406 protein-coding genes and 1 tRNA gene (2 of these 407 only partly in view) are annotated in these 461,373 nt (G+C 35.0%); 173 read left to right on the top strand and 234 right to left on the bottom strand.

Translation table 11 applies throughout. The features are described 5' to 3' along the window. On the bottom strand, positions 1-656 hold the 5' portion of the coding sequence (locus RM520_RS08955) for a 2-isopropylmalate synthase (protein ID WP_311387775.1). The gene continues 517 nt to the left of window position 1, outside the view; 656 of the gene's 1,173 nt are visible here — the first part of the coding sequence; its start codon is at positions 654-656; its stop codon lies beyond the left edge, outside the window. Between the two features lie 146 nt (positions 657-802). On the opposite strand from RM520_RS08955, the gene RM520_RS08950 reads away from it, so the two are divergent. Both RM520_RS08950 and RM520_RS08945 read left to right on the top strand, forming a co-directional pair. Beyond that, positions 803-2,347, top strand: a complete 1,545-nt coding sequence (locus RM520_RS08950; protein ID WP_311385366.1) for a hypothetical protein — start codon at positions 803-805, stop codon at positions 2,345-2,347. Positions 2,348-2,357: 10 nt separating this feature from the next. Continuing rightward, on the top strand, positions 2,358-3,224 hold the full coding sequence (locus RM520_RS08945; protein WP_311387774.1) for a DMT family transporter: 867 nt from the start codon (positions 2,358-2,360) through the stop codon (positions 3,222-3,224). A gap of 2 nt (positions 3,225-3,226) precedes the next feature. Here RM520_RS08945 and RM520_RS08940 read toward each other — a convergent pair whose 3' ends face one another. Genes RM520_RS08940 through panB form a run of 4 tightly spaced genes read right to left on the bottom strand, consistent with a single transcriptional unit; the run spans position 3,227 to position 7,225 of the window. Beyond that, on the bottom strand, positions 3,227-3,748 hold the full coding sequence (locus tag RM520_RS08940) for a DUF4252 domain-containing protein (protein ID WP_311387773.1): 522 nt from the start codon (positions 3,746-3,748) through the stop codon (positions 3,227-3,229). A 46-nt stretch (positions 3,749-3,794) separates the two neighbouring features. Further along, positions 3,795-5,693, bottom strand: a complete 1,899-nt coding sequence (locus RM520_RS08935) for an adenylate/guanylate cyclase domain-containing protein (RefSeq protein WP_311387772.1) — start codon at positions 5,691-5,693, stop codon at positions 3,795-3,797. Next, positions 5,684-6,382 carry an RluA family pseudouridine synthase gene (locus tag RM520_RS08930; protein WP_311387771.1) on the bottom strand — a complete coding sequence of 233 codons (699 nt, stop codon included), beginning with the start codon at positions 6,380-6,382 and terminating at the stop codon, positions 5,684-5,686. Before RM520_RS08930 ends, RM520_RS08935 begins: the two co-directional genes overlap by 10 nt. Before the next feature lie 24 nt (positions 6,383-6,406). Then, on the bottom strand, positions 6,407-7,225 hold the full coding sequence (gene panB, locus RM520_RS08925; RefSeq protein WP_311385361.1) for a 3-methyl-2-oxobutanoate hydroxymethyltransferase: 819 nt from the start codon (positions 7,223-7,225) through the stop codon (positions 6,407-6,409). 119 nt (positions 7,226-7,344) lie between these two features. Between panB and RM520_RS08920 the strand changes: the two genes are divergently transcribed. Continuing rightward, the gene (locus RM520_RS08920) at positions 7,345-7,809 is read left to right on the top strand and encodes a nuclear transport factor 2 family protein (RefSeq protein WP_311385360.1); all 465 of its coding nucleotides are present in this window, start codon (positions 7,345-7,347) and stop codon (positions 7,807-7,809) included. Positions 7,810-7,817: 8 nt separating this feature from the next. Here the strand turns inward: RM520_RS08920 and RM520_RS08915 are convergent, their stop codons facing one another. Then, positions 7,818-9,242 (bottom strand): L-serine ammonia-lyase, encoded by a 1,425-nt coding sequence (locus RM520_RS08915; protein WP_311387770.1) that lies wholly within the window; start codon positions 9,240-9,242, stop codon positions 7,818-7,820. Between the two features lie 157 nt (positions 9,243-9,399). Here RM520_RS08915 and dnaK point away from each other — a divergent pair, with 157 nt between their 5' ends. Then, the gene (dnaK, locus tag RM520_RS08910; RefSeq protein WP_311385358.1) at positions 9,400-11,316 is read left to right on the top strand and encodes a molecular chaperone DnaK; all 1,917 of its coding nucleotides are present in this window, start codon (positions 9,400-9,402) and stop codon (positions 11,314-11,316) included. A 56-nt stretch (positions 11,317-11,372) separates the two neighbouring features. Here the strand turns inward: dnaK and RM520_RS08905 are convergent, their stop codons facing one another. The 5 genes from RM520_RS08905 to RM520_RS08885 all read right to left on the bottom strand — a co-directional run bounded on the left by RM520_RS08905 (position 11,373) and on the right by RM520_RS08885 (position 17,150). Beyond that, positions 11,373-12,002 carry a response regulator transcription factor gene (locus tag RM520_RS08905; RefSeq protein ID WP_311385357.1) on the bottom strand — a complete coding sequence of 210 codons (630 nt, stop codon included), beginning with the start codon at positions 12,000-12,002 and terminating at the stop codon, positions 11,373-11,375. 583 nt (positions 12,003-12,585) lie between these two features. Then, positions 12,586-14,226: a PorP/SprF family type IX secretion system membrane protein gene (locus RM520_RS08900; protein WP_311387769.1), complete on the bottom strand. Its 1,641-nt coding sequence runs from the start codon at positions 14,224-14,226 to the stop codon at positions 12,586-12,588. 86 nt (positions 14,227-14,312) lie between these two features. Continuing rightward, positions 14,313-15,449, bottom strand: a complete 1,137-nt coding sequence (locus tag RM520_RS08895) for a TolB family protein (protein WP_311387768.1) — start codon at positions 15,447-15,449, stop codon at positions 14,313-14,315. Between the two features lie 163 nt (positions 15,450-15,612). Then, a complete protein-coding gene (rluF, locus tag RM520_RS08890) occupies positions 15,613-16,335 on the bottom strand; it encodes a 23S rRNA pseudouridine(2604) synthase RluF (RefSeq protein ID WP_311387767.1) in 723 nt (240 codons plus the stop codon). Between the two features lie 104 nt (positions 16,336-16,439). Beyond that, positions 16,440-17,150, bottom strand: coding sequence for a Bax inhibitor-1/YccA family protein (locus tag RM520_RS08885; protein WP_311385353.1), 711 nt, complete (start codon positions 17,148-17,150; stop codon positions 16,440-16,442). 213 nt (positions 17,151-17,363) lie between these two features. On the opposite strand from RM520_RS08885, the gene RM520_RS08880 reads away from it, so the two are divergent. The 5 genes from RM520_RS08880 to RM520_RS08860 all read left to right on the top strand — a co-directional run bounded on the left by RM520_RS08880 (position 17,364) and on the right by RM520_RS08860 (position 23,024). Further along, complete coding sequence (locus tag RM520_RS08880) at positions 17,364-18,008, top strand: hypothetical protein (RefSeq protein ID WP_311387766.1); 645 nt, start codon at positions 17,364-17,366, stop codon at positions 18,006-18,008. 91 nt (positions 18,009-18,099) lie between these two features. Next, a complete protein-coding gene (locus RM520_RS08875) occupies positions 18,100-19,728 on the top strand; it encodes a hypothetical protein (RefSeq protein WP_311387765.1) in 1,629 nt (542 codons plus the stop codon). A gap of 83 nt (positions 19,729-19,811) precedes the next feature. Then, positions 19,812-20,489, top strand: a complete 678-nt coding sequence (locus RM520_RS08870) for a hypothetical protein (protein WP_311387764.1) — start codon at positions 19,812-19,814, stop codon at positions 20,487-20,489. Continuing rightward, positions 20,425-21,900: a hypothetical protein gene (locus RM520_RS08865; RefSeq protein WP_311387763.1), complete on the top strand. Its 1,476-nt coding sequence runs from the start codon at positions 20,425-20,427 to the stop codon at positions 21,898-21,900. The genes RM520_RS08870 and RM520_RS08865 overlap by 65 nt, the downstream gene beginning before the upstream one ends. Positions 21,901-21,911: 11 nt before the next feature. Beyond that, positions 21,912-23,024 carry a DUF748 domain-containing protein gene (locus RM520_RS08860; protein ID WP_311387762.1) on the top strand — a complete coding sequence of 371 codons (1,113 nt, stop codon included), beginning with the start codon at positions 21,912-21,914 and terminating at the stop codon, positions 23,022-23,024. A 22-nt stretch (positions 23,025-23,046) separates the two neighbouring features. On the opposite strand, the gene RM520_RS08855 is transcribed toward RM520_RS08860, so the two are convergent. From RM520_RS08855 to RM520_RS08825, 7 genes are all read right to left on the bottom strand, one after another. Then, positions 23,047-23,715: an ion channel gene (locus tag RM520_RS08855; RefSeq protein ID WP_311387761.1), complete on the bottom strand. Its 669-nt coding sequence runs from the start codon at positions 23,713-23,715 to the stop codon at positions 23,047-23,049. Continuing rightward, a complete protein-coding gene (locus RM520_RS08850; protein ID WP_311387760.1) occupies positions 23,715-24,791 on the bottom strand; it encodes an adenylate/guanylate cyclase domain-containing protein in 1,077 nt (358 codons plus the stop codon). Before RM520_RS08850 ends, RM520_RS08855 begins: the two co-directional genes overlap by 1 nt. A 7-nt stretch (positions 24,792-24,798) precedes the next feature. Next, positions 24,799-27,915 carry an efflux RND transporter permease subunit gene (locus RM520_RS08845; protein ID WP_311387759.1) on the bottom strand — a complete coding sequence of 1,039 codons (3,117 nt, stop codon included), beginning with the start codon at positions 27,913-27,915 and terminating at the stop codon, positions 24,799-24,801. Between the two features lie 24 nt (positions 27,916-27,939). Continuing rightward, positions 27,940-29,031: an efflux RND transporter periplasmic adaptor subunit gene (locus tag RM520_RS08840; RefSeq protein WP_311385344.1), complete on the bottom strand. Its 1,092-nt coding sequence runs from the start codon at positions 29,029-29,031 to the stop codon at positions 27,940-27,942. 14 nt (positions 29,032-29,045) lie between these two features. Then, on the bottom strand, positions 29,046-31,412 hold the full coding sequence (locus RM520_RS08835; RefSeq protein ID WP_311387758.1) for a TolC family protein: 2,367 nt from the start codon (positions 31,410-31,412) through the stop codon (positions 29,046-29,048). Between the two features lies 1 nt (position 31,413). Next, positions 31,414-32,661 carry a cation:proton antiporter gene (locus RM520_RS08830; RefSeq protein ID WP_311387757.1) on the bottom strand — a complete coding sequence of 416 codons (1,248 nt, stop codon included), beginning with the start codon at positions 32,659-32,661 and terminating at the stop codon, positions 31,414-31,416. 137 nt (positions 32,662-32,798) lie between these two features. Then, positions 32,799-32,883 (bottom strand) — tRNA-Ser (locus tag RM520_RS08825). Between the two features lie 100 nt (positions 32,884-32,983). Between RM520_RS08825 and RM520_RS08820 the strand changes: the two genes are divergently transcribed. Together RM520_RS08820 and RM520_RS08815 are read left to right on the top strand one after the other, a co-directional pair. Further along, a complete protein-coding gene (locus RM520_RS08820; RefSeq protein WP_311387756.1) occupies positions 32,984-33,739 on the top strand; it encodes a sulfite exporter TauE/SafE family protein in 756 nt (251 codons plus the stop codon). A 95-nt stretch (positions 33,740-33,834) separates the two neighbouring features. Next, the gene (locus RM520_RS08815) at positions 33,835-35,028 is read left to right on the top strand and encodes a DegT/DnrJ/EryC1/StrS family aminotransferase (RefSeq protein ID WP_311387755.1); all 1,194 of its coding nucleotides are present in this window, start codon (positions 33,835-33,837) and stop codon (positions 35,026-35,028) included. Here the strand turns inward: RM520_RS08815 and ribB are convergent. The 8 genes from ribB to RM520_RS08775 all read right to left on the bottom strand — a co-directional run bounded on the left by ribB (position 35,025) and on the right by RM520_RS08775 (position 44,490). Next, positions 35,025-36,167 carry a 3,4-dihydroxy-2-butanone-4-phosphate synthase gene (gene ribB / locus RM520_RS08810; protein ID WP_311387754.1) on the bottom strand — a complete coding sequence of 381 codons (1,143 nt, stop codon included), beginning with the start codon at positions 36,165-36,167 and terminating at the stop codon, positions 35,025-35,027. The two genes, RM520_RS08815 and ribB, sit on opposite strands and share 4 nt — an antisense overlap. Next, entirely contained in the window at positions 36,168-37,580 is a 1,413-nt protein-coding gene (locus RM520_RS08805; protein WP_432264897.1) for an LptF/LptG family permease, read from the bottom strand. A gap of 73 nt (positions 37,581-37,653) precedes the next feature. After that, on the bottom strand, positions 37,654-38,301 hold the full coding sequence (lolA1, locus tag RM520_RS08800) for an outer membrane lipoprotein periplasmic chaperone LolA1 (protein WP_311387753.1): 648 nt from the start codon (positions 38,299-38,301) through the stop codon (positions 37,654-37,656). 52 nt (positions 38,302-38,353) lie between these two features. Next, on the bottom strand, positions 38,354-40,711 hold the full coding sequence (locus RM520_RS08795; RefSeq protein ID WP_311387752.1) for an FtsK/SpoIIIE family DNA translocase: 2,358 nt from the start codon (positions 40,709-40,711) through the stop codon (positions 38,354-38,356). Between the two features lie 64 nt (positions 40,712-40,775). Next, positions 40,776-41,141: a diacylglycerol kinase family protein gene (locus RM520_RS08790; RefSeq protein ID WP_311385336.1), complete on the bottom strand. Its 366-nt coding sequence runs from the start codon at positions 41,139-41,141 to the stop codon at positions 40,776-40,778. Next, a complete protein-coding gene (gene tpx / locus RM520_RS08785) occupies positions 41,134-41,640 on the bottom strand; it encodes a thiol peroxidase (protein ID WP_311385335.1) in 507 nt (168 codons plus the stop codon). The genes RM520_RS08790 and tpx overlap by 8 nt, the downstream gene beginning before the upstream one ends. Before the next feature lie 71 nt (positions 41,641-41,711). Further along, a complete protein-coding gene (gene nhaC / locus RM520_RS08780; RefSeq protein ID WP_311387751.1) occupies positions 41,712-43,202 on the bottom strand; it encodes a Na+/H+ antiporter NhaC in 1,491 nt (496 codons plus the stop codon). 64 nt (positions 43,203-43,266) lie between these two features. After that, positions 43,267-44,490, bottom strand: a complete 1,224-nt coding sequence (locus RM520_RS08775; RefSeq protein WP_311387750.1) for an aminotransferase class I/II-fold pyridoxal phosphate-dependent enzyme — start codon at positions 44,488-44,490, stop codon at positions 43,267-43,269. Between the two features lie 154 nt (positions 44,491-44,644). Between RM520_RS08775 and RM520_RS08770 the strand changes: the two genes are divergently transcribed. The 4 genes from RM520_RS08770 to RM520_RS08755 all read left to right on the top strand — a co-directional run bounded on the left by RM520_RS08770 (position 44,645) and on the right by RM520_RS08755 (position 47,684). After that, positions 44,645-45,103, top strand: coding sequence for an Lrp/AsnC family transcriptional regulator (locus RM520_RS08770; RefSeq protein ID WP_311387749.1), 459 nt, complete (start codon positions 44,645-44,647; stop codon positions 45,101-45,103). Positions 45,104-45,189: 86 nt separating this feature from the next. After that, complete coding sequence (locus tag RM520_RS08765) at positions 45,190-45,576, top strand: hypothetical protein (RefSeq protein WP_311387748.1); 387 nt, start codon at positions 45,190-45,192, stop codon at positions 45,574-45,576. 62 nt (positions 45,577-45,638) lie between these two features. Then, positions 45,639-47,045, top strand: a complete 1,407-nt coding sequence (gene lpdA / locus RM520_RS08760) for a dihydrolipoyl dehydrogenase (protein ID WP_311387747.1) — start codon at positions 45,639-45,641, stop codon at positions 47,043-47,045. 309 nt (positions 47,046-47,354) lie between these two features. Then, the gene (locus tag RM520_RS08755; protein WP_311385329.1) at positions 47,355-47,684 is read left to right on the top strand and encodes a YegP family protein; all 330 of its coding nucleotides are present in this window, start codon (positions 47,355-47,357) and stop codon (positions 47,682-47,684) included. A gap of 72 nt (positions 47,685-47,756) precedes the next feature. Here RM520_RS08755 and RM520_RS08750 read toward each other — a convergent pair whose 3' ends face one another. Further along, positions 47,757-48,953 carry an acyltransferase family protein gene (locus RM520_RS08750; RefSeq protein ID WP_311387746.1) on the bottom strand — a complete coding sequence of 399 codons (1,197 nt, stop codon included), beginning with the start codon at positions 48,951-48,953 and terminating at the stop codon, positions 47,757-47,759. Between the two features lie 129 nt (positions 48,954-49,082). Between RM520_RS08750 and RM520_RS08745 the strand changes: the two genes are divergently transcribed. The 12 genes from RM520_RS08745 (at position 49,083) to RM520_RS08690 (ending at position 68,094) form a co-directional block, all read left to right on the top strand. Further along, entirely contained in the window at positions 49,083-49,616 is a 534-nt protein-coding gene (locus tag RM520_RS08745; RefSeq protein WP_311385327.1) for an NADPH-dependent FMN reductase, read from the top strand. Positions 49,617-49,619: 3 nt separating this feature from the next. Beyond that, positions 49,620-50,915 (top strand): anthranilate synthase component I family protein, encoded by a 1,296-nt coding sequence (locus tag RM520_RS08740; protein ID WP_311387745.1) that lies wholly within the window; start codon positions 49,620-49,622, stop codon positions 50,913-50,915. Positions 50,916-50,933: 18 nt separating this feature from the next. Further along, entirely contained in the window at positions 50,934-52,238 is a 1,305-nt protein-coding gene (gene tilS, locus RM520_RS08735; RefSeq protein WP_311387744.1) for a tRNA lysidine(34) synthetase TilS, read from the top strand. Next, on the top strand, positions 52,235-54,214 hold the full coding sequence (locus RM520_RS08730; RefSeq protein WP_311387743.1) for a protein-disulfide reductase DsbD family protein: 1,980 nt from the start codon (positions 52,235-52,237) through the stop codon (positions 54,212-54,214). Before tilS ends, RM520_RS08730 begins: the two co-directional genes overlap by 4 nt. A 48-nt stretch (positions 54,215-54,262) precedes the next feature. Next, positions 54,263-56,659, top strand: coding sequence for a penicillin acylase family protein (locus RM520_RS08725; RefSeq protein ID WP_311387742.1), 2,397 nt, complete (start codon positions 54,263-54,265; stop codon positions 56,657-56,659). Between the two features lie 71 nt (positions 56,660-56,730). Then, positions 56,731-59,568 (top strand): TonB-dependent receptor, encoded by a 2,838-nt coding sequence (locus RM520_RS08720; protein ID WP_311387741.1) that lies wholly within the window; start codon positions 56,731-56,733, stop codon positions 59,566-59,568. 20 nt (positions 59,569-59,588) lie between these two features. Next, positions 59,589-60,881 carry a DUF4249 domain-containing protein gene (locus tag RM520_RS08715; protein ID WP_311387740.1) on the top strand — a complete coding sequence of 431 codons (1,293 nt, stop codon included), beginning with the start codon at positions 59,589-59,591 and terminating at the stop codon, positions 60,879-60,881. Next, the gene (locus tag RM520_RS08710; RefSeq protein WP_311387739.1) at positions 60,878-62,212 is read left to right on the top strand and encodes a DUF4249 domain-containing protein; all 1,335 of its coding nucleotides are present in this window, start codon (positions 60,878-60,880) and stop codon (positions 62,210-62,212) included. Before RM520_RS08715 ends, RM520_RS08710 begins: the two co-directional genes overlap by 4 nt. Next, a complete protein-coding gene (locus tag RM520_RS08705; RefSeq protein ID WP_311387738.1) occupies positions 62,212-63,426 on the top strand; it encodes a DUF4249 domain-containing protein in 1,215 nt (404 codons plus the stop codon). Before RM520_RS08710 ends, RM520_RS08705 begins: the two co-directional genes overlap by 1 nt. Continuing rightward, the gene (locus RM520_RS08700) at positions 63,423-64,718 is read left to right on the top strand and encodes a DUF4249 domain-containing protein (RefSeq protein WP_311387737.1); all 1,296 of its coding nucleotides are present in this window, start codon (positions 63,423-63,425) and stop codon (positions 64,716-64,718) included. Before RM520_RS08705 ends, RM520_RS08700 begins: the two co-directional genes overlap by 4 nt. A 10-nt stretch (positions 64,719-64,728) precedes the next feature. Then, positions 64,729-66,510 (top strand): hypothetical protein, encoded by a 1,782-nt coding sequence (locus RM520_RS08695; RefSeq protein ID WP_311387736.1) that lies wholly within the window; start codon positions 64,729-64,731, stop codon positions 66,508-66,510. 48 nt (positions 66,511-66,558) lie between these two features. Continuing rightward, entirely contained in the window at positions 66,559-68,094 is a 1,536-nt protein-coding gene (locus RM520_RS08690; protein ID WP_311387735.1) for a YifB family Mg chelatase-like AAA ATPase, read from the top strand. Here RM520_RS08690 and RM520_RS08685 read toward each other — a convergent pair whose 3' ends face one another. The 5 genes from RM520_RS08685 to RM520_RS08665 form a co-directional block, all read right to left on the bottom strand. Beyond that, positions 68,095-69,096: a metal-dependent hydrolase gene (locus RM520_RS08685; protein WP_311387734.1), complete on the bottom strand. Its 1,002-nt coding sequence runs from the start codon at positions 69,094-69,096 to the stop codon at positions 68,095-68,097. Between the two features lie 10 nt (positions 69,097-69,106). Continuing rightward, on the bottom strand, positions 69,107-70,831 hold the full coding sequence (locus tag RM520_RS08680; protein ID WP_311387733.1) for an amidohydrolase: 1,725 nt from the start codon (positions 70,829-70,831) through the stop codon (positions 69,107-69,109). A gap of 62 nt (positions 70,832-70,893) precedes the next feature. Next, entirely contained in the window at positions 70,894-72,321 is a 1,428-nt protein-coding gene (locus RM520_RS08675; RefSeq protein WP_311387732.1) for a M20 family peptidase, read from the bottom strand. 30 nt (positions 72,322-72,351) lie between these two features. Next, positions 72,352-73,470 (bottom strand): pyridoxal phosphate-dependent aminotransferase, encoded by a 1,119-nt coding sequence (locus tag RM520_RS08670; RefSeq protein WP_311387731.1) that lies wholly within the window; start codon positions 73,468-73,470, stop codon positions 72,352-72,354. A 51-nt stretch (positions 73,471-73,521) separates the two neighbouring features. After that, positions 73,522-73,965, bottom strand: a complete 444-nt coding sequence (locus RM520_RS08665; RefSeq protein WP_311387730.1) for a hypothetical protein — start codon at positions 73,963-73,965, stop codon at positions 73,522-73,524. 177 nt (positions 73,966-74,142) lie between these two features. Between RM520_RS08665 and RM520_RS08660 the strand changes: the two genes are divergently transcribed. The 4 genes from RM520_RS08660 to RM520_RS08645 are packed head-to-tail and all read left to right on the top strand — an operon-like array spanning position 74,143 to position 77,636. Then, complete coding sequence (locus tag RM520_RS08660; RefSeq protein WP_311387729.1) at positions 74,143-75,336, top strand: Nramp family divalent metal transporter; 1,194 nt, start codon at positions 74,143-74,145, stop codon at positions 75,334-75,336. Beyond that, a complete protein-coding gene (gene pxpA, locus RM520_RS08655; RefSeq protein WP_311387728.1) occupies positions 75,336-76,076 on the top strand; it encodes a 5-oxoprolinase subunit PxpA in 741 nt (246 codons plus the stop codon). The genes RM520_RS08660 and pxpA overlap by 1 nt, the downstream gene beginning before the upstream one ends. Next, positions 76,073-76,804, top strand: coding sequence for a 5-oxoprolinase subunit PxpB (gene pxpB, locus RM520_RS08650; protein WP_311387727.1), 732 nt, complete (start codon positions 76,073-76,075; stop codon positions 76,802-76,804). The genes pxpA and pxpB overlap by 4 nt, the downstream gene beginning before the upstream one ends. After that, a complete protein-coding gene (locus RM520_RS08645; protein ID WP_311387726.1) occupies positions 76,797-77,636 on the top strand; it encodes a 5-oxoprolinase subunit C family protein in 840 nt (279 codons plus the stop codon). Before pxpB ends, RM520_RS08645 begins: the two co-directional genes overlap by 8 nt. Here RM520_RS08645 and RM520_RS08640 read toward each other — a convergent pair. After that, entirely contained in the window at positions 77,633-78,361 is a 729-nt protein-coding gene (locus tag RM520_RS08640) for a nitroreductase family protein (protein WP_311385306.1), read from the bottom strand. The two genes, RM520_RS08645 and RM520_RS08640, sit on opposite strands and share 4 nt — an antisense overlap. Before the next feature lie 247 nt (positions 78,362-78,608). Between RM520_RS08640 and ilvD the strand changes: the two genes are divergently transcribed. From ilvD to RM520_RS08610, 6 genes are all read left to right on the top strand, one after another. Next, the gene (ilvD, locus tag RM520_RS08635; RefSeq protein WP_311387725.1) at positions 78,609-80,285 is read left to right on the top strand and encodes a dihydroxy-acid dehydratase; all 1,677 of its coding nucleotides are present in this window, start codon (positions 78,609-78,611) and stop codon (positions 80,283-80,285) included. A gap of 11 nt (positions 80,286-80,296) precedes the next feature. Continuing rightward, on the top strand, positions 80,297-82,030 hold the full coding sequence (gene ilvB, locus RM520_RS08630; RefSeq protein WP_311387724.1) for a biosynthetic-type acetolactate synthase large subunit: 1,734 nt from the start codon (positions 80,297-80,299) through the stop codon (positions 82,028-82,030). 5 nt (positions 82,031-82,035) lie between these two features. After that, positions 82,036-82,617, top strand: a complete 582-nt coding sequence (locus RM520_RS08625) for an O-methyltransferase (protein ID WP_311385303.1) — start codon at positions 82,036-82,038, stop codon at positions 82,615-82,617. A 5-nt stretch (positions 82,618-82,622) separates the two neighbouring features. Beyond that, positions 82,623-83,153, top strand: a complete 531-nt coding sequence (gene ilvN / locus RM520_RS08620; RefSeq protein WP_311385302.1) for an acetolactate synthase small subunit — start codon at positions 82,623-82,625, stop codon at positions 83,151-83,153. A gap of 110 nt (positions 83,154-83,263) precedes the next feature. Next, entirely contained in the window at positions 83,264-84,739 is a 1,476-nt protein-coding gene (gene ilvC, locus RM520_RS08615; RefSeq protein WP_311387723.1) for a ketol-acid reductoisomerase, read from the top strand. Between the two features lie 53 nt (positions 84,740-84,792). Continuing rightward, a complete protein-coding gene (locus RM520_RS08610; RefSeq protein ID WP_311387722.1) occupies positions 84,793-86,382 on the top strand; it encodes an NADP-dependent glyceraldehyde-3-phosphate dehydrogenase in 1,590 nt (529 codons plus the stop codon). On the opposite strand, the gene RM520_RS08605 is transcribed toward RM520_RS08610, so the two are convergent. The 9 genes from RM520_RS08605 to recG all read right to left on the bottom strand — a co-directional run bounded on the left by RM520_RS08605 (position 86,377) and on the right by recG (position 95,908). Beyond that, entirely contained in the window at positions 86,377-87,393 is a 1,017-nt protein-coding gene (locus RM520_RS08605; protein WP_311387721.1) for an LLM class flavin-dependent oxidoreductase, read from the bottom strand. The two genes, RM520_RS08610 and RM520_RS08605, sit on opposite strands and share 6 nt — an antisense overlap. 1 nt (position 87,394) lies before the next feature. Further along, on the bottom strand, positions 87,395-87,841 hold the full coding sequence (locus RM520_RS08600) for a hypothetical protein (protein WP_311387720.1): 447 nt from the start codon (positions 87,839-87,841) through the stop codon (positions 87,395-87,397). Positions 87,842-87,878: 37 nt separating this feature from the next. After that, positions 87,879-88,409: an NADPH-dependent FMN reductase gene (locus RM520_RS08595; RefSeq protein ID WP_311387719.1), complete on the bottom strand. Its 531-nt coding sequence runs from the start codon at positions 88,407-88,409 to the stop codon at positions 87,879-87,881. An 86-nt stretch (positions 88,410-88,495) separates the two neighbouring features. Continuing rightward, entirely contained in the window at positions 88,496-88,954 is a 459-nt protein-coding gene (locus RM520_RS08590; protein ID WP_311387718.1) for a Crp/Fnr family transcriptional regulator, read from the bottom strand. 98 nt (positions 88,955-89,052) lie between these two features. Beyond that, positions 89,053-90,111: a 3-isopropylmalate dehydrogenase gene (leuB, locus tag RM520_RS08585; protein WP_311387717.1), complete on the bottom strand. Its 1,059-nt coding sequence runs from the start codon at positions 90,109-90,111 to the stop codon at positions 89,053-89,055. Positions 90,112-90,131: 20 nt separating this feature from the next. Further along, entirely contained in the window at positions 90,132-91,646 is a 1,515-nt protein-coding gene (locus RM520_RS08580) for an alpha-isopropylmalate synthase regulatory domain-containing protein (protein ID WP_311387716.1), read from the bottom strand. A 9-nt stretch (positions 91,647-91,655) separates the two neighbouring features. Beyond that, positions 91,656-92,252 (bottom strand): 3-isopropylmalate dehydratase small subunit, encoded by a 597-nt coding sequence (leuD, locus tag RM520_RS08575; RefSeq protein WP_311387715.1) that lies wholly within the window; start codon positions 92,250-92,252, stop codon positions 91,656-91,658. A gap of 32 nt (positions 92,253-92,284) precedes the next feature. Further along, on the bottom strand, positions 92,285-93,694 hold the full coding sequence (gene leuC / locus RM520_RS08570) for a 3-isopropylmalate dehydratase large subunit (protein WP_311387714.1): 1,410 nt from the start codon (positions 93,692-93,694) through the stop codon (positions 92,285-92,287). A 108-nt stretch (positions 93,695-93,802) separates the two neighbouring features. After that, positions 93,803-95,908 (bottom strand): ATP-dependent DNA helicase RecG, encoded by a 2,106-nt coding sequence (gene recG / locus RM520_RS08565; protein ID WP_311387713.1) that lies wholly within the window; start codon positions 95,906-95,908, stop codon positions 93,803-93,805. Between the two features lie 46 nt (positions 95,909-95,954). Here recG and RM520_RS08560 point away from each other — a divergent pair, with 46 nt between their 5' ends. Beyond that, positions 95,955-98,012 (top strand): M1 family metallopeptidase, encoded by a 2,058-nt coding sequence (locus tag RM520_RS08560; protein WP_311387712.1) that lies wholly within the window; start codon positions 95,955-95,957, stop codon positions 98,010-98,012. Beyond that, a complete protein-coding gene (locus RM520_RS08555; RefSeq protein ID WP_311385292.1) occupies positions 98,009-98,923 on the top strand; it encodes a patatin-like phospholipase family protein in 915 nt (304 codons plus the stop codon). Before RM520_RS08560 ends, RM520_RS08555 begins: the two co-directional genes overlap by 4 nt. Before the next feature lie 15 nt (positions 98,924-98,938). Here the strand turns inward: RM520_RS08555 and RM520_RS08550 are convergent, their stop codons facing one another. Genes RM520_RS08550 through RM520_RS08530 form a run of 5 tightly spaced genes read right to left on the bottom strand, consistent with a single transcriptional unit; the run spans position 98,939 to position 103,728 of the window. After that, a complete protein-coding gene (locus tag RM520_RS08550; protein WP_311385291.1) occupies positions 98,939-99,457 on the bottom strand; it encodes a DUF7935 family protein in 519 nt (172 codons plus the stop codon). 60 nt (positions 99,458-99,517) lie between these two features. Further along, the gene (locus RM520_RS08545; protein WP_311387711.1) at positions 99,518-100,279 is read right to left on the bottom strand and encodes a hypothetical protein; all 762 of its coding nucleotides are present in this window, start codon (positions 100,277-100,279) and stop codon (positions 99,518-99,520) included. A gap of 16 nt (positions 100,280-100,295) precedes the next feature. Beyond that, positions 100,296-101,849, bottom strand: coding sequence for an FMN-binding glutamate synthase family protein (locus RM520_RS08540; RefSeq protein WP_311387710.1), 1,554 nt, complete (start codon positions 101,847-101,849; stop codon positions 100,296-100,298). A 50-nt stretch (positions 101,850-101,899) separates the two neighbouring features. Further along, on the bottom strand, positions 101,900-103,180 hold the full coding sequence (locus tag RM520_RS08535) for an amidohydrolase (protein ID WP_311387709.1): 1,281 nt from the start codon (positions 103,178-103,180) through the stop codon (positions 101,900-101,902). An 11-nt stretch (positions 103,181-103,191) separates the two neighbouring features. Further along, positions 103,192-103,728, bottom strand: coding sequence for a DsrE family protein (locus RM520_RS08530; protein WP_311387708.1), 537 nt, complete (start codon positions 103,726-103,728; stop codon positions 103,192-103,194). A 209-nt stretch (positions 103,729-103,937) separates the two neighbouring features. Here RM520_RS08530 and RM520_RS08525 point away from each other — a divergent pair, with 209 nt between their 5' ends. From RM520_RS08525 to RM520_RS08500, 6 genes are all read left to right on the top strand, one after another. Further along, positions 103,938-106,274, top strand: a complete 2,337-nt coding sequence (locus tag RM520_RS08525) for an ATP-dependent helicase (protein ID WP_311385286.1) — start codon at positions 103,938-103,940, stop codon at positions 106,272-106,274. Between the two features lie 67 nt (positions 106,275-106,341). Further along, complete coding sequence (locus tag RM520_RS08520) at positions 106,342-106,911, top strand: hypothetical protein (protein WP_311385285.1); 570 nt, start codon at positions 106,342-106,344, stop codon at positions 106,909-106,911. A gap of 11 nt (positions 106,912-106,922) precedes the next feature. Beyond that, the gene (locus RM520_RS08515) at positions 106,923-107,270 is read left to right on the top strand and encodes a nuclear transport factor 2 family protein (protein ID WP_311385284.1); all 348 of its coding nucleotides are present in this window, start codon (positions 106,923-106,925) and stop codon (positions 107,268-107,270) included. A gap of 155 nt (positions 107,271-107,425) precedes the next feature. Then, positions 107,426-107,848 (top strand): hypothetical protein, encoded by a 423-nt coding sequence (locus RM520_RS08510; RefSeq protein WP_311387707.1) that lies wholly within the window; start codon positions 107,426-107,428, stop codon positions 107,846-107,848. After that, entirely contained in the window at positions 107,802-108,032 is a 231-nt protein-coding gene (locus tag RM520_RS08505) for a hypothetical protein (RefSeq protein ID WP_311387706.1), read from the top strand. Before RM520_RS08510 ends, RM520_RS08505 begins: the two co-directional genes overlap by 47 nt. A gap of 80 nt (positions 108,033-108,112) precedes the next feature. After that, complete coding sequence (locus RM520_RS08500; protein WP_311387705.1) at positions 108,113-108,733, top strand: L-threonylcarbamoyladenylate synthase; 621 nt, start codon at positions 108,113-108,115, stop codon at positions 108,731-108,733. 71 nt (positions 108,734-108,804) lie between these two features. Here the strand turns inward: RM520_RS08500 and RM520_RS08495 are convergent, their stop codons facing one another. From RM520_RS08495 to RM520_RS08485, 3 genes are all read right to left on the bottom strand, one after another. Beyond that, positions 108,805-109,656 carry an OmpA family protein gene (locus RM520_RS08495; RefSeq protein WP_311385281.1) on the bottom strand — a complete coding sequence of 284 codons (852 nt, stop codon included), beginning with the start codon at positions 109,654-109,656 and terminating at the stop codon, positions 108,805-108,807. A gap of 94 nt (positions 109,657-109,750) precedes the next feature. Continuing rightward, positions 109,751-110,752, bottom strand: a complete 1,002-nt coding sequence (locus tag RM520_RS08490; RefSeq protein ID WP_311385280.1) for a glycosyltransferase family 2 protein — start codon at positions 110,750-110,752, stop codon at positions 109,751-109,753. 12 nt (positions 110,753-110,764) lie between these two features. Then, positions 110,765-111,211 (bottom strand): type I restriction enzyme HsdR N-terminal domain-containing protein, encoded by a 447-nt coding sequence (locus RM520_RS08485; RefSeq protein ID WP_311385279.1) that lies wholly within the window; start codon positions 111,209-111,211, stop codon positions 110,765-110,767. 26 nt (positions 111,212-111,237) lie between these two features. Between RM520_RS08485 and holA the strand changes: the two genes are divergently transcribed. Further along, entirely contained in the window at positions 111,238-112,239 is a 1,002-nt protein-coding gene (gene holA, locus RM520_RS08480; RefSeq protein ID WP_311387704.1) for a DNA polymerase III subunit delta, read from the top strand. Here holA and RM520_RS08475 read toward each other — a convergent pair whose 3' ends face one another. The 6 genes from RM520_RS08475 to RM520_RS08450 form a co-directional block, all read right to left on the bottom strand. Beyond that, positions 112,240-112,620: a DoxX family protein gene (locus RM520_RS08475; protein ID WP_311387703.1), complete on the bottom strand. Its 381-nt coding sequence runs from the start codon at positions 112,618-112,620 to the stop codon at positions 112,240-112,242. Positions 112,621-112,712: 92 nt separating this feature from the next. Continuing rightward, a complete protein-coding gene (locus RM520_RS08470; RefSeq protein WP_311385276.1) occupies positions 112,713-113,585 on the bottom strand; it encodes a GIN domain-containing protein in 873 nt (290 codons plus the stop codon). A gap of 6 nt (positions 113,586-113,591) precedes the next feature. Beyond that, the gene (locus RM520_RS08465) at positions 113,592-113,981 is read right to left on the bottom strand and encodes a CBM20 domain-containing protein (protein ID WP_311385275.1); all 390 of its coding nucleotides are present in this window, start codon (positions 113,979-113,981) and stop codon (positions 113,592-113,594) included. Then, positions 113,978-114,472 carry a hypothetical protein gene (locus RM520_RS08460; protein ID WP_311387702.1) on the bottom strand — a complete coding sequence of 165 codons (495 nt, stop codon included), beginning with the start codon at positions 114,470-114,472 and terminating at the stop codon, positions 113,978-113,980. Before RM520_RS08460 ends, RM520_RS08465 begins: the two co-directional genes overlap by 4 nt. 3 nt (positions 114,473-114,475) lie before the next feature. Continuing rightward, positions 114,476-114,967, bottom strand: a complete 492-nt coding sequence (locus RM520_RS08455; protein WP_311387701.1) for a DoxX family protein — start codon at positions 114,965-114,967, stop codon at positions 114,476-114,478. A gap of 108 nt (positions 114,968-115,075) precedes the next feature. Then, positions 115,076-115,963 carry a helix-turn-helix domain-containing protein gene (locus tag RM520_RS08450; RefSeq protein WP_311387700.1) on the bottom strand — a complete coding sequence of 296 codons (888 nt, stop codon included), beginning with the start codon at positions 115,961-115,963 and terminating at the stop codon, positions 115,076-115,078. 429 nt (positions 115,964-116,392) lie between these two features. On the opposite strand from RM520_RS08450, the gene RM520_RS08445 reads away from it, so the two are divergent. Next, a complete protein-coding gene (locus tag RM520_RS08445) occupies positions 116,393-119,170 on the top strand; it encodes a M16 family metallopeptidase (RefSeq protein ID WP_311387699.1) in 2,778 nt (925 codons plus the stop codon). Between the two features lie 30 nt (positions 119,171-119,200). Here RM520_RS08445 and RM520_RS08440 read toward each other — a convergent pair whose 3' ends face one another. The 4 genes from RM520_RS08440 to uvrA (RM520_RS08425) all read right to left on the bottom strand — a co-directional run bounded on the left by RM520_RS08440 (position 119,201) and on the right by uvrA (RM520_RS08425) (position 128,199). Then, complete coding sequence (locus RM520_RS08440) at positions 119,201-121,612, bottom strand: alpha-ketoacid dehydrogenase subunit alpha/beta (RefSeq protein ID WP_311387698.1); 2,412 nt, start codon at positions 121,610-121,612, stop codon at positions 119,201-119,203. A 158-nt stretch (positions 121,613-121,770) separates the two neighbouring features. After that, positions 121,771-124,626, bottom strand: a complete 2,856-nt coding sequence (locus RM520_RS08435) for a gluzincin family metallopeptidase (RefSeq protein ID WP_311387697.1) — start codon at positions 124,624-124,626, stop codon at positions 121,771-121,773. 15 nt (positions 124,627-124,641) lie between these two features. Then, complete coding sequence (locus RM520_RS08430; RefSeq protein WP_311385268.1) at positions 124,642-125,328, bottom strand: LOG family protein; 687 nt, start codon at positions 125,326-125,328, stop codon at positions 124,642-124,644. Between the two features lie 9 nt (positions 125,329-125,337). After that, the gene (gene uvrA / locus RM520_RS08425; RefSeq protein ID WP_311387696.1) at positions 125,338-128,199 is read right to left on the bottom strand and encodes an excinuclease ABC subunit UvrA; all 2,862 of its coding nucleotides are present in this window, start codon (positions 128,197-128,199) and stop codon (positions 125,338-125,340) included. Positions 128,200-128,311: 112 nt separating this feature from the next. On the opposite strand from uvrA (RM520_RS08425), the gene RM520_RS08420 reads away from it, so the two are divergent. From RM520_RS08420 to RM520_RS08405, 4 genes are all read left to right on the top strand, one after another. After that, the gene (locus RM520_RS08420; protein ID WP_311387695.1) at positions 128,312-128,836 is read left to right on the top strand and encodes a DUF8685 domain-containing protein; all 525 of its coding nucleotides are present in this window, start codon (positions 128,312-128,314) and stop codon (positions 128,834-128,836) included. Positions 128,837-128,993: 157 nt separating this feature from the next. Further along, entirely contained in the window at positions 128,994-129,815 is an 822-nt protein-coding gene (locus RM520_RS08415) for a GLPGLI family protein (RefSeq protein ID WP_311387694.1), read from the top strand. A gap of 40 nt (positions 129,816-129,855) precedes the next feature. Beyond that, complete coding sequence (locus RM520_RS08410) at positions 129,856-132,570, top strand: carboxypeptidase-like regulatory domain-containing protein (protein WP_311387693.1); 2,715 nt, start codon at positions 129,856-129,858, stop codon at positions 132,568-132,570. A 142-nt stretch (positions 132,571-132,712) separates the two neighbouring features. Next, positions 132,713-134,086 carry an integrin alpha gene (locus RM520_RS08405; protein ID WP_311387692.1) on the top strand — a complete coding sequence of 458 codons (1,374 nt, stop codon included), beginning with the start codon at positions 132,713-132,715 and terminating at the stop codon, positions 134,084-134,086. A gap of 116 nt (positions 134,087-134,202) precedes the next feature. Here the strand turns inward: RM520_RS08405 and RM520_RS08400 are convergent, their stop codons facing one another. Further along, positions 134,203-134,883 (bottom strand): hypothetical protein, encoded by a 681-nt coding sequence (locus RM520_RS08400; protein WP_311387691.1) that lies wholly within the window; start codon positions 134,881-134,883, stop codon positions 134,203-134,205. A gap of 163 nt (positions 134,884-135,046) precedes the next feature. Between RM520_RS08400 and RM520_RS08395 the strand changes: the two genes are divergently transcribed. Then, entirely contained in the window at positions 135,047-135,667 is a 621-nt protein-coding gene (locus tag RM520_RS08395) for a hypothetical protein (RefSeq protein ID WP_311387690.1), read from the top strand. A gap of 174 nt (positions 135,668-135,841) precedes the next feature. On the opposite strand, the gene RM520_RS08390 is transcribed toward RM520_RS08395, so the two are convergent. The 3 genes from RM520_RS08390 to RM520_RS08380 are packed head-to-tail and all read right to left on the bottom strand — an operon-like array spanning position 135,842 to position 138,100. Then, on the bottom strand, positions 135,842-136,618 hold the full coding sequence (locus RM520_RS08390) for a TIGR03915 family putative DNA repair protein (RefSeq protein ID WP_311387689.1): 777 nt from the start codon (positions 136,616-136,618) through the stop codon (positions 135,842-135,844). Positions 136,619-136,657: 39 nt separating this feature from the next. Beyond that, positions 136,658-136,825 (bottom strand): hypothetical protein, encoded by a 168-nt coding sequence (locus tag RM520_RS08385; RefSeq protein ID WP_311385259.1) that lies wholly within the window; start codon positions 136,823-136,825, stop codon positions 136,658-136,660. A gap of 6 nt (positions 136,826-136,831) precedes the next feature. Next, a complete protein-coding gene (locus RM520_RS08380) occupies positions 136,832-138,100 on the bottom strand; it encodes a putative DNA modification/repair radical SAM protein (protein ID WP_311387688.1) in 1,269 nt (422 codons plus the stop codon). Between the two features lie 97 nt (positions 138,101-138,197). On the opposite strand from RM520_RS08380, the gene RM520_RS08375 reads away from it, so the two are divergent. Then, entirely contained in the window at positions 138,198-138,959 is a 762-nt protein-coding gene (locus RM520_RS08375) for an XRE family transcriptional regulator (protein WP_311387687.1), read from the top strand. 45 nt (positions 138,960-139,004) lie between these two features. Next, positions 139,005-140,078 carry a transporter substrate-binding domain-containing protein gene (locus RM520_RS08370; protein ID WP_311387686.1) on the top strand — a complete coding sequence of 358 codons (1,074 nt, stop codon included), beginning with the start codon at positions 139,005-139,007 and terminating at the stop codon, positions 140,076-140,078. Here the strand turns inward: RM520_RS08370 and RM520_RS08365 are convergent. Genes RM520_RS08365 through RM520_RS08330 form a run of 8 tightly spaced genes read right to left on the bottom strand, consistent with a single transcriptional unit; the run spans position 140,073 to position 148,600 of the window. Further along, positions 140,073-140,576 (bottom strand): GNAT family N-acetyltransferase, encoded by a 504-nt coding sequence (locus RM520_RS08365; protein WP_311387685.1) that lies wholly within the window; start codon positions 140,574-140,576, stop codon positions 140,073-140,075. The two genes, RM520_RS08370 and RM520_RS08365, sit on opposite strands and share 6 nt — an antisense overlap. Continuing rightward, the gene (locus RM520_RS08360; RefSeq protein ID WP_311387684.1) at positions 140,573-141,961 is read right to left on the bottom strand and encodes a glycoside hydrolase family 140 protein; all 1,389 of its coding nucleotides are present in this window, start codon (positions 141,959-141,961) and stop codon (positions 140,573-140,575) included. Before RM520_RS08360 ends, RM520_RS08365 begins: the two co-directional genes overlap by 4 nt. Positions 141,962-141,993: 32 nt before the next feature. Next, a complete protein-coding gene (locus RM520_RS08355) occupies positions 141,994-143,544 on the bottom strand; it encodes an SLC5 family protein (RefSeq protein WP_311387683.1) in 1,551 nt (516 codons plus the stop codon). A 2-nt stretch (positions 143,545-143,546) separates the two neighbouring features. Beyond that, positions 143,547-144,704, bottom strand: coding sequence for an LLM class flavin-dependent oxidoreductase (locus RM520_RS08350; RefSeq protein ID WP_311387682.1), 1,158 nt, complete (start codon positions 144,702-144,704; stop codon positions 143,547-143,549). After that, positions 144,697-145,401: a hypothetical protein gene (locus RM520_RS08345; RefSeq protein ID WP_311387681.1), complete on the bottom strand. Its 705-nt coding sequence runs from the start codon at positions 145,399-145,401 to the stop codon at positions 144,697-144,699. Before RM520_RS08345 ends, RM520_RS08350 begins: the two co-directional genes overlap by 8 nt. Next, positions 145,398-146,312, bottom strand: a complete 915-nt coding sequence (locus tag RM520_RS08340) for an ATP-grasp domain-containing protein (RefSeq protein WP_311387680.1) — start codon at positions 146,310-146,312, stop codon at positions 145,398-145,400. Before RM520_RS08340 ends, RM520_RS08345 begins: the two co-directional genes overlap by 4 nt. A gap of 24 nt (positions 146,313-146,336) precedes the next feature. Further along, positions 146,337-148,019 (bottom strand): gamma-glutamyltransferase, encoded by a 1,683-nt coding sequence (ggt, locus tag RM520_RS08335; RefSeq protein ID WP_311385249.1) that lies wholly within the window; start codon positions 148,017-148,019, stop codon positions 146,337-146,339. After that, entirely contained in the window at positions 148,007-148,600 is a 594-nt protein-coding gene (locus tag RM520_RS08330) for an acyl carrier protein phosphodiesterase (RefSeq protein ID WP_311387679.1), read from the bottom strand. Before RM520_RS08330 ends, ggt (RM520_RS08335) begins: the two co-directional genes overlap by 13 nt. Positions 148,601-148,672: 72 nt before the next feature. Here RM520_RS08330 and glmM point away from each other — a divergent pair, with 72 nt between their 5' ends. Then, entirely contained in the window at positions 148,673-150,061 is a 1,389-nt protein-coding gene (gene glmM, locus RM520_RS08325; RefSeq protein ID WP_311385247.1) for a phosphoglucosamine mutase, read from the top strand. Between the two features lie 185 nt (positions 150,062-150,246). On the opposite strand, the gene RM520_RS08320 is transcribed toward glmM, so the two are convergent. Further along, a complete protein-coding gene (locus RM520_RS08320; RefSeq protein WP_311387678.1) occupies positions 150,247-151,914 on the bottom strand; it encodes a formate--tetrahydrofolate ligase in 1,668 nt (555 codons plus the stop codon). A 57-nt stretch (positions 151,915-151,971) separates the two neighbouring features. Further along, complete coding sequence (locus RM520_RS08315; protein ID WP_311387677.1) at positions 151,972-152,862, bottom strand: lysophospholipid acyltransferase family protein; 891 nt, start codon at positions 152,860-152,862, stop codon at positions 151,972-151,974. 53 nt (positions 152,863-152,915) lie between these two features. Between RM520_RS08315 and RM520_RS08310 the strand changes: the two genes are divergently transcribed. After that, the gene (locus RM520_RS08310) at positions 152,916-153,566 is read left to right on the top strand and encodes a rhomboid family intramembrane serine protease (RefSeq protein ID WP_311387676.1); all 651 of its coding nucleotides are present in this window, start codon (positions 152,916-152,918) and stop codon (positions 153,564-153,566) included. A gap of 150 nt (positions 153,567-153,716) precedes the next feature. Then, positions 153,717-155,351 carry an LVIVD repeat-containing protein gene (locus tag RM520_RS08305; protein ID WP_311387675.1) on the top strand — a complete coding sequence of 545 codons (1,635 nt, stop codon included), beginning with the start codon at positions 153,717-153,719 and terminating at the stop codon, positions 155,349-155,351. A gap of 66 nt (positions 155,352-155,417) precedes the next feature. On the opposite strand, the gene RM520_RS08300 is transcribed toward RM520_RS08305, so the two are convergent. After that, complete coding sequence (locus RM520_RS08300) at positions 155,418-156,524, bottom strand: redoxin domain-containing protein (protein ID WP_311387674.1); 1,107 nt, start codon at positions 156,522-156,524, stop codon at positions 155,418-155,420. Between the two features lie 92 nt (positions 156,525-156,616). After that, a complete protein-coding gene (locus RM520_RS08295) occupies positions 156,617-157,111 on the bottom strand; it encodes a hypothetical protein (RefSeq protein WP_311385241.1) in 495 nt (164 codons plus the stop codon). Between the two features lie 87 nt (positions 157,112-157,198). Between RM520_RS08295 and RM520_RS08290 the strand changes: the two genes are divergently transcribed. Next, positions 157,199-160,108, top strand: coding sequence for an FAD-binding and (Fe-S)-binding domain-containing protein (locus RM520_RS08290; protein ID WP_311387673.1), 2,910 nt, complete (start codon positions 157,199-157,201; stop codon positions 160,106-160,108). On the opposite strand, the gene RM520_RS08285 is transcribed toward RM520_RS08290, so the two are convergent. After that, entirely contained in the window at positions 160,064-160,975 is a 912-nt protein-coding gene (locus tag RM520_RS08285; protein WP_311387672.1) for a UDP-2,3-diacylglucosamine diphosphatase, read from the bottom strand. The genes RM520_RS08290 and RM520_RS08285 overlap by 45 nt on opposite strands. Positions 160,976-161,165: 190 nt before the next feature. Here RM520_RS08285 and aroC point away from each other — a divergent pair, with 190 nt between their 5' ends. Genes aroC through RM520_RS08260 form a run of 5 tightly spaced genes read left to right on the top strand, consistent with a single transcriptional unit; the run spans position 161,166 to position 166,650 of the window. Then, on the top strand, positions 161,166-162,230 hold the full coding sequence (aroC, locus tag RM520_RS08280; protein WP_311387671.1) for a chorismate synthase: 1,065 nt from the start codon (positions 161,166-161,168) through the stop codon (positions 162,228-162,230). A gap of 57 nt (positions 162,231-162,287) precedes the next feature. After that, positions 162,288-163,613 carry a dicarboxylate/amino acid:cation symporter gene (locus RM520_RS08275; RefSeq protein WP_311387670.1) on the top strand — a complete coding sequence of 442 codons (1,326 nt, stop codon included), beginning with the start codon at positions 162,288-162,290 and terminating at the stop codon, positions 163,611-163,613. A gap of 19 nt (positions 163,614-163,632) precedes the next feature. After that, positions 163,633-164,664, top strand: coding sequence for a glutathione synthase (gshB, locus tag RM520_RS08270; RefSeq protein WP_311387669.1), 1,032 nt, complete (start codon positions 163,633-163,635; stop codon positions 164,662-164,664). Beyond that, the gene (locus tag RM520_RS08265; RefSeq protein WP_311387668.1) at positions 164,657-165,481 is read left to right on the top strand and encodes an N-formylglutamate amidohydrolase; all 825 of its coding nucleotides are present in this window, start codon (positions 164,657-164,659) and stop codon (positions 165,479-165,481) included. Before gshB ends, RM520_RS08265 begins: the two co-directional genes overlap by 8 nt. After that, complete coding sequence (locus tag RM520_RS08260) at positions 165,478-166,650, top strand: peptidase MATCAP family protein (RefSeq protein WP_311387667.1); 1,173 nt, start codon at positions 165,478-165,480, stop codon at positions 166,648-166,650. The genes RM520_RS08265 and RM520_RS08260 overlap by 4 nt, the downstream gene beginning before the upstream one ends. A gap of 258 nt (positions 166,651-166,908) precedes the next feature. On the opposite strand, the gene RM520_RS08255 is transcribed toward RM520_RS08260, so the two are convergent. The 4 genes from RM520_RS08255 to RM520_RS08240 all read right to left on the bottom strand — a co-directional run bounded on the left by RM520_RS08255 (position 166,909) and on the right by RM520_RS08240 (position 173,280). Further along, positions 166,909-168,978, bottom strand: a complete 2,070-nt coding sequence (locus RM520_RS08255; protein ID WP_311387666.1) for a DUF4139 domain-containing protein — start codon at positions 168,976-168,978, stop codon at positions 166,909-166,911. Positions 168,979-169,087: 109 nt separating this feature from the next. Next, positions 169,088-169,492 (bottom strand): thiol-disulfide oxidoreductase DCC family protein, encoded by a 405-nt coding sequence (locus RM520_RS08250; RefSeq protein WP_311387665.1) that lies wholly within the window; start codon positions 169,490-169,492, stop codon positions 169,088-169,090. Between the two features lie 39 nt (positions 169,493-169,531). Beyond that, positions 169,532-171,394, bottom strand: a complete 1,863-nt coding sequence (locus tag RM520_RS08245) for a tetratricopeptide repeat protein (protein WP_311387664.1) — start codon at positions 171,392-171,394, stop codon at positions 169,532-169,534. Beyond that, positions 171,391-173,280, bottom strand: a complete 1,890-nt coding sequence (locus RM520_RS08240) for a tetratricopeptide repeat protein (RefSeq protein ID WP_311387663.1) — start codon at positions 173,278-173,280, stop codon at positions 171,391-171,393. Before RM520_RS08240 ends, RM520_RS08245 begins: the two co-directional genes overlap by 4 nt. Positions 173,281-173,592: 312 nt before the next feature. On the opposite strand from RM520_RS08240, the gene RM520_RS08235 reads away from it, so the two are divergent. Next, positions 173,593-175,185, top strand: coding sequence for a thiol-activated cytolysin family protein (locus RM520_RS08235; protein ID WP_311387662.1), 1,593 nt, complete (start codon positions 173,593-173,595; stop codon positions 175,183-175,185). 64 nt (positions 175,186-175,249) lie between these two features. On the opposite strand, the gene RM520_RS08230 is transcribed toward RM520_RS08235, so the two are convergent. After that, positions 175,250-177,118 (bottom strand): tetratricopeptide repeat protein, encoded by a 1,869-nt coding sequence (locus tag RM520_RS08230; RefSeq protein WP_311387661.1) that lies wholly within the window; start codon positions 177,116-177,118, stop codon positions 175,250-175,252. 286 nt (positions 177,119-177,404) lie between these two features. Between RM520_RS08230 and RM520_RS08225 the strand changes: the two genes are divergently transcribed. Then, positions 177,405-178,997 (top strand): thiol-activated cytolysin family protein, encoded by a 1,593-nt coding sequence (locus RM520_RS08225; protein ID WP_311385228.1) that lies wholly within the window; start codon positions 177,405-177,407, stop codon positions 178,995-178,997. 68 nt (positions 178,998-179,065) lie between these two features. Here the strand turns inward: RM520_RS08225 and RM520_RS08220 are convergent, their stop codons facing one another. From RM520_RS08220 to RM520_RS08200, 5 genes are read right to left on the bottom strand one after another with little or no spacing between them, the layout of a single operon-like run. Continuing rightward, positions 179,066-181,240 carry an endonuclease MutS2 gene (locus RM520_RS08220; RefSeq protein ID WP_311387660.1) on the bottom strand — a complete coding sequence of 725 codons (2,175 nt, stop codon included), beginning with the start codon at positions 181,238-181,240 and terminating at the stop codon, positions 179,066-179,068. A gap of 39 nt (positions 181,241-181,279) precedes the next feature. Further along, positions 181,280-181,762: a hypothetical protein gene (locus RM520_RS08215; RefSeq protein ID WP_311387659.1), complete on the bottom strand. Its 483-nt coding sequence runs from the start codon at positions 181,760-181,762 to the stop codon at positions 181,280-181,282. Positions 181,763-181,802: 40 nt separating this feature from the next. Continuing rightward, on the bottom strand, positions 181,803-184,070 hold the full coding sequence (locus tag RM520_RS08210) for an aminotransferase class III-fold pyridoxal phosphate-dependent enzyme (protein ID WP_311387658.1): 2,268 nt from the start codon (positions 184,068-184,070) through the stop codon (positions 181,803-181,805). Between the two features lie 3 nt (positions 184,071-184,073). Then, entirely contained in the window at positions 184,074-185,111 is a 1,038-nt protein-coding gene (locus tag RM520_RS08205; protein WP_311387657.1) for an N-acetyltransferase DgcN family protein, read from the bottom strand. Positions 185,112-185,121: 10 nt separating this feature from the next. Next, entirely contained in the window at positions 185,122-186,159 is a 1,038-nt protein-coding gene (locus tag RM520_RS08200; protein WP_311387656.1) for a dipeptide epimerase, read from the bottom strand. A gap of 97 nt (positions 186,160-186,256) precedes the next feature. On the opposite strand from RM520_RS08200, the gene RM520_RS08195 reads away from it, so the two are divergent. Beyond that, positions 186,257-186,922, top strand: a complete 666-nt coding sequence (locus RM520_RS08195; protein ID WP_311387655.1) for a uracil-DNA glycosylase — start codon at positions 186,257-186,259, stop codon at positions 186,920-186,922. Positions 186,923-187,001: 79 nt separating this feature from the next. Beyond that, complete coding sequence (locus RM520_RS08190; protein ID WP_311387654.1) at positions 187,002-187,403, top strand: response regulator; 402 nt, start codon at positions 187,002-187,004, stop codon at positions 187,401-187,403. Here the strand turns inward: RM520_RS08190 and RM520_RS08185 are convergent, their stop codons facing one another. The 6 genes from RM520_RS08185 to RM520_RS08160 all read right to left on the bottom strand — a co-directional run bounded on the left by RM520_RS08185 (position 187,404) and on the right by RM520_RS08160 (position 193,566). Then, positions 187,404-188,252, bottom strand: a complete 849-nt coding sequence (locus RM520_RS08185; RefSeq protein WP_311387653.1) for a substrate-binding domain-containing protein — start codon at positions 188,250-188,252, stop codon at positions 187,404-187,406. It lies immediately after the preceding gene. Then, positions 188,239-190,281 carry a polyphosphate kinase 1 gene (gene ppk1, locus RM520_RS08180; protein WP_311387652.1) on the bottom strand — a complete coding sequence of 681 codons (2,043 nt, stop codon included), beginning with the start codon at positions 190,279-190,281 and terminating at the stop codon, positions 188,239-188,241. The genes RM520_RS08185 and ppk1 overlap by 14 nt, the downstream gene beginning before the upstream one ends. A 54-nt stretch (positions 190,282-190,335) precedes the next feature. Further along, complete coding sequence (locus tag RM520_RS08175; protein WP_311387651.1) at positions 190,336-191,202, bottom strand: nucleoside phosphorylase; 867 nt, start codon at positions 191,200-191,202, stop codon at positions 190,336-190,338. Between the two features lies 1 nt (position 191,203). Continuing rightward, positions 191,204-192,136, bottom strand: coding sequence for a DUF1835 domain-containing protein (locus tag RM520_RS08170; RefSeq protein ID WP_311387650.1), 933 nt, complete (start codon positions 192,134-192,136; stop codon positions 191,204-191,206). A gap of 146 nt (positions 192,137-192,282) precedes the next feature. Further along, positions 192,283-192,612: a translation initiation factor gene (locus tag RM520_RS08165; protein WP_311387649.1), complete on the bottom strand. Its 330-nt coding sequence runs from the start codon at positions 192,610-192,612 to the stop codon at positions 192,283-192,285. A gap of 3 nt (positions 192,613-192,615) precedes the next feature. After that, positions 192,616-193,566, bottom strand: a complete 951-nt coding sequence (locus RM520_RS08160; protein ID WP_311387990.1) for an isopenicillin N synthase family dioxygenase — start codon at positions 193,564-193,566, stop codon at positions 192,616-192,618. Between the two features lie 111 nt (positions 193,567-193,677). On the opposite strand from RM520_RS08160, the gene RM520_RS08155 reads away from it, so the two are divergent. The 10 genes from RM520_RS08155 (at position 193,678) to RM520_RS08110 (ending at position 202,300) form a co-directional block, all read left to right on the top strand. Further along, on the top strand, positions 193,678-195,654 hold the full coding sequence (locus tag RM520_RS08155; RefSeq protein ID WP_311387648.1) for an alpha-ketoacid dehydrogenase subunit alpha/beta: 1,977 nt from the start codon (positions 193,678-193,680) through the stop codon (positions 195,652-195,654). A 20-nt stretch (positions 195,655-195,674) separates the two neighbouring features. Further along, positions 195,675-196,793: an NAD(P)/FAD-dependent oxidoreductase gene (locus RM520_RS08150; RefSeq protein ID WP_311387647.1), complete on the top strand. Its 1,119-nt coding sequence runs from the start codon at positions 195,675-195,677 to the stop codon at positions 196,791-196,793. After that, entirely contained in the window at positions 196,793-197,503 is a 711-nt protein-coding gene (locus RM520_RS08145; protein WP_311387646.1) for a methyltransferase domain-containing protein, read from the top strand. Before RM520_RS08150 ends, RM520_RS08145 begins: the two co-directional genes overlap by 1 nt. Before the next feature lie 3 nt (positions 197,504-197,506). Beyond that, positions 197,507-198,562, top strand: coding sequence for a type III polyketide synthase (locus tag RM520_RS08140; RefSeq protein ID WP_311387645.1), 1,056 nt, complete (start codon positions 197,507-197,509; stop codon positions 198,560-198,562). A gap of 3 nt (positions 198,563-198,565) precedes the next feature. Next, on the top strand, positions 198,566-199,354 hold the full coding sequence (locus RM520_RS08135) for an SDR family oxidoreductase (protein WP_311387644.1): 789 nt from the start codon (positions 198,566-198,568) through the stop codon (positions 199,352-199,354). An 8-nt stretch (positions 199,355-199,362) separates the two neighbouring features. Then, positions 199,363-199,821, top strand: a complete 459-nt coding sequence (locus RM520_RS08130; protein ID WP_311387643.1) for a 3-hydroxyacyl-ACP dehydratase FabZ family protein — start codon at positions 199,363-199,365, stop codon at positions 199,819-199,821. Continuing rightward, complete coding sequence (locus tag RM520_RS08125; protein ID WP_311387642.1) at positions 199,811-201,085, top strand: beta-ketoacyl-[acyl-carrier-protein] synthase family protein; 1,275 nt, start codon at positions 199,811-199,813, stop codon at positions 201,083-201,085. The genes RM520_RS08130 and RM520_RS08125 overlap by 11 nt, the downstream gene beginning before the upstream one ends. Before the next feature lie 3 nt (positions 201,086-201,088). Beyond that, positions 201,089-201,343, top strand: a complete 255-nt coding sequence (locus tag RM520_RS08120; protein WP_311387641.1) for an acyl carrier protein — start codon at positions 201,089-201,091, stop codon at positions 201,341-201,343. Beyond that, the gene (locus RM520_RS08115) at positions 201,340-201,765 is read left to right on the top strand and encodes a hypothetical protein (protein ID WP_311387640.1); all 426 of its coding nucleotides are present in this window, start codon (positions 201,340-201,342) and stop codon (positions 201,763-201,765) included. Before RM520_RS08120 ends, RM520_RS08115 begins: the two co-directional genes overlap by 4 nt. Positions 201,766-201,934: 169 nt before the next feature. Then, positions 201,935-202,300 carry a hypothetical protein gene (locus RM520_RS08110; protein ID WP_311385206.1) on the top strand — a complete coding sequence of 122 codons (366 nt, stop codon included), beginning with the start codon at positions 201,935-201,937 and terminating at the stop codon, positions 202,298-202,300. On the opposite strand, the gene RM520_RS08105 is transcribed toward RM520_RS08110, so the two are convergent. Continuing rightward, positions 202,275-202,781: a YceI family protein gene (locus tag RM520_RS08105; protein ID WP_311387639.1), complete on the bottom strand. Its 507-nt coding sequence runs from the start codon at positions 202,779-202,781 to the stop codon at positions 202,275-202,277. The two genes, RM520_RS08110 and RM520_RS08105, sit on opposite strands and share 26 nt — an antisense overlap. A gap of 287 nt (positions 202,782-203,068) precedes the next feature. Between RM520_RS08105 and RM520_RS08100 the strand changes: the two genes are divergently transcribed. Beyond that, complete coding sequence (locus RM520_RS08100; protein WP_311387638.1) at positions 203,069-203,386, top strand: hypothetical protein; 318 nt, start codon at positions 203,069-203,071, stop codon at positions 203,384-203,386. Between the two features lie 62 nt (positions 203,387-203,448). After that, positions 203,449-204,750 (top strand): hypothetical protein, encoded by a 1,302-nt coding sequence (locus RM520_RS08095; protein WP_311387637.1) that lies wholly within the window; start codon positions 203,449-203,451, stop codon positions 204,748-204,750. Positions 204,751-205,342: 592 nt separating this feature from the next. Here the strand turns inward: RM520_RS08095 and RM520_RS08090 are convergent. The 16 genes from RM520_RS08090 to RM520_RS08015 form a co-directional block, all read right to left on the bottom strand. Beyond that, entirely contained in the window at positions 205,343-206,137 is a 795-nt protein-coding gene (locus RM520_RS08090) for a cation efflux transmembrane domain-containing protein (protein WP_311387636.1), read from the bottom strand. Between the two features lie 286 nt (positions 206,138-206,423). Continuing rightward, positions 206,424-206,792 carry a VOC family protein gene (locus RM520_RS08085; RefSeq protein WP_311387635.1) on the bottom strand — a complete coding sequence of 123 codons (369 nt, stop codon included), beginning with the start codon at positions 206,790-206,792 and terminating at the stop codon, positions 206,424-206,426. Beyond that, a complete protein-coding gene (locus RM520_RS08080; protein ID WP_311387634.1) occupies positions 206,792-207,001 on the bottom strand; it encodes a GDCCVxC domain-containing (seleno)protein in 210 nt (69 codons plus the stop codon). Before RM520_RS08080 ends, RM520_RS08085 begins: the two co-directional genes overlap by 1 nt. Beyond that, the gene (gene merTP / locus RM520_RS08075) at positions 207,001-207,588 is read right to left on the bottom strand and encodes a mercuric transport protein MerTP (protein ID WP_311387633.1); all 588 of its coding nucleotides are present in this window, start codon (positions 207,586-207,588) and stop codon (positions 207,001-207,003) included. Before merTP ends, RM520_RS08080 begins: the two co-directional genes overlap by 1 nt. Further along, complete coding sequence (locus RM520_RS08070; protein ID WP_311387632.1) at positions 207,585-207,965, bottom strand: ArsR/SmtB family transcription factor; 381 nt, start codon at positions 207,963-207,965, stop codon at positions 207,585-207,587. The genes merTP and RM520_RS08070 overlap by 4 nt, the downstream gene beginning before the upstream one ends. 162 nt (positions 207,966-208,127) lie before the next feature. Further along, positions 208,128-210,083, bottom strand: coding sequence for a heavy metal translocating P-type ATPase (locus tag RM520_RS08065; RefSeq protein ID WP_311387631.1), 1,956 nt, complete (start codon positions 210,081-210,083; stop codon positions 208,128-208,130). Beyond that, positions 210,080-210,442, bottom strand: a complete 363-nt coding sequence (locus tag RM520_RS08060; protein ID WP_311387630.1) for a DUF3703 domain-containing protein — start codon at positions 210,440-210,442, stop codon at positions 210,080-210,082. Before RM520_RS08060 ends, RM520_RS08065 begins: the two co-directional genes overlap by 4 nt. A gap of 54 nt (positions 210,443-210,496) precedes the next feature. After that, complete coding sequence (locus RM520_RS08055; RefSeq protein ID WP_311387629.1) at positions 210,497-210,913, bottom strand: Fur family transcriptional regulator; 417 nt, start codon at positions 210,911-210,913, stop codon at positions 210,497-210,499. Positions 210,914-210,915: 2 nt separating this feature from the next. Then, positions 210,916-213,102, bottom strand: a complete 2,187-nt coding sequence (locus RM520_RS08050) for a TonB-dependent receptor (RefSeq protein WP_311387628.1) — start codon at positions 213,100-213,102, stop codon at positions 210,916-210,918. Between the two features lie 49 nt (positions 213,103-213,151). Further along, positions 213,152-213,469: a DUF6660 family protein gene (locus RM520_RS08045; protein ID WP_311387627.1), complete on the bottom strand. Its 318-nt coding sequence runs from the start codon at positions 213,467-213,469 to the stop codon at positions 213,152-213,154. Between the two features lie 490 nt (positions 213,470-213,959). After that, positions 213,960-214,340 carry a hypothetical protein gene (locus RM520_RS08040; RefSeq protein WP_311387626.1) on the bottom strand — a complete coding sequence of 127 codons (381 nt, stop codon included), beginning with the start codon at positions 214,338-214,340 and terminating at the stop codon, positions 213,960-213,962. 289 nt (positions 214,341-214,629) lie between these two features. Next, positions 214,630-215,097: a cupin domain-containing protein gene (locus tag RM520_RS08035; RefSeq protein ID WP_311387625.1), complete on the bottom strand. Its 468-nt coding sequence runs from the start codon at positions 215,095-215,097 to the stop codon at positions 214,630-214,632. A 9-nt stretch (positions 215,098-215,106) separates the two neighbouring features. Next, on the bottom strand, positions 215,107-215,877 hold the full coding sequence (locus tag RM520_RS08030) for a carboxymuconolactone decarboxylase family protein (protein ID WP_311387624.1): 771 nt from the start codon (positions 215,875-215,877) through the stop codon (positions 215,107-215,109). A 10-nt stretch (positions 215,878-215,887) separates the two neighbouring features. Further along, complete coding sequence (locus RM520_RS08025; RefSeq protein WP_311387623.1) at positions 215,888-216,361, bottom strand: cupin domain-containing protein; 474 nt, start codon at positions 216,359-216,361, stop codon at positions 215,888-215,890. A 10-nt stretch (positions 216,362-216,371) separates the two neighbouring features. After that, complete coding sequence (locus tag RM520_RS08020) at positions 216,372-217,487, bottom strand: alpha/beta hydrolase (RefSeq protein WP_027067147.1); 1,116 nt, start codon at positions 217,485-217,487, stop codon at positions 216,372-216,374. 46 nt (positions 217,488-217,533) lie between these two features. Next, on the bottom strand, positions 217,534-218,295 hold the full coding sequence (locus tag RM520_RS08015) for a hypothetical protein (RefSeq protein ID WP_311387622.1): 762 nt from the start codon (positions 218,293-218,295) through the stop codon (positions 217,534-217,536). Between the two features lie 150 nt (positions 218,296-218,445). Here RM520_RS08015 and RM520_RS08010 point away from each other — a divergent pair, with 150 nt between their 5' ends. Together RM520_RS08010 and RM520_RS08005 are read left to right on the top strand one after the other, a co-directional pair. Then, positions 218,446-219,360 (top strand): helix-turn-helix domain-containing protein, encoded by a 915-nt coding sequence (locus RM520_RS08010; protein ID WP_311387621.1) that lies wholly within the window; start codon positions 218,446-218,448, stop codon positions 219,358-219,360. A gap of 380 nt (positions 219,361-219,740) precedes the next feature. Then, the gene (locus tag RM520_RS08005; RefSeq protein ID WP_311387620.1) at positions 219,741-222,941 is read left to right on the top strand and encodes an AsmA-like C-terminal region-containing protein; all 3,201 of its coding nucleotides are present in this window, start codon (positions 219,741-219,743) and stop codon (positions 222,939-222,941) included. Positions 222,942-223,028: 87 nt separating this feature from the next. On the opposite strand, the gene RM520_RS08000 is transcribed toward RM520_RS08005, so the two are convergent. Beyond that, positions 223,029-225,944: a T9SS type B sorting domain-containing protein gene (locus RM520_RS08000; RefSeq protein WP_311387619.1), complete on the bottom strand. Its 2,916-nt coding sequence runs from the start codon at positions 225,942-225,944 to the stop codon at positions 223,029-223,031. 281 nt (positions 225,945-226,225) lie between these two features. Continuing rightward, positions 226,226-226,789 carry a DinB family protein gene (locus RM520_RS07995; RefSeq protein WP_311387618.1) on the bottom strand — a complete coding sequence of 188 codons (564 nt, stop codon included), beginning with the start codon at positions 226,787-226,789 and terminating at the stop codon, positions 226,226-226,228. Between the two features lie 185 nt (positions 226,790-226,974). On the opposite strand from RM520_RS07995, the gene RM520_RS07990 reads away from it, so the two are divergent. After that, positions 226,975-229,023, top strand: coding sequence for a c-type cytochrome (locus RM520_RS07990; protein WP_311387617.1), 2,049 nt, complete (start codon positions 226,975-226,977; stop codon positions 229,021-229,023). Between the two features lie 40 nt (positions 229,024-229,063). On the opposite strand, the gene RM520_RS07985 is transcribed toward RM520_RS07990, so the two are convergent. Together RM520_RS07985 and RM520_RS07980 are read right to left on the bottom strand one after the other, a co-directional pair. Next, positions 229,064-229,855, bottom strand: coding sequence for a 5'-methylthioadenosine/adenosylhomocysteine nucleosidase (locus RM520_RS07985; protein ID WP_311387616.1), 792 nt, complete (start codon positions 229,853-229,855; stop codon positions 229,064-229,066). Continuing rightward, positions 229,846-231,150, bottom strand: a complete 1,305-nt coding sequence (locus RM520_RS07980; RefSeq protein WP_311387615.1) for an NCS2 family permease — start codon at positions 231,148-231,150, stop codon at positions 229,846-229,848. The genes RM520_RS07985 and RM520_RS07980 overlap by 10 nt, the downstream gene beginning before the upstream one ends. Positions 231,151-231,417: 267 nt before the next feature. On the opposite strand from RM520_RS07980, the gene RM520_RS07975 reads away from it, so the two are divergent. Then, positions 231,418-232,872 (top strand): sensor histidine kinase, encoded by a 1,455-nt coding sequence (locus RM520_RS07975; protein ID WP_311387614.1) that lies wholly within the window; start codon positions 231,418-231,420, stop codon positions 232,870-232,872. Between the two features lie 158 nt (positions 232,873-233,030). Here the strand turns inward: RM520_RS07975 and RM520_RS07970 are convergent, their stop codons facing one another. Continuing rightward, complete coding sequence (locus tag RM520_RS07970; RefSeq protein ID WP_311387613.1) at positions 233,031-234,599, bottom strand: hypothetical protein; 1,569 nt, start codon at positions 234,597-234,599, stop codon at positions 233,031-233,033. Positions 234,600-234,864: 265 nt separating this feature from the next. On the opposite strand from RM520_RS07970, the gene RM520_RS07965 reads away from it, so the two are divergent. From RM520_RS07965 to RM520_RS07940, 6 genes are all read left to right on the top strand, one after another. Further along, entirely contained in the window at positions 234,865-235,386 is a 522-nt protein-coding gene (locus RM520_RS07965; protein ID WP_311387612.1) for an RNA polymerase sigma factor, read from the top strand. 79 nt (positions 235,387-235,465) lie between these two features. Beyond that, complete coding sequence (locus RM520_RS07960) at positions 235,466-236,332, top strand: FecR family protein (RefSeq protein WP_311387611.1); 867 nt, start codon at positions 235,466-235,468, stop codon at positions 236,330-236,332. A 97-nt stretch (positions 236,333-236,429) separates the two neighbouring features. Beyond that, positions 236,430-238,856, top strand: coding sequence for a TonB-dependent receptor plug domain-containing protein (locus RM520_RS07955; RefSeq protein WP_311387610.1), 2,427 nt, complete (start codon positions 236,430-236,432; stop codon positions 238,854-238,856). Positions 238,857-239,040: 184 nt separating this feature from the next. Beyond that, positions 239,041-240,504 (top strand): vanadium-dependent haloperoxidase, encoded by a 1,464-nt coding sequence (locus RM520_RS07950; RefSeq protein WP_311387609.1) that lies wholly within the window; start codon positions 239,041-239,043, stop codon positions 240,502-240,504. Between the two features lie 169 nt (positions 240,505-240,673). Beyond that, positions 240,674-241,837, top strand: coding sequence for a cytochrome-c peroxidase (locus RM520_RS07945; protein ID WP_311387608.1), 1,164 nt, complete (start codon positions 240,674-240,676; stop codon positions 241,835-241,837). Between the two features lie 110 nt (positions 241,838-241,947). Further along, complete coding sequence (locus RM520_RS07940) at positions 241,948-242,718, top strand: 3-keto-disaccharide hydrolase (RefSeq protein WP_311387607.1); 771 nt, start codon at positions 241,948-241,950, stop codon at positions 242,716-242,718. An 88-nt stretch (positions 242,719-242,806) separates the two neighbouring features. Here the strand turns inward: RM520_RS07940 and RM520_RS07935 are convergent, their stop codons facing one another. Next, entirely contained in the window at positions 242,807-243,661 is an 855-nt protein-coding gene (locus tag RM520_RS07935; RefSeq protein WP_311387606.1) for a winged helix-turn-helix domain-containing protein, read from the bottom strand. A 125-nt stretch (positions 243,662-243,786) separates the two neighbouring features. Here RM520_RS07935 and RM520_RS07930 point away from each other — a divergent pair, with 125 nt between their 5' ends. Both RM520_RS07930 and RM520_RS07925 read left to right on the top strand, forming a co-directional pair. After that, positions 243,787-244,377 (top strand): YceI family protein, encoded by a 591-nt coding sequence (locus RM520_RS07930; protein WP_311385175.1) that lies wholly within the window; start codon positions 243,787-243,789, stop codon positions 244,375-244,377. A gap of 5 nt (positions 244,378-244,382) precedes the next feature. Further along, positions 244,383-244,967 (top strand): hypothetical protein, encoded by a 585-nt coding sequence (locus RM520_RS07925; protein ID WP_311385174.1) that lies wholly within the window; start codon positions 244,383-244,385, stop codon positions 244,965-244,967. Between the two features lie 129 nt (positions 244,968-245,096). Here the strand turns inward: RM520_RS07925 and RM520_RS07920 are convergent, their stop codons facing one another. The 16 genes from RM520_RS07920 to RM520_RS07845 form a co-directional block, all read right to left on the bottom strand. After that, positions 245,097-245,879, bottom strand: a complete 783-nt coding sequence (locus RM520_RS07920; RefSeq protein ID WP_311385173.1) for a nuclear transport factor 2 family protein — start codon at positions 245,877-245,879, stop codon at positions 245,097-245,099. Between the two features lie 16 nt (positions 245,880-245,895). Continuing rightward, complete coding sequence (locus RM520_RS07915) at positions 245,896-246,525, bottom strand: ferric reductase (RefSeq protein WP_311387605.1); 630 nt, start codon at positions 246,523-246,525, stop codon at positions 245,896-245,898. 8 nt (positions 246,526-246,533) lie between these two features. Further along, the gene (locus tag RM520_RS07910; protein WP_311385171.1) at positions 246,534-247,163 is read right to left on the bottom strand and encodes an O-methyltransferase; all 630 of its coding nucleotides are present in this window, start codon (positions 247,161-247,163) and stop codon (positions 246,534-246,536) included. Positions 247,164-247,235: 72 nt separating this feature from the next. Continuing rightward, positions 247,236-247,622: a hypothetical protein gene (locus tag RM520_RS07905; RefSeq protein WP_311387604.1), complete on the bottom strand. Its 387-nt coding sequence runs from the start codon at positions 247,620-247,622 to the stop codon at positions 247,236-247,238. 24 nt (positions 247,623-247,646) lie between these two features. After that, the gene (locus RM520_RS07900; protein WP_311387603.1) at positions 247,647-249,101 is read right to left on the bottom strand and encodes a nuclear transport factor 2 family protein; all 1,455 of its coding nucleotides are present in this window, start codon (positions 249,099-249,101) and stop codon (positions 247,647-247,649) included. Between the two features lie 93 nt (positions 249,102-249,194). Then, positions 249,195-250,073 carry an AraC family transcriptional regulator gene (locus RM520_RS07895; protein ID WP_311385168.1) on the bottom strand — a complete coding sequence of 293 codons (879 nt, stop codon included), beginning with the start codon at positions 250,071-250,073 and terminating at the stop codon, positions 249,195-249,197. Positions 250,074-250,199: 126 nt separating this feature from the next. Then, positions 250,200-253,214 (bottom strand): VPS10 domain-containing protein, encoded by a 3,015-nt coding sequence (locus RM520_RS07890; RefSeq protein ID WP_311387602.1) that lies wholly within the window; start codon positions 253,212-253,214, stop codon positions 250,200-250,202. Positions 253,215-253,277: 63 nt separating this feature from the next. Next, positions 253,278-254,972: a gamma-glutamyltransferase gene (gene ggt / locus RM520_RS07885; RefSeq protein WP_311387601.1), complete on the bottom strand. Its 1,695-nt coding sequence runs from the start codon at positions 254,970-254,972 to the stop codon at positions 253,278-253,280. Between the two features lie 421 nt (positions 254,973-255,393). Next, positions 255,394-256,467 (bottom strand): M8 family metallopeptidase, encoded by a 1,074-nt coding sequence (locus tag RM520_RS07880; RefSeq protein ID WP_311385163.1) that lies wholly within the window; start codon positions 256,465-256,467, stop codon positions 255,394-255,396. Between the two features lie 133 nt (positions 256,468-256,600). Further along, positions 256,601-258,244 (bottom strand): hypothetical protein, encoded by a 1,644-nt coding sequence (locus RM520_RS07875; protein WP_311387600.1) that lies wholly within the window; start codon positions 258,242-258,244, stop codon positions 256,601-256,603. A gap of 131 nt (positions 258,245-258,375) precedes the next feature. Beyond that, the gene (locus RM520_RS07870) at positions 258,376-259,236 is read right to left on the bottom strand and encodes an MORN repeat-containing protein (protein WP_311387599.1); all 861 of its coding nucleotides are present in this window, start codon (positions 259,234-259,236) and stop codon (positions 258,376-258,378) included. Positions 259,237-259,267: 31 nt separating this feature from the next. Continuing rightward, positions 259,268-260,098 (bottom strand): DUF2490 domain-containing protein, encoded by an 831-nt coding sequence (locus RM520_RS07865; protein ID WP_311387598.1) that lies wholly within the window; start codon positions 260,096-260,098, stop codon positions 259,268-259,270. Positions 260,099-260,103: 5 nt separating this feature from the next. Next, on the bottom strand, positions 260,104-262,014 hold the full coding sequence (locus RM520_RS07860) for a hypothetical protein (RefSeq protein WP_311387597.1): 1,911 nt from the start codon (positions 262,012-262,014) through the stop codon (positions 260,104-260,106). Positions 262,015-262,163: 149 nt separating this feature from the next. Further along, on the bottom strand, positions 262,164-262,622 hold the full coding sequence (locus tag RM520_RS07855) for a cold-shock protein (RefSeq protein ID WP_311385158.1): 459 nt from the start codon (positions 262,620-262,622) through the stop codon (positions 262,164-262,166). Positions 262,623-262,795: 173 nt separating this feature from the next. Further along, positions 262,796-263,992, bottom strand: a complete 1,197-nt coding sequence (locus tag RM520_RS07850) for a PQQ-dependent sugar dehydrogenase (protein WP_311387596.1) — start codon at positions 263,990-263,992, stop codon at positions 262,796-262,798. 173 nt (positions 263,993-264,165) lie between these two features. After that, positions 264,166-264,717: a DUF4251 domain-containing protein gene (locus tag RM520_RS07845; RefSeq protein ID WP_311387595.1), complete on the bottom strand. Its 552-nt coding sequence runs from the start codon at positions 264,715-264,717 to the stop codon at positions 264,166-264,168. A gap of 167 nt (positions 264,718-264,884) precedes the next feature. Here RM520_RS07845 and RM520_RS07840 point away from each other — a divergent pair, with 167 nt between their 5' ends. Further along, a complete protein-coding gene (locus RM520_RS07840) occupies positions 264,885-267,107 on the top strand; it encodes a carbohydrate binding family 9 domain-containing protein (RefSeq protein ID WP_311387594.1) in 2,223 nt (740 codons plus the stop codon). A gap of 90 nt (positions 267,108-267,197) precedes the next feature. Further along, positions 267,198-267,854, top strand: coding sequence for a hypothetical protein (locus RM520_RS07835; protein ID WP_311387593.1), 657 nt, complete (start codon positions 267,198-267,200; stop codon positions 267,852-267,854). A 17-nt stretch (positions 267,855-267,871) separates the two neighbouring features. Here RM520_RS07835 and RM520_RS07830 read toward each other — a convergent pair whose 3' ends face one another. The 8 genes from RM520_RS07830 to treF all read right to left on the bottom strand — a co-directional run bounded on the left by RM520_RS07830 (position 267,872) and on the right by treF (position 277,373). Continuing rightward, entirely contained in the window at positions 267,872-269,509 is a 1,638-nt protein-coding gene (locus RM520_RS07830) for an N-acyl-D-amino-acid deacylase family protein (protein ID WP_311387592.1), read from the bottom strand. Between the two features lie 58 nt (positions 269,510-269,567). Then, the gene (locus tag RM520_RS07825; RefSeq protein ID WP_311385152.1) at positions 269,568-270,326 is read right to left on the bottom strand and encodes a LytR/AlgR family response regulator transcription factor; all 759 of its coding nucleotides are present in this window, start codon (positions 270,324-270,326) and stop codon (positions 269,568-269,570) included. Further along, positions 270,307-271,341, bottom strand: a complete 1,035-nt coding sequence (locus tag RM520_RS07820) for a histidine kinase (RefSeq protein WP_311387591.1) — start codon at positions 271,339-271,341, stop codon at positions 270,307-270,309. The genes RM520_RS07825 and RM520_RS07820 overlap by 20 nt, the downstream gene beginning before the upstream one ends. Next, positions 271,338-272,372, bottom strand: a complete 1,035-nt coding sequence (locus RM520_RS07815) for a sensor histidine kinase (protein ID WP_311387590.1) — start codon at positions 272,370-272,372, stop codon at positions 271,338-271,340. The genes RM520_RS07820 and RM520_RS07815 overlap by 4 nt, the downstream gene beginning before the upstream one ends. Positions 272,373-272,438: 66 nt before the next feature. After that, positions 272,439-273,890 carry a hypothetical protein gene (locus RM520_RS07810; protein ID WP_311387589.1) on the bottom strand — a complete coding sequence of 484 codons (1,452 nt, stop codon included), beginning with the start codon at positions 273,888-273,890 and terminating at the stop codon, positions 272,439-272,441. A gap of 174 nt (positions 273,891-274,064) precedes the next feature. Further along, on the bottom strand, positions 274,065-274,754 hold the full coding sequence (locus RM520_RS07805; RefSeq protein WP_311387588.1) for a 3-keto-disaccharide hydrolase: 690 nt from the start codon (positions 274,752-274,754) through the stop codon (positions 274,065-274,067). Between the two features lie 27 nt (positions 274,755-274,781). After that, the gene (locus tag RM520_RS07800; protein WP_311387587.1) at positions 274,782-275,699 is read right to left on the bottom strand and encodes an EamA family transporter; all 918 of its coding nucleotides are present in this window, start codon (positions 275,697-275,699) and stop codon (positions 274,782-274,784) included. Positions 275,700-275,777: 78 nt separating this feature from the next. Beyond that, positions 275,778-277,373, bottom strand: a complete 1,596-nt coding sequence (gene treF / locus RM520_RS07795; RefSeq protein ID WP_311387586.1) for an alpha,alpha-trehalase TreF — start codon at positions 277,371-277,373, stop codon at positions 275,778-275,780. Between the two features lie 84 nt (positions 277,374-277,457). Here treF and RM520_RS07790 point away from each other — a divergent pair, with 84 nt between their 5' ends. After that, positions 277,458-278,117 (top strand): GntR family transcriptional regulator, encoded by a 660-nt coding sequence (locus tag RM520_RS07790; protein WP_311385145.1) that lies wholly within the window; start codon positions 277,458-277,460, stop codon positions 278,115-278,117. On the opposite strand, the gene RM520_RS07785 is transcribed toward RM520_RS07790, so the two are convergent. After that, positions 278,118-278,708: a hypothetical protein gene (locus RM520_RS07785; protein ID WP_311387585.1), complete on the bottom strand. Its 591-nt coding sequence runs from the start codon at positions 278,706-278,708 to the stop codon at positions 278,118-278,120. Between the two features lie 6 nt (positions 278,709-278,714). Beyond that, positions 278,715-279,203 (bottom strand): RNA polymerase sigma factor, encoded by a 489-nt coding sequence (locus RM520_RS07780; RefSeq protein WP_311387584.1) that lies wholly within the window; start codon positions 279,201-279,203, stop codon positions 278,715-278,717. Positions 279,204-279,275: 72 nt separating this feature from the next. Between RM520_RS07780 and RM520_RS07775 the strand changes: the two genes are divergently transcribed. Further along, positions 279,276-279,461, top strand: coding sequence for a hypothetical protein (locus tag RM520_RS07775; protein WP_311387583.1), 186 nt, complete (start codon positions 279,276-279,278; stop codon positions 279,459-279,461). 31 nt (positions 279,462-279,492) lie between these two features. Here the strand turns inward: RM520_RS07775 and RM520_RS07770 are convergent, their stop codons facing one another. The 12 genes from RM520_RS07770 to RM520_RS07715 all read right to left on the bottom strand — a co-directional run bounded on the left by RM520_RS07770 (position 279,493) and on the right by RM520_RS07715 (position 292,408). Continuing rightward, positions 279,493-280,089: a nucleotidyltransferase family protein gene (locus RM520_RS07770; protein ID WP_311385141.1), complete on the bottom strand. Its 597-nt coding sequence runs from the start codon at positions 280,087-280,089 to the stop codon at positions 279,493-279,495. Then, positions 280,089-281,096, bottom strand: coding sequence for an XdhC family protein (locus RM520_RS07765; protein WP_311387582.1), 1,008 nt, complete (start codon positions 281,094-281,096; stop codon positions 280,089-280,091). Before RM520_RS07765 ends, RM520_RS07770 begins: the two co-directional genes overlap by 1 nt. Before the next feature lies 1 nt (position 281,097). Then, positions 281,098-282,297 (bottom strand): molybdopterin molybdotransferase MoeA, encoded by a 1,200-nt coding sequence (locus tag RM520_RS07760; RefSeq protein WP_311387581.1) that lies wholly within the window; start codon positions 282,295-282,297, stop codon positions 281,098-281,100. Continuing rightward, entirely contained in the window at positions 282,294-283,076 is a 783-nt protein-coding gene (locus tag RM520_RS07755; protein ID WP_311385138.1) for a sulfite exporter TauE/SafE family protein, read from the bottom strand. The genes RM520_RS07760 and RM520_RS07755 overlap by 4 nt, the downstream gene beginning before the upstream one ends. Beyond that, positions 283,067-284,137, bottom strand: coding sequence for a ThiF family adenylyltransferase (locus tag RM520_RS07750; RefSeq protein ID WP_311385137.1), 1,071 nt, complete (start codon positions 284,135-284,137; stop codon positions 283,067-283,069). The genes RM520_RS07755 and RM520_RS07750 overlap by 10 nt, the downstream gene beginning before the upstream one ends. Beyond that, complete coding sequence (locus RM520_RS07745; RefSeq protein ID WP_311385136.1) at positions 284,134-284,730, bottom strand: NTP transferase domain-containing protein; 597 nt, start codon at positions 284,728-284,730, stop codon at positions 284,134-284,136. The genes RM520_RS07750 and RM520_RS07745 overlap by 4 nt, the downstream gene beginning before the upstream one ends. A gap of 132 nt (positions 284,731-284,862) precedes the next feature. Next, positions 284,863-285,846 carry a GTP 3',8-cyclase MoaA gene (gene moaA / locus RM520_RS07740; protein ID WP_311387580.1) on the bottom strand — a complete coding sequence of 328 codons (984 nt, stop codon included), beginning with the start codon at positions 285,844-285,846 and terminating at the stop codon, positions 284,863-284,865. A gap of 89 nt (positions 285,847-285,935) precedes the next feature. Continuing rightward, entirely contained in the window at positions 285,936-288,131 is a 2,196-nt protein-coding gene (locus RM520_RS07735) for a T9SS type A sorting domain-containing protein (RefSeq protein WP_311387579.1), read from the bottom strand. 267 nt (positions 288,132-288,398) lie between these two features. Then, positions 288,399-288,653 (bottom strand): MoaD/ThiS family protein, encoded by a 255-nt coding sequence (locus tag RM520_RS07730; RefSeq protein WP_311387578.1) that lies wholly within the window; start codon positions 288,651-288,653, stop codon positions 288,399-288,401. 6 nt (positions 288,654-288,659) lie between these two features. Next, positions 288,660-290,894: a xanthine dehydrogenase family protein molybdopterin-binding subunit gene (locus tag RM520_RS07725; RefSeq protein ID WP_311387577.1), complete on the bottom strand. Its 2,235-nt coding sequence runs from the start codon at positions 290,892-290,894 to the stop codon at positions 288,660-288,662. An 11-nt stretch (positions 290,895-290,905) separates the two neighbouring features. Then, positions 290,906-291,367 (bottom strand): (2Fe-2S)-binding protein, encoded by a 462-nt coding sequence (locus RM520_RS07720; RefSeq protein WP_311387576.1) that lies wholly within the window; start codon positions 291,365-291,367, stop codon positions 290,906-290,908. A gap of 102 nt (positions 291,368-291,469) precedes the next feature. Further along, positions 291,470-292,408: a polysaccharide deacetylase family protein gene (locus RM520_RS07715; RefSeq protein ID WP_311387575.1), complete on the bottom strand. Its 939-nt coding sequence runs from the start codon at positions 292,406-292,408 to the stop codon at positions 291,470-291,472. A 94-nt stretch (positions 292,409-292,502) separates the two neighbouring features. Here RM520_RS07715 and RM520_RS07710 point away from each other — a divergent pair, with 94 nt between their 5' ends. After that, positions 292,503-293,591, top strand: coding sequence for a vWA domain-containing protein (locus RM520_RS07710; RefSeq protein WP_311387574.1), 1,089 nt, complete (start codon positions 292,503-292,505; stop codon positions 293,589-293,591). A gap of 66 nt (positions 293,592-293,657) precedes the next feature. Beyond that, positions 293,658-294,584 carry a 3-keto-disaccharide hydrolase gene (locus tag RM520_RS07705; RefSeq protein WP_311387573.1) on the top strand — a complete coding sequence of 309 codons (927 nt, stop codon included), beginning with the start codon at positions 293,658-293,660 and terminating at the stop codon, positions 294,582-294,584. A gap of 3 nt (positions 294,585-294,587) precedes the next feature. Here RM520_RS07705 and RM520_RS07700 read toward each other — a convergent pair whose 3' ends face one another. The 5 genes from RM520_RS07700 to RM520_RS07680 all read right to left on the bottom strand — a co-directional run bounded on the left by RM520_RS07700 (position 294,588) and on the right by RM520_RS07680 (position 300,090). Further along, positions 294,588-295,211: a 3-keto-disaccharide hydrolase gene (locus RM520_RS07700; RefSeq protein WP_311387572.1), complete on the bottom strand. Its 624-nt coding sequence runs from the start codon at positions 295,209-295,211 to the stop codon at positions 294,588-294,590. Positions 295,212-295,540: 329 nt separating this feature from the next. Further along, positions 295,541-297,019, bottom strand: a complete 1,479-nt coding sequence (locus RM520_RS07695; protein ID WP_311385126.1) for a M14 family metallopeptidase — start codon at positions 297,017-297,019, stop codon at positions 295,541-295,543. A 5-nt stretch (positions 297,020-297,024) separates the two neighbouring features. Further along, on the bottom strand, positions 297,025-297,693 hold the full coding sequence (locus RM520_RS07690) for a peptidoglycan recognition protein family protein (protein WP_311385125.1): 669 nt from the start codon (positions 297,691-297,693) through the stop codon (positions 297,025-297,027). A gap of 1 nt (position 297,694) precedes the next feature. After that, a complete protein-coding gene (locus RM520_RS07685; protein ID WP_311387571.1) occupies positions 297,695-299,125 on the bottom strand; it encodes an FG-GAP repeat domain-containing protein in 1,431 nt (476 codons plus the stop codon). Between the two features lie 92 nt (positions 299,126-299,217). Next, the gene (locus tag RM520_RS07680) at positions 299,218-300,090 is read right to left on the bottom strand and encodes a pirin family protein (protein ID WP_311387570.1); all 873 of its coding nucleotides are present in this window, start codon (positions 300,088-300,090) and stop codon (positions 299,218-299,220) included. 54 nt (positions 300,091-300,144) lie between these two features. On the opposite strand from RM520_RS07680, the gene RM520_RS07675 reads away from it, so the two are divergent. Continuing rightward, positions 300,145-301,479 (top strand): serine hydrolase domain-containing protein, encoded by a 1,335-nt coding sequence (locus RM520_RS07675; protein WP_311387569.1) that lies wholly within the window; start codon positions 300,145-300,147, stop codon positions 301,477-301,479. Between the two features lie 589 nt (positions 301,480-302,068). Further along, entirely contained in the window at positions 302,069-302,458 is a 390-nt protein-coding gene (locus RM520_RS07670) for a hypothetical protein (RefSeq protein ID WP_311387568.1), read from the top strand. Positions 302,459-302,463: 5 nt separating this feature from the next. Here RM520_RS07670 and RM520_RS07665 read toward each other — a convergent pair whose 3' ends face one another. From RM520_RS07665 to RM520_RS07655, 3 genes are all read right to left on the bottom strand, one after another. Further along, complete coding sequence (locus RM520_RS07665) at positions 302,464-303,306, bottom strand: 1,4-dihydroxy-2-naphthoyl-CoA synthase (RefSeq protein WP_311387567.1); 843 nt, start codon at positions 303,304-303,306, stop codon at positions 302,464-302,466. A 395-nt stretch (positions 303,307-303,701) separates the two neighbouring features. After that, the gene (locus tag RM520_RS07660; RefSeq protein WP_311387566.1) at positions 303,702-304,481 is read right to left on the bottom strand and encodes an FKBP-type peptidyl-prolyl cis-trans isomerase; all 780 of its coding nucleotides are present in this window, start codon (positions 304,479-304,481) and stop codon (positions 303,702-303,704) included. A 98-nt stretch (positions 304,482-304,579) separates the two neighbouring features. Then, the gene (locus RM520_RS07655) at positions 304,580-305,398 is read right to left on the bottom strand and encodes a mechanosensitive ion channel family protein (RefSeq protein ID WP_311387565.1); all 819 of its coding nucleotides are present in this window, start codon (positions 305,396-305,398) and stop codon (positions 304,580-304,582) included. A 307-nt stretch (positions 305,399-305,705) separates the two neighbouring features. Here RM520_RS07655 and RM520_RS07650 point away from each other — a divergent pair, with 307 nt between their 5' ends. After that, positions 305,706-306,476, top strand: coding sequence for an SDR family NAD(P)-dependent oxidoreductase (locus RM520_RS07650; RefSeq protein WP_311387564.1), 771 nt, complete (start codon positions 305,706-305,708; stop codon positions 306,474-306,476). On the opposite strand, the gene RM520_RS07645 is transcribed toward RM520_RS07650, so the two are convergent. Together RM520_RS07645 and RM520_RS07640 are read right to left on the bottom strand one after the other, a co-directional pair. Then, positions 306,477-307,712, bottom strand: a complete 1,236-nt coding sequence (locus RM520_RS07645; RefSeq protein ID WP_311387563.1) for a glycosyltransferase — start codon at positions 307,710-307,712, stop codon at positions 306,477-306,479. A gap of 56 nt (positions 307,713-307,768) precedes the next feature. Continuing rightward, on the bottom strand, positions 307,769-309,280 hold the full coding sequence (locus RM520_RS07640) for a DEAD/DEAH box helicase (protein ID WP_311387562.1): 1,512 nt from the start codon (positions 309,278-309,280) through the stop codon (positions 307,769-307,771). A 243-nt stretch (positions 309,281-309,523) separates the two neighbouring features. Here RM520_RS07640 and RM520_RS07635 point away from each other — a divergent pair, with 243 nt between their 5' ends. Further along, a complete protein-coding gene (locus RM520_RS07635; RefSeq protein ID WP_311385114.1) occupies positions 309,524-310,387 on the top strand; it encodes a sigma-70 family RNA polymerase sigma factor in 864 nt (287 codons plus the stop codon). A gap of 531 nt (positions 310,388-310,918) precedes the next feature. Then, positions 310,919-312,151, top strand: coding sequence for a PI-PLC domain-containing protein (locus RM520_RS07630; RefSeq protein ID WP_311387561.1), 1,233 nt, complete (start codon positions 310,919-310,921; stop codon positions 312,149-312,151). Between the two features lie 7 nt (positions 312,152-312,158). Here the strand turns inward: RM520_RS07630 and RM520_RS07625 are convergent, their stop codons facing one another. The 6 genes from RM520_RS07625 to RM520_RS07600 are packed head-to-tail and all read right to left on the bottom strand — an operon-like array spanning position 312,159 to position 321,522. Then, positions 312,159-313,490 carry a YaiO family outer membrane beta-barrel protein gene (locus RM520_RS07625; protein ID WP_311387560.1) on the bottom strand — a complete coding sequence of 444 codons (1,332 nt, stop codon included), beginning with the start codon at positions 313,488-313,490 and terminating at the stop codon, positions 312,159-312,161. A 4-nt stretch (positions 313,491-313,494) separates the two neighbouring features. Beyond that, on the bottom strand, positions 313,495-315,828 hold the full coding sequence (locus RM520_RS07620; protein WP_311387559.1) for a sulfatase-like hydrolase/transferase: 2,334 nt from the start codon (positions 315,826-315,828) through the stop codon (positions 313,495-313,497). A gap of 9 nt (positions 315,829-315,837) precedes the next feature. After that, positions 315,838-317,268, bottom strand: coding sequence for a glycosyltransferase family 2 protein (locus RM520_RS07615; RefSeq protein ID WP_311387558.1), 1,431 nt, complete (start codon positions 317,266-317,268; stop codon positions 315,838-315,840). Beyond that, positions 317,261-319,351 (bottom strand): hypothetical protein, encoded by a 2,091-nt coding sequence (locus RM520_RS07610; protein WP_311387557.1) that lies wholly within the window; start codon positions 319,349-319,351, stop codon positions 317,261-317,263. The genes RM520_RS07615 and RM520_RS07610 overlap by 8 nt, the downstream gene beginning before the upstream one ends. Before the next feature lie 59 nt (positions 319,352-319,410). Then, positions 319,411-319,791, bottom strand: coding sequence for a response regulator transcription factor (locus RM520_RS07605; RefSeq protein WP_311387556.1), 381 nt, complete (start codon positions 319,789-319,791; stop codon positions 319,411-319,413). A 30-nt stretch (positions 319,792-319,821) separates the two neighbouring features. Next, positions 319,822-321,522, bottom strand: a complete 1,701-nt coding sequence (locus RM520_RS07600) for an ATP-binding protein (RefSeq protein WP_311387555.1) — start codon at positions 321,520-321,522, stop codon at positions 319,822-319,824. 204 nt (positions 321,523-321,726) lie between these two features. On the opposite strand from RM520_RS07600, the gene RM520_RS07595 reads away from it, so the two are divergent. Then, on the top strand, positions 321,727-323,016 hold the full coding sequence (locus tag RM520_RS07595) for a dipeptidase (RefSeq protein ID WP_311387554.1): 1,290 nt from the start codon (positions 321,727-321,729) through the stop codon (positions 323,014-323,016). Here RM520_RS07595 and RM520_RS07590 read toward each other — a convergent pair. Further along, on the bottom strand, positions 323,013-323,417 hold the full coding sequence (locus tag RM520_RS07590) for an acyl-CoA thioesterase (RefSeq protein WP_311385105.1): 405 nt from the start codon (positions 323,415-323,417) through the stop codon (positions 323,013-323,015). The genes RM520_RS07595 and RM520_RS07590 overlap by 4 nt on opposite strands. A gap of 181 nt (positions 323,418-323,598) precedes the next feature. On the opposite strand from RM520_RS07590, the gene RM520_RS07585 reads away from it, so the two are divergent. The 4 genes from RM520_RS07585 to RM520_RS07570 all read left to right on the top strand — a co-directional run bounded on the left by RM520_RS07585 (position 323,599) and on the right by RM520_RS07570 (position 328,961). Next, the gene (locus RM520_RS07585; protein WP_311387553.1) at positions 323,599-324,447 is read left to right on the top strand and encodes a phosphatidylserine decarboxylase; all 849 of its coding nucleotides are present in this window, start codon (positions 323,599-323,601) and stop codon (positions 324,445-324,447) included. A gap of 104 nt (positions 324,448-324,551) precedes the next feature. Then, positions 324,552-325,319 (top strand): outer membrane lipoprotein-sorting protein, encoded by a 768-nt coding sequence (locus tag RM520_RS07580; RefSeq protein ID WP_311387552.1) that lies wholly within the window; start codon positions 324,552-324,554, stop codon positions 325,317-325,319. Positions 325,320-325,376: 57 nt separating this feature from the next. After that, positions 325,377-328,409, top strand: a complete 3,033-nt coding sequence (locus tag RM520_RS07575; protein ID WP_311387551.1) for a WD40/YVTN/BNR-like repeat-containing protein — start codon at positions 325,377-325,379, stop codon at positions 328,407-328,409. A gap of 141 nt (positions 328,410-328,550) precedes the next feature. Further along, on the top strand, positions 328,551-328,961 hold the full coding sequence (locus RM520_RS07570; RefSeq protein ID WP_311385101.1) for a glyoxalase: 411 nt from the start codon (positions 328,551-328,553) through the stop codon (positions 328,959-328,961). Here the strand turns inward: RM520_RS07570 and RM520_RS07565 are convergent. After that, positions 328,950-329,630 (bottom strand): DUF2461 domain-containing protein, encoded by a 681-nt coding sequence (locus tag RM520_RS07565; RefSeq protein ID WP_311387550.1) that lies wholly within the window; start codon positions 329,628-329,630, stop codon positions 328,950-328,952. The genes RM520_RS07570 and RM520_RS07565 overlap by 12 nt on opposite strands. Positions 329,631-329,732: 102 nt before the next feature. Here RM520_RS07565 and epsC point away from each other — a divergent pair, with 102 nt between their 5' ends. From epsC to RM520_RS07550, 3 genes are read left to right on the top strand one after another with little or no spacing between them, the layout of a single operon-like run. Continuing rightward, positions 329,733-330,524: a serine O-acetyltransferase EpsC gene (gene epsC, locus RM520_RS07560; protein WP_311385099.1), complete on the top strand. Its 792-nt coding sequence runs from the start codon at positions 329,733-329,735 to the stop codon at positions 330,522-330,524. Then, positions 330,517-331,401 carry a cysteine synthase CysM gene (cysM, locus tag RM520_RS07555; RefSeq protein WP_311387549.1) on the top strand — a complete coding sequence of 295 codons (885 nt, stop codon included), beginning with the start codon at positions 330,517-330,519 and terminating at the stop codon, positions 331,399-331,401. Before epsC ends, cysM begins: the two co-directional genes overlap by 8 nt. Positions 331,402-331,460: 59 nt before the next feature. Beyond that, positions 331,461-332,276: an alpha/beta fold hydrolase gene (locus RM520_RS07550; protein ID WP_311387548.1), complete on the top strand. Its 816-nt coding sequence runs from the start codon at positions 331,461-331,463 to the stop codon at positions 332,274-332,276. A 50-nt stretch (positions 332,277-332,326) separates the two neighbouring features. Here the strand turns inward: RM520_RS07550 and RM520_RS07545 are convergent, their stop codons facing one another. Together RM520_RS07545 and RM520_RS07540 are read right to left on the bottom strand one after the other, a co-directional pair. Further along, positions 332,327-333,121 carry an alpha/beta hydrolase gene (locus RM520_RS07545; protein ID WP_311387547.1) on the bottom strand — a complete coding sequence of 265 codons (795 nt, stop codon included), beginning with the start codon at positions 333,119-333,121 and terminating at the stop codon, positions 332,327-332,329. Beyond that, positions 333,108-333,983 carry an alpha/beta hydrolase gene (locus RM520_RS07540; RefSeq protein WP_311387546.1) on the bottom strand — a complete coding sequence of 292 codons (876 nt, stop codon included), beginning with the start codon at positions 333,981-333,983 and terminating at the stop codon, positions 333,108-333,110. Before RM520_RS07540 ends, RM520_RS07545 begins: the two co-directional genes overlap by 14 nt. A 125-nt stretch (positions 333,984-334,108) precedes the next feature. Here RM520_RS07540 and RM520_RS07535 point away from each other — a divergent pair, with 125 nt between their 5' ends. Next, complete coding sequence (locus tag RM520_RS07535; protein WP_311387545.1) at positions 334,109-335,341, top strand: DUF418 domain-containing protein; 1,233 nt, start codon at positions 334,109-334,111, stop codon at positions 335,339-335,341. 49 nt (positions 335,342-335,390) lie between these two features. Here the strand turns inward: RM520_RS07535 and RM520_RS07530 are convergent, their stop codons facing one another. Next, the gene (locus RM520_RS07530) at positions 335,391-336,854 is read right to left on the bottom strand and encodes an AAA family ATPase (protein ID WP_311387544.1); all 1,464 of its coding nucleotides are present in this window, start codon (positions 336,852-336,854) and stop codon (positions 335,391-335,393) included. 19 nt (positions 336,855-336,873) lie between these two features. Beyond that, positions 336,874-338,040, bottom strand: a complete 1,167-nt coding sequence (locus RM520_RS07525) for a vWA domain-containing protein (RefSeq protein ID WP_311385093.1) — start codon at positions 338,038-338,040, stop codon at positions 336,874-336,876. Between the two features lie 77 nt (positions 338,041-338,117). On the opposite strand from RM520_RS07525, the gene RM520_RS07520 reads away from it, so the two are divergent. Continuing rightward, complete coding sequence (locus RM520_RS07520; RefSeq protein ID WP_311387543.1) at positions 338,118-338,924, top strand: DUF1853 family protein; 807 nt, start codon at positions 338,118-338,120, stop codon at positions 338,922-338,924. Positions 338,925-338,982: 58 nt separating this feature from the next. Here RM520_RS07520 and RM520_RS07515 read toward each other — a convergent pair whose 3' ends face one another. Together RM520_RS07515 and RM520_RS07510 are read right to left on the bottom strand one after the other, a co-directional pair. After that, positions 338,983-339,831 (bottom strand): DUF4249 family protein, encoded by an 849-nt coding sequence (locus RM520_RS07515; protein WP_311387542.1) that lies wholly within the window; start codon positions 339,829-339,831, stop codon positions 338,983-338,985. 3 nt (positions 339,832-339,834) lie between these two features. Continuing rightward, complete coding sequence (locus RM520_RS07510) at positions 339,835-342,240, bottom strand: TonB-dependent receptor (RefSeq protein ID WP_311387541.1); 2,406 nt, start codon at positions 342,238-342,240, stop codon at positions 339,835-339,837. 180 nt (positions 342,241-342,420) lie between these two features. On the opposite strand from RM520_RS07510, the gene RM520_RS07505 reads away from it, so the two are divergent. Further along, positions 342,421-342,876: a GNAT family N-acetyltransferase gene (locus RM520_RS07505; protein WP_311387540.1), complete on the top strand. Its 456-nt coding sequence runs from the start codon at positions 342,421-342,423 to the stop codon at positions 342,874-342,876. Positions 342,877-342,997: 121 nt separating this feature from the next. On the opposite strand, the gene RM520_RS07500 is transcribed toward RM520_RS07505, so the two are convergent. Then, positions 342,998-345,433: a TonB-dependent receptor domain-containing protein gene (locus RM520_RS07500; protein WP_311387539.1), complete on the bottom strand. Its 2,436-nt coding sequence runs from the start codon at positions 345,431-345,433 to the stop codon at positions 342,998-343,000. Positions 345,434-345,674: 241 nt separating this feature from the next. On the opposite strand from RM520_RS07500, the gene RM520_RS07495 reads away from it, so the two are divergent. From RM520_RS07495 to RM520_RS07445, 11 genes are all read left to right on the top strand, one after another. Then, positions 345,675-346,808: a sensor histidine kinase gene (locus tag RM520_RS07495; RefSeq protein WP_311387538.1), complete on the top strand. Its 1,134-nt coding sequence runs from the start codon at positions 345,675-345,677 to the stop codon at positions 346,806-346,808. After that, positions 346,805-347,533 (top strand): LytR/AlgR family response regulator transcription factor, encoded by a 729-nt coding sequence (locus tag RM520_RS07490; protein WP_311387537.1) that lies wholly within the window; start codon positions 346,805-346,807, stop codon positions 347,531-347,533. The genes RM520_RS07495 and RM520_RS07490 overlap by 4 nt, the downstream gene beginning before the upstream one ends. Positions 347,534-347,631: 98 nt before the next feature. Then, positions 347,632-348,210 carry a Crp/Fnr family transcriptional regulator gene (locus RM520_RS07485; RefSeq protein ID WP_311387536.1) on the top strand — a complete coding sequence of 193 codons (579 nt, stop codon included), beginning with the start codon at positions 347,632-347,634 and terminating at the stop codon, positions 348,208-348,210. A 57-nt stretch (positions 348,211-348,267) separates the two neighbouring features. After that, complete coding sequence (locus tag RM520_RS07480) at positions 348,268-349,038, top strand: MBL fold metallo-hydrolase (RefSeq protein WP_311387535.1); 771 nt, start codon at positions 348,268-348,270, stop codon at positions 349,036-349,038. A 233-nt stretch (positions 349,039-349,271) separates the two neighbouring features. Further along, a complete protein-coding gene (locus tag RM520_RS07475) occupies positions 349,272-349,811 on the top strand; it encodes an RNA polymerase sigma factor (protein WP_311387534.1) in 540 nt (179 codons plus the stop codon). Next, positions 349,811-350,347, top strand: coding sequence for a hypothetical protein (locus RM520_RS07470; protein WP_311387533.1), 537 nt, complete (start codon positions 349,811-349,813; stop codon positions 350,345-350,347). The genes RM520_RS07475 and RM520_RS07470 overlap by 1 nt, the downstream gene beginning before the upstream one ends. After that, positions 350,331-351,416, top strand: coding sequence for a hypothetical protein (locus RM520_RS07465; protein ID WP_311387532.1), 1,086 nt, complete (start codon positions 350,331-350,333; stop codon positions 351,414-351,416). Before RM520_RS07470 ends, RM520_RS07465 begins: the two co-directional genes overlap by 17 nt. A gap of 80 nt (positions 351,417-351,496) precedes the next feature. After that, the gene (locus RM520_RS07460; protein WP_311387531.1) at positions 351,497-352,162 is read left to right on the top strand and encodes a hypothetical protein; all 666 of its coding nucleotides are present in this window, start codon (positions 351,497-351,499) and stop codon (positions 352,160-352,162) included. Between the two features lie 36 nt (positions 352,163-352,198). Next, complete coding sequence (locus tag RM520_RS07455; RefSeq protein ID WP_311387530.1) at positions 352,199-352,339, top strand: hypothetical protein; 141 nt, start codon at positions 352,199-352,201, stop codon at positions 352,337-352,339. A 38-nt stretch (positions 352,340-352,377) separates the two neighbouring features. Further along, positions 352,378-353,100, top strand: a complete 723-nt coding sequence (locus tag RM520_RS07450) for a head GIN domain-containing protein (RefSeq protein WP_311387529.1) — start codon at positions 352,378-352,380, stop codon at positions 353,098-353,100. 221 nt (positions 353,101-353,321) lie between these two features. Continuing rightward, entirely contained in the window at positions 353,322-353,795 is a 474-nt protein-coding gene (locus RM520_RS07445) for a hypothetical protein (RefSeq protein WP_311387528.1), read from the top strand. Positions 353,796-353,829: 34 nt separating this feature from the next. Here RM520_RS07445 and hisIE read toward each other — a convergent pair whose 3' ends face one another. The 19 genes from hisIE to RM520_RS07350 form a co-directional block, all read right to left on the bottom strand. After that, a complete protein-coding gene (hisIE, locus tag RM520_RS07440) occupies positions 353,830-354,429 on the bottom strand; it encodes a bifunctional phosphoribosyl-AMP cyclohydrolase/phosphoribosyl-ATP diphosphatase HisIE (protein ID WP_311387527.1) in 600 nt (199 codons plus the stop codon). Further along, on the bottom strand, positions 354,426-355,181 hold the full coding sequence (gene hisF, locus RM520_RS07435; protein ID WP_311387526.1) for an imidazole glycerol phosphate synthase subunit HisF: 756 nt from the start codon (positions 355,179-355,181) through the stop codon (positions 354,426-354,428). The genes hisIE and hisF overlap by 4 nt, the downstream gene beginning before the upstream one ends. Before the next feature lie 3 nt (positions 355,182-355,184). After that, on the bottom strand, positions 355,185-355,694 hold the full coding sequence (locus RM520_RS07430; protein ID WP_311387525.1) for a DinB family protein: 510 nt from the start codon (positions 355,692-355,694) through the stop codon (positions 355,185-355,187). A gap of 2 nt (positions 355,695-355,696) precedes the next feature. After that, entirely contained in the window at positions 355,697-356,473 is a 777-nt protein-coding gene (locus RM520_RS07425) for a 1-(5-phosphoribosyl)-5-[(5-phosphoribosylamino)methylideneamino]imidazole-4-carboxamide isomerase (RefSeq protein ID WP_311387524.1), read from the bottom strand. Between the two features lie 3 nt (positions 356,474-356,476). Continuing rightward, positions 356,477-357,055 carry an imidazole glycerol phosphate synthase subunit HisH gene (gene hisH, locus RM520_RS07420; RefSeq protein ID WP_311387523.1) on the bottom strand — a complete coding sequence of 193 codons (579 nt, stop codon included), beginning with the start codon at positions 357,053-357,055 and terminating at the stop codon, positions 356,477-356,479. Further along, positions 357,056-358,195 (bottom strand): bifunctional histidinol-phosphatase/imidazoleglycerol-phosphate dehydratase HisB, encoded by a 1,140-nt coding sequence (gene hisB / locus RM520_RS07415; RefSeq protein WP_311387522.1) that lies wholly within the window; start codon positions 358,193-358,195, stop codon positions 357,056-357,058. Then, on the bottom strand, positions 358,195-359,238 hold the full coding sequence (gene hisC / locus RM520_RS07410; protein ID WP_311387521.1) for a histidinol-phosphate transaminase: 1,044 nt from the start codon (positions 359,236-359,238) through the stop codon (positions 358,195-358,197). The genes hisB and hisC overlap by 1 nt, the downstream gene beginning before the upstream one ends. Before the next feature lies 1 nt (position 359,239). After that, positions 359,240-360,526, bottom strand: coding sequence for a histidinol dehydrogenase (hisD, locus tag RM520_RS07405; RefSeq protein WP_311387520.1), 1,287 nt, complete (start codon positions 360,524-360,526; stop codon positions 359,240-359,242). Further along, entirely contained in the window at positions 360,526-361,383 is an 858-nt protein-coding gene (hisG, locus tag RM520_RS07400) for an ATP phosphoribosyltransferase (protein WP_311387519.1), read from the bottom strand. Before hisG ends, hisD begins: the two co-directional genes overlap by 1 nt. A 198-nt stretch (positions 361,384-361,581) precedes the next feature. Continuing rightward, on the bottom strand, positions 361,582-362,397 hold the full coding sequence (locus tag RM520_RS07395; protein ID WP_311385081.1) for a prohibitin family protein: 816 nt from the start codon (positions 362,395-362,397) through the stop codon (positions 361,582-361,584). 11 nt (positions 362,398-362,408) lie between these two features. Next, positions 362,409-364,439, bottom strand: a complete 2,031-nt coding sequence (locus RM520_RS07390) for a vWA domain-containing protein (RefSeq protein WP_311387518.1) — start codon at positions 364,437-364,439, stop codon at positions 362,409-362,411. Positions 364,440-364,466: 27 nt separating this feature from the next. After that, positions 364,467-365,213, bottom strand: coding sequence for a 3-oxoacyl-[acyl-carrier-protein] reductase (fabG, locus tag RM520_RS07385; protein ID WP_311387517.1), 747 nt, complete (start codon positions 365,211-365,213; stop codon positions 364,467-364,469). A gap of 102 nt (positions 365,214-365,315) precedes the next feature. After that, a complete protein-coding gene (gene sucD / locus RM520_RS07380; protein WP_311385078.1) occupies positions 365,316-366,188 on the bottom strand; it encodes a succinate--CoA ligase subunit alpha in 873 nt (290 codons plus the stop codon). 66 nt (positions 366,189-366,254) lie between these two features. Then, a complete protein-coding gene (locus RM520_RS07375) occupies positions 366,255-367,190 on the bottom strand; it encodes a UDP-3-O-(3-hydroxymyristoyl)glucosamine N-acyltransferase (RefSeq protein ID WP_311387516.1) in 936 nt (311 codons plus the stop codon). A 7-nt stretch (positions 367,191-367,197) separates the two neighbouring features. Beyond that, positions 367,198-367,764, bottom strand: a complete 567-nt coding sequence (efp, locus tag RM520_RS07370; protein WP_311385076.1) for an elongation factor P — start codon at positions 367,762-367,764, stop codon at positions 367,198-367,200. Between the two features lie 2 nt (positions 367,765-367,766). Next, positions 367,767-368,552, bottom strand: a complete 786-nt coding sequence (lpxA, locus tag RM520_RS07365; protein WP_311385075.1) for an acyl-ACP--UDP-N-acetylglucosamine O-acyltransferase — start codon at positions 368,550-368,552, stop codon at positions 367,767-367,769. A 1-nt stretch (position 368,553) separates the two neighbouring features. Then, the gene (locus RM520_RS07360) at positions 368,554-369,957 is read right to left on the bottom strand and encodes a bifunctional UDP-3-O-[3-hydroxymyristoyl] N-acetylglucosamine deacetylase/3-hydroxyacyl-ACP dehydratase (RefSeq protein WP_311385074.1); all 1,404 of its coding nucleotides are present in this window, start codon (positions 369,955-369,957) and stop codon (positions 368,554-368,556) included. Then, on the bottom strand, positions 369,941-370,975 hold the full coding sequence (gene lpxD / locus RM520_RS07355; RefSeq protein ID WP_311385073.1) for a UDP-3-O-(3-hydroxymyristoyl)glucosamine N-acyltransferase: 1,035 nt from the start codon (positions 370,973-370,975) through the stop codon (positions 369,941-369,943). Before lpxD ends, RM520_RS07360 begins: the two co-directional genes overlap by 17 nt. Positions 370,976-370,998: 23 nt before the next feature. Next, entirely contained in the window at positions 370,999-372,225 is a 1,227-nt protein-coding gene (locus RM520_RS07350) for an HD domain-containing protein (protein WP_311387515.1), read from the bottom strand. A gap of 36 nt (positions 372,226-372,261) precedes the next feature. Between RM520_RS07350 and porX the strand changes: the two genes are divergently transcribed. Beyond that, the gene (gene porX, locus RM520_RS07345; RefSeq protein WP_311385071.1) at positions 372,262-373,806 is read left to right on the top strand and encodes a T9SS response regulator signal transducer PorX; all 1,545 of its coding nucleotides are present in this window, start codon (positions 372,262-372,264) and stop codon (positions 373,804-373,806) included. 235 nt (positions 373,807-374,041) lie between these two features. Here porX and RM520_RS07340 read toward each other — a convergent pair whose 3' ends face one another. From RM520_RS07340 to RM520_RS07320, 5 genes are all read right to left on the bottom strand, one after another. Then, entirely contained in the window at positions 374,042-374,206 is a 165-nt protein-coding gene (locus tag RM520_RS07340) for a hypothetical protein (protein WP_311387514.1), read from the bottom strand. 22 nt (positions 374,207-374,228) lie between these two features. Beyond that, complete coding sequence (locus tag RM520_RS07335) at positions 374,229-374,372, bottom strand: hypothetical protein (protein WP_311387513.1); 144 nt, start codon at positions 374,370-374,372, stop codon at positions 374,229-374,231. 128 nt (positions 374,373-374,500) lie between these two features. Further along, a complete protein-coding gene (locus RM520_RS07330) occupies positions 374,501-374,812 on the bottom strand; it encodes an HTH domain-containing protein (RefSeq protein ID WP_311387512.1) in 312 nt (103 codons plus the stop codon). A gap of 15 nt (positions 374,813-374,827) precedes the next feature. Next, positions 374,828-377,005: a peptidase domain-containing ABC transporter gene (locus tag RM520_RS07325; RefSeq protein WP_311387511.1), complete on the bottom strand. Its 2,178-nt coding sequence runs from the start codon at positions 377,003-377,005 to the stop codon at positions 374,828-374,830. Position 377,006: 1 nt separating this feature from the next. Next, positions 377,007-378,176 (bottom strand): HlyD family secretion protein, encoded by a 1,170-nt coding sequence (locus RM520_RS07320; protein WP_311387510.1) that lies wholly within the window; start codon positions 378,174-378,176, stop codon positions 377,007-377,009. Between the two features lie 144 nt (positions 378,177-378,320). Between RM520_RS07320 and RM520_RS07315 the strand changes: the two genes are divergently transcribed. Beyond that, entirely contained in the window at positions 378,321-378,695 is a 375-nt protein-coding gene (locus RM520_RS07315) for a hypothetical protein (RefSeq protein ID WP_311387509.1), read from the top strand. A gap of 9 nt (positions 378,696-378,704) precedes the next feature. On the opposite strand, the gene RM520_RS07310 is transcribed toward RM520_RS07315, so the two are convergent. After that, positions 378,705-379,748, bottom strand: a complete 1,044-nt coding sequence (locus RM520_RS07310) for a hypothetical protein (RefSeq protein ID WP_311387508.1) — start codon at positions 379,746-379,748, stop codon at positions 378,705-378,707. Between the two features lie 21 nt (positions 379,749-379,769). Between RM520_RS07310 and tsaE the strand changes: the two genes are divergently transcribed. From tsaE to RM520_RS07285, 5 genes are all read left to right on the top strand, one after another. Beyond that, on the top strand, positions 379,770-380,177 hold the full coding sequence (gene tsaE / locus RM520_RS07305) for a tRNA (adenosine(37)-N6)-threonylcarbamoyltransferase complex ATPase subunit type 1 TsaE (RefSeq protein ID WP_311387507.1): 408 nt from the start codon (positions 379,770-379,772) through the stop codon (positions 380,175-380,177). Positions 380,178-380,358: 181 nt separating this feature from the next. Further along, positions 380,359-380,493 (top strand): hypothetical protein, encoded by a 135-nt coding sequence (locus RM520_RS07300; RefSeq protein ID WP_311387506.1) that lies wholly within the window; start codon positions 380,359-380,361, stop codon positions 380,491-380,493. A gap of 151 nt (positions 380,494-380,644) precedes the next feature. After that, the gene (locus RM520_RS07295) at positions 380,645-381,136 is read left to right on the top strand and encodes a hypothetical protein (RefSeq protein ID WP_311387505.1); all 492 of its coding nucleotides are present in this window, start codon (positions 380,645-380,647) and stop codon (positions 381,134-381,136) included. A 42-nt stretch (positions 381,137-381,178) separates the two neighbouring features. Beyond that, positions 381,179-382,378 (top strand): alanine dehydrogenase, encoded by a 1,200-nt coding sequence (locus RM520_RS07290; RefSeq protein ID WP_311387504.1) that lies wholly within the window; start codon positions 381,179-381,181, stop codon positions 382,376-382,378. Further along, positions 382,379-382,735 carry a DUF4258 domain-containing protein gene (locus RM520_RS07285; RefSeq protein ID WP_311387503.1) on the top strand — a complete coding sequence of 119 codons (357 nt, stop codon included), beginning with the start codon at positions 382,379-382,381 and terminating at the stop codon, positions 382,733-382,735. Here RM520_RS07285 and RM520_RS07280 read toward each other — a convergent pair. Beyond that, on the bottom strand, positions 382,732-383,898 hold the full coding sequence (locus RM520_RS07280) for a proline dehydrogenase family protein (protein WP_311387502.1): 1,167 nt from the start codon (positions 383,896-383,898) through the stop codon (positions 382,732-382,734). The two genes, RM520_RS07285 and RM520_RS07280, sit on opposite strands and share 4 nt — an antisense overlap. Positions 383,899-383,989: 91 nt before the next feature. Between RM520_RS07280 and aroB the strand changes: the two genes are divergently transcribed. Together aroB and RM520_RS07270 are read left to right on the top strand one after the other, a co-directional pair. After that, a complete protein-coding gene (gene aroB / locus RM520_RS07275) occupies positions 383,990-385,045 on the top strand; it encodes a 3-dehydroquinate synthase (RefSeq protein WP_311387501.1) in 1,056 nt (351 codons plus the stop codon). A gap of 95 nt (positions 385,046-385,140) precedes the next feature. Further along, positions 385,141-385,446, top strand: coding sequence for a hypothetical protein (locus RM520_RS07270; RefSeq protein ID WP_311387500.1), 306 nt, complete (start codon positions 385,141-385,143; stop codon positions 385,444-385,446). A gap of 16 nt (positions 385,447-385,462) precedes the next feature. Here the strand turns inward: RM520_RS07270 and RM520_RS07265 are convergent, their stop codons facing one another. Both RM520_RS07265 and RM520_RS07260 read right to left on the bottom strand, forming a co-directional pair. After that, positions 385,463-385,981 (bottom strand): DinB family protein, encoded by a 519-nt coding sequence (locus RM520_RS07265; RefSeq protein ID WP_311387499.1) that lies wholly within the window; start codon positions 385,979-385,981, stop codon positions 385,463-385,465. Positions 385,982-385,995: 14 nt separating this feature from the next. After that, on the bottom strand, positions 385,996-386,475 hold the full coding sequence (locus tag RM520_RS07260; RefSeq protein ID WP_311385061.1) for an Lrp/AsnC family transcriptional regulator: 480 nt from the start codon (positions 386,473-386,475) through the stop codon (positions 385,996-385,998). 430 nt (positions 386,476-386,905) lie between these two features. On the opposite strand from RM520_RS07260, the gene RM520_RS07255 reads away from it, so the two are divergent. From RM520_RS07255 to RM520_RS07245, 3 genes are all read left to right on the top strand, one after another. After that, entirely contained in the window at positions 386,906-387,265 is a 360-nt protein-coding gene (locus RM520_RS07255; protein WP_311387498.1) for a helix-turn-helix domain-containing protein, read from the top strand. A gap of 111 nt (positions 387,266-387,376) precedes the next feature. Next, on the top strand, positions 387,377-387,679 hold the full coding sequence (locus tag RM520_RS07250) for a DNA topoisomerase IV (protein WP_311385059.1): 303 nt from the start codon (positions 387,377-387,379) through the stop codon (positions 387,677-387,679). A 2-nt stretch (positions 387,680-387,681) separates the two neighbouring features. Beyond that, on the top strand, positions 387,682-388,497 hold the full coding sequence (locus RM520_RS07245; RefSeq protein ID WP_311387497.1) for a TerC family protein: 816 nt from the start codon (positions 387,682-387,684) through the stop codon (positions 388,495-388,497). 74 nt (positions 388,498-388,571) lie between these two features. Here RM520_RS07245 and RM520_RS07240 read toward each other — a convergent pair whose 3' ends face one another. The 4 genes from RM520_RS07240 to ychF all read right to left on the bottom strand — a co-directional run bounded on the left by RM520_RS07240 (position 388,572) and on the right by ychF (position 395,363). After that, a complete protein-coding gene (locus RM520_RS07240; protein WP_311387496.1) occupies positions 388,572-389,531 on the bottom strand; it encodes a sterol desaturase family protein in 960 nt (319 codons plus the stop codon). A gap of 128 nt (positions 389,532-389,659) precedes the next feature. Continuing rightward, on the bottom strand, positions 389,660-392,278 hold the full coding sequence (locus RM520_RS07235) for a DNA gyrase/topoisomerase IV subunit A (RefSeq protein ID WP_311387495.1): 2,619 nt from the start codon (positions 392,276-392,278) through the stop codon (positions 389,660-389,662). A gap of 39 nt (positions 392,279-392,317) precedes the next feature. Beyond that, entirely contained in the window at positions 392,318-394,162 is a 1,845-nt protein-coding gene (locus RM520_RS07230; RefSeq protein WP_311387494.1) for a DNA topoisomerase IV subunit B, read from the bottom strand. A 106-nt stretch (positions 394,163-394,268) separates the two neighbouring features. Then, positions 394,269-395,363 carry a redox-regulated ATPase YchF gene (gene ychF, locus RM520_RS07225; RefSeq protein WP_311387493.1) on the bottom strand — a complete coding sequence of 365 codons (1,095 nt, stop codon included), beginning with the start codon at positions 395,361-395,363 and terminating at the stop codon, positions 394,269-394,271. A gap of 285 nt (positions 395,364-395,648) precedes the next feature. Here ychF and RM520_RS07220 point away from each other — a divergent pair, with 285 nt between their 5' ends. Continuing rightward, positions 395,649-396,080: a response regulator gene (locus RM520_RS07220; RefSeq protein WP_311387492.1), complete on the top strand. Its 432-nt coding sequence runs from the start codon at positions 395,649-395,651 to the stop codon at positions 396,078-396,080. A gap of 30 nt (positions 396,081-396,110) precedes the next feature. Here the strand turns inward: RM520_RS07220 and RM520_RS07215 are convergent, their stop codons facing one another. Beyond that, positions 396,111-396,278: a hypothetical protein gene (locus RM520_RS07215; RefSeq protein ID WP_311387491.1), complete on the bottom strand. Its 168-nt coding sequence runs from the start codon at positions 396,276-396,278 to the stop codon at positions 396,111-396,113. An 81-nt stretch (positions 396,279-396,359) separates the two neighbouring features. Continuing rightward, positions 396,360-396,713, bottom strand: coding sequence for a 4Fe-4S dicluster domain-containing protein (locus RM520_RS07210; RefSeq protein ID WP_311387490.1), 354 nt, complete (start codon positions 396,711-396,713; stop codon positions 396,360-396,362). 83 nt (positions 396,714-396,796) lie between these two features. On the opposite strand from RM520_RS07210, the gene RM520_RS07205 reads away from it, so the two are divergent. The 11 genes from RM520_RS07205 (at position 396,797) to argE (ending at position 407,712) form a co-directional block, all read left to right on the top strand. Continuing rightward, complete coding sequence (locus RM520_RS07205) at positions 396,797-397,843, top strand: acyl-CoA reductase (RefSeq protein WP_311387489.1); 1,047 nt, start codon at positions 396,797-396,799, stop codon at positions 397,841-397,843. Between the two features lie 89 nt (positions 397,844-397,932). After that, a complete protein-coding gene (gene serC / locus RM520_RS07200) occupies positions 397,933-398,997 on the top strand; it encodes a 3-phosphoserine/phosphohydroxythreonine transaminase (protein ID WP_311387488.1) in 1,065 nt (354 codons plus the stop codon). A gap of 2 nt (positions 398,998-398,999) precedes the next feature. Beyond that, positions 399,000-399,950: a D-2-hydroxyacid dehydrogenase gene (locus tag RM520_RS07195; RefSeq protein WP_311387487.1), complete on the top strand. Its 951-nt coding sequence runs from the start codon at positions 399,000-399,002 to the stop codon at positions 399,948-399,950. A gap of 78 nt (positions 399,951-400,028) precedes the next feature. Further along, positions 400,029-400,670: a DUF937 domain-containing protein gene (locus RM520_RS07190; protein ID WP_311385047.1), complete on the top strand. Its 642-nt coding sequence runs from the start codon at positions 400,029-400,031 to the stop codon at positions 400,668-400,670. Positions 400,671-400,738: 68 nt separating this feature from the next. Beyond that, positions 400,739-401,197, top strand: a complete 459-nt coding sequence (locus tag RM520_RS07185) for a DUF6146 family protein (protein WP_311387486.1) — start codon at positions 400,739-400,741, stop codon at positions 401,195-401,197. Positions 401,198-401,227: 30 nt separating this feature from the next. Continuing rightward, positions 401,228-401,530 (top strand): DUF6787 family protein, encoded by a 303-nt coding sequence (locus RM520_RS07180; protein ID WP_311387485.1) that lies wholly within the window; start codon positions 401,228-401,230, stop codon positions 401,528-401,530. A 56-nt stretch (positions 401,531-401,586) separates the two neighbouring features. After that, the gene (locus tag RM520_RS07175; protein ID WP_311387484.1) at positions 401,587-401,889 is read left to right on the top strand and encodes a hypothetical protein; all 303 of its coding nucleotides are present in this window, start codon (positions 401,587-401,589) and stop codon (positions 401,887-401,889) included. 55 nt (positions 401,890-401,944) lie between these two features. Then, positions 401,945-404,341: a TonB-dependent receptor gene (locus RM520_RS07170; RefSeq protein WP_311387483.1), complete on the top strand. Its 2,397-nt coding sequence runs from the start codon at positions 401,945-401,947 to the stop codon at positions 404,339-404,341. Positions 404,342-404,364: 23 nt separating this feature from the next. Then, positions 404,365-404,919, top strand: coding sequence for a type 1 periplasmic binding fold superfamily protein (locus RM520_RS07165; protein ID WP_311385042.1), 555 nt, complete (start codon positions 404,365-404,367; stop codon positions 404,917-404,919). Positions 404,920-405,136: 217 nt separating this feature from the next. Beyond that, the gene (locus RM520_RS07160) at positions 405,137-406,540 is read left to right on the top strand and encodes a YfcC family protein (protein ID WP_311387482.1); all 1,404 of its coding nucleotides are present in this window, start codon (positions 405,137-405,139) and stop codon (positions 406,538-406,540) included. A 5-nt stretch (positions 406,541-406,545) separates the two neighbouring features. Then, entirely contained in the window at positions 406,546-407,712 is a 1,167-nt protein-coding gene (gene argE, locus RM520_RS07155; protein ID WP_311387481.1) for an acetylornithine deacetylase, read from the top strand. Between the two features lie 47 nt (positions 407,713-407,759). Here the strand turns inward: argE and RM520_RS07150 are convergent, their stop codons facing one another. From RM520_RS07150 to msrA, 3 genes are read right to left on the bottom strand one after another with little or no spacing between them, the layout of a single operon-like run. Beyond that, the gene (locus tag RM520_RS07150; RefSeq protein ID WP_311387480.1) at positions 407,760-408,059 is read right to left on the bottom strand and encodes a hypothetical protein; all 300 of its coding nucleotides are present in this window, start codon (positions 408,057-408,059) and stop codon (positions 407,760-407,762) included. A gap of 54 nt (positions 408,060-408,113) precedes the next feature. After that, positions 408,114-408,713: a GTP cyclohydrolase I FolE gene (folE, locus tag RM520_RS07145; protein WP_311387479.1), complete on the bottom strand. Its 600-nt coding sequence runs from the start codon at positions 408,711-408,713 to the stop codon at positions 408,114-408,116. A 2-nt stretch (positions 408,714-408,715) separates the two neighbouring features. Then, entirely contained in the window at positions 408,716-409,279 is a 564-nt protein-coding gene (msrA, locus tag RM520_RS07140; RefSeq protein WP_311387478.1) for a peptide-methionine (S)-S-oxide reductase MsrA, read from the bottom strand. 152 nt (positions 409,280-409,431) lie between these two features. Between msrA and RM520_RS07135 the strand changes: the two genes are divergently transcribed. From RM520_RS07135 to RM520_RS07125, 3 genes are read left to right on the top strand one after another with little or no spacing between them, the layout of a single operon-like run. Then, a complete protein-coding gene (locus RM520_RS07135) occupies positions 409,432-410,094 on the top strand; it encodes an ABC transporter ATP-binding protein (RefSeq protein WP_311385036.1) in 663 nt (220 codons plus the stop codon). Between the two features lies 1 nt (position 410,095). After that, positions 410,096-410,650 carry a CPBP family intramembrane glutamic endopeptidase gene (locus tag RM520_RS07130; protein ID WP_311387477.1) on the top strand — a complete coding sequence of 185 codons (555 nt, stop codon included), beginning with the start codon at positions 410,096-410,098 and terminating at the stop codon, positions 410,648-410,650. Further along, positions 410,647-411,411, top strand: a complete 765-nt coding sequence (locus tag RM520_RS07125; RefSeq protein ID WP_311387476.1) for a TIGR02757 family protein — start codon at positions 410,647-410,649, stop codon at positions 411,409-411,411. The genes RM520_RS07130 and RM520_RS07125 overlap by 4 nt, the downstream gene beginning before the upstream one ends. On the opposite strand, the gene RM520_RS07120 is transcribed toward RM520_RS07125, so the two are convergent. The 3 genes from RM520_RS07120 to RM520_RS07110 all read right to left on the bottom strand — a co-directional run bounded on the left by RM520_RS07120 (position 411,412) and on the right by RM520_RS07110 (position 417,064). Then, positions 411,412-413,481 carry a fasciclin domain-containing protein gene (locus RM520_RS07120; protein ID WP_311387475.1) on the bottom strand — a complete coding sequence of 690 codons (2,070 nt, stop codon included), beginning with the start codon at positions 413,479-413,481 and terminating at the stop codon, positions 411,412-411,414. A 110-nt stretch (positions 413,482-413,591) separates the two neighbouring features. Further along, on the bottom strand, positions 413,592-415,397 hold the full coding sequence (locus RM520_RS07115; protein ID WP_311387474.1) for a cytochrome-c peroxidase: 1,806 nt from the start codon (positions 415,395-415,397) through the stop codon (positions 413,592-413,594). Positions 415,398-415,513: 116 nt separating this feature from the next. Beyond that, positions 415,514-417,064, bottom strand: a complete 1,551-nt coding sequence (locus RM520_RS07110; protein WP_311385031.1) for a PhoX family protein — start codon at positions 417,062-417,064, stop codon at positions 415,514-415,516. A 482-nt stretch (positions 417,065-417,546) separates the two neighbouring features. Here RM520_RS07110 and RM520_RS07105 point away from each other — a divergent pair, with 482 nt between their 5' ends. Then, a complete protein-coding gene (locus RM520_RS07105; RefSeq protein WP_311387473.1) occupies positions 417,547-420,780 on the top strand; it encodes an FG-GAP-like repeat-containing protein in 3,234 nt (1,077 codons plus the stop codon). Between the two features lie 23 nt (positions 420,781-420,803). On the opposite strand, the gene RM520_RS07100 is transcribed toward RM520_RS07105, so the two are convergent. Next, positions 420,804-421,934: a Gfo/Idh/MocA family protein gene (locus tag RM520_RS07100; RefSeq protein ID WP_311387472.1), complete on the bottom strand. Its 1,131-nt coding sequence runs from the start codon at positions 421,932-421,934 to the stop codon at positions 420,804-420,806. A gap of 117 nt (positions 421,935-422,051) precedes the next feature. On the opposite strand from RM520_RS07100, the gene RM520_RS07095 reads away from it, so the two are divergent. The 10 genes from RM520_RS07095 (at position 422,052) to RM520_RS07050 (ending at position 432,562) form a co-directional block, all read left to right on the top strand. Then, positions 422,052-423,536 carry a S10 family peptidase gene (locus RM520_RS07095; RefSeq protein ID WP_311387471.1) on the top strand — a complete coding sequence of 495 codons (1,485 nt, stop codon included), beginning with the start codon at positions 422,052-422,054 and terminating at the stop codon, positions 423,534-423,536. 11 nt (positions 423,537-423,547) lie between these two features. Beyond that, positions 423,548-424,123 (top strand): hypothetical protein, encoded by a 576-nt coding sequence (locus tag RM520_RS07090; protein ID WP_311387470.1) that lies wholly within the window; start codon positions 423,548-423,550, stop codon positions 424,121-424,123. Between the two features lie 129 nt (positions 424,124-424,252). Then, positions 424,253-424,930, top strand: a complete 678-nt coding sequence (locus tag RM520_RS07085) for an SGNH/GDSL hydrolase family protein (RefSeq protein ID WP_311387469.1) — start codon at positions 424,253-424,255, stop codon at positions 424,928-424,930. Between the two features lie 13 nt (positions 424,931-424,943). After that, the gene (locus RM520_RS07080; RefSeq protein ID WP_311387468.1) at positions 424,944-425,939 is read left to right on the top strand and encodes a glycosyltransferase family 2 protein; all 996 of its coding nucleotides are present in this window, start codon (positions 424,944-424,946) and stop codon (positions 425,937-425,939) included. 96 nt (positions 425,940-426,035) lie between these two features. Further along, positions 426,036-427,958: a BatA domain-containing protein gene (locus RM520_RS07075; RefSeq protein ID WP_311387467.1), complete on the top strand. Its 1,923-nt coding sequence runs from the start codon at positions 426,036-426,038 to the stop codon at positions 427,956-427,958. Beyond that, a complete protein-coding gene (locus tag RM520_RS07070; protein WP_311387466.1) occupies positions 427,955-429,214 on the top strand; it encodes a dihydroorotase in 1,260 nt (419 codons plus the stop codon). Before RM520_RS07075 ends, RM520_RS07070 begins: the two co-directional genes overlap by 4 nt. After that, positions 429,207-429,536: a hypothetical protein gene (locus RM520_RS07065; protein ID WP_311387465.1), complete on the top strand. Its 330-nt coding sequence runs from the start codon at positions 429,207-429,209 to the stop codon at positions 429,534-429,536. The genes RM520_RS07070 and RM520_RS07065 overlap by 8 nt, the downstream gene beginning before the upstream one ends. 17 nt (positions 429,537-429,553) lie before the next feature. Continuing rightward, entirely contained in the window at positions 429,554-430,222 is a 669-nt protein-coding gene (locus RM520_RS07060; RefSeq protein ID WP_311387464.1) for an alpha/beta hydrolase, read from the top strand. A gap of 75 nt (positions 430,223-430,297) precedes the next feature. After that, a complete protein-coding gene (locus RM520_RS07055) occupies positions 430,298-431,086 on the top strand; it encodes a 3-keto-disaccharide hydrolase (protein ID WP_311387463.1) in 789 nt (262 codons plus the stop codon). A gap of 18 nt (positions 431,087-431,104) precedes the next feature. After that, the gene (locus RM520_RS07050; RefSeq protein ID WP_311385019.1) at positions 431,105-432,562 is read left to right on the top strand and encodes a Gfo/Idh/MocA family protein; all 1,458 of its coding nucleotides are present in this window, start codon (positions 431,105-431,107) and stop codon (positions 432,560-432,562) included. Positions 432,563-432,571: 9 nt separating this feature from the next. Here the strand turns inward: RM520_RS07050 and RM520_RS07045 are convergent, their stop codons facing one another. Together RM520_RS07045 and RM520_RS07040 are read right to left on the bottom strand one after the other, a co-directional pair. Beyond that, positions 432,572-433,066, bottom strand: coding sequence for a hydrolase (locus RM520_RS07045; RefSeq protein WP_311385018.1), 495 nt, complete (start codon positions 433,064-433,066; stop codon positions 432,572-432,574). Then, on the bottom strand, positions 433,067-433,843 hold the full coding sequence (locus RM520_RS07040) for an MBL fold metallo-hydrolase (RefSeq protein ID WP_311387462.1): 777 nt from the start codon (positions 433,841-433,843) through the stop codon (positions 433,067-433,069). A 76-nt stretch (positions 433,844-433,919) separates the two neighbouring features. On the opposite strand from RM520_RS07040, the gene RM520_RS07035 reads away from it, so the two are divergent. Then, positions 433,920-435,383: a TonB-dependent receptor gene (locus RM520_RS07035; RefSeq protein ID WP_311385016.1), complete on the top strand. Its 1,464-nt coding sequence runs from the start codon at positions 433,920-433,922 to the stop codon at positions 435,381-435,383. A 53-nt stretch (positions 435,384-435,436) separates the two neighbouring features. On the opposite strand, the gene bcp is transcribed toward RM520_RS07035, so the two are convergent. Next, a complete protein-coding gene (gene bcp, locus RM520_RS07030) occupies positions 435,437-435,889 on the bottom strand; it encodes a thioredoxin-dependent thiol peroxidase (RefSeq protein ID WP_311385015.1) in 453 nt (150 codons plus the stop codon). A gap of 46 nt (positions 435,890-435,935) precedes the next feature. Here bcp and RM520_RS07025 point away from each other — a divergent pair, with 46 nt between their 5' ends. Beyond that, entirely contained in the window at positions 435,936-436,601 is a 666-nt protein-coding gene (locus RM520_RS07025) for an endonuclease III domain-containing protein (protein WP_311385014.1), read from the top strand. A gap of 245 nt (positions 436,602-436,846) precedes the next feature. On the opposite strand, the gene RM520_RS07020 is transcribed toward RM520_RS07025, so the two are convergent. After that, a complete protein-coding gene (locus tag RM520_RS07020; RefSeq protein WP_311385013.1) occupies positions 436,847-437,428 on the bottom strand; it encodes an RNA polymerase sigma factor in 582 nt (193 codons plus the stop codon). A gap of 248 nt (positions 437,429-437,676) precedes the next feature. Here RM520_RS07020 and uvrA (RM520_RS07015) point away from each other — a divergent pair, with 248 nt between their 5' ends. Continuing rightward, positions 437,677-440,457 (top strand): excinuclease ABC subunit UvrA, encoded by a 2,781-nt coding sequence (uvrA, locus tag RM520_RS07015; protein WP_311387461.1) that lies wholly within the window; start codon positions 437,677-437,679, stop codon positions 440,455-440,457. Between the two features lie 222 nt (positions 440,458-440,679). Continuing rightward, positions 440,680-441,831 (top strand): hypothetical protein, encoded by a 1,152-nt coding sequence (locus RM520_RS07010; RefSeq protein WP_311387460.1) that lies wholly within the window; start codon positions 440,680-440,682, stop codon positions 441,829-441,831. Between the two features lie 135 nt (positions 441,832-441,966). Here the strand turns inward: RM520_RS07010 and RM520_RS07005 are convergent, their stop codons facing one another. The 4 genes from RM520_RS07005 to RM520_RS06990 are packed head-to-tail and all read right to left on the bottom strand — an operon-like array spanning position 441,967 to position 447,406. Then, positions 441,967-443,424: a lipopolysaccharide biosynthesis protein gene (locus tag RM520_RS07005; protein WP_311387459.1), complete on the bottom strand. Its 1,458-nt coding sequence runs from the start codon at positions 443,422-443,424 to the stop codon at positions 441,967-441,969. After that, a complete protein-coding gene (locus RM520_RS07000) occupies positions 443,409-444,695 on the bottom strand; it encodes a glycosyltransferase (protein ID WP_311387458.1) in 1,287 nt (428 codons plus the stop codon). Before RM520_RS07000 ends, RM520_RS07005 begins: the two co-directional genes overlap by 16 nt. Continuing rightward, entirely contained in the window at positions 444,695-447,121 is a 2,427-nt protein-coding gene (locus RM520_RS06995; protein WP_311387457.1) for a YfhO family protein, read from the bottom strand. The genes RM520_RS07000 and RM520_RS06995 overlap by 1 nt, the downstream gene beginning before the upstream one ends. Positions 447,122-447,145: 24 nt before the next feature. After that, entirely contained in the window at positions 447,146-447,406 is a 261-nt protein-coding gene (locus RM520_RS06990) for a DUF4834 family protein (protein WP_311385007.1), read from the bottom strand. 85 nt (positions 447,407-447,491) lie between these two features. Here RM520_RS06990 and RM520_RS06985 point away from each other — a divergent pair, with 85 nt between their 5' ends. From RM520_RS06985 to RM520_RS06970, 4 genes are all read left to right on the top strand, one after another. Continuing rightward, on the top strand, positions 447,492-448,478 hold the full coding sequence (locus RM520_RS06985; RefSeq protein ID WP_311387456.1) for a transporter: 987 nt from the start codon (positions 447,492-447,494) through the stop codon (positions 448,476-448,478). A gap of 52 nt (positions 448,479-448,530) precedes the next feature. Beyond that, entirely contained in the window at positions 448,531-449,649 is a 1,119-nt protein-coding gene (locus RM520_RS06980; RefSeq protein ID WP_311387455.1) for a GTP cyclohydrolase, read from the top strand. A 190-nt stretch (positions 449,650-449,839) separates the two neighbouring features. Then, positions 449,840-450,274, top strand: coding sequence for an EthD family reductase (locus tag RM520_RS06975; protein WP_311385004.1), 435 nt, complete (start codon positions 449,840-449,842; stop codon positions 450,272-450,274). A gap of 35 nt (positions 450,275-450,309) precedes the next feature. Continuing rightward, the gene (locus tag RM520_RS06970) at positions 450,310-451,587 is read left to right on the top strand and encodes an erythromycin esterase family protein (protein ID WP_311387454.1); all 1,278 of its coding nucleotides are present in this window, start codon (positions 450,310-450,312) and stop codon (positions 451,585-451,587) included. A gap of 66 nt (positions 451,588-451,653) precedes the next feature. On the opposite strand, the gene capB is transcribed toward RM520_RS06970, so the two are convergent. From capB to RM520_RS06955, 3 genes are all read right to left on the bottom strand, one after another. Then, positions 451,654-452,913 carry a cysteate-C-fatty acyltransferase gene (gene capB / locus RM520_RS06965; RefSeq protein ID WP_311385002.1) on the bottom strand — a complete coding sequence of 420 codons (1,260 nt, stop codon included), beginning with the start codon at positions 452,911-452,913 and terminating at the stop codon, positions 451,654-451,656. 120 nt (positions 452,914-453,033) lie between these two features. Continuing rightward, the gene (gene capA, locus RM520_RS06960; protein ID WP_311385001.1) at positions 453,034-454,074 is read right to left on the bottom strand and encodes a cysteate synthase; all 1,041 of its coding nucleotides are present in this window, start codon (positions 454,072-454,074) and stop codon (positions 453,034-453,036) included. A 70-nt stretch (positions 454,075-454,144) separates the two neighbouring features. Then, entirely contained in the window at positions 454,145-456,199 is a 2,055-nt protein-coding gene (locus RM520_RS06955) for a S9 family peptidase (RefSeq protein WP_311385000.1), read from the bottom strand. Between the two features lie 140 nt (positions 456,200-456,339). Here RM520_RS06955 and RM520_RS06950 point away from each other — a divergent pair, with 140 nt between their 5' ends. Continuing rightward, complete coding sequence (locus tag RM520_RS06950) at positions 456,340-456,666, top strand: YbaB/EbfC family nucleoid-associated protein (protein ID WP_311384999.1); 327 nt, start codon at positions 456,340-456,342, stop codon at positions 456,664-456,666. Positions 456,667-456,697: 31 nt separating this feature from the next. Beyond that, on the top strand, positions 456,698-457,150 hold the full coding sequence (locus RM520_RS06945) for a thioredoxin family protein (RefSeq protein WP_311384998.1): 453 nt from the start codon (positions 456,698-456,700) through the stop codon (positions 457,148-457,150). 53 nt (positions 457,151-457,203) lie between these two features. On the opposite strand, the gene RM520_RS06940 is transcribed toward RM520_RS06945, so the two are convergent. After that, positions 457,204-458,304, bottom strand: a complete 1,101-nt coding sequence (locus tag RM520_RS06940) for an OmpA family protein (RefSeq protein WP_311384997.1) — start codon at positions 458,302-458,304, stop codon at positions 457,204-457,206. 86 nt (positions 458,305-458,390) lie between these two features. Here RM520_RS06940 and RM520_RS06935 point away from each other — a divergent pair, with 86 nt between their 5' ends. Then, complete coding sequence (locus tag RM520_RS06935) at positions 458,391-458,699, top strand: YegP family protein (protein ID WP_311384996.1); 309 nt, start codon at positions 458,391-458,393, stop codon at positions 458,697-458,699. Here RM520_RS06935 and RM520_RS06930 read toward each other — a convergent pair. Together RM520_RS06930 and RM520_RS06925 are read right to left on the bottom strand one after the other, a co-directional pair. Next, the gene (locus tag RM520_RS06930; RefSeq protein ID WP_311384995.1) at positions 458,692-459,714 is read right to left on the bottom strand and encodes a threonine aldolase family protein; all 1,023 of its coding nucleotides are present in this window, start codon (positions 459,712-459,714) and stop codon (positions 458,692-458,694) included. The two genes, RM520_RS06935 and RM520_RS06930, sit on opposite strands and share 8 nt — an antisense overlap. Positions 459,715-459,736: 22 nt before the next feature. Continuing rightward, a protein-coding gene (locus RM520_RS06925) for a zinc-dependent metalloprotease (RefSeq protein ID WP_311384994.1) crosses the window boundary here: on the bottom strand, positions 459,737-461,373 show its 3' portion. 769 nt of this gene lie beyond the right edge of the window; 1,637 of the gene's 2,406 nt are visible here — the last part of the coding sequence; its start codon lies beyond the right edge, outside the window; the stop codon is at positions 459,737-459,739.

The following is a 461,373-nucleotide window of genomic DNA, read 5'->3' as shown; positions in this document are numbered from 1 at the left end:
ACACCAGCAATAGAATTTGCAGTGGCAAGACCTAAATCGTTATGACAGTGACAAGAAAGGATAGCCTTCTCTATTCCGGTTACATTTTCTTTTAAATACTTCATTTTAGCCCCGTATTCATCAGGTAAACAGTAGCCGGTTGTATCAGGAATATTTAAAACAGTAGCACCAGCCTTAATTACAGCTTCGCAAACTCTAGCCAAATACTCGTTATCAGTTCTTCCGGCATCTTCAGCATAAAATTCTACATCTTCGACAAAGGTTTTGGCATATTTAACCGCTTCAACTGCTCGTTCTATAATAGCTTCTTTTGTTGAATTGAATTTATATCTTATGTGAGAATCGGAGGTGCCAATACCTGTATGTATTCTTGGCCTTTTTGCAATTTTAATTGCTTCTGCAGCGACTTCAATATCTTTTTTAACCGAACGAGTAAGACCACAAACTGTCGCATTTTTGACGAGTTTAGCTATTTCATTGACCGAATTAAAATCTCCTGGACTTGAAATAGGAAAGCCTGCTTCGATAATATCTACACCGAGATGATCAAGGCGTTCCGCAATAACCAATTTCTGTGTTGTGTCTAACTTACAACCAGGAACTTGTTCTCCATCCCTTAGCGTAGTGTCAAAAATTTGTACCTTATCTTTACTCATTATTTCGGGAAGTTTTAACTGAACTATACGAAGATAAAATACCGAAATTCAAGTAAATTGTGTGGGGTATAACCATTACAATGTTAAATAGTTTTTTCAGTTATTTAAATTACTGAATAACAGATATTTAAATAGTTTATTTTACGATGACAAATACCCAAAAGGATACCTTATTTGTACTGGTCAAATCTCTTTCAAAGTCAGAAAAAAGACAGTTTAAGCTTTATGTAGGTCGATTAGGAGTAAATACAGATGCTAAGTTCTTGGCACTCTTTAATTTATTGGATAAGATGAAGGCCTATAATGAAGCGCAAATATTGGATAATGGAATTGTCAAAAAATCACAGTTATCAAACTTAAAAGCTCATTTATATAAACAGATTTTAGTTAGTCTTAGGCTAAATCCTGTAAATCAAAATATACGAGTTCAAATTAGAGAGCAATTAGATTTTGCTACCATACTTTATCAAAAAGGGTTATATAAACAAGCTTTAAAGATTTTAGATAAAGCAAAGAACATCGCTCGAGATAATGAAGAAAAAAATGTAGCATATGAAATTGTTGAACTTGAGAAAATAATTGAAACACAATACATTACCAGAAGTATCCCTGATAGAGCTGACGAATTAGCTGTGCAAGCGAAAGCACTTTCTGAACATAATGTTATGACAAGCAAATTATCAAACTTGTCATTACAATTATATGGAATGATGCTCAAAGTAGGCTATGTACGAAACGATGAAGATTTGCAACGGGTAGAACGCTATTTTGAAAAGCATTTACCAGAATTTAGACTTGAGGAATTAGGTTTTAGAGAGCGTTTGTGGCTCTACAAGGCGCATTTGTGGTATAGTTTTTTAACTCAAGATTTTTTATCATCTTATCGTTATGCAAGTAAATGGGTTGATCTTTTTTATGAAAATGAAGACATGATTCAATTGAATCCTGTATTCTTTTTGAAAGGCAACCATTATTTGCTAGAATCTTTATTTTATGTAAAATATCGCTCACAGTTTAAAGATACGCTTACTAAAATGGAGCAAATGATAGAAAGTAAAACCTTTCCTAAAAACGATAATATTGCCTCTTTGGCGTTTTTGTATCTGAATTCCAATAAATTAAATCTTCATTTTTTAGAAGGTACTTTTGAAAGGGGACTTTATTTGGTTAATATCGTTGAATATGGTATTAAAAAACATAGGGATCGTATTGACGAACATCATATCATGCTATTGTATTACAAAATAGCTTGTTTGTATTTTGGTAATGGAGACAACAAGAATTGTATTGTTTACCTTAAAAAAATCATTACGAATAAAAACCTTAAAATGCGAGAAGACCTTATGTGTTTTGCTCGAGTTTTGAGTTTAGTTGCCCATTACGAGGCCGGTATGGATTACCATTTAGAGGTGCAACTAAAAAGCACCTACAAATTTTTATTGAAAATGAATGATCTACAGGCGGTTCAAAAAGAGATGATTAAATTTTTAAGGAGTCTCGGTGATATTTATCCTAGTGATTTACGTAACGAATTTCAAAAGTTATATGATGAACTTAAAAAGTATGAAGATCATCCTTATGAAAAAAGAGCTTTTTTGTATTTAGATATTCTGTCATGGCTTGAAAGTCATCTACAAAACAAACCTGTTGGATTTATTATAAAAGAAAAGGCCCGGGCCATAACACGTTAATAAATTTTCTTTGAAAGTTAAGAACACCAGTCTCGCTCATTTGCTAGAAATTAATCTAGCAATGATTTTTATAAGCACTTCTGGCGCTTTGGGCAGGCATATTGATTTACCTGTGCCCTTGATTATTGTGTCTCGGTCTATTTTAGCGGTTATAGTATTAGCTCTTTATTGCAAATGGAAGGGGTTTTCATTTAAAGTCTTAAAAAAAGATAGATTTCCAATACTAGCTAGTGGACTGTTTTTGGCGCTGCATTGGCTCACTTATTTCTATTCTCTAAAGCTTTCTAATGTCGCTATTGGTATGCTTTCCTTATTTACATATCCAATATTAACTTCTCTTTTGGAACCATTGTTGTTGAAAACGAAGTTTCAAAGAGTGCATTTATTTTTGGGTCTTTTGGTCTTAACAGGAATTTACTTTTTGGTACCAGCTTTCGATTTAGATAATTCATACACAATTGCTGTCGGTATTGGTTTATTATCTGCACTTTTCTATGCATTAAGAAATATCATTTTAAAAAATAGAACAAGTAGTTACAATGGTTCAAGTTTAATGTGCTTTCAACTGTTTGTAATTGCAATTTTTTTGTCACCAGTATTATTTTTTTACGAATTGGATCAGATAACAACCCAATGGCAATGGTTAGTAGTTTTGGCAATATTAACTACATCAATTGGTCACACACTGTTTCTAAATAGTTTTAAGCATTTTTCAATTACCACCGCAAGTATTTTGAGTAGTGTTCAACCAGTATTCGGTATTATTATCGCAGCTGTTTTTTTAGGTGAAATTCCAACTTTAATGACAGTCCTAGGTGGTTTTTTAATTTTAAGCTCTGTAATAATTGAAAGTATTCGTTCTTATAAGAAAGAATGAGACTAGTTAGTAATTCCTGGAGTATTCAAGTTCATTTGTGGTAAAAGGCCATTTGAAAAATTTTCAAATTGATTATTTTTTGCTAGTTCTCTAACTTTTATTGGATCAAAATTTCCATTGAAATAAAGAAATGACCCAGTGCTGTTATTGTTATTATAAATCAAAATCTCTTTGACAACATCTCGCTTTTCACGAATTGAAACAACATTTCTTTTAAGTTCGTCATTTTTTCTAAAAACCTCTATGAAGGAAGAAGAAGCAAAACTGTTCATTTGATTATTTAAGAACTGAGATTGTGATTTAGTTTTACTTGGAAACTGCATATATCTCAAATCTTTAGTATTTCCTACAAGAGATTTCATTTCCGGTGAAATTTCACTCACCAGGGAGAACATGAATTGTGGCACCCTAATAGCCGTTACTTGATTATCATTTTTATGAGCTTCGTAAAAAGTATCGATAGAGTTGTAACTACTACAAGACGTAATAAGGAGGAAAGCGACAATAATTAACGATTTTTTCATGGTTAAGTGTTTCCATAAAATTAGGAAAATAGATTTGGCTTACGGGCTATTTCATAATATGAATTTCAATAGCATCATTCCTTCCTCTAACATTTACTTTATCGGTTTCAAAATTTTTAGGGCGAATAGATTTTGAGATTGAATTGAAAATAGTATTTGAAATAATCAAACTTGCCCCGTATGACTTATTCAACTGTTCTAATCTACTAGCGATAATTACCGGATTGCCCGTAATGGAGAACTGTTTGCGATTAGTATTGCCAACATTACCGATAACCACTTCACCAGTGTGGATACCAATGCCGATATCAAATGGTTCAACCTCTTTTTCTTTTATTCGAGTTCTTAGTTTATTCAATATTGCTATGGCAGCTAAATATGCTTGTTCACAATGATTTGCCTTTGAATTCGAAATACCAAAAGTCGCCATAAAACCATCTCCCAACAGTTGATTAACGATTCCTTCATATTTTTGAATACAATCCAACATAGGACCAAATGCTTTATTCTGAAAAGAAATTAATTCACTGGCTGACAGTTTTTGAGCTAGTTTGGTAAATCCCCTAATATCCAAGAATAAGATACTTACGATACAACGCTGTCCGCTAATGGCTTTTTCAGAGCTGAGAAGTTCATCAGCCACCACCGTAGATACTTGTTCTTTCAATAATTTGGTGATCCGATTTTCTGCTTGAGAGAGTTTTGTATTGGCGATATCTAATTCGGAATAGGCAATTTCAAGTTTTTTGTGCTTTCTTCTTTTTGATAAAAAGAGGGAATACCCCAAGATTGCACTTATTAACAAAATGAGTCCTATGAAGTACAATGTTTTCTTTTGTTGTTCTTGTTTTTCAATCTCCGTTTCAGATTTTTCTAAGTTTAATGCGGCAATATTCTTTTGTTGGGTCAATAATAGAATTTCCTTTTTTCGCAATTCACTTTCGGCCGCTGTTTGAACACTATCTTCAAATAGATTTTGTGTTATTTGTTGATATAATTGATAATAACGTAGTGATTTTTGATATTCGGCTTTGTTTTCAAATGATTTGGCCAAATCTTGATATTGGTCTTTAATAACAAGCAGAGAGTCTCTGCTTAAAGAGTCCACCTGTATTTTCAAGAAGGTTGTCGTGCTTCCAATTTTTTTTAAAGCCTCTTTTTCTTTAATGGCATTTTCTAAATACGATTTACTTTTTTGATGCATATTCAAGCTATCATAAAGACTCGCTACTTTTAACTGTAGCTCAGTAATCGCCTTTTCATCTCCTTTATTTTTATTGAGGTTTATCGCCGATTCATAATTTTCAATGGCCGATAGATATTTTTTGTTCTTTTCTTTAGTTTTTGCCTGTTTTAAAAGTGTATTAATTTTCAGTTGTTGACTCTGACTTCTTATGGAATTACCTAGCTTAATATTGCTAAGGGTACGATTGATAAAGTTTGGTTTCAGTTTCCCAATTTGTTCTAAGGAATCTAGTTTAAATTCAAACTTCAGAATGACTTTAGTAATACTAGAATCATGCAGGCTTTCATTAATAGTTTTAAGACTTTCTAAGTTATCGGCAAAATCAAAATATTTTTCTTTTTTGAGGTTTATTGCAGCAATCTGATAAAAGGCGAGAGCGATGTTATGGTTAACATCTTCTTTGTTATCAATATCATATAAATTTGTTCCCAACATTTCGGCTTGCCTAGCATATCGTAATGATTTTCTACCATTGGAATCTTGATAGAGCCTCGAAAGTCCGTTAAGAACTTTCAATTTATGAATTCCATAAAGGGAATTTAACTGTTTTTCTTTGGCCAAAAGAACTTCTTCGGGGTCTTGCGCAATCACAAACCTAAAACAGCACGTAATTAAAATTATAAGAAAAAGAATTGTTTTATTTACCAAAACTAAATGAACTAAAACTGTTTTCTTAAAAGTAGCTAAAATCATAAACATGCATTCCAAATTGGGTCGCTTGGAGGAGCAGCTTCAAAATGAACTTCTTCTTTCTTTACAGGATGTTCAAAGCTTAAACTTCTAGAATGTAAGTGAATGCTTCCATTTTTATTACTGCGGTCAGAACCATATTTCAGATCTCCTTTAATAGTACAATTAATAGCCGCTAATTGAGCTCTTATTTGATGATGTCTACCTGTTTTTAAGTCTATTTCTAAGAGACAATAGTTGTCCAAATTCTTAAGAATATGGTAAGTCAAGAGGGCTTTTTTGCTATTTGGAACCTCTTTAATATGAGCATAGGATTTATTTTGTTTTGGATTACGAACTAACCAATGTGTCAATAAATCTTCCTTTTTTTTGGGTTTATTTTTTACAACAGCCCAATAAGTTTTTTTTGTCTTTCCTTCAGAGAATAGTTTATTTAAACGAGGCAAGGCCTTTGAGGTTTTTGCAAAAACTACAATACCTGAAGTGGGTCTGTCTAAACGATGAACGACACCTAAATAAACATTACCTGGTTTCTCATATTTTATTCGTAAATATTCTTTAACAACTTCACTTAAAGGAATGTCCCCAGTTTTATCACCTTGAACTATATCGCCAGGTCTTTTATTTATGACAATTAGGTGGTTGTCCTCGTAAATAACATCTAAATTGGATGGTGTAGAATAAATCTTCACTGACATTTTAGCATTTTATAATATACTAGACTAATACTGCTCTTCTTCGTTTGGAAAGTCCCGACTTTTTACGTCATCAACGTATTGTGAAATGGCTGAACTCATTTCTTCATATAAGTTCATGTACCTTCTTAAAAAGCGTGGATTAAACTCATGTGTCATTCCTAATAAATCGTGCACAACTAAAACTTGTCCATCAACACCATTTCCTGCTCCAATACCAATCACAGGAATTGAAACACTTTCTGCAACTTGCTTAGCTAATTCAGCCGGTATTTTTTCCAGTACCAGTCCAAAACAGCCCAATTTTTCAAGCATTTTAGCGTCAGACTTTAATTGCTTGGCTTCTGCTTCTTCTTTAGCACGAACTGTATAAGTACCAAATTTATAAATAGATTGTGGTGTTAATCCTAAATGCCCCATTACTGGTATTCCGGCATCAATAATACGTTTTACAGAATCTTTTATTTCTTCGCCACCCTCAACTTTTACAGCATGACCACCGCTTTCTTTCATAATGCGAATTGCAGAACGTAGTGCCTCTTTTGAATCACTTTGATAACTACCGAACGGAATATCTACAACAACCAAAGCTCTCTTTGCAGCCCTAACTACCGAACTAGCATGATAAATCATCTGATCTAGTGTAATAGGAAGCGTTGTCTCATGACCCGCAATAACGTTACTTGCAGAATCACCAACTAAAATGACATCCACTTTGGCAGCATCTACAATTTTAGCCATAGAATAATCATAAGAAGTCAACATGGAAATTTTTTCTCCGTTTTGTTTCATTTCAATTAGTGATTTTACCGTCACTCTTTTATATTCTTTCTTGGCTACTGACATTCGATATAATTTGAAAGTTAAATGTAAGCAGATTTTGTCATTCCTGTGAAAACAAGATTCTTTTTCTTAAATTGTTTCTTAAGTTCATATAAGTTGATTTTCGCAATATATATATCCTAATGAAGAAAATTATTTTAATAGTTTTAGTACTACTTGGTGTTACAAGCGTAACTGCACAAGAAAAAGAAGAAACTGCAGTTAAGAGAGTCGTTGAAACATTTTTTGAAGGCTTTCATAAACAAGATTCTGTGTTAATGAAAAGCGTTTTAGCACGCGAAGTAGTGCTTCAAACAACAGGGCGTAATAAAGAGGGTAAGACTCAATTTAAAAATGAAAAAATAAACAGGCTGATTACTTCTATTGTAAGTATTCCAGACTCGGTATCCTTTGAGGAAAAACTCACATCATGGTCCATACAAGTTGATAGAACCATGGCCAATGCTTGGGTTGGTTACGAATTCTGGTTAAATGGTCAATTTTCACATTGCGGTATTAATTCGTTTCAAATGGTCAATTTTGATGGTGAATGGAAAATTATTTATTTGATTGACACTAGGGGTAAATCCGGATGTTTGAAAGAGTAGAGCACCTATCAACAATCACTTAAAAACACACCTACCGCTAAACCACCTTCTGAGGTTTCTTTATATTTAGTATTCATATCCTTAGCAGTCTCCCACATCGTATTTACCACTTTATCAAGAGGCACTTTAGCCTGTTTAGGGTCCGTATCCATTGCCAACTCAGCCGCATTAATTGCTTTTATAGCACCCATTGAATTGCGTTCAATACATGGTATTTGAACCAAGCCGCCAATTGGATCACAAGTAAGTCCTAAATGATGCTCCATGGCAATTTCAGCGGCACATAATACTTGTTCTGGAGTACCACCCATCAGCTCAGTTAAAGCACCCGCAGCCATAGCTGAAGAGACTCCAATTTCGGCTTGACAACCACCCATTGCTGCAGATATCGTGGCTCCTTTTTTAAATATGCTACCTATTTCGCCTGCTACTAATAAAAACCTTTTAATGTCATCAAAATCTCCATCGTGATTCTCAATGACCAGATAATACATTAAAACTGCAGGAATAACACCTGCGCTGCCATTTGTTGGCGCGGTTACTACACGACCTAATGAAGCATTTACTTCATTTACAGATAAAGCAAAACAACTTACCCACTTCAAAATCTGGCGAAACTTTACCTCAGTTTCACGTATGGTTTTTAACCATTCCAAGGGTGTGGTATAACTTAATTCTCCTTTTAATTTTTGATGAATTTCATAAGCTCTTCGTTTTACATTCAGGCCACCAGGTAAAATTCCTTCCGTATGGCAACCAGTATACATACATTCTAACATCGTATTCCATATCTGACGAAGATTGGTATCTATTTCTATATCATTACGCAATGATCGTTCGTTTTCTAAGACCAATTCAGAAATAGTTTTATTTTCAGCTTCACAAAAATCTAGTAGTTCGGCCCCAGTTTTTATTGGGAAAGGAAAAGTGTTGAAAACCTCTTTATTTTCTTTAGCATGAATGCGGTCTTCCTTGACCACAAAACCACCACCGATGGAATAGTAGGTTTCTTCTATAATTGTTTCATCATTCAAGAAAGCAATAAAACGAATTCCGTTAGAATGAAATGGTAAAAACTCCCTTAAAAAAGTAATGTCGGTTTCAAAATTGAAAGGAATCAATTTTTCATTACCTAGATGTAATTCCTTTTTTTCTTTGACTCTTGAAACGGAACTCGTAATAGATGTGATAGGAATATTCACTGGGTCTGCACCTAATAGACCTAAAATCACGGCGACATCTGTTGCGTGACCTTTACCAGTCAAGGATAATGAGCCATAGAGGTGAATTTTAATATTTTGAACACTATCAAAAACATTATTTTCACGTAATTCTTGGAGCCATCTTTCGGCAGCACGCCACGGACCCAGGGTATGCGAGCTTGATGGACCTACACCAATTTTCAACATGTCAAAAACACTGATACATTCCATTGATTAGGTTTATAGTTCAAAGATAAGTAGCTCAAATCTAGTTTTTACAAAAATTATTATGCAGAATATGACACCTTGGCAGATTTTATGTCATGGCATAATCATTGTCCTTTGAGAGATGATAAAAATATGAAGTTTAAAAATCTAATATAAAAACATGAGTAAGATAATCGGAATAGATTTAGGGACAACGAACTCTTGCGTTTCCGTAATGGAAGGTAATGAACCAGTTGTAATTCCCAATGCAGAAGGTAAAAGAACAACACCTTCTGTAATTGCATTTGTAGAAGGTGGTGAAATTAAGGTTGGAGACCCTGCAAAACGTCAGGCTGTTACTAACCCACATAAAACCATTTATTCTATTAAAAGATTTATGGGTAATAAGTTCTCGGAATCTTCTAAAGAGGCGAAAAGAGTACCTTATAACGTAGTAAAAGGAGATAACGATACACCAAGAGTTGATATTGATGGTCGTATGTATTCTCCACAAGAATTATCAGCTATGATTCTTCAGAAAATGAAGAAAACTGCTGAAGACTATTTAGGTCAAGATGTTACAAGAGCCGTAGTTACTGTACCGGCTTATTTTAATGATTCGCAACGTCAGGCAACTAAAGAAGCAGGAGAAATTGCTGGTTTAACTGTAGAACGTATTATAAATGAACCAACAGCTGCTTCTTTGGCATATGGTTTAGATAAGAAAGATACTGATCAAAAAATTGTTGTTTTTGACTTTGGTGGTGGTACCCATGATGTTTCTATTCTTGAATTAGGAGATGGAGTTTTTGAAGTATTATCCACCGATGGAGATACACACTTAGGTGGTGATGATGTAGATCAAAAAATTATTGATTGGTTGGCTGAGGAGTTCAAGAATGATGAATCAATGGATTTACGTGAAGATGCCATGGCATTGCAACGTTTACGTGAAGCTGCTGAAAAGGCAAAAATTGAATTATCTTCTTCTGCCCAAACTGAAATTAATTTACCATATGTAACTGCAACTGCTTCAGGCCCTAAGCACCTAGTTAGAACATTAACTAAAGCTAAGTTTGAGCAATTAATTGCAGATTTAGTAAAACGTACAATTGAGCCTTGTCAAACGGCTTTAAAGTCAGCTGGACTTTCAAAAAGTGATATTGACGAGATAATTTTAGTTGGAGGTTCTACAAGAATACCAGCAGTACAAGAAGCAGTTGAGAATTTTTTTGGTAAAAAACCTTCGAAAGGTGTAAATCCAGATGAGGTTGTTGCTGTTGGTGCAGCTATTCAAGGCGGTGTTTTAACCGGTGATGTTAAAGATGTATTGTTATTAGATGTTACACCACTTTCTTTAGGAATTGAAACTATGGGTGGGGTAGCAACTAAATTAATAGAGTCGAATACAACCATTCCGACCAAAAAGTCTCAAGTGTTCTCTACGGCCGCAGATAATCAACCATCAGTTGAAATTCATGTACTGCAAGGAGAACGCCCAATGGCTGCTGATAATAAAACTATAGGAAGATTTCATTTAGATGGAATTCCACCGGCACAAAGAGGTACTCCTCAGATTGAAGTGACTTTTGATATTGATGCTAATGGTATAATTAAAGTTTCAGCAACTGATAAAGCTACTGGTAAATCACAGGATATTAGAATTGAGGCTTCTTCTGGATTGACGGATGAAGAAATTCAAAAAATGAAAGCAGAAGCTGAAGCTAATGCTGAAGCTGATAAGACTGCTAAAGAAACGGCTGACAAATTGAATGAAGCTGATGGTATGATTTTCCAGACTGAAAAACAGTTAACTGAATTTGGAGATAAATTGTCTGATGACAAGAAAAAACCAATTGAAGAAGCTTTAGAAGAATTAAAGAAGGCTTATGAAACTAAGGATTTGGCTGTCATTTCACCTGCCTTAGAGAAAATAAATGAAGCATGGAAAGTAGCATCAGAAGAAATGTACAAAGCACAAGCTGAGGCACAGCAGGCTGGGGGAGACCCTACTGCTAATGCAGGTGGAGATGCTGGCGCAGGCAGTTCTTCTGAAGGTGATAATGTTGAAGACGTTGATTTCGAAGAAGTAAAGTAACGGTCTTTTCATATTAAATTAAAAAGCCCTGACTTAACTGGTCAGGGCTTTTTAGTTTATGAAGCTTCAAGAATTCTTAGCTTCTCAAGAGCTTCAGACTTGGAGTTAACATTGAGTTTGAGATAAATATTTTGAATGTGAAAATTTACAGTACTCGGGGTTACAAAAAGTTTATGGGCTATAGTTTTATAAGTTGCACCTTGGCTTAAGAATTCAGCGATTTGATTTTCTCTCTTAGAAAACGATTCATATTTCTTTTTTTGAAATGTAGCAATCACTTTTTTAGCAACATCATAGCTTAAAGCTGCACCGTTGTGTTTAACAGAAATTAAAGCATGAAAAAGACGTTCTTTTGAAATTGGTTTAGTGAGATACCCATTTGCACCAATTTTAAATGCCCTTTTTATTAATTCAAAATCACTTTTTGAACTTGCAATAATGATCTTAATTGTAGTGCTCTTTTTTCTAAACCTTTCAATACCATCTATACCTGAAATACCTAATAAGGAAACTTCAGATATTATAATGTCAGGTAGGTTGTTCTGGTAATTAATTAATGCAGCGTTAACAGTTGTGTATGTTTCTACAAGCAAATAATCAGGATCATGTATAAAATAATTTTGATACCAATCATTCATTTTTTCGTCATTGTCAATGACAATAACTTTAAGTGGAAGTTTTTTCATAATAGTACGATTTGGGGTTAATATTTTTGAGTGTTGTTTTTTAAAACAGCTTAGAGTAATAGAACTTGAATAACATAAATACCCAATAAGTTAGTTTCATATTATATATATGATACCAGCCTATTGATGAATTAAATTCAATATAGTTTATACTCTGAAAGATGTAAGAATTTGATAGAATAAGGCGCAAGACACCAATATTTCCATTAGAATATGTTAATTAAGCAGAGGGGGGCTAAAATATGATTTGAGGGTTGCAATCAAAATAGCATTTTTGTAGGAGTTGTAAGATTTCATATTACGGGATTTTCGGGGTTTGAAAATTTATTTGAGTTATTTTCTATAGACAATATATATTTTTTGATAATTTATCAAAAAGAAATGTAAGTATTTTCGTCCAACGGAATGTTGAATTAAGGAATTCTCAGTTTATCCCACAAAAAAGGTCGTCTCTTCAGACGACCTTTTATCAAAAGCATTCGGTCCATTATGAAACTAATGTCCTAAAAATCAACCCCGATTTCCGTAAGCTTCTGGTAATTTGTTGATGCTCTTTTGCTGGTTTTAGTTTTTCTAGTTGTAACTAATCAAAACTAATGTCAGCTGTAGCCATAGGATTATAAACTTCCATTATCCATTTTTCTTTTTCATAAGCACCTTCTAAATGATTAACATGTGCTATTGATGCATCATCTTTTGTTTTAAAATCTGCTAAATAAACGTAGTGCAGCCCATTCTCTTTGTTATAAAACTGTTTAGCATTTAACCCCTCTTTATGAAGTTTTTCCATAAATGATTTTAAGTAGGTTTTATTTTTGAATACATTGGCTATTAAATAATAACCAGATTCTACGCCAATTAAATCAGATTTATTCTGCGCTTTAATCATTGAATCATCAAATAATTGACTTCTATTATTTTTTAATTTATTGTTTTTTGATGAGTTTTCAGCTACTCCAGTGTGTGCATATTTACTTCTAACTTTTTCTTTAGGTAATTTTTGTTCTTGCCTCATTTCATGTCTTAATAGGCGTACCATAGTTTCAAAGCGTCTTTCAAACATTCTATCCCTAGCACGCTCAATGGAGTCTTGTCTTAAAATCAATTCATCTAATACTAACCTATTCTCAAAAGCAAGTGAATTGTCATCTTTAGATACCATACTTTCATTTTTCATTTGTTGTCTTAACTCAACCAGTTGCTCTTCATAATTACGCACTATTTCATCAACTCGTTCATCTTCTGAACTGGCTATATTTACATCTATCCCCAGACCTCTATATTCATCATTAAATGAATAGGCAAGTGATAATTCATGGTTCCACCCAAGATTATCTCCTACAGCATCTAGATTCTTTTCCATCAAATATCCAAGTGAAAGTTTTTTGTTAAGATTAAAGCCAATCCCTGAAGAAAACCCGTAAGTATTGTCATAAGTAGATTGTACCCAACCAAGTTTAGGTAAGTCTAGTAAAAAAGAACCTGTATATGATATTTCTTTGTTAACATTAGTGCCAAATTGTACAATCGGCATTAAACGACCATTCTCTAGAATACCTCCAGAACTTTTAAACTTATGAGTATACTGGAGCATAGTTGTCATACTTTCATAATTAAAATTGGTAAAAAGTTCATCAAGTGTCTGGTTATAACTTACCATATCTCTGAAGAAGATACCAAAGTCAAAACTGCCCATTGTAAGATTGATACCGGGTTCTATGTTTATTTTATTCTCTTTGCGAGCGTCTTCCAAGATTGGGTCGTTTTCATTCGTAACAATTCTATTTTTATCTAGCCCTTGACTTAGATAATTAACATTCGCTCCAAATGCTAAAGCACTTTTCTCTCCTAGTTTAACTGCCGTTGCATAGTTTGCATTGAATCCAAATTCTTGAACAATGCCAGACCACCTTCCATAAATACCTAATCCAAGAGCTGTATTTTCGTCAAGTTTGTTACTAAAACCTAAATAATAGTTTTGGTTATTGTCTTCATAACCTGAATATTGATTTCTCATTAAAACATTCAAGTATGATTTGTTTTCTCGAACCAATGAATAAGTTGGATTTATTAAGAATCGATTAAAAAATAATTGGTTATGAAATGGGGTCTTAATACTATATTGATTAGAGGTCTCTTGTGCCTTAAGAGCAAGTGGTAATAGTACCAAAAACGTCATAATCAATATGTAAATTTTGAGATGATAAGTTTTTGAATAGATCATATTATCGGGGTTTTTGGGGAATTATATTCTTACGCTATAAGCTGATGTTTTAAATATTCATAAACATAGTCTAAAATGATATTCCACTAATTGTCGAACATTGTTGATGAATAATCTGTTTCAGTTTTATCGTTAAGTACTTTCATTAACTTATTATCATCTTTCTCAATATTAAAATCTGAACCAGATGTAGAATAAGTAATAGCAATTTGACTAACCTTGTTTTTTGAACCGCGGTTAGACATTACATAACCCATACCTTTTTCGGGTGACAATGCTATTGAAAAATCATCATAGGGACTATTAATTTGATTTCCAAGATTAATAGACTTACTAACCTTATTTTTATCAATTTGAACAGCAAATAAATCTAAACCTCCATAGCCTTTTCGTCCATCTGAAGCAAAAAAGAGTAAAGAGTCATCAGATAGTTCAGGGTAGAGGTCATTCTTTTTGGTGTTAACATTAGGACCTAAGTTTTTAGCAATACCCAAACTCCCATCTTTTTTTATTTCTGAAACATAAATATCATATTTACCATAAGTACCTGGCATGTTTGAGGCAAAAAATAAACGGGATCCATCAGCTGAAACTGTTGGGTGTTTAGCTGAGTAATACTTTGGACAAACCGCTAACTTTTTAAAGTTAGTCCATTTCCCATTAATGTTTTCAGCTCTATAAACTTCATGTATTATTTCCTTTTTTGAAAAAATACCATACTCTGGCTTTGTTTGAACCGGCTGACTAAAAAAGGCAATGTTGCCGTTTTGAGTAACACTAAGACCTGGTGCAAAATCACTAGTGTCAACAAGCCTATTTTGGCTCAAAGCTACATTTGAAACCTCAGAAGGTTTTTTAATAACATAATCATTTTTAATACTTTTCATCCAATCTTTTTTAGAAGATGGTTCATTAGTTGAAGTCAAGCTATTCAAGGCAAAATCATATCTTTCTTTATAGCTTTTGGGAATAGTTTCCGCGTGTGCGATTTTAAATAGCTTTTCATACCAAAAGGTAGCGGCCTCATAATTTTCTCGCAGAAAATTGACATTTCCAAGGTCTTGAAAAATTTCAATTTCAGAATAACCGAGTTGTAAAAGTTCCAAATAATCATCAATACGTTGGGTATTTTCATTCTGATTATTGATTTGCGCATTAGAAGTTGAAAAAACTAATAACGCCACGAAAGCAAAAGCAATTTTGTTAATTGGGGAACGTTTCATAATTGTAGATTTAGGACGTTAATACACCACAAATATCTACAAAGATTTGAAGGAAATACTTATGAATTTTTCATAGGTTTTACTTTTTAACGCCATAATATGCGTTATATCGATGTTTTGACTAAATATAACGAACTGACTGGTCTACCTTTTTTGATAAAAATTAGAAGTGTGTTTTTGACGAATCTGATACTAATCTATTGATTTCTTTTAGCTCAAGCTCTGATAAATCACGATACTTGCCAGGAGGAATATCCAAGCTAACATTCATAATTCTGACCCGTTTTAATTTTCGAACTCTATAATCTAAATGTTCACACATTCTTCGAATTTGTCTATTTAAACCTTGAGTGAGAACTATTTTAAATTGTTTTTCATTAATTTTTTCAACCTCACATTTTCTAGTAACAGTATCAAGAATTGGAACTCCATTTCGCATTTTGGTAAGAAAATCCTCTGTAATTAGTTTGTTAACATTTACTATATATTCTTTTTCATGTCCATTACGAGCCCTTAATATTTTATTTACTATATCTCCATCATTGGTCATAAAAATTAAACCTTCACTTGGTTTATCAAGTCTACCTATTGGAAAAATTCGAATTGGATAATTAATGAAGTCAATTATATTGTCTTTTTCGACTCTTGTATCGGTAGTACAAACAATGCCTACGGGTTTGTTAAATGCTAAATAAACAGGTTTTTCTTGGGACTTAGAAATAAGTTCTCCATCAACTTTTACCACATCTCCTCCTATTATTTTAGTACCCATCTCCGGTACTTTGCCATTGATGGTTACGCGACCTTGTTCAATTAGTTTATCAGCTGCTCTTCTCGAACAATAACCAGCTTCACTCAAGTATTTATTTATTCTGGTTTCTTTCATGAAATCTTATAAAAATTGGAAATTAAGCGAAGATAATTTTAAAAATAACTATAAAAAAAGCCCACTTGTATAAAGTGGACTTTTGAATAAGAACGTTAGGTATTTTAATCGTTCGATAAAATACTTAGTATATACCAGAATAGTAACATGAGTGAAGCAAATAAACCAAGTGAAGCTGCTACATGTTGATTTTCATGATATTTATGTATCATGTTTGATGTTTGGTAAAGAATTGAACCAGAAGCCAATACAACCATGCCAACACTAAACCATAAGCCTAAATCAAAACCGAATAGTGTGCCTGCTATGATAAGACCTAATGCGATAAAAAAACCTATAGTTAGGGCAGATTGTAAAAATGAAAAATCTTTTTTAGTGATGAATACAATTGCTGAAAGGCCTGTAAATAATGATATAGTTAAAATGGCTGCTTGGTATAATATATTGAAAGCCCCACCGTCTGCGATAACTACAGCCATAAAAATTAATGGAATAAAAATAAAAGCTTCAGCAATCACATAAAGCACTAAGCCTGCATAATGTGCTTGTACATTATCACTCTTAAGAGCTAGTTTTTCCGCATAATTTGTGACTAACATAAAGCCTCCTAATAAAAGTAACCAGCTAATTCCTCCGGTCAATGAGATAGCAAGTTCAACAATGGCAGGAATTTGAAAAAAAAGCGTTTCCACTAAAATGAATAGGAGAACTGCTCCAGCCAAATGAGCATAGGTTTTTTTGTAGAAGGTCACTCTTGTTTGGTCATCAAGTTGACTAATTACAGGTGGTAAGTTCGGAATTTCTTGGTTTTCCATAGATTTGGGTTTTTACGGGTTAGAACTAAAAAACGAGATTTAACCATTACAAGTATTTAGTACGTCTATTAATCGATAAAAAGCAGAAAAATTAAATTTCTACTTAAAATCAATTCGCTTTTATCCAAAAACTATCATATTTAAAAACTATTTATTTTAAAAAGTAGATTTAGTATAAAATCGTATTTTTAAATCAAATCAAAAATTGGTGCGATGAGAGTATTAAATGTTTTAGTAATTTGTTTTGTTTTTCTCTTAACAAGTTGTGGTAGTTCTTATCTGACAAGTTCAGAGAATGTTAGTAAGACAAAACGGGAGTATGATAAAGTATTAGTCGTGGGTCGTTCAAAGGATAATACATCACGGATTAAATTTGAGAGTGAGGTGGTAAAAACACTCAAAGAAAATGGGGTTGATGCAAAAGCATCTTATGAAGTTGAAGGAACAAAAGATTTAATGAATAAATTATCAGAAAGTCAAATTCAATCACTAAAACAAAAATTGGTGACTCAAGGTTTTGATGGGGCTATTCTTACTAATCTGATTAATACCGAAGAATATACGGATGTTTTGCCTGGCAGCACTTCTACAGCTTATGTGCCGGCTAGATATGGTCGTTTTGGACGTTACGTGGGCTATTATCCAATTACAACATGGGAGCCTGATGAACTCAAAACAGGTATAAAATATGTTTTTGAAAGTAGCTTTTATAACCTTTCAAAAAAAACAGGTGATAATTTAGAATGGGTAGGTCGATTTGAACTTAAGGATCCATCTTCCATCGAAAGAACTACGAGTATTTATTCGAAAGAACTAGTACAAGCACTTTTAAAAAATAATATTCAAACAAAGAAATAGAAATTTTTGAATTGTAAAAACTAGGGTTTGAGAGTGGACCTTAGAATAAAGAGCCACAAGAGCATGTGTTCAGACCGAATAAACAAAAACGATGTTTAAAAATAAACACTTAAGAGTTTGGTTTGTTTTTTTGACTCTAGTTGTTATGCTAATCGGGTTTGGCTTTATTCAAACTAAAAAAACAATTCAAAAAGCACTTGACAATCAAATCATACTACTTAATAAAACCCAGCCGTTATATTTAGCTTATGATAAGCTAGAGATTTCGTATTTAAATCGTTCATTTCATTTGAGTGACGTTGTTCTTCTTCAAGATAGCTCGAGTTTAGACTTGAATACATTAAATCCGCATACATTTATTAAGGATATTAAGGTTAAAAATTTTGAAGTTTTACCCTTGTTATTAAACAAAAAGCTAGAGGTAGAAGAGTTTGAAGTTACAGGTTTAGAGGTAGTATTTAAAAAGGGTGGAATTTTAGAACAAAGATTAAGTCAAAAAACTAAAAAGAAGACATCGCTTCAAAAAAAAAGTGGTTTAAAAGAGCTTTCAATTTCAAAATTTAAAATAGTTGATTTCCAAATAGTTCATTTTGATGAGATAGCAAATGATACTATTAATTCGCTTAAAGGAGATTTAATAGCAATTAAGGATATATTATTCACTAGTGGTTTAGATAAAAAAGCCATTTCTATTAAGACTGACGATATTGTTTTAGAACTAAATAATATGTTAGTGACCTACGGGTCAATTAAAGAAAAAATTTCACTGTCCAACGGTTTAATGAATTTGGGTAATGGTTATTCAAAATTTAGCAATTTGAAGTTGGGTAATCTCAATATTTTAAAGAAAAAAGTGGCCATTAGCATCTATACTAAATCACCAAGTTCTTTTGATATTCCAACGTTGGAGGTTTTTGGTTTGGACACGGCTAAGCTTTTTAAAAAATTTGATTTAATGGCGGATAGTGTTCTAATTGATAAAGCTAAAATCACCATTCTAAAAGATTCAAACAAGCCTTGGAATAAGAAGGTAACTAAACCAATGCCGCAACACGTTTTAAGAAATTCAAACAAGGAATTTTGGATTAAAAAAGTTCAAATAAAAAATTCAAGTCTAGATTATTTCGAAATCATCAATGAAAAAGAAATAGTAATTAACCTTGAAAATGTGCATTCAACAATTTTAAATTTGGGCTCGGCAAAGTCAAGATATAATGATTTGGAGCCTCAGAATATTGATATGTCATTGACCGCGAAAGTTTTTAATGAAATAGATTTCTACCTTAATTTAAAACTAATTAATCCGCTTCACAGTAATTTTTTCACTTTCAAAGGACATACTGGTCCATTTAATTTTGAATCGTTTAATCCAGTAATGGTTCCTTCATCAAATATAAAATTTGAATCTGGTCGAGTCCATAAGCTTAATTTTAATGGCCAAGGAAATGCCACCTCTACAACTGGAGATTTTGTAATGCACTACGAAAATTTGAATACTATTGTACTGCGCAAAGATGCAATGCTTACTAATAAGACATTTTCATGGATAGCGAATTCTGCAGTAAGAAAAGAGAACCCTAAAAATGGGAAGCTTAAAACTTCTGAGATACAGTTTCAACGAGTTCCTTACAAGGGTTTTGGTAACTACATCGTAAAGTCAATTGAATCAGGTCTTATTAATTCTGTATACCCCTTCGGAAAAAGAAGGCATAAAAAATAAATTTTTATTATTAAAATCACCATCAAATATTTTTCATTATCTAGATTCCTTATCTTACGTAGTATATTAAATCAATTAGAACCATGAAAAAATTAGTATTTGTTTTAATTACATTTTTAGTGTTGTCATGCTCATCTATAAAGGTTTTAGACACTTGGAAAGGTGACAATTCGAATATAACCAAGTTTAAAAACAAAAATGTACTGGTGCTGGGTAGAACAGCGGATGACCATTCAAGAATCGCTTTTGAAGAAGCGATTGCCAACAACTTGAGAGAACAAGGAATAAAGGCTACCGAAAGTTTTATTAAAGCTCCAAAAATTAATCCTAAGCAAGAATTCACCAAAGAACGAATTGAGTTTATTAAAAGTCTAATGGCTAGCGAGGGATTTAATGCAATTGTAATTACATCTATTAAAGACAAACAACAAATAACTAGATCAACCAATAGTGGTATCTATATGGGCGCGACCTATGGAAATTATTATCCGGTCGGTTATGGTACTTTCTACGATTACTTTGCGCTGCCTTATATTGGAGGATCCTATTACAGTGCTTATGGGGATTACATTACAAATTCAGGTAGCACCACGACCGAAACAAAATATATTCTTGAAACCGCAGCATATAATCTTGATGAACCAAAAGAAGGCCAGTTAGTTGCGATATTAACCACAAGTATTAATAACCCAAAAGATGCGTACAAAACTGCTGATGCCTATGTTCAAAAACTGGTTTCCGCTTTCGAAAAAGCGCAATAAGTTAAAAAAGGCTTACTTATTCTTGACTGTAGTTGTTTTTAGCAGTCATGGTGTTCTCCTTGCGCAAGGAAATTATAGGCTAGAAAATTTTGGAAATAAATCAATACTCCTAAATGGTAACGTCACCGGTACTGTAAGTGATTTAGGTTTGAGCTACTATAACCCTGCAAGATTGGGTTTAGTAGATAATCCTTCATTTGCAATTAGCGCCAAAGCTTTTGAATTAAGTAATATTAAGCTTGAAAACACATTCGGAAATAGTGAACGTGTTAAGAATTCTAATTTTAATGGTATTCCGACCATGGTTGCCGGTACGTTTGAAATCAAGAACTTCCCAAAAGATAAGTTTGCCTATTCTTTTATTTCAAGATACCGTAATAGATACGATATAAACTATAGTTCAGGATTAGTTAATGGAGATTTTATAAATGGTTCAGATGGTAATGAAGATGTACTTTCAAGAGCTAATATAAATACAGATTTAAGAGAAGAATGGATAGGGCTTACTTGGGCAAAACCAATAAAAAGAAATTTTAGTGTTGGGGCTTCTCTATTTCTGTCTATTTATAATTACTCTGGTAGTTCTAATGTGAATTTTGCTGCAAAAAATGAGCAAGATAATGTGTTGTTGTATGATAATACGATAGGCTATGAGCAAAAGACTTATGGATTGTTTTTAAAATTAGCCGCAGCTTGGAAATCTGATGATATCGAGCTAGGCTTTAACTTTAACTTACCACATTTAAAACTTTTAGGGAATGGAGGTTTTAGTGGGGAAGAGATTTTATCGGGTACGAATAATGATATTTTTAATTTAGCAGAATTTGGAAATTTAGATTCTAAGCGTAGAACAGCATTGGGCGCCTCATTAGGGGCCGGCTTCAATTTAAATAAGAACAAAATCCATGCGAATATAGAATGGTACAATGGGGTTGAAGAATATGAAAGACTTGATATAAGTACTTTAGATTTAAATGCTTTTACTAATCAAGACTTTAATTTTAACGAGTCGCTTAAACCAGTTGTCAATTTTGGTGTTGGGGCCGAAATATATTTAAATGATATTTGGAAGGCCTATTCAAGTTTTTCGACTGATTATTCGGCATATAAAAATCAAACTACCGTTTTCAATTTGATTAGTTCTATTAACGAAGAGGCTGATACTAGAACTAACTATTGGCATTATGGTCTAGGGCTTAGCGCAAATTTAAGTTGGGCAAGTTTTGTTTCAGGTGCTATTTTATCAACAACGAGTGCAGAATTTGCCAACCCAATAGATTTTCCGTCTGGTGAATTGGAAGCTGTAGAGAATGAAATTTCTAAATTAAGCCTAAATCGGTGGCGATTTATAATTGGAGTGGAGATTCCACTATTTGTTGAAAAAATTGAAAAGACTTTAGGAGGCCTATAAACCGTATAACATTGAAAAAGAATACATCTAATAAAAGGTTTTGGTTTCGCAGAAAAATAGTAGTTATACCAATCTCTATTATTCTATTACTATTGATTTTTAGAATAGCATTGCCTTCCATTTTAAAACACTATACCAATCAAGCCCTTCACAATATTCCCGGATATTATGGTGAAGTAGCTGCCATAGAGGTTGGTCTTTTTTCAGGAAAATATATTATAGAGAATTTATATATTAATAAGATAAATGCTCAAACTCAAATCCCATTTTTAAATTTCCCCAAATCTATTGTGGCCTTAGATGTAAATGAAATTCTGAAAGGAAACATTGTAAGTGATATTTATTTAGCAAACCCAGAGATAATTTATATTCTTTCGGATCACAATCAAACCGGAAATAATCCAGAGCCAGAATTGGATGATTGGTCTAAGGCATTGACGGAAATTGTGCCTATAGCGATTAACGAACTAAAAGTTGAAGGTGGTAAATTTGGCTACGTAGAAATTAACACAAAGCCAAATATTGACTTACATATTCAAAATATTAGTCTTACTGCTTCTAATTTAAGAAATACCAAGTCTATAAATCAGGGTTTACCATCGAGCGTTGTAGCGATTGGAAATACAGTAGGTGGCGGTGAATTGCAAGTCGAGGGAAAAATGGATTTAATTCAACAAATTCCTGATGTTGATATTGCCTTGACCATACGCAATGCAAACGCCATGGCGTTAAATGATTTTACTAAGCACTATACAGGAATTGATTTTGCTAGAGGAACTTTTGAGATGTATGGAGTATTAAAAATAGATGAAGGCTATGTTAACGGTTTAGTTAATCCTTCATTTATTAATTCTAAATTTATTGGTAAAGGGGATAAGTTTTTAAGTGTTCTATGGGAAGGCTTTGTTGGAATGTTTAAATTTTTAATCAAAAACCATAAAAACAATAGTATTTCAATGAAGGTCCCTTTTAAAGGCGACTTAAATAAGATAAAGACAAATAAGATGAGTGCCTTTCTTAGTCTTTTTGAAAATGCTTGGATTAAGGCTTTTCATCCTGTTGGTACGAAAGACGATAAGTCTAAAAGTCATAAAAAAACTAAACAAACCGCTAAGTCAAATTAGTATGGACTTTATTACCAAATTTTTATTTTGAATGAGTAATGTATTTTTCTACTACAACAGCGGTAATAATTACCAAATAAAAATTACCAATTAATCCTACTAAAATAACCGCTTTTTGGGCTAGTCCAGTTACCGGAATTATATCACCATAACCGATTGTCATTAATGTTATGAAACTGAAATACATCAGTTTTTCAGTAATCAGTTCGGGTTGTTCAGCCAAGGCCAGCATTGGAGGCCCTTGAAAAGAATTATGATACACCATTTCAATGGTCATGAAAATAAAAAATCCAATAAGCCCCAAAGAAATGAAACCACTCATTAAACCGTAAATAACATTTTTATTTACTTTTTTAACCAGCCACACTTGCTTAATGATTTCAAATGTGACCACTAAATAAAACAAGAAATACCCTGCCAAACGTAAAAAATCTAAAGTTTCATTCTTTTCACCAATAAGGGTTGAAATGATAAATAGAATTGCACTTAAACCCAAAACAAAGACGCAAAACCATACCAAACGTGGTCTTTTTGAAATTAAAATGATTCCTGCTAATAAATTAATTAAAAAGAGTATCGGGTCTAAGATGTTTTCAAAAATTGTTTGAGGTACAATCAAAGAACCAAATAAAATAGCTAATTGGCTGAATAAAAATAATTCAAAACGATATTTATATAATAATTTTTTCATTAGGTCATTTCAACAGTATGAATTTTGACTTCTTGTTTCTTCCCTTTCAATAATACATCGCCAAGATGTCTGGTAGAAAAAAAATCATCTCGATCAAGGTCTTTCAATAACTTTTCAGAAATGAGTATTGGTACTTTATGTGCGTTACATTCCGCTTGAATCCGAGCCGAAGTGTTTATAACGTCTCCGTGATACGCCACTTCCTTTTTTACAACCCCGACTTCGGCAACCATAAGTATTCCTCCGTGCAAACCTGCTTTAAACTCAGGTGAAATTCCATATTTGTTGGTATAATAATCTGTTTTATCAAAAAGCTTTTTCCTAAAAGTGAAAAATAGCCTGACGCAATTATTGTTCGATAACCCCTTCTGGTAAGGCCAACTTAAAACGGCCTCATCACCTACATATTGATAAATTTCAGCATCGTACTCGGGTACCACTTCATTTAAATCATAAAAGCAGTCCTGTATTAGTTGGCTATACTTGAAATGCCCTAATTTCTCGGCAATAGTAGTAGATGATTTTAGGTCCAAAAACATAAAAATGCGTTTCTCTTCTTTTGGTTCTTTATATTTTCCAAAGAGCATTTTTACAAAAACACCCTTCCCAAATTTATCGTTGGCAATCTGAATAAATGAAAAACCCAAGGCGGCAATGTTCATATAGATGATAACGGTCCAAAAGGTTTTATCTTTTCGCCACCAGCCAACTGCATTATCAATTTTTAAACCATAAATAGTATTGCTAATTTCAATGGTTATTGTTGATAGAATAATTATAAAGATTAGATAAATAAGCATACTTATAAAAAGGTTGAGGCCAATAGAAATTCTTTTTGAAAGGTATTTATCTAAAAAGAATTCTATTAATGCACTTATTATACCGATGAAAAATCCAAATAACGCAAAAATTGGTAAAATACGAGACCCTTGATGTTCAGGCCCCGTTGAAATACCCTCTTCTTCTCCTAGGCCGTAATATCGAAAAATGGCGAAAAGTGTCATGGCAAATGTCCAGAATACTATAGATTGCCAAAGATGTTTATATAGATATTTTAAAGATAAAGTTAGTTCCATTCATCGTTTATGCTTCCATCATGGCTTCATTAAACACATAATCTTTATAGTTTACTTTATATACGGCACTATAGAAAGTTGGAATAAAAATTAATGTAATAACAGTTCCAAATAATAGACCAACCATAATACTCACGGCCATTCCTTCCCACATTTCACCACCACTTAAATAAAGAGGAATTAAACCTAAAACTGTAGTAAACGTAGCTAGTAATATTGGTCTAAAACGTTGTAAACAAGCCATAATTACGGCATCTTTTTCCTTTCTTTTAAGAGCGGTCTGTTCCACCTCGACTCTATCAATTAAGACAATTGCATTATTAATTACTATTCCTGCCAATGAGATTACACCTAAAAATGGCATAAAACCGAAAGGCTCTTGAAACACTAATAGACCAATAACAACACCAATTACGGCAAGGGGAATTGTTAAACAAACCATAGTCATTTTACGGAATGAGTTAAACTGAACAATTAAAAGGAGTACTATGATAAAACCGGATAAGGGGAGGTATTTTATTACCGCACCCATGTTTTCTGAGGTGTTCTCAGCGTCACCACCAAATTTATAGTTGTAGTCTGAATCCCAATTCGCTTTTTGTTCATCTAACCAAGGTGTAATCTCTTGTGTGATTGCTGATGCATTGGCGCCCTCACGAAGTTCACTAGAAACAATTACTGTTCTATAAATATCTAATCGTTTAATTTTACTATACTGCCATTCTGGTACTATTGAAGCTACCTGTAATAAGGGAACGCTTTTACCTGTGGATTGTGAGTATACATTTAATGTTTCTAACGACTCCAAGCTTTGTTGTTGACTCGCATCACTTCTCATTACTATAGGTATAGATTTATCTTCTTCGCGATACTCACCGGTTTGAAAACCTTCTAAAACAGTTTGTAGCGAAGTTGCTATATCTTGATTTGAAACACCCGCGGTCTGAGCTCTATTCTGGTCAATATTAATTACAAATTTTTTGCTTTTAGGTCCCCAATCATCCTTAATATTTTTAGTTCCGTTAATACCGGTTAGCCTACCTTTTATAGTACGAGCAATATTTGCAAGTACATCAGGATCGGGCCCTGATACTTTTATCTCTATAGGTGTTCCACCACCACCAGAAGCTAAAAGCCCAACTTTAATATCAGCGTCAGGAAAATTTTTAAAACAATAGGCATCAAGACTGCTAACCATTTCATTATTGTAGATGAATTCAGAGGTGTTTACTAATATATGGGCATAACTTGAATTGGCCTCATCGGGAGAATATCCTAAGTCATAAGATTCTGGTCCTTCACCAATATATGCCGACCAATCTACAATACCATTGGGCCGAGCTTCATTGACTTGGAGTGAATCTGTAATAAACTTTTCTATGTCCAAGACAACATCTGAAGTAGTTTCAATTTTAGTTCCAAGCGGCAAATTGATATCTATAGTAATCATATTTCTATCACTATCTGGAAAAAATACAAAAGCAACTTTTGTAAAACCATAGAGCGATAAAAAGAAGGCAATAAAAATACCAATCAATACTATCCACTTATGTGATAAGGCCTTTAAAATCAAATTTTTATAATACCCTTTAAGTATATTGATGATACGGTCTACAAAACTTTCTTTTTGCTCTGATTTCGGAATCACCTTAAGAAAAAGATAGCAAAACAATGTAATTACTGTTAAAGCCATAATCCATGACGAAAGCAGCGCCAAAGAAATAACAACAAAAATTGGACCTACGATATCCCCCATTGTAGATTCTGCTAAATAAAAGGATAAAAAAGCGGCTGAAGTTGTTAATGTAGAAATCAAAAGCGGTGTAAACAACTCAGAACATGCTTCAATAGCTGCTTTCTTTTTAGGGATACCTTGTTCTAGCTTAACCATAATAGTTTCAGCAACTACAATTGCGTTATCTACCATCATACCTAAAGCCATAATTAAAGCGGCTAGTGTAACTTGGTTAAGCCCCATATTTATAAGCCCCATTAACATCAAAGTCATAATGACAACAATAGGAATAAGGCTGGCAATAATTGTTCCCGAACGTAGCCCTAAGAAAATCAACATTACAATCAAAACGATACTTATTGATTGTAAAAGGTTAATAACGAAATCACTGATTTTTACATCAATATAAGTGTCAAGTGAAGACAGGCGACCTAGCTCTAATCCCACTGGAAGTTTTTGACGCCACTTTTCTAAAACGACATCCATATCTTCTCCTAATTTAATGACGTTTGAGCCTTCCTTAAGACTTACATGCAATGAGATAGCATCCATTCCATTAACCCTTATTTTTTGTGTTGGCGGGTCAATATAAGATTGTGTTATTGTTGTAATATCTCCGAGGGGTAATAGTTGAGTGCCATTGGCTCCAACAGGAATTAATGTTCCTTTTATATCATCTAAAGAATTGAAGTTACCTGTTGGTTCAAGAATTATTCTTTCGTTTCCTAAATTTATTTGCCCACCACTACTCAAAATATTAGTAGATGCAATGATATTTTGTAGTTTACTGGCCGAGAGACCATATTCTTTAAGTTTAGCATTATCAAACTCCACAAATACTCGTTCATCTTGAACTCCACCTAATTCTACTTTAGCAGCATCGGGTAGTTTTATCAAATCATCCTTAATATCATCAACATATTCTTTCATTTGTGCATAAGAATATCCATCTGAAGTCATCCCCACTACAATACCATAAACTTCACCAATACCGTCATCTTTCAAATCTGGTTTCACCCCGCTAGGCAAACCTTGTATTGCACTTAGTTTCCGTCGCAGTCTATCCCACACAGCTTGCATGTCTTCAGGGGCAACTTCATCTTTAAGGGTAACAGTTACCACGGAAAGTTCTGCCCTTGATGTACTTGCAACTTCCTTAAGCTCAGGGAGTTCTTGAACCACTTTTTCAATTTTATCAGTTACTAAAAGTTCAACACGTTCTGGACTAGCCCCTGAGAAAAAAGATACCACAGATGCAACCCTTACTGTATATGGGGGCATACTATCTCTTGGGAGAGATTGATATAAAGTAATACCTAAAAGCATTATTGTACCTAAGATGGTAAGTGTAATTCGATTCTTATTTATTGAAAATTCGGTGAGATTCATACCTTATTCTTTTTAGAAATTGAATTACTGTAATGAAACTTCTTGTCCATCTAAGAGCGTCTGTAGACCTGCAGTAGCAATCAGTTGTCCTTCTTTTAAACCTTGTACCACTTCAAATCCTTCAGAATTTAAATCACCAACTTCAACAGGGTTCTTTTTAACCAGTGCTTTTTCGCCTTCTTTTATTACTAGAAATACATATCTTCCGTCACTATCTTCTCCGACAGCATTAGCAGGAATTCTCAAGGCCTGACTTTGCTTTTTGTTTTCTTCTAATTCAAAGGTGACATTTGCTGCCATACCAGTTTTGATATCTTCTGATGCCTCATTTAATTTAACCCGAGCAGGATAGGTAGCAGTATTAGTGTCAATGGCTGGCGATAACTCCGTGACTTTTCCTTGAAAACTTTGGTCATTAACAGAAGACAGGGTAATGTTTACTGGCATGCCTAATTGAACTTCGTTAATAATGCTTTCAGGTAGACCAAGAGCAATTTCCATTTCAGTTCCAGCATTTAAAATAGCAATGGTTTGCCCTGGACTTATATTCTCATCTACTTCAGCGGTTACTGATGTAATCACACCATTTTCTGGGGAGTATAGGTAGCCATAATTGATTTGTTCTTGTTGTATTACAACTTGTCTTTTAGCTGATTCATAACTTTGCTCGGCATTTCGATACGAGTTTTTTGCCGATTCAAAATCGGTTAAAGAAGCACTACCTTTTTCATAAAGAACTCTAAACCTATCAAGAGATAATTTTGCCGTATTCATTTGAGATTCGGCACTATTTAAGGATGTTACTGAGCGTTCATAATTTAATCGAGGCTCCACATTATCTAATTTTCCTAAAAGCTGGCCTTTTTTAACAAGTTGGCCTAACTTAACATCCAATTGCATTAGAATACCCGAATTTCTAAAACTTAAATTAATTATTTTTTCAGTACGCGCTGTTCCACTGAAAGTTCTTTCTTTTGCACCATTTGCATAGGACACTTTTTGATATTCAACAGGCCTAACTAGTTCTTCTTGTTCTTTTTTTTCTCCGGAACAACTAACTATGAAAATAGCTAATAGCAATAACGCTAGACTTTTCAAAATTTGATAGGATTTCATATTCTTAAAGTATTTTATTTCTCTTGATTAAAATTAACCTGCACAAAGGTGTTGAACCTTTGCTTGAAAGCATCATTTTCTTCTCTTGTATGTAAAAGGAAATTATATCCCATAAAACGTTCTAATTGAATAGAATTCAATAAAAAATTATAGGTGGCATTTGCCTGAGCCAATTGCGCTTGTAAAAAATTATTTTGAGCATCTATTAACTGAATTATACTTACGGCACCTTCTGAATAAGAAGTTTGTACTAGTTCCAAGGCCTCCTTGGCAGCTGTTACCGATACTTCGGATAACCGGATATTTGATATTTGATTAATAATATTTAAAACTGCTGTACTGACATTACTTTCTATTGCTAGTTCAGTATTCTGCTTATTGATTTCAATTTGATCCAATTGAATTTTCGCTGTTTGTCTATTGATATTTGTTCTAAATTGATTTAGAATAGGAATAGAAACACTTAGGCCAGCATTATAGTTACCAACAGGACTTGGGTCAATACTACCAGCACCCCATTGGTTAAAGTTTTTGTTGTAATTAGCTTGCAGTGCCACAGTGGGTATTAATCGCCCAAAGGAATTCAAATTGAAGTTGCGTTTTATAGCTTTGAGATTATATCCTAATGATTCTAATTCCGGAGAGTTGTTTTTAGCTTCTTCAATTAAAAAAGCAACAAAAGGTTCTTTTAACAAAGGATTGTCTAATAAATCAGCAAGTTGTTCATAATTATATGCCTCAAATACACCTTCACCAATATTTGCATCAACAATATCTAGTTCATAGTTAATTGGGTTATTCAATAATTGGTTTATGGCGATAAAAGCTTGATCTAGCTGATTAATAGCCTCAATCATTGTCTGTGTGTTCTGGGCCATCTGACTTTGAAAACGTAGCATGTCTGATTTGCCAGATTGTCCTGCTTCATAATTTTGTTTGGCAATGCGCAAGTTTTCTTTAGTCAATTGCAAGTTTTGGCTTTGAATCTGGACATTCACTTTACTAACTAGAGCATTGAAATAAAGATTTGAGGCTTCTAAAACAGCATCTAATTGCGAAGCATTAAAATTCGCCTCCTGAGCCTTTTTAAGATTTTTTTGTACTGAAATATTGGCATTGGCACCCTCTGAGAAAATAGTTTGACTTAATGAAATATTGCCATCGGTAGAAAACTCAGGAGATAAATTAGGAATTACAATAGACTCGTCAATCGCAGTGAAGGTTGCATTAGCTGAAACATTAGGATAGTAATTACTTACCGCAGTTTTTACATCTTGTTGGCTTAATTCAATCTCCTTTTGTTGTGATTGTAATGTTAGATTGCGTTCTAGGTTGTCATTAATAATATCAAGTATAGAATAATTTTTTTCAGAAAGCTGGTTTTGAAAATCTCCAACAAAATCAGTTCTTTCAATGAGACTATATCTAATAGGTACACCGAGCGTTTGCATGGTATTAAAATTAGTAGTCAATCGTTGTTCAAAATCAATGAACACATTCTGTTCTGATAACAAACCACCCGTAACATGGGCCTCAATGGTCAATGCAATTCTGCGAATTATTTGCTCGGTATTATCATCACTATTATTAGTAGCCATTAGTCCTAACTGAACATCACGAGCACCGGTACTAGTAAAAGAAGGTATTCTTTTTTCAATTAAAACATCACTCAATATTTTAATCTCATCATCCTGCAACTCAAATCCTCCAGCCATGTATAAGGCGTCTAAACCCTGCAAATTGGCATCTATTTCATCAATTGTTTTGTACGGAATTAATCGATATGTAGCTTCTAATTCTTTAATAATAATATCGAAGGTTGCGTTTAAGGGCAAAGATTCCGATATGCCTTCTTCTATAGCTATTCCAACATATTTAAAATCAGTTAGCTGTTTGAAAGTTTTCAAATCATCTTTAAATGATTGTACACCCATCAGGTAAGTGAAGTTTTCTATACCCGAAGTCTTTTTAACCAAATCAAGTTCAGTAAAATCCGTATTAACAGATCCAAATAATATTGTCGGTTTTAAATAAGCTGTTTGGTCCTGAATGACAATATTACTTGCTGAACCCAGAGCTAAAATGATATCAACATTTCCATTGATGAGTTTATCATAGTTTTTTTCAGCCATCGCTACACTAAAACCATTTACTAAAACAAATTCTCCTGGAAATTCAATAATTCCATCTTCACCAACTACCGACTGAACTTCAGTCGTAAGTCTATCAAAAAGCACTCGAGTTTCCGGTGTCTGAGAATCCACCATCATTCCAACTCGGTAAATCTTTTTTTCTTGGGTATGTCCATACCAACCCAAAAGCATGAAGAATAAACCAAAAATTAAATTTGTTATTATTTTTATTGATGCTTGTTTTGGCATTTTACTCTTTTTTTAATTGAAGCTTTGAAATTAGTTTTCCAACAGAAAGTCCTTGTACCAGTATTGAAAAAATCACTATGATATAAGTAATTACCAGGAAAAGATCTCGCTCCATAGAATCTGTTAATCCTAAGGCTAAGGCTATTGAAATTGCCCCTCTGAGACCTCCCCATGTCATAATGAGGGTAGTATTCGGCACAAAATCTAGTCGTTTCTTAAATATATTTACTGGTATCAATAATGATAAATAACGACAAACTAAGGCTACCGGAATGATTAAAAGGCCGGCCAGTATATATTCAGTTTCAAGGTCTAAAACTAGTATTTCCATGCCAATAAGTACAAATAAAATGGTATTTAAAAGTATGTCAAGCAACTCCCAGAACTTATCTACATAATCTTGAGTTAGCTTTGACATAGCCTCTTCTCTTGTTTTATTACCACCAACTATTAAACCAGCTACGACCATTGCCAAAGGTGCAGAAACATGTAAATGAGTTGCTATTATAGTACCGGTCATTACAGTAGCTAGTGTAATAATAACTTCAATATTATAATCATCAATACGTTTTAAAAGTTGGTAGGTCAACCATCCTAAAAATGCACCTAATAATAAACCGCCAAAAACTTCAACTGCAAACAATTCTAATACAGCATTAACCGAAAATGCAGATTCTGAACTATTGGCGAGTCCGAAAATGGTCAAAAATATGACGACACCGACTCCATCGTTGAATAGTGATTCACCAACAATTTTAATTTCTAATTTTTTCGGGGCACCAGCTTTCTTTAAAATTCCTAAAACTGCAATTGGATCAGTAGGTGAAATTAACGCACCGAAAAGCAGACAGTATATAAATTTGACATCTAAACCAATCAGCATTAGAACATAATATGTACCAATACCAATTAGGAAAGTAGAAACCAGAACTCCAAAAGTTGCAAATACTAAAACTGGCCATCGCTGTTGTTTTAATTTTTGAAGATCCGTATGTAATGCACCGGCAAAGAGTAGGAAGCTCAACATAATATCAAGCAACACTACTTTAAAATCAATTTTTGAAATGATAAAACGTTCAGCTGAAAGCAAAGTATCATCAATATAGCTAAGAGCAAAAACCCCCACAGTAAACAGAATTGTTATTAATGTTAAGCCTATGGTATTCGGTAATTTTATAAAACGAACATTTATAAAACCAAAAAGAGCAGAAAGAAAAACTAAAATACTGGTTATTATAAAATAATCCATTAGTAATTAAAGTGTTGATTGGTAATTAAACGGTTAGGTTGAAAATATGAATTTTATAAATATGATTTAAGTAAAACCTTTAATTTTTGACAAAAAAAAACCGCAAGAGTAAATTCTGCGGTTTTAATGATTGCTTGCGGAGAAAGAGGGATTCGAACCCCCGGAGGTGTGACCCTCAATAGTTTTCAAGACTACCGCATTCGACCACTCTGCCATTTCTCCTAATGCGGCTGCAAATATACTAAGCTTTTTAGTTATGTAAAACCAAAATCATTTATTTTTTATTGAACTTTAATAATCAACTAGGTATTATTTTTGTAAGATGTATGAATGGTATCATTATGTTTTATTAATAGTAGTTGGTTTTATCGTAGGCTTCATTAATACCATTGCAGGTGGAGCTTCTTTAATCTCGTTACCTACTTTAATTTTTTTAGGCTTGCCCCCCGCAGTAGCTAATGGAACTAATAGAGTCGCCATTATTGTACAGACCGCAATGGCAACAGCAGGTTTTAAAAGTAAAGGTATTTCAACCTACCCTTTTAATATTTATTTAGGTATTTCTGCATTCTTTGGTTCCTTAATAGGAGCAAGAATCGCAGTAGATGTTGATGGGGAATCTTTTAATAGAATACTTGCAATTGTTATGATTGCAGTAGTTTTAATTATAATTTTTAAACCAAAAATTAAACTTACGGATTTAGAAGAAAGGCTTACTGGTAAGTACCTTTGGCTCGGAATTATAATTTTCTTTTTCTTTGGAATTTATGGAGGTTTTATAAACGCTGGACTTGGTTTTCTAATGCTTTTATTTCTTCACTTTGTTAATAAAATGAGCTTGATTAGGGCAAATGCCACAAAAGTAGTTGTGGTCTTTATTTACATGCTATCTGCTTTAGCTGTTTTTACCTTTAATGATAAAGTAGATTGGATAATTGGTTTAGTGCTCGCTATTGGAAATGGAACAGGTGCATGGGTTGCAAGTAGATTTTCAGTAAAAAAGGGAGATGGTTTTATAAAATCTTTTTTGGTGGTAATGGTCATAATTATGGCCATTAAACTTTGGTTCTTTACTTAAGTTGTAAAATTTAAATCCTTAAAAAAGAATCGTAAAACAAGTACGAATTATACAAGAATTTTATATTTTCCCATAAGACCAAAACTTAAAAAGAAATGCCAGGATTTGAATTATTTGGAGAACAAGAGAAAGCAGAAGTACAAGATGTTTTGGATAATGGTGTTTTAATGCGCTATGGATTTGATGGCATGCGGAATGGTCATTGGAAAGCTCAAAAGCTTGAAAATGCTTTGGCTAAACGTATGCAAACCAATTATGCTCAATTGGTTAGTAGTGGTACATCAGCGCTAACGGTGGCTCTTTTAAGTGCAGGAATAGGGGCAGGAGACGAGGTAATTATGCCAACTTTTACGTTTGTTGCAAGCTTTGAATCTATTCTAGCCATTGGAGCGATACCTATCTTAGTAGACATTGATGACACCTTAACTTTAGCCCCTAAGGCCGTGGAAAAAGCAATAACTCCGAAAACCAAAGTAATTATGCCGGTGCATATGTGTGGTTCTATGGCTGATTTAAGTGCTTTGAAAGCCATTTGTGAAGCACACAATTTATTATTGTTAGAAGATGCTTGTCAGGCAATTGGTGGTAGTTACGAAGGTAAGCCTTTGGGTAGTTTTGGTGACTTAGGTTGTTTTTCCTTTGATTATGTAAAGACCATTACTTGTGGTGAAGGTGGAGGTATCATAACCAATAATAAAGTCTATTATAAAAATGCAGATCACTATTCTGATCATGGGCATGATCATATTGGAAATGATAGAGGTGCAGAAACACACCCATTTTTAGGGTATAATTTTAGAATCTCTGAATTAAATGCTGCGGTTGGCTGTGCTCAGATTGAACGGTTAGATGAGTTTTTAGCTATACAAGAAAAAAATTACACTTTATTACGGCAGGCATTAAATGAAATACCGGAAGTTACTTTTAGAAAAGTTCCTGATGGGGGAGTAGAGAATTATTCATTTTTAAACTTTTTTCTTCCAACTGAAAAAATAACACGTAATGTTCATAAGGCTTTAGGTAAAGCTGGAGTGGACGCCTGTTTTTACTGGTTTGATAATAATTGGCATTATTATCGTAAATGGGAACACTTGAAAGAAAATAAATCTTTAGGTAAGTTAGCTAAAGATGTTCTGGAAGGGCTACCTGATTATACCAAAGCTGATTTTACTGCTTCGGACCATTGGATGGGAAGAACCATTTCTTGTTTGGTAAAACTCAGTTGGACAGAACAAGAAGTTAAGAATAGAGCCGCAATAATCAAAAAAGTAATATTAGAAGTGGTTTAATACTTCACATATTCTACAATCTCTAAACCATATCCTACAATACCCACTCTTTTTGTTTGTTCTGAGTTTGAGAGCAATCTAATTTTAGAGATGTTCAAATCATGAAGAATTTGTGCGCCAACACCGAAGTCTTTAGCATCCATATCAATTTTTGGAGCTTTAATAACCCCATCTTTTTGTAAGTCCTTTAATTCTTTGAGTCTACCTAAAAGATTCAACGCTTCTGATTCTTGATTGATAAAAACAAATGCGCCCTTTTCTTCAGCTTGAATAGCCTTAAACATATCATTCAATTTATCATCAGGGTTATTCGTAAGCGTACCTAAGATGTCGTTATTTATTAAAGTCGAATTAATACGTGTTAAAACTAACTCATCTTTTTTCCAACTACCTTTTGTTAAAGCAATATGAATCTGCTCATTCGTAGTTTGTTGATAAGCTCTCAATCTAAATTCTCCAAATCTAGTTTGAATATTAAAATCTTCTTTCTTTTCTATAAGACTATCATGCTCCATACGATAAGCAACCAAATCTTCAATAGAAACTATTTTTAAATTAAATTTTTTAGCTACCTCAAGTAATTGAGGTAAACGAGCCATACTACCATCTTCATTCATGATTTCAACAATCACACCTGCTGGTTTTAAGCCTGCTAATCTCGCAAAATCAATAGCAGCCTCTGTATGTCCTGTTCGTCTTAAAACGCCACCTTCTTTCGCAATTAATGGGAAAATATGGCCTGGTCGTGCAAGTTCATGCGGCTTAGTATCATCTTCAGTTAGTGACAACACAGTTTTAGCTCTATCTGCGGCAGAAATTCCAGTGGTAACTCCATTGCCTCTTAAATCAACAGATACCGTAAATGCAGTTTCTAGAGGGTCTGTATTGTGAGAAACCATTTTATGTAACCCGAGTGTTTCACATCTACCCTCAGTTAAAGGAGCACAAATCAAACCTTTACCATGAGTAGCCATAAAATTGATGGTCTCCGGCGTTATTAATTCAGCAGCTGCTAAAAAATCACCCTCATTCTCTCTATTCTCATCGTCGACAACGATAATTACTTTGCCAGCTTTTATATCTATGATGGCTTCTTCAATAGTGTTTAATGTAACACCTGATGTAATATTTTCAACCATTTAGTTTGATTCTTTTTTCTTTTTGAATACGGCAGTAATACTATCAATGACGTTGCCAATACTCATTAACCCTTTGTCATTTGTTGCACGCTTTGTTAATGATACTCCAAGTGGTAACATAATAAGTGTAGATAACCATGCTCCAATGATTGGATGCCAAGCCCCTTTTTTGGCATAATTATCTGCAAATACACCTATGAAATAATAGGCCAAGAATAAAATAATTGCAATTACCATAGGTAATCCTAAACCACCCTTTCTTATGATTGCGCCTAAGGGTGCGCCTACAAAAAATAAAATAATGCATGAAAATGCTAAAGCAAATTTCTTGTGTAATGAAAGAATATGACGATTATAAATCTCATACCGTTTGTTTAATTCTGTCTTTTTTCCGCGAACTGTATTCAATATATTAGTTACTGTATTTTCTGCTTTAGTCATTAATTGACTTCTTTGCCAAATAGGAAGTGCAGTTGTAATATCATTTGTATTGAAGGAAGTATCTATCTTTTTTGGAAGAATCTTTTTTGCTGCTTTTTTTAAGTCCACATTTTTTAAAGAATCAACCATTTTTAAAGGGAACGCACCCATTCTGGCGGTAATATTTTTTGAAAAAGCCGTTACTTGCTTAATATTATTCGTTTTTAAGGAATCTATATCCTTACTCAAGCGAAATACATTTTTCATTTTATCAGTGGTAATATCTGATTCTTGCTCAATGTCTTGATCATTTAATGAAGAAACATCAATGTTTTTAATATATGTTTCAAATTTGGAACGGGCAAAAGGTTTCTTCTTTTGATCTTTTGATGATTTTCGTTGCATTTCATCATAATAGTAGCCATCATTTAAAACCAATTGGATGATATCAGAATCTTCACTACTAATTAATTCTCCTGTTTTGGCCTTAATTACTGTTGTGTTTAAATTCGTTGTTGACTTCTGATGAATGATTACATCGTCTAAAAACCGATCTTCTTCCCCAAATTTTCTTGCAACTTTAATATTCATTGCAGTACCTTCAATATCACTAAAAACGCCCTCAACTATAACAGCTGCAGGCTTTAATTTAGCAATATTACGTCGCATATTAAAAATTTTCTGTTCTGCTGCCGGTATCACATTATTAGCTAAAAAGAAAGTACCCACACCTAAAATAGAAACAAAAACAATGATGCTTCGCATACCTCTTTGAAGTGAAATACCTGAGGCTTTCATAGCAGCGAACTCATAGTTTTCGGCAAAGGTCCCAAAAGTAAGAATGGATGATAAAAGTACTGTAAGCGGTAAAACCTTATCAATTAAGGTTGGCATGTAATAAAATAAAAACTTGCCAATAATTGCAAGATCCAAGTCTTTACCGGCTAAATCATCAATAAAAAGCCATACCGTTTGAAAGATGAAAATAACCATCAATATCACAAACGAGCTAAGAAAATTATAAAGAAAGCTAGATAAAATGTACCGGTCTAAGAGCTTCAATGCATTAGTTTCTTATGATGTAATAGCCATCATTTTTATACTTGGCTTCGTCAAAAGTAAACAAGCTTTTTGACAAGGGCTGATTGGTTTTGAAAGAATTAACGGTAATAGTTGTTTTTGTGCTATTGTCACCCGTTTCAATCAATTTATAAATATGTTTTGTTTCGGCATCAATACCTAATAAAATCGATTTAATTTGAGTGTTAGTATCTATAGGAGTCAGCTTTACAAATTGAATTTTTCTTCCTTGAACATTCTGAAGTATATCCCAAGTATACGTATGCCCTTCTCTATAAAATGTTAGCATTTTAGATGGTGTAACTGTATTCTCACCTTCGCTTGGACTTTCAATTGTTACTTCTTCATTATCTGGTACAATAGTATAAACCAATTTACCATCAAAAAGTTGTTTAGAACCAAAGAGTTCAACTAAGTATTTATCGCCGTCTAATGATGCTTTTCCTTGAGTCTCACTTTTTGTATTTGCTTCAGTATTTTCCAAAGCATACTTGAATTCTATTTGAATATTATCATAGCTAGTTACTTTGGCATAAACTTCATCCAAAAGTGCTTTTGCTTTTTGCGAATTTTGCGCCACCGAAGCAACACTTATGAATAATAATATAAATGATGTGAGTGTTCTTTTAATCATGTTTTTAATTTTACTCGAAAATCGAGATTTAAGTATTCTTTCTTTTTGATGATTACTTTGTTTCGTTTTGCAATAGTTGATCTAAGGCATACATATCAGAAACAAGTACTTGTCGAGCTTTACTTCCTTCAAAAGGCCCAACAATTCCTGCTGCTTCGAGTTGATCAATTATTCGTCCAGCCCTATTATACCCTAACTTTAATTTTCTTTGAATTAAAGAAGCAGAACCTTGCTGAGCAATTACAATAACTTCTGCCGCATCACGAAACATTTTATCTCTGTCCGCTATATCATTAGCAAGACTTGTGCCAGATTCTTCGCCAACATATTCTGGGAGCTCATGAGCGCTTGGATATGCTCTTTGTGACCCGATATATTCAGTAATTTTTGCAACCTCTGGAGTATCTACAAAAGCACATTGAATTCGTGTAACATCATTACCTTGGGTATATAGCATATCACCACGGCCAATGAGTTGATCCGCGCCTTGTGCGTCAAGAATTGTTCTTGAATCTATTTTTGAAGTTACTCTAAACGCAATACGTGCTGGAAAGTTAGCTTTAATAATACCTGTAATAACATTAACTGAAGGTCTCTGAGTGGCAATAATTAAATGTATTCCGATAGCTCTAGCTAATTGCGCTAACCTTGCTATTGGAGTTTCAACCTCTTTGCCGGCAGTCATAATCAAATCTGCAAACTCATCAACGACTAGAATGATATAGGGCAAAAATTTATGACCATCATTCGGATTAAGTTTCCGAGATTTAAACTTGGTATTATACTCCTTTATATTACGAACCATCGCTAATTTCAATAGTTCATACCTATTGTCCATTTCAATACAGAGTGAATTGAGGGTATTTATTACTTTGGTATTATCCGTAATAATCGCCTCTTCAGAATCAGGCAATTTTGCTAAAAAGTGACGCTCTATCTTATTGAATAAGGTTAATTCTACCTTTTTAGGATCAACTAGAACAAATTTGATTTCTGCTGGGTGCTTTTTATAAAGCAAAGAGGTGATTACAGCATTCAGTCCAACTGATTTACCTTGGCCCGTGGCACCTGCCATTAAAAGGTGTGGCATTTTAGCTAAATCAACAACGAAAGTCTCATTACTAATTGTTTTTCCAAAAGCAATAGGTAGTTGCATTTCAGCTTCTTGAAACTTTTTTGAAGCAATTACCGAACGCATTGAAACAATCGTTGAATTTTTATTTGGTACTTCAATACCAATTGTACCTTTACCAGGAATGGGAGCTATAATACGAATACCTAAAGCGGCCAATGAAAGGGCAATATCATCTTCTAGATTTTTGATTTTTGAAATGCGAACTCCTGCTTCTGGCACAATTTCATATAAGGTCACAGTTGGGCCTATGGTAGCTTTAATTTGTGCTATTCCTATTTTATAATTTTTAAGGGTATTTACAATTTTATTTTTGTTCTCTTCAAGCTCTTCTTGATTTATCGTAATTCCTCCTGTGACACCATGTTGATCCAACAAATCAAGAACAGGAAACTTATAATTACCCAACTCTAGTTTTGGGTCAAATTCGCCAAAATCTTTGACTAATTTATCAGCCTTAATATCTTTTTCTTCTTTCTCAACAGCAACGGTACTAACCTCTAAATCTATTTTAGGTTCTTCTTCTGGAAGATTGACGTCAAGACCGGCCCCAGTATCTAAGGGGGGGATATCTTTTTTATGCGTATAAGTATCAATTTTTAATTCTGGTTCCAGGTCAGCTTCTAAATTTAACTCCATTTCACCTGTTGCAGTCTGTTCAGTAGTAGGCTTGAATTCTTCTTTAATTGAGGACTTTTTCTCCTTAAAGTATTTTCCAATAGCTTCAGGGGAAAAATTGAACCACCTAACTAAAATTACAATTAGAGTAAATATTAAAACTAAAAAAACACCAATCTTCCCAATATAATCTTGAAGAAAGTCATTCATTTCATAGCCAATCAACCCGCCTAAAATTGGTTGACTTATAGCAAAAAACCCTAAGGCAATAGAAATCCAAATAACCCCTACAATTCCCCATATCCATTTTGACCATAGGTTTTTAGTTTCAAATCCTAGAAAAAGGTATAAACCACTAATCGCTAATAATACTGGAAAGGCAAAGGAGGCTAAACCAAAACCTTGATACATGAAAAAGTGGCTTATTGTTGCACCAAACTTGTTTAATAAGTTAGAAGCCTCGGCATTACGGTTGGAGAATTCGGAAAGAAGGCTTTGATCTTCTTGCCAAGAAAAATAGAATGAAATAAAAGAAAAGAATAGCGCGATACTAAGCACAATCAACAAACTTCCTAAAATGACCTTATTCTGTTTGGAAGGCTTGAGTGAGACACTCTTTTTTTTAGTTGTAGGTTTAGATTTTCTGCGCTTTTTAGCCATTAAATAGGTGTAATTGGAAACTAATTTACAAATTTACGAAGCTTATGGGCGATTAGGTTGTTAGTTATAGAATTTTGGGTAAATAAATAAGCAAACCAACTATTACTGAAATAATGGAAACAAGCATTACTGCTCCTGCGGAAATATCTTTAATAAATCCAATTTTTTTATCGAAATCAGGTTGCACAAAATCAGATAATTTCTCAATAGCAGTATTCATACCTTCAATACCCATAACCAAACCAATACAGATACATTGGAATATCCATTCAGTGGTAGAAATACCAAAATAAAAACCTAGTAATGTCATTACTATTGCAATGATCAATTGGACTTTGATACTTGCTTCTGTTCGAACAAGTAAAAACAGACCCTTAAATGCAAAACCTACACTTTTAATTCTATTTACTAGAAAGGACTCTTTAGGCATCCATCAGGGCTTCAAGGGCAGCTTTATAGTTAGGTTCGTCTGCAGTTTCTTGAACTTGTTCTGTAAATAAAACTTTACCATTGGCGTCTAAAACAACAATACACCTAGAATGAAGACCGCTAAAACCACCAGCAGAAAATTCTAAGCCGTAAGATTTTCCAAAACTTCCATCTTTAAAATCTGATAACATTTCAACATTTTCGATTCCTTCAGCTCCACAAAATCTTTGTTGAGCAAACGGTAAATCTCTTGATATACATAAAACTTTCGTTCCCTCTAATTCGGCTGCTTCTTCATTAAATTGCCGAACAGATTTGGCACATGTACCCGTATCAACACTTGGAAAAATATTCATTACTACTTTTTGACCTTTGTAGTCAGCTAGAGTAGCTGTTGATAAATCAGTTTTTGTTAAGTTGAAATTTGGAGCGCTAGATGCTATTGCAGGCAATTCACCAATTGTTGTTACTGGAGTTCCGCCTAAAGATATTGATGCCATTTGTTATTGTTTTAATTTGCTGTGAAGTTATGAAACCAGAAAGCCAAAACCAATAAGATCAAGTTGAAAATTTAAACTACTGACGGACCTACTAATTTCTTTATTTTTATTTTGAAGGCTGCAAAAATCATCGTCATAATCGGACTTAGCCAATTGAAAATTGCATAAAAGGCATATTCTCCGACTCCGACTCCGAGCACCCCACTATGATAAGCACCACAGGTATTCCAAGGCACTAAAACTGATGTAACGGTACCGGTGTCCTCCAAGGTTCTACTTAAGTTTTCTGGAGCTAAACCACGTTCTTCATAAGCTTTTGCAAACATTTTTCCTGGTACTACTAAGGCCAAATATTGGTCGGAAGCGGTACCGTTTAAAACGATACAACTTAAACCAGTACTAGCAAAAAGTCCAGTATCTGAGGTAACCATGTTTAATAAAGACTTTGTGATTCTTTCTAAGGCCCCGATACCGTCCATGATACCACCAAAAACCATAGCACAAACAATTAGCCATATAGTACCTAACATTCCCGACATACCACCTGAAGAAAATAAATCATTAAGTGCCGGATCTGAGGTGGCTATTGCAGTATCAACTGTAATTGCATTTAAAATTCCTTTGTACGTTGATTCAAAATTCAAACTTGAACCACCACCAATGGTCGTTATAATTTCTGGCTGAAAAATTACAGCGAAAATCGCCCCAAGTAACGTCCCGATTAATAGAGCCAGTAGAGGTGGAGCCTTTTTTACTATCATAAAAATAACAGCCAAAGGCACCAAAAATAACCAACCGTTAATATTAAAAGTGTTATCAATTGTTGCAAGAATAGCATCTGTATCCGCAACACCAGATGTATCAATAGTAAAACCAAGAATAATGAATACAAGAAGGGTAACTGAAATAGTTGGTATAGTAGTCCAAGTCATGTATTTAATATGTGAAAAAAGTTCACCTCCAGCCATCGCTGGTGCAAGATTTGTAGTATCACTTAATGGTGATAATTTATCTCCAAAATAAGCTCCAGACAATACAGCACCTGCCGTCATCCCTAAGGAAATACCTAAGGCCTCTCCTATACCAACCAAGGCAATACCTACAGTTGCCGATGTTGTCCAACTACTTCCAGTTGCTATTGAAATAATAGCACATATGATTACACATGCCGCTAAAAAGATAGTTGGATTAAGAATTTGCAAACCGTAATAAATCATAGCGGGTATGATACCGCTAACCAACCAAGTACCAGATAATGCGCCTACCATTAAAAGAATTAGAAGCGCACCGGTGGTAGACCGAACGTTTTCAGCTACCTCAGCCAACATTTGTTTGTAAGAAACTTTGTTAAAAAAACCAACGATTGCAGCAACGGCACCACCAAGTAGTAAAATGAATTGATTTGACCCGCTAAGAGCGTCATCTCCAAAAACATAAACATTGTAAGCCAACATTGCTACTAAAACAAAAACTGGCAGTAAGGCTTCCCAAATGTTTAGTTCTTTGTTCTCAATGATTTGTTCGTCTTCGCGGTATTTTGGCTTTTTGGTATTTTCAGACATTTGGTCTTGTTTGGTGAAAGGTAATATTACGATTTTGACCTCTGTTCTGCAAACAATACAAAATTTACACTTCTGCTAGAATAGACTCTTTGTTAATAATACCTAAGGCAATCATACATTTGGTCATAACTATGTAAGTTTTTTCTATATCATTATCTAAACCAATAGAAAAACGAATTAATCCGTCTGATAGTCCCATTTCTTCTTGTTCTTCCATAGGAATTTCAGAAGAAGTTGAAGTGCCTGGAGCACTGAATAACGTCTTATAGAATCCAAGACTTACTGCAAGATAACCCAGACTCTCGCTTTGCATCATTTCCATAAAAGCATTTGCTTTGTCTAATGAGCCAACATCCAAAGTCATCAAACCTCCAAAACCATATTCCGTATTCATTTGATTTTTAAAAGTAGTATGACTTTTATGAGATTGAAGCCCTGGATATACTATTTTTAAACCGTCTTTTTCAAATTTTGATGCCAGATAGAGTGTATTTTCACTGTGTTTTTTTATTCTAATATGCAGGGTACGCATGTTTTTCAAAATGGCTGCAGATCTTAAACTATCGAGTGTGCTGCCAAAAAGCATGCCTGCGCCATCATTCACATCTTTTAAAGCCAAGCAGAAGTCCGTTGAAGCACACACAGCTCCAGCTACACAATCACTGGTTCCATTAATGAATTTTGTGAGGCTATGAATAACAATATCCGCTCCTAATTTCGCAGCGCTTATACTTAATGGCGAGAATGTATTATCCACGACTAGTGGAATATTATGTTGCTTAGCTATTTTGGCTAGTTCTTTGATATCAGCAACTTCTAATAGTGGATTACTAACCGCTTCACAATAAATCATTTTAGTTTTTGATGTAATGCTATTAGCTACAATATCTAGATTTGTGATATCTATAAAAGAGGTGTTAATTTTAAATTTCTTTAGAAAGTTTTTCATGAAGGCATAAGTTCCGCCATAAATGGTTCTGCTGCTAACAATATGATCATCAGAATCACATAATTGCATAATTACTGAACTTATAGCACCCATGCCACTGGCGTAAACATTAGCGCTTTCTGTTCCCTCAAGAGCTGCCAGCGCCTCTCCTAAATATAGATTTGAAGGTGAAGAATGTCTGCTGTATAAATAACACCCTTCAGTATTTCCTTCAAATGTATCAAACATTGTCTTCGCTGATAAAAAAGTATATGTTGAAGAATCTGATATTGAAGGATTTACTCCCCCAAACTCTCCAAAATACTGTAGTTTTTGAATTTTATCTGTTGGTTGACTCATAATGCTATAAATTTTACTGTAAAAATATATTTAGTATTGTATAAAATCAATTAATAATTATAATTATAGTTTTTAATGCTATAAAAATTAGAAATATTAGAATAAAAAACTTATTTTACTAACTTGCAGTTGTGATTCATGATATATATTCAGTATGATACTTGATACAACTGATCAAAAGTTACTTACACTTTTACAAGAAGATTGCAAGAAGACAACTAAACAATATGCTTTAAGTTTGGGCCTTTCCACAACCGCAGTTTATGAACGAATTAAAAGATTAGATCGTGAAAAGGTCATTACGAACTATGTTGCGTTGGTAGATAAAGAAAAAGTTAATCGAAATTTTACTGTTCTTTGCCATATTAAGCTAATTCAACATACTAAGGAGAATGTACTGCGATTTGAAAAGCAAGTGCAACAATTGAATGAAGTAGCTGAATGTATTCATGTTAGTGGAGATTATGATTATATTTTGACCATTCATGTAAAAGATATGGAAGCTTATCGTGAATTTATGGTACATAAATTAACTGCAATTGATCAAATCGGCAGTACCCAAAGCTCTTTTGTAATTAATACAGTGAAAAAGTCAACAGCTGTTTTTATATAAACTTTAACCTAATTTGTTGTTAAATAGATAGTTGTCATGCAATGATGTTTCTAATTTGATGTTTAATCAAGAGACAAACTTCAATCATGACTTCAAGAAATCGTTCTATACTAACTATATCTTCAATTCTTCTTGGTGGTTTTTCACTTATTGTGTTTAGTAAAATTTCTAGAGATATTATTTTTGATGGTTTAAGTATGTGCTCTTCAACTTCTATAGATATTGGATTAGGGGCTCTAACCTTATTTACTTCATCACTTTTAGCGGGTTTTATGGCATCTATTGTGGTCATGAGAGATAATTTTATTCCTCATTTAGTTATGTCAGCATTTCTTATAGGTCAACTGTTTTTTATATCTAATTGCGAACAGTGGGCACAAATTGGTTTAGAAATTGGTCTCAATATTAGTTTAATTTTTGGGCTTTGGATAGGAAATTATACTGCTTTAAAATTTCCATTAGCGCCGATATAACTTATCTTTTTTACCGAAAAACATTCGTATTTTTGTATCCAATTTTCTTTTAAAATAAAAATATGAGTCAATACGATGTGGTAGTAATAGGGTCTGGTCCTGGCGGATATGTTGCTGCAATTAGGTGTGCACAATTAGGTATGAAAACTGCAATTGTAGAAAAGTATGCAACTTTAGGCGGTACATGCCTAAATGTTGGTTGTATACCATCAAAAGCACTTCTTGATTCTTCTCACCATTATGAAGATGCGGTAAAGCATTTTGAAGAACATGGTATTGAAATACCTGGTGATATCAAGGTCAATTTAGAGAAAATGATTGGTAGAAAGCAGGCAGTTGTCGACCAAACTACAAAGGGAATCGAGTTTTTGATGAATAAAAACAAAATTGATGTTCATCAGGGTATTGGTAGCTTCAAAGACGCAACACACGTAAATGTTTTGAAAACTGATGGCACAACAGAAACTCTTGAAGCGAAAAACACTATAATCGCAACAGGTTCTAAACCTGCTAGCTTACCTTTCATTAAAGTTGATAAGGAAAGAATTATCACTTCAACTGAAGCTTTAAAATTAAAGGAGATACCAAAACATATGATTGTGATTGGTGGCGGTGTTATTGGATTAGAACTTGGTCAAGTATACAAAAGGTTAGGTGCCGATGTCACAGTTGTTGAATATATGGATAGAATTGTGCCTGGCATGGATGGTGCACTTTCTAAGGAGTTAATGAAAGTGTTAAAGAAGCAAAAAGTAAAATTTAATCTCTCTCATAAGGTAAAATCTGTTGAACGTAAAGGAGATCAGGTCATTGTAAAGGCTGACGATAAGAAAGGTCAAGAAGTTGAGTTTGTAGGTGATTATTGTTTAGTGTCGGTTGGCAGACGGCCATATACTGACGGTTTAAACGCAGGAGCTGCAGGTGTAAATGTAGATGAGCGTGGTAGAGTAGAAGTTAATTCACATCTACAGACGAGCGCATCAAATATTTATGCAATAGGTGATGTTGTTAAAGGTGCGATGTTAGCACATAAAGCTGAAGAAGAAGGTACTATGGTGGCTGAAATATTAGCTGGTCAAAAACCACATATTGACTACAATTTAATCCCTGGAGTAGTTTATACTTGGCCAGAAGTGGCCGCTGTTGGTAAAACAGAAGAAGAGCTTAAGGAATCAGGAGTGGCTTATAAAGTAGGGCAATTTCCGATGCGAGCCCTAGGACGTGCACGCGCTAGTATGGATATTGACGGCTTTGTAAAAATTCTTGCAGATGCATCAACAGATGAAATTTTGGGAGTACATATGATAGGAGCTCGTTGCGCAGATTTGATTACAGAAGCAGTAACAGCTATGGAGTTTAGAGCTTCTGCGGAGGATTTATCAAGAATGAGTCACGCACATCCAACATATGCCGAGGCGGTTAAAGAAGCAGCTTTAGCAGCAACAGATAATAGACCATTGCATATATAGGATTAAGAAATTTATTTTAAACTAAAAAAGGATGCTGTTTAGGCATCCTTTTTTTAGTTAAGTAGGTGTTTAGTATGGATTTGTTAGGTCCGGGGGAATCAAGATTTGGGTTTATTTTGATTCTACGCTGTAAAACTACGACCCTTCCCTAATTTTTTTTTGTGGATTAAGGTCAATAACTGAAAAGTATAGATGAACGTTTTCTATAGTACTTCTAAATGTACAGACAGTTCTTTTGATTTTCAATTTATAATCTTCATGAGCTATTCTAATTTTTAATAACTTTAAGCATCAATAAATTAAATTAACATGGGAAAATTTGAAATTAATAAGGACAATTCTGGTGAATTACGATTCAATTTAAAAGCAGCTAATGGACAAGTTATTCTTAGCAGCGAAGGTTACACCACAAAAGCAGCATGCGATAACGGAATTGAATCTGTTCGAAAGAATTCGCAAGATGATGCAAAATTTGAACGTAAAGTAGCTAAAAATGGAAAACATCATTTCAATTTAAAAGCAGGAAATGGTCAAGTTATAGGCAGTAGTCAAATGTATGCAGATACGTCTGGTATGGAAAATGGTATTAGTTCTGTTGCTACAAATGCACCAGATGCTAGTGTCGAAGATAACTCTTAGTAATACTAGAATAACATAATAAAAAGGACAAGTGTAATCTTGTCCTTTTTATTGCTTAAGTTTCTTGTTAGTTTAGTTTCTTACTCTTCCTAGCAATCTATTCAAAAATAGTCTTACTCTAAGTAGGGCATCTAAAAGTATAGGAGTTAATTTTTTAAATAGTAGTTCAAAACCGGTTTTTGAACTAACTAGCAGCGTGTTGATTTTTAATTTAATGGGCTCTTCGTGTTTACCATATTGTAATGCTAAAAAAGTGCATGTAATCATAAATAAAAGTGCTCCAAATATGGCAACATTTGGTGATAATTTATGATTGAAAAAGCGATACAGACCCAACCCAGTAAAACTACCATAAAGAATAACAAAGTGAATCACATAAATTGTAAGCGTGGTAGCACCAATCTGTAAAACAGTTTTATTTTTCATTATACTTCTTAATAACATAAAGACTGTAAAAACAAGGAAAACATCACCTAACCTTATGAATAAATAATTGTTTAATTGAATAAGATTGAATAAATCAATATTCGTGCTTTCAAATAAATATAAAAACAAATCTGAAGAGAAAAATATAAGGCTCAGTCCAATAATTAAACCTATGCTAATTGCAATGTTATATAAATATTTATAATCTTTAAATCTATGAAATAGAATAGATAAAAATCCACCGATGCTGGCATAGCCTACCCAAGGTATTATTGTAAACACAGAACCGTTTGCTTTGGTGAAATAATTTGCAACTGACATTGGTAAAAAGCCGAAAGACCAGTCTTTATAAACAGGTTCAAATAGAAATAGCAAAAGAGATAAACTAAGCAATACTGTTGGGAATAGCCAATTTCTTTTTGATTTGGTTAATAGATAAATTCCAATTATTGTTAAAATGGAAATTCCAATACAATGCAGAACATCTACAACATAAAAACTATCATATATTTTACCGGTAATGAGCCCTAAAAGATTGATTCTAAGTAAGTAACCAATAAGTAATAATTGTAGACCTCTTCGTATCCCTTTCTTTACTCTAGGATTTTCCAATCCTTGTTTTGAAACCTTTACCAACAGGTAGGTGAAAATGAAACCAGAAACTGTAAAAAAAACAGGAGCGGTAATACCTCTAAAATAAAGCCAAGTGGTATAGATTATATTTTCCGGATTACGAAAAATAGGGTCAAGTAAACCATCTATAAAATGACCTTGCAACATCATGAGAATCGCCCATGCGCGCATAGCGTCTATAAAAAAGAGTCGATTTGAACTTGGTTTCATTTTTTAATATTCAACCTATATACTTGTGCACTAGGCCCTTTGAATGTTTGTTGAGGCAAAATTAGATAAAATTAAGAGAGAAGATCACTTTTTGAGGTATTTTCGTTGAATAATCAATTTTTTTTCAAAATGGCTCAGATTTTAGCATTTGCAGGAAGTAATTCATCTTCTTCAATTAACTATCAGTTAGTGAAATATACAGCGGGTTTAGTTGATAATCATAGTATTACAATGCTTGATTTAGCGAAATACCCCTTTGCCATGTATAGTTCAGATGTCGAACAAAAAGAGGGGTATTCAAACTCCTTGATAGAGCTTAAGAATGATATTCAGAAGGCAGATGGAATCATTTTATCTGTAAATGAACATAATGGAAATTTATCGGCTTACTTTAAAAATGTTCTCGATTGGCTTTCACGTTTAGAAAGAAATTTTTTGGCTGAAACTAATATCTTACTTATGTCAACTTCACCAGGTGGTAGAGGTGGAGTGGGTGCATTAGAATTTGCTAATTCAATGTTACCAAGATTTGGCGCTAAAATTCAAAGCACTTTTTCACTTCCTAGCTTTTCTAATAATTTTTCAGGTTCTAATGGAATTTTAGATGCTGATTTATCAAAAGCGCACGACATTGCATTAAAGACTTTTTTAAATTCGTTATAAGTATTGTCAAGAATAGTTAAGTCCTTTAGGGTTGAGCAGCCTGATAACTTTAAAAAGAGACTGCTTAATTGGGCTCAATCTCATCAAGAAATCGTTTTTCTAGATAGCAATAATCATGACAATAAATACAGTTCTTTTAATGCTGTTTTGGCTGCTAATTCTGTTTCTTGTTTAAAAACAAATGCCACCAATTCATTTGAACGATTATCAAAGTATAAGAATGAGACTAAAGATTGGATTTTTGGATATTTATCTTATGATTTAAAAAACGAGTTAGAAGACCTCACTTCAAGTAATTTTGATGGACTTGGATTTTACTCCTTACATTTTTTTCAACCTCAAAAGCTTATTTTTCTTAAGGGAAATTTAGCTGAATTTCAGTACCTCAACTGCAATCAAGAAACCATTTCAACTGACTTTAAAGAAATTTGTGAAACAGAGTTAAAAAATAATCCAATTACAATTTTTGAAAAACCAAAAATTAGTTTACGTATTCATAAAGATGATTACCTAAATAAAATTTGCCAAGTCTTAAAACGAATTCAAAAAGGTGCTATTTATGAAGTTAATATTTGTCAAGAGTTTTACGCTGAAGAAACTAGAATAGATCCTTTGAGTACTTATGAAAAGCTAAATTCAATTTCAAAAGCGCCCTTCTCTACGTATTTAAAACTTGATAACAATTATGCTTTATGTGCTTCACCCGAACGCTTTTTGAAAAAGAAGAATACTAAACTCATCGCACAACCGATAAAAGGTACGGCGGCAAGATCAAGTAATGCTATAGAAGACTCCATGTTCAAAGCTGGTTTGGCAAATGATCCCAAAGAATTATCAGAGAACATTATGATAACAGATTTGGTCCGTAATGACCTTTCAAAAAATGCTTTAAAAGGTTCGGTTAAGGTCGAAGAGTTATGCAAGGTATATTCGTTCAAACAAGTTCATCAAATGATTTCTACTGTAAGTGCTCAAACTGAGGCTGACCCTATTGATTTAATAAAAGACAGTTTTCCCATGGGTAGTATGACTGGAGCTCCTAAAGTTTCAGCAATGAAAATTATTGAAGAATTTGAGGAGACCAAACGTGGTTTATATAGCGGTGCTGTTGGCTACTTCGATGCAAGCCATAATTTCGATTTTAATGTTATTATCCGAAGTATACTTTATAATTCAAAGAAGAAATTCGTTTCTTATTCCGTGGGAAGTGCAATAACTGCGCAATCAAATCCACAAAACGAGTATCAAGAGTGTTTATTAAAAGCTAAGGCGATGAGAAGTGTTTTAGAACAAAAATGATATCAGTAATTTTGTATTATGTTGGAGGCCTTCAAAAAACATATCAAAACAAATTTTCACTTTTTAGAAGATGCCAAACTTCTGATTGCCTGTAGTGGAGGGTTAGATAGCGTTGTACTTGCAAATTTATCTAAGGATGCTGGGTATAACTTTAGTTTAGCACATTGCAATTATAATTTACGTGGTAAACAAAGTGATGACGATGAGAATTTTGTGGTTGATTTGGCTTTAAAATTTGGTTGTGAAGTACATACAACCTCATTTAATATGGACGATTTTAAAAAAAATGAAAATAGTTCAATTCAAGCAAGCGCCCGTCAACTTCGTTATGAATGGTTTAATGCTTTAGAAGAGCAGTGGGGATACGATTTTGTTTTAACGGCCCATCATGCAGATGATGATTTAGAAACGCATATCATAAACCTTTCTAGAGGAACAGGTATCAAAGGTTTAACAGGAATACCAAAAAAGAATGGTACTATTATTCGGCCATTATTACCGTTCAAACGTTCAGAGATTTTAGCGTTCGCAACTACAAAGAAAATGACTTGGAGAGAAGATAGTAGTAACAATGAAACAAAATATCTTCGCAATAAAATAAGGCATAATATTATTCCACAATTGAAGGAATTGAATGCTAATTTTTTGGATAACTTCAAGAAGACTCAAGAATATTTAAACGAAGCAACGACCTTACTTGGTGTATATAAAAACGAATTGAAGAATAGTCTTTTTCGTAAAGATGACCGAGTTGTTAGAATTGAGATTGAAGCATTAAAATCTAAATTACCTTTAAAAGAGCATTTGTATTTAATATTTGAAGAGTACGGATTTACTCAATGGCTAGATATAGAAAATCTTTTAGAAGCTCCAAGTGGAAAACAAGTATTTTCAAAAACCCATAAGTTAGTCAAGGATAGAGATTTTTTGTTATTGACAGAGTTAGATAAAATCGATGACCATAGTTATACTTTATTTGAAAAAGACACTGAAATTAATAGTCCTATTTCTTTGAAAATAAAAATGGTAAGTGAAATTTCGAAGTCGTGTGGTGACGATTTATTTGTAGATGCCGAAAAGTTAAAGTTTCCCTTATTGTTAAGAAAATGGAACAATGGCGACTATTTTTATCCGTTAGGTATGAAGGGGAAGAAAAAGCTCTCCAAATTTTTCAAAGACGAAAAAGTGGATATTCTTTCAAAGAAGAATATATGGCTGCTATGTTCTGGTAATGATATTGTTTGGATAATTGGTAAAAGAGCAGATGAGCGATTTAAGGTTACGCCAAAAACAGATAAAATTTTAAAATTCGAATTACATTGAAAAAGTATTTAGCTACAACTCTTCTTTTATTCTTATGTTTTTTCACAGGTCATTCACAATCTGATAATGATCCCGCAACTTGGACACATAAAGTTCAGAAAGTTTCTGATTCCGTTTATAATATTGAATTCACTGCTAAGATTTTTAAAGACTGGTATATTTATTCATTATACACTGCTGAAGGAGGTTCAATGCCTAGTGAATTTGAATTTGTTGGGGCTGGTGTTGATTATGAATTGATTGGTAAAACGGAAGAAGGAAAAACATATACTAAGTACACTGAAGTATTTGATTTAGATGAAACTTTTCATAAAGAAGAAGCTCTTTTCAAACAGAAAATAAAGCTTTTAAAGCCTGATTTAAAACAAATTACGGTTAATTTATATTATCAAATTTGTAAAGAGGTATGTATTCTTAAAGAACAAGTTTTTGAAGTTTCATTAGACGGAACGACTTTTGTTACAGAAGAAAAAACCATTGATGATCGGAGTGCAGCCTTAACCAACAATTTAAAGCTTGATCTAAAAAATTCTGAGCTTTTAGAACAAACAGAACTCAATTCAGTCGAGGGAAGTTCAGCACTTTGGATGGTTTTCGGATTGGGTTTTCTTGGAGGTTTAATAGCCTTATTTACACCCTGTGTATTTCCATTAATTCCGCTAACAGTTTCATTTTTTACAAAACAATCGGATAATAAATCCAAGGGTATTGTAAACGCGATTTTATATGGTCTGTTTATAGTGCTAATTTATTTTCTATTAAGTCTGCCTTTTCATTTATTTGACTCAGTAGATTCTCAAATATTAAATACCATTGCAACCAATATTTGGTTGAATGTATTCTTCTTTATCATTTTTGTGTTTTTCGCTTTTTCTTTCTTTGGATATTATGAACTCACCTTGCCAAATTCATGGGCAAATAGAATGGATGCTGCATCAACCAAGGTTGGTGGTGTTTTAGGTATCTTTTTTATGGCATTGACTTTAGCAATAGTTTCTTTCTCTTGCACAGGGCCAATTTTAGGGGGTTTATTAGGTAGTACCACCTTAGCTGAAGGTAGTGTAGCGACTAATCTTACTTTCGGAATGACTGGTTTTGGACTAGCTTTAGCCTTGCCTTTTGCGCTTTTTGCGCTTTTTCCTGCATGGTTAAATTCCTTACCAAAGTCTGGTGGATGGATGACCACTGTTAAAGTTATACTTGGCTTTTTAGAGCTTGCTTTGGCATTTAAGTTTTTATCTAATGCTGACTTAGTAGGTAATTGGGGTATTCTTAAACGCGAGATTTTCTTAAGCATTTGGATTATTATTTTTGCTTTAATGACCTTGTATTTATTAGGGGTTTTTCGCTTTAAACATGATGGTCCAAAGCAAAAGCTATCATTAACAAGAAAAGGCTTGGGTGTCGTTAGTTTAATAACAACCATTTATTTATTGTTTGGGACTTTAAACCTTACTGGTCTAAAGGTTTTAAGTGGTTTTCCTCCACCTGAATTTTATAGTATTAATGAAAATGTCTCTGACTGCCCTCTGGGCTTAAACTGTTTTAAAGATTTTGATGAAGGCGTGGCCTTTGCAAAATCTGAAAACAAACCAATTTTAATAGATTTTACGGGATGGGCTTGTGTTAATTGTCGTAGAATGGAAGAAAATGTATGGAGCCAACCGAGTATTTTTCAAATGCTAAAAGATGATTATGTGCTCATCTCGTTGTATGTAGATGATAGAAAAGAACTTAAGAAAGAAGAACAGTTTGATTTTCAGTATGATTCTGGGCGGATTAAAAAAATTAAAACCATTGGTCAAAAATGGGGAACTTTTCAAACCATTAATTTTAATTCGGCTTCTCAGCCTTATTATGCTTTGTTGACACCTGATTTTGAAGTGTTAAATTCTGGTGTTCAGTATGTTGATGCGATTACCTATGAAGCTTGGTTGAAAGATGGGTTAAGCAGATATAAGAATTCTATAAAATAAGTCTTAGTTTTTCGCTATTTTAGGCAGACTAATTTTAGTTTCCTCCTTATGCGAAAAATTAAAAAACTTCTCCTTTCTCTAGGCCTTTTACTTTTTGTAATTCTATTAGCGGGGTTTATATTTATAAACACACTAACGCCTACTTATTCAGGTGAAAAAGACTTAGCCGGTCTCGCACAAGAAGCTACGGTTTATTTTGATCAATATGGAGTTCCTCATATTTATGCTGATAATGAAGAAGATGCGCTACGTACTTTAGGTTATGTTCATGCCCAAGATAGACTTTGGCAAATGGAATTACTTAGAAGGGCGGGTTCAGGCAGATTGTCAGAGATTTTCGGAGAGCTTACTTTAGAAACGGATAAGTTTTTCTTATCCTTAGGTATTGATGAGCATAATGAAGAGGCTCTAGCCAATTTAGATACATCGCATCCAAGTATTGCTTTGTCTAATGCATATTTAGACGGAATAAATCAATTTATTGATGAAGGGCCCACACCGGTTGAATTTTATCTAACCGGCTTAAAAAAGCAAAAATTTGTTTTAAAAGATGTTTACAATGCAGTTGCCTACATGGGTTTTACATTTAATAAAGGGGCAAGAGATATTGTAAACACTAATCTTCTTCAAGTACTTGATACTGCTCACACTAATGAGCTTTTCAAAAATAATCCAGCAGATGAAATCAATATACCAGTACATAGAGATTCTTCTATTTCAGATTTAGTAGCCATTCAACATAAAATTAAACAGGCTTTAGAAAATTTACCTATCCCTGAAATTTATGGCAGTAATAGTTGGGTTTTGGCACCAGAAAAAACTGCTAATGGAAAAGTGCTTTTTGAAAATGATCCGCACATTGCTCAAGCACAACCAGCTGTTTGGTATGAAGCACATCTAGTAACTCCAACTTATGAAAAATACGGATATTACCTTGCTGGAGTTCCATTTCCACTATTGTCACATGATAGAACAATGGTTCATGGTTTTACCATGCTGGCTAATGATGACACCAACTTTTATTACGAAGAGCAACATCCTACGGATACCACACTTTATCGTTATAAAGAGGAATGGAGAAAATTTGAATATGTAACGAAATCTATTCTTGTTAAAGATATGGAAGCTGTTAGCTTTCAAATTAAAAGAACACATCGTGGACCTTTAGTGAATGCAAATTACGCAAATAGAACAAGAGTTGAAGGGGAGCGTTTAGTAAGTATCCATTGGTTATTCACGCAGTTTGAGAATAAATTAATTCAGGGACTTTACGGAATAAATCATGCTTCTAACATTGATGAGTTTAGTCAATCTTTACCCTACATTCATGCACCTGGTCTAAATGTGATGTATGGCGATAATGAAGGTAATGTGGCCTGGTGGGGTACAGCAAAATTGTATAGAATGCCAGACAGTACTAGTACAAAGTTTATATTAAATGGCGCAAGCGGTGAAGACGACCCCATTGAATATTTGAGTTTTGACAAAAATCCGAGATCAATAAATCCATCAAGTAATTACGTGTATTCTGCAAATAATCAACCTGATTCTACTTCAGGCATGTATGTACCTGGCTATTTTGCTAATTCTTCCCGTAGAGCTGGTAGAATCATAGATTTATTAGAGGCCAAAAAGGAAGGTTGGACAAAAGATGATATGGCTAAAATGGCCAATGATATTACATTAAGAACAGGCTCTGATTTTATGAATTCTTGTTTAATTGAATTGGAATTAAAAGGATTATCCGATGAGCAAGTTGCTTATTTAGATATTATGAAATCTTGGGATGGTAAGTTTGGCTTAACGAGTCTAGGTGCTGTTTTCTTTGAAAAGATGGAAGCTAATGTGCACCTAAACCTTTTTTCAGATGAATTTTCAACCAACGAGGAATATAACTCTTATGGTGCCCAATTAAAACTTGATAAAGTTTTCGACAACCCTTTGTCTCTTTGGTGGGACGATGTAAGAACAAATGAAGAAAAAGAGACTAGAAAACAAATAATTAATAAAGCATTTAAAGATACTTGGCAGCAACTAAAATTAGAGTTAGGCCAAGATTATAAGACTTGGACGTGGGATAGGGTGCATTATTTAGAACATGATCACCCCATAGGTCGAGTACCTTCGTTAAAAAAGTATTTTACGGTTGGTCCTTTCCCTTCATCTGGCACTTCCGGAACACTCAATAATCAGGGTTTTAGGACCCAAGACGATGGACGTTATAAGGTAAGTAGTATTCCATCGACTAGACGCATTGTTGATTTTTCTGATGTAGAAAATAGTATTAGCATTTTACCTACTGGGCAATCAGGAAATCCATTAAGCAAACATTACAAAGATCAAGCAGAAATGTACGTCAATGGTGAATTCCGAAAAATGATGATGAATAAAAATGATATCATTAATAATTCACTCGACATTTTAAAGTTTACTCCAAAAGAGTAGATATAACTTTCTAAGATTAGCTTTTCTTACATTGGTTTTGTATTTTACATACAGCTAATTCAAACAATTGTATGTCTAATTCTACAAAACCTATTATTTTTATAGGGTATTCACCGTTTCTAGCAGTGAAATCGAGTCGTTTTTTCTTCATTCTCCTAGTCGCTTTATTCACTAAAATTACAACAAGAGCACAAACTGAAGTAAAATTATCAGGTGATTATTTAAATACTTCTCTTAAAGAGGTTATTTTGAAAATTGAATCTGAAACAGCTTATCAAATCTATTTTATTGACGAATGGGTTTCAAATGATTCCATTTCAGTTTCTTTTCAAAATTTAGAGTTGGTAGATGCTTTGAATAAGATTCTTGAAGAAACGACTTTAAATTACTACGTTAAAGAAGACGAGAAACGCATATTTCTTCTTGAGAATACAATAGTATATGATGAATTGCCAAGAGGGTTTTTTGGTAGAGAAGAAAATTCTTCGAATCCAAATAACGTCGCTGTCAGAACAAATGCTCCACCTCCAACATTTTATAATGAAAACACTCGAAAAACCAAACGTAAATATGCAGTTGCGCGAGTTGGAAAAAGCGACCCAAACAATTTAAGAGAGACCTATAATTTAAAGGGTAGGGCAATAAACGCAAGAACTGGTGAAGCTGTTCAAGATTTGGCCATAAGAATTAAAGGTAGCTCAATAATTACAGTTACTAATGAGTCTGGTAATTACGAACTTGAGTTACCAGCTGGGTACAATGTTATTAGTGTTAGAGCAATGGGTATTGCGGCCTCTGAACGTGAAGTTATTATGTATAATGATGGCAGCCTTGATTTAGTATTGGAAGAGGGTTTACAACAGTTAGATGAAGTTGTGGTTGAAGCTGACGCTGCAAAAAATGTGGAAGAGGCTATTACTGGCAGTGAGCAAATCGATTCTGAAGAGTCTAAAAATATCCCATTAGTTTTAGGAGAACGGGATATTTTACAAGTTGCCAAAGCATTACCCGGTATTTCTTCTGCTGGCGAGGGTGCTACAGGTTTGAATGTAAGGGGTGGTAAAACAGACCAAAATTTGGTTTTACTTGATGATGCGGTAATCTACAATCCACAACACTTTTTTGGAATTTTTCAAGCTTTAAATCCTTTTACAACAAAAGGCGTAGATATTTATAAAGGAGCAATCCCGGTTGAATTTGGAGGAAGGCTTTCTTCAGTATTTGATATAAGAACTAAGAATGGAAATGTAGAAGAAATTGCAGGTGAAGGTTCAATTGGACCAGTTACCGGAAATTTAGCTTTAGAGCTTCCTTTAAAGAAAGACCACTCTTCACTCGTAATAGGTGCAAGAGGTGCCTATGCGGACTGGATTTTAAGATCTTTAGATGACGAATCTTTGAACAATAGTAATGCATCCTTTTTTGACGGTATTATGAAATATCATAATAAGATAAATGATAATAATGAGGTGAAGGCTACTGCGTATTATAGTCGCGATGCTTTTAGTATCACCTCTGACTCATTATATAATTACAGTAATAGATTGTTTTCAACACGATGGGATCATCGTTTTAATGAAAAAACTACTGGTGCTCTTGTATTAGGTAATAGCAATTACGGTTTCGGAATTGATTTTGATGGTGAGGCCAATACCGATTTCAATTTAGATTATAGTATAAATGAAACTGAGCTTAAATACAAACTAAGAACGATTTTAAATGATAAGAATGCTTTAGATTACGGTATATCAGCCAAATATTATTCTGTTAACCCAGGTAGTATTCAACCAAACGGGAATGAATCTAATATTAGTTCCATTTTTATTGATGATGAACAAGCTATTGAAGGAGCTTTATATCTTGGAGATGAAATTAAGCTTAGTGATAAACTCTTAGTAGATTTAGGTGTTCGATATGCATTTTTTGCTGCGCTAGGCTCTGGTACTCAAAGAACATATCAAGATGGCCTTCCTCGAAATGAATCTACAGTTCAAGATACCATAAGTTATGGTAGGGGTGAAGTAATAGAAACTTACGGTGGCCCAGAGGCTCGTGTTTCAGCTAGGTATTTGTTCACTCCTGACTTTTCGATTAAGGCAAGTTTTAATAATTCGTATCAATTTTTACATACGTTATCCAATAATACTACTGTTTCACCCATTGATACTTGGAAATTATCTGATTTAAATATTAAACCTCAAACGGGTTACCAAGCTTCTTTAGGACTGTATAAAAACTTTAAAGAGAATGAATATGAGGTTAGTCTTGAAGGGTATTATAAACTCATGGATAATGTTTTAGACTTTAAAACTGGTGCTGATTTATTCTTAAACGAAAATGTAGAGACCGAGGTATTGCAAGGAGATGGTAAGGCTTATGGCGTAGAGTTTTTATTAAAGAAAAATAAAGGACGTTTAAATGGGTGGTTAGGCTATACTTATTCAAGGTCTTTATACCGTTTTGCCAGTGAGTTCAGTGAAGAACGTGTAAATAACGGTGAGTTCTTCCCTTCAAATTTTGATAAACCCCATGATGTAAGTTTAATAGCTAATTATCGCTTTACAAGAAGATATAGTGTTTCTGCCAATTTTGTTTACCAAACAGGACGACCAGTTACTTACCCCATAGGTACATTTCGATTCAATAATGCCGATTTTGTAGCTTTTAGTAATCGTAATGAATTCAGAATACCAGATTTTTTCAGATTAGACCTTGGGGTAAACATTGAGGGTAATCATAAAAAGCAAAAATTAGCACACAGTTTTGTTACCATTTCAGTGTACAATGTACTAGGTAGAAATAATCCATATTCCGTGTTTTTTGTAACTGAAGATGGTGAGGTAAAGGCATTGCAGAGTTCAATTTTTGCAATTCCAATTCCTTCTATCACCTATAATTTTAAGTTTTAAGATTGCTAAAAAAGAAAAAGATGAAAAAGAAAATTAAATGGCTCTCTCTTTTATGCTTATCACCCGTTTTTTTTGGTTGTGTTGAAGAATTTGAACCAGAAAACATAACGGAAGTTTTGGAGGGAGCGCTAGTGGTTGATGCCAGAATTTCTGATCAAAATATGCAACACACTATTTTTTTAACTAGAACCTTTCCTTTTGAGGCCGCTATGCCTATACAAGAGAGCGGAGCGCAGGTTAATATTCTAGATGATTTAGGAAATAGTATTAATTTTTCAGAAACAGCACCTGGTACTTATAATACTAGTTCTGCTATAACATTACAACACAATAGAGCTTATACTCTTGAAATTACTACCGTTGACGGTGTAAGATATAGTTCCAATGCTGAGGCCATGCCTAGTAGGGTTGAAGTGGCAGAAGTTCATGCTGAAAGAAGAGTCAATAGTTCAGAAACAGAAGGCATAGCTATTTTAGTTGATAATCAAGATAATGCCTCACAACCTAACTACTTCAGATATGAATATGATGAGACCTATAAGGTAGTGGCACCTGATTTTAATCCTTTTACTTGGGACGTTATTGATTATGATTTTTTCTGTGAAGATGACGATGGGTGGGAGGTAACTGTTGCCCCTCGAGGAGAAGACGCCAATATTTGTTTCGCAAATGAAAAATCAAATGATATTATTCTTGCCACCACTGCGAACTTAACATCAAATAATTTAGACGATTATGAGGTTCGTTTCTTGGGTACTGATAATTATGCCATATCACATCGCTATAGCATTCTAGTGAAGCAATATCATCATGATATTAATGCCGCTTCTTTTTTTAATAGTCTCAATGATTTTTCTAGTTCGGAGAGTATTTTCAGTAACGTTCAAACAGGGCAATTAGAAGGAAATATAAATGTGGAAAATTCAGATGTAGCCATAGTATTCGGATATTTTGAATTGAGCTCGTACAGCGAAAAACGACTGTTCTTCAATTATGAAGATTTTTTTCCAAATGAACCTTTACCTCCTTACATTATTAATTGTGATTTCACAAGTGGACCTGAATTATATCCCGAAGGATTTCATGCTACGGTTATAGATGGGAAGGTCGTTATTGATGGAACATCAAACTCTCCTTTGATTGATGGTATTTTAGCGGGTTTATTGGGCTATGTCGGGGATAATGAAAATTACTTAGAAGTTGATGAAGCCGGTGAGGCTGATGGGTCTCCCTTTTTAACAAAAGCACTTGGCTGTGTTGATTGTCGAGTTTATGGTAATAATACGCCTCCTGATTTTTGGATTGAAGAATGAAGCTGTCAAAGATTATAAAACTAATTGCATTCAAATCACTCGTTTTAGTGGCGGCTTGTTTTATGTCTTGTGTTGATGTTTTAGATATTGAGGATATTACCAATAGTGATGGTAATGGTTTATTAGTTGTTGAAGCAATCCTCACAGATGAATTAAAGAATCAAGTGGTGTACCTAAGTCGAAGTGATAATAGATCCGACTTAGAGCGTGATACTACTTTTATCCCTTTTCTCACTCCTGGTTTACGTCCAAGAGATACTGTAAGCGTTGAAGAGGGAGCGATAATTAAATTATTAGATAACGAAGGACGTGAATTTGCTTTCACTGAGTCTAGAGGAGGAGTATATAATTCTAATGAAGTTTTTGCATTACAAATGGGGACTACATATCAATTAGATATTACAACAAGGGACGGTAACGAATATATTTCAAAAACGATGGAGATTCAAGGAAAAGCCGCTATTGAAAATGTTTATACTGAAAGGGCAGTCAGTGAATCAGGGGCAGACGGTGTAGCAATATTTGTAGATAGTCAACCAATCGAAGGTGTAACCGAGAATTATAGATATGATTATGTAGAAACCTACAAGGTAATTGCCCCTTTATGGTCTAACCAAGAATTTAAATTAACAAACTACACTTTATGCCCAGAATCGGAGTATACTTTAGAGGTAGTTGACCGTGAAGTGCAGAATAGAGTCTGTTATAATACTATTGATTCTAATACTGTTATTCAAACGAGTACCTTCAATAATACTACTGACAATATAGAGCGATTTATGGTACGGTTTATAGGAAAAGACAACTTTATTATCACCCATAGATATAGCATTTTGGTAAAGCAATATGTGCAATCATTAGAATCGTATACATTTTACGAAACTTTACGCAAGTTCTCTAGCTCAGAGAGTTTATTTTCTCAAATACAACCAGGTGAACTATTAGCCAATATCTCAAGAAAAGATGGAAACACGGAACCTGTTTTAGGTTGGTTTGAGGCAGTTAGTGTAGCACAGCAGCGGATATTTTTTGATTTTGAGGACTTATTCCCAGAAGAGGAATTACCTGATTACCCTTTTAATTGCCAACTCTTATCTGTTCCAGAACGTATTTTATGGTGTCCACGTGGTGCACCAGAGCAATTAAGAGATGGATGTCCACCTGGGGCGATTGAGGGAATAGTCGGAAATTTTTATACGTATTATGCTGGTGATGAACCCGAATTGGCACCAAACAGTACCTGCCCAGGCCCATATGTGGTAACCACCAATATTTGCGGAGATTGCCGGTTGTTGGGTGATAATGTTGAACCTGAATTTTGGATAGAGTAATGAGTAAGACAATTAAAATATATGCCTTTTTTATGGTGCTTTGCTTTTTCTCATGCGTAGAACCTTTTGATATTCCTTTTGTCGAGGTAGAGGGCGAACCTGCAATCGAAAAATTATTAGTCGTTGAAGCAACGATTACTAATGAATTGAAACAACATGATGTCTTTTTGAGTAGCGGTAATAGTTTTGAAAGTGAGGGTATTCAATTTGTTCAAAATGCCGAAGTATCCATTAGTGATAACCTTGGCAATATTATAAACTTTTCTGAAATTGCTCCTGGTCATTATCAATCACAAATAGCATTTCAAGCTGTTTCTGATGTTGAGTACCAATTGTTCATTACATCTGGCGGAAAAAATTATGAAGCAGCACCGACAAGTTTGCCGAATAGCGCTAGCATAGAGAATATAAAAGCTGAAAGAATAACAACAGATCTTAATGCGGAAGGTGTTGCAATCTATATTGATGCAAATTTTGATGATATTGGAACTCCTTTTTTACGCTATCAATATGAAGAAACCTATAAAATTATAGCGCCTCTTTGGTCGCCATTTGATATGATTGTAACGGACCCTAATCCGCCTTTTGCTTTTGATTTGATACCAAGGGAACAAGAAGAGCGCGTTTGTTATGGTACTCGAGTTTCAAACGATATCATTCAAAGTGAAGGTTTTGATGTTAGCGGTAATACCCTTAACAATGTTTTGGTTCGGTTTATTTCAAGAGATGACTTTATAATTTCACATCGATATAGTATACTAGTAAAGCAATTTGTGCAATCGCCAGATGCATTTGCATTTTATCAGACCTTGAATGATTTCTCAAGTGATGAAAGTGTATTTACTGATATTCAGCCCGGGTTTATTCAAGGGAATATATCAAATATGGCCGATTCAAGTGAAAAGGTAATCGGATTTTTTGAAGTTGCCAATGTAAGTGAAACTCGGTTGTTTTTTAATTATGAAGATTTATTTCCTGATGAAGATTTGCCTCCATATGCCATTAACTGCAGTTTTTTAAGTGCTCCGCCTACTATTACCCCTGCTAACACTTCTCCTTTAAAAGATATTATTGAAAGTGGAGAATTCGTTTATGTTAGAGATACAAATGGTACCGTAGAAGATGGTGGACCATACTTTGTTGCAAGAAGAGCCTGTGGAGATTGTACTGCATTGGGAAGTAATGTGGTACCTGAATTTTGGATAGAAGAATGAAAAAAGTAATCTACATTTTTGTTATGCTTATATGCAATTTCTCTTGTATAGAAGAGGTTGCTATAGATACTCAGTTGCAAGCAGAGGTTGCAATTGAAAGTATTTTGATTGTAGAGGCAACAATAACCGATGAATTAATAAATCAAGAGGTCATTTTATCTAGAGGCTCTAATTTTACAAATGATAGTCTTGTTAATTATGAAAATAATGCAGTTGTTACTGTAGTTGATGACATCGGAACCACATTTTCGTTTACAGCTAGTGAAAATGGAAAATACTTTTCTTCAGAGCCTTTTGCTGCTCAAAATGGGCGTTCGTATGCTCTTTTTGTCACAACTAGTGACGGTGAAAAATACGAATCAGAATCTGTTGTAAGTGCAGGTGTTTCAACTATTGATAATGTTTTTGCCGAGCGTATTATTAGTAATAATGAGGTTGAGGGAATGGCCATTTTTGTAGATAGTTCAAACCCATCGGGTGATTTTAATAATTACCGATACACTTATGAAGAAACTTATAAAATTATTGCCCCTAACTGGACTTCAAGTGAATTTGAAATAATTCAAGCGGAATTTGAGCAAGTATTTGATGAAAATACTGGTGAACTGATAGAAGTTTTATACCCTGATGTTAGCTTAGTTCCAAGAACTCAAGAAGAAGAAATATGTTACAATACGGTAGTCTCAAATAGTATTATACTTTCAGATGGATTAATTCTTAATGAAAATAGTATTGATAAAAATCAAGTTCGGTTTATTAATAGGAATAATCCAATTCTATCGCATCGCTACAGCATTTTGGTAAAGCAATTTTTACAATCTCCTGATGCTGCTAATTTTTACAATACTCTTTTTCAATTTTCTCAAAGTGAAAGCTTATTTAGCGAAATCCAACCAGGGCTGATTGAGGGTAATATAAAATCAACTAGTAATGCTGAGAATATCGTAATTGGTTATTTTGAAGTCGCTAGCGTAACAACGGAACGTTTATTTTTTAATTACGAAGACTTTTTCCCAGAGGAAGCTTTGCCTCCTTATTTTAATGATTTAAACTGTAATAATGTTTTTGCTCCGCCGCTTTATAACCCTTTAAGAGATGGAGAAATTCCATTGGATGAGTGCGGAACCCCGCGTTCTTTGATTAGTTATTTACAAGCTGAAGAAATAGAATTTTTATTAGGAAATGCTAATCCACCAGGTTTATGTCAAGGCCCATATTTTGTGACGCAACGAGCATGTGGTGATTGTACCGCTTTAGGAAGTAATATAGTACCTGATTTTTGGACAGAATAAAATTTAAATTATGAAGAAATTAATTGTATTTGTTGGCCTATTAATTGGCTTGGGTTTTAGCCTTAAAGCACAATATGTTATAAAAGATGGTAGTGAATTATTGAATCTTCAAAAATTACCTCAAGAAAAGGCGTACATAGATCATACGGGTCCTTTACATTTTTCTGGTGAATATTTGTACTATGCCTTTTATTGCTTTAATGCTCAAAGTAATAAACTCACTAATATTAGCAAAGTGGCTTATGTTGCATTAGTAGATGAAAATCAGAATTATATATTTGAACATAAAATTAAATTAACAAAGGGCCTTGGACAAGGTGATTTTTTTATTAGCACTGATATTCCTTCAGGAAAGTATAAATTATTAGGCTATACCCAATGGATGAAAAATTCAGGATTAAGCCAAGTATTTAAAGATGACATCATTATCGTTAACCCATATATGGTTGATCAGTCTAGTATTATAGCTTCAACTACTGATAGTGTGCAAAGAAGCTACAATTTAAACCGGGATAAAGTAGTTTTAGACTCTTCAATGATTACTCTTTCTTTAGATAAACTTCAATTTGAACCACGTGAAAAAATCAATCTTGCTGTCACCAATTATAAAGGATATTTGGGTAATGGTTCTTATACTATTAAAGTTCAAAAGAAAGACGAAATACCGGTTAAAAGTGCAGTTAATGCAATTGCATATGCCACTGATTATTTCAATGTTGATAAACAAATTTCACAAAGGGTTGGAGATAGTTTGTTTTTGCCTGAGCAACGCGGAGAGCTTTTTTATGGACAAGTTAGTGATGCCAATACCGGAGAGGTCGTAACAGATATGCCTATCGTGCTTTCCATACCAGGGAAAGAGTTTTTATTAAAATTTTCTCAAACCGATGAGAATGGAAATTTTTATTCCTATCTCAGAAAAGACTACAAGAACCCGGTAGCGGTTATTCAAATTGAAGATGAATCAAAATCGTACAGCATAAAAAAAGGAGCTATAGCCAAATTGAATACTGAAGACTTAAGTTTTTCAGATTTTACCTTATCAAAAGAGCATGCAGAAAGTATTAAAGAACGAAGTATATTAAATCAAATTGAGAATCAATTTTTTACTGCAAAACCAGATTCTATTTTACAAGGCGACCCCATTGATCCATTTGATGGAGGTATTCCTGAGGTCGTGCTCTTAGATGAGTATACTCGTTTTCCAACATTGGAAGAAACACTTGTGGAAGTCATCACAAATGCTGGTTATCGCAACGGAGGTAAAGAAAATGACTATGTCAAGGTGGCACAAGATTTTGAAACCTTCAATGAAGATTTTAATAGTTTTCCAGCTATAGTTTTAATTGATGGGGTTTTTATTCCTAATCATGAGAAAATCAGAGAATTTGATGCTAGAAGAATAGAGAAAATAAGCTTAATTCGCGATCAATTTAGATTAGGCGGTAAAGACTATCAGGGCATTGTTTCTATAGAAACTTTTGAAAGTGATTTTTTAGTTGATTATTCGAATGATAATAGCCTATTGGTTGATTTGGATAAACCAATTACTAAAAAGAATTACTATCAACAAACCTACGCTCCAGATGAAATGGCTTTTTCAAGAGTACCTGATTACAGAACATTATTGTATTGGAAACCACAATTGGTGGTTGAAGGAAGCAGTTATACTTTAGATTTTTTCACTTCTGATGTTGAAGGAACTTATGAAATAACTTTTAATGGCTTTACTACCTATGGTAAGCCTTTAACAATTAAAAAAGAGTTTGTGGTAAGCCGCAGTACCCCTTGATTTTTAAGGGTTGACTAAAAATGTTACTTTTAGAGACAAACACTAACTATGCTTATTAAAGTTTTTGGCAGCGCTGTTTTTGGCGTTGAAGCCACTACCATTGTCGTTGAAGTAAATATAGATAAAGGTATTGGCTACCATCTTGTTGGTCTTCCAGATAACGCTATTAAAGAGAGTAACTACAGAATTGCAGCAGCGCTTCAAAACAATGGTTATAAAATACCTGGCAAAAAGATAACTATCAATATGGCACCTGCCGATCTTCGAAAAGAAGGTTCGTCCTACGATTTAACTTTAGCACTTGGTATTTTAGCCGCTTCCAATCAAATACAATCAGAAAGTATAGGTAAGTATTTGATAATGGGAGAACTGTCATTAGATGGTAGCTTACAACCCATTAAAGGAGCTTTGCCAATTGCTATTAAAGCAAAAGAAGAAGGTTATAAGGGTTTTATTTTACCTCTTCAAAACGCTAAAGAAGCGGCCATTGTTAGTGATTTAGAAGTTTACGGTGTAGAAAATATTAAACAGGTCATTGATTTTTTTGATAAGCGAACACCATTAGAGCAAACAATTATTGATACGCGCGCTGAGTTTTATAAGAGTTTAGATTTTCCAGAGTTTGACTTTTCGGATGTAAAAGGACAAGAGAGTATTAAAAGATGTATGGAGATTGCAGCGGCGGGAGGGCATAATATTATTTTAATTGGCCCACCTGGTGCGGGAAAGACTATGCTAGCAAAAAGACTTCCCTCTATTTTACCTCCAATGACCTTGCATGAAGCCTTAGAAACTACTAAGATTCATAGTGTAGTTGGTAAAGTTAAGAATATGGGCTTGATGAGTCAACGCCCGTTTAGAAGTCCTCATCATACCATTTCAGACGTTGCACTCGTAGGTGGAGGGGCCTATCCACAGCCTGGAGAAATCTCATTATCACATAACGGGGTTTTGTTTTTAGACGAATTACCTGAATTTAAAAGAGGAGTTTTAGAGGTGATGCGCCAACCATTGGAAGACCGAGAGGTGACTATTTCAAGAGCGAGATTTACAGTAACCTATCCAAGTAGTTTTATGCTGGTAGCAAGCATGAATCCAAGTCCAGGAGGTTATTTTAACGACCCAGATGCCCCAGTAACATCTTCTCCGGCTGAGATGCAAAGATATCTGAGCAAGATTTCAGGACCTTTATTAGACCGTATTGATATTCATATTGAGGTGACCCCAGTGCCATTTGATAAACTTTCTGAAGAGCGCAAAGGAGAGAGTAGTGTTGAAATCAGAAAAAGAGTTACGGCAGCCAGAGAAATACAAACTCAACGTTTTAATAAATTGGAAAACGTACATTATAATGCACAGATGAACACAAAACAAATTCGTGCATATTGCAAATTAGACGATGCTTCAAAAGCCCTACTTAAAAATGCAATGGAAAGACTTAATCTTTCGGCGCGGGCCTATGATCGTATCCTAAAAGTTGCGCGAACTATTGCAGATTTAGAAAATTCTCAAGAAGTAATCGGTAATCATATTTCAGAGGCAATCCAATATAGAAGTTTGGATAGAGAGGGTTGGTTGGGGTAATTAATTCCCTAAAATCCTCTCCCACAAGGCAGTAACCAATTTTTTGGCATCACTACGATTCTTTGGAACTTCGGAGACTTCAAGTCCATCAGCCGTATCATTTAATTTGTAGGAAAAAGCAAATTGAGTTTCTGTGGGATCTAAACTGAGTAATCCAAAACGTAAATCATTAAAAAACAAGTGGCCATCCTTTTTAGTGATAGCATACCAACCATCACTAATTTTGATAAGTCTTTGAATTTTGTCTTTTTGTTGAATTCCTTCTAAAAGGTTGTGATTTTTAGGGATACTGCGAAAAGTAATGGGCTGCGAATCAAAAAAAGAATATTCACCAATTAAATAGGCATCTTTAGTATCTATATTGGCCATCCAAAGGATTGTGTTAAAAGGTGATGGCCTTATATCCATTTGTGAATAACTGATATTTTGTTCTTTCAAATTCGATTCAAAACTTTGATATGCCATGCCTTTAAATATTAAGGTTAATAACAAATACAAAGAACTAATTGTGAGCCCAAGTCGATTGAATCTTCTCCTTTTCTGACTTCCTCTTGCTTGAGTCATAGCCAATATCAAGAATGTTAAAAAGGGTAGGGTGTAGAAGGGGTCAATCACAAAGATATTTTGAAATGCTAGTCGTAATTTGAGAGGCCAAAATAATTGGGTTCCCCAAGTTGTAAAAGCATCAAGAATTGGATGTGTAAACAGTCCCCAGAAAAATAGCCAGGACCAAGCACGCCAATTAGCTTGTTTTTTCTTGTAAATCATCCAAACAACCCAACCAAAAATAGGAGCAAATAGCACAGAGAAGAAAATAGAATGGCTAAAGCCTCTATGAAATTCAACTGCGGTTACGGTATCCACAAAAAAATTGGCCAAAACATCTAAATCAGGAATGGTTCCGGCAACGGTACCCCATAACATAGCTTTATTGCCAACCTTTTTTCCCAGAACTGCTTCTCCAACCGCAGCGCCTAGAACTATTTGTGTTAAGGAGTCCAATTAAATTAAATTAGTTTTTATCATAGACGATTTCGCCATTATAAATGGTCATTAGGACTTTAGTTTCTAAAAACTCATCCTCAGCTATTGCCATTAAATCTTGATTAAAAATGGTGAAATCTGCTAGTTTTCCTGCAGTAATAGACCCTTTAATTTCTTCTTCAAAAGCACCATAAGCTGCATCGAGTGTATAAGACTTTAGCGCTTGCTCCCGTGTCATTCGCTCTTCAGGTTCATAGCCTTCGTCAGGCATACCGTTCAGTGATTTTCTTGTAAAACTAGCATATAAGCTTGCGATTGGGTTTAAAGGTTCAACAGGCACATCTGTACCATTTACAATGGGTATTCCACTCTCAAGAAGGGTTTGCCACATGTAAGCCCCTTCTTTTATTCTTTTTTCGCCTAAACGGTCTATTGCCCAAGAACGGTCAGATGATAGATGAACCGCTTGCATAGCTGGAATAACACCGAGTTCAGCAAAACGTGGAATATCGTCTGGGTGAAGGTGTTGGGCATGCTCTATTCTAAAACGATGGTTTTCTGTCAAATCCGGTAATTGTTCAAAGGCATATTCATAACGGTCTAATATTTCTTTATTAGCTCTATCCCCAATGGCGTGGGAACAAACCTGAAATCCATTTCTTAGTCCATTTAAAGCGGTTTCTTTTACAAATGGCATCGGTAGCGTTTCATGACCAAAATGACCGGGTCTATCTGTATATTCCTCCAAAAGCCAAGCTCCTCGTGAGCCTAAAGCGCCATCACAATTGAGTTTAACAGACCGTATTGTCAGGGTATGGTCAGGATCAACTAACGGCCCCTTTTCATACCACTCGGTTAACAAATCCTCATCCCAACCTGTTAGCATGCAGTAGAGTCTAACATTCATTTTATTAGCGGTCTTCATATCTTCATATAATGCAATCGTTTCACGACCAATACCAGCATCATGAAAACCTGTAATTCCATTTCTTTGGCATGCAGCTACAGCTAATTCAAAAGCTTTCCGTTCTCTTTCCGCAGTAGTTTCTGGAATATGTTTCGTTATTAAAGTTTGAGCTCGTTCATTAAAAATACCAGTCGGACGACCAAAATCATCTCGCATTACCTCGCCACCTTCTACTTTAAATTTATCGATACCTTCTTTAGAAAGAATTGAAAGTCCAGCAATTTCCATGGCTTTCGCATTAGCAAAACCAGCATGACCACTGGCATGACTCAGGTAGACAGGGTTATCAGGTGAAACTTCACTTAACAAATCATGCGTTTGAAATCCATCTACCATTTGGTTTGGCATTACTGTCCATTTACTTTGATGCCATCCTCTGCCTAATATCCATTCGCCGGGTTCAACAGTTTTTACTTTCTCAGCAACGGCATCTATAATTTCTTGATAGCTGGTTGTATTTATTAGATCAAGATTTAGTTCATTATAACCGAGCCCCATGAAATGACCGTGACCTTCAATTAAACCTGGTGTCATTGTTTTACCCTCAAGGTCAACGAGTTTTGTTTCCTTTGTTTTGAATTTTTCTGCTTCATCTAAACTTCCGGCAAAAAGTATGATATTATCTTTTACTGCTACTGCTTCAACAGTACTTTGAATAGAATCTACTGTATAAATTGGACCACCATAAATAAGCAATGTCGCTTCCTCTTTTGGTGTTGTTGAACAAGAAAACATGAATAAGAAAACTACTAATAGTTGATAGAAAACTGCACTAGGTAATCGCATAAGGCTTTTGTTGAAATTTTAATTTAAAATAAAAGTTTGATGAAATAAAACATCAAAAGAGCCTATTCATATCCTTTGATCAACTGGTAGGTAAATTGAATAATTTCTTTATAATTCTCTTTGGTAATTTTTTCGTCTATACCATGAAATCCGGTCATATTATCAGGATTGATTCGTAATGGATAAAATCGAAAAACATCATCGGAGATTTCATAAAAATACCGTGCATCAGTGCCTCCGCCAACAAGTCCGGGAACAACGACTGCATCGGGAAAAGTGGACCTGATGGTACGTTCTAAATTTTTAAAAGCTTCAGAATCTATGCTTGACACCGGCGATGGATTAGTTAAAAACCCAACGGGCTCAACTTTAATTTTGTCACTTACAGTTTCAATGATGTGTTGTTTTGTAGATTCAATAGTTTCTCCAGGTAAAATCCTAAAATTGATAGTAGCCTCAGCTACGGTCGGAATTACATTATTTTTTATACCGCCGTCAATTATAGTAGGAGCCGTGGTTGTATGGGCATTTAATGCTTCAAGAATTGGTTTTTTAAAGAGCCATGGGTTAGCGAAAGCCAGTTTTTTCATAAAAGGGAGCTCCGCACCCATGTATTCTAATTGATAATCAATTGGCTTAACCAATTTATATGGTAATTGATTATTCTCTAAATCAACAATAGCTTGAGCAAGCATACCAATGGTATTTTCACGTGGTGGTGCTGAACTATGCCCGCCGGTCGTTTCAACTATAAGTCTAAACGAAGCAAACCCCTTCTCAGAAAGGTTTACAATCGCAACTTGTTTGTCAATACCGGGTATCATTCCATCAGCGAGAAACCCACCTTCATCAATAGTCATTGCTGCATTGACACCTTTTGCTTTTAAATAATCTGCAATTTTAGAAGCTCCTTTTCCTCCGCCAACTTCTTCATCATGACCAAAAGCAAGATAAATAGTTTGTTGCGGGTTAAATGATTCACTAAGCAGTCTTTCTACTGATTCCATAATTGCTATTAAGGTGTTCTTATCATCCATGGTACCTCTACCAATTATGTGTGTATCAGTTATCTTACCTTCAAATGGTCCGGCTTCCCAATCATTTAAAGTCGGTTCATCAACTGGAACAACATCTTGATGTGACATTAGAATGATTGGCTTTTTTGAAGCATCGGTTCCCTTCCATGTATACAAAAGACTATACTCACTTATCATTTCAAGGTTCAAGTTTTGATGAATAAGGGGGTAGGTTTTTTTTAAAAACTGATGAAATCCATTGAATGCAGTTGAGTCAGGTATGGCATCTTCACTAAAAGATATTGTTTCAAACTTAATAGCTTCAGAAAGGTTTTGAAAAACCGAATCAGGAATTGTAATTTTTTCTATTGGTATTGATGAAACCTGTTTGGATTTTAACGAAAAAGTATTGAATAACAGTATTGCAGCAATTACAATTAAAATTGCTAATAAGGCGTAGATTATTTTTTTCATTCTGTAACTATTGGTTGGTTTTAATTTGTATTAGCTGATGACTTTTTTCAAGGCTCTGTCAAAAAGCTTCATATTATCTATGGTGCCGGTGCTAATTCTTGCCCATTCGTTAAAAGGAGGAAAAGGACGACCAATAAGCACATTTTCTTTTTTCATATCAGCAATCATTTTAGAAATTGGGTGCCCAGTTTTAAAGAAAACAAAATTAGTATGTGATTTAATGTATTCTAAGTTTAAATCATCTAACGTTTTATAGATAAAATTTTTAGCCTCTACATTTTTTGCTAAACTAAACTTGTAAAAGTCATCGTCTAAAAGTGCTGTTTTTGCCGCTTCAATGGCTAAGACATTGGTCATAGCCATAATATTACTTCTCAATCTTTGAGCAATATCAGGCCGAGCGACTAGATATCCAATACGCATACCAGCCAAGCCATAAACTTTAGAAAAAGTTTTAGATACTATAACATTCATACCTTCTTTAACGAGTTCAACCATAGAAGGATAGTCCGGTTCTGTAATAAAATCGTAATAGGCTTCATCACTAAATACCATAGTTTTTTTGCTCACAGAGCTACAGAAGTCTCGTAATTTGATTTTATCAAGTAACGTTCCTGTAGGGTTATTCGGATTACAAAGAAAGATGAGTGTTGTTTTGGTATTGATTCTATTGGCCATGGCCTCCAAATCATGATTCATATATTCATCTACAGGAACACGATGAACATAGGCTCCAAAATTTTCTGCATATCGTAACATTGCCTGAAAAGTTGGATCAGCAGCAATAATTTCACCGCCGTCAATTCCGTAAGTTATCCCTGTTGCTTTTAAGCCTTCCGTTGAACCACCTGTTATAACAATATGATCAGTTGAAACGCCCTCTGTTTCTGCTATTTGCTCCAATAAAGGTCGGAAAACCATAGAAGGATACCTACAGGCAACATCAAAAGAATTTGTAATTGCTTCGCGAACTCTTTTAGAAGGACCAAAAGGATTTTCATTCGAATTTAGTTTTGCAAAAGGCTCGTTTTCTTTTGCAATTGAAGAAAATTGGTAATTACCAGCATAAGAGTTTACACCACCTAAAAGTGCGAAACCGCTTGATAATCCTGCCGTTTTGAGCCATTGTCTCCTGTCTAAAGTCTTCATAAATAAAATTTATGAAGAAAAGATACAAATTCTCAATGTATAGTATTTATGCTAAATAACTTTAATATTAGCTTTAAGCCCTTGAATAATTCCGAGAATATTATTGACAGTGTCTTTTAAATAGTACTTGACAACAATATGAGGAATTCGGATTGTTGTAAATCCATTCTTAAAAGAATGCATAGCTTCTTCCAGGTCTTGAATTGCTTGCTCGTGGGTTATTAATTGATAGTCGGTATCAACTTCAATATTTAGTTTAACCCTTGAAATAGCGATATCGACAGATTTATTTCCATCCCACCATTCAAGCATAGGGTTAGCACCTGCCTCTTTAAGCGCGTAAAACAGTTGTACGGCCTCAATGGGGGTGTCATTCTCTACTATTACTTTTTCAATAAGTCGGATATGTCGTTCACATAATTCAACACCTAAGGCTTCGGTTGATTTTTTGAACGTTTCATAGCCGATATTTTTGTTACAATCTATACATGCCATTTAAGTAGGTAAGTTTGGTCAATTTTTCGATTTGGGACTATTATAACTTTGACAAAATTTAATTCGTATATCGATTCGACGTATGACACCTTCTTTTTAGATGAAATGCATTTTTTTAGATGAAATGCAAGGTGGCTTGTTGCGAAACCATTAATTTGTGTGGTGTAAATTTTCAACATGTTTAAAAAAATAGGCCCCGGAGTTTTAGTTGCAGCTGCTTTTATTGGCCCTGGCACAATTACAGCTTGTACTATTGCCGGTGTAAGTTTTGGATATGCTTTGTTGTGGGCAATGCTATTATCTATAATAGCCACAATGGTATTACAAGAGATGGCCGCACGATTGGGTATCATAACTCAAAAAGGTTTAGCCGATGTTATAAAACAGGAGCTTAGAAATAAGTGGGTGAAAGGCACAATCATTGCGATAGTGTTAGGGGCCATATTAATAGGTAATGCTGCATACGAAGCTGGTAATATAGGAGGTGCTTCTTTAGGTTTAGCTGCAATTTTTGGTAAAGCTTATGTTGAGTTTTACCCTATTATTATAGGAATAGTATCTTTTGTTTTGCTATGGCTAGGGACATATAAATCATTAGAGAAGATCTTTTTTGCTCTAATTGCATTAATGAGTCTTTCCTTTATAATTACAGCAATTTTAACCAAACCAGATTTGGGTGGAATTGTATCAGGTTTATTTATACCATCAATGCCATCTGATAGTTTACTAACCGTTATTGCTTTGGTTGGTACAACAGTCGTTCCCTATAACTTGTTTTTACATGCCTCATTGGTTAATGAAAAATGGAAATCAAAAACTGATTTAAAGGTTGCCCGTTGGGATACTATAATTTCAATTGCTTTGGGAGGTTTAGTATCCATGTGTGTGATTATTGCAGCAGCTTCCATCCCATCGAATGAAGTAACTGGCGCAGGCGACTTAGCCTTAGGTTTAGAACCTTTATTTGGTGATATGGCTCGTTATTTTATGGGAATAGGACTTTTTGCTGCAGGAATAACATCATCTATTACTGCGCCATTGGCAGCTGCATATGTAGCTAACAGTTGTTTTGGGTGGAACGCGAGTTTGAAAGATTGGAAATTTAGAATGGTTTGGATTTCTATTTTAAGTATAGGTGTGGTATTTCTATCCTTTGGCATCAAACCCATTGAGGTAATTAAGTTTGCTCAAATCGCCAATGGTATTTTATTACCCGCAATTGCTATACTTTTGGTTTGGATAGTTAATAAAGCTTCAGTAATGGGAACAAATAAGAACACAATAGCACAAAATGTGATTGGATACGCAATCGTTTTATTTTCTTTGTTTTTAGGATTGAAAAGTATTTTTAAGGTTATGGGTTTGTATTAATGAAAAAAATAATTGTTGATATTAATTGCGATGTAGGGGAGGGTGTAGGTAATGAGATTGATTTACTTCCTTTAATCAGTTCATGTAACATTGCATGTGGCGGCCACGCTGGTGATAAAAAGAGTATGGCTGATGTAATTCGTTTAGCGATGAATAACCAGGTTAAAATCGGAGCTCATCCTAGTTACCCCGATAAAGAAAACTTTGGAAGAGTGGTCATGAATATTTCTTCAAGGGAACTTATTTTAAGTTTAAACGAACAGCTTTCTATTTTTGTAAAAATTCTTGAACAGCAAAAAGGTGTTTTGAATCATATTAAGCCTCATGGAGCATTGTATAATAAAATTGCTGAAGATGAAAATTTAGCCAATTTATTTCTAGATGCTATTGAGAATTATAAAAATATCCCTATTTATTTACCTTACCAATCACAAATTCATGAACTAGCTATTAAAAGAGGGTTTAAGTTTCACTTAGAAGCTTTTGCAGACCGCAACTATACTTCATCTTTAAAATTAGTTTCTCGTTCGTTAGAAAACGCTGTAATACATGAGCCAAAATTGGTTCTACAACATTTGGTGAAAATGATTAGGGAAGAAGCGGTAGATACTATTGAAGGCTTATCAAGAAAAATAAAAGCCCATACATTTTGTGTTCATGGAGACACGCCTACAGCTTTGCAAATATTGATGTATCTTTCTCAAGAATTACCAAAAAACCAAATCGAAATTAGCAAGTGAGTAGTTATCCCATTACTATAAAAGCCTTTGGTGAACAAGCTATTTTAGTTCAGTGGCCAAGCGAGGTTAATGATTCCATTTTAGAAGATATCATACAGTTTACCAACTTCTTAAAAAGAAAGTTAGAGGAAAAATGGGAGTTTGTTCCATCTTATAATTCTTTAACAATTATTGGTGAAGCAAACAATCTAAATTTGATTGAAATAAGAAAAAGTATAATAGCTTTTTATAAAGCTCTAGATTATACTGAAAAACCAGTACGATATTTATGGACTCTACCGGTTTGTTATGATTCAGAATTTGGACTTGATTTAGATGAAGTATCTCAGAATTTGAATATGACAGTTTCCGAATTGATTCAAAGTCATTCAGAAAACGAATATACTGTATATGGTATCGGTTTTCTTCCTGGGTTTATGTACCTGGGTGGATTACCTAAAAACTTAGAAACAACTCGAAAAGAAACTCCACGATTAAAAGTAACTAAGGGAGCAGTTGGTTTAGCTGGAAAACAAACAGGGATTTATCCTCAAGAATCTCCTGGTGGATGGAACATAATTGGTAGTTGTCCTGTAGCCATATTTAATGTAAATACTGAAGAACCGTGTTTTGTAAGCGTTGGTGATAAAATTAAGTTTGAAGCGATTTCTAGGGCAACTTATGACTTACATAAAATTGAGGCTGAAGTTGGTATTTATAAACCTAAAAAGGTGCTTTTAAATGATTAAAGTTTTAAAATCAGGTTTTTTTACTTCTATTCAAGATATAGGGCGTTTTGGCTTTAGAAATAAAGGCGTTCCTGTCTCTGGTGCTATGGATACTAACGCCTTACGTAAGGCAAATTCTTTATTAGAAAACTCTCCCAAGGCAGCATTATTAGAAATAACAATGACTGGTCCAACATTATTATTTGAAGAGGAGACTTATGTCAGTTTATCAGGAGCTGAAATGTCAGCAACGTTAAATAATTTACCAATAGATAATTATAAGGTTTATAAAGTAAAGAAAGGCGACATCATATCTTATGGTAGACTTACCAATGGTTTTAGGGCCTATTTAGCTGTAAAAAATGGGTTAGAATCTAATAGTGTTTTAGGTAGTTCTTCGCAGTATTTTCCGTTAACTTCTAGAAAATGTATTTCAGATGGCGATTTGATTTTGTTTGACCCTATCTTACATTTTGAGCCTAAAATTACGGAGTTAAAAATTGATTTTTATTATAAAGAGAAGGATCTAAAGGTAAGTAAAGGACCAGAATTTGACATGCTTAGTGATGATCAACTAGAATCTTTATTCACCAAGGAGTTTTCAATAGCCAAAGAGAATAATAGAATGGCATATCAAATAAATGAATTAATAGATGGTCATAACGTAACTATGCTAACTTCTGGCACCCTACCAGGTACAGTTCAATTAACACCAAATGGTAAGTTGATAATACTAATGAAAGACGGACAGACCACTGGAGGTTACCCAAGAATATTACAGCTAAATCAAGAAGCCATTTCTGTATTAGCTCAAAAAAAGTTTGGAGATAGTTTCAGTTTTAATCTTTATTAAATTTTACGGTAAACATCTTGAAACGGAACTCTAAATCGTTCTCCGTAAATACCCTTTTCATCCCTAATACCGCAACCAATAACCATATTTATTTCAGCACCACTACTTAAATTTAGAATTCTTTTGACTAATAAGGTGTCACTGCCTTCCATAGGACATGTATCATATCCGATAGCCGCCATACTAATCATAAAATTTTGTGCAGCCAAACCAGCACTTTTATGCGCGACAATACGCATATCTGAATTTCTTACCTGTCTATAGATTGGTTTGAATAAGCCAATTATTTGAAATATGATATATTTTAACCAGCCCAAAATGCCAAAAACATCAAAATAAACGGTGGGTATGAGTTTAGAGTAATAAGACAATGCAAACTTTTCTCTTTTAGAGTATTCAGATTCAGGCTTATTTCCAATCCCTGCTTTTAAAAATAAAAAATTTGATTTGGCACGTTTTCTCCATAAATCTTTACGAGCCACTACTACCAACATCTCCTTGGAGTATTTAGCAGCATTTTGCCCTAAGCAAGCCTTAGTCATTTGCTTAAGAATAGCCTTATCGGTAATATGATAAAATTCCCAAAGTTGGAGGTTACTGCTGGTCGCTGCTAAAGTCGCTTGCTGTATACATTGTTTTACCTTATCAGAATTAAGTTCTTCATCTTCTTTAAAAATACGAACTGATCTTCGGTAATTGATTGCTTCACTAACCGTTTTTTCCATAGATTTCAAAAGTATAAAATTGAGATGGTTCTAAAACTCTAAAGACATGTTTTTATGAATTTTCCAAAAGGAATGAATATGGTATTTTAAAATGAGTTAAATAATTGAAAATCAATTATATAAAAGGTTTAGAATTTAAATGAATTTAGCGGTTCACCGACTGTTAAAATTATAGGATGTTTGAAAAAATTATTTTTGAATGTTGTAGTATGTATTAGAACAAACTATAATTTGAAAGAAGACTTTAATGGAACTGAATAAATACAGCAAAAACGTTACCCAAGACCCAACACAACCAGCAGCACAAGCTATGTTATATGCCATTGGTTTAACTGAGGAAGATTTAAAAAAGCCTTTGATTGGTATTGGTAGCACCGGTTATGAGGGTAACCCTTGTAATATGCATTTAAATGACCTTTCTGAATATGTCAAAGAAGGTATAAATTCTTCTGATTTAGTTGGTCTAATTTTCAATACAATTGGTGTTAGTGATGGTATTTCAATGGGTACGTACGGTATGAGATATTCGCTCCCTTCAAGAGATATTATAGCAGATTCAATGGAAACAGTGGTGCAGGCAATGAATTATGATGGTTTGGCTACAGTTGTAGGATGTGATAAAAATATGCCAGGCGCTTTAATGGCAATGATTAGGTTAAATAGACCTTCAGTATTAGTTTATGGCGGTACTATTGCATCAGGATGTTTAAAGGATAAAAAATTAGATGTTGTTTCCGCTTTTGAAGCTTGGGGAGAAAAAGTCGCAGGCACTTTAAATGAAGAAGACTACAAGGCTGTTATACAAAATGCTTGTCCAGGTGCAGGCGCATGTGGTGGAATGTATACAGCTAATACCATGGCTTCCGCCATTGAGGCTTTAGGTATGGCTATGCCTTATAATTCTTCTAATCCTGCTACAGGCGGTGAGAAGAAAGAAGATTGTATAGCTTCAGGTCGTGCATTAAAACAACTAATTGAAAAGGACATCAAGCCTTTAGATATTATCACTAGAAAATCTTTAGAGAATGCAGTACGCTTAATCACTGTTTTAGGTGGTAGTACGAACGCAGTTCTCCACTTTTTAGCGATTGCAAAAGCCGCCGAGATTGAATTTGGTCTAGACGATTTTCAACATATTAGTGATACGACGCCATTCTTAGCAGATTTAAAACCTAGTGGTAAATTTTTAATGGAAGATGTTCATCGAGTAGGAGGTATACCTGCAGTAATGAAGTTTATGCTGGAAAAGGATATGTTACATGGTGATTGTTTAACGGTAACAGGGAAAACAGTTGCAGAGAATTTAGCGGACGTACCTAATTTAGTTGAGGGTCAAAAAGTAATTAAAGATTTAGATAATCCAATAAAAGAAACAGGGCATATTAGAATCCTTTTTGGAAATTTAGCTAGTGAAGGTTCTGTTGCAAAAATTACAGGAAAAGAAGGATTACATTTTTCTGGACCTGCTAAGGTTTTCGAAGGTGAATTTCTAGCCAATGATGGTATTAGAGATGGTAAGGTAAAAAAAGGAGATGTTGTCGTCATCCGCTATGAAGGTCCTAAAGGTGGGCCAGGAATGCCAGAAATGTTAAAACCGACCGCCGCCATTATGGGTGCAGGTTTAGGTAAAGATGTCGCCTTAATTACGGATGGCCGTTTTTCCGGAGGCACACATGGTTTTGTGGTCGGTCATATTGCACCGGAAGCGCAAGATGGAGGAAATATTGCATTATTAGAAGATGGTGATATCATCACGCTTAATGCTGAAGATAATACAATTTCGGTTGATTTGACTGAAGAAGAATTGGCCAATAGAAGAAGAAATTGGGAGCAACCTGAACTTAAAGTAAGAAAAGGGAGCTTATATAAATATGCAAAAATGGTTTCGTCGGCCTCTCAAGGTTGCGTTACTGATGAAATATAATCCGTGAAGCTATGGAAACACTAAAAGTGAAAAAAGACAAGTCGGAAACAGTTACCAAAATAAAAATAACTGGCGCTGAAGCAATAATCCATTGCTTATTAGCTGAGGGTGTTGATTTACTTTATGGTTATCCAGGAGGTGCAATCATGCCAGTTTATGATGAACTATATAAGTTTCAAGATAAATTGACTCATATATTAACCAGACATGAACAAGGTGCGACACATTCTGCTCAGGGCTATGCAAGAGTTTCAGGTAGGGTAGGTGTTGCTATGGCAACTTCAGGACCAGGTGCTACGAACTTGGTGACCGGTTTGGCAGATGCCCAAATAGATTCAACACCAATAGTTTGCATTACGGGGCAGGTTCCAAGACATCTTTTAGGTTCGGATGCTTTTCAAGAAACTGATATTATAGGTATCTCTACTCCTGTTACAAAATGGAATCATCAAATCACCAAAGCTTCAGAAATCCCTGAAGTAATGGCCAAGGCATTTTATATTGCTAAATCGGGTAGACCAGGACCGGTATTGGTTGATATTACTAAAAATGCGCAATTTGAAGAATTTGAGTTTAGCTATGAAAAATGTACTGGTGTTCGTAGTTATAATCCTGAACCTAAACCTGATGTAACTGCAATAGAAGCTGCTGCAGAGCTCATAAATAATGCCAAAAAACCTTTTATTGTATGGGGTCAAGGAGTTATTCTCGGTAAAGCTGAGGAAGAACTCAAAGCATTGATTGAAAAAGCAGGTATTCCAGCTGCGTGGACCATCATGGGAGAATCTGCAATTCCAACAAGCCATCCGTTGAATGTTGGTATGGTTGGTATGCATGGTAATTATGGCCCAAATGTATTGACCAATGAATGTGATTTACTTTTGGCTATTGGTATGCGATTTGATGACCGCGTTACGGGTAGTTTAGATACCTATGCCAAACAAGCCAAAGTGGTTCATTTTGAAATAGACCCTGCCGAAATCAATAAAAATGTAAAGGCGGATGTTGCTGTTTTGGGAAATTCTAAGGTTACTTTGGCAAAATTACTTCCTTTTGTTAAGAACAATAAACATGATGCTTGGCATGACGAATTCAAACAAAAAGCACAGATTGAATTTGATACCGTAATCAAGAACGATATTCATCCGACCAAAGAGGGATTAACAATGGGTGAAGTTATTGAAGAAATAAATATCGCTTCAAAGAATAAGGCAGTAATTGTTACTGATGTTGGACAACATCAAATGATTGCTTGTCGTTATGCAAAATTTGAACAGTCAAAAAGCAATATCACATCTGGAGGCTTAGGTACCATGGGCTTTGCACTTCCAGCAGCAATTGGTGCTAAGCAAGGTGCTATGGATAGAGAAGTTGTGGCAATAATTGGTGATGGTGGTTATCAGATGACCATACAGGAATTAGGAGTTATTTTTCAGCATCAAATTCCTGTAAAAATTGTGGTCTTAAATAATGACCATTTGGGAATGGTGCGCCAATGGCAAGAATTATTTTTTGATAAGAGATATGCATCTACTGTAATGGTTAATCCTGATTTTGTGAAAATAGCAGAAGGATATCATATTGAGTCAAAAAGAGTTAGCGAACGTAAAAATTTAAAAGCTACCATTCAAGAAATGATTGCTTCTGATAAGCCGTATTTCTTGGAAGTTAAAGTTGAAAAAGAAGATAATGTATTTCCGATGATACCATCGGGAGCATCGGTTTCAGATATACGATTGAAATAAACCAAATGAACGATTCGAATATTCAAGACATTCCGATTATACATCATAAGATAGCTCAGAAATCCAAAGAAATTGGATTTACGATGCCTTCAGATTTATTTATTGGAACACTATTGAAAACACTAATATCTAGTAAGCCAAAAGGGCACTTTTTGGAGTTGGGTACTGGTATTGGTCTTTCTTTATCGTGGATGATTGATGGAATGGATTCGGAATCAAGTTTAATTACTGTTGATAATGACCCAGAATTGATAACCATTGCCAATCAATATTTTGGAAATGATAATCGAGTTAAAATTAGTTGTGAGGACGGTAGTGATTGGATTCAGAATTATAAGGATTCAAAATTTGATTTGATTTTTGCTGATGCCTGGCCTGGAAAGTACAGTGAGCTAGATGAAGTATTAGATTTAATAAAACTCGGAGGTTTTTATGTTATTGATGATATGACTGCCCAACCTAATTGGCCTGAAGGTCATGATAAAAATGTAGAAAAACTTGTTTCATATTTAGAAGAACGACAAGACTTTAATATTACTAAAATGAATTGGTCAACTGGTGTGATAATAGCAGTTAGAATAAAATAAAGCGTATGGAAAAAGAATGGTTTACCATATCGGTTTATTCTGAAAATAATGTTGGATTACTTAACAGAATATCTGGTATTTTCTTAAAAAGACATATTAATATTGAGAGTTTAAATGTTTCAAAATCTGAGATAGATGAAGTCTCTAAATTTACTATTGTAGTAAATACAACAGAGAAGTGGGTGCATAATATTGTTGGGCAGCTAGAAAAGCAAATAGAGGTGATAAAAGCATTTTATCATACTGATGATGAAACCATTTATCAAGAATCTGCTTTATTTAAAATCAACTCAGATTTACTGTTTGATGAAAGACAAATTCAAAATATTATTAAAGAAAGTAATTCACAAATAGTCACGGTAGCCAGAGAATTTTTTGTTCTTGCAAAGTCAGGTCGAAGACACGAAATTGACGAGATGCACGACCAATTAAAACCATTTGGCATTATGCAGTTTGTTCGTTCAGGACGTATTTCTGTAACTAAAGATGAAATGAAAATAACAGCAATGTTGAAAGAATTTCATTTGACGAATTAATTGATAAATAACCTTTCAGCAGATTTCTGTTTAGAAAGTTCAAATAAATAGATAGAACATAAATACATTTCCATCTTGCGGTGGAGAAAAAAAATTTAAATTTTTAATAAATGGCAAATTACTTTAACACATTAGCATTAAGAGACAAATTGACCCAATTGGGCAAATGTAGATTCATGGAATCTTCTGAGTTTTCAGATGGTGTTAGTGCATTAAAAGGAAAGAAAATTGTAATAATTGGTTGTGGAGCTCAAGGTCTTAATCAAGGTCTAAATATGCGTGATTCTGGTTTAGATATTTCATATACACTTAGAGAAGCAGCGATTAAAGAGCAACGACAATCATTTAAAAATGCTTCTGAAAACAATTTCAATGTTGGAACCTATGAAGAGCTTATCCCTAATGCCGATGTGGTAATTAATTTGACTCCTGATAAACAACATACTAATGTAGTTAGCACTGTGATGCCAATGATGAAAAAAGGTGCAACACTTTCTTACTCTCATGGCTTTAATATTGTTGAGGAAGGTATGCAAATCCGGGAAGACCTTACGGTTATTATGGTAGCACCTAAATGTCCAGGTTCTGAGGTTAGAGAAGAGTATAAAAGAGGATTTGGGGTGCCTACATTAATTGCTGTACACCCAGATAATGACCCTCAAGGTCATGGTTTAGCCCAAGCAAAAGCCTATGCTGCTGGAACAGGTGGCCATAGGGCAGGTGTTTTAGAGTCTTCTTTTGTAGCTGAAGTTAAGTCTGATTTAATGGGAGAACAAACAATCCTTTGTGGATTGTTACAAACAGGATCTATTCTTTGCTTTGATAAAATGGTTGAGAAGGGAATTGATGCTGGATATGCTTCTAAATTAATTCAATATGGATGGGAGACCATTACAGAGGGAATGAAATACGGAGGTATTACCAATATGTTTGACAGATTAAGTAATCTAGCGAAAATAAAAGCATTTGAATTAGCAGAAGAGTTAAAGGATATTATGCGTCCATTATTTCAAAAACATATGGATGATATCATGACCGGTCATTTCTCAAAAACAATGATGGAAGATTGGGCTAACGATGATAAGAACTTACATACTTGGAGAGCCGCTACAGGAGAGACAGCTTTTGAGAAAACACCGGCGGGTGATATGGAAATCTCTGAACAAGAATTTTACGATAATGGCGTATTGATGATCGCTATGGTTAGAGCAGGGGTCGAGTTGGCATTTGAGTCAATGACGGAATCTGGAATTATAGCTGAATCTGCCTACTATGAATCATTACATGAGACACCTCTTATTGCTAATACCATAGCAAGAAAAAAATTATTTGAAATGAATCGGGTTATTTCTGACACTGCCGAATATGGTTGTTATTTATTTGATCATGCTTGTAAACCCTTATTAACTGACTTTATGAAAACAGTTGATACGGATATTATAGGTACGCCGTATACCTCAAGTGAGGGTAATGGAGTAGACAATGCTAAATTGATAGCTATAAACAAAGAACTAAGAGAACATCCGGTTGAAATTGTCGGAACGAGATTGCGAGAATCGATGACTGCAATGAAACCGATTGTTTAACGACTAAATCCCTAAGTAATTAGGGATTTTTTGTTCCATTAAAATTAAAAACAATGAGCACTAGAGACAACATACCAGAAGAATTCCAAATAAAAGAAACTATTGATCAAAGACATTATTTAGTCAATGGTCAATTGAAATCATGGTCAGGTAATTCAACAGCGGTGTATTCTACAATTTCTTCTACAGATGATTACAAGCCAACACTTTTAGGTAATATACCAGATATGGGCGAACCAGAAGCTATAGATGCTTTAGAAGCTGCTCTAGGTGCTTATGACAAAGGAAAAGGAATTTGGCCTACTATGAAAGTTAAAGACCGTGTGGCATGCATGGAGAGCTTTGTTAAAAAAATGGAGACCAAACGAGAAAAGATTGTAAAACTATTAATGTGGGAAATAGGCAAATCACTTCCTGATTCACAAAAAGAATTTGACAGAACGGTTGAGTACATTTATGACACGATAGAAGACTATAAGCAATTAGATCGTGATTCTGCAAAGTTTCATAAATCTGGCGATGTTTATGCTCACATTAGAAGAGGACCACTCGGCGTTGTTTTATGCCTAGGCCCTTATAACTACCCTTTGAATGAAACCTTTGCCTTATTGATTCCTGCAATTATAATGGGGAATACAACCATTTTTAAACCTGCCAAGCATGGAGTTCTATTAATTACTCCTTTGTTAGAAGCTTTTCAGTCTTGCTTTCCAAAAGGAGTAGTGAATATTCTATTTGGAAGAGGTAGAGCTGTAGCAGCACCAATTATGCAAACTGGGAAGGTTGATGTGTTAGCTTTAATTGGAAATAGTAAATCTGCAAACGCCTTGCAAGAGCAACATCCAAAAAGTAACCGACTACGATTGGTGTTAGGCTTAGAGGCTAAAAACCCAGCAATTATTTTACCAGATGCCGATTTAGATCTTACGATTAATGAAGTGATAGCGGGTACCACTTCTTTTAATGGACAGCGATGTACTGCATTAAAAGTAGTTTATGTTCATGATGATATTAAGGAAGAGTTTTTAAAACGTTTCTCGGCTAAAGTAGATGCAATGAAGTTTGGAAATCCTTGGGATGATGGCGCAAAATTAACACCACTGCCAGAGCCAGGAAAACCGGCTTACATTCAGGAACTCTTAGATGATGCTTTAGCTAAAGGAGCTAGTGTTCAAAATGAAAAAGGAGGGGAGCATTCTGATAATTATATTTGGCCTGCCGTCTTATATCCGGTTTCAAAGGATATGCGAGTATATGAGGAAGAGCAATTTGGACCCATAATTCCAGTACTTTCGTTTTCTGACATTTCAGAGCCGCTCGACGATATGGCGGAATCTAATTACGGGCAGCAAGTAAGTCTTTTTGGAAAAGATGTGTACAGTCTTTCTCCGCTTATTGATACACTAGCAAATTTGGTTTGTAGAGTAAATTTGAACAGCTCATGCCAACGTGGACCGGATGTTTATCCTTTCACTGGACGGAAAGATTCTGCCCAAGCGACCCTAAGCGTTCATGATGCTTTACGTTCATTTTCAATAAGAACCTTTGTGGCTTTTAAGGACAATGAATTGAATAATGAGACAATTGAACAGTTATTAGAAGCTAAAGTGAGCAACTTTTTGAGTACAGATTATATTTTATAAACTTGCTTTTACTAGGGGAGCTACGTTTTGGCCAATAAGTTGAATGGCCTTAAGTAGTTTTTCATGAGAAATACCAACATCCATTTGAAATGTTAATCTTGAAATACCACCAAGTGCTTCATGATGATGTAAAATTTTCTCAGCTACTTCCCCTGGACTACCTACTAACAAGGCACCTTGAGGACTGGCATTTTGAGCATCAAAACCTGCTTTGGTAACTGGTGGAAAGCCACGTTCTTGACCAACTTTAGTGAATACTTTTTGATAACCTGGAAAATAGTCGTTAACTGCTTGCTCTGTCGTTTCTGCAACATAGCCTAGAGAATGTAAGCCCACTTTTAATTGCTCTGGAGAATATCCAGCTTTTGCTCCGGCCTGTCTATAGATATCTACCAAAGGTGCAAAGCGATGGGTTTGCCCTCCAATTGATGCTAGCATCAAAGGTAAACCCAATTCGCCAGCTCTAACAAATGAAGAAGGCGTCCCACCAACTCCTAACCATACAGGTAATTTCTTTTGAACAGGTCGAGGGTAAATAGATTGGCGATTTAGGCTAGGTCTAAACTTACCCGTCCATGTAATGGTTTCTTCATCCCGTATCTCTAAAAGTAGTTTTAGTTTTTCGATGAAAATCGCGTCATAGTCCTCTAAATTGAATCCAAATAAGGGAAAGGCATCGGTAAAAGAACCGCGCCCAGCTACAATTTCTGCTCTACCGCTGGATATCAAATCAAGCGTCGCAAAATTCTGGAACACTCTTACGGGGTCTGCAGCACTTAAAACTGTTACCGCACTGGTAAGTTTGATTTGTTCTGTTTTTCTAGCTGCTGCTGCCAAAATCATAGAAGGAGCAGAATCCAAAAAATTTTCACGATGGTGTTCGCCAATGCCAAAAACATCCAATCCAACTTTGTCCGCAAATTCAATGCGCTCTATAAGTTCGTTGATGGCTCTTGAACCATTGACCTCCTTTTCTGGAGAAGCGGCAAAACTGTCAATTCCTATTTCCATATTAAACGCTTTCCCTTTTAAAAAGGGCATAAAAGCTTATGACAATTGCCATACTCGAAACAATTGTCATTATAGTGCCAGGCACAAAATTTGTAAAACCCCCTAAATCCATAAAAAGAAAATATCCTAGATCTGCCAATCCGCCAGTTATAGCCGCTAAGAAAATCGCACTTTTGTTACCTTTCCAGACGTAAAACGCGCAGATAAAGGTGACTAAACCTATCCATAGCAGGTTAAATCCATGCTGGCCAATTATTGCTCCTGCCGCAGAAGGATAATCGCGAATCAAAGATTCTGAGTCAACTTTATCAGCAATACCACTAATAGCAGCGGTAATATTTTTGTTTAGAATAAAATAATCGGTCATTATCCCAGCAAAAATGTGAACAATTCCCCAAATAATCCATAAAATTGCTGCGATTCTGAATAGTGCTTGTAAATTTTTCATGATATGTTTTTTGGTAGTTTTTAAAAATCTTTAAAAATTAAAGAGCTTTTTGAAAATTTAGTATTTGCACCATTAAATCTTCTTTCAAATGAGTATTAATAAGTTCTCCTTTTTGGAAATTTGAATGGAATGTTGGTAATGAAAATTTTGAAATTATATTACCTCCAAAGTGCGGGATTAAATTATTTATAATTTCCAGTACATTGACTCCACCTCGATTGCCAGGTGAAACGGATGATAAGAACATAGGTTTATTTGCCCAAAATTTCATATCCACCCGTGAGGTCCAGTCCCATAAGTTTTTAAATGCCGCTGTGGTCATTCCATTGTATTCTGCTAGCGATAAGACTATTCCATCAACAGACTCAATAAGATTCTTAAAATAATAAATGTTCTCTGGTATCCCGGATTCGAATTCCAAATCTGGACTATATATAGGTAAAATTAAATCGTTCCAATTCAAAGTGATAACCGATACATTTTCTAATTCATTTGCAACATAGGTAGCAAAAAGAGAATTGATAGATTTTTTGCTATTGCTTGCTCCAATTGCTAATATTCTTTTCATAGTACAAATTTGGAAAAACAACTATGAAAAAACATTAACCTGGATTAAGAAAAGACATTAAACAAGAATTTCTGGAATATAAAAAACTAGAGATTTCTTTTTATTTTACTCAATGCTTCTGGCGTAATTCCAAGATAAGAAGCAATCATTTTTTGTGGTACACGTAATAAAATATTAGGGTAAGTTTTTATAAAGTGTTGATAACGTTCAATAGCAGAGGCACTCATAAGCATAAGCACTCTTTTTTGTAAAACGCTTAATCTTTTCAATAAAGGCTTAATGTTTTGAATTTCTTTTGAAGGTTCTTTTTCAGCCACATGAACTATAGAATCTTCAAGTGCATCAATAAATAATTCTGCTGGTATATCTGCTGGGTTGGTATCCGCAACCACCCAACCTTCAGGTCCGAACATAAAAATATGTTCTTTCCCTTTTTTATCAATAGTATAACTACGTAGAAGCCCTTTTTCAACAAGATAAATTTTAGAATTTAAATCGCCCTGGCGTTGAATTATCCCCCCTTTTTTAACTTCTAGTAATTTCAATTTTCAATTTTCTTTACTTCTAAAGTTAAGAAGATAATAACCAAAAAAGCCTAGTGAATAGTCACTAGGCTTTAAATAATATAAAATATGTTCTTTGTCTATATGTTAGAGGCCAACCAATCTCCAACTTCACTTGTTTTATAAGCTTTGCCTCCTTCAGCTAAATCTTCAGTAACATAACCTTCAGCTAAAGACTTATTTACAACATCACGAATAGCTTTTGCTTCGTCATGTAAATTAAAAGCTGTCTCAAACATCATTGCAGCCGATAATACGGTTGCTAAGGGATTTGCAATGTCTTTTCCTGCAGCTTGAGGGTAAGAACCGTGGATAGGTTCAAATAACGACGCCTTTTCTCCTAAAGAAGCGGAAGGCATTAATCCCATAGAACCTGAAATCACGGAGGCTTCATCGGTTAAAATATCTCCAAAAAGATTCTCTGTAATTAAAACATCATATTCATTGGGCCATTGTACCAAACGCATAGCAACAGCATCAACAAATTCATAAGAAACTTCAACTTCTGGATATTCTTTTTCCATTGCCTGTACAGTTTCCCTCCACAAACGAGAAGATTCCAATACATTGGCTTTATCTACACAGCAAAGCTTCTTACCCCTCGTCATTGCTGCCTCGAAACCTTTTTTAGCTAAACGCTGAATTTCAAAACGCTGATAGGTCATGGTATCAAAAGCAGTATCTCCATTGTCCTTTCTACCTCTTTCACCAAAATAAACACCACTAGTTAATTCTCGAAAAAACACCAAATCAGTGCCTTCAATACGTTCTCTTTTTAATGGAGATTTATCAATAAGTGATGGAAATGTAAAGGTTGGGCGTACATTTGCAAATAACCCTAATTTCTGACGCATTTTCAATAAACCTTGCTCAGGCCTAACCTTTGCCGAAGGATCATTGTCAAAACGAGGATGACCAATAGCACCAAATAAAACTGCATCTGCTTCTTCACAAATGCTATGCGTTTCATCAGGATATGGTTCTCCAACAGCATCAATTGCTGCTGCACCTGTAAGAGCAGGTTTCCATGAGATTTCATGGTTAAATTTACTCGCTATAGTATCACATACTTTTACAGCTTGATCTATTACTTCTGGTCCTATACCATCTCCTGCCAATAAGGCGATATTCATTTTCATAAAAATGTCTTGAGTGTTATTTAAATTATATTGAGCATCTTTTCAGTTGCTTTAATTGCTGATACTGTTTGGTCAGAGTCTAGACCGGTAGTAACAAAATCATTCTTTGTTGTTTTCCAAGTAATCATAGTTTCACATAAAGCGTCTGAATTACTGCCTGGGGGAATTCTAACGGCGTAATCAACCAATTCTGGTAATTTAACCTTTAGTTTACCATATACTTTATGTAAAGCATTCATAAAGGCATCAAACTGCCCATCACCTTGTGCATTTTCTTCATATAGCTTTCCATCAACCTCCATAGATAGAGTAGTGGAAGGTTGTAATCCTTTTGCATGTGTCAACACATAAGACTTAACAAATACCTTTTGTTGAAAAGAACTACTATCTAATACATCAGAAATAATATATGGAAGGTCCTCTTTAGTTACCCGCTCTTTTTTATCGCCCAATTCAATAATACGCGTTGTTACTTTTTTAAGCTCTTCGTCATTCAAACTCAATCCTAACTCTTGTAAGTTCTTTTGAATATTTGCTTTACCTGACATTTTACCTAAGGCATATTTACGTTTTCTACCAAAACGTTCTGGCATTAAGTCGCTAAAGTAAAGATTGTGCTTACTATCTCCATCTGCATGAATTCCAGCAGTTTGAGTAAATACATTATCGCCAACTATAGGTTTATTTGCAGGTATTCCGAATCCAGTAAATGCAGAAACAAGTTTGCTAACTTTATAAAGGGAAGATTCGTTTACAGCTGTGGTAACTTCAGGTAAAAAATCATTGATTACAGCAATTGCGCTTGCTAAAGGAGCATTACCCGCACGCTCACCCATGCCGTTAACCGTTAGATGGAGTCCGTGACATCCGGCTTTAACTGCTTCCATTACATTAGCAACACCTAAATCATAGTCATTATGTCCGTGAAAGTCAAAATGAGTATTCGGATATTTCTTTACAATTTTTGTTAGAAATTCAGAAGTTTCTGTATGCGTCAATACCCCTAAAGTATCTGGTAATAAGACTCTTTTAATGGGTTGTTCTGTAAGAAAATCAAGAAACTGTAATACATAATCTTGTGAGTTACGCATTCCATTGCTCCAATCTTCAAGGTAAACATTCGTATCAATACCAGATTTATTTCCTAGTTCAATGACCTTAGCAATCTCTGCAAAGTGTTGTTTAGGAGTTTTTTTGAGTTGATGTGTTAAATGATTAAGCGACCCTTTAGTCAGTAAGTTCTGGACTTTTGCACCCGCTTTTTCCATCCATTTGATTGAAGTTCCACCATCAACAAAAGTCAACACTTCAATTTTAGAAATACAATTATTTTCTATTGCCCAGTCCGTAATTTGCTTTACAGCATTGAATTCCCCTTCCGAAACTCTTGCTGAGGCTATTTCAATTCGATCCACTTTAAGTTCGCCTAACAAAAGCTTTGCAAGCGTTAGTTTTTCAGAAGCCGTAAAAGATACACCTGAGGTTTGTTCTCCATCCCTAAGGGTGGTATCCATAATTTCAATGGTTCTCGCCATTACTAGAATTTAAAAAGGTCTACTCTCAGCAAAAGTTTTGATGTCTTCTTTTACATTCAACAAATAATCAATGTCATCAAAACCATTTGTCATGTTGTCTTTTTTGTACTCGTTGATTGCGAAAGTTTCTTTTTCATCTGTAGCTAAAATAGTAATAGTTTCTTCTGGCAAATTGACTTCAAGTTCCGTATTAGGTTCCGCTTCGATAGCTTTAAAGATTTTATCAAGAAATTCTGGACTCACCTGAACAGGTAAAACCCCTATATTTAGACAATTCCCTCTAAAAATATCCGCAAAAAAACTTGAAATAACGCATCTGAATCCATAATCATAAACCGCCCAAGCAGCGTGTTCACGAGATGAACCTGACCCAAAGTTTTTACCACCAACTAAGATTTTTCCACTATAAATAGGGTTATTTAAAACAAACTGTTCTTTTGGTGTATTGTCTGAGTTGTATCTCCAATCACGAAACAAATTGTCCCCAAAACCTTTTCTTTCTGTTGCCTTAAGAAAACGTGCAGGAATTATTTGATCCGTGTCAACATTTTCAATTGGTAAAGGAACAGCTGAACTTTTAAGTATATTGAATTTATCGTATGCCATGTTTAAATTTTGTAGTTGTTAATTTGAAAGCCTTATGCAGTTTCCATTTCCATTAATTCTCGAGGATCAGTTACTTTACCCGTAACCGCAGCCGCAGCCGCAACTAAAGGACTAGCCAATAAAGTTCTGGCTCCAGGACCTTGACGGCCTTCAAAATTTCTGTTGGAGGTGCTAACAGCGTACTTGCCAGCAGGAATCTTATCATCATTCATTGCCAAACATGCAGAACAACCAGGCTCGCGTAGCTCAAAACCGGACTCATGTAACACATCAAGAATACCTTCTTGTTTAATTGCATCTTCTACTTTATGAGAACCAGGGACTAACCATGCTGTAACATTATCTGCTTTTTTTCTGCCTTTTACGATAGAGGCGAACGCTCTAAAATCTTCTATTCTACCATTGGTGCAGCTACCTAAGAAAACAAAGTCAATTTGTTTTCCTTTGATGTCTTCACCTTCATTAAAATCCATATATGCTAAGGATTTCTTATAAGTAGCAACGCCACCTTCAAGACTTTCTGCCATTGGTATGCCATTACTAATACCTGTACCCATACCAGGATTGGTACCATAAGTAATCATTGGTTCAATATCAGCGGCATCAAAAGTCAATTCTTTGTCAAATGTGGCATCCTCCTCGGTATACAATGTTTCCCAATAGGTCATTGCTTTGTCCCAATCTTCTCCTTTAGGTGCAAATTCTTTTCCTTTTACGTACTCAAAAGTCTTTTCATCAGGAGCAATCATTCCACCACGAGCACCCATCTCAATACTCAAGTTACAGACGGTCATACGACCTTCCATACTCATATTTTTAAATACATCGCCAGCATATTCCACAAAATAACCAGTGGCGCCAGAAGTAGTTAATTTTGAAATAATATATAAGGCAACATCTTTTGGAGTTACTGCAAAGTTTAAGTTGCCATTGATATTAATACGCATACTTTTTGGCTTAGGCTGCATGATGCATTGCGTAGACAAAACCATTTCAACTTCTGAAGTACCAATACCAAAAGCTATTGCTCCAAAAGCACCATGAGTAGATGTATGCGAGTCTCCACATACGATGGTTGCACCAGGTAATGTAATACCATTTTCTGGGCCAATTACGTGCACTATACCATTCTTTTCATGACCTAAGCCCCAATAAGGAATACCATGTTCAGCTGCATTTTTTTCTAATGCTTCTAATTGATTTGCAGATAATGGGTCAGCAACTGGTAAGTGTTGATTAATTGTTGGTGTATTATGATCTGCAGTTGCAAAAGTTCTTTCAGGATATAAAACAGGAATATTTCTATTTTTTAAACCTAAAAAAGCAACTGGACTTGTTACTTCATGAACCAAGTGACGGTCTATAAAGAAGACATCTGGGCCATTTTCTATTTTCTTTACTACGTGGGAATCCCAAACCTTATCAAAGAGGGTATTACTCATTATAAAATCTTTTCAATTTTGACTTGCTAAGATAAAAATTGTAGGCCTTTTGAACAGTATGAGGTCTTATAGAAATTACGATGTTCAAGCAATAAGCATTCGTGCTTATTAACTAATATATCCCCAAATGACTTTATCCTTTACTAAAGTGGCGTAAGCCTTTCTTATGACCAAATGTTCATTTTTTTCTAATTTTGGATCTACCTTTAATAGTTGCATCGCATAATACCGAGCTGATTTTAGAATCTGATTGTCTTTAACAATATCTGCTATTTTCAAATTTAAAAGTCCGCTTTGCTGGGTACCCAGCAAATCACCAGGGCCACGTAGCTTTAAATCTACTTCGGCAATATCAAAACCATCATTAGTTCGGACCATGGTTTCTAATCGAGTTTTTGCATCGCTTGATAACTTATGACTGGTCATTAATATACAGAAACTTTGTTCAGCTCCACGACCGACTCGTCCGCGAAGCTGATGTAATTGTGATAAACCAAAACGTTCAGCGCTTTCAATAATCATTACCGAAGCATTTGGTACGTTGACACCAACTTCGATAACTGTGGTGGCAACCATTATCTGAGTTTCGCCTTTTACAAAACGTTCCATTTCATAGTCTTTGTCTTGCGGTTTCATTTGACCATGAACAATAGATATTTGAAAATCTGGAAGCGGAAATTCCCTTGCAATACTCTCATAGCCATCCATTAAATCTTTATAATCCATAGCCTCAGATTCTTGAATTAAAGGATATACCACATAAACTTGGCGCCCTTTTTTTATTTCATCTTTGATGAAACGAAATACCTTTAGCCTGTTGGCATCGTAACGATGTACCGTTTTGATTGCTTTACGACCTGGAGGTAATTCATCAATTACAGAGATATCTAAATCTCCATAAAGACTCATAGCAAGTGTGCGAGGAATAGGGGTAGCAGTCATTACAAGAATATGGGGAGGAAGAGAATTTTTCCTCCAGAGTTTGGAACGTTGTGCTACTCCAAATCGATGCTGTTCATCTATAACCGCTAAACCTAAGTTTTTGAATTGTACTTTATCTTCTAAAACAGCATGTGTTCCCACCAAAATATTAAGTTCTCCGCTTTCCAATTGTTCATGAATTGTTCTTCGAGCTGATTTTTTAACAGAACCAGTTAAGATTGCAACTGTAATGTCCATATCCGCCAAAAGTTCTTTCAAACCATTATAATGTTGATTGGCCAATATTTCCGTAGGCGCCATCAAACAAGCTTGATAATCATTGTCGATTGCTAAAAGCATACACATTAGTGCAACAATTGTTTTTCCTGAGCCCACGTCACCTTGTAACAAACGATTCATCTGGGCACTACTACCCATATCGTTTCTTATTTCTTTGATGACCCTTTTTTGAGCATTGGTTAACTCAAAAGGCAAATGATTTGTAAAGAAAAAATTAAATTTTTCTCCAACTTGGTCAAATGGCAGCCCCTTTATCTTGTGCTTACGAATCGCTTTTTTATTGAGTAATTGCATTTGCACAAAGAATAATTCTTCAAATTTTAAACGGAATTGTGCTCTAGCCAAAAGCTCTTGACTTTTTGGAAAATGGATATTTAATAAGGCATCAGCCCTTGAAATGAGTTTTAATTCTTCAAGCAAGGATTGTGAAAGTGTTTCATCAAAGTCCGCTTTAGTTTCTATAAAAAGTTGTTGAATTAGTTTAGAGATAACTTTATTGGTAATACCTGAATTACTCAATTTTTCTGTTGATGGATAAATAGGTTGCATGCTAATTTTTAGCCCGGCTTGATGTACTTTAAGTAATTCCATTTCAGGATGCGGCATTGAAAAAATACTACCATATTTATTTACTCTTCCAAAAACGACATAAGGTTCGTTAAGCTTAATATTTTCTCGAATCCATTTATGGCTTCTAAACCAAACTAAATCCATTTGACCCGTATCATCAACAAAAGAGGCCACCAAACGCTTTCCTCTTTTTTGTTCTACCGTTTTTAAGTGAACTATTTTTCCTAAGATCTGAACATCCGCACCACTATCTTTTAACTGTCCAATTTTATAGTATTGGGTTTTATCTAAATATCTATTAGGATATAATTGAAGTAGGTCTCCAAAGGTCTCCAAACCTAATTCGACTTTTAAGGTTTCAGCCCGATTAGGACCAACACCTTTTAAGTAAACCAAAGGGGTTTGAAGGAAATTAGGATTCATAGAACTAAAATATGTAATTTGGATTGACTTTTGCTACTTTGCTTTTATGAGGTTTTTCCAGTTTGTATTTATTTTCGTTTTTACATCAACTCTTTTGGCTCAAAAGCAACCTGGTGTGGATTTTACTCATGTTGATGCAGAGATTAAACTCTACTCAGATGGTATTTCTGGTATTGTGAAATATGATTTTATTGTTAACTCGACTATTGATAGTATTTCTTTTGACGCTATCGATATGGAATTCTCCCAATTTTACCTTGATAATAAAGAAGTCAGCGAGTTCTTAGCTTATGATAAAAAGAAACTGGTTCTGAATTTAAAGTTAACTCATGGTCAATACAATGTGAAGTTTGGTTTTACTTCAAAACCCAAACAAACTCTTTATTTTTTAGGCTTTGATGATGAGATAAAGGATAATCAGCAAATTTGGACCCAAGGCCAAGGGAAATATACAAGCCATTGGCTACCTAGTTTTGATGATATGAATGAAAAGGTTGAATTTGATTTGACGATTTATTCTAATCCAAATTATAATGTTATCGCCAATGGAAGATTAACAAATTCTAAAATAGCTGGAGGGTTGAAAAAATGGCAGTTTAATATGGAAAAACCCATGAGCAGTTACCTAGCAGCTTTTGTTATTGGTAATTTTGATAAGAAAGTCATAAAGTCTAATTCGGGGACTCCAATTGAACTGTATTATGAACCTAAAGACAGCTTAAAAGTTGAACCGACGTATCGTTATACAAAAGAGATTTTTGATTTTTTAGAAAAAGAGATTGGGTTTCCTTATCCTTGGCAAAATTACAAGCAGGTCCCAGTTCAAGATTTTATGTATGCTGGAATGGAAAATACTGGAACCACCATTTTCTCAAATCAATATATGATTGACTCCACTGCTTTCGTAAATAAGAACTATGTTAATGTTAATGCGCATGAACTAGCACACCAATGGTTTGGAAATTTAGTGACCGAAGAAAGTGGCAAGCATCATTGGTTGCATGAAGGTTTTGCAACCTATTATGCGTATTTAGCTGAAAAGCATTTGTTTGGAGATGATCATTTTTACTGGAAGCTTTATGAAACGGCCAAAACCCTTCATAATTTATCTGAAAATGGTGATGGTGAAGCATTAACCAACCCCAATGCCAATAGTCTAACTTTCTATGAAAAAGGTGCTTGGGCTTTGGTAATGCTAAAAGATGAAGTAGGGGAGGAAGCTTTTAAAAATGGCACAAAGGCCTATTTGGAGAAACACCAATTTGAAAATGTGACGATTGCTAATTTTCTAACTGAATTAGAATCTTCAAGTGGTCAAAATTTATCAGGTTATAGGAAGAAATGGTTAGAATCGGAGGAATTTCCATGGGAAGAAGTAAAAACATATTTGATGACAAAAAGCTCCTCAATTCGCATGTTTTTTATGGAAAAACATCGGGAGTTAGTATCCTTTGAATTTCTCAAAACCGAAGAACCAATTCAGTATAAATTGAATTTGATAAATGAACATTTTGATAAGTATCTTGAGGCGAATTATATGTTATTATTAAGAAATAAAGAGCCTAAAATAAGGTTAAAAGCTCTTGAACTTCTAGATAATTTGTCGGACCTTTTAAAAGAAGATGCTGAATCTTTATTAAATGATTCCAGTTATTTAACTAGAGAATTATCCTTATACAAACTTTGGACATCTTTCCCAGATAATAGAATTGATTACCTCGAAAAAACGAAAAAGAATATAGGATTACCTAATAAAAATGTTCGATTGCTTTGGTTGACCTTGGCCTTAATAACATCGGAATATCAATCTGCTCAGAAACTGGAGTATTACAATGAATTAAATGGTTATACTGCTTCTCATTATCATTTTGAGGTACGTCAAATAGCCTTTCGTTATTTAAGTCAAATCCAAGCATTTAGTGATGAATCGTTAAGGAACCTTATTATTGCAACGAATCATCATGTTTGGCAGTTTAAAAAGTCTTCAAGAAATTTATTGAAACAATTAGCCCAAAATAATGAGATGAAAACACGACTTTTGAATGTTTCTTATTCAATGGCAGAAGAGGAACAGTTTAAACTTAAAAAATTAATAAATCCATGAGGGCATTGGTGATTTCAGGTGGTGGTAGCAAAGGTGCTTTTGCAGGAGGCGTCGCACAATACCTTATTGAAGGATTGGGTAAGGAGTACGATATTTTTGTGGGCACTTCTACCGGTAGTCTTTTGATTTCACATTTAGCATTAGGCAAGCTTGACAAAATCAAGGAAATATATAGTAATGTCAATCAGAAAAGTATTTTTAATAGCTGCCCATTTGTAGTGAAAAAGAAATATGGTATTGATGAAATTTCTATCAATCATTGGAACGTAGTGCGAAATTTTTTTCAGGGTAAAAAAACATTTGGAGAAAGTGAGAATCTTAGAAACCTGATTGAAGAGAGTTTAACTTTTGAAGAGTTTCAGCAATTACAAGCTAATAGTCCCGATGTTGTGATTACAGTTTCTAATTTATCTCTAAATCAAGTAGAGTATAAATCAATAAAGGAATGTGATTATGATGATTTCTGTGATTGGATCTGGGTTTCTGCCAATTATATTCCCTTTATGAGTTTGGTTCGAAAAAATGGTTGTGAATATGCAGATGGCGGATTAGGCAGTATAGTGCCTATCGAAGAAGCAATTAGAAGAGGAGCAACCGAAGTTGATGTTGTCGTATTGCATACTGAGGTAAATTATATGAATCGAGTACCGTCTAGAAATCCTTTTGAGCTTTTGACCAGTATGTTGAGTTTTATTTTAGATAGAATTGAACACCAAAACATTAGGATTGGCAAATTAGTGGCAAATCAAAAAAACGCTATAATTAACCTTTACTATACACCAACAATATTAACTGTTAATTCCCTGATTTTCAATAAGAAAAAAATGACGCTTTGGTGGAAAAAAGGGTATCTCTATGCTAAGAATAAAAATATAGAGAGTATGCCAATCATTCCTGATTTAAAAGAATAATCTATAAACTTAAGCTTACCATAGTTCACCAATCTCTTTCTTTACAAAAGAGAGTGCCGTAGCGGAAGGTGATTGTTTTTCCATAGTTTTGTTCAAAATATCTTCACGAAGTTTATCTGCTGAATCAGATTCGCTCATTCCTGCTGAACGAATAATTTGAATAGTTGCATTTTTAGCAGCTTTTATAACATTCCAACATTCGTCAGTCATATAAATTTGTTGAGGCAAATTATGGTCAAACTCATTTTCCACCTGTTTTATAAGCAGGTTTTCATATTTGGCTTTATCTTGACTTTGTGGAGCAACACGAACGACCAAACTATTAATTGAAATACGCTCTAAAAATAGAGCCATACGTTCATAAGCTTGTAACCTAACAGGTAAGGTATCTTTTTGTGAATCTTTATGAAGTAAGAATCTTCTTCGTCCTTCTTCATTATTTGTATGCATTCTAAAAAAATAAAAAGCTATTGCACCAGTAACAATTGAAGGTAATAAATAGGCAAATAGTTGGAAAACTTGATCTCCGCTCATGGTTCATTTTGGTTTTAATGAAAATAGAACGCCAATTTTGGGCTAAAAGTATATTGAATTCTATTGAAATTCTTTTTTTACCATTTCATAAAATGCGGCATGGTTTGGCGCAATTCTTATAGAAATACCTTCTTTAAAATTACCGTCTTTAACTAAAACTTGTATTCTTTCAGAACCAACTCCATCCGTTTTAGTCAGCGCATTTGCCACAGCGCTAGCTTGAGCATAAGTGACGTCTAATTCTCCTGTAATATTTAAACCTTCCACAATTATAGAACGGTCAGGGTTTGCTTTTATAATCTCACTAATTTTAGAGGCCCAAGTCAGTCCAATTTCAGTTAGCGTTGCACCTGAATCTGATCCGAATAAATTATCTAAAGAATTTGAAATAAGCGCACTACCATTAGAAACACCGGCTTTCGCGTCAGGACCCATAGTTTGTTTTACTTGCGTAAATATGGCAATAGCGATAGAATCGTTTTGCGAAAATGTATCAGTAATTACCCTAAGTTGTTCTTCTTTTTTCTTTAAGCTATTAAGTGCATTACCAACTGATTCTGTGTTTTGCTTAGAAATTTTAGAAAAATTGGTCAAATTTTGTAATAAAGTAGCATTAGCAGCCCGCAAATCTTCATTTTCTTTTTCGAATAGCTCGGCTTTTGAGTTTGATTTGTTTATTTGTCTTTGCGCTAATGACACGGAATCATTTAATGACATGATTGTCTTTTCGAGTTCTCCGATTTCAGCGATAAGTTCACTCTTTTTTTGTGCCGATATACTGGTAAATACTAATAAGATAACAAGGGGTAATAGTCTTTTCATGCTCTAAAGGTTTTTATTATTGGCCTCCTAAATACGCACACTCCATTAAGGCTTGCATATCTGTAAAAGGTACTGGTGTTTTTTCATAACCGTAAACAGTTCTTAAATCACTACTAAGATAGTCATCATCTACGTTTACTTGAATATCTTGCATGGTAAATTGAGAAGGATGTTCATAACCAGCGGCTCTGGTAATCTCTAAAAACTCTTTTCTAAATGTTTTAAAGTATTGCGCAAGCCTGTCTGATTTTAAAGGAACGTTAATACCATTTTGCAACCATTTACTTTGTGTAGCCACACCAGCAGGGCATCTATTTGTATGACAAATTTGTGCCTGAATGCATCCAATACTCATCATTGCTTCTCGAGCAACATTTATACAATCAATGCCCATTGCAAATGCCATGGCAGCTTTAGCCGGAAACCCTAATTTTCCACTACCAACAAATACAATTCGTTCCGTAAGATTTTTATTCTTAAAAATTTTATACAAACTAGCAAAACCGTAAACCCAGGGAAGTGATACATGATCAGCAAAACTTGGGGGAGCTGCACCAGTTCCGCCTTCACCACCATCTACTGTAATAAAATCAGGTCCTTTTCCTGTTTTGACCATTAAATCAGCAAGTTCTTCCCATTGTTGTAGTTTACCTATGGCTGCCTTGATACCAACAGGAAGTCCTGTTTCTTTTGCGATAGCCTCAATTAATTGCAATAACTCTGATATAGAATTAAAAGCCTTATGGGTAGCTGGAGATAACACATCTTTTCCAACTTCAACACCTCTAATGTTTGCAATTTCCTTGGTTATTTTTGCGCCAGGAAGTACGCCACCTTTGCCTGGTTTGGCCCCTTGAGATAGTTTTATTTCAATAGCCTTAATACAAGGGTTCTCATGAACTAACTTTTTCATTTTCTCCATAGAGAAGTTACCTTCTTTTGAACGCACCCCGAAATAACCTGTTCCAAAATGAAAAACTACATCACCACCTTGCTTGTGATACGGTGAAAGACCACCTTCACCAGTGTTGTGATAGGCATTTGCCTTGTGTACTCCTTTATTCATGGCCTCAACAGCTGCTGCCGATAGCGAACCAAAACTCATGGCAGAGACGTTTATTACGGATGCAGGTCGAAAAGGTTTTTCTCTTTTGTTATAGCCACCAATTACCTTTGCGCATGGTAAAAAGTATGGATTATTAATATTCGGATGGTCTTTCGGAATTTGATAACCAATCATAGCGTTCTTTACGAAAATATGTTGGTGTGCATAGATATCTCGATCGGTTCCAAAGCCTTCGTAATTGTTTTCCTTTTTAGCTGAGGCATAAATCCACCCCCGCTCGATACGATTAAAAGGAAGCTCTTCGCGATTATTAGCAACAAAATATTGTCGCATTTCTGGCCCAATACTTTCTAACCAATACCGTAAATGACCTACTACTGGAAAATTATGCTTAATGGTATGAGAACGTTGAAAAAAAATATCCCAAATAGCTACTAAAACAATGAAGGCAATAACCCAAAGCCACCAAGGGATACTAGTAATTAAGGTTCCAATACTATCCATATACAATTCCAATAAACAGATTCAATTTTTTAATAAAAATAAATTATAAGCTACTTTCCAGCAGATAAATAATCTAACGTTAATTCCGTCATTGCTTTTACTCCTAATTGCATTCCGGCATCATCAATCAAAAAATCCGGAGTATGATGAGGAAAAGATTCTGTTGTTCCTGGAGTCATTCCACCTAAAAAGAAAAAGAAACCAGGAGCTTCTCTTTGAAAATAAGAAAAATCTTCTGCTCCAGTAATTGCCTTTTGAGTAACAACCATTTCTTTACCAGCAACACGTTCTAAAGTTGGTAACATTTGAGTCACTAATGCTGGGTCATTGTAGGTAATATCCGTAGCATCATTAATTTCACAAGTTGCTGTTCCACCATAAGCTTTGGCAATAGTTTCTACCATTTCAATCATTCGTTTGTTCAGCTTATCTTTCATATCATAATCCAATGTTCTAATAGTTCCAATCATTTCTGCACTTTCAGGGATTATATTGAAACGAACTCCACTTTTTATTTTTCCAACGGTAATCACCGCAGCTTCATTAGTCAGTTCTGTTTCACGGCTGATTATGGTTTGTAAACCGTCAATAATCTTAGCACTAATTAAAATAGGATCAACACCCCCCCATGGTTGCGAACCATGACTCTGTTTGCCGTTCACCTTAATTGTAAAGCTTTGAGCAGCGGCCATTGTTCCGCCTGACTTATAGCGAATCATATTCACAGGAGTTTGTGAATTAATATGCAAGCCAAAAATGGCGTCTACCTTAGGGTTTTCCATAACACCTTCCTTTACCATTAATAAAGCACCACCTTCTTCTCCTGGCGGTGGTCCTTCTTCTGCTGGCTGAAAAATAAACTTTACGGTACCATTAATCTTATCTTTATTCTTAGACAAAACTTCGGCAACACCCATTAAAATAGCAGTATGTGTATCATGACCACAGGCATGCATAACACCAACTTTTTCTCCTAAAAATTCAGACGTAACATTAGACTTGTATGGCAAATTATTTCTTTCTGTAACTGGCAAAGCATCAATATCAGCCCTTAAGGCAACTACTTGTCCTGGGTTGTCACCTTTTAGTAAACCAACAACGCCAGTATAAGCAACTCCGGTTTGAACTTCAATCCCTAAAGACTTAAGGTGATTAGCAATTTTTTCAGCTGTTTTAAACTCTCTATTTCCGAGCTCTGGGTTTTGATGAATGTCATGACGCCATTCTATAACTTTGTTTTCAATTTGTTCATAGTCTTTTTCAAGGTTAGGTCCTTGTGCAAACATACCTGAGGTTAAAAGACAAATGCCGATTAGTACTAATTTATTCATAACTGTTGGATTTAAAATTTTATAAGACGATAACCGTCATTTTGTAATTGTATTAATGCAGTCATTGCTGACAGGGATAATTGCACTCCCGGGACTGTTTCTTCTATTGGAAAATTTCTTGAAAGTGATGACTGCCCACAAAATACAAACTCTACTCCAGCCTCTATTAGCTGCTGTACCATTTCAGCATTCGGATTGTCGGTTCCGTAACGAGCTTTATAAGCCTCATTGGTAATAATATCTTTCGACGCTTTGTTATGCACCACAACAGCAACCTTCATATTTTCTTTTGAAACTCCACTTTGCCCATGCATATTTAAAAAACGAGCAGCAGTTTCAATACTTGCATTTCGTTGATTGACATCTTCTGGACTATTCATAATATCAAAAACAACCTTAAACTCCGAATCTAATTTTACTTGATAATCAAGGTTTTTAATACTCCAAACTTTACCATAATCTTTAATGATAGGTCCCGTTTTCTTTTCTTGGCTAAAAAGAAAAAACGTAAGAAAAAATGTTAGAAATACTGGCAGTGATTTTATCATAAGGTCTAAATATATTTAAATATTAAGGAAAAACCATTCCTGTTTAAAAGTATTTAAAGCTTAGTTTTTGGAAACGGAACAGATTGGCTAATTTCACTCGATGATGGTGATTAGAATGCTACCAGACTTTCTTTGTGAGTCTAAAATTGTATGCTATCAAATACTACTTGAATTATATTTGAAGTAGTTAATTTATTGAGTTTTTATTTGTGGAAGAAGAAATAGCATATTTAAAAGGATTGAACGACGCTCAACGTGAGCCGGTTTTACATAAAGACGGTGCCTTAATGGTCATTGCGGGAGCAGGATCTGGTAAAACGCGTGTTTTAACTTATCGAATTGCACATTTAATGGCGCAAGGAGTAGATTCATTCAATATTTTAGCTTTAACATTTACGAATAAAGCAGCACGCGAAATGAAGAAACGTATTGCTGATATTGTAGGTAGTTCTGAGGCCAAGAACCTATGGATGGGAACTTTTCATTCGGTTTTTGCTAAACTCTTGCGTTTTGATGGTAGCAAATTAGGTTACCCAAGTAATTTCACCATTTATGATACTCAAGATTCTCAAAGATTAATCGCGTCCATTATTAAAGAAATGGGCTTGGATAAAGATATTTACAAGTACAAACAAGTTCAAAACAGAATTTCCTCATATAAAAACAGTTTAATTACTGTAAAAGCCTATTACCAAAACCCTGAATTAGTAGAGGCTGATGCCATGGCTAAGCGTCCCAGGCTTGGAGAAATCTATCAAAACTATGTGGACCGATGTTTTAAAGCTGGAGCCATGGATTTTGACGATTTATTGCTTAGAACCAATGAGCTATTAACTCGTTTTCCAGAGGTTTTAATGAAATATCAAGACCGGTTCAGGTATATTTTGGTTGATGAGTATCAAGATACCAATCACTCTCAGTATTTGATAGTAAAAGCTTTGGCTGACAGGTATCAGAATATTTGCGTTGTAGGCGACGATGCTCAAAGTATATACTCTTTCCGAGGGGCCAATATTAGTAATATTCTCAATTTTCAAAGAGATTATGAAGATGTGGGGATGTATCGTTTAGAACAAAATTACAGATCCACTAAGAACATCGTTAATGCGGCAAATTCTATAATCTCCAATAATAAAAATCAACTTGAAAAAGTTGTTTGGACTGCGAATGATGAAGGAAACAAAATCATTATCCATCGTAGTATTACTGATGCTGAAGAGGGTAGGTATGTAGCTTCTTCCATTTGGGATAATCGAATGAATCATCAAATGGGAAATGGTGAGTTTGCAGTTTTATACCGAACCAATTCTCAATCAAGGGCTATTGAAGATGCTCTTCGTAAACGAGATATTCCCTACCGAATTTATGGGGGACTTTCGTTTTATCAAAGAAAGGAGATTAAAGATGTCTTAGCTTATTTGCGTTTAGTCATCAACCCCAAAGATGAGGAGGCACTAAAACGGGTGGTAAATTTTCCAGCAAGGGGAATAGGACAGACGACCATTGACAAATTGGTTGTAGCCGCTAATCATTACGGTCGTTCCATATTTGAAGTAATGGATAATTTACCTAAGTTGAATCTTAAAATCAACTCAGGTACGCAAAGAAAACTCGAAGATTTCGTAACCATGATTAAGAGCTTTCAAATTATGAATGAAGGTTCAGATGCTTTTACCTTGGCTGAGCATGTTTCTAAAAAAACCGGCCTATTATTAGAATTTAAAAAAGATGGAACTCCTGAAGGCATTGGTCGCATGGAGAATATTGAAGAGTTATTGAATGGAATTAAAGATTTTGTTGAGGGACAAAAAGAACTTGCTGATGCTACTGGTAACATTTCAGAATTTTTAGAAGATGTTGCTCTTGCTACCGATTTAGATAAAGATACTGGTGATGATGATCGAGTGGCATTAATGACAATTCACTTAGCAAAAGGCCTAGAGTTTCCTTACGTATATATCGTTGGGATGGAAGAAGATTTATTCCCTTCTGCTATGAGCATGAACACTCGAAGTGAGTTAGAAGAAGAACGAAGATTATTTTATGTTGCTTTAACTAGAGCAGAAAAACAAGCCTACCTCACCTATACTCAGAACCGATATAGATGGGGTAAATTAATAGATGCGGAACCTAGTCGATTTTTAGAAGAAATTGACGAACAATATGTGGATAATTTAACCCCTGTAAATGATGGTTACAGGTATAAATCAATGATTGATGCAAATATTTTTGGTGAAGTTGATAAAAGTAAACTGCGTCAAGTCAAACCACAGAACGGAACACCACCACCAGTAGGATCCCCTAATGCAAATCAACTACGAAAACTTCGTAAGCTAAAGCCTGAATTAAGTAAACCTTCAAAAAGCACCAATGTCATTGACCCGAATTTAGAAGAAGGATCATTAGTAAATCATACAAGGTTTGGAAAGGGTCAAGTATTAAAAATTGAAGGTGTAGGCAATGACAAAAAAGCTGAAATTAAGTTTGAACGTGGTGATATAAAAAAATTATTACTTCGTTTTGCTAAATTAGAAGTGCTTTCTTAAACCTGCATTTTTTAGTTCAAAAGGAAAGCTAAATTTTAAATCGGAATATTGAATTAAATATACTCCAATGCATAAAAAATTAGTTTTTCTATTCATAGCAATCATATTTATTTCATGTAAAAGTGAAAATCAAAAGCTAAGTAAACTTCAAATTGCCAAACAGTACTATAAGGTTTTGAGTAATTCTGACGATTCGAAGATTGCTTCATTATTAACAGATAGTCTTTTGACTAAAGAAACAGAATACGATTACGAGCAAACATTTTCTTTAGCGCAGTATAAGGATTGGCTTAAATGGGACGCAATGTTTGAACCCAAATATGAAATTATTGATATTGTTTCTGAAGGTGATATCGTAAAAGCTCAGATTTCAAAGACTGACAAAAGAATTTTGTTTCTTCACGAAGAACCAATTGTTACCAATCAAGTCATCCGATTTGATAAAGATAAGATTACAAGCATTGAAACCACTAAGTATATAGTATTCAATGATTCATTATTTGTGAAAAACAGAACTAATCTTTTAAACTGGATGGATGAAAACCAACCAGAACTTAAAGGTTTTATTTATGATCAAACAGAGGAAGGAGCTTCAAAGTATTTACAGGCTCTCGAATTATATACTAATCGTCAATAGTCTTGTTTTAAATGAAAAGTCTTTCTAACAAAGAATTGTGCATTTTCTATTTAAAAAAGTATGCGAAAAAAGATATTAATGGAGTAGCAGCCCTTTTTGATGATACCATCGTTTTGCGTGATTGGAAAATTAGCGTTGTTGGTAAAGACGAAGCTTTAAAAGAAACACAGAAAAACTTTAACAATGTTGATTCCATTACCATTGAGGTATTATCAATGTATGAAAGCTCCAATACAATTGTAGCCGAGCTTAAAATAACAATAGATAAAAAAGAGGAACTTTATGTTGTAGATGTAATTTCTTTTAATTCTAGTTCCAAAATTGTTTCTATCAGAGCCTATTTAGGACGGGGTGATTAAAAGTTAAAGCCAATTACTTAAGTATCGTAGAGTTTCAGTCAACTTTATTTTATCAGATTTCAGGGAATTTAGATGTATCTAAATAATTGAACTTTGCTGATTGGTTATTCAAAACAAATATTTAATTATCACGTTTAAACTAAAAACCTAACCAAATGATAGTATACGGATATCGTTCTACACACCTTAAGAGTGCTCCATTACCAAATACAAAATGCCCAAATTGTGAAACCCCAAATCAAATGACAGCCAGTGTTTATGGTCGTCATGTCCATATTTTCTGGATACCTTTATTTCCGGCTGGTAAAACGGGGGTTTTTGAATGTCAACATTGTCATAAAGGGTTCAAAAAGAAAGAATTGAACGATGATGGCAAAATGGCTTACAAGAATTTCAAAGGCTCGGTAAAAACACCAATTTGGAAATATTCGGGATTAGCTTTGATAGCTATTGTTATTGCTTTTGCTTTTTATTCCAACTCACAGGATAAAGCACGAACTGCTGAATATTTGGAACAGCCCGCTATGTTTGATGTATATACCTTCAGAACTGAACAAAATTACTATTCAACTTTTTAAAGTACTTGAAGTGTTTGATGACAGTATTTACGTAAACTATAATAGTTTAGAAACAAACAAGCTAACAGGAGTAAGAGATATTGACAAAACTGAAAATTATATTGATAGTCTTTATTATGTTTTAACTCCGGATAATATAAAAATGCTGCAAGAGTCCGGAGATTTAATGAATATAAAACGTTAGGTCATTACATCAGAATTACACTGACCATTTTATAATCAAGAATGATTACTTTCACGACTGTTTTATTCAATTGAAAAAGCTTGGCAGACTTCATTAAAATATATGAAAACAACCCTAGTCCTAATCAGATAGATAAAGTGGTCAAGGTGCTTAGGGGTGGTGGTCTAGTGATATACCCAACGGATACAGTTTATGGCCTTGGCTGTGATATCACCAAGTCAAGGGCTTTAGAAAAAATAGCCAGAATAAAAGGAATCAAACTTCACAAGGCCAACTGGTCTTTTATTTGTGCAGATTTAAGTAATCTTTCTGATTATGTAAAGCAAATTGACACAGCAACATTTAAAATTCTTAAAAGAGCCTTACCTGGACCTTATACTTTTATTCTCCCAGGTAATAATAATTTACCTAAAGATTTTAAAAAGAAAAATACTGTTGGTATTCGTGTTCCAGACAACACTATAGCTCAAACCATGGTGCGGGAACTAGGTAATCCGATAGTATCTACATCAATTCATGATGAAGATGATGTTTTGGAATATACTACTGATCCTGAATTGATTTTTGAAAAATGGCAACATTTGGTTGATATTGTAATTGACGGAGGTTACGGTGATAATACAGCTTCAACAATTATCGATTTATCAACAGATGAACCTGAAGTTGTAAGAGAAGGCAAGGGTTCTTTAGATATTCTATGATTCTATTTAAAAAATTATCAAAAAAAAGAGCGACTGTTAGGTCGCTCTTTACATGTATTATAATTAAAGGTCTATTCGTTGATAGCGGGGTCTTTCATACCTTCTTCAATCATACTATAGAATTGGTCAATTTTTGGAAGTACAACAATACGTGTTCTTCTATTTTTAGACTTGTCTGTAGTTGAAACAGGAACAAATTCTGCACGACCAGCAGCGGTCATACGCTTAGGGTCAACACCATAATCATTTTGTAAAATACGAACGATGGCAGTTGCTCTTTTTGCACTTAAATCCCAGTTGTCTAGTAACACACCTTTTCTGTAAGGTACATCATCAGTATGGCCTTCAACCATGAACTCAAAATCAGGCTTATTGTTAACTACCTTAGCCACTTTTCCTAAGACATTTTTTGCAGCAGCTGTGATGTTATAACTACCACTACTAAACAATAATTTATCTGAGATAGAAACAAAAACAACACCCTTTTCAACGCTTACTTCAATGTCTTCGTCATCAAGATTTCCTAAAACACCTTTTAAACTTTGAACTAAAGAAAGGTTTACTGAATCTCTTCTCGTTACCGCATCTTGTAATCTACGTATGGTCAAATCTTTCTCTTGAAGACTTTCTAAAGATTTTTCTAAGTTTTCAGCACCTTTTGCTGTTAAGGTAGTTAAATCTCCCATGTTATTAATCAACTCTTGATTGTTAGCACGTAAGAATGCATTTTGATCTTCTAATGCTTCCATTTTCGAAGTTGCTGATGCCTTTTCTTCTAAACAATCATTCAGTTTTACTGTTGCTGAATTTAACAAATCTTGAGCTTCTTTATGCTGAGCTTCTAGTTCTGCATATTTTTTCTGTGACACACAAGATGTCAGTAAGACTGCTGCACCTAGAGTACCTAAAACTAATTTTTTCATAAATGAATAATATTATACTGGTTAATTAAATACACTTTAATTTCAATAAGGTTCAAAATTATAACAATTGCAAATTGTCAAGTTTTCAACACCGTTAATCTTTTACTAAAATGTTAAAATTCTTCACTTGATGTACGAAATGAGACCACACAATGGACTTCGTAACATGATAATTTAATACAAAATTAGCTTTTTCACGTTGCTTAAAGACTCTAGAGAAATTTCTATAAAAGCTGAAGTGGGCTCTTAAAATCGCAAAACTATGCCTTGGTTTTAGTTGAAAAGCAAAATGTAATGCTGCTACTCCGTCAAGCAATAAACGAATGAAAATGAGCTTAAAAGCATTCTTTGTGGGTAAATTTTTAGTAATAGAGTATAAAGAATTTCTAAAATTTAAAAAGGTTTTATTAGGGTTTGAGTTTTTTAGAGTTGATCCTCCTAAATGATAAACATGACTTTTACCCGTGTAATAGATCTTATGACCTATATTTTTAGCCCTCCAACATAAATCTATCTCTTCTTGATGAGCAAAGTAGGATGCATCAAAACCATTTAATGCCTCAAAAACATTTTTTCTAATGAACATGCAAGCACCTGTTGCCCAAAACACTTCAGTAATATCATCGTATTGTCCAGTGTCTTTTTCTAAGGATTGAAAAATACGCCCCCTACAAAAAGGGTAGCCGAGTTTATCTATGAATCCTCCGGCAGCTCCCGCATACTCAAAATATTCTCTATTTTTTAAATCTAAAATCTTAGGTTGGGCAATTGCGACTTTCTTATTGGTTGTAAAGAGTTCCATAACAGCTTGAGTCCAATCTTCGGAAACCTCTACATCTGAATTCAATAAACAAAAGATATCGCTATCTACATGTTTAAGGCCTTCATTGTAACCTCCTGCAAAACCTAGATTTTCTTTGTTCTGAATAATTGATACCTCAGGAAAATTGTTTGAGAGAAGTTTCACAGAAGTATCAGTGGAAGCATTATCAATCACATAAATTGAAGCATTAGAAGAATATTCCAATACTTTAGGAAGATATTCTTTTAACAGCTCTACACCGTTCCAATTCAATATAACAATTGCTAGTCTCAAAACGTGAGCAAATTAACGGCTAAAATCAGGAAATTCCTTTAGAAATGTATATTTTTCTTCTTCATGATTCATTTGGCAATAATAATGATTCAGACCATTAGTAACCATTAAATAGTCTGCCTTTAATTTTACATTATAAATTGCAATTTGATCAAAAACCTTTTGAGAAATTTCAACTTCAGGAGCTTTGCATTCAATAAGTATATTTATATCACCTTGGGCATGGAATACTATTACATCGTATCTTTTTTTTAATCCATTGATAGTAAGCTGCTTTTCAATATTTATTAAGCTCCTTGGATACCTTTTGGTTTCTATTAAGAAATGAATAACATGTTGTCTGACCCATTCTTCGGGTTGCAGTACCACAAATTTTTTACGGATAACATCAAAAATATAGGTGCTATTTTCGGTATTTTTAAGGCGGAAATGATATGATGGAAAATTGAGCCCCTGCATATCACAAAATTGATGATTTTTTTTAAATGGAAGAAGCTAAGCGCATTCTAAACGATATTAAAAATAGAAATCTAAAACCGATATATTTTTTGATGGGTGATGAGCCCTTTTATATTGATGCAATTTCAAATTTTATCGCTAAAAAAGTATTGACTGAAGCTGAACAAGGTTTTAATCAAATGGTTTTATATGGGAAAGATACAAGTGTAAATGAAATCGTTTCAAATGCAAAGCGCTACCCAATGATGGCAGATTATCAGGTTTTAATTATTAAAGAAGCACAGCACTTGTCAAGAACCATTGAGCAACTGGCTAGTTACGCTGAAAACCCTCAAGCAAATACTATCTTGGTGATGTGTTACAAATATAAAAAGTTAGATAAGAGAAAAGCCGCGTATAAGATTTTATCAAAGAACGGAGTTGTTTTTGAAAGCAAAAAATTATATGAGAATCAAGTGGCTGATTGGATAAAGCGATTATTAACTGCTAAAGGCTATCAAATAACACCCAAAGCAGCAGCATTATTAGTTGAGTTTTTGGGAACAGACTTAAGTAAAATCAGCAATGAACTTGAAAAACTATTCTTGGTTATTGAAAAACAAACAGAAATTACGCCAAGCCATATTGAACAACATATTGGAATAAGTAAAGACTTTAATAATTTTGAATTAAAAAAAGCAGTTGGGGAAAAAGATATAAAAAAAGCAACTCGAATCATTAATTATTTTGCCCAAAACCCGAAAGACAATCCTTTTGTTGTAACTATTACTCTTTTAAATAGTTTTTTCACCCAATTATTGCAATATCATGGAATGAATGACCATTCACCCAAAGCTGTTGCTCAAGTGCTTAGAGTGAGTCCTTATTTTGTTGGAGAATATCAAACGGCTGCAAAGAATTATCCCATGCGAAGTGTAAGCGGTATCGTATCTGGTTTAAGAAAGCTTGATTTAAAAGGCAAAGGGGTAGGTTCACAAAATATGTCGCAGCAAGATTTATTGAAAGAACTCTTGACTGTTTTATTTTAATTATTTTCTGTCTAGGCTATATTTTCCTGGACCTATCAATCCAATTACAAGAAAAATCACCGCATATAAAATAGCTAATTCTTTTTTTGTAAAAGGATCTGCACCATGTTGTACAAAAGCTGCCACAAACATGGTTATAAAGGCTGGTATCGCAGCAAATCTTGTTTTAAATCCAACAATAATTAAAATTGGTGCAACCACCTCTCCAATCACTGCTAAGAACAGAGAAGGAGCCTGTCCAATGCCTATTGGATCTGCAAAAGCAAAATCTCCTGCCATTAATTTTTGAAACTTACCAATACCGTGAACGAACAGCATCATAGCTGAAGGAACAATTCTTAAAAGTGCAAAACCTATGTGCTGTAAATCTTTTGATTTCATCTAATCGGGGGGATTTGATGTTACAAATATATTTTTTTTTATTAAACCCTAGAAATTCATTGCATTATAGATATTCTAAGGAATTAAAAGCGTTAAAAAAGGTTTACTATTTTATTTTCATCAGAAAATTTAATCTTTCTGATGAGTGTTTTCATGCCTAGCGTTCCAACTTTATAAATTTTAGTTCCGGTGGTCCAGCTCTCTTTTCGTGTACTACCAGGCATCATCGGAAATCCGTAGCTAAATTTTCTCCCATTGGGTTTAGGGCCAACCACATAAAAATTATAACGATTATTACTATTGTTTTTAATTTTAAAATTAATGTATCGGATCTCCGAAACAGCTGAATTATTGCTAAGAGCTTCTTTAATGTTTCCTTTAATTTTATTTGGTTTACTTTTTAATTCAAGAACGGCGGAGTTACTTAATTTGGCATTTAGTAATTCTATAGGGGCTACTATACCTTTTCCATCTCCCCAGATATTTAAATTAACAGTATTACACTTTACTTTTGAAGCATCAACAGTTCCATTTTCAGCATTTACATTTAATGTTTCAACTTTACCATTTAGGCGTATCGTTCCGTTTAATGCCGAAACAGCAAAATTATTTTTTGATACGTTATTTATTTCGATGTCGTTATTGGTGCCATTTTGAATCCAATTTAGATTTGGGGCACCTATTTTAATAATCATTTCTACCGAAGGCTGAATCCATTTTAGTTGGCTTAAGTTTAGTTTTCCATCTACAACTTCAGCATCAATATGTTTAAAAAGGTTATTGTCTGCCGTAATGGTCATTCCTTCTTTGCCTGCAACATCCACTATAATGTTGGCGTATAAACCTATCTCAAGTTCTTCAAGATTCTCTACATGAAAAAATCTTGTATCAATTTTTTTGTTTCCTTTTACTTGACCAAGGCCACTTATTGAAATAAAAAAAAGTAAATATGTGATTGCTTTCATGATAGTTTAATTTATAATTTGCTTTCCATTTTCCTTGTTAAAAATACCCGAGTAAGTAATACGTTCTGGTTTATATTCAAAGCGTATTCTTCGGTTGGGTTGACCATTTAATTCAATCTCTTCGCCATTATTCACAAACTTGAATTCTACACTATTTTGAGCAGTTTTTTGTGATAGTGTAACTTCAAAAATACCATCTCCATTGTTGTCTTCCATAGGTACAACTTCTGACCAAGGTGGACTCGTAAATTCACCTTTTAACCCAACTTGATTATTATGAGTAGTTTCATTCATGTCAACCTCAAATGTGACTTCTTTTAAGTGCTCTTTCTGAACACAACTGGTGAGCATTAAGACTATTAAGAATATCTTCAAAATTGCAATTTTTGTTTTCATAGTTTAATCTTTTTTAATGTTATTTTGTTTCTTATAAAAGTTTGATGGGTTCCAATTAATTGAACTTCTTTAGTTATTATTACTGACGATACCCCCAGTTCGTAAAATTTGTAAAAAATAGCTTTCTGTCCATTATCCCTTCCATTATAACTCGTTTTCACTAGAAGGCTTCCGTCTTGTCTTCTTTCTATATTATCAACCTTTTCGTTACCAAAATAGGTTCCTTTTTTGCGTAATTTGATTACACTCTTACTATTGGCTTTAGGTTCGTTTGGGTAAGTTGTGAGTAGATTTACAGTGTTGTTTTTGATTGAAATAGTAAGCGAAGTTGGTATAAAAACTTCTTTATTGTCACTATAGTTTACATACATTAAACTACCCTGCCAATTACTGTTATTTAAAAAGTTGAAATCTTGAATGGTAAGTACATTTGATTGTGATAAAAGAACATTGCTTAAAGCCCAAATACTTAGAATTATTAGTTTTTTCATGAGTTAAGACTTATTAATTTTTTTAGCAATTAAATGATCAAAACCAAAGCGGCCAGAACCAAAGTACAGATTGTAAATAGCGAGCCATAAAAAGCTCATGGCTGGTAACATGCTCCATGTTCCTTGTCCCCATTTTTGCATAAAAATAGCTACCAGCATTGTGCACATAATTAGAAACGAAGCTAATCTAGTTTTTAATCCGAATGCCAAGAACAATCCTCCAACGGCTTCACTAAAGGCTCCCATCCATGCAAAGAAAACTGGCATTAAAGCGAATATACCCCCATAGGCTGCTACGTCTTTAGGAAACCAAGCTGCAACTTCAAATAAGTTCAGATTTTGACCATCTGGAGTCCACGGCATCCCAAATTTACTTGCTCCAAAATCTATGGCAAGTAAAATGCCAGATATGAATCTGATGATGCCAAATGTTAAATCTGCAAACCAATGCTTTTGTAAAATAGGGGTGATTAAAGTTTTAAGAATATTTTTCATGACTATTATTATTTTGATGAGTCAAATGTCATGATTGAAAGGGAGTCTTGCGACTCAAATAAAAATAGTAGGTCTCAAATACGATTTGAGACGTCTTAAATTATTTTTTTAGACTACATTTTTGCTTTTCAAATAATCGGTTGGAGAGAAGTCAGTTATTTTTTTAAACACCCTATTAAATGTAGCCTTACTATTAAAACCACATTCAAAAGCCAAACCTAATAATGAAAGCTTTTGATGTTTATCTTCTTTTAATAATTGCTTAAACTCATCTACGCGGTATTTATTAATGAAGTCATTAAAATTAATGCCAAAGCCAGAATTGATAGTTTCTGATAACTGAGCTCTGGTCATATTTGTCTGCTTTGCTAAATCGGCAAGATTTAAATCGGGGTTTAAGTATGGCTTTTGATCAATCATCAACGTATGAAGATTGGTTATGGCCTCCTTTGAAAAGGGTTTTTCCTTATCAGATATTTCAGGAATACTAACTCTATTAGGCGCAAAAGAAAAGTTAAGCTTTTGAAGCTTAGTGGTATCTGTAAAAAAACCTTTTACGCCGACATAAATTATTATAAGTGCCATGTAAAAATTCATCCACCATTGCTGCAAATAACTTAATTCAACAATATACTCATTAATGATTGTTTGTATAAAATCATACAAAAAGAGGATCGCATATAAAATCAAGAAGCTCAAAATCCAGTTTAATTCAAGCTTATAGGTATTAGAAAAGAACTCTTTAATTTTTTTCCGGTAGATATAAAATAATTGAAATGTAAACGCCAAATACAAGAGATTTTGAAAATAACTAAATATGCCATAAATGGATTGAACATAAAGCTCATCTAAATTAATTTTTAAATAGCCATTTTGAGTATCATTAAATCCTGATAAACTTGAATCATAAACATAAATAACAAGCCGGTAAATTATGATAGCTATTGCTGGTGTAAAGTGGAGCCAATCTTTTTTCCGAAACTTGAAAGCAGTCATCGTTATTGATTTCAAGTATAGATATATTAATGGCAATATAGCTACCGACATAGGTATTAAAAAATAATTGATTTTAGTATTTCTAAAAGTATTATACCATCCCATAAATCCAACAGTATAGCAAGTTTGTTGATAGCAAGTGATAAACAGAATTAAAAATAAAAACAAGTCAGACAGATTCCTCTTTTTGAAATATCTATTCAATAGAAGAAAGGCAAATATTAAGCCCTGAAGCGATAGAATTAGTAGAGGAGTACTACGAATATTAAAATCTGGAAAAGCTAAAAACACAATAATTTGTTGACTTGTTTCTAATGTAATAATTCCATTTCTTTTTACAATAGAAAATACTGTGAAATGTAAGCTTTGCTAAGAACTGAACAATTAGTTATCTTGTAGAAATCATAATTATCAATCAAATATTTAAAAATGAAAAAAATTATTTCCTTTTCGATAGTCCTTCTATCGATTGTTCAATTAGGTTTAAGTCAAGACTTTGAGTTTAAAGCCAGTGACATTGAAATTGCTTACGAAAAATTTATTTTACCAAATGGGTTAACCTTATTGGTTCATGAAGATCATAAAGCACCTATTGCGGCTGTGAATGTATGGTATCATGTTGGTTCTAAGAATGAAAAGCCTGGTAAAAGTGGGTTTGCTCATTTATTTGAGCATTTGATGTTTAATGGAAGTGAAAATTATAATAAAGATTATTTTCAAGCCTTAGAAAGTATTGGTGGTACGGATTTAAACGGAACAACCAATAATGACCGTACGAACTATTTTCAAAACGTACCTGTATCTGCTTTGGATCAAGTTTTGTTTCTAGAATCTGATAGAATGGGGCATTTACTAGGTGCTATAGACCAAGAACGTTTAGATGAACAGCGCGGAGTCGTGCAAAATGAGAAAAGGCAAGGTGAAAATCAGCCTTATGGAATGCAATGGGATTATCTTACGAAAGCCATGTACCCTAAAGGACATCCATACTCTTGGACAGTAATTGGTGAAATGGAAGATTTGAATGCTGCTTCATTAGAAGATGTTCAAGAGTGGTTTAAAGCCTATTATGGTGCGGCAAATGCTGTGGTAGCTGTCGCTGGAGACATCAATCCAGATGAAGTATATCAAAAGGTTTTAAATTATTTTGGTGATATACCTGCCGGGCCAACCATTGAAAGACAAGAAGTGAATATTCCCATCCATAATGGCGATACATATCAAGTATACCAAGATAGAGTGCCAGAAACTAGGGTATTGTTTGCTTGGAATACACCAGAATTTGGAGCTAAAGAAGATTTACATTTTGATTTAATTTCTTCGGTACTTTCAAGTGGCAAGAATTCTAGACTTTATAAGAAGTTTGTATACGAAGATCAAACTGCAAGTAGTGCAGTAGCTTTTCAGGCTTCATCTGAAATAGCTAGTAATTTTGTCACTTATTTAAATGTCAAACCTGGCCAAGATGCCGATAAATTAAAAACTGAGTTAGAGGCCGAAATCAATAAGTTCATTGCTAATGGACCAACAGAGCAAGAATTAAAAAGGGTCAAAGCAGCTTATTTTTCAGGATTTATTAAAGGGCTTGAGCGAATTGGTGGCTTTGGTGGTGTTTCTGATATTCTGGCCTCTAACGCTACATATCATGGTGATGCCGCTTATTATAAAACACAACTAAAGTTTATTGAAGAAGCAACAGCTGAAGATCTAAAGAATACTGCTAAAAAATGGTTAACTAGAGGTAAACATATATTAGTTTGTAATCCTTTTCCAGAATTCACTGTGGAGAAAACGACTGTTGACCGCTCAAAACTACCTGAACTAGGACCACAGAAAAATTCAAGATTTCCAGAGCTACAAAGAGCTGAATTGTCGAACGGTTTAGATATTGTTCTTGCAAAAAGAACAGGGGTGCCAACAGTAGTAATGAGTCTTATTGTTGATGCAGGATATAAAACAGACTATTTGTCTAGTCCAGGTAGTGCTGCTTTAGCAATGAATTTATTAGATGAAGGCACTAAATCCATGTCTTCTTTGCAGATTAATGAGAAATTACAATTGCTAGGTGCATCATTAAGTACGTTTTCGAATCAAGATTTATCAAATGTCGACATGACGACTTTGAAACAAAGTTTTAATTCAAGTTTAGACTTATTTGCAGATGTAATTTTAAATCCTATTTTTCCAGAAAGTGAATTTAGTCGATTACGTGCTGAACAGATTAATAATATAAAAAGAGAAAAATCACAACCCTTTTCAATGGCCTTACGAGTAATGAACAAATATATGTATGGTGAAAATCATCCATATAGCAACCCATATACAGGTACAGGTTATGAAGAAACGGTAGAAAAACTGACTAGGGAAGATGCCGTTAAGTTTTATGATACTTGGATTAAACCAAACAATGCTACCATTTTAGTTACTGGTGATATCGATATGAATGATTTAAAACCAATGTTACAGAAGGCTTTTGGTAAATGGAAGAAAGGAGCCGTTCCTTCTGTTTCTTTTGAAGCCCCTGAGACTAATTCAAAGAATACTTTGTATTTAATGAATAGACCTGAATCGGAGCAATCCATTATTATTGCAGGTCATTTAACCGAAAAATACGGTGGACTTTCTGAAGTTGCAATGGATCAAATGGTTAGTATTATTGGGGGAGACTTTACTTCGAGAATAAATATGAATTTAAGAGAAGATAAGCACTGGTCTTACGGAGCTGGAGGACTTGTCCTGGGCTCTAAGGAAGAAAGACCGTTTATTGTATATACCTCAGTTCAAACTGATAAAACGGCAGAATCGGTAACTGAAATCAGAAAGGAAGTTTCTGAATTTGTTAGTACACGGCCGGCTACCATGGAAGAAGTTGAGAAGGTAAAAACAAATCAAGTTTTGAAATTACCTGGACAATGGGAAACGAATAGCTCTGTCAATGCTTCGGTTAGGAATATGATTCGTTATAATCTACCTGATGATTATTATCAAAACTATGATAAAAATGTACGGGAACTTTCTGTAGAAGATGTTAGAAAAGTCAGTAAACAAGTTATAAAACCTGAAGCTGTAAATTGGTTTATGGTAGGTGATAGAGCTAAAATCGCAAGTAAACTTGACCAATTAGGCTTTGATAATATCATAGAAATTGATGCAGATGGCAAACCAATTGTGCCAGCAGTAAAAACAGATACTGAGATAAAAAATTAAAATATATGCGGGGCATTTGCCCCGCTTTTTTTATCGAAGTTTGGGATAATTATTCGGATCTGACTCATTCATAATTTCATAAACCTTTTCGAAAATATCTTCTTCATTAGGTTTAGAAAAATAATCACCATCCGTTGCATAGGCCGGTCTATGTGCTTTAGCTGTTAAGGTTTGTGGAGCACTATCCAAATATTGATAACCTTTTTGATTTTCCATAATGTGCTGCACTAAATAAGCAGAACACCCGCCTGGTACATCTTCATCAACAACCAACAAACGATTTGTTTTTTGTAAGCTTTTGACGACATCATGATTCAAATCGAAAGGGAGTAAAGATTGCGCATCAATTACCTCAGCATCAATACCAACCTCCTGTAAATCCTTAGTGACCTTTAGAACAATACGCAAGGTAGAACCATATGATAATATAGTGATATCGGTACCTTTCTTCATTGTTTCTACAACGCCAATTGGAGTACAAAACTCACCTAGGTTATTTGGTTTAGGCTCTTTTAAACGATAACCGTTAAGACTTTCAACAACTATTGCAGGCTCATTACCTTTCATTAAAGTGTTATAAAAACCTGCTGCTTGTGTCATGTTACGAGGGGTAAGAATATAAATACCTCTTAATAAGTGTATTAAACCACCCATCTGCGATCCAGAATGCCAAATACCCTCTAATCTGTGCCCTCTAGTTCTAATAATAAGTGGTGCTATTTGTTTTCCAACCGTTCTATATCGTAAGGTAGCCAAATCATCACTTAAAGTTTGGATAGCATATAAGATATAATCTAGGTATTGTATTTCAGCAATTGGTCTTAGACCCCGCATCGCTAAACCAATACCTTGACCAATTATCGTTGTTTCTCTAATACCAGTATCGGCAATTCTGTATTTGCCATATTTTTTTTGCAATCCTTCAAGACCTTGATTAACATCACCAATATTTCCGGTGTCTTCACCAAAAACTAAGGCTTCTGGGTATTTTGAAAACAACGCATCAAAATTATCCCTTAATACCATTCGGCCATCTATCTTTTCAGGTTCTGAATCATATATGGCCTTAACTTCCTTGATATTGGTTGCCTTATTAGGTAATTCACTAAAAAGTTCTGAACTGAATTTTATCTGACTTTGATTAACAAACTGATTAATCCAATTTTGTAATTCTAATTTGGCATTCGTACTTTCCCCTATTAAATAGCGTAACGCTTTTCGCGCATGTGACGCTAAATCCTTTTTTAAAGGTTCTTTTATTGCAATTAAATCATTAAGTATTTTAGTAATAAATACTCTATTAGGGCTTTTACTTGCAGCATTATTTAGGAGCTGAACTAGAACTTTTTTGTTTTCCCTATGAGGAATAAGAAACTCTGACCAAGCTTCTTGTTTTGCATTTCGGACTTCTTGTTTACAAGATTTTTCAATCTCATTTAATTGTTCTTCAGTAGATATGTTTTTATCTAATATCCACTCCCTAAAGCGTTTATTACAATCATTTTCGCGTTCCCATTCTAATCTTTCAGCATCTTTATATCTTTCATGAGATCCAGAAGTAGAATGCCCTTGTGGCTGGGTAAGTTCAGTAACATGTATCATTACTGGAACATGCTCTTCACGAGCAATATCTGATGCGTTTTCATAAGCATGAATAAGTGCAGTATAATCCCATCCTGGTACCTTTAATATTTCAAACCCTTTGTTTTCTTCATCACGTTGAAAACCTTTTAGAATTTCAGAAATATCGCTTTTGGTTGTATGAAACTTAGCAGGTACTGATATCCCATATGCATCGTCCCAAATACTTATAACCATTGGAACCTGCATAACACCAGCAGCATTAAAGGTTTCAAAGAAATGACCTTCACTTGTGCTAGCATTACCTATGGTACCCCAAGCTACTTCATTTCCTTTATTTGAAAATTTATATTGATCAATACCCTCAACATTACGATAGAATTGAGAAGCTTGAGCTAAGCCCAATAATCTAGGCATTTGACCAGCGGTACAGGAAATATCTGCACTGCTATTTTTTTGTTTGGTTAAGTTTTTCCAAGTACCGTCTTCATTGATACTATGGGTCATAAAATGCCCGCCCATTTGCCTACCGGCACTCATTGGTTCTTTACTGATGTCTGTAGTGGCATAAAGTCCATGAAAAAATGCCTTTGGGTTCAAATGCCCTAATGCCATCATAAAAGTCTGGTCCCGATAGTAACCACTTCTAAAGTCGCCCTTTTGAAATGCCTTAGCCATAGCTAGTTGCGGCAACTCTTTTCCATCACCAAAAATTCCAAACTTAGCTTTCCCAGTGAGTACTTCTCTTCTTCCCAATATACTACATTCTCTGCTTAAAACAGCAAGCCTATAATCACCTAAGATTTGAGCTTGAAAGTCATCAAACGAAATGTCGGTACTTGTATTTGGGTCAGTTTTCATTAAACTTTGAAGAATTTGTGCAAAATTACAAAAAAGAGTGCTTTTATGCTAATCAAGTTCAATCCATTTTATTCATAAAATCACAAAATATTGTTATAAATAACGAGAATATTAAAAAATAATACCTAAAAATGAGAGGTATTTTATCAATTCAACAATTAAAACCAACGTCTGGTAAAAAGCCCTGTAAGTGTTCTTGGGCTAATAGTTACAACGAATCTTATCGTATTTGCATAATTTGGTTGTGCAATTTCCCAACCATTATTTGAATAAATAGGAAAGTATAATTCAAAATAATCAGTAACAAGATTTAACCTTACCCCTGAGTCATAAACAAATCGAGCACGTTCGTCTTTATCTCCGATGAAACCAACGTCTCCATATAATTCAATCCAGCGCCATAAATTAAAACTTGCATTTGTAGTAGCTATCCAATCACTCCCAAATTGATCTTCAAACTGTGATTTAAACCCACCTTCAGCAATAATTATTTGCTGACTCGTTAGTCCACTATCTTCTGAACGACCTAAATAGCCTAAATCAAACATATAGTCTGTAGGTCTATCTAGAGCAAAACTAAAAAAATCAGAGTCTGATTTATTTCTTAAAAACTTACCGGCATAGAATCTTAAATTTAACTGCCTGTTACTTTCATATAGCTTTCTATATTCTAATTCAACTGCCAACTTGGTAAATTCGCTAGAATGCTGAAAATCGATTAAAGAAGATTTATAATTGACGATGTTATTGTCCAGGTTTCTGTACCGAATATTAAAAACACTGTAATCAGGATTATTTTCTAAGTCCAAATCGATACCATCATCTAAAAGCACACCTTCATCAATACTTCTGAATACATTGCGATGCCTAAAAAGTAATGATTGTCTTCTATTAGACCTCAAATCACTCGGTCGCCAACCAAAACTAATAGCAGGTGTAATAGTTGTAAATCTTGAATTTGTTTGAAAATGATTTGTACCACCGCTTATAGAGTAATTTGAAACAAAAAGTTTACTATCGCCATGATATTTTCGATACCTTAAACTGGCATTACCAACCATAGTACGCTCTAAAAAAGAGTATTGTGGAGCAATGTCATAAGTGAATTGTCGCTCTAAAAAAGTTTTATTATAAATTCTTAAACCTGGTGTTATTCCATCGTAGATATTAAAATTGGCTATTGGAACATAAAAAACCTGGGTATAGTAGGGGTCTTCGGTATCTTTAAAAAATCGGAACTGCAGTTTTTTATTACTTGAGAAAAAACCATTAAGGGTTTTCCAATTGTCTCTTTGATTGAACTCAGGTATTTTTTGATCATAGTTCAAAACCAATCTATCTTCTCCTAATCTTGGAATTGTAAAGGTTTTAGAGCTATCTATATCAGAGAACCAATATTTCGATACAACCGAATCTTTTTTAAGCCCGAATAGCGAAATTGGCACATTAGTTTTTCGCTTATTCTTTATGGTAAAAGTGATTGATTCTTCAGTTTTTTCTAGTTTTTTGATTTTAAAATCAATTTTTTTACGTGTACTAACATATTCATTAAAAAACCAATCTATCTCATCATTAGAACATTGTTTTAAAACTTGTTTAAAATCAGAAACCTTAGTTTTTGCTTGTAATTTATGAACATCGTAAAAATCTATAATCGTACTGTCTACTCTTTCCTCGCCAATATAATCTGCTAGATAGGCTAACCCAAGACCGGCTTTGTATCTATTGGCTATTTTTTGATTCAACCGTGTTAAAGAATCATTAGATGTTATTAGTGATTGATCAATATTTCTTCTGGCAGGTAACATTTGTAAAAGGTTATACTGCTCATTAAAATCCATTTTTGCCAAATGAAATCCACGAACACCCCAAACATTGGCAAGTTTGCCTATTAGCTTTTGATTTGGATAGTTAATTTCAACATATTTAATCATTAAATAGTTTGCAATGGCATCATTTACCCAACGTTCTTTTCTTGGGTTTAAAAATAGGGTCTCTTGTAAAAAACTATTTAAGGTAGTCTTCAAAAACATCATTTCAAACTGAAATTTTTCTTGATAAGGCCTTACGAAAGAGGGTAGCTGATTTAAACCGTAAAGCGGATTCTTACTATATTCTAATTCACTAACTAATAAGTTTTGATGAGGATACCTACCCAGATTCTCATCTAAGAAGTGAGCAACTTTGTTAATAGAAATACCTTGGGAAATTTCATTATATTTAGAGGATTCGATATCAGTTGTAACGGTAAGAACACCAGTCACGTGCTTCGTAAATTGTTTTTCAATAGTTAAAAGTATGTCGCAATTTTTTCTATTTGAACCACTCAAACTTATTTGTTGTCCATCAGGAAAACTTGTCACCAAATTGTAGTCAAAGTTTGAAGCAAGGAAGAACCCTTCTGGAAAAATAAAATTGATTTTCGTATTGGCGATACCTGTATATATATCATCCAAGCCTTTATTGGAATATAATTTCCATTCATTATCAAAAACAGCTGGACTTAAATACCAATCTTTTAGATTGTAACTACCATCTGAACGATGGCCGTATTTTGTGAATTTTGCATCTGGCAATTGTACTGTATATGATAAAAATAACTCAATACTTTCACCAGCTAAGAGTGGTTCTTCTAAGGTAATCTTAATCAGGTCTTGCATATTGGTTCTTTCCCAATCAAGCCCTTGATATTCTTTATTTACAATACTTTTTATAATTGTAAAACCTCTTTCTTTATTTTTAGCAAGATGTAAACTCCGATCAAAATCTTCACTAAAATGCTTAGATAGCGGTGTGGTATTGTTTGCATAAGCATTGTTCCAGTCATTGAAATACAAAGTACTCAAGTTTGTCTTTGAATTGTTTACATAAACAAACCGTTGTTTAATTTCAATTTGGTGTGATGTACTATCGAGAGTTGCTGTAAGCTCATTAATATGCTGCCCATAACTAGAAAATGCAAATAAAACCAATGCGAGATTGGTACATAAAAAAAGAAGTTGGGCTTTTCTCAATACTTTTAACTTAATTTAAAAATTCGGACTCATAATGCGTCCTTTGTAGAACGCATCAATAATTTCAACTACTTCATCTTCTGAATCAACCAGTTTAATTAGGTCAAGATCTTCAGGACTAATATTACCAGCATCTAGCATGGTATTCTTAATCCAATCAAATAATCCACCCCAAAACTCCGAACCTACTAGTATTATCGGAAAAGTTCCAATTTTATTGGTCTGAATTAATGTTATTGCTTCAAATAGTTCGTCAAGCGTACCAAAACCCCCAGGCATAACCACAAAACCTTGTGAGTATTTAACAAACATTACTTTTCTCACAAAGAAATAATCAAAATCAAGACTTTTATCTGGATCTATATATGGATTGTCATGCTGCTCAAAAGGTAATTCTATATTTAAACCTACAGAGGTTCCACCAGCGAGGTTCGCTCCCTTATTACCTGCTTCCATAATACCGGGTCCACCACCTGTAATGACACCATAACCAGCTTTTGCAATTGCTTCAGCTACTGCTACTGCCAAATCATAATACTTCTCACCGGGTTTTGTTCTAGCCGAACCAAAAATGGACACGCAAGGTCCAATTTGACTCATTCTTTCAAAACCATTAACAAACTCACCCATGATTTTAAATATGGCCCATGAATCATTTGTTTTAATCTCGTTCCAGCCTTTATGATGTTGCTTTTTGCCCATAATTTAAATTTAAACTGCTTTGGCTATGTTTTTAGCTCTTGGGGTTAATTCTTTCTTTAAAAATTTAGCCGTATAACTTTTAACGTCTTTCGCTACTTGCTCTGGTGTGCCCTTAGCTACAATCATACCTCCACCACGACCACCCTCATAGCCAATATCGATAATATAGTCTACCATTTTAATAACGTCCATATTGTGCTCTATCACTAATACGGTATTGCCTTTGTCAACTAATTTGTTCAATACTTCCATCAAAACTCGAATATCTTCAAAATGAAGCCCAGTTGTAGGTTCATCTAAAATATAAAAGGTGTTACCAGTATCTCTTTTTGAAAGTTCAGTTGCCAACTTAACGCGCTGGGCTTCGCCACCAGATAGGGTAGTAGATTGTTGTCCGAGCGATATATAGCCTAAACCAACATCTACAATTGTTTTAAGCTTACGATGAATTTTAGGAATATTTTCAAAAAAATCAACGGCTTCATTCATCGTCATTTCTAAAACGTCAGCAATGGATTTACCTTTATATCTTATTTCTAGGGTTTCTCTATTAAAACGTTTTCCGTTGCAAGTTTCACACTCTACATAAACATCTGGTAAAAAGTTCATTTCAATAACCTTTAAACCACCACCTTGGCAAGTTTCACATCTTCCACCTTGTACATTGAAACTAAAACGACCAGGTTTATAACCACGGATGGTCGCTTCAGTAGTTTTTGAAAATAAAGAGCGAATTTCGCTGAACGTACCAGTATAGGTAGCCGGATTGGATCTAGGAGTACGACCAATAGGGGATTGGTTGATATCAATCACCTTATCAATATGTTCTAAGCCTTTTATCTTTCTATAAGGCATTGGCTTTTTAACACCATTAAAATAATGAGCATTCATTATAGGATATAATGTTTCATTTATTAAAGTGGACTTTCCACTACCAGAAACGCCTGTAACCCCAATCATTTTACCAAGAGGAAATTCAGCTGTAATTTGTTTAAGATTGTTTCCCTCGCACCCTGACAAAACTATTTTTTTACCAGTTCCTTTTCGTCTTGTTTTTGGAACTTCGATTTCTCTATCTCCAGTAATATAGTCCGCTGTGAGCGTATCAAAGTCTTTTAATAAAGATGGATGACCTTCTGAAATAATAGTGCCACCATGTTTACCAGCTTTAGGACCAATATCAATTACATGGTCTGCGGCTTCAATCATATCCCGGTCATGTTCTACAACTATCACTGAATTACCAATATCGCGAAGAGACGATAAGGAATTAATTAACCGCTCATTGTCGCGTTGATGGAGACCTATACTTGGCTCATCTAATATGTAAAGCACCCCAACCAATTGTGATCCAATTTGCGTCGCTAGACGAATGCGTTGTGCTTCACCACCCGATAATGATTTTGAACTCCTATTAAGCGATAGGTAATCAAGACCAACATCTAATAGAAATTGAATTCTTGTACTTATTTCTTTTACTATTTCTTCAGCAATTTTCTTTTGATTCCCTTCCAACTTCGTATTAAGCTCATTAAAAAACTCAGCAAGTTCACCAATATCTAAATGGGCAAGTTCAGCAATATTCTTTTCGTCAATTTTAAAGTAAAGTGACTCTTTTCTTAAGCGTGCTCCATCACATTCCGGACATTCAATCTTGTCCATATATTCTTTAGCCCATCGTTTGATGGAGGTTGAATTGGCTTCTTCAAATTGTGATTTGATAAAGTTAGCTATCCCTTCGTAATCAATGCGATATTCGCGTTTAACCCCTAAGGTCTTAGAATCAACGGTAAAGCTATCTTTCCCACCTTTAAGTATGACCTCTATTGCTTCTTTAGAGATTTTATCAATTGGGGTTTCAATGGTAAAATTATAGCGTTGCCCTATGGTTTCCAATTGTTTAAAAGCCCAAGATTTTTTATGTTCACCTAGAGGAGCAATACCGCCTGTTTTAATAGATAACTTTTTATTTGGGAATATTTTATCTTCGTTTACTTCATAAACATGCCCAAGGCCATTACAATTAGGACACATTCCTTTCGGAGAATTAAAAGAAAAGGTATTGGGCTCTGGAGTAGGATAGGAGATACCAGAGGAAGGACACATTAAATCTCTGCTGAAATAACGTGGGGTTTTTTCACCTTCTTCTAATACCATTAACACATTATTACCGCTATACATCGCCGTATTAATGGTTTCGCTTAGTCTTTTATCAAAATCTTCACCTGAGCCTACTTTAAGACGATCGATCACAATTTCTATATCATGTACCTTGTACCGATCTACCTTCATACCTTTAGTAATATCAACTACCACTCCGTCAACGCGAACTTTTACAAAACCTTGTTTACCTATTTGTTCAAATAGTTCTCTGTAATGGCCTTTTCTTGATTTAATAACTGGAGCTAAAACATTGATTTTTTTACCGTCATATGAATCAACAATTAGAGCTTTGATTTGTTCATCGCTATAACTGACCATTTTTTCACCAGTATTATAACTGTATGCATCTCCTGCTCTTGCAAACAGTAAGCGCAGAAAATCATAGACCTCTGTAATGGTACCAACCGTAGAACGAGGAGATTTTGAAGTGGTTTTTTGTTCAATGGCAATTACTGGCGATAATCCATCAATTTTATCAACATCTGGTCGTTCTAATCCGCCTAAAAACTGTCTTGCATATGCTGAAAAGGTTTCAATGTAACGTCGTTGTCCTTCAGCATAAATTGTGTCAAAAGCTAAAGACGATTTACCACTACCTGATAAGCCAGTTATTACAACAAGTTTCTCTCTTGGTATAGTAACATCAATGTCTTTAAGGTTGTGAACACGCGCTCCACGCACCTCAATATTTTCTTCGTAGTTAATCATAGCACAAGCTGCTAAAGTACGCAATTGGACTTTAAAAATGAAGCTAGGTTTTGTTGCATTTTTGTTAAGTGAAGCTTTATTTTTGATTTCATAATTATTAATAAGATGGGATATGAAAATACTAGGTATAGGTTCAAGAATTGATCATCCTGAATTTGGAAAAGGAGTAATAACCAATGTAACTTCTATTCATTACTGGGTTACTTTCATCGATAAGGGATTAGAAACTATAGAAATTGACGATGATTTTGAAGTAATTGAGGCCTTAGAAGATGATGTTGATGCCGTAAGCTTTTTTGATGTTGAAAGCTCATTGGTCAAAATATTGAAAAAGTGGAGCGACACCCATGAAAAGGTTGCTATAGCCGATAAATGGCGTAAGGGCAAACTGATTTTAGAACCTGGAGATACTACGGCAAATAAAGAAATACCCATTGATACTTTTTTCCATAAAATAGTAATGGTCCGTGACCGTATCCGTGTAATGGAACAAAAAATAAACAGCAGCAAAAACTTGGATGACCAAGAAAAAATAGACTTACAGCAATATATTACACGAATTTATGGCTCTCTAACTAGTTTTAACGTATTATTTAAAGCTAAAAGTGACCATTTTGTAGGCGAGCGTAGCAAATAATTTCATCTCATATTAAACCATTCATAAAATGGGTAGTCTAAAATGTAGCTGAAGTGGTTATACCACTTCAGTCTCGTGTTAATGTTTTGATAAACACGATATGAATGTTCAATGTTTATTTAAATTCGTTAAACATTAATAACTTAAACAGCCAATCATGAAATCTATTCTCTTTAAAATTAGCTTTTTAGCTGTCTTTCTGTTGCTTTCAAACAAACCTGATGTTCAGGAATTTCAAGGACAAGCATTTTATTCAAGTAAGTCATCAATGGAGTTAGGAAGCTGGGGCGCGCGAATGAGTGAAGCTCAAAAAAAGCAAGTTGCAGCGAGACTAAAGAATAGACTTGAAAAAACCTACGTATTGAACTTTAATAAAGAAGAATCTTTATTTAATGAAGAAGACAAATTAGACGCCATGTCCGGAGCTACTGATTCTTGGGGAAAGAATTTCGCTCGTGGCGAACAATATAAGAATGTAAAGGATAATGCCTTAGTGCAAAACCAAGAATTTTATGGCAAACAATTTTTAGTGAAGGACGAGCTGCAAAAATTCAATTGGGTAATGGGAAAAGAGTCTAAGCAGATAGGAAAGTACATGTGTTTTAAAGCCTCAACGATTGTCCCAACGACAGAGTTAAATTGGTATGATTTTTCATGGGGAAGCCTTAGAAATGCTGCCCCTAAAGAAGATGGAACTACACCTGAAATTCAGATGACCACTATAGAAGCTTGGTATACACCTCAAATACCTGTTTCACATGGTCCTGCAGAATATTGGGGACTTCCAGGTTTGATTCTAGAAGTAAACGCAGGCAACACCACAATGCTTTGTACCAAAATAGTAATGAATCCGAAAGGTAATCTAGACCTTGAAGCACCAAGTAAGGGTAAGGAGATTACTAAAATGGCCTATCAAGAAACTATCACTGGTAAAATGAAAGAAATGCGCGATAATAGAGGTAGAAGAAGAAGTAGGTAAGTTTTTTTGCAATTACTAAGCGCCAAGTATTCCAAATAATATGAAGAACGTATTTTTTATAGTGCTGCTATTAGTGGCTACAATAGCTAGTGGCCAAATTAAATTTGAAGGTGTTGTAAAAGATAGTCTTGGTAGCTTTCTTGAATTGGCTAATGTCATCGCTATAAACCAAGAAACTAGCGGCTTAGAATCTTACGGAATAACAAATGATGAAGGTAAGTTTAAATTAGAGCTAGGCAAGAACGGTATCTACGAAATACAAATTAGTTATGTCGGCATGAAAATGCTGAAAGAAGTTTTAACAACACAGGAGGCCGATATATTTAAAAACTATATCATGCAGTCAGAAAATCAGCTTGATGAAGTTGAGTTGATTTATGAGATGCCTGTTACTATTAAGGGTGATACCATTAGTTATAATGCTGATTCATTTCAGAACGGAAGCGAACGAAAATTAGAAGATGTTTTAGAGAAGTTACCTGGCGTTGAGATTAATGAAGATGGACAGGTAGAAGTAGAAGGCAAGGTTGTTAATAAGTTGATGGTCAATGGAAAAGACTTTTTTGATGGTGATACAAAACTCGCTACTAAGAACATTCCATCTAAAGCAGTTGATAAAATTCAAGTGCTTAGAAATTACTCAGAAGTTGGTCAATTAAGCGGGGTAACTAACAATCAAGATAACTTCGCTTTGAATATTAAATTGAAAGAAGGAAAAGAAAATTTTTGGTTCGGAAATATCACTGCTGGAGGAGGAGTTGCGCCGGATAAAGAACTTTATATTCTACAACCAAAATTATTCTATTACACTCCCAAATACAGTTTAAATTTTATAGGTGACTTAAATAATACTGGAGAAGCTGCCTTAACAAGGAGAGATATTAGAAGTTTTGGAGGCGGTTTTCGGTCGCCAAGCAGAAATAGTGGTACTAATATTAATTTAGGTGATAATAGTCTTAACTTTTTAACGACGCAGGCAAATGCCCTAGAAATTGAAAACAAATTAGCAACAGGAAACTTTAGCTATTCACCAAAAGAAACTATTGATTTTAGTGGTTTTTTAATTTACAATAGTAGTCGAATATTGTCTAGAGAAACGAGTTTTATACAGTATACTGACCCTAGCTTGGGCATACCAGATGAGCTTACAGAACAATCAAGTAGAGAACGTTCTAATCAAGCACTGCTTAAGCTAAGTGCTTCCTTCCAACCTAATTTTAGCAATCAATTAGATTATGATGTACTGGCCCGTGTTTCTAATGATAGACAAAATCAAAATTTGTTTTCTTCAGTGATAGGAAATACCACACAGTTAGATGAAGTTACACCATATAGTATTAACCAAAATATCAATTATTATTATACCTTGAACGAGGATAATATTTTTGCCTTTGAGGCGCAACACTTATTGAAGAATGAAGATCCTTTTTACAATGCTATTCTAGCTAATGATCCGGCTGGTGATGATGCTTTTGATGATACTGCAGATGCCTTAGGTTTGGACAACACCCTAAATACCTACAACCTAGCTCAAAACAGAAGAATAAAGAGTAATCAAGTAGACGCTAAATTAGATTACTACAATATTCTGAATACTAAGAGTAATATCAACTTTACGCTTGGTACAATTTTAAGTAGACAAGTTTTCAATTCCAATATTTTTCAGTTTTTAGAAGATGGTTCGAGCTTTGAACCAACACCTACGATAAATGACGGCCTTGCAGTCAATGACACAGAGTATAACTTTAGTGATGTTTATTTAGGCGTACATTATCGCGTAAAGACTGGTAAGTTTACTATAACTCCAGGTTTTTCAGTACACGCTTATGGTAATAAGAATATACAGTTTGGTGAGACCTTTGAAGATAACTTCTTTAGAATTTTACCAGATTTTGAAACCCGAATTCAATTGAAGAAAAGTGAGTCACTTACATTCAGGTATGACATGCAAAATCAGTTTACCGACGTTACAAGACTGGCAGAAGGTTTGGTTTTAAATAATTTTAATGATATTCAATTTGGTACGCCAGACTTACAAAATGCCCTATCAAATAACCTTAGCTTGTTGTATAGTAGTTTCAACTTGTTTAATTACACCAACGTTTTTGCTAGGGCAGCTTATTCAAGTAATATCGACCAAGTACGTAGCCTAACCAGTTTTGATAATGTTATTAGAACAAGTACCTTTTTCAACTCTAGTTTTGCTGATGAAAATGCCAGCCTTTTTGGTCGCGTACAACGCACTTTTGGTAAAATACGAGCTACACTTAATGCCAGCTTTAACTACAGTAAAATAAACCAGTTTATTCAAGGAAATCAGTCGTTAAATGAAGGTTTTACACAAACCTATACTCCAGGACTACGAACTAATTTTAAAGTAGCGCCAAACATTAACCTGAGGTATCGTTATAGCGTTACTAATAATGACCAAGGAGGGCGAGAAACTACTTTTACGACCAATGCACCTTCTGTAGAGTTTGATGCTTATATCTGGAAAGCAGTTACGTTTAGAACTAATTATACGTATACCAACCAAGACTTAGGCGACGGTAATTCGCAATCGTTTCAAAATTGGGATGCTACCTTAAGTTATCGCAAAAACCGAGAAGCTAAATGGGAGTATGAATTAAAAGCAACGAATATTTTGGATATTGATTCTCAAGTACGTAATTCAGCTAATAATTTATCCGTTTTCTCTTCTGAAACCTTTATACAGCCGCGGTTTTTGACTTTTCGATTTGTCTACACCCTGTAGCTCTGAGAATCTTAATTCATTATTGGATTATGCTTTGTTTTCCTTTTTAAAAGTAGGTTTAAAATCAATCTTTCTGTTTTCTTAAATTCCAAATTAAACCTTTTGTCTTTATCGAGGTCTTACTCTAAACTAACCATATAACATGATAAATAAGCCTCAAAACCTCAGAAAATTTAATTCGTTTTTAAGTATAGTTTTATCTGCATTTACATTCCTAAATTGTAGCAGTGATGATGTTGTTGTAAATAGCGATGATGACCCAGAAATAGACTCATTAGAAGAAGTTGATGATGAAGTAATTGATCCCGCTTTGGAATACAATTATGAAGTTGAAGGGTTTATTAAAATAGAGAATGGTTTGGGAGGGCTTGATGCTGATTTGGATGCTGGAGACAGGTTTGCGAGAGATCATGATGCAATAGGAGATGTGAATGGAGATGGGGTAATAGATTACGTTATAGGCGCGCGATCAGATGATGATGGAGAGATTGATGCCGGAGCGGTATATATCTTGTTTATGAATAGTGATGGTTCTGTTTCATCTAATCAAAAAATATCCACCCTAGAAGGCGGATTTAATGAAACACTGCTTGAAGGCAATTTCTTTGGTTATGGAGTTGCAGGCATTGGAGATTATGATAATGACGGAATACCAGATATTGCAGCTTCAGCTACAAATTCAACCAACAGAGCATTGTACATTATTCATCTAAATAGCGATGGTACAGTTAAGAATTTCGTAAAAAACTCAAACATTATTGCACAAGGACTTTCCGCTATTGGTGACATCAACAATGATGGTAGAATTGATTTGGTTGCATGTGAACCTAGTTCAGATTTGGGTGGAATTAGTCGTGGTGCTATCAACATATTATTTTTAGACGATGATTCACAGGTTGTACATGGAAGCACTGTAAATATCGGATCTGGTACTGGTGGTTTTGGAGAAGGGCTTGAGGACAATGATCAATTTGGAGGTAGAGAAGTTGCTATGCTAGGAGACATAGATAATGACGGAACATTAGAAATGGCAGTAGGAGCTTTCACTTCTGATGGTGGCAAAGGAGCGATTTGGATGCTTTCTCTAAATAGTACCACGTTCAATGTGGAATCTAAACTTAAAATTACTGAAGGATTAAATGGTTTTACGGAAACACTTGATTTAGAAGAGAACCCCAATGGTACTTTTGGTGCGCAGTTTGGGCATGCTATGTGCGCAGCTGGAGATATTGATGGTGATGGAATAACAGATTTAGTTACGGGAGCCAATCAGCAAAATGAAGGTAACGGGTATATCCTATATCTAAATGAAGATAAAACCGTAAAAACATTTGATAAAATTAGTGCAACGGAAGGTGGTTTTGACTTGTTTCTTGGTCCAGATGACCGTTTTGCACGTTCTATATCTTATGTAGGCGATTTAAAAGGAGACGGCTCTATTGCAATAAATTTTGGTGGTGGAGTTGGGCTTGGCGGAACAGGGTCACTGTATACACTTTTTTTTAGACCTAATTAAAGAGTATCTATTTGCTTTAATAAGTAAATAATATTTTATGTAGTTGTTACCTTAAACTGGTATAAAAAATCCATATTAACTATGCTAAAATAGAGTCCATCTCAAATAAATAAACATTAATCAACTTCTTCTAAACGATAGGCTTTGTTGAAGAACGTTGCTTCATCCTGCGGGTCCATGAACTGAGGGTTTGTTATTGGAATATAGCGATCTTCGCGAGCATTAAAAAAGAACTGATCATTGAAGTTAAATTTTAGGAATGCCTCACTACTTCCAACTGATTCGTTAGCGGTAATAAAGTGGTATAAACTGCCATATATGGTTAAAGTTTGTTTATCACCAATAGCCAAATCAACTATTTGGTTATTTAGGTTGAGTTTTAAAGTGTCATTTTGAAAAAAGTAATTGTAATCAAAAGACAGGTTATTATATTCAAAAGTAAGTTCATCATCAGTATTAAAAGTAACGGTCGCGCCTTCACAATACACTTCTGTTTCTTCGTTAAAAATTTCTAAACCGTCAGTTCCATCAAAAATTGAATTAAAATCTTCAAGACTATTCGAAACCAATTCACCACCTACATAATGTACAATTGTTTCTCCTGGAGATTCTTTATAAGCTAGACTTATGGGATAGATGGAATACACATCATCCACGACTTCATCTACTATAGTGTTATCTTCAAGAGATTCTGAATCACATGAAAATAAAACCAGGGTGCTTAAAAAACTAAATATAAATTTGAAATTTATACAAATTCTAAACCTCTTAAAGAAACTGTTTTTCTTATTATTCATGAATTTTAGTTTAATGTAGTTGGCTGTATGACTTTATTTATCGTAAAAGTTTTAATCAGAGATCTTCTTAATTGTAGTTTAGTTTAGTAAACCTTCTTTTTTTTCGATTAAACCATTTTACTAAAGCGTAGTCTTAGCAATATAATTAGTCAAAAAGAGGTTTATGAAAGAAGTTAGTCAAAAAGTAAAAGCAATCAATAATTACCCGATAACAAAGTTCCGTTTATTCGCAATAATTATTCTCACTTTTATCTCGAGCTGTGGTTCCAGTCAAGAAGAGGAACCTATTATAATTATAGAATCTGAGGATATGGAATTGGTCACGCCAATTATTCAAACTCCAACACCATTAATTCATCTTGAAGACAATTTAGATGAACAAGACCAACTTGGATGGTGTATTGACACTCGAGGTAATGGATTTAATGAAGTACTGCACACCCATTCTTGTAAGCCAAGTGGTGGTGATGTTCAGTTTTCATACAATGAAGAAACCCTTCAAATTTGCTCTGTAGAATTTACTGGGTTTTGCGTAGAAATGTCTGAAGGCGTTCTTGAGGGTGCGTCTTTAAGCCTTGTTGAAAGTGATACGGAATCACCTAATCAGAAGTTTGTTTACAATGCTGAAAACGGAGAGTTTAATCCAGAAGAAAATACAAATCTTTGCCTTGCAGCTGGAAGTGTAAGTTCTGCCGCTGGTATTTATATGTCTCGTTCACTAACCCTAGAACTTTCATCTGAAATTGATGAAAGTTTAAAAAAATGGATTATTGTGACCAACTAAAAATTTATACAGCCCCAGTTTTTGACTTTTCGATTCGTGTATACACTATAATGACATTCTTAACGCAATTCGATGAAATCAGCAAAAATATAGTAAAATCCAATTCAGGAGTTCGTTTATTATTAAATTAGTTTCAAGTCATATAAAAAGCTATTACCTAATTACTATCATTAACTAAACCGCTTCTTTCTTTTCACTCAAATACTTCCAATAGCGCCTGGGAACATGTTGGGTATGTAGTTTTCTATTAATTCGAGATTTGATATTGGTACTTTGAAAATAGTTATTCCATAGTGCTTGATAATCATACTCTCCTTCAGTAAAGGTTTTACTTTTATTAGTTCTATTAAAATGTATTTCAGATAGGTCTAGCGAAATCAATTCAACCCGTTCTAAATTATAATAGATACCGTATTTACGCTTAACATCATAAATTAACCATTGCTGGTCAGCATACCTATTACGAAAGTGCTTAGAAACTAGTGGTAGTACATCAAAATCTGGTTCAATGTTCGCAAAGTATATGTCATCTTTGGTTAACTGAAAGCGTACAAAGGCCTCCATACGATGCTTTTCTCGACCAACCTTTCTTGCTAATTGTGAAATATAAAGAACAGTTTCATCTGAAAAGTCTAACTGTTTTCTGGTAGCGGTAGCCATTATCATTTTAATGTAGTTAAAGAGCATAGGTTCTATACCTTCCGCCTCACTTAAAAAAGCAAAATAAATGTTAGAGATGGCATTATGGCTTTTACATCGTACACCATTCCAGACCCTTTTAGCCTTGCTAACATTGGTAAAAATAGTTTCAGATTCTGAAAATAATCCATTTTGAGCCTGTCCATTCTTTTGAATATCGGCTACTTCAATCTTTTCTTCAAAGGCAATGAATACTGCAGTTAAAAAGCCATTAAAGCTACCGTCGTAAATAAGTGTTTTTGAATTTTTCATAATTCTTCTTTTTTAATATTATTTTGATAGGAACTATACTTAATCGTATGCCTCTTCAAAATGGTAGGTGTTGTTTTGTATTATTTTCTTTAAAGTTCTAAGTGATTTTTTTGATCTACTTCTGAATTTGATGTAATCATAGCCTAAGTCTAAAATTGCTTGGCGTTTGCGCTCCAAATAGCTTTGTTTTTCAAGTGTTCTTTTCATCGTATTCTAATTGCTTGTGAATAGTGAAAACTGATTACTATACTGATTTCTAAACTTTCCACTCGAGGTTTGCAGAATCATTCCTTTAATCTTATCCGCTTCTAAATCTTTGGCTTGCCAATTTGTAGAATCACAAATCATAAAGTATTTAGCTCGGTTGAGAGCCACTCCAATTTTTTTAAGGTGGTCCCAGTTCAGTTTTCTAAATTTTCGTGCTTGTAAAATTTTACTAACAGAACGCAGGCCCAAACCTGGTATTCTGACTAGCATTCGCTTATCGGCTTTATTTACATCCACAGGAAAGTATTGCATGTTTCTTAAAGCCCATGATAATTTTGGGTCTATATCCACATCAAGATTTGGATGTGAATCATTCACAATTTCATTAACTGCAAAGCCATAAAACCGTAAAAGCCAATCTGTCTGATACAATCTATTTTCTCTAAGCATAGGTACTTGAGAACCAATTGCGGGTAATCTATTGTCTTCAGCCACTGGCACATAGCCTGAATAATATACCCGCTTCATGTTATAGTTCTTATAATAGTGGGTAGCGGAAAACATAATATCCTTATCACTTTCACCAGTGGCACCAATAATCATTTGAGTGCTTTGTCCGGCAGGAGCATACTTAGGGGTGCTTTTAATAATCTTACGCTCATTTTTATAGCGTATCAACTCATTTTTAACTTTTAGCATAGGTTTGGTAAAATCTTCATGCTTTTTGTCAGGAGCTAGTAATTTAAGGCCAGATATGGTGGGTACTTCTATATTAACCGAAAGACGGTCAGCATACAATCCGGCCTCATACATTAAATCATCACTGCAACCAGGGATGGATTTTAAATGAATATATCCATTGAAGTTTTCTTCTTCACGTAATTTTTTCGCAACAGCTATTAACCGTTCCATGGTATGGTCAGGACTTTTAAATATGCCTGAACTTAAAAACAACCCTTCAATATAGTTTCTACGATAAAAGTTGATGGTTAAATCAACCACCTCTTGAATTTTGAAGGCAGCTCGTTTTACGTCATTACTCTTTCGTGTTACACAATAAGCACAATCAAAAATGCAATGATTAGTCAATAATATTTTTAAAAGAGACACACAGCGTCCATCCTCGGTATAACTATGACATATTCCCATTTTAGATGCATCACCTAGGCCTTTATTTTTATTCTTACGATCACTACCACTACTTGAACATGATACGTCATATTTAGCGGCGTCTGCAAGGATATTTAGTTTTTCTTTTACTCTTTCAAAATTCATACTTGGACATATTCCTATCAAAAGTATGGAAATAATCCAAATTATGGAAATAATCCAAATATATTTTGGAAATAATCCAAATTAGTTATATTTGAATATGGAAAATGAACTCACTTTAAAACGATTTATAGAAGTAAGGCGAGATTTGGGGTATACTCAAACTGAATTTGCTGAGCTTTTAGGAGTTTCAAATACTACGGCAGATATTGAGCGAGGTAGAACCAAACTTTCTGGTAAAGTGGTGACGGAGTTATTGAAGCAATTTAAAATTAATCCACTTTGGCTCTTTGGTGAAAATGAAGCAAAACATTTAGAAACTTCGAATACAACTGTCATCCCAAAAGTGGTTACTGTAGATAGCTCAGATCAAGACAATATGGTTTTAGTTAATGCAAAGGCTGCGGCAGGTTATCCACAAAATATTGCAGACACAAGTTGGTACCAACAATTACCAGCTTTTGATATGCCGATTCCTGAATTTCGAAATGCTACGTACCGAGGTTTTCAAGTAGAAGGAGATAGTATGCTACCAAATCTACATTCAGGAGAATGGGTTCTTGCCCGAGCCATCGAACATATTGACCACATAAGTGCCAATAAAATGTATGTTGTTGTTTTACAAGATTCTGTAATGGTCAAAAAAATTGAAAGACCACCCAATTCTAATAATATCACCTTAGTATCTTTAAACGAAACTTATCCACCATATGATATCAAGCCTTTTCAAATTCAAGAAATTTGGGAGGTTAGTAGTAAATTAACCTTTAATGTTGATGCTACTACTGAAACAGGGCTATTAAGACAACTTCAAGCGTCCATGGAAGAATTAAAAAGACAGGTAGGGCAGGTTAAGAATTGACAGTGATAGGCTATCTTTAAGACATAAATCAATCATTTTTATCTAATGTCTAGATTTTTCACGATTCTATTTCTTTTATGCACCTTTCAACCGCAATTTGCTCAGGTAACCAAAGACACTTTAAAGGTTGGTTTTACTACGGCACCTCCTTTTATTATTCAAGAAGATGGATTGTTAGAAGGTATAAACGTATGGCTATGGAAGCAGGTTGCGGAGGATTTAGAACTGAATTATGAGTTGGTACAACTAGATTTTGCTGATATGCTTGATTCATTAAAGCAAGGCAATTTAGATGTTAGTATTAACCCTTTGACCATAACAGGTGATCGTAGTAAAGAAATGGAGTTTACCCACTCATTTTTTGCATCGCATTCCACCATTGCGGTAGCACAACAATCTTCTTTACAGCGTGTAAAGCATTTTTTTAGTGCGTTCTTTCACATTAACTTTTTACGTGGATTCCTTTTTTTATTAGTGATGTTGTTATTTTTTGGTTGCATAACTTGGTTGGCAGAGCATAAAGGAAATCCGGAACATTTTCGACCGGGCTGGCGGGGTTTATGGGATGGACTTTGGTGGTCAATGGTGACCCTATCAACAGTTGGTTATGGAGATAAGGCGCCTAAAACAAGAATGGGAAAGGTCGCCGCCTTGGGATTGATGTTTAGTGGTTTACTTTTCGTTTCAGGATTAACAGCAAGTATTGCCTCGAGCTTAACAGTGAATCAGTTAGCCAATAGCAGCGAAGATTTTAATTCATTTAAGAAAAGGGCAGTGGGCACAGTTAAAAGCTCTGAAGCTGATGATTTTTTGAAAACACATTTTTTTAGAGATATAAATTTATATAAGGGGGTTGTACCGGGTTTACAAGATTTAAATGCGCAAAAAATAGATGCTTTTATTTATGACGAACCCATTTTACAATACCGTATTCGAAAAGATTCTTCTTTACGCAAGCTCGAGTTATTACCAATTAAATTTGATGTTCAGTTTTATGCCTTTGGTATAAAGAAGGATTCTGTATTACTAGAACAGGCCATTTCACAACGAATACTCGAAATAATTGAAACACAAGAGTGGGAGGTTGTGTTATCAGAATTTAGTTTAACCGAGCTATAAATACTTTCTAAACAGTAGTAATTGCTCATTATCTCTTGTAATAAGCTCTTGTCTTTGAAAACCTAATTTTTTAAGAAGTCCAATAGAGGCATGATTATCTTCAACAGTTATAGCCTCAGTAATTTCAATCTGTAAGTCCTTTTTAGCGTAATCCAATATAGCCTTTGAAGCCTCGTGTGTATATCCATGTCCCGAATGATTCGGTAGGATTGCGAATCCTAAATCAGGGCTTTTCAAGTAATCTCGTTGTAATAGACCACATATGCCAATAACTTTTGAATTATTGCGTAAACTAATTTTATAAAGTCCAAATCCGTGTTTATTATAAGAAGGAATGATATTAGCTACTAAATACTTTTCAGCATCTGTTTCATTCTTAATTGTTCTATCGCCAATATATTTCAACCAGCCTGGGCTATTCATCAGTTCAAACATAAATTCACCGTCTTTAGCAGTGAGCGGTTCAATAATTAGTCTTTTTAAAGAAGGTAATTTCACTTTGTTGGGCTAGGTTTTGTATAGTTGCGAGAAGGATTATCTACTATTAAAACCCAGTCATTACCTAAGCCAGAAGATGGAGGTGTGATTTTTAATTCTTTTACTTGAATGTTTTCTCCTTTAAAACTAGTCCCTGTCCTTGTATCGTACCACCATGTTGTAAAACTGTCGCCTTTTAAATTTTTTAAAGTAATACTTATTGCCTCCCCCATTGGAAAGTAGATCATGGCATAGTTTCCATCACTATCTCGTGTTGCTATAGTGTAATTGTTATCATCTATTTGATTATCGATAATCATTGATTGGTCTGGTATTCTATTTAAAAAAGGTCTCGAGAGCATAAGATTTTTAAGATGTTTAACTTGATTGGCCATAGGTAAATCTAGGGCCTGTTTCCAGGGGCGTAATGGCTGATTAATACCCTCTTTATCTAAATCAAACATCTGCCAAACAGCATGACAACCATAAGTTTGACCGAATGCACCAGCAAAAACATTCCAATACATTATTCTTCTAATATCTCTTGCAGAAGAGTGCCCTAGTTCTTTTGAATTAAAACAATTAGGATGATCTTCATATAAAGGTTCTGCGTCTAAAACAGGTTTTGTGGGATGAAGTTCGTAATCATGTGTTATATGCTTGTAAGTTCCTTGGTTTGCACAATGCCCTGTTTGGTGCATATTAAAATCGAGCCACTCTTCATTATGAAACCATGTTGATGAACCACCGTCTTCCTTAGGTTGCGGATGATAGGTGATTAAGACTTTATTTGAGGCATCATAAGACGATAAAATGCCCTTGGCCATGGCATTCCAGACATCAATATCCTTTGAATTTGCCCTTGGATTACGGTCACCTCCAAGCACCCATACAATATTGTCAAAATCTTTATACCGATTTGACATCCATTCTCCAAAAACAATGGAATTTTCTTCTGTGAATATTTCAGGACCAACTCCCCAACTTTTTGTATCTAACTTATCTCCCCATGTTGGTAGTAGGGCTATATATATATCACGCTTTTTTGCTTCTTTTATAACCCAGTCTACATGTTCAAAGTATTTTGGGTTCGGGGTTTTTGGGTCATTATTTAGCAAGGGTTTCTCACCATAAGAATTAGGAGTATTTAAACCGTCAATTTCAGCTAATGCAACGGCCTGTATAACATTAAAGCCTTGCGATTTCCTTTTGTCAAGATACATTTGTACCTCGTTTCTATCACAGCGATGGAAAAGTTCCCAAGCCGTATCCGCTAACCAAAAGAAGGGTTTGTTATCTTCCGTGACCAAAAACCTTTTGTTGTCACTCACTTTAAGTTTTTGAGACATTGAATTATTAGATATGAAGCCTAAAACAATGAAAGAAATTATATAGAACTTACGCATTTTTAGAAATTTTAATAATATTATAAATAGTATTAATGCCAAATGATATGACACAGTAACAAAGAAATCAACAAACCAAAACCAAACCATTTCACACCTTTATTGCCAAACTGAACATATTCTTTGACAGGTTTATTACCATTTTGAATAATTGTGGGTATGGCTACAATCAACAGTGCGACACTTATAATAACTAATGCTCGGATTAGATAATTCATATCAGGATAAAGCCATCTTGTGAGCAAATTAATTGGAAGAGTTGCTATAAAACCCAGTAATGCCAGCTTCTTTTTTGGAAAGACTAAGAAAACGGCCACGCATATAATAACTACAAAACCTGTATTAAAAATATAGCGCAAATCGTTCAAAGCATGAGTAAATGCTGATTCTGCGTTGGCTATTTTATATGAAATAAGAAAAATAGCGGTTATAATTCCTGTTACCAAACCTACCAAAATCGTTTTACGACCCGTAGCTACTACTTGTTGATCGGTTGCCTCTTTTCTTAAAATACCTTTATAAATATCTATAGAAAATAATGTGGCTAAAGAATTGAAAACGGAATCGATAGTACTCATCAAAGAAGCAAAAATTGCACAGAGCATGATACCTCGTAATCCCGTGGGGAGAAAATTGGTAACAACATACGAGAACGCTTTATCCGGTTCGTCTACCAGAGCCTCGGGTCCCAAAATACCAGCAAGAGCAATACCTGGAATAATTACTATTAATGCCATTAAGTATTTCATAACACCACCAACCATAAGTCCTGTTTGAGCATCTTTAAGGGTCCTAGCGGCCAAACTTCTTTGAATGACAGATTGATTAGCACACCAATAATTTATATTTAAAAAGAATAGACCTAACATACCTAACCACGGTAATTGTGGATGATCAATAGGTAAATGCAAATGCATTAATTCTGGTGTTTTTTCGTAGAGTTGCCCGAAACCTCCTAATTTTTTAATAGAAACCCAAAGTATCAATATTCCGCCAAGAGTTAAAATACCAAACTGAAGAATATCAGTTCGTACTACGGCCGCTAACCCACCAAAATAGGTATATATAGCCGAGAACACTCCTAAAAAAATAATTAGAACGATTAATCTTGTTAAACGATTTTCACTAATAAAAAGTAATTCATCTTGAAAGACCAATTCTGCAACATAAGCTCCCCACATTAAAGCGATACCTATACCTAAAAATGCGAACATTATAATATTAGCAATAGAGTAGGTAAGCGAGACCGTTTTACCAAGTCTGTTTTTTATGAATTGAGAGATGGTAACTACACGGTCTTTTAGATATAAGGGAACAAAAATGAAGGCAGCCATCCAAAGGCCTTGTATGGCATTGATTTCAAAATTTGCTTGCGCCAAACCGAATAGATATGCAGACCCCATCATGCCTAAAAACTGATATCCATGAACATTTGTTGCAATTGTTGAAAAAGCTATGGAATACCATTTTAAATTGCGGGAACCCAAAAAATAATCATCAATAGTGGCATCTTTATCTTGTCGACCACGTAAAGCAATAACCATTACTAAAACAAAATAGATTCCTACTACAACTAAGTCCATGCTTATTTTCGTTTCCCTTTTGCCAAAGGTGTTAAGGGCTGGTTTTTTGGTCTTCGTCCATATGCTTCAGGCAAAGAGACTGTTTTTAATCTAGGTAATACATATTTAGCAAATAGCTTACACTCTTCATGATGCGGATAACCAGAGAAAATAAAGCTACGTATGCCCATATCAATATACTCTTGAATTTTATGATATATCTGATCTGGATTACCGACCAATGCAGCTCCACAACCTGATCGCGCTCTTCCAATTCCTGTCCATAAGCTGGGCTCCACAAAACCATCCATATCTGCTAATTCTCGCATTTCACTTTGCCTTGAAACTCCTAAAGATTTAGCGTCTTGCGCTCTTTCTCGAATTTCATCACCTTGCTGAATATCAATCTTAGACATTATTTTTTTTGCATGTGCTCGAGCCTCCTCTTCTGTCTCGCGAACTATCATGTGAATTCGCAGACCAAAATCAACAGTTCTTCCTTTTTCAGCGGCTTTTGCACTCATATTATGCATTAATTCTAGCAGTCTAGACTTCGTCTCTGGCCACATAAGATAAACATCACAATATTCTGCACAAAGTGCCACCCCCGCTGGGGAATATCCCCCAAAGTAGAGCAGGGGACCACCATTTTGCTGATAGGGCTGTACAGGTTCTGTTTTTAAGCCTTTTATTTTATAGAATTCACCTTCAAAGTCAATTTCGTCTCGGGTCCATGCTTGTTTTAATATTTGAATCACTTCTCTGGAGCGCTGATATCTGCCCTCAGAATCCAAATCTTCACCAGGTAAGTTTGAGGAGATAATGTTAATGGTTAAACGTCCATTAAGAATATGATCTAAAGTGGCTAATGCTCTTGCTAACATAGGGGGGTGAACTTCACCACAACGTATTGCAGCCAGCAGATTAATTGATTTTGTTAGTGGTGCGAGTGCGGCAGCAAAAGTCAAAGTATCTTGTCCAACCTGATATGAACTTGGACATAATACATTTCTATAGCCCAATTGATCAGCGGTTTGAACAATAGTAGAGGTGTTTTTCCAATCACTTTTTAAATGGTCATCAAATTGACCTAAATATTCAAAATCCCCGTTGCAAATAGGAGCGAACCATGATATTTCAGTTCCTTCTAATGCTTCTGAAGTAATTCTAATTTTATTCATTATAGCCTTTTACTGATCCCATATCCATTGTCAATGGACCAAATTCATGCGTTTTTGGAAGAAAGGCACCACTTTCAGTGATTATCCAATCATCCCAACTTGCTTTCAACCCACCAATCGGAATTACAGAGACCCACATTTTATAGCTGTTTGGAAAACCATTTTCATTCAAAAGCCATAAATAACTATCACCAGGTGTATCTCCTCCGGTGGTATAGGTAATTAATAAGCCTTTACTACCATCTTCTAAATCAACTATGCTTCGCTCTGTTCCTTTATCGAAAATCTTATAGGGGGCCACCAACCAAAAGGAATCATTATTAAAATAATTTAAGGCCTTTTTAATTAGTTTTTGTTTATCATTTGTATTTATGGCTTCTCCATTTTTAATCACTTTACTTTGACTTGTATTATTGAGATTAAGACGAACTTCATAAGTATCCCATTTTACAACGCAAATCCCTAGTTCTTTATCCCAAACAAACTGATTGGCTCCATTTCTAAAAGTCCATTCTAAAAAACGAGTGTTTTTATAGGCTTCTATATTAAGTGCTGTTAGCATCTTGTTTGCTAACAAATCAGCTTCTTGACTTTTACTTCCTTCAGGCAAAGACTCACTTTTTATCCATCCAAACAGTATGAGAAGTAACAAGCCAAGACCTATAATGATACCGGTAACTTTTAAGAATTTTTTCATAAGCTCATTTTTTCTTTTATGGCTGATGCCATTATCGGCAATGCTTTTGGGTATAATCTAAACCAAAGTTCAGGTTCAAAAATTTCAAGCTCAGCTAAGGCAAGTTCACCTTCATTATCTTCAAAAATATCAACCCGTGCATAGATGGGTTGTTCATGACAAGCATCAATAACAGCTTCTGCAAATTTAATTTGTTCAATGGAAGCCTCATATAAGGCAACAGTACCGCCATAGTCGTCTTGAACTCTAAAGTCACCTTCTTTGGCTTTCTTAACAACAGCATGTGTGAATCGGCCATTGAAAAGCACCATAGAAATTTCACCATCTTGAACAATACTCTTTTGAAATTCTTGAAGCATCAAAGCTTCATTAGTTATTAATTCTTTAAAAACTGCATCATGTTTTTCCCATTCTGAAAAATGAAATTTGTAGGTATGATGAGCGCCGGCAGCAACACATGGTTTTAAAACAAACTCATCTGAATTAAAATTGAAGTTGTTTTTTGCCTTTTGAATTGCTTGAAGAAGGTTTACATTCTCACCAGGTTCAATAAATAGTGTTTTTGGAATTTTAATTCCTTTTAAACTTAACGCTTTTAGGTAATGTTTATCAATATTCCACGAAATAAGTGATGCAGAGTTGATAAACCTAGTCTTAACCGCAGTTTCTGTAATCCATTGCTTAAAGGTTTCAAAATGTTCAAAATAATCCCATGTAGTTCTGAATAATGCGTTTTTTGTTGTGCTCCAATCAAAACTAGTATCATTCCAAGCAACACGATTAACCTTAAGATTTAACGCCTCAAGAGCTTTTAATACGATTTCATCTTCTAAAAGAATATTCTTATTAAAAGCATTAATTTTCGTTGGATTAATGTATCGAGATTCAGTAAGAAGGGTGATGTCAAACATATTAATGATGACTACAGTTAAATGTTAATATCCAACCGCTTTATCATCACCACGTTTATCAGCACCACCTTCTAAGCGACCATCTGGCAATATTTTAATGGCATCTACTTTGCCTCCAATTCTAGCAGGTCCTTCAAAAAGATTATAACCCTTGTCTTTAAGATTGGTCTTTAACTCATCAGAAAATCCTTCCTCTTCAAACAATATCATATCTGGTAGCCATTGATGATGAAATCGAGGAGCGTTGACAGCATCTTGCATGCTAAAGTCAAATTCATAAACATTTAAAATTGTTTGTGCTACAAAGTTGATTATTGTTGATCCACCAGGGGTTCCAACGACCATATAGAGCGTTCCATCCTTTTCTACAATGGTAGGAGTCATGGAGCTTAACATTCTTTTTTCTGGCTCAATACTATTGGCTTCAGCACCAATTAATCCAAACATATTCGGAACACCCATTTTAGAGCTAAAATCATCCATTTCATTGTTCAAAAAGATACCTAATTCTTCAGAATATAATTTAGACCCATAACCACCATTAAGTGTTGTCGTTGCTGAAATTGCATTACCTTGACTATCAACAATAGAGTAGTGGGTAGTTTGCATACTTTCAACGATTTCTACTTCACCATGGCTCACTTCTGAAGATGGTGTGGCTTTGTCAAAAGAAAAGCCTTCCATTCGTTGAAGTAAGTAATCGTCAGTTAAAATCACATCTAAAGGGATATCTGTAAAGTCCGGATCACCAAGAAAATAGTTTCTATCCGCATAGGCACGGCGAGCAGCTTCAGTAAATAATTGGATTGTTTTTTCAGAATTATGTCCAAAGGACGCCAAATCATAAGGCTCCATCATTTTAAATATCTGATTCATTGTTACCCCACCGCTACTTGGCGGGCTCATAGATATAATTTTTAAATCTTTATAATTAAAAGTTACAGGGTAACGCCATTTTGCTTCATACTTTTCTAAATCTTCTTCAGTAATAAAGCCTCCATTTTCCTGAATAAAAGAAGCTAATTTTCGTGCTGTTTCTCCCTTATAAAACCCGTCTCGACCTTCATTCATTATTTTGGTTAGGGTCTTGGCTAATTGAGGGTATTTAATCGTATCTCCAGCTTTGAAACCTTGCGCAAACTTAGTGCTATCTCCGTTCACTTCGATAAATCGTTCTTTGTAGCCTTCCAATCTTTTTGCTTGCTTCTCCGTCACAACAACACCTCTATAGGCTAAATCTATCACGGGTTGTAAAGTCTCTTCTAGTGAAAGAGAACCATATTTTTTATGTACTTCTATAATTCCAGCCACGGTGCCAGGAACTCCAACAGCAGTAGCACCAACTGTACTCATATTAGGAATTACATTACCCAATGAATCCAGATACATATCTCGATGTGCGGCTAACGGCGCTTTTTCACGATAATCCAATCCGCCAATATCTCCCTCAGCTTTACGATATACCATAAAACCACCACCACCAAGGTTACCGGCAAAAGGAAAAGAAACTGCTAACGCCATTTCTGTCGCAACCATAGCGTCAAAAGCGTTACCTCCTTTTTTCATAATCTCAACACCAATTTTAGATGCTTCTTCTCTTGCCGAAACCACCATGGCCTTTTCCGCAATTTCACCGGTTGGCAGTACTGGTGCCTTTTTACAGTTGATTAAGGGGAGTAGGAATAAAAACAGTATTAATTTTCGCATAGTGAGTTGTATTTATGTTTGGAAAAGGTAATCAATTCTTCAAAAAAAGAAGTAAACTCGGTTTCAAAATCTGAATAATGCTCTTCAAGGTCTAAAATGGCAAAGTTCATTTTAGATTTATTCTTGGTGCGCCTATTCATCCCATCTAACACCCTTGAAATACCAGTTAAATTCGAGTAATTGTATAACCAATTATCGGCAATCATATAAGGCATCATGCGCTGGGTGCCCAAGGGAAGTATATCAAAGTTATCTTCAAGTAAATCATAAAAAGACTCTACATAACTATCTAAAGGCGTTTTGGAGTAGTTTTTCCAGTTCTTAGCTAAAAAATGATCATAGAAAATATCAACAATCACGCGGCTATAATGACTATAGTTTTTATGAAGCCTTTTACTACTTATTTTAGGAATGGCATGTGAATCTGTAAAAGTATCAATCTCACGATGCAATAAAATGCCTTTTTGAACGGTATTAGGTAAATGCTTGTATTTATTCGCTCTTATATGATCTGCAAAAAAATTACCAAGCGTAATTTCTGGATCATCGAACGAAAGATAAATATGAGCTAAAAAATTCATTGGTTGAATTTACAAATTCGAAACACGATTTAAGAACCATCAATTTATATTTGCAAAAACTTTTTAAACAATATGACACTAATCAAATCAATATCAGGGATTCGAGGTACAATAGGAGGTAACACTGGTGATAACTTAACACCAATTGATGCAGTAAAGTTTGCAGCCTCATACGGTACTTGGCTTAGAAGCTATGCTGGTAAAGACGACCTAAAAGTTGTGATCGGACGTGACGCTAGATTATCTGGTGAAATGATACAGAATTTAGTAGTTTCTACTCTAGTTGGATTAGGTATTGATGTTGTTGATTTAGACTTGTCGACCACTCCTACTGTTGAAATTGCTGTTCCATTAGAGCAAGCTGATGGAGGTATTATCTTAACTGCAAGTCACAATCCCAAGCAATGGAATGCGCTAAAATTATTGAACGAGAAAGGTGAGTTTTTAGATGCTGCTCAGGGAGCTATCATTTTAGAATTAGCCGAAAAAGAAGATTTTGATTTTGCAGAAGTTGATGATTTAGGTAATATAACAAAGAATGACGCTTATATCGATGTTCATATTGATGAAGTACTTAATTTATCACTAGTTGACGCCGACATTATAAGAGCAAAGAAATTTAAGGTGGTAGTAGATGGCGTAAATTCTACGGGAGGTATTGCTATCCCTAAATTATTAAAAGAGCTTGGTGTTGAAGTGGTAGAATTGTATTGTGACCCAACAGGGCATTTTCCGCATAATCCAGAACCTTTAAAAGAACATTTAGGTGATATATGTGATTTGGTGGTAAAAGAGAAAGCGGATTTTGGTATTGTAGTTGACCCAGACGTGGACCGTTTGGCTTTTATAAGCAATGATGGCGAAATGTTTGGAGAGGAATATACGCTTGTCGCTTGTGCAGATTATGTTTTGAGTAAAACAAAAGGTAACACAGTTTCAAATTTATCATCATCTAGAGCCTTAAGAGATATTACCCAAAAACACGGTGGTACTTATGAGGCAGCAGCCGTTGGTGAAGTCAATGTGGTGACAAAGATGAAGGCTAACAACGCAGTTATTGGTGGAGAAGGAAATGGAGGAATTATATATCCTGAAAGTCATTATGGAAGAGATTCTTTAGTCGGTACTGCTTTGTTTTTAATGCTGATGGCTGAAAAAGGAGGTACTGTTGCTGAATTACGAGCAAGCTATCCAAGTTATTTTATGAGCAAAAAGAAAATTCAACTCACTCCTGAATTAGATGTGGATGGTATTTTAAGTACAATGGCTAAAAAATATGAAAATGAAGATTTATCTACCATTGATGGTGTAAAAGTAGACTTTGCTGAAAACTGGGTTCATCTTCGTAAATCAAATACGGAGCCTATCATTAGAATCTATACCGAAGCTAAAAGCCAAGACGATGCTAATGCTTTGGCCGATAAAATTATTGCAGAGATTAAAGCTGTTGCTGGATTATAACCCAAATATTCAAGTAGAATTTTATTCCCTTTTACATGAGACTTTGTGCCTTAGCATGGTATTAATTCGGTTTAATTCTCTTTTTTCATTTTGACCTTAGTGAAGAATCCCACATAAATCTGCTCTGTGCACAAATATGATAAGTTTAATAACAACTTAGATGAACTATACACTTTAAACATTAATCAAAAAAGGCCGCTAATAACCCCGTTTTCATCGATATCAATATTTTCTGAAGAAGGATGAGTCGGTAGTCCAGGCATACGCATAATGTTACCGGTAATTGGGACTAAAAATCCGGCACCGGCAGCTATTTCAATCTCCCGAACTGTAATAATAAAGTCTTTCGGCCTACCTAAAAGTTTAGGGTTGTCTGATAATGATTTTTGCGTTTTTGCAATGCAAATAGCTAAGTGATCTAGACCTAAATCACTAATCTTTTTCAGATCTCTTTTTGCTTGTGCAGAATAATCCACATGTTTTGCACCATAAATTTTTGTCGCAATAGTTTCAATTTTATCCGTAACGGAAGATTTCCATTGATACATTGGAGTAAAATCAGAAGTAGTCTTTTCAGCAATAGCAATTACTTTCTCTGCTAAATCTAAAGCGCCTTCACCGCCTTTTTCCCAGACATTGGCGATAGCTACTTGTACACCGAGCTTTTTCGCAATGTTTTTAATGATTTCAATTTCTTCATCAGCATCACTTAGAAACCTATTAATTGAAATTACCGGACTTACATTAAATTGTTTAATATTTTCTACGTGCTTTTCTAAATTCGGAATGCCTTTTAAAAGCGCCTCGGTATTCGTGGTTTTCAAGTCGCTTAAAGGAGCGCCACCATGATATTTTAAAGCACGAACGGTTATAGTTAATACTACAGCTTTCGGAGACAAACCTGCGCTTTGACACTTGATATCAAAGAACTTTTCCGCTCCTAAATCAAAACCGAAACCGGCCTCAGTAACTACATAGTCTGAAAACGTCATCCCCATTCTTGTAGCGATTACTGAATTCGTTCCTTGCGCAATATTTGCAAATGGTCCACCGTGGATTATAGCAGCATTTCCCTCAATAGTTTGAACTAGATTTGGTTGTATTGCATCTTTTAATAAGGCTGTCATTGCGCCTTCAGCTTTCAAATCTCTGGCATATATTGGTGATTTATCGAAAGTGTAGCCGATAAATATGTTTCCCAGTCTTTTTTTAAGGTCAGAAAGATTTTCCGCAAGGCATAATATGGCCATTATTTCAGAAGCTGCAGTAATATCAAAACCAGTTTCTCTTGGAATACCCGAACCAGTGCCGCCCAATCCAACAATAATATGCCGTAAAGACCTATCATTCATATCAACGACACGTTTCCATGAAATGGTTCTTGGGTCTAAGTTTAAAGAATTGGTTTTACTCTGAATATTATTATCAATCAAAGCAGACAATAGGTTATGAGCTTTTTCAATTGCCGCAAAATCTCCAGTGAAATGGAGATTGATATCTTCCATTGGTAAAACCTGTGAGTATCCGCCTCCAGTAGCCCCACCTTTAATACCAAACACAGGACCTAAAGAAGGTTCACGCAAAACAACCGTCGTCTTTTTACCTAATCTATTTAATCCTTCAGTTAAACCTATGGACATTGTGGTTTTTCCTTCACCTGCTGGGGTAGGCGATATGGCCGACACTAAAATCAGATTAGCTTTTGAAGCCTTTTCTTTGTTAATTAGTGAAATTGGAAGCTTTGCTTTATACTTCCCGTATGGCTCAATGGAATCAATAGGTATACCTGTTCTTTGAGCGATTTCTGAGATGGGTTTTAGGGTAACTTTACGAGCAATATCTAAGTCATTCATTTCAGCTGGTTATATGACTTGAAGATACTAAATAAACGAATTATCAACTAGAAAATACTAATCGAACTTTTTATGCTCTTTGCCCATATGTTTAAACCTGTTGTGCGTCCATAAATAGTATTCAGGAGCCTCACGAATAGACGCTTCAAGACCGCTCATAAAACGTTCTGATATTTCATAATCCGGCAATTCTCTTGGACTTTCAGTTATGACATTGAAAGTAGCAGAATAGTATCCTCGCTTTACTTTTCGTACTTGTAAAAAAATAGGCACTAGATTGTGTTCTTTACACAAACGTTCTCCACCAACATGAATAGGAACGTTAACCCCTAAAAATTCTTTCCAATGTCTAGGTCTGTTGAGCATAGGAGACTGGTCACTTGCTATGCCTAAAACAAAGTTCTGCTTGTTTTTTACAAGGTCGGCTATTATTTGTCTTGATTCTACGGTTCGTATTAAAGTAGTACCAAATCTTCCACGAATTTTTTTGAGGAGTTTCTCAAAATATTGATTGCTAATTTTCTGATAGATACCAAAGGCTTTGGGTTTAAGCCTTGTATTCAGTGCTAGAAGCCATTCCCAACTCGCATAATGTCCTGCCAATAAAACCGTACTCTTATTTTGAGCAGCATATTCATTGATGATATGCTCATTGGTCAAAATAAAACGTTTATCCATCTGGGCTACTGTCATCCCCATTGTTTTGATAATTTCTAACATGTTATCACACATATGGGCATAAAACTTCTTTTGAATATGAAGAATTTCTTCATCCGACTTATTGGGAAAAGCTAAATGCAGATTTTTATTTACTAATTTTTTCCGGTAGCCAATAACATGATACATCAACAAATAAAGACCATCAGAAATAAAATAAAGAAGTGTAAATGGTAAACGTGAAATAATCCAAAGTAGTGGATAAATTAATAGAAAAGCCAGTAGTTGCATGTAAAAAACGTATGCGCAAATATAGCTATATTTGACACTTAACTTTATTTGTAATGTACAATTTACACATAGCAACAATTGCTATAATCGCTGCAAATATTTTGGTCTCTATTAGAGGGTTCAACGACATTGGTTTTTTTGAACGTTACAAGTTTAGTATTGGAGGCATTAAGGCTGGTCAGAAAGAAAGAACCATTACTTCTGGCTTTTTACATGTTGATATTTCACACCTACTTTTTAACATGTTTACCTTATATTTTTTTGCAGATGTAGTTATTTCTTCATTTGGTCCGACGAAGTTTTTAATCATTTACTTAATTAGCCTATTAGCGGGTAGTCTTTTGGCATTGTTCTTTCATAAAGACGAACCTTACTATAGCGCAGTTGGGGCTAGTGGAGCAGTCACAGGGGTTTTATATTCTGCGATACTATTATATCCAGATATGACCTTAGGTTTTTTCTTTATTCCTATACCGTTACCGGCTTATGTATTGGGTATTGGATATCTTCTATATTCCATTTACGGAATGAAGAAGAGATTGGGTAATATTGGACATACGGCTCATTTTGGTGGTGCAATTGGGGGGTATTTGGTTACATTGCTATTCAATCCCAGTTTATTAGCAACAGATACGCTGGTTGTAATATTGTTGGCTTTGCCTATTATTATCCTTTTTGTTTTAGAAAAATTAGGTAAAATTTAAAATATACTATCAATTTATGTAAGAATATTCTTATTTATTAAGAATATTTCAAAGAATTGGTGTTTTTCATCGAATTTATCGTACACTTTACATAAGATGTAGGTTTTTACATCGTTTAAGATTTACCAAACGAATTAAAGCCCAACTCTTATGAAAAAAGTTCTACTTTATGCCTTTTTGGTTTCTATAGTTATTACCTCATGTACAGATAGCACAACTATTTTTGAGCAAGAAGAAGCTAGCTTTGGAAATGAAACTAATGCCACAGTTTTAACCAATAGTATTATTTATGATAAAAGTGGAGCCATGGAAATTTATGAAGAGAATTTTCAAACCGGAGCACAATCCATTTTTGCTAATGAACAGGCAGGTAATTATCCATTAGCTTTAGTGGCTCAGGTTGCCCCACCATCGTTTAGTGGTGCCGAAAATTTAACGGCAACTGATATCCATATTGATGGAGATTACGCTTATATATCATATAACACTGCTGGTGCCGATTATAAGGGGGCTGTAGATATTGTCAATGTAAGTGATCCTGCTGCACCAAGGTTAACAGGTAGAGCCTATTCCTATGATAAAGATTTAAATGCAATATATTATAGTAATGGCTATATCTATGTTGTAGGTGGTGTAGACGCAGAGCAATCTGCTTTAGCCTCTGCAAATTCAGTAGTAATTAAAGTTGCAGCTAGCAATGGTAGGTTTGATACTTCTGATTTGACATATAATTATCAAGAAGGATTTAATGCTAATGATGCGCTTGTGGCCAATGGTAGTCTTTATGTGACTAGTGGTCGAGACGGTTATGTTACTGAATTTGATACTAGTAGTTTAGAAATAGTAAATGAAGTTCCTTTTCAAGATTTACGCTCAGTCGTTATTAAAGATGGTACATATTTAGTCTTGGATGCGAGTGCTGGAGTTAGAATTTTAAATTCCGATTTACAAGAAACTTCTCAAATTCAAATAGATTCTGATTTTAGAGAAGCCGATAAAAGAACGCTAGATATTATGGGTGATAAGGTTATTGTAGCTGAAGGAAGAAATGGTGCGGGTGTATACAATATCAATACTGGTGCATTTCAAGAATATATTCCAATCACTATTAACCCTGCTGATGTTATCGAAAGTGATATAGTCACTAATGCTACTGCCTATAATGAAGGTGTTATTTTAATGGCTAATGGAGGTGCTGGCCTTGGTTTGGCAGAAGAAGAAGATGATATATTGAGTACTGTTGGGGTTATTGAATTAGATGGTTCTACGAACTACGTAGCATCAAAAGGAGATTATATTTTTGCAGCTTCTGGTCGTGAAGGACTTCAAATTATTAAAATGAATAAACCTTCTGAAGACCTTGCAGAAAAATGTTCTGGGACGCCGACATATTCAGGGAATGCTAATTTAAACGTAGCAGCTAGCCAAAGTTTGGCTTATAGCGGTTCTAGAAGATTTAGATCTATTTCCGTATCGGGTTCTTTATTATTATGCGGAACATGGACGGTAAACAATGCGGTATCTATTGCAGATAATGGTCTTTTTGAAATGAGAGGAACCTTTATAGTTGCTCGAAACAATAGAAGACGTGATTTAACTGTTGGAGAAAATGCCACATTACGGATTGAAGGTAATCTTACTATATACGGTGACCTTATTCTTGAAGATAATGCTACAATTGAATTTATAGGAGACACCTCAAGAGTTAATATTTTTGGCAAAGTCACCGGTGCTAACAATGCAAATGTTCTCGGAACATTTGATGACATACAAGATAAGTTCTAGTAATAACAAAAAGAAAAGCCCTGAAAATTTTCAAGGGCTTTTCTTTTTGTAGTAAATATTCTTTATTTAATTCAACAGCTCAGCAACCTTTTGTTCTAGAGCAGGACCTCTTAAGTTTTTAGCAATGATAACACCATTTTCATCTAACAAAAAAGCGGCAGGTATGGCGTTCACGTTATACAATTGTGCAATAGGACCTTGAAAATATTGTAAATTACTAATGTGATTCCAAGCTAGACCGTCAGTTTCAATGGCGTTTAACCAATCGTTTTCTTTTCTATCCAAAGAAACACCAAGCACATTCAATCCTTTATCTTTATACTTTTCGTAAACCGAAACAATATTTGGGTTTTCAGCGCGACATGGTTTACACCAGGCTGCCCAAAAATCTATCAGCGTTATTTTTCCTTTTACATCATTTAAAGCCAAAGTTTCACCATTTGGGGTAGGACCCGAGAAATTTGGAGCTACAGAACCAATCTCCGTACCTTTTGCTTTATTAATTTTTTCTCCTACTCTAATACCTGCAGGTGTTCCTTTTATTTCTTCACTTAAACCATCATATAAAGGCGCCAATTCATTAGCCGGTAGTGCTTTGGTAGATACTGCTTTTTCTAAAATTAATACCGATATCAATGCATTTGGATTTTCCTTGATGAAATCAAGATCAAAGGTTTTTGCTCGGTCTTGCAATTCCATAAACTCTTCTCGTAAAGAATTCATTAAAACGGTATCACCGCGAGCTCCTTTAAACTCAGCATTCATCGATTTAGACATAGAACTTATGGTTCTAATCTCTTCTAAGTAATTCATAAAAAGGTCATTCTGAGTTGTACCCTTGATTTTATGAAATGTTAAACTATCTTTTTGTGCTTTAAAAGAAATTTTACCATTTTCCAGAATAAGCGGCGCATTCCCTGAGACTCCTTCAATCATTATATAGTGTACTTTTAAATCGTCAGCAAGTCCAGTGAATGTAAATGAACCGTTTTCGATTAAAGTAGTATCAACGTCAATCAATGTTCTGGCCAAAGAATCTGTTGTTTTTAAAAATACTCGAGTTGAATCTTTTAATTCACCCCTAAGTTCTCCATTAACAGTATATCCATCCGAATTTGAACTACAACTGGCTATTACGACAATAATGACAAGTAGAAATACTCTTTTGATCATGCTCTAAATATTTTATTCAAAGGTAGGAATATTGAGAAGCAAAAAAAAAGTGCTTGTATGAACAATCACTTTTAAGGCATATGTGTTTAAGATTAGAACTGATATCGGAGACCGATAGCAAAATCAAATAAGAAGTCATTGTCAAATTCGCTAAAGCCAAGTAAGCCAATTTCGGGCCTCATATCTAAAGAAATTAAAAGAGGAATATCAAAATCATATTCTATGCCCAAATTTCCTGCAGCAAATACAAAAAGACCGTCATCTCTATCTCTGTCGGGCACCGCCTCAAAATCAGAATTACCAACGCCGCCACCAAAACCATAATACCAATTAAATCCGCCATCAATATTTCGAACCCATTGATATACGCCTGCGAGTTTAAAAGCATCAAATTCACGGCTATCGCGCCAACCTAAATTAAATTCAGCTCTGTTGTATCTTCCAATAGACTTTTGATAAGAAATTTCAGCTCCGAAACCATCACTATCACCCAAACGCAGGCCTAGAGTATGCTCAGATATGTTTTGTGCGCTAACCCAAGTTGTTGCAAAAACGAAAATGCAAGTAAAAATTGTGGTAATCTTCATAAGTTGTTCTTTAAATTGAAAATTAAGAATAGCTTTGTTCTAACTATTATGTTTTAACTCTACTTGGTAGTCAAAAATTGTTCCAAATTGGATATATCTTTATTGGTTTACTTAAAAAAAGAATTAAAAGGCGAGTTGTTTTATGATGATTTGTCAAAAACAATTTATGCAACAGATGCTTCGGTTTATAGAAAGATACCATTAGCAGTTGCCTTTCCAAAAGATAGTGAAGATTTAAAGATTTTAGTTCATTTTGCTACTAAAAATAGGATTGGTCTTATTCCGAGAACAGCAGGAACATCTTTAGCCGGACAATGTGTTGGCGAAGGTATAATTGTAGATACCTCTAAGTATTTTACAAAAATCTTACATTTAAACGAAGAAAAACGACAAGTCGTCGTACAACCAGGGGTTGTGCGTGATGAGCTCAATCGGTATTTAAAACCATTTGGTCTTTTTTTTGGCCCAAATACATCAACTTCCAACCGGTGTATGATTGGGGGTATGGTAGGTAATAACTCTTCTGGAACCACTTCAATACAATATGGCGTAACAAGAGATAAAGTGGTGTCCATGCAAACTGTGCTTTATGATGGTAGTGAAGCAAAGTTCGAAGCTATTTCAAAATCGGCTTTTAAATTAAAAACAGAAGAAGAAACCTTAGAAGGTAAATTGTATAAAGTAATAGAAAATGAACTTGCTAATGTTGGCATACAAGATAATATCATCAAAGAATTTCCAAAAGCGAATATCCATCGTCGTAATACTGGTTACGCTGTTGATGAATTACTAAAAAATGATGTGTTTAGTTCTAGCAAAGAGCAGTTTAACATGTGTAAGCTACTCAGTGGGAGTGAGGGCACATTGGCTTTTACCACTGAAATAACACTGCAATTGGATGTTTTACCCCCTGAACATGCCGCTATGGTTGCTACGCATTATAAAACCCTTGAAGACTGTTTAAGTGATGTTGCTCCAGTAATGAAACACCCTTTACATCTGTGTGAAATGATGGACAAGGTTATTTTGGATTGTACCAAAAACAATAGACAGCAGCTAGCTAACCGTTTCTTCGTTAAGGATGACCCGGCCGCTATTTTAATGCTAGAACTAAAAGCAGAGAGTAAAGCTGCACTAGAAAAAAAGATTGGTGAATTACAAAAAACCATAACTCTTTCAGGATTAAGCTATGCTAGTCCGGTTTTATATGGAGACGATATTAAGAAAGCGATTGAACTGCGTAAAGCTGGGCTTGGACTTTTAGGTAATATGGTTGGGGATAAAAAGGCGGTTGCTTGTATTGAAGATACTGCTGTTGCCTTAGAAGACTTGAAAGAATTTATAGCAGAGTTTACAGCAATTATGAAAGGGTATAAGCAGAGTGCCGTGTATTATGCTCATGCAGGTGCTGGAGAATTGCATTTAAGGCCCATACTGAATTTGAAGAAATCAAAAGATGTAAAGCTGTTTAGACAGATTACTACAGATGTCGCTAAATTGACCAAGAAGTATAAGGGTAGTTTTAGCGGTGAACACGGTGACGGTATTGTAAGAGCAGAATTTATTCCTTTAATGATTGGTGAAACGAATTATCAACTTTTAAAAAGAGTAAAGAGCTATTTTGATCCATTTAACATTTTTAATCCTGGAAAAATTGTAGATGCTTTACCAATGGATGCATCGCTACGTTATGAAATTGATAGAGAAGAGCCTGAAGTTAAAACATTACTTAATTTTTCAGATAGCGAAGGTATTTTAAAGGCTGCCGAAAAGTGCAATGGAAGTGGAGATTGTAGAAAATCACATCAAATGCCTGGTGGTATGTGTCCAAGTTATCATGCTACTAAGAATGAGAAAGATACGACACGTGGTCGAGCCAATGCTTTGCGCGAATTTTTGACAAATTCAGACAAGCCCAATCAGTTTGACCACAAAGAATTAAAAGAGGTTTTTGATTTGTGCTTAAGCTGTAAGGCCTGTGCAAGTGAATGCCCAAGTAATGTCGATGTAGCAACCTTAAAAGCTGAATTTCAATACCAGTATCAAGAAACGAATGGGTATTCAGCCAGAAGTAAACTTTTTGCTTATAACACTCGAATAAATGCACTTTCAAGCAAGATTGCAGGCTTAACTAATATCGTATACGATTCTCCAGTTGGAACACTACTAAAAAAATCAAGCGGTGTTGCTATTGAAAGAAGTTTGCCTAAAGTACATCGCTTTAATTTTGAAAATTTTTTAAAAAATCAAGCTTCGAAAAAAGCATCAAAAGGTAAAGTTGTGCTCTACATTGATGAGTTTACAAGATATTTAGATATTGAAGTAGGTAAAGATGCCATTTTACTATTAGCAAACTTAGGTTATGAGGTGCAATTGTTTTATGCTGAAAGTGGACGGACTTATCTTTCAAAAGGCTTTTTAAATCAAGCAAAGGCCTTAGTAAAAAAGAATGTCACAGCATTAAAATCGTATAAAAATCAGGGTTTACCAGTTATTGGTTTAGAACCTTCTGCCATTTTATCTTTTAGAGATGAATACAAACGCTTTTTTGAAGACCCAGAAATCGCAGAGAAAATAGCAGACAACTGTTATTTAATTGAAGAGTTCCTTTCAAATGAAATATCAAAAGGAAGCATAACCTCAGACGTATTTACAAAAGAAAGCAAACAAGTAAAAATTCATAACCATTGTCATCAAAAGGCATTATCTAATCAAAAAGTGACCTTTGATATGTTGAATCTTCCAACAAATTATGAAGTGACCATCATAGCATCTGGCTGTTGTGGAATGGCAGGTTCTTTTGGATATGAAAAAGAACATTATGAAGTTAGTATGCAAATAGGGGAGTTAAAATTGTTTCCTGCGGTTCGCAAAGCAAAGGAGGATACCATTATTTCAGCGAATGGCACAAGCTGTAGACATCAAATTAAAGATGGTGCCCAACGAACGGCATTACACCCCGTCAGTATCTTGAGACAAGCCTTGCTTATCAAATGATTTTGGTTCATCCTCTGTTGTTTTCACCTCAATATCACTAATATCATTCTTGTCAGTGATTGAGGCTATAAGTTCATTCATATCCATATCTTTCAAGTCTTCATCCATAAAAAATGGAGAAAGCTTATCATGATTATAGTGATATATTTTCCAGCGTTTAAAGGAATATTCTAAGGCCGTTAAGTTTTCAACCCAATCCCCTGAATTAAGATACATGGTTTTACCTTGCTTGTTCTCGTAAACCTCTTTTTTTGGTTGGTGAATATGGCCGCAAATGACATAGTCATAGTGATTTTCAATTGCTAAGTCAGCAGCTGTTTTTTCAAAATCATTAATGTACTTGACGGCACCTTTTACGCTATTCTTTATCTTTTTTGAAAGCGAATACTTTTCTTTCCCCAACTTATTCAAGAACCAATTAATTAAACGGTTTATCAATATCAACATATCATAACCATACCCACCTAATTTAGCCAACCATTTGGCATTTTGAATAGATACATCAAAAACATCACCGTGAAAAATCCAAGCTTTTTTGCCATCTAAATTTAAAACCAATTTATTGGCAATCTTTATGTTACCCATTGAGGTATATGCAAATTTGCGAAGCATCTCGTCATGATTACCTGTAACATAGAAGACTTGGGTGCCTTTTGAGGCCATTCCAATAATCTTTTTTAAAACCTTTAAATGGGAGGGTGGAAAATATCGTTTTTTGAATTGCCATATATCAATAATATCTCCATTAAGTATTAACTTTTTGGGTTGAATACTATTCAAATACGTAATTAACTCATCTGCATGACAGCCATAAGTTCCAAGATGTACATCTGATATAATGGCTAGCTCTATCTTCCTTTTTTTCAATACAATAGAATTTAACTACAAAGTAAAGGTGTAGGAATAAACTGTAGCTTGATTTGAGGTCAAGAGTTTGTCAGCATATTGTTAAAAAAACATTACGGTATATTTTTTTTGTTTCAAAATCATTAAGTTATTCTTTTGTTTTTGTGTAAAATTTATAAAAATTACCTTTGAAAACTTCTAAATGTAACTCATGGCAGGCAATTCTTTTGGTTCAATTTTTAGGTTAACAACGTTTGGAGAATCTCATGGTAGAGCATTGGGCGGGGTTTTAGATGGTTGTCCTGCGGGCATTACTTTAGATATAGATGCAATTCAAAATGAACTAAACCGAAGAAAACCAGGTCAATCAGCGATTGTAACACAACGAAAGGAACCGGATACAGTCGAAATTTATTCTGGAATTTTTGAAGGAAAAACTACGGGAACGCCCATAGGTTTTGCCATTCATAATACCAATCAAAAGTCAAAAGACTACTCTCATATTAAAGACTCTTATCGTCCCTCACATGCTGATTATGTGTATGATAAAAAATACGGCTTTCGTGATTATCGAGGTGGTGGTCGCAGTTCAGCGAGAGAAACTGCAAGTAGAGTAGTGGCTGGAGCTATTGCAAAGCAGTTTTTAAATGCTATTGAAATAAATGCATTTGTGTCTCAAGTAGGTGACCTAAAATTAGAAGTTCCTTATCAACAGCTTGATTTTAGTCAAATAGAAAGTAAAGCAGTCAGATGTCCAGATATGGAAACGGCTTCTCGAATGGAAGACTATATAAAAGACATCAAGAAGCAAGGGGATACCATTGGCGGAATTATTACTTGTGTGGCCAAAAATGTACCTATTGGTCTTGGAGAACCAGTTTTTGATAAACTGCATGCGGAATTAGGCAAAGCCATGTTGTCCATTAATGCAGTAAAAGGTTTTGAATATGGTAGTGGTTTTTCAGGTGTAGCTATGAAAGGCAGTCAGCACAATGATCAGTTCAATACGGACGGAAGCACTATTACCAATTTAAGTGGAGGGGTACAAGGCGGTATTAGTAATGGAATGGATATTTACTTTAGTGTCGCTTTTAAACCTGTTGCAACAGTCTTACAGTCTTATGATACTATAGATAAAGAAGGTAATAAAGTTACCACACAAGGAAAAGGACGACATGACCCTTGTGTCGTACCAAGAGCCGTTCCTATTGTTGAGGCAATGACTGCTTTGGTTTTAGCCGATTTTATGTTATTGGCCAAAACCAATAAAATCTAATTCTTCACATTAGTGGTTTTCCGTTCAAAATAGTATCTTACTACGCAAATATTCAATATGCGTAAACTAGAATTACATTGGCAAATAATGATAGGTATGGTATTGGGACTGGTGTTCGGTTTCGGTATGACTTACATGACGGGCGGAAAAGAGTTTGTTACCAACTGGATTGCCCCTTTTGGTACTATTTTCATTAAGCTTCTTAAACTCATAGCAGTACCATTAATTTTAGCCTCCTTAATTAAAGGAATATCTGATTTAAAAGATATTTCAAAGTTTAGAAATATTGGTCTTAGAACCATAGGTATTTATGTAGGTACAACAACTGTTGCCATAATTTTAGGTCTTGTTTTAGTAAATGTTATGGAACCCGGTACTGGAGTTTCTGAAGAAACTATAGAGAAACTAACGTCTACTTATGCCAATGATAAAGGTGTTACGGCTAAGCTTGCAGAAGCTTCTCGCCAAAAAGAAAGTGGCCCTTTGAAATTTATTGAAGATATGGTTCCAGATAACGCAGTAAGTGCCTTAGGTAATAATCAGTTGATGCTACAGGTTATTTTCTTCACCATATTTATGGGAATATCGATGCTGCTTATTGGAGAGGAAAAAGCAAAACCATTAAAAAAATTCTTTGATTCGCTTAATGATGTAGTTTTAAAAATGGTCGATTTAATAATGCTAACAGCACCCTATGCGGTATTTGCATTATTAGCTAACGTAGTGGTTTCGTCAAGTGATCCAGAAATTCTATTAGCGCTATTGAAATATGCGGGAGTTGTGGTTTTAGGGCTATTCTTAATGATAGTGTTCTATTGTATTTTAGTGTCAATTTTTGCGAAGAAAAACCCTTTCTGGTTTTTAAAACAGTTAAGTCCTGCACAATTACTAGCTTTTTCAACGAGTTCAAGTGCTGCCACCTTACCAGTAACTATGGAACGTGTAGAAGAGCATATTGGGGTTGATAAAGAAGTCTCTAGTTTCGTTTTACCTGTTGGTGCGACTGTGAATATGGATGGAACAAGCCTGTATCAAGGTATTGCTGCGGTTTTTATTGCGCAAGCTTTGAGTTTTGATCTTCCAATAAGCGCTCAGCTAACCATTGTTTTAACAGCCTTATTAGCCTCGATTGGAACGGCAGCCGTTCCTGGAGCAGGTATGGTAATGTTAGTAATAGTGCTAGAATCTGTCGGGTTTCCACCAGAAAAATATGCCATTGGTCTTGCTTTGATTTTTGCAGTTGATAGGCCTTTAGATATGTTGCGTACCGTAGTGAATATAACAGGAGATGCTACTGTAGCAACAATTGTGGCCAAATCAGTTGATAAATTGCATAAGCCAAAACCAAAAAATTGGGATGACCATTACGATGAAGTGAAATAATCAATCAATACGAGAAGTTATGAATATTTGTTTTTTAATGTATCCTTGGGAGGAAATCGACCCGGAGAACGACACTAGTCTTGCATTAATCCATGAATGTGTAAAACGTGGGCACGGCGTAGCGCTTTGTAGCCCTGTCAACCTTACTATTCGAAATAGTGTTACCAACGCTTTCTGTACTGTTGTGAATAGAATGGATAAGGTTTCAAGTAATCTAAAAACATTCTATAAACAAGCTAGTTTAAGGGAAGAGATGTTGCCTCTAGCAGGATTTGATGTTCTGTTTATGAGAGCAAATCCGCCTTTAGACCCCATCATGCTTAACTTCTTAGATTCTGTAAAGGATGATGTATTTATTGTCAATTCATTACAGGGGCTTCGAGAAGCAAATAACAAATTATACACCGCAGCTTTTGGAGATAGCCATAGCAATATTATACCGGTAACACATGTTTCTAAGAATAAGAATTATTTGGTGCAGCAAATCAAAGAGTCTGCTGCTGATAAAATGATTTTAAAACCCCTAAATGGCTTTGGAGGATCAGGTGTGATTCTTATTGAAAAATCGGCAATGAGTAATATAAAATCATTGTTAGATTTTTATGTAACTAATTCTGATGGAAGCTCTAACTATGTAATACTTCAAGAATACATTGAAGGTGCAGACCAAGGCGATGTCCGTATTCTTTTATTAAATGGAGAACCGATTGGAGCAATGAAACGCGTACCAGGTTCTGATGACCACCGCTCGAATGTTTCAGCAGGGGGGACCGTTGCAAAACATTCTATGACCAAACAAGAAAAAGCCTTATGCAAACAAATAGGACCAAAATTGGTTAAGGACGGGTTATTCTTTGTTGGTATTGATGTAATTGGCGGTAAACTAGTTGAGGTAAACGTTATGTCTCCAGGTGGTGTTACGTATATGAACAAAGTATACAAGACTAAAATTCAATGCAAGGTTATTGACTTTGTTGAAAGTAAGGTTTTAGATAAGCTAGAGGCTTTTAATAGACGTTCTCGCTTACGTAACGAGGTTCAAAATGCTTAGGCTCTCTGTTTCTGAAATTATTCAAAGGATAAATTCAGAAGAAGTATTTGATGCTGTTGCCGAAGATTATTCTTTCACTCTTAAAATTGATAAATACCAGCCCTTTATTTGTGCAGCCGTACATGACGGACATCAATTCCGAAAATCATTGTGGTCTAATTGTATTCATACCGAATATGAACGTTGGTATGAAGAAGACCCTTGCACTAAGCAAATGGTACAATCTCAACCAATTGTTTTAGCTGGTTGCGATAGTCGTTTTGAATACGATTTAAACAGACCACCAGAATCAGCAGTCTTTGACAGTGCATGGGGCAAAAAACTTTGGCAGAAGCCTTTGAGCGAAAAAGAAATAAATCAAAGCCTTTCTAAACACGCTAATTTCTACAAAGTAGTATACGCTTTAGTCAGTAAGCTAGAAAAAATGCACAGTAAAGCTATTGTTTATGATATGCATAGTTATAACTGGAAACGGTGGGATAGGGAGGTTCCTACCTGGAACCTAGGTACTACAAATATTGATAACGACCGTTTTGGTGATATAGTAAGTAGTTGGAGCACAAAGCTTGGTGCTATTAAATTACCACATGATTTACCACAGACCTCTTTGATTAATGACACTTTTCAAGGAAATGGGTACTTTTTAAAGTTCATCACTCAAAATTTTAAGAACACGCTTGTACTGGCTACAGAAATCTCAAAAATATACTGTGATGAATTAACTGGCGTTATTTATCCAGAAGTGGTTAAAACTGTGGAGGAACAGTTGAAAGAATTGATACCTTTGCAGACTGAAGAATTTCTACAGCAAATATGATTCCTGTAAAAGAACAGAACGATTTACAAAGCCAGTATCCTGCATTATTTGATATAGACTCCAACTTAAACAGGTTGGTCAAGCGTATTGAACTATTGAGCTATGTAAATCCTTTAAATATTGAAAAAGAGAAACAAGGCTTTTTCTCTTCAAAATTCACCTCGGAGCCAACTTTTAAGTACCCTAAATTAAAGTTTGACCCTTATAAACTCCAACGTTTGTTCTTTTCACAGCGATTAGAACGAATTCAAGATGACACCATTCATAAGTTTTATCAAGATGTTGTTTATTACTATGCCAATATGATTCAATGTATTGAAACTATTGGGCGTGGAAAAAAATTCTATTACAATTCATTACGGGTATATGGTACCCCTACCGAAAAAGATGTTGATAATGCGAAGTTCATTTTGCACTATAGCGACGAACCTTCTGGTATTGAAATGGACAAGGTATATTCTGCAGAACAGGCTAAAGATTACTTTGAAGAATTCGCAGCTCAATATGATTTTCCCTTAAATGTGAAGTTTTCAGTGCATATTTCGGCCGATGCTATGGTCAGTAATGCCACTAGAACACTTTTCATTAAAAAGAACACTAAGTTCAGTAAAAACCAGTTGCTAACCTTGGCTCACCACGAAATAGGCGTGCATTTGGTAACTACCTATAATGGATTAGCACAGCCTTTAAGTATTTTTTCTAATGGATTACCTAAAAATGTTGAAACACAAGAAGGACTTGCTGTATTGAGTGAATACATGGGCGGTGCTTTAACTTTAAAACGCCTTAAGGAATTAGCATACCGTGTAATGGCTGCTGATAGTTTGATTAAGGGCTATTCTTTTGCAGATACCTTTGATCTTATTCACGGCCAATATAAATTAAACCGTGATGAAGCTTTTGCGATTACTTTAAGAGCGCATAGAGGGGGTGGATTTACGAAAGACCGTCTATATCTCAGTGGGTTGAGAAAAATCTATAAACGCTATAAGAATGAAGAGTCTTTAGATATATTGCTTTCCGGAAAGGTTGCTCTAGATAATGAACCCTCCATGATATACATGAAACAATTAGGTTTGGTGGAACCGATTAAACACAAAAGCCATACATTTCAACAAAAGCTAAACACCAATTCCACTTTAGATTTTATATTGAATAATTTGAAGTAATTTGTACTGTTTTTTTTGTCATGCTCAGGCAAAAAACATCTCATTTTCCATTAAACAGCAGATTCTGAGCTAGTTTATGTGGGATTCTTCACTACATTCAGAACGACAAAACAAAAATTATGATTGTCATTCTGAAGAGTTTGCAACGAAGCATCCTGCATTTAAGTAAGTTAAATTGTTATGATATCTAATAAAAAGATAGTCTCAAACTCTTCAATTCAACTACTTTCAATTCTATTATTTCTAATAATATCTTAGCTACAAAGAAATATACCTTCCTCTTGGGTACTTCACAATAAAAGAAAAGCTCTCTTTTTGGGTCTCTTGAGGTTTTAAATTTACATCCCAAGTTAACAATCCTTTTTTCTTATCATACTGAGCATTATAGGTCAAAATATCATCCACTTTTATTTCTTTATTTTGTGATTTAGGTATTCTATCCATTAATTTTAAGCTGATAGCCACATTTTTATTATTCTTGACCTCTAAATCATACACTCTATTTAAAATTCTGTTACTTCCTGTAAAAGATTTACTCTTAAAGTTCCGTTGTTGTTTTCTAGTTACGGTGATGTTTGGGTCAATCCCTAATGACAATACCATTTCTTTTTGAACAGTAAAAGGATCTAGTGTTGTTTTACCGGCGTACGTACCTTCATAATAAACATTCGCCTCACCAGGTAGTAATTGGTATTTTTCCCAATTTTTAAAACTAGCAGTTAAAAAAACATTTTCATTAAGTACTGGTGCAGCCAGATACTCGTATTCGGCTGCCAATTTAAAAGTATTAATTTCAATAGCAGTAATGTCATTATCAGATGCAATAGAGTAGGGCTTTTTAATGATGAATTTAGTGTTTGTTAATTCATCTTGCAGGGTACTTTTCTTAGTAGTGATAACGACAACCCCGTTTCGACCCTTACTACCATAAATTGAACTGGCAGTCTCACCTTTTAAAACTTCCATATGTTGAATTTCACTTTCATCTAAGTCTCCCATTTCATAATTATCGCTTGGCACGCCGTCTATTATAATTAAGGGATTGTTAGAATTAGAAAAACTTGTATAGCCCCTTATTACAACTCCTTTTGAACTACCGGCAAGGGCTTGAGAGGGACTCACTGAATAACCTAAAGCCTTTTTTTCTCTTTTCACTCCATAGGCACTAACAACTACTTCTTCCAAGGCTGTAGCATCTTCTTCCATCCGAACATTCATAACGGAAGAGTATATCGTTTGGTTTAAAGCTTTTTGTCCGATATAACTAAAATCCAGTTCTCGTCCATTAACGACATCTAAAGCATAGTTTCCATCAAAGTCAGTTTGAGTACCAATACTTGTGCCTTTAACTACAACATTGACACCTGGTAGCGGTTGACCAGATTCATCGGTTACTGTTCCAATAACCCTTCTTACTGTTGGATTATAGGAATACCCTCTTTTTTTAGTGGTAACCTGTGACCGTTTTTTAAAAGGACTTACAAAATTGAGGTATTTCGATTCTAATTGCGGTTTTGCAACATTATAATTGGGGTTACCGATCGATAATGTTACTTGCACATTATCCCAGTCTTTTCCGGTATTTTGATACACATTTGCCTTATATGCTAAATCTAATGGTTCGCCTAAGGCTTTAGATTTTATATCGTAGTTTGGAATCCAGCCGGCATCAGGAATAAAATAAGAAATTTTTAAGTTTAGGGTCATATTTATCGGTGCGTCCAGTTTTAATTTTAGTTCGCCCTGTGGTTGTGAAGGTGCATTATTGACCTCGGCCATTTGATTTTGAATAGCTCTAATCGATTTATTCAACAAGTTGATTTCTAAATTGAGTTTATAAATTTCATTTTTAATGGCGGTAATTCGTTCTCTATAATAAGTGCTTATTTCTTTAACTCTTTGGATATCTAACGCCAAGTTATCACCAGCAATAATCCGGTTCTTAGTGATAACGTTTTCTTCTTCTTCTAATCCTGATATTTGATTTCTAAGCAGGCTAATTTTTAATTGGGTATTCTCAATTTCTGACTCCCATGCCAAAAGCTCAGGACTAGCCTCTGATTTTTCTAAATAATTAATATCATAGGTCATTGATAAAATAGAAACCAATTGTAGTCCCGAAATCTGAATACTATTTTCATCAATTTTTGAAGAAAGCCCAGTTAAGATGACTTCAGAAACCCCGGAAGCTAAGTTTACATTGGCATTACGTTGAATTTGCGCTCCGCTCAAATAAACAGTTACCTCCTTAATCTTTGAAGGTGTTTTTTTATCATTTGCAAAGAGAATAAACGGAGTCAGAACTAAAAATAATAGAAACTTTTTCATCGGATTGGTTTTTAAGATTGCTCAAACCTAGGATGATAAAAGAAGTTATAAAATCATGAATGATTTAAACCAACTATTTTAAAAGTAAAGTAACCTTTTGAGTGAGGGACTACAAAAACTTGGCTTGTAACTCAGGTGTAGGAATCATACAAGCATCTTGCTTACCATACCATTTATAGCGGTTTCGTGCTACAAAATCATAAATCATATTCCTGAATCCGACTGGAAAAAGCTTAAAGAACTTAGAAAGTGTCCGATAACCTTTCAAGTTACTTCCTATTTCCAAAGCAGCATCTGATTTGGTGTAATAGGCTACGCCAGGGTCTATCAAGACAATTGAATCAACAGTTGAAGTATCTATTCCTCTTTCTGAAGTTAATTGCTGACCCACTTCACTTTGCAAGGCAGCGTAACGAAATTCATCGGTTTTATCATGTTTGATGACAAACTGAATTGAAGTATTGCACAGGTTGCAAACTCCATCAAAAAGGATAATTTTCTTATGGTCATTCACTTTGCAAAGATACACTAGGGCTTAAGGAAGACCTAAATTTTATAATGTATTTAAGAAACTGGTCAAATCCGTTTCTTTATCAAGACCCAATTTCTTTTTAAGACGGTATTTTGATTTTAAAATACTATCAGGCAGTACATTTAGCGTTGCAGCAATTTCTTTGGTGGTCAAATTCATACGTAAAAAAGCAGCTAGGCGTATTTCTTTTTCTGAAATATCAGAAGAAAGGGTTTTTAGTTTTTGGTCAAAGTCGTTGTGCACCTCGGCGAAATAGGTTTTGAATACCTCCCAGTCCTTGTCGGAGGCATTTTCTTTTTTCAAGAGCATAACTATTCGTCTAAACTCTGTTTTAAACTTGTCTGGTGAGTTTTTTACATTCTCTAAGTTTTCCATCAGCTCCTGAATAAAGGTGTTCTTTTGCACTAAGTGCAGGGTCTGACTAGTAAGTTCTTTTTGTTTGTGCTCAATTTCTTTTTTTAAAATCTCCTCTTGTTTTTCTCTAGCAATACGGTTCTTTTTAATTCGCTGGCGATAACCAAAAATGGAAAGTCCGAACAGAGCGAGGGCAGAGGCCATACCTCCAGCATATAATCCTTTTTGGAGTTTGTCGGCTCGCGATTTTTCATTTAAGGTGTTGATTTCCTCTTCCTGTATCGCAATTTCAGCTTCTTTTTGTTCTGTCTGGTGGATAATTCTTAGCTCATTGATTTTTTGGGCATTGGTCTTCTTAGAAGTCGAATCTTCCAATATTTTAAAGGCTTCAAAATGTTCGTAAGCCGCTTGAAATCGACCTTGTTCCTTGTAAATTTCCATTTTAATTTTATAGGCGGACAATAAGTACTCTTTCTCATTGGGAAATTCACTGATAATTTCGTCCAACAATGTTAAACTTTTTTCCTTGGCATTAACGTTTTTAAGATATTTAGCCTTTCGCATCTTAAAATAAGATGCCATACGTTGACTATTTAATCCTTCTGATGTGGCAATTCCTTCATCGATTAATTTTTTCGCCAATTGGTTCTCATTAAGCTCTAGATAAGTATCACTTAGGTGTGCGATGCTCACTAAGTAAATAGTTGTGTAACCAAATTTTTGTGAGATTTCCATGCTTTTTTTAAAATAGGTCTCTGCTTCCCTAAATTGTTTTTTGAATTTGTGAGAGATTCCTAGGATATTTAACATCATTGCTTGGTATTCAATATCCTCAAATCGCTCATAGATTTTCAAAGCTTTGTTACTATTCTCTATAGCGCTATCAAAATTTTCTAGCGAGTTTTCAATAACTGCTATTTTTTGGAAAACGTCTGCTATACGAATACTATCCCCCAGTTTTTCATAAACCTCCAGACTCTTCATCACACTTTTTAGGGACAATTCATAAAATCCCTTTTCCGTGAAAATAGAACTCTCCGTTTCATAAGACATGGCTAAACCCAAGGTGTCTTGAATTTCCTGATTGAACTTGATGTTTTTTTCATTAAGAGACATCGCCATTTCATAATTACCTCTATCTATTTCCATAATTACCCAACTATGTCTGGAAATGGATTCTTGACTCAAATTTTTTGTTTCAATCGCAAGGTCCAAGGTTTTTTCAATGTAATATTGGGCGGAGTCATATTGACTTAACCGGCTATAAATCGTTGAAAAATGATTTAAGGCTTTCAGACTTCCCTGAACATCATTAGCATCTTTCGAAAGCTGCAATTGGATTTGAGCAAAAGATTTTGCTTTATTGATATCACGATACATATAATAGGATGTAATCCTATTACTCGCCCTAAGTTTTATACTATCATTGTCGGTTGACTGATAGACGTTTAAAAGGCTATCTATCTTTTTACTGTTTTGCCCAACTAGTTGGATTGCTGAGAGCAGAATGAGTATGGTTAGTTTTTTCATAATGCATTTAAAAATTGGTTCAAATCGGTTTCTTTGTCCAACCCTAGTTTCTTTTTTAATCGGTATTTCGATTTTAAGATACTATCTGGTAAAACGTTTAAAGTGGCTGCAATTTCTTTGGTTGTCAAATTCATTCTTAAAAAGGCGGCCAAGCGAATTTCTTTTTCGGAAATATCGGCAGAAAGCGTTTTTAACTTTTGGTCAAAGTCATTATGGACTTCTGCAAAATAGGTTTTAAATACCTCCCAATCCTTGTCGGAGGCATTTTCTTTTTTCAAGAGCATAACAATACGTCGAAACTCGGTTTTAAACTTGTTTGGAGAATTCTTCACATTCTCCAAATTCTCCATAAGCTCCTGAATAAAGGTGTTTTTTTGCACTAAATGTAAGGTCTGACTTGTAAGTTCCTTTTGTTTATGTTCAATTTCCTTTTTTAAAATCTCCTCTTGCTTTTCTCTTGCAATACGGTTCTTTTTGATACGCTGGCGGTACCCAAAAACAGAGAGCCCAAATAAGGCTAGGGCAGAGGTCATACCACCAGCATATAGTCCTTTGGTAAGTTTATCCACCTTAGCTTTTTCATTTAAGGTATTGATTTCCTCTTCTTGCAGAGCTATTTCGGCTTCCTTTTTTTCTGTTTCATAAATCGTTTTTAATTCTTCAATTTGTTGAGCCTTTTTTAAATTAAACAAGCTATCATTTATTTGTTGAGAACTTATTAGGTCATTAATGGCCTTTTGATCTTGGTTATTTTTATCATAAATTCTTGACCTTAAAGCATACGCACTTTGTAAACTGGACATAGCTCCTATAGCTTTTGCATTATTTATAGCCGAAGTAACATATTTTATGGATTCCTTTGGATTATTTATAAAGGCCTTAGAAAGACCTATCTGTGAATTTATATTTGGTATTTTAAAGCCTTCATTATCTGATATTTCTTTAGATTCTTTGAATATAGATTTCGCCAATATATAGTTTTTCTCTAGCACCATTAACTCTCCCAAACTATTTAAAGATTGGGAGAGAGATAATTTTGCGTCATTTTTTTTGCCCAATTCAATAGCTTGTTTTTGATAGTTCTTGGCTTTTTCTAATTCTCCTAGCTCTCTTAGGGCTAATCCTGCAGCACTTTTAGCGTAGGCTAGGTAAAAGTCATCATTATACTTAGTGTATGTTTCTATTGCGGCATCATAATACTGAATTGATTTTTCGTAATTCTCTAGACCATACTCTAAATCACCAAGTAACTTTAATACATCAGCTTTCCTTATCTCGTCATCAATTTCTGAAAATAAATCTAGTGCCTTTAAGGCTTCAATAACAGCAATTCTATAATCTCCTTTGTCCATATATATTGTTGCAAGAGTGTTATATTGAGCACCTGAAAACTTAGAAATAGCTATTGGATTCTTTTCATTTTCTTTAATCAACACCAAATTTTGGTTTAACATTTCAATTGCTTTGACAAAATTTCCCGAACCTCGTTCTATATCTGCAACTGAAGAATTCACAAAAACAACACCTCTTGCGTAATCTAGAGCCTTGAAAATATTCCTTGCATTATCATAATAAAAAAGTGCAGAATCGGTGCTATTTCTATTTACGTAAAAATCTGCCAAATGCATGTAACCTTTCGCAATACCTGTTCTGTAGTTTATTCTTTTGGATATACTAAGTTCTTCCTCTGCATATTTCTTAGCAATCAGTGGTTGGGCAAACATTAACTTCTCATGTAAATCGCTTAGGATATCTGCTCTTACAGAGTCTTTGGTTGGATGATTTGCTAACAATTGCTTTAAACTATCTACAATTTCTTGGTTCTGAGAACTTAATACCTGCGAAAAGAGGAATACAAGTAGAGTAAAGACTAAATATTTTTTCATTGGTTAAAGAGATTTATGATTGTCAAGGTACATAATAATTGGAACTGATTCAAAATATATTTAAATCATAAAAAGCCTATTGTCCATAAAAAGTCCATAAAATATTAGTTATGTATATGGTTGATTATAACCATCAATACATTGAATTTGTTGACTTTTCGTAAAAATATAAATTTATCTATTTTATGAATTGTCCATAGGTAGTTAAGTTGAAATCCATGTAGGCTGTCCATACTTTGTCCATGGACAAAATTAGGGAAGGGGTGTTTTCTATACTAGGTTTGAGGTGTTGAATCTAAAAAACTAAAAATTATGAAAACAAATCAATCACAATTGAAAATTGCAATGAGGGTATTGTCCCTTATGCTCTTATTAATCATTGTTGCTTGTAGTAGCGATGAAGTTATAGAACCTGTTGGCGGTTCTGATGATGAAGTACCTATGGGCAATGAAGAAACCATAGATGATGTTGTTGCCAATCTTTCTTATGACCCAGATCAACTTTTAGGGGTTGTGGGCACTGGTAGCACTATCACTGAGAAAGTACCCGTAGATACTGAGGATGCCCCTCCTGAATTTGAGAACAATGTCACGACAAATTGTACGACGACGACTTATAGTTTAGAAACGAATTTTGAGGATATTGCCATTTTGAAACCGAATGCAGGTATCATTTGGCCAGGAGCATTGGTGAAAATTGATAATGACCTTCGTGATGGACTTCCTACTCCAGTAACATTGGGCAGGGCACCTGTTGATTTGAGAGTAGATTTACCAGGTATTGGAGAAGATGGTAATGTAGCTGTAGATAACCCTACTTTTAATTCTGTAGATGCTGGTATTGATACGGCACTGGAATGGTGGAATGCCAATGCCTATGATGAAGGTTATGTAAATGAAGGAAGTTCATTTTCAAGTGAAAAAACGGCTTATAGTTCAAAGCAAGTAAGTTTGGAATTGGGAATTAATATTCAATGGGCCTCAACTGACTTTAGCTCGCAACTCAATTTCCAAAGCACCAAGGAAAGAAGGGTCGCCAATATGGTATTTAAACAAGTTTTCTATACAGTATCCATGGTTCCACCGGCCTCGCCCACCGCAGTGTTTAATGAAGATTTGAGCTCGCAAGATGTAGCTTCGACCTTTAGTTCGAGTTCACCTCCGGGATACATACAATCAGTGAGCTATGGAAGAATCATTATGTTCCGATTGGAAACCAATTATGAATCAACTGATGTTCAGCTAGAAGCCGCCTTAGGATATGCTGCAGGAAAAAACAATAGCCTTGAATTGGAGACCGAAGCAACATTGAAGAGTATTTTGGCCAACTCCAGTATTACAACGGTGGTCATAGGAGGTAATGCCGAAGTGGCAACCGAGGCGGTTACAGCCCGTGATTTTGGAGATTTGGCGCCGATCATACAAGGGTCCAATGCGGTGTACAGCAGAGATAATCCTGGATCTCCCATTTCGTATACGGTACGTTTCTTAAAAGACAATACCCTTGCGAAAATGGGCTATACGGAAAGCTATACAGCCGAAAACTGCAGTAGCGAAGGGGTGGAGCACCGAACCGTCGATTTCATCAATGATACGGGGCGCTCTTTCCGTGTCGGGTTGACCTACAAAAATAATCTACAAGGAAGTGGTGGTAGTATCTCAAAAGCGCAATTAGCTACCGATCCAGATAGGGGCTGGGTACAGGTTGATGTAAGTGGGAGCATCAATGAATTGCAACCACCAAACGGGGCTTATGATATTCGCTTATATGTGCAGGATGAAGATGAAAAGGACGTGTACCAATACGATATAGGAGATACTACATCAAGTTTGAACAGTTGCCATAGGGCCACTACGGGCTTCCTAGGTTGTTGTTTGGAAATCCAAAAGGTAACCTGTAATTAGGGTTTTGGCTTAGCTACAGTCGGCCGCTCAAGTTGGGTTCAACAACTTGATGCCGGCTGTTATTTTACAAGCTTTTAATAAAACCATCAAAGTCAAGATCTTTATCAATAATCAATTTTTGTTTTAACCTGTATTTTGAGGTATGTATACTTGAAGGTAACACATTAAGGATATTTGCAATCTCATTATTATTGAGACCCATTTTTACATAAGACGCCAAACGCAATTCTTTATCTGTAATTTTATCCGTTATTGCTTTTAATTTTTCTTCAAAATCTTGGTGTACCTCAGAGAAATACGATTTAAATACTTCCCAATCTTTATCTGCTGCATTCTGCTTTTTTAGGAGCATTACAATACGTTTAAACTCAACTTTAAACTTTTCTGGGGAGTTTTTTAAATTTTCAAGGTTTTCTTTTATTTCTGCAATGAATTGACTTTTTTGAACCAAATGTAAGGTCTGACTGGTCAATTCTTTTTGTTTATGCTCCAATTGTTCAGAAATTTTTTCTTTTTCAATACGGTTCTTTTTGATGCGCTGTCGAAACCCAAAGACCAATAGCCCAGATAGGGCTATAGCAGAGGCCATTCCTCCCGCATAAAGTCCTTTTCTTAATTTATCTACCTTAGCTTTTTCATTTAAAGTTTTTATTTCTTCTTGCTGTAAAGCGATTTCGGCTTCTTTTTGCTCCGTTTCATATAGGGTTCTGAGTTGTTCAATTTGCTTTGTTTTATCGGCATTGAAAATACTGTCATTCAATTTCTGGTATCTTTTTCTATCAATGTTGGCCTCTCGGTATTTATTTGCTTTTTCGAAAGCAGCAGCCCTATAGTTTAACCCCGACAATAGATAATTGGCGGTCTTGATAGAATCAGCCAAATGAATGGATTGATTCAAAAACTTGAAAGCATTTGGCAAATCGTTCAATTCTGTGTAGGTTTTTCCTATTTCACCCAATACGCTTACTACATTATCGATTGTATTGCTCGATTTATTAATTTGCAGTGCTTGAAGTTGACTTTTCAACCCTATTTCATAATTTCCAAGCTTTCTTTGTATAATTCCGATATTCGCTAGGGCATCTGCTGTATGGTTTAAATAGTTAAATTTTTTGCTTATTGTTAGACTTTGCTGGTACGTTTTTAACGCAATTTCCAACGCTCCCAATTCTACATAAGTATTTGCCATATGATTCAGTAAATAGGCCTGATACAGGTAATCTGTAGTATTCTCATAAATTTCGAGTGCTTGATTGTAGTATTCAATAGATTGATTGTAGTTGCCTTGCGAATAATTTATTTTTCCGATATCCATTAAAATATCAGCTTTTCTAAATGGCTCTTTGTCAATAGTATCCAAAACTTTTAATGCATCTATATACCCTGCCATGGCTCTATCATACTGTCCCATGGTTTGGTATGATCTGGCGGAATTGCCCAAGGTAATGCCCAAGCCCAAATAGTTATTCATCTTTTTATATAGAGGAAGAATTGAATCATTTAATTGAATGGCGCCAAAGTAGTCTCCGGTGTCTGCTTTGATAATGGCTTTACCTGATAATGCAATAGTTAATTGCTTATTCAAATTGTGCTTTTGGCTAATTTTGATGGTTTTATTATAATAAAAACTAGCAGAATCTAAATTATTGCTGATGTAAAAATAATTACCTAGGCAGTAATTGCCAATGGCAATTCCGTTTAGATAATTTTCTTTAATTGAAATAGTCAATACTTTTTGAGCGATTTCTTTTGCACTGCCAGTTTCACTGTAAAGTTGAATATTAAATTTGTCTCGTAGTAATTCCACCTTTTCTGCAATATCATTCGAATTCTTTATCGCAAGATTTAGACTGTCCAGTTTAGATTCTTGTTGTCCTAGACAAAGAAAAGAAATGCTTATAGTAGTTAATAACAAAGTAGCTTTTTGGGTCATCTTGAGGTTATATGAATTTTTCACAAGGTAACTAATATTTAAGAAGATAATACGGCCAAAATTTAAAGCTGTCTATGTGAAATCAAGACAATTCACTATATATGTATAATTCGAATGTTTGTAAATCATTGATATTGTTTGTTTTGAACAGATTTTGAATTTTAAGGAAAACCACCCGTCTAGATGCACAAGTACAAATCTGTCTAGGATTTGTCTAGCTCTATTTTTAGGTTTAAGAGGCGTGTGCTTCTAGTTTTGGAGTGTTGAATCTTAAAAACAAGAAATTATGAAAACAAATCAATTACCATTAAAAAGTATTTTAAAATTAGTACCATTAGTTCTGTTATTTCTGATATCTGCTTGTAGCAAAGATGAAGTTAGCCCTGATGATCCTGATGAACCACAATTTTCTAATAATGATGCCGATGAATTTAATACTGTAGTCGCTAATTTAAGTGCTTTTGATCAGCCTACTGAATCTTCCATAGCAGAATCTGGGGCAACTAATCCTGAACGTGAAGGGGAAACTGAGTTTGAATGTTTTACCAGAACCTATAACGGAGCACCTGGTTTTAATGAACTCTTTATGTTAGACCCTACCACAGATGTCATATATCCAGGCGCCTTATTAAAAGGTGAATCTATCCCAACTGGTGAATACATCGCAATAAACGCTGAAAGAGCACCTATTACCGTATCAACCTCATTTAGTAATATCTCAGGTAGTCCGTCGGTAACCATTGAAAATCCGAATAAACTCAGTACGGTACGAGCAGGTATCAATGAACTATTGGCCAGAGAGGTGACTGGTGCCACACCTGCAAATCTGGTTGTTGAAGAATCAGAGGTGTATTCGGAACAGCATATGGCTGTTGCCATCGGCGCCAATTACAGAGGATTGACCAAAAGTATTGGCGGCAGTGTCGACTTTAACCGATCAGAAAGAAAAAACACCTATGTTTTAAAATTCATTCAAAAATATTTCACACTTGATTTAGACACACCAGGTCAATCACCAAGTGATTTATTTACCCAATTACCCAATTCGGAAAGTCTAGGTTCCACAAGCCCAGTATACGTCTCATCAGTAACGTACGGACGGATGGTTTTATATACAGTTGAATCAGACTCGTCAATTACACAAGTAAGAACTGCTTTTAATGGGGCAATTAATGCAGGATTTGAGGGTAATATTAGTGCAGAGGGTTCATATTCAGCCCTTTTCAATTCATCTACTGTTAAAGCAACGGTAATTGGAGGTTCGGGCGCCAGTGCTACCCAGGTGGTAAATGGACCTCAGGGCGTTTATGACTATATTTCGGAAGGGGGCAACTACTCAAAAGATTCACCCGGAGCTCCCTTAGCCTATAAATTAAGATACGTTAAACAAGGCTTTCCAGTTGCAAAAGTAATTTTAGCTACAGAATATAATATTAGGAGTTGTGATTTGGCCTACCCAAAATATAGAATTACAATTAATGATTTATATGTGGCTCAAACACCGGCAGTAGGTAGCGAAGGAACTCATTTAGAAATATGGGGTTCCGTTCAAGGGAAAATTAATAGCAAATCAGATCGAGTACGGTGGGTACGGCCAAGCACTAATGACCTTCAGATTTCACTTTTTCGGTCTCATCTAATTAATGAGAGTATCGACATTGAATTGTACAGACCTGATTACGACAATGATTACGTAGAATTATCAGGTGACGTCAATGATAAAGACTTATTTTCAAGCGAAAACTTAGGCGTCAGGTCATTGAAAATACCTTTAACTGATATAGGAGATGCCGGAAATTCGGGAACCTATAGATTAATTTTTGATGAGGTATCCTTACATACGCTCTATGGAAACTTTACTGTGGAAAGAATTAAATAGTGAATTAATTATTTATTAGTCATGCAGTCGGCACCTTAAGTTGTGATTCAACAGCTTGGTGTCGGCTGTTATTTTGTTTTAGCTTCCACCAAATCCAACTGTTCCACACTCACATTTGTGGTAAAAAGGCCGTAGTTTACTACGGCTTTATTTTTTTCTAATTTATCAATAGTTCCAACAGCTTTACCATCAAAAAGTCGCACACGGTCACCTATTTTAAAGACTGGTCTTGGTTTTGTCTTTTCTGCTTGTACGGCCTTTTTCTTTTTGACTATTTTTTCTTTACGAACCTTGACTATTTTCTGTTCCAATTCATTTGCTACCTGTTTCTTTTGAGCCTTCTTAGCCTTTGCCTGCTTTGCAGTGGTTTTTTTACGTTTACTATTCTCCGTTTCTACAATCCGCAGCAATTCCGATATCAGAGGTCGTTTTTTATTATCTAAAAAATACTTTTCAGAGGCATCATTGAGTTTGTTACCCAAGTAAATCATCCGTTGATTGTGATCATACTGCTCTTGATAATTCTCCAGCTTTGACTTCACCTTTGCGTTAAGGGCTTCCAATTTTTTAGCTTCTTCACGTGCTTTGGTTTCTTCATCTTGTAATCGCGAACCTGTTTTGGCCATTTTACTGCGCTCTTGCTGTAATTTGGATATGGTGGCATCAAAACGAACTTTGCCTCGGTCGATTTTCTTTTTCGCCTTATTTATTAAGGAGTAGGGGATGCCATTCTTTTGCGCTACCTCAAACGTAAAGGAACTTCCAGCTTCACCCAATATCAATTGAAATGTTGGCTGTAAAGTCTTATTGTCAAAACGCATATTGGCATTGGTGGCATGCGGCAATTCATTCGCCAACAATTTTAAGTTGGCATAGTGCGTGGTAATTACCCCATAGGCGCTACGCTCATAAAAAATCTCTAGAAAACTCTCCGCCAAAGCGCCGCCTAATTCTGGATCAGAACCTGTACCAAACTCATCAATTAAAAAAAGTGTGCTGCTATTACACTTCTTCAAAAACTGATTCATGTTTTTTAGTCGATAGCTATAGGTACTTAAATGGTTTTCAATGGATTGGTTATCTCCGATATCCGTCAGTATTTTATTAAAAAAACAAACAGTACTGCGTTCATGAACAGGAATCAACAAACCACTCTGCAACATCACCTGCAACAACCCAATGGTCTTTAGTGTAATACTTTTACCTCCTGCATTAGGACCAGAAATGACAATAATTCTATTCTCCGCGTGTAATTCAATGGTCTGTGGCCAAGTCTTCTCTTTCTTCTGTTTATTGTTAAGATACAGCAACGGGTGATACGCATCTCTTAAAAACAAGCGTCGTTCTTCACTTATTTCTGGCAGAATAGCCTTGGTTTCATTCGCGTATTTCGCTTTTGCTGAAGTAATATCAATCTGCGTTAAATACTCTTGATACGCTGCTAGAAATTCTTGAAAAGGTCGGATACTATCCGTTAGTTCGTTAAGGATGCGTTGAATTTCTTCTTTTTCTTCAAACTCAAGATTGCTTAGTTCTTGGGAGAATTGCAAAGTCGCTTCTGGAACAATATAAACGATACTTCCGGTTTTTGATGCGCCCATAACGGTACCACGAACCTTTTTTCTATACATTGCTTTTACAGCCAATACGCGACGGTTATCTACCACCGATTCTCTAATCTCATCTAAAAATTCAGAGGCTTGATACCGTGTAAGCGCAACTCCAAAGCTTTGATTTATTTTTCCTCGTACTTGATTGATTTGATGCCTGATTTGTTTCAAATCAAAGGAGGCATCATCCCTGATTTCGCCAAACTTGTCAATTACATTATCTATACTATTTGGAATCCTGCTATTCTCTTCAACAGTTTCAGAAAATTTAAATAGTTCAGGATAGTACTCTTTAAACTTTTTGAAAAACTTTTTATGTGTAATTATGGTATTACAAATCTGTTTTATGCGGCGAAAGCCCGAAAGCTCCAAAGTTGTGTTTTCAATTTTGAGCAATTTTAACTCAATATCTATAGCATCAAAACCATGGTTAGGAATTCGATTATCATTTTCGAAGGAGGCTAAATATTCTGAGGTTTGTGTTAACAGGGTAAGAATGGCTTCTTGGTCGTTTACGGGAGTTAAATTCACTACGGCCATTTTACCCATTTCCGTATTGCATCGAGCTTTTAATTGCTGCAAAACAGTGGGAAATTCTAAATCTTGAAGCGTTTTAGTATTTATTTGGTGCATTTTCTTTTTCTAGCGATGCAAATATAGCAAGTAATAGTGCTAACGCGTAGCTAATTGAAATTGCTCAGATATAGTTCTAGTTTGAGTTACGAAATCTTCAAAAGCTATATCTATAGTAATCTCCCAAGTTGTATCATCAATCTTTATTCCTGTAATGGAGCCATCTTCAACAGGAATACTTCCTTCAATTACGCAAAAACAGTATTTATCAAAAAAAGTGTTTGCATTGGATAGTTCAGGGGCTGAAATCGAAAATTCGTTTAGGTTAGGTGGTATTTCAAAAATAATTCGTTCAGAATATTCATCATCTGCTATGTTTGGTTCATCATCCGCAATGAAATAATATTCAAAAACAAGATTTGTTCCGTTTGCAATAAGTGCAAAATCAAATTCTCCAATCGATATGCTAGAATCTTGAAAAAATCTATATTCACTGCGGTCACCAGTATCTGCATCCTCGTCTTCATTGCAGCTTATCAAACACACTAGAATTATTACAACTATTTTCAAATATTTGTCCATTATCTTTTTTGATTTATGTGTAAAATTAGAAGTATTCTAGTTAAAATTGATTTTTTAGAAGAATAGTATTTATAGCACTAACAACCGTATCTACATTAGCTTTAGTAAAACATAAAGGAGGTTTTGTTTTTAGCACACTATCATCCGGTCCATCGGTGCTGATCAATATATGCTTTTGACGTAATTCATTTTTTATATGTTGTGCCAGTTCATAGTTGGTGTTCTTGGTTCCTGCATGAACGATATCGATACCTATAAAAAGTCCTGACCCTCTTACATCTCCGATTACTGCATGCTTTTGCTGTAACTTTTTAAGCTCTTGTTGATAGTAATCACCTACCTCTTTAGCGTTCTCTTGTAGTGACTCCTCATCGATAACTTCTAAAACCGCTAAACCAATAGCACATGAGACAGGATTGCCCCCGAAACTACTGAAGAATTCCACTCCTTTCTCAAAAGAAGCCGCAATTTCATCGGTTACCACAACTGCACCAATCGGATGGCTGTTACCCATAGGTTTCCCTAAAACTACAATATCAGGTGCCACATCATGCAACTCGAATCCCCAAAATGTATCGCCCAATCGTCCAAATCCTGTTTGTACTTCGTCGCTTATGCAAACCCCGCCGTGTTTTCGAATTTCAGGATATACATGTTTTAAATAGTCTTTAGCTAAAGGAATTTGACCACCACAACCCACAACCGGTTCTGCAATAAAGGCCGCTATATTATTTAATTGACCAGACATTTCCTGTTGCAAATCTTTCACATACAATGGACCATTGTTCCCATGCTTTCCGCGATAAGCATCGGGTAATGCGGTCTTCAATATATAGTCTTTTTGGCCTTGCCCTTTCTTATTATTGAATTTATAATCACTAATGTCTATTGAGGTTTGGGTATTTCCATGATACCCATGTTCCATAACCAAAACTTGAGACTTACCCGTATGAGTTTTAGCCATACGAATTGCCAAATCACTTGCTGCACTGCCAGAATTCACGAAAAACACTTTGTTCAAGCTATTTGGAAATTTTGAAACCAGTTTTTCAGCATATATGGCTAGTAAGTCATACACATACCGCGTATTGGTATTCAATTTTGCCATCTGTTTTTGCCCAGCTTCAACCACTTTGGGGTGTGAATGACCCACATGGGGAATATTATTATAAGCATCTAAAAATACATTACCATGAACATCATACATGTATTGAAATGCTGCACTTTCCATTTGAATAGGCTTTTTATAGCTTACAGAAAGAATGGAACTAATATGTTTTGACCTTTTTTCTAGTGCCAAATCGATGGAAATAGCCTTTTTTGGAGAAAACCCTGCTGCAATCCTAAATGTGTTTTCTACATGTATTGGATTTAAGGCGATCCATTTTTCAAGGGTTATCCAAGCGTTTTCTTCACTGATGGAAGCATAGCTGTTTTCTGGATTCGTTTGTTTTGCGTAAGCCGAATTACAGACCGAAGTACATAATCTTGCAGCTATCAAATAATAGAGCAGCGCTATCTCTTCTTCAAAAAGAGGAACAACCTCATGATACGCAGCTAAAACAATGGAAGCGTATTCTAAGGGATTCTCTTTATCATAAGCGGCATAAGTCATGGCAATAGCCACTTCATTAATAAGTGGAGCGTATGCCAAATCACCAAAATCAATAAAACCAGTTACAGCTTCAGCCGCAGTTAAAACATTCCATTCATTGGCGTCATTATGAATTACTTGTTTTCGAAGATCGGGTAAAACTGGTGTAACCAGCACTTCGTATTGTTTAAAAAAATAGGCGACTAAGCTTCTGTCTTTCGTGTTTTGTATGGCATTTAAATACTTTTTATTGAGCTCAAAATATTGTAAATCCCACTCCCATTTTCTAGCTTTTAAGGCGGTATTAGAATGCTCGGATAGCGCTAGGTTCATTTTTGCAAGAGAACTACCTAATGATTGATAAACTTTCTTGTTAGCCTCTAGGTCACCGAGAAAAACACCATCTAAAAATGTCAGCATCCGAATAATAATTCTCTCACCATTAAGCTTTACAAGTTTTACATACTGATTATCGTTAAAAGACATCGGTTTGGGATAGCGCTCCGAGTTTGCTGAATTCAGCAATAGCAAGACTTCATTTTCAGCTTTTAAAACCTCAAACAATTCGTCATCAAAAGTGTAGGTTTTTAAAACGAAGCTTTTTTCTTGTGATTGAACGCGATAATTGGCATTATCATAACCATTTATTTTTTTTATTGAGGGATTTTTCAATCCGAATTCTAATTCAAGAAGCTGTCGAAGTTCTGAAATCATGTGTTAATGTAAAACGGCTTCCACCAATTTATCGGTTCCAAACCGAACAACATCTGAAGTCGGTAATCCTGTAAGTTTTTCTGCATAAGCTACTTTCTGCATTGCTTCAGAATCGTTCAATCCTGTTGTATTTAAAGCCACCCCAACCGTTTTTGCAGTATGTAGCGAGCCACATACTTTTGCTACGGCCTCGTTTAATCCTATAAACTCATCCAAGGGCGGGATAGGTACGTGGGAAACAGGATATCTTAAATGTGAATGTGCCGCTTTATGACATAGAATCATATGAGTAGGTTGTGAACCTCTAAGTAAAGGCAGGGTAGCCGTACTGCCAGGATGAGCTAAAGATCCTTGGCCTTCAATAATTATGATATCCTTATCTGACTGTTCTAAAACAGCCTGCTCAACTGCCCCAGCGGCTTGATCCACTTTGATTGCATCAAGGGGAATGCCATTACCCATTAATGTAATTCCGATTTGACCGGTGGGAACGAAACCTACTTTTAGACCTTCTTCTTTTAACGCCGCATACAATTCCAATCCAGCGGTCATTTTACCAGCGGCCATATCTGTACCAATCATGAGAACCCGTTTACTTTTTAGTTCTGCCGCTTTAGCTTTAGCAATAGGGTAAGCCCCTGCTGGTTTACGAACATCCCATATAATTTGCTCTTTATTGGTGAGTAAATGCCCAAACCGTGCATTTAAATCGTCATGTAATCCATTGATTAATGAAAGCCCTGATTTTAAAGCAGTGGAAATAGGTTCATCCCATTCTGAAGGAAAACGCCCGCCAGAAGGAGCAATACCCAAAACAATAATTTCGGAACCTTGTTTTACCCCCTCTTCAACTGCCCCAAACACAGGAATATCATAAGGTAGGCCAACAGCTTGACGAACTGTCATACCTGCAAATTTAGAATCTATCACCGCTACAATGGGGTGTTTTGAAAATCGCATTAGGCCAAAGCCCATTTTACCAGAATCATTATCAAGTGCACCTTCCATATAAATGCACATTTTTTTTGAAGAAACGAACATATTTTAGGATTTAAGATTTGAATTGTCCACCATGCCCAGGAACATCTTTAGGCATTGTAATTTCGTTTATTAATGGAGCTCCTTCACAAGGATCAGGGTTCAAGTTTAGATGCGAGTCCAAATCAATATGATCTAATACACCAGAAACGGCTGCCCCAGCTGCTATTGAAATTGAAGATTCTCCCATACAACCAATCATGGTTTTTAACTTAAAGGCTTTAGCTGTGGAAATAATGCGTAAAGCTCCAGAAATTCCACCACACTTCATTAGTTTCATATTGACGCCATCTACGGCATTGGCCCATTTGGGAATATCCGTAGCAAACCGGCAAGATTCATCGACAAAAATGGGTAAAGGTCTGTCTTTGTATAATTCAACTAAATCATCTTCTTGACCCTCTTTTAAGGGCTGTTCTACATAACCACACTCTCTTTCCGAAAGCCATTGCATCATATGTTTAGCATCATCTAAAGACCATCCTCCATTGGCATCAACACGAATCGCAATAGGATTTTTTTTATGATAAGCCAGCACTTCATTATACATCGCTTTATCCGCCTGAATACCATCGTTATTCCCCAGTTTTACTTTCAATGTGCTGATACCCATATCTTCTAAAATTAATGGGAGTCTAACCTTTGCTTCTTCGGGTGTCATGATACCTAGGGTTATTGATGTTGCTTTTGTTGGTTTTGGAAAACCTAGTAATTGGTACAAAGGCATGTTTGCTTTTTTAGCCAACAAATCCCATAAAGCAATATCGAGAGCAGCTAAAGCGCAAGGCGCCAGACCATAAGCGATGCCTGCATCATAGGTTTCAAAAGGAGCACTTAAGTTTGGGTTGGTAGCCAGGAAAGATTCGATTTGTTGCTGGACTTCCTCGGGAGTACCAGCGCCCTCTGAAATACCTGGAGAAGTTTCGCCCCAACCGGTATGTCCACCATCAGTTACCGAAATATATAAATTAGATTGCCCATCGCGTACCCCACGACTAATTCGTAAGGGGTATAATTTTTTTAAATAAACGGTTTGAAATGCTATTTGCATAGTTGGTTTTTTAATAGGATACTCTAATGTATTAGAATTTATTTGGGAATTCAAGAATAAATGAAACCAAAGATTAAATTTGTTGAAATAAGATTTCATGAAGGTCTACATTCATCCATCTTGGCAAAACCAATTAAAAGAAGAGTTTGAAAAACCCTATTTTAAAGGGCTTACTGAATTTGTAAAAGAGGAGTACGAACAACATACCTGTTACCCTGAAGGAAAAGCTATTTTCGCTGCTTTTGACCACTGTCCTTTTTTAGAAACTAAAGTAGTTATTATAGGGCAAGACCCGTATCATGGGCCAAATCAGGCCAATGGTTTATGTTTTTCGGTTCAAGAGCATATAAAGCATCCTCCCTCATTAGTTAATATTTTTAAAGAAATCGAGACAGACCTTGGTATTCCTTATCCTCAAAGTGGGAATTTAGAACGATGGGCTTCACAAGGAGTACTGCTTTTAAATGCAACACTATCCGTTCGAGCTCACGAAGCCGGAAGTCATCAAAAAAAAGGATGGGAGCAATTTACAGATGCAGCTATTCAAAAACTTTCTTCTCAGGCCGAGGGTATCATATTTTTATTGTGGGGCGGATTTGCAAAAAAGAAGTCTAATCTTATTGATGTGAGCAAACACCATGTTCTTACTTCAGGTCATCCATCACCTTTAAGCGCTAATAGAGGGTTCTGGTTTGGTAACAAGCATTTTAGTAAAACCAACGAACTTTTGACCAAAATGGACAAAACGTTAATAAGTTGGTGAATTATATTTTTTTTAATCTTGTTAAAACAATAAGAAAAATACTACGTTTGAAAAGTATTAGGTTATAAAATTTTAATTGGTGGGGAGATTAAAAACAGTTTTATTGGTTGATGATGACGATACGACCAATTTCTTAAATAAGTTTTTTTTAAATCAACTTGACGCTAATTGCGAGGTGAATATTGCATTGAATGGCAAAGAAGCTATAGAGTTCTTATTGCTAAATGCTGAAGATATAACGCCATGTTTACTGGTGCTAGACACTAATATGCCAGTTATGAATGGTTGGGAGTTTCTAGATACCTTTGAGGAAAAGATTGATGAAAAAATAAGGAAGAAGATTGTCATTGTCATGTTAACGGCAGTAGATACCGACGAAGTTGTTGCGAAAGCTATTCAAAACCCTAATGTCTCTGATACTGCTCAAAAACCATTATCCGATTTAATTTTTCGTAACCTCATTAACAAACACTTTTCGTAATCAACTCATTAAAAAGTGCTCGCTTGATTTAATTTCAGCAATCAAGTCCAAAGATTTTAATCTATTCTGAACTTTCATTACGTCTTCTTTTGTTACTTGTTTCTGGCCCCAAACGGTTTTTGAAAGCCAATCCCTTACATCGTTAATTTGTTGCTCATACCTTACCGAAATAGTTCTATCAATACTAGGAATCATTTTAAATTCTGAAGTATAGGTATGTATTACTTCAATAATATGACCAAGAACTGATTTCTTTTCTTTTATAAAATTGGCAGTAGCAGCAATTACAAAGCAGGGCCATGGAGTAGGGCAGTCATCAAGCCTTCTAAAGGTTTTATTGTCTACTAATGGTTTGGTGGTAAAACGTTCCCACATAAAATAATCTGCTGAGCCATTCGTCAATCCTTCTACGGCACCGTCTAAATTGTTAATGATCTCAAATTGTAAATTAGTTGTTTCCCAATTTTGATTCTGAGCATTAACGAATGCCATAAGATGACTACCGCTTCCTATTCGGCTTATTGCAGCTTTAGTATTTTTTAAATCATCAAGGCTTTGATAAGAACTGTTATAAGCTACATGAATTCCCCAAAGAAGCGGTGAAGAAATATATTCTTGAACAATTTGGCTCTGATTACCTTCTGAAATACTTTTTATGAGACCTTCAGTTAATATTATGGCCAAATCTGTTTCTTGATTTGCCAACATTTTGGCCATACGCCCCGTACCTTCCGGAATATCTGTCCATGTTAATTCAATACCGCGATCTTCAAAAGCACCATCATTGATTGCCATATGCCATGGTAAGTTGAAATGTTCAGGTACACCAATAATATTAACTTTTTTCATGAAGTTTATCTTTCAAATAATCATATATCGCATATTGCGAGCGTATCGAATTTTCATTGGGTTCTTTCTTTACCCGAGTGTTAGAGTCTTCAATATCTAAAATACGGGCTTTTACATTATCGGCAAGTTGAATTTCTAGAATATCTTTTAACTCCTTGAAAATGTCCTTATCTAAAATAGGGGTCAATACTTCAATGCGTTTATCTAAATTTCGTGTCATCCAATCCGCAGAACCAATATACATGATTTCTTTGCCTCCGTTTTCAAAAACATAGATTCTGCCATGCTCCAAAAATCGATCTACGATACTGGTGATATAAATTGGTTTTTCTCCTAGAAGTAATTCAGACTCATTTTTGGGTGTCAGGCAACAAAAACCGCGCACTAATAAACGTATTTCTACCCCTGCCTCACTGGCCTCATATAGTGCTGAAATCATTTTAGAATCTTCTAAACTGTTCATCTTAAGGGTGATTTTTGCTAATCTACCCTGTCTTGCATTGTCGATTTCATTTTTAATCAGTTCTAATAACGTACTACGTGTAGTAAATGGAGATACGAGAAGGTATTTCAGTTTTGGAATTATAAGCTTGCGTTCAAGAATGCCGAAGACTTGTGATAGCTCTTCTGTTATCTTATGATGAGCAGTGAACAATCCGTGATCACAATATAACTTTGCTGTTTTTGCGTTAAAGTTTCCTGTACCGATATACGCATAACGTTCGATTTTGTTATCTATGAGTCGCTCTACCAAGGCAATCTTTGAGTGCACTTTGATGTTTGGCACACTGAATAAAACAGTCGCACCTTTATCTTCAAAAATTCTACCCCATTTTATATTGTTTTCTTCATCAAAACGTGCTTGCGCTTCAACGAACAATAGCACTTTTTTTCCGTTCTCCAAGGCTTTTAAAATGGAGTCTGTAAGCTTTGACGTTTTTGCAATTCTATATAAAGACATCTTTATGCTGGAAACAGTATCATCGGAAGCGGCCTCATTTATAAAACGCTCCACCGTTTCAAACTCTTGATATGGAAAATGGACCAATTGGTCTTTTTTCGCAATAACTTTAAATATATTCTTAGTTAGAGATAAGGAAGGGTGCCTTAAAGGTGGTTTTGGTAAATATTGCAATTCAGTACTATTTTCAGGGGTTGGAAACCCAAAAAAGTCAGACATATTGTGATATTTCCCTCCTAAGAACATATCAACATCACTGATGTCTAATTGCTTTTTTAAGGCATCTTGCAATTCCGTTGGCATGTTCATATCATACAATAAACGGGTAGGTTGTCCCGATTTTCTTTTGCCTAGAGATTGATATATTTTTTCGACTAAGGCAGCATCCGTAAAATCATCTTCTAAATAGAGTTCAGCATCTCTAGATAATTTGATAGCATAAGAATTAATCACAGTCTTCCCCGGAAAGATTTTGTGTAAATTAAGTCTGATGGCATCATCTAAAAAGATAAAATTACTTCCCGCTCCTGGGATTTGAATAAACCTTGAACATTCCTTAGTCGGAATTTCAATGACATCAAAATCATCTGATTTAATTTGAACAACAAGGTACAAATGCCCATCTTTTAAATCAGCTGGGCTATCGATATCAATCGTTTTGCAATGCGCTAGTATTGAAGTATCAAAAAAAGTATCTAGAAAATCTAACTGGTCTTGATTAAGTTCACTGTTATTTCTAATGTATATATCATGTTGTCTAAGCTCCGTTAAAGTATCTTTAATAATCTTTCCGAATTGATTTTGTTGTTCAGAAACTTTAGCCAAAATAAACTTCAACTTCTTATTAGCTTTGAGAACCAGTTTTTTTCTTAATTCTTTATCGACAGCTTTTAATTGTCTCAACTGCGAGATCCTAACTTTGAAAAACTCATCAAGGTTAGACGAGAATATGGCTAAAAACTTGAGGCGTTCGAGCAGGGGGGTGGTTTTATTAGCAGCTTCGAGCAAAACACGCTCATTAAAATACAACCAATTGACATCACGGTTTTTAAGTTTTCTATTTTGCATAACTACATTTTCCCAAAAATAGTTATTAGAATTACCAGCAAGTTAAAGCTAATGTTAAGTCAATTGTTGTAAGCAATACTTAATTAAGGAATCAACGGTTTTACTTGGCTCTTTTGAAAATGCTCCAGTCGCTCTATTGGCCAAAATCGCATTCATAGAAACGGCCTTATGCCCTAGTAATTTTGACAAACCATAAATGCCAGCTGTTTCCATTTCAAGATTAGTCAATTTTTCATCTTCTAAGACAAAGCTCTGTAGCTTTTTATGAAAATCCGTGAGGTTAGGCTCTAATCTAATTTGTCTCCCTTGCGGGGAGTAGAAACCAGCGTTGGTGATGGTTATACCTAATCGTATATGATTTCCCATTAAGGTTTGAGCTAAATTTTCATCACAATTAAACCCATACGGGTGAATCTTATAACGACCCCAGTTTAAGTGTTTCGATAAGGCTTCAACAAGTGCAGTATTTTGGGTATTTTGACTTTGGTAAAAATGTAAAAGACCATCTAAACCAATTGCGGTTTTGGATAGTATTATGGAATCCACGGGAATATCTTTTTGTAGCGCTCCTGAGGTTCCGATTCTGACAATATTTAAATTCTTTTTAGTGGGTTTTACTTTTCTAGAAATCAAATCAACATTGACTAAGGCATCTAATTCATTGATGACAATATCAATATTATCGGTTCCAATACCCGTAGAAATTACAGTGATTCGTTTACCATTTAAAACCCCGGTGTGGGTAATGAATTCACGTTTGCCTTTTTTTAATTCAACGGAATCAAAATATTTAGAGACGTCAGGCACACGGTCCGGATCACCAACCGTAATTATAGTGTCGGCTACATCTTCAGGTAAAAGATTTAAGTGATAAATACTCCCATCAGCATTGAGAATCAGCTCTGACTCTGCTATGGGCATATTATAATTTTAAAATTCTGTCGGTCGCCGTATTGTATAAGAAATTGTATTTCTGTGCTCCTCCTAAGAAAGCATCATTTTCACGCAAATAAGCGTAATAATTCGTTTTCTCAGCAAGAACCTCTTTTCCGGTTTTAGATAACCTAACTGGGCTAAAAGATGAAAACAAAGGCCTTATAGATGTAAGCAAACGTTGGTATTGCGTATCACCATACCCATAAAGGTTTGGCGTAGTCAATATATCACGCAAAAATTCTTTTTTATTCTTTGGTTTTTGATTCATTGCAATATTCAGCATACTAGTTTCAACTGCGTTTAAACCAGTTTTTATGCTTGGGAATCTTTTCAAATGGGCTGCAACTGCGTCTGAGAGGTAATCGAACTGATAATTTTCAAAATCAGTTAAATTCTCTAATCTAATAGGATTATCACTACAATACAATTGCCAAACATAATCGGCATATTCAATATCATCTTGTGTTAGAATGATACGATTCTCATAAAGTGACAACAATTTCTCGTCATTAAGCTCACCTAAGGCATAGAGCTTATCGGTATGATCTTCTTTACCACTACATACTAAGGAAATCTCCGCATGACGTCTATGAGTCTTTAACCAACTTAAAACTGCTAACATGTTTATTTGGCAGAACAAATCATATTCAAACCACAAAACAATTTGGTCTTGCTGCTTATGATTACAAAGCGAACGGTATTCTTTCAAGGTCTTTTCAACGAACCAAGACTTAGAAACTTTGTAATTTTTGTTGAGAAATTCGAAACGAGTTTTCCAGAAGGTTTCACTCCCAACATTACAGAGCGTTTTACCTTCACAGAGCATTTCTCTCCAGGTGATGATATCGCCTTTAAGGGGGAGCGATTTAAGCTTACTTGTGAAACTGTCCCCGTTGGTAATATGCAACAGTGATTTCATTTTCAGTTGAGTTTTCGTTGGTTAGAAGCTCTAAATGTAAGCTTTAAACAAAAAAAACAAAAATTATTAGCTAAAAACGTGTGTAGTTAATCGGTGATTTTAACAGTTCGTCGAATAAACCTAAAACCTAAGCAACCCTTAATCCCTTATCCACCAACACGTTTCACCTTAAATCCTTTGCTTTTTAAGAAGTTCATAATTTTATCTCGATAATCCCCCTGAATAATGATAGTATCATTTTTATAGCTGCCTCCAACGCTTAAAAGGGATTTAATTTCTTTAGCAAGTTTCTTAAAATCAGCATCGGCTCCGGTATAACCTTCTAAAATTGTAATAGGTTTTCCTTTGCGCTTTTCATACTTACAAATGATCGGGGCTTCTTGCATCCAATAATTAGGTTTCTCCGTTTTATCAATAGGATTTTCTTCAGGTATATGGTCGGGAAAAAGATTTTTTAATTGATCGCTAATGTCCATTCCCTATTTCTTTACCAATCCTAATTCAATTAAACGCTCATTTAAGTATTCACCGGCAGAAATATCTTCAAATTGTTTCGGATTCTCATTAGTAACACAGTGTTCCAAACAGTTTAATGGCATTTCACTTACTGGGTGCATGAAAAAAGGAATAGAATACCTTGAAGTTCCCCATAATTCTTTTGGAGGATTCACCACTTGATGTATGGTTGACTTTAATTGGTTATTTGTTAATCGTGAAAGCATATCACCAACATTTATCATTAATTGATCCGGTTGTGCAATGGCATCAATCCATTCTCCTTCATGATTTTTTACCTGCAACCCTTTACCATGAGCACCCATCAAAAGGGTAATCAAATTGATATCACCATGTGCAGCCGCACGGACCGCGTTTTGCGGTTCTTTTGTTATTGGTGGATAATGAATAGGTCGTAGAATAGAGTTGCCATTTTTAATCCACTCATCAAAATAAGTTTCTTCTAAATCTAAATGCAAGGCTAAGGCTCTAAGCACATATTTAGCAGTTTTTTCAAGCATTTTATAGGTTTCTTCACCCACACTATTGAAATCAGACAACTCATTAACCATGACATTTGCTGGGTATTCTTGAGCTAACTTTGGATTCTCTTCCACATATTGACCAAAATGCCAAAACTCTTTTAAATCTCCTTCTTTTTTACCTTTAGCATGCTCTTTTCCGAATGAAGTATAACCGCGTTGGCCACCTATGCCTTGGATTTCATAAGAATCCTTACTAGATTGAGGTAAAGCAAAGAACTTTTTAATTTCATCATATAATTGTTGCACTAATTCATCAGAAAGAAAATGTCCGCTTAAGGCAACAAAGCCAATATTCTCAAAAGCTCCTCCAATGTCTTGAATAAACTTGGATTTACGTTCCGGATTATTTGATATAAAGTCTTCTAGATTTACACTTGGAATGGCATTCATAATGAAAAAGATTTTAAGCATTCAAATTTAAACAATCTTCATTAACCTTTTATTCTGAATAGCATCTTGCTTAGCTTTTTTACTACTTTTAGCAAGTAGAAAATAGTATTTATGCGATATCATGTAGGTGATTTTGATAAGGACACTCTTTTAAGGCTCTATGAACTAATGCTTAAGCCTAGAATGATAGAAGAGAAGATGTTAATTTTACTTCGTCAAGGAAAAATTTCAAAATGGTTTAGCGGCATTGGCCAAGAAGCCATCTCCGTTGGTGTCACCGCAGCCTTAAAAAGCGAAGAGTATATTCTTCCCATGCATAGAAACCTAGGCGTCTTCACAACACGAGAAATCCCTTTAAATCGATTGTTTTCTCAATGGCAAGGCAAAGCAAGTGGTTTTACTAAAGGTCGCGACAGAAGCTTTCATTTTGGCTCACAAGAGCACAAGATTGTGGGAATGATTTCACACTTAGGTCCTCAACTGGGTGTTGCAGACGGAATTGCCTTAGCCGATTTAATCAAAAAAAAGAAAAGAGTAACTGCTGTTTTTACGGGCGAAGGGGCAACAAGTGAAGGTGATTTTCATGAAGCTTTAAATGTTGCCTCAGTTTGGAATCTACCTGTTCTTTTTTGTATTGAAAACAACGGATACGGGCTATCAACCCCCACTAAAGAACAGTATAACTGTGAGCATTTGGTGGATCGTGCAAAGGGGTATGGAATGGAGAGTCGCATTATAGACGGTAATAATATTCTTGAAGTCTATTCAAAAGTAAATGAGCTTTGTAAAGCGCTTCGAAAAAGACCAAGACCGGTATTATTAGAATTTAAAACCTTTAGAATGCGCGGGCATGAAGAGGCGAGTGGCACCAAATATGTTCCTGAGAAATTAATGAAGCAATGGGCCAAAAAAGATCCTATTTCAAATTATGAAGATTTTCTTTTAGACGAAGAACTACTTTCAAAAAAGGAAATTGAAGCTCTTAGGTCAAAAATCACAGATGAAATCAATACAAATTTGGAACAAGCTTTTAATGAAAGCCCAATGGAATCTAGTTCATCTAAAGAAATAGAAGATGTATACCAATCATTTGATTATAAAAATGTTAAACCTAATAAAGAAACAAAAAATATACGCTTTGTTGATGCTATCTCTGAAGGTTTAAAACAGGCGATGTCTACACATGACAATCTTGTAATTATGGGGCAAGATGTAGCGGAATATGGGGGAGTTTTTAAAATCACAGAAGGCTTTGTCAAAGAATTCGGGAAGCAAAGAGTGCGCAACACTCCAATTTGTGAGTCGGCCATTGTTTCTGCCGGGATGGGACTATCCATTAATGGCATGAAGGCTGTGGTTGAAATGCAGTTCGCAGATTTCGTTAGCTCTGGATTTAACCCAGTGGTAAATTATTTGGCGAAAGTACATTACCGCTGGGGTCAAAATGCTGATGTGGTCATTCGAATGCCTTGTGGGGGTGGTGTTGGTGCCGGACCTTTTCATTCGCAAACAAATGAAGCCTGGTTTACTAAAACCCCTGGTTTAAAAGTGGTGTATCCAGCTTTTCCAATAGATGCTAAAGGTCTTTTAACTACTGCTATTAATGATCCGAATCCTGTATTGTTTTTTGAGCATAAAGGTTTGTATAGAAGTATTTATGGTGATGTTCCAGAGAATTATTACACCCTACCACTCGGGGTAGCCAGCCTAATAAAAGAAGGTCAAGCCCTAACCATTGTCACTTATGGAGCAGGAGTTCATTGGGCTTTGGAAACCTTGACGAAGATGCCAGAACTAGAAGCCGACCTAATTGACTTAAGAACCTTGCAACCTCTGGATTGGGACGCTATATACGCATCGGTACAAAAAACAGGTAAACTCATTATTCTGCAAGAAGACAGTCTTTTTGGCGGTGTCGCGAGCGATATAGCTGCTCAGGTAACAGAGCACTGTTTTGAATATTTAGATGCTCCCATTAAGCGTGTGGCAAGTTTAGAAACTCCCGTGCCGTTCGCTAAAAATTTAGAGAATGAGTATTTACCAAAACAACGCTTTGAGGAATCATTGAAAGCGCTACAAGCTTATTAGAAAACAGCTAAATTCAATTCGTGAATTATTATGACCTGATTATTATTGGTGGCGGATTAGCAGGATTAACAGCTGCTATCCATCTAAAGCAGGCCGGTTTTAATATTTTGCTTGTAGAAAAAAATGAATATCCCAATCACAAGGTCTGTGGAGAGTATGTATCCAATGAAGTCAAGCCGTATTTAAAAAGTCTTGGTATTCCGTTAGATAAGATTCCTTATGCGGATATCAATACCCTTGAGCTAAGCACACATCACGGCGATAGCATTACCACAAAACTTCCTTTAGGGGGATTCGGTATCAGCAGATACGCTTTAGACCAGCAATTGTATGAAACCGCTCAAAAAGAGGGGGTAGTCTTTGTTTTTGATTTGGCAACAAGCATCAATTTTATAGAAAATCAATTCACAGTTAAGACTTCAAAGAACCATGAGTTTCAGTCAAAATGGGTTATTGGAGCTCATGGTAAGCGCTCTATTATTGATAAAAGTTTAGACCGTGATTTCGTAAATCGTAAATCGGCATGGCTTGGTGTTAAATGCCATTATGAACTGGATAACTTTCCGAATGACGTAGTGGCCCTGCATAATTTTAATGGGGGATACGGCGGTCTTTCAAAAACTGAGAACGGTCTGGTTAACTTTTGCTATTTAGCCACTTATGACAGTTTTAAAAAATATAAAGACGTTCATGAGTTTAATAGCCAGGTAGTATCGCGCAATCCTCACCTAGAACGTTTTTTGCAGCATGCTAAACCGGTGTTTAAAAAACCAATCAGTATCGCCCAAATTTCATTTGATAAAAAAGCCCCTGTTGAAAACCATATCATCATGTGCGGTGACAGTGCAGGCCTTATACATCCGCTTTGTGGTAATGGCATGGCCATGGCTATTCATAGTGCAAAAATTGCAGCGGATTGCTTTATAGCGTATCACACTAAATCAAGACATCTTCTTGAACAAAGGTATAGCAAAGCCTGGAAAAAGGAATTTACCTCAAGACTTTGGATGGGTAGGCAGCTACAACATGTTTTAATGAATGAAGCACGTTCAAAAATCGCATTAAAAACGCTAACAAAATCTAAAAAATTGTTGCAATTCATGATTAAGCGTACCCACGGAAAGCCTATATTAGTGTAATGGATTTTGCTACACGTAGTACTCAGCTCGAATTGATGGATGACCCCAATATGGATGCTGAAAAGTACGAACGAGCTTATCTTGACATCAATAGATGCAACAAATTACTTGGCGGTTACGGCATCACCATAACTGAAGTTCAAAAACTCCTTAGAAGCCATCCAAAAAAATCGTATACGATTTTAGACATGGGCTGCGGAGACGGTGAAATGCTTAGAAGAATTTCAAAAGTTATTGATAACGAGGATTTTAGCCTAAAATTAATTGGGGTAGACCTAAGAGATGATGTTCTTGATATTGCGCGGTCCAAATCAACGGAGTACAACAATATCAGCTTCATAAAACAAGACATTCTTGACATTGAGGACGATTTTGATTGCGATATTATCCTTTGCACGCTAACCATGCATCATTTTACCAACGACCAAATCAAGGTTTTTCTAAATAAGTTTGTTTCCTTAGCTAAAGTTGGTGTTGTAATCAATGATTTGGAACGGAGTAAAATTTCTTACCAACTTTTTAAACTCTTCAGTTTCTTTTTTATCAAAACCGAAATCGCAAAAATTGATGGTTTAATTTCAATTAGCAAGGGCTTTAAAAAAGGTGATTTAACCTCCTTTTCTAAACAATTAACTCAGGCAGAACATCTCATAAAATGGAAATGGGCATTTCGGTATTTATGGGTAATGCAAATGAATCGACTAAATTAGTATATGGCTGTAGCAAAAATCAAAGCAGTTTCCAAGGCTTTACCAAAATTTACAAGAACAACAGATGATATTATTCCATTTGTAAATCTTTGGCTTGCTAACCAAGAGGAACGGTTTCGAAGAAAGGTGGTAAAGATATTTGAAGGTGCTGGGGTGGATAAACGCTACGGGATCATGAGTATTGAAGAGGTTTTTAACGCCAGCTCCTTTGAAGAAAAGAACGCTATTTACACTCGTGAAGTTAAAAAACTAGGCTCTGAAGCACTTACAAATGCATTAGGTAAGGCAGATTGGCAAGCTGATAGTCTTGATTACATTATTACTGTAAGCTGCACTGGAATCATGATACCCTCTCTTGATGCTTTTCTAATTAATGAATTAGGCTTAAGGCAAGATGTTGTGCGCTTACCAGTTACAGAAATGGGCTGCGCTGCTGGAGTATCAGGACTCATCTACGCTGCTAATTTCTTAAAGAATAATCCTGGTAAAAGAGCAGCCATTGTAGCTGTTGAGAGTCCCACAGCAACATTTCAGCTTAATGATTATTCCATGGCAAATATGGTAAGTGCAGCTATCTTTGGTGATGGGGCAGCTGCTGTTTTGTTATCATCCGAGGAAACTTACGACGGTCCAAGCATTATTGGTGATGAAATGTATCATTTTAAAGATGCTACGCATATGATGGGCTTTGACCTAACAAATACGGGCTTAAAAATGATTCTAGACCCTTCGGTCCCTGAAGTAATTGCTGACCATTTTCCTAATATCGTTCATCCCTTCTTAAAAAAGCATGATTCCTCCATTGAGAAGGTCAATCACCTGATATTTCATCCTGGAGGCAGAAAGATTGTGCAAACTGTTGAGGATTTGTTTGGTAAATTAGGGAAAGAAATAGATGAAACCAGAGCCGTACTTAAAGAATATGGTAATATGAGCAGCTGTACCGTGCTATACGTGCTCGAACGGTTTTTAGAAAAAGAGATAGCGCAAGGAGAGCAAGGATTAATTCTAAGCTTTGGTCCTGGGTTTTCAGCACAACGAGTTTTAATTGAATGGTAAAGTATGAAAAATAGTACTACAAAACAATGGGCTTTAATACTCGGGGGTAGTAGTGGCTTAGGACTTGCTACAGCCAATAAGTTGGCTGCCAATAATTTCAATATTATCATCATTCATAGAGATAGAAGAACTGATATAGAGCAGATTAATACCTCTTTTCAAGAAATTACTTTAAGTGGTTCGAAGCTGATTTCATTTAATTCTGATGCTACTAATGGGAATAAACAACAACAGCTTGTAGATGAAATAGCAGTAAAATTAGGGTCCGATAAAATCAAACTAGTAGTGCATAGTATTGCCAAAGGCAACCTAAAGCCTATGTTCTCAAAAGACCAAGAGGTTCTAGCAAATCAAGATTTTAATCTCACTATTGATGCTATGGCTACTTCTTTTCACGACTGGCTGCAATTACTAGTAACAAATGAACTGTTGTCAGAAGACGCCAGAGCAATAGCGTTTACCAGCGAAGGCAATACCAAGGCTTGGCCCAATTACGCTGCAGTCTCTGCCGCTAAAGCAGCTCTTGAAGCTATCATGCGTAATGCTGCCTTAGAATTCGCGCCCATAGGACTCAAAGTGAATTGTATTCAAGCTGGAGTGACAGATACTAAGTCTTTTCAGATGATACCGGGTAGCGAAAATTTAAAACAAGCTGCTTTACAACGCAATCCGAACAAAAGGCTTACTACTCCAGAAGATATTGCCGATGTAGTTTATTTAATGACACAACCCGAGGCACAATGGATTACTGGCACAGTGATTAAAGCGGATGGCGGAGAGAGTTTACAATAAGGATTAGAATGACGCATAAAAATGAATTCAGCTATATAAAAGAACATTTGCCATATCAAGAACCTTTCTTGTTTGTTGGTGAATTACAGAAAGTCACTGAAAATGGGGTGCAAGGCGATTATACTTTTGCTAAAGAAGCTGATTTCTATAAAGGTCATTTTAAAGACCATCCGGTAACTCCAGGGGTTATCCTCACAGAATGCTGCGCGCAGATTGGATTAGTATGCTTAGGAATATTTCTTCTGTATGACCAACAACATGAACCTTTGCAAATAGGATTTACAAGTGCTGAAATGGAGTTCTTAAAGCCCGTTTATCCTGGTGAGAAAGTACGGGTAGTGTCTGAAAAGGTCTATTTTAGGTTTCAAAAGCTCAAGTGCAAGGTGAAAATGTATAATCAAGAAGAGGAGTTGGTTTGCAAAGGACTGTTATCAGGAATGTTTAAAGCGACTCCAAATGAAAAATAGGGTAGTGGTAACCGGTTTAGGGGTTTGCGCGCCCAATGGCGTAGGTTTAGAGAACTTCTCTAAAGCCTTAAATTCAGGACAATCTGGTATCAGATTTTACAACGAATTAAAAGAGCTTAATTTCTCATGTCAAATTGCTGGAAAACCGAATATTGAAAATATTGACTTAAACCAATACTTCAGTAAAGTTCAGTTGAAAGATTTAAACGCAAATGGTCTTTTATACGGTGTTATCGCTGGGGTTGATGCCTGGAACGATGCCACATTAGAGAAATCAACTGCTGAGACTCCCGATTGGGATGCCGGAATCATATTCGGAACCGGAATCTTAGGGGTAGATAAGTTTAGGGAATCCATTTACAAGCTAGATAAAGGCGATGTTAGGCGATTAGGCAGCACCTCGGTCATTCAAACCATGGCCAGCGGTATTAGTGCTTATTTAGGAGGCATTTTAGGTTGTGGTAATCAAGTAACCACCAATTCTTCGGCCTGCACTACGGGTACGGAAGCAATTTTAATGGGTTTTGAGCGCATTCAAGAGGGAAAAGCCAAAAGAATGTTGGTTGGTAGTTGTAGTGATAGTGGACCCTATGTCTGGGGCGGATTTGATGCCATGCGCATACTTCCAAGAAATTATAATGACAATCCAGAAGCAGCCAGTAGACCAATGAGTGCCAACGCGGCAGGATTTGTACCTGGAAGTGGGGCGGGGACCTTGGTTCTTGAATCCCTAGAAAGTGCCTTAGAACGAGGAGCTAAAATTTATGGAGAAATACTCGGTGGTGCTGTTAATAGCGGCGGTCAAAGAGCTGGGGGTAGCATGACAGCCCCCAACAACACAGCCGTGCAGCGCTGTATTCAAGAAGCACTTAGCAATGCTGCTATTAGCGCAGATGCTATCGATGCTATAAACGGTCATTTGACAGCAACTTCTAAAGATCCTGTTGAAATTGATAACTGGCAGCAAGCGCTGCAACGAAAAGGAGGGGAGTTCCCTTACATCAACTCTTTTAAAAGTCAAATTGGTCATTGCTTAGCTGCAGCAGGCAGTATTGAATGTGTGGGAACGATGCTACAATTGGACCAGCAAGTGCTTTTTAGAAATGCCAATTGTGAAGATGTACATCCTGATATTTTAAAACTTGTTCCTACCGATAAAATTCCAAAGAAAACCCTTAATTTTCCAGTAAAAATAATTGCAAAAGCAAGCTTTGGTTTCGGTGATGTCAATGCCTGCCTCATTTTTAGCACGTACACGGAGTAAATTATGACAGAAAAAGAAAAGTACCACACCCTTAAAGAAATTGTAAAAATATACCTGCCTGATGACGTTTCGGTGGAGCAAATTCAACCCGAAAGCAATTTCACGACAGAATTAAACATCAACTCCGCGAATCTGGTAGACATTGTGCTAGATGTTGAAGATGCTTTTGATATTCGATTAGAGAATGAAGATATGGACGGCATGCTCACGGTTAAAGACGCCTTAAGCATTATTGAAACTAAGCTAAGCGAGAAATGAAAGAATTTTACAATTGGGCTTTAACCAAGCTTAAGGTTGATAAAAAACTAGTATTCACCTACTGTATCGTTTATTTTTCATGGGGCCTACTCATGAACTGGTTCGGAGCAGAAGTAGGTATTGCTAAATTCACCTATTGGTGGCAGGTCATTACCTGTTATATTCTATATATGGTGCCTATTTCACTGATTTTAAGAGGATTACCATTTCACGCACAATATGCTTACGGATTAGTAGCAATGGGCTTGCTTGAATTTGGGGGTTATGCCCTAGAAACTTCCTATGCGTATCCAAACAACCTATTAGACCAGTTTTTTAATGAACGAAACTTCAGTTTGGGTATGGCCTTATTCTTTGCCCTTTACTTTCCTTTAGGAAATTGGGGAGTGCATAAAATCTATCAACTTTTCAATAAAAAGTGAGTGCATTTCATCGTTGATTCACAACACTTTATAGAATCCAACTTCGACCAATAATAGAATATTGTCGACGAGCCTTTATTTTGGATCGGTGAATGGTTTTTTTTAGGTAAAATTCAGGCCACTTTATGACCCAGTAGTACATTTATCCCAGAACACTAGATGAATTACTATGAAAGTCAAATACCTGTTATTTGCATTTGCCGTATTGATGATGAGTGGTGTAGCAGCCCAAAGCAGTGCAAAAGAATCCATGCTGAAAAAGAAGAAAGAATACAGCGATCGCACAATGGTGCAGCGATTTGAGAAATCAATGATTATGACTGCCGCTGAGCGTACAGAACTTAGAAAGCAAAACCAACAAAAAAGAAAAGAGCTTTTAGTACTTATAGATACTTCGAGTATTATCAAAGACAAAATGCGCGATAAATTGAAGCATGACGCTATTCATGATCCATTTTCAGCCCGTTTGAAAAAATTTGTTGACGCCTATAAGGTCGAAGAAACACCAGTTACTTTAGCTCAAAACGAAAAGTAACCTTTACCAAGTTTTCTTCTCTTTTCTTTTTAATCTTAATATCATAATCGTAGGAGTAGAGCGAGGTAGTGCCTATTAGCTGATTACCATCTTGCTTAAAAGTTATGGTGATAGGTTTTTTAATGTCTTTAATGGTTAAAGTACCTTCAACCAGGTATTGCTGGTCTTTCTGGGTGATTTTCGAGCTTTTAAAATAGATACGCGAGTAATCGCTTTTATCAAAATACTTCCCACTTTTTAAGGACCAATTACGAAGACCGCTATTGGTATCAAGCGTTTCTACGGCTACAGAACCTTCAAAAAAGGAATTGTCAAGATTGTTCCAATCAATCTTTGAGGTGGACTTAAAACCTGAGATACTGCCCTTAACGTCTTTATCTACAAACACAAAGTCAATGCTTGCTTTTTGAATAGTGCTGTTCTGTGCGCTTAAAGCAATGCTATAAGCGAATATTAAGAATAGAATTAGTGTCTTGTTCATTGCTGTTTTTTCTTTTTAAAATTAGAACAAAAATCACTCCAGAATTCCTTTTACGACACTTAATTAAGCAACTGTAGGATTAATTTTTTACTGCAACTGGTCAAAAGGAGGGAGCATAGTGACTGCAAGACTTCGAATTAATGATTTTTAAACCATTAATTAGCAATATGTTCAAGTTTAAGCCTAGATGTTAATCTTTTAGTAATTCTCATATTTCTGCTTGAAGCATACGAAGAAAATTCGTACTTTTAAAGTAGTCTCATTGTTCAAAAAACCTAGTATATATCATGTCTTCAAACATTCAAGTCACAAATGATGTCTTTGAAATTCGCTTAAAGAGAAATTATAACCGTGCGCTAAATCTTCAAAGAAAAATGACATCATACCGATACGAACCGAAAGACTATGAAGGTTTTATACGTTTAAGGAATTTAAGAACCGAATTAAAAGACTTAACCCAAGATCAATTGGAGTTGCTCCAAAAAGTAAAAGAGCAACAATTTGACTTTAAAGTATCTGAAACCTTATTTGAGACTATTTTTCTGCGCTATAAGCAACTAGATCGGGATATTGCACGGTATGTACTCGACATTCAAAAAGGCTGATTAAGCCTCTACAGTTTTAGTATTTAAAAAAGTAGAGTATATTTAGGGGATACACTTGTTTTGTGAAAGACAATGATGCATTAGGGTACCGTTCTATTAGCTGGCAGCTAGAGATTATCATCGCCGGTGGTTTATTCTACACCTTATTTACAAGTACCGATTTCTTTAAAAATTTCTTTATTCAGACACAACCTATTCTGAATTTTGATCACTACCAAATAATTCTCTTTTTTGGACTGTATATTCTCACCCGAACTTTACTTATAGGGTTTGGAGCTAATTTATTATTACGAACCATCTGGGTAGCCTATATGGCTATTTACAACTGGTACCCAAATGGAGTCAACTATGATAAACTCAAGCTAAGCGATGACCGAAAAAAGAACCTCAAAGCTCGGTATAGCCGCAAGAACCGTTTAGAAACTTTAGAAAAATGGGCCAGCTTAAGTTTTAGCTTTGCAATACTATTTGCCATGCTCGTCATAAGTACCCTTTTGGTATGCTTACTTATTGATGCTTTTTTATTAGAAGTGCTCGGATTAGAAAGCTTAGTCTACAACGTTACTTATAATTATACTTTAGCAGGGGTGGTGCTTTTGGCGCATTTGGGCGTTTTGGGGCGATTGGCAACTAAAACTGGTAAGCCAGTTATCGACAGGGGTTTATCACTTTTAAATAAAATTTATTACTACTGCAGTGGTTCGTTTTTATACCAAAGAGAGCTTTTAATCCTCAGATCTAATAGCAAACAATGGATTTTAGTAAGTTTTGGGGTTTTTTACATTGTCATGGCTACTTTAATATCCGTTAATCAACTAGGAGCTTTTTTTTATGGGGGTACTTTTAATGTTAAGGTATTCGATGACCGTAAAACCTATGAGCAGAAAACCATATATAGCATGAAAAATCGCTATTATGAAGATCATTTAAAGGAAAATGAAGTGTTTTATAGGGGAGGCATACAGAGTGAGCTTATTAAAGACAAGCATTTAAAGTTATTTGTGGTGCATTGGTTTTGGTTTGATAGTTTTAAAGATAGCGTACTTAACAGTTTAGATTTTAAAAAGGAAATACCCAGTTTTGAAAATGACGCTATACGAAGTGCTTTTTTTGATGAACAACGTATCAAATACCAAAAGACCTTAAATACCATGTTTGAGGTAGTATTGAATGAAAAAGTACTGGATTCTGTACGATGGAATCGGTATACGCATCCAAAGACGGACGAAGAAGGCTATTTAGCATATATCGCAGTTGATACCGTTAAAATGGGAAGAAACATTGTAAATGTAAACCGGCGTTATGGAAAAGACAGTCTAGAGGTTTCTGACGGCTGGCTGAGTTTTCCATTTTGGAAGGAATAGTCTGTTCTAATTAGATTATCCAGTAGGATGATTTAAAAAGGCGGTGAGATGGAGCAATGGAATTGACAACCTTAATATTTCTATTTTACATAATATAAATTATGATACAAAATACAACATAAGTATTTAAGGTTCAACATCTTAGTTGTAATTCATAATTCTATATTATGTAAAATATCCCTTAACTCTCTGAAAATCAATTAAAATTTAGAACAGGGTCATTAAACTTTTTTAAGCGGTGTCTGCGACGCATATTTTCATTTGTACCATAATTAGCCGTTATGTAAAATAGCCGCTGCCCATGCGCTCATTGCTTTTTAAAATCAAATTGCTCAGGCAATTTATTTTAAACACAATCTCCAGCCGCATAGCCAACGCCATTTAAAAGCTAGCCTTTTAGATTCATTTAAAATTCGTTTATTCGAGGAAATGTGTGCAAGATTTTTTTCTATGACATTCTCGTAGCTTACCGCAACAGCTAAAATTTTCTCTGCGAGCAAAATTCTTAGCCCTTGCTACTCCTAATGTTCCTAGAAACCTTTTTTTAACTCTATTTTACATAATGTATGTAATCCACATTTTAGTAGATTGATTATTTCCCCAACTTTAGTATTCTAATCGCACCTTGGACGACCAGTATAAAAACTATTGTTCCCACTATTAAATCCGGTAAGCCAGACTTAGACCAAAGCACCAAAATACCAGCGAATATTACTCCTAGATTGATTATGACATCATTTGATGTAAAAATCATACTTGCCTTCATGTGGGCATCTTCTTTGTTTTTAGATTTTTGTAATAAGTAAAGACAGATTCCATTGGCAATCAAAGCAAAAATCGAAACGACTATCATAGTTGAAAAATCAGGAAGTTTCTCCGCTCCTAAAAAACGTCTTAGAATCTCTACAAACCCTATAATTGCAAGGACGATTTGAAAATATCCTGCAATTTTGGCAATTCTTTTTTTTCTGATTAGTGTTCCACCAACTGCAAAAAGGCTAATTCCATAAACGAAGCTATCTGCCAACATATCCAGACTATCGGCTACAAGTCCCATGGATTTTGAAATCAATCCAGTTGTCATTTCAATGATAAAGAATGCAAAGTTGATTGCCAGAACAGCCCATAGCAGCTTCTTTTGGTTTGTCTCTTCCTTAAAATCAGTTTGGTCAGTCTCTTCAGTCCCGAGTTTAATTCCGCCCAATTTTAATTCCAATATTAAGGCTTCGATTTTTTCGGTTTGTCCTTCATGAAAAACTCTCAATAATCGATTTGGGATATCAAAATCAAGATATTTAACACTTGAAATATCATCTAATTTCATCCGAACTAAGTTTTCTTCAGATGGACAATCCATTTTTGATATTTCGAATGTTGTCTTTTGCATAAATCAAAATTAGTGCAAAAATAAGAGTAAAATTAAGTAGAGCTATTTAGCCAAATGTTTCCTTTCTTTTTTTCTTGATAAAAAAAGAAACAAAAAAATCAAGGCTTACAGATAATTTTGGAAACAATATACGGCTCAGTCGCTATACTTTAGGATCCATTGTAACTCTTAAGACTGCTTGTAGATTACAGCAGAATTTCAACTGCCAAGAAAACTAGTAACCAGCCCCCTAAAATATGGCCGCTCCCCTCGCCTATTGTTTTGCCAAAATTCTCTTAGGCCAGGGTTATTCATTAAATTGACAAAAATGCCATAAAACACCAGAAGGGTCATGCATAAACAGTTCCCTTCCCCAATCAAAAGTTTTTATTTCAGTAAAACGAACATATTTATATTTGTTGTGAAGACCTTTTGCAAGTAATTCTTTCTCACAAGATTCTATATCGTCAACTTCCAAAAATATCATTGAATTGTGCACCCATTTTTTGACGTAATACTTTTGCAAATAAAACGCCAAACTTTCATTGACTTTAAATAGGGACATTTTATCATTTAAAATGACTTCTTCAAAACCAAGCTCTCGATAGAACGTTCTAGATTCATCATATCTCTTTGCACCAATAAACGTTCTTATATTTTTAGCCTTATAGCCCATTAATTACAACAACTTTTGTTTTCTTGAATTGGAGGACATGCTACGGTTCCATAGGAGCAAAATACACAACAATCACCTTCTTTAGGTCTTAATACTTCTTTGCAATTTTCACAATCATAAAAGAATTGACAAGCTGTTGTAGGCATCTCTTCTTCTTTTTTATGACCGCATTTCGGGCAGGTAATTGCGGATTTCAGGAGCACTTCCATTATTCTATAATTTTATATCCAGTTTTGCCAACGGCAACTTCAATTTCTTTATTGGTAACTTTTCCTCTATCAAATTTTACTACTGTATTACCATTTTCGTAGTTAGCTTTAACTTCAATTATTCCATCGAGCTTATTTACTTCACTTTCTATATGTACTTCACACCCAGCACAAGTCATTCCGCTTATCTTGTATTCGACCACGTTGACATCCGATTCGCTTACGTAAACAACTTCCTTTTTATCGCTTGGAAAGAATATTTCTGAATAATTAGGAAATGCTAACATTAACCCTGTAAAAAGAGTAATCAAAAACAGAAACTTTTTAGAGTTAATAAATTTTGGATTATCATCTTCACATTCACAATCAATCTCTTCTTTTTTAGGCTTCAATTTTTGATACCAAACTATTGCTAAAAGCACAATTGTAATCGTTATTAAATACGGTCTAAATGGTTCAATCCACGAAAATGTTGATGCAATTCCGCTGGTTCCCGCAATTAATGCCAATACAGGTGTAATGCAACATAATGAAGCTGCAATTGCAGTAATAATAGTTGTTCCAATTAACTTCTTTTCTGAACTCATGATTCACTATCTTCTAAAACTTTACTCTTATCCAATATTTCAAAAAATGGAGTTAACAATGTTAGTTTGTCTTCCGAAACTGAATAAAAGATTGTTTGCGCTTCCTTTTTAGAATAAATAAGGTTTCTATCCTTAAGCTTTCTCAAATGCTGTGAAATAGCCGAAACATTCATTTCTAAAACGTCACTTAAATCACAAACACATAAACGACCTTCTTTATTCAGTAAATACAATAGTTTCAATCTAACCGAATTTCCAGTCAAACTTAAAATACTTGAAAGGTCTTGAAAAGCAGTATCTAATTTTTGAACCACTTCTCTACAGTTTATTATTTGTTTAGCATCCGCTTCTAGCCTTATGCAAATGTCATTCTTCATAATCCAAAAATATAATTATTTTCTTATTTAAGCAAATGCTTAAATACTGTTGATATTTTGCACTAGTATTCCATTTTATACAGATTGCCACTTCGCTCCCCTCGCCTATTGTTTTGCCAAAATTCTCTTAGGCCAAGGACAAAATAGTAACCGATATAAGTGCTAACTCCAATTCATCCGTTGTAATCTGACTGCGTTTAAAATTGCTAATAATGCTACACCTACATCTGCAAAAACTGCTTCCCACATTGTGGCTAAACCACCTGCTCCTAAAACCAAAACAATAACTTTAACACCAAAAGCTAAAATGATATTCTGCCAAACAATTTTTCTGGTGGAACGTCCTATTTTTATTGCTCTGACCACTTTTGATGGTTGGTCAGTTTGAATAATAACATCTGCGGTCTCAATCGCTACATCACTCCCTAATCCACCCATTGCGATTCCGACGTCACTTGCCGCTAAAACTGGTGCATCATTTATTCCATCGCCAATAAATGCGATTTTCTTTTCTGGGTTTTGTTTTAGTTTTTCAACTTCATTCAGTTTGTCTTCGGGCAGTAGACCACCTTTGGCTTTTTCAATGCTTAATTCGGAAGCTACTTTTTGTGTGATAGAATCCTTATCGCCAGATAGCATCATTATATTTTTGATTCCAACTTTATGCAGCGATGTTATCGTTTCCTTTGCATCGTTCTTTAATTCATCCGCTATGACTACATAACCCGCAAACCTATTATCTATGGCTATTAACACTATAGACTCTACAATGGTTTCAGTTTCTGTGGGAACTTCAATTTTATTAGCAATCATTAAAGCTTTGTTGCCTACTAAAACGTTTTTGCCATTTACAATCCCTCTTAAACCTTTACCTGCAATTTCAGACACTTCGGTAGCTACAAAATCTTCTCCTTCAGCTTTGTACTCTAAAATGGCTTTAGCAATTGGATGTGTAGATTGTTCTTCCATCGCCATCAAGTATTGCATAAATTCCGCTTTTGCAAAAGCTGAATCATTAACAACTTCTTTGATTTTAAAAACACCTTTGGTAACTGTTCCAGTTTTGTCCATAACCAACGTATTTATTGTGGTCATAGCATCGAGAAATGAAGCACCCTTGAAAAGTATTCCGTTTTTTGAAGCAGCTCCTAAACCACCGAAATATCCTAACGGTATGGAAATCACTAAAGCACAAGGACAAGAAATAACAAGAAATATTAGCGCTCTGTAAAGCCAATCTCTGAATACGTAATCGTCAACAAAGAAATAAGGCAATACGGTAACTCCAATAGCCAAAAACACAACGATTGGCGTATAAATCCTTGCAAATTTTCTGATAAATAATTCGGTTTTCGACTTGCGAGCTGTGGCATTTTGAACCATATCGAGAATTCGGGCAATGGAACTATCCTTAAACTCTTTTGAAGTTTCAATTTCAATCACGCCATCGAGATTGATACTTCCCGCAAATACTTTCTCAGATTTAGTAATGGTATCAGGTTTGCTTTCGCCTGTCAAAGCCGCGGTATTGAATGAGCCTTTTTCAGAAAGCAAAATGCCGTCCAATGGCACTTTTTCGCCCACGCGGACTTGTACTTTTTCGCCAATTTCAACAGTTTCGGGATTAACGGAAATGTAATCGTTGTTCCGATAGACCAAAGCTTCATTTGGCCTTACATCGAGCAAGGCTTTGATATTTGACTTTGCTCTATTTACTGCTGCATTCTGAAATAGTTCACCTACTGCATAAAACAACATAACAGCAACGCCTTCGGGATATTCGCCAATGATAAATGCGCCTATTGTGGCAATAGACATTAAAAAGAATTCCGTGAAAACATCGCCACGTATCACATTTTTCCAGCCTTCCTTAATTACCGGAAACCCTACGGGAACGTATGCTATGGTATACCAAACTACTCGAACATAACCTTCAAATTGGGGAATTAAATCAAAGTAGTCTACTATAATTCCTAGAATAAGCATTACAAAGCTTATAATTGCTGGAATATACGTTTTGAATGCACTTCCATCTCCGTGGTCGTGACCATCATCATGATTATGTTCTTCTTCCGATTCTGGTTTTAAATCTCTTAAATTGAGTTTCTTTTTTTTCATTTAGTGTTTAATAATATTTCAATGTCATTTGGAATAGACATACGCTTCAAAGGCGGCACATTTGCTCCACCAGTATTACCAAGAGGAACGTGATTTATAAATGATTTCCAACCACCCACAAGCAACCTAATAATTTGACCTATTACTTCTTTAGTATCTTTTTGTCTAAACCCAAATCTTAGCATTAGCCAATGTGAATAGGTATGCTCAATCGGGTAAGATTGTCCTATGATATGACTACGCTCTAAATGATACCAAGCACTACCGTATTCCTTATTTTCTAAACAGGAACTATATTGTATTAATTCTTCATTATAAGCCTGCTTAAGATGTTTAGGTATTTTAGTATTAAACTTCATATCTATTAATTTTTGGATAAAATTAGTTTAATAGCTAGTGCAATGGAAGTGCATTTATTGCCCACTACACTTATCGCAAATACCTTTTACAACCAAGTTTACATTTTCCGAAACAAAGCCATCAGGAACTTTTATTTGAGGTATCTTATGTTTTGTTAAACAAACGGTTTCATTGCAATTATTACAATGAAAATGTAAGTGTAAATCTGTTTTTATATCACAACTACATCCTTGTTCGCAAAGTGCGTATTTTGTGATTCCTGTGCCATCATCAATCTGATGCACGATATCATTTTCCTCAAAGGTTTTTATAGTTCTGTATAGCGTAGTTCTGTCTGCCTTTTCAAAAGCATTTTCAATATTACTAAGCGTTACAGCTGCCTTGTTTTCCGCAAGAAACTTATAAATCAATAACCGCATTGCAGTAACACGAATATTTTTTGATTCTAATAATTGTTCAATTGTTTCCATAATTAATCGTGGTCTAAGTTTCCAAATGGTTTAATAATAAGTCCTACACTAAAGATAAAACCATCCGTGGGTCCATAAATCTCTGGAAAGACAGGATTTTCATGTGGTGGTAAAACCAATGGGGAAAATCTACTTTGCCTTCTATCTGTGAAGTTCTCAAAATTGATAAATACGCTTCCCCGTTTAAAATTACGCATTAACAGTAAGCCCATAGTTACAAAATCGGTTGTCTCAGTACCGTTTGATAAAAATTGTTTTCCCGTGTAATAGGTCTCATAGCCAATTCGCCACTTTTCAGACTCGTACATTAAAACGCTACCCGCATTATGTTTTGCGGTTAAAGGTTTTTGTGGGTTACCTGGCAAATAATTTAGTTTGGTGTCGATAAGTGCATAGTTTAAAAACCATCTAAAATCTTTGTAAGTGAATTTAATATTGGTTTCTGCTCCTTTGCTAAAAATTTCATCTGGCGCATTTTCAAATTGAAAAAAACCATTATCTGTTGAATTTAACAACAAGCCTTTATTTATAGCTGTTGTATAGAACAATTGATTTACTGAAAAACCAATCTCATCGGATAAGCGTGCTTGATAGTTTACATCGAAATTAATACCATAAGAACGTTCTGCGTCTAAAGTTGATTTATCTATTGCTAGAACATTTTCGAAATTGATATATTCTGCTTCTTCTGTAAATATATCAGGTATTTTGTATCCTAAACCACCACCTATTCGGCTTGAAAATCCATTATCATTTTTATACAGTAATGATATTCTTGGCAGTGGGAAAAAACCAAAATCGGCATTATAATCTGCTCTTAATCCTGTTTCTAAAATCCATTTTTCGGATATATCAAAGATGTTATTAGCAAATGCACCAAAGGTTACATCTTTTTGGTCTCGCTGTAATGGTGCATTATCATTTTCATCAAAGTTTGAGGTATATAAATTTGCGCCAATTATCCAATCTGTATTTTCTGACGCCGTATTATATGTGATTTCAGTAAAAGTGTTTGTTTGCTGCCCATCAAAATTGAGACTAGGGACGCTTAAGTTCCTATCGAAAAAAGAGATACTATTTTTAAATTTTAATGAGCTAACAGAATCTAATTGTGTTTGATATACCAATTGACTACTTAATCTTTTGGAATTGTTTTCTTCTGTATATTGATGAATACCATTTTCGCCACTTTCAATTTTGGTAATATCTCCACCTATTCTATCATCATATGTTCCATTTAAACCAAACCACAGGGTTGTTTTCTCCGATGGATAATAAAACAATTTGGGATTGAAAGAAATTGAGGTTGTTTTTGGTAGGTTACTAAAACCATCATCTTCTGGGTCGTAAGCTTTTTGATAGTGCCCAGAACCATAAAGCGAAAAACCAAACTTTTCATTTCGTTTACTATAAAACACATTCGCTGTGCTTCCTAATGCTTGTGTTTGAGTTAGCATAATATCCAATGCAGGTTCTTCGTCAGGTGTTTTAGATACCATATTTACCAATCCTGCAATAGCACCGCCACCATAAAGGGTTGAGGAACTTCCTTTTATAATCTCAAATTGTTTTAAGTCTAAAGGTGGAATTTGTAAAATACTTAAACCACTTGAAAAACCACCATATAAGGGAAACCCATCTCTCAAAAGTTGTGTGTACCGACCATCCAATCCTTGAATACGAATATTGGTGCTACCACTACTTAATGATGTCTGTTGCATTTGTATACCTGTGCTTTCGCGAAGTACCATAGAAATATTAGTAGGATTCATTATTGCTTTCTCCCCTAGTTCCTCGACGCCAATAAACTCAATACGTGTTGGTATCTTTTTTACAGTCCTTGTACTACGTGTAGATTGAAGTACCACTTCATCTAATACGTTAGCATCTACTTTAAGTTTAAAAATATAATCCGCATCACTAGGTACTTGAATTGTTGTTTCTAATGTTTGAAAGCCTAAAAATGAAATTACTGTTGAATGTTGACCGTTAGGTATTTCGGTAAATTCTGCTATACCATCAAAATTGGTAATAGCTCCTTTTTCTAATGTTTCAAAGTAAACTGTAGCACCTATTAAGGGTTCGTTTTCATCCTCTGAATAGACGGTTATTTGAATATCTGATTTTTGTGCCTGTAGCGATAGGCATAGCAAAAACATGAGCTTTACGCTCAAAATGTGTTTGTTCATTGAATATGATTGTAATTAACTAAAAAAGTGATTTAAAAATCTAGAAGTCTTAGCTAATTACTTGGGGCGGTTGCCAAATGTTGGAATGAAAATCAAATCTATAAATTGACTGATAGATAGCTATTGATTGTGTAGAAATGCTGTTGTAAAAATTGAGTTCAAATGTGGGTAAAGGTTCATAGGCTATCGACATACCACAACAATTACAAATACAAGTTATAGGACAAGAATCATCATTATCTTCTTGATGATTATGGTCTATGCTCAGCTCTTGCTGTTGTTGGTCATCAAAATTTTGACCATCAGAACATGGCTTTGCGGTCAAAGTGAACATGGTAACTGCTAGTATGAAGCTTATAAATTTCATTGCTATAAAGATATTAAATTCTAGATGCAATGGCTGTGCAAAGGCATATTGACCATTCCATACACATTACCACTTCGCTCCTGTCGTCGCTTCGGGCAAAGAGTACTCCATTACCTTTTAAGAAGAAAATTTTAAGGAAGAAAAAAATCAATAAAAATGGTAACAACTTTCGCTTTTAACCAAAGCTCAAGTTACATAACGCGGAACATTATAGAACATTTATAGTAGTTTCGTGTATAGCGCATTGCTGCGCTATTTGACATAGTTGCGTTATAAGCCCTGTTAAGTGGTATAACAAAGCAATTATGTAAAAACGAAACTACGACATGCTTATCTATAATCTTTTTAAGCCAGCCGCTTCATCTCGCCACTAAAACCAATCAGCCACTGGCTAATTCTTTTTGTCATGAATTTAAAAGCTAGCCTTTTAGATTCATTCAAAACTTTTGTATTCGGGGAAATGTGTGCAAGATTTTTTTCTACGAGATTCTCAGCCAATTGTCGCAACAGCTAACGGCAGTATTTTGGAAGGTCTAGTAGACCTTTTAAAATATGAACGAGATGGCGCGCGGGCATAGCGAGATAATTTCTTAGCCCTTGCTACTTCTCGTCTTGTTTGAAGTTTTTTTGAATGTGTTCCTAACATTATGTAAAATAGGACATAAATTTTAGAGATTAAGTATCTCTGAAATTTTGGGCCAGTTGTAGCGTTGGCATTCACTAGCACGGTGTTTATTGAAGTCTCTTTTCTTCTTTTCTTGATACTGCAAAGTATACTTTGAGCGAGATGATGCGGTTGGGAAACAAAAAAATGCAGCCGCTTCAACCCGCCACCAAAAGCAATCAGCCACTGGCTAATTTCTTTTGTCACGTAGATAATTTTAGAACAGGGCTGAGCGTAAAGAAAATGTACACAAAGTACATTTTTAGCGTAAGAGCCAGCTGGCGTGGTGGTGCTCAGTCGCTATATTCTAGAAATCATTTTAACTCTTAAGACCACTTTGAACTCTTTGAAACATTAAGATGGTCAACAAACATTGTAACCAGCCATCTAGAATATGGCCGCTCCCCTCGCCTATTGTTTAGCTAAAATTCTCTTAGGCCATAACGTTTACTTCAATAACCAACATTTTAGAAACTACTTTTGAATAGAAAATTATTCAGATACCATTATATTCTTCGTCTAAAACCGGTTTAAACCACTGCGCGGGTCCTTTATCGCGACTTGAAATTGCTATATGTGCCAACTCGGAATTTGGAGCGGCACCATGCCAATGTTTAATATTTGGTAAACACTTTATCGTCTCTCCAATGCGTAATATACGTTTGGGTTTTCCTTCTTCTTGATAGTAACCTTCACCTTGGGTTACGATTAATATTTGCCCTGCTGGATGTGAATGCCAATTGGTATGTGCAGCGGGTTCAAAAGTAACCAAACCGGCATACATGGTATTTAAACTGTCCGGTGCTGCCAACATATTTAACCATGCGGTACCTGTAAAATTCGAATTTTCTATTTTAGTCCCTTTCTCGAAAAGTTGAACTTCCTTTTTACTTTCCTTTGGCGTGTTACATGCTGTCAAAAGTATCAGTAAAATGGCAATAGTATAGTATCCAGTATTTTTCATGGTTGTATTTTATTCAGTTCGTCTTTTCAATACTTCTGTAAGGACTGTTTTTGTTGCAAAAACATTGTCTTCAGTTGTAGTAATCACTAAGGTTTCCGTAAACTCTTTCAATTGTTCGGCTTGCCAGCCAACGTTCAATGAAAGGTTTAAGTGGCTTCTTAGCATAGGCTCTAAACTTCCCAAACTTGCAATGACGGAAATGGTCACCAGTTCACGTTGTTTATAGGTAAGCACATCTCGCTCAAAAATATCCGCAAATAAATGCTCTTTAAGAAACCTGTCCATTTCGGGTGAAAACTTTTGGTATTCTGGTTTTCCATCTAACGGTCGTCCAACAAGTTCTTCCAAAATAGTCTTTCCTCGTTCATATTTGCTTCTAGAATCGTCAATAGTTGTGCCTTCTGGGCCCCATCCATCTTCTATACCTTTAGCCGTCCTTTCTTCCAGTACTACTAAAAGTGTTTGCAAACCGCGTATACTTCTTGGGAACCCGGCATAGGCGTACAAATGAACCAATACCTCTTTGGCTTCATTCACGGTTAGCTTATGATCTAATCCTTCATGGAGAACATCCTTGAGCTGAGATAAATTGCCTTGGGCAGTGTGACTTGCAATTTTGATCATACTTTTCTCTTGGTTGGATAAACCATTGTCTGATGTTGCTTGTTGCGCTATTGATTGACAGCTGATAAATAATACTAACCCGAAGAATATATTCGCCGTGCGAAAGATATTTTTTAAACGCATGATAGGTACTGGTCTTGATGACGTTACTTTCATTAGTGGTGAATTAGTCGTTCAGTTGATCGGCAACACTATCATAAAATTCTTGTGTTACCACTTCGGTCCATGTGGTGGGTTGTCCTCCTCCATAAATTGCTAAATAGGTAACATCACTATCTTTAGTGGAAGCATGCCAGTGCTCTGTTTCTTTATCACATTTGATCACATCACCTGCTTTAAGTATCACAGGGTCTTTTCCTCTTTCTTGATAATAACCTTCACCGTCTACGTAAATAAGAACTTGAGAGGTTGAATGTTTATGCCAGTCTAACGTAGAATTAGCCTTAAAAGTGGCTTTGGTAATATTAAAGTCGGTTTCATCATCAGCCTGTAATACACCGTTCAACCAAGCTTCGCCAATATAATGCGTATTGGGTGCTTTGAAGCCCTCGTCTTTGTATGAAGACACTTTGTAGTCCGTATTTTGGGCAAAAATGCAAATAGGAAGCATAAACAGTACTGTTGTAATTAGATTTTTCATTTCTTTTTTTTTAGTTTAATTTCTTTTCTTCTAGCCAATTGTACATCACATCGGCTATTTCTTGATTATTTAAATCGGACATGGGAAAGTGTGTATTTCCTTTGATTCCTATTTCTGGTAACACTACTAAAGTAACGTCACCACCAGCGTCATTTACGGTTTTTTTCCATTTACGAGCCATAGAAAGAGCGGCACGCCATTGGTCTTGACCAGGGTTTTCAACCTCAGTTTCAGGGATGTAATCCCCATAATAAATTACAATAGGAATCTTGGTCAGTTTTTGAAACTCTTCCATAGAAACACCTTTAGCACGTAATGTTCCGCCCACATAAGAAATGGGCTCAGGAATGTTATCTTCCGGAAAAACAAAATTACTACCAGGTTCGTACGCTACTATAGCTTTTATTCGATTGGTCTTTAGAGCGGCACTCCAACCTTGTCCGCCACTATGGGAATGAGTAACAAGGATTCCGTCACCAATTTTTCCGAATAATTGAGAAACCGCTTCAATATTAAGATTGATGTTTAAAGGTCCCGTATCTGGAGTACTACTACGGAAGAATTGATTTAAAGCTTCAGGGTCCTTAGAAAATTGAACGTTCGGATAAAAACGTTTACCCTCGCCCATTCTGAATATGCCGAACCACAGTTGGTCTTCAGTTTTAGCTTCCAATGTTTTTGGTTCTAAGCTTTGTCCTGCCAATCCCCTTCTGGGTTGATCTAATAAATAGACAGGATACCGTTTTTTAAGGAATATACTTTGAAATCCTTCCCTGCCATCTGGAGTGCTTTGCCAAGTTCGCATGGACTGACCGTAGCCGTGCCAAAACACTAGAGGAAGCTTACGCGGTTCCGTAGGAATTTGATAAAATACCGATGCGTGGTCACCATGCAAGGTCTGCCCTTCGGTACTTTGATTTGTGGGATTAAAAGCACCATGGGCAATGGGGTCAAAAGAGCCTGGACTTTGCTTAACCGAACCACCAACGGCAAAAGTCCCCTGTTTTTGAATAGAAATAATATCATTTGATTCAACAGGAGTATCTGCTATTTGCTTGTTTTGTTCATTACAGCCAATACATAAAAGTATGCTTGTAAGTACTAATGTATATTTTAGCTTTATCATGTATTACTTTGTTTTTGTAGTCATTTTAATAAGGGTATACCTTTTCTTAAATCTTTCTCTTTGTTGGAAAGCTATAGTTCAATAGCACGCTCCAAGTGAAATCATCATCGGGCAATATTTGGGTGCTTATGCCTTTATTTACAACACCTGTCAACGAAAATGGACATTGTTCTTTACCAATGGTCAAGAACGCTGAGGTATAATATCCGGTGAGATCGTCAGAGGTAATATAGTAAACTTGTGGTGTAAAATTCATATAAAACGATTCTGAAATGGGAATTTGACTAAAGGTAGCATTAAGCACCAAAAAATTAGTTTCTTTTACCCCTTCATCAAAACCGCGGGCATACAGGTAATACATACCAATACTAGTATGCTTTGATAATTTATAGCTGGGTACCACTTCGGCACCTAAATATCTTCTAGATTCTAAAAGTTCTTCGGTATTGCCGTTTCTGATAACATTTACAGTTCTAAAATTCAGTCCGGGATGCGCCCCTACCCTCAGTGAAAACTTTTCTTTTTCAATCGCCTTATAGCGAAACCAAAAAAGCATAGTCCACGGTTTGGCATCGAGAGAAAAACGCATGTCAGGCTCAAAACTTAACTTTTTTTTGGTGAATTTTAAATCGAACAGCAAAGCGGGATCACCTAAAGAAAAAGAAGGAACCAATGAAACGCCATTGTGGGTGATGCTAGCACTTCCTCTAAAGTCATCTAAAAACCTATAGTTTTCATCTTTTGCATTTTCCTGTGCATTAGCGGTATTGAATAACAGCAATAACATTAAAGTTCCTATCTTCTTCATTGTACATGATTACAATGTCAAAATTAGGCTAAGAACTTAGGTGCGGTACTACCCAAATAACGGATGTTTATACCATAATTACAGATAATACATATGTAGCTTGATGATGTGATCGGCAATAGGTTATCTTTATTTTAAATACAATGAGTTGTGAAGAATATTTTAGAAATTAAAACCATTGCAGACTACTTTAAATTAAGAAATTACGAAGTTCTGCATCCTTTGGTAGGTATTGTCGATTTTAAAAAGGTAAACCAATCCGGATATACCAATAAATCGTACGACGGATTTCATTACAGCTGTTATGCTATTTTTTTGAAAGATGCAGTGGGTTGTAAACTTAAGTATGGCGGTAACTCATATGACTATGACGAAGGTACCTTGGTTTTTATGGCGCCCAACCAGACTATTGAACTTGGCGGTTATGAACCGGGTTTTGTACCCAAAGGCTATGCTTTGTTTTTTCACCCAGACCTATTGCTGGGTACAAGTTTGGCAAAAAAGATTCACGAATTTAATTTCTTTGCGTACTCAAGTAATGAGGCTTTGCATTTATCCGCTAAAGAGCGAAAGCTAATCTTGAGTTTATTGGAAAAAATTCAGTTTGAATTGGAACAGCCCATTGATAAACATAGCAAGAAACTGATTGTGACCAATATTGAGCTATTTTTAGACTATTGCCTTCGTTTTTATGACAGGCAATTCATTACACGTGAAGTAGTGAATAAGGGTACTTTAGAGAAGTTTGATCATCTACTTTCTCAATATTTTTCATCGGAAAAGCCAAAAATTAATGGTTTACCTGCAGTAGCATATTTTGCGGATCAGCTTCATTTATCTTCCAATTATTTTGGTGATCTGGTTAAAATGGAAACCGGCAAATCTGCCCAAGAATTTATTCAAGCGAAATTGATAGATGTAGCTAAGGAAAAAGTATTCGACCCTAACAAATCAGTGAGTGAAATCGCCTATGAACTAGGTTTTAAATATCCGCAACACTTTAGTCGGTTGTTCAAACAAAAAGTAGGGCGTTCCCCTAAGGAGTTTAGGGCCTCTATTAATTAATTGAGGTTAAAACCATTTCACACACATTACACTCCCCTCCTACCGTCGGCTCGTATAATAAGTGTTTATTCATTGCTTGTTTATTGTTTTTTAATGGTATTCATGAAACTCGTTTGTACAAAGTTTGGCTATCACCTAACCTAGCTTGAACAAGGTTTGGCTCTCAGCTAACCTCGATTCTCGGTTTCATTACCTTTTTAGAAGGAAGTTTAGCAACAATTACTTTGCTTTACCAACACAAATTTTCATAATGCTTTAGTTGTCTTAAAAATATTTTAAAAGCTTACAGAAGTGGTTATATTTCACTCCAAACAATACGAAGGTCTACGAATTCGTTACTTTTAATAGACAATAGCACTACGAATTCAAATGAAACTGCTTTGAGGCTTAAAAAACGTTGGAAACGGATATTATTAGCAATCATCTTGGTCCCTGCCACAGCTATAGCACTAGTCTTGTTGTATGTGCAAAGCAACCAAGCAGAAATCATTAAAGGTGAGATTGCCCTACTCAACCAAGAGCATAAAGGCCTTATTACCATAGGCAATAGCAACTTGTCCTTATTTGGTAATTTTCCTGACCTGTCCATCAAAGTGTATGATGTTCAAATATTTGAGACTAAAGCGGACAATGCCCCGCTGATAATGAGTGTGAAAGATATTTATGTGGGCTTTAACCTTTGGGATATTGCCAGTGGTAACTACGACATACACTCCTTACTAATCGAAGATGGTGTTTTTAATATTGTGATCCATGAAGACAACACCTCAAACATCCAAAATTCTTTAGCCACCACCACTGAAGATGGCGCAGCCAGTACCAATATTCATTTAAATAAAATTCGTTTAAAGGACCTTGATATTCACACCCTTGATGAGGCTACCCAGACCGATGTTGAAAAGTTTATTTATGACGGCAAAGGCGGTTTTCGTATGAGTGACAACATCATAGCTGGCCATATTGATACCGAATTAGAACTGAATGTCATCAAAGATGGCGACACTACTTTTATCCGTAAAAAACATTTTGAAATACACACCGATATCGTATTTAATGAAACAACAGGGATACTTGATATAGCACCTTCAGGCATTGCAATGGAAAATGGTGATTTTGAACTTGTAGGGTCTATAGATACCAAAAACGATGTGGACCTAGACTTGAACATAAAAGGGACCAAGCCCAATTTTGATATGCTGATTGCTTTTGCCCCACCTGATGTGATTCCGTTTTTAGAGAAATACAAAAATGCTGGGGAGATTTATTTTAACGCTAGCATCAAAGGTGCCGCAAACAAGGGGAACAGACCTGCTATTAATGCAGAATTTGGTGCCGGTAAAGCTTTTCTAGAGAATACGACGAGTGCTAAAAAAATAGATAATATGGGCTTTAGCGGCCATTTTAGCAATGGCGCCAATAGAGCTGCTAACACCATGGAATTTTCACTGACCGATATGACCGCTTCTTTAGAAAAAGGAGAGTTTAAAGGTTCGCTTTTGGTAAAGAATTTTGATTCGCCCGAAGTTGATATGCAAGTTGATGCGGACTTTAACCTTGATTTTATTGCGGACTTCTTTGAGCTGCAACAGGTACAAAATGCCTCAGGGAATATTAAACTACAGATGAATTTTCATGATATCATTGATATTGATAATCCGAAAATGGCCTTGCAGCAACTCAATCAGGCTTACTACGCATCGTTGAAAGTTGAGAACCTCCATTTAGAAGCCGAAAATCTAATGGTTCCAATAGATAGCCTGAATGTAAACCTGCTCATGAAGGGTAAAGCGGCTACCCTTAAACAATTTGATTTGCTAATGGGTAATTCAGACATTGCTATTAATGGGTTTCTGTCTGACCTACCGTCCATAGTGCATCATACCAACATACCAGTTGAGGCGCATTTAGATATCACATCGGACTACTTAGATATTGCCGAATTGACAGGATTTACTGCTCAAGACTCCACACAAACCGGATTTGATGAACAGGTGAAAAACTTAAGCCTTGGACTTTCTTTTGTAGGCTCTGCCAAAGACTTTACCGAATCTGAATATTTACCTAAAGGTGAGTTTTTTGTGGACAGTCTCAATGCCAAATTAAAGCATTATCCCCATCGTTTGCATGATTTTCATGCTGATGTGTTACTAGATGACCAAGATTTGAACATTGTAGACTTTACAGGCTATATTGATGATAGCGATTTTCATTTTGATGGCTTGATTCATGAGTATGCGTTTTGGATGCAACCAGAGCGGAATGGCACTGTTGACCTAGATTTTAATCTTACCTCAAAAAAATTACGTTTAGAAGATGTTTTCTCATACAAGGGTGAAAACTATGTACCTGAAGAATACCGACACGAAATTTTTGACAACTTGGCGCTACACTTTAGCTCTAAAATGCAGTATACGGATTCTTCATTGAGTTCCATTGCTATTGCCCTTGACAAGTTAGATACGAAGATGGAATTGCATCCGCAGCGTTTTCATGATTTTAAGGGAAACATTACGTACGCCGAGGACCATTTAGTAATTACTGATTTTCATGGTGAAATCGGGACGACCAATTTTAATGTGGACCTGAATTACTATTTAGGAGAAGACCAATCGGTAAAAAAGCGTGATAATTCCCTTACGATTAGTGCGAATTATATAGATTTTGATGCGCTTTTTGATTTTAATGTAAGTCCCCCACCAACAACAGCATCTGAAGAAGTCACTACCGAAGATGTTCCTGAACATGCAGAGGCTTTCAATATTTATGAATTGCCATTTACCGACATGCGCTTTAAAGCGGATATTGCACATTTCATATATCATAAGATTGACTTGCAGAACATTAAGGCAGCTTTAAGAACGACCCCTGATCATTATATTTATGTTGATACGCTGAGCATGGATGCTGCTGGTGGAAATATTCGTTTAAACGGTTACTTTAATGGTAGTGACCCCAAACACATTTATATGCAGCCCGATTTGGTTATGACCGATGTGGATTTGGAAAAATTACTTTTCAAGTTTGAAAATTTTGGGCAAGACCACTTAGTTTCTGAAAATCTACAAGGAAAGCTCACCTCTAAAATAAGTGGCAAAATACGGGTATACCCCGATTTAGTGCCTGATTTAGACCAGTCCTCCATTGAAATGGACGTAAAAGTACTGAACGGGAAACTAAAGAATTACGACCCGATGCTAGCGCTTTCAGATTATATGGGTGATAAAAACTTGCGTAATATTCGGTTTGATACCTTACAAAATACCTTGGCTATTGATAAAGGAAAAATCAAAATTCCTGAAATGGCGATTGAATCTACCATTGGCCATATGGAACTCTCCGGGACGCATGATAGCAATCAAAATATTGATTACTACTTGCGTATACCTTGGAAAACCGTACGACAGGCCACTTGGCAAAAACTGTTTGGCGGCAAAAAGAATACTGTTATTGAACAAGACCAGGTAGATGAAATCGTTGAAGTAGACCCCAACAGAAAAACCAAATTTCTCAATCTGAAGATTCAAGGCACTATAGACGATTACAAGGTTTCGTTACGCAAGAAAAAGAAAGGTGACGATTGATTGTGAGGATTTTAGAATTGAAGAATTAGAGAAGATAGAAAGTACCAAACTTTTTCCTCAATGAGTTTTAATTTGGAAATAATTGATTTAATAAAGAAGACTGAAGTGCCCTGTTTTTATTGAACCATCTTCAAAAACAACTTTGAACCAATAATCAGTTGACATCACTCTTAAGCCCCTACTATTAGTGCCATCCCATGAATCATCAATTCCATTTATAGTTTTAATTAATTGACCATATCGGTCGAAAATATAGAGCGTAAATTCTCTATTAGTAGACCCATTTAATTGCCAGAAATCATTAATATTATCGCTATTAGGAGTGAAAAATCTAGGATAATCTAATACAGAAAAAGTGGTCTCTAAAAATCCACAACCATTTATTTCTCTAACAAATAAATTATAATCCCCTCCTAATAATGAATCGAATGTCTCGTTTGATTGAAATTCAATACCATCTAAGGAATATTCAAACATTGCTGGAGAATCAATAATAATGGTTGCACTGTTGTTGCTGCTAAATTCGTTAACCTCAATTTGATAGTCAGTTATAGGAATAGCATCAATATTTGTGATAGTAATAGTTGCACTTGTCTCTACATCGCATATAGTGCTGCTTACTGTATAGGTATATTGTTGAAAGGTATCTTCTGTAGGATTATAAATTGATGTTCCACTATTTAAATTAGGATTCCATTGCCCACCAATATCAGGATTTCCATCTATTAGGCTCAATAAGTCTATAGGAGGGCTTGTATTACAAATTTCCAAAGTTGTATTCATACCTGCATTGGGGACGGCAATAAATTCCACTTCAATAATTGAACTGCTTGTACACTGACCATTAGAAACGATATATTCATAACTACCTGCGATATCTTGGTCTGGGTCGAATATGTTGGTCCCACTAGATAAAGATGGACTCCAAATACCATTTATATCTGGATTACCAGTCATGGCATCAAAAAGATTAAAAGAATCATTATTCTGACATAACTCAATATAGCCATTATCTCCACTATTAACTCCAGGTAGTATACTCACCAATACATCACCGTTTATTAAACCACATGGGCCATTTGTGCTTGTAAAGGAATAAGTCCCTTCGATATCAATTTGAGGGTCAAAAATATTGGTGCCACTAATTAAGTTTGGACTCCATTCTCCTTCATAATCAGTTATGTTTTCTGAAAAAACTGTTCTTAGGTCAAAACTTGACCCTGATCCACAAATTTGAATATCAACATCATTTAACGTCAGGCCTTGCTCCCCATTAAATTCAACTGTTACTGCGGATGAATCGCTAAGGCAGCCGTCTGTGTCATAAACGCTATAAGTATATACTCCTGGCATATCGGAACCAGGATTAAATGTATCTCCATTATTGGTCAAATTAGGAGACCAACTACCACCGGTATCCGGATTATAAAGTAGGCTGTCAAATAAGTTAAAAGGGGCTCCAGACTCGCATACGGAAATGCAATTATCTTCTCCAGCATAGCGTCTACCTGAAGTACTACCCATATCAAAACTATATTTAGCCATAAATATCTCATTTGGACCATTTTCTAATAGTATGGTCGCATTTGGTTCACCATCACCCAATATCAGAGTATTCCTAAAATACCCTGTTACGTAAACCTCACCAACATTTCTAACATCAATGGCTGCGGCTTGTTCCCAATCATTAGAACCCGCTCGTGCAGCACCTAAGAATTGTCCTTTGTTATCATAGTTCGCGATAAACAAGTCACCTGCACCGTCATGTGGTAAGAAAGTTTCATTGCACTTGCCCTGATCTATGATAACCTCACCACCATAATATCCAGCTACGTATATATTCTCAATATTATCAACAGCTACTGCTACGCCTCTATCACCGCCAATACTTTTGATAGTCGAGTGCCACACATAATTTCCGCTTAAATCAAAAAGTATTGTGATAATTTCATCATCAGAAAAAGCCTCAACGCTTACACACTCTGTGAGATCGCTATCCCAGGCATAGGCCCCCGTATAAACTAAGCGGTCTGAACCTACAACCTTAATATCACCACTTATATCAGGACCTGTCTGTAAAAAAGGGCTTTTTGCCCACTGTAAAACACCATTCAAATTGTACTTTGCGATGAAAGCAGACTCGTTGACACCACTCAAGAAAGTTTCTTCTGGTAAAGATTCAGCAAATGTACAGGTGTAAAAAAAGTTTCCTGTGATATAAATATTTCCAGCGTCATCAATATCTAGATTTTTGGCTCCATCAGGATTTTCCCCACCCGCTTTCACAACCCATTGAAGACTACCATTGGAATCGTATTTGGCGAGGAAAATATCTAAACTCTGAGTTAATAATGTGGTTTCGTTTACTTCGCCTTCTCCGAAAGTAACATTGCCATTGACGGCACCTGTTAAATAAATATTGTTAGACGAATCTGTTTTTAATCCAGCGCCCCCTGGAGCATCATCATTTTCTCCTCCAAAAACTTTTGCCCATTGAAAATTACCATCTTCATCATATTTGGCAAAAAAAGCGTCTCGATTGCCGGCTGGAGCGGCATATGTTGTTTGAGCGGCAGTTCCGACTCCAAAAGTAATTTCACTACCGAAAAAACCAGCTATTAAAATGTTATTATTTGTATCTAGGGTAATTACATTACTAGCTACGCCACTATTATTTGCTTCAATTTGTTGTGCCCAAAGTAAATTACCAAATGCATCATACTTTGCAATAAAAGCTCCATTAACAGTTAAAATAGTCTCATTAATCTCACCTTCACCAAAAATAGAACCAGTAGATCCACTCGACATAATTCCGGTGATATAACTATTACCCAAATCATCTGAAACAATAGAATAACCTTGATCCAAGGTAGAATCGACCGAATCACTACCCGCTTTCTTTGCGAAAGACAATTCTTGGGCAAATAATGGAACAAAGTTTAAAATAAACAATGCGGAAAGGATAAAAGATGTTTTTAGCAGACTAGACAGGTTATTTACCATTTGGTTAGTTTGGTGGCAAAAAAAATAATTCCTAAGAGTTATTTTGAATAACGAATATTTTTAGCTAAAAATATAAGGGACAAAGAATTTTTCATAAACATGTGCTCAAAAAGCAATTGTCAAGATGAAGAACCTTAACAATTAAGTATTAAAGAATCTAATGAATACTCCAACATCGTAAGGTTTAAGACATATTCTGATTCTTTTAATAGTGGTGATTTCAAGAACGAATTTAGCAAAAGCGGTTACTTTAACTTAAATACGTTAGATTCAGATTGTACTTATTTAGGCAAACGATTCTTTATCGTTGCTATTTGCCCCATATGATTTGCTGAATGTTCCATGACATGGTACCAGATATATTGGTAGTTCAATCCGTCTTCTAAATTTGAGGCGAACCATTCATCATCTTTGGTTTTGAGTCCTGTCAAAGTTTTTGCACGGACTTCATCCCATAATTCTAAATAATAACTAATCGGTTTATCTTTGAGCATACTTTTGACGTCTTCATTAATTTCCCCTGCAACTCCATACCTAGCAAGCTCCTCCTCTGTCCAGTCTCGACCTTCCAATGTGGCTATTTGGTAATACGACTCCGTTGAGACCAGATGCATGACCAACGAGCCTATGCTATTCGCATCAGCATCATATAAGAAATCAGTTTGTGATTGATCTAAGTCTTTAACTTCTTCGGTAATACGTTCTTTTAAATCTTCTAACATATAGACCATTTGTCCAATCTGCGGTGTATAACCCTCAACCGAGTTAAATTCGCCCTGCGCGTTCAACAATAGTATCGGCACTAAAAGCATTAAAAAGCTGGCTTTTGTTTTCAAAGATTTCATAGCAACATATTTAAATGAATCTGTTCTCAGCGATAGCTATTCAAAGTTACCATTTCTTTCTTTTAATAATTTCTTAAATTTTTGACTTAAGAGCTAATAGCTTTGTTATGATAGGTTTAAGCTTTGACATATACCATATATCAAAAAGGATAAAATATTATATTTACTAGTATAACCACATACCAATGAACCACCAACCGACCTTTGACCAAAGCTTAAAAAAGCTACTAAAACTAGTTTTTGCCCTTGTTAATCTTGTTTTTATTGTCTCATGTGAATCTAAAGAGGAACCTAAACCCTTTTTAACGGGCTTGGGTATGGGCATTGAAAAAACAACACTGCAGGTAGACAATATTGAAGAAGCGATTACTTTTTATCGTGATTCTCTTGGCTTTTCTATTCGTGGGGAAGCATCGGAAGGGAACTTTGAAGGTTCTTTAACCATGGCCATTGGCATGGGCGATATGACCACCTTTGAGTTACTGGCTAAAAACGATACGCTAATAGCTGACAGTATAGCACCCATACTGAGAAATCAGACTCCAAATGGTATTCGCTTTTTTGCGCTTTCTAGTTCTTCGGTTGACTCCACCTTTGCAGGACTCTCATCCGTTGGCATGCAACTAGATTCCACTAAAGAATATCGACGTTCTTCAGCCCCAGCAGAGGGCTGGTCAAGGGATACGGGCGAGTCACAACGCATGAGTCTCGATTTTGATGCTGAAGCCCCTCCGGCTTACTTACCTCGATTTATAGAAAGAATAGGCAGTAGTTATGTTAAAGCTAGAGAAGATTGGAAAAGTTACTACATATTTACTCGGATGTATGGTACACATCCTAATGGTGTTGTGGGTACTTCAGCCATAAAGGTTGCCGTACATCATCTTGATTCGATTGCCCAACAATATAATACTATGGGTTTTGAAACTCTCGAAGCGACCGATTCTATTGTCAGGTATTCGATTTTTAAGAATCAGGAGTTGCATTTGGTTTCTGCGGAACAAGACAAAGGCGCTAAAAACTATTTGGCCAACCGCACCGATGGAGTTTATGCCTTAGAGTTTGATGTGGTAGATATTGACTCTACATACCAATATTTTAAGACTGAACTACCTGAAACTGCTTATAGCAAAACCGCAAATCGATTAACTATTAACTCAGAACATGCTTTTGGCGTGCAATTAGAATTCGTTCAAGAACCGGAAAGTCAGGCTGTTTTTGCTAAAACCTATTCCTTTATGGGTGAAATGGATACGCTGGCCGTAAATCATGCAGCCGGCCTGTATAGTAAATATTGTGCCTTGTGCCATGGTGAAGACCGTCAGGGTTATACTGCAGATCATGCCCCTTCATTACGCTCAAAATCCTTGCTGGGCACCAGTATGAATACTAATTTTTTACGCTATACCGTGCAATTTGGAAGGGCTAACACAGCAATGGGTGGCTACTTGGATAAACAAGGCGGTCCAATGGAATATATTGAAATTGAATTGTTACTAGCCTATTTGAACAAGATGGCAGAAGTGGAGAGTCCGATAGAACTTTCTAGAGAACCCATTGCCGGTGATATCACAAAAGGAGCAGGATTATACGAAGCAAAATGCGCTGTCTGCCATGGTAATAAAGGAGAAGGTATTACAGCTCCAGCCCTAGCAAACCCCATGCTACTGGCAACAGCAACCGATGATTTTCTTAGATATGCCATAGCAGAAGGAAGAGACGGTACTCCAATGTTAGCGTTTAAAGATTCGCTTTCGGATAAAGACATTAATAATGTGACTGCTTTTCTTAGAAGCCGGGCCTCAGGTTGGGACAAGCCTCAGGAACTGGATTCTATCAAAGTACCAGAGCCTGAAGAGTATGTACTAAATCCGGATAGCATAGCTCCAGTTTTTAAGCTACGTGAAAATAAGTTTGTGGCCGCCGAACAAGTTAATAAGGCATTCACAGAAGGGAAGCGCATGATCATACTTGATGCTCGTTCTGAAGTGGCTTGGCGACAAATGCACATTCCGGGAGCAGCCCCTGTGCCCTACTATTCAGAACCTGATGAGTTTATTGATGACATCCCTAACGACGGCACCCAGATAGTAATCTATTGCGCTTGTCCACATGCTGCCTCAGAACGTGTTTTGGCTACCCTAAGGCGTTATGGCTATGAAAATACTGCTATTATAGATGAAGGTATCTTGGTTTGGGCACAAATGGGATTCCCCGTTAGAAGTGGAAGTTGAAGTTGAAATAACCTTAGTAAAAACCTAAATCTATAAAATTCTACTCTTCAAGCAAACCAAGTACCATATGAGCAGAATTTATGGCAGCTACTTCAACAAACTTTAAATAATCTGTTTGTGCTTTGGTATTTGCATTATCACTACAACTACGAATAATGATATAGGGTAAATTTAGCATTGTACATATTTGAGCAACTGCTGCCCCTTCCATTTCCGTAGCTATTGCATTAAATTTTGTATTCAATTCTTTAGCTTTTAGCGTGTCACTTATAAAATTATCTCCTGTAGCAATGGTGCCAAAATAGAACTTGGGTAGCCTATTATTGAATGGCTTCAGCTTTAATCGTGAAGAAACCTTTTCGCTCTTTTTAAATAAAACTGGGTCAACATCAAGATAAAGTGGGTTTCTATTATTTTTTTCCTTTAAATTTCTTGTGGGCCAAATTTCGAATTCTCCATTTTTCAGTTTTCCAAAATCATATTGAATCAAATTATTTGAAATCACAATATCACCTGGTTTAATTTCAGGGTGCAAACCACCGGCCACTCCTGTAAAAATGAGACTCGTCACGTTAAAATTCTCTACTAAAATTGCAGTGCAATAAGAAGCATTCACTTTACCCACTCCAGATTTGAATAGCACTACTCTTTTATTTTTAAGTTTTCCTGTAAAAAAAGTAACTCCGCTTTTTTGAATTTTCTTTTTGTTTTCTAACTCTGATTTTAGAAACTCAATCTCTTTATCCATAGCACCCATAATAGCTACTCGCTGCCCTTGTGCCATGTAAATAACAAAAAAGAAGGCTAGAACTATGGTTTGTTTTAAAGCCATAAGAAAAGAAGTGAAAAGGCATTAATAATGAGCAATACAGGATTAATCTCCGACTTTTTACCCACAAAGAATTTCAAGAGTGTGTAACTCAAAAATCCAAAAATGATACCCGTAGTAATACTATAGGTCAATGGCATGAGAATCATAGTAAAAAATACAGGAATTGCCTCATCGGGTAAACTCCAGTCGATTTTAGTTAAGGGTTTCATCATAAAATAACCTACTAACACCAAAGCTATAGAGCTTGCGATACTTGGAACAATCGACAATAAAGGAGAGAAAAACAAAAAAGGCAAAAACAAAAGGCCTGCAGTTATAGCAGTAAGTCCCGTTTTACCTCCTTCTCTTATTCCCACAGCTGATTCAATATAAGTAGTACCTGAACTGGTACCTACCAAACCTGAAAAAATTGTGGTCAGTGCATCAACTAAAAGTGATTTCTTTAAATTTTTAGGATTACCCTCAGCATCTTTATAATCTGAGGCCTCTGAAAGCCCGACCATAGTAGAAAGACTATCAAACAAATCGGTAAAGGCAAAAACAAAAATTATAGGAAGAAACGAAAACTGCAAGGAGTCAACTAAATTCACCTTCAAAAAGGTGCTAAAATCTGGCATAGAAAATATACCTGAATAGTTTACAAGCGTTGGTAATTCTGAACTCATTACTGCTGTTTCTCCCCACCACCTTCCAATAGGCCAGGCTATAATAGTAGTAAAAAGAATGCCTAAAATCATTGCTCCAGTTACTTTTCTAGCTATTAAAACAGCGGTAAGACCTAATCCAATTAAAAACGTCAAACAGATGGGGTTTTTAAGGGAAGCCATACCCACTAAAGTTGCGGAATCATCAATGATGAAGCCCGCATTTTGAAATCCAATAAAACAAATGAAAAGACCTATACCAGCGGCAATAGCATAACGCAATGAATGTGGAATTGACTGTACAATTTTATCTCGTATTTTTAAAATGCTCAAAATCAGAAAAAGTATTCCAGACCAAAAAACTGCGCCTAGCGCTGTTTCATAACTCAGGCCTAAGCCTAAAACAGCAGTGTAGGTAAAGAATGCGTTAAGCCCCATTCCTGGTGCAATTACGAATGGATTTTTAGCATAAACACCCATTAAAACGCTACCGAAGGCACATACAAGTACGGTTGATGTTACTGCCGCCGAAAATGGCATTCCAGTGTCAGAAAGAATAGCAGGGTTTACAATTACAATATAAAAAGTGGCGAGAAAAGAGCTCAGCCCTGCTAAAATTTCAGTTCGTATTAATTTATTTTTTGTTTTCAAGACCCTCTAAAATAGCACTAAGTGATTAATTTTAAGTACTATTCGCCTAATTTTTAAGTGTTATTATAAAATCAAAACTAGGATCCTTTGATTTTAATAATTAAATATAAAATCACGCATTTTTTTACCAAATCAAACTTTACCCTTAAATCAGAATCGATAACTTGTTTATCGATTTATGAACAGGCATCTAATGACTAAGCTTGACATATAAATTTGATTAATGAATGATTCTTATTATATTCATAACCAACGCTCGGTTACTATATGAATGGTTTTGATTTACAATATCTAATAACTGTAGTATTCATTGCTATTTTTGGTGTCTTTGGAATTTACCACTTTGTCTCCTATTTAATTTTAAGACATAAATTACTAGGTTATTATTGTATTCTGATAATTGGTATTACGCTTCATTGGAGTTGGTACTTATTTCCTTTAGATTTTATTGAGGAGGTTGCAAGTAAAGCATCGCTCATTACCGCAATGATTACAACATATGGCTTTGTTTTGTTCACTATTAATTATTTAAACATTAATAAAAGCAATCATCCTAGATTAACTAGGTGCTATACCCTTATAAAATATAGTGCAGTTTTGATTCCGACGCTATATATTTTGAATGTTTTGACTTTCAAGATTGACTGGCTCACTAATTCACTTGTTATGCTTGCGGCAATTACGGCCGCGCTGTCTACTTTTTTAAATATATTTTCAGGGGTACATTTATTTAAAGAAGAAAAATTCAATAAGTACTATTTGTATTCTTACACCCCGCTCCTACTTGCGGCAATAATATATATAAGCGCATGGTTTTTGAAAAATAGTAATTTGGTGGTTCCTCAATTAGTATTATTAACTACATCAATATTAATTACACTACAATTAATCTTATACTCCATTTTAATGGGATTTAAGTTTAAAGCTATTGAAGATGAAAACATGAGAACCCAGATTGAAACCAATAAAATTCTTACCCTCGAAGTGGATAAGCAGACCAAAAATCTGCAAACAGCAAAAGGAGAGTTAGAAATTAAAAATCAAGAACTCGAAACGATTAATGGCATTAAAAACAAATTGTTCTCATTGCTTACCCATGATGTTAGAGGGCCTTTAAATAACATTACTGAACTAGTACAAATTATTGAAGACCAATTAAATACTAGTGAGTTACAAGGAATAACAAAGAAGTTGAAAAATAAAATCAACGATAGAGTTTCTATGGTAAATGCCCTATTAGAATGGTCCTATAATCAGCTTGAAGGAATACAACTAAATAAAACGAGTTGTGACATTAAAGAAATGTTTGATTCCATAGCACAGGAATTTGAGCAAATAGCAGAGGATAAAGAGGTGACTTTAGTGTTTGAAATTTCTCATCCAAATCTCGTTATTGATGAAAACATGTTCAAAGTCATTTTACGTAATTTGACTTCTAATGCTATTAAATTCAGTAAAAAAGGTGATAAAGTCATCCTTTCTTCTCGAAAGGATTCAGACCATATTGAAATTGGTGTGCAAGATTTTGGAGTAGGTATGAATACAGCATGGTATGAAAACCTTAAAAGCGGTAGTATGCCCAAGACAAAAGTAGGCACCAACGGAGAACAAGGAACCGGTTTTGGATTACTAATTACAAAGGATTTTGTAGAATTGAATGGCGGTGAAATGATATGTAAAAGCGAACTAAACCAAGGAACTCAGTTTATGTTACGTTTTTAAATTTTCAATATTGGAATTAAGCAGTTTATTTTAAAACCTACTTTTCAAGGCCTCCAATCATTTATGATTTTTAAAAATATTAGGCATTCTATAAAGATTGACAATACTGATTTCGTTAATCACGGTTAAGAAAAACCTCTTTTTTAAAGGAATTAACTTTAAAACTTAGGAAGACTATTATTTATAAATTGTTGCTGTTGCCACATCATTTGTTGTTGCCATTGCCAATGCCAATTCCAATTATTATAGTTAGGTCTTGAAAAAGTTTTATAAAACTGTCGATGTTCAAAACTTATGGGCAATAAAAAGGTGCATTGCGCATTCTTATCTTCAAACCTTATATTTTTAAAACGCATAGGAAAACGGCCATCAGATTTTAAAGCAGATTCGCAGAACGGTTTTATTAATTTTTGCAAGGCTTCATTATTAGAATCTAAGATTTCATAGCTTATAACTCTTCCCTTAAAATCGGTATTAATTTGGAGCAACATGGTTCCCTCAAGGTCAGTAGAAACTACTGAGTTATTGTATCCTGAACTACTTTCAAAAAATGCTCTTAATCTAGTACTGAGGTTATCCAGGTTAATAGGTTCCGTGTAATTTGAATAAAGATACGTAGTCTCAGTATCAGTCAGTTTTTGAGCTATCTCCATGTTTTTTTTGTCGAATTCATATCGAATTGACTGCCCATTATGCTCCACAGTCGAAGAAATGCTAGCATAGGTATTAATGCGTTCATCTCCTATTAATGATCCTTTCCTTCGCATAACATCAGATTTACCTTCTTCCCTCTCAAATTTGAAATAATCAAATGCCAAGAATAATTCTTCATCTCGATAACGCTTTGACCTTATCAAATCACCATGATTATAAGTACGTTTCATCTTAATTGCCCCGGTCTCATAAACTGTAAGTGTATCATGTCTTTTTAATGGATGTAAAGAAGAATAATTGAGTTCATACATTTTTTGTCCTTGGTCATCATGTATAGTTACCGAAAAAATACTATCAACTATTTTAGTCACTTTACCGCTAAATAGGGCTAATTCTGGTTTTTTAACCTCTCTCCATAGTTTATCATAAAAAATACGTGTGTCTTCTTTATAGTGCCGGTAGTATTCCTCAATTTTTAATGTATTTAGAAATTCTTCAATGGTCAACTCTTGTTCAGAATTAAGCCTATTTATCTTATCGTAAAATCCAAAAAGAACCTCAATTTTCTTTGGATCTTCTACGTTTAAGTCTAATTCTTCCCAATATTCACCTTCTGATTTTTTCAAATGAAGAATTTTCTTTTTGACAGCATATCCATTTTTAAGTTTGTAGTACATGGCATAATCTGCTTTTTCAGAGTCTCCAAGATATTGTAAAATAGTAGGTTCATAAATTGGCTTGTCTTTTAATGAAATCTTACTGGTAACAAAAAATGAATCCGTTTTAGTAGTATAATAGTCTAATTCATCAGCGTCTATTTTAACCGATTCAACAAAAAGATTATTCTTAACCCTAATTTTATTTTCTTTTTGAAGTCTTATTAGGGCAGGGATACCATTTTCACTACCCTTCATAAAATAAACACCCTTTTCGTAAGCGTTTTCACTACCCTCAAAGAAAAAGTTCAGCCCACCATATTCATCGTTTAAAAAGGTATCATAATTACCATAAACAATTTCACCATTGGGAGTATGTGTATATTGAAGCTGTGCAGCGGCAAAGCTAGAAATCATGAAAAAAAATATTAATTGGATGTGATTCATATCAGCGGATGTAGTTGGTCGTAAAAATAAGTCGCCTAATTTTCTTCAGCAGCATTTTAAGTGAACAATTTTGCTGGAAGAAACTTAGCAAGTAAATTTATAAATTTCTCAAATTGTAAAAAATCTCTAAAGAAATAGTTATTAGAGAGAATAAGGTATCTTGCATTTAAATGGCAATAACAAGATTTAGGAAGTTACTATTGTTTTTGCTAGTCTTTTAGAATTAAGAATTACAATGGAGAAAAGTCCATCTGTCTGCGAAGAGCAGGTTTACAATCAAATTTATAAAACTCATGCAGAAAGTCTTCGTAACTATCTGTATTATAAATTTGGTGATATGCAACGTGCCGAAGATATTGTTCAAGATTCTTTCATAAAACTTTGGTCTAAATGTAGTTCCGTCATTTTTGAAAAAGTAACAGGTTTCTTATATAAAATTTCTAGAAACCTTATGATAGACAATATCCGTTCTAACAAGGTGGCATTAAAATTTGAAAAGAGTCTAATGCCTATTCAAGATAATGAAGACCCCTATTTTCACTTAAGAACCAAAGAATTTCGTGAAAAAATAGAAGAAACCATCTCAAGTTTACCAGAAAAACAACGAGAGGCTTTTTTAATGAATAGAATTGATAAATTAACCTACAAAGAAATCGCTTTACGCTTAGAGGTTAGTGAAACGGCTATTGAAAAACGTATTGCAAAAGCTTTAATCAAATTAAAAACAATTACAGAAATAAAAAAATATTCAATTTAGAGGGTTGGGTAAATGATTTGTTAAACGTAGTACTATTGTGAGCAAGTATTTGAAAAATAAAAATTTTATTGCCCGTTGGATGGACGGACGCCTAAATACAGAGGAACAAGAAACCATAGAAAAATCTGGTGAACTTGACGCACTCAAAACTGTTATTGATGATATTGATACTTGGAAAGTAAAACCTTTTGATGTTGAAGCAGGTCTAGCAGAATTGCAAAAGAAAAAAAGCGGGGTAATACCTTTACGGAAAGCCAAAAGAACTCATTGGATGAAATATGCCGCAACCGCACTAATACTTATCTCTTGCGGACTGTTCTGGTATTTATCAGGTTCTAATGAAATACTGGAAAATACCAGAATTGCAGAAAAGAATACGATTGAATTACCTAACGGTTCAATAGTGGAAATTGATGCTGCATCAAGCATTAGTTATTATAAAAAAGATTGGGAAAATAGTAGGGAATTGGTACTTAATGGACAAGCGTTTTTTGATGTTACAAAAGGGAAACCTTTTGTGGTCAGCACTACAACAGCAAAAGTAGCCGTTTTGGGCACCCAGTTTAACATAAAAACAAATGGAGATTTATTCTCAGTTTATTGTTATGAGGGCAAAATAGAGGTTTCATATAAAAACCAAGTTCAAATAATTACAGAAGGTCAAAGTATTGAATTGAAGAATGATGAACTTATAAAATCAAATCATCAAGATGACGCACCTGATTGGATTCAAGGATTTAGCACTTATGATAAAACTCCCCTACGCTATGTTATCGCTGATATGCAGCGTTATTTTGAAGTGGAAATAGCTTTGCCTGAAAAATACGAACAACTACAATTTACAGGTACTATGACTCACGATACTCTAAATAGTGCGCTGAGTACAGTATTCACAACCATGGAAATAAATTATACCCTTGAAAATAATAAGGTTATTTTTTATTAATATGCATTCACCAATCGTGGCAACAATAACAAACCTAAAGGTGCGATTACAAATTTTTAGATCTTATGTGCTTTTTTTGACTTTAAGTCTCTCCTTTATGGGTGTGGCGCGGGCACAAGATGTTGAAAAAAACGAAAAATTTGCCGATCGCTTAGAACGACTTAAAGAAAGATTCGGAGTAGATTTTTCTTATAATTATTCCGTTTTAGGGCAAATTGAAATTCCAAAATCATCTGACTGCACTACTTTGGAAACTTGTCTTAAACAGCTAAATGAATTCATACCAATAACCTTTGAGGCCAGTAGTACTTCTAATTATATGGTGCTACCTATTAGAAACGATTTGAAATTCACCATAATTGATGCCATTACCGATGAAACAATTAATGGTATCAATGTTCAAATTAATAATGGTATTGAAAGATATTATTACCCTAAAAAAGAAGGATATGTACTCGAGAATATTTTCGCTTTAGATTCAATTCATATTCATTCTCCCTATTACAAAAGCGTTCACATTAAAGCTTCGGACCTCCAGCAAATGAAGGCTCCTTTGAAATTTGAACAAGAAATGATTCATCTAGATGAAGTTGAAATTATTGATTATCTAACTCGAGGAATTGATTCAAAAATTAGTGATAATAGCATTCAAGTTGATATGAATTCGCTAGGGCTACTCGCTGGAGAAACAGATGGTGATATTTTTAATGTTATCAAAAACATTCCTGGGGTACATTCGCCTAGCGGAAAACCTGGTAGTCTTAATTTTCGTGGAAGCACTTTTGATCAATCGTTAATTCAAATTGATGATATTCCTATTTATCACAACGGGCATTTTTTTGGTGCACTTTCTCCATACAATCCTTTGTTTATTGATAAGATTGAAATACAAAGGAATACCTTATCTGCAAAATGGGGAGGTCGTGTAGGCGGTTTAATTAATATGACTACAAGTAGTATCATAGCAGATTCAACCTCATATGCATTTCAAGCGAACTCCGTTTATGCGGGGGCAACGATAAAAATCCCTGTGGTTAAAGATAAATTAGCTTTTTATTTTGCAGGAAGATCCAACTACCCGGGTATTAATTCGCCAAAACTAACGGCGTTTTCAAATCTTAATTTTCAAGGTAGCCGTTTAGAAGTTATCGCTGATGATGTAAATAGTGAAAAATTTGAGGTTGGCTTTTATGATATCAACTCAAAACTGATTTATGATATTAACAACAATCATAAAGCCACCGTTAGCTATATCAATATTCAGAATAGCTTATTTGCAACATTAAAGGACTCAGATAGTAAGCAAGAAGATTTTAGAGATTTAGATTTAGACAACTGGGGAGTTACAGCCAAATGGGAAGGTAAATTTTCAGAACGATTCACAGCCCAAGCTAGATTTAGTAAATCTTCATTAACTATTGATAATACAAGTGAGGGCTTTTTGGAGACTGAAAGAAATAGTTTTGAAAAGTACACTAATACCATTGATGATACTCGTTTTATTGTTGAGGCAGACTTTGAAGTAAATACGACCACAAAACTTGAAACTGGTTACACCTTAACCGACTATGAACTTGGATTTGATGAGCGTAATGATCAAAATAGTGTCAACAATCGAAGAGATCAAAATGCCACTGTACACAGTGCTTTCTTTTCTTTAAATAAAAACTGGGGTGATAAGGTAACCGCTAATATTGGACTTCATAGTGATTACTATAATCCCAATCAGAGACTTTATGCCGATCCTAGAATTATGGTCAATTTTAGATCTAACGAATCACTTTTCTTTAAAACATCTGCAGGTCGTTCTCATCAATTCATCCAAAAAAAATTAAGAGATGATTTTGATGATTTTAATAATAACAGTCAGTTTTGGTTTTTACCGGATAGAACCACTGCCGTATTAGAGGGTTATCAGGCCATGGTTGGTGTACTATATGAGAAATCAGGTTGGTTACTGGATACAGAATTTTATCTAAGAAATACAGATAAAATCACGCTACAAGATAACACTGAAATGCTTCAAACAGGAGAATTAAAAACATTAGGTGTAGACCTTTTTATCAAAAAAAGATGGCACAATATAGAAACCATGTTCAGCTATTCTCTTAGCAGTATAAATACCAATTATGGGGAAACCTCTCCGGTATATTTTGATCAGCGACATATTTTGAATTTTACTGGACTTTGGCATTTAGACCCTTTCAATTTTGCTTTTACCTGGGGTTATTTTTCAGGAATGCCCGTGGTGATTCCTGATTTTGATGAAGGAAACGATTCCTTGGCAGATCTGGAGTTGTTAAATTCCGAACGTTTTCCTAATCAACATCAATTAGACATATCGGCCACCTATTCATTTTCTAATGAAGCCAACACTTGGAAAGGTATTGTAGGACTCTCTTTTATCAATCTTTACAATCAAGATAATATCGTCAACTTATTTCAAAATGCACCTTCACCAAATAGCCCTTATCGCAAGGCTATAACCTTCTCTCCGAATGTGCAACTAAGTGTCTTTTTTTAAAAAGCCTTGTTTTAGTGTAGCTTATTATTCGTTACAACCTTAGCTTTTAAAGGCATTCATAAACAATTTTCATTTTTTTCAAGCTAAAGGGTTGGGTAAACCGTATGCCATATCGTATTAAGATAAAGGAACGATAAGTAAATAACTTTTTACTTAAACATTAACCCTCGAAAAATTAAAAATTATGAAAAACACCTATTTAAAACAAGTTTATATGATTGCCCTTTCGGCTCTACTTTTTCAAGCTTGTGCTACCGATGAATTAGAAGCTTTAGAATTGGAGGAAACAGAAACAGCAGCTACTGAGGCCGACGAAACAAATGACGAAGCAGCCAGAAATAATCAAAATGGAACTGTTGAACCTTTTGAAGATACTGCTGGACTCATTTTAGGTTGGAATGAGTTGTGGTTAGAATTAGATCAACATACTGTTGGTATGAGACCGAATATTGTTACAAGATCTTTGGCTTACATACATTTAGCAGGTTATGAGACCGCCGTTCCGTTTATGAGTGGTTATTCGTCTAATACGGAAAGAATAAACAATTTTAACCTAAATGAGAACGCCTTTGAAGACAATGTAAACTTAGACCTAGCACTACATACTGCATACGCCATAGCAATAGATCATTTTATGTTTAGCCTTGAACCTGGAGAAAGACAAGCCATATCCAATTTTCAAAATAATCATGAAAATGAGTTAGAAGATGGCCTTTCAGAACAGGAAATTGAAAACTCTGAACGTTGGGGAAGACATGTTGCACAACGAGTCATAAATTATAGTCAAACAGATCAAGCTGCTGAAGAGCAAATTGTAAATCAAACTCCGGATGACTATATAGCTCCTGAGGGAATAGGCTTATGGACAGCAGCAGCTAATGAAGATGCTTGGTTCCCTTACTGGAGAGAAGTTAGAACATTTGCTATAAGTCCTAATCAAACAAGCAGTGTAGATTTTGACACTGCCTTAAGTTATAGCACTAATCCTTCAAGTGAATACTATGAACAGATGTTTGAGGTTTACGAGATAACTATAGGAGCGGCAACAGGCGCCAGTGAAGATTTATGGGTTGCAGAGTTTTGGGCAGATGATGTAGAAGGTTTAATGATTAGCCCCCCCGGCAGACAAGTCTCTATAGCTAATCAATTAATAGAACGAAATGAGCTTGATTTTGACCAGGCTCTGGAATTACTTCTACGTTTGGGCTTTGCTTTAAATGACGCCGCTGTTTCTGCTTGGGACGATAAATACACTTATAACATCGAGAGACCAAGTAACTATATAAGAGAATATATTGATGAAGATTTTACCACCAATTTATCGAGATTTATTGATGGAGTGAATCCTGCATTCCCAAGCTATCCATCTGGTCATGCAACATTTGCTGGAGTCGCAGCAGGAGTTTTCATTTCCTTTTTTGGTACAGATAATATTGATTTTACAGATACTACCTATTCGAATTTTGGAAACATTCCTTTCAACGGTGCTCCAAGAAGTTTTTCTTCATTTACTGAAATGGCCCGTGAAAATGCCTATTCAAGAGTTCCACTAGGAGTGCATATTGAACAAGATGCCATAGAGGGATTACGTCTTGGCTATGAAATCTCAGATGCTGTAAATAATATTACGCTTGGTCCCGACCTATAAAGTTTTGGTTTAAAACCTTAATCGTGTTGTTTAAAATTGTTGTAAAAAGCTTCTCAAAATATGCGAAGCTTTTTACTTCATAAAACACATTATCAAATCTTAACCCTTCAAAGTATATGACACACAATTACTTTTTAATCTTTTGTAAATCAATTTAAAGCGTTCGTAAATGAAAAAGTATTTTGTACCCCTTTGTGTTTTATTTTCTCTATTAAAATCTTGTAGTAATGATGATTATGTTGAAATTTTGACTGATGAAGACTTAGCTCAAGAAGATAATACGATTGTTGAATCAGCCTTTTTAAACCTACCTGCTACCCCTTTTAATTATGCCGATATCGTAATTCCAGATTTTTTCCTTGACAATGATGTTCAAGATGAAGACAATACACCAAATAATAATACAGTAACAGATAATGGTGCAACGCTGGGGAGGGTATTATTTTATGATACCAAGCTATCATTAAATAATACCATTTCGTGTGCCTCATGTCATATTCAAGAAAATGGATTTTCAGACCCAGATCAGTTCAGTACTGGTTTCGACGGTGCCTTGACCGAAAGAAATTCCATGGGATTGGCCAATGCAAGATTCTATGAAAACGGGAGATTCTTTTGGGACGAAAGAGCCGTAACACTCGAAGACCAAACATTAATGCCTATTCAAGATCTTGTTGAAATGGGAATGACCTTACCTGAGCTGGAATCTAAATTAGCACAAGAAGACTACTACTCCACTTTATTTTCCAATGCTTTCGGAGATAATGAAGTGACCAGTCAAAGGATTGCTTTAGCCCTTTCACAGTTTATTCGTTCTATGGTTTCCTTTGAATCTAAATTTGATGAAGGCTTAGCAGAAGCTCAAGATATAGAGGATAATTTTACCAATTTTACTGCTTCGGAGAATAGAGGTAAACAGCTTTTTTTGAGTAATCAGACCCGTTGCTTTGATTGTCACGACACCAACGTATTTGTTGGCGATAATGCAAGAAACAATGGTCTAGATGCTGTAATTACAGATTTAGGTGTTGGAGGTATAACCGGAAACAATAATGAATTAGGTGAATTTAAAGTCCCGTCTTTACGCAATATTGCCTTAACGGCCCCATATATGCATGATGGACGATTTGAGACTTTAGAAGAAGTTATTGAGCATTATAATAGTGGAGTGCAAAACAATCCGAATTTAGATAACAGGTTGACACAAGGAAATAACGTCCGTCGTTTAAACTTATCTGAAGCCGATAAACAAGCTTTAATTGACTTTTTAAATACCCTAACAGATGAGTCCTTTATTTCAGATGAAAAGTATGCCAATCCATTTATTCCATAAATCTAAAGCCCATAATACTTGAGTTACCAAATGCTGGTTTAAGAAGAAAAGTGATTTTTTATAGGTAATCCAAATAATGTTGTAATTTTTACCTTTTAAATAAATTCATAGTGCGAAACCTCTTCATAAGCTTACCCATAATTCTATTTTTTATTGTCTCTTGTCAAACGGATATAAAATCTGACAAACCAGTTTGGCATACAAAGAAATGGGTTGTAGAAAATAAAATTCACAACCAACTAACAAGCACGGAAAAAGAACTAGGCTGGACTCTTCTTTTTGACGGTAAAAGTCTAAATGGATGGCACTTATACCAGAAATCAGATTCCACTCAATTTTCGGGATGGACGGTTAAAAATGGAACACTTTTTTGCGACGCGACCAATGAAACTAAGGTTTTTGGTGATTTAACAACTGACAAAGTATATGAAAATTATGAACTTGTTTTTGATTGGAAAATGGATATCCGCGGCAACGGAGGAGTTTTCATTAATGTACAGGAAACTCCCGAATACAACGCTACCTACAATACTGGGCCAGAATACCAATTATTAGATTCTAATCATTCAGATACAAACACACCTTTGAAAAAAGCAGGTTGTTTATGGGGGGTCTCTCCTCAATTAAATGAAGTCGATGTGAATAATTCTGGTCAATGGAATACCTCTAAAATCATACAGCAAAATGGAAAAATTGAATTTTACCTTAATGGAAAAATAACTGCTAAAGAAGACTTTACCTCAGAAGAGTGGAAAAACAAAGTTGCCATATCACGATTTAAGGATAATACCGGTTTTGCTCAAGCAATTAAGGGAAAAATTGCACTTCAAAATTGGTACTTCAATTCTTGGTTTCGAAATATGAAAATTCGAGAGCTTTAAGGAAAAAAAATGAAAATTAATATCATCCTTACCGAGTAAAGGAAATATTCAAGACCCTTAGGTCCATAATTTTTTTGGTTATTCATCCTTAGTTTTCGATAGCTAAAACCTCTAATTTATATCCAATGCTATGAATATTTGTGATTTTAATAGTGGTGTCACTAGCTAGTTTTTTACGCAGCTTAGAAATATAAGTATCTAAACTTCTTCCCACAATAACCCCATTATCTTCCCATATTTTCTTGGTTAAAAGCTCTCGACTAATCACTTGGTTCGGCTGTGCAATAAGCAATGAAAGTATTTCACACTCTTTTTTAGTAAGAGCAAATTCTTCTGTTTCTTTTACTAATTTGTTTTCATTAGGGTAAAACTTAAAGCTTCCAATACGATTAAAAGATTCCGTTTGGAATTTTAAATTTTTGCTCTTCCTTTTCTTTGAAAGCATTAAAGCTGTTATAACTAATGGTATAATAAGCAGAAACCATAAACCTCCCCCCGGTTTGGGTTTTGTAGTACCTAAAAGCCTTATTTCAAACATATAACAGTCAGAAGGTAGTGCTCTGCCCGCACAAGGAATTAAAGTTTTTTCCTCTTCTTTATGCATCTCATAGCTGTAGGCAACTTTTTGATCTTCGCACTGTAAAACTTGAACAATGTATTGAGAGGGCAACTGTCCTTTCTGAAAACTTTCTTTTACTGTATTTACAATGGCATTTGGCTCAAAAGAATGATTGTCCTTAAAACGTAGGAGGTATTTTGATTCTGAAATTTTTTCAACGGGTAAAATTAATGAAGTGCTATCACCTTGCGAAAGCAATAGTCGATTCCCTGCTTCTCTTACGCCAATTTTAATACGTTCATCAGCTATGCTTTCTTCTTCATTTAAAGGATTACAGCTTATAAAGCAAAAAAGAACTACAAAAAAATATGTGTACTTAGTCACATGATTCATAGTCGCAAAGAACAGCTTATTTAGGAACTTTTCACAACCGTTGACACTTCTTTTACATTCTTTTGACATATTCAACATCAAGCTCGAATTAGTTTTATCCTCAAATTATAACACATATGAAAAATATATTATTTACCCTTGGGATGATTATAAGCACTGTTATTACTGTAAATCCACAAAAACAAATACCTAAAGTTTTTAGTGAAACTTATGACCTGGATATTGTAAAGAGTAATATCGCCTGGAAAGGAAGCTACTTATTTCAATTTTCAGAACATACCGGTATTGTAAATTTTAAAAGCGGGGAGCTTTATACCAATAAAGATGAAATTACCGGTGGTTCTTTTGTTGTTGACATGACCAGTATTACAAATGAACAATACCAAAAGAACCCAGATAATGGTCCTGTAGAACATCTAAAAAATGGTGATTTTTTTGATGTTTCTGTTTACCCTGAAGCCCATTTAGAACTATCAAAAGTGACGTATTATAAGGAAGATAATGAGCATAGATTTGAAGGAAGATTGACTATCAAGGGCATCACTAATACGATTATGATTAGAGCATTCGCTGATGCTGAAACAAGATCGATAAAAACTAAATTTAAAATTGATAGGAAAGACTGGGGTATTACCTATGACAGTAAATATAAAGATAGCGCAATTTCTGATGCAATTGAGTTTGATGTTTTCTTACAATTTAAATAATAAGCATGAGAACAAACTGTTTAAGTCTAATTGTGTTTTGTATTCTTTGTTTTTCTTATGCCCAAGAGGCAAAACACAAATCATTACTAAAAACCACAAATTGGGGATCTGAATTTTTTGATTTTCCAATAAAATTTGCACCTACCATACCGTATAAGGGCTATGAAGAAGCTGTCTTTCCAAAAGGCTGGTCTAATAAAGAAAGTATTGAATTCTGGTCTTATGCATTTGCTTGGAAAATAGAAAAAACAATAGACCTGTCGCCTCAAGACTTGGAATTACAATTAGAGGCCTACTTCGATGGATTAATGAATATTAAAAACATTAAAAATGGTGTTAGTATTCTACCTACAAAAGTGTCTTTCAAATCACCAATTAATAATTTAAATAATGAATTTCTTGGAGCTGTCTATTTATATGAAGGCAGGTATAATAAGCAAATGATGCTACTTTATACAAAGGTAAGTCTGCTTTATTGTGAAAATAAAACTAGACTAATACTTCTGTTTAAGTTTTCCCCTATGGATTTTAATTCGCTAATTTGGGAAGTGTTAGATGACATTACCGTACTAAATGACCATTGTGAATGAACTTGCTGAAAAACCCCATTTTTACTTTAAAGAGCAGCTGTTCAATAATAGTTTTGCCCTACCTGTTGTCTCCATAACTATGAGATTGCATGCAGGGCAATTTTAGGTTTTCATTTTTAACTTATATAATTAAAATTTACCACTATTTACGTTTTCTTCAGGTACGGGTTCTACATTATCCCAATGTTCAACTACTTTACCATTCTCAACTCTAAAAACATCTACTTGAGCGTAGTCTTGGTTTAATTTACCATCGTTCCAATTTGCTTTAGATAAGGTTGCGACAAAGTTACCCTGCCCAACACAAAGTACTATCTCTTGATAGGTCAATGGTGGGTTAGGCAGGCTAGCCAATTTCTGAAAATGAGCTAGACCGTCTCCCACTTCTTTATTATGCTGAAGATATTTTTCCTCAGATATGTAGTTGGATAAATTTGCAGGATTACCGCCTTTCATTAAACCATCTTTAATAAGATTGCGAACAAGCTCTTTATTTTCCTCTGTTTTATCTAAATCAGTTAACTCAGTTGCTCCATCAACGGAACTTCTTCCAGAAGGATTTGATTCTGAATACTCACCGATAACATCCCAGTGTTCAATGATTTTATCATTTTGGTCTGTATCAAAAAAGTCGGTAGTCACCCATTTTGCTTCACCATCATTAAGACTTTGAAAAGCATGAATAAATACATATTGTTTATCAACTAATCCTCTTACGATTTGGATATCTCTTTTTGGATTACGAGCAATAAACGGTTCGAAGAATTCTACAAAACCTTCAACGCCATCGCGAACCCCTGTACTATGTTGAGTATAACGATTCCCGGTATATTTTGTAACTGCTTCTCTGGCTTTACCATCTCTAATTCCTTCCAAGTAAAGCCTTTTTGCATTTTCTAATTTTTGACTCATAACTTAAAATATTTTTCTAATTACTGTTGTTTTTATTTGTTCTTAATCTGATGAATTTTTCTTTAATAAATGGTATTCGTATTATAAAACCAACTCCAACTATTGTAGCATAAATAGTCCAGGTCTTTTCTAAGATAGCTACATGAACTAAGGTTAGAAAAATAGCGACATATGAAAAGCTTTGTAATTTTTTCCAGTTCTTTTTTAGCATTTTCATAGACTTACTATTAGAAGTAAATAACAAAGGAATTAAAATTAAAACGGCTATAAACCCAGCTATATAATTGAATTGAGTAAAGGTTTCTAACATACCTGCGGCCCATATGAATATAATAAAGTGAAGTAAACTCCAGACGGCAGTTGCAATCCCCATCGCTTGTCGGACATACAGGTTGGTGACTCCAAAAAGAATAAAAAATGGGGTACATGTTAAAACTGCAGTCATCCATCGAATGGCGAATTCACCAGTAATGTGATAAAGCATTTCTAAAGTGTCACTATTACTGGCAGCTTGATTCTCAATTAACGTTAATTTTAATGTCCCTTCAATAACACTAATACTGACCATACTAGATAATATAAGTAAAGGTAAACTAGCCAAAATTACAACTAACACCCAGCCATAATTCTTCTTGATTAAATTCATTTTTATATTTACTTTTTCCGAATTAAAACTACTTTCCCATTATGACTAGTTCTCAAGTCATATTTAGCGGTTTGTGCAACTGTTTTTAAAAAAACTTGAGTGTCATTCATGTCGGCATTATCAACATAAACAATTGTTTTGTTGTGGAAAGTATGCTCTAACATATTAAACAATGGCAAATAGAGGTCTTTCCAACCATCAAGCACTAGTAAATCTGTTGGTTCGCTATAATTTTTTAAAGTTTCTAAAGCATCGCCAATTCTAAGGTCTATAAGTTCAGAAACACCAGCTTTAGCGAAATTCTCGGTCGCTCTCTTTGCTTTAGAAGGAACCAATTCTGTGGTGATAATATTTCCTTCAGTCTCAATGACTCCTTGAGCAAGATAAAGTGTAGAAATACCAAAAGAAGTTCCGAATTCTACAATATTTTTAAATCCGTTTTCTGTAATTAATTGTCGTAATTCTACTCCTTGTTCTTGAGAAATAGAAAGATAGACATCTTTAAAATCTGTAGGTTGTAAAGGTCGAAAAACGCTCTTTGCGATACCTTTAATCATTTTAATGTGATCGCCTTTTGCGTCGTCAAATAATTCGTTTAAAATGTTCTCAATTTGTGTATGTTTTGTTATCGTATTCATTCGTTTTTTAAGATTAAAAAAGGAATACCAATATCATTGCTATTCCTTTTAAGATTTAATAGTTCTGAAATCTTATGCTTTGACTTTAGTAAAAGCAATTATTTCTATTAGACACATAACCCCACCAAAAATGGCTATTGGCATATTGTCTGCAACGAAATTGTTCATAAAATCTACGCCGTCGCTAACAATCCTCAGCAATAAAACTAATTTTATCATTGCAGCATTATTTTTAATTAGCGAGAAAATAGTTACTACCGCTGTTGCAACATTTCTAGAGAGAAAAAGACCTAGAGGTCCTGCCAATGATAATGCTCCAGCTGCCGGAAGTGCTTCCCAAGTCCCTAATAAGGCCTCAGGCATGAAATAACCAGATATACAAGCCCCTACAGTGATTACTACTGTTATCCATAGGTAAATGATTATCCATTTTGGTATCGAATTCGTTGGTGTCGTCATTGTTATCTATTTAAAGGTTAGTAATTAAAATTTTCCGTTATCATTTTTCCATTCTGTTTTAGGGGGAATAGCTGCAATTACATCCCAATGCTCTACTATTTTGCCATCTTCTAATCGGAAAAGATCATAAAAAGCTGTTGCTTCTCCTTTACCGAATTTTCCTTCGCTCATACTAAGTACAAAATTCCCTTGACCTAGAACTTTATGAAGTTTAGTATACTCCATAACCAAACCATTTTCAGCAAAATATTGCATTGCAGCACCAAAACCATCTAAACCATCAGCAACTGCAGGGTTATGTTGTATGTATTTTTCTGTACTAATGTATGTAGTAAGCTTGTCCATTTCGTGGCCTAAAAGTACCTTCTCAATAAATTCAGTAATGGTATTTTTATTTGCCTCAGTTTTATCTAAATCGGTTAAGGCAGTGGCACCATCAAACTGTGTTCTTCCGCTAGGATTATTAGGTTGAACAGATAGCAAATTATCCCAATGTTCAACAATTTGGCCTTCCTCAAAACGAAAAACATCAAAGCCTGCTTTAGGTCCAAAAAAGTCGTACTCGGTATGAGTAAATACATAATCACCATCTTCAAAAGCACGAATAACATTGGCTTTAAATCCTTCAGGTGGAGCATGTTGCATTACTTCACCAAAGCCAGCAAGACCATCTCCTACTCCTAAGTTATGCTGAATATATTTTGTGGGATTTATATAAGAAATTGGTGTTTGATCACCAGTATTAAAACTATTTAATAAAGAGACTACTTTTTCTTTCTTAGTTAAGTTCATAGATGTTGAGTTTAAAGAGTTAAGCATTGTTGTTCGTAGCATGTAAATTGAAGATGGATTCATCATCCCCATAAATTCTTTGGAGATTTCATTATCCATAAAAGGTTGTAAAGCTTTATCAGAATTGGTTTTATTATCCCAATAAACTGCAACAATTTGCTCCCCAGCTTCATTTACGCCAGTAATACGCTGTAAAAAGCCCTCTTTAGGTGCTGATACCTTTACCCCTACTTTTTGATTTACTTTATTGAATTTTGTCATATCAACTCCGTCATTAGTTTCAAATGACATGGTCTCAACAAAGGAGCTACTTCTGGCATCAAAGGAGTCGTTGATGGTATATCTATTCATTTTCATAGAAGACCCTTCAATCATACCTGCATAATCGGCAACTGATGCATCATTCATAAACTTATCCATAGATGCTTTTGCATCTTCAATGGACTTCCAATAAACTAAAACTACATAGTCTCCCTGCCCATTAACCGAACTTTGTCTTTTTATAAAACCTGGTTGCTTATTAGTGAAAGTGGATTCAACTTCGGCATCTAGGGCGTTAAAGGTTAAGGAATTTGCTGTCGTTTTTAATCTAAAAGTTGTTACCTCTAATACAGATGGAGGAATTGGTTCTGTGCAACTTGATACTACAAGAGCAATAATTGCTAATACTGTTAATGGATGTTTCATATCGTTGTTTTTTGTTTACGTCACAAAATTCAACAAATACTACTGTGAGCTAATTATCAAATAATAACGAAAAATGGTAAAAGTCTAACCTTCTTATAAAGTTTTTCTAAATTGAAGTGGTGTTAGCTCCGTATTCTTCTTGAAGAACTTTATCATATTCGCAGGCTCTTCGAAACCAGTTTTATAACTAATCTCTTTTATTGATAAAGAGGTGGAGACTAAATATCGCTTGATTTCTACAATAACAAAATCATCAATAAAAGCTTTGACCGTTTTACCGGTTAATTTTTTAACGATATCATTTAGGAATTTATAGGATATAAATAACTTAGAAGCATACTCTCTTGAATTTCTTGTAGTTACATAGTCATTTTGAAGCATATTTTTAAAAGTGCTAAACTTATTTAACCAGTCCGCTTTGATAGTGCTAATTGACTTTGTTTCCTTTGCTCTTTCTGCTTTTAATAACAAAACATGAAGAAGGGCATGCAACATGTCATGTTTAAGAAAACTATTAGGAAAATTGTATTCATAATACAGCTTATGCGCTACACCAATAAAATTATCCTCTCCAATATCCTCTTGATGAATTATAGGTGATTCTAAATGGTAATTATATAACCTATTAAGATTTATATTCTTGGAAGAAAAGTAATTTTGTTCAAAAAAATGACCATTTAAGATGATACAAACACCTTCAGCATTTTTCATACTTTCAGTAAAATGATGAACTTGATTTTTAGCTATAAACAACACACTCCCCTCACTTAAATTGTAAAACTGAAAATCAACATAGTGTGAATACGAGCCTTTAGTTACTACAACTATAAAATAAAATTCAATCTTATGAGCAGCGAATGGATTGTGATCTTCAATTGAGCTAAGCTTTGCATAAGTATCAGACAAAGTCATTACTTCAACATCTAATTTAGAAGATGATTTGAATGCTATTTTTGGTAAAGAATTCGTCATACTCTAAATTGATTCAAAAGACTGAAATACTTTATGTTTTGTACTCAAAAAAATTAATTTTCATACTGTTCTAAAAATCTTAAAAAAACAATTCTTAAAAAATATTTCTGAATGTCAAGTTTATAATTAAAGGGATTCCGCTTTTAATTCTTTAAGCTGATTTTCAAGTTCACTAAAACGTTGCTGCGCATCTTTTCCGGGTAACTGATCAGCACTACCGCCAACTGCATATTGCAAATAACCTATTTGAGCTAAAAGCATTTGTTGTGGATAAGCACCTTTATCATTTTTTAAACTAGCTAATAGTGCTTCTTTTTTTGCTTTTTCTGCGGAATTTATAGCACTTTTAATTGCCTTTTCTAAATCAGCTTCCAATTGTCGAGCTTGAGATAATAATTCTTGTACTCGGACTAGCAGACTTTGCTGTACCTTAAGGTCATCCTGGCTTAAGCCTTGTGCCTTCACTTTTGGGTCCATTAAAATAGTAAAGGATTGCTCTAACTCTGTATCATCAACTATGAGTCGTGCCTTATAATTACCTGGTAAAACCATAGCTCCGTTTTTAAAACGTTTCTTAACGTCTTTGTCCCATGACCCCTTTTGCCTTAAATCCCAAGCAAAACGATTTAACCCTTTTTTGTTTTCTAATTTTGTATTGACATAACGAAAAGTCTGACTTAAATCCATGTTTTCCACTTCTTCAACTGTCGATTTAAGTTGTGTACTATCACTTAATATAGTAACAACAGATGTTCCGTTTGCGTCTAGAATTTCAAGTTTCAATCCTCCTTTAGTCTTTTCAGGTAAATAATAATCAATATAAACGCTAGTTCTAGGGAATTCAGGAAAAGTACCACTACCTCTTACTTTTGGATAGCGATAACGTATAGTTTCATCTGGTTGAAATAGTTTTGGTTCACTATTCCATTCCGCAAAAGAATCTTGTCTTAAAGCAGTAATGTCATCTAAAATCCAAAAACCACGTCCCATGGTACTTAGCACTAAATCACCTCTGAATATTTTTAAATCCGTTATCGGTGTAACAGGAAGGTTTTGTTGAAAAGACTGCCAAGTTATACCGCCATTTAAAGAAATATAAACACCAAACTCAGTTCCCGCATATAGCAGTCCTTTCTTAACCGGATCTTCACGTAAAACTCTTGCAAAATGACCTGAAGCAATTCCGTTATTTTCTGTACTTATTAAGGTCCAATTAGAACCATAATCAGTGGTTTTATATATATATGGAGTTACATCACCTAATAAATGTCTATCTACAGCTATGTATGCCGTCCCTAATTCATGTTGAGATGGTTCAACCGATTCTACACGACCTCCTTTAGGAAGCTTTTTTGGAGTAACGTTTTTCCAAGTTTTACCACCATCTTGGGTAACAGAAATCACACCATCATTTGAACCCGTCCAAATAAGACCCTCTTTTAATTTTGATTCTCTAATAGAATATAATGTACTATAATATTCTTCTCCCGTGATATCACGCGTAATTGGGCTACCAGAAATAACTTGCTTATCAGCTTCAAAGGCAGTTAAATCGGGCGAAATAGTTTCCCATTCATAACCGTCGGTGTCTGTTTTGTGTAAATATTGAGATCCGTGATATACCACATCAGGATTGTGCGGAGAAACATGAATTGGTGCAACACGTTGAAAGCGGTACTTTAAATCTTTAGGATTATGTCCGTAAATATTAGAAGCACCAACGTAATACGCTTTTTCAGTTCCAGTTAGTTTGTCGAAAACCCCAAATCTTCCTTTACAATTAGCATAAACCGTATTATGATCACCAGGTTTAGGTACCGCAGGACCCGTTTCACACCCTCCAGTATTGATAATCCAACCAGTACCTGCATTTTGAATAGCGCTAGGTGGAAAACTTGGAACGGCTATGGTAGAATAATTATCCTGCTGCCCGGCATACAACCAATATGGGTATTGGTCATCAACTTCTACTTGATATAACTCAGCCGTGGGTTGATTGAACTGGGTAGACCAAGTCTTTCCGCCATTTAAACTTACATTGGCACCACCATCATTGGCTTGAATCAATATTTCAGGATTATTGGGATTTAACCAAATATCATGATTATCCCCATGTGGAACACTCATACGTTTCCAAGATTTTCCACCATCTATTGATTTTAAAAGCGGATTGGCATTGGAGTACACAATATCAGGATTGGTCGGGTCCAGTTCCACATTGGTATAGTAAAAAGGTCTATTGACCAATCGCATATCATCAGAAACGTGCTCAAACGATTTGCCTTGGTTGACAGACTTGTATAAGCCTTGTTCGCCTTCTGGAGCTTCTACAATCGCGTATAAAATGCTAGAATCAACTTGTGAAACTGCTAAATCAATTTTTCCAATGGTACCTTCTGGAAGTCCATTTTCAAGTTTTACCCAATCACTACCACCATTAACCGATTTATAAATACCCCCTTCGTCTTTTGTTCCTCCCGAGATTATTGTCCAAGGCTTACGTTCAGCCTTCCATGCTGCGGCATAAATCACATTAGGATTACTAGAAAGTAGTTCCAAATCAGAAAATCCTACTTTATCAGATATAGAAAGTACTTTTTTCCAGTTTTGACCTCCGTCAATTGTCTTGTATATTCCACGTTCAGGATTGCTTTTAAAGGCATTCCCAATCGCAGCGACCCATACTATATTACTATTGGTAGGGTCAATTTCAACAGCTCCAATTTGACCTACATTTTTTAAACCAATATGTTCCCAAGTTTTTCCCGCATCAATTGACTTATACATTCCTTTTCCGCCAATAACGTTACTACGTAAACCATCAGAACCCGTGCCTACATACACAATATTAGGATCATTAATCGCTACTTGAATTGCACCAATGGAAGGTGTGGTAAAAAACCCATCAGAAACATTCTTCCATGAAGTGCCGTAGTCGTCAGACTTCCAAACCCCAGCACCTGAAGCTCCAAGGTAAAAAGTACCAGGTAACATTGGAGTTCCTGCTACTGTAGTAACTCTGCCACCTCTTTCAGGTCCAATGGTTCTATATTGCAAAGCATCATAGTCTTGTGCTATTACTATTGTCGTTATGAGTAATAATGACCAAAGGATTAGTTTAGAATTTAAATGATGTATCATAGGATTATGGTTGGTTAATTGAGTTTTATTATTTGTAAAATTAGCTATGTTGTATAGTTGTTTTTAATACCCTGCAGCTTGACCATCTTTTCTCGATTCAGAAGCTCCTGAATAAACCTTCGTTTCTAAATCAACACCAATGGCTTGATAACCACCGTAGATGCCCACACCGACTCCAATTCGATGTCCTTTTTTACGTAATTCTCGTAGGGTTTCGGCGCTGAATCCGCTTTCCAAATTTAGGGTACCTCCATTCGTCATTTTAGAACCTGTCGGTTGAGAGCTACCTCTGTGTCGCATTCTTGGCGCATCACCAGCTTCTTGTAAGTTCATTCCAAAGTCTACAACATTTACAACAATTTGAGCATGACCCTGTGGTTGAACGGCACCACCCATAAGACCAAAACTGACCCATGGCTTACCATCTTTTGTTATAAATGCAGGTATGATGGTATGGAATGGTCGTTTTCCTGGTTCTAATGCATTTGCATGACTCTTATCTTGCACATTAAACATCTGTCCTCGGTTTTGTAGTACGAATCCTAAACCATCAGGCACCATACCCGATGCAAATTCCGAATAAATACTTTGAATTAAAGAAACCATATTACCGTCTTTATCGGCAATGGTTAAATAGGTAGTATTTCCAGTTTCAATTTCCATATCACCGGCTGGATAGGTATCTGCAGCAACATTTAAATTGATTAACTGCCTTCTTTTAGCCGCATATTCTTTTGATAAGAGCTCATCAATAGGAATTTTATTAAAATCAGGGTCCGCATAAAATTTAGCACGATCTTCATAGGCTAACTTTTTAGCTTCAGTTAACACGTGAAGATATTCAGGACTACCAAAACGCATGGCAGCAATATCATAACCTTCTAGAATATTGAGCATTTGTAAAGCGGCAGTTCCTTGTCCATTCGGTGGTAATTCCCAAACGTCATAACCGCGATAGTTAGTAGAGACGGGTTCTACCCAATTTGAAGTATGATTGGCCATATCGTCATAGGATAGAAAACCACCATGTTTTTTCATATACGAAGCTATCGTTCTAGCTATTTCACCTTTATAAAAGGCATCTCTGCCTTTATTGGCAAGTGTTTTATAGGTATTCGCCAAATCAGGATTTTTAAATACCTCACCTTTTTTAGGTGGCACCCCCTTGATAAGATAGGTTTCTGCAAAACCTGGTTGGTCTTTTAAAGCTCTATAATTAGATACCATTTCATAGGCAATCACTTCAGAAACAGGAAAACCTTCAGTCCCATAAGTAATTGCAGGTTCTAAAATACGCTCCATGGGTAAAGTGCCAAATTTCTCGTGTAGTTTAAACCATCCGTCAACACAACCTGGAACGGAAACTGGCAAAGGTCCATAGAAAGGAACATACTTCATTCCTTTATCCATAAAATAATCTATTGACAAAGCTCTTGGTGCACGCCCACTACCATTAAAACCAAATAATTTTTGTTCATCAGCATCCCAAACAATAGCAAAAATATCACCTCCAATACCACAACTTGCCGGTTCTACTAAACCAAGTACAGCATTAGCAGCTATGGCAGCATCCATCGCTGAACCCCCTTCTTTTAAAATAGCCAAGGCAGCTTGAGTGGCTAAAGGTTGACTGGTGGCAGCCATACCGTTTTGTGCTAAAACTTCAGAACGTGTTGTAAACGTTTCACCTGTTAATCGGTCTTGCGCACTAACCGTAAAAACTAATACTATAAGACTAATTGTTGCTGAAAATTTCATGGATAATTCAATTATTTAAAAGTTTTATTCAACCCAATATTATTTCCAAAGAAGATATTTGATTTTATTGGAATCCCTAACGACCCGACAGTTCGTTCTCCTCGGAAAGGAATAATATTAAGACGCTTTAAAGATTGATATAGTTGAGGTAATAAACTTTTTTGTAATGTCATTTGCTTTTGACCAAAACCAAAAGCAAATAGCATCAGCACTATCAAACAGACGTAGCTGGTGATTTTCATAGAGTTGGTTAATTCGTGCTTTTAAATATAAGGAATAATGTAGTTAAAATGACCTAAGTTTCTAGAGAACAAACACCAAATATTATAATTAATACTTAATTTTCGATTTGATTTTAAAGAAGAAAAAGCCTGCAACATAAAGGTTACAGGCTTTAAAAATTTTAAAAAAATGCTTATTATTATTTCTTAGAAGAAGTTACAAAACCAATTGGCATTAATAATTCTTCCATTTCTGCAATTTTTATTCCCGCACCGTTCGCCGCAGCTTCGTTTATATCAACACCAGCTGCACCTTCAGGTAAATCATAAGACTCACCTACACTTGCAGAACGATATCCTAAATCTCTCATAGAACCAGCTGTAATTCTGCTCAAAGGATTTTCACCAAGGTTTAAGAAACCAGTCATCAATTCATTATTCAAGGTTGCTTCATCCCAATGACCAAAACTAGTACCGGGTCGAATTTCACCATTAACTAAACCTTGTATAGGTAACTCACCAGAACCTCCTTCAGCATTCCAAAACACATTTGCTTTGCTTCCTGAAAAATATGGTTCTTCAATAGTTCCTTCTAGCAATGTTCTATCGAAACCAAACTGAGTCGTATTCCATAATGTACCTACACCCAAGACATGCCCCATTTCATGAACAATCACTTCTTCAAAAAGATCTAATTCATCTAAAAATGCTAAATCATCCACATCAAATCGCATTAATCCTGCTAAAGTCAAAAAATCATCAGTTCTAACAAAACGTGGACCTGCTGAACCTAGTATTGAACCAGGACCGTCAATTGGTGTCAAAGCTACTTCTATTACGATATCATCTAAAACGCCCTCTGAAGCAGGAGGCAATCCAATAAATGCAGATGGTATTGTTCCAGTAAATGATGGAACATCACCGATAATAATCCGTTCCCATCGAGCAGCAGCATCTTCAAATACTTGGCGCTGTCTGTCAGTTACGGGCACAACAAAATTCAAGGTAATGTTAAAACGACCTCTGTCTACACCAGCCGCATCAGTAGCCCTACCTTTTAAAACTTCAGGATCATTATCACTAAGGTCTTTCAATTCAATTGGTTGAACGGGGTCTGGAACTAATGTTAGCGTTTTAAGTTGAGTTTCACTTAAAGTTGAAGGATTTTCTTCAATAACTTCATCCGAACATGAGGTTAAAAAAATAACGCCCAGTAGCGTACCAAAAGCCATTGAACGTTTTAGAACAACATTTCTTAAATTTCTTTTTTTCATAATTAAAATAAAATGATTAGTTAAACTGTGAGGTAAAATATTTTAATTCTTTTAATTGTACTAAATATAACAAGAAAAATCCTATTAATGTTAAAATCTAACAACTCACAAAAACTAGATCAAAGAGTACGACCTACTTATTGACTATCTTTTTCAACATTCTTTTAGCGGCAAAGGCAGCACCACCTTTATCGGATATTGATAGCACTTTTTTACAAGATACTTTGGCGTTTTCAAAATCACCCATTTCCCATTGGGTTTGTGCTAGATTTCCCCAAGTATTTTGAGACTCAGGAAATACTTTAACGGCCAATTTAAACACTAAAAGTGCACCTTCATTATTATTGCCCATCATTATAGATCCAACACTATTAAATTCCCTTTCAAAGTCAATAAAACTATAGGCCGGATCATTGGCCATACGTACCCCTTCCTTGGTAACTTCATCGAACCTGCCTTGCTCAAATAATTCTGTCAAATATTCCATAGGCTTCATAACGAAGTTTATGGATTCAAAGTTCAAAGCTGCATCAAGCACTACATCTTCATTAGAAATATAATTATCATAAGTCATTTCAATAGGATAGTGTGGTTTAATATAATCGGCATTTTCCCATTGTGATTTGTCTTGCCACCATGCAAAAGACAAATAAACTGGCAAACCTGATTTTGGTAAAACCACTCGCTTATTGTCCCCATAGAAATTAATATTTTCACTTGAAGGCTCTCCAACAAACAGCACATCAGTGTAATTATCTAATTCATTAATTAAATTTTGACATGCTGAAAATGTTCTACGACCTGTTATTACGAAGAATTTACCAGGCTGATTTATTTTACTATTAGAAATTATGCCTTTGATAATAGGTTTATTGAGAAAATTATTTCCTCCCCCATTCAACCTTACATCAATTACCAACTTTTCAACATCATTGGAATCAATAAATTTAAATACCCGATTATAAAAATCATTTACATTTTCTGTTTTATCGTTTTGAATTCTACTATGCCTCACATAAACAGTTTTTGAGTCTGGTAAATATTCGTAATAATAAATCTTATCAAAATTCTTTAGATATAAAGGTGTTTCGCTTTTATTACGACCATTTACCCAATCCGAATCTGGTTTTACTTCACCATAATGCATCGGAGGCCATAATTCAGTGGTTGCTTTGATAGTATATTCACTTTGTTTCCCATCTTTTTCTAATAATAGTCTTAAAGATTTTTTTAATTCGGCGGTTATACCTTGAGCATGTAAAACTTCTGGTATCGTCATGTGATTTAGACCATAAGCATCAAAAAACAATGCATTCTCTACCGGAACCGTTGGATATACTGCTTTTATCACTTTATCAATTGTAACATCTTCAATAGCAATTACTTTTGCACCAATCAAGAGTTGATGTTCTTTTTGAGCAGCTTTGATATAAATTCCCTTTTTAAAACGATAAAACTCTACTGGAATGCTATGAAATTGAATAGAACTATCGCTATAAGACATTCTTGTGTGACCATACTGAAATAGGCCAATAATTCTTGAAAAACCAACAACAATTTCATGTTCTTCCATTGCTGGAATAGCCTTATGAAAAGAATCAACCGTTTCATTAAATGTTGTTGCACTTATTTTCTTGAAGAGAAAAGGATATTGTGTATTTACCGTTTTCTGCAGATAACGGAGGTCTTCTTGCCAATCGGTCTTAGATATTACTTCTTGAGAAAAACTAAAAAACCCTACACTGAATAGTATTAATAAAAATATTTTTTTAACCATGGCTGAAAATAGTTATTAGTTTGAAGACCACAAGATGTTCATTAATGGTTTTGAATCGAAATAGTAATTACTGAAATGTCCTTTGTGCTTGATGAACTGTAAATAAAGGAGTTTTTACAGTTATAAGGTAATTAACGTCGAGTTTTTCTTTCTTTTTTTTCTGCTTGAACGAGTTTATCATTTTCCCAGAAACCGCTGGTCAAAATTTCTCCGTTAGCACTATAAAACTCTCCTTCACCATTGCGCTTATCATCTTTCCAGTTACCGGAATATTTTTCACCATTAGGCCAATAATAAGTGCCATATCCACTGCGTTGGGCGTTCACATAACTTCCTACGTAATATTCTCCATCTGGCCAGTAAAAAGTACCTTCACCATGGCGCTGGTTATTAATCCACTCTCCTTCATAACGACTTCCAGTATCCAACAAGGCAATTCCATAACCATTTGCTTTTCCGTTCCGAACTTGACCAACATAGTGCATTTGATTCCCCTTTTTACTTTTAAAAGTAAGGTATTCTCCAAATGATTTTTCTTGAAGTAGCTTCTGAATTCTATTCAGTTGAATCTTGGCCTTTTCATGCGCAAAACTCAAAGAGTCATAACGTTCCAACTCTTTTGGTGTTGCTAAGGGTTCAGGTGAGAGTGAATCGTTGTCCACTTCAATATTATTGGCGCCTAGGCTATTTTCACTATACTCTTGTAATTGTTCTGCTAAAGCAATTCGCAACTCTATACCCAAGTTATCAAACCCTAGTTCTTTTGCAATCTTTTGATATTCACTAATCGCTTTTTGATGATTCCCTGAAAGTAGAATAGAATCTTTGGCTACCAACTTTTCAAAGGTATTGACTTTTTTTACGTAATTCTTTTGCGCTAAGTTGTATTGATTAACCTCATTTTGCAACTTATGTGTTCTAAAAAAAAGACCAAGTGCTATAAATACAGCTGTAGCTAGCAATAAATATGGTATTAAAAGTCTCTTTTTCATAGTATGCGTAATATTCTAATTACGAGAAACATTAATCATTTAGATGTATTGAAGGTAATTTGTTTTTAACTTTTCTGAAATCAGGTGAAAAATAGACGTGAAAACGCATTGTCCAGTTTTGCTTAAAGACACCTGGGTTTTCTAAGGTCTGCCCTTGTGAATACATTAATCCCCCAGCAACGGTCAAGCGAGGCGTAAGAATATAACCTAATGTGGTGGTAAGCCTTAAGTCTTCCATTACACTGCCAACTACAGCTTTTCCACTTTGCATAATAAGTTCAGTTTCAGGCGAAATATAAAGGGTTTTAGGTTCTAATTTTTGACTATTCAATGGAATTTTGGCTCTAAACATATAACGCCAACGATTCCTGAAAATATAGTCGCTATTTTCTTCAAAACCTTGAGTCCATCTATGTTCAATTCTAATCCTATGATAAATCATGGCGTTATATAAAGGCTGCGCAAATTGATATTGATGCCAGATTCTAAATTCTGGAACTACATTGCGATCCGTAGAACTTTCATCAGTATTAAAATTGATACGCATCACACCACCAAGTGCTGCATTCACCTTTTTATTATAAATGTAACCTATGGCATGACGATTATAAATCTGTCCAATTTGACCAACAAAAGGGGTTTCCTCTGTTTCTTCAAATCTAAAATGAGTCTGAGCAATCCAAAATAACCTTTTTGAAATACGAATATTACCATAGGTATTTATCCAGACCCTTGTTTTAGCGTCCTTGAATTCCGATTCAGAAGGAAGTATTCCACCTCCAATATCTTGAGACACTGCTCGGTTAGTAAAAAGTATCAACAGAACACCAACAGCAAATAAAAGTTTTAATAGATTATTCATTGCTACTATTCTATTGTGAGAGGTTCTAATTCAAAAAGTTCTAAAACCGTATTAGGGTCATTTTCTTTTCGAAGTTTACGTTCCAATTTTGAAGTATTTTCATCTCTTAATTCAAGCATACGTTGATATGTAGCTTTCATTAATACATTTAACTCCTTAGCCTGATTACATTTAAATTCAGATTTAGCTTGTCTTAAAAAATAAGGGACCACAGTCTTTTTATATGCAGTAGTAATTCTCTTTTTAACTTCTTCATCCATTAAAGTGGCCATGAATGGATTCCAAATCCTGTCTTGGTATTTCAATTGAATAGCTTCTTCTTGTTCAGGAAGTAAGGTTATTTGATTTGTAAGCATATGCAATTGCAAATAACAATCAAGTAGCACCTTACCAGCATTCAATTTTGTTTCTAAATCTTTTAAAGATGAGTAATCACTAAGGGCTGTATCGGAATGTTCTTTAAATGTATTTAGAACACTTTTAATATTATTTGGGCTTATATTTAAAGCAGAGTCAATTTGATTTTGCAAAGAGTTTCGTTGAAAAATCAATTGTTCTTCAATGGTAACCAATTCTTGTTCTCGTTGCTCTTTTAATAGGGTTTGTTCTAGCTGAACTTTAATAGAAGACAAACTTTTTAAAGCATATGTTGAAATGGATTCTACTGACTTCAGGCTATGTTCTGAAAAATTAAACTTATCTGTAGTTGGGAATTCGTAGGTTTTGATTATTTCTTTCTCATCAATTTCAAAAACTACGTCAATCACAGTTATGGGCTCGCCTTGAGGCCAAAGATTGTCAATAAGCTCTTTCCGTGGCGCGAACTCTAGAATCTCACGATTTTTGTAATCTAAAAGCCGTTTAATTGGTTTTAAAAAGTTTTTAGTAATCTGATTAATAACTTCGTATTGAAAAGCGGCATCTTCATTCGAAAGTTTTAATATATTTAATCGGGTATCTTCTAAAAAGTTAGTACTTATTGTCGCGGCGTTGGTATAGTTAGAGCTAATTGAATTAAGCAATTCTCGTTCTTCATTTGAAAACTCATAATACGGGACTTTAACCTTAAATTCCGGTAAAAACGATGATTTACCTAGCTCGGACAAAATATTATCAATTTTTTGATAATAGGCTCCATTTTGTTTTAACAAACCTTGCATTTTGCCTCCGACAACATCATCTGAATTTGATTTCGCAAATTGGAATAGTGCGATTGCATCAATAAATTGTGAATCGAGATTTATAATAGTAGTGTTTCCAGAATAATTTCCATAAATACTGGTTTTTGTATTAGTTCCGTCTATACTAAGTACAATCTGTTTTAAAACTCCATTGGAAAAAATCCAATTCTCTGCAGCACCAAAACCAAACGAATCATATAAAGACCATTCATCATGAGCCAAACCATTTCTTAAAAACCGGCCAGCTAGGATTAAGCTGTCATTCTCTATTCTAAAATTTTGCTTAGGAATACCATTATCAAAAATGATGTTGCTCTTAAAAAGTCTTTCAGAAATTTCCGAATCTTTAATTTTATTGACACTAAAAACCCAAGGTCCATTAGGCTTTCCATCAACCATTTCACCAAAGGCCTCTTCTTGAACACCACTAATAGCAACACGGTACTGATAATCTACAACTTGAGATTGATTATTGGATTGAAAGGTTCCGAATTTAAACTTCCAATCACCATTCGGGTAATTATTTTTGAAATTTCCAGAAAAATCAAATGAATAGTCTTGTTTTTGAAGAAGGTCATCTAAGTTGGCCTTTTTAATTTGAAAAGGGCCATTTAATAGTGTGTCACCACTAATAACGGTAAAACCATAGCTCGCGTCACCAGAATAATTACCAATTGAAAGCGGACCGTAATACGTATAACTGTTTTGAGCTTTTACCCTTTGGTTGAAGGACAAAATCAAAATTATTGAACAAAGAAGCTTGAAAACGCTTTGATTGATTTGATACACGTGTCAATAATGAGTGTTAGTTCATTACTAATACGATTTAATCATCCTTTTAGATGTTTAATTTGAAAAAAATATAATCGTGAATTGAAGAACAATTATTTTACCAAAGTAACCTTTACAGCATTCATGCCTTTCATGCCCTTTTCTAATTCGAAAGTGACCTTGTCATTCTCGGCAATCTCATCAATTAAACCGCTGACATGGCAAAAATATTTTTCTTGATTTTCAGTGTCAATGATAAATCCAAAACCTTTTGAAGTATCGAAGAAAGAAACTTTTCCGTTTCTTACTGGGTCGAATTCTTCTTCATCACCCTCCTCTTTTTTAGGAATACCTAAAACAATGTCTTCGGCTTCAATTTCAACCTTCATTGATGGATCTGGGGGAGTATCTACAAGATTACCATTAAAGTCAACATAAGCCATAGGAATACCTCCGCCATTTTCCTTAGCTTCAGCTCTTCTAGCCTCTTTCTTTTTCTGCTTATCCTCACGTCTTTTTAAACGCTTTTTTTCTTTTTCGCTTTTACTATAGGTTTGTTGAGATTTCCCCATAAATTATATTAAGTGTGTTTTAAAAGAGATGTTTCTTTTTTAAAAAAGTTGCTTTTTTCTAAAAACAATAATCCCTTAAGGTTTGTGGTATGTTGTAAAGGTACAATCTTGTTTTGAGATCTGCACTTAAAACCCTTATGTTTTGTGAAAAAATCTTTAAAACATTTTATATTTTAGTTACTTGCTACCTGAGTACCAACATAACTAACCCGATAGATAGCATCACCATAATCATCTGAAATTAACATAGAACCATCTTCAAGAATTAACATATCAACAGGCCGGCCAAAACGCTCTTGACTAGGTTCGTCTAACCAACCATCTATAAAAGTTTCATAACCTACAGCCGTATTTCCATCTAATTTGACTAAAGAAATTCGATAACCAACTTTCTTAGTTCTGTTCCATGACCCATGTTCCGCAATGAAAGCATAGTCTTTATATTTATCTGGAAACATATTGCCTCTATAAAATTTTACCGCCAAAGGTGCTACATGAGCCCCTAATTGTTGTACAGGAGCAATAAACTCTTCACATGGCTTTTGCTCGCCGAATACAGGATCAGCAACCGTGCCTCCATGACAAAAAGGATATCCAAAATGTTGTCCTGCCTCTGATATACGATTTAATTCACAAGGTGGAATATCATCCCCCATCATATCTCGGCCATTATCAGTAAACCACATATCGCCATTTTCAGGATGCCATGTAAAACCTACTGTATTTCGTACACCATGCGCATATATCTCGCGATTACTACCATCAATATCCATCCTTGTTATACTTGCAAATCTTTGGTCAGCAACTGTTGAGTCACAAATGTTACAAGGAGCACCTACGGGTACATATAACTTATCATCGGGGCCAAAGGCTATATATTTCCAACCATGATGAAACTCCGTAGGATAATCATCATAAACAACTTTTGGTTCAGGAATACTATCTAATTGATTTTCAATATCATCATATCGTAATAATCGCCCAACTTCAGCAACAAAAAGAGCCCCATTTTTGTAGGCAATACCATTAGGAACTTCCAACGAATCTAAAATTAAAACCTTATCTGCTCGAAAATCTTTATCTCTATCTTGAATGGCATAAACTTTATTCTCGTTACGTGTACCAACAAACAAAGTGCCATCGTTTCCTATTGCCATGGAACGTGCGCCATCTATACTATCCGCAAAAACTTCAATTTTGAAACCTTCTGGCAAGTTTAACCGGTCAATAGGCAATATCGACTTAGATTCATCATATTGGACTACAACTTCTGCTTCATTGTCTGCCGATTTATTTTGTTTGCAATTCACAAAACAAATCGCAAAGGAGATTAAAGTGAACCCTGCAAGCGCTTTAGATGATATTTTCATGTAAGCTGGTTATTGATTTAGTTAAATTTTAAAGTCTATATTCAACTTAAAATTATCTGAATAGTCTATTACAAAATTAATATAATAATCACTGATTAATAGAATTGCTTTTTAAAAGTAAGCTATTCTTGCAAGTAAAACTCCAAGTGTTATTTTATGATCTTTAAAGTTTCTTAATTTTCTTTAAGAACCCCTTGGTATTTTATAGTCAGTCTTTGCGAACTATTAATGTTGACTGCCACATTATTGTTGGGGAATAAGACAGCATTTATATTAAATACTTCTGTTTCATTAGCAATGCTAAACTCTATATCATAGGCGTTTCTCTTTGGAATATAAGTCATATTCATATTTTCAGCCTTTCCATCAAAATTTATTCCGACATTATTTGAGTTGTAAGCCCCACCTATTTGACGTTCTCCATAATACGGTAACTCAGCTGAAACAGAATCTCCATTTATTTCTAAAAAGCTCGAAGTTCCATATAAATCAATTCGGTTAATACTGCTACCGGGTGGTAACATACCTGCATTTGCAATAGAATTTAAACTTTGAGTTGCCAATGGCGATGCCCATTTCGCGTCAATATATATAGATTTACTTTCTACTCTTTTATGCATTAAAGCAATTTCTTCGTCAGTATAGTTGGTTTTTTTAGCAGTACTACAAGCAGCTAAAGAAATCACAATTCCCAATAAAATTAGGTTACTCCAGGTCTTTTTCATAATTATAATTTTAGTTTGAAAGCAAATTAATTTTTCTCAAGAACCATAAAAATTTAAAATGAGTAAACAGTTTGTTTTGATGAGTGAAAATTAATTTTTGACTATTACCATCTAAATAGCATATCTAATTTAAATATTATATTTAATCATTAACCCGACCAACACTTATGAAATTTAAAGTTAACTACGTTATAATAGTTTTACTCGCTTTTACCTCATTCTCAGGGCTTACTCAGGTCCAAATTCAAGATTCTATTACTAATAGACCAGAATTCAAAGCGATTCCATTATCGCAAGAACCTGTTATTGATGGTGAAGTTATCAATGATCCAATTTGGAAAACACTACCGGCCATTGAAAATTTAGTACAACTCAGACCTAATTATGGTCAACCTGTATCAGAAAAAACGGTAATCAGAGTTGCCTACTCCGCTAGTACTTTTTATGTTTCTGTTATTTGTTATGATAGTGATGCAAAAAACATCGTTGTTTCAGACTCAAGAAGAGATGCTGATTTAAATGATGAGGACAGTTTTCTTTTTATTATTGACACTTATAATGACAGACAAAACGGATTCTTATTCGGTACTAATGCACAAGGTATGGAATATGACGCCCAAATTGATAATGAAGGTCGAGGTAGCTTCAATGGGAATAGACAACAAGGTGGAGTAATTGGTGGTACCAATCTCAACTGGGATGCCACATGGAAAGTACGTTCTCAATTAGGAGATTATGGATGGAGTGCAGAGTTTGCAATACCTTTTCGTTCGCTACGATTTGCATCTGGAGAGAATAAAACATGGGGGCTCAATTTTAGAAGAAATATTAGTAAAAACACAGAAACGGCCTTTTGGACTTCGCTTCCGTTGGGTTTTGACATGAAGCGTTTATCACTAGCTGGAAAATTGACAGGGCTTAAACTTCAAAATCCAGGAAATTTAAAATTAATACCATATGCCCTAACACAGTTAGTAAATAATAAAGCCGTTGACCCTAATGAAAATGACACAAATTTTGAGGTTGGTGCAGATATTAAATACAGTGTCACACCAAGTTTAACCTTAGATTTAACTTATAATACAGATTTTGCTCAGGTTGAAGTAGATGACCAACAGGTTAATTTAGATAGATTTAATCTTTTCTTTCCTGAAAAAAGAGCTTTTTTTCTTGAGAATGCAGGTCAATTTAATGTTGGTAGCCCTGGGGAAGTTGACTTGTTTTTTAGTCGAAGAATTGGCTTGGGCAATGATGGCAGTATAGTTCCAATTATTGGTGGTGGTCGATTATCTGGTAAAGTTGGTTCTACCAATGTAGGCTTATTAAGTATGTTTACAGAAGGTATAGATGAAGTTGGTATTGAACAAAATAATTTTTCAGTAGCTAGGGTTAATCATGATTTTCAAGGCACAAGATCTTCTTTAGGGGGAATTTTCATCAATAGAGCTGGTTTAGGGGAAACTGATGATAATTTTAACCGGGTTTATGCGGTTGATGGTACTTGGGGAATAGGAAATAAAGCTGAGGTTAACGGGTTTGTTGCTAAAAGTTCAACACCTGGCATTGAAGAGAATGACCATGCGTTCAAGATTTTGGGAAACTACAATTGGAATGGTTGGGATTTAAGGGCAGGTTATACCGAGGTTGGTGAAGGGTTTAATCCTGAAGTCGGATTTTTACAACGCTCAGCTTTTCGTAAACCAGAGTTTTTAATTTTTAAAGCACATCGCTTTAAAGATGCTGGAAAACTACTTGAAATAAGACCCCACCTATCCTACCGCAGTTATTGGAATTTTGATGATGAACAAATCACAGGCTTTTTACATGTTGACAATCATTGGGAATTCAAGAGTGGGTTTGAAATACACACTGGAATTAATTTTACACAGGAAAGGGTCTTAGAAGAATTCAATATATCAAATGTAACTGTGCCCGTTGGCAATTATCGGAATCAAGAACTACAGTTTGTTTTAATTACCAACCCTAACAATGCGTTTTCTTTAAGTACGAGAACATTTATTGGAGGCTATTTCAATGGTAATCGAATTTCAAACAGCGGAACAGCAAATTATCGAATTGGTAATCGATTTAATACATCATTGGTATTTAGCCATAATGACATAAAACTTGAAACTGGAAACACCACGGCTTTTGTTAGTGGATTGCGATTAGCCTATTCTTTTACACCACGTATTTTCTTGCAGAGTCTGATACAAAGAAATAATGTATCCGAAATCACATCTGTTAATGCTCGTTTTGGATGGTTACAAAATGCTAACACAGGTTTATTTGTTGTTTTTAATATTGTAAAAGATGATAATATATTTGATGCATTAAATAATCAGATTTTTACTGTGAAATACACACATCGTTTTGATGTTTTTAATTAATATAAGGAATCAACTATTGTTCGTTTCAGGACAATAAAAAATAAATTTTAACTTTAGGGTATATAGAAATTCTTTATAATATTAGTTATTATGATACGCCCCCTATTCATATTTTGGCTTTGTACTTTCACAACATTAAAGGCTTTTGCACAAATTGATAGCAATTCAGTTTTTTCATTACCTGCTGCAACGCAATCAGAAATTTTAGCTGTAACAGGAGCAAATAGCGGTGCATTGGCTTATGCAACGGATACTAACACTGTTTATGTTTTTGACGGAAGTACATGGATAAAAATGGAAGCAGCTACAAGTACTGTACAATTAGGTTCAATAGTTATTAGTGGCACGGGAGCAATAACGATTAGTGGATTGCCTTTTGAACCAACTAATGTAAGCTTTGTTGCTCATGCCAACGTCGAGACTACTACTCTGAATTCTGATAACGGCACAAGAAATAATGAATCAGGATTGCCTAATTCTTTTGGTACATCTAATGGCTTTGCTCGAAATGATGGCGGAAGTATTGTTCAACAAAGTATTTATATCGGAGGAAGCGGAAATTCAATAAATGATATTTCTAGATATGCATCAAGCTCGCATTGTATAGGTATTCGTTATGGAAATCAAAATGGTGATAACCTAGGCACAACAACGGCAAGTTTAACCGCATTTACTACAGATGGTTTTACGATAAATGTAGATTCTTTCTCTGATGGATTGGTGGTTTTGTACCATGCTTATAAGTAGTACTTTCAATAGCTATTTCATTCAATAAAACCAGGACCTTTAACAAAGCGACCAGGTGTTTCTCCTGTATGCTCTCCGTCTTTCAATACCTGCTTCCCATTTACAAAAACATGATGGACACCTTCAGCATATTGATGGGGCTCAGTAAAAGTTGCCCTATCATTAACCCTTTTTGGGTCAAAAACTACAATGTCGGCATAGTACCCAGCATGTAATCTGCCCCTTCTTTTTAATTTTAGATTTTTAGCTGGTAATGAAGTAAGTTTTCGAATACCTTCTTCTAACGAAATCACACCTTCATCTCTTGAGAATTTACCTAATACCCTTATAAAGGAACCATAAGACCTAGGGTGTGTGCTTTGTTTGATAAAAACACCTTCGTTGGTATAAGAACCTGCATCAGAACAATAACTTACCCAGGGCAGTGCCATTTTCTTTTTTATATTCTCTTCAGACATAGAAAAATAAACCACCTGAATACGACTGCCATCTTGGATTATGAGATCAACCAACGTTTCTGAAGGGTTTTTTCCCCACTCTAGAGCAACCTCAGTAAGGTATTTTCCTCCATATTTTCTTAAAGTTTCCGATCTAAAACCAACGAGCAAAATGGTTTCTGGTGAATTACGAAATACTAGTTCATTTATTGCTTTCTCACGATTTACAGGGTCATCCAACCTTTCTAACATGGCAGCTATACCTCCATCTCTAACCCAATCAGGTAATTGAACGTGAAGTCCAGTAGAACTGGCATTATAGGTGTATATATCCGCTGTTATTGCCATTCCTAGATTACGGGCTGAGTCAATCTTTTTAATGGCAGCATCAAGTTTTCCCCAATTAGACTTTGAAGAGGCTTTTAAGTGATAAACTTCAGCGGGCAAATCAGCTTCTTTCGATATCTGTATTAATTCATCAATACTTTCTAATAACTCATCACCTTCATCACGAATATGAGAAATATACATCCCATTACTCTCACCAGCAACTTTCGCTAGTTCGATAAGTTCGCTGGTATTTGCATACATACTTGGCGCATAGAGCAAAGAGCTTGATATACCTACTGCTCCTTCTTCCATCGCTTGCTTGGTCAATAATTTCATGGCGTCAATTTCAGCAGCTGTAGCAGCACGATTTTCAAAACCAATAACATGTTGACGTAAAGTACCATTGCCAACAAAAGAGGCTACATTGGTAGAAACCCCTTTATCTTCTAAATACTGCAAATATTCGCCAAGGCTAGTCCATGTCACATCATATTTGATATCCCCTTGGTTTTCTTGCATTGCTTTTTTCATTTCAGGATTGAGAGGCCCCATAGACCTGCCTTCTCCCAGCACCTCTAGAGTAACTCCTTGTCTTATATCACTTTGAGATCGCCCGTCTTCTAACAATGATACATTCGCCCAACTTAACATATTTATAAAACCAGGAGCAACAGCCAGGCCATTCAAGTCTTGTACATTTAAACCTTTAAGGGTATTAGCTTCAGCTATGATTGCAATGGAATCGCTAATTATTCCAATATCTCCGGTATATGAAGTTTCTCCAGTACCATCATAGATTTTACCATTTTTTAAAACCAAATCATATACTACAGGAGTTCGACAAGATGTAATGAGTACCAATAAAAGAAATATGAAACTATTTTTCATGAAAAAGTATTTGAGCCTTAAGATAATGAAAAGAACTCTTTCAGTAAACTTAAACCATTTAGCTCCCTTCAAACCACTTTTTAAAGTCACTAACTTTTTCTCTACTAACCACAATTTCTTTATGAATATTAGGAGCTAATGTGAGCTTCAATCTTCTATTTGAAAAAACCATAACATCGTTTATAGCTTTTAATGCAACTACAAATCCTCTGTTTACTCTATAAAATAACTTTGGGTCTACTAATTCGGCCAAAACTTCCAATTTGTATTCAATAATGTACTCTTTAGCTTGTTTTGTAAATAAAGATACGTCTCGACCTTCAGCCTGAAAAGCGATAATATCTTCAACAGGTATTGATTTTATGTGATTACCTATTTTAACCAAAAAACGATCTTTATAGCTTCGTTTGCCCAACGTGGTAAGTATTGGAGTGATTTGATTGCTATGAGAAAATTGTTCTTTTAAAGCAGCCAACTTTTTTAAAGCACGTGATAAGTCAGTAAAAGTAATTGGCTTAAGCAAATAGTCAATACTATTTACTTTAAAAGCATCCACCGCAAATTCATCAAAAGCAGTTGTGAAAATAACAGGTTTGTTAATGGTGACTTGTGAAAAAATCTCAAAACTCAATCCATCACTGAGCTGAACATCCATAAAGAACAAATCAACCTGAGCTTTGTTCTCGACAATCCATGGTATTGCTGTTTCTAAGGAGTTTAGCTTTGACAAGACTTCAATATTGGTATCGTATTTTAAAAGATAACGCTCCAATTTTTCGGCAGCCAAAGGCTCATCTTCAATTATGGCTATTCTCATGGTATTTTAATTTTGGAAGGTCAACTACTTTGAGGTTATCCCAAATGGTCATAGTAATTTGTTGGTTGGTGTAGTAGCTATAAGCATTCACAATATCATGTATAGTTTCCATTGAAAAGGAGGAGTTTAATTTTTGCTCTGGAATAAACGAAATCCTTAAAGACTCCTCTTTTTCTTCTAAAGTAATATCTAGAGCGTGTTTTTCAGAGACAATAGTTGTTCTTATAATTATTTCTAATAATGTCAATAAAGTGCTTGGAATAATCCAGTTTTCTGAAGTTACCTTATTGGTGAAAACTATCTTTCTGAAGGGCAAGTTATTAAAAAGAAGCAGCAAAGAATTTAAAATATCCAATTCTTCCGAAAGCGGAACTAATTCTCTATTTTGTTTTGTAAGTATATAACGATACACGGTTGAAAAATAATCTGAAAATTGTTCTGCATCATCTGGGTTCTCTTTCATCAAAACTAACATAGCCTCTAGGCTTTCATATAAAAGTTCAGGGTTTATACCTTTTTTAAATTGAAGAAAATCTTCTTCAATTTCATTCTTTGCTGCAATCTCTTTCGTAATCTTTTCAGTGTTAATTTTATATAGAAAATGATGACTTAGATATAAAATAACATAAACAATTGTAATAAATACAAAAATGATATTAAAAATATATAACTCCCTGATATTAGGTACATATAGCAGTATGTACTTAAAGTATAAATACATAGCTATAGAAACTAAAATCATCGTCATGATTAATGAAGTAATCATTTGAATCATAATTTTTAAAAAGAAGGATTTTGGCTTTTTAATACGTTCAAAAAAGAGTAAGGAAAATCTAGAAAATTCATGAATCAAATATGCTAAACCGATACACACATAGAGTTCTTGTCCAAGAAAAGTTTCTTGTAATTGAAGTACATTGTTATTTATCAAGAGAATTAAAAGATAAACTAGTGTTCCGCTGAAAAGTGGACTCAACAGACGAAAAAGCGGATGATGTATAAACAGCTTCTTCATTTAATAATTGGAATTTTTACAGTAAAGTCTTTATCGTTGATGATTTTAACCGTTTTGTCAGTTATCAATTCATATCTAGAAATAATGTTTTTTAGGCCTACCTTAGTAGAACCTAGCTGAGTTTTTTTCTCCGTTTTAGTATTGTTAATAATCAAACTGTTTTCTTCTGAGTTCAGATTAATAACTAAGGGTCTATTTACATCAAATACATTGTGTTTTACTGCATTTTCTATCAATAATTGAATTGTTAATGGAGGAATCCTGCTGCTCAGGACAGCATCCTCAAAATTCATTTTGACTTCTACCCCATCTCCAAAACGGGTCTTAATTAAGAATAGATAAGCATTTACAAAATCTAATTCCTCTCTCAAGGATATTAAAGTAGTCTTATAATTACGTAGTGTATATTGATATGATTTTGCAAGTGCGCGTATAAATGTATCCGCCTTTTTAACATCCTTTTGAAAAAGTGCAGCTAATGCATTCATGCTATTGAACAAAAAATGAGGACTTAGTTGTGATTTTAAGGTTATTAACTGCAGTTCTGCTTGCTTTCTTTCCAATTTCAATTCCATTAACTGACCTCGTGCATAATTATCATAAGCATACAAGGCGAAATAGATAACATTATACAGTAATGAAGCACAAAACAACAAAATACCCAGTTTGATTAGTAAATCTGTATTTTGTGATTGAGTAATAACATATTCATAATACTTGGAGTAGAACAGAAAACTTGCCAAGACCAAAGAAAAGCTTAATACTGAACCCCAAATGATACCTAACAGAATACGAATACCTGGGACCTTTTTATAGGGAACAAATCGATTTAAAAAAGGATTGGAAAAGACAACAGCATACAAAATCAAAACACCTAAAAACCCGCTTAAATAGAACTCCTTACCGCTTTGCAAAGTGTTAAAATTAACAAAGCTGTAAATCAGAATACCGAGTGCAAATCCCATAAAGAGCAGGCTTAGATGCTTTCTCACGGTTGGTTGGTATAAGATGTTCTTAGAAAGCCACTGCATCCTACCAAATTAACAATAAAAGAATTTAATTGCTTAGAAGGAGGTAGTGAATGTTGTAAACTTAAATTATTGAATTGCTTTTAAAGCTCTGCCAAAATGAGATTCAGAGTCAATGTCCTTACAAGCTCTTGTATAAGCATCTTTGACAATTGTACCTTCATTTCTTACTTCACTTGCAAAACGCAATAAGGTTTCTGTCTTGTGATAATCTGAATCAATGGAGGTTGTTGCTTCCAGAATCTGAACTAGTTCAGAGTTAGAGAAATTTTTTCTTGCCAACGTTTTAAATACTTCAGCTTTATGATGATCAGAATCAATGTCTTTTGTTGTAGAAAGATAAGCGTTTAAGCTACCTCCACTCAAACTTTGATTGTAGGCTATTTTTTTAAGAACATCGCTTTGATGATTGTCTGAAGACATATTATGTTCTACTACCCGGAGTAGATTTGATAAAGATTCACTATCCATCTCGTCATCAACCATAGATTTAAATACACTAGCGATATGATGATCCGAACTCATATTTTCAACAGATGCCAACAAAGTATTTGATACACTTTGAGAAATGCCATCGGTTTCTAGAGCTTTTCTTAGAACAGTAGCTTTATGATGGTCAGAGTCTATACCCTTGGCGGTAGTTATCAATAGTTTTAAATTGTTATTCGTTAAAGCTCTTTTGTTTAAAACTTCTTGCAAAACACTTGCTTTATGGTGGTCAGAGTCAATGTCGTCCGTTATAACAAATAATGCCTTCATTTGTGTGTCAGAAATATCACCGTCTCGGATGGAACGTTTTAAAACATCAGCTTTATGATGGTCGGAATCAATACTACTAGTAGCTTGAATGTATGATGAAGTAGTTGATTCATAAGCTAGAAAAGCCTTTGTGTTATTTTTTAAAATATCAGCACGATGATGGTTGGAATCAATGTCGGCCACTTCATTTAAAACTGAGTTTAAGTCCTTTTCCTTTAAATCTTTCTCCAAAAGTAGTTTGATATATCTAGCTTTAACGTGATTACTGGTCATTTTACCCACCTCGTTTAAAACCTTATAAGACCCACCCATTTTATAAAGTCTGTCTACTCGTTTTTCTGCGCCCAAAGTTGTTGATCGCACAACTTCAAGTAGAATTTCTGAAAGCCACTTTTTCCCTTCTGAATCAAAGTCTTTCTGAGATGAACCTACATAGTACTTTTTTATCAGTTGCCCTGAATTATCAGGCTCTATATAAACTCGGCGGCGGTTACCAAAAGCCGACTTTTTGATTTCCATATAGCCATCTCTAGAAATTGCAACAACATCTGTATCATCATCAGACAAAGTAATATCACCTTGATATTCAATTGAAAAATTGTTACCAAAACCATTTTTAATTGAAATGGTCGTTTTGCCGTTGCGGTTGATGTTAACTGAGGTACTTGTGCGCTGAGCACTAATCACATTGGGACTTATGACAAGAAGTAAAATGATGAGTTTTACTAAAAAAAGGGCGAGAATTTTTGATAATTGATTCATGATTGTTCGTTTTTTGATTGATGAATAAATAATAATTGTAATGATTGATGAAGCAAATATGTAACGAAGTATCGTTTTGCAAAAACTGAATGTAGTCAAATGGACTATCTATGTCATGAATTGTACAAAATCACCTATGTTTTACGCTTTGTATACATATCACAAAATTAAAGTCTATTCAGAACCTAATTTTTGAAGTCTTATTTTAGTAAATTCTACTTCAGACCCCTCTGCCTGAATAGCTATTTGCCCTGATGATACCGTCGCGTCATAACCGTAATTAACCAAATCATTATTAATCCATACTTTAATAGTGTTATCAATACATTCCACAGTTAATAAATTCCATTCACCTAATGGTTTTTCTGAAGTATCAGTTAAGTTTTTGATGCGTCTTAATTTTCCTTCGGTAATTCCCCATTCCGTTTTTGGACCGCGACGTTCTTCCATATTATCGACATTTATGTCTTCGACAATACACCAAAAATCACCCGCATTTTGGTGCATTAACTGTACTTCAATGGATTTTGGAAACATTTTATATAATGCTCGAGGCTCAGAGGCATGTATTAAAATGCCACAATTTCCGGGTTTGCTTACAAAACGGTATTGCAAGGTCAATTTATAATTTTCATAAGAGGCATCTGAAATTAAATGCCCTTGTGGTTCACCCAAACTAACTAAATTACCGTTACGAATTATAAAAGGATTTATGGCTTCAGGAATTGAATCATGCATGGGTACATCAATATGCCATCCACTTAAGTTTTTACCATTAAATAATTCTTGTTCTTTTGAACTACCACAACTTGATAAAGCAATAGCAATTAAGAGGAGCAATATATATTTTTGATTTGGAATCATAGTTTTTTTAAAAGGAATGCTTTTTCTTCACTTCTTGAACCGACTAAACAAGGCTAATTTTTTCTTGGTATTTATAAAATAAACTCCTGTTAAAAGAATGGCTGCCGCCATAGCAGATTGCAGAGTGATTTCTTCATTTAAAAAATACCACCCTAACAATAGCGCAACAATTGGGTTTACATAGGTTGAGGTGGCCACCTTCTCTGGCGAAACTGATTTCAATAAAAAGTTAAATGAAGTAAATGCTATAATACTACCAAATATGATAAGGAGTATCATAACCGTCTGTACTTTTAAACTCCAATTTATTGGATTAGACCATTGTTCACCTAATATCAAACTCATAACTATTAAAAGAATCCCTCCAAAAAACATTTGGTAACCAGTATTCACAAAATAGTTTTTTGGCAAATCGGCTTTAGCAACGAACAAACTGCCATAACCCCAACTCAACATACAACCAAAAATCATGACCATGCCTAGAACGGCGTTTTCTTGATTTAATATTTCTTTTTGCCCAACTAATAAGTAGATACCAAGCATTCCTAAAGCAACACCAATCATAGACATTGGCTGTATCTTTTTTCCTTGTATGAGCCACATCATAAGTAAAATAACCAAAGGCTGTGCAGAAATTTGTAAGGCAGCAAACCCACTATCTATATATTTTAAAGCCCAAACTGCTAAACCATTACCTAAAGACAAAAAAAGGAATCCTACAAAAATGGAATTCAAAAATTGCTTTCTTGATATCGCAAGTGATTTTCCTAAGAGCTTAGCAATAACAAAAATTATTATACTTGCCATGAAAAATCGGACTCCTGCTAGCAAAAACGGAGGCAGTTCTGAAACCGCTATTTTATTTAATAGATACGTTGAGCCCCAAATCACGTAGATGGAGAAGAAAGCAAGAACTACAAGCGTAGGGTTTTGTTTTTCTTCCATAAGAATACTTCTCTATACATTTGACCTAAATCGTGTCTTAAAAATCATTAAACCATTTAAAGGCTTCCCACCCTATTATCACTCTTGCTCTTGCTCCTCTAACTTTTCAAGAAATGTTTTAAATCCGATAGCTACTCCATTTGTCCAGCCAAAACCATCTTGAGTTTCATATTCGCCACCGCCAGATAATAAGGTTAAATCTTCAACATTATATTTTTCCATCATTTTACCGGTGTCTTTATAAACTTTTTCATTTAAAGCCAACCAGCGGGTTATAATTTCTTTGGCTTCGTCTACATAGCCATATCCTAATAAGCCATTTACTGCAATCCATTGCAAAGGAGCCCAGCCATTAGGAGCATCCCATTGCTGTCCTGAATTATTTAAAGTTGTAACGAGTCCACCTTCTTTCAAGAATTGATTCATAATAACATCTTTAACCTTTTCAGCTTGATCTTTTGAAGCTATTCTAAAAAACAAAGGATATACTCCAGCTAAGGTAAGTTGATTGGTTCTCTCTGCTCTTTTGAAGTTAAAATCCATAAAAAAGCTCTTTTCTTCATCCCACATATATTCTTGAATCAGCCTTTGTCTTTGACCCGCCTTGGTATTAAAATATTGTGATGCTTTCATATCACCTTTCAATCTCGATCCAATTGCCAAAAGCCTTTCATGATGATACAAAAGACAATTTAAGTCAATAGGTAGTATTGATGTTGTACTCGTGCTTGAAAAATTATCAGATTCTAAAAACCAACGTGAACTAAAATCCCAACCTGATTCAGCTCCTGACCTTAAATCCTTATAGAGTCTTAGTTTCTCTTCTTGAGTTTCTAAATCACTTGCTAAGTGTGTATCTTCCTTATAAGCTTCTGGTCGCGGAGTATCGCCAGCATCCCAATATCTGTTTAAAAAATGACCTCCTATCATTTGCACCACATGCTGGCTTGCACCATAGGGTCTATCAATTGTATCATGTTTCATAAAAAAATCATACTCCTTACTTAATTCTGGTAAATAGTATAGAATCATATTCTGATCATCTTTTGCAAGAGCATTCACCATAACTGAATAAAACGGCGGTTGCGAACGAGTTCTATAGTAATCTCTTGTACCATTTGGTATATGCCCAATAGAATCAATAAGGAAGGTGAAGTTATCGACCATGCTTTTAGCTAAGTCTCTTCTGCCAGTTGCCAAAAGTCCTTCCATGGTAAAATAACTATCCCAATAATATATCTCTTGAAAACGACCACCAGGCACTACATATTTTTTGGGAAGAGGTATTCTTGAAGAGTTTGCAATTACAGAATCTGGTCCTCTTGTAAGTTTATCCCACATGCTATTAATATGTTCATACATCGTTTTTGTGGTGTCTGTTTTAAACTCAAGAGAAGCCATGGACTTGTCCATAAAATTTTCTGAAACAAATGCTTTTAAATCAAAACCATCTTTATCCTTTTCAAGTAAATAGCGTTCTTCTAAAATCGTATACGTTTCTTTAGGTACTAAATCAACAAAGGTTTTTGAGTCTTTATAAATTGCAGCGAGTTGTACATCATTAAAAAGTTGGGTTTCATAAACATTGATTACTTCTGTTTTTGAAGCATCAGTATTGCATGAAGCTATCAGTAAAAGTAAACTTAGAATTAGGGTATATCTGAAGTACATCATAAAAATTTTGGTATTTATAAATTAAATATAAGGCAATAATATAGATTTGTAGGAGTTTAAAATCGTATACGATTATTACTTATCATGAATTCAACAAATATCCTAAGAAATAAGGTGCGTAAGCACCTATTGAAAAAGATTTTGAAAGGAGAACTAATTATTGGTAAAACCTTGAATCTTGCGCAGCTCTCAAGAGAACTTAACATAAGTGTTACTCCTATTCGAGAAGCGTTGAGTCAACTAGAACAAGCAAGAATCATAAGAGCCATTCCCAATCGAGGTTTTATTATACCGGAACTTTCTTATGAAGAAGCACGTGATATTTATAATACAATAGCTCAGTTAGAGGTTATAGCAGTTGAAAATTCAGACTTTAAAAAAAGTACTATTCATGGCCTGAGAGAAGAACAATTGCATTTACAACAAACTCATACACCAGAAGCGCGTTTAAATTCTCGTATAAGTTTTCATCATTTACTTGTGCAAGACTGTGAGAATAAAATTCTACTGGCGATTCTTGAAGATTTAGAAGCTCGTGTTTTATTCTACGAACAATTATTTATAACCGATTCCTCTTTTTATGAGCAAATTGATAATCAAAACGAGTCAATAATAGCAGCCATAGAAGAAGATAATGTACCTACTGCTGCATTAATTTTAAAGATGAATTGGATGAATATTTTTGAACATATTCGTCATAAACTAATTCTTAAAAAAACAGTTCATCATACTGTAATTGAATAGTTATTCCAATTCAGAAAGTAGTTGTTCCGCCGAATTTGTCATACCCTTATAACATCTATAACCCCATCTCGTAAAAAAGAAAAGAAAAATCATTGCAAAAGGAACATACCATAGCCAAGTGCTGCTTTGTAGAAGTAAATCTTTACCCTTTGATATTTTAACAGCCACTGGCAATGCTGCAATTACCAAGATAAAGCAAAGTACAATACTCAATTGCTGAACCAATAAAAACCATTTTTTACGTTTCCGAAAATCAATCATAAGTCTGCTATAATCTTGAGAAAGATTTAAGTTATGCAGTCTAAATAGGGCACTCAAAGATAAAATTGGAAAAACAGTATAAAATAAAATAGTGAATACCCCTAGTACCTGAAGATACCAAGCATCTAATTTTCCAAAGTTTATAATTACATAAAATGCCATTCCAAAACAAACTATGGAAGCAAGACTCTCTAATGTCTTAGCGGTGCTATATTTACTTTTGTATTTCTGTTTTGTCATATCTATTATAATTTTATCGGTAATTTTTTTTTGATTTTTCAACTCGGTACTCATCGCACTCCATGCAGCTTGTAATTCTTCAAATTCCATGTTAAATTATTTTACAAGTTTTGATTTTAACTTACTTTTTACTCTATTAATACGAGTTCCCACGTTTGTTATGGAAAGCCCTGAAACTTCTGAAATTTCTTGGTAACTCTTTCCCTCCAACAACAAAAGCATCAGTCCTTTTTCAAGAGTATTTAATTGATTAATCTGTTCATATACTTTCTTTAGATTTTCTTCAAAAGCAGCATCATAAGTCTCCATTTGCTCAAAAACAACCTTTTCAAAGGATTCAGATGTAGGTGATTTTTTACTTCTTTTTAACTGTGTTATAGCAGTATTCATAGCTACACGATACATCCAAGTACTTATTTTTGCTTGGTTCTTAAAAGAATCAAAAGACTTCCATAATTGATAAACAATCTCTTGAAATAAATCTTTTTGATCTTGTTTATTATTGGTATATATCGTACTTGCTTTAAAAATTAGGCCCTCGTACTCTTTAATGAGCTCAATAAATACCTTCTCTTTCTGTTTCAAATTCTATTCTTATATCTTATTAGTGTCAATTACCTTTTAAAAATCACATAAGCAATACTATTTTTCAATATTATGAATACAATAGGAATTATAATCTATCGTTTTTATGATATGGAATTTTTAAATAAACAGATTGAAGCGCGCTCCAAAAAGAAAAAATCTTCCTTAGTTAGAAGACAAATTTCTTGTGGTATTTTTCAAGAACTTGACGGATTAGAAGAATCTAAGTCAATTAAGGAAGATAAAAGTAGTTCCTAATCAAGTTAAAGGACATCTAAGTTTAAATGCCCTATTTTGAGTTAGACAGTAGTTTTTGATACGTTTCAAAAGTGTCAATATCAATTTCATTCCCCTCGGGTTCAAGCCCTTTTAATTCAGATTCAAATTCTTTCATCAGCCTTCTGGCTCCATAATCTTTATTCAATCTTGTTAATTGATTTAAGATCGAGTGGTCAAAAACTGCAGGCACTCCTTTGTTTGCTTGGTAAACAGTGGCGGCAATTTTACAGTCAGAATTAAAAAAAAGATTCTTAAGCTCAGTAAGATAATTACTATCTAATAATGGTTGGTCTGACAACATTACTAAAACCGAACTGAATTCATCTAATTTTAATATTTCAGAAATTCCACAAGCTATTGAAGTCCCCATACCCATTTTCCAAAATGGATTGTTTATCGCAATCACACCTCTAGTTAAAGAGCTTTTAATTAAGTCTTGGTTTGCCCCCAAGACAACAAAGACATTTTTAGAAATCTTTTTAGCTTGGGCTATTGCATGATTTAATAATGTTGTTTCGCCCCACGGGAGCAATTGTTTTGGTTGCCCCATACGGGAAGAGGCACCAGCAGCCAATATTAAAACAGCAATATTATCATTTTTAACCATCAACTATGTATAGGCCCTTGCTTATTTTTTAGCATAGCAGGTTCTTTTTTGTTACTTACTGAAAGTATTTCGGCAAGGATTGAAATAGCTATTTCTTGTGGAGTTTCAGATCCAATAGCCAGCCCAGCAGGTCCATTTAATTGAGAGAGAAATTCATCAGAAATATCAGGCACTCTCTCTATAAAATCATCGAATATTTTTTCTCTCCTTCTTGCAGGACCTAAAAGTCCAAAATATATAGGTTTACTATTTTGAAGAGCAATTAAGTATTGTAAATCTTTAGCGTAACTATGAGTCATCAAAACCACGGCTGTTTCCTGATCAATTCTTAATTGTAAAAATTCTGCGTCAACATTTATAAATTCATTAGCCCCCGGAAAATCATTTATTACTTTCTGTTCTTTGGGGTTAACAACAATAGTGACCTCCCATCCCGTCATAGCAGCATATGCACATAACTGCACGGCATCATGTTCAGCCCCTACGATAATTAACTTAAAACAAGGTGTTAAAACCTGATTGAAAACTTCGTGATCATTATTAAGGGTAAAAGATTTATTTATAGGGATTATAGTTTTACCAAACTTAAGAATAGTACCAAAACAACGGTCTTCTTTAAAATCTTTTTCAAAATAACTCGTCAGGGTAAATTGACTTCTATTTTTTACAAGAGTCCAGAACTCATTTATAAACTTCGAGGTTGGCTCAAAAAACTCCAAAAGAATATATAACACGCCTTCACATCCTAAACGGTAACGACCATCATAAGTAATGATTTTAGATACCTTATTCTTGAAAACCGTTGCAGATTGTAGCAGCACTTCTTTTTCCACGCAGCCGCCGCTCACTGCCCCTATCATTTTACCGTTTTCTTGAAGTAGCATGCGTACACCTGGTCTTCGATAAGATGAGCCCTCTAATGCAACAACAGTGGCTAAAACACACTTTATTCCTTGTGAATTAGCAACTTCGTAAGCTTGTATTATTTTTTTTAGTTCATGAGTCATGTTACAAAATCCGTCTTGTTGGTAAAAAGGAAACTTTTGCTCCTTTTATACATTTTTTGTTAGGCGGAACTTTTAGAAATCCGTCCGACTTGGTTAAACTCGTAAGGTCTCCAGAGCCATTTCCTTCGATTAATTGCGCCCTTGTCTTTCCATTTTTCAAAACCAATTTTGCTCTTATAAATCGAGTTAAATCTGTGGTGTTTTCAAATTCTTCTTCCAAAATTACGGTGATTTCTTTTTTAACAACTCCCATCAAGCTTTTGTCTAACCATGGGAGAAAATAAATATTAAAATTGGCAAATGTTGAAACTGGATTTCCAGGAAAACCAAAGACCGTTGTTTTAGATTCTTCATGACTTCCAAACCAAAATGGTTTGCCAGGACGTTGTCTTACTTTATGAAATACTTTTGTAATATTTAATTCTTCAAATACTTCTGGTAAATAATCATATTTTCCCTTAGACACTCCTCCACTCAATAATATCACATCAGAAGTTAATAGTAATTTGCTTATTACTTCTTTTGTTTTGACTTTTTCATCCGGAATATGAACCATTTCTGAAGCGATACCTTTATCAATAAGAGCTGCTTTTAATGTATGTGAATTTGATTTTCTAATTTGATGAGCTTTTGGAAATTCATGGACATTCACTAGCTCATCTCCAGTAGATACAATACTAATTCTTGGATTTTTTTTAACTTTCAACACTGCTTTTCCAACTGAGGCTAAAACACCAATTTCGGAAGCTGAAATTTGTATTCCCCTCTCTAAAACTTTTACCCCTTTAGGTTCGTCACTTCCTTTTACATGAATATTTTGTCCCTTTTTTACAGGTTTCAATAAAGTAGCGAACCCGCTTTCTATCACTAGATGTTCATACATAATAACGGTATCACAGTTAATAGGTACCATAGCACCTGTCATCACTTCAATACAATCCGATGTGTTAAATAATTGAAGCTGAGGGCTTCCAGCAGCAGCAGTATCTTGAATTTTAAACTTAGAAAATGCATTGCTAACACTTTCATAATGAATAGCTATTCCATCTTTAGTAGCTCTATTGAATGGAGGGAAATCCCTGTCGGCAAAAACATCTTCAGCTAATATTCTACCCACGGCCTTATCAAGTGGTAGCGTTACTTCCCCAAAAGAAGCACTATTATTTAAGACCAATTCCAAAGCTTTTTCAAACGCAATCATGAAAATAAATTGATTTGTAAACCGTTATTCAATAATACGCGAACACCTACAAATAATACTAAAAATGCTGTTAATAAGCGTATACCTTTTGCTGAAATCTTATTTAAACTCAAACGAACCCCGATTTGTCCACCAGCCAAAACCGCAATTAAAAGACCGATTATTTCAGGCCAAAATACTTCAAAAGTACCACTGATAATTAAACCTGTTATACCTGCAATGGAATTCGAAAGAATAAATACACTGGCTAAAGCTGCAATAACAATGGGCTTATCCCATTTGAGTTGATTCAAAATAGGGGCAAGAAAAATACCCCCACCAATACCTACAAGGCCTGATAGTAAGCCAATAAAAGCCCCAATAAAATAGGGTAAATATTTAGGGTATTTTAATGATTTATAATTGGTCTTCAGTTTTCTTGTTTGCAAAATTAAAGCCAATGATGAGAAAATAAGCGTTGTTCCTAAGAGGATAAAAAAAATGGATTCCCCCAATCTAAATATTGCACCTAAAAAAGCCATGGGAATACTTGTAAGTAAAAAAGGCAGGAACCTTTTTAAGTTCAAATGTCCTTTTTTGAGAAAAAGATAACAGCTACTGGTAACAACAACTAAATTACAAACTAGGGCAGTGCTTCTAATCACAAAAAAACCAGTAAAAATTAAGGCAAGTATTGCCAAATAACTAGAACCACCTCCAAAACCGACAGATGAATACAAGGTTGCGACAATAAAGAAAACCAACATTAACAAGGAAAAATCCGAAATTGTTAATGACATAATTTTTGAAATTTATTCATCCCACCAGCAACACTAAATACAATTGCTTTCGAATGATAATTTTGAAGTTTGTTTAATGCTTGTATACTACGTTTTCCAGATTGACAAATTATATAAACTGGTCTCGACAAATCAATTTTTTGGGTATTATCGTTAAAATCAGATAAGGGAATATTAATAGCTTTCTCTAAATGATTCGAGGCAAACTCCTCAGGTTTTCGAACATCAATTAACTGAACATCTTGTGTCATTAAAAGTTTTTCAAACTTTTCTGGAATAATTTCAAATTCTATAGAACATCCCTTTAAAGAATAGTCTTCCTGCAATTGTTTAATTTCAAAAGATTCCAGTCGTGATTTAAAGTTAATTTTTCGAGTGTTTAGCGACAAACCATCAAATAATAAAAGTTTTCCAGAAAGTACCTCTCCTATTTCTGTAATTACTTTTACTACTTCCAAAGCTTGCAGCGTTCCTATTATCCCTGGAAGCACACCTAAGACCCCATTTTCGTCGCAATTTGGAATTTCCGCCTCACTTGGAACAACTGGGTACAAGCAACGATATGTTGGACCTTTTTTATAATTAAACACACTCACTTGTCCTTCAAAAGAATGCAAAGCCCCATAAACAAAAGTTTTGTTTAAAATTACGCAGCTATCATTAATAAGATAACGAGTTTCAAAATTATCAGTAGCGTCAACGATAATATCATAATCCTTAATAATATCAAGCGCATTTTTCGATGTCAAGAAAGTAGCGTAGGTATTTATTATAGTTTCAGAATTCTGTTTCTGTAATCGAGAAAGACAAATGGCTAGTTTAGCTTTACCAATGTCAGATTCAGCGTACAAAACCTGACGTTGTAAATTGTGCAGGCTAATACTATCATTTTCCACTAAGCCCAAAGTACCGACACCAATTGCGTTTAAATATTGTGCGACAGGTATACCTAAACCACCTAACCCAACAATCAACACTTTCGAAGAACGTAATTTATTTTGATTCTCTGGGCCGAAAACTTTAAGACTTTCTTGACGTATGTATCTATCTGATGCCCTCATTCCATAACTTTTGACTTAGCAACTTGATATTCTTCGGGAGAGTTAGCATTGTAAAGAACTTCATCAGAATTAGGGAAAATCAATTTCACATCTGAATTGATTAAAAATTTTCTGGGGCAAGAACTTCCTGCTGTTTTCATATAAGCTATTGCCTTTATTAAACCTTGAGGTTCCCAAATGGCAGCTAAGGGTTCAGGAAGTTTACTTTCCTTGGTTGCATATGCGGTAGCAATCTTATTTATATCCCGTTGACTTATCAATTCTTGTATCGATTCTTGATTAATTAATGGCAAATCACAAGCCAATACCAACCAGGCATTATCAGGAAAGTGTTTATGTGCACTTAAAATACCATTTAAAGGTCCTTTATACTCGTTATTATCAATAATATAACTATTACTACTTGCTAATTCGACTTGTTGTTCAGAACGAATGCTAAAAAAGACTTTATTGACAAGTGGTTCTGCTAAATCATACAAAAATTGTCGTTGAGGAATTCCATGATATGAAATTAAACCTTTATCATTACCCATTCTAGTGCTTTTTCCACCAGAAAGAATAAGTCCGTTCAAAATCGGTTTTGAATAATTCATGATTAATACTTAAAATATAGGCCTATTAAAATTAAGAAAGGTTACCGAATAAAACTAGGTGTAATCAACGAAAAAGTAAACAATAAAAAAATGATTTTTGACCCTATTCGAATAATTTAATTTTTTTACAAATCATCCACCTATTGAGGTCATTGAATTTTCGAAAACACCGCCGTGTTCCTTTTGAGCATCAAAGCCAGTCTTTGCTCTGCTACCAACCACCTTTAATATTGCATTTTCAATTCCATTTTTGGAATTTTTGTTTCTAACAATATCTCTCAAATTAGCCTTCGGCTTTCCATACAAACAAGTAATAATATCTCCAGTGGCGGTAATTCGCAATCGATTACAACTACCACAAAAAGTCCGACTAAATGATGGGATTAAACCAAAAGTACCTTTATGACCTTCAATTTTATAATTAATAGAAGTTGACGTTTCAGGGGAATCTAATTTTTTGAAATTTGAAAAATGCTTAGTAATATGAGTTAAAATTACCTTATAATCCCATGTGATTTTTTCAAATGACTTACTTCCCCCATTAAAAGGCATTTCTTCTAAGAATCGAACAGAAACAGGATAATGTTTCATTAGCTCTAGAATTGGGATGATATCTTGTTCATTCTGTCCCTCGAGAACTATAAAATTTATTCTGACATTAAAACCTTCCGTAATTAAACGAATTAAATTCTCATGAACCGTATCATATTGATTTCTTCGGGTAATCTTCTCAAAAGTGCTTCTATCTATGGCATCTAGGCTTACATTAATGTTTTTAATACCGAGCTTTTTCAACTCATCAATGTACGGTCCTATTAATGTTGCATTCGTGGTAATAGAAATATCATCTAAACCTTCCAATTTTTGAAGGTATCGCAGCAAATCAATCAAATCTTTTCGAACGAATGGTTCTCCTCCAGTTATTCTAATTTTACTAACGCCTTGACCAACTAAAACCTGACTAATTTTTTTAAGTTCGTCAATAGTCAATAACTTTTTATTCTGAACAAAACTTATACCTTCAGCCGGCATGCAATAATTACAACGCAAATTGCACCTATCTGTGACTGCTAATCTCAGGTAATTTATTGTTCTTTTATGATTGTCAATTAACATTCAAATACATTATCTAAAGAAAGATAGTCATTGAATCTAAAAATAAATACAATTTAACAAAACAATTCCGCAAAATTTGAAAATAGAATTCAATTTCTGTTAAACAAAAATCGCTTAACGTCCGTTCTAGATTGTCGTTCAACGCGAACTACATAAACCCCTCGAGAGAGTATAAAATCAATAGGGATACTTAATTGTTTACCGCATTCATTTCTTTGATGCAGTAATCTGGCATTCAAATCATAAATACTGATAATTCCACACTCGTCATCTGATTTAACAATCTTTAATGTTGCGTCACGAACTGGGTTTTCGGCAATAAAAAATTCATTATTTGCTTCTAATAAATTATCTAATTCTTCTGCTGTAATTGTGTCATCAACATCCTCCTCTAAAAAATCATCTACATCACTTGCTTCATCATTCTCTTCCTCTTCTGCATTATCACTTTCTTCATTATCATTTTCTTCCTCTGTGTTACCTTCTTCATCGTTGTTCTCTTCATCATTATTTTCCTCTTCTTCCTCTTCTTCCTGCTCTTCCTCTTCATTATCTGAATCTCTATCAGCATCATTCTCCCAAGCCGAAATATCATCTGCTAAAACGCCTCCCATTTCATAGGCAGCTACTTCACCTCCAAGAGACCCTGCAAGCCACCAGGCTTGCCCCCATTCACCATTCAAACCTCCAGAACCATGATTAGAATAAGAATTCAAACCCATAGATCCATCTCTAACATTACCTGCCCTAAAAAAATTATTGTCATAATATAGATTAGCTAATCCAGATGCAATAGTATTCGTTTGACTGGGGTCTTCTGGAATTGCTACACCGCTTTCATCATATCTGTTTAAAAACCAACCACCATTTGAAGAATTTTGAAAATGGCGCAAAATATTATTCATCGTTAGTTCTAATCCTTTATTTCCTCCACTTGAAGAATCTGACCAATCACCATCTGATAATTCATCTGATCCCATTGATGATTCGTAATCATAAAACTTTCTAGGATTAGTACCGACATTTGGAAAGTTATTAATCACCGCATTCGCATGTGTTTGAGCCATACTAACTAATTGTACGATTATAATATGAGGATATTGCATCGCCGGAATGCCAGTTCCACCGCGATAAAATTCATACATTGTGCCGTCTGACCAAGTATAAACAGCATAAAACGCTTTCCACCAATCATACATCCAGTCTTGTAATTCTTCGTCGCCAAAATAGGTGGCATAGGTATGTAGGTATTCAAAATGATCATTTTCCCTATTGTTAAAAACATCCCAAAGATTCCCTTGGATTCTATTCTGCCCATTGCCATTACTGTCGTAATGCGTATAGCTCTGTGCATTACCTTTACCATCAAATAGACCTCCTCCAATATTCCAATTTTTATCAAAATCCCTCCAATTGGAGTCTAATTTTGTCTTCATTAAAATATCCATATTGGCAAAACAAAAATCCCTCCAATCTTTGAACCAATAGTTGACTTTCAATTTGTTGTCTTCATAGATTTGTTTTCCAACTAATAAATCTTTGACTTTTCCATAAGCATGAACTAATTTTGACATTTTGGCAAAAGTAACCCACCACGGAGCTCCGGTTCTTAAACCATCAATACCGAATATTGAAGTTGGATTATACATGAATCTACTAAAAGTTCCATGCGTTGAGTTTTGTCTTGCAGGCTCTCCCGATTCTCTTTGAGTACCGCCATTACTAGCATCCAAAGCGTCGCTTTCGGCGTACCAAATCAATTCCAAAAAAACAGCATTTGCTAATTCTTCTGCTAAATCATTTAATTTCCAATTTTGTCCATTAAATGAAATTTCACCTTCTGGGTTGACATTCTCAAAGCTTGTTCCAGCATTGTGCATTTCTGCTGCTTTACCAAGAATTAGGGCGAAGTTGGCAGTTTTAGATATGTTCTCTGAAACATTAACCTCATTAGGATAATCTCCACTCCCATATCTTCGGGCTCTTTGGTAATGTGGTTCATATCTACCATCTGGTCCTGAATTAGGTATTACACTTGTACTATTATGAAAATTATCCCATCTCCCTCTATCTCCATTACCATTTACGATAACATCATTATAAAAATCTTCACTGGAATTAATTGTCTCATCAATTTCATCATTTCTTCCAATAGACCAGTTATTAAAATAACGGGCGGTTACAATTTCAAGTTGCGTAGGGGAATAAACGGCATCGCCGCCAATTTCTAATTGACCTTGAGCATAAAAAACGGTCAAAAAGAAAAAAATAAGTACTTTTTTCATAGGTGTAAGAATTGTGGGGTTGAAAAATAATTTTTCTTTCTTGCACTATGATACGAGTAATCCGATGTAATTGGATTTTTTATCGATGAACTACATTCTTTTTAACACTTTTTATACTTAAAATCAAGTCAAAAGTGTATTTCGTCGAAAAAATAAAACTTTTAATCTATGAATTTTGTTTTTTAAAAATATTTGTTATCAATATAATTAAATTGTATGTGTAACTACTTTTTTCTGTTGTTTTAAAATAACTAATAAAGCAAGGTCTTACCCTCCACTAACAGGCGGAATTAATGCAATTTCGTCATAAGAATTGATTTCTTGACTATCATCTGCATAGTTATTGTTTACTGCAATTGCTAAAGATGTCAGCTTTTCTATTTCAGGATATGCATTTCCTAAAAAGCTTCGAAGCTCTTCAACTGTCTTAGGAATATTTTTACCAGTAGCACTGGTCGTAGGTATAGAAAGTGAAGGGCTACCAACAATATCTTTGGTAACCCCGAATAATAAAATTGTCATAGTTAATTATCCTATTATAGATTCTTCTGGGACTTCTAACATCTCCGGATTTTTCATAAAAGGTTGCTGATATATTCGTTTTCCTGTAGCCGCTTTAAGAGCATTTGCAACTGCTCCACCTGCTGGTGGTAAAGTTGGCTCCCCTAAACCAGTAGGACTTAACTCATTATTAATCATATGTACTTCAACCTTAGGAGCTTCTTTCATCCTAATTAAGCGATAGCGGTCGTAGTTATTAGCAGTTGGTATTCCTGCATCAAAACCAAAATCACCGTACATGGAATGCCCTATTCCATCAATTACGCCACCTTCTATTTGGTTTAATGCACCCAGTGGGTTTACCACTATTCCACAATCTACTACACAAGTGACTTTCTTAACCACAGGTTTACCATTTTCAATTTCCACATCAGCTACTTGAGCTACATGTGTATTGTGGCAATAATAATTTACAAAACCTTGATAAACTCCTTTTGGCTTTGTTCCCCAACCCGATTTTTCAACAGCAGTTTCAATAACTTCTATCATTCGTTCGGGTGAGTATTCAATGCGCTCATCAGCCGCAGCATCTACTTTCTTTAATAAATCTAAACGCAGCTGCACTTTGTCCACATCCATCGCCTCGGCAAGCTCATCAAAGAAACTTTGCTCGGCATAAGCTAAAAAGTTCGTGTAGGGTGCTCGCCAAGCACCAGTTGTAATATTACTCTTATAGCTCTTTGTATCTACCTGATAATTCTCAACTGCGCCAGCAGGGAAGAAATTTGGTATCAACCCATACATATTATCATTGATAGCGGCTTCCTTTAAATGGTAACCTGTTAATTGCCCATCTTTTACTGAAGCTTTTATGCGGTATTTAATGGCAGGACGATATACACCAACCGCCATATCATCTTCTCTGCTATAAACTACTTTTACAGGTTTTCTAATCGCATCTGAAATCTCAGCAGCTTCTAATACAAAATCACCATACAAACGGCGTCCAAAACCACCACCCATCCTAGTCATTTCCATTAAGATTTCATCTTCTGCTCTACCTAGCAATTTTGCAACAAGACCAGCTTTCCAAGCTGGTGTTTGAATTGGCCCGACTAAATGCACTTTTTCATCTGTAACATCAGCGAAGAAGTTCATAGGCTCCATACAATTATGCGGAAGGAACGGTGACTCGTATGTGCGTTCTAAAACCATATCAGCATCGGCAAATGCTTTTTTGACATCACCATCTTTACGTCTAGTATCAAACTGAGTAGCATCTAAAAAACCATTCAACATTTGATCATGGTTTTCTGTACTCTCCATAAAGATATCATTCTCCCATTCGGCTGTAATAGCGTTCTTAGCTTTCATTGCTTGCCAAGTGGTTTCAGCAATAACCACAACTTTATCGCTACTTGAAATTTTACTAGCAAAACTTGGGTCTTCTTCAAAAAGATTCTGAACTTTTTCACCAATCTTAATAATATCGATTACACCAGGCATTGTTTGCGCTTCAGTGGCATCATAGGACATTAGTTTTTGCCCAAAAGCTGGTGGCCTTAAAACGGAAGCATAAACCATTCCGGCTACTTTGTAATCTAGACCATAAAGTGGTTTACCCGTTGTTATTTTGTCGATATCTACATTTTGGATGTTTGTTCCAATAATTTTGTAGTCTTTTGGTTCTTTTAGGGTAACACCTTCAGGCACCTCCAATAAGGCAGCTTCATTCACTATTTCGCCATATCCTAAAGAAACACCCGCTGCGTTAGTAATCATTCCTTCACTTACAGTACACTCTGAGGCATCAACACCCCAACGCGCGGCGGCTGCATTTACAAGCATCTGCTTTGCCGAAGCTCCTGTTTGTCGTAAAGCATCCCAACCAAAACGGATTGATTGACTCCCACCGGCAACCTGACGTTGATAATTTTTAGTGTCAAGAATTCCTTGTTGAACATAAACATCTTTCCAAGCAACATCTAACTCTTCTGCAATAATCATTGGCATTGATGTTTTCACCCCTTGCCCAATTTCTGGATTTGGCGAAAAAATAGTTACTTCACCAGACTCTGCTATTTTTATAAAAGCATTAAAATCTTTAAAATCTAGTTGTGCTAAATCAACCGTAGGTTCCAATTTTACCTCTGGTTTGCAGGAGTTAAATAGGTTAAACCCTATTAACATACCACCGCCTGCGAGAGAAGAAGTTCTCATAAAAGCCCTTCTACTGAATGTATTATTTGATTTTATTGACATTGTATTAGGTTTTATGACATTTGTTCTGCAGCCTTTTCAACCGCTCTATATATTCTATTATAAGATGCACACCTGCAAATATTTCCATGCATCGCATTTTTTATCTCTTCTTCAGAAGGATTTGGGTTCTTTTCAAGAAATGCCGAAGCAGTCATTATCTGGCCTGATTGACAATATCCACATTGTGGCACATCTACTTCTTTCCAGGCTTCTTGAACAGGATGCTTTCCATCTTCTGATAAACCTTCAATTGTAGTGATAGCTTTTCCATCTAGTTGTTCTAATGTCATGGAGCAACTTCTCATCGCTGTGCCATCAACATGTACCGTGCATGCACCACATTGCCCTATTCCGCAGCCATATTTGGTGCCCACTAAGTCTAAATGGTCTCTTAAGACCCATAATACAGGAGTGTCAGCAGAAACATCTACGGATTTAGACTCCCCATTCACATTAATTTGATATACCGGCATAGTTTTATGAATTGATTCTTTGTTGGCTTGAAGTTAGCAAAAATTGATACGTGATAATTTTTTTTAACAATAGAATATGCTATAGGCTTCTTTTCATGTGTTTTAGTCTTGACTTCTGGTGATTTTATCACGAATCTCTCTCCAAGTAATTAAAACGATTTCATTTTCCTTTAGAAGGTCAGCACATTTTTTGCTGGTAAAAAAATCAAAATCTGCTTGGCGCCATGCAGCTCCCCAATTTGGATGATCGATGGTTACTCCTTGCATTTCCTGATTATCATAAGCAGTATGAATTAGCAAACAGGTTATACCAGGTTCTAGTTCATTGATGGTTGTGCTATAATAACCCTCCATTCCTTCTTCAAAATCATTTGGTGAAGCTGATATTATAGCATCTAGAATAACATTTTTATCAGTTAGCATTGCTCTTATCTTGGAAGATTTTAAGGCTGGCATTCCTTTACTTAATAAAACCGGAACCTTAAATTCATGCCCGACTTCGATATAAGTTTCAAAAAAACCTTCCGTTGCCATTACTGCTCCCATATGGGCATCTAAATGAGTTACATCAATTCCGGCATTTAAAGCAGTTCTAATTTGTGTTGACAATTCAGCTTTTAAAAAATCAGGATTAGCTTTTGAAACAACCTCACTCACATTATCATAAAAATAGCCTTGCTCGTTTATATAGGATGCCATGGAATCACTCTTATAAGATGGTCCCCATTTATAATACTTCCACTCACTGGTTAAGGTTAAATGCAATCCAAAATCCATATCAGTGTGATGCTTGGCATAATTGGCAATTTCAGGAAACCAAGGGCAAGGCACCATTATACTCGCAGAATTCACGGAGCCTTCTTCCATAGCTTTAATACTAGCCATATTTTCGGAATGACTTACTCCTAAATCATCTGCATGAATAATCAATAATTTAGCATCTTTAGGATAGCCCAGTCTTTCTGCAATACGCTGTGAAAAAGCTATCTCAAAAAAGGAAATAAAAGCAATAAGCAAGAACAGTTTAAAATTGTTTTTCATAAGATTAGATGTTGCTTCAAATTACAAATTTTTCTTAATGTACACTATTGGTTCAGTTTTTGCGTTCATTGGAAAGAACCATAAAATTTTGAAAATGAATACCTACACCAAGTGTTTCTTAACCTTCTTTGCTTTAATTCTTTTTATTTCTTGCGGAAATTCAGATGATGATGTCAATTTTAATCTCAACCAAGGCGAGCTTGGTAAAGGTGAAAATCCGGATTCTTGTTTAGGATTTGAAGACAATGAACTGCTACTTTCTATTCAAGAAGAGTTTACCACCCTACCAGGTAAGGTTTCTATACTTTTTAAAGTTACAGATAATCAAGGCAACCCAATTTCTGGCTTAACAGCAAATCAGTTTACCATATACGAACAAGGGCGTAACGACGATTGTTTTAATACCATTTCGTCATCAGAATCCTTTGCTAGAATTTCACCTAATTCTCAAATTTTCAATAACAATACTCTTTTAGTCTTAGACTTAAGTAATTCGGTTTTGCAGAGCAGTTTAGACGAGCTCAAAGTAGCATCTACCAGTTTTGTGAATAATGTAATGCCCGCACCTGAAACAACTTCTTTTCAAATGGCAATTTATTGGTTTGATGGTGAAGATGTGCTCCATTTATTAAACCCACTCACATCTTCAATAGCCGAATTAACTGCTGCAATTGATGGAATAGACGAAAACATTAGCAACGACCCTTCAACAGATCTATATGGAGCGGTCATTAAATCGGCAAACATCGCTGAAGACCTCATTCAAGAAACCAATCAAAACCAAGCTATCGGTGCTGCTTCTGTGGTGCTTTTTACAGATGGAACAGATCAGGCTTCAAGATATATGGAAGAGAGCGCTTTAAATGCCGTGAACAATGCAAACCCAAATATTTCATTCTTCTCTATTGGCTTAGGCGCTGAAATTGATACTGCAGTGTTAAGTGATATTGGTAAAACTGCCAGTGTTGTGGCGAGTAATGCGGCGGAGTTAGAAACTACCTTTAATCAGATATCTGCACGGGTTTCTGAACAAGCAAATAGCTTTTATCTCTTTGAGTATTGTACACCAAAACGTGATGGTAGTGGCGATAACAACTTGGTCATTCAATTAACCAATGGGGCCTTGCAAGGAGCGGTACAAACGGAATTTGATGCTACCGGTTTTACTGGCGGATGCGAGTAGTACGGTTTGAACATTGGTGTTTATCAATTTTAGTATCTTGTGTGCTCTAACTAACATTTTACTTATATGAAATCTATAGTTCTATTTTTAGCCATTTGTTTCGCTGGATTAACGGCGTTCAGTCAAGAAATGAATCCTCTTGAAGGTCGTTGGGATATTGAAATGGATTTTGAAGGGAAAACAGTTCCTTCTTGGCTTGAAATTAGACACTCTGGTCATGCTACTTTGGTAGGGCGTTTTGTTTTTGCATTCGGAAGCGCAAGACCGGTTGCTGAAATTATCGAAGATGAAGGTTCTATTAGTTTTTCTATTCCGAGACAATGGGAACCTGAAGGAGGCAATATGGAATTCAATGCAGAATTCATGGGGACAGAACTTATTGGTACAATGAAGTATGTTGATGGTAAGCAGTACAACTGGAAAGCTACTAAGGCTCCAACCTTAGATTATAATGACAATCCAAAATTTGGGGCTCCTATAGCCTTATTCAACACAAATAATGTGCAAGGATGGCACGCTGATAAAGAAGAAAATCAATGGGCAGTTGACAAAGGAATATTGACCAGTCCACAATCAGGAGCCAATCTGATTTCTGATGAAAAGTTCCAAGATTTTAAATTAACCACCACTTTTAGATACCCAAAAGGAAGTAATAGTGGTATTTATCTTCGTGGTCGTTATGAAGTTCAAATTGCTGATAATAAAGACCTACCTCCCTCAGATATTTATTTTGGAGGAATCTATGGTTTCTTAGAGCCTAATGAAAATGCCGCTAAGGCTGCTGGTAAATGGCAAACTTACGAAATCACTTTAATTGGTAATAGAGTAAGTATCGTCGCAAACGGTAAAAACATCATCAACAATCAAACAATCCCTGGTATCACTGGTGGAGCTCTTGATAGTAAAGAAGGTGAGCCTGGTCCTTTTATGCTTCAAGGAGATCACGGCCCAATTGAATTTAAATCATTTGTTGTAGAACCGGTAGTAAACTAAGACTTATCCTTGGTTTGGGTTTGCCAATAAAGGCTTAATATTAATATTACGCCATTTTACTTTTATACCGCCGCCATCGTGTATTTGGAGTGCAATGGCACCTTTTCCTTGTCCAATTTTTTCATCATTAATTTGTACCATTTCAACACCATTCAAATAGGTAGTGATTTTAGAACCCTTGGCAACAATGCGCATGGAATTCCATTCACCCATTTTCAACATCCTATCTTTAGCCATATCCGGTTTAATTAACCAACCACGTCCGTAAGACTCGTAAATACCACCGGTATGTTTGGCAGGCGGAGCAACTTCAACTTGCCAGCCCGTTACTTTTGTGCCTTCAAACGTAGATCTAAAAAACACCCCACTATTTCCATCAGCATCTTGCTTAAATTCTAAGTTAAGCTCAAAATCGTCATAAAACGTTTCCGTTGATAAATAGCCATACGCGGCATCAGGGCCACTTTCACAAATCAGCTCTCCATTTTCAACATACCATTTCTCAGTACCATGGTTTACCCATCCCGTTAAATCTTTTCCATTAAATAGCGATTGAGCTTCTTGACCAAAACCAATGGTGCTTACTAAACATGCAATTAAATAGAAATAGATAGTTCTTTTCATCATAGTTGTGATTTTGTATGAGAAAGATACTCAATTTCTTTAAAAGCACAGACACCTAACGCATGGCGCTCTAAGTAGGGTTTTCAACAATTAAATTGTTTTACTAATAACAACTTATTAGAGCATCCTAAAAACTAGCTATTGTACAACTCAAAAAAAATTACGATTATGGATGTTATTCAAGATATTCTAAAAAACGGTCCAATTGCGGCATTTCCATTTTGGACTAGAGGAGTATTAATCTCCCTCTTTTTATGTATCGTGTGCACACTTTTGTGCATGCTTATTGTGTTACTAATTTATGGAAGCCACATCAATATTCAATTCGGATACTAACGGTAAATCAGCGCGTTTGAAAAGCCTTGACCGTCCAATGGTTTTCTTACGTCAATTAAAAATCCGTTAATCACAGCATGCGTAATTTCACCGTCTTTTTTAAGAAAGAAGGTAGGGTTCACACCTGGTTCTAATCTAAACTCTTTTAGTTTAAAATTGGTTGGTACCACGTGTATCGGTGAATTCGAATATTTCAGCTCTTTAGGTATGCTAGCCATACGAATATAGGCTTGTCCAAATTTTAATAAGGACTCACTGTTTAAAACATAAAAGCCTTCTTCATTTCCGCTTGATGGCACCGTCTTTGCTACCATTCTTGGTGGTACTACTTCATATCCGGTAGCATCAAAAGTTTCGTAGCCATAGTAGGTAGATAAGTCTCCTTGGTCTGCAATTACACTACTGTAGTGAAACTTAATATGTCTTTTATTATCAACTTCATTTCTATGAATACCCAAGTCTAAAATATATACATCTCCCAAAAGATTGTAGCTTACATTTTCAATTTTCAAATCGAATAGTTTTCTATCGTTTTTAGGAATTTCTTCATATTTATCTATGCCAATTTTCTTGTAACTCTCATTGGCTATTGTATAAATTGCGGAAAGAATTGAAACGTAGTTCAATTTTCTAATCTCCTGCTTTTCCGCATCATCTTTATAACCACCTGACTCAATTAAAATGGTACTTGTTCCCCACTTTTGAATATTATCTCCGAAAGCTCTGGGCTCGAAATCATCATTATAACGCCCAACTTGACCTGGAGCATAACGCTGAATAATATCATTCATAAAAACAATAACCTTCATCGCATCACCTCGTTTTTCGTTCACATCTTTTTCATAATTATAGGCTGGCGCTAGATATGAAATTGTTGCTGGTTTAGGTGTTCTCTCTGCATTATAGTACGTGCTTTGATCATGTAGATTAAAACCAAAATCAGCGTCTAGACTATCTCTTACGCGCTTTAAAGTTCTACCCTCCGGCGATTGCAAACGCAAGGCGTCACGGTTAATATCTATGCCCAAAAGGTTTCTGCGCTGAAATCGTTCTGCTCCATCAGGATTTAGCATTGGTAAAAAATGTAATTTCAATTTAGAAAGAATGAGCGCTTTTTCCTTTTTAAAATCCTTGGAATCTAAAAAGTTCACAATATCAAAAATAGCCTGTGTTGCTGTTGGTTCATTCCCGTGCATTTGCGACCATAAAAAAACGTCTACTCGCCCTGTACCAACACTTATCAAGTTCAAATCACGTCCTTCAATAGACTTTCCTACTTTATTCACCTCAAATAACGGATTAGCCTCAAGTTCTTCAATTAATGGTTCTATTTGAATATGCTTGATTCTTCTCTTATCTAAAGTGATTTCTTTATACTTTCCGTAAGTTTCATATAATTTTTCAGTGATTTCTTGAGATACGCCAAATTGAAAAACTAAAAGAAATGCAATTAATACTAAAAATCTTGACTTCATAATTTTCACTTTACAGGAATGGGTTTAAAATTAAACTTTTTAGACGCTTTTCGAACTTTTTTCATAAAATCTTCCCCAGGATCAGTCTTTTCAGTTCGGTAACCCTCATCAACCTCTAGCCAAAGTGGGTGGCCTTCAAAATTTTGATACTCATAATGTCCAATAAGGTATGATATATCATACTTGGTTGCCAAATAGTTTACCAACCATTTGTTTGATTTTAATTGTGCTTTCGTTAGAGGTAAATCAGAAGTACCCCCAACATTTTCAATGCCAATTGCACAATGATTTAAGCCAATAACATGCCTAGCCATAGTAGTTTCAGGCATTAATTGATAAATAGCCCCATCTTGATCTACCAAAAAATGAGCAGATACATTGAGACCACTAACATTCTTAATATCAGGTCGCCAATTAGGTAATGTAGCATTCATAAAGGCATCCATGGATTCTTCTAAAGTTGGGATAACCGTCCAATGCAGCACAATCATTTTAGGCACAATATCGGGACTGTCTTGTTCTAAATTATAGCGTTGTGAAAGATATTCTTTGGTTAAAGTGATACGCTGTTCATCAAATATAATTGGCCGATCAATAATGCTGCGTTGGACGGAACATGATATTGCAGAACTCAGCAGTATAACGAACAGAAAGCTCTTTAGGAATAACTTCATCTTATTTCAATTTATTTTCAAGAATCACAAGGTCGACATTACTATTAGCCCATCGTTTGGCTAGCCCATCTGGTACTGGGGTAAAAACATAAGTAAAAGAGCTCAGAATAATATCTTCATCGCCATCGGCATCAATATCGCCAGCATCCATTAAAAACCAACGTCCTGCATTCGCATCATTTAAAACCTTAGAAGCAAAATCAAAAGACTTCGCATTCAAATTTTCTAAATACACAAAAGATAATTCTGGTGTTTTCTCGTAGTCTGGAAAAGTACTAATCAAACCAAAATCTACATCACCATCTTGGTCAAAATCTCTTGCCAACACTCTAGTAGCGCCGTTTAAAGGGTAAAAATAGGCCTCAGAAAAATTGCTCTCACCATCATTCAAATGAATACGCATACCATGATAAGGTTTGTGCACATAAGACTTATCTGCATTATCGCCATTTACTGTAATAATATCATCATACCCATCCTGATTATAATCTACGAGTTCAAACCAACTACTACCATAAATGGGACTAAAATCTAGTACCCTTTCCGCCTTAAATTTTAAATCATCTGTTTGATATAAAATCGTCATGCTTTCATTCCCCTGGGTCGTCATGGTGATGATGTCTAATTTACCATCATTATTCATGTCTTTAGCAAGCGTTTTTATACAGCCGGGCTGATTTAACAAAATCGTTTTGTCATAATTACCGGCAGCATTCCCTACCAAGAGTGATAGACTTCCGGTAGCATCACCAAATTCGCTCACTACCATTTCCATGGTTCCGTCGCCATTCAAATCTTCACACAGCGTACCAACCGGTCTGTGTAGTTCGTTTTGAATTATGGTAGCATCTTCTTTAACTAGCCGCACTAATTGCCCCTCTTCTAGGTCAGAAGGGTCTAAAATGCCTACTTCCGTAATGATTTGAACACTATCCGTGCTGTTCAGCCAGGTCACTGGTGTATTTCCTTGATATACTTTTTCTTGTGTTTGCTGTTGAAAATCGTAACGCTGTAAATCACCTGCAATAGTCCCGTAATTTAATTGATTATCGCCCTCATTAAAATCAAAATAGGTTAGTAAAGATCCATTTAGTGTATCGAGTGCAACCTCTTGCGCTTTAAATTGTTCTAAAGGCCTGGTAACTAGTTTTGGCGCAGCTGCTAGTTTTTCAGGTGCCAATTCAATAATATAATTCTGTAAGGCTATCCAATCTTGTAATTTAATCTTTGGTCTAAAAGTGGTACTTACTTGATTAGGCTCTTGATACATCTCTTCAATATCCATTCGCGCCAGCATATCAGGCAAGATTGCGTTTTTCCAAATGTCCTTTGGCAGTTCATCAATCCGCGGTGCAATGTGGCAGCTAGCGCAATAGGTGTTGTACAAGGCTACTTCTCGCTTAGGAGGCTCTGGAGCACACGAAGTGACCATAACTAAGAGCAAAAAACTAATCAAAAAAAGGAATCGGTTTCGTTTAAAATGCATTAAGAGTGTTTAGTAATTCGTTGGTATAAACGCTTTAGTTATTTTGGTAGAGGCACATAACTTTGGTCTTGCTTCATCATTGGGAATGTTTTCTCTTTCCAAGTTTTTTTAGCTGCTTCTATTTTTTCTTTTGAAGAAGAAACAAAGTTCCAATAGATAAATCTTTCTTCTTCAAAGGCTTCACCGCCAAAGATTAACAGATGTGTGTTTGGTGCTAAGATGATGTCACAGGTATCTTCAACCTTAGAGACTAAAATATTCCCTTTTGTCACTTCTTCTCCACAGGCTGAAATCCCTCCTTCGACAATACAAATACCAATCTCTCCTTTTAAATTACCATTCACATTAAGGGCATAGCTATCGGTCGTTTTTATTTGTACCATAAAAAGGGGGGAATAGGTTGGCACTGGTGATTTTTTACCATAGCCCTCGCCTGCCACCAAACAGAACTCGGCCGAGGCATCTTTCCATTTAGGTAACTCTTCATCTTTTATATGATGAAAACTAGGCTCCATATCTTCTAAGTCTTTCGGCAAGGCTACCCAAATTTGATACCCGTGGGCTGTAAATTCTTTTCCGCCTCTAAGGTTACTTGGGGTTCTTTCAGAATGGGAAACTCCTTTACCCGCGGTCATCCAATTAACAGAACCTGGTTGAATGCGCTGTTTCGTGCCCAAACTATCTTCGTGCATAATTTCGCCTTCTAACATAAAAGTCAGGGTAGAAAGACCAATGTGTGGGTGTTGGTCTACATCCATATACTTTTCGGGTCCAAGCTTTGTTGGCCCCATATGATCTATAAAAATAAACGGACCTATCATGCGCTTTTTTCGAAAAGGTATTAAACGACCCACCAAAAAATCACCAATATCACGACTTCTTTCTTCAATAATCAAACCGATATTTGACATAAGGTAAATGCTTATATTTAAACACAGAAAGTTACAATAAACTAGCTCCATTTTATGAAATTATTCAAACGAATTCTCTTAGTTATTATACTTATTATTGCGGTTGTTGTTTATTTAAATTATCCAAAACTGAACATTATTTCCGGCTATGCCGCTAAGTACATGGGCTCAAGTATCACCATAGGACAGCATTCTTCTGATTATATTATCAAAAATGATTTGGCTATGCCATTGATTGAAATGGCAGATACGGAATATGATTCTACCACTAAGACCGCTACTGCTTCAGTTTATGGTTTAATGACCAGAAAAGCAATTAACCGTCAAGGTTTAGGCAGTGTTCTAGTGAATAGTGATTATGTAGAAGGCACCCCATACCTACAACCTGAAAGAAATTTAAACCAAGTAAACCTGCCTTACCCCTATGGGCATTTACCAGCCAAAGACTCGGTTTTTGAAAATATAGATTACGACCAGCTTCAAAAGGCGGTCGCCCTACCCTTCGGCAATGCTGCCGTACAACGCACCAGAACTTTGGTGGTGTTGTACAAGGGGCATTTAATTCATGAAAGCTATAGTGACGGTTTTACCAAAGAGACACCCGTTTTAGGATGGTCCATGACCAAAAGTGTTTTGGCCACTTGTTTCGGAATCTTAGAGCATCAAGGCAAAATAAAGACGGAATGGGCTGCACCGATTACGGAATGGGAAAAAGACGAACGCAAAGCCATTACTATTAACCATTTGCTACGAATGCAAAGTGGTTTGGAATGGAATGAAGACTATAGCGGAATATCTGACGTCACCAAAATGCTGTTTTTAGAAAGCGATATGACCAAAGCACAGCGCATTCAAAAAGCTATTGCCAAACCAACAGAAATTTGGAACTATTCTTCAGGCACCACCAATTTGCTCTCCGGGATACTCAGACAGCAGTTTCGTGCACATCAAGACTATTTAAATTTTCCATACGAGGCTTTGATTGATAAGGTTGGCGCGCATAGCATGCTTATTGAAGCAGATTTAGAAGGTAATTTTGTAGGTTCTTCATACGGCTGGGCCAATACCAGAGACTGGGCACGACTAGGGCAATTGTATCTGAATAAGGGAGAATGGAATGGCGAACAGCTCTTTGATGAAAGCTGGGTAAACTATATTACTACCCCAACTGTGCATTCACAAGGTATTTACGGAGCTCATTTTTGGTTAAACGCTGAAGGGAAGTTTCCTGATGTGCCCAGTGATTTGTATTCTATGAACGGATTTCAAGGGCAATATGTATTTATGATTCCTTCAAAAGACTTGGTGGTGGTACGTACCGGACTCGCTGAAGAACCGGATTTTGATATTAATGGGTTCTTAGCTAACCTTATTAAAGCCATCGAATAAGGTCAAATTAGCCCTTAATATCATATTTTTCTTACATCACCACAAAAGGTCGATGGTTCACAACAATAATTTCTGAGAACACTGCTTTGATACTACATTTACAGTGTAATAATCAGATAGTAAATTTTTTCATTTTCATATAGTGTTCTCGTAAAAGAGCCTCAGTCCTACAAGACGAGGCTCTTTTTAGTTGATACCACTTGGTCAACAAAAAGAGAACGATTCCTTTTATTTACGCAAGGCATTTAAAGATAGAATTGCCCTAAAAATAGGCCCCAGAATGTGCTAAAAACATTGATTCTCTCGCTTCACCACAAAACTCTGCTAGTTCACAACAATAATTTCAAAAGGAGACCACCTCGCAATACATTTACAGTGTAATAATCAAGTAAATAAATTTTTTCATTTTCATATAGTGTTCTCGTAAAAGAGCCTCAATCCCACAAGATGAGGCTCTTTTTAGTTGGTGCCTACTACTACCGCTAGACTAAAGTACTTTTCGTTTTAAAATAGTATTTTTCTTTTCAGAAATATTTTCTAGGTGTGACTTAGCCTTAAAGTTTGTTTCTAATTATCAAATACTAGAAAAATGAAAAAGTTAACTATCTTATTTTTTTTGCTATTCATAAGCGGAGCTGCTGTTCAAGCACAAGAGACCACTACTACCCCTGTTACAGAACAAGATCAACTAGAAAAGGTGGATAAAGCCATCAAAGCGGCTAAAAAACAAGAGAAAACAGCCAAAAAAGCTAAAAAAGAGCTTAAAAAGCAAGAAAGTTTAGCCAATAACATTAGTAAAACCGAAAACAAGCTCAAGGCTACCAATAGTAAACTTGAAAAGTTAAAGGCCAAATTTGAAAAGAAAGGGTCTACAATGAGTGCTGTAGACAAGCACAAAGCAGAGCTGAAAATTGCTAAGACTGAAGAGTCTATCGTAAAGTTAAAATCACGTTTAGAAAAGCTTCAAAACAAATTATAAACGACTTAAGGGAGCCATTTATCTGCCCCAAAATCTGGTTTTCTTTTTTCTAAAAAGGCATTACGGCCTTCTTTAGCCTCATCTGTCATGTAGGCTAATCGCGTGGCTTCTCCAGCAAACACCTGCTGCCCTACCATACCATCATCGGTAAGGTTCATGGCAAATTTTAGCATTTTAATAGAAGTTGGTGATTTCGTCAATACCTCTTGTGCCCATTGGTATGCAGTAGCTTCTAGCTCGTCATGCGGAATCACAGCATTCACCATACCCATTTCAAAAGCCTCTTGGGCAGAGTAGTTACGGCCTAAAAAGAAAATTTCACGGGCTTTTTTCTGCCCTACCATTTTGGCTAAATACGCGGACCCATAGCCGCCATCAAAACTCGTGACATCGGCATCGGTTTGTTTGAAGATGGCATGTTCTTTACTGGCCAAGGTCATGTCGCAGACTACATGTAAGCTATGACCGCCACCTACTGCCCAACCTGGTACCACGGCAATCACCACCTTGGGCATAAAGCGAATCATACGCTGAACCTCAAGAATATTTAGGCGATGTTGGCCATCTTGCCCTACATAACCTTGGTGCCCCCTAGCCTTTTGGTCGCCACCACTACAAAAAGACCAAATACCATCTTTGGTAGAAGGGCCTTCGGCAGACAATAACACCACACCAATAGAAGTATCTTCTTGGGCGTCATAAAAAGCTTTAATGAGCTCACTAGTGGTATTGGGCCTAAAAGCATTGCGCACATTAGGGCGGTTAAAAGCAATACGGGCAACGCCATTGCTTTTTTTATAGGTGATATCTTCAAATTCTAAGGCGGTTTGCCACTGGGCTGCAGACATAAATTAAATTTTAGCAAAGATACTTAGAACTACTTATGCTAAAAACCTCGTGAACAAGATAAATTTCGTTCTATGTTAAAAGTTCATTTTTTCCACGAACTTAGGTAACATAAGTGTGAAATAGATTTTAGTTCGACTTTAAACCAAATTTAAACTATCTTGAAAAGATAGCTTGTTTAAATAATTACAAAAAGGGTCATCTTTGTTCTTACCATGTATCAAAAGCCAGAAGATCACATTTTTGTTTAATTAATGGCAAGCAAAGTTCTAAATATCAAGGTTTGTAGCTCGCTCAAACTTTGAAACTTTTTGACAGGGAAGTATGTATCAAGCAATCTGCACTATCCATACAATTTACTGTTTTAAACAAGTTTGAAGGATTCTGGATAATCTTTTTAATTATGATTTAATTCTTCTAACATTTTAACTGCATTTTTATTTTCAGGATTTAATTCAAGAGATTTACGATAATTAAGAATAGCTAATTCTGTATTTCCTAATTTCATATAAACTTCACCTAAACTATCATATGCATTTGAAGAATTTGGGTATTCTAAAGTATTAAGAATAAAAATTTCTTTTGCTTCCTCAATAAATCCTTTACCTAACAATCCATAACCAATACCATTCAATGCATATTGATTAACCCAAATATCATTAAATCCATCTTTCTTTAATTCATTAAATCTATTAATCGTTTTCTGAAATTTAAGAATGCTATCTTGTTTATAATTTTGATAGAGTGTCTTATTTAATTCTTTTTCTAAAGAGTTATCTTTTGTATCCAAAACTTCAATATCAAACGTTAAAATCTCTTTAGGTGGAATATATGAGTCTCCTTTTTCTCCATATGCCAAATAATAAGGCATAATAAAAATACCTCTGTCTCCAATTTTTAAAATTGAAAGCGCTTCATTGGTGCCTTTTATTAAATTGTCTGACGGGTATTCATAAGCAAAAGGTTCATTCACATCTCTTGAAGAGTCAAGCTTTTCTCCATTAGATAGCCAAACGGTATAATGCTGAATTGCAATAGAACCCGAATCAATTGCTTTTCCATTTCCTTCTTGAGTCAAGAAATATTTTAATCCAGATTTAGTAGTTATAGTATCTTTCGTTTGAGAAAATAATACTTGACTTGAAACTAGAATTAATAGTGTTAGATATTTTTTCATAATTTGTGTAAATTTTTCATATAAAATTATAAGTAATTATTTATGATACTAGGTGAAAGAATAGTAATTGAAGACCCAGAATAACAACACTTATAGACCTAAGCCCCAACACTACCCAGTTCAATGCCTTCAGAGTAGGCCACACGAATATTATGCTCATGAAAAACGCGTTTTACCGCTTTATGGGCTTCAAAAGTAGCCTCCCAATAATCATCCGGTAATACATAGGGCCTAATGGCTAAAATCACATTATGGCTGTCAAAACTTTCAATACCAATTTCTGGGGCTGGTTCATTAAGCACAAAAGGCGTATTCATCAAAGCATCCGCAATTAATTGCTGTACTCTGGGAAAATCTTCTTCATAGGGCATATGAGCATTCAGCTCTAAACGTACCCAGCCTTTTTCAGAATAGTTAGTTACTACCCCATCGGTTATTTTTGAATTGGGTACAATCAAGGTTTTATTACCCGGTGTCACCAATACCGAGTTAAAAATACCAATCTCTTCTACCTTGCCAAAGCTCTCATCAACCTGAATCCAATCATGCACCTTATAAGGTTTTAAGAATAAGATGAGTATACCAGAGGCAAAATTACCTAAACTACCTTGTAACGAAAGGCCTATCGCAAAACCCATAGCCGCAACTACCGTTACTAAGCCAGAAAGCTCTACCCCTAAAATGGAGACCGCTATTAATATCAACACAAGTTTTAAGGCGGTATTCACCATGGAGATAATAAAAGGTCGCATAGTGTCTGAAACCTTTAAACGGGTTAAACTATTGGTCAATAGTTTGTCTACTTTTTTGAGCAGTTTAAAGCCCAGCCATAGCAACAAAATAGCACCCAGTACTCGCGGTGCATAGGCAATGGCATTATCACGTAATAGTTCGGCGTAGTATGTTACTTGATCCATAGTTCAAAATGATTAGCGTTTAAAAATAATAAATTTGAGAGCTACCAATTCCTTTTAACCATTTTTCTATAGTTTAAAGTATCTATTTCAGTCGCTATGAAAACAATCCTTGTAGACGCCATCAATACTTTTGTTATTATTGATACTTGCATAAATTCTGACCCAAATCTTTAGCATAAAAAAAAACACCAGTAGCTTCTTTTGTTAGCATTATGGCAAATGAAAAACAGGACTATATTTTTTGCTACTTTTGAGCTATACCAAAGATTAAACAAAATAATTTACCAATAACCATTAGCAAATATTCATGCAAAGCACTACAAAACTAACCGGAAAGAATGTTCTTATAACCGCTGGAGCACAAGGCATTGGCGAGGCTATTACCAAACACTTTATTGACCATGGCGCTCATGTGGCCATTCACTATTTTTCTAGTGCCGATACAGCCAACGAATTAACAGACTATGCCACTAGTAAAGGTTTAAAAGCCGTTGCTATTAGCGGTGACCTCACCAAAGAAGTTGATGCCATAAACCTAGTCAACAAAACGGTTGAGGCTTTGGGCGGTTTAGATATTCTGATTAATAACGCAGGGTCTTTAGTAGCACGTAAATTGTTAGGCGATTTAGAGCCAGATTTTTGGCAAAAGGTGATGGATATTAATATGACATCTATGGTATTAGTAACTAGAGCTGCTAGACCGTACTTAGCTAAAAATGAAAATAGTAGCATTGTGAATTTAGCCTCACTGGCAGGGCGTAAAGGAGGTCACCCAGGCTCCTTGGTCTACGCTACCAGTAAAGGAGCTATTTTGACCTTTACCAGAGCCCTTTCTACCGAATTAGGTGGCGAAGGTGTTCGTGTAAACGCCGTAGCACCTGGCTTGATATTGGGTACTTCTTTTCATAACACCCATACCACCAAAGAATCTGCTGCAGCCACCACAGCAGGTATTCCGATACAACGTGCTGGTAACGCTGATGATGTAGCCAGAGCGGTGCTATATTTGGCTTCAGAATACGATGGTTTTATTACTGGTGCTACCCTAGACATAAATGGCGGGGTGTACAATATGTAATTAAGGCTTGTTCTTGGCCTCAATCCATTTACTCATATACTTGGTGCTTGCCATCGTTTGATGTTGTAGTAACGCTCCAATAAAGTTTTGCTTTCTATGCATGGCCAACCCTTTATAGAGAGAATTCAAGCTTTCAAAAAAAGCAGGAATTAACTGCTGTTTGGAGTACCCTTGGTTGATTGTTTCAATGCCTTCTTCTTGTTTGCCTGTCCAATCAATTTTATTAGTGTAGAGTGCAATTGCTTTTTGAGCAAACGCTTCAGGTGTATCAGCGATTTCTACAGGTATCGGCAAGCCTGCAAACATACCTTCAGCCCCAATAGAAGTGGTAACCGTTGGGGTACCATTTTGCATGGCCTGACTTAGCTTTCCTTTGATGCCAGCACCAAAGCGCAAGGGTGCTAAGTTTATTCGGGTTTGTTCTAAAGCAGTGTCTAAATCGGCAATCCAACCCTTTATTCGGAATCCGTCTTTGGGTTGATGCAGTTCTTGCACTTGTTGTGGTAGATAGGCTCCGTAAATATCAACTTGAGCCTCTGGCAGATCTTTCTTAATTAAGGGCCAAATATCTTGTTTTAAATACCGAATGGCATCTACATTAGGTTCATGCTTACCATTACCAAAGCAGATAAAGTCTCTCCGGTCTTCAAAAGCTGGAAAGACCTCTTGAGAGCCTGTGGAAATCTCCTCTAATAAAAATGGTAAGTGATACAGCAATTGTTCTGGTATATCTATCGCCTCTTTTAAAAGCTGTTTCTCAAAATGAGAAACTAGCAAGGTCAAATCTGAGCGGTAAATACTAGCCACTTCACGTTTGGTAAGGTCGTTTTCAAGCCAGTGTGTTGTGGTGAACTCCTCCCCTTTTTTGAGTGCTAGCTGCCTACTGTTACGAAGGGAATGTAAATCTTCTGTATTTAAAATTCGCAAAGCATTTGGTGCAGCTTCTGCCACTCGCCAACCAAACTGTTCTTCGACCATAAAACGGTCAAAAATGACCATATCAGGTGCAATTTTATTTACAAAAACATCAAAGCTTTCATCGTTTAAAACAATGGCTTCGGTTTGAATACCTAATGCTGTTAAGTTCTCTGAATACTTAGTTTTTGAAGCAGTAGTTGCAAAAACTATTTCAAAATTTTGCACTTGAAAAGCTCCAAGTAGTTGCACCATCCGATGCCCTGCCGCTGTGGTCTTAGGTTCGGGCCAGAGATAACCAATAAAAAGCACTTTTTTCATTTGCCAAGTTCAAAAATCTACCTTTTGAATTTTGTACTTCAAACTTGTCGTTTGAACTACATCATTTGAGCAAACTTTTTTGAAATACTAGACCGTAGTTTGCGTTCATAATCTTCCTCAAGCCACTCCTTATAGTTCTTGGTGTTGTTCATGATGCAGTACGAATATTGGCGCACGCGATAAGCGATTTCATCTTTCAATTCTTTGGCTAAAATTCGCGCATCAAAAACATCTTCACTATTCTCAACACATATTTCAGCGTGCTGCTCAATGCTTCGTTCCAGTACCAATTTTGATTTTCCGCCTTCGGCAAATACTTTTTTGTACTCTGCCTTTATATCAAAATGAATTTTAGAAGATTTATTGAATTTGACTTTGAGTTCATCGGGCATTTGATAAATGAACTCTTTCTCAATTTCCTCATCATTTTTAATATTCTCTAAGTAAAAATCAGGAAAATGGAAAATCTCTTGCCAGTCAACTGGAGAATCCCAAGGTCCAAAACGCGCAATATTGTTACCAAGATCAATAACATTGAACTTATTTTTATTAGGTAATATACGTGACCCCCTACCAATCATTTGAAAATATAAGGTCAATGATTTTGTTGCCCTATTTAGAATAATAGATTCTACAGTAGGTTCATCAAAACCTGTGGTGAGAATACTTACGGAGCTTAAAATAGCATCAGGGGTTACTGAAAACCACTCTAAAATTTCTTTACGCTCTGCTGCTGTATTTCTATTATCTAAATGCCTGACATTATACCCTGCCTTTTTAAAGGTCTCGTATACATAATGTGAAGTATTGATACCATTATTGAAAATCAGCGTTTTTGTACCCTTGGCCACCTCTTCGTATGCGGTTACTAGTTTACCAAGCATACTTTGGTTCCCATAAAACTCGTCAGAAGATTTAACCGTGTAATCGCCATGTATACCTAGTTTTAGGCTTCTGAGGCTCACATCAAAATTGTAAAGCTCTGCCTTAGACAAAAAGTTATTTTCAATTAATGATTTAATTGATTTACCCACTATTAATTTCTTGTAGTGGTCTTTCATTGGCAGCTTAATATTAGAGCTCAACGGTGTTGCAGTAACCCCAAGAATGGTTGCTTCTTCAAAATATTTAAAAAGCTTTCTAAACGAATTGTAGTGTGCCTCATCAATAATCACCAAACCAACATCTTTTAGTGTAACCTTTTCTTCTTGAAGCCTATTATTCAAGGTTTCCACCATGGCTACAAAGCACATGAACTCGTCTTGGTCTTCTAGTTCTTTTACCTCACTATTGATAATTTTATTAGTAACCCCAAAATCATGAAGCATTTTAGAGGTTTGTCGGCTTAACTCAATTCTATGAGTAAGTACAACCACCTTCTTTTTAGATTGTTCAATATAACGACGCGTGATTTCAGAGAAAACCACGGTTTTACCACCACCAGTAGGTAATTGGTATAAGAGGTTACTACCCTGGGGTAGCCCATCTAATTCCTTAAAGATTGTTGTTAAATCTTCTAACTGGTAATCGTAAAGCGTTTTTTTAGCAACTTTTTTTTCTACCTCCAAAGAGTTTATCCTTTTTAAACTGATGAATAACCAATTTTACAAAATTAGGAGATTTTTTAGCTTAATTTTTATCTCATAAATGGAAATATTTACAATACTATCAACAATTGAATTAAGCCAGTCATAGCCAGCATTTTAGGGGGTTGCTCATAAAATTTTTATAAGATTACCTCAAGTCATTTGGAATTATGGTTCTAAAAATGTATTATGAGTTTTTATATACTTATTAAAACCAGAATTTAAATGAGGCAACTTAAAATCATTAAGCAGGTAACTAACCGCGAATCCAAATCTTTAGATAAATACCTACAAGACATTAGTAAAATTGATTTAATAACTGCCCAAGAAGAAGTTGAATTAGCCCAAAAAATACGAACAGGTGACCAAGCTGCCTTAGAAAAGTTAACGAATGCCAACCTTAGGTTTGTCGTTTCAGTAGCAAAACAATATCAAAACCAAGGATTAAAATTACCAGATTTAATTAATGAAGGTAATGTTGGTTTGGTAAAAGCAGCCAAGCGTTTTGATGAAACTAGAGGATTTAAGTTTATCTCATACGCGGTATGGTGGATTCGTCAATCCATCTTACAAGCATTAGCTGAGCAATCAAGAGTAGTTCGATTACCGTTGAACAAAATTGGTTCTATCAATAAAATTAAGAAGACGTTTTCATACCTAGAACAAGCTCATGAAAGACCACCTTCAGCTGAAGAAATAGCTAAGGAGTTAGACATGACAGTAACTGAGGTAAAGCAATCGCTTAAAAATTCAGGACGTCACGTATCCATGGATGCGCCACTGAAAGAAGGAGAAACTTCTAATTTATATGATGTGATGCGTGCTGGTGAATCACCTAAGCCTGATAAAGATTTAATGCATCAGTCTTTAAACACTGAAATTAATAGAGCTTTAGATACACTTTCACCAAGAGAAGCAGATGTGGTACGTTTATACTATGGTATAGGCGAACAACCATCTATGACACTAGAAGAAATTGGAAGTACTTTTGATTTAACTAGAGAACGTGTGAGACAGATTAGAGAGAAAGCTATCCGTAAGTTACGTCATAACTCAAAGAGTAAAATTCTTAAAACCTATTTGGGCTAAACCTACGTTTTGTTCCATAAAAAAAGGGGTTCTTTTAAAAAAGAACCCCTTTTTTCTGATATACACTTAACTTAAGAACAATTCAGTTGATTAATATTAAAGTCTACTAGTATGTCATTCAAATTTTGAATGAAATTTACATAAGCACTGTTTTCTTGATTTTGTTTCTCCATAGTCTCAGTTTATTAAGGGCAGGTTATAGATAATCCAGTTCTGCCAATTCGTTCAAACTCAAAATTTCATTAAGCTCTTGTAAAAAAGCTAAGTATTCTTCACCGTAGGTATCGTATAACATTTAGATATGGTTTTAAAATTTGGGTCTTACACTTGAACGTAAACTTATCTGAAACATTTTGTCACAACAATAATTTGTGGTGAAGTGCTTAAAAGTTGTTGTGAAAATAATTGTAGGAGTATACCTTCAATTAAATAGTTTCTGCTTTCCGACCTTATTACAACTGCAATAAGCCATTATATCAGACGTTTAACTATTAAGTTTTTGAACCTACCAAACAAATCAAATTATTGATGATGCTTTTACTTAAAAAGTTTACCGGCTTTTTACTTTGTATTGCGCTTTGTTCAGGTTTTGCTCAAGATGGCGAAAAGGATAAAGGAGACTTAGTAATAAACAGTCATGGTTTCAATGTAAAAAAACGAAGTGGTTTCGTTTTAAATGGTATTAATGAAAGCGTAGAACGTGGGCTTACCTTGATTCACTTTAATAATGCCAACACCATTGAATTTAAAAGTTTTGATACCTACGGCAGCCCAGATGCCCTAAATGAACTAACGGATATTTTAAAAAACATGCTAGCTGATAAGGCTTCCTTTGCCATTCTAGCTCATGATTCCGCTGTTAAAGGTGCCTTAGCCAATGCTAAGGAGTTGGCCCAAATGGGGTTTGTGCAATTGAGTACACTAAAAAGTAGACAAGCTTATATCATGTATTCATTGAATGCAGCAATAGAAGAAACGGTAGATGATAACACGGTAAGCCAAACAATTCAGATTCCTAAAAGCCTTTCCGACAAAAGAGTTTACTTTCCTAAAATCACTTATGAGTTTGAACCCCGCAATGACCGTTACATTGCGCATGCAGGTGGCGAAGTAAATGGTATAAAATCGACCAATTCCAAAGAAGCCCTAGATGAAAACTATAAAAAAGGATTTCGGCTTTTTGAACTAGATATTATTAAAACATCTGATGGTAAACTTGTAGCTGCGCACGATTGGAGAATGTGGTCACGATTTACTGATTTTAGTGGTAGCCTACCTCCTTCCCATGAAGAGTTTATGAAACGTAAAATATATGGTGACTATACGACCCTTGATATGAAGGGTATCAATACCTGGTTTGCAGAACATCCTGATGCCATATTAATTACCGATAAGTTGAATGACCCGGTGTCGTTTGCAGCAGCTTTTGTTGATAAAAGCAGACTAATTATGGAGTTATTCAGTATGATGTCTATGGACGAAGCTTCAAGAAAGGGTATTAACATCATGATTTCACAAGAACCTCTACTCAGCTTAAAAGGTGATAAAATCAATTATTTGAAAGTTAATAATATTAAGCATGCTGCCGTTTCAAGACGAATTATAAAAGGACAAACCAAATTAATGCTACAATTAAAGGAGTATGGTATTAAAGTCTATGTTTACAATGTGAATTTTGACCCTGGCAAGGACGAACTATATGTTCAAGAAAATGAAATCGGATTAGTATACGGTATGTATGCCGATAAGTGGGTCTTTGATTAATTCTTTTTTAGAATTTTACTTGATAGCTCATTCCTGCAGAGATGGCAAAAAAGAAGTTACCAGAATCAAAAGCCAATTCTTGTCTACTTACTCCCAAATTAGCTCTATAAATATTCGGAGATTTCTTTGTTGTAAATTGGTATTGCATATTAATACGTTGCGACTCTACATAAAGTACAGTCTCTGACAATAAATCATCACCAACAATCAATTGCTGTAGTTCTGGTGAGAAACCCATACCAATGCTTACACCCATAAAATTCTCTGCATCTTTCAGATACTTACGAACTAATAAATTACCTGAAATACTCCATAGATTCCCTTCTCGTGGTGAAACAAAAGAACGTAAAGAATAATAGTAGTTACCCTTGTAATACCCCAACGAATTTGTAATTGCTTTCACCGTTTGAGTTCTTGTACTTAAATAACGCCCCCCTGCAGAAAACTCCATAGCATTAGGTAGGTTCATGTAAATATCACCGCCAAATTTTTGACTGGGATATATAGATGCGTTAGAATACCCATAATTTAAATAGGCGTAAAATCGTTTTAGAAATTTTGGGTAAAAATCAATATCATACTGCAAACCATGCACTCCATTACGGTTGCTATAGTTTATTTTAGGAATGAGCGCTCCTATTTTTGTTTGTCTTCTAAAAGAGACACTTGAAAAAATCACAGGATCGTATCTCTCATTAAATATGGTAAAGCCGTTGTTGACCCCTATCCTATTCTTGGATTCTATATCGATTTCATCACTTTTAGCCTCCTCATTTTCAGCAACCTCTTTTTTATTAGAAACCTTTTTAGTCTCGTTCTTTAATTGCTTTTTTGAGGCCTTTGCACTTTTAAGATTGGTTTCTACATTATACCAACCTTTCTCGGCATACTTGGTATTAGAAATACCTTCCATAGCTAAGTCCATTAATCTTTGCAGCTCTTTATCATGTTCTATATAAACCAGAGCTTTATTAGCCAGACCTAAGGCAATAGCATTGGTTTTTGCATAGAGCTCGTTCTTGATAGCCGATATCCAAACACCACGCTTGCTTTTGTCTTGTGATAGAATTTTGTTGAATTCGTTACGGGCCTTTTCATATTGCCCATTCCAACTATACGTGCTTGCTAGTAGAAACAGCGCATCAAGATTTTCTGAAGTACTTGAAGGGTTGTCTACCAATATTTTTTTTGCAGAATTGTACTTGCCTTCATGCGCTAGTTCATAGGCCTCTTCAAAATTATCGTCTTCAAAATTCATTGAAGCCAAGTCTTGTGAAAAAACTTTAGAACCTAGTACTATTAAGAATAGTAGAAAATATGTTTGTTGGTAATTTCTCATTGAACTAATTGGATGCTACAATTCTATTTTTTCTAGCTTCTTGTTGTGCCCTGGCTATTTTATCAGCTATTTCATTAGCGCTTGAGCTGTTTTGTTTTACAGTGTTTATCAATTCTAAAGCTTCTTTATGCCTGTCGTCCCAGTAATAAACATCGAACAGGGCCGCATAAGAATCAATATAGTTTGGGTTCATTTTTGTACAAGCATTCAATATTTCAATTGATTTTTTACGATTACCAATCCAAGCATTTACCCTACCCGTCAATATTTTAGTATCAATATGACTAGGTGACTCTGAAAGGATATAACGGGCTAGTAATAAAGCCTTATCATATTCTTTATTGAAAGCAAAATCCCTTGCTTTAAAGTATAACCTGTCAGAATCGTATTCATTCAATAGGCTATTAAACCATACAAGTTCGCTATTGCTAAACTTTTCTGTTTTTATAGTAAAAATGGCCAAACTATCAGGTATAATTTTATCATTGGTAGTCACATAAGCATTGACTGATTTGAAGGCTTTTAGCCTATCTTCAATACCTGACCCGCCGAAAGAAGTGCCTAAATCCATATTTTCATCCAATTCAAATACAGACCCGTCAGAGAAAACCTTTTCGCCGCTTACATATTCTTTTAATTCATTTTTATTCCGCATTAAAGGGATGTTCTTAGTTGATCTGAACTCCGTAGCTACATCTAGTGCACCGCCCATCCATGCTACCTTCTTAGGCATTTTTAATTCATATTGATTCTCTAGCATTGCCAATAGACTTGGGGTGACATCAAAATGTGATGAAATCGAACTCATCTTTCTTGAAGTATTCAGCAAAGGACTATAAACAATTAAAGGAACATGAAAACGACTCATCGTATTCCGTTGTGGAATAGGAATTAGCCGGTGATCACCAGTAATAATAAAAATGGTGTTTTCGTAATTAGGTTGGTTTTGATATTCTTCTATTGCATATTTTACGGCATCGTCGGTATAAAGAAGCGTTGCAAAAACATTACTATTTTTCTTGATGATTTTTTCGCTCTTGCTATCATATGAGCTTTTAGACATGATTTGTTTTACCTCTTTTTCATAAAATGCTTGTTGTGGCGGAATAAAAGGTTCATGATTACTAATGGTCATATAAGCCTCAACACGTGGTTGACTCTCTTTTCTTGGCAAACTCATGCTCTTTTTAAACAACTCTTTGTCCGGATAACCCCATGAAGAACCTGCAGCATCTTCAGCTTGCAGTTTATACTGATTACCAAAACCTGATTTATCTAAAACAAAATCAAGGTTTTCACTTAACAAGAACCTATCTACCCCATCAAAAGAGCTATTTGTACCTTGATAAAATGAAGTATGATAACCGTTATTTTTTAAGATGCTAAATAGGGTGAGTTTATTAGGGTACTTCTCTAGCTCCATAAATCCGCTCTTACCAAAGGGCAACGAGCCGATTAGCGATGGGAGCACGCCGAACGTACGGCCCGTAGTACTTAAACAGTTTTCCCAATAAAGCGATTTGGTACTCAAAGAATCTAGATATGGTGTAAAGCCACCAAACTCCGCTCCTTCTCCAACAAAGTCACGACCAAGTCCTTCAACAATAATAAAAACTATATTAGGCTTTTCTTCTTTAAGATCAAAATAACCCCCAAGCACATCTTCTATTTGCTGTGATTTAATTAAAGGGTATTCTACATTGGCTTCATAACTGGTATCCTCCGTAGTCGAACTGTAAAGATTTAAGGCTAAGTATTGACTTTTGTTTTGATTAATAGGTTTCCCATCTAAAAACAAGGTGGAGATAAATAAGCTAAATAAGATTATAGTGAACGGGTACATACGCCCGAGGTAATGATAATACCTTGATGTTACTTTGTACATAACAAAAAACAAGACGATAATGACTACAAGTCCTAGTACCGGTAAAATAGAAATACCACCCGAATTTGAAATTGTCATTTTAATGTCAGAAAAACTATACCCCAATAAATCTGAGCCTAAAGGTACTAGGGCCGTACAGTAATAACTGATTAGAGCAGCCTCAATAATCAGCAATACTATCAAAATCGAGAACACTAAATTCAAACCATAGGCTGGCCTAAAATTCTCCCAAAAATTAAATGGAAATACTAGAATTAAAGCTATTACCGATGCGTAACCCAGTTGGTGTGCAACAGCTATAAAAAAGCTACCACTTAAAACAGTATCTACAACACCTTTAAAATAAAGTGTTGTGTACTGATAAATGGTCAATACCAAGAGTATCGCGAAAAAAGCGATAATCATTCTTGTATATTGTTTTAATGTATACCTATCTCTTTGACTTGTATTCATCTTTAAATTTTAAGTGGCCTTCGCAAATCCTTTTCGAACTTGAGACCCCCAACCAGATTTTATTCTAAATAACTTTTTATAATTACCCCTTACCGCAGCCCACACAACTATGGGATGAAACGCGATTGGTTCTATAATTGCACAAAACATTAAGGTCAAAATATCTTTGGTTCTTTTGTATTCATTATAGGTATATACATCCCACAGAATAGCATAGAAAGAGAACATGATTGAGAACATATAAATAGTAGCAGTAATGCCCACAAAGAACTCCCAATTAAGAATACCTAAGTACCAGAATAAGATGATGGTAAAAAAACCGAAGAACTCTAACAAGGGGGCCAACCATTCATAAAAAAACCAATACGGATAACTTACTAAACCTAGCCTACCATACTTTGAATTAAAAAACATGTCTTTATGTTTAAACAAAGTTTCAAGGTTACCCCTCGCCCAACGATCACGTTGATTTACTAATATTTTTAAATCTTCTGGAACTTCAGTCCAGCACAATGGATCAGGTATATATTCGATAGTATACGCTTCTTTACGATCATGCATATAGCGTCGCATTCTAAAAATAATCTCCATGTCTTCTCCCACAGTACCAGTGTCATAACCACCAACAGCTAAAGCAATTTCTCTATCAAAGAATCCAAAAGCACCAGAGATAATTAAGAGACTGTCTATTCTGCTCCAGGCCATTCTTCCTAAAAGGAATGAACGCGTATATTCTAATAATTGAAACTTTGCCAACCAACTTTTAGGGAGGTTAATTTGTTCTAAGGTACCACCAGAAATACCGCATGAATTTGCGGTTCTTATCACGCCACCTACAGCAATAACTCGTTTTTTACTTCTTTGAAAAAAGGACTTCACCACATGAAGTAAAGCATCAGGTTTCAGTAAGCAATCAACATCAATACAACCAACATACTGACTTTCTGAAAGATAAATCCCGGTGTTAATAGCATCCGACTTGCCGCCATTTTCTTTATCAATAACTGTTAACTTAGAAAAAGACGGTTGTTTTGATTTATAAACGCCTCGAATGGGTTTAGACTTCCAGTTGGGGTCTATTCTTTTGTCAATCTTTTCAAGATGGTAAGCATCAATCATTTTTTGCATGGTATCATCTTTACTACCATCATTAACAACCATGACTTCATAATTGACATACTTAAGCGATAATAAGGAACGGATATTCTCAACAATGGTCAATCCTTCATTATAAGCCGGAGCAATTATAGTGATTGAAGGCGCTAACGGAGAAGCCATCACTTTTGACATTTCTCCAATACTATTTTTGTTTTTGTAGTGTATTGAATTTCTAGTGGATAAATACGCCATAATACTGAACATGGTAAATAGCACCACAGAAAACACCAAGAAAACGGTGTTTATGTATTCCAATATTATTTCAAAAAGTCCACTACTCATTTTGAAGGCTATAATTATTTGATTTTACCATTACCTCAAATTCTTTTGATAACTCAAAATTGAGACCTAGGTCTTCTTTCTTATTGTTCTCATCGTATAGAATGCCTAACTCATCATATAAAAAACAAAGCTCTAAAGGAATAAGCCCTCCATTGCTATCGGTATTTGTGTTAGGTTTGGTTTCTGGTTCTTCAACTAAGGTTTGTAATGCACTAAAATCAATCTCGTCAATAGCATTATCCACTGCTATCTCTGCTATACTATTGTCAAGAACATCATCTAAAGGTTTTTCTGAGATGGCCTTAGTAATTGTCTCTAAAGCTTTATCTACCAAAGTTTTAATAATATCAGTCTCTGTTTGTTGCAATTGAACCAAAAAAGGAATGTCTCTTTCATCACCTATTGAAATGATTTCTTGAATAAGAATTTCTTTAGAATTCATATCCGAGGCATAAGCATATAAATCGTAGAAAATACTTTCTTCAGGTAAAATACCGTCCAGTTTAAAAGGTTCTGGTTCTAGTTTTTCTGTTGGTTCTACCGAAGGAGTAATGGTTTTGGAAACAATCTCAACTGCCTGTTCTGGTTTTTTACCAACAGACTTTAAGATATTGAAGGCTCTAAAACGAAGTTCCGCATCTTCTTCGTGCTCCATAATAAACTCAAGCAATTGCGTCTCTCGTTTGTCGCCTACGCTTTCTAAAGTGTCTACAAATTTTACACGTTGCTCTATAGACATTTGAGCATAATCTTCTTGAGTCTCTTTTGATTCATCTTCGCGTTTGCCTAATGCTGTAGCATCAATTAATCCTAAAGAAAAATTCAAAGTGTTATTGAGCTCACGTTCCATCTCTTGAATCTTAAAGTCAGGCGCTTCAATAGGCTCTTCTGTTTCTTCTTTTGCTTTAGGCTCCTTCTTTTCAACCAAGTTGAAAACTTCTATTTCTTCAACTTCTATTTCCTTGGTTTCAATTGTTTTTTCTGGCTTCACCACCACTTCAGAATACTCCACTTCAGTTTCTAAAAATTCAACGTCATATAGTCCGCTTTCTGATTTGGTAATTGGAGTAACCAAATCTTCAACAATATTCTCGGTAGGTAGTATGGAATCTGGGCTAATTGTATTAATTGCGGCGTGAGCCTTATTGACGACTGAAAAGTTGCTTTCAAGCTTACCGATTTCATTTAAGAACATTAAATCACCTTCATCGCCTATGGCTCCAATGGTGTCTAAAATTTGAACCTTAACCAAAGCACTACAATTCCAAAACACTTTTTTAAGTACAGAGTTTGCCTCATTGAAATTAAAGTCTTTTATACAGGAAATAGCTGCTATTTTAACTTGATCATTTTTATGCTTTACCAATTCAGTAATTGATGCAGCGGCTTCATTTTGGTTGAAATGCTTGATCAATCGCAAACTAAAAAGAACGACATCTTTATTGTGAGATATTAACCATGTTTTAAACTTTGGCGGTCTATAATCTTTTAAACTACTTAAGGCCTCAATCAATCTTAATTGCTGCCATTCACTAATAGCGTATGTAGTATTATCTAACAAATGGTTAATACCTTCATCCTTTAAGGATATAATTGCAATTTCAGCCTGCTTTCTAACCACTCCTCTTTTATCATTGATAAACTTTGATATGAAATGGAAAGCATCAGTGACTTTCATTTGAGAAAGTTCAAGAATACCTTTAGAAACTGTATTCCAACGCCAATTAGATAGTTTTTGATAAGCATCATGATGCAGCCCTAACTCTACATATAATTTGTACAAACGCTCCTGTGTAGCCCCGGCAACATCCTTTTGTAAGTCAAAAAGAATATCTGCTAATACTTTTCTGAAGTACTTATCACTTAGATATTCTCTAATGGTGATTTTAAGCTCTACATATTCTCTTTGTTCTGTTTTTGGGTCTTCTGGACTATGGAATAAAAAGTTGCTGATAATAGGTGCTAACTCAGCTCGCTTACTCTTTCTCTTTTTAAATAATGTCGCTGATCTATTCTTGAAAAAGAAAATGAAAAAGAAATATAAGCCCGCTAATACAACGAATAGCAGAGTTAGGTCCCACAAAAGGTCGGTATGTATTTTGGGGGAGCTAATTAAAAATCGAAGTTGATATGTTTTACTACTTAAGTACAATAATACCTTTCGATTTCTCGGGTGACTCTTATCAATAACTCTGACGGACTCACTGGTTTAGCTATAAAATCATTAGCACCCATCTTAAAGGCACTGATTACATTTTCTTCATTAGAAGCAGCAGATATAAGAATGATTGGGATGTTAGATTTTAAATCGTTTCTTAAAAAATCAACAAGCTCTATACCCGAAAAATAAGGCATCATCACATCGCTAATGATAGCGTCTGGTAAATGTTCTACTATATCTTGTTTTACCTCTTTACCGTTAGTTTTTATAGCCACGGCATAACCATCTTTCTCTAAACGGTATTTTAATAAAGAGGCGAGCATGGCGTCATCCTCGGCTAGTAGTAGTTTTTTTGGTTCCAATTTGGGTTTGTTTGGTGTGATTGGTTCGTTCTAGTTCGTTTTTATTCTTTTCATCTCAATGGCAATTTGACTTTCAACCTTCGGGTATTCGTCTAAAAATTGATGGTAGAGATAGTTGAGGTGTTTTACATCATTATTACCCTTACAGACGTCTGAAATTTGCTCACATATTTCTGATAAGGTAGTCGTGTCCAACATTTTTAAAGAAGACTTTATTTTATGTGCAGCAAAACCCACGCCTTGCAAGTTATTGCTTTGCATGTGCATTTTTACTTTTCCAATGAATTCGAAAATGTTTTGTTTGAAAAGCCTAATGAGCTCATCTAAAAGTTCGGTTTGACCTAAGCACTCCTCTAAAATAGTATCGAGATTAACCAACTTAGTTGTTGCTAAAGGTGCCTGTTCTCTACTGTCATCTTGAGTTTCTGGTATTGGATTAAGGTTTTGACTAATTAAGCCATGTAGTTCTTCAGCATTATAAGGTTTAAGAATAAAGTCTGTAATCCCTGTTCGTTCACAATTTTCTTTGTCAATAGCGCTGTAATCAGCCGACAGCGCAATAATTGGAATATTCTGAATTTTAGTATTTGTACTTTTTCGTATGCGTTCCGTTATTTGAAACCCATTCATATTTGGCATTTTCAAATCCATCAACACCAAATCAAAATGATGATTTTCAAGCAGCTTTAGTCCATAAATTCCATTATCAGTTATGAAAGTATCACAGCCCCAATTCTTCAAGCGATTTTCCATCAACTTTTGATTTAAGGTATTGTCTTCAAAAACTAAAATTTTGGTACCTTCTAGACAATTGTTCTGAGTGACCTTTTCTAAGGTCGTTGTTTTGGTTTGTTCCAAGTCTTGAGTTGCTTGTGTAAATGGTAGAATTACTTTAAACGTTGTGCCTTTACCAAGTGCGCTACTAACAGCTATACATCCACCCTGTTTTTCTATTAATTCTTTGACAATACTTAAACCAAGTCCAGAACCACCGTATTTTAGATGTGTTTCAGGCTCCGCCTGTTGATAGGTTTCAAAGATTTTCTTCAATTTATCATTGGCGATGCCAATACCAGTATCACTAATACTAAATTCTAAGTAAGTTTTATGGTCTTCGATACTCTTAAAACTAACTTTGAGGTCTATTTTTCCCTTTTCGACAAACTTGATGGCATTACCTAGAAGATTCAATAAAATCTGTGAAAGTTTAGAAGGATCACCGATCAAATTTTTAGGAACATTAGCATCTAAAGCCACATTTAAGACGATATCTTTATTGGTAATTAACGTTCTACATAAAAAACCAACTTCGTTAACAAGGCTATTGAGGTTAAAAGGTACGCGAACAAACTTTTCACGACCTGATGCCAGTTTAGAAAATTCTAAAAGCTCATTGGTAATATCCATTAAACTTTGAGACGCCGCGCTGAGCGCATTCGTTAACTCCTGTTGTTTTGAGTCTAATTTTGTTTCTTTTAGTAAATCAATGAAACCAACTATGCCGTTTAGAGGCGTCCTAATCTCATGGCTTGCGTTAGCGATTATACTGTGTTCATTTTGTTTTGAAAGATTGGAAGGCTTAACTTCTTCATAATCAACAGCAATTGATTCATAATCTCCAAATACTTTCGCTTCAAGTCCATTCTTGAAAGATGTGAAGGACTTTTTCAATTTTGAAGCTTCTGAACTATTTAGTTCTGAAAATGAAAAACTGTCCAGGCCATTTTCCAATTTCGATAAGTGTGTTAGTAATTCTCGAGTATCCAAATGATAAAAACTTTAGTGGGTATCGCTAGTTTGATGTAACAAAAGCTAACAATCTGGTTCATATTATTTTAAAACTCTCTATTTCATGTGCTGTTTGCAATTAATTGTTACCTATAGCTAGTTATTTGTTGTCAAAATGCTTTATTTGTAGGTATAAAACTTTAATCAATGAAAAAGCTCATATTATTAGTGGTATTAGTTTCTATTGGCTCTTGCAAGCAAGCAGAGGAAAAAAAAGAAGAAACTTTAGAAGAAAAGGCCGAAAGAATACATAAAAAAGTAATCACAATTGATACGCATGATGACATCAATGTAAAAAACTTTACAGACAGTATTAACTACACACAACGTCTTGAAACACAGATCAATTTGCCAAAAATGATTGAAGGTGGACTTGATGTAGCTTGGCTAATTGTTTATACGGGACAAGACTCTCTTAACGCCAATGGATACGCAAAAGCAGAAGCAAATGCTATGGCCAAGTTTGATGCTATAAACAGACTTTGCAAAGATATTGCACCTGATGAAATTGAGTTAGCTCTGAACTCCGATGATGTGCGCAGAATTCAAGCGGCGGGAAAAAAGGTAGCTATGATTGGTGTTGAAAATGCATACCCTATTGGAGAAGACCTTTCGAAATTTGAAGAATACCATAGTTTAGGTGCTAGATATGTTTCATTATCGCATAATGGACATAGTCAATTTTGTGATTCCAATACCGGTGAAAAGGATAGTGTTTGGCTGTATAATGGTTTAAGTAAGCTAGGTGAAAGTGCTGTAAAAGAGATGAATAGACTTGGAATGATGATTGATGTTTCTCATCCGTCAAAAGAATCAATGAAGCAAATGATTGCGCTTTCAAAAGCACCAATTATAGCATCTCATTCTTCTGCCCGTGCACTATGTAATCATAGTCGTAATCTCGATGACGAGCAGTTAATGCTTATGAAAGAAAATGGAGGAGTTGTTCAAACTGTGGCTTTTAGTTCTTATTTGAATACTGAAAAACATGAAGCAAGAGCTGCCTTTATGAAACAAGTATATCAAAAGGTTGCAGATTCACTTGGAGTTAATTGGTATGAAAGATCACAATTTTCGACATTAAGTGATGCTGAAAAAGCTTCTTTTATGGCCAACTACCCTAAAGTTATGAAAATGGGCGAAGACATGGTGGCGAATAACACAGAAGCTCCGGCAGCTGTGAATGTTGCTGACTTTGTAAACCATATTGATTACTTAGTAGAAAAAATGGGCATTGACCATGTAGGAATTAGCTCTGATTTCGACGGTGGTGGCGGAATAGATGGCTGGTCTGACGCATCAGAAACGCTTAATGTGACCTTAGAGCTTGTTAAAAGAGGTTATACTGAAGAAGAAATAGCTCAACTTTGGGGAGGCAATCTAATGCGTGTACTTGATGAAGTGCAGGCAGTAGCAGCAGAAATACAAGGGAGTTAATTTTTAGACTCCTTTTTAGCAAGCCTATCCTTCACGAATTCTATTTTAGTTTTTCCGTGAGGTTTAGGCTTACCATTTTCATCAAGGTTCACCATGATGATATTATCAACAGTGACAATAGTTTCTTGAGTCATCTTATTACGAACTTCACAGTTAAGGTTTAAAGAGCTTTTACCGAATTTAAACACATCAATACCAATTTCTATCACATCGCCTTCAACAGCGGTGCTCATAAAATTGATTTCAGACATATATTTTGTTACTACTCTTCTATTTTCAAGTTGTATGATACTATAAAGTGCCGCTTCTTCATCAATCCAGGCGAGAACTTTTCCGCCAAAAAGTGTTCCATTAGCGTTTAAATCTTCAGGTTTTACCCATTTTCTAGTATGAAACCTCATATCATTTATTTTGAAGCAAAATTAACCATAATCTACGCTTCAATTGAGCATTTAACCTTTTAACAAAGCGATTTACATTATTATAAAATTTGTTAAGGCAAGAATAAAGTTTTCTTAATTGGTTGGTTTCTAAATTATAGATGAAATAAATTATAAACTCAATTAACGAACAATCATCATCATGCAAACTTCTACTCAGCACCATTCTGATACGAGTTTTACCATTTTTAAGCCAAAATGGAGAGCTCATTTTTACAAATTTTTATCCGTAAATGTGTGGGGAGCCATTCCAAGCGATATACAAAGGGCGATTTCTTCTTGGTACGCTGCCATTTATAATTCAAAATGGTCAAAATTTATTATTCAGCCCTATATCAGGATAAACTATCGTGATAATAACTACCTAAGTAATTTCAAACCACCTAATGGTAAAAAAGAGTTTGAAACCTTTCAAGATTTTTTTACAAGAGAATTCAAATTAATCCCTACAAACGAAAATGATGTTGTTTGGCCCTGTGAAGGTCTTTTGTGTGAAGAAAATAAAGTTTCAAGACTACGGCATGTAAAGGTTAAAAATGACCTTAGAACTATCGACACGGTATTTGGACTAAAAGAAAAAACGATACCTAAACAATACTCTTTTACCAATGTCTTTTTACACAATAAAAACTATCATAGAATACACGCGCCTATAACAGGCACAATTACAAGAATTCAACATATTCCAGGAGATTTAATTGTTCTACGCCCATGGATTTATAAACAAAATCCATCGTTACCTGCTTTCAGAAATGAACGTTATAATATTGATATTACCGATAACAACGATACTATATGGTATTTGTCTATTGTAGGTGGTCCTGCGGTTGGGACTATTGAACTTGATGATAAAATAACAGTAGGGGCTCAAGTTAAAAAATTAAATGAGTTGGCTTTATTTCACTTGGGTTCTACGTGTTGTATGGCAGCCCCTGTTTCTCCCCGTTTTAATTCAAAAAACACTTTTGTGGCTTTAGGAGAATCCTACTAACTAAAAGAAGTATTGAATTCTACTTGAATACGAATAATCTGATTTTTTTGTAACAAATTGTTTTACTTTTATACTTATAGCTAATTCTAATAAAAACTATTGAAATGAAAACACTAAAAATCAGTATTGCTACCCTATTACTTGCTTTGGCTATGCCAATTCAGGCTCAAACTGCCGACGAAATTATTGCCAATTATTTTGAAATTACAGGCGGTATGGACAACTGGAATAAAATGGAAGGAATGAAAATGAGCGCTAAAGTAAATCAAGGCGGTATGGAAATTCCATTAGAGATTTACCAAATGAAAGATGGACGTCAAATGACTGTTATTAACTTTCAAGGTAAAGAATTAAAACAAGGCGTTTATGATGGAGAAACACTTTGGAGTCATAATATGATGACTATGAAAGCGGAGAAAAGTGATGCTGAACAAACTTCTAATTTTAAATTGAATACTAATGATTTTCCTGATTCTTTTATGAACTACAAAGAAAAAGGATATACCGTTGAACTTTTAGGCAAAGAAACTATAGACGGTGCTGAAACATTTAAAATTAAATTGGTAAAAGAGCCTATTACAGTTGATGGGGAGCAAAAAGATGATATTTCTTTTTACTTTTTTGATGCAGAAAACTTTGTTCCAATCGCTGTTCAAACTGAAATAACATCAGGACCTGCAAAGGGCCAAACTTCTGAAACTACCATGAGTGATTACCAAGAAGTAGATGGTATTTATTTTCCTTTCGCAATAACTCAAGGTTTAAAGGGAGGACAATCACAACCTATTATTATTGATGCAATTGAACTGAATCCTTCAGTTGATGCCGCAGCATTTTCTTTCCCTGAGGAAATGACTGAAGAGAAAAAATAATTTCAAACAACTTATAAGAGACCCTAATTTGGGTCTCTTTTTTTAAATTACTAAATCATGCGAAAACTACTTCTTGCAAGTCTTGCAATCGGGTTTTGTGCTTTTAACTGCACCTATGCTCAAAATTTAGAATCTATTGATGGAAAAACACTCTTTGGTGATATGAGTGCTCGACATATTGGTCCGGCATTGATGAGTGGAAGAATTAACGACATGGAAAATCATCCAACAAACAGCCGTATCATCTATGCAGGTACTGCCGGTGGTGGAGTTTGGAAATCAAATGACTCAGGTACAACGTTCAACCCTATTTTCGACGACTATTGTCAGTCTATTGGAGCGGTTGCCTTAGACCCCAATGATCCAGATAATACTATTTATGTAGGCACTGGAGAGACTTGGACTAGAAATAGTGTATCTGTAGGTGATGGTCTTTATAAATCAGTTGATGGAGGTGCTAACTGGACAAAACTGGGTTTTGATAACTCGGAACGCATCGCAAACATCATCGTAAACCCAAACAACTCAAAAGAAGTTTATGTTGCCGTTTTAGGGGCATTATGGGGTGATAGTGATGAGAGAGGGGTTTATAAATCTAATGATGCTGGAACAACATGGGAAAAACTTCTTTATGTAAATGAAAAAACTGGTTGTGCCGATTTAGCTATTGATCCAAGCAATCCTAATATTCTTTATGCCTCAATGTGGGAGTTTAGAAGAACGGGCTGGTCTTTCGAATCTGGAGGAGCTAACAGTGCACTGTACAAATCAATAGATGCAGGTAAAACATGGAATAAAATTCATAACGGTTTTCCAGAAGGGAAATTAGGAAGATTGGCGATAGCAGTGGCTCCTTCAAATCCAAATGTATTATATACCGTTATTGAAGCCGAAAAACAGGAACGAAAGGGGCTCTACCGCAGTAATGATGCCGGGGCCTCATGGGAACAATTGAATAATGATTTTGGAATTACAGTACGTCCTTTTTACTTCTCACGTATTGTAGTAGATCCCAGAAATGAGGATGTTGTTGTAAAAGGTGGACTGAGCGGTTCTATTTCTAGAGACGGTGGTAAAACCTTTAAAAATTTAGGCAATATGCATTCTGATATACATGACATGGTCTTCAGCATAAAAGATTCTGATATTATGTATGTAGGAACAGATGGTGGTGTTTATCGAAGCTGGGATGGTGGAACCAATATGGAAATTGTAGAAAATTTACCATTATCACAATTTTATCAAATTAGTCTTGATGATGCAGAACCCTATAATATTTATGGTGGTCTACAAGACAACGGTTCTTGGTGGGGTCCTTCATCTTCTCCAGGAGGAGTGCAGGCTAGAGACTGGAATTCTGTAGGAGCTGGTGATGGCTTTCGTGTTTTAAAACACCCAACCAAAAACATAATTTACTCTGAAATGCAAGGTGCTGAAAACGTTTGGCGTATTGATGTTGATAGAAATTTAACGAAAACTATTCAGCCTTTACCAAGCTCTGAAGTTAGCGATTTACGTTGGAATTGGAATGCGCCTATGGCCATTAGTGAACATCAGCCTGACCGTTTTTATATGGGCAGTCAATACTTGCACAAATCAGAAGATATGGGCAACAGCTGGTCAATCATTTCACCAGACTTAACTACTAATGATGAAAGCAAACAAAACCAAGAAGATTCAGGTGGTTTATCAATGGATAATTCTGGAGCAGAAAACCACACGACCATTTTTACTATTGCGGAATCAACTTTAGACGAGAAGGTAATTTGGGTAGGTACCGATGATGGTAATGTGCAAGTAACTCAAGATGGCGGAAAAACTTGGGAGAATACTGTAGCTAATATTCCAGGACTTCCTGCTAATACGTGGTGTTATCATATCGAGGCTAGCACGTTTAATGCGGGAACTGCTTATGCAGTTTTTGATGGTCATACTATGAATGATAAAAACCCATACGCCTACAAAACAACGGATTATGGCAAAACATGGGCCTCAGTAATTTCAGATGATGTCGTAGGTTTTGCTCGTAATATTCAAGAAGATTATGTAAATCCAGATTTGTTATACCTAGGTACAGAGTTTGGTCTGTACATAACTATGGATGGCGGAAAGAACTGGGAAAAATTTACAAATAACATGCCTTCGGTTGCGGTTCATTTTATCGATTTACAAAAAAGAACCAATGATTTGGTAATGGGTACTCATGGCCGAGGAATTATCATTATCGACGATATTTCCCCTTTACGTGACATCAATAATGATGTCTTAAATAAGAATGTTCATTTTTTCAATACAGCGGAAACAGTCATCAATGAAACCGGCGGATTTTCCGGTAGTTTTGGTGGTGAGACCCAATTTGTGGGTAACAATAAAACCAAGGATGTTCAAATAAAATATTATCTTAAAAAGCGACATACATTTGGTAAAATGACCATGGAGATTCAAGATATGGAGGGTAACCTTATTGCTGAATTAGGGCCAGGTAAGTCTAAGGGTATCAATATTGTGAATTGGAATTATACTCGCAAGCAACCAAAGGTGGCAACGGGCAAAACTTTTAGTTTTGGTGGTTTTACTTCACCACAAGTACCTGAAGGCACTTATAAGGCTGTTCTTAAAAAGGGCAAAGAAACTTTTGAACATACATTTAATCTTGTTTATGATAAAAAATCGCCATTAACTAGTCAAGATAGAACCTTGAAAAACATTACTACAATGCAGCTTTATGATATGACTCAAGAACTAGCGTATTTAGTTTACGAAGTTGATGAGATATTAAATAATGCCGAGTCTAATGGTGATACTAAAACAGTTTCTAAACTAAATGGTTTAAAAGAGACTTTAGTTATCACAACTGGCGATAACTATGTGGGCTCTGCAGAGCCTCAGTTACGTGAAAAGATGGCTGACTTATACAGTAAGTTAGCAACTAGTTACGATAAACCTTCCAATGCAGAATTAGAAAACTTAAAGGTTATTGCCACTAGGTTTACGAAAGCAAAAGATGAGTTTGCAAAAATGAAAGCAAAGTATTTTAAAAAGCAACCTCTTGAATTGAAGTCATTTGAAACCTTTTTAGAAAGCAAATAATAGCTTTTAAAATAGATGAAACCGTTAAACTTGAGAGATCTAGTTTAACGGTTTTTTTGTTTATAAACAGTTGACAACTCAAACGAATTGGTATTACTTTAAAGACCATCAAGCCTTAATTTTATACAAAGGATCTTAATTATGAATGACAGGTCAATTAGTCTACTAAAGGTTCGTCCCGAAATCAAGACTACCCAAATCAATATTGAAATGAGTGATGATGAGCGCTTTCAAAACGAAACGCTTCGTCCAATTTTAAAAATGCAAAACCCTTTATTTATCGCAGTTTTTAAAAACTACATCAAAAAGCATAAAAATTCTTTTTATGAGTTGGGACTTGAAAAACGCCTCCAATATATTGAACATGCGGTACAAAGAGACGTGAAGTTTAGAAACTCTTTGAAAGGAGTTGTTATTGGTCAATTCACGGTGGAAGAATATGAACTTTATATTACAAATTCCTCTGCTTTAAATAAGCGTATGATGAATATGGTGGTAAAGCGATTAAAAGACCAATTACAGCTTTTTGAAAGAGAAACCTTAGCCTATTAAGGATTCACCATTCAGATTTGTGGTCAATATAGAGCTCATTAAATCAAAATAAGGGCGTATAGTCTTAAATGATTCATCAACTACCTTTAAAAAGTCTTTTGACATTACTTCTTTGTCTGTAAAATTTCGCACAAAAATGAATTGCTTGTGACGAATTAATTTTATCGCTTCATGTTCCTTGTCAAAACCTTTTGGAGCAGTTTTAACTGCTTCACCTTGAAGGCTGCCCCAAGTTTCTTTAAAAGAAGATTCATTGATGATTTCCCTAAAATCAGAAGCATCAATTTCTAATTCTTTTCTGATACGCAGTAAATCTTCTTTATTTGGGTTCCAAAAACCTGTTGCAATGAAGGTCTCGCCTGGTTTAATACGCAAGTAATAGCCTCCTCTTCTTTCCACTCCGGCCCGAGCGAATGAACCGGCAAAATGAGCTTTATAAGGTGTTTTATCTTTGGAAAAACGAACATCTCTATAAATTCTAAAAACTTTCATTTTTTCAATCTGGTCATGTTTATTTAAATTTTCCATGACACTAGAGTAAAAAAGCTTTATTTCAGATTCGTGCGCTTTAAAAGTAGCTTTATGCTCAGTAAACCATTCTCGGTTATTATTAGCTTCAAGCTCCTTGAGAAAAGCTAAAGTGTCTTTTTTTACTATTGAACTTGACATATCACAAATGACTCATAATTTATGCTAAAGTTAACCAATTTGAATATCCGTAGTTTTCAAGAATACCTAATTTTGAACAGAAACGTCTAGACACTTTCAAATATGACCAATAAGACCATTATTGAGCAGCTTAAAAAGCATAAAAAACAACCTTATTTAGACTATAGGTTAAAAAGTTATACTGAAAAATTTACAGATACACTGTTTTATACACTATTCGATATCAATACCGATGTTGAAAAAAATCTGAATGAATTAGAAAAGCAATTTGATGAACTGGTCAATTTGGCTTGTTGGGAAACAGAAAAACCATGTAAAAAAGTATGGCAAAATTATGTTGCAAAACTTCCGTCGATTCTTGAAAAACTAAATTTAGATGCCGAAGCAATTTTAAATTGTGACCCAGCTTCGCTATCTATTCAAGAGGTATATATGGCATATCCGGGCTTTTACGCCATTGCCATATATCGCTTAGCAAATGTATTATATAAAGAAGGTTTTCCTTTAGTTCCCAGACTTATGACAGAATATGCTCACCGACAAACTGGTGTAGATATTAATCCAGGGGCAACTATTGGGGCTTCGTTTTTTATTGACCATGCTACCGGAGTGGTAATTGGTGAAACGGCTTTAATAAAAGATAACGTCAAATTATATCAAGGTGTAACCTTAGGGGCATTATTCGTCAACAAATCATTGCAAAAGACCAAACGACACCCAACGATAGAGTCCAATGTAACTATTTACGCCAATGCAACTATTCTTGGAGGAGATACGGTCATTGGTGAAAATTCTATCATTGGTGGTAATGCCTGGTTGACCAAATCTGTACCTCCAAATTCCACAGTTTACCATACTCCAGAAATAAAAATTAAAACAACCTCTAATGCATAATACTGTTTTAAATTTAATTGGAAACACTCCTTTAGTAGAGTCTAAAAAGCTGAATACCAATCCTAATGTAAAACTCTATTTTAAATTAGAAGGTCACAACCCTGGAGGTAGCGTAAAAGACCGACCTGCGTTGCGCATGATTAAAGAAGGACTAGAAAGAGGTGATTTCTCTAAAGATTCTCAATTAATTGAAGCCACTAGCGGTAATACAGGCATTGGATTGGCAATGGTAGCGAGTATGTACGACTTAGCAATTGAACTAGTTATGCCTGAAAATTCGACTGTTGAAAGAGTTCAGACCATGCGAGCTTATGGAGCTAAAGTTACTTTAACATCGGCAGATATCGGTATTGAAGGTGCTAGAGATTATGCCAAACAAAAAGTCGATAAAGAAGGATTTATTATGCTCAACCAATTCGGTAATGATGATAACTGGAAAGCACATTATGAAACGACTGGGCCGGAAATTTGGAAAGACACAAAAGGTCAGGTAACTCATTTTATTTCAAGCATGGGAACTACAGGAACCATTACCGGAACCTCTACATATTTAAAAGAGCAAAACCCAGATATAAAAATTGTCGGAGTCCAACCTGAAGAAGGTGCTAAAATACCAGGGATTAGAAAATGGGCTCCAGAGTATGTTCCTGAGATTTATAACCCCAATAAAGTCGATGATATACTTTATGTAAATGAAAAGGAGGCCATGGCCATGGCCAAGCGTCTTGCCAAAGAAGAGGGGATATTTTCAGGAATGAGCAGCGGTGGTGCGGCAACAATAGCATTACGGTTGGCCTCACAGTTAAAAAGCGGCACAATCGTTTCCATAGTTTGTGATCGTGGCGATAGGTATTTATCATCTCATTTATTTGAATGAAGGCAGTTAAAACCAAGAGCCAAATCGTACCAGGAAAACTTGAAAAAACTTTTAAAAAAATGAAAAAAGTTCTAGTAAAATTTGCTTCAATTTTATTTCCAAATCAAATCACAACATTTGCCTACAATCAATTGACCAATCCTCAAATTCGTAAGCTTAGAGAGAATGAATTAGAGACATTAAATAAAGCTGAAAAAGAAAACTTTTCATTTAAGGATTTTAATATTAAACTATATACCTGGAAAAGTGGAGAGAAAAAAATTCTATTAATTCACGGTTGGGAAGGACAAGCTGGTAATTTTTCAGATATTGTTAAGGCGCTTTTATTAAACGGATATACTGTTTATTCTTTTGATGGTCCATCACATGGATTTAGCTCAAAAGGCGCTACAAGTCTTTTTGAATTCACAGAACTGGTTGGAATTTTAATTAGAATATTTAATGTGCGTGAATTGATTAGTCACTCATTTGGAGGGGTTGCCACTACTTATTCGCTTTTTAATAATCAAGATTTAGAAATTGACAAATACGTTCTACTTACAACACCAGACAAGTTTGTTGAACGAATTGATGATGTATCTAAAATGGTGGGTATTACCAATAAGGTAAAAAATAAACTTATAGATAGATTAGAAATAGAGACTGGTATTGATGTTCTGAAATTAAACGTAAGTGATTTTGTAAAGTCGATTAAAGTAAAAAAGGCAATTATAATTCATGATAAAGATGATAAAGTAATACCCATTTCAAGGTCTTTGAACGTTCATAAAAATTGGGGTGTTTCTCAATTTAAAGAAATTAACGGAACTGGTCATTTCAGAATTTTAAGAACAAAAAAAGTTATTGATGAAGTGATTAATTATTTAAAATCTTGAAAAATCAACTACAAGAATTATAGCGTCAGATTTAATTCTTCAAAATTATTTTACTTTAAAACACTATCGATAATTGATGTATAATCTTCAAATTCTATCAAATCATTATGCCCTCCTCCTTCAATAGCGATAAATTCTTTTGGGTCATTAGCCGACTGATAAAGATTTTTCCCTGAATTAAAAGGGACTACTCCATCCTCTGTGCCGTGAAAAATGAAAACTGGGCAATGCACAGATTTAATATACTGATTGGATTCAAACTTATATTTCAACAATAGTTTCAAAGGTAAAAAGGGGAATCGATATTTAGCCACGTCATACAAATTGTAAAAGGGTGTTTCCAATACTAATTTAGAAGGGGTAGTTTTTGAAGCAAGTTGTGTGGCTATAGCTGCTCCTAAGGATCGGCCATAAATTATGATGTCTTCTTCAGAATAGTTTTTAAGCGCATAGTTATAGAATAATTGTGCATCATTAAATAAGTTCTGTTCGCTAAGCGTTCCATTACTTTTGCCATAGGTACGATAATCCATAATGATAACATCATATTCTTTTTTTACAAAAAACGTGGCAATTTGACCCCATCGTGATAAATCACCGGCGTTACCATGAAAGTATACAATCACTCCTTTCGAAGTCTCTCTTTTAAAATGAATTCCATTCAATCGGGCCCCATTACCCGCAGTTATAAAAAACTCTTTAAAAGGTTCTGAGAATTGATAGACATGTTCTTGATTTAATTTGGAAGGAAGAAAAATAAATTTTTCTTGTAAAAAATAGAGCATAGTTGAAATTAACAGATAGCCAAAAATGAGTATGGAAATAACTCGTTTAAACTTTCGCATTTGTGGGTTTAGAAGAGTGTTTTACATGAATACTAGAACCTTCAAGATTCACTTTTTTAGGTTTGCTATGAATAATTTCGGTTAGCATTTGGTGATAGGGTTCAAACGTATTTAAATTTTTATGTCCTCCACCAATTACGGTATGTAGAGTTGTTGTTTTAGGGTTAATACGAGAGAGTTTTACACTTGTTTTGTAAGGAATAAGGCGGTCATCGGTTCCATGAATAATGTGAATCGGGCACTTCACATATTTTAACCATTTATAGGTTGGCATGGGGAATTTAATGAGCAATGACAAAGGCATAAAAGGTATATATTTTTTCGCCACTTTACTTAAACTGTAATAAGGAGCATCTAAAATCAACATTCTCGGGTTATTCATTGAAGCTAACTTAGTTGCAAAACCGGAACCCAAAGACCTACCATAAAGAATGATATATTTTTCATCAACCTTGTCCTTAAGCTTATTGTATACAACTTGCATGTCTCGTTTTACAGCTTTTTGTGTTCTTCGACCGGTACTCTTACCAAAGCCCCTATAATCAACCATAACTACGTCATACCCATGCCGTGTGAAATCAACTGCAAACTTACCCCAACCTTTAATGCTTTTTGAATTTCCTTTTAGATAGAACACCACCCCTTTAGGATCTTTGGCCATAAAACGAAGACCGTTAATGATAGCTCCGTCTCTAGTTTCAATATTGTATTCTTCCGTTTCCTGATTTTCGTAGTAGAATTGAAAATCTTTAGAAAGTTTTTCAGGTTTGAATAAAAAATAATCTTGAAAAAAATAAAGTAATAAACTTATTACTAAATAAATTCCTGCGATTAGTATTAGAATGTAAAGCCAATATGGCATGCCAACTATTTTTTTGAAAATACAAAAAATATTAAGAATTAGATTTTAATAACAATAAACTACCTTTAAAGTGTAACGTCTAGATTAATATTCAGTCTTATTTACATCATCAATCAACTCGTCAAATGGAAACTACTGCACAAAAATCAACAACTTTTAAAAGAATTGAAATTATTGATGCCCTTAGAGGTTTTGCATTAGCAGGAATAGTTTTCTGCCATATGTTAGAGAACTTTGTCGCCGCTCCTTTACCAATGAGCGTTATAGAAACAATGACACCTTCAGTTTTAGATCAAATTATAGATGGGTTGGTAAGTTTCTTTTTTAGAGGTAAATTTTTCGCGCTTTTCTCTTTCCTCTTCGGGTTAAGCTTTTTCATTCAAATGGACAACAGCAGTAAACGTGGATTAAATTTTGGAGGACGCTTTTTTTGGCGTTTAATTATTCTTTTTGCTATTGGATTTATTCATAGCATGTTCTACAGAGGTGATATCTTGACGCTCTATGCGTTTTTAGGTGTTTTTTTAATTCCATTTTTTAATATTAATAACAAATGGATTATTGGTTTTGCAGCGCTGTTATTTCTTGGTCTCGGCAGATTTATTGTTTTTTATTTTACAAATGGTGAAGGCTTATTGATGAAAGAAGAATTAAGCCCTGAGAGTCCATTTATTGCTGCATACTATGAAGTGTTACAGAATGGTACATTGAGTGAAGTTTTTACCTCTAATGCGATTGAAGGTAACTTGAGTAAAGCTGAATTTCAATTTGGCGTTTTCTCGAGAGGGTATTTAACCTTTGGATTTTTTCTTCTTGGGCTTTTTATTGGAAGAATAGAATTTTTCAAAAACTATCTCTCAGAAACAAAGCTCACCAAACAGCTTTGGGTAGGTGCTTTAATTCTTCTAGGGGTGTCTATTGCTGCCATGGTTGCGACTTTTACAGCTATGGGGCCAGATGTTCAATTCAACTCTTGGACATCAATGCTAGGCCTTACATTTTTTGATTTAATGAATGTTTCTTTGACGGTTTTAATTGTAGCACTTTTTGTTATTCTTTATAAAAAGAGCAAATCACAAAAGTTCTTAGAAAAATTTATTCCTTACGGAAAAATGGCCTTGACCAATTATTTCTTACAAAGCGTAATAGGAACTTATATTTTCTTCGGTTGGGGTCTTGGATATTTAACCAAAATACCCAATACTTATGTTTTTTTGATGGCTTTAGTAGTGATCGCAGGACAAATGTGGCTTAGTAAATTATGGCTAAAGCACTTCTATTATGGGCCTTTAGAATGGATTTGGAGAAGTTTAACTTATTTTAAGGTAATGCCCTTGGTAAGAAACTCAAAAAATTAAACGATGGCTATCAAAAAAGTAATAGTCCATCGTCAATCCTTTAAGTTATTTATAGTCCGCTAATATAACTTCCGTACATATCTTTAAAACGAACACCGTCTGACATGCGGTATTTGCTTAATTTTTTATGTGCCACAAGTCCCCAAAGCACTAGTTCTTTAATAAAATAACTGTCCTTTTTATCTAAATCAGGATGATGTTCTTTTAATAATTGATTTAATGGGCTAACAGCGTCTAGTTTTCCTTTATACTCTGAATCACTGTCATCATCAAGTAATTCTAGAGTCTCTTTATCAAAGAACCAAGAAACCAACTCATCGTATGGGGTTTCAGCGTCTTTGCGTTCCAACTTATTTATCTTGGGAAAAATGGTAGGAAATATGGTTTTAATAGCATCTTCCATGAGGTTTTCGGCAACAAATGCAGCTCCTTCCTGCTCCCCTTCATAAACCAGTTCTATTTTACCAGTTATAGCTGGTATCACTCCCATAAAATCACCTAATCTTATACTAGTATCTTGCTCCCCTGATTTTAAAATTCGACGTTCCGCAGTACTCAATAAGTTTTCAAAAGCTGTAATACTCATTCGTGCGCTCACTCCACTTTTTGCATCAACATATTCACTATCCCTAGCTTCAAAACTTATTTGCTCTAATAAATCCATCGCTAATTCTGGTACATGCACTAAATCAGATTGTCGTAAATCTAAATTGGCCTCTTGTTTTGTGATGCGTTTCGCTATCTCAATATCCTCAGGGTAATGTGTCAATATTTGAGAACCTATTCTGTCTTTTAAAGGCGTTACAATACTTCCTCTATTTGTGTAATCTTCAGGGTTGGCAGTGAATATAAATTGCAAATCTAATGGCAATCTTAATTTGAAACCTCTAATTTGTATATCACCTTCCTGTAATATATTAAATAACGAAACCTGAATTCGAGCTTGTAAATCAGGTAATTCATTAATGACAAAAATACAACGGTTTGCTCTTGGTATCATACCAAAATGGATTACACGATCATCAGCATAACTTAATTTTAAATTGGCAGCTTTTATTGGATCTACATCCCCTATTAGATCTGCCACCGTTACATCTGGTGTAGCTAATTTTTCATAAAAACGTTCGTTACGATGTAACCAAGAAACGGGCGTGTCCTCACCCCTTTCTTTAATTAATTCAATAGCAAAACGAGACATGGGCGATAAAGGGTCATCGTGAATTTCAGAGCCCTCAACCACTGGTATATATTCATCTAATAAGTTCACCATTAGTCTGGCTAAACGGGTTTTTGCCTGACCTCGTAATCCTAACAAATTAATATTATGACGAGAAAGTATAGCTCTTTCCAATTCTGGAATTACAGAATTCTCATAACCCCACACGCCTTCAAAAACATTCTCGTTAATTTTAATTTTTTCAATTAAGTTGTTTCGTAACTCATCTTTGATACTCTTAGATTCGTAACCTGCAGTTTTTAACTGCCCTAATGTTTTAATCTTTTCTATTTTCATATTTTTTGCTCCAGGCAATTTATCCTTTTAATCTTTTTCTTCTATTATTCTCGTAATCTTCAAATATCATTTCTCCTAATCCTTTAAGACCCGTGTAAAAAGCTTTTCCTTTGTTAGCTTGGGTAAACTCTCTAATAAATTGCATTAAATAAGGATCTTCGGCAATCATAAATGTGGTAATTGGTATATGTAGTTTTCTTGCTTGCGAGGCCATTGCATAACACTTTTCTACAATATACTCGTCTAAACCAACACTGTTTTTGTAATACGTACCATCTGGCATTCGCAAGCAACTTGGTTTACCATCAGTTATCATAAAAATTTGTTTGTTGGTATTTCTTTTCCTACGAAGCATATCCATAGCAAGTTGCAAGCCAGCCACAGTATTAGTGTGATAAGGTCCTACTTTTAAATAAGGTAAATCTTTAATAGGAATGGGCCATGCATCATTACCAAAAACCAAAATATCTAAGGTGTCTTTTGGGTATCGTGTGGTAATAAGTTCAGCTAAAGCCATTGCCACCTTTTTTGCAGGGGTAATCCGATCTTCACCATAGAGAATCATACTATGGCTAATATCAATCATAAGCACGGTACTCATCTGCGCTTTATATTGCGTGTCTTCAACAACCAAGTCTCCTTCATCCAACATAAAATTACCTATGCCGTGATTAATTTGTGCATTTTTAATGCTTTCAGTCATAGAAATTCTGTCCAAACCATCACCATATCGGTATTCTCTAAACTCACCTGTATGCTCATCGCCTCTACCAGATTTTCCCGTTTTATGATTTCCAGAACCACTACGCTTTATTTTACCAAAAATTTGATTTAAGGCTCGTTGACGAATCATTCGTTCTAATTTCGCCGTAATAGAAATACTGCCTTTACCACCACCTTCATCTCCTTGGTCTCCTTCCTTACCCATTTTACCTCCGCCATCTTCAAACTCCTCTCGTATATAACCCTTGGCCTTTAAATCTTCAATAAAATCTTCAATGGTGTAATCATCAGAAGTTAATTCGTACTCTTTATCCAATTCTCGTAACCAGTCAATAGCTTCATCAAAATCACCTGAAGTATGTGTTATCAGTTCTTGAAAAATTTCAAAAAGCTTATCAAACGGGGATAAATTAGGAGCTTCGTAAGGAGTGAAACGAAAGCCCTTTCTCATATTTATAGCCATTATATAAAATTAACACATTCTGTATTGATGACCTTTTCTTTAAAGAAACCTTAACGGTTTCGTTTAAGTTTGTAATAATGAATCAACAATTATGTTTAGGATTTTACAAGACAAAACCTTTGTGGGTCAATGAACAATTTGGTGTCACTCAATTTGAATTTCCTGACATTAATTTTAATAATTTTCAAGCTTCACCAATTCCAGAACGTCTTCGTCTAGGACACAAAATGGAACATGTTTTTGAACAATTCATCGAGTTTTCCAACGAATGGGAATTACTTGCAAAGAACCTTTTAGTTGATAAGGGAAACGTGAGGGTTGGAGAATTAGATTTTTTAGTTCGCCATGAGTTCAGTAAAATCAGCTATCATATTGAATTAGCCTATAAATTTTACATCATTAATCCTGAAATTACAGAACCTATTCACCGCCTAATGGGGCCAAATAGACGAGATATGTTCTACACTAAACTCGACAAACTAAAAAACAAACAATTTCCATTACTCTTTAACGAAGAACTCCATGAAGAGCTTAAAAGTATACAATTGAATCTTGACACAGTTCAACAACAAGCATGTTTTAAGGCACAACTGTTTTCTCTCTACGGTACAAGTTCAACTTCCATAAGACCCTTAAACAAAAACTGTATTGAAGGAAGATGGATTAGGTTTAATGATTTTAATACTACCGAATTTAATAAGTGGGAATATTATCTTCCTTTTAAGCAAGAATGGGTCATGGCTCCTTCTGAAAATCGAGGGTATGTTTCACATTACAATATCTTACTTGACATTAATCTTAGAATGCTCCAAGAGAAGGCGCCAATGCTTTGGATAAAAAAACCTGATGGTATTTTAGAGAAGTTGTTTGTTGTTTGGTGGTAGTAAAAAAGCGTCAGGCTCTAGAAACCCGACACTTTCCAAACATCAATCAAACCTAAACTTAATCTTCTATAAACGTGTAGCTGGTTCTAACTACCTCGGATAATCTAAAATATCCAAAGGCATAGTTATCAGCGTTTGTTGTATTGATACAATTGCCTTTTACAGCAACGGGAGTGGCTTCAAAGAGTCCGACACCCCCAATTTGATCAATTAAAATATCAATATAGTTGTAGTAAGCTCTAGAAACACCGTACATTTCTATATTAACAACATGACCTGGTAGAAAAGGGAGTACGTTTTCATCTTCATTTTCTTCGATCTCATACCACCAATCAATTTCATTCCCATTAACAAACTCATCATCAGCTTCTTCCAAATCAGGCAGCAAATCACCTCGGCGCTGAAACTTAAACAGATAGTTATTTCCTTCTTCCGGTGGATCCGTAAATGTTACATGTACCTCTAAAACATCATCTTCGAAACCATCTTCGCGATCTTGAAAAACATCAGTAATTTCAGTAACGCCCGTTAAGGTTTCAGTAGCTGTAAATGATTCGCCATTATGGGTAATTTGTAGGGTATAAGACTGTCCAATAACCGGTTCAAAAGTCGTTGTTAAGTATTCCCCGTTGGACTGGTGCTCAAAAATGAAGTCATCTCCACTACTATCATTTGTGACAGTTACGTTTGCACTCGTAACAGCCGTTTGGGTATTGGTATCAAAAAATGGGGTTGACTCACTCAGTTTTATGGTTTGTATATTTCCTTGGGTTCCTTTCTCCCAGTCTAAAGAAGCCTCAACAACTAATCGTGTTGGACCTTCTTGGACAGGCACATCTATGACATCAGTACAAGAGCTTAGAAAAGCCAGTACAATGATTAATGAAAATTTGATATACGTTCGCATGTCTTAAAATTTAAAGTTATAGGTTAGTGATGGTACGATACCGAAAATGGCGGTCCGGGTAGCTTCATTGGCTCCGGTCTCCGCATTTTGACCGAAGGAGATGGAAGCTGCATTTCTTCTGTTGTAGGCGTTATAAATTCCGAGTACCCATTCTCCCTTTAAGCGGTTTTGAGGCTTTTTATTGGGTTTGTAGTTGATAGATAAATCTAAACGGTGATACGCTGGCAATCGGTCAGAATTTCGAGGTGCATAACTCGCAATCGAGAGCCCTTCATATTGATATTGCCCATTCGGATAGGTTACTGGTCGCCCGGTTTGAAAAACCAAGTTAGTGCCAAAGCTCCATTTATCATTTAAACGAAACGCAGCAGAGATGGAAATATCATGGGTTCTATCAAAAACCGCATTATACCATTCCCCGTCATTGATACCCAAACCACCTGCAGTGTCGCCGGGAGTGCGCTGCTCTGATTTTGACAAGGTATAGGCAATCCAACCTGTAAAATCCCCCTCGTTCTTACGGAATAAAAGTTCTAAACCGTAGGCGCGCATTTCACCATTTAAAATTTCAGTCTCAATAGTGTTTTGCCCAATAAGGTCTGATCCGTCTATATAATCTATTCTATTATCCACCGTTTTATAGTAGACCTCGGCTTCCATAGAATACATTTTATCTTTAAAGTTTCTGAAATAACCTAGCGCATATTGGTCAGACAATTGTGGTTTGATAAACTTGCCACTCGGTGTCCACACATCTAAAGGGGTTGCCGACGAGGTGTTCGAAAGTAAATGAATGTACTGTGCTGTTCTAGAATAGCCTGCTTTTACTGAAGATGCCTCATTCAACAAGTACGAAAACGAAACACGAGGTTCAAAGTTTCCAAAGGTTTCAATGGCATCACCTTTTGCAAAATCAGTTTCACCGATGGCAACACCACGTTGATAAATACCGAGCGTAGGATTGTAAACTACAGGTTGATTATTTGCATAATCCGTTAAAGCTTGCCCACCTAACCTTGTGAATGCACTATAACGTAACCCATATTGTGCGGTTAGGTTTGAAGATAATTGATGTTCAGCATTTACATACAATCCCGTTTCAATGGCCTTTTTGCGGTCTAGTTTTAAAGGATTTACTGCTGAAGTTTCTGAAGTAGGATTCACCTGCCCAGGATCAAAATCATAATAAATACCGCTTGCCCCAAAATCTAATTTAAATTGGTTACTCAGGTAATACTTTAAATCGTATTTGAGATTATAATTGGTGATAGACGATTTCCAATCAAAGGCCTCCATCGAAAAACCTAAATCATAATCATAACGACTGGCAATTGCTGATAAGTTTGAAAAAAGACGGTCATTAAAAATATGATTCCAGCGTAGGTTCCCCGAAGTGTTACCGTAACTGCTATCAAAACTATTGCCCAGTTTAAAAGCATCTCTTCCAAAATAACCTGATAAAAACAGCTTGTTCGTTGGGTTAATACTGTAGTTAGATTTTAAATTCAGGTCATAAAAGCTCACACTATTGGTTTCACCAGCTATTTTTAAAAGTAAATCGGCGTAGGAGCGTCTGCCCGCGATTAAGAAAGAGCCTTTATTATTAAACGTAGGACCTTCAAGCGTTAATCGGCTTGAGATAATTCCGATTCCACCAGTCGCAGCAAAGTTTTTATTGTTCCCATCTTTCTGACGTACGTCAAGGACAGAAGAAACTCGACCCCCAAAACGAGCAGGAATTCCCCCTTTATACAATTTCATGTCTTTGATGGCATCGGCATTAAAAACTGAAAAGAAGCCAAACATATGCGAGGTATTATAAATAATGGCCTCGTCTAGCAAAACCAAATTTTGGTCAGAGGCGCCACCACGTACATGAAAGCCCCCACTACCCTCACCATTGCTGGTCACCCCTGGCAGCATTTGTAGCGATTTTAAAATATCTACCTCACCCAAAACCACTGGCATCTGTTTTACGGTACCAATATTCAGTTTTAGCACACTCATCTCTGGTTTGCGCAGTAAAGCCCGTTCTGGCTCTTCAGCGGTGACCACCACTTCTTCTAACTGGGTAGAATTCTCTGAAATTTCGTAATCCAATTTTTGGTCACGGTATAAGGTGATGTTGGCATTGATCTCTTGGTAGCCCATATAAGACACATTTAAAATGTAGTCGCCTTGTGGGGCGGTAATGGAATAGAACCCATACTCGTTAGTGACGCCACCAATGGTGGTGCCCTTTAAGAAAACGGAAGCCCCGTAAAGGGTTTCTCCATTACTTATATCAGCAATAGTACCGCTAATGGTGTAGTTGTTTTGGCCCATAGCCAATGCGCTTACTAAGAAGAGTCCCCATATCAACCAAATGGTATAGCGTTCATATGGGTCTTTGGTATTTTGTCTGTTCATTCTTGATTGAATTTGACCTACCAATATGGCAGGCTGGTTGATGATAATTTTCAATACTTAGAGACAACACAAAAAAGGAAGGGTTGCATTATGAAGAATAAACCTTGATTTTAATTTTAATATTTGAGACAATAGAAAATAGTAACTTGTTGCCGTTTAAGATTGTACAATTAAACTCAAATGAAAAACAGTTTCAAAATTTTAAGACTTCAAAAGAATAATTTAGACTTGTTCGTAAACCTTGTGCAATTACTAAACGAGGTTTTCGAAGAACCGAATTTGATTGCTTCCAAAAAGCAATTGAAGAAGCTATTAATGCAGTCAGATTTTTATGCAGTAGTGGCAATAATAAATGATTTAGTTGTTGGTGGGTTAACCGCATATGAATTAGAGCGATACTATACTGATCAAAGTGAATTGCACATTTATGATATAGCGGTTAAAACTAATCTTCATAATCAAGGAATTGGAAAAGCATTGGTCAACTATTTGAAAGAATATGCTTCACAGCATGAAATAGAAACAATTTTTGTTCAAGCACACTCTGAAGATAAACAAGCTGTTAAATTTTATGAATCGACCATTGGAAAAGGCGAAAAGGTTGATTACTTCAATCTTAACATGAAAACTAGATAAAGCATTTATAAGTAGGTTTAGATATGACAATTAGGCCAACCTTCAATATTTTTGACTTTATACTTTCCCCCTTTATCTACAACACTTTACTCTTTCCATTGCATTTTATCCCATAAAAACATTATAATCGAGATTTCTCAGAATCCGCACCTGATTTACCTCTAGCTTCTTTTACTTTATTATTCCCAAAGGGATAGGTATAACTCACTCTAAAAATGCGTGAAAAACCAGATTCTGGGCTGTAAGTTCCGGTAAATACATCTCCAAACGCTTCTCGTGTTAGCGTGCCATATTTAAAGCCAATATCCAAACTCTGAAAAATGTCAGTTACAGCAAATTGTAGGCTACTACCGTTTTTAAATTCTTTTTTTATACCTCCATTCAAAATGCCAAAACCCCCATTTCTCGTACTGCCATTAAAATGCCGTGAGGTATACCAGCCTGATATTTCTAATGACAGGCTTGCAGGCAATCGCATGGTTTGGCTTCCATTAAAATTATAGTGCACATAATCATGGGTTATACGCTCATCGGTATGCAACAGTTTGAACTTTCTAACACCCAAAGTGCCATTAAGGTTAATGTCCCACCAATGGGCAACTCGAAAGGGAATATTGGTTTGTACATCGATATTCCGCTGATACTCCATATTTACGGGAGAAACTACGGCAAGATTACTTTGAGGATTTCGCGTTATTTGAAAACGAGCAATGGGGTTGTTTTCATTAGCCGCCAATAATGAGATGCTAAACGATTTGTTGTTATAGGTAAGACTAATATTATCGGTGATGGCAGGCAATAGTTGTGGGTTTCCACTAAATACCGAAGTAGGTCCGTTATAAATCAAAAAGGAGGCCAAATCGGAATAATTGGGTCTTGCAATACGCTTGTTATAAGCAAAATTAAGTGCAGTCGTATCTGAAAAAGCATGCGTAGCAAAAAAGGATGGAAACAGTTTTCCAAAACTTCGGTCAAGCGGATTATCATCAAAATCTTGGTCCCAATATTCATAGCGTAAACCCAACTGCACCTTCAACTTTTTAGAAATGCTATAATCGGTCAAGACATAGGCCGCGCCAATGGTTTCTTTGTTTTCTAACGTACTTATAAATCGGTCATCAGGTACAAATTCGTCTCCTTCCAAAACTTCAATACGCGCGTCATTAACAGTATTGGATAATGACCCTTTTATACCTCCTTCTAGGGAGGCTTTTTCGTTGATACTATCTTTATAATCTAGCTTTAGTACTCCTACATTGATATCAGTTTCGTTAAAGCCACGATTTCCATTATTGTAGATTTCACTTTCGGGTTGAAAAGGGTCGCCATTTTCATCAAAATATTCACTATTTACTTGGTTAGGGGTTTGGCTATTGTAATTGATGTAATCTCCTGTGATTGTAAAACTATTCTTCTCCCCAGTCTTTTCGTAATACATGGAAGAAGTTAAATTCTTTAGGTTTCCATCACCATTTAGACGTATTTGAGCCTCTAAAAAAGGGTCAATAATAAAATCGTAAAAACCTAAATTTCGGGTCATAACCAAAGGCCTAGATTGATTGAGCAAGGCACTTGCCCCAAATGAAGAAGCTTCTGAGAATTGGTATTCATAGCCTACATTGAGATTGTGATTTCGATTTATCTGTTGTCTCCTACTGGTAAAGTCGATAGCGGTATTTCCTCCCAAAACAGGAATTTCACTTACACCCACCCCTCTAAATCCGCTAAAAGTATCGTCATAAGAGAAGGTGTAACTGCCAAATATCGTGGAGCGCTCACCCCCATAATTAAGGGAAAGTCCTGTTGTTTGCTTAACGCCTCTACCATAGCCAGTACTTAAATTAAGGTTACCCCGAATGCCCAGGGTTTCATTCTTGCTCATTACAATATTGATGATACCCGCATTACCATCTACATCATATCGTGCAGAAGGATTGGTCAATAATTCTATTCTTTCAATATTATCTGCACTCATTCCGTTGAGCATGGCAATTAAATCTGCTATTGGAATGCGTTGCGCCTTTCCATTAATCATAATCAGCGTGCCACTTTTACCATTTAGTGAAAAGGTATTGTTGTACTGATCCAGAATTACGCCTGGAGAACGCTCTAACAATTGCAGTGCTGTACTGCCTTGGGTCATGACACTTGCCTGCACGTTGATGATGTTTCCCTCTTTGGTGCGCTGTATTAATTTTCGTTGTCCCCTAACTTCAACACCTTGTAGCGAGGTAACTTTCTCTTCTAAGATAATTGTCTCAAAATCCTTTTTGAAATCAGTACCAGAAATGGTGAACGTTTCAGAATTCCAAGTTTTGAAAGATAAAAGGTCTATACGGAGCATAAATGTACCCTGATTTGCATAATCTATAACAAAAACACCATCATCATCAGTAATAACTCCTGTTTGCAAGGCGGAATCTGGAACACTATAGATCATGACGTTGGCATATGAAACTGGATTACCATCAACATCGACCACGGAACCCGCTAATTGACCGAATAACAATTCAAGAGAGGCCAAACAGCATACTAAAACTAGAATATATGATTTCATTGATACAAATTTGACCGCAAGTAGTAAGAATCAAAATCGTCTTGAAAAAGAGAATGACATACGGGTCTTATTACTTTACCACCAGAAGAAATGACGGGTTTTTATACTGAATTGTGCTCATAATCCGAGAAAATGTATTTCGTCAAGTATTCGTGACCTGATATCAAGTTGCGAAATACCCCGTTTGATAATGGCCGCTAACCGTTGTATCTTGTTGTTTAAAGTTCCTTTTTAACGAATTATGACTGCAAACAGTTTAACACAAGTCACCTCTTTTTTAGAGCGCTACAAAATACACCACGTGCTATTCTGGGCGGTTTATCACTTTGCCTGGTGGACCCTGTTTACAGGGAGTATTTCTGTAGTCTTTGAATCTATAATGGTGCCATATGGCGTCGTGAAGTTTTTAGGATATGTAGTATATCAGGCTTTAGGGGTATATTTTTGTCTGTACGTTCTGATTCCGAAGTTTTTACAAAAAGGGAAATACCTAGCATTCTTTCTTTCAATAATTGGGGTAATTATACTGATGGCTGCAGCGATAACGGCTAATTATTATTTAGCAGCAATAATAGCTAATGAATCAGTATACGAGTTGTACAATATCTCCCCTGAGACTCCCATTACCATATTCAAACATAATACATTGCCCTCTTGTGTTGGGGCTACTACCTTGGGTTTAAGCATAAAATTGACCAAAATTTGGGTAGCTTCTCAAAAAAGGCAACAAGCTTTGGAAAAAGAAAAATTGGAGACTGAATTGAAATTCTTGAAATCACAATTCAATCCCCATTTTTTGTTTAATACCATCAACTCCATTTTTGTGCTCATCAATAAAAACCCAAAAATGGCTTCCGATTCTTTGGTAAAGTTTTCCAGTCTGTTGCGGTATCAACTTTATGAGTGCAATAGTCATAAAATTCCTTTGAAAAATGAGCTGGTATATATTGAAAGCTTTATGGAGTTGGAAAGTCTTCGGCAAAATCAAAATTTTGAGCTCAAGGCCGATATTCAAAAAGTAGACGATGAACTCACTATTGCACCTTTTATTTTAATACCCTTTATTGAAAATGCTTTTAAACACCTATCTGAAGACCAAGAACTCAGAAAATGGATTCAATTAAAGATTAGCTTAGATGGAAACAATCTACATTTTGAGTTAATCAATAGCGCCAATTTTGAATTACAGCATACCTTACCCGAAGGAGTGGCTTACGGCGGATTAGGCCTTAATAATGTAAAACGACGGTTGGTGATTATTTATCCCAACGAACACGCTTTGCTCATAACAAAAGGAAAAGACATTCATACGGTGACCTTAAATTTAAAATTAGAACAGAAGACTGCTATATCGTTAAAAAAAGTTAGCGGATGATGAACTGCATTGTTATTGATGATGAGCCATTGGCAAGAGAATGTATTGTAAATTACATTGGTCAGGTCGATTTTATGAATGATGTAGGTACCGGTGTTTCGGCCCTGGAAATTCCCCAATTATTGGCAGAAAATCAGATTGATTTACTGTTTTTAGACGTTCAAATGCCCTTAATGAACGGGCTGGAGTACTTGAAATCTAACCCCACTCCACCCATGACTATTTTAACTACGGCTTTTCCAAACTATGCTATAGAAGGGTTTGATTTAAATGTGCTGGATTATCTTTTAAAACCAATTTCTTTTAATCGCTTTTTTACTGCTGCAACAAAGGCCAAGCAACAATTAGAATTATTACAAAAAAAGGGTGTTCCAGTCTCAAAAGATGAGGAACGCAGTTGCTTTTTTATTAAATGTGATGGTAAATACGAGAAGATTTATCATGATGAAATCCTTTTTGTACAAGCCATGCAGAATTATGTCATTATCCATACAAACAAGCGCAAGTATGTAAGTTTACTTTCCTTAAAAAATGTGGTTGAAAAATTAAGCACAGCCGCGTTCGCGCAAGTACACAAATCATATGTCATTGCATTAGATAAGATTGAAGGTGTCGCCAAACATGAGATTCAAATACAAATGCATAAGATTCCTATGAGTCGTCATTACAAAAAGGATGTACTGCCCAAGATTTTAGGAGGCAATTTATGGGATGGTAAGGTTTAACCCCCTCTAACAAAAGATAAGGTCTTTATTTTATTAAAAGATAGCTTGATTTAAAAAGTAGTATTTTTAGAATATTAAAAGACCTACTCCACAAAGTAATGAAGCTTCAATTCAAAGAAATAGCCAGGTTTTTTGAAACAGAATACCCTCTAAACCAGGATGGCCTTAATGAACTACTCTCATCATTTGAAGTCGAACATTTTAGAAAGGGAACACAAATTCTTATGGCAAAAAACAAAGAAAAACAACTCCGTTTTCTAAACTCAGGTTCCGTGAGAGAATATTATGCTACTACAGAAAAAGAAACGAACATTAATTTTTATACCAAACCACAATTTATTACAGATTTATATTCCTTCAATAACAATATCAACACCAACAAAAATCAAGAGAGCTTAACGGCCATTGAATTACTGGTAATCAACAAAAAACCTTTTTATGAACTATTGAAGAAATATGAATGCGGAAAGTCTTTTATCGATCTCTCATTTCAGAGGCTTTTGAAACATAAAGAACTTTTAGAATTCAATAGAATTACAAAAACTGCTGATGAACTTTACAAAGAGTTATTCATTTATAAACCCAATTGGTTAGAAAAGATTCCGCAATACCATATTGCATCTTATCTGAATATAACTCCCGAAACCTTAAGCAGAATACGAAGACGTATTTCTTGATTGAAATCAATGCTTTTTTTTCTTTTACTACTCAATTTTGGGTCTAAAATTTAGATAATGAGAATTCATCATTTGAGAAACGCAACTATGGTCATAGAGACCAATGATAAAGTTATTCTAATTGACCCTATGCTAGGAAAAAAGGGAACTGCAGGGCCCTCATTTACCTTGTTTAGATTTAAGCCACGAAGAAACCCCATTGTAGATCTTCCAAATAACGCAATGGAGATTGTAAACAAAGCGACACATTGTTTAATTACGCATTTGCATCCTGACCACCTAGATAAGGTTGCTGAAGATTTCTTAAGAGAGAATAAGCTGGCTATAATTTGTAGTTCTAAAGATGAGAAAGAATTAAAGAAACGGGGCTTGAACGTACTACAGGTCATTGATTATTGGAAAAAAAGTGATTTTTTAGGAGGAACAATCGAAGGTATTCCGGCGATGCATGGTTATGGTTTTGTAGCCAAACCTATGGGAAACGTTATGGGCTTTTATATTGAATTACCTAACGAGAAGTCTATTTATTTAAGTTCTGATACCATTTATACCGATGATGTGGATAAGGTTTTGAAGCAATATCAACCAGAAATAAGTGTATTAGCTTGTGGAACAGCTCAATTAGACATTTTTAAGCCTTTGCTTATGACCATGAACGATATTCTAAAATTTGTTAGAAATTCTCCATCAAAAGTAATTGCAAATCACCTACAAGCAGTAAATCATTGCCCGACTACTAGAGCACAACTTCAGTCAGAATTAATTAAAAACAAGCTTGAAGACAAAGTGTTTATTCCTGAAGATGGTCAGGTTATTGAAATTGATTAAAATTATTTTTTCTCCACTTTTTAATCGTTAAATTCTCCAAGTTTTTTGGGCCAAGAGCCATAACAGAAAAGACTTATTTTTTTATTGTGGCCACGTAGCAATCTTGTTTCTTATACCTCAATGGCTCTGCCTTGAGGTAGTACATTTTCATATTTTCAATTTTTTTTTAGCTTCGGTGCAACCCTTTACTTTTGCAATTGTCTTTAGTAACACACATCAACCTTTAATACCCTTTGACGACCGAAGTCCGTTTTACGCATAAATCGCTTGTAGAAAGCTGCAAGAAAGGCCATAGTGGTTCACAATACGAGCTATTTGAGCTCTATGTAGATGCAATGTACAACGTGAGCATGCGGTTTTTGGGTACTAAAGAAGATGCTGAAGATGTGGTGCAAGACAGTTTTGTTGATGCTTTTAAAAATTTAAAAAAATTTAAATATGAAAGCTCTTTTGGTGCATGGTTAAAGCGCATTGTTATTAATAAAAGTATCAACTACCTAAGAGCAAAACGCATTGCAGTAGTACCCATGGATGCCCATGAATTTCATCTAACTGATGAAGAACCAGTTGAAGTAGATACTGTAGATATTAAAAGAGTACAATTGGGTATTGCCCAATTGCCAGCAGGATACAAACAGATTATCAATTTATACCTCATTGAGGGATACGATCATGTTGAAATAGGAGAAATATTGGGGATAGCTACGGCGACCTCGAAATCGCAATATCATAGAGCGAAGAAAAAACTAGTAGAAATCATTAAAGAATTGTAATGGACAATTTTGAAAAACATATAAGGGATAACGCCGCTCAGTTTGATGAGCATAAGGCAGACCGGACTAAAATGTGGGCCAATATCTCCACCGAGCTTGAAAAAGAAGAACCAAAGGTGATTCCACTTTGGAAATCGCCAATAATAAGAATTGCTGCAAGTTTTCTCTTGCTTATCGGGATAGGCAGTTTTATTGGGCTTTCCGTTTTTAGTGGCGGCGAACAAACGCAGTATGCCAGCAAAGAACTGATGGATATTGATATACACTATCAGAATTTGGTATCGTATCAAGTGAAATTGGTGCAAAACAGCCCTAACCTAACCGATGATGATAAAGCTGAGTTTTTATCCTTTATGGATGAACTTGATGCTGAATATAAAACCTTACGCATAGAAATGCGAAACAACCTAGACAATGAGCGTGTGTTAGAGGCAATAGTGGCTAATTACAAAAAACGAATTGAACTCATTGAAAATTTATTGAAGCAGATAAATGATTCTAAATTACAAGAAGAAGATTATGGGTACACATTATAAAAAAACCTTTTGGATAGTCCTCGTGCTATTCTCGGTGCAATTAGCTATAGGCCAAGAAAGTCTATCTAAAACCGTAGAGAAGACCTTTCCCCTTACCGACACAGGATCTTTGCAATTAGAGAACAAGTATGGCAGCATTAACCTGACAGGATGGGATAAGAATGAAGTTTCCATAAAAATTTCTATTAAGGTCAATCATAAAAAGAAGGATAATGCCAAAGATTTATTGAAGCGAGTAAATCCCAATTTTAAATCCAGCAGTGATAATGTTTTTGTGGTATCAGAAATCGACAATAGAAATACGGGTTGGTTTGCAGATTTATTTAATAATGCCAATCCCATTGATAGTGACCGCAGTCATGTACAAATTGATTATGAGGTGTTTTTACCGAAAGAGATAAAACTTAAGGTAACCAATCGTTTTGGTGATGTTATAATTGATGGTTGGAGTGGTCAACTAAACGCTCTAATAGAACATGGTGACCTTTGGTTAGGTGAGAATTTGAGCAAGGCAGATATTATTTTAAAATTTGGTAAGCTACGCGCCAAGGATATGGATTATGCTAGCCTAAACCTTAAAAATGGAGAATTAGAAATGAACAATTCTAAAAGCTTGAGATTAAATAGTAGCGGAACTGAAATAAACATGAATTCTGTAAACTCTTTAGAGTTATACTCTAACAAAGATGATATTCTGGCCGATGAAATTGGTACTATTTATGGGGATTTGAAGTTTAGTACCATGGAGATTAAAAGCTTGTCCAAAGATGTGGATTTAAGTATGAAGATTGCTGATTTCAGAATCTCCAAAATTCTGGAACCTGCTACCGAAATTTCCATAGAACAAGAATCTTCTGAGGTTATATTAGTAGTGACCGATTTTTCTCATGTGTTTAAAGCTACTTTAGAACAAGGCGTAGTACGTTTACCAAAGTCTTTTGAAAATGTAAACTCTAATATTCTAGATAAAGGTCGAAAACTGAGAGAAATTGAAGCTACTTATGGTGATGAAAAGATGGGGTCAATCGTCATAAATGGATTAAAGGGTATTATAACTCTTCAGGAATAAATTTTTTATCAAAAGATGCAACCCTTGAAAATTTAAATTGTCTTTATTACAATCAATCAAGAATCACAAAACCTTACAAAATGAACAATCAAAAAACGCGCATACTTGTACTTCTTCTTTTTATTAGCTTTCAAACCTATGCTCAAGAAGATGAAGGAGAATATATCACTTTTAATGACCGCAAAAACGTCGTGCATGGAGTCTATTTTGGTATTAATATGTCGTATGGAGAAATCGAAGGTGAAGACACTTATATTGGAGGCCTAAAGTTGGCATATGTAGCTAACCAGCAGTTTGAAGTTGGATTTGAGGGCAAGTTTCTATACTCGGAGCAAAACATTTTTAATGCAACTAATACTATCAACGAAGACTTATTTGCCGCATATGGAGGGTTACACTTAGAACCAATCTTTTTTAGTAAATCTAAGGTGAATCTTTCTTTTCCATTACTTATTGGAGGTGGCGCTGTCGGATATATTGATGGTGATGCAGTGAGAAGAGATGAAGATATTGATATTGATGAAGATGATGTAGATGCAGTGTTTGTTTTGGAACCGGGTATGAGTGCCCTTTTTAATATTTCTAGATATGTCCAGTTTGAGGCAGGGATAAAATATCGTTTTTCAAGCAAAATAGAGCTAACAAATAGCCCCGTTGACCGTATCAATGGTTTCTCCGGAGGAATTGGAGTAAAACTTGGGATTTTTAATATGGGTAGAAATCGCTATAAGAAAAAAATAGATTAATAAAAATCATCAATCATTCAATCTAAAACAAATATCGTGAAACACGCAGTCAAGAAGGAAAAAATAATTAATACGACTAGGGTTTTTACCGAAGGAAGTCAGGTCTATATACATATAGGAAGAAAGAGAAAGTTTCAAGTACCCTTGCGATGGATTCCGGTAATTATTCAGGAATAGATTTTCGACATCTAATACAAAAGTAAATAGCAATCAAAATGAAATCAAAAATGATTCCTGGCCTTTTATTGGCCGTATATTTAGTACTAACATCATGTGAAAAAAATACCATTCGTGCATCTGGTCAAGTCACTTCTAGGGAATTCTCTTTTACTAACTATGACGGTTTAGAAGTAGGTGGTGCCTTTGAAGTATTTGTACGATTTTCGGAAACTGAAGAACGTATAGAAATTGAAACCAATAGTAACCTTCAGGATAGATTAATTGTTCGGGTGGATGAAACTACATTGAAGATTCGACCTAAGGACAATTTGCAAGTTAAAGGAAACCCCACCTTTAGAGCTTATATCACTACAAGCAACCTTTTGAATTTTAACCTTTCTGGTGCTACAACCCTTGCCCTTGAAGATGAATGGATAACGGACATTGGTAATATAAGGATGTCCGGGGCCTCTAATTTTACAGGTGGGCTTATGGCAAAGGAATTGGAAGTACAGGCTAGTGGAGCATCTGATTTAGATTTGTTTGGAAGTGCAAATTCTTTAAACGCTAGACTATCTGGAAGTAGCACGGTTAAAAACTATGATTTATCAATTAATGATTTAATCATTGACCTTTCTGGTTCAAGCGATGCTTTTTTAACAGTTAATGAGACCATTGATATTAAAGCATCGGGCGCTAGTACTTTAAACTATAAAGGAAGCCCAAAATCGATTATTCAAGATTTGACAGGTACATCGGAATTGAATAATAGAAATTAGTCCATCTTTTGACCTATTTAAACAATTGACTTAAGACAAGATAAAATGTATTTTCACGCATACTCTTGAATATACGTAATAGTTTCTTATCACTTTTAACTAGCTAAATTTCCATGCATTTACCTATATTACATATTATTTGCACGGAAAGAATTATAGAAGTCCGTTAGAATATGTTTCAATCAGATTTACTTTACTGGAACTTTTAGTAATTAAAAAGTATGAAAAAACTGATTTTAATAGCACTCTTTATTTTAACGTTAATCAATGAAAGTAAAGGACAAGAAACAACAACAAATAAAACTTTTAATTCATTTGTGGAATGGAATTTTGGTGTAGCCTTAATAGGGGATGATCTTGGTATTGATGGTATTTTTCCTGGCACTTCAGTACTATGGGGAAGAACCTACATTAGTAAAAATGACATTATTTTTGAATATCAAGCAGGGTTTGCTCTACCGTCTCTAGTTACAGGCAAAATTGGAGTTGGTCGAAAATTTAATAATACCCAAGTAGTTCTTGGGGTTCGACCTTTTCCTTTTAACACTTATTTACAGTCAAGTTTCACCAATAAGAAAAAAGGATATTGGATTATTTCGTTGGAATATAACCCTCTTGATTCTGGCTCGGACATATCATTCGAATCAAAAGCAATATTAAACTTTGGTTATAGATGGCATATAAACAAAAAGTGACTATAAGCTAATTCACGATGAATAACTAATGAAACTATTTTTTTCTTGTTCTTAACTCCGCTTCAATATCTTTTAAGCTAAATCCTTTAGCTTGAAGTAAAATCAAATAGTGAAATAACAAATCGGCACTCTCATATAAAAATAAATCATCGTTGTCGTCTTTGGCTTCAATTACTGTTTCAACAGCTTCTTCCCCAACTTTCTGAGCTATTTTATTAATCCCTTTTCTGAAAAGAGAAGCCACATAGCTTTCATCATTTGCGATGTTAGATTTTCTCGAAGCTATAATACCTTCTAGTTCTGACAGAAACCCAAAAGAACTCTCATTTGTTTCATTCCAACAAGTATCAGAACCAGTATGACAAGTAGGCCCTTGGGGCTTAACTTTAATTAACAGCGAGTCGTTATCACAATCTACTTTAAAATCTACTAGAATTAAAAAATTACCACTCTCCTCCCCCTTAGTCCATAATCTCTGCTTACTCCGGCTAAAAAAAGTAACTTTTTTAGTTTCTTGTGTTACCCCAAATGCTTCTTCATTCATATACCCCAACATGAGTACATTTTTTGTAGTAGCATCTTGAATAATTGCCGGAACTAGTCCGTCTTGGTTTTTATTAAAATCTATTTTCATATACGTACAGGAATACCGTCCCTTTTTAATTGATTCTTCAAATCTCTTATCTCAATTTCTTTAAAATGAAATACACTGGCAGCTAATGCGGCATCTGCCCTTCCATTTATAAAAGTATCAGCAAAATGTTGCATAGTGCCCGCACCACCGGATGCAATTATTGGTATATTTAATTCGTCAGACAAACGAGCCAAAGCTTCGTTAGCAAATCCGTTCTTTGTGCCATCATGATTCATTGATGTAAAAAGTATTTCTCCTGCACCTCTAAGCTCGACTTCCTTTGCCCATTCAAATAAATTCAATTCTGTTGGGACTTTTCCACCCACCAAATGCACCTTCCAATTTCCTTCAATTTCCTTAGCATCAATTGCCACAACTATGCATTGTGAACCAAATTTAGCTACCAATTCATTGATTAAATCAGGGCGCTTAACAGCAGAAGAATTTATGGAAATTTTATCAGCTCCGTTTTTAAGTAAAATATCTACATCTTCAACAGCTGATATTCCTCCGCCCACAGTGAAGGGTATATTTAATTTCTCAGCAACGTTATAAACCATACCAGCCAAAGTTTTACGTTTTTGTTCGGTTGCTGAAATATCTAGAAATACCAATTCATCAGCCCCCTCTTTCGCATAGCGCTGCGCTAGTTCAACTGGATCACCAGCATCACGTAAATCAACAAAATTCACCCCTTTAACGGTTCTGCCATCTTTAATATCCAAACAGGGAACTATTCTTTTTGTCAACATTTACTATTGGTTTTTAATATTTAAATCCAATCCGTCATAAAAACCAAGTTGTTTATTCTCAAGTTGTTTCACCCAAAAAGCTATTTGTCCAGTATGATAAGAGTAGTGCTCAACTACATGAAGAATGACTCCAATACCAGAAAAATGAAACCCTTGTACTTCTCTTTTCTTTAACCATTGTTCTGACGTAGCATTCTCAATAGTTGCTTTTGCATGTGCGATGGTATCAGAAAGCTTAATAAGTAACTCTTGTTTTGAAAAGCCCGAAGTTGTTTCAAATTCAATATCTCTATTCCTAACATCTTCTTTTCCACCGAGTGATGAAATTGCATACTGTGTAATATTACCACATAAATGTAAAATCAAATTCCCAATACTATTTGATGAATCATTTGGCCTCAACCAGACTTGTTTTTCATTAATACTTTCAAAAGCTATAGCAATCATACGACTGCTTTCGTCTAATCGGTACATCGTATTCTCAACAAACTCTTTTATTGCTTCATTTTCCATATTCAGGATTCTAAAATGAATTGTTCTAATTGTTTTAAACTAATTCTATTTTCGTAAATAGCTTTACCTATAATTACGCCTTCACAACCTAAGGCATTTAGCTTAGGTAACTCATCAAATTCCGAAATACCACCACTTGCTATTAAATGAATCCCTATTTCTTCAAAATCTTCAACCCCTGCACCCGTAACACTAGTTTTATGAACCTTGGTTGCTTCTAAAAGTTTGCTGTACAAATCAAATGAAGGACCTTCTAGCATACCATCTTTGGAAATATCGGTACATATCACGTATTTGATTCCGATTTTTTGATATTCTTGAACAAACGGAATTAATTTTTCGTTGGATTCTTCTTGCCAGCCTGAAACAGCTACTTTTTCATCTAATGCATCAGCCCCTAAAACTATTTTGTCAGTTCCGTAAACATTCAACCACCGCAAAAACGTTGTTCTATCTTTTACAGCTATACTTCCTCCGGTAATTTGTTGGGCACCAGACTCAAAAGCAATACGCAAGTCATCATCAGATTTTAATCCTCCACCAAAGTCAATTTTTAATTTAGTTCTTGAAGCAATTTGTTCCAAAACTCTATGATTTACAATATGCTTTGATTTAGCACCATCTAAATCAACCAAATGCAAATACTCAATTCCATGGGCTTCAAAAGATTTAGCGACCTCTAACGGGTTTTCGTTATAAATCTTTTTTGTGTCGTAATCTCCTTTAGAAAGACGTACGCATTTACCATCTATAATATCTATTGCTGGTATTATTCTCATTAGCTATAGCTTAAGAAAGTTCATTAAAATTTCAGCTCCATATTCTCCAGATTTTTCTGGATGAAACTGTGTGCCATAAAAATTATTCTTTTGTAAAGCTGCGCTATAGTTCACCCCATAGGTGCTAATAGCAATTGTTTCTGCCGCTAAAGCGGCATAAAAACTATGAACTAAGTACGCATAATCTTCTTTCAAATTGTTAAATAGTGGCGATTTTAGTTTTTTAATTTTATTCCAGCCAATTTGAGGGACTTTTACGCCTGAATCAAATTTTATAACGTCTACATCAAAAATTCCAAGACCTTTTGTTTTCCCTTCTTCACTTGAATTGCACATTAATTGCATACCAAGGCAAATACCTAAAACAGGCTGCTTAAGATTTGGAATTAAATCTTTAAGTCCGCTTTGATCTAGTTTTTTCATAGCACTACTCGCCTCACCTACGCCAGGGAATATAACTTTATCGGCTTTTTTAATAGTTTCAATATCATTGCTTAATTCTGCTTCAATCCCAAGGCGTTTAAAAGCAAATTTTATGCTCTGAATATTACCAGCACCATAATCAATTATTACCAAATTCATTTACAACATCCCTTTTGTTGATGGTAAAACCATCTTTTCAACATCACGTTTAACAGCCATTTTAATTGACTTTGCAAAAGCTTTAAAAATTGATTCAATTTTATGGTGTTCGTTTTTTCCTTCAGCTTTAATATTGAGATTAGCTTTAGCACCGTCACTAAATGATTTAAAAAAATGATAAAACATTTCGGTAGGCATATCGCCTACCATTTCGCGTTTAAAATCAGCATCCCAGACTAACCAATTTCTTCCTCCAAAATCAATTGCTACCTGTGCTAAACAATCGTCCATAGGCAGGCAGAACCCATAACGCTCAATACCTAATTTAGTGCCCAATGCCTCATGAAATACTTCTCCTAAAGCAATAGCCGTATCTTCAATAGTATGATGCTCATCCACTTCTAAATCACCATTGACATGTAGTTTCAAATCCATTTGACCATGTCGTGCTATTTGATCTAGCATATGGTCGAAAAATGAGAGTCCTGTTTTGATATCGCTTTCACCTGTTCCATCTAAATTTAATGAAACTCGTATGTCTGTTTCCTTAGTTTTTCTATGGGTTTCTCCGACACGAATTGAAAGTTTTAAAAATTCATAGATGCTTTCCCAGTCATTGGTTTCCAATGAGATATAGTCTGAAAGGTCAGTCTTAGCAACTGTTATTTCATCGACACCTAGATCAATTTGGTCATGAATAAATATACCTTTTGCCCCCAAGTTCTTAGCCAATTCCATATCAGTCAAACGATCACCAATTACAAACGAATTTACCAGGTCATATCCTTCCGTCAGAAAGTGTTTTACCAATCCAATTTCGGGTTTTCTAGTATTAGCGTTTTCGTGAGGAAAAGTTCTGTCAATTAATACTTCGTCAAAAAATACACCCTCATTTTCAAAAGATTTCAACACAAAATTATGAACGGGCCAAAATGTTTCCTCTGGAAATGAAGCTGTTCCTAATCCATCTTGATTGGTTATCATCACCAATTTGAAATCTAGTTCTTTGGCAATTCTTCCCAAAAAAGTAAAGACTTTAGGATAAAACTCTAACTTTTCAAAACTATCTAATTGATAATCTACGGGAGGTTCTTTGGCTAAAGTTCCATCACGATCAATAAACAATACTTTCTGTGCCATTACTTAATTGCTTTAAGTGCATTTATAAGTTTTATATTTTCTTCTGGTGTACCTATAGTAAATCTTAAGGTGTTATCGCATAAGGGTTGTTTACTTCGGTTACGGATAACAATTTCCCTTTCTAGTAATTGATGATAGCGTTTATTAGCATCATCTACTTTAACTAGAAGAAAATTTGCTTCACTACTATAAATAGTTTGAATAAAAGGTACTTCTTCCAAAGCATTTTGCAGATGCGACCGTTCGTTTAAAATTTCGGCCACCTGATTAGCAACTTCAGCCATATTTAAAACCCCTTTAATAGCCTGATTTTGAGTCAGTACATTAACATTATAAGGAGGTTTTATCTTCTTTAGTAAATTTATTATGGCTTCTGATGCGTAGCACATACCTAATCGAATTCCGGCCATGCCATATGCCTTAGATAATGTTTGTGTAACAACCAAATTAGGGTATTCATTAAGACAGTCAATCCAAGATGTGGCACTAGCAAAATCTATATAGGCCTCATCGATAATCACTAAACCTTTAAATTCCTTAAGAAGGATTTTAATTTTGTTCTCTTCAATCAAATTACCGGTAGGGTTATTTGGTGAACACAAGAGGAGTAATTTCGTTTTATCATCAACGTTGGCAACGATGGTATCAATATTAGGCTGGAAATCAGAGTTTAAAAACACCTCTCTATTCTCAATATCATTAATACCCGCTAAAACCTTGTACATTCCGTATGTTGGAGGTAAAGTTATAATGTTATCTATTTTTGGTTCGCAAAATACCCTGAATAGTAAATCTAAAATTTCATCACTACCATTACCTACTAATATTTGTGATTCTTCAATATTTTTTTGGTTCGCTAAAATTGATTTTAAACTTCGCTGATGTGGGTCTGGGTAACGATTAAAACCATTGCTATTTGGATTTTCATTTGCATCTAGAAATACCATTTCAGAACCCTTTGAAACATACTCATCACGAGCTGAAGAGTAAGGTTTTAAACCCTTTATGTTTTCTCTAGTTATATTTTCTAAATTGAAACCCATCTTACTCTTTTAAACTTTTTAATCGTAAGGTTACAGCATTCTTATGTGCTTGTAAACCTTCAGCTTCAGCCATAATCTCAATGGTACTGCCTATTTGTTGAATACCCTCTTTTGTTATTTTTTGAAAAGTCATACTCTTTAAAAAGCTATCTAAATTCACACCACTATATTGTTTTGCATAGCCATTTGTTGGCAAGGTGTGATTAGTACCTGAGGCGTAATCGCCTGCGCTTTCAGGAGTAAAGTTTCCAATAAAAACAGATCCCGCATTGAAAGTGTTCTTTAAATAGAATTCTTCATTCTGAACACAAACGATATAATGCTCAGGACCATATTCATTAATTAAATCAATAGCAGTTTTATCATCTTCTACATAAATCAATCTACTATTGGCTATTGCTTTTTCTGCAATCTCTTTTCTGGGCAAGTCAAAGACCTGTTTTACTATTTCTTCTTCAACCTTTAAAATGAGTTCTTTAGAGGTAGACACCAAAATAACCTGACTATCAATACCATGTTCTGCTTGGCTTAACAGATCAGAGGCTACAAAGGCCGCATCTGCAGTATCATCAGCAACTACGAGAAGTTCGCTTGGCCCGGCAGGCATATCAATAGCAACACCAAATTTAGTAGCTATTTGTTTGGCAACAGTTACGAATTGATTTCCAGGTCCGAATATTTTATAAACCTGTGGAATACTTTCGGTTCCAAAAGTCATTGCTGCAATAGCTTGGATTCCTCCAACTTTAAAGATTTTAGTCACACCACATAACTGTGCAGTGTATAAAATTGCAGGATTTAATTTTCCTTCATTATCAGGAGGCGAGCATAGAACAATTTCTTTACAACCTGCAATGTTTGCAGGAACAGCTAACATTAAAATAGTGGAGAATAATGGGGCTGTACCACCAGGAATATAAAGGCCTACCTTTTGAATGGGCCTTTTTTCTTGCCAACAAAGCACACCTGGTTTTGTTTCAGCCTCTACCCTATTTGTTACTTGGGCCTTATGAAAAATTTCAATATTTGATTTAGCTAATTGAATAGCATTTTTTAAATCCTCAGAAACTAAATCTTTGGCTTCTTCTAATTCTGATGTAGTTACAAGAAAATTATCTAGTGAAACGCTATCAAATTGTGAAGTGTATTTTCTTAAAATAGAATCACCTTCTTGTCGAACCTCATTAAAAATAGTATTTACTGTGGTCTCAATGGAAGCAACAGTACTAGTTGGCCTTTTTAGGATTTTATTCCAATCCTTCTTATCTGGGCTGAAAATCTTTTTCATTACAACACCATTTTTTCAATTGGACAGACTAAAATACCTTCAGCCCCTGCGGACTTCAATTCATCAATTACTTCCCAAAAAGTATCTTTATTAATAACCGTATGAACCGAGCTCCAACCGGCTTCTGCGAGAGGCAATACCGTAGGGCTTCTCATACCGGGCAAAAGTTGTAAAATAGCGTCTAAACTATCATTTGGAGCGTTTAACAATACGTATTTGGACTGTCGTGCACGCAATACAGATTGAATTCTGAATTGGAGTTTTGATAAAAGGGATTTTCTTTCTTCACTAATTTCCGGTGAAACGGCTAAAACCGCTTCACTTTTAAGCATTACTTCTACTTCTTTTAAACCATTTTTAAAAAGTGTACTACCACTAGAGACAATATCACAAATACCATCAGCCAATCCAATGTTAGGGGCAATTTCAACAGAACCATTAATAATATGCAAATCGGCATTAACTCCCTTTTGCTGTAAGTATTTTTTAACTGTATTTGGGTAAGAGGTTGCAATGCGCTTACCTTCAAAGTCATCTAACGAGTTGTAGTTAACCGCCTTAGGAATAGCCAATGATACTTTACATTTAGAGAAATTTAGTCGCTCTACAATAGTAATACCCTCTCCCTTTTCAATCAGTACATTCTCACCAATTATGGCAATATCTACAACCCCATCTCTTAGGTATTGCGGTATATCACCATTTCGCAAATAAAACACCTCTAATGGAAAATTACGAGCTATAGCCTTTAATTGGTCTTTCCCATTATCAATCGAAATCCCAGCTTCCTTTAAAATTTTAAGTGAATCTTCATTTAGTCTTCCACTTTTTTGAATAGCAATTCTAATCTTAGTCATTTTTAAATTTTAATGTCCAAACAATCAAAAAGGATAAAAAACAAAACCCGTTTGATTGCTCAAACGGGTTTTTCTTATTTTGAAATACACAAAATATCCTTACCTCGCCTGAGCGTGTATATGGATATGATGATGTGTATTTAAATTTCTCATTATGTGGCAAAATTATAACTTAATTTCTTTACAAAAAAGCGAATTTTAGTTATTTCCTAAAATTAATGGAAGTCCTGAATCTCCTGAACCAACCACAATAACTTTAGAGTTTGGTGATTTTGAAAGCTCTAATGTGGCATCTATGCCTTTATCCTGTAGGATTTTATCAGTTAGAGAAGCGCTTAAAATACGGTTCGCATCTGCTTTACCTTGAGCTTCTATTGTTACTTTTTCTGCTTCTTTTTTTGCAGTGACTAAACGAAATTCATATTCTAAAGATTCTTGTTCTTGTCTTAACTTTCTTTCGATTGCTTCCTTAATAGTATTTGGAAGTGTTACATCGCGCACAAGTACTTCATTTAATTGTACATTTTGCTTATCTAAAATCTTTTTAGTTTCAGCAAAAATCTCATCTTGAATTGCATCTCTTTTACTTGAATACAATTGCTCTGGAGTATAACGCCCAACAACACTACGAGCAGCACTGCGTATTGCAGGTTTAATAACTCTATCCAAATAATTTTCACCTAAATTCTGATGTAAATTACCTAGTTCATTTGAGACTGGCTGATACCAAGCTGAGGCATCAATTTGAATTTCAAGACCGTTTGAAGAAAGTACTTTCATTTTTTCAAAAAGCTCCTGCTGTCTTACTTCGTAAACGTAGACCTTGTTCCAAGGAGCAACTAAATGAAACCCTTCACCTAAAGGCGGTTGATCAGTAACAACACCTCCGCCGAAGGTTCTATATAAAACCCCTGCCTCTCCGGAACCAATTGTGACGGCCGATTTTGAAATTAATATTATCACTAAAATAACAGCGAAAACTACTGGTAATGCAATTTTTGGTAATCTATCCATTTGTTCAATTTTTATAAAAGTCCATTATATTTTCTAATAAACCATTCCGCGGCTAAGGTAATAGCAATAATTGCTAACAACCAGCGAAAATCTATTAAAGATACTACATTTTTAGTGCTTTTTTGTGTTGGGGTAAATTGTGCCTTAGTCAACAAAGTTTCAATAAGTTTATCAGTTTCTTCCGGATAAAAGGTTTGTCCATTATTACTTTGAGCTAAGCGCTTTAATTTATCAACATTAGAAGACGAAAATTGGCTTTCTAAATCAAAATCTAAAATAGTAAATCGCCCTTCTTTTGAAATATTTTCTTCATTTACCGTCACAACAAAACTATACACTCCTGCCTCTAAATCGTTTAAATCAGCTTCATACTCACCAGATTTGAGCAACAAGGGTCTTTCAAAATTCTCTGAACTATTTGATTTACTAAGCTTTAACTCAAGACTTGCACCGGAATCAAAATAATAGGTCTCATCAAAATACTTAGCTTTTAGAACAGTACTTGCAATACCATCGTAAATTCTTTCATAATCCAACTCTAGCCTACTCTTTTGTTTAGAATCAGATAAATAAAACATAAGCTTACCAATAAAATTATCGAAAGCATCAAAATTAGAATTAGCCCTGTACGATTGAACTCGCCATTTCCAGAGACCTTCACCGAAAAGAATAGCCTCCTTGGCTTTGTCATCATTTATTACAAGAAACAAAGGCTGGTTTAACACAACTCCCTTTATTTTTTGAAAACTAATGGCTTCATAGGTTTTAGCTAGCGTAATTTCTCCTAATGTTGATTTTAAAGGAGGATAATCATCAAAGGATATACTTCCAAGGTCAAATAAACCAAAAGCTTCATTTTTAGAAGGAACAATATCTTCGTTCTGATTGAATATTTCTTTTGAAAAATTATTTTGAACATTATTCAGAAACCGCCAGTCAGTCTTTGGTCCGGTAATGGTAAAAATACTTCCACCTTTCCTTTTAATAAAATCATATACCGATTGAAAATTTCTATTCGGCTGATATAATATAAATAAATCGGTGTCATCTAAGTCTATTTCCGATATTTTTGGTTCAACAATAGTGACAGCCCTTTGTTCATTGGCCTCAATTGCCTTTTTTAAGACTCCAATATCTGGGTGCTTTATTGATGAAATAATAGCGATGTTTGTTTTTTCATCAATAACTTCAACTACCACATTCTTGAAATTGTTAGCAGTGTTTTTTTCGTTTTCTAGGGATTCAATTTGAACTCGAAGATTTTTAACTCCTACTTTTTTAGCATCAATTAGAGTTCGTAGGGTGATATTATTATTGGTAGCATTGAATGATACTGTATTACGATAAACTTCTTGATTATTGACTAAAATCTTAGCCTTAGTCTGAATGGCTTTTTTTCCTTCATAACTAATATTCATTTCAATGGGATACTTATTACCTAAAAAGGCATAATTATTATAGTTTATTTGCCCTATTCGAATATCTTCATAAGCTGTGGTATCACCCAGTACAATTGGGTAAATATTAAGTTGATTTTTTAAGTTTTGAAATTCATAATCGGAACCTAGAGTCTGATTACCATCCGTTAATAGGATTAAGGCCCTATCATTTTGATCACTAACTTCATTTAAGGTTGAAAGTGCTTTAGCAATATTGGTTACGGGCTCTTTAAAAGTAAGACTATCTATTTCATTCAATTTTTCACCAAAGGAATAAGCAAAAACATTAAATCGTTCTAAAATTGATTTATTTTCTATGATATTATTTAAACTACTTTCGACTATTGGTCCAGCATTAAAGGAATTTATTGATGTAGAATTATCAATAGCTATAATTAAATCCGCTTTTTCAATATAAAAACTGTTTTTTACAAATTTTGGGTTAATTAGAAGCACTAGTAAGGCAAAAACCATCAAAAATCGCAAAGAACCTAGAAGCAGATTTGTTGAATTTCTTTTCTTTTTAAAAAAGTATTGAAACCACGCAAATACTAAAGAAACTAAGGCCGCTAAAAAGAGAAATACTACCGTCGTTATTTGCATGAAAAAATCATTTGACTTGTTGTAATGTTATGTCAGCATCCCGCCATCAACATTTAAAACTTGACCTGTTATGTATGCTGATAAATCAGAAGCTAAAAACAAACAAGCATTAGCGACATCCTCAGGGCTACCTCCGCGTTTTAATGGAATACCATCACGCCATCCTTGCACAGTTTTTTCATCTAGTTTATCCGTCATTTCTGTTTCAATAAAACCTGGGGCAATAGCATTACATCTAATGTTTCTTGAACCTAGTTCCAATGCTACTGATTTAGTGAAACCTATCATTCCTGCTTTTGAAGCTGCATAATTGGTTTGACCAGCATTACCCTTAACACCAACAACGCTACTCATATTGATAATAGAACCTTTGCGTTGTTTAAGAAAAGTACGTTGCACAGCTTTAGTCATATTAAAAACAGACTTTAGATTAATTTCGATTACAGAATCAAAGTCATCCTCACCCATTCTCATTAATAGATTATCTTTTGTAATACCTGCATTATTAATTAAAACATCTATTCCTTCAAAATCTTCAAGAACAACCTTTACAAGTTCTTCGGCTGCTTCAAAACTTGCAGCGTTACTTTTATAAGCCTTTGCTTTTACCCCTAAAGCAGTAAGTTCTTTTTCTAATGCTAGTGCTGGCGCTTCACTTGAACTATAAGTGAATGCTACATTGGCACCATTTTGTGCAAAAACTTTAGCTATTCCCATTCCTATTCCTCGGCTTGCGCCAGTAATAATCACGTTCTTATCTTGTAATAAATTCATAATGAAAATTTGTTGGTGGTTATCCAAATATAAGTGTTGCTATTTTTTAAAGACATAAAAAATCCCGAAAAATTCGGGATTTATAATAGTTTTAACGGAATCTTATGCCATCATTTCTTTGACTTTCAAGCCAATCTCAGCTGGTGAATCCACAACATGGATTCCACATTCTGACATTATTCTTTTCTTAGCTTGAGCAGTATCATCACTTCCTCCGACAATAGCTCCAGCATGACCCATAGTTCTTCCGGCAGGTGCAGTTTCTCCAGCAATAAAACCAACAATTGGCTTTTTGCTTCCACTCTCTTTATACCAATTTGCTGCATCAGCTTCTAATTGACCGCCGATTTCCCCAATCATTACAACACATTCGGTATCTGGGTCATTTATAAGCATTTCAACTGCTTGTTTGGTTGTGGTTCCAATAATTGGATCTCCACCAATACCAATTGCAGTTGTAATACCTAATCCTTGTCGGACTACTTGGTCAGCTGCTTCATAGGTTAATGTTCCTGATTTTGAAACGATACCAACATTTCCTTGTTTAAATACAAAACCAGGCATGATTCCTACTTTAGCCTCACCAGGAGTAATTACTCCAGGACAATTAGGGCCCACAAGAGTACAATTCATATTTTTTATATAGTTATTCGCCTTTACCATATCGGCAACAGGAATACCCTCAGTAATTGTTATGATAACTTTTATTCCTGCGTTAGCTGACTCCATAATAGCATCTGCGGCAAAAGCAGGCGGAACAAAAATAATTGAGGTATCAGCTCCGACTTTTTCAACAGCTTCTGCAACTGTATTAAAAACTGGCCTATCAAGATGTTGTTGACCGCCTTTACCAGGTGTTACACCACCAACGATATTGGTACCGTACTCAATCATTTGTTCGGCGTGAAAAGTACCTTCACTACCCGTAAACCCTTGAACTATTATTTTAGAATCTTTATTTACTAAAACACTCATAATTATCTCTTTATTAACGCTTGCAAAAATAGCAGTTTGAGTTTCAATTGTAAAACAAACTACCGTCTATTTCTTTTCTAATTTTTTTAAAATGGATGGCATATTCTTAATTGTTGCTAACTCCCGCATTTTATGACGGGCCTCAACCGCAGGACTACCAAAATATGTCTTACCACCTTCAAGTGAATTCGCCACTCCTGATTGTGCATAAACCACAGCCCCTTTACCAATAGTAATACCACTTATTACACCCACTTGACCCCATAAAGTAACCTCATCTTCTACCACTACACAACCAGCGATACCTGTATGAGAAGCAATTAAGCATTTTTTTCCTAAAACAGTGTCATGGCCAATTTGAATTTGATTATCAAGTTTTGTGCCCTCGCCAATGGTTGTATCACCAGTCACTCCTCTATCAATTGTGCAACTTGCACCGATATCAACACTATCTTCAATAACTACTCTACCACCTGAAATCAACTTATCATATCCTTCTGGACGCTTCTTATAATAAAAAGCATCAGCACCTAAAATAGTACCTGCATGAATAACTACATTATTACCAATTACACAATCATCGTATATTGAAACGTTGGCATGTATAACACAGTTATCACCAATTACGACATTGTTTCCAATAAAAGCGTTGGGTTGAATTATTGTCCCATTACCAATTTTTGCTGTTGGAGAAATTGACGAACCTGAACCACTAAAGGGCTTGAAATGTTTTGTGAGCTTGTTAAAATCTCTGAAAGGGTCATCGGAAATTAAAAGAGCTTTACCATCAGGGCAATCCACTTCTTTATTAATTAGAACTATAGTGGCAGCTGAATTTAATGCTTTATCATAGTACTTGGGATGGTCTACGAATACAATATCACCAGGTTCAACCATATGAATTTCATTCATACCAAAAACCGGAAAGTCAGATTCCCCCACAAACTTGGCAGAGATTAAATCGGCAATTTCTTTTAATGCATAGGTTTTAGGAAACTTCATTGAGTATTTACTCCTTAACTCTTTCTAAATATGCTCCTTTTTCAGTATCAATCTTAATTTTATCTCCCTCATTGATAAAAAGAGGTACATTGATTCTTGCTCCGGTTTCTACCGTGGCTGGTTTCGTAGCATTTGTAGCCGTATTTCCTTTAACACCTGGCTCTGAATGTGTTACTTCAAGTATAACACTAGCTGGCATTTCTACAGAAAGTGGCATACTATCTTCCGTATTAAAAAGAATTCTCACTACTTCTCCTTCTTTTAACAAATCAGGAGCATCTAATGTCTCTTTCTGTAAAGTTATTTGATTGTAGTCATCAGTATTCATAAAATGAAAGGTGTCACCTTCTGGATATAAATATTGATAAGATCTTGTTTCAACTCTTACATCGTCAATTTTATGCCCAGCGGAAAAAGTATTATCAATCACCTTACCTGTGGTTACACTTTTTAATTTAGTTCTTACAAAAGCTGGTCCTTTACCGGGCTTTACATGTAGAAACTCTATAATTTTAAAAATATCATGATTATACTTAATGCATAATCCCTTTCTAATATCTGAAGTACTTGCCATAATTAATTTGAACTAAAATATCCTTTCATTATCCCTCTTTGGGAATCTCTAATAAATTGTAAAATTTCATCTCGCTCTGGCGTTGCCTCCATTTCAGCCTCAATAATTGATGCTGCCTGCGAGTTGTTATAATTTCTTTGATACAAGATTCTATAAATATTTTGAATCTCACGAATTTTATCTGATTGAAAACCTCTCCGTCTTAATCCTATCGAATTAATACCTACATATGAAAGTGGCTCTCTAGCCGCTTTTACAAAAGGAGGTACATCTTTTCTAACAAGTGAACCGCCTGTTACAAAGGCATGTTTGCCAATAGAAACAAATTGATGCACAGCAACCATGCCAGCTAAAACAACATTTTCTCCAATAGTTACATGTCCTGCCAAGGTAGAATCATTACTAAAAATACAACCATCACTTACAAAACAATCGTGTGCAATATGGCAATAAGCCATAATCAAACAATTATCTCCTATAACTGTTTTCATTCTATCAGCAGTACCCTTATTGATTGTAGCGCATTCCCGTATCGTGGTATTATTACCAATCTGAACGGTAGTGTCTTCACCTTGATATTTTAAATCTTGAGGAGGAGCTGAAATAACAGCGCCTGGAAAAATATTACAATTTTTACCTATTCGTGCCCCTTCCATGATGGTGACATTTGAACCAATCCATGTTCCTTCGCCAATAGTGACATTATTATGAATTGTCGTAAATGGTTCAATCACTACGTTTTTAGCGATTTTCGCACCGGGATGAACATATGCAAGAGGTTGATTCATTTTAGTTTCCTTTTACTTTAACAATTTGAGCCATAATTTCTGCTTCAGAAACTAATTTTCCGTTGGCATAAGCCCTGGCCTGCATTTGACATAGTCCTCGTCTGATTGGAGATATTAAGTCTAACTTGAATATTAGTGTATCACCAGGTACCACTTGTTGTTTATATCTAACATTATCAATCTTTAAAAGATAAGTCAAATAGTTTTCAGGGTCTGGAACAGTACTTAAGACTAAAATTCCACCGGTTTGTGCCATTGCTTCTAATTGCAAAACACCAGGCATTACGGGTGCCCCAGGGAAATGACCTACGAAAAATGGCTCATTCATAGTGACATTTTTCATGCCTATGACGTGCTGATCAGAAAGCTCTAAAATTTTATCAACCAATAAAAATGGAGGCCTATGCGGTAACATCTCCATAATGGCAGTTATATCCTTAAGTGGCTTTGCGTGCAAATCAACCTCCGGAACATAATTACGTTTTTCTTGCTTTACAATTTTTTGAAGTTTTTTAGCAAACTGTGTATTTACAAAATGACCAGGTTTGTTAGCGATTACTTTACCTTGTATACGAGTACCTGCAAGCGCCAAATCTCCTATAACGTCAAGTAACTTATGCCTTGCCGCCTCATTGGGTTGATGCAAGGTTAAATTATCTAAAATTCCATTAGGCTTTACAGATAGCTTCTTTTTATCAAATGCTTTCTCCAATTTTTTCATGGTAGACTCAGAAATCTCTTTATCTACATATACAATAGCATTATTTAAATCACCTCCTTTGATTAAGCCATGTTCCAATAACATTTCTAATTCATGTAAAAAACTAAAGGTACGTGCGTTTGAAATTTCAGTTTTAAAATCAGAAATGTGGTCTAAAGTAGCGTTTTGAGTACCTAAAACTTTGGTCCCAAAATCTACCATAGTTGTAATTTGGTATTCGTCTGAAGGTATGATTGTTATTTCGCTGCCAGTAGCTTCATCTTTATAAGAAATAACATTCTTTACAACGTATATTTCGCGTACCTGTTCTTGTTCAACGATGCCAGCATTTTCTAAAGCTTCAACAAAAAATTTGGAAGAACCATCCATAATCGGTGGTTCAGGAGCATCCAATTGGATTAAAACATTATCAATATCTAAACCAACTAATGCAGCAAGAACATGTTCTGAAGTTTGAATTTTAACCCCGTTCTTTTCCAAATTAGTTCCACGTTGCGTATTCACCACGTAGTTAGCATCTGCTTCAATGATAGGTTCCCCTTCTAAATCAACTCTTTTGAAAGCATAACCATGATTTTCAGGTGCCGGTGTAAAAGTCATAGTGACATTTTCACCTGTATGAAGTCCAACTCCTTTTAAAGTAACTTCCTTTGCAATTGTGCGTTGTTTATTTTCTGTCTTCACTGTCAATTTTCTTTTCTAAATCAGAAATTCGGTTAACAATTTTCGGTAAATTTTTAAAGTGAACATAAGACTTATTGTAATCACCATAGTTCAATGCTGGAGAGCCTTGTAAAACCTCATCATCTTTAACATTACGACCAATACCAGATTGAGCTTGAATTCTAACCCTATCCCCTATTGTAATATGACCAACAATACCAACTTGTCCACCAATTAAACAATTCTTACCAATTTTTGTAGAACCCGCTACGCCTGTTTGCGCAGCAATTGCGGTATGCTCACCAATTTCAACATTATGAGCAATTTGTATTTGATTGTCTAATTTTACTCCTTTTCTTAAGACTGTTGAACCTAAAGTAGCCCTATCAATAGTAGTGCCTGCTCCAATATCAACATTGTCTTCTAAAATCACATTCCCAGTTTGTGGAACTTTGCTATACTCTCCCTTTTCATTTGGTGTAAATCCAAATCCATCTGCACCAATAATAGCCCCGCTATGTATAACACAACCATTACCAATGATTGACTCCGAATAAATTTTAGCACCTGCAAAAACTAAAACGTCATCTCCAATTGTAACATTATCGCCAATGTAGACATTTGGATAAACTTTAACGTTAGCACCCAATTGTACATTCTCACCCAAGTACGAAAAGGCTCCTAAATAAAAACCATCTCCGTAAGTTGCTGATTTAGAAACAAAAGATGGACTTTCAATACCAACTTTATTATTTTTTACCTGGTTGTAATACTCTAATAATTTAGAAAATGATTTATAAGCATCTTCTACTTTTATTAGTGTTGTGGTAATCTCTTGTTCAGGAACAAAGTCTTTATTAACGATAGTTATTGAAGCCTTTGTAGTATATATGTAAGAAGTATATTTAGGATTTGCTAAAAAGGTTAAAGAACCTTTTTCACCCTCTTCAATTTTAGCAAGCTTGTGAACGGCTGTTTGAGGATTACCCTCAACCTCTCCTTCTAGAATACCTGCAATTTGGGTGGCTGTAAATTTCATTTTGGCAAAAGTAAGAAAATTTGTCAAACGCTTTCCTTAGGATAGCAAACATAGTATTTAGTAACTTTCTTCGACAAAGCCTTCAAACTAAGATGGTCAGATGCTTTTGCAACATCTGTCAATTTTTCATTTTTTCTTAAAATATTAATATTCTGCCGCTTTTCATTATACGCCATATTGCTTATTTCACCAGAAAAGACGAAATAATCTAACTCCGCATCTTGTAAACCATAATTGGTTTTAACCCATGACCGTTTTTCAGCTACTCGTTCAGGGTCTATTGCTTTATTTTTAATTTTAATCTCTAAGAGGTTTCTATCCAACAACATGGAACTGATTTTAGAGAGAATAAAATCCGAATGAAATTGCCATGACTTTAAAGCTGAAAGCACATCAACATCATCTAACATAGAAAACTGAGTCAAAGTGTTATCATCAAAACTTTCGTTCTCGTTTCGTTTTAAAAAATAAACAAGTGCATTAGAGCATTCTAAAACACTACCGTCTTGAACCAAAAGCCTTGCTCTATTCATTAGCTTAATCAAAAGTTGTTCCGCTACTAAACCAGTTTTGTGCAAATAAACCTGCCAATACATGAATCTGCGAGCCATCAAAAACTTTTCTACTGAATATATCCCTTTTTCTTCAACAACAAGTTCACCCTCAAAAACATTCAACATAGTAATCATTCGCTCTGAACTTATATTCCCTTCGGTTACACCAGTATAAAAGCTATCACGCTTCAAGTAGTCTAATCTATCCATATCAAGTTGACTAGAAACCAGTTGGTTTAAGAACTTCCTAGGATGTTCACCTTTGAAAATTTTTATCGCTGTTGAAAGTGCCCCTTCATATTTTCTATTCAGTTGCTCCATAAACCGCAGAGATATGGTTTCATGGTCAATTCCGCCAACTAAATTATATTCCAAAGCGTGAGAAAAAGGGCCATGACCTATATCATGAAGTAAGATTGCCACAAGTAATCCATTCTCTTCATCTTCAGTTAGCAGTACTTTTTTAAATTTTAAAACTCGAATGGCTTGTACCATTAAATGCATGCTACCCAAAGCATGATGAAAACGAGTATGATGAGCACCTGGGTACACTAAAAAAGAAAGACCCATTTGCGAAATTCTTCTAAGTCGTTGAAAATAAGGGTCTGCTATAAGGTTAAAAATAAGTTCATTGGGAGTGCCAATAAAACCGTAGATTGGATCGTTAAATATTTTAAGCTTGTTGCGCTGCGCCAAGTCCGATGGAAATTTAGAAGAACAAAGATAAACTATATGAACACTATAACAATTCTTTGGGTCGATGATGAAATTGACCTATTAAAACCTCACATTCTTTTTTTACAAAATAAAGGTTATCAAGTAACCACTTCGCCTAGTGGTCAAGATGCCTTAGATGAATTGGCGGTAGGTAGTTTTGATATTGTTTTTTTAGATGAGAACATGCCTGGTCTTTCAGGATTAGAAACACTAAGTGAATTAAAAAAAATAGACCCTACACTACCAGTAGTAATGATTACTAAAAGTGAAGAGGAATATATTATGGATGAGGCTATTGGCAGCAAAATTGCCGATTACCTAATTAAGCCAGTGAATCCAAATCAAATCTTACTATCACTTAAAAAGAGTCTAGATAACTCACGCTTAGTATCGGAACGAACTACTGCTAACTATCAGCAAGAGTTTCGCAAAATAGCAATGGAATTGTCAATGGTCAATAGCCATGAAGGTTGGGCAGACTTATACAAGAACTTAATCTATTGGGAACTACAACTTGAAGAGATTGAAGATTCAAGTATGTTTGAAATATTGGAGTCACAAAAAACAGAAGCCAATAATCAGTTTAGCAAATTTGTAGATAAAAATTACCCGGATTGGTTTGAAGATGATGATGCTCCGGTACTTTCTCATAATCTTTTCAAAAAATGGGTAGTGCCCGAGTTAAAAGACAATTCCACGTTACTCGTTGTTGTAGATAATTTAAGATACGATCAGTGGCTTGCCTTTGAAGATGTGGTCACCAATTCGTACAAGAAAAAAAAAGAGTCTCACTACTTCAGCATTTTACCAACAGCAACCCAATATGCGAGAAATTCAATTTTTTCAGGGCTGACTCCATTACAAATGGAGAAACAACATCCTAATTGGTGGAAAAACGATACCGATGAAGGTGGTAAAAATTTATTTGAGGCCAACTTTTTAGAAGCACAGCTTAAGAGACTGAACCTTGATTTAAAATGGGATTATCACAAGATTAGCAGTTTAAAACAAGGTAAACAGCTAGTTCAAAACTTTGGTTCTCAAAAGGATAATGACCTCACTGTTATTGTATATAATTTTGTGGATATGCTCTCACATTCTAAAACAGAAATGGAGGTTATTAAAGAACTGGCAAGTAATGACAAAGCGTATCGATCTTTAACATTAAGCTGGTTTAAAAATTCACCTTTATTGGATATTATTCAGCAAGCCCAACAGATGGGTAAAAAACTAATTATTACAACAGACCACGGGACCATTAATGTAAAACAGGCATCTAAAGTAATTGGGGACCGCGAAACTAGTTTGAATTTAAGGTACAAAACAGGTCGCAGCCTCACGTATCAAGAAAAAGAAGTTTTGGCTGCTAAAGACCCAAAACAAATTCATTTGCCTAATATTAATGTAAGCAGCTCCTATATTTTTGCTAAGAACGACTTATTCTTCGCCTACCCCAACAATTACAATCATTATGTGAGTTATTACCGTAACACCTATCAACATGGCGGTATTTCATTAGAAGAAATGATTATACCTTTTGTAGTTTTGGAGGCAAAATAAATTCTGTTCTAAAATGGTTTTTAATTGATAAATACGATTTATTTAAAAAATCCAGCACTTTTATAATATAAAGTGCTGGAATTAATGAATATTACTTAAATCAATTAAAGACAATAAAAATATCTTTCCCTAAGGAAATTCCATATTTTATAATTAAGTATAATACAAAAGAGTACAAAACTAGGTATAAAAGGTATTTTTTTTTGATTGTTTTAATTGAATTTTTCATTTTAGATTATTTATGAGTTGCTCTATATAATTCACCTCCCAAATCATATCCCCCTTTGATGAAAGTAGCAGCAAGTCCGAAGACTACTCCGATTGCAGTCACAGGATCAACACCGCCAGCGGTATTTAATTTTTCATCTAATTTTAATTCTACTAATTTAACGTTTTTCATTATAATAAATTTAAATTTTAAATTAAAATGGCATCTCGTACCATTTGTTTCCATTTTTCATAGCCTCCATTTTATAGCCAAAAATAACGGCCCCAATAAATAATGGTATTAGTCCTCCACCATTAGTTTCTGCTATTTCTTTCTTGTTTAATTCTTTTAATTCCATTGATTTTTGTTTAAATTAATATGTTATCTTTTGAACCAAAACCAGAAATTCTGTTGCGCGCTGTTTTGATTACATAGTAAAGATGCCCAACAGCACTCTCATTTTTTGAGAGCAGCTATTTAAAAATGTTAAAATTTCAATAATCTTTTAATATTTTCAAAACCAATGCCGCCCGTTAAATTACGTTGCGCCTGTTCATCCAAGCTTTTGAGAAAAAAGCCGCACTTGAATGCCGTTGGTTCCGAATATGAATAGCTCTGTCTTGCCAAATCGTAATAAATAGGTGCATTTAACTCTTTCATTGTCTCGATCATTCTAAAAACAGTCGCTTCAGAAACTTCCAACCGTTCTGCCAATTGTTTTGGTCTACCAGTAGCTTTTAACCTAACCAGCTGATCCATACGTTCTAATAATGCTATTTGTTTTGTCAATTGTTTCATATATGAAGTATTTTATTAACCCGCTGATTTTAATTTAAAAGTAAGTCTTGGCAACTGCTGCCGCCATAATTGGTAGTACATTCCCTTTTTTTCATAAAGTAATTCATGAGAGCCTTGCTCGACCACCTCTCCTTTTTCTAATACTATAATCGTGTCCGCATTTACTACGGTGCTTAATCTGTGGGCAATTATAATTATGGTCTTGTTCTTTTCCCTTAATTGATTCACCACCTTTTGAACAAAGCTTTCTGAACCGCTATCCAAAGAAGATGTGGCCTCGTCCAGCACCAAAATCTCGGGCCTTTTGTAAAGCGCCCTGGCAATGGCAATACGTTGTTTTTGCCCTCCAGAAAGAGCTGCGCCATTTTCACCTAAATATGTCGCAAAACCATTAGGTAGGCTTTCTATGAAATCAAGTATGCCAATATTTGTACAAATTTCTATTAGAAATTCCATATCAGGTTCCAATTCACCAACCGCAATATTTTCAATCACATTACCCGCAAATAGGTCTATTTTTTGAGGAACGACCGCAACTAACTTTCTTAAACTTTCATTGTCAATATATTGCAGGTCTGTTTTCCCAATTTTGATGCTTCCATTGTTAATGGGATATATGTTTTGAAGCAATGAGACCAATGTAGATTTACCAGAACCGCTTTCACCTACAAAAGCTGTTATCTCCCCCTTCTTTATTTCAAGATTAAATTCTTTAAAAACCTCAACTCTAGTACCATAACTGAAATTTACTTTTTCAAATTTTATATCACCGATTTTTTCGCTTGTCAATTCCAATTTCTCACCAGTTTCTTCTTGTTCCAAATCTAAAATCTCAAAAAGTCGGTCAGCGGCGATTAAGGCATTTTGAATTTCTTTATTCCCCCCAATAAGACTTACTAATGGTCCAGTGAAATAACCGATTATAGCGTAAAAAGAAAGTAATTCGCCTGGTGTAATTTCTTTATCAATAACAAAACCAGAACCTACCCAAAGCAAAACAATAATAAATATTTGAGAAATGGTGTTTGAAGAAGTGCCTGAAAAAATAGAATTAAGCGCTGATTTATAGCCCGTATTGAGTAGTTTAATAAATCTAGTTTCTGTTTTTACGTTAGAAAATCCCTCTAAACCAAATCTTTTTATGGTACCTACTGAATTTAAAGATTCCACTAATTGACTTTCTAAATCGGCAGCATCTTCCATTACCCTCCGTTCTACCTTTTTATTCAGTCGGTTTACCACCCAATAAATCGTTAGATAAATAGGAATTATAATAGTCATAATTAGGGCAAGTTTCCAGTAGTAGGTAAACATTAATCCAAACGAAAAGGCTACAATTAAAATGTTTACGGTCAATGATAAAGCCACGCCATTTATAAAATTTCTAATTTTTACTGCATCACTTATTCTAGAGATTATCTCACCTACACGCATGGTATCAAAAAATTGCTGTGGTAATTTTAGCAGATGCTTATAATAGCCAAGTATCAATCTGGCATCAATCTGTTGTCCGGTCTTGATTAAAAAAACATCTTTAAAAAGACCAATCATTACCTTACCAATTAATAGAGCAATCATTATAAGACTTAACAAATTTAACAACTTGGTATTGCCGTCAACCAATACATAGTCCGTCAGTTTTTGAATATATATTGAGGTTGAAAACCCTAATAATGTATAAATAACGGCCCCAATAAAAGCCTGTACTAATACGGTTTTATGAGGTTTTAGTAAAAACCAAAAGCGCTTAAAATTGGATACTTTCTCGTTACCAACTTTAAATTCTTGATTTGGCACTAATAATACCAAAACACCCGTCCATTCCTTCTTAAATTCTTCATGGGTGCGTTTTTCCATTTTTCCCTTACCAGGATCCATTACAAGAACGTGGTTTTTGGTCACTCCATAAATAACAACATAATGATGCAGTTTTTCGTTAACAATTACATGTGCAATTGCAGGCTTTGGAATTTTGAACAAACTTTCAAAATCACCTCGCACCCCCTTCGCGTCAAAACCCAATTTCTCTGCCGCTTTTATCAGTCCAAAAACATTAGTCCCTTTTTTATCTGTACCTGCGTATTGTCTAATTCTGGCAATTGGAAACTTTAACTTGAAATGAGCTGATATGGACGCCAAACAAGCCGCTCCACAGTCTGTAATATCATGTTGTTTTATTGTTTTTTTTGCCATCTTATTTATTATATGCTAATACGTTACCTCCTGATGGGTTTAACCAATCATCCATTTTATCATAAAGTAGTTGGTAGAGTGTGCGTTCAGCTAGTTGAAATCTAGCATTCAGCGTCATACCTTTACCTATTTCGCCTTTATATCCATTTTTAAGATTTAAAGTTTTCGTTTTCAATTTGCATTGAATCTTATAAACCGGTCGATTTTCAATGATTTCAACATCATCTGCAATCTTGGTTATCTCACCATAAGCAAAACCCCATTGGTTATAATTGAAAGCATCAATCTGAAATTTTACCTCTTTGTTTTTATCTATTAAACCAATGTCACTTGTGGATACATAGCATTCTGCAATTAATTCAGTATCAGGGGTAATTTCACCAAGTACTACTCCTGCGTTAACAAAACCACCCTTATGCAAACTTTGTGTATTGATAAGCACACCTTTAATTGGAGCTTTTAATACATAACTTTTTTTGTCACCTAGCACTTGTTCTGTATTACTATTCAGTTCGGAAAGTAGATTAATAGACTCTGACAAACTAGTTTGCCAAATACTAACCTGTCTTTTCATTAATTGATAAAGTGAATTTTCGGCCAAATCATATTTAAGTTTGATTTCATCAAATTCAACTTGGGCGATTACTCCTTTGTTTAAGAGTTTTCTATTCCTTTTAAAATCTTCCTTGAGTTTTTTTATCCTGGTATAGTGTTCTGTCAAAGTTGACTGGTATTCTATAAGTTGTTTTTGATATTTTGGTGTTTTAAGGGTTTTTATTTTTAGGTTTTTATTTGAAATTAGATACTCCAAATCATTAATTTCATTTTGTACTATTTTAATCTTGACTTCATTCAACTCAATTCTTTTATCAAGAACAGCAGTTTCAAGCAGAATTAGTGTATCGCCTTGTAAGACCATTCTATTGTTTTGCATATTGGAGAAAATTACTTTGCCTGGGTTAATACTAGTTATTGACAACCTTTCAATATTGGGCTTGACAAAACCCCTTGCAGAAGAGTAAATAGGTATTTGAATAAATGGCATACTTAAAAATCCACCGATTACTAATATCAAAATCAAACTATATATAGCTTTACTTTTTACAGAGTTCTTTGGAATAAAGTACTGCGTTGTATGCTCAATTATTTCCTTCGGGAAAATTTTCTTCATTAACTTAATTTTAAATCAAATATAGATTTTTTTCTATATTATTAACTATTATTTTCTATTTATTTGAAATTTATGCGAGATTGATAATTATTTGTATAGAAAATAGTATATTTGCAGCACTAGCCTAAACCGAATTATGTTGATATGTTTAAAACTGTAGATCGCTTAATGGTATTCATTAAGCATATAGGATTGAGTGCTAGACAATTTGACTTGTCCATAGGTGCTAGCAACGGCTACACTCTTAGAATGAAAAAAAATAGTGCCTCTATTGGCAGTGATGTTATTGAGGAGATTATGAGGATTTATCCTCAACTTAATCTTATTTGGCTTATAACTGGTGAAGGAGAAATGCTGAAACCTGACAGAAGTATTATTGAGACTGGGGAGTTACCACAAACGGAACAAATTCGTCTTGAACGCCTAATTGAAAATAAAATCAAGGAACGACATGAAAAAGAATTAAAAGAATTGCTCGAAGAGGTTACAAAAGAAATTAATGATAGGGCAAAACAATAATTGTAAATTTTAGTTTACTTTATTTACCTTTTTTAGTTGTTGCTCTAGGCTATTCTTTAATTTTTCTAACTCTGTTAGTTCAACTATATTCGGACTATTTTTAAATTTGAATAAAGACTGTTTTGTTTGCTCAAGTGCTTTGAAATCCTCTATTTTATTTTGTATTAATTTATTTTCTATAGCTTTTGTTGTTTTCTTATATATACCTTGAATAAGATATTCATTGTGTGCATTTTTTGATAGTCCAATGAGCAAAATTAGAACGACCATTAAAAGCGGTAAAATTTGCCAAATTTCATAAACGTCTATTTGTTCTAAATCGGATTGTAAAATAGTATTAAGTTGGAATGCGGTTACCAAAATAGGACTCAATAAGGCATATCGCCACCAATTCTGTTCTTCAAAAAACCAAATTGTTAATGGAATTACTATTGATAATTTAAGTCCGACTAAATAGAAAAGAATCCAAACCTCCGGAAAACCACTACTACCTATTTTTATAAAACCTAAATCCCAAAGCTCACCCATTGGTTTAGGAACAAACTTAGAAAAACAAGCGCTGCCAAAAGTAACTACTAACCAAAGTGTTTTTGTATTTAGCCAATTAATTTTTTTAAAACTTTTTGACTTAAAGAGTTTGAAATAAAATTTTCTATCTAAAAAAACAATAGGGCTAAGAGAAATAAAGGAAATAGCAAGACTTAATACAAATAGACTTTCAAGTTCAAAGATTAGCCTTGAATAAGACCGAATATTTATAGCGCATATCCACCAAATGGTCGGCAATAAAAATAGTTTATAATGCTGTTTTGATTTGAGATAAAATATGATAAGATAAATTAGTGGAACCAATTCAATCAAAACAAACCATACAAAAGCCTGATCTGAGTAATAATATGAATCTAAATTTATGCTAAAACCAAAAAAATCAATACTAGAAGTTTTATTTTCGTTAAATATTTTATGAATAGAAATTATAAATGGCAAGAAGAATAAAAAAATAGCTAAAACCATCTCTTTAATTAAAGGTATTTTATATTTTCTTGTTTTCATATAGTCTAATATAGTAATTTGGTGGAAATAATCTATACTCAAGAGGATATTTTCGATATAGCTCAATTGATTTTAAAGATTGAATGCTCGAAAAAAATATGCTTCTTTGGCGAAATGGGTGCCGGCAAAACAACTCTTATTAAAGCAATTTTAGCGGAATTAGGTGTTAAAGATATTGGCCATAGCCCCACTTTTGGGTTGGTCAATGAATATGAAGACATTCAAGGGCAGCTTGTAGCCTATCATTTTGATTTTTACAGAATTGAAAATGAAGAGGAAGTTTATGATTTTGGTATTGAAGAGTACTTGAATCAAGAGATCTACACTTTTATAGAATGGCCTGAGCGAATACCAAATCTTATCCCGAAAGAATGCTTGAATATTAAACTACACTTTGTCGATGAAAATACCCGACGCATCGAATATTAATTCTTACAAATGATTTGCTAACATTCTTTTCATACATTCAAGTCGAGAAGATTCAGAACCGACAAAAGGGTGTGAAATTCAGATAAAATGCACGTATTACCGATGAAATGCATTATTGCTCTAATTTTTTCCTACATTTGTCATTAATGAATTCATTTATTAACCCAAAAATTTTAGTACGATGAACACTAAGAAAGTAATTTTTGGAATCTTGGCCGTTGTGATGTTGGCTACTACTGCAGTATCAACTATTACAATTGACTCCCAAGAAACTGGAGTAGATAAAACTAAAGTTAAAATTCCTGGAAGGAAATAACGAGTTTACTACCAAGATTTGAAAGGGGTGACATACTAATGTTGCCCCTTTTTCGTTTAATGCAAATAACTATTGCTTGTTAATGAACGGAAAATCCAAATTTAACGAACTCGCCAAAAAAAGAATTATCATAGAGTCCTTAATAGCTCTCATGATTATCCTGTCTCCTTTTATTTTTAAAAGTCATGAATACTTACCTAATGACGAATCTGTCGAAACATTTAAATTTCTTTGGTTTAAACTTGGAAAAGGAGGTTTTGCAGATATTGAAACTCACGGATGGTTTTTACTAGGCAAATTAGTGCCATTTTATTTATTAATAATTTGGTTTTTCACCTGTAAACATTGGTGGTATCATATTATCATTATTCCAATTTTAATGTATGCTTTTCAGATTATAGAAGCATATATTTCTAATGACAAGTTTGCAGATATTCAAAGTGTACTTTGGTTGCTACCAATTTGTATTGTTGTCATCCCTTTTGTTTATTTCATTCGTTTAAAACTCTATGACAAACACGTTCATGGTATTGATTTAGAGGCCATGGATGAAGAGCTCAATATTTTAAAAGCAAAAGAAGAGCTCAGAAAAGAGCGCGAGAAGCTTGAACAACGAAAAGAAACCCTAGAGAAAAAAATGTAAATTTGTTTTATTGACTAGTACATAGTTTCAATTTTACATTACATGGACCAACCTTCTTCACCTTTTAGTAAACAACAATTATTACCACAAGAAGAAATGCTTGAGGTATTAAAGCAAAAAGGAGAACTCTTTATTGGTATCCCTAAAGAAAATCAGTATCAAGAAAAACGAATTTGTCTAACCCCTGATGCGGTTAACGCTATTGTGGCCAATGGACATCAAGTCATGATTGAAGCTGGTGCTGGTGAAGGAGCCAATTACTCAGACAAGGACTACACCGAAGCTGGTGCTCAAATATGCAACGATACTAAAAAAGTATTCTCGTGTCCCTTGATACTTAAAGTAGAGCCCCCTACCCTTGCCGAAATAGAATTATTGAATCCGCAAGCAATTATTATATCGGCTCTTCAGATAAAAACACAATCAAAAAAGTATTTTGAGCAATTAGCTCAAAAACGAGTTACTGCTATTGCCTTTGAATATATAAGAGATGAAGATGGAAAATTTCCTGCTGTTAGGTCTTTAAGCGAAATTGCAGGTATTTCATCAATTCTTATCGCGGCAGAATTAATGGCCACGACCAATCAAGGTAATGGTCTAATGTTTGGTAATATTACTGGTGTACCGCCTGCTGAAGTAGTTATAATTGGTGCCGGTACTGTTGGTGAGTTTGCAGCAAGATCAGCGTTAGGTTTAGGCGCTAATGTTAAGATTTTTGATAATTCCCTTACCAAGCTCAGAACTATTCAAACCAACCTAAACCAAACGGTATATACCTCTACCATTCAACCTAAAAACCTATTAAAGTCTTTAAAACGCTGTGATGTTGCAATTGGAGCAACAAGAGGTAAAGACCGTTCACCCGTAATCGTTTCTAAGACTATGGTTGAACATATGAAAAAAGGCGCGGTTATTATTGATGTTAGTATTGATATGGGTGGTTGTTTTGAAACCTCTGAAGTGACCAATCATAAAAAACCAACCGTTGAAAAATATGGCGTAATTCATTATGGCGTCCCTAATATTCCGTCTAGATATCCTAGAACGTCTTCCATATCTATTAGTAATATTTTTACACCTTATTTATTGAAAATAGGCGAAGATGGCGGTCTTGAAAACTCGCTAAGATTTGATAAAGGACTACGAAACGGATTATACATGTACCACGGTATTTTAACTAATAAATCTGTAGGTGATTGGTTTGGTCTATCTTACAACGATATTAACTTTCTTATTTTTTAAATGGCATTTTTAAAACGCTTGGGCTGGTATTTAGTTGGACTTTCAATTGGTATTGTCTTTCTAACATTTTTTCTAAAGAAAAAATCTGAAGAAACTGGTTCTGAATTCTGTTATTTCCCCAATTGTAGAGTTTTAAAAGATTTAAGGTCAAAACCTATCTCTTATTCTGATAATGTTGTGCCCATTTTTGATAAAGATTCTATCATGTGGAGGTCTTTTTTTAAAGACGGTAGTATCGACTTTGGCAAAAGCGATACGAAGGCAACACCATGCAAATTATACTTTATTGAAAACGGAGAGCAGACTATAAAAGTTGAAAACTGTCCAAATGAAGTTAAAGTGGTGGAAATCTATTAAATTTTTCGTCTAACTTTTTCTCGTTTTAATAAATCTAACTCCCTTGACGTTTGACCAGCCACAGAGGTATTTTCCTCTGCCCTTCTTATTAAATATGGCATTACATCTCTTACAGGGCCGTAGGGAAGATATTTAGATACATTATAACCTTTTGATGCTAAGTTAAAACTAATATGATCGCTCATTCCAAAAAGTTGACCAAACCAAATACTATCGCTGTTATTAGGAATCTGTCTTTGTTTCATTTGGTCCATGAGTTTATAACAACTCATTTCGTTATGAGTACCAGAAAAAATAGTGAATACGTCTAAATTATCAAGCATATAAACTACGGCCTCATCAAAATTTACATCTGTAGCATTCTTAGTTTCACAAATGGGCCTTTTATAACCCATCTCATCAGCTCTATCATTCTCTTTCTCCATGTAGGCACCACGAACCACTTTAATTCCAACTTTAAAGCCTTCTTTTTTAGCAAGTCCTGAAATTTTCTCAAGATAGTTAAGTCTATCCCATCTATACATTTGCGCTGTATTGAAAACAACAGGTTTTACTTTGTTATACTTGCGCATCATTTCATAAGCTAATTCATCGGCTGCATCTTGAATCCAACTTTCTTCTGCATCAATCAACAAAGCAACATCTAAATCGTAAGCCTTTTTACATACTTTATCATAACGGTTTATCACACGTGACCATTCCTCCTTTTCGAGCTGCATCAGTTCTTGGTTTGAACTCACCTTTTCAAAAAGTTCAAATCTACCAAAGGCAGATGGTTTAAAAACTGCGAAAGGAATCGCATCTTTTTCTTTTACAAAATCAAGCACGCCCAAAATTTTAGATAATGCGCTGTCTAGTTGATTTTCAATCTGCTTGCCTTCCACAGAGTAATCAAGAATAGAACATACTTTTGCTTCAAACATTTTGTCGATAATAGGTAAACAATCTTGTTCATTAACCCCACCACAGAAATGATCAAAAACCGTTGCTCGTATTAATCCTTCTACAGGTAATTTAGCGTTAATAGCAAAGTTGGTGACAGCGGTGCCTATTTTAACCAGAGGCTGATTGGCAATTAATTTGAATAAAAAATAAGCTCTTTCAAGCTCAGAGTCACTTTTAAGTTTAAAAGCGGTTGAAGTATCCTCAAAAATAGAGTTCATAATTACGATATTCTCAAAGAAACAAAGATAAGGTGCATGACAAGATGCTGCTCATTAAAATATATGTTTATTTTGTATCATATTTATATTTATGGATTCAGTTACGAGCAAGGCACATGAAATACATTTTGGCGATTTAGCCAAAGCGGCACTGCAACAATATTTGGCTCAAAATCAATATTCAAAGATATTTATACTTGTAGATGAAAATACGAATGAACACTGCTTAGACTTTTTCTCAGATATACATGGTAGCTCGGCTGAAACACCCATTATCATTAAAGCAGGAGAAGTATATAAAACTATAGAGACTTGTGTTACCGTTTGGAATGCCCTATCCAATATGGGTGGTGACCGAAAAAGTATGCTATTAAATTTAGGTGGTGGCGTGGTTACTGATTTAGGCGGTTTTGTGGCATCCACATTTAAACGAGGTATTGATTTTATCAATATTCCAACTTCACTTTTAGCTATGGTAGATGCCTCTGTCGGCGGTAAAACAGGAGTAGACTTAGGTGCTTTAAAGAATCAGGTTGGAGTTATTAATCAGCCTAAAATGGTTCTCATTTTTACTGAGCTTTTAGTTACCCTAGAGCCAAGACAACTTAAAAGCGGGTTTGCAGAAATGCTTAAGCATGGGCTGATTGCTGATAGAGACTACTGGAATGAGCTTATTAGCTTGAATGAAAGTGATTATCATAATCATATTCAAAAATCCGTAGAAATTAAGAATAACATCGTTGAAAAAGATCCTACGGAACAAAACATTCGAAAAAAGTTAAACTATGGTCATACTTTAGGTCATGCCATAGAGTCTTATTATTTAGAACACCCCATCAAAGATACTTTGTTACACGGCGAGGCAATTGCTATTGGAATGATTTTAGAAGGATATCTTTCGCATAAGTTAACCGGAATGTCAAAAATTGAGTTAGATGAAATAAAGAAAGTATTCTTATCTAATTATCCTAAAGTGAATTTTACTCAAGAAGACATTGGAATTATCATTGATTTGTTGAAACATGATAAGAAAAACTCACACGGTAATATTAATTTCGTCTTACTAGAACAGATTGGTTCTGCTATAGTTGATATAAAAGTACCTGTAGAATTATTCAAAGAAGCATTCGCTTACTACAAAGAATAAAAGTTTCATATACTAATTTCTAACATTGACAACTCTTTAAATTGTAAAGCAGCAAAAATATTTAGTTTAGGTAGGTAAACCATAAAAAACCTACGATGAAACGAATTATTGTTGATTACAAGCGATTAGACCACGCAACAGCTGCCTTATTAATTGATTTATACCCTCATGGTTATGGTGATGACGACATCATTGTTCTAAAAAAACCAGGAGGCGAATTAGTTGAGGCTGTAGAGGTTAAAACTAATGACACCATCTATCTAGTAAAAATAAGTAAAAGCCTTTCTAATTTCATTTCAAATTTTGAAGAAACTATTGAGAAAGAGCTCAGAAATTCTCCAGAAAAGGAAATTTTAGAAAAAGAAATCGACGAGAATATAGATAATGATTTTGAGTCCTAATTCTTGTAAAGACCAACTATACTAAATAACGCTCTTCAATTATTTTGAAGTGATGTTTTTGATGACCACTAATCATTAAACCAAGAGCTCGCACACTCATTGGAGTGCCACTAGCTTTGCCCATGCGATTGAGCGCATCTTTATTAAAGGACTGAAATAAGGCAATCGTGGCTTTTCTAACAGTACTATATTCTTGAAGTATTTGGTTTTTTGATTTACCTGCAGCTTCACATTCGATAACGTATTCGTCTTGGTCGAAACCGCATAATTCCATTTTATCGTTTCGATAAAACCGTAATGCCCGGTATTGAAAAATACGCTCTGTATCGATAAGATGTATTAGCACTTCAGCAATGGTCCATTTATCAGGACCATAAGAAAAATCAAGTTTACCTTCCGGTAATTGATTAATAAAATTTTCCATAACAAGAAGACCATTAGATAAAGACAAAAACAAATCGTCTTCACCTAAGGCATCTATATAAGGCTTGTAATAAGGATGATATTCACTTTCAGGTAACTCAGAAGCCCGCATAACAAATCTCCTCTTTAGAGTTCGTTAAAAATGGTATGCATCAAACGTTTTTTATCATTGATGCTTTCTTCTAATGAAATCATTGTTTCAGTTCTGCTGATACCCTCTATATCATCAATTTTAAAAATGATATTCTTAGCATGTGTAGTATCTTTAGCTCTAATCTTACAAAAGATATTAAACTTGCCCGTAGTAATGTGAGCCACTGTAACGTAAGGTATTTCAGTTAAACGCTGCAAAACAAACTTTGTTTGGTGAGTTTTTTCTAAAAAGATTCCAACGTAAGCTATAAAAGAATAGCCCAGTTTTACATAATCAAGAGTTAAAGACGAACCTTTTATAATACCAGCCTCTTCCATTTTCTTCACTCGAACGTGAACGGTACCTGCCGAAATTAAAAGCTTTTTGGCAATATCAGTGAATGGTGTTCTGGTATTGTCAATTAACATATCTAAAATCTGATGATCAATCTCATCTAACTTTACCTTACTCATAATAGAATTATTTTCAACAAAATTAAGGAATAATAACATAATGTATAAAGTAATCCTGCTTTTTTTGAAAATTATGTAAGAAAATAGTGTCTTTTAACTATTTAGTTCTCTAATGGTAAATTTTAAACAGATTCGTTGGTAAATACTCGAAAAAGCTTCCATTGTTTAAAGAATCTTTTAGTGAAAAAACATTCTATTTAATCTAAAACTCGATTGTAATTATCACAATTGTCATCAAATTAAAAGTAAAATAGTTTATAAAATTTACGATCGTAAACAAATTTATAAAATTTTATTTAAATTATTTAATATCAATATTTTAAATTATTTTAAATAAAGTATTACTTTATAACTAAAGTATCTTATCAAGAATTAATTTTTAGATTTTAAATTTCAAAATACTATTTTTGATATCGTAAAATTTACAATTGTGAGTAGTGATATTATCGAGCGGTTACAGCAACTTTTACAGCATTTTAGCTTGAGCTCTTCTCAATTTGCGGATCAAATTGGCGTACCTAGATCGAGTATGTCTCATTTAATGTCTGGACGAAATAAACCTAGTCTTGATTTTATTCTTAAAGTAATCTCTAAATTTCCTGAAGTAAATCTTTATTGGCTATTAAATGGAAAAGGAGCTTTTCTGCCAAATCAAGATAAAGCACCCTCTGCCCTGCCAAAAACTGAAATCACAAAAAACAAAGATTTAGATAATGTCAAGAAAAAAGTTCGACAAGTAATGGTCTTTTATGAAGATGGAACTTTTGAATCTTATAATCCTTCAGAATAGGTTTTAATTACGCATCTTATTCCTTATTTTGCCTAGATGAAAAGAATTTACTTGGGAATTTTGACAATAACATTCATTTTTTCATGCAAAAACCCACCCCAAAGAAATTGTGTGGATTTCAAAACAGGAACTTTTGAATTTACAACAACAGTTGATGGAGATGAGGTGACTACTACTTTTGAGCGAACTAATGATATTGAAGTGGATTACTTTAAAGGCAGGCAAGATTCATCGACTGTAAAGTGGATTAATGATTGTGAATACATTTTAAAAAGAATCAACCCAAAAAGTAGAGCAGAAGAAAAGCCAATTCACATAAAAATTTTGACAACAACGAATAGTTCTTATACATTTGAATTTAACACTGTAGGTGATGCTAAAAAACTTAGAGGAACCGCAATTAAAAAACACTAACCATGTTCGAAATATTTGCTAGTCCAGATGCGTGGATTGCCCTTTTAACCCTGACATTCTTAGAGATTGTCTTAGGTATTGATAACATCATTTTTATTTCTATTGCAGCAGGCAAGCTAGAGAAAAAAGACCGTAAAAAAGCGACCAACCTGGGTTTAGTTTTAGCTATGGGTATGCGTATTGTTTTATTATTCGGTATTACGTGGCTAACCTCTTTAAAAAAACCATTCATTGTCTTTAACGAGAGTTGGTTTCACGGCGGTATCAGTTGGCAGGCATTAATACTATTCTTAGGCGGTCTTTTTCTGCTTTATAAAAGCACCAAGGAGATTCACGAAAAAGTTGAAGATAGAGGGCATGACGAACGCGAAGTTAAAAAGGGCCAATCAAAATCTTTGACAAATGCTATAGTTCAGATTACTATAATAAATATTGTTTTCTCTTTTGACTCAATATTGACCGCAATAGGTATGACAAACGGTATTTCACCAAATCCAAACGATGCATTAATATTAATGATTGTTGCTGTTGTAATATCTGTAATTATAATGATGCTATTTGCTAATCCTGTTGGTGAGTTTGTTGGTAAACATCCATCCATACAAGTTTTAGGTCTTTCATTTTTAATACTTATAGGTTTTATGCTAATTGCTGAAGCAGCACATTTGTCGCATTTAGTTGTATTTGGAAATGAAGTTGGCACCATTCCAAAAGGATACCTTTACTTTTCAATTGCATTCTCATTAATGGTAGAGTTTTTAGATATGCGCATGAGAAAAAATAAAAAACCGAAAGAAGAAATCGCAGAGGAATTATAAAACTAAAAATTAGCGATAAAAAAAGCCTGCAATCACGCAGGCTTTTTTATTATTTGTTTCTGAAGACTCATTTATCAATTAGGTCTACTAAAAGCCATTTTAGGGTTGTCCTTTCTTTGTTTCTCAAACAAAGCCTGCTGTTGCTTTACGGTCATCGTACTGCCGTCGTGGCTCCACCCTGGAGGTCCAAAGACATACATAAGCTTATGCGAAAGCTTGGGAGACTTTTTCATATCATTCCAAATATCTTTAAACTCATGAGTTAGAATAACTATCGGATTATTAGAATTAGGTGCATGAATAACACCATACTTAACATCAATACTGTCATCTAAAGGTAGCCATGTGCCAAATAGTTTGTCAAATATATTTAGGAAACCACCGTGGTTTTTGTCTAGATACTCAATGTTCTGAGCATGGTGTACTTGATGCATCGTGTGCGTATTCATGAACTTTTCAAATATTCCTAGTTTAGGAAGTAACACGGTATGCAATTGAAATTGCCACAATGCTTCTATACCCAGGCAAAAAACAACCATCTCTGGTGAAAAACCTAAAGCTGGCATCCACATATAAAACAACGGTTTATAAAGTAGTGTAAACCAACCATTACGAACTGCAGTACCTAAATTAAAATTATCAGAAGAATGATGCACAATGTGAGCGGCCCAAAGTATCCTAATTTCATGATTTGCTCTATGAAACCAATAATAAGTAAAGTCATCTGCTAATTGACACAAAAGCCATATATACCAGGCATATCCAAAGGATTTATAACCCAAAATATGTGTGCGCACACCGTCAACCATCGGATTGAAGATATCGTACACAAAGGTGAAAATCACTATTGCCGAAACCACTTTTAATAAGGCTGCGAGCACAGCTGAACCTAAGCCCATAAAGCCACTAGCAAATAGATCTTTCCAATCATATAAATCATGATGCTCTTCATGATTCTTGCTATAGGTTAATTCCAGTAAAATAAAGATGATAAAACAAGGCCCTCCGTACACTAAAGGATTAGTGAAATCCATAAATTTTTAAATTTTGTTCAAATATAACGATGTTCATTAGCCATACACAACCTGTTCAATATTTAATACCTATCGGACTATAAATAGCAAAATTTGCTAAACAAAAGAGTTATTAAAAACATTGATTTTTAAAATAGTGTGGGTTGCTGGTCATCATCTCCGTCCTTTTTTTCATCTAAAGGCTTTTCTTCTTCAATGACTACCTCAATCTCATTTGCAGGTTGCTCTTGAACTTCTTCATAAGGAAGAGATTCTAAAGTATTTACATTCTTTAATTTTTCTGAAGTCAACTGATTACCTAGTGCTTTAATACCTTTAATAGCGATAAAATCCTCCACAGAGACTGTCTGATTAGGTTTAGCATCCTTACCCCTAGGCTTACTAAACTCTAATTCAACCACTGGCCTCCAATCAGTGGATAGTAATTCTAATTGTGACTTAGGATGTTCAGTTATAATCAATTCTTCTTTACTAGTATTTTCTATTAAAAACCTCTTGATGTAGTAGCGCTCTTTTTCACCGTCAAAATATATAGCTGAAATAGGCTTTTTTGGCTTCCATTTTTCTAAGACAATCATATCATCATCAAAACGACTGTTTAAATCAGGAGTGATTGTTTTCACAATACCTTTCTGGTTAGCGACCAATAGCATATCATCAGGTCTAAATTCACCCAATAGTTCCCCTCTATCATCTACATTGAGTCGCTGAACAACATCATCAAACCATATCTTACGGGGCTTTAGTGTCGACAACCCTTTTTCTTTTAATTCTATTCGTTTTACTGCGTATTTTGTGACTATGTTCCCCTTGGAGCCTCGACCTTTAATTAAAACATCAGCGAAATCAACATCCCATTTTAATTTTTTGATGCTCCCAGATTGCCTTAAATGAATTGTGACCACCTCTGCCTCGCCATTTGGGTTAGCGCTAAAATACAAAACATCTGAGCTCGCTTTACCAGCTGTTAGCGGGTATAATTTATCTCTAGTGATACTAGTTACATTAAAACGTTTAATGTAGCTTGGCCCACCTCGTCCATCTTTATAAATCATGTTGAATGTCGTGCGCTTGTCTTTCTTCTTGAAAACAGCTACGTGAATAATATTTTTATCGATAAAGGTTTTAGAATCCACTTTTGTTACCATCATTTCACCTTTTTTGGTGAATATGATAATATCATCAATATCACTGCAATCCGTGATGTATTCATCACGGCGTAACGAGGTTCCAACAAAACCCTCTTCGCGGTTCACATAAAGCTTTGTATTACGTATAACTACTTTTGTAGCTTCTATATCATCAAAAATGCGAATTTCGGATTTTCGCTCTCTCCCTTTGCCGTATTTTTTCTTTAGTTCTTGAAAATATTTAATTGCAAAATCAACAAGATTAGCTAAGTAATTTTTAGTCTCAGCTATACGTTCTTCAAGACTTTCTAGGTGTTGTTTTGCCTTATCTAAATCAAATTTTGAAATTCTTTTAATTCGAATTTCTGTCAAACGCGTTATATCCTCTTCTGTGACCGCTCTTTTTAAATGTTTAATATGCGGCTTCAAGCCTTTGTCGATTGCAGCAATAACACCTTCCCATGTTTCCTCCTCCTCTATTTCTCGATAAATTCGATTTTCAATAAAAATTCGTTCTAAAGACGCAAAATGCCACTGTTCTTGAAGTTCATTTAGTTGAATTTCTAGTTCGGCTTTCAAAAGTTCAACTGTATTATCAGTAGACCTTCGGAGCATTTCTGTCATACCCATAAAAATGGGCTTATTGTCTTCGATAATGCAACCCAAAGGTGAAATAGATGATTCACAAGCCGTAAATGCATATAAAGCATCAATCGTCTTGTCAGGAGATATTCCAGAAGGAAGATGTACTAAAATTTCAACATTGGCAGCTGTATTATCTTCAATTTTTTTGATTTTTATCTTGCCTTTATCATTGGCTTTAAGAATAGAATCTATTAAAGAAGAGGTATTGGTTCCATATGGTATCTCTTTAATTACAAGGGTATTCTTGTCAAAAGTTTCTATTCGAGCTCTAACTCGAATTTTACCCCCTCTTAATCCATCATTGTAATTGGTAACATCTATAATACCCGATGTAGGAAAGTCAGGAAAAAGCTTAAATCCTTTTCCTTTTAAATGTTTTATTGAGGCATCAATAAGCTCATTAAAATTATGAGCTAGTACTTTGGTTGATAACCCAACTGCAATACCTTCAGCACCTTGTGCTAAAAGTAGTGGAAATTTAACCGGAAGGTTTACCGGTTCCTTCTTTCTTCCATCATAAGATAATTGCCATTCGGTAATTTTTGGGCTAAAAATAACATCAAGAGCAAATTTCGATAGCCTTGCCTCAATATATCTAGAAGCTGCAGCTCTATCCCCTGTTAATATGTTCCCCCAGTTACCTTGAGTATCAATCAAAAGGTCTTTTTGACCTATTTGAACCATTGCATCAGCAATACTTGCATCACCATGCGGGTGGTATTGCATGGTATGACCCACCACATTAGCAACTTTATTATATCGCCCGTCATCCAATTCTTTCAGAGAATGCATAATCCTGCGTTGTACTGGTTTAAAACCATCCTCAATTGCAGGAACTGCTCTTTCTAAAATTACATAAGAAGCGTAATCTAAAAACCAATCTTTATACATGCCGGTTACCCGGGTCAGCGCATCATCAGAAGCCTCTTCTTCATTAGGAAAGCCTTCTGTCAATTCTTCATTTTCTTCCATGTGCTAACGTAATCTTATCTATTTGATTTAAAGTTAATTTTATTCAACTAAATCAAGTTCTACTTTAAGGTTTTGAATTATAAATTTTTGTCTATCTGGGGTGTTCTTCCCCATGTAGAATTTTAATAATTCTTCAATAGACATCGCTTTATCAAGCATTACTGGTTCTAATCGAATATCATCGCCAATAAAATGCTGAAACTCGTCTGGAGATATTTCACCTAAACCTTTAAATCGAGTAATTTCTGGTTTACCAGTTAATTTTTCAATTGCATTCCGTCTTTCTTCATCGCTATAGCAATAAATAGTCTCCTTTTTATTTCTAACTCTAAACAAAGGTGTTTGAAGAATATATAAATGGTTTTCTTTAATCAATTCAGGGAAAAATTGTAAAAAGAAAGTGATTAGCAACAAACGAATATGCATACCATCTACATCGGCATCCGTCGCTATTACAATGTTGTTGTACCGCAAATCCTCCATTGAATCTTCAATATTCAATGCAGCTTGCAACAAATTGAATTCTTCGTTCTCGTATACAATCTTCTTCGACATTCCGTACGAATTCAAAGGCTTACCCCTAAGACTAAATACCGCCTGAGTATTTACATCACGTGATTTTGTAATTGAACCTGATGCAGAATCACCCTCAGTTATAAAGAGTGTACTTTCTAATCTCCTATCCTTCTTCATGTCTTGAAGATGAACACGACAGTCACGTAGCTTTTTATTATGTAAACTTGCCTTTTTGGCCCTATCCCTCGCTAGTTTTCTAATTCCCGATAATTCTTTTCGTTCTTTTTCTGCTTGAACTATCTTCTTTTGCAAACTTTCGGCAACCGTTGGGTTTTTATGCAAATGATTATCCAAATACCTGCCGATAAAATCATTGATATAGGTTCGAACGGTTGGTAAATTACCACCCATATCTGTTGAGCCTAATTTGGTTTTGGTTTGACTTTCGAAAACTGGCTCCATTACTTTAATGGCAATGGCAGAAATAATTGATTTTCTTATATCAGACGCATCGTAGTTCTTCCCGTAATGCTCTCGAACAGTTTTTACGATAGCTTCACGAAAAGCGGCTTGATGGGTTCCACCCTGAGTAGTATGCTGGCCATTTACAAAAGAGTGATATTCCTCACTATATTGCGTTTTACTATGTGTTATAGCTACTTCAATGTCATCGCCTTTCAGATGAATGATTGGATAAAGAAAGTCATCTTGATTATTATTATCTTCAAGAAGGTCTTTCAATCCATTTTCTGAATGAAACTTTTCCCCGTTAAAAACAATAGTCAGCCCCGGGTTGAGATAAACGTAATTTTTCAGCATTCGCTCTACGTACTCATTCCGATATTTAAATTTTTTAAAAATGGCTTCATCAGGAACAAAGCTTACTTGCGTGCCCTTTCGTTTGGTTGAATCAATCAACTCTTCATTAACCAAAATTCCCGCCTTGAATTCAGCGGCTTTTGATTTGCCATCACGAATGGATTCTACCCTAAAATAATTGGAAAGGGCATTTACTGCTTTGGTACCTACTCCATTTAAACCAACAGATTTTTTAAACGCTCTTGAGTCATACTTTCCTCCGGTATTCATTTTGGAGACCACATCAACCACTTTACCTAAAGGAATTCCACGTCCATAATCACGAACTCTTACTTCACTGTCTTTTATGACGATTTCAATGGTCTTACCGGCACCCATTACAAATTCATCAATACAGTTATCTATGACTTCTTTTAAAAGAATATAAATACCATCGTCAGCTGATGACCCATCCCCGAGTTTACCAATATACATACCCGGACGCATACGAATATGCTCTTTCCAATCGAGGGAACGGATGTTATCTTCGGTATATTTGGTGTTTTCCATTAAAAACGGGATTATCCTCGCTAATATAGAATTTAGGAGGAAAAATCAAAATGCCAGCCTAGGAAAGTAATCAACAAAAGGTGTTAGGAACTATTAAGATGTCTTTTTAAACATTAAATCTAAAGTGCATTACGTCGCCATCTTTAACGATATACTCCTTACCTTCCACTCTCATTTTACCCGCTTCTTTAACTTTTGCTTCACTGCCGAATGACACATAATCATTGTAACCAATAACCTCGGCACGAATAAAGCCTTTTTCAAAATCTGTATGAATTACTCCTGCCGCTTGCGGAGCAGTGGCTCCAACGGGAATGGTCCAAGCACGAACTTCTTTTTCTCCTGCGGTAAAATAAGTTTCTAAATCTAAGAGCTTATATGCACCACGAATTAATTTACCTGAGCCCGGTTCTGAAAGCCCTAAATCTTCTAAAAACATCTGTCGTTCATCAAAAGTCTCTAGTTCTGTGATATCGGCCTCTGTTCCAACAGCCAAAAAGATAACTTCAGCATTTTCATTTGCTACAGCAGTTTTTACCTTTTCAACATATGCATTCCCTTGAACAGCACCATCTTCATCTACATTACAAACATACATTACTGGCTTGTCGGTAATTAGCTGCAAGGGCTTTACAAATTCGGTTTTATCATCATCACTAACCTCAATAGCTCTAACAGATTTGCCTGCTTCTAAGCCTTCTTTTAAAGCTGCTAAAATTGCTTCTTCTTTTTGCGCTTCTTTATTTCCTGTTCTTGCCGCTCTTTTTACTTTTTCTAACTTCTTTTCAACGCTTTCTAAGTCTTTCAATTGGAGCTCCATATCTATGGTTTCTTTATCTCTAATAGGATCAACAGAACCATCAACATGTACGATATTATCATTATCAAAACACCTTAAAACATGCAGAATAGCATCGGTTTCACGAATATTTCCAAGAAATTGGTTTCCAAGCCCCTCACCTTTACTAGCTCCTTTTACCAAACCTGCTATATCAACTATTTCTACAGTAGCAGGTATGACCTTTTCTGGATTAACTAAAGATTCTAGTTTCTCTAATCTTTCATCAGGTACATTAACTACACCAATATTTGGCTCAATGGTACAAAAAGGAAAGTTTGCGCTTTGGGCTTTCGCATTAGACAGGCAGTTAAAAAGAGTTGATTTACCAACATTAGGCAATCCTACGATTCCAGCTTTCATCTTCTAGTTTTAAGGCTGCAAATATAGTTTATACATCCAAGAAAACAGTAGAAATTATAAAGGGCATTAAGGATAAAATATTCATTAATGAAATAGTGTTTTTCATTCATTTAAAGTTGTTCTTTTTTAAAACACAACCATATGTTATATAAGGTTAACTAATAATTAGTTCTTAAAATCAAAGCTCTACTAAAAATTTGAAATGAATTTTAACATATTTTCATATGGTTTTATATAATAATTAATACACTTAAGTTGTTAGTTATAACATAGATTCAACTGGTCATGAGTGTTCCATTTTTTGATATTACCTATATTGTTGATGATAGTACAACTGCGCGATTTATTCATTCCGAAATTATAAAGCAATTAGGAGTGAGTGAAAAAATTATCAATTCTAATAGCTCAATTGACGCTTTAAAAAGTTTAATTATTGATTTAATTGATGAAAAAAGAGTGCTTTTACTTCTTGATATAGAGATGCCAATTTTAGATGGATTAAATTTCTTAAATATAATCTCAGAACTTAGATTGAAAAAATCTCAGTTGTGTGTATTTATAGTAAGTTCACGTATTGGAGACAATATAGCCCGAGAAACCTTATACCATAGACTTGTTCAAAAAATACTTTGCAAACCGATTAGAAAAAATGAAATTGAGCAAGAATTAGAATTATTCTACCAAGGCAAGGATTACATAACACAAAAAATGTTTTAAAGGCAGCGTTTTTTTTGAATTAAAAGAATTTTAAGCCCCACTAACAAATTGGTAAATTAAGGTAGCTATAAGAGCCAAAATTCCAATAATAGCAATGGCGGATAGAATACACCCAAAGTCTTTCCAAATTCCACTGTATTCTTTTTCTTCTTTCATTTTATTGTAATAAGATGATAAGCTCAAAATTGAAACAACCATTTTGAGTTATATCTGGGTTATTGAAATTAATAGGTAGTGGTCTATTCTAAAAAGACAAAACCAGTGAATATCTAGTGGTGTTTATCCTTCAGGATGCATAAACTTTTGCTTCCCTAAAAGTGCTTCTTCAGTTTCAACTCTATCTTCATCAGGAACGCAGCAATCAACCGGGCAAACTGCAGCGCACTGAGGTTCTTCATGAAAACCCATACACTCCGTGCATTTATCAGGTGAAATATAATATACTTCGTCACTTAACGGCTCTTGTACTTCATCCGCATCTACAGCTTTACCGTCAGGTAAAACTACAGATCCTTTCAAAGAGGTTCCATCACTATAGCGCCATTCATCTGCGCCTTCATAAATGGCGGTATTAGGACATTCTGGTTCACAAGCACCACAATTAATGCATTCATCCGTAATTATAATCGCCATATTTTTCTTTTTTTATGCCAAACTTCGCTAGCATTGCTATTTTTACGCAAAAATAAACCCCAAAGGATTACTTTACAAATATAATGGAGGTACAACCAAATATTTTAGGAGCTTTTACCAAACTAGGTAGTTTTTTAAGAGAATTTTGTGAAGATTCTGTTTCACAAAATCATCATTGGTCAAAAGCTTTAGAAAAAGCTATCATCAAGGCTGGACAACAAAATGGATGGTTTACAAAAAACAATGTGCTGGAAGCTCTAAATTCTTGGGGTACCCTTTTAACCAAAATCAATCTTGAAGCTTGGCTGTCTCCATATCATATCTCAAAAGACTTCAATAATAAAACCATTGCCATTATCATGGCGGGTAATATTCCATTAGTAGGATTCCACGATTTTTTAGCCGTTTTAATAACTGGAAATCGTGTAATTGTAAAGTTATCATCTAATGATGCGGTTTTACTACCTTTTCTAGTAACCTACCTTTTAGATACTGAACCGCTATTGAAGAAAAAAATACATTTGACTCAAGAAAAACTTGAAAGATTTGATGCTGTTATCGCAACGGGTAGCAATAATACCAGTCGTTACTTTGATTATTACTTTGGAAAATACCCAAATATCATACGGCGAAATAGAAATTCCATTGCGGTGTTAACGGGCAATGAATCAATTGAAGAGCTCAAGTTACTCGGTAATGATGTTTTTCAATATTTTGGTTTAGGCTGCAGAAGTGTTTCTAAAATTTTTATTCCCAAAAATTTTGAACTAAAACATTTTTTTGAAGCAATTTTTGAATTTCAAGACGTAGCAAACAACCACAAGTACGCCAACAACTACGATTATAATAAAGCTGTTTTTTTAATGTCAGAATTTAAAATTCTCGACAATAATTTTCTTCTACTTAAAGAAGATAAAAGCTATGCTTCGCCAATTGGCACTTTGTATTATGAATATTATGACACTATGGATTCATTAAATATGCGGCTTAAAAGTGAAGCTTCTGAACTACAGTGTATTGTTGGTAATTCTGCTGTTTCTAATAGCATTCCATTTGGGACTACCCAAACTCCTGACCTAACTGACTATGCTGATAGCGTCGATACCATTCAATTTTTACTGAATTTATAATTAAACCAAGAGTTATTTTGGTTTCCTTAATTTTTAAGACCTTTGTCTCTTGATTAATCAACAAACATCCTAACGAAATTGATAGCTAAATGAAAAAACATAATTTTAGTGCTGGTCCTTGTATTTTACCAAAAGAAGTAATGAAAAAAGCTGCCGAAGCTGTTATAGAACTTGATGGTAGTGGTTTATCATTAATAGAAATATCTCACCGCAGTGCTGCTTTTGTAGAAATCATGGAAAATGCACGTTCACTAGCCTTAGAATTACTTAGTTTAGAGAACAAAGAATATACAGCACTTTTTTTGCAAGGAGGAGCTAGTATGCAGTTTTTAGCCACAGCTTATAATCTGCTTGAAACTAAAGCCGGATACATTAATACTGGAACATGGAGTTTAAAAGCTATAAAGGAAGCCAGATTATTTGGTGACATTATCGAAGTTGCTTCTTCTCAAGAGAAAAACTTCAATTTTATTCCGAAAGGATATGAAATTCCAAAAGGATTAGACTATTTACATTTGACTTCCAACAACACTATTTTTGGAACCCAAATCAAGGAATTTCCTAAAACAGATTGCCCTTTGGTTTGTGATATGAGTTCTGATATTTTTTCGCGCCAACTTGACTTTTCTCAATTTGATTTGATCTATGCAGGTGCCCAAAAAAATATGGGGCCGGCCGGTACCACATTAGTTGTTGTTAAAGATGATATACTAGGTAAAGTATCAAGAAAGATTCCGTCAATGCTCGATTATAAAACACATATTAGCAAGGATAGCATGTTCAATACTCCACCAGTATTTCCAGTTTATGTTTCAATGCTAACCATGCAATGGCTCAAAGACTTGGGTGGAATACCCGCAATTGAAAAAATTAATGAACAAAAAGCCAATCTTATATATTCTGAGATTGAATTAAACCCTGTCTTCTCAGGTTTTGCTGCCAAAGAAGATCGTTCTAATATGAATGCCACTTTTAATATTACAGACGAAACCTTGAAAGAGACTTTTGATAATCAATGCAAAGAAGCAGGCATTAATGGAATTAACGGCCACCGTTCTGTAGGTGGCTACCGGGCTTCAATGTACAATGCACTATCATTAGAAAGTGTTGGGACCTTAGTTGATATTATGAGCGAACTAGAACGTAAAGGGTAAAAATGAAAGTACTAGCAAACGACGGTATTTCCCAAACCGGGATAAAGCATTTAGAAGCTGAGGGTTTTGAAGTTTTAACCACGACAGTAGCTCAAGAACAATTAAGCAATTTTATAAATGAGCATAAAATTACTGCTCTTTTGGTTAGAAGCGCCACAGAAGTACGCAAAAAATTGATTGATACTTGCCCATCACTAAAACTTATAGGTCGCGGTGGAGTTGGTATGGACAATATTGATGTTGATTATGCGAAGTCAAAAGATATTCATGTAATTAATACACCAGCCGCTTCTTCTGAATCTGTTGCAGAGCTTGTTTTTGCACATTTGTATGGCGGTGTTCGCTTTTTATATGATTCCAATCGCAACATGCCACTGGAAGGAGATAGTAAGTTCAAACAATTAAAAAAGGCTTACGCAAATGGCTCTGAATTACGTGGCAAAACAATCGGAATCATAGGCTTCGGCAGAATAGGACAAGCGACCGCTAAAATTGCCTTGGGCATTGGTATGAAAGTCATATTTACTGACCACCAAATAGAAGAACACCTTATATCTTTAAGTTTCTATGATGGCCAAAAAATTGAATTTCAACTTCAAAAAAGCAGTTTTGATGAATTGATTAAAAATTCAGATTTTATTTCAATTCATGTTCCAGCTCAAAAAAATTATGTCCTTGATAAAGATGACTTCGGCAAAATGAAAAATGGTGTTGGTATTATAAATGCTGCGCGGGGTGGAACAATAGATGAAGTTGCTTTGATAGATGCACTAGAAAACGGAAAAGTTTCTTTTGCCGGTTTAGATGTTTTCGAGTCAGAGCCCAATCCGGAAATAAAAATATTAATGCATCCGCAAATTTCATTAACCCCACATATTGGTGCTGCAACATCAGAAGCGCAAGACAGAATTGGGATTGAACTTGCGAATCAAATTATCGCCCTACTACAATAATCCGAAGAGGCAAAAAAATATGGCTTATCACTGTGACTTTTTCGTACATTGTGGTTCTTAAAAATAAACACTTATAAAATGTCAGGATTACTAGATTTAATCAATAGCCCAATGGGCAAACAATTAATCAGCGGAGTAGCTGGTCAGACAGGGCAACCTGAAAACAAAACTGCTGATGTATTAGCAATGGCAATGCCAATGTTAATGGGCGCAATGAAAAAGAATGCCTCAACACCTGGTGGCGCAGAAGGTTTAATGAATGCATTATCTTCAAAACATGACGGCAGTATTTTAGATAACCTTGGTGGTTTATTTGGAGGCGGCGTAGACCAATCAGTTATGGATGATGGTGCTGGAATTCTTGGTCACATTTTAGGTTCTAAACAACCTCAAGTAGAAAATGCACTAAGCAGTAAGTCCGGAATAGATGCTGGATCTGTCGCTCAAATACTAAAAATAGCTGCCCCACTTTTATTGGGCTTTTTAGGTAAGCAAACAAAACAGCAAAATGTAAGTAGTCCTGATGCATTAAGTGGTCTTTTAGGCGGTTTAATGGGTGGCGGTAATGCTGCCAATAAACAACAATCGCTTATTGAGTCATTTTTAGACTCTGACGGAGATGGTAGTGTTATTGATGATTTAGCTGGTATGGTTTTAAACAGTGGAGGACAAAAGAAAGGTGGCCTTGGAGGCCTTCTTGGAGGTCTTTTCGGAAAATAAACCTTCTATTACATAGATTTAACAAGCCGTTTAGAGTTACTAAATGGCTTTTTTTATATCTTAAAGTCATGAAAAAGAAGCAATTATATTATTACATCATTTTAGGATTTTTGTTCATCCTTGGACCTATGATTTATGGACAAGATGATGAAATTGTGCTTACAGCAAGTGAAAAAGAGTTATTCGATAAAAACCTTGACAATGAAAAAGCGGAAGTATCTAATGATTCTGAATATGATATTGTTATTATGGACATTGGTTTTAATCAGTGGCTTACAAGAATTGCACAACCCAAAGGATATTATACCCAAAGCTATATGGAAAATCGTAACTCCATTTATGTTTTAGAATGGAACCGTAGAGTTTTAGACCCTTATTCATTTGACCCTCAACTTTATGAACTTCAAATTAATTATGAATTTGGTGTAGATTATGGCTATGATGTAAACTATCAACTCTATAACTACTTTATTTATTTTCAAAGACGCTACAAACAACGTTTAGGTCCTTTTCTTCCTCGCATTTAATATTCTAAATTTGTCATCGAAATCAAAGCGATGGAAAAACTTAAAAAACGCTGGGGCATTGACTCCAACTTTCAAATTATTATCATATTTATTGTGTTTGCAATTACCGGTAGTGCCTCTGCCAAATTAGCCGCACCGTTGACCGAACTAATTGGGTTAAAAAGAGAATTAGTTTCAGGCTGGATTTATTGGCCAATTAGAATATTACTGATTTTTCCAATCTATCAAGTACTTTTAGTTTTCTTTGGATGGCTATTTGGGCAATATAAATTCTTTTGGGCTTTTGAGAAAAAAATGCTCAAACGCCTTGGTTTAGGCTTTATTTTTAAATAATATTATGATTTTGTTAACAATCTAGGTATTCTTAAATAGCCTAAATTCGCAACAGCATGAAAGATTTTTCCAAAATTGTAACCTTACTTTCATTCGTTACTTTAATTTTTATTAAAGTATCGGGTTTTCATGTATATTCCCATGCTGATAATGATTTAGATGATACTATAGAAAATTGCCATACTTGTGAATTGGCAATTGAACAGCAACAGAATACTTTTACTACACCAGTTATTTTTGAGTTTGAAGAAGTTCTACTTATAGCGGATATTACTTTAAATGCAATTGAAGATAGATATTTTATCAAAGAAGGAACACCTTCTGACTTCTTTTCAAGGCCGCCTCCTGCAACTATTTAATACCCATTTTAAATAGATTTCTATCCTAATATATTAGGACTCACAATTTTCCTTTATGAAATATTTAATGTCAATTATGCTGTTATTCAGCACTTTAACTAATGGAATTGCCCAAAGTTGTAATTCTAGTTTAAATGGAAGAGTTATTGATTATCACAATAACACGGTGTTAATCAATGCGTCCATTTTACTAATTAAAGAAAATATTGAAGTAATCAGTGATAAAAACGGGAACTATGCTTTCGCTGGTCTATGCGATGGTGAATATGAATTAGAAGTGTCACATCCATCCTGCGCTACTTTGATTATCCCAATAACCATTAGTGGTAATACTTCTCTTGATTTAAAATTAGAGCATCATTTAGAGGAATTAGAGGAAGTAAAAGTGATTGGTAATACAGTTTTTGATAAAACCAACTCAGCCCAAGAAGTTGTTTTAAAAAGCGAAGTACTTGAAAGTTTTAGTACCGCGACCATTGGTGATGCACTTAAGCAATTAGGTGGCGTCTCAACACTTAACACAGGAGCCAATATTGTTAAACCTGCTATTCACGGATTAAATGGAAGCCGAGTACTTATATTAAATGATGGGGTTCGAATGCAAGATATGGAATGGGGTGATGAACATGCCCCAAATATAGATATCAATTCAGCCGGCACAATTTCCGTTGTTAAAGGCGCATCCGCATTACAGTATGGTGGTGACGCCATTGGAGGAACTATTATTTTAGAACAGGCGAAATTTCCTATCAAAGACACTTTATTCGGTAAAACATTAGTTAATGGCGTAAGCAACGGACGTGGTGGAAACATAGCTTCTGATTTCACAAGAGTATATAAAAATGGTTTTTTCATAAAAGGGCAAGGTTCTTTTAAACGATTGGGTGACCAAGAAGCCCCTGATTATATATTATCAAATACAGGTATTAAAGAATTTGGTGGCTCTGTAGAATTAGGCAAACGATTGTTTGAGTGGGGTCTAACGGGTCGATATTCTTATTACGATGCTGAAATAGCAATATTGAGGGCTTCCCACATTGGAAATGTAGACGACCTTATTCGAAGTATTAATAGCGGCCAACCTGGGGTTATTTTACCTTTTACTTATGATTTAGGAAACCCCAGACAACAAGTAAGACACCATTTAGGTAAACTACATTTTTACAAAAGATTTGAAGGACTAGGCAAATTGAACGTTCAATATGACTATCAAAACAATAGAAGGTTCGAATTTGATGTTAGACGCGGCGAACGAAACGACCAAGCTTCCATCGATTTAGAATTAGAAACTCATACGCTTTCTACAGATTTTAAATGGGATAGTAATGATACTTTTCAACTACAATTTGGCTTAATGGGTAGGTATCAAGACAATTTTGCAAATCCGGCCACAGGTGTAAGAAGATTAATACCAGACTATGAAAAAATTGATTTTGGAAGTTTTGTAATTGGTGAATACCAACTTAATAATGAATGGACATTTGATGCAGGGATCAGATATGACTACACCAAAGTTGATGCCTTAAAATTTTATCAAACCACCAGATGGGAAGAACGTGGTTATGATATTGATTTTCCTGAATTAGTTATTGATGACAGGGGAACACAACTGCTAACTAATCCAGTTTTCAATTACAATAACATTTCTGGGACTGTTGGTTTTAATTATAAAACAAGCAATGATAATAATCTAAAATTCAATTACGCACTTGCTCAAAGAGCTCCAAATCCTTCAGAGTTATTTAGTGACGGCTTGCACCATTCTGCCGCTAGAATAGAATTAGGAGATATTAGAATTGGAAGTGAAACCTCGAACAAATTAATGGCATCATATAATAGATATTTAATAAAATGGGGCTTCTCAATAGAACCCTATGCAAACTATATTAAAGATTTTATTCTTTTAGAGCCAACTGGTGTTGAGTTCACATTAAGAGGTGCTTTTCCTGTTTGGTCTTATAGACAAGCTGATGTTAGAATATTAGGTGTTGATATGTCTGCTTATTCAGATTGGACAACTAATTGGAGAACAGAACATATATTTTCAATAGTTAAGGGTAATGATCTCGACAGTGATGAGGCGCTAATCAATATTCCATCAGCAAATTTTACAAATACTTTACTTTTCTCAAAAGAAGAATGGAAAGGGTTAAAACTCTCACTTCAAAGTCAATATATTTTGAGACAAAATGAAGTTCCAGATAATATTTCAGTTTTTTCGCCTGAACAACAAGAGGAGGTAATTTTAGCAATTAACACTGCTCCAGGAGCCTATCATATTTTGAATTTTAATTCAAAAATGAATTTTAGTCTTGGTAAAAACCTTTTAACAACCTCACTCACAATCAATAATTTATTAAACACCAATTATAGAGAATATTTAAATCGTCAGCGCTATTTCGCTGATGATTTAGGTAGGAACATTATTTTACAATTAAAACTCAATTATTAATTTTTAATCATTTATTATTTGTTATGAAGACCATCAAATTTTTATCAATTTTAGCCTTAAGCGGAGTTTTGTTTAGCTCATGTTCTGATGATGACGATACACCAGAAGAAGTAAACGAAGAAGAAGTAATTACAACAATGACTGTTGTGTTAGTACCTCAAGGTGGCGGCGACACTATTACGTTGCAATCACGAGACATCGATGGTGACGGACCTGGTGCACCAGAAGTTACAGTTTCTGGTTCTTTGGCCGGAAGTACTACGTATACTGGTGGAATAGTTCTTTTAAATGAGACCGAAACACCGGCGGAAGATATTACTGAGGAAGTTGCTGAAGAAGATGACGAACACCAATTCTTTTTTGAAACCACAGGGTCTATTGCTGGCGTTACTTATGGTGATACTGACGGTGACGGTAATCCAGTTGGAATTGTTTTTAGCTTAGAAACGAATACCGCTGGAGCAGCCTCAATCACAATCACATTGCGTCATGAGCCTAAAAAACCAAATGACGGTACTTTAGCAGATGCCGGTGGAGAGACTGATATTGCTCAGACTTTTAGCTTAACAATTATGTAATTTTTTAATTTACTTATTTATGGGAGTTGATTTACTCCACTCCCTTTTTTATTTTTCTTCATTTATTTAATTTCGGATTTTTAAAGTAAATCAACAATCCCAGCAGATTTTCTAACTTCGATTTTTACTTCACATTTATTTAATATTAATTCATCAAAATTGATTTGCACAGGTTATATTCGTAAAGATTAACGTATGATATGTTGACACCCCTTTAGTGAGTAAAACTAACTTCAAAATAACATCGCTTTTTAGTCGTATTCCACATGCCATTACCATGTTGTTTGGCATTATAATTCTGGTTACTATATTAACTTATGTGCTACCTGCTGGGACTTATGAACGAGTATTAGTTAATGGGCGTAGTACAGTTGTTCCTAACTCCTACTCCGTTATCGATTCAACTCCAATTGGATTATTGGATATGTTCAAGGCAATTCCTTTAGGCTTTAAAGCAGCAGTCGAAATTATTTTTATTGTTTTAGCAGGCGGTATTATGTTCAGTTTTATGGAAAAATCGAAAGCTGTTGAGAATTCTGTTGGAACGCTAGTTAAAAAACTAGGTCTTAAGAATAAGCACTTAATTATTGTACTTATGACCTTTATATATGGTTTATTAGGTGTTGCCGTTGGTTATGAAAATAATATTGCAATGGTTCCTATAGCTGCTGTTTTAAGTTTAGCCCTAGGTGGAGATTTAATTTTAGCGGCAGGTATTTCTGTCGGGGCTATGACAATTGGTTTCGGGCTTTCTCCTATTAATGCATACACCGTTGGCACTGGACACAAATTAGCAGAACTCCCCATGTTTTCTGGTGCATTATTGCGTAGTATTCTTTGCTTTTCTGCTTTAAGTGTAATGGCCTATTATAATGTTCGCTATTTTAAAAAGATTACTAAAGACTCATCAAAAAGTTTAGGAAAAGGTCTTGATACAAGCAACTTAACCCTATCAAAACCTATTCAAGACTACTCCATTAGTAAAAACAATTGGATGGTCATTGGTATATTTATTGGAGGACTCATTGCTATTTTATATGGAGTTTTCAATCTGCATTGGTACATTAATGAACTTTCAGCGGTATTCTTGATTATTGCACTACTTTGTGGACTAGTTTCAAAAATGAGTGCTACAACTATGAGTGAAACAGTTTTAAAGGCCGTAGCACTTGCCTCTCCCGGAACTTTTATGGTAGGTTTTGCAACATCAATCAAAGTACTTATGGAGATGGGAAATATTGGTGACACCATATCATATCAGCTCTCCACTTTGTTAGAGGGGTTACCTTTATATGCCTCGGCTATTTGCATGTCAATTTCTCAATCAGTCATCAACTTTTTTATTCCGTCAGGTAGCGGACAAGCCTTGGCAACCCTACCTGTTATGTTACCGCTTGGAGAAACTTTAGGCTTATCAAGACAGATTACAATACTAGCCTTTCAAATTGGTGATGGATTATCAAACCTTATCAATCCCACCCTCGGCGGTCTAATTGCCATGTTAAGCATGTGCCGAGTGCCTATTGACCGTTGGATTCGTTTTATTTTACCTGTTTTAATCAGTGTGCTATTCCTAGCCTTTTTGGCTTTGATTATAGCCGTTACCATAAATTATAGATAATGCTTATGAACGTAGAAGAAGTTTTACAGAAATTGGTTTCATTCCCGGTATTAGGCGGACAAAGTAATTTGAGTATACTTAACTGGATTAAAGAAGTATTGGAATCTCGTGGTGTTACTGCTTATTTAGTGCCAAACAAAGAGGGGAATAAGGCATCGCTCCATTGTAGAATTGGGCCTGAAGTTGATGGTGGTGTTATTCTATCAGGACATATGGATGTTGTGCCAGTAGAAGGTCAAGAATGGACTACGGATCCTTTTGTTCTAACAGATAAAGGTGATGGAAAATTATACGGAAGAGGTTCATGTGACATGAAAGGATTTTTAGCTTGTTGCATCGCTGCATTACCACAAATGCTTGAAGCAGATTTAAAGAAACCCATTTATTTTGCATTTTCATACGATGAAGAAATAGGATGTTTAGCCGCTCCTGAACTGGCTAGAGCTATTAGAACGCATTATTCAGAAACTCCAAAGTATGCACTAATCGGAGAACCTTCCATGATGGAACCCATTGTTGGACAAAAAGGTATTTATATCATGGAAACCTATGTTAACGGTTCTGCTGGTCATAGCAGTCGTATAAAACAAGAAGTTAGCGCAATACATGAAACCATGCGCTTGATTTTATGGTTGGAAAACAAAATGGATGAATTAATAAAAGACAATCGTATAGATGATAGGTTTCACCCTCCACACTCCTCTATTCATATTGGATTGGTTAATGGCGGAATTGCTCCAAATGTAATTGCTGACAAAGCTTATTTTTATTGGGACTTACGGACTATTCCTATGGATGACATACAAGGGATTGTATCTGATTTTGAGACTTATTGTCGACAACGAGAAAAGGAACTAAGAAAAATATTTCCTGGATTTGCCATTAAAAATGTGGAACACCATCCGTCAGTACCACATTTAGATACTAAAGCAGATGATGACATCGTAGATTTAATAAAAAGAATTTCAGGAAATTCAAAACTAGATACAGTCTCTTATGCGGCGGAAGCAGGTCAATTTGCTAACGAAGGTTTTCAAGCAGCTATTTGTGGACCTGGATCAATTAAGCAAGCCCATAGAGCAGATGAATTTATCGCTAAAGATCAACTACAAAAAGGTATGTTAATGATGAATAAATTAATTGAAGAATTATCAACCGCACAGTTTTCCTAGGATACGAAAATTGAAGTTTTAAAAGTAAAATACTATAAAACTTTGCTTTAGATATCAATTATTTTCTTTGCTTTTTTTCCGCTCAATAGGTAAGTGTATATCCACATAATCGTAAACGTGGGTATGACATCAAGACCAGGTATAATTTCCTCTATAAATGTAACTATACCAGCGGCTTGACCTATTTTACCTTTGTACATTCTTGTCATTAGCCAACCAGCGGCAGGTGCCCAAAAAACATCTAACATATCACCAATACCTGGTGCTAGATAAGAGGCCATACCTATAGCATCAAACAATAAACCTAGAAAAAGGTTTCTAATTTTTTTATCCTTCATTTTTGACATATCGAAAAATAGTAATTCCAAATAATATACAAACAAAAGGAATGCCAAAAATTACTAAGACAATTTTGAGCTAATTAACTTTAAAAATTCATTACGGGTTTCAATTTTTTCAAACTGACCTCTAAATCCAGATGTGGTTGTTACTGAATTTTGCTTTTGAACACCACGCATCATCATACACATATGAGATGCCTCAATGACAACAGCAACTCCCTTAGGCTTTAAGGTTTCATTTAAACATTCTAATATATCATGTGTTAGGCGTTCTTGAACTTGAAGTCGTCTGGCGAAAACATCAACAATTCTAGGGATTTTACTCAAACCTACAATATGACCGTTTGGTATATAAGCAATGTGTGCTTTTCCAAAAAATGGGAGCATATGGTGCTCACAAAGGGAGTACACCTCAATGTCTTTAATAATGACCATATCATCATAGTCCTCTTTGAACATGGCCCCTTTTAATATCTCAGCGGCATCTTGCTGATAACCTTGGGTCAGAAAAAGCATAGCTTTTGCAGCGCGTTCAGGTGTTTTTGTGAGTCCTTCACGATTAACATCTTCGCCGATTTCATCAATGATTTTAGAAAATCTCTCTTTGACTTCGTTGGTAACTTCAATATTGTATTCTTCTAAGTTTTTGTAAGGTGCCATAGTTATGCAGTACTCTTTTTTAATTTGTTGGCGTAATATTTTTTAATCTTATTAATTTTTGGGTCAATGATAAATTGACAATAAGGCTGTCGTGGATTGGAATTATAAAAATCTTGATGATCTTCTTCCGCCTTATAAAAAGGTTTTTCTTCTGAAATTGCTGTTACAATAGGGTTCTTAAAAACTCGCTCTTTCTCTAAAAACTCTATAAAATCTTTAGCCTGTTGTGCTTGTATCGCTGTGGTGTAAAAAATTTCACTTCGATATTGCGTCCCTACGTCATTACCTTGTCGATTTAAGGTAGTTGGGTCGTGAGTAGCAAAAAATACCTCCAACAATTCTTCAAACGAAATCTCGGTTGGATTAAAAGTAATTTTAATACCCTCCGCATGGCCAGTTCGCCCTGAACAAATTTCTCTATATGCCGGATTTTTAATGGCACCACCAGTGTAACCAGATACTACCGCTTCAACACCTTTTAGCCGCTGAAACACCGCCTCAGTGCACCAAAAACAACCATTGGCAAAAATAGCTATTTCCGTCTTTTTGTTATTTTGTTCACTCATTTTTCGTAAATGTTAAACATTTTAATTGATTTTGCAAGTTGGCCCTTGCTTTTAACTTTTGCTTAATAGTCGTTAAATTGTGTAAAACCTTAAAACTGTATTTTTGTTCTAAAGGTAGTTATATGTACTTTCATATCTAATAGAATTGGTAGATGATTAAAGCTAGTAATGTTCAAAAATACTACGGGGATTTACAAGTATTAAAAGGAGTAAATTTAGAAATAAAGAAAAGTGAAATTGTTGCCATTGTTGGAGCTTCAGGTGCTGGCAAAACTACGTTATTACAAATTTTAGGAACTTTAGATAGTCCAACAAACGGCAGGGACAGCACTGTTGAAATCAACGGAATTAAGGTTACTGGGTTAAGTGCAAAAAATCTGGCTAAATTTAGAAATGAGCATGTCGGGTTTATCTTTCAATTTCATCAATTACTACCAGAATTCAGTGCGCTAGAGAATGTCTGTATTCCTGCCTTTATTAAAAAAACCAATAGAGCTGAAGCAGAAAAAAGAGGAAAAGAACTTTTAGATTTTTTAGGTCTTTCTGACCGATATCATCATAGACCAAAAGAACTCTCAGGTGGCGAACAACAACGTGTTGCAGTTGCAAGGGCCTTAATCAATAACCCATCAGTAATTTTTGCGGATGAACCAAGTGGAAATTTAGATTCTGAAAGTGCAGAAAATTTGCACAGGCTGTTCTTTAAATTGAGGAAGGAGTTTGGTCAAACTTTTGTCATAGTTACTCACAATGATGAATTAGCAAATATGACCGATAGAAAATTAGTCATGGTAGATGGCCTAATAAAGAATTAATATGCTAAAGGAAGTTTGGAGTTTTTTTAAAAATCCTACCTATCTTAATGAAGATTACCAATTAAAAGAAAAAACTACAATTTTTTTTAAACTCGTTCTTTTGATTGTAGCCTTTAGTTTAATGCTAGGCTTATTGATGCAAAGTATTAGCATGCTTGTAGGGTTTGAAAACGAAAGTCATGCGGTAGTAGAAATGTTTGAAAAATACTCTGCTTTAATGATTTTATTCTTAGCAGTAATAGCTGCTCCTGTATTAGAAGAATTACTTTTTCGAGCGCCATTAGCCCTATTTAAAGAATCTAAGTTTTTTAAATATGCATTTTATATTTCAGTATTTCTTTTTGGATTAGTCCATATTGGTAATTTTGGGGAAATAGATGGTTATTACTGGTTAATACCAGTCTTAGTAGCTCCACAAGCTTCTGCCGGTATATTTCTTGGATTTATCAGAACCAAATTAGGACTAGTTTGGTCAATGCTTTTACATGCTGCACATAATCTAATTTTAATCGGACCCTTTATTGTTATGAAAACTTTGGATATTCCTTTTGAATGAATAAAACTGAGTTAAAATCATTTTTAGATGAAAAGGCAGAACACTATGAAAACCCAAAATTTTTAGAGGCTGACCCTATTCAAATCCCACACAATTTTAATAAAAAAGAAGCAATTGAAATAAGCGGATTTTTAACAGCCACAATTGCCTGGGGTAATCGAAAGAGTATCATTAACAATGCATCGCGGCTAATGCAACTAATGGATAATGCTCCGTATGATTTTGTTATAAATCATCAAAGTTCTGATTTAGACAGTTTATCAAGTTTTGTCCACCGTACTTTTAACGGCGATGATTTAAAATACTTTATCACAGCACTGCAAAATATTTATAAAAACCACGGAGGCTTAGAAACTGTATTTACCAAACACCAAGAAAACCGATCATTACAAACAACCATAAGTGTATATAAATCAATTTTCTTTGAGTTAGAACACTTAACACGAACTCAAAAACATGTTTCAGACCCATTAAAAGGTTCGGCCGCTAAACGCATCAATATGTTTTTAAGGTGGATGGTTAGACCAGCTATAAGAGGCGTTGATTTTGGACTATGGAAAACTATTCCACCTTCCATATTATCGTGCCCTCTTGATGTACATTCTGGTAATGTGGCTAGAAAGCTTAAGCTTGTAAAGCGAAAACAAAATGATGCTAAAGCCCTGTTAGAACTTGATAAGAGTCTGCGTAATTTAGACCCAAATGACCCCGTAAAATATGACTTTGCCCTATTTGGTTTGGGGGTATTTGAAAAGTTTTAGTTAAAGGGCATCTAAAACTTCTTGTGGCAATAGCACTTTGTCTATAAAGTGGATTACCCCGCTCAATACTTCGATATCAGCCTTAGTAACATTTGCAGGTATACCCGTTTTATCGACAACGGCCGCACCTGAGCTTAAACTAATCGTCAATTCTTCACCTTGTAAAGTACCCGCGGTCTGACCATCCACTAACATTTGAGAAGTTACTTTAGTACCGTCTATTAAATGATATGACAGTATGGTCGTTAATAATTCTAGCTCTTCTGCGGTATTAAAATCTGCCAAGGAATCATATCCTTCTAGTGAGGCAAACAAATCTAAAAAAGCATTATTAGTGGGTAAGAAAAAAGTAAACTCTTGTTCTAAAACATCTTCAAACTCGTTTCCAAGTAATATGATTAAATCTTGAATAAACGCCGATTCTTCCAAAGAGTCAATGGCGTCTATTATAGTATCATTAATATCATTGGCTATACTTTCAACAACAGATGCTGGCAACAAAACTCTGTCAATAGTATGTATTACACCATTCTTTGCTGTTATATCAGTTAGCTCAATCGCCGCAGGAGCTTGAAATACATCGACAAGACCAAATCCGCTTTCCGTAGTGACAACATCTAAAGTGTTGTCTCCTGACAATGTATTTATAGTAGAGACGGACAAATCTGAAGAGGTAGTAGTACCAGGTAGCACATGATATAGTAATATCTGACGCAATAATGCTATCTCCTCTTCTGAAGTGAAATCTTGTAGGCTTGTAAATTGACTACCAAAAACAGCTAACAAACCTGAAAGCGCATCATCTGTAGGTGCAAAAACTGTAAATGGACCTTCACTATCCAAAGTTTCTAACAGGCCTGTAAGCTCTAAGGCTTCTTTTAAAAATGTAAAACCTTCTGTTTCTTCAACTAATTCAGCAATAGTTTTACCTTGAACTTCATTTAAAGAATCTAAAAACTCTTGTACCTCTGCGGGGATTAAAATCTTATCAATAATATGTACTACTCCATTTGAAGCTTCGTTATCAGCAGAAAGAATGTTTGCATCAACGTCAGATGCGTCACCAACAACGAAGGTGCCTCCAGAAGCAATAATTTCTATGGATTCGTTGGTAAGTAATGTTGGAACACTACCGACGGTCAAATCTGTAGACATGATATGGCCATCAACGACATGGTACAATAAAATTTGCTTTAATATTTCAATTTCAAGGAAGTTATCAAAATCGTCAAAGCTATTGAAACTATCACCCAATGCGTCGAACAACTCATCTGCAGCGGCATCAGTCGGTGCAAATACCGTGAATGGGCCTTCAGCACTTAATTCATCAACTAAACCGGCCTTAATCAACGCTTCTTCCAATAGGGAAAGTTCTTCTGTTTCGGTAACTAGTTCAACAATACTTGGCTTCGGAAAAAGTTGGTCTAAAACTGATTGGGGCAATAAAATTTTATCAATAATATGAACAACACCATTAGATGCTTCATTATCGGCATCAACGACCTCTGATTTTTCATCCGTTTTATCTATAACAAATACGCCGGCGTCAATCTCTACTTGTAATTCTTCTGATAGCAAAGTTTCTAATACCTGGCCATTAGAAAGGTCAGTGGAAAAAGCGGCCGTAGTTGCGATAACATGGTATTTTAATATTGCTTCTAGAAGTTGTTTTTCTTCGTCTTCATCAAAATCCTCTAGAGTTTCAAATCCTTCTAATTGAGCCAATAAAGAAATAAAAGCATCGTTTGTTGGAGCAAATATGGTAGTTGACCCTTCCTCAGAAAGCAAACCTAACAACTCAGTATCATCCACAATTCCTATAACCTCAACCAATGTGCTTAGACTCTCTAAAGATCCAGCCAGTTCAGCAAGATTAGGCAACGAATTAACCGTATTATCAAGGTCATCTTCAGTATCATCTGTTCCTTCGGAATTTTCGGTGTTTTCGGTATTTTCTTCTCCCGTCGGGTTGGGGTTATCATCATTTTTACTACAAGAAAAAACAAGTAAAAGAAAAAGAAAAAGGACAATTTTAGTAATTGGGATTGAAAGGATTCGATTCTTAGTCATTTTGGTGTTCTTAAATTTTATGAAAAGTTAAGTTTTTGATTTTCTAATTAAGTCAATCAAATCTTAACAATCTGTTAGGTCTAGTTTAAATTTTTATGAAAGCCATATTATTAATCATTAATATCCTCACCAATTTCAATAAATTGGTTATCTGTAAGAGTTTTCATAAATGAAATGACATCATTTATTTCATTTTCGCTAAGGTTTAATGAATCAGCAGGTAAGGTTTGATAAGGTACATCAAGACCCATACCTTGTCCACCACCAACATTATAAAATTGTATAACTTCTTCCAAGCTATTATAAACACCATTATGCATGTATGGAGCTGTTAATGCTACATTTCTCACTGTTGACGTCTTAAAGAAGTTTCGTTTTTCCTCAACTTTATAAGGGAAGTATTGTCCTGGGTCTTCATCTAATATAGGATGTTCAAAACTTGCATTTTGTGGTACACCTAGGTTCTCAAACTCTGATTCCATGTATTTAGGCGGTACCGTACCATTGAACGCCGGTGGAAAATGACAGGTAGCGCAAGCCGCTTTACCCATAAAGAGATTAAATCCAGAAATTTCTTCATCTGTGAGCGTCTCCTCATGTCCTTGCATGTTTCTATCAAATTTAGAATCAAATGGTGCGAGACTTCTGATATAAGTGGCAATGGCATGACGCGCATTTCTATTATTAATTTTTCCGTTGTAAAGCGAGTCAAATTGAACAGTATATTTTGAATCTGATTGAATGCGTTGCTCCATCTTATCCAAATCCATATGAAACTCATTTTCATTATTCACAACGTTCACGATTTGATCTTCTAGCCCTGTGGCACGACCATCATAGAACATGGCTTTTTGATAAACCGCATAAGTTAATGTAGGGGTATTACGCTGTAGTTCCACATTTCCCTCTCCTTGCGCCTTTTTAAGGCCATCTGTAAATGCTTTGTCTTTGTTATGACAGCTAGCACAACTTATATTTCCAGTACTTGAAAGAGACTTGTCATTAAATAGCATACGCCCAAGCGCAACACGTTCTTCAGAAATTTCCGGTGAACGAGGAGGTGCAAATTTTTTGATATTAAAAAAATCTTTATTGAAAAGATTGTCAGCGGTTGAATTCAAGTTACGTGAGGTATTCAATTTTATATTCCAATCTTCAGCAGTGTCATTGATAAGCGCTAGTTGTATGTTCGTATGGTTTTTTATGAAATGATACCTATTAAATGTATCAAAATCCCCTGCTTTTAAGTCTGATATTGTATTATCTATTTCCTTTACCCAAGATTGATATAATTCTTTGGACGTAAAAGCCTGCTCATAAATGTCAACAATTTCTTTTATGGTCTCATAATTAAAAATAGCCTCGTTCAAAGAGTTGGCCAACATAGGAGAGTCAAAACCTGTAATACCTTTGGTAGCAACATTTACAATGGCATCACGCAGCATCTTTAGATGATGTCTATCCATTTGTCTTATCAGAATATGATTTTTGCGAATGTAGGGTATTCGTACTTTTAAATATTGAATAACATATTCAACATTTTTATTTTCAAATCCGTCTTCGGCGTACAAGAGTTCTTCTAATACTTGATAACTCTTGGGTTTCATAACCTTTATGTCAGTATAGTCATCAATTTCAACTTTTAATAAATTGGGAGCATTCATGGATAGGTAATTCTCGTAATCATATGCAATTAGCATAGGCTCCGCTCTTTTATACCACTCCCTACTCTTTAAAAAATTAGCTTTATTTTCATCCAATGCTTTCAATGTGTCTACTTTTTGAATGTAGTAGGCGGCACTATCCAAAGTTTTAAAATAATGTGTTCGAATATCTTGATTGAACATGGACTGCTTATCAGCAGAAACGGTTTTAGTTGCCTTTTTTTCTTCTACACAGGCAAAGAAAACTAACAAAAAAATAATTGGAAATAGGAATCTAATCAACCTCATCACAAAATATATAAATCTTTTAGAACAAAAAGGTTCCCGCTACGCGGGAACCCAAATTGTTTAACTTTTAAAAGCAAAGACTATCTTTCTAGTCCAGTTATCTTAAACAAGAAAGAACCCTCTAGTCTTGCGGCATCCTCAGTAATAGCTGTTGAATCGAAGAACTTCATACCATCAGCTCTTACAGCAGTTTCTGGGGTAGTTCCGAAATTCCATCCATGAACTTGAGCGCCACCAACAAAAGTTGGTTCAGAAGCTCCGATGATATCCGTAACGTCAATTAGACCAGTAATTTCCCAATTGCTGGATGTAACTCCATAACCCAAAGCTGCAGCACCTTCCTGATTACATTCCATTACTTCTTTAACTTCTCCAGTGTTTAAGTTGTATTGCCATAATTTAGCAAAACCTTGAATTTCTGGATTTAAATCAGCATAACCATTTGGATCCTCTTGAACGTACGCGTAGTTCTCGGTAACCAAAATGTTATCAGGTGAGTGCATACCATCGGCCTTACCACCTTCTAAGTCACCATCCATAACTACTACTAATTTAGCATCACCGGTTGGGTCATCAGGATTCATGATTAACTTATAAACACGTCCAAAAGTAGTACCTCTGTTAGCTAAGTCAGGGTTATCTGAGCGGTATCTTCCGGTAGCATTGAAGTAAACTTCTCTGTTAGCTTCAGCAGAACCTCTTCTCCAGTCAATATCCTCAATTCTTTGGAAACCGATGGCCAATGAATCGATTGCTTCTTGATTAAGCTCCGATATAGTTCTTTCAGTTACCTTAACCCATTCCACATCATAGGAAACATCTTCAGCCATACCCATTTCAAATAATTGACCACCTTCATTAGGTAATGTTTCAACCGGATTTTTACCACGTAGTACATAAAGGTCACCACCACTTAAATCACCTAAGCCACCCACGTACATTGCGAAGTGTCCTTCAGGATATTCATTATTGCTATCATCATCTCCCATGAAAACTACAGTTTGACCTGGGAAAGCGTCTTTACCGATAGCAACTGCATTCTCAGTTGACCACTCACCTAATGCAGGAAGCCTATCTGCCTGAACTCTGTCTTCAGTATCACGGAACGGATTTACCGAGTAAACCCCTTTGGCGTTTCCACCCCATTCACCACCAGATAGATACAGTGGACCAAAACCATGCTCTTCAGGGGTAATAGAAGAACCTGAACATTGAGCAGTAAAAGCAGTTGCTGTTGCGCTTACAATGTAATCACCTTCATAAGGTTGCAAATCAGAATTCATCATGATTCGTGCAATAGAAAAATCAGATTCTAAGTTGTTGATGAAAGCATAAGTACCATCTCCGTTTGGGTAAAGTGCTGCACCATCCATAAAAGACCCGTAAACAAAAGTAGAATCAGAAGGCAAAATATCAGCTGAAGATAAAATCATGTTTAATTCTGCACTACTATTAAATTCACCTTTAAGCGTAAAAACGCCGTCTGGTACTACTGAACTTGTAAGTGGTTGCATTTCCATTGTTGGCTCGTCGTCATCGCCGCCGCCGTCGCCAATAAAATCATCAATTTGGTCACAGGAGGTAGCCATAACTAAGCCACCAAGTAATAGTAAATTTTTAAGTGTTTTCATTTTCAATTTTAGGTTTAGAAAGAAATTATTATAGGATTCTGAACCAAATGTACCTATCAATTGGGCTTAGTGCTGTTAACTAAAAATGGTCATAAAATGAACTAAACTTCATTTTAATGTTAAATAGTTAAATAAATGTTATTACTTAGAAAGATTCTTGATAAAAAATGATTCTGTTTAAGAATACTTAAATAAAATCTAGACTAAATTCAATTATTCTCAGATGAAAAGATGAATGTTTACGATACTATTACTATTGTAAGAGAACTTATCTAAGGTTTAAACAAAACTATTTAGAAGATTTAGAGAAAAGAAAAGAAAACAGAATACTAAAAGATAAATTGGGATGTTTTTTGAAAAAAGTTGTTGAAGCTTAAATTCATAATTTCAGACTCAAAGAGCATTAAATGAATGTTAAGGAATTAGGTTATGATTGACGGGTTGAAATCTTAAAATTAAATTAGCTCCAAACCAATTTTGGAATGGAAAGTAAGTTCTCTTCAATATTTACATGGATTTTAATAATAAACTTCTTTTTACAATCGTGTAATCAGAAGACTAATGAAAATATTATGCAGCTTATGAATCCAAATGAAACTGGAATTGAATTCATAAATCAACTTAATTTTGATAAAGAGTTTAATGGATTCAATTATCGTAATTATTTCAACGGAGGTGGTGTAGCCATTGGAGATATTAATAATGACGGGCTTCCGGATATTTATTTCACCGCTAATCTTAAGAAAAATGAACTCTATTTAAATAAAGGAAACTTCACTTTTGAAAATATTACTGTTAAGTCCGGAACAGGTGGTCATAGCGCCTGGTCAACCGGTGTCAGTATGGTCGACATTAACGGTGATGGTTTATTAGACATTTATGTCAGTAATTCTGGTGATATTCGAATGACTAATAAAAGAAATGAATTATTTATAAATAATGGAGATCTCACATTTACAGAACGTGCACTGGAGTACAATTTAGCTGATGCGGGATTTGGAACACATGCTTCATTTTTTGATTATGACAAGGACGGTGATTTGGATGCATACATATTAAACAATTCTTATAAACCTTTAGCGGCTTTTGATCAAAGACAGAATGAACGGGTAAAACGTAATTTACTCGGGGGAGATAAGCTTATGAGAAATGATGGCAATATATTCATTGACGTTAGTGAGCAAGCAGGTATTTTTGGTAGTGAAATTGGTTTTGGATTAGGTGTAGCTGTTGGTGACATGAATGAAGATGGTTGGGATGATATTTTTGTGTCAAACGATTTTTTCGAAAGGGACTATCTATACATCAATCAACAGGATGGTACATTTAGTGAGGAGCTTACCGATTATTTTCAATCCATCAGTCTCAATTCTATGGGTGCTGACATGGCAGATGTTAACAATGATGGCAAAAATGATTTGTTTGTCACGGACATGTTACCAAGAGACGATGCAAGAATAAAGTCAAAAACCACCTTTATGGATTGGAACAAGTCAGAATTCAATAAAAGATATGGCTACCATAACCAATTTTCTCGAAACGTATTCCAGCTAAGTTCGCCTGAAGGATATAAAGAAGTTGGTCGGTTTTCTAATCTGGAAGCTACGGATTGGAGTTGGGGAGCTTTGATTTTTGACTTGGACAATGATGGCTTAAAGGACATTTTTGTAGCGAATGGTATTTATCAAGATTTGACCGATTTAGATTATATCAACTATATATCAAATGAAAAGTTGATGAAAGGATTAATTTCTCAGCACGGATTTGATTATGATAAACTTTCCAAACAAATTCCGTCCAGTCCAATTCCAAATAACTTTTTTAAAAATATGGATGGTTTAGCATTTAAAGAAGCCTCAAATGATTTTGGGTTAGACCTTAAAGGTTTTTCGAACGGTTCAGCTTATGGGGACCTCGATAATGACGGTGATTTGGATCTTGTTATCAATAATGTAAATGGAGTAGCATCAATATATCGTAACAATACATCGGGAAACAGCATTAGCCTCATTTTGAAAGGAGAGACCAATACAAACGGTATCGGAAGTAAAATATTTATCCAATCAGATTCTAATCAGTATTATTATGAGCAGCAACCTATTAGAGGATTTCAATCGAGCATGGACACAAAACTTGTAGTAGGCCTCAGTACAACTGCACCAATTAATATTAAGATTCTATGGCCTGAAGGGAAAGTATCCGTTTTAAATAACATAGATGTCAACCAAACCATTCAAATAAAAGAATTAGAGGCAAAGGTTCCGAATTTGAAAGATGTAGTATCAAATAGTGAAACGATTTTTCAACCTATTAGCTTATTGGATATTCAACACAAAAAAAGTCATTTTGTAGATTTTGATAGAGACCGATTTCTGTACCATATGGTCAGCACCAAGGGACCAAAGCTTACACTTACAGATTGGAATCAAGATGGCATTAACGATTTATTTGTTTCAGGATATAAAGAAGTATCCTCTCAAATCTTCTCTATGGAAAGTAAGTATGAAAACATAAAAATTGATGGTGATTTTGAAGCTACCGAAGGAATATTCCTTGACGTTGATGGTGACAAAGACCTGGATTTTATTATAGGTAGTGGCGGAGTGGAAACCGAAAAGGGTTCAAATGTCTTAAAGGACAAACTCTACATCAATGAAAATGAATCTCTTATAAAAAGTATAGAAAATCCGTTTGGGTTATCAATCAACACCTCTTGTATGGCCACTTCTGACTTTGATGGAGATGGAGATTTAGATGTTTTTGTAGGAGAGGGTTCAAGGCCAACGCAATATGGATTGCCCTCTGACGGTTACTTGTTTGAAAATAAAGGAGATGGTGCTTTTGAGGATGTAACCAAAACTTGGCTTCCAAGTCTAAAAGGAATTGGGATGATTTCAGATGCTATTTTCGCTGATATTGATGGAGATGGGCGCCAAGATTTGATTGTAACGGGAGAATTTATGGGTATCCATTGTTTTCTGCATTCGGGACAAGCATTTGAACCAAAGAAGAATGGACTTGATAAATTGAAAGGTTGGTGGAATACACTTCACATTACAGATTTAGATGCTGATGGCGATTTGGATATTGTTGCCGGTAATCATGGTTTAAACAGCGTTTTTAAGGCCTCCATAACCCAACCCATTGCACTATTCGTCAATGATTACGATAAAAATGATTTTATAGACCCCATTTTGACCAAGTATAACAAATTAGGGGAAGCCGTGCCTTATGCGATTAGAAATGATTTAATTGACCAGATAGCGTCTATCAAAAAAGTTTTTCCTGATTTTAAGTCTTATGAAGGTGCAACTGTTCAAAAAATGTTTTCAAAAGACCAATTGGATAATTCTGTTGTAGCTAAGGCAACACAACTAGAATCAATGCTCTTTATAAATCAAGGAGATGCAACTTTTGCAATAAAAACCTTACCAGCCGCTGCGCAATTGACTCCTATATTTGCCATCTCTTCAGGTGATTACGACCATGACGGTGATAAAGATCTATTACTGGGTGGCAATCTTTTTGGAGTGAAGCCACAAGCCGGTAGATACGACGCTACAGATGGTATCTATCTTAGAAATGAAGGAGGATTACAGTTTCAAGCAGAAGATGGGGGGTTTAAAGCCACAGGTGAAATACGGGACATTGTAACCAAAGATAGCCTTGTAATAGTTGGTCGAAACGATGATACCGTTCTATTCTTTAAATTTTAATGTTTGATAATATGTTTATTAATTTACTCTCCAAATCCGTAACGAGGTTCAAAATCTAAAACCTGTTTTTTGCCGTCTTCAGCAATTGATTTATAAATGGCTTCAACAATAATCATATCCCTTTTACCCATTTCGCCTGGGACCAAATTAGGTGCATCAAAAAGAATATGTTTCGCAAAATCATCCATTTGCAATTTTTGCTGACTTTCATGAGGGAAACTAATTTTATCCCCTTTTGAGGTTGTTCCTTGTAATGGCCCGTAATTATTTGCTGGATTAAGCTCAAACCACCCTTTTTCACAAGAAGCATATAATCTATTTGCATTGGCATTATGAGATGTCATTATGTTGCCTACTGCCCCACTCTTAAATTCAAATTGAGCGGTAATCGTTTCATCGGTTCCCTTAAAATATTTGGGTCTTGTACTAAACTCCTGAGCCGCAACAGAAATTGGATTCTCTCCTGTTCCATAAATAAGACTTTGAATGGCGTAAACACCCATATTCACTAAAGCACCACCGCCAGATAGACTTTTATCTAATCGCCATTGGTTAGGATTACTACCAGAATAATACCCAGCGTCAGCAGAGATATAACGGATATTACCAAAAGTTTTTTCTTTAACAAAACGCTTCACCTGTTGAGTATAAGGCTCAGAGTGAAGTCGGTATCCAATTCCTAATTTTACATTAGCTTTTTTACAAGCCGTGATAATAGCATCACATTCCTCTACATTCATAGCCATTGGCTTCTCACAAATTACATGCTTTCCAGCTCTTGCGGCTCTTATTGAAAAATCGGCATGCATACTATTAGGTAATACTACATAAACAATATCTATATGAGGATTGTCCTTTATGCTATCGAAATCATCATAATTATATATACTGTCTTGCGAGATATTGTATTTATTAGCCCATACTTCTTCTTTTTCCTTAGTTCCTGTAACGATACCAGCCAAATAGCAATGTGCTGTATCAAGTAAAGCGGGCGCCAATTGATACGTGCTATAACTTCCTAAACCAACCAAAGCAACACCTAATTTTTTCTTATTCTGATTTGAATTCATTGCGCAAGCTAATGGCATATTTGCAGTTAAAGCTACGCCGCTAACACCTAAGGCTAATGTTGAATTAAATTTTCTCCTTTTCATTGTGCTTGTTTAAATTGAAGTTGCTTAAAGATAAAAAACATTCCTTTTTAAAATTTGTGATTATATAATTTCTTAACCAAAATTCTTACTTTTAAAGTCAGACTAATTCAACCAAAAATGAGAAAATCAATAATTGCCTTCGTTTTAATTTTGTCATGCACTTTTGTTTTTGCACAATCAAGAAAAATACCTGTTGATACTACCATAACTACACAGCACAGTGTAACTATCAATGGAACGCCAATTAATTATACTGCCACTACTGGAACGCAACCTGTATGGGACGATATGGGTGATCCAATTGCGGCTTTACATTACACCTACTACACAAGAAATAATGTAAAAAACAGAGCTGCTAGACCTTTGTTAATTTCTTTTAATGGTGGTCCAGGATCAGGTTCAGTATGGATGCACTTGGCCTATACAGGACCAAGAGTACTTAAGATTGATGATGAGGGCTATCCTATTCAACCTTATGGTGTTAAAGAGAATCCTTTTTCGGTTTTAGATGTTACTGACATTGTCTATGTTAACCCAGCAAATACTGGTTATTCGAGAACAATACCTGAAAAAGGAAAGGAAGTTGATCGCGAAAAGTTTTTTGGAATTAATGCGGATATAAAATATTTAGCGGAATGGTTGAATACCTTCGTCACAAGAAACAATAGATGGAGATCTCCAAAATATATTGTTGGAGAAAGCTACGGTGGTACCCGAGTAATGGGACTATCCTTAGCTTTACAAAATCAGCAATGGATGTATTTAAATGGGGTTATTATGGTTTCTCCGGCAGATTACAAACTTTATAATACCGGTGGGGCTGTTGAAAATGCAATCAGTTTGCCATATTATACTGCAGCTGCATGGCATCATAAAGCACTACCAACTGAATTGCAGCAAAAAGATTTGTTAGATATTTTACCTGAATCAGAAAGTTACGCCGTGAATACATTAATACCTGCCTTAGCAAAAGGAGGTTTTATTGGTGAAACAGAAAAGAATGAAGTCGCAGAAAAAATGGCTTATTATTCTGGCCTTTCCAAAAAAGAAATATTGGATCAGAACTTAGCCGTACCTGTTCAATATTTTTGGAAAAATTTATTGAAAGACCGCGGTAATACCATTGGAAGACTGGATTCAAGATATTTAGGAATTGATCGTCAGTTAGCTGGTATGCGACCAGATTATAGCGCCGAATTGACCTCTTGGTTACACAGTTTTACCCCGGCAATCAATTATTATTTACAAGAAGAATTAAAATTTAAGACAGATATAAAATATAATATGTTTGGACCTGTTCGTCCTTGGAACAATGATGATGATAACACAAGAGATAACTTAAGACAAGCCATGGCACAAAATCCATATTTAAATGTATTAATTCAATCTGGTTACTATGATGGTGCAACAACCTATTTTCAAGCTAAATATACCATGTGGCAGGTTGACCCTAGTGGACGTATGAAAGACCGTTTTGAATTTAAAGGATACCGATCTGGGCATATGATGTATTTAAGACGTGAAGATCTACAAAGGGCTAATGATGACATTCGAGCTTTTATCAGAAGAACTGCCAACACTGGCGAGAGTGCCAAGTATTAAAATATCTTATTATGAAAAATATTGTTTTTTTAGCCGTTTTTATCTTAATAAATTATTCAGTAAACGCTCAAGACATTCCTCCAGCCGAATGGCAAATTAAAACTGCCTTAATGGCCGTTCCCGAAGATTATAAAGAAGGAGCAAAAGTTTATGGTTACAATGCTTCAGGAGAATTTGTAACACTCAGAGAAGGTACTAACGATTATATTGCTTTAGCATCAGACCCCAATAAAAGTCAGTTTTCCACGGCCGCCTATCATAAAGAATTGGATGAATTCATGGCTAGAGGAAGAGAACTTAAAACAGCAGGCAAAGAATTTCAAGAGATTTTTGACATTCGTGAAGCGGAGGTCAAGTCAGGCAAATTGAATTTACCTGACAAAACTACTTTATGTGTTTTTACAGGTGATGTAAATGCCGAAACCAAAGAAATAGAGAATGGTTATGTGCGTTATGTATTCTATGTACCGTTTGCAACTGGAGAAAGTACAGGTTTACCCACAACTCCTACTCCTCCTGGTCATGCTTGGTTAATGAACCCTGGCACCCATAGAGCACATATTATGATTACCCCACCAAAAGGATAATTAGAATATTTGTAATGAAGAAAATTCAATTTTCAAATTCTCAAAAAGCTCATCCATAATGCAACTAAAACCTTTGTTTAAACTAAGGTCTTAGCGATCTTTTATATATTTAATAAGTAAGATTTATTTATGTTCAAATTTAAAATAGCAATATTGGCGGTACTATCTTCATTACTATTTACAAAAAAGGCAATGTCCCAAGATTGGGCCAACTTAGGTAAATATCAAGAGGCAAATAAAAAAATTACAGTGCTCCAACCAAATGAACAGCGCGTAGTATTCATGGGCAATTCTATCACGGAAGGGATGCCAAAGGCCTTTTTTAAGGGAAAGCCTTTTATAAATAGAGGTATCGGTGGACAAACAACCCCTCAAATGCTACTTCGTTTTCGACAAGATGTTATTGATTTAGAACCAAGTCTTGTTTTGATTCTGGCAGGCACTAATGATATTGCAGGTAATACAGGCCCAATGACATTAGAAGAGATAAGAGATAACATCTTATCTATGGTAGAACTGGCTAAAAGCAATAACATTATACCTGTTGTTTGTTCCGTTCTTCCAGCATATGATTACCCATGGCAACCTGGTCTGCAACCTAATATTAAAATTCCTGAACTCAACACAATGTTATCAGAAATGGCCGAAGAGAAAGACGTTCCTTATTTAGATTATTTTTCTGCGATGACTGATGAAAGAAATGGGTTACCAAAAGAACTAACAACAGATGAAGTTCATTTGACCAGTAAAGGTTATGAAATTTTGGGTGAATTAGCAGAAAAAGCTATCGCAAAAGCCCTTGAATAAGCCATCAAATTCTTTGATAAGCATTCTCATTCCATTTAAGAATACGGAGCAATTTTTAACGGCATGTCTGAATTCTATAGTAGAACAGACATTTGAAAATTGGGAAGTTCTTGCTGTAAACGACCACTCAACAGATTCTAGTAGAGCACTAGTCAATTCATTTGCTTTAAAAGATTCAAGAATAAAACTTTTAGATAATGAAGGAACAGGTATAATTCCTGCATTGCGCTCCGCGTATACCATAGCAAAAGGTGCATATATTACCAGAATGGATTCTGATGACATTATGAAGCCCGATAGGTTACAAAATATGTTACATTCATTAGAAGAAAAAGGAAAAGGGCACGTCGCGGTTGGGCAAGTTCGCTATTTTTCTGATAGAGGTATAAGTGACGGATATTCACGTTATGAAAAATGGCTGAATCAACTGACCAGTACAGGAGAAAACTACAATGAAATTTATAAAGAATGTGTAATTCCTTCGCCCTGCTGGCTTGTTCATCGCGAAGATTTTGAGGCATGTGGTGGATTTGAACCTAACCGATATCCTGAAGATTATGACCTTACTTTTCGTTTCTATGAAAAAAAATTAAAGGTCATTCCGTGTGATGAAGTATTACATTTATGGCGAGATTATGACACTCGTACTTCCCGCACACATGTGCACTACGCTCAAAATTATTTTTTAGATATCAAAGTGCATTATTTTTTAAAGCTTGATTATAACCCAAAAAGACCATTGGTGATTTGGGGAGCAGGGTTTAAAGGGAAGAAAATTGCAAAAACCCTGTTAGAGAAAAATATTGCTTTTAATTGGTTATGTGACAACCCGAAAAAAATAAACAAAGAGATATACGGACAGCAAATGCAACATTTCGCAACACTTGAAAAACTTAAAAGCCCGCAAAGTATAATTACCGTGGCTAATAAAAAAGCCCAGCTAGAAATCACTAATTACCTGCTTAGATTGAACCAAAAAACAATGCAGGATTATTTTTTTTTCTGTTAACTGGGGTTTATTAAGGTAAAATTATCAAACTCTTAACAGGTCAAGAACTCTTACCAAAATTAACAAAGCCGTATATTTACATAATCAAAAACAGGAATGCAGTTTAAACATCCAGAATTACTTTGGGCCCTTCTACTACTGTTAATCCCTATCATTATTCATCTTTTTCAGCTCAGACGTTTTAAAAAGACGCCATTTACCAATGTGGCAATGCTTCAAAAAGTCGTTGTGGAATCACGCAAAAGTAGTAGTATAAAAAAATGGTTATTACTTTTAACACGCTTGTTTTTAATGGCCTGTCTGGTCATATCTTTTGCCCAACCATTTTTAGCAAAAGAAAATGCCCTTAAAGAAAAAGAAACTGTTATCTATCTAGATAATTCGTTCAGTATGCAAAGCAAAAAAGAGGGACTTAGTTTACTTGAAAAATCAATTCAAGATGTTTTAAAGTTTATACCCGAAGAAACTGAATTTACCCTTTTCACTAATGATAAAACCTTTAAATCAACTACTTTAAAAGCAATTCAAAACCCACTTTTATCCCTTGAGTATACAAGTAAACAATTATCACTAGACGAGATTTTCTTTAAGGCCAAAAAATTCTTTAAAACAGACAACTCTAGTGTTCAAAATTTAATTGTGATTTCCGATTTTCAAAATAGACTAGGGTCTTTATCAGATCGATTATCAGAAAGAACAAATATTCATTTAGTTCAATTAGAAGCTAATCAACAATCAAATATTGCGATAGATTCTATTTACTTAGGTAAAAGGCTGAATAATCAAGTAGAATTGCACACTGTTATATCGGGCTTACAAACAGATGAGAGTATTCCTATTTCTCTCTTTAACGATGCTCAGCTTATTGCAAAGACCGCAATCGTTGGTGAAAATAAAGTAAAAAACGAAGTTGTTTTTTCTATACCAGAAAAGGAAAAAATTAAAGGAAAAATACTCATCAATGACAACGGTCTTTCTTATGACAATGTGTTCTATTTTAATATTGATGAACAAAAGCCAATCAAAGTTTTAAGTATCAATCAGACAGAATCTGACTATATAGAAAAAATATTTGGCTCAAAAGAATTTGAATTTATTGGGTATAATCTCAATCAATTAAACTATGGTGCCATTGAAGCACAAAATCTTATTATTTTAAATGGTCTAGAACAAATACCGGATAATTTGCAAACGGTCTTAAATTCTTTTAAAAAAGAAGGTGGCAGTTTAATGATTATCCCATCAACCAAATCAGATATGGTGTCTTATAATATGCTACTATCTAAATTAGGCGCTGCAAGATTACAAGAGAAGATAAGTCTAGAAATACCAGTTTCAAAAATCAATTTTGACCATCCCTTATTTCAAAATGTTTTTGAAAAACGAGTTACCAATTTTGATTATCCAACGGTTAAATCCTTTTTTAAAACAAGCAAGAGTGGGGCTACCATAATTTCATTTTCTAATGATCAACCATTTTTACAAAATTTCGAAAACACTTATATTTTCACGGCTCCAATTAATATAGAAAATTCCAATTTTCAAGCTTCCCCGTTAATTGTACCAACACTATATAATATTGCAGCTTTTAGTTTAAAAAGGAGTTCTCTTTATCTGAAAATGGGTGTTGAACACGACATAGATATTGTGACCAACCTAAAAAAAGACAATATCATTACCTTACACAAAGACACCAAAGAATTTATACCAAGACAGCAGTCTTTTGCTAATAAAATAAAACTATTGTTTATTGATAATCCCAACGAGGATGGCATTTATGCTGTTCTAAATGATTCAGATACGTTACAACATTTGAGTTTTAATTATTCAAGAGCAGAAAGCAATTTATCCTATCAAGATATGAGTAATTTAGATATTACATCTTTTCAAAATAACATATCAGAGCTTTTTAATGAACTGGCTGAAGATAACACTATTACGGACTATTGGAAATGGTTTGTTATTTTTGCACTAGTTTTCGCTCTATTGGAATTGCTTATTCAAAAATTGATTGCATGAACATCCTTTTAAAGTCTGCCACAATTAGTGCCCCTTCTAATACAAGTATTCACAATAAAAAAAGGGATATCCACATTAAAAATGGTAAGATTGAAAAAATCGCTTCAAGAATTACTCCTGCTAATGGTACAAAAGAAATCAAATTAGATAACCTTCATGTTTCAATTGGGTGGTTTGATACCAGTGTAAGTTTTGGTGAACCAGGTTTTGAGGAGCGAGAAACCTTAGAAAATGGACTCAAGGTTGCTTCTAAAAGTGGTTTTACAGATATTCTTTTAAATCCAAACACAAATCCAATACCGGATACAGGTTCAGATATCGTCTTCTTAAAAAATAGTGCTAACTCAACTATTACCAATTTACATCCCTTAGGCGCCCTTACCGTAAAAAGTAAATCAGAAGCACTAGCCGAGTTATTTGATATGCAAACTATGGGAGCCGTTGGCTTTTATGACTTTAAAAAACCAATTTCCAATAGTAATCTTTTGAAAATTGCATTGCTATATGCACAAAACTTTAATGGACTAGTATTTTCATATCCTGAAGATGTAGCTATCAAAGGAAAAGGTACTGTTAACGAAGGAGAGGTTTCTACTAGACTTGGATTAAAAGGTGTTCCAGCCCTGTCAGAAGAACTTCAAATTGCACGTGACCTATATGTTTTAGAATATACTGGGGGCAAGCTGCATATACCGACAATATCAACAGCAGGTGCAGTCAAACTCATTACTGAAGCCAAGAAAAAAGGACTTGATGTAACTACCAGTGTTGCACTTCATAATATTTGTTTAACGGATTCTGAACTTGAAAGTTTTGATACCAGCTTTAAAGTAAAACCACCGTTACGAACCACTAAAAATAATAAAGCCTTATTAAAAGGATTATTGAATGGAACCATTGATTATATCACTGCGGACCATAGACCTATCGATATTGAAGAAAAAAGAGTCGAATTTGATAACGCTGCATATGGCACTATTGGATTAGAGAGCGCCTTTGGAGCTTTGAATAATCTTATTGGATTAGAAGACACAGTTAACTGTCTTACAAAAGGTAGAGCTCGTTTTAATATTCCTTTGCCTCAAATAGAAGAAGGAGTATTAGCAAATCTTACACTATTTAATCCTGATGGAGAGCATACTTTTAATTATGATAACATACTTTCAAAATCAAAGAATGCCATATTCTTAAATAGAAAGCTTAAAGGCAAAGTTTATGGGTCAATTAATAATGACAAAATGGTTTTAAATGTCTAATGAAGAATTCGTAGCAGGTAAAACAGCTGCTATTGTTGCTTATTTCACAATTGTTGGAAGTTTAATAGCTATCACAATGAACCTTGAGCCAAAAAATGCCTTTGCACGCTTTCATATTCGACAAGCATTTGGTATTCACTTATTATTTCATGCCTTGGCCATTGGCTTGTCTTTTACCGGCATTGCTTATGCTTCTTTGGTCTTATTTTTACTTTACCTAATGCTTTGGGGCTTTGGTTTTCTGCAAGCTCTAAATGGTAACAAAAAGGAAATACCAATGTTGGGTAGCTATTTTCAAAAATGGTTTACTTTTATTAGTTGATTACTGAAAACTATCAAATGTCCCAACAAGATCTCTCTCTCGAATACCTGACACGTCCATCATTAGAAATTACTAATAATACACCAGTGCTTTTCATGCTTCATGGTTATGGAAGTAATGAAGAAGATTTGTTTTCTTTTGCTAGTGAACTTCCTAAAGAAATATTCATTATTTCCGTAAGAGCGCCCTATAAACTTGAACCCTTCGGTCACGCCTGGTATGCTATTAATTTTGATGCTCAAAATGGTAAATGGAGTGATGATGAAGAGGCTATTCTTTCATGTCAAAAAATGTTGACTTTCATAAAAGAAGCTTGTGAAGCATATAGTTTAAATGAAGACAATATAAGTTTATTAGGTTTTAGTCAAGGAACAATATTAAGTTATGCCATAGCACTCTCCTACCCTGAAAAAATAAAGAATGTAATTGCCCTAAGCGGTTACATTAATGAAGGTATTTTAGCTGATGGGTATCAGCATAAAGACCATAGCAATCTTAGTATTTATGCTTCTCATGGACAAGTAGACCAAGTAATTCCGATTGATTGGGCTCAAAGGGCTCCTGAATTTTTAAAAAAATTAGGAATTACTCACAAATTTGAAGAATTTCCCGTCGGACATGGCGTAGCTCCACAAAACTTTTATGCTTTACGTTCTTGGCTTGAAGAAGCCTTAAAATCAAAATAATAGGCTAAAAAGAGGTCAAAATAGAATTTTGTTTTTAGATTTAAAGGAATTAAACTCCTTTAAAATTAGAAATTGATGCAGAAAATTATCCTAGTGATTTTTTCATTTAGTTTAATGGTATCATGCAAAACAAAGAATAAAACTGAAAAACATTCTGAACTTGTTCAGGTTGAAACTAAGAAGAGTTGGTTTTATTTATTTGATGGTAGTTCATTAGAAGGTTGGCGTGGATATAATTCAACAAGTCTACCTCCTGGTTGGATTATAAAAGACAGTACATTGACTTTTGATACTCAATTGGGCTTAGAACAAAATTATAAAGGAGGTGAAGACATCATCTTTGCAGGAAAAAAATTCGATAATTTCGAGCTCTACTTAGAATGGAAACTACCTAAGGGTGGAAATAGTGGTATATTTTATCATGTGCAAGAAGGGTATGAAGGGCCACCGGTTGTTTCTCCTGAATATCAATTAATTGATGACGAAAATTATGCTCAAATACACGATATAACAGCTTACAATCTTAGTTTAGGGTACACTGAAAACCCAAGTGAGCTAAAGCCATTGCAACGAACGGGTTCCGATTATGCCATGCATCCTGCTGATTCAAAAAATAAAGTCTTACACCCTGCTGGAACATGGAATTCTAGTAAAATAATTTTTACTCCTGAAAAGGTTGAGCACTGGCTCAATGGTAAACAAATTTTATCGTTTGTACCATGGTCTGATGACTGGTATGAGAAGAAAAATTCTGATAAGTGGAAAAACAGTCCGGATTATGGTAAATTTAAAACCGGTTACATTGGTCTACAAGATCATTCGAGCCCTATTTGGTTTCGGAACATAAAAATTAAAGAATTATAACTTTATCTTTTCAAAGTCATGAAAAAAAGAGACTTCCTTAAAAAATCAGCTATTCTAGCTTCTTCTACGGCTGTAATGCCATCCATTTTTCTTGCTTGTAAAGAAGAAGAAAAAAGTGAATCAAAAAAGCTTCCCAAATTAGAAAGATTAAGAACAGCACATATTGGTGTTGGTAATATGGGTGGCGAAGATTTGAGAGATATCTCTTCGCATGCTAAAGTAGATGTTGTTGCCTTATGTGATGTTGACGCGAATAATCTGGCTGCGGCAAAAGTATTACACCCAAATGCCATGACTTTTACTGATTATAGGCTCATGCTTGAAGAAATCAAAGATGAGATTGACGCTGTCATTGTTTCTACTCCAGATCATACTCATGCACCTGCTTCGCTAATGGCTATGAATTTTAATAAGTCTGTCTATTGCCAAAAACCATTGACACATTATGTTTCGGAAGCTAGAGAAATGAATAAAATTGCGACTGAAAAAGGCTTGATTACCCAAATGGGTATTCAAGTACATTCTTTCTATGACTATAAATTGGCAACTTTACTTATTCAATCAGGAATCATAGGAAAGGTGCACACAGTGAGAGCCTGGTCACCTAAGAATTGGGGATATGATGGACCAACACCAGAAGGAGAAGATACCATTCCAGAAACTTTGGATTGGAATCTATGGCTAGGGACTTCTGCTCAGAGACCATACAAAGAAGGCATTTATCACCCAGGGAATTGGCGTAAACTTATGGACTACGGATGTGGAACCTTAGGTGATATGGGGGTACATATTTTCGATACACCCTATAACGCTTTGGAGTTGGATGTTCCGAGAACAATCAAGAATGAATGCCGTGAACCTAATGGATTTGGGTATCCTGAAAACAACTCAGTAACCTATGAATTTCCTGGTACAGCGTACACCACAGAAACCTTAAAATGGATTTGGTCTGATGGACCGGGTGCTCCTTCTTCACATGAAGATCTAAAGTTGCCCAATGCTGAAATTGCAACAACTACTGAAAATGAAGAAGATTCATTGGAAGATAAAATGTCTTTAGATTCAAAAATTGCAAGTGAAGGCCAACTTCCAGACCAAGGAGCAATGTTCATTGGCGAAAATGGGCGCTTACTGCTACCACACTTTATGCAGCTACCTAAGAAAATTGTTGATGGGCAATTTGTTGACATATCAGCTGAAATTGCTGCTGTAGAACAAGCTAATAATATGGGTAAACCAATTAGAGATTACGCTTCGGAAGGGCCAAAACATTACCATCAATTCGTTGATGCTTGCCTAGGTAAAGATGAGTGTACAGCTCCTTTTTCGTATGCTTCAAAACTAACGGAAACTATCTTGTTAGGGGTAATTGCTGGGCGTTTTCCTAATCAGACCTTGCATTGGGATAGTGAAAATGCTGAATTCGCAGAAGATGAGGCTAATCAATATTTAAGCGGTGATTATAGAGCGTTTTAAATACTTTTTTCAATTACTCCTTGTATAAAGCAAATGGTCTAAAAGTGTAAAATCTACGCTCATATCATCTTTAAGTTCGTATTTAATCACTAAATCACCCCAATATTGCCCATCTGAGAAATCGGCGACAATCCATCGATGGTTCATTACTTTGATTTTATTTATTTTAAAATCACTATCCATTCCTTCATACGGAATTAAAGGATTATCTCCTTTATTTTCATTGGTTTCCAATAATTTGTCTTCAATATAACGCGTAGGGTTTTCCAAATTCAGGTGCTCATAATAAGCTAAAGCATCATCATTATTCTCTAAAGAAAAATACTGTATATCAAGAATATGCAATTTTTCTTGTTGTACAGAATCTTCTAAAGCTTCAATTTTATTCTGCAGTTTTAAAATATCAGACTCATTTTCATTCTGAATTTTATTACCATTAACCAAACTGTACAATAGAATGAGCGCAACAAACACAAACAGGTATAAAAAGATATTCTTTTTCATCTAAATTGAGATTTTTAAATTATCATAGGCTAAAAAAACATTCTCAGGTAATTTTTTTTCTACTTCTTCATGAAAGCCCAGTAAATGACTAATATGAGTAAAATATGTCCGCTCCGCTCCTATTAACTCGGCAAATTCTAATGCTTCTTCCAAATTAAAATGAGAATGGTGCGGTTCAATTCTTAAGGCATTAACCACAAGCACCTTACAACCCCTTAGCTTTTCAATTTCAGCATCTTCTACACGCTTTACATCAGTCAAATAAACAAAATCTTGAATGCGATAGCCCAAAACAGGTAAACGATTATGCAATACTTCAATTGGTGTTACTCTAAGTCCTTCCAACTCAAAAGAGCTGTTTTTGTCCACTAAATTAATAGCTACTGCTGGCGCACCAGGATAACGATTCTCGTTGGCAAAAATATAGTCAAATCGTCGTTTTAGAGCAGTTACTACTCGTTCGTGAGCATATATAGGAATATCACCTTGGCGAAAGAAAAACGGTCTAATATCATCAATACCAGCCGTGTGATCAGCATGTTCATGTGTAAAAAGAACACCGTCTAATGAATCAATGGGGTTCTTTAAAAGTTGTTGTCTAAAATCAGGCCCACAATCTATTACATAATTAAATTCATCCCATTGGACTAAAACAGAAACTCGAAGTCGTTTATCTCTTGAATCGCTGCTTAAACAAACAGGATGTTGACTTCCTAAAATAGGTATGCCCTGCGATGTTCCAGTACCTAGAAAAGTAACTTTTAAGCCTTCTTTCATTTTAATCAAAATTATAACTTATTTGTCTAAAAGAATTTGCTAACTTCTTAACTTTGTTAACAACAAAAGACGTCACATGAGTACGCTAACTAATAAGATTAAAGAGTTCGAAAATATACCCTCTATAAAAGCCAAAACTTTACGGATTAATTTACATCCTGACATCTATGGTACTTTTGCTGAAATTGGTGCCGGACAAGAAACGGCAAGGCATTTTTTTAGAGCTGGTGCTTCTTCAGGTACTATTGCAAAAGCAATGAGCGCTTATGACAAGTCTTTTAGTGACGCTATTTACGGTGTAGAAGAAGATGGTCGCTATGTAACACAAGCTAGACTTAAGACCATGTTGAAGCATGAGATGCGATTAGTCGAAGAGCGAATTGACAGAAAAAACAATCCAGATTATCTTTTCTTTTCTTACGCCAATACTGTTGCAACCATTGATTTCTCTAAACGTTTTAAAGGTCATGGCTGGATTGGACTCCGTTTTCAATTAGATCCTAACCAGAAAGAACATGATGAAATAATTTTACATGTTCGCTTTAAACAAAATGAAGCTCGGTTACAACAAGAAACATTAGGCATTCTTGGTGTAAACCTTATTTATGGGGCGTTTTTTAAATACCATAAACCCCGTAAATTACTTAAATATCTGTACGATCATATTGACAAAGACACATTAGAAATTGATATGATCAACTTCACAGGACCTAGTTTTAAAGATGTTGATAATAGATTAATGAGCCTTCAATTGATTAAGAATGATATGACCGATGCGGTTATGTTTGGTCCTGATGGTAACAATCTTCTGCCTGCCTCCATCTTATATAAAAAGAACATATTGGCACTTAGAGGTAGTTTTAGACCGGTTACCAAAGTGAATATGGATATGTTTCAAAAATCACATGACATTTTTGTCCGTGAGCAAACTGTAGATTATGATAATACTATAGTCATTTTTGAAATAACACTGTCAAATTTAAGGGCCTCTGGCGAAATAGATGAGCAAGATTTTATGGATCGTGCAGAACTCTTATGTTCTCTAGGTCATACGGTAATGATTTCTAAATTTCAAGAATATTACAAACTAGTTGAATACCTTAATAATTATACCAAAGCGCGTATTGGTCTGACTATGGGGGTAAATAATTTAGTTGATGTATTCGATGAGAAGTACTATCGCCATTTGAGTGGAGGTATATTAGAGGCGTTCGGTAAATTATTTTTCAAAGATTTGAAGGTATACTTGTACCCAATGAAAGATGCTAATACCGGACAAATAATGACAAGTAATAATGTCAAAGTTCATCCAAGAATGAAAGAATTATATAAATTCTTCAAGTATAATAATAAGGTGATGGACATAATTGATTACGACCCTGATATTATGGATATTTTCTCAAGGGAAGTTCTTAAACGCATTACTAAGGGAGAAGAAGGATGGGAACAAATGTTACCTGAGGGTATTTCTGAAATTATCAAAGAAAAAAAACTTTTTGTCCGAAAAGAGCTTGAGGCTGAAGAAGTTGAAGAAGAATAAAAAGGAGTAACAAGGCTTGACGCTACTCCTTTATGACATAAGTTGTAATCAATTTATGCTTCTAAAATTTGTGCAGCATGATCTTTGGTTTTGACCTTTGAAATAACACGTTCCACTACTCCATTATTAATTATAAAGGTAGTTCTGTGCAAGCCATCATATTCTTTTCCCATAAACTTTTTCGGACCCCAAACACCAAAAGCATCAATTACTGTATGGTCTTCATCTGCCAATAAAGGGTATTGAAATTCGTACTTATCTCTAAATTTTGCTTGCTTTTTCTCAGTGTCTTCACTAACACCTAGCAAATGATAGCCTCGACTTTGAAGTTCTGTATAATTGTCTCTTAGATTACAAGCCTCAGCCGTACAACCAGGAGTATTTGCTCTTGGGTAAAAGAATATTATAAGCTTTTTACCCTTGTAGTCTGAGAGATTTATTGTGTTTCCGTCTTGGTCTTTTGATGAAAATTCAGGTACTTTATCGCCTGCTTTCAATGTATTCATATTAAAAATATTTTGTTTAGAGTATTTTTGATAAAATTAAACAAAAATGACCAAACAAGATAAAGTTGACTTCACAATTAAAACATTAAAAGAGCTTTATCCTACTATTCCAATTCCGCTTGAGCATAAAGACCCTTATACTTTGTTAATTGCTGTTTTGATGTCAGCTCAAAGTACAGATGTGCGTGTAAATCAGATTACACCTTTATTATTTGAAAAGGCCGATAACCCTTACGACATGGTTAAAATGACGGTTGATGAAATTAGAGATATCATACGCCCAGTGGGGCTTTCGCCAATGAAATCAAAAGGAATTCATGGTTTATCTCATATTCTAATAGACAAATATGACGGAGAAGTGCCTCAAGAAATTGAATTATTAGAACAACTTCCTGCCGTTGGTCATAAAACAGCCAGTGTGGTAGTTTCTCAAGCTTATGGTATTCCAGCATTTCCGGTAGACACTCATATACATCGTTTGATGTATCGCTGGGGATTTACTAACGGCAAAAATGTTGTTCAGACTGAAAAAGACGCAAAACGATTGTTTCCTAAAGAAATTTGGAACGATCTTCACCTTCAAATAATTTGGTACGGTAGAGAATACTCTCCTGCTAGAGGTTGGGATCTTGAAAAAGACATTATTACGAAGAAAATTGGACGAAAAACGGTCTTAAACGATTATTATAAAACTAAAAAAACCGCTAAATAGCGGTTTTTTTAATCCTTAAAAGTTTGTGGTTAATTTAAAACCGTTTCAAACTTCATGTTGTTGTAATCAATGACTCTCATTGACTTAGAGAATGCTAACAAAAACGAAACTGTCTCAGGTTTAGCCTTTGCGATTCTACAAATTTGTTGTTCTTCAGAGTAAATTTCTTCCATATTCGGGCATTAATGTTATGATAGAATAACGCCACTAAAATGGAAATATTGCTCCGTTCGACCTAATGCAGATTAATTCGTTAAAACGATATTATGCTTATCTACAATCTTTCTAAGATTTATTAAAGCATATCTCATTCGTCCTAAAGCCGTATTAATACTCACACCTGTATTTTCAGAAATCTCTTTGAAACTCATATCCTTATAGATACGCATCATTAAAACCTCACGTTGATCATCAGGCAACTCATCAATTAACAAAGTCAAATCACTATCTATTTGATTCTTAATTAACTGTTTTTCAGCGTTTAACTTATCATCTTTAATAACTGAAAAGATATTGAAGTCATCACTACCTTCGAACTTTGGCATTCTTTTATTCTTGCGAAAGTGGTCAATTATTAAATTGTGTGCTATTCGCATCACCCATGGTAAAAATTTACCTTCTTCGCTGTACGAACCACGCTTAAGGGTCTTAATTACTTTAATAAAGGTGTCTTGAAAAATATCTTCGGTAATATCTCTATCTAACACTTTAGAGTAGATAAAGCTAGAAATTCTTTGATTGTGGCGGTTGATTAGGACTTCAAGGGATTTTTCGTCTCCGTCAATATAATTCCTGACCAATATCGAGTCTTCGATTTGTAGTTCCATACAAATTACTTTTTGGTTAAAATTAGAGCCAATCCACCAGGGGATGTGACTTTGAGTTATTAGTATAATTTTAAAAAAGTAATTATTTCTGTATAGGCCTATCAGGGTTTTAATTACAGCTCAAATATAGTCCAATGCAATATTGTTGAAAAAACTATGTTGTGAGATGCGGATTTAACGATGTCAACTACTACAAAAATAGACATTAACTCACTTGAATCGTATCTTTGACCAAATTTTTTCGACGAATGACAGCTATTAAAGATGTAAATCCTAAGGAGAATATTATCATAAAAGGTGCCAAACTGCACAATCTTAAGAATATTGATGTTGTTATTCCAAGAAATAAGCTTGTTGTCATCACTGGTTTATCAGGCTCAGGCAAGTCTAGCCTAGCTTTTGACACCTTGTATGCAGAGGGTCAACGTCGTTATGTCGAAAGCCTTTCTTCCTATGCTCGTCAGTTTTTAGGAAAATTAGACAAACCCAAGGTGGACTATATAAAAGGTATTGCCCCTGCAATTGCCATTGAGCAAAAAGTGAATTCAACCAATCCGCGTTCTACAGTAGGTACAACGACGGAGGTTTATGACTATCTCAAATTGTTATTTGCCCGTATTGGCAAAACCATATCCCCGGTATCAGGAGAAGAAGTTAAGAAGGATACTGTAACTGATGTAGTTAATCATGTCAAGACCTTTGATGAAGGCACAAAACTTTTATTATTAGCTCCAATTACTATAAAAGAAGATAGAGATTCTTTAAAATCATTAGAGCTCTTTTCAAAACAAGGATATGCCCGTATTAAATATAATGGTCAAGTATTACGAATAGATCAAGTTCCAAACGATATAGGTAAGTCTTTTGATTTAGTGGTAGACCGAATTGTCGTAAAAGATGACGAAGACTTTTTAAATAGACTTGGTAATGCCATTGACAATGCTTTTTTTGAAGGTAAAGGACGATGTGCTATTGAAATTGTAGAAACTGAAGATCAACATGTTTTTAGTAATCAGTTTGAGCTAGACGGTATGAAGTTTCTAGAGCCTAATGTACATCTGTTTAGTTTTAATAATCCTTATGGGGCCTGTCCAAGATGTGAAGGCTACGGTGATGTAATAGGTATAGATGATGACTTAGTTATACCTAATACTGCCTTATCTATTTATGAAGAAGCCGTTTTTCCCTGGCGCGGTGAAAGTATGAGTTGGTATAGAGACCAGTTAATTAACTCGTCTTATAAATTTGATTTTCCAATTCATAAACCGTGGTTTGAACTTTCTGATGAACAAAGGCAATTGGTCTGGGATGGAAATGAACACTTTATAGGTATACATAAGTTCTTTGAACAGCTTGAAGAAAAGAGTTACAAAATTCAGAATCGGGTAATGCTTTCTCGTTACAGAGGAAAAACTAAATGTTCTGTTTGTAAAGGTAAACGATTGCGCAAAGAAGCAGACTATGTTAAGATAAATGGAAATTCTATTTCTGATATTATAGAATTACCAATTGAAGATTTAGTTTCTTTCTTTGAAGAGCTTGAATTATCAGAACACGATACCACTATTGCAAAAAGGTTATTGAAAGAGGTTAGCACGCGTTTAAACTATCTTACTAAAGTAGGTTTGAGTTATTTAACCCTTAACCGAAAATCAAACACCCTATCTGGGGGTGAAAGTCAACGCATCAACTTAGCGACATCGCTAGGCAGTAGCCTGGTAGGTTCCATGTACATATTAGATGAACCCAGTATTGGTTTGCATCCAAAGGATACGGAGAATCTGATTGATGTTTTAAAATCGCTTCGTGATTTGGGCAATACCGTTATTGTAGTCGAGCATGATGAGGATATCATGAAAGCGGCCGATGAAGTTATTGATATCGGACCAGAAGCGGGAACCTTAGGTGGCGAGGTCGTCGCAACAGGAACTATGGATGCCATCCTAAAATCAGACTCGTTAACTGCATCCTACTTGAATGGTGCTATGGAAATTGAAGTGCCTAAAGAGCGCCGAAATTCTAAAAACCACATACAGATAGTTGGGGCTAGGGAAAACAACTTAAAAAATATCAATGCTACCTTTCCATTAAATATGTTAACTGTTGTGACAGGTGTTTCTGGTAGTGGTAAAAGCACCTTGGTCAAAAAAATCTTGTATCCGGCTATATTAAAAGAATCAGGAGGATATGGAGAAAAAGCAGGACAGTTTACTAAAATTGAAGGTAAATATTCTCAAATAAAGCATGTAGAATTTGTGGATCAAAACCCAATTGGTCGGTCATCGCGTTCTAACCCCGTTACTTATATAAAGGCATATGATGATATCCGAGCTTTATTTGCCTTACAGAAGTTAAGTAAATTACGAGGCTACCAAGCAAAACACTTCTCTTTTAATGTAGATGGTGGTCGCTGTGAAAAATGTAAGGGCGAAGGTGAAATTACAGTAGAAATGCAGTTTATGGCTGACGTGCACTTAGAGTGTGATGTCTGTGAAGGTAAGCGCTTTAAAAAAGAAGTGCTTGAAGTTAAATTTGAAGGTAAGAGTATTAATGATATTTTAATGTTAACCATTGACAATGCCATTTCACATTTTAAAACTCATAAGCAAGATAAGATCATTAAAAAATTACAACCGCTGCAAGATGTTGGTCTAGGGTATGTTACTTTAGGACAAAGCTCCTCTACCCTATCTGGTGGTGAAGCACAACGAATTAAACTAGCTTCTTTTTTAGTTAAAGGCAATACCAAAGAAAAAGCACTCTTTATTTTTGATGAACCAACAACCGGATTGCATTTTCATGACATAAAAAAGCTATTAAAGTCTTTTGATGAGCTATTAGATAAAGGACATTCTATAGTCGTTATTGAACATAATATTGAACTTATCAAGTGTGCTGACTATATCATTGACTTAGGCCCTGAAGGCGGTGCTAATGGTGGGTATCTGTTGGCCGAAGGCACTCCAGAAGAACTCATTCAAAATAAGGCATCACATACTGCCAAGTATTTGGCAGAGAAGATTAGATAAAGATAACTAGAAGTTTCCTCATCAATACGTCAATTGGGCTTTCTATAAAGTTCTTGGACTTGAACAGATATTTACACTTTGTTTCCTTCATTATTGTAGCTAAATATCTCTTATTCATAATTTAAATAATTGATTTTTAAATAGTTGACTTTTTTGGCACGCTGTTTGGTACATACTAATCGGAAAGTAAATAGTTACTTCCAGAATTTAAAACCTTATAGTATGAAAAAGTTAGTACTTATAATTGCAGCAGTCTTTTTTGGCACTGCCATGACTAAAGCTGAAATGCTAGAAGATAAGGTTGTTGTTAATGCATTTCGCGACAGTAACTCCTTCATCTTCGTAGAAAACGGAGTGACCTTCTCGGTTTATCCTGATGGAGAATTTGATTTCTTTATTAACAATCAAGTTAATGTTGGAGTTGGAACAAGAGTTGGTAATATTGGATTAACATTTAATTCTGGATACAATTACAATCCGTTTGTACAATATGATGATTACGGTGCAATTATTCAAGTTGAAAATGTTCCTGTTTTCTACGATTATTACGGACGTGTATCACAAATTGGTGGTGTAGATGTTTGGTATAGAAACGGATTAGTGAGACGTGTTGGTGGGCTAAACGTCTTTTACAACGGAAGAACATTTAGTCATTACACCGGATTTGTAAACGTATATAATAGAAACTTTAGGTTCAGACAATATAATAGATGGTTTGCAAGACCAGGTATAGGATTTTGTAACGTATGGACAACACCTTATAGAAGATGGTACAATCCTATTCGCTACTCTTGGTACAGACCTTATAGAAACAATATACGAAGAGCTTATGTTAATAGAGGTAGAGAATATCGTTATAACAAATCTCGAAGAGCTAATGTGTATAGAAACGACAACCGTGTATCGGTTCGTGAAAACAGAGGTAGACGAAATACGAGTCTAAGAAATGACAGAGCTGTTACGTCAAGAAATAACACCAGATCTAATGATGGATTAAGAAGAAACTCTGGTAGAACCTCTAGTGATAGAAGTAAGACGATTAGAAATAGTGATGTCCGCAGAGGAAATACGGTTGCCACTCGATCAAACAAACGTAATACTACGACGCAAAGGTCGGTAACACGTACTCCAAGAAGTACGACGGTCACTAAAAGAGAAGTAACACGAACGCCTCAAAAGCGTATAGTGAATAGAACTACTAAAACGTATAAAAAGCCACAGAGCCGAAGCGTTTCAAGTAATAGAAGATCTCAAAACAGAGCTAAAAGTGTACAACGTAGTACACCTCAAAAGAGAACGGTAAGCAGAAGTACTTCAACTAAAAGAAGTAGTTCCACGACTTCAAGAACATCAAGAAGTTCTAGAAGACAATAATAAACAAACCCTGAAATAGATTCAGGGTACCAAAGAAAGTTTTTAGGTTGGTTAGTTGTTACCCCGTAGTTGAATTTATTCGCTACGGGGTTTTCTATTCGAACAATAATCCGATTGTTAATTAGATTTCAGCTTTTAAACTTTACGTTTTAAAATTTTATTTAAAAGAGCAGAAACGTCTTCAGAAATTTTAAAACGATACAGAATACCTAAATACATCGTAATTATTAAAATGGATTTAGCGCTGATTGCAATAATCGGGTGAAAATTAAAAGTCAATTGCCAAAAAAGAAAACCCAAGAAAACTAGAAGAAGAAAAACCTTAAGTGTGGCAGCTGAATAAGGCACTATTCCAAACTTCAATTTCACGAAAACCATTTTTATTAAATTAAAAACAAGAATAGAGATAAAGCTAGCTAAAGCCGCACCCTCTATACCATAAATTGGTATCAACCATAAATTCAATAAAATAGTTAATAGGGCCAAACAAACCCCAAACCATAAAACTGTTTTGTAATATTTTGAATAGTATAAGATGGCATTGATGTTCCCTAAAAAGGAATCAAAAACTTTTGCCATTCCGATAATAAAAACTATAACAAAACCATTGGTATAGGCCTTAGGAATAAGGGTGTATAAATCTTCAATATTCACAACAATCAAAACTAAGAGTAGCCCTGATGCAATAAATGAAGTCAACGAGGTTTTTTTGTACAAATGTTCTAATTCAAAATGATTACCCGTATTCAAATATGACGCTGTCATAGGGTAAGTAATTTGATTCATTGCACGGTTAGGTACACTAATTACAGTGGCAATATAGACCGCTACGCCATAATAAGCCACATTATCAATTGATATTAACTGATTGATCATGAACTTATCTATTTCTATTAAAACAAGAGCCACAGAGCCACCTAAAACCATAAGCATACCGTATTGCAAAATGACTTTTGTCTCTTTAGGGAAATTGAAATCTAAATTCAGCTTACGAATACTATAGGCATATAGTTTCATAATCAGTGTTCTTAGCAAGTAAATTCCAACAATTGCTTTAAGAAAAACGTCCAGTGAAATAATCTCAAAATATAGTAGTACAAGGAGTATAGTGATGCATATTCTTCCAAAGACTTCTTTCATAAAATTACCAAAAACCGATTTCAAATGAACTTTACTGTACGCATAAAAAACTTCGAAATAAGCCATGGCAAAACCCACCAAAAACAAATGCCAGACATAGTTAATGACAATTTCATTTTTTCGTGATAAAAAATCGGCTATAATATCGTAGAAAAACCAGGTTAAACCTGCAGCGGGTATTAAAACTAGTAATGGTGAAATCAATACTAAGGTTAAGAATGCGTTTTTAGCACTTTCGTTTTGAGCGCTATAAAATTTTACAAGCGTATTATGAGCTCCAAAAGCAAATAAAGGCATTAAAATAGCTCCAGTTGCTAAAATAAAGGTGACCAGGCCATAATAATCAGGTTCTAAGATATTCGTATAAAGAAATAGTGTGTTGACGGCGCCAAAAGCGAACCCTATAAAAGTAAGTACAGTATTTCTAAAAGACTGCTTTAAGACGATTCCCATGAGATACTTTTGGCAAGTTTTCTGGTCAATTCGCGGCGACTATAATTTTCAATTCCTTCTGAATTTAAAATTAATTCACCTTTTTGATACGCATTAAACCACTTTAAAAGTACATTTTTTAAGCCTAATTTATCTTTAGGGGTAAAACTAGCACCCGATTTAGTTTCTTCGACCATTGCACCTGCTTCCCAATTTATAGGGCCTAATGCTAATATTGGTCTACGTGCATTCAAATACTCAAAAAGCTTACCCGGAATAATACCCTGCGTTTCTGCAGCATCAATTTCTAAAAGCAACAAAACCTGAGATTTGGCCTGTAATGTGAGAACTTCTGAATGAGAAACATAACCCCTATCAAAAACAACATCACATAATCCATACTGGGCTAAAGATTCTTTTACGCCATCACCAATAACACCAATCAATTGTATTTGAAGCACCTTTTTAAAAGCTTGGTGACTATCACATAATTCTTTTAAAACTTCCCATAGCAGTACAGGATTCCTATCCGTAAGTAAAGAACCTATATGGGAAATTGTAAAACTTTTGTCTAGTGTTGTTTCTATTTTTAATCCGTCATATCCATTTGTGATAACTTCAATTGGCTTTGAAGTAATGTGCTCAAATTCTTGCTTTGTGGCCTTACTGGTAACCAAAACCTTATCAGCAAAATTTAACACTTGTTTTTCTAAAATCTTATGTTTTTGTTGAGAATACTCGGTAAGTTTCAGTTTTTTGTGATACCCAATACTAGTCCATGGGTCTCTAAAGTCAGCAACCCAATTCAAATTAAATTTAGACTTAAGTTTTAACCCAATAAGCTGTACACTGTGTGGTGGCCCAGTGGTAACTACTGTTTGAATATTTTCTTCTTTAATTAGTTTACTTAAGGTTTTAACCGAAGGCTTTACCCAATACTTACGGGCGTCAGGAATGAAAAAATTACCACGTATCCATAAAAACAAACGTTCTATCACTGATTGTTTTTCATGTTTTGGAATAATACCAGAACTTATTCGATTAGTTTTTTTCTTTGAGAATATAGCTGCTAAACCGTAGGGTTCAAATATATTCTGCTTGATGACTCTTATGTTCTTAGGAATTTCTTTTAGTAAAGAATCATCAATAATGGGATAGTTTGCATTTTTTGGTACGAATACAATTGGCTCTATGTCAAATTCAGGTAAATACTTTACAAATTTCAACCACCGCTGTACACCGGGACCTCCTGCTGGTGGCCAATAATAGCAAACGATGAGAACTTTTTTCATCAATCCTCTTTCTTCGGTTTTCTATACCCAATTACAATTCCACCCACTAGTAAAAGACCAAGTAGAATATTGCTTATCAATGCAATTGTGCTACCGGTTTGAACCACTTTAGGTTCAAAAGAAAATTCAATTTCATGTTCCCCTGCTGGCACTTGTAATCCACGTAAGGCATAATTAACTCTAAAATGTGCAACCTTTTTACCATCAATAGTAGCTACCCAACCATGCGGGTAATGCATTTCTGAAAAAACAGCGAAACCATCATTAGCACTAGAAGATTTATATTTAATGACGTTTGGTCTAAAATCAATCAAATTAATACTAGCCAAAGAATCTTTTTGATAAGTGAATTCGTTAAGGTCCGCATAAGTCGCTTTATTGAATACGGCGTATTCTTTTGTGCTCAAGGTATCTAAAGCCTTGATTTCTTCATCGGCATTATTCACCCCTACTATATTTTGAACAAACCATGCATTACCGTTGGCATCTGGATTTACTCCTGGAAAACTTCGCCCCTCTTCATCTTGCTGCACGATATACTTCACGTTCAACATATTTAGTACCTGAAGATTATTTTTATAGAGATGATATTCCACCAATTCCTCCATTTTTCTGGGCTTAGCAGCATGGTAACCTCCTAAAGACTTGTGAAAATATGAGGTTCTAGAGCCGTTTAAACCTTCTTGCGGATCAAAGACTCTAAAAACACCTTGGTCCTTTAAAATTTCTTGATCAACCTCAGATGCTTGAAAAGGTTGTTCTACAGCACGTTGACGCACAAAATCTTCTGTATTAACATATCTAAGATTAACGCCAACTAAGTCAACAACTAAGAATAATCCGATTAAAATGATGGCAAAGTTCTTCTTTACTTTCTCTTTAAGAAATAAGAATATGGCTCCTGCACAAAGCAGCACATAGATTAGAGATCTAAAGGTATCGCTGATGTAAACAGCTTCGCGGTCACTTCTCAATATTTCTAAGGCTGCATCGCCAAAATAGCTTCTAAATCTCTCGTCAGTCGCACCTTCAAAGTCAAATAGTCCTTTCATAAGAAAAATAGCTATCGCCAAACCTGTAGTTACGAAAACACTTAATTTTAGAGCGTTTAGTTTTACTTTTTGGTCTACTGTCTTCTTAAAGATTTCTTTTAAACCTAAAATGGCAAGTATAGGCACACAAAGCTCTAAAATAACTTGTATAGACGATACCGCTCTAAACTTATTATAAAGCGGGAAGTAATCAATCATAAAATTGGTTAGCACCGGAAAGTTCTTTCCCCATGAGAGCAATAAAGAAAGTAACACTCCTGAAAGTAACCACCATTTTTTCTTGCCTTTAACTAAAAACAAAGAGAGTATAAATAAAAAGAAAATAGCTGCACCTAAATACGCTGGTCCCGCAACTATTGGCTGTTCACCCCAATACAAATAAAGCCCTGAGATATCAATAGCCTGTGAAGGTGGAACGCCTTGTTCAATAAAGTAGTTATAGACTTTAGAATCTTTTCCTAAGTTTTCTTTGCCTGAACCTCCAAAAAAACGTGGTACAAATAAGTCTAGTGATTCTGTAATACCGTAACTATATTGAGTAATGTATTCTCTGTCCAAACCACTGGCAGCCACCTTTGAAGAGCCATCTGGATTAATGGTGAGTTCAGATTTTCCGCGAGTACTCCAATCGGCATATTGTTTTGTGGCAAGCAAACTCGTTGCATTTGTGGCAATACCTAGTATTACTGCTACTACTAAAATACCTACTGAACTTAAGAAGTTTTTTAGTTCTTTTCTTTTAATTGCGTAAATAAGATAGACAATACCCAAAATCAAAACCAATAACATAAAGTAATAAGTCATTTGATAATGATTAGCACTTATCTCTAGCGCCATAGCAATTGCTGTAAGCAGAAAACCTACAATATATTTTTTTCGGAAAACTAAAATAATACCACCCAAAACCATAGGCAAATAAGCAAGGGCATGTGCCTTTGCATTATGCCCTACACCCAAAATAATAATGAGATAGGTAGAAAAACCAAAACCCAATGCTCCTAAAATTGCCAGTCGGTATTCAACTTTCATACAAAGCATTAGAATATAAAACCCTATAAAATAGAGAAAAAGGTAATCGGCAGGGCGAGGTAAAAATCGGATTAAACGATCTAGTTTCTTAACATAGTCATGAGGATAGTTAGCTCCTAATTGATAGGTAGGCATACCTCCAAAAGCACTGTTTGTCCAGTATGACTCAACACCAGTGGTTTCTTTGTAATCATTACGTTCTTTGGCCATACCCTTATACAAAGCGATATCAGATTGATAAATGGCCTTGCCTTGAAGCACTGGATAAAAGTATGCCAGTGAAGCAATCATAAAAAATCCTAAAACTAAAAGATGAGTGATAATTGTCTTAGCCGAAAGCTTCATAGAATGTTATTGAGGACTCAAAGATCAGTCAATTTCCTCAAAATCTATATATTCTCCAACTTTTTTTGAAGGATTTGATTTTGGCTTGCCGTGTTTATTAACAGAAGTCTCACCTTCCGTTCTAGCATTACTGCCAAAATCTTGGTAGTTACCAAATTGTTGCCCAAATCGTTCTTCGGTTTTCTTTACTGCATAGTTAAATATACGAGGCGCGAGCCATTTCAGAAGTAATTTAATACCGTAGTATACGAATATTAGTATTAAAATCGTTTGTAATAAAACCATATTACTGTTTGCTATTGATTCAAAATTACACTGTAAGTCTTATAATCTACAAAATCGTTTCTTAAAATAGTATTAAAATCAGTCTATGGCAATCTTAAATCGACTTTTACTAGCATTCATTTTACTTCCATTATTGGGTATTGCTCAATATACTGATGTTATTAATTCAAATAGACCAGGTTTATCAGTTAGTGCCTACGCTGTTGGTAAAAACGTTGTACAGGCAGAATTTGGTTTGTTATATGAACAACGAGATCACGGGCTTTTAAATCAGGACTCGAATATTTTTGGGGGTGATTTATCACTCAGATACGGGCTTTTGTTGGAAAGACTTGAAGTAAACTATGAGGCTACTTATATACGCCAAAGTTTAAACTTTAATAATTTTGGATTGGAAGAAACTAGAACCAATTTTACGCGTAATCGTCTTGGTTTAAAGTACTTGGTTTATGACCCTTTTAAAAACCCAGAAGCCAATAAACCCAATTTATATAGCTGGAAAGCCAATCATAAGTTCAATTTTAAAAACCTATTACCAGCAGTTTCTTTATATGGTGGCGCTACCTTCAATTTAGGTGATAATCCGTTTTACCCAGAAGATGCTACCCTATCATATAGAGCAATGATTGCAACCCAAAGCAGATTAACGCCAAGATGGGTTTTAATTACAAATGTGGCTTATGATAGGATCACCACTGATTTTCCAGAATTGAATTATACGATTTCACTATCTCATGCTTTTAGAAACCCAAAATGGAGCATTTTTGCGGAACATCAAGGCATTGATAGCGACCGATATTCTGATGCCTTGATACGAACTGGTTTTGCCTATTTATTCAATCCTACCTTTCAGGCTGATTTTAGTTTAGGCGGTAGTTTTAAAAATACGCCTTCAAGAATGTTTATTGCAACAGGTGTTTCTTACCGATTAGATTTTCATAAAGACCAGCTTATACCAATTGAGGAACAAGATGCAGTAGGTAAAATTAAGAAGGGCGCAATGAAAAAGAATAAGCCCAAAAAGATTAAGAAAAAGAAGCGTAAAAAAAAGAAAGACGATATTGATTTTTAAGTTTTTCTGCTGCCAAGAATATTGCTAATATTGACTATTCAAAATATTTGGAATGGTCACCATCAAAGAAGTAACTTCAAAATCTGATTTTAAAGCATTTGTAAAATTCCCCTTTGAACTTTATAAGGATAATCAATATTGGGTGCCACCTATTATAAAAGATGAATTAGAAACCTTTAATAAAGATAAGAACCCAGCTTTTCATAGCGCGGAGGCCCGTTTTTTTCTTGCCTATCAAAATAACCAAATTGTAGGTCGTGTGGCGGCAATAGTCAACTGGATTGAAGTAAAAGAACAACGGCTAAAAAAAATGCGTTTCGGCTGGTTTGATTTTATTGATGATTTTAATGTTTCAAAAGCACTACTTGAAAAGGTGAACGAAATTGGAAAAGCTCACGAACTAACTTATTTGGAAGGCCCCGTCGGTTTCTCAAACTTAGATAAAGTCGGAGTATTGATTGAGGGTTTTGACCATATTGGCACAATGATTACTTGGTACAACCATCCGTATTACCAATCGCACTTTGAAGAGCATGGCTTTGTTAAAGAAAAAGAGTATTTAGAAAATAAATTTCCCTCCAAGAATGCCGATCCAAAGTTCTTTGCTAAAGCCAACATGCTCATTAAAAAACGTTACCAGTTGCGACCTATCAACTTTACATCAAGCAAAGAAATTATGCCTTGGGTAGATGCCATGTTTGATTTGTTCAATGATAGTTATGCAAGCTTGGCCTCCTTTGTAAAGATTACTGATGTTCAAAAAGAGTATTTTAAAAAGAAGTATATCAGTTTTATCAACCCAGAATACATCAAATTTATTGTAGATAAAGAAGATACATTGGTAGCTTTTGCCATTGTCATGCCGTCATTTTCACAAGCATTGCAAAAAGCGAAGGGCAAGCTCTTTCCCACTGGAATTTTTCATTTACTAAAAGCTAAAAAACATAGTAAAGACGTTATTTTCTATTTAATAGGCGTCCACCCATCTTATCAAAATAAAGGTGTTACAGCTGTCATATTTAACGAGTACCATAATACGTTTACTGAAAAGGGTATAGAAACCTGTATTCGCACACCTGAGCTAGAAGAAAATACAGCTATTGCCCAAATCTGGAAACATTTTAACCCCGTAACCCACAAACGCAGACGCACCTATAGAAAAGACTTGTAACTATTGCTAATAAGAACTTTGATTTCAGTAGTATTTAAACTACTAATTTTTAATGTCTTACGAGTTTTTTTATAACTTAGAAGAGATTCCATAAAGCTCTATTATTTAATATAATGTAGCGCAGTCAAAAATATGATGGTTAAAATGAATGGAAGCAATTAAAACTATTCTCATATAAATATTTTGAATGATGAAATACAAACTAGTTTATTCCATTTTTATTTTTTCATTAGTTGGTTTGTCAAGTTGTAGTACCCATCAATTAATTCACATTTCAGAACCCGATAACAAACTCTTTAAAGTAAGCATTTTATATGCGAATGGAGAAGGTAAAACTTTTGACATGAACTATTACAAAAGTAACCATATGCCTATGGTATCCAGATATTTAGGTGATAATTTGAAGTTTTATGAAATTGATAAAGGCATCTCAGGTAGATCACCTGATACCCAAGTTCCTTATTTAGCGGTTGGGTATTTTTACATCAAAGACATAACAGCATATCAACAAGCTATTGGTCAACATATAGAAACTATAGTTGGTGATTTTAAGAACTATACCAATATTCAGCCAGTTATTCAGATAAGTGAAATCACTGAAATTGGATTCAATAATGAAAATTAAACATGCGATTTAAAAGAGATAAATAACAAAACCTTATGATAAGTCTATTTCGAATAATAGTGACTACGGTTATAGTCTTAACTGGTTCTCAGGTTTTTGGGCAGTCTTATTTAAAAAATTCAAATCAGTATATCTTTCCTTTCAAAACAATAGACTCTGAAGTTTTATCAAATCATATAGAAAAAATTGCAGACAGTACTCGAATAATAGGTTTAGGCGAGGTTAGCCACTACACCAAAGAATGTTATGAGATTAAGCACCAAATAATTAAGAAATTAATTGAAAAAGATTTCAATGGTTTAGTATTAGAAGTAGACTTTGGTCAAGCACTTTTATGGAATGATTATGTAACCAATGGTATTGGAGATATTGATAAACTAATTGCAGCATCAGGATGGTTCACCTATAGAACCCAAGAATTTAAAGACTTACTTCTTGATATCAGAAACTACAACTTAACAGCAAATAAACCTTTTCAAGTATTTGGAATGGAAATGACGGCCATGAATCACAATTTGGCTTGGCTTTCAAGCTATTTTAAGGCTTATTTGAATTCAAGTGAAGAACTCATTGAAAGCTTAACTAATGAAAGGAAAATTGTTGCCTTTGAAAAACATGAACAAGTTGAGATTCTTTCATACTGGAATCTCTATTACGCAATTAAAGATACTCTTGAAAACAATATTGCCTTACTGATAGAAACTGGTGGCAAAGAAAAGTATGAAATAGCTTTGAGAATAGCCGAAATAACAAGGCAATATGCCACATATATTTCGCAAGATGAATTCTACCTGAAGGTAGAGTTTAGAGATCAGTTTTCAACAAGAAATGTACTTTGGTGCATGGATTACCTTGGAGAAAATAGTAAAATAGCTATTTGGGCACATAATGGTCACGTTGTGAAAAAGTCGGTATTGTTTGACTATGACATTCTAGGTTATTATTTAAGCGAGTGGTTTGATGACCAATATTATGCTATTGGTTTTACGTTTAATGAAGGAGATTTTGGAGCATTTTCATCAAATGGATTCAAAAAATGGACATTACCGAAAATGAAGACAAATTCACTTACTAAAGATTTTGATAGTTTTCAGAGTCCTTATTTATTTTTTGACATAAGGTTTTATACTGGAAATTCAGCTTATCAGCAAAGCAGTATTCTAAATCAAGAATTACCTATTAGAACAGATATCTCTGAATCTTTTAGCGATAAAAAAAATGTTTCGATGAATATCAACCTATCAAACTCATACGATATGTTGATTTATATAGAAAAAACTAACTACCCAACTACCATTGAATGGGATAGATAATCTCTTGCAAAAAGGTCGTTTCACTTATCGCTTTCTACCCAGAAATTAAAAGGTGTTCTTTCTGAATTACTCCCCCATTGCAGCAGCAACAGCAGCAGATAATCTTTTGTATGTTCCGTTCTCCAAACGCTCTCTAATGATAGAAAAGGCCTCTAAAGTCTCCGCAACATCTTGCAAGGTATGCGTCGCCGTTGGAATCATTCTCAACAAGATTAAGCCTTTAGGTATTACTGGGTATACCACAATTGAACAGAATATACCGTGATTTTCTCTAAGGTCTTTTACCAAAGCCATTGCTTCAGGTATGCTACCATTCAAATATACTGGTGTAACACAACTTGTTGTTGTACCAATATTAAATCCACGTTCTTTTAAACCGTTCTGTAATGCGTCTACATTCTCCCAAAGTTTGTTTTTTAACTCTGGCATAGTTCGTAACATGTTCAAGCGTTTTAAGGCTCCTTTCACATAAATCATGGGTAACGATTTTGCGAACATTTGTGAACGTAAATTGTATTTTAAATAGTCTATAATTTCTTTATCCGCAGCTAAAAATGCACCGATACCAGCCATTGACTTGGCGAAAGTTGCGAAATAAACGTCAATATCGTCTTGTATACCTTGCTCCTCACCTGCTCCAGCACCAGTTTTACCTAGCGTTCCAAATCCATGAGCATCGTCAACCAATAATCTAAAATTGTATTTTTTCTTAAGGGCAACGATTTCTTTAAGAATACCTTGCTCACCACGCATACCAAATACACCCTCAGAAATTACTAAAATTCCACCTCCGGTTTCGTTAGCCATCTTAGTAGCACGCTCTAAGTTTTTCTCTAAACTTTCAACATCGTTGTGTTTAAACGTAAATCGTTTTCCAACATGTAATCGTACCCCGTCAATAATACAAGCATGACAGTCTACATCATAAACGATAATATCATCTTTTGCGACTAAGGCATCAACGGCTGACATAATACCTTGGTATCCGAAGTTCAACAAATACGCAGATTCTTTATCAACAAATTCGGCTAATTCTTGCTCTAATTGCTCATGAAAATCAGTGTGACCACTCATCATACGTGCACCCATTGGGTATGCAGAGCCATGCTCATAAGCAGCGTCACCATCTACTTTTTTAACTTCTGGTAGATTCGCTAAACCCAAGTAATCATTAACACTCCAAGTGATAACTTCTTTTCCTTGAAACTTCATTCTATTAGATATCGGTCCTTCCAATTTTGGAAAAACAAAATAGCCTTCAGCTTGTGATGCCCACTTGCCCAAAGGGCCTTTGTTCTCGATAATCCTCTCAAATAAATCTCTCATCTAACCAAAAATTAAATTGAATGCAAAAATATGTAATTTATTCAACCATGCAATGACATATTTACAAACAAAAAGGCAACGCTCTACAGATCGTTGCCTTTTTAAATATTGTTGAAAATATTACTTTATATATTGAATCTCTTTTGGAGCCACGGAGTTTTTCGCATCGAAAAAACCCTGGTTGTCCATCCACTCATCACTGTATATTTTACTCATATAGCGAGATCCGTGATCAGGGAAAATAACCACAACATTACTGTCTTCGTTAAATTCACCTTCAGTATTGTACTGTATAGTTGCCTGCATGGCAGCACCACTGGTATAACCCACGAACATGCCTTCAGCATGTGCGATTTTGCGAGCCATATGAGCACTCTCAGCATCCGTCACCTTAATATATCTGTCAATAGTATTAAAATCTGTTGCCTTTGGAATCAAGTTTTTACCCAAGCCTTCAATTCGGTAAGGATAAATTTCTTCATGATCAAACTCACCAGTTTCATGGTACTTTTTTAAAACAGAACCGTAAGCATCTACTGCTAATACTTTGATATCAGGATTTTGTTCTTTCAAAAATCTAGCAGTACCCGAAATGGTTCCTCCCGTACCGCTACAAGCCACTAAGTGGGTAATATTACCGTTGGTTTGTTTCCAAATTTCAGGACCTGTGGTTTTATAATGCGCCTCAATATTCAATTCATTAAAATATTGATTGATGTATATAGAACCTGGAGTTTCTTGATGGACTCTTTTAGCCACTTCGTAGTAAGAACGAGGGTCATCTGCAGCTACATGAGCCGGACATACATACACCTCAGCTCCCATAGAACGTAACATATCTATTTTATCTGGAGATGATTTTGAACTTACTGCCAAAATACATTTATAGCCCTTAACCATACTTGCCATAGCCAAACTAAACCCGGTATTTCCCGAAGTCGTTTCAATAATGGTGCTATCGGGGTTCAAAAGCCCCTGTTCTTCTGCTTGATTTATGATATGAACTGCAATACGGTCTTTTGCTGAATGTCCAGGATTAAAAGCCTCGACTTTTGCATAAAAATTACCTGTTAGAGAATCGGCTATTCTATTTAGTTTGATAAGGGGTGTATCACCAACCAAATCTAGAATACTATTGTAGGCATTTATTTTGTTATCCATAGTAAAGTTAGGTCTTGCAAAACGGGCTTAAATCCGTTATTTACAGGTGCAAAAATAGCAAAATTTTATTTTATGAGATTTTTCCTTCTAAATCTAAAATAAAGGCATATTCCTTTGCAGTTTCCTTTAAAGCTTCAAAACGACCAGAAGCTCCACCATGACCTGCCTCCATATTTGTATCTAAAAACAGTTGGTTATTGTCCTTTTTGTATGCCCTAAGCTTTGCAACCCATTTGGCAGGTTCCCAATACTGTACTTGCGAATCATGAAGACCAGAAGTAACTAACATGTTAGGATAGTTGTTGGCCTCAATATTATCATAAGGAGAATACGATTTCATATAGTCATAATAAACTTTGTCATTTGGATTACCCCATTCATCATATTCACCAGTGGTTAATGGGATAGAATCGTCTAACATAGTGGTAACCACATCAACAAAAGGAACCGCAGCAATAACACCATTATATAATTCAGGTGCAATATTGATTACTGCTCCCATTAAAAGCCCACCAGCTGAACCGCCCATCGCATAAAGATGTTCTGGTGATGTAAACTTTTCGGATATTAAATGTTTAGATACATCAATAAAATCAGTAAATGTGTTCTTTTTAGTTAAAAGTTTTCCGTCATCATACCAAGGCCTGCCAAGATATTCTCCTCCACGAATATGGGCTATCGCATAAACAAAACCTCTATCTAATAAACTTAATCGTACTGTCGAAAAATAGGGGTCTATAGTAGCGCCATATGAGCCATAAGCATATTGCAATAACGGGCTTGTTCCATCAAGTTTGGTTTCTTTATGATACACTAACGAAACCGGAATTTCAACTCCGTCCTTTGCAACTGCCCAAATACGCTTAGATTCATAGTTTCCTTTATCAAACTGACCACCGAGTACTTCTTGTTCTTTTAAAATTTGCTTTTCCTTGGTTCGCATATTAAAATCAATAACTGCATAAGGCGAAGACATGGCATTATAAAAATAACGGAGGGTTTCTGTATCAAAGTCAACATTAGTGGTGCCTCCAGCGACATAAGTTTCACTTTCAAAAGGTAAATAGTAACTGTTCGTCTGGTCCCAACGAACAATTTTCAATTTATTTAATCCCAATTCGCGTTCCGAAAGCACATAGTAATCTTTGAAAATATCAATACCTTCTAGTAATACTTCTTCACGATGCGGGATAAATTCTTTCCAATTGGAATGGGATGTATCCTGCTCATCAACCATCATTAACTTAAAGTTTGTCGCCTCGTCTTTATTGGTAAGCACATAAAAACTCTCATTATAATGGTAAATAGAATATTCTAAGCCTCTAGTTCTAGGTGAAAATATTTTAAAATCATCATCTGGTTTGTCCGCCGGTAATATTTGATATTCCGAAGTAAGAGTGCTGCTTGAACCAATGATGATATACTTTCTTGATTTCGTCTTGTAAACAAAGGTGTTAAAAGTATCATCTTGTTCATGAAAAACCAGTTCATCTTCATCCGATGATGTACCCAAACGATGCTTGTAAATTTTATCGGAACGCAAGGTTACTGGGTCTTTCTTGGTATAAAAAAAAGTCTTATTATCAGCAGCCCAAACAGCACTGCCAGTTGTATTTTCTATTTTGTCAACAAATACTTCACCGGTTACTAAGTCTTTTACTTGAATAACATATTGTCGTCTGGAGACAGTATCCGTTCCAAACGCCACTTTGGTGTTATCTGGACTGATTGAGATCCCTCTTAAATTAAAGTAATCGTGCTTTTCAGCTAAATCGTTACAATTAAATAAGACTTCTTCAACATTATCTAGGTTTTCTTTTTTACGAGCATGAATTGGATACTCTTTGCCAATTTCAAAGCGCGTAATATAGTAATAGCCATTCAACTTATAGGGAACAGATGAATCGTCCTCTTTAATTCTAGCTTTCATTTCATGAAATAAAACCTCTTGAAAGTCTTTTGTATGAGCCGTGTTTTCGGCATAAAAACTATTCTCTGCCTCCAAATAATCAATTACTTCTTGGTCTTCTCTATTATTTAACCAATAATAATTATCAACTCGAACGTCATCATGAATACTAAGTTCTTTAGGTACTTTTTTCGCAATCGGAGCTTTTAATGCCATGCTTTGTTATAATCAAATAATAAGATTTTGCAAAAATAAGCTAGATTCAACAAAGTGAAAGCTCGAATCCAAAATGATTTTAAACCTGGTTTTATTTCAATTAACTAGTTTTGTTATTACAAACAAAAAGAAATAGTATCATGTTCGGAGATTTAATGGGAATGATGGGTAAGCTTAAGGAAACCCAAGCAAAGGTTGGAGAGACTAAAAAACGTTTAGATACTGTTATGGTGGACGAAGCTTCAACAGACGGTCTTTTAAAGGTAACCCTTACTGCCAATAGACAAATTAAAGCTATAACTATTGACGATAGTTTATTAGAAGACAAAGAGCAACTTGAAGATTACATCATACTAACTATAAACAAGGCTATTGAAAAAGCTACAAAGGTTAACGAAACCGAACTGGCAGCTGTTGCCAAAGAAGGCATGCCCAATATTCCTGGTATGGATTCGTTATTCAAATAACTTGGCAAGTATTTTGCTATAAATTATTATAATGAAAGCTCTCTTTTATTTTTTCGCAGTATTAGTCTTTAATCCTTTTGGTGCCAGTAACATAGCTTCAACTAGCGCTAATTGGCAAACCGATTACAAAAACACTTTGAAAATAGCCAAAAAAGAAAATAAAAATGTCTTGGTATATTTTACTGGAAGCGATTGGTGCCCACCTTGTAAAATGCTTAAAAAAGATTTGTTTGAAACTAATGAGTTTAAGACACTTTCTGAAGATTATGTGCTATTATATATAGATATTCCAAGAAACAAAGATTTATTGACCCCAGCGCAACTTCAACATAATAAAGCTTTACTGCCCAAGTACAATAAAAAAGGAGTCTTTCCACTACTCGTTGCTTTGAGCCCAAACGGCGTGATTTTGGACGATTATTCAGGTTATAGTATGAATGGGGAAGTTGGTTATCATCTTGAATTCATAAAACGGAATAAATAAGAAAAGCCTCTAAAAACAGAGGCCCTTCTTTGCAATAGCTAATAAAATAGTGTCTAGTTATTGATAAGTCTAAATTCTGTTCTTCTGTTTGCTGCATGCTCTCTTTCAGTACAAGAAACACCATCAGCACATCTGTTTTTTAATTTTCTTTCTCCGTAACCGTTTGCTACTAAAAGACTAGAGTTAACGCCTTTGGAGATTAGGTAATCCGCAACTGCTTTTGCTCTTTTTTCAGATAAATCTTGGTTTGGAGATGCACCACCTCTGGCATCGGTATGCGAAGCAATTTCTAATTTAGTGCCAGGGTTTTGTTGTAATACTGGCATTAATCTAGAATCAATAATACGCTTAGCTTCAGAAGTTAAAGTAGAGCTTCCTAAGTTCCAGCTTATTGGTAGTGCCTGGTATTCTACTAAAGAACACTCAACTTCTTTCCAAGTTGTAAGTCCACCTTTTGTTTGCAATACTTCTTTAGTGATGGTTTCAGTTACTGCAGGAATAGTCTCTTCAACTGTATAAGCATCTTTATCTAATACCGTTCTTGTAATGGTTTCGTAAACAGCAGGAATAATCTCTTCAACAACTCTTGCTGGCTCCAACATTACTCTCTTAGTGTAACTAGCATTCTTAGCTGCGATAGCAGTTTTTTGCGTTGAAGCGTCATTAGCTACCAATTGCGTACTTACAGTAGTATATTCCGCAGGGTATCCTTTATAACACCAATAACGACAATCATCTGGGTTACCTGAAGCACAATCTGGTGCAGGTGAACCTAGCTCCCATTGCGCATATGCAGGTTTAATTTCAATTGTTTCAGATGATGGTCTAAAACTTGCTGGAACAATTTTTAAAGAATTTGCTCCTTCTTTAGAAACATAAGTAACAGTTTCTGTTCCCCACTTTGCAGGTACTACGGAAAGCTTTTTACCTTCCTCTTTTACTAATACACGTTCTGTAACTGTTTTGTAAGTTGCAGGTACCGTTTTTAAAACCTTATACGCTGGTTTTACCACTACCGATGTAGTTTCATTAGTATAAACATCTGGCGTCGTACAACGCACGTAACACTTACCTGGCTCAGGGTTTGCAGGTAGATCTTGGGCACTCATAAATGCCGTTGTAAATAAAGCAACAATAAATAAAACTTTTTTCATAATTTGTTAGTGTTTGTTAATTGAATATTAATGGTTAACAGTATTATGAAACTCATTTCTTAAAAAAGTCACAAAAAATTATTCAAGTGATTCAAAAAACTAAAGGAAATAACAACGAATATCAGTTTGTAGTGAAGTCTGCTGATGGTGGAATTTTAATGAGAAGTAAGTGGTATAACTCAGAAAATGAGCTAGACCACATCGTAGCCCAAATGGTTGAAAACATTGATAATAACATTGCAATTGAGAGAACTACTAATCATAATGGACAGTTTCAATTTCTTTTAAAAAATAGCACTAATAACCTCATCGGTTTTAGTGAACCCTATTCTTCCGAAGCTGGAATGGAAAATGGAATTAAAAATCTAAATAAGAGTATTTACAACTCTAAATAGATTTAAGAATTACTAAAGTTGATTCATGCATCTCATCAGTATAATCTAAATGTGTTACCATTCTTAGCTTGCCTTGCCCCATTCCTATTATTGAAATTTTATGTGCATTGAGTTTAGCCATAAAATCATCCGTATTTAATTTAGATTCATCAATTTCAAAAATGACAATGTTCGTTTCTAAAGGTTCCACTTTTTTTATAAAGTCAAGACTTTCTAAAACTTCTCCGAGCTCTTTGGCTTTTTGATGATCCTGTGCTAACCTTTCAATATTATGGTCTAACGCATAAATACCAGCAGCTGCCAAAAAACCTGCTTGACGCATACCGCCTCCTAATACTTTACGAACTCGAATAGCATTATGAATTAATTGGGCGTCACCAACTAAGACAGAACCTACTGGGCATCCTAATCCTTTGCTCAGGCAAACACTTATGGAGTCAAACAAATCACCATAATCTTTCGGGTTTTCGCTTTTAGCAACAAGTGCATTCCATAATCGGGCCCCATCTAAATGGTATTTTAAGTTATGATTTGAACAAACGGTTTTTATCTTTTTTAATTCATCAAAGTCCCAACAAGCCCCACCGCCTTTATTGGTTGTGTTTTCTATACAAACTAAACTTGTGAGCGGGCTATGGTAAAAATCTGGAGGGTTTATAGCAGATTCTACTTGATGAGCTTTCATCATTCCTCTATTTCCGTCAACAAGCTTACATGAAACACCACTATTAAAACTAACTCCACCTCCTTCATAGTTATATACGTGAGCATACTTATCGCATATTATTTGCTCACCTGGTTGGGTATGTAATTTGATAGCCGTTTGGTTGGTCATACTTCCGCTTGGAAAGAATAATGCGGCCTCCATCCCAAAAAATTCGGCAACTTTTGCCTCTAAAGCATTTATCGTCGGGTCGTTTTTGAATACGTCATCACCAACTTTTGCGGTCATCATAGCATCTAACATTCCAGCAGAAGGTCTGGTAACGGTATCACTTATTAAATTTATCTCCATGTATAGTAGCTATAAGCAAAACTTAATCAAAACAAGCCATTCCAATTGGTGAACCATCAGGAATTTTCGGGGCGTCAATTTTCTTTTTATATCCTTTTGGATTGCCAATAAAGCCTTCTACCTCTTTCTTCATTAAAATAGAATTAGGATCCGTTGCTTTTATTCCTAAATGGGTTTTCAGTCGCATCATTTCAAATAGAATAGTCTCAGTTACTTGAGGAAAACTATCATCATGACTCGCTAAATGCATTAATTCTTGAAGTACTTGCCAATTGACTATTTTCTGAATTTCTCCATAATAGCCTTTTGATTGTTTCGCTTTAACTGTTTTATCAAGTAATGTAGTCACAACATCTGAGAGTCCTAATTGATTATCATCCAATGCTTTTTGCTGTACTAATCTATTAGCACGTTGATGATGTAACAATAAACTTAAGCTAGTTTTACTAGCTGTTTCCGCAGCACTGAATGGGTCAAAAGCAACTCCAGTTTTTCCTTTAAATGACTCACGGGTTCTTGGATAGCCTTTCGCCCTTGGTGGAAAAAGCACTAGTTTTTCTTTCGGAATAGCCAAAACCTCAGGAGTAATTGTTTTCAAAAGTGAGTTTAATGCCTGTTCTTGGGTCTCTTTTGAAACTGAAACAACAGATAGCTGACCGTCATTCTTCAATTTATAATTATAGTCCAAACCTCCAATAACTTTAGATACCCCTTCGGTTTGATAACGGTGAAAGAAATAAAGAGGTGCAAAAACGTCCTCTAAAACCGAATATGCTTCATCAGAACGTATATTATCAGGTGAAAAATTGGCTATCGCTATTTTTCTGATTTTCAACATGTCTTCAAGTTCTTGGCTAATACTTTTACCATTGTCCCATAAATGCGCTAAAGCATGTGCACCGCCCAAGGGTCTAGCATCTCTGTCAGAAATATAACGCAATCCTTTCTTCTGGGCTTCCTCCAAAATTTTATTGAGTTCTTCTTTTTCATTAGCACCTTTTGAAAATTCAGCATAGGAATACGCCACCGTAACATTATCCCATTCCCCTATACCTGTATCATAAGCATTCGAAAAGTCAATTTCACCATTTTTAAGTTCAAATTGCGGATGGGGATAATCCATCACTGATGCTCTACCGTTAGTACTTGCGGCAAAATTGTGCGCAAATCCTAAAGTATGTCCTATTTCATGAGCAGATAGCTGACGAATTCTAGCCAAAGCCAAATCAAGCATTGGCTGATAATTATCATCACGTTCTGCAAAGGGCTTGTTCATTAAAGCCTGTGCAATTAAAAAATCTTGGCGAATTCTGAGACTTCCTAAACTTACATGACCTTTAATAATTTCGCCTGTTCGAGGATCTTTGATACTGCTTCCATAACTCCAACCCCTCGTAGAGCGATGCACCCATTGAATAACATTATAGCGTGCATCTAAAGGGTCCGCATCATCGGGCAACATTTTTAACTGAAAGGCATCTTTATAACCAGCAGCTTCAAAAGCTTGATTCCACCATCTTCCACCATCTAAAAGAGCCGAACGAACAGGCTCCGGTGTACCATTATCTAAATAATAAACAATTGGTTCTACCGCTTCACTAATTTCTGCCCCAGGATTCTTCTTTTCCAAACGGTGCCTAGTAACATAACGTTTTAAAA

The sequence above is a fragment of the Croceitalea vernalis genome, from assembly GCF_031846405.1.
Lineage (GTDB): Bacteria > Bacteroidota > Bacteroidia > Flavobacteriales > Flavobacteriaceae > Croceitalea > Croceitalea vernalis.
The sequence above is the reverse complement of the archived record's forward strand: the minus strand, read 5'-3'. Positions and strand labels throughout refer to the sequence as shown.

Bases quoted from the DNA above. Each gene is read 5' to 3' on its own strand.
- RM520_RS08950 (WP_311385366.1), top strand. From the start codon at position 803: ATGACAAATACCCAAAAGGATACCTTATTTGTACTGGTCAAATCTCTT.
- RM520_RS08940 (WP_311387773.1), bottom strand. From the start codon at position 3,748: ATGAAAAAATCGTTAATTATTGTCGCTTTCCTCCTTATTACGTCTTGT.
- RM520_RS08935 (WP_311387772.1), bottom strand. From the start codon at position 5,693: ATGTTTATGATTTTAGCTACTTTTAAGAAAACAGTTTTAGTTCATTTA.
- RM520_RS08930 (WP_311387771.1), bottom strand. From the start codon at position 6,382: ATGTCAGTGAAGATTTATTCTACACCATCCAATTTAGATGTTATTTAC.
- panB (WP_311385361.1), bottom strand. From the start codon at position 7,225: ATGTCAGTAGCCAAGAAAGAATATAAAAGAGTGACGGTAAAATCACTA.
- RM520_RS08920 (WP_311385360.1), top strand. From the start codon at position 7,345: ATGAAGAAAATTATTTTAATAGTTTTAGTACTACTTGGTGTTACAAGC.
- RM520_RS08915 (WP_311387770.1), bottom strand. From the start codon at position 9,242: ATGGAATGTATCAGTGTTTTTGACATGTTGAAAATTGGTGTAGGTCCA.
- dnaK (WP_311385358.1), top strand. From the start codon at position 9,400: ATGAGTAAGATAATCGGAATAGATTTAGGGACAACGAACTCTTGCGTT.
- RM520_RS08905 (WP_311385357.1), bottom strand. From the start codon at position 12,002: ATGAAAAAACTTCCACTTAAAGTTATTGTCATTGACAATGACGAAAAA.
- RM520_RS08900 (WP_311387769.1), bottom strand. From the start codon at position 14,226: ATGATCTATTCAAAAACTTATCATCTCAAAATTTACATATTGATTATG.
- RM520_RS08895 (WP_311387768.1), bottom strand. From the start codon at position 15,449: ATGAAACGTTCCCCAATTAACAAAATTGCTTTTGCTTTCGTGGCGTTA.
- rluF (WP_311387767.1), bottom strand. From the start codon at position 16,335: ATGAAAGAAACCAGAATAAATAAATACTTGAGTGAAGCTGGTTATTGT.
- RM520_RS08885 (WP_311385353.1), bottom strand. From the start codon at position 17,150: ATGGAAAACCAAGAAATTCCGAACTTACCACCTGTAATTAGTCAACTT.
- RM520_RS08880 (WP_311387766.1), top strand. From the start codon at position 17,364: ATGAGAGTATTAAATGTTTTAGTAATTTGTTTTGTTTTTCTCTTAACA.
- RM520_RS08875 (WP_311387765.1), top strand. From the start codon at position 18,100: ATGTTTAAAAATAAACACTTAAGAGTTTGGTTTGTTTTTTTGACTCTA.
- RM520_RS08870 (WP_311387764.1), top strand. From the start codon at position 19,812: ATGAAAAAATTAGTATTTGTTTTAATTACATTTTTAGTGTTGTCATGC.
- RM520_RS08865 (WP_311387763.1), top strand. From the start codon at position 20,425: ATGCGTACAAAACTGCTGATGCCTATGTTCAAAAACTGGTTTCCGCTT.
- RM520_RS08855 (WP_311387761.1), bottom strand. From the start codon at position 23,715: ATGAAAAAATTATTATATAAATATCGTTTTGAATTATTTTTATTCAGC.
- RM520_RS08850 (WP_311387760.1), bottom strand. From the start codon at position 24,791: ATGGAACTAACTTTATCTTTAAAATATCTATATAAACATCTTTGGCAA.
- RM520_RS08845 (WP_311387759.1), bottom strand. From the start codon at position 27,915: ATGAATCTCACCGAATTTTCAATAAATAAGAATCGAATTACACTTACC.
- RM520_RS08840 (WP_311385344.1), bottom strand. From the start codon at position 29,031: ATGAAATCCTATCAAATTTTGAAAAGTCTAGCGTTATTGCTATTAGCT.
- RM520_RS08835 (WP_311387758.1), bottom strand. From the start codon at position 31,412: ATGCCAAAACAAGCATCAATAAAAATAATAACAAATTTAATTTTTGGT.
- RM520_RS08830 (WP_311387757.1), bottom strand. From the start codon at position 32,661: ATGGATTATTTTATAATAACCAGTATTTTAGTTTTTCTTTCTGCTCTT.
- RM520_RS08820 (WP_311387756.1), top strand. From the start codon at position 32,984: ATGTATGAATGGTATCATTATGTTTTATTAATAGTAGTTGGTTTTATC.
- RM520_RS08815 (WP_311387755.1), top strand. From the start codon at position 33,835: ATGCCAGGATTTGAATTATTTGGAGAACAAGAGAAAGCAGAAGTACAA.
- ribB (WP_311387754.1), bottom strand. From the start codon at position 36,167: ATGGTTGAAAATATTACATCAGGTGTTACATTAAACACTATTGAAGAA.
- RM520_RS08805 (WP_432264897.1), bottom strand. From the start codon at position 37,580: ATGGTTATTTTCATCTTTCAAACGGTATGGCTTTTTATTGATGATTTA.
- lolA1 (WP_311387753.1), bottom strand. From the start codon at position 38,301: ATGATTAAAAGAACACTCACATCATTTATATTATTATTCATAAGTGTT.
- RM520_RS08795 (WP_311387752.1), bottom strand. From the start codon at position 40,711: ATGGCTAAAAAGCGCAGAAAATCTAAACCTACAACTAAAAAAAAGAGT.
- RM520_RS08790 (WP_311385336.1), bottom strand. From the start codon at position 41,141: ATGCCTAAAGAGTCCTTTCTAGTAAATAGAATTAAAAGTGTAGGTTTT.
- tpx (WP_311385335.1), bottom strand. From the start codon at position 41,640: ATGGCATCAATATCTTTAGGCGGAACTCCAGTAACAACAATTGGTGAA.
- nhaC (WP_311387751.1), bottom strand. From the start codon at position 43,202: ATGTCTGAAAATACCAAAAAGCCAAAATACCGCGAAGACGAACAAATC.
- RM520_RS08775 (WP_311387750.1), bottom strand. From the start codon at position 44,490: ATGAGTCAACCAACAGATAAAATTCAAAAACTACAGTATTTTGGAGAG.
- RM520_RS08770 (WP_311387749.1), top strand. From the start codon at position 44,645: ATGATACTTGATACAACTGATCAAAAGTTACTTACACTTTTACAAGAA.
- RM520_RS08765 (WP_311387748.1), top strand. From the start codon at position 45,190: ATGACTTCAAGAAATCGTTCTATACTAACTATATCTTCAATTCTTCTT.
- lpdA (WP_311387747.1), top strand. From the start codon at position 45,639: ATGAGTCAATACGATGTGGTAGTAATAGGGTCTGGTCCTGGCGGATAT.
- RM520_RS08755 (WP_311385329.1), top strand. From the start codon at position 47,355: ATGGGAAAATTTGAAATTAATAAGGACAATTCTGGTGAATTACGATTC.
- RM520_RS08750 (WP_311387746.1), bottom strand. From the start codon at position 48,953: ATGAAACCAAGTTCAAATCGACTCTTTTTTATAGACGCTATGCGCGCA.
- RM520_RS08745 (WP_311385327.1), top strand. From the start codon at position 49,083: ATGGCTCAGATTTTAGCATTTGCAGGAAGTAATTCATCTTCTTCAATT.
- tilS (WP_311387744.1), top strand. From the start codon at position 50,934: ATGTTGGAGGCCTTCAAAAAACATATCAAAACAAATTTTCACTTTTTA.
- RM520_RS08725 (WP_311387742.1), top strand. From the start codon at position 54,263: ATGCGAAAAATTAAAAAACTTCTCCTTTCTCTAGGCCTTTTACTTTTT.
- RM520_RS08720 (WP_311387741.1), top strand. From the start codon at position 56,731: ATGTCTAATTCTACAAAACCTATTATTTTTATAGGGTATTCACCGTTT.
- RM520_RS08715 (WP_311387740.1), top strand. From the start codon at position 59,589: ATGAAAAAGAAAATTAAATGGCTCTCTCTTTTATGCTTATCACCCGTT.
- RM520_RS08710 (WP_311387739.1), top strand. From the start codon at position 60,878: ATGAAGCTGTCAAAGATTATAAAACTAATTGCATTCAAATCACTCGTT.
- RM520_RS08705 (WP_311387738.1), top strand. From the start codon at position 62,212: ATGAGTAAGACAATTAAAATATATGCCTTTTTTATGGTGCTTTGCTTT.
- RM520_RS08700 (WP_311387737.1), top strand. From the start codon at position 63,423: ATGAAAAAAGTAATCTACATTTTTGTTATGCTTATATGCAATTTCTCT.
- RM520_RS08695 (WP_311387736.1), top strand. From the start codon at position 64,729: ATGAAGAAATTAATTGTATTTGTTGGCCTATTAATTGGCTTGGGTTTT.
- RM520_RS08690 (WP_311387735.1), top strand. From the start codon at position 66,559: ATGCTTATTAAAGTTTTTGGCAGCGCTGTTTTTGGCGTTGAAGCCACT.
- RM520_RS08680 (WP_311387733.1), bottom strand. From the start codon at position 70,831: ATGCGATTACCTAGTGCAGTTTTCTATCAACTATTAGTAGTTTTCTTA.
- RM520_RS08675 (WP_311387732.1), bottom strand. From the start codon at position 72,321: ATGAAAAAAATAATCTACGCCTTATTAGCAATTTTAATTGTAATTGCT.
- RM520_RS08670 (WP_311387731.1), bottom strand. From the start codon at position 73,470: ATGAAGACTTTAGACAGGAGACAATGGCTCAAAACGGCAGGATTATCA.
- RM520_RS08665 (WP_311387730.1), bottom strand. From the start codon at position 73,965: ATGGCATGTATAGATTGTAACAAAAATATCGGCTATGAAACGTTCAAA.
- RM520_RS08660 (WP_311387729.1), top strand. From the start codon at position 74,143: ATGTTTAAAAAAATAGGCCCCGGAGTTTTAGTTGCAGCTGCTTTTATT.
- pxpA (WP_311387728.1), top strand. From the start codon at position 75,336: ATGAAAAAAATAATTGTTGATATTAATTGCGATGTAGGGGAGGGTGTA.
- RM520_RS08645 (WP_311387726.1), top strand. From the start codon at position 76,797: ATGATTAAAGTTTTAAAATCAGGTTTTTTTACTTCTATTCAAGATATA.
- RM520_RS08640 (WP_311385306.1), bottom strand. From the start codon at position 78,361: ATGGAAAAAACGGTTAGTGAAGCAATCAATTACCGAAGATCAGTTCGT.
- ilvD (WP_311387725.1), top strand. From the start codon at position 78,609: ATGGAACTGAATAAATACAGCAAAAACGTTACCCAAGACCCAACACAA.
- ilvB (WP_311387724.1), top strand. From the start codon at position 80,297: ATGGAAACACTAAAAGTGAAAAAAGACAAGTCGGAAACAGTTACCAAA.
- RM520_RS08625 (WP_311385303.1), top strand. From the start codon at position 82,036: ATGAACGATTCGAATATTCAAGACATTCCGATTATACATCATAAGATA.
- ilvN (WP_311385302.1), top strand. From the start codon at position 82,623: ATGGAAAAAGAATGGTTTACCATATCGGTTTATTCTGAAAATAATGTT.
- ilvC (WP_311387723.1), top strand. From the start codon at position 83,264: ATGGCAAATTACTTTAACACATTAGCATTAAGAGACAAATTGACCCAA.
- RM520_RS08610 (WP_311387722.1), top strand. From the start codon at position 84,793: ATGAGCACTAGAGACAACATACCAGAAGAATTCCAAATAAAAGAAACT.
- RM520_RS08605 (WP_311387721.1), bottom strand. From the start codon at position 87,393: ATGGAAATAGGAATTGACAGTTTTGCCGCTTCTCCAGAAAAGGAGGTC.
- RM520_RS08600 (WP_311387720.1), bottom strand. From the start codon at position 87,841: ATGAAAAATTTACAAGCACTATTCAGAATCGCAGCAATTTTATGGATT.
- RM520_RS08595 (WP_311387719.1), bottom strand. From the start codon at position 88,409: ATGAAAAGAATATTAGCAATTGGAGCAAGCAATAGCAAAAAATCTATC.
- leuB (WP_311387717.1), bottom strand. From the start codon at position 90,111: ATGAAAATGAATATCGCCTTATTGGCAGGAGATGGTATAGGACCAGAA.
- RM520_RS08580 (WP_311387716.1), bottom strand. From the start codon at position 91,646: ATGGCGAGAACCATTGAAATTATGGATACCACCCTTAGGGATGGAGAA.
- leuD (WP_311387715.1), bottom strand. From the start codon at position 92,252: ATGGCATACGATAAATTCAATATACTTAAAAGTTCAGCTGTTCCTTTA.
- leuC (WP_311387714.1), bottom strand. From the start codon at position 93,694: ATGAGTAATACCCTCTTTGATAAGGTTTGGGATTCCCACGTAGTAAAG.
- recG (WP_311387713.1), bottom strand. From the start codon at position 95,908: ATGAATCCTAATTTCCTTCAAACCCCTTTGGTTTACTTAAAAGGTGTT.
- RM520_RS08560 (WP_311387712.1), top strand. From the start codon at position 95,955: ATGAGGTTTTTCCAGTTTGTATTTATTTTCGTTTTTACATCAACTCTT.
- RM520_RS08555 (WP_311385292.1), top strand. From the start codon at position 98,009: ATGAGGGCATTGGTGATTTCAGGTGGTGGTAGCAAAGGTGCTTTTGCA.
- RM520_RS08550 (WP_311385291.1), bottom strand. From the start codon at position 99,457: ATGAGCGGAGATCAAGTTTTCCAACTATTTGCCTATTTATTACCTTCA.
- RM520_RS08545 (WP_311387711.1), bottom strand. From the start codon at position 100,279: ATGAAAAGACTATTACCCCTTGTTATCTTATTAGTATTTACCAGTATA.
- RM520_RS08540 (WP_311387710.1), bottom strand. From the start codon at position 101,849: ATGGATAGTATTGGAACCTTAATTACTAGTATCCCTTGGTGGCTTTGG.
- RM520_RS08535 (WP_311387709.1), bottom strand. From the start codon at position 103,180: ATGAATAAATTAGTACTAATCGGCATTTGTCTTTTAACCTCAGGTATG.
- RM520_RS08530 (WP_311387708.1), bottom strand. From the start codon at position 103,728: ATGATAAAATCACTGCCAGTATTTCTAACATTTTTTCTTACGTTTTTT.
- RM520_RS08520 (WP_311385285.1), top strand. From the start codon at position 106,342: ATGCATAAAAAATTAGTTTTTCTATTCATAGCAATCATATTTATTTCA.
- RM520_RS08515 (WP_311385284.1), top strand. From the start codon at position 106,923: ATGAAAAGTCTTTCTAACAAAGAATTGTGCATTTTCTATTTAAAAAAG.
- RM520_RS08510 (WP_311387707.1), top strand. From the start codon at position 107,426: ATGATAGTATACGGATATCGTTCTACACACCTTAAGAGTGCTCCATTA.
- RM520_RS08505 (WP_311387706.1), top strand. From the start codon at position 107,802: ATGTATATACCTTCAGAACTGAACAAAATTACTATTCAACTTTTTAAA.
- RM520_RS08495 (WP_311385281.1), bottom strand. From the start codon at position 109,656: ATGAAAAAATTAGTTTTAGGTACTCTAGGTGCAGCAGTCTTACTGACA.
- RM520_RS08485 (WP_311385279.1), bottom strand. From the start codon at position 111,211: ATGCAGGGGCTCAATTTTCCATCATATCATTTCCGCCTTAAAAATACC.
- holA (WP_311387704.1), top strand. From the start codon at position 111,238: ATGGAAGAAGCTAAGCGCATTCTAAACGATATTAAAAATAGAAATCTA.
- RM520_RS08475 (WP_311387703.1), bottom strand. From the start codon at position 112,620: ATGAAATCAAAAGATTTACAGCACATAGGTTTTGCACTTTTAAGAATT.
- RM520_RS08470 (WP_311385276.1), bottom strand. From the start codon at position 113,585: ATGAAAGCAATCACATATTTACTTTTTTTTATTTCAATAAGTGGCCTT.
- RM520_RS08465 (WP_311385275.1), bottom strand. From the start codon at position 113,981: ATGAAAACAAAAATTGCAATTTTGAAGATATTCTTAATAGTCTTAATG.
- RM520_RS08460 (WP_311387702.1), bottom strand. From the start codon at position 114,472: ATGAAAAAACTAATAATTCTAAGTATTTGGGCTTTAAGCAATGTTCTT.
- RM520_RS08455 (WP_311387701.1), bottom strand. From the start codon at position 114,967: ATGAAAAATATTCTTAAAACTTTAATCACCCCTATTTTACAAAAGCAT.
- RM520_RS08450 (WP_311387700.1), bottom strand. From the start codon at position 115,963: ATGACTGCTTTCAAGTTTCGGAAAAAAGATTGGCTCCACTTTACACCA.
- RM520_RS08445 (WP_311387699.1), top strand. From the start codon at position 116,393: ATGAAAAAAATTATTTCCTTTTCGATAGTCCTTCTATCGATTGTTCAA.
- RM520_RS08440 (WP_311387698.1), bottom strand. From the start codon at position 121,612: ATGAAAACTGACCCAAATACAAGTACCGACATTTCGTTTGATGACTTT.
- RM520_RS08430 (WP_311385268.1), bottom strand. From the start codon at position 125,328: ATGGGCAAAAAGCAACATCATAAAGGCTGGAACGAGATTAAAACAAAT.
- uvrA (WP_311387696.1), bottom strand. From the start codon at position 128,199: ATGATTAACTACGAAGAAAATATTGAGGTGCGTGGAGCGCGTGTTCAC.
- RM520_RS08420 (WP_311387695.1), top strand. From the start codon at position 128,312: ATGAAAATACTAGGTATAGGTTCAAGAATTGATCATCCTGAATTTGGA.
- RM520_RS08415 (WP_311387694.1), top strand. From the start codon at position 128,994: ATGAAATCTATTCTCTTTAAAATTAGCTTTTTAGCTGTCTTTCTGTTG.
- RM520_RS08410 (WP_311387693.1), top strand. From the start codon at position 129,856: ATGAAGAACGTATTTTTTATAGTGCTGCTATTAGTGGCTACAATAGCT.
- RM520_RS08405 (WP_311387692.1), top strand. From the start codon at position 132,713: ATGATAAATAAGCCTCAAAACCTCAGAAAATTTAATTCGTTTTTAAGT.
- RM520_RS08400 (WP_311387691.1), bottom strand. From the start codon at position 134,883: ATGAATAATAAGAAAAACAGTTTCTTTAAGAGGTTTAGAATTTGTATA.
- RM520_RS08395 (WP_311387690.1), top strand. From the start codon at position 135,047: ATGAAAGAAGTTAGTCAAAAAGTAAAAGCAATCAATAATTACCCGATA.
- RM520_RS08390 (WP_311387689.1), bottom strand. From the start codon at position 136,618: ATGAAAAATTCAAAAACACTTATTTACGACGGTAGCTTTAATGGCTTT.
- RM520_RS08385 (WP_311385259.1), bottom strand. From the start codon at position 136,825: ATGAAAAGAACACTTGAAAAACAAAGCTATTTGGAGCGCAAACGCCAA.
- RM520_RS08380 (WP_311387688.1), bottom strand. From the start codon at position 138,100: ATGAATTTTGAAAGAGTAAAAGAAAAACTAAATATCCTTGCAGACGCC.
- RM520_RS08375 (WP_311387687.1), top strand. From the start codon at position 138,198: ATGGAAAATGAACTCACTTTAAAACGATTTATAGAAGTAAGGCGAGAT.
- RM520_RS08370 (WP_311387686.1), top strand. From the start codon at position 139,005: ATGTCTAGATTTTTCACGATTCTATTTCTTTTATGCACCTTTCAACCG.
- RM520_RS08360 (WP_311387684.1), bottom strand. From the start codon at position 141,961: ATGCGTAAGTTCTATATAATTTCTTTCATTGTTTTAGGCTTCATATCT.
- RM520_RS08355 (WP_311387683.1), bottom strand. From the start codon at position 143,544: ATGGACTTAGTTGTAGTAGGAATCTATTTTGTTTTAGTAATGGTTATT.
- RM520_RS08350 (WP_311387682.1), bottom strand. From the start codon at position 144,704: ATGAATAAAATTAGAATTACTTCAGAAGCATTAGAAGGAACTGAAATA.
- RM520_RS08345 (WP_311387681.1), bottom strand. From the start codon at position 145,401: ATGAAAAAATTCTTAAAAGTTACCGGTATCATTATAGGTCTTGGCTTG.
- RM520_RS08340 (WP_311387680.1), bottom strand. From the start codon at position 146,312: ATGTTTGACATCACCCTTCTTACTGAATCTCGATACATTAATCCAACG.
- ggt (WP_311385249.1), bottom strand. From the start codon at position 148,019: ATGCGAAAATTAATACTGTTTTTATTCCTACTCCCCTTAATCAACTGT.
- RM520_RS08330 (WP_311387679.1), bottom strand. From the start codon at position 148,600: ATGAATTTTTTAGCTCATATTTATCTTTCGTTCGATGATCCAGAAATT.
- glmM (WP_311385247.1), top strand. From the start codon at position 148,673: ATGACACTAATCAAATCAATATCAGGGATTCGAGGTACAATAGGAGGT.
- RM520_RS08320 (WP_311387678.1), bottom strand. From the start codon at position 151,914: ATGAATGACTTAGATATTGCTCGTAAAGTTACCCTAAAACCCATCTCA.
- RM520_RS08315 (WP_311387677.1), bottom strand. From the start codon at position 152,862: ATGCAACTACTGGCTTTTCTATTAATTTATCCACTACTTTGGATTATT.
- RM520_RS08310 (WP_311387676.1), top strand. From the start codon at position 152,916: ATGTACAATTTACACATAGCAACAATTGCTATAATCGCTGCAAATATT.
- RM520_RS08305 (WP_311387675.1), top strand. From the start codon at position 153,717: ATGAAAAAAGTTCTACTTTATGCCTTTTTGGTTTCTATAGTTATTACC.
- RM520_RS08300 (WP_311387674.1), bottom strand. From the start codon at position 156,524: ATGATCAAAAGAGTATTTCTACTTGTCATTATTGTCGTAATAGCCAGT.
- RM520_RS08295 (WP_311385241.1), bottom strand. From the start codon at position 157,111: ATGAAGATTACCACAATTTTTACTTGCATTTTCGTTTTTGCAACAACT.
- aroC (WP_311387671.1), top strand. From the start codon at position 161,166: ATGGCAGGCAATTCTTTTGGTTCAATTTTTAGGTTAACAACGTTTGGA.
- RM520_RS08275 (WP_311387670.1), top strand. From the start codon at position 162,288: ATGCGTAAACTAGAATTACATTGGCAAATAATGATAGGTATGGTATTG.
- gshB (WP_311387669.1), top strand. From the start codon at position 163,633: ATGAATATTTGTTTTTTAATGTATCCTTGGGAGGAAATCGACCCGGAG.
- RM520_RS08265 (WP_311387668.1), top strand. From the start codon at position 164,657: ATGCTTAGGCTCTCTGTTTCTGAAATTATTCAAAGGATAAATTCAGAA.
- RM520_RS08260 (WP_311387667.1), top strand. From the start codon at position 165,478: ATGATTCCTGTAAAAGAACAGAACGATTTACAAAGCCAGTATCCTGCA.
- RM520_RS08255 (WP_311387666.1), bottom strand. From the start codon at position 168,978: ATGAAAAAGTTTCTATTATTTTTAGTTCTGACTCCGTTTATTCTCTTT.
- RM520_RS08245 (WP_311387664.1), bottom strand. From the start codon at position 171,394: ATGAAAAAACTAACCATACTCATTCTGCTCTCAGCAATCCAACTAGTT.
- RM520_RS08240 (WP_311387663.1), bottom strand. From the start codon at position 173,280: ATGAAAAAATATTTAGTCTTTACTCTACTTGTATTCCTCTTTTCGCAG.
- RM520_RS08235 (WP_311387662.1), top strand. From the start codon at position 173,593: ATGAAAACAAATCAATCACAATTGAAAATTGCAATGAGGGTATTGTCC.
- RM520_RS08230 (WP_311387661.1), bottom strand. From the start codon at position 177,118: ATGACCCAAAAAGCTACTTTGTTATTAACTACTATAAGCATTTCTTTT.
- RM520_RS08225 (WP_311385228.1), top strand. From the start codon at position 177,405: ATGAAAACAAATCAATTACCATTAAAAAGTATTTTAAAATTAGTACCA.
- RM520_RS08220 (WP_311387660.1), bottom strand. From the start codon at position 181,240: ATGCACCAAATAAATACTAAAACGCTTCAAGATTTAGAATTTCCCACT.
- RM520_RS08215 (WP_311387659.1), bottom strand. From the start codon at position 181,762: ATGGACAAATATTTGAAAATAGTTGTAATAATTCTAGTGTGTTTGATA.
- RM520_RS08210 (WP_311387658.1), bottom strand. From the start codon at position 184,070: ATGATTTCAGAACTTCGACAGCTTCTTGAATTAGAATTCGGATTGAAA.
- RM520_RS08205 (WP_311387657.1), bottom strand. From the start codon at position 185,111: ATGTTCGTTTCTTCAAAAAAAATGTGCATTTATATGGAAGGTGCACTT.
- RM520_RS08200 (WP_311387656.1), bottom strand. From the start codon at position 186,159: ATGCAAATAGCATTTCAAACCGTTTATTTAAAAAAATTATACCCCTTA.
- RM520_RS08195 (WP_311387655.1), top strand. From the start codon at position 186,257: ATGAAGGTCTACATTCATCCATCTTGGCAAAACCAATTAAAAGAAGAG.
- RM520_RS08185 (WP_311387653.1), bottom strand. From the start codon at position 188,252: ATGAAAAAAGTTAATATTATTGGTGTACCTGAACATTTCAACTTACCA.
- ppk1 (WP_311387652.1), bottom strand. From the start codon at position 190,281: ATGCAAAATAGAAAACTTAAAAACCGTGATGTCAATTGGTTGTATTTT.
- RM520_RS08175 (WP_311387651.1), bottom strand. From the start codon at position 191,202: ATGCCCATAGCAGAGTCAGAGCTGATTCTCAATGCTGATGGGAGTATT.
- RM520_RS08170 (WP_311387650.1), bottom strand. From the start codon at position 192,136: ATGAAATCACTGTTGCATATTACCAACGGGGACAGTTTCACAAGTAAG.
- RM520_RS08165 (WP_311387649.1), bottom strand. From the start codon at position 192,612: ATGGACATTAGCGATCAATTAAAAAATCTTTTTCCCGACCATATACCT.
- RM520_RS08160 (WP_311387990.1), bottom strand. From the start codon at position 193,566: ATGAATGCCATTCCAAGTGTAAATCTAGAAGACTTTATATCAAATAAT.
- RM520_RS08155 (WP_311387648.1), top strand. From the start codon at position 193,678: ATGCGATATCATGTAGGTGATTTTGATAAGGACACTCTTTTAAGGCTC.
- RM520_RS08145 (WP_311387646.1), top strand. From the start codon at position 196,793: ATGGATTTTGCTACACGTAGTACTCAGCTCGAATTGATGGATGACCCC.
- RM520_RS08140 (WP_311387645.1), top strand. From the start codon at position 197,507: ATGGCTGTAGCAAAAATCAAAGCAGTTTCCAAGGCTTTACCAAAATTT.
- RM520_RS08135 (WP_311387644.1), top strand. From the start codon at position 198,566: ATGAAAAATAGTACTACAAAACAATGGGCTTTAATACTCGGGGGTAGT.
- RM520_RS08130 (WP_311387643.1), top strand. From the start codon at position 199,363: ATGACGCATAAAAATGAATTCAGCTATATAAAAGAACATTTGCCATAT.
- RM520_RS08125 (WP_311387642.1), top strand. From the start codon at position 199,811: ATGAAAAATAGGGTAGTGGTAACCGGTTTAGGGGTTTGCGCGCCCAAT.
- RM520_RS08120 (WP_311387641.1), top strand. From the start codon at position 201,089: ATGACAGAAAAAGAAAAGTACCACACCCTTAAAGAAATTGTAAAAATA.
- RM520_RS08115 (WP_311387640.1), top strand. From the start codon at position 201,340: ATGAAAGAATTTTACAATTGGGCTTTAACCAAGCTTAAGGTTGATAAA.
- RM520_RS08110 (WP_311385206.1), top strand. From the start codon at position 201,935: ATGAAAGTCAAATACCTGTTATTTGCATTTGCCGTATTGATGATGAGT.
- RM520_RS08105 (WP_311387639.1), bottom strand. From the start codon at position 202,781: ATGAACAAGACACTAATTCTATTCTTAATATTCGCTTATAGCATTGCT.
- RM520_RS08100 (WP_311387638.1), top strand. From the start codon at position 203,069: ATGTCTTCAAACATTCAAGTCACAAATGATGTCTTTGAAATTCGCTTA.
- RM520_RS08090 (WP_311387636.1), bottom strand. From the start codon at position 206,137: ATGCAAAAGACAACATTCGAAATATCAAAAATGGATTGTCCATCTGAA.
- RM520_RS08085 (WP_311387635.1), bottom strand. From the start codon at position 206,792: ATGGGCTATAAGGCTAAAAATATAAGAACGTTTATTGGTGCAAAGAGA.
- RM520_RS08080 (WP_311387634.1), bottom strand. From the start codon at position 207,001: ATGGAAGTGCTCCTGAAATCCGCAATTACCTGCCCGAAATGCGGTCAT.
- merTP (WP_311387633.1), bottom strand. From the start codon at position 207,588: ATGAGTTCAGAAAAGAAGTTAATTGGAACAACTATTATTACTGCAATT.
- RM520_RS08070 (WP_311387632.1), bottom strand. From the start codon at position 207,965: ATGAAGAATGACATTTGCATAAGGCTAGAAGCGGATGCTAAACAAATA.
- RM520_RS08065 (WP_311387631.1), bottom strand. From the start codon at position 210,083: ATGAAAAAAAAGAAACTCAATTTAAGAGATTTAAAACCAGAATCGGAA.
- RM520_RS08060 (WP_311387630.1), bottom strand. From the start codon at position 210,442: ATGAAGTTTAATACTAAAATACCTAAACATCTTAAGCAGGCTTATAAT.
- RM520_RS08055 (WP_311387629.1), bottom strand. From the start codon at position 210,913: ATGGAAACAATTGAACAATTATTAGAATCAAAAAATATTCGTGTTACT.
- RM520_RS08050 (WP_311387628.1), bottom strand. From the start codon at position 213,102: ATGAACAAACACATTTTGAGCGTAAAGCTCATGTTTTTGCTATGCCTA.
- RM520_RS08045 (WP_311387627.1), bottom strand. From the start codon at position 213,469: ATGAAATTTATAAGCTTCATACTAGCAGTTACCATGTTCACTTTGACC.
- RM520_RS08035 (WP_311387625.1), bottom strand. From the start codon at position 215,097: ATGAAAAATACTGGATACTATACTATTGCCATTTTACTGATACTTTTG.
- RM520_RS08030 (WP_311387624.1), bottom strand. From the start codon at position 215,877: ATGAAAGTAACGTCATCAAGACCAGTACCTATCATGCGTTTAAAAAAT.
- RM520_RS08025 (WP_311387623.1), bottom strand. From the start codon at position 216,361: ATGAAAAATCTAATTACAACAGTACTGTTTATGCTTCCTATTTGCATT.
- RM520_RS08020 (WP_027067147.1), bottom strand. From the start codon at position 217,487: ATGATAAAGCTAAAATATACATTAGTACTTACAAGCATACTTTTATGT.
- RM520_RS08015 (WP_311387622.1), bottom strand. From the start codon at position 218,295: ATGAAGAAGATAGGAACTTTAATGTTATTGCTGTTATTCAATACCGCT.
- RM520_RS08000 (WP_311387619.1), bottom strand. From the start codon at position 225,944: ATGGTAAATAACCTGTCTAGTCTGCTAAAAACATCTTTTATCCTTTCC.
- RM520_RS07995 (WP_311387618.1), bottom strand. From the start codon at position 226,789: ATGAAATCTTTGAAAACAAAAGCCAGCTTTTTAATGCTTTTAGTGCCG.
- RM520_RS07990 (WP_311387617.1), top strand. From the start codon at position 226,975: ATGAACCACCAACCGACCTTTGACCAAAGCTTAAAAAAGCTACTAAAA.
- RM520_RS07985 (WP_311387616.1), bottom strand. From the start codon at position 229,855: ATGGCTTTAAAACAAACCATAGTTCTAGCCTTCTTTTTTGTTATTTAC.
- RM520_RS07975 (WP_311387614.1), top strand. From the start codon at position 231,418: ATGAATGGTTTTGATTTACAATATCTAATAACTGTAGTATTCATTGCT.
- RM520_RS07970 (WP_311387613.1), bottom strand. From the start codon at position 234,599: ATGATTTCTAGCTTTGCCGCTGCACAGCTTCAATATACACATACTCCC.
- RM520_RS07965 (WP_311387612.1), top strand. From the start codon at position 234,865: ATGGAGAAAAGTCCATCTGTCTGCGAAGAGCAGGTTTACAATCAAATT.
- RM520_RS07960 (WP_311387611.1), top strand. From the start codon at position 235,466: ATGGACGGACGCCTAAATACAGAGGAACAAGAAACCATAGAAAAATCT.
- RM520_RS07955 (WP_311387610.1), top strand. From the start codon at position 236,430: ATGGGTGTGGCGCGGGCACAAGATGTTGAAAAAAACGAAAAATTTGCC.
- RM520_RS07950 (WP_311387609.1), top strand. From the start codon at position 239,041: ATGAAAAACACCTATTTAAAACAAGTTTATATGATTGCCCTTTCGGCT.
- RM520_RS07945 (WP_311387608.1), top strand. From the start codon at position 240,674: ATGAAAAAGTATTTTGTACCCCTTTGTGTTTTATTTTCTCTATTAAAA.
- RM520_RS07930 (WP_311385175.1), top strand. From the start codon at position 243,787: ATGAAAAATATATTATTTACCCTTGGGATGATTATAAGCACTGTTATT.
- RM520_RS07925 (WP_311385174.1), top strand. From the start codon at position 244,383: ATGAGAACAAACTGTTTAAGTCTAATTGTGTTTTGTATTCTTTGTTTT.
- RM520_RS07920 (WP_311385173.1), bottom strand. From the start codon at position 245,879: ATGAGTCAAAAATTAGAAAATGCAAAAAGGCTTTACTTGGAAGGAATT.
- RM520_RS07915 (WP_311387605.1), bottom strand. From the start codon at position 246,525: ATGAATTTAATCAAGAAGAATTATGGCTGGGTGTTAGTTGTAATTTTG.
- RM520_RS07910 (WP_311385171.1), bottom strand. From the start codon at position 247,163: ATGAATACGATAACAAAACATACACAAATTGAGAACATTTTAAACGAA.
- RM520_RS07905 (WP_311387604.1), bottom strand. From the start codon at position 247,622: ATGACGACACCAACGAATTCGATACCAAAATGGATAATCATTTACCTA.
- RM520_RS07900 (WP_311387603.1), bottom strand. From the start codon at position 249,101: ATGAAACATCCATTAACAGTATTAGCAATTATTGCTCTTGTAGTATCA.
- RM520_RS07895 (WP_311385168.1), bottom strand. From the start codon at position 250,073: ATGACGAATTCTTTACCAAAAATAGCATTCAAATCATCTTCTAAATTA.
- RM520_RS07890 (WP_311387602.1), bottom strand. From the start codon at position 253,214: ATGATACATCATTTAAATTCTAAACTAATCCTTTGGTCATTATTACTC.
- ggt (WP_311387601.1), bottom strand. From the start codon at position 254,972: ATGAAATTTTCAGCAACAATTAGTCTTATAGTATTAGTTTTTACGGTT.
- RM520_RS07880 (WP_311385163.1), bottom strand. From the start codon at position 256,467: ATGAAAAAAAGAAATTTAAGAAATGTTGTTCTAAAACGTTCAATGGCT.
- RM520_RS07875 (WP_311387600.1), bottom strand. From the start codon at position 258,244: ATGGTTAAAAAAATATTTTTATTAATACTATTCAGTGTAGGGTTTTTT.
- RM520_RS07870 (WP_311387599.1), bottom strand. From the start codon at position 259,236: ATGAAAAAGAGACTTTTAATACCATATTTATTGCTAGCTACAGCTGTA.
- RM520_RS07865 (WP_311387598.1), bottom strand. From the start codon at position 260,098: ATGAATAATCTATTAAAACTTTTATTTGCTGTTGGTGTTCTGTTGATA.
- RM520_RS07855 (WP_311385158.1), bottom strand. From the start codon at position 262,622: ATGGGGAAATCTCAACAAACCTATAGTAAAAGCGAAAAAGAAAAAAAG.
- RM520_RS07850 (WP_311387596.1), bottom strand. From the start codon at position 263,992: ATGAAAATATCATCTAAAGCGCTTGCAGGGTTCACTTTAATCTCCTTT.
- RM520_RS07845 (WP_311387595.1), bottom strand. From the start codon at position 264,717: ATGAAAAAGACCTGGAGTAACCTAATTTTATTGGGAATTGTGATTTCT.
- RM520_RS07840 (WP_311387594.1), top strand. From the start codon at position 264,885: ATGAAATTTAAAGTTAACTACGTTATAATAGTTTTACTCGCTTTTACC.
- RM520_RS07835 (WP_311387593.1), top strand. From the start codon at position 267,198: ATGATACGCCCCCTATTCATATTTTGGCTTTGTACTTTCACAACATTA.
- RM520_RS07830 (WP_311387592.1), bottom strand. From the start codon at position 269,509: ATGAAAAATAGTTTCATATTTCTTTTATTGGTACTCATTACATCTTGT.
- RM520_RS07825 (WP_311385152.1), bottom strand. From the start codon at position 270,326: ATGAGAATAGCCATAATTGAAGATGAGCCTTTGGCTGCCGAAAAATTG.
- RM520_RS07820 (WP_311387591.1), bottom strand. From the start codon at position 271,341: ATGAAGAAGCTGTTTATACATCATCCGCTTTTTCGTCTGTTGAGTCCA.
- RM520_RS07815 (WP_311387590.1), bottom strand. From the start codon at position 272,372: ATGCAGTGGCTTTCTAAGAACATCTTATACCAACCAACCGTGAGAAAG.
- RM520_RS07810 (WP_311387589.1), bottom strand. From the start codon at position 273,890: ATGAATCAATTATCAAAAATTCTCGCCCTTTTTTTAGTAAAACTCATC.
- RM520_RS07805 (WP_311387588.1), bottom strand. From the start codon at position 274,754: ATGATTCCAAATCAAAAATATATATTGCTCCTCTTAATTGCTATTGCT.
- RM520_RS07800 (WP_311387587.1), bottom strand. From the start codon at position 275,699: ATGGAAGAAAAACAAAACCCTACGCTTGTAGTTCTTGCTTTCTTCTCC.
- treF (WP_311387586.1), bottom strand. From the start codon at position 277,373: ATGATGTACTTCAGATATACCCTAATTCTAAGTTTACTTTTACTGATA.
- RM520_RS07790 (WP_311385145.1), top strand. From the start codon at position 277,458: ATGAATTCAACAAATATCCTAAGAAATAAGGTGCGTAAGCACCTATTG.
- RM520_RS07785 (WP_311387585.1), bottom strand. From the start codon at position 278,708: ATGGAATTTGAAGAATTACAAGCTGCATGGAGTGCGATGAGTACCGAG.
- RM520_RS07775 (WP_311387583.1), top strand. From the start codon at position 279,276: ATGAATACAATAGGAATTATAATCTATCGTTTTTATGATATGGAATTT.
- RM520_RS07770 (WP_311385141.1), bottom strand. From the start codon at position 280,089: ATGGTTAAAAATGATAATATTGCTGTTTTAATATTGGCTGCTGGTGCC.
- RM520_RS07765 (WP_311387582.1), bottom strand. From the start codon at position 281,096: ATGACTCATGAACTAAAAAAAATAATACAAGCTTACGAAGTTGCTAAT.
- RM520_RS07760 (WP_311387581.1), bottom strand. From the start codon at position 282,297: ATGATTGCGTTTGAAAAAGCTTTGGAATTGGTCTTAAATAATAGTGCT.
- RM520_RS07755 (WP_311385138.1), bottom strand. From the start codon at position 283,076: ATGTCATTAACAATTTCGGATTTTTCCTTGTTAATGTTGGTTTTCTTT.
- RM520_RS07750 (WP_311385137.1), bottom strand. From the start codon at position 284,137: ATGAGGGCATCAGATAGATACATACGTCAAGAAAGTCTTAAAGTTTTC.
- RM520_RS07745 (WP_311385136.1), bottom strand. From the start codon at position 284,730: ATGAATTATTCAAAACCGATTTTGAACGGACTTATTCTTTCTGGTGGA.
- moaA (WP_311387580.1), bottom strand. From the start codon at position 285,846: ATGTTAATTGACAATCATAAAAGAACAATAAATTACCTGAGATTAGCA.
- RM520_RS07735 (WP_311387579.1), bottom strand. From the start codon at position 288,131: ATGAAAAAAGTACTTATTTTTTTCTTTTTGACCGTTTTTTATGCTCAA.
- RM520_RS07730 (WP_311387578.1), bottom strand. From the start codon at position 288,653: ATGACAATTTTATTATTCGGGGTTACCAAAGATATTGTTGGTAGCCCT.
- RM520_RS07725 (WP_311387577.1), bottom strand. From the start codon at position 290,894: ATGTCAATAAAATCAAATAATACATTCAGTAGAAGGGCTTTTATGAGA.
- RM520_RS07720 (WP_311387576.1), bottom strand. From the start codon at position 291,367: ATGCCGGTATATCAAATTAATGTGAATGGGGAGTCTAAATCCGTAGAT.
- RM520_RS07715 (WP_311387575.1), bottom strand. From the start codon at position 292,408: ATGAAAAACAATTTTAAACTGTTCTTGCTTATTGCTTTTATTTCCTTT.
- RM520_RS07710 (WP_311387574.1), top strand. From the start codon at position 292,503: ATGAATACCTACACCAAGTGTTTCTTAACCTTCTTTGCTTTAATTCTT.
- RM520_RS07705 (WP_311387573.1), top strand. From the start codon at position 293,658: ATGAAATCTATAGTTCTATTTTTAGCCATTTGTTTCGCTGGATTAACG.
- RM520_RS07700 (WP_311387572.1), bottom strand. From the start codon at position 295,211: ATGATGAAAAGAACTATCTATTTCTATTTAATTGCATGTTTAGTAAGC.
- RM520_RS07695 (WP_311385126.1), bottom strand. From the start codon at position 297,019: ATGAAGTCAAGATTTTTAGTATTAATTGCATTTCTTTTAGTTTTTCAA.
- RM520_RS07690 (WP_311385125.1), bottom strand. From the start codon at position 297,693: ATGAAGTTATTCCTAAAGAGCTTTCTGTTCGTTATACTGCTGAGTTCT.
- RM520_RS07685 (WP_311387571.1), bottom strand. From the start codon at position 299,125: ATGGTCACTTCGTGTGCTCCAGAGCCTCCTAAGCGAGAAGTAGCCTTG.
- RM520_RS07680 (WP_311387570.1), bottom strand. From the start codon at position 300,090: ATGTCAAATATCGGTTTGATTATTGAAGAAAGAAGTCGTGATATTGGT.
- RM520_RS07675 (WP_311387569.1), top strand. From the start codon at position 300,145: ATGAAATTATTCAAACGAATTCTCTTAGTTATTATACTTATTATTGCG.
- RM520_RS07670 (WP_311387568.1), top strand. From the start codon at position 302,069: ATGAAAAAGTTAACTATCTTATTTTTTTTGCTATTCATAAGCGGAGCT.
- RM520_RS07665 (WP_311387567.1), bottom strand. From the start codon at position 303,306: ATGTCTGCAGCCCAGTGGCAAACCGCCTTAGAATTTGAAGATATCACC.
- RM520_RS07660 (WP_311387566.1), bottom strand. From the start codon at position 304,481: ATGAAAAAATATCTAACACTATTAATTCTAGTTTCAAGTCAAGTATTA.
- RM520_RS07655 (WP_311387565.1), bottom strand. From the start codon at position 305,398: ATGGATCAAGTAACATACTACGCCGAACTATTACGTGATAATGCCATT.
- RM520_RS07650 (WP_311387564.1), top strand. From the start codon at position 305,706: ATGCAAAGCACTACAAAACTAACCGGAAAGAATGTTCTTATAACCGCT.
- RM520_RS07645 (WP_311387563.1), bottom strand. From the start codon at position 307,712: ATGAAAAAAGTGCTTTTTATTGGTTATCTCTGGCCCGAACCTAAGACC.
- RM520_RS07635 (WP_311385114.1), top strand. From the start codon at position 309,524: ATGAGGCAACTTAAAATCATTAAGCAGGTAACTAACCGCGAATCCAAA.
- RM520_RS07630 (WP_311387561.1), top strand. From the start codon at position 310,919: ATGCTTTTACTTAAAAAGTTTACCGGCTTTTTACTTTGTATTGCGCTT.
- RM520_RS07625 (WP_311387560.1), bottom strand. From the start codon at position 313,490: ATGAGAAATTACCAACAAACATATTTTCTACTATTCTTAATAGTACTA.
- RM520_RS07620 (WP_311387559.1), bottom strand. From the start codon at position 315,828: ATGAATACAAGTCAAAGAGATAGGTATACATTAAAACAATATACAAGA.
- RM520_RS07615 (WP_311387558.1), bottom strand. From the start codon at position 317,268: ATGAGTAGTGGACTTTTTGAAATAATATTGGAATACATAAACACCGTT.
- RM520_RS07595 (WP_311387554.1), top strand. From the start codon at position 321,727: ATGAAAAAGCTCATATTATTAGTGGTATTAGTTTCTATTGGCTCTTGC.
- RM520_RS07590 (WP_311385105.1), bottom strand. From the start codon at position 323,417: ATGAGGTTTCATACTAGAAAATGGGTAAAACCTGAAGATTTAAACGCT.
- RM520_RS07585 (WP_311387553.1), top strand. From the start codon at position 323,599: ATGCAAACTTCTACTCAGCACCATTCTGATACGAGTTTTACCATTTTT.
- RM520_RS07580 (WP_311387552.1), top strand. From the start codon at position 324,552: ATGAAAACACTAAAAATCAGTATTGCTACCCTATTACTTGCTTTGGCT.
- RM520_RS07575 (WP_311387551.1), top strand. From the start codon at position 325,377: ATGCGAAAACTACTTCTTGCAAGTCTTGCAATCGGGTTTTGTGCTTTT.
- RM520_RS07570 (WP_311385101.1), top strand. From the start codon at position 328,551: ATGAATGACAGGTCAATTAGTCTACTAAAGGTTCGTCCCGAAATCAAG.
- RM520_RS07565 (WP_311387550.1), bottom strand. From the start codon at position 329,630: ATGTCAAGTTCAATAGTAAAAAAAGACACTTTAGCTTTTCTCAAGGAG.
- epsC (WP_311385099.1), top strand. From the start codon at position 329,733: ATGACCAATAAGACCATTATTGAGCAGCTTAAAAAGCATAAAAAACAA.
- cysM (WP_311387549.1), top strand. From the start codon at position 330,517: ATGCATAATACTGTTTTAAATTTAATTGGAAACACTCCTTTAGTAGAG.
- RM520_RS07550 (WP_311387548.1), top strand. From the start codon at position 331,461: ATGAAAAAAGTTCTAGTAAAATTTGCTTCAATTTTATTTCCAAATCAA.
- RM520_RS07545 (WP_311387547.1), bottom strand. From the start codon at position 333,121: ATGCGAAAGTTTAAACGAGTTATTTCCATACTCATTTTTGGCTATCTG.
- RM520_RS07540 (WP_311387546.1), bottom strand. From the start codon at position 333,983: ATGCCATATTGGCTTTACATTCTAATACTAATCGCAGGAATTTATTTA.
- RM520_RS07535 (WP_311387545.1), top strand. From the start codon at position 334,109: ATGGAAACTACTGCACAAAAATCAACAACTTTTAAAAGAATTGAAATT.
- RM520_RS07530 (WP_311387544.1), bottom strand. From the start codon at position 336,854: ATGAAAATAGAAAAGATTAAAACATTAGGGCAGTTAAAAACTGCAGGT.
- RM520_RS07525 (WP_311385093.1), bottom strand. From the start codon at position 338,040: ATGGCTATAAATATGAGAAAGGGCTTTCGTTTCACTCCTTACGAAGCT.
- RM520_RS07520 (WP_311387543.1), top strand. From the start codon at position 338,118: ATGAATCAACAATTATGTTTAGGATTTTACAAGACAAAACCTTTGTGG.
- RM520_RS07515 (WP_311387542.1), bottom strand. From the start codon at position 339,831: ATGCGAACGTATATCAAATTTTCATTAATCATTGTACTGGCTTTTCTA.
- RM520_RS07510 (WP_311387541.1), bottom strand. From the start codon at position 342,240: ATGAACAGACAAAATACCAAAGACCCATATGAACGCTATACCATTTGG.
- RM520_RS07505 (WP_311387540.1), top strand. From the start codon at position 342,421: ATGAAAAACAGTTTCAAAATTTTAAGACTTCAAAAGAATAATTTAGAC.
- RM520_RS07500 (WP_311387539.1), bottom strand. From the start codon at position 345,433: ATGAAATCATATATTCTAGTTTTAGTATGCTGTTTGGCCTCTCTTGAA.
- RM520_RS07495 (WP_311387538.1), top strand. From the start codon at position 345,675: ATGACTGCAAACAGTTTAACACAAGTCACCTCTTTTTTAGAGCGCTAC.
- RM520_RS07490 (WP_311387537.1), top strand. From the start codon at position 346,805: ATGATGAACTGCATTGTTATTGATGATGAGCCATTGGCAAGAGAATGT.
- RM520_RS07485 (WP_311387536.1), top strand. From the start codon at position 347,632: ATGAAGCTTCAATTCAAAGAAATAGCCAGGTTTTTTGAAACAGAATAC.
- RM520_RS07480 (WP_311387535.1), top strand. From the start codon at position 348,268: ATGAGAATTCATCATTTGAGAAACGCAACTATGGTCATAGAGACCAAT.
- RM520_RS07470 (WP_311387533.1), top strand. From the start codon at position 349,811: ATGGACAATTTTGAAAAACATATAAGGGATAACGCCGCTCAGTTTGAT.
- RM520_RS07465 (WP_311387532.1), top strand. From the start codon at position 350,331: ATGGGTACACATTATAAAAAAACCTTTTGGATAGTCCTCGTGCTATTC.
- RM520_RS07460 (WP_311387531.1), top strand. From the start codon at position 351,497: ATGAACAATCAAAAAACGCGCATACTTGTACTTCTTCTTTTTATTAGC.
- RM520_RS07450 (WP_311387529.1), top strand. From the start codon at position 352,378: ATGAAATCAAAAATGATTCCTGGCCTTTTATTGGCCGTATATTTAGTA.
- RM520_RS07445 (WP_311387528.1), top strand. From the start codon at position 353,322: ATGAAAAAACTGATTTTAATAGCACTCTTTATTTTAACGTTAATCAAT.
- hisIE (WP_311387527.1), bottom strand. From the start codon at position 354,429: ATGAAAATAGATTTTAATAAAAACCAAGACGGACTAGTTCCGGCAATT.
- hisF (WP_311387526.1), bottom strand. From the start codon at position 355,181: ATGTTGACAAAAAGAATAGTTCCCTGTTTGGATATTAAAGATGGCAGA.
- RM520_RS07430 (WP_311387525.1), bottom strand. From the start codon at position 355,694: ATGGAAAATGAAGCAATAAAAGAGTTTGTTGAGAATACGATGTACCGA.
- RM520_RS07425 (WP_311387524.1), bottom strand. From the start codon at position 356,473: ATGAGAATAATACCAGCAATAGATATTATAGATGGTAAATGCGTACGT.
- hisH (WP_311387523.1), bottom strand. From the start codon at position 357,055: ATGAATTTGGTAATAATTGATTATGGTGCTGGTAATATTCAGAGCATA.
- hisB (WP_311387522.1), bottom strand. From the start codon at position 358,195: ATGGCACAGAAAGTATTGTTTATTGATCGTGATGGAACTTTAGCCAAA.
- hisC (WP_311387521.1), bottom strand. From the start codon at position 359,238: ATGGGTTTCAATTTAGAAAATATAACTAGAGAAAACATAAAGGGTTTA.
- hisD (WP_311387520.1), bottom strand. From the start codon at position 360,526: ATGAAAAAGATTTTCAGCCCAGATAAGAAGGATTGGAATAAAATCCTA.
- hisG (WP_311387519.1), bottom strand. From the start codon at position 361,383: ATGACTAAGATTAGAATTGCTATTCAAAAAAGTGGAAGACTAAATGAA.
- RM520_RS07395 (WP_311385081.1), bottom strand. From the start codon at position 362,397: ATGGATAGATTACCAAAAATTGCATTACCAGTAGTTTTCGCTGTTATT.
- RM520_RS07390 (WP_311387518.1), bottom strand. From the start codon at position 364,439: ATGCAAATAACGACGGTAGTATTTCTCTTTTTAGCGGCCTTAGTTTCT.
- fabG (WP_311387517.1), bottom strand. From the start codon at position 365,213: ATGAATTTATTACAAGATAAGAACGTGATTATTACTGGCGCAAGCCGA.
- sucD (WP_311385078.1), bottom strand. From the start codon at position 366,188: ATGAGTGTTTTAGTAAATAAAGATTCTAAAATAATAGTTCAAGGGTTT.
- RM520_RS07375 (WP_311387516.1), bottom strand. From the start codon at position 367,190: ATGAAGTTTCCTAAAACCTATGCATTAAAAGAAATTGCCGATTTAATC.
- efp (WP_311385076.1), bottom strand. From the start codon at position 367,764: ATGGCAAGTACTTCAGATATTAGAAAGGGATTATGCATTAAGTATAAT.
- lpxA (WP_311385075.1), bottom strand. From the start codon at position 368,552: ATGAATCAACCTCTTGCATATGTTCATCCCGGTGCGAAAATCGCTAAA.
- lpxD (WP_311385073.1), bottom strand. From the start codon at position 370,975: ATGAAATTTACAGCCACCCAAATTGCAGGTATTCTAGAAGGAGAGGTT.
- porX (WP_311385071.1), top strand. From the start codon at position 372,262: ATGAACACTATAACAATTCTTTGGGTCGATGATGAAATTGACCTATTA.
- RM520_RS07340 (WP_311387514.1), bottom strand. From the start codon at position 374,206: ATGAAAAACGTTAAATTAGTAGAATTAAAATTAGATGAAAAATTAAAT.
- RM520_RS07335 (WP_311387513.1), bottom strand. From the start codon at position 374,372: ATGGAATTAAAAGAATTAAACAAGAAAGAAATAGCAGAAACTAATGGT.
- RM520_RS07330 (WP_311387512.1), bottom strand. From the start codon at position 374,812: ATGAAACAATTGACAAAACAAATAGCATTATTAGAACGTATGGATCAG.
- RM520_RS07325 (WP_311387511.1), bottom strand. From the start codon at position 377,005: ATGGCAAAAAAAACAATAAAACAACATGATATTACAGACTGTGGAGCG.
- RM520_RS07320 (WP_311387510.1), bottom strand. From the start codon at position 378,176: ATGAAGAAAATTTTCCCGAAGGAAATAATTGAGCATACAACGCAGTAC.
- RM520_RS07315 (WP_311387509.1), top strand. From the start codon at position 378,321: ATGTTTAAAACTGTAGATCGCTTAATGGTATTCATTAAGCATATAGGA.
- RM520_RS07310 (WP_311387508.1), bottom strand. From the start codon at position 379,748: ATGAAAACAAGAAAATATAAAATACCTTTAATTAAAGAGATGGTTTTA.
- RM520_RS07300 (WP_311387506.1), top strand. From the start codon at position 380,359: ATGAACACTAAGAAAGTAATTTTTGGAATCTTGGCCGTTGTGATGTTG.
- RM520_RS07295 (WP_311387505.1), top strand. From the start codon at position 380,645: ATGATTATCCTGTCTCCTTTTATTTTTAAAAGTCATGAATACTTACCT.
- RM520_RS07290 (WP_311387504.1), top strand. From the start codon at position 381,179: ATGGACCAACCTTCTTCACCTTTTAGTAAACAACAATTATTACCACAA.
- RM520_RS07285 (WP_311387503.1), top strand. From the start codon at position 382,379: ATGGCATTTTTAAAACGCTTGGGCTGGTATTTAGTTGGACTTTCAATT.
- RM520_RS07280 (WP_311387502.1), bottom strand. From the start codon at position 383,898: ATGAACTCTATTTTTGAGGATACTTCAACCGCTTTTAAACTTAAAAGT.
- aroB (WP_311387501.1), top strand. From the start codon at position 383,990: ATGGATTCAGTTACGAGCAAGGCACATGAAATACATTTTGGCGATTTA.
- RM520_RS07270 (WP_311387500.1), top strand. From the start codon at position 385,141: ATGAAACGAATTATTGTTGATTACAAGCGATTAGACCACGCAACAGCT.
- RM520_RS07265 (WP_311387499.1), bottom strand. From the start codon at position 385,981: ATGCGGGCTTCTGAGTTACCTGAAAGTGAATATCATCCTTATTACAAG.
- RM520_RS07260 (WP_311385061.1), bottom strand. From the start codon at position 386,475: ATGAGTAAGGTAAAGTTAGATGAGATTGATCATCAGATTTTAGATATG.
- RM520_RS07245 (WP_311387497.1), top strand. From the start codon at position 387,682: ATGTTCGAAATATTTGCTAGTCCAGATGCGTGGATTGCCCTTTTAACC.
- RM520_RS07240 (WP_311387496.1), bottom strand. From the start codon at position 389,531: ATGGATTTCACTAATCCTTTAGTGTACGGAGGGCCTTGTTTTATCATC.
- RM520_RS07235 (WP_311387495.1), bottom strand. From the start codon at position 392,278: ATGGAAGAAAATGAAGAATTGACAGAAGGCTTTCCTAATGAAGAAGAG.
- RM520_RS07230 (WP_311387494.1), bottom strand. From the start codon at position 394,162: ATGGAAAACACCAAATATACCGAAGATAACATCCGTTCCCTCGATTGG.
- ychF (WP_311387493.1), bottom strand. From the start codon at position 395,363: ATGAAAGCTGGAATCGTAGGATTGCCTAATGTTGGTAAATCAACTCTT.
- RM520_RS07220 (WP_311387492.1), top strand. From the start codon at position 395,649: ATGAGTGTTCCATTTTTTGATATTACCTATATTGTTGATGATAGTACA.
- RM520_RS07215 (WP_311387491.1), bottom strand. From the start codon at position 396,278: ATGGTTGTTTCAATTTTGAGCTTATCATCTTATTACAATAAAATGAAA.
- RM520_RS07210 (WP_311387490.1), bottom strand. From the start codon at position 396,713: ATGGCGATTATAATTACGGATGAATGCATTAATTGTGGTGCTTGTGAA.
- RM520_RS07205 (WP_311387489.1), top strand. From the start codon at position 396,797: ATGGAGGTACAACCAAATATTTTAGGAGCTTTTACCAAACTAGGTAGT.
- serC (WP_311387488.1), top strand. From the start codon at position 397,933: ATGAAAAAACATAATTTTAGTGCTGGTCCTTGTATTTTACCAAAAGAA.
- RM520_RS07195 (WP_311387487.1), top strand. From the start codon at position 399,000: ATGAAAGTACTAGCAAACGACGGTATTTCCCAAACCGGGATAAAGCAT.
- RM520_RS07190 (WP_311385047.1), top strand. From the start codon at position 400,029: ATGTCAGGATTACTAGATTTAATCAATAGCCCAATGGGCAAACAATTA.
- RM520_RS07185 (WP_311387486.1), top strand. From the start codon at position 400,739: ATGAAAAAGAAGCAATTATATTATTACATCATTTTAGGATTTTTGTTC.
- RM520_RS07180 (WP_311387485.1), top strand. From the start codon at position 401,228: ATGGAAAAACTTAAAAAACGCTGGGGCATTGACTCCAACTTTCAAATT.
- RM520_RS07175 (WP_311387484.1), top strand. From the start codon at position 401,587: ATGAAAGATTTTTCCAAAATTGTAACCTTACTTTCATTCGTTACTTTA.
- RM520_RS07170 (WP_311387483.1), top strand. From the start codon at position 401,945: ATGAAATATTTAATGTCAATTATGCTGTTATTCAGCACTTTAACTAAT.
- RM520_RS07165 (WP_311385042.1), top strand. From the start codon at position 404,365: ATGAAGACCATCAAATTTTTATCAATTTTAGCCTTAAGCGGAGTTTTG.
- argE (WP_311387481.1), top strand. From the start codon at position 406,546: ATGAACGTAGAAGAAGTTTTACAGAAATTGGTTTCATTCCCGGTATTA.
- RM520_RS07150 (WP_311387480.1), bottom strand. From the start codon at position 408,059: ATGTCAAAAATGAAGGATAAAAAAATTAGAAACCTTTTTCTAGGTTTA.
- folE (WP_311387479.1), bottom strand. From the start codon at position 408,713: ATGGCACCTTACAAAAACTTAGAAGAATACAATATTGAAGTTACCAAC.
- msrA (WP_311387478.1), bottom strand. From the start codon at position 409,279: ATGAGTGAACAAAATAACAAAAAGACGGAAATAGCTATTTTTGCCAAT.
- RM520_RS07135 (WP_311385036.1), top strand. From the start codon at position 409,432: ATGATTAAAGCTAGTAATGTTCAAAAATACTACGGGGATTTACAAGTA.
- RM520_RS07130 (WP_311387477.1), top strand. From the start codon at position 410,096: ATGCTAAAGGAAGTTTGGAGTTTTTTTAAAAATCCTACCTATCTTAAT.
- RM520_RS07125 (WP_311387476.1), top strand. From the start codon at position 410,647: ATGAATAAAACTGAGTTAAAATCATTTTTAGATGAAAAGGCAGAACAC.
- RM520_RS07120 (WP_311387475.1), bottom strand. From the start codon at position 413,481: ATGACTAAGAATCGAATCCTTTCAATCCCAATTACTAAAATTGTCCTT.
- RM520_RS07110 (WP_311385031.1), bottom strand. From the start codon at position 417,064: ATGAAAACACTTAAAAATTTACTATTACTTGGTGGCTTAGTTATGGCT.
- RM520_RS07105 (WP_311387473.1), top strand. From the start codon at position 417,547: ATGGAAAGTAAGTTCTCTTCAATATTTACATGGATTTTAATAATAAAC.
- RM520_RS07100 (WP_311387472.1), bottom strand. From the start codon at position 421,934: ATGAAAAGGAGAAAATTTAATTCAACATTAGCCTTAGGTGTTAGCGGC.
- RM520_RS07095 (WP_311387471.1), top strand. From the start codon at position 422,052: ATGAGAAAATCAATAATTGCCTTCGTTTTAATTTTGTCATGCACTTTT.
- RM520_RS07090 (WP_311387470.1), top strand. From the start codon at position 423,548: ATGAAAAATATTGTTTTTTTAGCCGTTTTTATCTTAATAAATTATTCA.
- RM520_RS07085 (WP_311387469.1), top strand. From the start codon at position 424,253: ATGTTCAAATTTAAAATAGCAATATTGGCGGTACTATCTTCATTACTA.
- RM520_RS07075 (WP_311387467.1), top strand. From the start codon at position 426,036: ATGCAGTTTAAACATCCAGAATTACTTTGGGCCCTTCTACTACTGTTA.
- RM520_RS07070 (WP_311387466.1), top strand. From the start codon at position 427,955: ATGAACATCCTTTTAAAGTCTGCCACAATTAGTGCCCCTTCTAATACA.
- RM520_RS07065 (WP_311387465.1), top strand. From the start codon at position 429,207: ATGTCTAATGAAGAATTCGTAGCAGGTAAAACAGCTGCTATTGTTGCT.
- RM520_RS07060 (WP_311387464.1), top strand. From the start codon at position 429,554: ATGTCCCAACAAGATCTCTCTCTCGAATACCTGACACGTCCATCATTA.
- RM520_RS07055 (WP_311387463.1), top strand. From the start codon at position 430,298: ATGCAGAAAATTATCCTAGTGATTTTTTCATTTAGTTTAATGGTATCA.
- RM520_RS07050 (WP_311385019.1), top strand. From the start codon at position 431,105: ATGAAAAAAAGAGACTTCCTTAAAAAATCAGCTATTCTAGCTTCTTCT.
- RM520_RS07045 (WP_311385018.1), bottom strand. From the start codon at position 433,066: ATGAAAAAGAATATCTTTTTATACCTGTTTGTGTTTGTTGCGCTCATT.
- RM520_RS07040 (WP_311387462.1), bottom strand. From the start codon at position 433,843: ATGAAAGAAGGCTTAAAAGTTACTTTTCTAGGTACTGGAACATCGCAG.
- RM520_RS07035 (WP_311385016.1), top strand. From the start codon at position 433,920: ATGAGTACGCTAACTAATAAGATTAAAGAGTTCGAAAATATACCCTCT.
- bcp (WP_311385015.1), bottom strand. From the start codon at position 435,889: ATGAATACATTGAAAGCAGGCGATAAAGTACCTGAATTTTCATCAAAA.
- RM520_RS07025 (WP_311385014.1), top strand. From the start codon at position 435,936: ATGACCAAACAAGATAAAGTTGACTTCACAATTAAAACATTAAAAGAG.
- RM520_RS07020 (WP_311385013.1), bottom strand. From the start codon at position 437,428: ATGGAACTACAAATCGAAGACTCGATATTGGTCAGGAATTATATTGAC.
- uvrA (WP_311387461.1), top strand. From the start codon at position 437,677: ATGACAGCTATTAAAGATGTAAATCCTAAGGAGAATATTATCATAAAA.
- RM520_RS07010 (WP_311387460.1), top strand. From the start codon at position 440,680: ATGAAAAAGTTAGTACTTATAATTGCAGCAGTCTTTTTTGGCACTGCC.
- RM520_RS07005 (WP_311387459.1), bottom strand. From the start codon at position 443,424: ATGGGAATCGTCTTAAAGCAGTCTTTTAGAAATACTGTACTTACTTTT.
- RM520_RS07000 (WP_311387458.1), bottom strand. From the start codon at position 444,695: ATGAAAAAAGTTCTCATCGTTTGCTATTATTGGCCACCAGCAGGAGGT.
- RM520_RS06995 (WP_311387457.1), bottom strand. From the start codon at position 447,121: ATGAAGCTTTCGGCTAAGACAATTATCACTCATCTTTTAGTTTTAGGA.
- RM520_RS06990 (WP_311385007.1), bottom strand. From the start codon at position 447,406: ATGGTTTTATTACAAACGATTTTAATACTAATATTCGTATACTACGGT.
- RM520_RS06985 (WP_311387456.1), top strand. From the start codon at position 447,492: ATGGCAATCTTAAATCGACTTTTACTAGCATTCATTTTACTTCCATTA.
- RM520_RS06980 (WP_311387455.1), top strand. From the start codon at position 448,531: ATGGTCACCATCAAAGAAGTAACTTCAAAATCTGATTTTAAAGCATTT.
- RM520_RS06975 (WP_311385004.1), top strand. From the start codon at position 449,840: ATGAAATACAAACTAGTTTATTCCATTTTTATTTTTTCATTAGTTGGT.
- RM520_RS06970 (WP_311387454.1), top strand. From the start codon at position 450,310: ATGATAAGTCTATTTCGAATAATAGTGACTACGGTTATAGTCTTAACT.
- capB (WP_311385002.1), bottom strand. From the start codon at position 452,913: ATGAGAGATTTATTTGAGAGGATTATCGAGAACAAAGGCCCTTTGGGC.
- capA (WP_311385001.1), bottom strand. From the start codon at position 454,074: ATGGATAACAAAATAAATGCCTACAATAGTATTCTAGATTTGGTTGGT.
- RM520_RS06955 (WP_311385000.1), bottom strand. From the start codon at position 456,199: ATGGCATTAAAAGCTCCGATTGCGAAAAAAGTACCTAAAGAACTTAGT.
- RM520_RS06950 (WP_311384999.1), top strand. From the start codon at position 456,340: ATGTTCGGAGATTTAATGGGAATGATGGGTAAGCTTAAGGAAACCCAA.
- RM520_RS06945 (WP_311384998.1), top strand. From the start codon at position 456,698: ATGAAAGCTCTCTTTTATTTTTTCGCAGTATTAGTCTTTAATCCTTTT.
- RM520_RS06940 (WP_311384997.1), bottom strand. From the start codon at position 458,304: ATGAAAAAAGTTTTATTTATTGTTGCTTTATTTACAACGGCATTTATG.
- RM520_RS06930 (WP_311384995.1), bottom strand. From the start codon at position 459,714: ATGGAGATAAATTTAATAAGTGATACCGTTACCAGACCTTCTGCTGGA.